Origin of the sequence: Streptomyces sp. NBC_00654 (genome assembly GCF_026341775.1) — a bacterium.
Classification (GTDB): Bacteria; Actinomycetota; Actinomycetes; order Streptomycetales; family Streptomycetaceae; genus Streptomyces.
This window is the reverse complement of sequence record NZ_JAPEOB010000002.1, coordinates 979,604-1,440,976: the sequence shown is the minus strand read 5'-3', so window position 1 is coordinate 1,440,976 and position 461,373 is coordinate 979,604. Positions and strand designations below refer to the sequence as shown.

The window sequence follows — 461,373 nt, the reverse complement described above, 5'->3', positions numbered from 1 at the left end:
ATCCCGACGAGGTCCGCCGTGCCGCCGAGGCCGTTGTCGAGGCCAATCCCATGGCGCTCGGCCGGCTGCGGATCACGTACACCGGCGGTCTGTCCCCGCTCGGCTCCGACCGCGGCGACGCCGGTCCCAGCCTGGTCGTGGCGCTGGGCGGGGCGGTCCGCCGCCCCGACACCACGGCCGTGATCACCGTTCCCTGGACGCGCAACGAACGCAGCGCACTCGCGGGGCTCAAGACCACCTCGTACGCGGAGAACGTCGTGGCCCTGGCCCGCGCCCATGAGCGGGGCGCTTCGGAGGCGCTGTTCGCCAACACGGCCGGGCGGCTCTGCGAGGGCACCGGGTCCAATGTCTTCGTCGTTCTCGACGGGCAGATCCACACCCCGCCCGTCGCCTCCGGGTGCCTCGCCGGGATCACCCGCGCGCTGGCCGTGGAGTGGACGGGGGCGCGGGAGACGGACCTGCCGATGGACGTGCTGGAGCACGCCGAGGAGATCTTCCTGACCTCCACGCTCCGGGACATCCAGGCCGTCCACCGGGCCGACGCGCGGGAACTGCCCGCGGCACCGGGACCGGTGACGGCGAAGGCCATGCGGATCTTCGACGAACGCGCCGGGGACGACCTCGACCCGTGACGCCGGAACCCCGTCCGTAAAAGCGGGTGACGGACGGCCTCCCAGCGGATAGAAAGCCCGTGATGACCACGACACTCCGGCCGACCGGGCCGATCCAGCAAGGCGCCGACGGCGCACGGGCGCGTACGTACGACGTGTGCGACAACGGAAGAGCCGTCGGTGCCGTCGCGATCGGCACCGACGACTCCTTCGGTGCGACGGCCGGGGTCCTGAAATCCCTGCGGATCGACGAGCCGCAGCGCAGGCGGGGCCGGGGGACCATCGCCGCGCTCGCCGCCGAGGAGGTGCTGCGGGGCTGGGGCTGCACCCAGGTGCGCGTGGCGGTGCCGGAGGGCGACGAGGGCGCCCTGCGGCTGGTCACCGGGCTCGGCTACGCGGAGCGCAGCCGCAACATGATCAAGGGTCTGGGGCCGGGGCCCGCGGTGCTGCCCGCCGGGCTCACGGGGCGTCCCATGACCGCCGGGGAGTTCGCCCGCTGGCAGGTCACCAGCAAGGAGGCGTACGCGCAGGACTGGATCGACCGGGGCGTACCGCAGGAGCAGGCACGCCGGAAGTCGGAGACCGACCACGCCCGTAATCTCCCGGACGGCCTGGCCACCGAAGGCATGTGGTTCCGTGTGCTGATCCACGCGGACGAGCCCGTCGGCCATGTGTGGGTGGCGCGGCTGGAGACGGAGCCGGGAGAGGCGATCGGTTACGTCTTCGATGTCGAGGTGGAACCGGCGCACCGGGGCAGGGGCCACGGCCGCGCCCTGATGCACCTGGCCGAGGACGTCACCCGCGATGCCGGGCTCGGCCGGCTCGGCCTGCACGTCTTCGCCACCAACACCCCGGCGCTCCGGCTGTACGAGTCGCTGGGCTACGCGGTCACCCAGCACAACCTGGCCAAGGCGCTGTAGCGGGCGGCGGGCCCCCGGGGCCGCGCCGGACCCGAGGGTCAGCCCCGCCCGGCGAGCAGCCGGTCGATGATCTCCTCGACCCGCTCGCGGAGCCCGTCCTGGCTCTTGCCGCCGTCCAGCCGTTCGTCGCCGATCACATAGGTGGGCGTGCCCGTCACACCGATCGCCCGGCCCTCGGCCTGGTCGGCGTCGACGATCAGCAGGTGCCGGCCGTCGATGAGCGCGGTGTCGAACTCCTCGGCGTCCAGGCCCAGTTCGCGGGCCACATCCAGCAGCAGCGGCTCGCCCCGGCGGGTGAGCTCGTCGGTCCTGGCCAGCACCGCCTCGATGTACGGCCAGTCCTTGCCCTGCGCGGCGGCCTCCTCGGCGGCCTGCGCGGCGGCGTACGCGTACTTGTGCTTGTCCAGCGGGAAGTGCCGGAGCCGGACCTCGACGCGGTCGCCGTAGCGGGCGCGCAGGGCGTGCACATCGCCGAGGGCCAGGAGGCAGTCCGGGCATTCGAGCTCGCACCAGATGTCGAGGACGACCGGGGCTGCGGGGGTGGATTCGCTCATGCGATCAGTCTTCCAGGCCGGGCGGGCAGGTCCCAATCGGGACCTGGGGAGGAGCGCGGCCCTGAAAAGTCCCTGATGTGGCCCAGGGACGTGGCCCCGGCGGCGGTGATCGGTGCAGGATGGAAGGGACGTTTCCCCACACGCCTGGAGGCCCTGATGCTTGCCGAGACCATTTGTTCCGCGGTGTCGGCGGCCGGCCTCGGCATCGCCGCGGTCACCGCGTACCGCAAGCGGTTCCTCACGGCGACCAGGATCGCCGCCTACTCCCTGGTGCCGGTCGGGCTGGTCATGACCGGGGTCGTCGAGTGGGTCTCCGGGATCGCCTTCAAACCGAGCGTCTGGCTCGGCTTCGGCGTGCTCGGGGTGGCCTGGCTGCTCTTCATGACCACGCGCGCCGTCGAACGCCGCAGCGGCACCACCCGCAAGGAGCGCAGGGCGGCCCGCGCCACCGATCGGAACGAGGCGGTCGCTCCCGCGGCCTCCGCGCCGTCCCTCGGAGCCGGCGCGCCGGCGTCGGCGCGTCCCCAGGACCGGCCGGGGAAGAAGCAGCAGCAGTCCGCCGCTCCCGGTGAGGACTTCAGCGACATCGAGGCGATCCTGAAGAAGCACGGCATCTGATCCGTCCGGCCGGCCCGGCCCCGGCCCGGGGCGGTACGGGCGAACGGCGGCCGTGACGGCGCCGAGGCGCGTGCCGCCGTCGCTACGATGGGGAACGCCGCGTGCTCGTGCGGTGCCGGACACATCAGTGGGGCAGGGCCAGTGGGGCGTGTGGCAGGGATCAAGGACGTGGCCCGGAGGGCCGGGGTCTCCGTGGGCACGGTCTCCAATGTGATCAACCGGCCCGAGGCGGTACTGCCCCGCACGCGTGCCCGCGTCCTGGCGGCCATCGACGAGCTGGGGTACGTACGCAGCGAGTCGGCCCGGCAGCTCCGGGCGGGACGCAGCCGGATCATGGCGCTGCTCGTCCTGGACATGGGCAACCCGTTCTTCGTCGACGTGGCCCGCGGTGCGGAGAGCGCCGCCCGGCGGGCGGGCCTCGGTGTCATGGTCTGCAACAGCGGCCGGAGCGCGGCGGAGGAGGCCGAGTAGATCGGACTCTTCGCGGAGCAGCGGGTGTGCGGCGTGCTGGTCACCCCGGCGGACGCCACCGGGCGCAACCTGGAGGCGTTCGGCCGCCACCGCATCCCCTACGTCCTGGTCGACCGGGTGGCCTCCGGCGCCGAGTCCTGCGCGGTCTCCGTGGACGACGTGCGGGGCGGCGCGCTGGCCGTCGGGCACCTCCTGGAGGCCGGCCACCGCTCCGTCGCCTATGTCGGCGGCCCCACCGACCTGCACCAGATCAGGGACCGCAAGCAGGGGGCCCTCGCCGCCCTCGCCGAGGCGGGTCTCCCGCCGGAAGCGCTGGTCCCGATCGCCTCGGCGCACCCGGACGTGGCGTCGGGCCGTGACGCCGGAGCCAGACTGCTGGGTCTCGTACCGCGCCCCACCGCCGTCTTCTGCGCCAACGACCTGCTCGCGCTGGGCGTGCTTCAGGCGCTGTACGGGGCCGGCGTGCGGGTTCCGCAGGATGTCGCCATCGTCGGCTACGACGACATCGAGTTCGCCGCGGCGGCGGCCGTACCGCTCACCTCCGTGCGTCAGCCCGCCGTGGAGATGGGGCGGTTGGCCGCGGAACTCCTGCTGGAGGAGGCGGACGACGCGGACGGCACCCACCGTCATCGCGGCGTGGTGCTCCAGCCGGAACTCGTCGTGCGCGCCTCCAGCACCGCACCGCCCCGTGAGGGGCCGGACGTTCCGAATACGTGACGGCGACTCGGACGCCGGAGCGAATTCGGATGACCCCTCAGCGGTGAACTCCCGCAGGAAAAAAGCGTGTTGATCGCCAAGAGGGGCCGGGGTGAGTCATGATCACTTCGAGATGGTGGACACATCCCGGGGCGAGGCCCCCGCACCCCCGGTCGAAGAGCCACGTGGCTGCCTCTTCGCGCTTTCCCAGCCACCCCTGATGATCTTTCTGTCGGTGATCGGCGTCCTGCTGCTCATGGCCGCGCTGCATGATCTCTTCATGCTGTGAGCCGGGCCGGGCCGTGCACCGGACGGCTGCCGCCACCCGCCGGGAACGGGTCAGCCCGCGGCTTCCCGGCGCCGGGCCCGGTACGCGGCGACATGGAGCCGGTTGCCGCAGGTGCGGCTGGAGCAGTAGCGGCGGGAGCGGTTGCGCGACAGGTCGACGAAGGCCCGCCGGCAGTCCGGTGCCTCGCAGCGCCGCAGCCGCTCCTGCTCGCCCGCGACGACGATGAAGGCCAGCGCCATCCCGCAGTCGGCCGCGAGATGGTCGGAGAGCGCGGCGTCCGGAGCGAAGTAGTGCACATGCCAGTCGTAGCCGTCGTGATCGGTGAGCTGCGGTGTCGTGCCGGCCGCCGCCACCAGACGGTTGACGAGGTCGGCCGCGGTACGGGCGTCCGGCGCCGCGAAGATCTCCGCGAAGCTGGCCCGTACGTCCCGCACGGCCCGCAGGTCCTTCTCGCCGAGCGTGCCGACACCGCTGATGAGATGGCGTTCCGCGAAGGCGTACAGCGCGTCGGTGTCGGCGAGCTGGTCGCGGGCCGTGGACGCGTCCGCGGGGCCGTCCGCGGGGCCGCCTTCCGGCAGCCCGTTCCCCGGGGCGGTGTTCACCAGATCGACCACCGTGTCGAGGGCGATCCGGGTGTCGTGTGGGATCAGCACGCTTCGCTCCCTGGCCTCCGGCGGGCGGGCGCCCGCCGATGGCGGCTGACTCTACTGGCTCACCGCGGGCGCACCGGGCCGGGAGCGGGCGCGCGGGGGCCGCGGGGAGCCTTTATCGGCCACCGGGGCCGCGCGGGCCCTCAGCGCCCTCGGAGCGGGGCGGAAGGCGGCTGTGGGGCTCGTGGGGCCGGTGCGGTGCCGGTGACGGCGGTGTGACACCGCCCGCGCGACGGTCGTCACACGCGCCGACGCCGTCGCCGCGGTGGATTCCGCGATGACGGCGCCGGTGTCTGCCGTATGAGGTTGTCCGCGCGACGCCGTCTCCCCGAGTCGGACGGCGTCCCGCAGCTCTCGGCCTGGCTCAGCTCTCGGCCAGGATGTGTGAGAGCTCCGTATCGAGATCGAAGTGACGATGCTCGGTGCCGGGCGGAACCGCGGCGTCGGTCCTTTTCAGGAACGACTCCAGGGCTCGCGCCGGGGCTTCGAGCAGGGCTTCGCCCTCCGGGGAGCTCAGTGCGATGCAGACGACGCCCTGGCCGTGACTACGTGATGGCCAGACGCGGACGTCTCCGGTGCCGGTGGGCCGGTGCAGCCCCTCGGCAAGGAGGTCACGGGCGAATACCCATTCGACCGTCTCCTCCGCTCCGGTGTGGAAGGTGGCGTGCACGGCATAGGGATCGGCCGTGTCATACCGCAGGCCCGCGGGTACAGGCAGTGAGGACTCGCTCGACACAACGAGGCGCAGGTGCAGCTCGCAGCTGACCGTGGTGTTCATAAGCGCCAGGGCCTTTCGCTCAGTGTGCGCTCGGGGATTCGCACGTCGGCGAAATCGACATGCCACCTACGGTGGTGTTGTAAACCCCTCTGACCCTTTTGTGATCCTTGAGGTAGCTCGTACAGCGGTGTGTAACTTTGGGTTATGCGGCCATTCCGGTGACGAGGAGCGTTCGGGTAGGTTGGGGTTCATGAGTGCGGAGAGTGACGAGCGGGGCGAGGCCGTCGAACGGGCGGGCTCGGAATCCGCTGCGGGGGGTACCGCGAAAGCGGAGCGTGAGCTGGGGTCGCGGGCGCCGGCGTTCATCAAGTCGTCCAGGACGCTGCATCTGAGCTGGCAGGTCGGGGTCTTCATCGTCGGCCTCGCCGTCGTGGTCGCGGGCATCATCATGCTTCCGCTGCCCGGCCCCGGGTGGCTGGTGATCTTCGGAGGCATGGCGATCTGGGCGACCGAGTTCGTCTGGGCGCAGCTGGTGCTGCGCTGGACCAGGCGAAAGGTCACGGAAGCCGCCCAGCGAGCGCTCGATCCCAAGGTCCGGCGGCGCAACATCATCCTCACCACGGTGGGCCTGGTGATCATCGTGGTGCTGGTCGGGATCTACGTCTGGAAGTTCGGGATCACCATGCCGTGGAAGATCAGCCAGTGACCCGGGCATGGTCCTGGAGCACCGCTGACATGGGGTAATGTTTGCGGTGCGCCGGGGCGATTAGCTCAGTGGGAGAGCGCTTCGTTCACACCGAAGAGGTCACTGGTTCGAAACCAGTATCGCCCACCCGGACAGAGGGGCCGTGAGACTGCGAAGTCTCACGGCCCCTCCGCGTTTTCCGGCTCCATCGGCCCCCGCCGGCCCCGGGCAGTCGTTCCCGGGGCCGGCGGGGGCCGGGATCAGCGCATCCTGCCCAGAGCCTCCCGCACCCGCCGCGCGTCGCGCTTGCGCTGCTCGTACGTGGCTCCCACGACCAGCAGCAGCGCCCCGGCCAGCGCCGGCGGCAGCCACCGCGGCAGCGCGCCCACGACCTGCACCACATAGGGCGCCAGCTCATGCAGGGCCACCAGCGCCAGCACCGCGCCGCCGAGCAGCAGCACCGCCTGGAGCCGGAACCTGGCCCCCAGCAGCGTGGCCACCAGGGCAGCCACCCCCAGCAGCAACGGACGTACCCAGCCCGGATCGGCCCACGCCGCGCACAGACTCGGCACCAGCGTCACCGCGAGCCCCGCCCCGTACGCCGTCCACGAGGACGCCGCCGGATCGCGCCGCCGCCTCAGCACCCCGACCACCAGCGCGGGCACCGTCACCGGCAGGGTGTACGCCTCCGGGTCGGCCACCTCCGCCGCCGCCAGCCGCACCCAGGTGGCGGCCAGGAACAGCCCCACCGCCAGATACCCGGCCACCGGACGCCGCTCGGGCCGCACCGCCGTACCCGCGGCCAGCACCCCGCACAGCGCCAGCGTCAGCGCCAGGAACGGCGCGTCCGGGACCGCGAGGGCCAGCGCGACCACCGCGCCGAAGGCCCCCGTGAGTTCCACCGGCAGCGCCACCGGATGCCGCCGCAGCCGCGCCCCGAGCAGCACCGTCACCGCGGGCACCACCAGCATCAGCGGGGCGGCCCGGTATCCCGCCGGTCCCAGGGAGGCACAGGCAGCGGCGGTGAGGACGATCCCCCACACCACCGCCGCACACGCGAACAGCGACCGGGCCACCGCCGCGCGCGTCCGCACCGCCGCCCCGGCGAACAGCGCCACCAGCAGCGCGAACACCGCGTGGGTGGCGGCCTCGGAGGCCAGCGACAGCAGCCCCACGCTCACGGCGCCCAGCACCGAACCCACCAGCGCGGTCACCGCCGTACCCGAGGGCGGGCCGCCGGCCGGCCGGGCCATCGCCCGTACCGTCAGCTCCAGCGCCGCCGCGACCAGCGCCGACTCCAGGGCGAGTGCCACCGGGTAGGGCACATCCAGCGCGGTTGCCGAAAGGAGCACCGCGCTCCATCCGAGAACCAGGGCACCCGCGCCCGCCGCACCCCGCAGCGGCTCACCCGGCGACACGAACGGAGCGGCGGCCCGCACCACAGCGGTCCACCACCGGTACGCCGACCCCAGCGCGGCGGCCACCAGCGCGAGCACCACCGGGGCGGCGATCATCTGCGACCACGGCACCGAGGCCCCGAGTGCCGCCCGGACACCGCCGGGCGCCCCCCGCCACACGTCGGACACCAGGGACAGCGGCCCCATCAGCACCGCCGCGACCGGAGGCAGCGCCCACACCAGCGCACCGCCCGTCACCGCCGCCGAGGCGACCAGCACACCCCGCCCGGCGGCCCGCGGCACCCGGGCCCGTACCACCGCCAACAGCGCCGCACCGCACAGCAGATACCCGATCACCTGCCACTGCGACGGCATCGCGGCCCGCAGCACACCGCCCACCGCGGCCACCGCGGCCAGCCCGGCCACCGCACCGGCGACGGGCGCGAACCCGTTCGGCGCGCGCCATGCCCCGGCCAGTGCCACCGCGGCCCCGGCGAGCAACAGCGCCCCCGGCGCCACCGCGCCGGGCGCACCGCCGGCCGCCAGTGACTCCACCAGAGCCACCAGCAGCGCGCCCAGCCCGGTCGCCGCCGCACCCACGCACGCCGCGACCCGCACCGCGAGACCCTTGCCCCGCAGCGCGATCACCACGTCGAACGCCGCTGTCACCAGCAGCGCCCACCCGAACACGAGCGTCGGCGCACCGGCCGCCCACGCCCACAGGAACAGCGGCCACTGGGCCATCGCCACCGCCGCGGGCAACGGCAGCCGCAGTCCGCCCAGCGTCAGACCGTAGGCCGTCCAGAGGGCCGCGAGCACCGCCGAGGCGGCCGCGGTGAAACCGAGCCCGTCCGTGCCCGGTGCCGCCACCGCGTGCAGCGCGTAGGCGTCGAGGACGGTCAGCACCAGGGCGAGCGCGGCCAGCGCCTCGGCGGTGGCCGCGAGCTTGCGGCTCAGCAGCAGCGCGGGAGCGCCGGCCGCCACGAGGGTCACCGTGCTGAGCACCGCTGCGCGCCCGCCGATGCCCATCGTGCCCCAGCTGACCAGGGTGAACGCGATCGCCGCGATGGCCAGCAGCAGACCGCCGAGTGTGAGCAGCACGTTCTGCGCGCTGCGCGGTGCGGCGGCCGGCACGGCACCCCAGGGCCGGGACCCGGGTCCCGGGGGAGATCCCCAGGCGGGAGCCCCGGCCACCGGCGGAGGCCCCCACGGGCGCGCCGCCGGGGCCGTCGGCTGCTGGAGCGCGCTCACCAGCCAGGCTCGCCGGTTCAGCAGCTGGAGCCTTCGGGCGTCCAGCTGCACCAGTTCTCGGTCGAGGAGCGCCAATTCCTCGGCGGGTGGCGGCACATGTTCCATGGACGCAGTGTGACCGCGGCCATATCGTCGTACATGCGCGCGGATACTCAGTTCCGGGCCTGAGTAGGTGCGCGGACGACGCGGTCGCACACCTCTGGCCGACGGGCGTTTGAACGAAGCCCTCGGAGCCCTGTATGGTTCAACCCGTTCCCGGGCGATTAGCTCAGTGGGAGAGCGCTTCGTTCACACCGAAGAGGTCACTGGTTCGAAACCAGTATCGCCCACCGGGAAGAGCCGGTCCGTCAGCATCATCGACGGACCGGTTTTCTCATGTCCGGGCTGCGGACCACGCGCCGTACCCCCGGGCTCAGGCGGCCTCCGCCGGAAGGTCCGGGCGCAGCGGCCACGCCGGATCCACCATCTCCGGTGTACCGCTCCCGGCGAACCACGCCTGGAGCCCGCGCGCCTGAGCCGCGTGCCACACCGCCTGGAGGGTGTGCAGCTCGGCCGGGGTCAGCCGCTCCAGACGGCCGGAGAAGCGCCGGCCCACCGCCCGTACCAGCTCCAGCGACGCCGTGGCATCGGCCGCCGCTTCGTGCGCCGCCTCCAGCACCACCCCGTACAGCTCGCAGAGATCCGCCAGGGTGCGGCGGCCCTTGCGGTAGCGGTCCAGATGCCTGTCGAGCACCCGGGGGTCCACCACGCACAGCGGGGAGTTCTCCAGATATCCGGCCAGCGACGACGCCCGGTGCCGCCTCAGCTCGCGGTCCAGCAGCGTCAGATCGAAGGGCGCGTTCATCACGACGAGCGGACGGCCCGTCGCGCAACTCTCGGCCAGCGCCCGCGCTATCTCCTCCACCACGGGCGCCGGCCACCGCCCGTTGCGCTGGAGGTGATCATCGGTCAGGCCGTGGATCCCGGTCGCCCCCGCGGGCACCGGCACCCCCGGGTTGACCAGCCAGCGGGTGACGCGGCAGCGCCCGCCCGCGGTGTCCTGGACGACCAGGGCGGCCGAGACGATCCGGTCCTCCTCGACGTCCACACCTGTCGTCTCCGTATCGAAAGCGGCCAGTGGCCCCTCGAACCAGTGCGTCATCCCCGAACTCCTCGCACCTGCACGGCAGATGGGGTGATTCCCCCCCTGCCCGATATCGGTGATACCCGGGCTGTTTGCCGGATACGCCGTTTGCGACCGGTCTCCTGCGGTGACAACGCAGGCGACGGACAAGGCAGTTGATCCGCCCGTCGGCCCTCATCGGCAGACACCGGGGCGGGGCGCGGGCGGCGCTGGAGGAGGCGTGGCCGGCGGGCGCCCGCTGTCCGCGCGACGAGCCCGCCGTGCCGGTCCGGATCACCGGCGCCGTCGTCCGCCTGCGCCGCTCCGGGCCGCGCGGCCGCGGAATCGTACGGCCGCGGGTCTCGCGGGCGCCGAGGTCATCCACGTACGGATGGGACGGGACGAGGAGGCGTACCGGATCGCCGGCCACGCCCGCCCCGCCGGGCTGCCGCTCCGGGGCGAGGGGCGGCTGGAGGGCCGGGGCGGGTTCCGGCGGCTCTCCGGGCCTCGCAGGTGTCACCCGTCCAGGCCGGCGAAGCCGAACGGGACCGGCCGATGAAGTCGCTCCGGGAGAACCTGGACGACGTCGAGGGGGCCTGCACGGGCGGGGAGGAGCGGAGCCCGCGCCCTCGGGACCGGGCGCACCGGGCGGTCCCGGCCGGACCGCGCCGACCGGGCCCCGGCAGAACCCTTTCGCGTCCGGGGCCCCCGGCTCGGTACGATTCCTCTTGCGTGCGCAAGAGGAATGCGCCGCACCCCCTGAGTCAGGAGAGACCGGTGTCAGACGTCCGTGTGATCATCCAACGCGATTCCGAGCGGGAAGAGCATGTGGTGACGACGGGCACGACGGCCGCCGAGCTCTTCCCCGGTCAGCGCACCGTCGTGGCCGCCCGCGTCGGGGGCGAGCTCAAGGACCTCGCGTACGAGCTCAAGGACGGCGAGACCGTCGAGCCCGTCGAGATCTCCTCCGAGGACGGCCTCAACATCCTGCGGCACTCCACCGCGCATGTCATGGCGCAGGCCGTGCAGGAGCTCTTCCCGGACGCCAAGCTGGGCATCGGCCCGCCGGTCAAGGACGGTTTCTACTACGACTTCGACGTCGAGAAGCCGTTCACGCCCGAGGACCTCAAGGCCATCGAGAAGAAGATGCAGGAGATCCAGAAGCGGGGGCAGCGGTTCTCCCGCCGGGTCGTCACCGACGAGGCCGCCCGCGAGGAGCTGGCCGACGAGCCGTACAAGCTGGAGCTCATCGGCATCAAGGGTTCCGCCTCCTCCGACGACGGCGCGGATGTCGAGGTGGGCGGCGGCGAGCTGACCATCTACGACAACCTGGACCCCAAGTCCGGGGAGCTGTGCTGGAAGGACCTCTGCCGGGGACCGCACCTGCCCACCACCCGGTTCATCCCCGCGTTCAAGCTGATGCGGAACGCCGCGGCCTACTGGCGGGGCAGCGAGAAGAACCCGATGCTCCAGCGCATCTACGGCACCGCCTGGCCCACCAAGGACGAGCTGAAGGCGCACCTGGAGTTCCTGGAGGAGGCCGCCAAGCGCGACCACCGCAAGCTCGGCAACGAGCTGGACCTCTTCTCCTTCCCGGACGAGATCGGCCCCGGGCTCGCGGTCTTCCACCCCAAGGGCGGCATCATCCGCCGGGCCATGGAGGACTACTCGCGCCGCCGCCACGAGGAGGAGGGCTACGAGTTCGTCTACAGCCCCCACGCCACCAAGGGCAAGCTCTTCGAGAAGTCCGGTCACCTGGACTGGTACGCCGACGGCATGTACCCGCCCATGCAGCTCGACGACGGGGTGGACTACTACCTCAAGCCGATGAACTGCCCGATGCACAACCTGATCTTCGACGCGCGTGGCCGTTCCTACCGTGAACTGCCCCTGCGCCTCTTCGAGTTCGGCACGGTGTACCGGTACGAGAAGTCGGGCGTCGTGCACGGCCTGACCCGCTCCCGCGGCTTCACCCAGGACGACGCGCACATCTACTGCACCAAGGAGCAGATGGCCGAGGAGCTGGACAGGACACTCACCTTCGTCCTGAACCTGCTCCGCGACTACGGGCTCACCGACTTCTATCTGGAGCTCTCCACCAAGGACCCGGAGAAGTTCGTCGGCTCGGACGAGGTCTGGGAAGAGGCCACCGAGACGCTGCGCCAGGTCGCCGAGAAGCAGGGCCTCCCGCTGGTCCCGGACCCGGGCGGCGCCGCGTTCTACGGCCCGAAGATCTCGGTGCAGTGCAAGGACGCCATCGGCCGTACCTGGCAGATGTCGACCGTGCAGCTCGACTTCAACCTCCCGGAGCGCTTCGACCTGGAGTACACCGGCCCCGACGGCACCAAGCAGCGCCCGGTCATGATCCACCGTGCCCTGTTCGGTTCCATCGAGCGCTTCTTCGCGGTGCTCCTGGAGCACTACGCGGGGGCGTTCCCGGTCTGGCTGGCCCCGGTCCAGGCGGTCGGCATCCCGATCGGTGACGCCCACATCCCCTACCTCCAGGAGTTCGCCGCCAAGGCGCGGAAGCAGGGCCTGCGGGTCGAGGTGGACGCCTCCTCCGACCGGATGCAGAAGAAGATCCGGAACCAGCAGAAGGCCAAGGTCCCCTTCATGCTCATCGCGGGCGACGAGGACATGGCCAACGGCGCCGTCTCCTTCCGCTACCGCGACGGCTCGCAGGAGAACGGCATCCCGCTCGACGAGGCCCTGGCGAAGATCGCGAAGGCCGTCGAGGACCGCGTCCAGGTCTGATCCCGCACCGGGGGCCGGGTCCGGTCCCGCACGAGGCCGTACGAGGGGCCCTCGGGGAGTCACCGACTCCCCGAGGGCCCCTTCTCGTCCTCCCGGGTGAACACCTGCAGCAGCCATGACGAGAACGAACCCGTCACCGCCCCCAGCAGCCCCAGCCCGCAGGCCATCAGCATGGCGGCGATGACCCGGCCGCCCGGGGTGACCGGTGAGACATCCCCGTATCCGACCGTGGTCAGCGTCTCGCAGGCCCACCACGCCGCGTCCCCGAAGGTAAGGATCGTGGCCCCGGCGGCCGTGTGCTCCTGGTGGTACACGGCCAGGGCGGCGGCGAACCCGAGGAGTACGGCGCTCAGGCCGGCGTAGGACATCACCCGGGCGTACAGGTTCAGCCGCGGCCGGTCACGGCGGTTCTGCACCGCCGTGTAGATCCGGATCACCCGCAGCGGGCGCAGCAGCGGCAGCGCGAGCACCAGCGTGTCGAGCCAGTGCACGCGGACGAAACGCGCGCCGAGGCCGCTCTGCCGGAGCCGCACGAGGTAGTCCACGACGAAGAGCAGCCAGGTCGAGCAGACCAGGGTGAGGCCGATGTCGGGCCAGGGCCCGGTGTCATGGGGTGCGAGGACGCGGACCGCGTAGCCGAGGAGGAAGACCACGGAGGCCAGGAACAGCGGTACTTCCGTGCGCTGCTCCCAGCGGGTCTGCTCGGGGGCGGCCGCGCCGGCCGGTCGGTTGCTCATGTGCTCAGCCTCGCGGGGCGCGGACCGGGGCAGCCCCGGCGACACGCTCGGCGGGGGTGAAGCAATATGCTGATCGGCATGACGAGTGAGCCGGAGCAGCAGATCGGAGTGGGGACGCCCGACGCATTCCAGCGCCTGTGGACGCCCCATCGGATGGCGTACATCCAGGGTGAGAACAAGCCGAGCGGTCCGGGCGCCGAGGACGGCTGTCCGTTCTGCGTGATCCCGGCCAAATCGGACGAGGACGGGCTCATCGTCGCACGCGGCGAGAGCGTCTATGCCGTGCTGAACCTGTACCCGTACAACGGCGGCCATCTGATGATCGTGCCCTACCGGCATGTGGCCGACTACACGGAACTGAACGGTCCGGAGACCGCGGAGCTGGCCGGCTTCACCAAGCGCGCGATGGTCGCGCTGCGGGCGGCGTCCGGGGCCCACGGGTTCAACATCGGGATGAACCAGGGGTCGGTGGCCGGGGCGGGCATCGCCGCGCATCTGCACCAGCACCTGGTGCCGCGCTGGGGCGGGGACACCAACTTCATGCCGGTGGTCGGTCACACCAAGGTGCTGCCGCAGCTGCTCGGGGACACCCGGTCGATGCTGGCCGACGCCTGGCCCGCCGGGGAGCTTCCGGCCGGCTGAGCCGCGCCGCGCGACGGACGTGGGGCGCCCCCGGCGATCCGGCCGGGGGCGCCCCACGGTTTGTCCGTACGGACCCGCGTGTGCCGGCACCCGTACGCGCGTTCCTACGCGTCGTAGACGTCCGCCTTCTTCGGCGACGGGTCCTGCACCATGCCGCTCAGCACCATCGAGCGGTTGTCGAAGCGCTCGGTGTCGACGCCGTGCTCCGCGAGGACCCGCATCGCCGCCGAGTGCACGACGCGCAGGACGGGGGTCGCGGCGCGCATCGCGTCGTCCGCCATGAAGCGGTGGTTCCACGGCTTGGCGGCCCAGGCGTGGCGCAGGCCGAAGGGTTCCGGGAGGACGATCTTGCCGCCGAGGTAGTCCAGGAGCGGCGGGTACCAGGTCAGCGGGGCGCGCAGCGCGAGCCGCACCACCTCGGTCGCGTCGACCAGCGGCAGCTGGATCTTGCGGGTCTCCCAGAACCTGACGGTCTTGTTGACCGTCCGGGACTTCTCCTCCGGCTTGGACAGGAAGAGCCCGTGGACCGGGCCGAGCGCGTGCCCGGTCACCTCGATGCGCAGGGTCTCGTGGAGCACGGTGACGGTGATCATCATGGTGATCACGAGCTGTCCGTCCCAGAGCGTGAACTGGACACCGAGGTAGTGACGGTCACCGCTGCCGAACTGCTGGTGGTTGCAGATCCGCTGTATCTCGTGCGGTTTGACCTGGAAGGTGGCGACGTCCTCGCCGTCGGGGCGGGAGACCGACCCCGCGTTCTCGCCCACGGGCGACACGATCCAGTGCTTGACGGACGGGGTGGGGAAGCCGCCGGTGTTCAGCGGTCCGCGCTCCAGCATCTTCAGCTGGTCGTGGATGATCCTGATCAGGTCCCAGCTGCGGAACTGGTGGATCTCCTTGGACGGGTCCTTGGCGACCAGTTCCTCCGCGAGCTGCCAGCTGCCCCAGCGGGTGCCCATCCCGAGGACACCCTTGGGGCCGGCGTAGAAGACCGAGTTGGACTGCTGCTCGGCGGAGAGCTTCTCCAGGCCCTGGCGCAGCGCCTCACGGGCCGTCTCGTTGGGGTTCTTCGGTACGGCCTCGGGGATCTTGGCCACGACGCCGCCACCGGACAGAAGCCCCTCCCAGCGGGCCCGCATGTCCTTGGCGGAGGCCTCCGCGATCCGTTTCGCGACGAGCCAGCCGATCACCGGGGCGATGATCGTGCCGCGCAGGTAGAACGCCAGGATTCCGTCCAGGGGCAGCTTGACCAGGAGGATCAGGGCGCCGATGCCGAAGGCGAACAGGAGGGCGGTGCCCACCGACCGGAAGACCTTGTCCTTGGACTTGTTGAGAGCGTCGCGCCCCCGGAAGACCAGGACCCACGCCAGCAGTCCGGGCAGGAACAGGATGCCGAACACCCCGGTGACCAGGGTCAGCCGGGTGTCCCGGGCCTTGCGCAGTCTGCTCGCGGAGAGGCAGTGCTCGACCACGGTCTGAGGGTCGGTGCCGAAGGACTGGATGAGCGCGCCGCGGGCGCCTCCCAGCATCCTTTCCTGGACGGCACGGGCGAACGCCTCGCCAAGATTCGGCTTGAAATAGTCGGACTTGAAGAGCTTGGAGGAGCCCGGCTTCACTTCGGACTTGTGCCACTCGCTGTTGGCTTCGAGGATCTTCTCCACCGGGCTGTCGCGGTACGCGGCGGAGGCCAGGGCGTTGGTCGCCACCGCCTGTCCGCCCGATCCCTGCAGCGGAATCTGCGCTCCGGGTGAAAAGTCGAATCCGTCGTTGGCCACTGTCGCCCCCACTCGCCGCATGGTCTGCTCCTGCGGGTGTGCCCAACTACCGTACGCGGCATACCTTCTGAGCTGCGACCACAGCGTAGCGTCCGGATCGCGACACCGCCCGGTCCCCGGTCGGGGGCCGGCAGTGATTGCGACACTCCGTCAGGCATGCGCCGCACACCGCGGCGCGTGCGCCCCGTATGCGCCGCGCATGCTGCCGTGCAAGTGCCGAGCCGTCGTCGCTGCCCGCTCGTCCCGCTCCGCGCTCGCTGCCCGCTCGTCCCTCGCTCGTCCCCCTCGCCGCTCGTCCCCCTCGCCGCTCGTCCCTCGCTCGTCCCCCTCGCCGCTCGTCCCCCTCGCCGCTCGTCCCGGCCGCCGCTCACCCGCCGTCCTTCGTCTCCTCGCGGACACGGTCGGCGAGCCGGTGCGGCATCGCTTCGTGCCGGGCGTACGAGCGGTCGAAGCGGCCGGTGCCGTGCGACAGGGAGCGCAGGTCGACGGCGTACCGGCCGATCTCGATCTCCGGCACCTCGGCCCGTACGAGGGTGCGTCCGCCGCCGGCCTGCTCGGTGCCGACGACCCGGCCGCGGCGTCCCGAGAGGTCGCTCATCACGGGGCCCACGTAGTCGTCGGGTACCAGGACCCGGACCTCGGCGACCGGTTCCAGGAGCTGGATACGGGTCTCCGCGGCGGCCTCGCGCAGCGCCAGCGCGCCGGCGGTCTGGAAGGCGGCGTCGGAGGAGTCCACCGAGTGCGCCTTGCCGTTCAGCAGGGTGACGCGCAGATCGACCAGCGGGTGCCCGGCGACGAGTCCGCGGGCGGCCTGGGCCCGGACGCCCTTCTCGACGGAGGAGACGAACTGGCGGGGTACCGACCCGCCGACCACCTTGTCGACGAACTCGATACCGGTGCCGGAGGGCAGCGGCTCGACCTCGATCTCGCAGACGGCGTACTGGCCGTGGCCGCCGGACTGCTTGACGTGCCGGCCGCGGCCGGACGCGGGACCGGCGAAGGTCTCCCGCAGCGGGACCAGGTGCGGTACGGCGTCGACGTTGACGCCGTACCGGCTGCGCAGGCGCTCCAGCGCGACGTCCTGATGGGCCTCGCCCAGGCACCACAGGACGACCTGGTGGGTGTCGGGGTTCTGTTCCAGGCGCATGGTGGGGTCCTCGGCGACCAGCCGGGCCAGGCCCTGGGAGAGCTTGTCCTCGTCGGCCTTGCTGTGGGCCCGGACGGCGAGCGGGAGCAGCGGATCGGGCATGCTCCAGGGCTCGATGAGGACCGGATCGTCCACGGGGGACAGGGTGTCGCCGGTCTCGGCGCCGCCCAGCCCGGTGACACAGGCGAGGTCGCCGGCGACGCACCGGTCCAGGGTGCGCTGCTGTTTGCCGAACGGGGAGGAGAGCGCGCCGATCCGGACCTCCGCGTCATGGCAGGGGCGCGGCTCATGGCCGCCGCCCGTGGGCCCGAGGCCGCGGACATGGACGGTGTCGTAGGGGCGCAGCGTGCCCGAGAAGACACGGACGAGCGAGATCCGGCCCACGTACGGGTCGGAGGAGGTCTTGACGACCTCGGCCAGCAGGGGACCCTCCGGATCGCACACCGGGGCCGGACGGGGTTCGCCCCCGGGGGTGGTCACGGCGGGCAGGACGCGTTCCGGCGGGGCGGGGAAACCGCGGGTGATCAGTTCCAGGAGCTCGACGGTGCCGATGCCCTGGCGGGCGCCCTCCGGCGCGGGGGCGGCGGTGAGGACGGGGTGGAAGGTGCCGCGTGCGACGGCGCGTTCGAGGTCGTCGATGAGCGTCCGGGTGCTGATGTCGCCGCCGCCGAGATAGCGGTCCATCAGGGTCTCGTCCTCGCTCTCGGCGATGATCCCCTCGATCAGCCGGTCGCGGGCCTCCCGCAGCTGTTCGCGCCGGCCGCCGACGGGTGCGCTCTCCTTCCGTTCGCCGCCGGAGTAGTCGAGGACCCGCTCGGTGAGCAGGCCGGTGAGTCCGGTGAGCGGGGCGTGGCCGTCCGGGCCCTCGGGGCCCTGGATGGGCAGATACAGCGGGAGTACGGCGTCGGGGTCGTCGCCGCCGAAGATCTCCGCGCAGATCCGGGTCATGTCGTCGAAGGAGGTGCGCGCGGTGTCGAGGTGGGTGACGACGATCGCCCGGGGCATGCCGACCAGCGCGCATTCCTCCCACACGGCGCGGGTGGTACCGGCCACGGCGTCCGCCTCCTGGGCGGCCGAGACGATGAAGAGGGCCGCGTCCGCCGCGCGCAGACCGGCCCTGAGTTCCCCGACGAAGTCCGCGTAGCCGGGGGTGTCCAGCAGATTGATCCGGTGGTCGCCCCATTCGACGGGGACCAGGGAGAGCTGTACGGACCGGTGCCTGCGGTGCTCCATCTCGTCGTAGTCGGAGACCGTCGCGCCGTCCTCGACCCGGCCGGCCCGGTTGACGGCGCCCGCCGCCAGGGCCAGGGCCTCGACCAGGGTGGTCTTTCCCGATCCGCTGTGGCCGACCAGCACCACGTTTCGCAGGGAGGAGGGGTGGTCGGCCGCCGGTGCCCTTCCGGCGGCTCCGGGGTGTGCGTGCGATGTGGCGCCCATGAGGTGTGCCTCCCGGCTGAGTGCGCGGTGCGGGAGAGAGATCCGTCCGCGAGGTGGGGGAGATCGGTCACGGGCACGGGGGAGCCGCCGCGGCGGCTTCGGCGACGCCCGCGGTGTCTGCGGCCCGCCCCGCGACGGAGAGCGGGCTCCCCGCCGTGGGGTGGGCCGTAATCCGAGCTTTCCACTCCGGCCGTGCCGCGTCCATACGTCGCGCCCCGGCGCGGCCGTACGTGGTGCGCCGGCGCGGCCGTACGTGGTGCGCCGGGGCGCGACCGCGGGCCGTGCGCCGTCGAGCCGGGAGGCCGTGCGTGAGCGCGGCGGTACACCGTGGGTGAGCGACGGTGAGGGAGAAGACACCCCCGCAGCGGCGGGTGCCCGTCCGGTGGAGCGCACGGGTCGTGACTACGATGGGCCAGCCGGTGGCCGAAAGGGCCGCTCGGCCAACCGAACCCTCGGGAAGGCCATGCTGAACAAGTACGCGCGTGCATTTTTTACGCGTGTCCTCACACCGTTCGCCGCTCTGCTGCTCCGTCTCGGGGTCAGCCCCGACGCGGTCACTCTCATCGGCACGGCCGGAGTGATGGCAGGCGCGCTGGTCTTCTTCCCGATGGGGGAGTTCTTCTGGGGCACGATCGTCATCACGGTCTTCGTGTTCTCCGACCTCGTCGACGGCAATATGGCGCGGCAGGCCGGGATCTCCAGCCGGTGGGGCGCGTTCCTCGACTCGACGCTCGACCGGGTCGCCGACGGGGCGATCTTCGGCGGGTTCGCCCTGTGGTACGCGGGCGGCGGTGACGACAACGTGCTGTGCGCCGTCGCGATCTTCTGCCTGGCCAGCGGCCAGGTGGTCTCGTACACGAAGGCGCGCGGCGAGTCGATCGGTCTGCCGGTCGCGGTGAACGGTCTGGTGGAGCGCGCCGAGCGACTGGTGATCTCGCTGGTCGCGGCGGGCCTGGCCGGTCTGCACACGTTCGGTGTGCCGGGGGTCGACGTCCTGCTGCCGATCGCGCTGTGGATCGTCGCCGCGGGCAGCCTCGTGACGCTGATCCAGCGCGTGGTGACCGTACGCCGCGAGTCCGCCGAGGCGGACGCCGCCGCGGCCGCCGGGGGTACGGCGGAGCAGGGGAGCGGGGCCGCACCGTGAGCGGCACCGTGTCCCGGCTGAGGGGACGGCTGACCGACGGGCTGTACGGGCTCGGCTGGGGCGCGGTGAAGAAACTTCCCGAGCCCGCGGCCCAGGCCCTCTTCCGCACCATCGCCGACCGGGTGTGGAAGCGGCGGGGCAAGAGCGTCCTGCGGCTGGAGTCGAACCTGGCGCGCGTGGTGCCGGACGCGAGTCCGGCCCGGCTCGCCGCCCTGTCCAAGGCCGGGATGCGCTCGTACATGCGCTACTGGATGGAGTCGTTCCGGCTGCCGACCTGGAGTCCGCAGCGGATCAAGGACAGCATCGACGTCACGGACGCCCACCGGCTGACCGAGGGCCTGGACGCCGGGCGCGGCGTGATTCTGGCGCTGCCGCACCTGGGCAACTGGGACCTCGCGGGTGCCTGGGTCACCACCGATCTCAAGGTGCCGTTCACGACGGTCGCCGAGCGGCTCAAGCCCGAGACGCTCTACGACCGCTTCGTGGCCTACCGTGAGGGCCTGGGCATGGAGGTCCTGCCGCACAACGGCGGGGCGGCCTTCGGCACCCTGGCCCGGCGGCTGCGCGCGGGCGGGCTGGTCTGCCTGGTCGCCGACCGCGATCTGTCGGCCTCCGGGGTCGAGGTGACCTTCTTCGGCGCGGCGGCCCGGATGCCCGCGGGGCCGGCGCTGCTGGCCCAGCAGACCGGCGCGCTGCTGCTCCCGGTCACGCTCTCGTACGACGGGACGCCCGTGATGAAGGCCCGGATCCACCCGCCGGTCGAGGTGCCGGACACCGGCGGCCGCGGCGAGAGGACGTCCCTGATGACACAGGCGCTGGCCGACGCCTTCGCCCTCGGCATCGCCGAGCACCCGCAGGACTGGCACATGCTGCAGCGGCTCTGGCTCGACGACCTGGACCCCCGGGGGGAACAGCCGTGAAGATCGGCATCGTCTGCCCGTACTCCTGGGACGTACCCGGCGGGGTGCAGTTCCACATCCGGGACCTGGCCGAGCATCTGATCCGCCTCGGCCACCAGGTCTCCGTGCTGGCGCCCGCGGACGACGAGACCCCGCTGCCGCCGTACGTGGTGTCGGCCGGCCGGGCCGTTCCCGTGCCGTACAACGGCTCGGTGGCCCGGCTGAACTTCGGTTTCCTGTCGGCCGCGCGGGTGCGCCGCTGGCTGCACGACGGCACCTTCGACGTGATCCACATCCATGAGCCGACCTCGCCGTCACTGGGCCTGCTGGCCTGCTGGGCCGCGCAGGGGCCCATCGTCGCCACGTTCCACACGTCCAATCCGCGCTCCCGGGCGATGATCGCCGCGTATCCGATCCTCCAGCCCGCGCTGGAGAAGATCAGCGCGCGGATCGCGGTGAGCGAGTACGCGCGGCGGACCCTGGTGGAGCACCTCGGCGGCGACGCCGTCGTCATTCCCAACGGTGTCGACGTCGGATTCTTCGCGAAGGCCGAGCCCCGGGCCGAGTGGCAGGGCGGGACGATCGGCTTCATCGGCCGGATCGACGAGCCCCGCAAGGGCCTGCCGGTCCTGATGAAGGCGCTGCCCGCCATCCTGGCCGCACGTCCGGGAACCAGGCTGCTGGTCGCGGGGCGCGGCGACGAGGAGGAGGCGGTGGCCTCGCTGCCCGCACCGATGCGCGAGCGCGTCGAGTTCCTCGGCATGGTGAGCGACGAGGACAAGGCGCGGCTGCTGCGCAGCGTCGATGTGTACGTCGCGCCGAACACCGGCGGCGAGAGCTTCGGGATCATCCTGGTGGAGGCCCTGTCGGCGGGCGCACCCGTCCTGGCGAGCGACCTGGACGCCTTCGCCCAGGTGCTGGACCAGGGGGCGGCGGGCGAGCTGTTCGCCAACGAGGACGCCGACGCGCTGGCCGGTGCGGCGATCCGGCTGCTGGGCGACCCCGAGCGGCGTGCGGAGCTGCGTGAGCGGGGCAGCGAGCATGTGCGGCGCTTCGACTGGGCGACGGTGGGGGCGGACATCCTCGCGGTGTACGAGACGGTGACGGACGGTGCGGCGTCGGTGGCGGCCGACGAACGGACGGGCCTGCGGGCGCGGTTCGGGTCGGCCCGGGACTGACGGCCGGGCGCGGATACCGGCCGGGACGACAGACAGCCGGGCCGGGAGGCATGGATTCCTTGGGTGTGGGCATGACAAGGCCCACACCTGAGAAGTCCACACCTCCCCGAGGAGAACCACCATGACCGGGTCACTGGGCGGCCACGACCGCCGCCCCACCAGGAGAACGCTGCTGCGCGGGACGGCGGCGGCCATCGGGATCACCGCGGGCGCGGGCCTGTTCGGCACCCGTGCCGCGTACGCCGTCTCCTTCTACAACCCGTTCGCTGGCTACCCGGTCACCGGCACCTGGCAGGACCACCTCAACGACGGTTCGCTGGGCGGCATCGACTTCGGTATGGGAGTCGGTACGCGACTGCCCGCCTCGGGCGGCGGCACCGTCCGCAACATCCCGGACAACGGCACCGGCGGCCACACCGTCACGATCCACCACGACAACGGGTACCGCACGCAGTACATGCACCTGTCGCAGTTCCTGCTGGCCGACGGCGCCTCCGTGGGCACCGGGGGCATCGTCGGACTCTCCGGCGGGCAGCCCGGCGCACCCGGCTCGGGCTCGTCCACCGGACCCCACCTGCACTGGCACATGATCGATCCCAACGGGGTCCGGATCGACCCGCTGGTCTACCTCGGCGGCGGCTCCGGCGGCGGCCTGCCCAAGACGAGCACCGAACAGGACGGCGAACCCGGCACCGTCTTCTGGCAGCGGGCCCAGCGCTGGCTCTCCATCGAGTCCGGTTACACCGGTCCCGTCGACGGCGACCCCGGCGCGAACACGTACGCGGCCCTCCAGCGCAACCTCCGCGACCACTACGGCTATGCGGGCCCCATCGACGGCGAACCCGGCCCCCACACCTGGGCCGCCCTCCAGCGGCTCGCCGCCGCCCACGGCTACACCGGCCCCATCGACGGCGAGATGGGCCCCAACTCCTGGCGCGGAGTGGCCCGTTTCCTCAACCAGGACCGCTGGGACTGACCCCGGCGCCCGCCCCGTCACGGCCGGAGGGCAGGGTGCGGCCTGCCCGACGGTAGCCTTTGCGCGGTGACCGAAACCCTCATCTGGATCGCCGTCGCGCTCTTCGCGATCGGCCTGTACCTCAGCTGGACGGCCGGCAGGCTCGACCGGCTGCACACGCGCATCGACGCGGCGCGGGCCGCGCTCGACGCCCAACTGCTGCGCCGCGCCTCGGTCACCCAGGAACTGGCCACCTCGGGCGTCCTCGACCCCGCCGCGTCGATCGTCCTCTACGAGGCCGCGCACGCCGCCCGGCAGGCCGAGGAGGACCAGCGGGAGGTCGCCGAGAGCGAGCTGAGCACGGCGCTGCGGGCCGTCTTCGGCGAACCGGCCCAGGTCGAGACGGTGAAGGAGATCCCCGGCGGCGAGGAGGCCGCCACCGAACTGGCCGCCGCCGTGCGCCGGGTGCCGATGGCCAGGCGCTTCCACAACGACGCCGTGCGGGCGGCCCGCGCCCTGCGCAGGCACCGTACGGTACGGCTGTTCCGGCTGGCCGGGCACGCGCCGTTCCCGCTCGCCTTCGAGATGGACGACGCGCCGCCGGTGGCCCTCGCGGACCGCCCGGGGACCTGAACGCCGACGCCGTCGAGGCCGCGGCGTCGAGGCCGCGGTGCCAAGACCATGGCGTCAGGACCGCGCCGTCAAGGCCGCGCCCCGCGGGGAAGGGTGACGGTGCGCGGCGGGAAAACGGGCCACGGGCTGTCCATTGGCCCTTGCTGTGGACTGGTTCCGGAGCGTTTGCTCGGTGCTGCAGAAACCAGCGTCTTTTCACCGAGTGAGGTCCCGTGTCCACGCTTCCCAGCACCCCGCAGTCCGCCGAGTCCCCCGCCACCGGCACCGCCCGCGTCAAGCGCGGCATGGCCGAGCAGCTCAAGGGCGGCGTGATCATGGACGTCGTCGACGCCGAGCAGGCGAAGATCGCCGAGGACGCGGGCGCCGTGGCCGTCATGGCCCTGGAGCGGGTGCCCGCCGACATCCGCAAGGACGGCGGAGTGGCCCGGATGTCCGACCCCAACATGATCGAGGAGATCATCGCGGCCGTCTCCATCCCCGTCATGGCCAAGTCCCGCATCGGCCACTTCGTCGAGGCCCAGGTCCTCCAGTCCCTCGGCGTCGACTACATCGACGAGTCCGAGGTCCTCACCCCGGCCGACGAGGTCAACCACAGCGACAAGTTCGCCTTCACCACCCCCTTCGTCTGCGGCGCCACCAACCTGGGCGAGGCCCTGCGCCGGATCGCCGAGGGCGCGGCGATGATCCGCTCCAAGGGCGAGGCCGGCACCGGCAACGTCGTCGAGGCCGTCCGCCACCTGCGCCAGATCAAGAACGAGATCGCCCGGCTGCGCGGCTACGACAACAACGAGCTGTACGCCGCCGCCAAGGATCTGCGCGCCCCGTACGAGCTGGTCAAGGAGGTCGCCGAGCTCGGCAAGCTGCCCGTCGTCCTGTTCTCCGCCGGTGGCGTGGCCACCCCCGCCGACGCCGCTCTGATGCGTCAGCTCGGTGCCGAGGGCGTCTTCGTCGGCTCCGGCATCTTCAAGTCCGGCGACCCCGCCAAGCGCGCGGCCGCCATCGTCAAGGCCACCACCTTCTACGACGACCCGAAGGTCATCGCGGACGCCTCCCGCAACCTGGGCGAGGCCATGGTCGGCATCAACTGCGACACGCTGCCCGAGGCCGAGCGCTACGCGAACCGTGGCTGGTAGCCACCGATGAGCGACACCCCTGTGATCGGAGTCCTGGCCCTCCAGGGCGACGTACGGGAGCACCTGATCGCCCTGGCCTCGGCCGATGCCCTGGCCAGGCCGGTCCGGCGCCCCGAAGAGCTCGCCGAGGTCGACGGCCTCGTCATACCCGGCGGCGAATCCACCACCATGTCCAAGCTCGCCGTCCTGTTCGGCATGCTGGAACCCCTGCGCGAGCGGGTACGGGCGGGGATGCCGGTCTACGGCACCTGCGCCGGAATGATCCTGCTCGCCGACAAGATCCTCGACCCCCGGTCGGGCCAGGAGACCGTCGGCGGCATCGACATGATCGTGCGCCGCAACGCCTTCGGGCGGCAGAACGAGTCCTTCGAGGCCGCGGTCGAGGTCGACGGCATAGCGGGCGGCCCGGTCGAGGGCGTCTTCATCCGGGCGCCCTGGGTCGAATCCATCGGGGCCGCGGCGGATGTCATCGCCGTGCACGGCGGCCATATTGTCGCCGTACGGCAGGGAAACGCCCTGGCCACGTCGTTCCACCCGGAACTGACCGGAGATCACCGGGTTCACGCGCTCTTCGTCGACATGGTGCGCGCAGTCGGCTGACCGGATCCCGGTAGGATCTCTCGGGTTCGGATCGATTTTGGTGACGCGAAGGAGAAGGCAGATGTCCGGCCACTCTAAATGGGCTACGACGAAGCACAAGAAGGCCGTGATTGACGCCAAGCGCGGCAAGCTCTTCGCAAAGCTGATCAAGAACATCGAGGTCGCGGCCCGTTCCGGCGGTGTGGACCCCGAGGGCAACCCGACGCTCGTCGACGCCATCCAGAAGGCGAAGAAGAGCTCCGTCCCGAACAAGAACATCGACTCCGCGGTCAAGCGCGGAGGCGGTCTCGAAGCGGGCGGCGCCGACTACGAGACGATCATGTACGAAGGCTACGGCCCCAACGGTGTCGCGGTGCTCATCGAGTGCCTCACCGACAACCGCAACCGCGCCGCCTCCGACGTACGTGTCGCGATGACCCGCAACGGCGGCTCGATGGCCGACCCGGGCTCCGTCTCGTACCTCTTCAACCGCAAGGGCGTCGTCATCGTCCCCAAGGGCGAGCTGTCCGAGGACGACGTCCTCGGTGCGGTGCTCGACGCGGGCGCCGAGGAGGTCAACGACCTCGGTGAGACCTTCGAGGTCGTCAGCGAGGCCACCGACATGGTCGCGGTCCGTACCGCGCTCCAGGAGGCCGGCATCGACTACGACTCCGCCGAGGCCAACTTCCTGCCCACCATGCAGGTCGACCTCGACGAGGAGGGCGCGCGCAAGATCTTCAAGCTCATCGACGCGCTGGAGGACAGCGACGACGTGCAGAACGTCTTCGCGAACTTCGACGTGTCCGACGAGGTCATGGAGAAGGTCGACGCCTGAGGCGCGATCGGCGGAACGGCTTCTGCGGACGGGCCGACGGGGACACACCCCGTCGGCCCGTCGCATTGTCGGTGCGAGCCGATAGCCTGCCAGAACAGTTGACCGAGTGGTGAGGACAGGGGGCTCCATGCGGGTACTCGGCGTGGACCCGGGGCTGACCCGGTGCGGTGTCGGTGTCGTCGAGGGGGTCGCGGGCCGCCCGCTGACCATGATCGGCGTCGGTGTCGTCCGCACCTCCTCCGACGCCGAACTGGGGCATCGGCTGGTCGACATCGAGCGGGGCATCGAGCAGTGGCTCGACGAACACCGCCCCCAGTTCGTCGCCGTGGAGCGGGTGTTCGCCCAGCACAACGTCCGTACGGTGATGGGCACCGCCCAGGCCAGCGCGGTCGCCATGCTCTGCGCCTCCCGGCGCGGCATCCCCGTCGCCCTGCACACCCCCAGCGAGGTCAAGGCCGCCGTCACCGGTTCCGGCCGCGCGGACAAGGCACAGGTCGGCGCCATGGTGACCCGGCTGCTCCGGCTGGACGCGCCGCCCAAGCCCGCCGACGCCGCCGACGCCCTCGCGCTCGCCATCTGCCACATCTGGCGCGCACCCGCCCAGAACCGACTCCAGCAGGCCGTCGCCGCCCACCGCACGCTGAAAGGCCGTACCGCATGATCGCCTTCGTCTCCGGCCCGGTGGCCGCCGTCACCCCGACCACGGCCGTGATCGAGGTCGGCGGGATCGGCATGGCCGTCCAGTGCGCCCCGAACACCCTCACGGATCTGCGCGTCGGCAAGGAGGCCAGGCTCGCCACCTCCCTCGTCGTACGGGAGGACTCGCTCACGCTCTACGGCTTCGCCGACGACGACGAGCGCCGGGTCTTCGAGCTGCTCCAGACCGCCAGCGGCGTCGGCCCCCGGCTGGCCCAGGCCATGCTCGCCACCCACAGCCCGGACGCGCTGCGCCTGGCGGTCTCCACCGGCGACGAGAAGGCGCTCACCGTCGTCCCGGGCATCGGCAAGAAGGGCGCCCAGAAGCTGCTGCTGGAGCTGAAGGACCGGCTCGGCGAGCCCGTCGGCGCCCACATCGGCCAGCAGGGCGTCGGCACCCCCGTCACCCCGGCCTGGCGCGACCAGCTCCAGGCCGCGCTGATCGGGCTCGGCTACGCGACCCGCGAGGCGGACGAGGCGGTCTCCGCCGTGGCCCCGCAGGCCGAGGCCGCCGTCGCCGAGGGCGTTCAGCCCCCCGTGCCGCAGCTGCTGCGCGCCGCCCTGCAGACTCTCAACCGCGCACGCTGACCGGCACCGAAACACCCGAGGCGGGACTGACCGAATGAACTGGGACGAGACCGGACCCGACACCGACGAGCGGCCGGTGCCGCAGTTCGACGAGCGGCTGGTCGACGCCGGCGCGGACGGCGAGGACACCGCGGTCGAAGCGGCCCTGCGCCCGAAGGACCTGGAGGAGTTCGTCGGCCAGGAGAAGGTCCGCGAACAGCTCGACCTGGTCCTCAAGGCGGCCCGCGCCCGTGGCGCCACCGCCGACCACGTCCTGCTCTCCGGTGCTCCCGGGCTCGGCAAGACCACTCTGTCCATGATCATCGCGGCCGAGATGAACGCCCCGATCAGGATCACCTCGGGACCCGCCATCCAGCACGCGGGCGACCTCGCGGCGATCCTCTCCTCCCTCCAGGAGGGCGAGGTCCTCTTCCTCGACGAGATCCACCGGATGTCGCGGCCCGCCGAGGAGATGCTCTACATGGCGATGGAGGACTTCCGGGTCGACGTCATCGTCGGCAAGGGCCCCGGCGCCACCGCGATCCCGCTCGAACTTCCGCCGTTCACCCTGGTCGGCGCCACCACCCGGGCCGGTCTGCTGCCGCCCCCGCTGCGCGACCGCTTCGGCTTCACCGGGCACATGGAGTTCTACGCCCCCGCCGAACTGGAACGGGTGATCCACCGCTCGGCCCGGCTGCTCGATGTCGGCATCGACGCGGACGGCGCCGCCGAGATCGCCGGACGCTCCCGGGGCACCCCCCGCATCGCCAACCGGCTGCTGCGCCGTGTCCGGGACTACGCCCAGGTCAAGGCCGACGGCACGGTCGACCGGGAGATCGCCGCCGCGGCGCTCAAGGTGTACGAGGTTGACGCCCGCGGCCTCGACCGGCTGGACCGGGCGGTCCTCGGCGCCCTGCTGAAACTCTTCGGCGGCGGGCCGGTCGGCCTGTCCACGCTCGCGGTCGCCGTGGGGGAGGAGCGCGAGACGGTCGAGGAGGTCGCCGAGCCCTTCCTCGTACGGGAAGGACTGCTGGCCAGGACGCCGCGGGGCCGGGTCGCCACCCCCGCGGCCTGGGCCCACCTCGGCCTCGTACCTCCGCAGCACGGCGGAAAGGGACAACAGGGTCTCTTCGGGGCGTGATGCGTCACAGGTTGACCCGTAGCGGAACCACGGTGCGATGCTGGGCGTTGTTCCATCGATGCGGACTCGCTTAGACTCCGCCGATGCCGCCCTTAAAGGTCGGTGTACCCACCCCCGTATATACAGGCCGCATTCCAGCGCGGTCGTGCGAAGGAATTTCCGTCCCGTGAATATCGTGACTCTCCTCCCCTTCATCGTGCTCATCGGGGCCATGTTCCTGATGACCCGGTCCGCCAAGAAGAAGCAGGCGGCGGCTGCGCAGATGCGCAACGACATGCAGCCCGGCACCGGCGTCCGGACGATCGGAGGCATGTACGCCACCGTCAAGGAGGTTCACGACGACACGGTTCTCCTTGAGGTCGCCCCCGGCGTCCACGCCGTCTACGCCAAGAACTCGATCGGTGCCGTCCTCGACGACGAGGAGTACAACCGCATCGTCCACGGTGACGACGACCTCAAGGTCGACGGCGCGGTCGTGCCCGACGACGCCTCCTCGCTCACCGGCGACGACGACGCGAAGATCGACCTGGTCAAGAAGGACGAGGACGAGGACGCCGAGCCGGCGGACACCGAGGACGCCGCGGCGAAGGATGCCAAGGACTCCAAGGACGGCAAGGCCGACGGCGAGGCCGACGCGAAGTAGTTCACGATTCGGGGACGCCACGCCCACCGGTGCGCGGCGTCCCCCGGGCCGTGCGGTTTTCTGCGGGGGCAGGTCCCCACAACACTTCGTGGCCGCTCGGGCGCGTACCCGGCGCGGGGCGGTTGGACAGGGAGAAACGAGAAGGTGGCAGCACCGAAGAAGGGCCGCGGGCCGGCCGGTGGTCAGAGCAGGCCGGGGCGTGCCCTGGTTCTGATCCTGATCGCCATGGTCGCGCTCACCGGCGGGATGTTCCTGTCCGGTCACACCACGCCCCGGCTGGGTATCGACCTGGCGGGCGGGACCTCGATCACGCTTGAGGCGAAGAGCCAGCCCGGCAAGCCCGACGCGATCAATCCGACCAACATGAACACCGCGGTCGGCATCATCGAGCGGCGGGTCAACGGTCTGGGTGTCTCCGAGGCCGAGGTCCAGACCCAGGGCGAGAAGAACATCATCGTCAACATCCCCAAGGGGACGAACTCCGAGCAGGCCCGGGAGCAGGTCGGTACGACCGCCCAGCTCTACTTCCGGCCCGTTCTGACCGTCCAGGCCGGCGGCCCCGGGGAGCCGGTGCCCACGGGCAGCGCGAAGCCCTCGGGCAGCGCCACGCCGAGCGCGGAGGAGTCCGCCAAGGCCGGGGACAAGGCCAAGGGTGACGAGGCCAAGGGCGACGAGGCCACCTCCCCCGGCTCGCCGTCGGCGAGCGCCACCACCCAGGGACGCGCGGTCACCGGAGCCCTGAAGAAGGACCCCACTCCGAGCGCCACCGACTCCGCGAAGCCGAAGTCGTCGAAGTCGCCCGACGCGTCCGCGACGCCGTCCGCCGACCCCGCGACCGCCAAGCTCCAGGAACAGTTCGCCAAGCTCGACTGCACCGACCCGAAGCAGCGCACGGACGCCGGCAAGGACGCGAAGCCCACCGACTCCATCGTCGCCTGTGGCTCGAACACTCCCGGCCAGTACGAGAAGTACGTGCTCGGCCCGGCCGAGGTCTCCGGTGCGGACGTCGACGACGCCCAGGGCGCCATCGACCAGACCACCGGCGAGTGGATCGTGTCGATGGAGTTCACCTCCGGCGGCGCCAAGAAGTTCCAGTCGATCACCTCGCGGCTCTCGCAGCAGCAGCCGCCGATGAACCAGTTCGCGATCGTCCTCGACGGCGAGGTCGTCTCCGCGCCCTCCGTGCGTACGGCGCTCAGCAAGAACGCCCAGATCTCCGGAAGCTTCGACCAGCAGTCCGCCGAGGACCTCGGCAACATCCTGTCGTACGGCGCGCTCCCGCTGACCTTCGACGAGGCGAGCGTCACCACCGTGACCGCCGCCCTCGGCGGCGAGCAGCTCCAGGCGGGTCTCATCGCCGGTGCCATCGGTCTGGCGCTCGTCGTGATCTACCTGGTGGCCTACTACCGCGGGCTCGCGTTCATCGCGCTCCTCAGCCTCCTGGTGTCCGGCATCCTGACGTACACGATCATGGCCCTGCTCGGCCCGGCCATCGGCTTCGCGCTGAACCTGCCGGCGGTCTGTGGTGCGATCGTGGCGATCGGTATCACGGCGGACTCGTTCATCGTGTACTTCGAACGTGTACGTGACGAGATCCGCGAGGGCCGGACGCTCCGCCCGGCCATCGAGCGGGCCTGGCCGCGTGCCCGGCGCACCATCCTGGTCTCCGACTTCGTGTCGTTCCTGGCCGCGGCGGTGCTCTTCCTGGTCACCGTCGGCAAGGTCCAGGGCTTCGCGTTCACGCTCGGCCTGACCACGCTGCTCGACGTCGTCGTGGTGTTCCTCTTCACCAAGCCCGTCATGACGCTGATGGGCCGGACGAAGTTCTTCTCCAGCGGCAACCCCTGGTCCGGGCTGGACCCGAAGCGGCTCGGCGCGAAGCCGCCGCTCCGCCGCTCGCGCCGTGCCAACGCTTCCACCGACCCGAAGGAGGCGTGAGATGTCGCGACTCGGCAATCTCGGCGCCCGGCTCTACCGCGGCGAGGTCGGTTACGACTTCATCGGCAAGCGCAAGATCTGGTACGGCGTCTCGATACTGATCACCATCACGGCCATCCTCGGCCTGGCGGTCAGCGGCCTCAACATGGGCATCGAGTTCAAGGGCGGCGCGGTCTTCACGACCGACGTCAAGGCCAAGATCTCGAGCTCCCAGGCCCACGAGGCCGCGGTGGAGGCCTCCGGCCACGAGGCGATCGTCCAGGAACTGGGCAACGGCGGTCTGCGCATCCAGATCACCGAGGTCGACACGGCCAAGGCCGACGCGATCAAGACGCAGCTCTCCCAGGACCTCGGGGTGCCGGCGGAGAAGATCAACGCGGACCTGGTCGGCCCCAGCTGGGGTGAGCAGATCGCCAACAAGGCCTGGATGGGCCTCGGGATCTTCATGGTCCTCGTGGTGGTCTACCTGGCCATCGCCTTCGAGTGGCGGATGGCCATCGCGGCCCTCGTCGCCCTGATCCACGACATCACCATCACGGTCGGCGTCTACGCGCTGGTCGGCTTCGAGGTCACCCCGGGCACCGTGATCGGTCTGCTGACCATCCTCGGTTACTCCCTCTACGACACGGTCGTCGTCTTCGACAGCCTCAAGGAGGGCCAGAAGGGGATCACCAAGCAGACCCGCTTCACCTACAGCGAGATCGCCAACCGGTCGATCAACAGCACCCTGGTCCGTTCCATCAACACCACCGTCGTGGCGCTGCTGCCGGTCGCCGGCCTGCTGTTCATCGGTGGCGGTGTCCTCGGCGCGGGCATGCTGAACGACATCTCGCTGTCGCTGTTCGTCGGTCTCGCCGCCGGTGCGTACTCCTCGATCTTCATCGCCACTCCGCTCGTCGCCGACCTCAAGGAACGCGACCCGCAGATGAAGGCGCTGAAGAAGCGGATCCTCGCCAAGCGCGCGGCGGCCGCCGCCAAGGGCGAGTCCGCCGACGACGAGCGCGAGGACGAGCCGCAGGACGCCTTCCCCGAGGACGCCGAGACCGCCGGTGCCACCGTGGGCCGGCCCCGGCAGCCCGGGGGCCACGGCCGGACTCCGGGGAAGCGATGATGACCAGCACCACCGCGTCGACCCGGGAACTGCTGCTCAGCCGCATCCGTGATGTGGCCGACTATCCGAAGCCCGGTGTGGTCTTCAAGGACATCACCCCGCTGCTCGCGGACCCGGTCGCCTTCACGGCGCTGACCGACGCCCTCGCGGAGCTGTGCGTCCGGCACGGCGCCACGAAGATCGTCGGACTGGAGGCGCGCGGCTTCATCCTGGCCGCCCCCGTCGCGGTCCGGGCCGGGCTCGGCTTCGTACCCGTCCGCAAGGCCGGGAAGCTGCCCGGAGCCACGCTCCGGCAGGCCTACGAGCTGGAGTACGGCAGCGCGGAGATCGAGATCCACGCCGAGGACCTCACCGCGGACGACCGGATCATGGTCATCGACGACGTCCTCGCCACCGGCGGCACCGCCGAGGCCTCTCTGGAGCTGATCCGGCGGGCCGGCGCTCAGGTCGTGGGCGTCTCGGTCCTCATGGAGCTCGGCTTCCTCTCCGGCCGGGCCCGGCTGGAGCCCGCGCTGCGGGGCGCGCCGATGGAGGCACTGATCACGCTCTGAGCCCCGCACGGCGGCGCTCACCCGCCGCACGAGCCCCTGTCGACGCGGAACGGGCACCCGGGAACACCGGGTGCCCGTTCCGCGTCGACAGGGGCTCCCGCGGTCCCCGGGCGAGGTCCGGCCGGGGGGTCGATACCATGGGCTTCCGGGTACCCCGGATCCGCACGAGGAGCGCTCTTGCCAGACGAGGCCCAGCCAGCCGCCGCCCCGCAGCCCGAAAAGCCCGCGGCGGCCCCCGCAACGCCCGAGAAGGCCAAGCCCTCGGGTGCGCCGGAGCCCGCGCCGCGTGAGCCGTCCGGCAGCTCCCCGCAGGCCCCGGCTCCCGCCTCCGCCACCCCCGCGAAGCCCGGCGGGCCCGCGCGGCCGGCCACCCCGGGGAGCCCGGCCCCGGCGTCCGCGAAGCCCGCCGCCGCACCCGCCGCCCCGGCCCCCGCCGAGCCCGCGTCCAAGACCCCGGCCAGGCCCGCCGCGAAGCCCCTCGCCCCGGCCGGTTCGGCGACCCGCTCGGGCGGCTCCTCCAACCGCGTCCGGGCCCGCCTCGCCCGACTGGGTGTGCAGCGCTCCAGCCCGTACAACCCGGTCCTCGAACCGCTGCTGCGCACCGTCCGAGGCAATGACCCCAAGATCGAGACCGCCACGCTGCGCCAGATCGAGCGGGCCTACCAGGTCGCCGAACGCTGGCACCGCGGCCAGAAGCGCAAGAGCGGCGACCCGTACATCACGCATCCGCTGGCCGTGACGACGATCCTGGCCGAGCTGGGCATGGATCCGGCCACCCTGATGGCGGGCCTGCTGCACGACACCGTCGAGGACACCGAGTACGGCCTGGACACCCTGCGCCTCGACTTCGGCGACCAGGTCGCGCTGCTCGTCGACGGCGTCACCAAGCTGGACAAGGTCAAGTTCGGTGAGGCCGCGCAGGCCGAGACCGTACGCAAGATGGTCGTCGCCATGGCGAAGGACCCCAGGGTCCTCGTCATCAAGCTGGCCGACCGGCTGCACAACATGCGCACCATGCGCTACCTCAAGCGGGAGAAGCAGGAGAAGAAGGCCCGCGAGACGCTGGAGATCTACGCGCCGCTCGCCCACCGCCTGGGCATGAACACCATCAAGTGGGAGCTGGAGGACCTCGCCTTCGCGATCCTCTACCCCAAGATGTACGACGAGATCGTCCGTCTCGTCGCCGAGCGGGCCCCCAAGCGCGACGAATACCTCGCCATAGTGACCGACGAGGTCCAGTCCGACCTGCGCGCCGCCCGGATCAAGGCCACCGTCACCGGGCGGCCGAAGCACTACTACAGCGTCTACCAGAAGATGATCGTGCGGGGCCGGGACTTCGCCGAGATCTATGACCTGGTGGGCATCAGGGTCCTCGTCGACACGGTCCGCGACTGCTACGCGGCGCTCGGCACCGTCCACGCCCGGTGGAATCCGGTGCCGGGGCGGTTCAAGGACTACATCGCGATGCCCAAGTTCAACATGTACCAGTCGCTGCACACCACGGTGATCGGTCCCAGCGGCAAGCCCGTCGAGCTCCAGATCCGTACGTTCGACATGCACCGTCGCGCCGAGTACGGCATCGCCGCGCACTGGAAGTACAAGCAGGAGGCCGTCGCGGGCGCCTCCAAGGTGCGTACCGACGTCCCCAAGAACACCGGACGCGGCCAGGACACCGTCAACGACATGGCGTGGCTGCGCCAGCTCCTGGACTGGCAGAAGGAGACCGAGGACCCCAGCGAGTTCCTGGAGTCCCTGCGCTTCGACCTCTCCCGCAACGAGGTCTTCGTCTTCACGCCCAAGGGCGATGTCATAGCGCTTCCCGCGGGTGCGACGCCGGTCGACTTCGCGTACGCCGTCCATACCGAGGTGGGCCACCGGACCATAGGAGCACGGGTCAACGGGCGGCTCGTCCCGCTCGAATCCACCCTGGACAACGGTGACCTGGTGGAGGTCTTCACCTCCAAGGCGGCCGGCGCCGGGCCCTCGCGGGACTGGCTGGGCTTCGTCAAGTCGCCCCGCGCCCGCAACAAGATCCGCGCCTGGTTCTCCAAGGAGCGCCGCGACGAGGCGATCGAGCAGGGCAAGGACTCCATCGCCCGCGCGATGCGCAAGCAGAACCTGCCGATCCAGCGCATCCTCACCGGCGACTCCCTGGTCACCCTCGCGCACGAGATGCGCTACCCCGACATCTCGTCGCTGTACGCGGCGATCGGCGAGGGCCATGTCGCCGCCGCGGGCGTCGTGCAGAAGCTCGTGCAGGCACTCGGCGGCGAGGACGCCGCCAACGAGGACCTCGTCGAGAGCGCTCCGCCCTCCCGAGGCCGCAGCAAGCGCCGCGCCAACGCCGACCCCGGCGTCGTGGTCAAGGGCGTCGAGGACGTCTGGGTCAAACTGGCCCGCTGCTGCACACCCGTCCCCGGCGACCCGATCATCGGCTTCGTCACCCGCGGCAGCGGCGTCTCCGTGCACCGCGCCGACTGCGTCAACGTGGACTCGCTGTCGCAGCAGCCGGAGCGCATCCTCGAAGTCGAGTGGGCCCCCACCCAGTCCTCGGTCTTCCTGGTCGCCATCCAGGTCGAGGCTCTGGACCGTTCCCGGCTGCTCTCCGACGTCACCCGGGTCCTGTCCGACCAGCACGTCAACATCCTGTCGGCGGCCGTGCAGACCTCCCGCGACCGGGTGGCCACCTCCCGGTTCACCTTCGAGATGGGCGACCCCAAGCACCTGGGGCACGTCCTGAAGGCCGTACGCGGCGTGGAGGGCGTCTACGACGTGTACCGGGTCACCTCCGCCCGCAGGCCGTAGGTCCCCGTCCGGGCCTGCCCGTTGCATACGGGCCCGCCCGGGACATACGGAGAGGGGCCGCTGTACGTGTCACGTACAGCGGCCCCTCTCCGTATGTCCGGTCCACGGTCGGTCCGACCGGCCAGGTCCGACCGGTCAGGTCCGGCCTAGCCGCCGAACTCCTCCAGCCCCTTCAGCGCCTGGTCCAGCAGCGCCTGGCGGCCTTCGAGCTCCTTGGACAGCTTGTCCGCACGGGCGTTGTTGCCCGCCGCACGCGCGGTGTCGATCTGCGCGCGGAGCTTGTCCACGGCATCCTGGAGCTGGCCGGTGAGACCGGCGGCGCGGGCCCGCGCCTCCGGGTTCGTCCGGCGCCACTCGGACTCCTCCGCCTCCTGGAGCGCCCGCTCCACCGCGTGCATCCGGCCCTCGACCTTCGGGCGGGCGTCACGCGGTACGTGGCCGATGGCCTCCCAGCGCTCGTTGACGGCACGGAAAGCGGCCCTGGCCGCCTTCAGGTCCTTCACCGGCACCAGCTTCTCGGCCTCGACCGCGAGCTCCTCCTTGAGCTTGAGGTTCTCGCCCTGCTCCGCGTCCCGCTCGGCGAACACCTCGCTGCGGGCGGCGAAGAAGACGTCCTGCGCGCCCCGGAAACGGTTCCACAGCTCGTCCTCGGACTCGCGCTGCGCACGGCCCGCGGCCTTCCACTCGGTCATCAGGTCGCGGTAGCGGGCGGCCGTGGTCACCCAGTCCTTGGAACCCGAGAGCGACTCGGCCTCGGTGACCAGCTTCTCCTTGGCCTTGCGGGCCTCCTCGCGCTGGGCGTCCAGCGAGGCGAAGTGGGCCTTGCGGCGCTTGGAGAAGGCCGACCGGGCATGCGAGAAGCGGTGCCACAGCTCGTCGTCCGACTTGCGGTCCAGCCGGGGCAGCCCCTTCCAGGTGTCCACCAGCGCCCGCAGCCGCTCGCCGGCGGACCGCCACTGCTCGCTCTGCGCCAGCTCCTCGGCCTCGGCGACGAGCGCCTCCTTGGCGTGCTTGGCCTCGTCGGTCTGCTTCGCCTTCTGGACCTTGCGCTCCTCGCGCCGCGAGTCGACCGTCGCCACGAGTGCGTCCAGCCGCTTGCGGAGCGCGTCGAGATCGCCGACGGCGTGGTGCTCGTCGACCTGCTGCCGCAGATGCTCGATCGCGGTCGTCGCGTCCTTGGCCGAAAGGTCGGTGGTCTTCACCCGCCGTTCGAGGAGGCCGATCTCGACCACAATGCCGTCGTACTTGCGCTCGAAGTAGGCCAGAGCCTCCTCGGGGGAACCGGCCTGCCACGATCCGACGACCTGCTCGCCATCGGCTGTACGCACGTACACGGTGCCGGTCTCATCGACGCGGCCCCACGGGTCGCTGCTCACAGCGCCTCCTCCACCTGATGCCTGCGAGGGGGTTCGCCCCCCGGGCATCGTCCACAGTTTCCTGGGGCGGGCATCGCCCGCCCTGCACAACGCCAATCTAGGCGACCGGCCGCCCGGCTGTCCGCACTCAGCGCGGCCGAAATTCTCCGGTGCTCCTGGGCCGCCCCGGCGGCGGCCGGGAGCGCCCGGCCGCCCCGCCGGTCAGTCCTTGGCGACGGACGCCTTCTCGATGCTCACGGCCTTCTTCGGCGCACCGTCACCCGCACCGCCCTCGACACCGGCCTCGCCGACCTTCTGGACGGCCTTCAGACCGGCCTCGTCGATGGTCCCGAACGGGGTGTAGGTGGGCGGCAGCTTGGTCTCCTTGTAGACGAGGAAGAACTGGCTGCCACCGGTGTGCGGCTGGCCCGTGTTGGCCATCGCCACCGTGCCCGCGGGGAACGTCACATTGCCGTCGGCGCCGGCCTTGCCGAGCGCGGTCAGGTTCTCGTCCGGGAGCGTGTAGCCGGGACCGCCGGTGCCGTCGCCCTTGGGGTCGCCGCACTGGAGGACGTAGATGCCCTGTGTGGTCAGGCGGTGACACTTCGTACCGTCGAAGTAGCCCTTGTCGGCGAGCGCCTTGAACGAGTTCGCGGTGTGCGGGGTCTTCGCCGCGTCCATCGTGAACGCGATGTCGCCCTGGCTCGTCTTGAGCGACATCGTGTACTTGGCCTTCTTGTCGATCTTCATCGCGGGCTCGGGGGCCGCGCTCTCGCTCGCGGAGGGCGAGGCGGACGGGCTCTGGCTCGCGGCGGCTTCGCTCTTGCCGTCCTTGCCGTCACCGCTGTCCGCCGCGACGTACGCGCCCACGCCGACCACCGCGGCCACGGCCACCGCGGACGCGGTGATCACGGTGACACGCCTGGTCCTGCGGCGGGCTTCCTCCCGGCGCTGCTGCTGCCGCTCGTACTTCTCCCGGGCGAGCTGCCGCCGCCGCTGATCGCTGCTGACCACCGGTTGATCTCCTTGTACGTCGTGTCATCGGGCCTGGGCTGACCCGTACGGTATATGGGTTACCTGTGTAATGAGGAGCGCCGGTAGGCTCTGATCTGCTGCATCCTTCGCTGCGGCCGCTTCCGCCGGACGAACATTAAGGACGATCGTGCTCATTGCCGGGTTCCCCGCCGGGGCCTGGGGGACCAATTGCTACCTGGTCGCCCCCGCCGCAGGCGAGGAGTGCGTGATCATCGACCCGGGCCATCAGGCCGCCCAGGGCGTCGAGGACGCGCTCAAGAAGCATCGGCTCAAGCCCGTCGCCGTCGTGCTCACCCATGGACACATCGACCATGTCGCCTCGGTCGTCCCGGTGTGCGGCGCCCATGACGTCCCCGCCTGGATCCACCCGGAGGACCGCTACATGATGAGCGACCCGGAGAAGGCCCTCGGCCGCTCCATCGGGATGCCTCTCATGGGCGAGCTGACCGTGGGGGAGCCGGACGACGTCAAGGAGCTCACCGACGGCGCGCTGCTGAGGCTGGCCGGTCTGGAGCTCGGTGTCTCGCACGCGCCCGGCCATACGAAGGGGTCGGTGACGTTCAGGATGCCCGAGGCCGCGGACGTACCGCCGGTCCTCTTCTCGGGCGACCTGCTCTTCGCCGGCTCCGTCGGACGCACCGACCTGCCCGGCGGCGACCACGCCGAGCTGCTCGAGTCGCTGGCCCGCGTGTGCCTGCCGCTCGACGACTCGACCGTGGTGCTGTCCGGCCACGGCCCCCAGACGACCATCGGCCGCGAGCGCGCCTCCAATCCGTATCTGCACGGTATGGACGCGCCGCGACGAGGAATGTGACGAGAGACTTTCCGTGAGCACCTTTCAGGCCCCCAAGGGCACGTACGACCTGACCCCGCCGGACTCCGCGAAGTACCTCGCGGTGCGCGAGGCCATCTCCGCGCCCCTGCGCAACTCCGGCTACGGCTACATCGAGACGCCCGGCTTCGAGGACGTGAACCTCTTCGCCCGCGGCGTCGGCGAGTCCACCGACATCGTCACCAAGGAGATGTACACCCTCACCACCAAGGGCGGCTCCGAGCTGGCGCTGCGCCCGGAGGGCACCGCGTCGGTGCTCCGCGCGGCGCTGGAGGCCAACCTCCACAAGGCCGGCAACCTCCCGGTCAAGCTCTGGTACTCCGGCTCGTACTACCGGTACGAGCGCCCGCAGAAGGGCCGCTACCGCCACTTCTCGCAGGTCGGTGCCGAGGCCATCGGCGCCGAGGACCCGGTCCTGGACGCCGAGCTGATCATCCTGGCCGACCAGGCGTACCGCTCGCTGGGCCTGCGCGAGTTCCGCATCCTGCTGAACTCGCTCGGCGACAAGGAGTGCCGCCCCGTCTACCGCGAGGCGCTCCAGGGCTTCCTGCGCGACCTCGACCTCGACGAGGAGACCCGCCGCCGCATCGAGATCAACCCGCTGCGCGTCCTGGACGACAAGCGGGCCGAGGTGCAGAAGCAGCTCGTGGGCGCCCCCAAGCTGCGCGACTACCTCTGTGACGCCTGCAAGGCGTACCACGAGGAGGTGCGCGAACTGCTGAACGCCGCCTCGGTCGTGTACGAGGACGACGAGAAGCTCGTCCGCGGTCTCGACTACTACACCCGCACCACCTTCGAGTTCGTCCACGACGGTCTGGGCTCGCAGTCCGCGGTCGGCGGCGGTGGCCGCTACGACGGCCTGTCCGAGATGATCGGCGGCCCCGCGCTCCCGTCCGTCGGCTGGGCGCTCGGCGTGGACCGTACGGTGCTGGCGCTGGAGGCGGAGGGAATCGAGCTGGACATCCCCGCCACCACCAGCGTGTACGCCGTCCCGCTCGGCGAGGAGGCCCGCCGGACCCTGTTCGGCGTCGTCACCGAACTGCGCAGGTCCGGCATCGCCGCCGACTTCGCGTTCGGCGGCCGGGGCCTGAAGGGCGCGATGAAGAGCGCGAACCGCTCGGGGGCGCGCTTCACGGTCGTCGCGGGCGAACGCGACCTGGCGGAGGGCGTCGTGCAGCTCAAGGACATGGAGTCCGGGGAGCAGACCGCCGTACCGCTGCCCGAAGTCGTCGAGGCGGTCCGCGCCCGTCTCGGCCGGTAGCCGAACACCGTGTGCCCCGGGGGCTGTTGACCCGGGGCACACGGGCGTCCGCGCCCGGTGGCCACGTGGCGCCGCCCGTCAGCCTCTTTCTCTGTCGTCAACTCGGTGCGCGCGAATTCATGCGGTGGGGTGGCGTCGATGTCACGACGCCGCCGGAGATCGGCATCCGCCGAGAGTCCGCCGGACCGACGGGCGTCCGGCGGAGGCGGGGGCCAGCGGCGGTCCGGTGCCTCCCGTGTGAACACCTTTATGTCCATCGAACGGTTGACCTGCGCGGTGGTGCGGCACAATGACCGTGCCCGGCTGGATACCCATTGATGGAACGGCGATATGACGACTGCAGCGGTAGATCATCCCTCCTCGCACCAGGAAGAGGACGGCGGGAAGAGGACCATCGGCGGCACGCGCGCGTTCGCACTGCTGCTGGTGATCACCGGAGCGGCCGGACTGCTCGCCGCGTGGGTCATCACGATCGACAAGTTCAAGCTGCTCGAAGACCCCAGCTTCACACCCGGCTGCAGCCTCAACCCGGTGGTCGCGTGCGGGAACATCATGAAGAGCGAGCAGGCGGCCGCCTTCGGCTTCCCCAACCCGATGCTCGGGCTCGTCACCTACGCCATGGTGATCTGCATCGGCGTGGGACTGCTCGCCGGAGCACGCTTCCGCGGCTGGTTCTGGCTGGGCCTCAACGCCGGCACGCTGTTCGGTGTCGGCTTCTGCACCTGGCTCCAGTACCAGTCGCTCTACAACATCAACTCGCTCTGCCTGTGGTGCTGCCTGGCCTGGGTCGCCACGATCTTCATGTTCTGCTACGTCACCACGCACAACATCAAGAACCGCGTTCTCCCCGCCCCCGCCTGGCTGCGGAACGGGCTGACGGAATTCCACTGGGTGCCGCCGGTGCTCTGGATCGGCATCATCGGCATGCTGATCCTGACCCGCTGGTGGGACTTCTGGACCAGCTGAGCGGCACCGTCGGCGCACCGGCAGCGCGGGCCGGGCGGGCGACCGCCCCGGCGGCGCTGTCAGTGCGGTGACATAGGCTTCAAAACGTGGAGCCCGACCTCTTTACCGCAGCAGCCGAAGACCGCCAGGAGAAGGACCCGTCCAGCAGCCCCCTCGCTGTCCGGATGCGTCCCCGCGTCCTCGACGAGGTCGTCGGCCAGCAGCATCTGCTCAGACCGGGCTCCCCGCTGCGCCGCCTCGTCGGCGAGGGGAGCGGCGGCCCCGCGGGCCCGTCCTCGGTGATCCTCTGGGGTCCGCCCGGCACCGGCAAGACGACACTGGCGTACGTGGTCAGCAAGGCCACCAACAAGCGCTTCGTCGAGCTCTCCGCGATCACCGCCGGGGTCAAGGAGGTCCGGGCCGTCATCGACGGCGCGCGCCGCGCCACCGGCGGCTTCGGCAAGGAGACCGTCCTCTTCCTCGACGAGATCCACCGCTTCTCCAAGGCCCAGCAGGACTCCCTGCTCCCCGCCGTGGAGAACCGCTGGGTGACCCTCATCGCCGCCACCACCGAGAATCCGTATTTCTCGATCATCTCCCCGCTGCTCTCGCGCTCCCTGCTGCTCACCCTGGAGCCGCTGACCGACGAGGATCTGCGCTCCCTGCTGCGCCGGGCCCTGAGCGACGAGCGCGGGCTCGGCGGCGCGCTGACGCTTCCGGAGGACGCCGAGGCGCATCTGCTGCGCATCGCGGGCGGCGACGCCCGCCGGGCGCTCACCGCGCTGGAGGCCGCGGCCGGTGCGGCGCTCGCCACACACGGGTCCGAGATCAGCCTGCGGACGGTCGAGGAGACCGTCGACCGCGCCGCCGTGAAGTACGACCGGGACGGCGACCAGCACTACGACGTGGCCAGTGCCCTCATCAAGTCCATCCGCGGTTCCGACGTGGACGCCGCGCTGCACTATCTGGCGCGGATGATCGAGGCGGGGGAGGACCCCCGGTTCATCGCCCGGCGGCTGATGATCTCCGCCAGCGAGGACATCGGGCTCGCCGACCCGACGGCCCTGCCGACGGCGGTGGCCGCGGCACAGGCCGTGGCGATGATCGGCTTCCCGGAGGCGGCGCTGACCCTCAGCCATGCCACGATCGCGCTGGCCCTGGCCCCCAAGTCGAATGCGGCGACCCTGGCGATCTCCGCCGCCCAGGAGGACGTGCGCAAGGGCCTCGCCGGCCCCGTCCCGGCCCATCTGCGCGACGGCCACTACAAGGGTGCGGCCAAGCTGGGCCACGCCCAGGGGTACATCTACCCGCACGACGTCCCCGGAGGCATCGCCGCCCAGCAGTACGCCCCGGACGCGGTCCGCGACAAGCGGTACTACACCCCCACGCGCTACGGCGCCGAGGCGCGGTACGCGGACGTGGCGGACCGGGTCCGCGAGCGGCTCGGGCGCGGCGGGCCCGAGGCCGCGACGGACGGCCTCTAGCGGGACGCCGCCTCGAAGAGCGTGTGCATCGCGCGGCGCAGTCCGCCGACGTCCCGCACCGGCTCGGGGAACTCGAAGCGGGCGTCGAAGCACGCGCCCCGGCCCTCGACGAAGCGGATCCGCAGCCCGAAGCGGTCGAGGGCGACCGGCACGGCGGTGGGCCCATGGGCGGAGCAGGTGTGGTCGGTGCGCTCGCCGAGCAGTCCGCACAGCTTCCGCAGCTGTTCGCCGTGGGCCGCGTGCAGGTGCTGGAGCAGTTCCGCCTCGTGGATGACGAGCGGGTCGGGCGCCGCGTCCCGGAAGTCCTCCTGCGCGATGTCCTCGGCCCCCCAGAGGTCGTCGACGTACGCCTCCCCGAACTCCAGCCGCAGCATCATCCGGCCGGCGTCGGCGAGACCGGGTACGCAGGTGAGCCGGCCGGACACCCAGGCGCGGCCGCGAATGCGGTGCGGGACGGAGACCGGGGCGACATCCGTGATCTCCAGCACCGCGGTCGGCTCGTCGCCCCGGGCGTGGGCCGCGGCCCGTACGGCGGGGGAATCCGCGGGGAATTCGAGGAACAGATCGCCCTCGGGTCCTACGCTCCGGGTGCCGGGGACGAGCTGCTCGGGGCGGGCCACATCGAGCCCTGGTACGACCAGTACGGCGGAGCAGGTACTCTGTACGAGAGTTCGTGTGCGCTCGGCTGCTGACGGCATCCGAGTGTTTTCAAGCCCGCTGGGACGCGGCTGACCACGATCAGATCGGCCTTCCGTCGTAGCAGTGCCTTTTTGCGCGCTGCCGCTGTCTGTGCTGTCCGTGACGTGAGTGGTGTTCCCAGGGCGAGACATGCGATCTCCTTGAGTAAGGTAAGCCTAACCTAACCTACAACGGAGGTCTGGAGAACGTGCCTAACCAGTCGCGTCCCAAGGTCAAGAAGTCGCGTGCCCTCGGCATCGCCCTGACGCCCAAGGCTGTCAAGTACTTCGAAGCGCGTCCGTACCCGCCGGGCGAGCACGGCCGTGGCCGCAAGCAGAACTCGGACTACAAGGTCCGTCTGCTGGAGAAGCAGCGCCTGCGTGCGCAGTACGACATCAGCGAGCGCCAGATGGCGCGCGCCTACGACCGTGCCAAGAAGGCCGAAGGCAAGACGGGCGAGGCGCTGGTCGTCGAGCTCGAGCGCCGCCTCGACGCCCTGGTCCTGCGTTCGGGCATCGCCCGCACCATCTACCAGGCCCGTCAGATGGTCGTCCACGGTCACATCGAGGTCAACGGTGGCAAGGTCGACAAGCCGTCGTTCCGCGTCCGCCCCGACGACGTCGTCCAGGTCCGCGAGCGCAGCCGCTCCAAGGTCCCCTTCCAGGTGGCCCGCGAGGGTGGTTACGACACCGACGGTGAGACCCCGCGCTACCTCCAGGTGAACCTGAAGGCCCTGGCCTTCCGCCTGGACCGGGACCCGAACCGCAAGGAGATCCCGGTGATCTGCGACGAGCAGCTCGTCGTCGAGTACTACGCCCGCTGATCCAGGCGTAGCCGCTCTCACCAGCGCTCCGGCCCGCCCCTCCCTGTTGTACGGGAGGCGGCGGGCCTTCGCGTTTCCCCGGGCGCCGGTACGGCGGTCAGCCCGTGCGCGCCCGCCTCCTCCGGGGGTCCGCCGGTCAGCGCCCGTGCCACCGCCCCGTCCGGATCCAGCCGGCCCCCGGTGCGCAGCCCCGCCGTGTACGCGGCGTCCCCGAGTTCCCGGCGCGCGAGCTCCTCGCACTCCGCCTGCGGCCGGCCGTAGTGGACCGAGCCGAACAGCGGCAGTCCCACCGACGGCCAGATCCGCTCCGCCGCCCCCTGCAGCACGGCGGCCTCCGCGGGGTTGCCCTCGATCGCCGTGACCAGGGCCAGCAGCTCCAGGGAGAGGACCGTGCCCAGCAGGTCGTTGAAGGTATGACCGATGGACAGGGACTCCCCGAGCATCCGCCGGGCCGGGCCCGTCTCGCCCCGCCGCAGCGCCGCGTAGGCCAGGACGTACAGCGCGTAGGCCAGGGCCCACCGCTCCCCGTGGTCCTCACAGATCTCCCTGACCTCGTCGCAGATCGCGGCCGCACCGTCCAGATCGCCGCGGAAGGCCACCGCCATGGCCAGTTCGACCTGGGCCATCAGCACATTGCTGTTCAGCTCACCGATCTCCCGGTACCGGCCGAGCGCGTCGCGCAGCAGCTCCTCGGCGCGCGGCATGTCGTCCGTGACGATCGCCAGACAGCCGGTCCGGTGCACCGCGTAGGCCATGGCCGTGGCATCGCCGCTCCGTTCGGCCTCCTCCCGGCACTCGTGCAGCGCCGAGACCGCGCCGATCGCGTCGCCCTGGAGAACCGCCACATGACCCAGGACCCACAACGCCTTGAGCCGGGAGGGATCATGCGGTGCCTCGCCCTCCAGCACATGATCCAGCCAGTGCCGGCCCTCGGAGAGCCGGCCGCAGCCCACCCAGTAGAACCAGAGCGTGCCCACCAGGTACTGGGCCAGATGGATCTCCTCCGGACTCTCCATCGAATACTCCATGGCCCGGCGCAGGTTGGGCAGCTCACTGTCGATACGGACCGCCACCTCGGCCTGCCGGGGACTGAACCAGTCCAGCTCGCACCAGGTCGCCAGGCCCAGGAACCAGTCCCGGTGCCTGCGCCTCAGCCGCCGGGTGTCACCGGTGGCCGCCAGCCACTCGGCGCCGTACTCGCGCACGGTGTCCAGCAGCCGGTAGCGGGTGCCCGCCGGGGAGTCCTCCCGCAGGACCACCGACTGCGCGAGCAGCTCGTCCAGTACGTCCAGCACCGAGTCGGCGGGCAGGTCGGGGCCGCCGCAGATGTACTCGGCGGCCTCCAGGTCGAACTGTCCGGCGAACACCGAGAGCCGGGCCCACAGCAGCCGCTGTTCGGGGGCGCACAGCTCATGGCTCCAGCCGATGGCCGTACGCAGCGTCTGGTGGCGGGCCGGCGCGCAGCGGCTGCCGCCGGTCAGCAGCCGGAACCGGTCGTCCAGGCGCACCAGCACCTGGTCGACGGAGAGCGCCCGCAGCCGCCCGGCGGCCAGCTCCAGGGCGAGCGGAATCCCGTCGAGCCGGCGGCAGAGCTCCCGTGCGGCCGCCGCCTCCCCGTCCGTCGGCCGGAATCCGGGCCGCACGGCGCGGGCCCGCTCCGTGAACAGCTCCACCGCGTCCTCGTCGTTCATCGGCGCGAGCGGGAACGTCAGTTCACCGTCCACCTGGAGGGGCCGGCGGCCGGCCGCGAGTACCTGGAGCCGCGGGGCCCGGCGGAGCAGTTCCCGTACGAGTGAGGCACAGGGGTCGATGAGGTGCTCGAAGCCGTCGATCACCAGAAGCAACTGGCGGGGGGCCAGATGCTCGACGAGGGTGGCCCGGGGCGGTCTGCCGGTGTGATCGGTGAGGCCCAGCGCGTCGACGAGGGCGTGCTCCAGCAGTCCGGGGTCATGGATGGCGGACAGCTCGACGATCCAGACACCGTCGCAGTACCGTTTCTTCAGCAGAGTGGCGACCCGGGTGGCGCACCGGGTCTTCCCGGCCCCGGCCACTCCCGCGACGGTGACGATCCTGGACTCCTCCAGGAGCCGGCACAGTTCGGCGACCTCGGCGTCGCGGCCCACGAATCTGTTCAGATCCGCCGGCAGGTTCCCGCGTGAGTCGGGGTGGGGCCCGGGTTCGTCGGAGGTGGCGAAGTGGCGCTGGAGGCGTCGCATAAGACACGCAGAGTACTGGCTTGAAAGCTCTCCGTACAATCTCTTCGTGCCGACTCCCCGTCCCGCACTGTTATGCGGTACGGGTGGTGACGCCCGGCGCGATAGGGTCGTGGGACGACGATTGGCGGCGCTGACAGCGGCCTGCGTCGGATGCGGAGACAAGTCCCGACAGGGGCGAGCGACAAGCAGAGAGCGGTGCACTGTGTCCGGTGGAGAGGTGGCCGGGATCCTGGTGGCCGTCTTCTGGGCGATCCTGGTTTCGTTCCTCGCCGTGGTGCTGGTGAGGCTGGCCCAGACGCTCAGGGCGACCACGAGACTCGTGGCGGACGTGACCGAACAGGCCGTCCCGCTGCTCGCCGACGCCGCCGCGACCGTGCGCTCCGCGCAGACCCAGCTCGACAAGGTCGACGCCATCGCGACGGACGTCCAGGAGGTCACCTCCAACGCCTCCGCGCTCTCCACCACCGTCGCGTCGACCTTCGGCGGACCGCTCGTGAAGGTCGCCGCGTTCGGCTACGGCGTACGGCAGGCGATCGGCCGCAGGACGGCCGGCGAGCCGGAGCCGGAACCGGAGCGCGGACGCTCCCGTCGTACGGTGATCGTCGGCCGCACCGTGCCGTCCGCGCGGGCCAGGAAGCGGAACGGCCGAAGCTCCCGCGGACAGAAGGACTGACGCTGCGATGTTCCGCCGTACGTTCTGGTTCACCGCCGGCGCAGCCGCCGGTGTCTGGGCCACCACCAAGGTCAACCGCAAGCTCAAGCAGCTGACGCCGGAGAGCCTCGCGGCGCAGGCCGCCGACAAGGCGATCGAGACCGGCCACAAGCTCAAGGACTTCGCCCTCGACGTGCGCGACGGCATGGTCCGGCGCGAAGCCGAACTGGGCGGCGCCCTGGGCCTGGACGCACCGGTCGACCCCGAGCTCCCCGTCCGGCGGCACTACGCGGTCGAGGCCGCCGAACCCACCTACCGCAAACTCCCCTACAACTCGTACAACCGGAATGAGGACCACTGATGGAGTCGGCTGAAATTCGCCGCCGCTGGCTGAGCTTCTTCGAGGAGCGCGGTCACGCCGTTGTCCCTTCGGCGTCGCTCATCGCGGACGACCCGACTCTGCTGCTCGTCCCCGCGGGCATGGTCCCCTTCAAGCCGTACTTCCTCGGCGAGGTCAAGCCGCCCGCCCCGCGCGTGACCAGCGTGCAGAAGTGTGTCCGTACCCCGGACATCGAAGAGGTCGGCAAGACCACCCGGCACGGCACCTTCTTCCAGATGTGCGGCAACTTCTCCTTCGGGGACTACTTCAAGGAAGGCGCCATCAGCTACGCCTGGGAGGCTCTGACGAGCCCCGTGGCGGAGGGCGGCTTCGGCCTCGACCCCGAGCGGCTGTGGATCACGGTCTATCTGGACGACGACGAGGCCGAGCAGATCTGGCGCGACAAGATCGGCGTGCCGGCCGAGCGCATCCAGCGCCTCGGCAAGAAGGACAACTTCTGGTCGATGGGCGTCCCGGGCCCCTGCGGTCCGTGCTCCGAGATCAACTACGACCGCGGCCCCGAGTTCGGCGTCGAGGGCGGCCCGGCCGTCAACGACGAGCGGTACGTGGAGATCTGGAACCTGGTCTTCATGCAGTACGAGCGGGGCGCAGGTGACGGCAAGGAGAACTTCCCGATCCTCGGCGACCTGCCGTCGAAGAACATCGACACGGGTCTCGGCCTCGAACGCCTGGCCATGATCCTGCAGGGCGTACAGAACATGTACGAGACCGACACCCTGCGCGTGGTCATGGACAAGGCCACCGAACTGACCGGCGTGCGCTACGGGGCCGAGCCGGGCACCGACGTCTCGCTGCGCGTGGTCGCCGACCACATCCGTACGTCCGTGATGCTCATCGGCGACGGTGTCACCCCCGGCAACGAGGGCCGCGGCTATGTGCTGCGCCGCATCATGCGCCGCGCCATCCGCAACATGCGGCTGATGGGCGCCTCCGGCTCGGTCGCGGGCGAGCTGGTCGACGTCGTGATCAACACCATGGGGCTCCAGTACCCGGAGCTGATCACCGACCGCAAGCGCATCGAGACGGTCGCCCTCGCCGAGGAGGCCGCCTTCCTCAAGGCCCTCAAGGGCGGCACCAACATCCTCGAGACCGCTGTCACCGAGACGAAGGCCGCCGGTGGCCAGGTGCTGGCCGGCGACAAGGCGTTCCTGCTCCACGACACCTGGGGCTTCCCGATCGACCTCACCCTGGAGATGGCCGCCGAGCAGGGGCTGTCCGTGGACGAGGACGGTTTCCGCCGCCTCATGCAGGAGCAGCGGGACAAGGCCAAGGCCGACGCCCGCGCCAAGAAGACCGGTCACGCCGACCTGTCCGCCTACCGCGAGGTGGCCGACAACTCCGGCGCCACCGAGTTCACCGGCTACATCAGCACCGCGGGGGAGTCGACCATCGTCGGCCTCCTCGTCGACGGTGTGCCCTCGCCCGCGGCCACCGAGGGCGACGAGGTCGAGGTCGTCCTCGACCGCACGCCTTTCTACGCCGAGGGCGGCGGCCAGCTCGCCGACCAGGGCCGGATCCGGCTGGACACGGGCGCCGTCATCGAGGTCCGCGACGTGCAGAAGCCGGTCCCCGGCGTGCATGTGCACAAGGGGGTCGTCCAGGTCGGCGAGGTGACCGTGGGCGCCTCCGTCTACGCCGCCATCGACAACACCCGCCGCCGGGCCATCGCCCGCGCCCACAGCGCCACGCACCTCACGCACCAGGCGCTGCGCGACGCGCTGGGCCCGACGGCCGCCCAGGCCGGTTCGGAGAACTCGCCGGGCCGCTTCCGCTTCGACTTCGGTTCGCCCGCCGCCGTACCCGGCACGGTCCTGACCGATGTCGAGCAGCGGATCAACGAGGTCCTCTCCCGCGAACTCGACGTCCAGGCCGAGGTCATGTCCATCGACGAGGCCAAGAAGCAGGGCGCCATCGCCGAGTTCGGCGAGAAGTACGGCGAGCGGGTCCGCGTCGTCACCATCGGGGACTTCTCCAAGGAGCTGTGCGGCGGTACGCACGTCCACAACACCGCCCAGCTGGGCCTGGTGAAGCTGCTCGGTGAGTCGTCCATCGGCTCCGGCGTGCGCCGTATCGAGGCCCTCGTCGGCGTCGACGCGTACAACTTCCTCGCCAAGGAGCACACGGTCGTCGCCCAGCTCCAGGAGCTGGTCAAGGGCCGCGCCGAGGAGCTGCCCGAGAAGATCTCCTCGATGCTCGGCAAGCTGAAGGACGCCGAGAAGGAGATCGAGAAGTTCCGCGCGGAGAAGGTCCTCCAGGCCGCCGCCGGGCTCGTCGAGTCCGCCCAGGACGTACGCGGTGTCGCCCTGGTCACCGGCCAGGTGCCGGACGGCACGTCGGCCGACGACCTGCGCAAGCTCGTCCTGGACGTCCGGGGCCGCGTCCAGGGCGGCCGTCCGGCCGTCGTGGCCCTGTTCACCACCGCCAACGGCCGCCCGCTGACGGTCATCGCCACCAACGAGGCCGCCCGCGAGCGCGGCCTCAAGGCCGGCGACCTCGTCCGTACGGCCGCCAAGACCCTCGGCGGCGGAGGCGGCGGCAAGCCGGACGTCGCCCAGGGCGGCGGTACGAACCCGGACGCCATCGGCGACGCCGTCGCCGCTGTCGAACGCCTCGTCACGGAAACGGCGTGACGCCCGAAATGACGCAGATGCGCCGTGGGCGTCGGCTCGCGGTCGATGTCGGGGACGCCCGGATCGGGGTCGCCTCGTGCGACCCCGACGGGATTCTCGCCACCCCGGTGGAGACCGTGCCGGGACGTGACGTCCCGGCCGCCCACCGGCGGCTCGGGCAGATCGTCGAGGAGTACGAGCCGATCGAGGTCATCATCGGTCTGCCACGCTCGCTCGGCGGTGGCGAGGGCCCCGCGGCCGCCAAGGTCCGCGCCTTCGCCCAGGTGTTCGCCCGCGCGGTCGCACCCATTCCGGTGCGGCTCGTGGACGAGAGGATGACCACAGTGACGGCGAGTCAGGGACTGCGCGCCTCGGGCGTGAAGTCCAAGAAGGGCCGGTCTGTCATCGACCAGGCTGCCGCTGTGGTGATCCTTCAGAACGCTCTGGAGTCCGAACGGGCGTCAGGCAATCCTCCTGGCGAGGGCGTCGAAGTGGTTGTCTGATCGCGATACGGTAACGTTCCGCGCGATGCGGCGGTGTTCGAACAAACCGCACAGCGAAGCGAAGAGACGGAACGTCGTCTCGCGGCTCTAGGGGATCGATGACTGAGTATGGCCGGGGCCCCGGCTCCGAACCGTGGCATCCCGAGGACCCGTTGTACGGGGGCCAGGGATGGGGGGGCCAGGAGGCCGCCCACGGCCAGAGCCAGTACGGCGGCCAGCAGCAGCCCTATCCGCATGACCCGTACGCCCAGCAGCAGCCGCAGCAGCCGCAGCAGCCGTACCAGCAGCATCCGGAACAGCAGCAGCCTCAGCAGTCGTACCAGCAGCACCAGCAGTACGGCGCGCAGCAGGATCCGTATGCGCAGCAGCCGCACCAGCCCCAGGCGCACCAGCAGCCGCAGTACAACGGCGGCTGGGACACCGGTCAGCAGGCCGCGATGCCGTACGGGGCCCAGCCCCAGGACCCGTACCAGCAACAGCCCGGTGGCTACGGCGAGTCCCAGGACTACTACGGCACCCCCGAGGCCTATCCGCCGCCGCAGCCCCCGGGCCGGCGCGAGGCCGTGCCCGAACAGCAGCAGTCGCCCGACTGGGATCCGGACGCCCCGCAGGAGGAGACGCATCCGTTCTTCACCGGCGAGGACGAGCCCGAACCACGTGACGGCCGGGAATCGAGTGACGACCGGGGCTCGCGTGACGGCCGGGGCTCCGGCGACGACGATGACGCGTACGACGACGACCCCCGCGAGTCACGGCGCGCCGGGGGCCGGGGCGGCCGCGGCGGAAGCGAACGCCGGGGCAAGGGCAAGAAGAAGAACCGCAGCGGCTGTGCCTGCCTGGTGGTCTCCGCCGTTCTGATCGGCGGCCTCGGGGGAGTGGGCTACGTCGGCTACTCCTTCTGGCAGAAGCAGTTCGGTGAGGCACCCGACTTCGCGGGCGGCGGCACCGGCTCGGTCGAGGTGGAGATCCCGAAGGGCGCCCTCGGCTACGACATCGCGAACATCCTGAAGAAGAAGGGTGTCGTCAAGTCCGTCGACGCCTTCGTTTCGGCCCAGAACAACATCCCCAAGGGGAAGTCCCTTCAGGCGGGTGTCTATCTCCTGAAGAAGGAGATGTCCGCGGACAGCGCCGTGAAGCTGATGATGGATCCGAAGAGCCAGAACGCCCTGGTCATCCCCGAGGGCACCCGTAACGCCAAGGTCTACGAGATGATCGACCAGCGGCTCGGCCTGAAGGAGGGCTCGACCGCCGACGTCGCGAAGACCAAGGCGGAGAGTCTCGGGCTGCCGGACTGGGTCGATGACGATCCGGACATCAAGGATCCGCTGGAGGGCTTCCTCTTCCCGGCCGCCTATCCGGTCGCCAAGGGGACGAAGCCCGAGGACGCGCTGAAGAGGATGGTCAAGCGGGCCAACGAGGAGTACGAAGAGGTCGACCTCGAAGGCGCCGCGAAGAAGTACAAACTGGACGACCCGTGGCAGGTGCTCACTGTCGCCAGCATGGTCCAGGCGGAGGGTCTCACGCACGACGACTTCCGCAAGATGGCCGAAGTCGTCTACAACCGCCTGGAGCCGGGCAACGTGGTGTCGAACGGGAAGATCGAGTTCGACTCCGCGTTCAATTACCTCAAAGGGCAGAGCGAAATCAAGATTACGTCGAAGGAGATCCGGACCAATCCGGATCCCTACAACACCTACTACCATGCGGGTCTGCCGCCCGGCCCCATCAGTAATCCCGGGAACGAAGCCCTGCGCGCGACGCTCAGTCCCACCTCCAACGGGTGGATGTTCTTCATCTCGCTCGACGGCAAGAAGACCCAGTTCACCAAGACGGCCGCAGAGCACGACAAGCTCAACGAGAAGTTCAAGGAACTGCATGGCCTCGACTGACGGGCGCCACCGGGCAGCCGTACTCGGCTCGCCCATCGCCCACTCGCTCTCCCCGGCCCTGCACCGGGCCGCGTACGCGGAACTCGGCCTGGAGAACTGGTCCTACGACCGTTTCGAGGTCGACGAGGCGGCGCTGCCCGGGTTCATCGAGGGGCTGGACTCCTCCTGGGCCGGGCTCTCGCTGACCATGCCGCTCAAACGGGCGGTCATCCCCCTGCTGGACTCGGTCACCGAGACGGCGTCCTCGGTCGAGGCGGTCAACACGGTCGTGTTCACCGAGGACGGCCGCCGCGTCGGCGACAACACCGATATCCCGGGCATGATCGCCGCGCTGCGCGAACGCGGCACCGAGAAGGTCGGCTCCGCCGCCGTCCTCGGTGCCGGAGCCACCGCCTCCTCCGCCCTCGCCGCGCTCGCCGAGATCTGTACCGGGCCGGTCACCGCCTTCGTACGAAGCCGCGAGCGCGGAGCCGAGATGCGTGCCTGGGGCGAGCGCCTCGGGGTCGACGTCAGGATCGCCGACTGGGCGGAAGGCGCGCGGGCACTGCGCGAGCCGCTGGTCATCGCCACCACCCCGGCAGGAACCACGGACGGCCTCGCCACCGCCGTGCCGGAGGCGCCCGGCACCCTGTTCGATGTGCTGTACGAGCCCTGGCCGACCGCTCTCGCCTCGGCGTGGACCGCCCGTGCGGGCGCGGTCATCGGAGGTCTGGACCTTCTGGTGCACCAGGCGGTGCTCCAGGTCGAGCAGATGACCGGCCACGTTCCGGCGCCTCTCGCCGCCATGCGGAGCGCCGGGGAAGCGGCGCTCGCGGCCCGCTGACCGGGCCCCGCCGGGAACCCGGCGGGCTCCGCGCAGCCTCCCCGAGGGATGGCCGGATCGTCCGTCTGCTGGACCGGCGGCCGGTTCGCCGCCCCGGTCGTGGGAGGATCGGGGGCGGCGGGCCAGGGCCGCGCACCCGGTCGCGCCGCCGCAGTTTCAGGGCGCGAGCATGAGGAGCACCGTTGAGCAGGTTGCGCTGGCTGACCGCAGGGGAGTCGCACGGCCCCGCACTGGTGGCGACGCTGGAGGGTCTTCCCGCCGGTGTGCCGATCACCACGGAGATGGTGGCGGACGCGCTCGCCCGCAGACGCCTGGGCTACGGCCGCGGCGCGCGGATGAAGTTCGAGAAGGACGAGGTCACCTTCCTCGGCGGGGTCCGGCACGGGCTCACCATGGGTTCCCCGGTCGCCGTGATGGTCGGCAACACCGAGTGGCCCAAGTGGGAGCAGGTCATGTCGGCCGACCCGGTCGACCCCGACGAGCTGGCCGCGCTGGCCCGCAACGCCCCGCTGACCCGTCCCCGCCCCGGCCACGCGGACCTCGCCGGGATGCAGAAGTACGGCTTCGACGAGGCCCGGCCGGTCCTTGAGCGCGCCAGTGCCCGGGAGACCGCGGCCCGGGTCGCGCTCGGCGCGGTCGCCCGGTCGTACCTCAAGGAGACCGCGGGCATCGAGATCATCAGCCATGTCGTCGAACTGGCCGCGGCCAAGGCGCCCTACGGGCTCTACCCGCGCCCCTCCGACGTGGAGAAGCTCGACGCCGACCCCGTGCGCTGCCTGGACGCCGACGCGTCCAAGGCGATGGTCGCCGAGATCGACCAGGCCCACAAGGACGGCGACACGCTGGGCGGCGTCGTCGAGGTGCTCGCGTACGGGGTCCCCGTCGGCCTCGGCTCGCACGTGCACTGGGACCGCCGGCTCGACGCCCGGCTCGCCGCGGCGCTCATGGGCATCCAGGCCATCAAGGGCGTCGAGGTCGGCGACGGCTTCGACCTGGCGCGGGTGCCCGGCTCCCAGGCGCACGACGAGATCCTGGCCACCGCGGACGGCATCAAGCGCGCCTCCGGCCGCTCCGGCGGCACCGAGGGCGGTCTGACCACCGGTGAGCTGCTGCGGGTCCGCGCCGCGATGAAGCCGATCGCGACCGTGCCCCGCGCGCTCGCCACGATCGATGTGGTCACCGGCGAGGCGGCCAAGGCGCACCACCAGCGCTCCGATGTCTGTGCCGTTCCGGCCGCCGGGATCGTCGCCGAGGCGATGGTCGCCCTGGTCCTGGCCGACGCGGTCGCGGAGAAGTTCGGCGGCGACAGCGTCCCCGAGACCCACCGCAATGTGCAGTCGTACCTCGACCACCTGCAGATCCGATGAGCGGCCCACTGGTCGTCCTCGTCGGCCCGATGGGCGTCGGCAAGTCCACGGTCGGTGAACTGCTCGCCGACCGGCTCGGCACCACCTACCGGGACACCGACGCGGACATCGTGGCGTGCGCGGGCAAGCCGATCCCGGAGATCTTCTACGACGAGGGCGAGGAGCACTTCCGCGCGCTGGAGCGGGAGGCCGTGCACACCGCACTCGCCGGACACACCGGTGTCCTCTCCCTCGGCGGCGGCGCCGTCCTCGACGCGACGACCCGCGAACTGCTCGCGGACCACGCCGTCGTCTACCTCTCGATGGACGTCGACGAGGCGGTCAGGAGGGTCGGGCTGAACACCGCGCGGCCGCTGCTGGCCGTCAACCCGCGCCGTCAGTGGCGCGAGCTGATGGACGCCCGCCGCCACCTCTACGAAGAGGTCGCGAGCACCGTCGTCGCCACCGACGAACGCACTCCCGAAGAGGTCGCCCAGGCGATCATCGACGCACTGGAACTGCCGGAGCGCGCGGGCGAGGAGTCCGCACCCTCCGGCGTGGAGAACACACGCATGACGCAGCAGGGCCCCACCCGCATCCAGGTCGCCGGCACGGCGGGCTCCGAGCCGTACGAGGTACTGGTCGGCCGGCAGCTCCTCGGCGAACTGCCCCACCTCATCGGCGACCGCGCCAAGCGCGTCGCGGTCCTGCATCCCGAGGCGCTCGCCGAGACGGGCGAGGCGGTCCGCCAGGACCTCGCGGACCAGGGCTACGAGGCCATCGCGATCCAGCTGCCGAACGCCGAGGAGGCCAAGACCGTCGAGGTCGCCGCCTACTGCTGGAAGGCGCTCGGCCAGACCGGCTTCACCCGCACCGACGTCATCGTCGGCGTCGGCGGCGGCGCCACCACCGATGTGGCCGGGTTCGTCGCCGCCAGCTGGCTGCGCGGGGTGCGCTGGATCGCCGTGCCCACCACCGTGCTCGGCATGGTGGACGCGGCCGTCGGCGGCAAGACCGGCATCAACACCGCCGAGGGCAAGAACCTCGTCGGCGCGTTCCACCCGCCGGCCGGGGTCCTGTGCGACCTCGCCGCGCTCGACTCGCTGCCGGTCAACGACTATGTCTCCGGCATGGCCGAGATCATCAAGGCCGGCTTCATCGCCGACCCGGCCATCCTCGACCTCGTCGAGGCCGACCCCGAGGGCGCCCGTACACCGTCCGGCCCGCACACCGCCGAGCTGATCGAGCGCTCCATCCGGGTCAAGGCCGAGGTCGTCTCCAGCGACCTCAAGGAGTCCGGACTCCGCGAGATCCTCAACTACGGCCACACCCTGGCCCACGCGATCGAGAAGAACGAGCGCTACAAGTGGCGCCACGGCGCGGCCGTCTCGGTCGGCCTGGTCTTCGCCGCCGAACTGGGCCGCCTCGCCGGCCGTCTCGACGACGCCACGGCCGACCGGCACCGCACCGTCCTGGAGTCGGTCGGACTGCCGCTCACCTACCGCGGCGACCAGTGGCCCCGGCTGCTGGAGAACATGAAGGTCGACAAGAAGTCCCGCGGCGACCTGCTGCGCTTCATCGTCCTGGACGGCCTGGGCAAGCCCACCGTCATGGAGGGCCCGGACCCGGCCGTCCTGCTCGCCGCCTACGGGGAGGTCTCCGCGTGACCCGCAGGGTCTTCGTGCTCAACGGCCCCAACCTCGGCCGGCTCGGCTCCCGCGAACCCGATGTGTACGGGGCCACCTCCTACGCCGGACTCGTCGACACCTGCCGGGAACTCGGCAAGGAGCTCGGCTTCGACGTCGACGTCCGGGAGACGAATGACGAGGGCGAGCTGATCCGCTGGCTCCACGAGGCCGCGGACGGTTCGGTTCCGGTCGTTCTCAACCCGGGTGCCTTCACCCATTACTCGTACGGGATGCGGGATGCGGCGGCCCAGCGCACCGCCCCGCTGATCGAGGTGCACATCTCGAATCCGTACGCACGGGAGGAGTTCCGCCACACCTCGGTGGTCGCGCCCGTGGCCACCGGGACCGTGGCCGGTTTCGGCATCGGTTCCTACCGGCTCGCCCTGCGGGCCCTGGCCGACGAACTGACGGACTGACAGCCGTCCCATCCGGGCGTGGCCGCCGGGCACTTCGGACGTTCCCGGGCCGTTCACCCAGTGACGGCCCGGGAAGGTACGGTGGCCGTCCGATCAGCGTCAGTTGCCTGTACGAGACGGAGTGGCACCGGATGCAGCACGCAGTGGGGGCCCCGCTGCCGCCGCCCCAAGGATCCGGAAACGGACCTGCCGGCTGGACGCACCAGGCCCAGCACCCCGGCCACCCCGGCCGGCCCGTTCCACCGGGACCGCCGCCGATACCCCCGCCGCCCGGTCACGGCCCGGGGCAGGGTGTGCCCGGCCCGGTCCCGCAGCATGCCCCCGCTCCACCGCATGCCCCGGCCCCGCCGCACGCTCCCGTGCCACAGCACGCGCCGTCCCCCGTTCCCCGGGAGACCACCGGCCACGTCCAGCTGCCCCCGGGCGGCCCCGTGGCGCTGCCCGCGCCGCCCGCCGAGCCCGGCACCGGCGCCGCGACGCTCGCCGTGCTGCTGATCGGCCCCGCCGGCGCCGGAAAGACCACCGTCGCCAAGCTCTGGGCCGCCCGCCGCCGGGTCCCCACGGCGCATGTCTCGCTCGACGACGTACGGGAATGGGTCTGCTCCGGCTTCGCCGATCCGCAGGCCGGCTGGAACGACCACTCCGAGGCGCAGTACCGCCTCGCACGCCGCACCTGTGGGTTCGCCGCCCGCAATTTCCTCGCCAACGGCATCTCCTGCATCCTCGACGACGCGGTCTTCCCGGACCGGCCCGTCGTCGGTCTCGGCGGCTGGAAGCGCCATGTCGGCCCCGGGCTGCTCCCCGTCGTCCTGCTCCCCGGACTGGAGATCGTCCTGGAGCGCAACGCCGCCCGCAGCGGCAACCGGCGCCTGTCCGACGAGGAAGTGGCCCGGATCCACGGCCGGATGGCCGGCTGGTACGGCTCGGGCCTGCCCATCATCGACAATTCCACGTACGACGTGGAGACCACCGCCCGGGTCCTGGACGACGTGCTGGCCCGTTCCCTCGCCAGCCCGCCCGCCTGGTAGGGCGCCGGTGATCCGCCCCCCGGTCGGATGCGCTGACCGGGCGAAGCTCCGCCCCCGCTCGTACGCTCGGGGCATGTCAGAGGTGTACGCCGTCCGACGCGGGCTGCTCCGCGACCGGTGCGCCGCCGTCGGATCCGCGGCAGCCCTGGTCTCCCGCCCCGCCAACGTCCGCTATCTCGCGGGCGGAGCCCCTCCCGGCGCCGTGCTGCTGCTCGGCCCCGGCGAGGACGTGCTGCTCTGCCCCCGCGCCCCGACGGGCGACCCCTCCCACGGGCGGCCCGACGAAGCGCTTCGGCTGTCCGTGCTGCCCGCGCCCGGCGGCGACCCGGTCGTGGCCGCCGCCGACCTGGCGATGTCCTCGGGGGCGGAGTCCCTCGCCATCGAGGAGCACGATCTGACGGTCGCCCGGCACCGGGCCATGGGCTCGGTCGCCCCGAGGCTGCACCTGGCCGATCTGGGCTTCACGGTGGAGCAGCTGCGCGTCGTCAAGGACGAGGAGGAGATCGCCTGTCTGCGGATCGCCGCCGAGATCACCGACCAGGCCCTGGGCGAACTGCTCGAATCGATCCTGGTGGGCCGTACCGAGCGTCACCTCGCCCTGGAGCTGGAGCGCCGTCTGGTGGACCACGGCGCGGACGGCGCCGCCTTCGAAACCTCCGTCGCCACCGGCCCGAACTCCGGCCAGGGGCGTCACCGGCCCTCGGACCGCCGGGTGGAGGAAGGCGATTTCCTCTCCGTCTGCCTGGGCGCGAGCTATCGCGGCTACCGGTGCGAGATCGGCCGCACCTTTGTCATCGGCACGACTCCGGCGGACTGGCAGATCGAGCTGTACGACCTCGTTTTCGCCGCTCAGCGGGCCGGAAGGGAAGCCCTGGTCCCGGGTGCCGCCTATCGCGACGTGGACCACGCGTCGCGTCATCTGCTGGACCGCGCGGGCCATGGAGAGGGCCTCGTACCCTGGACCGGGCACGGGGTGGGGCTCGAAATCGACGAGGACCCGCAATTGGCACCGACGGCCATGGGTAAACTGGACGCTTGTGTGCCGGTCACCGTCGAACCGGGGGTCCACCTCCCGGGCCGGGGCGGTGTCCGGATCGATGACACGCTCGTCGTGCGCCCCGAGGCGGACGGCGGACCCGAGCTACTCACCATTACGACCAAGGAGCTGCTCGCGCTCTAGCGCGCATCCTTGGCCGTTCCACCAGCTTCAGTCCAGGAGATTCCGCAACCGTGGCTTCCACGAACGACCTCAAGAACGGCCTGGTGCTCAAGCTCGACGGAGGCCAGCTCTGGTCCGTCGTCGAGTTCCAGCACGTCAAGCCCGGCAAGGGCCCCGCCTTCGTGCGCACCAAGCTCAAGAACGTGCTCTCCGGCAAGGTCGTCGACAAGACGTTCAACGCCGGTGTGAAGGTCGAGACGGCCACCATTGACCGCCGAGACATGCAGTTCTCGTACATGGACGGCGAGTACTTCGTCTTCATGGACATGAACACCTACGACCAGCTGATGGTCGACCGCAAGGCTGTCGGCGACGCCGCCAACTTCCTGATCGAGGGCTTCACCGCCTCCGTCGCCCAGCACGAGGGCGAGGTGCTGTACGTCGAGCTGCCGGCCGCGGTCGAGCTGACCATCCAGCACACCGACCCGGGCGTCCAGGGCGACCGCTCCACCGGTGGCAGCAAGCCCGCCACCCTGGAGACCGGTTACGAGATCGGCGTGCCGCTCTTCATCACCACCGGCGAGAAGATCAAGGTCGACACCCGCACCGGCGACTACCTCGGCCGGGTGAACAGCTAACCGTGGCTGCCCGGAACAAGGCCCGCAAGCGCGCCTTCCAGATCCTCTTCGAGGCCGACCAGCGCGGTGAGTCCGTGCAGACGGTCCTCGCGGACTGGGTTCGGCACTCGCGGACCGACGACCGTCAGCCGCCGGTCGGCGAATTCACGATGGAGCTCGTCGAGGGCTACGCGCAGTACGCGGAGCGGATCGACGACCTCATCGTCACCTACGCCGTGGACTGGGAGCTCGACCGGATGCCGGTCGTGGACCGGAACATCCTGCGGCTCGGTGCGTACGAGCTGATCTGGCTGGACGAGACCCCGGACGCCGTGGTGATCGACGAGGCGGTCCAGCTCGCCAAGGAGTTCTCCACCGATGACTCCCCGTCCTTCGTGAACGGCCTGCTGGCCCGTTTCAAGGACCTCAAGCCGAATCTCCGCCGGGAGCAGTAACCCCGGCGGCGTTCTGCCGACGAAGGGCCCGCGGTCTGCCGACCGCGGGCCCTTCGCCATCTCCGGGCTGTCCCGAGGCTGTCCCGGCGCGATGGCGGGGAAATCGCCTGCCGCGCCTGCCGCGGCGGGCGCGCCTGCCGCGGCGGGCGGGCCGGCCGGGCAATGAGAACGCCGGGCAGGCGGGGCTCCCGGAAGGGCCCCGCCGACCCGGCGGTACGTTTCTGCGGTGCGGCCGCTCCCTGGGGGGAGGGCCTTTGGGCCGAGAGAGTGTCTCAGCCCTCCTCGTGCGCGACCGCGCGGCGTGCGTCGGCGTCCAGCACACCCCAGCTGATCAGCTGCTCCGTGAGCACGGACGGCGACTGGTCGTAGATCACGGCCAGCGTGCGCAGGTCGTCCTGGCGGATCGACAGCACCTTGCCGTTGTAGTCACCGCGCTGGCTCTGGATCGTCGCGGCGTAGCGCTGCAGCGGTCCGGCCTTCTCCGGCGGGACATGGGCGAGGCGCTCCAGGTCCAGGACGAGCTTCGGCGGCGGCTCGGCGGCCCCGCCCGGAGTCGTGCCGGGCAGCAGCTCCTGCACCGGGACCCCGTAGAAATCCGCCAGCTCGGCGAGGCGCTGCACGGTGACGGCACGGTCGCCGCGCTCGTACGAACCGACCACGACGGCCTTCCAACGGCCCTGCGACTTCTCCTCCACGCCGTGGAGGGAGAGGCCCTGCTGGGTGCGGATGGCGCGGAGCTTGGCCCCGAGCTGTTTTGCGTATTCGCTGGACATAAGGCTCCCCGGACGCTGGAACATTCTGCGGCTCCGCCGCGTGGCTGGTAACTCACTGTGAGGTTACGCAGCGTTACTTGGATGCGTCAAGCCGAAAGGGTTCGGACCGGTACCTCCCGGGGGTGCCGCCAGGGCCCGGTGCAAGCCCTGGTAACGTGGATGACGCAATTTCGACGTCCTTTAAGATCCGTCCGGTGAGGCGGAGAAGGAGGTCCGTTTCTTATGGACGCACAGCATGACGACACCGGCAATCCGGCACGCCCCGTTCTCGAGGCTCCCGACATAGCCCGTGTTCTGACCCGTATCGCCCACGAGATCGTCGAACGCGCCAAGGGCGCCGACGATGTGGTGCTGCTCGGCATCCCGACGCGAGGCGTGTTCCTCGCCCGTCGGCTGGCCGACAAACTCGAAGAGATCACCGGCCGGAAGATGCCGGTAGGATCGCTCGACATCACCATGTACCGCGACGACCTGAGGATGCGCCCGGCGCGTGCTCTGGCCCGTACCGAGATCCCCGGTGAGGGCATCGAGGGCAGCCTCGTCGTCCTGGTCGACGACGTGCTCTTCTCCGGCCGCACGATCCGTGCCGCCCTCGACGCGCTCGGCGACATCGGCCGCCCCCGCGCCGTGCAGCTCGCGGTCCTCGTCGACCGCGGTCACCGCGAACTCCCCATCCGTGCCGACTACGTCGGCAAGAACCTCCCGACGTCGCTGCGGGAGACGGTCAGGGTCCAGCTCGCCGAGGAGGACGGCCGCGACGCCGTGCTGCTCGGTGTCCAGCAGACCGCTCAGGCGGGCGAGCAGTAGCCCACCCCCTCCCGTGCGGCCCCGTGGGGCCGTACGGCAGCTTCCGCACGCCCGCATGCCGGGAAACCCCTCCAGCCACCCGGAGAACCCCCAGATGAAGCGTCACCTCATCTCGGCCGCCGACCTCACCCGCGACGACGCCGTCCTGATCCTCGACACCGCCGAGGAAATGGCCCGTGTCGCGGACCGGCCGATCAAGAAGCTCCCGACCCTGCGCGGCCGTACGGTCGTCAACCTCTTCTTCGAGGACTCGACCCGTACCCGCATCTCCTTCGAGGCCGCCGCCAAGCGCCTCTCCGCCGATGTCATCAACTTCTCCGCGAAGGGTTCGTCCGTCTCCAAGGGCGAGTCGCTCAAGGACACCGCCCTGACCCTGGAGGCGATGGGCGCGGACGCCGTCGTCATCCGGCACGGCGCCTCGGGCGCCCCGTACCGGCTGGCCACCTCCGGCTGGATCGACGGCGCCGTGGTCAACGCCGGTGACGGCACCCACGAGCACCCCACCCAGGCGCTCCTCGACGCGTTCACCATGCGCCGCCGGCTGGTCGGCGCCGACAGCGGACTGGGCCGGGACCTCGAAGGCCGCCGGATCACCGTGGTCGGCGACATCCTGCACAGCCGGGTCGCCCGTTCCAACGTCCATCTCCTGACCACGCTCGGCGCGCACGTCACCCTGGTGGCCCCGCCGACCCTGGTGCCGGTCGGCGTCGAGCAGTGGCCCTGTGACGTCAGCTACAGCCTGGACGAGGTGCTGCCCGACTCCGACGCGGTGATGATGCTGCGTGTGCAGCGTGAACGGATGAACGCCGCGTACTTCCCGACCGAGCGCGAGTACTCCCGCCGCTACGGCCTGGACGGCGAGCGGATGGCCAGGATGCCCGGCCACGCCATCGTCATGCACCCCGGCCCGATGGTCCGCGGCATGGAGATCACCGCCGAGGTCGCCGACTCCGACCGCTGCACGGTCGTCGAGCAGGTCGCCAACGGCGTCTCGATCCGCATGGCCGTCCTGTACCTGCTGCTCGGCGGCTCCGCCGCCCCCGCCACTTCCGCCCGTACCGAGGAGAACAAGTAACCATGAGCAAGATCCTTATCCGCGGTGCGAAGATCCTCGGCGGCGCGCCGGGCGACGTCCTCATCGACGGCGAGACCATCGAGCGGGTCGGCACCGGCATCGAGGCCGGGGACGCCACGGTCGTCGAGGCGGCGGGCCAGGTCCTGCTGCCGGGCCTGGTCGACCTGCACACCCATCTGCGCGAGCCCGGCCGCGAGGACTCCGAGACCGTCCTCACCGGCACCAAGGCCGCGGCGGTCGGCGGCTTCACCGCCGTCCACGCCATGGCCAACACCTTCCCGGTCGCCGACACCGCCGGAGTCGTCGAGCAGGTCTGGCGCCTGGGCAAGGAGTCCGGCTACTGCGATGTGCAGCCCATCGGGGCCGTCACCGTCGGCCTGGAGGGCAAGCAGCTCGCCGAGCTCGGCGCGATGCACGACTCGGCCGCCGGAGTGCGGGTCTTCTCCGACGACGGCAAGTGCGTCGACGACGCGGTGATCATGCGGCGGGCCCTGGAGTACGTCAAGGCGTTCGACGGCGTCGTCGCCCAGCACGCCCAGGAGCCCCGCCTCACCGAGGGCGCCCAGATGAACGAGGGCATCGTCTCCGCCGAACTCGGGCTCGGCGGCTGGCCCGCCGTCGCCGAGGAGTCGATCATCGCCCGCGATGTCCTCCTCGCCGCCCACGTCGGCTCCCGGGTGCACATCTGCCACCTCTCGACCGCCGGCTCCGTGGACATCGTGCGCTGGGCCAAGTCCAAGGGCTGGAACGTCACGGCCGAGGTCACCCCGCACCACCTGCTCCTCACCGACGAGCTCGTCCGGTCCTACAACCCGGTCTACAAGGTGAACCCGCCGCTGCGCACCGAGGCCGATGTGATGGCCCTGCGCGAGGCACTCGCCGACGGCACCATCGACTGCGTCGCCACCGACCACGCCCCGCACCCGCACGAGGACAAGGACTGCGAGTGGGCCGCGGCCGCCATGGGCATGGTGGGCCTGGAGACCGCGCTCTCCGTCGTCCAGCAGACGATGGTGGACACCGGCCTCATCGACTGGGCGGGCGTGGCCGACCGCATGTCGCTGCGCCCCGCGGCCATCGGCCGCCTCGAAGGACACGGCCGGCCCATCTCGGCGGGTGAGCCCGCCAACCTCACTCTGGTCGATCCGGCATACCGTGGGGTCGTGGACCCCGCGGGCTTCGCGTCCCGCAGCCGCAACACTCCCTACGAGGGTCGTGAGCTGCCGGGCCGAGTGACCCACACCTTCCTGCGGGGCCGTGCCACGGTCGTCGACGGGAAGCTCGCGTGACAACACTGACCCCCCTGTACCAGCTGGCCGCCGAGCAGAAGTCGGCCGAAGTGACCGACTGGTCCGCCCGCGTCAGCTGGGTGATCGGACTGGCCGTCCTCATCGCCTTCGTCTACTGGCTGATGCGCCAGGGCTGGAAGTGGCGCGCGAGCCTCCAGTCCGACCTGCCGGAACTGGCGACCACCCCGGAAGGGTTCGCCGACGGCGAGCCGCTGCTGACCCTCACCGGGCGGTACCACGCATCCACGACCGCCGGGCAGTGGCTCGACCGGATCGTCGCGCACGGCCTGGGCACCCGCAGCCGGGTCGAGCTCACGCTCACCGCGCGGGGCCTGGACGTCGTACGCCCCGGCGCGGCCGGCTTCTTCGTCCCGGCCGAAGCCCTGCGCGAGGCCCGCCTCGACAAGGCGCTCGCGGGCAAGGTCCTCCCCGAGGGCGGCCTGCTGATCATCACCTGGGCGCACGGCGACCAGCTGATCGACTCCGCATTCCGCTCCGACCACGCCGCCGAGCACCAGACCTGGGCCGACGCCGTCAACCACCTCACCAGCACTACGGAAGGCACCGCACGATGACGATCTCCACCCGGGGAGCCGGCAAAGCTCCCGCCGTACTCGTCCTGGAGGACGGCCGCTCCTTCCGCGGCCGCGCCTACGGGGCCGTGGGGGAGACCTTCGGCGAGGCGGTGTTCTCCACCGGCATGACCGGCTACCAGGAGACGCTGACCGACCCCTCGTACCACCGCCAGGTCGTCGTGATGACCGCTCCGCACGTCGGCAACACCGGCGTGAACGACGAGGACCCCGAGTCGCAGCGGATCTGGGTCTCCGGATACGTCGTCCGCGACCCCGCCCGGGTCCCCTCCAACTGGCGCTCGCGGCGTTCGCTCGACGAGGAGCTGGAGACCCAGGGCGTCGTCGGCATCAGCGGCATCGACACCCGCGCCCTCACCCGCCACCTGCGCGAGCGCGGCGCCATGCGCGTCGGCATCTTCTCCGGGAACGCGATCGCCGACGAGGGCATGCTGCTCGCCAAGGTCCGCCAGGCCCCCGAGATGGACGGCGCGGACCTCTCCGCCGAGGTCGCGACCAAGGAGGCGTACGTCGTCCCCGCGATCGGTACGAAGAAGTTCACCGTCGCCGCGGTCGACCTCGGCATCAAGGGCATGACCCCGCACCGGATGGCCGAGCGCGGCATCGAGGTGCATGTGCTGCCCGCCACCGCCACCCTGGACGAGGTGTACGCGGTGGAGCCCGACGGAGTCTTCTTCTCCAACGGCCCCGGCGACCCGTCCACCGCCGACCACCCCGTCTCCGTCATGCGGGGCGTCCTGGAGCGCGGTACCCCGCTCTTCGGCATCTGCTTCGGCAACCAGATCCTCGGCCGCGCCCTCGGCTTCGGCACCTACAAGCTGAAGTACGGCCACCGCGGGATCAACCAGCCCGTGCAGGACCGCACGACCGGCAAGGTCGAGGTCACCGCGCACAACCACGGCTTCGCCGTCGACGCTCCGCTCGACAAGGTGTCGGACACGGAGTTCGGCCGCGCCGAGGTCTCCCACGTCTGCCTGAACGACCAGGTCGTCGAGGGGCTCCGGCTCCTGGACCGGCCGGCCTTCAGCGTCCAGTACCACCCCGAAGCCGCCGCGGGCCCGCACGACGCCGCGTACCTCTTCGACCGTTTCGTCTCCCTGATGGAGGGCCAGCGTGCCTAAGCGCTCCGATATCCAGTCCGTCCTGGTCATCGGCTCCGGCCCGATCGTCATCGGCCAGGCCGCCGAGTTCGACTACTCCGGCACCCAGGCGTGCCGCGTCCTCAAGGCCGAGGGCCTGCGCGTCATCCTGGTGAACTCCAACCCGGCGACGATCATGACCGACCCGGAGATCGCCGACGCCACGTACGTCGAGCCGATCACCCCCGAATTCGTCGAGAAGATCATCGCCAAGGAGCGCCCCGACGCGCTGCTCCCCACGCTGGGCGGCCAGACCGCGCTCAACACCGCGATCTCCATGCACGAGAACGGTGTCCTGGAGAAGTACGGCGTCGAGCTCATCGGCGCCAACGTCGAGGCCATCAACAAGGGCGAGGACCGCGACCTCTTCAAGGGTGTCGTGGAGGCCGTCAAGGCGAAGATCGGTTACGGCGAGTCCGCCCGCTCCGTCATCTGCCACACCATGGACGACATCATCAAGGGCGTCGACACGCTCGGCGGCTACCCCGTCGTCGTCCGCCCCTCCTTCACCATGGGCGGCGCCGGCTCCGGCTTCGCCCACGACGAGGAGGAGCTGCGCCGCATCGCCGGACAGGGCCTCACGCTCTCCCCGACCACCGAGGTGCTCCTGGAGGAGTCCATCCTCGGCTGGAAGGAGTACGAGCTGGAGCTGATGCGCGACAAGAACGACAACGTCGTGGTCGTCTGCTCCATCGAGAACTTCGACCCGATGGGCGTCCACACGGGTGACTCGATCACCGTCGCCCCGGCGATGACGCTCACCGACCGCGAGTACCAGCGGCTGCGCGACATCGGCATCGCGATCATCCGCGAGGTCGGCGTCGACACCGGTGGCTGCAACATCCAGTTCGCCATCGACCCGGCCGACGGCCGGGTCATCGTGATCGAGATGAACCCGCGCGTCTCCCGCTCCTCGGCGCTCGCCTCGAAGGCCACCGGCTTCCCGATCGCCAAGATCGCCGCCAAGCTGGCCGTCGGCTACACGCTCGACGAGATCCCGAACGACATCACCGAGAAGACCCCGGCCTCCTTCGAGCCGACCCTCGACTACGTCGTCGTCAAGGCCCCGCGCTTCGCCTTCGAGAAGTTCCCCTCCGCCGACTCCACCCTCACCACCACCATGAAGTCGGTGGGCGAGGCCATGGCGATCGGCCGGAACTTCACCGAGGCCCTCCAGAAGGCCCTGCGCTCCCTGGAGAAGAAGGGCTCGCAGTTCGCCTTCACCGGTGAGCCCGGCGACAAGGCCGAGCTGCTGGCCGAGGCCGTCCGCCCGACCGACGGCCGGATCAACACCGTCATGCAGGCGATCCGGGCCGGCGCCACCCAGGAGGAGGTCTTCGACGCCACGAAGATCGACCCCTGGTTCGTCGACCAGCTCTTCCTGATCAAGGAGATCGCCGACGAGCTCGCCGCCGCCGAGCGGCTGGACGCCGACCTGATCGCCGAGGCCAAGCGGCACGGCTTCTCCGACGCCCAGATCGCCGGGATCCGCGGCCTGCGCGAGGACGTCGTACGCGAGGTCCGGCACGCGCTGGGCATCCGCCCCGTCTACAAGACCGTTGACACGTGTGCCGCCGAGTTCGCCGCGAACACGCCGTACTTCTACTCCTCCTACGACGAGGAGAGCGAGGTCGCCCCCCGCACCAAGCCCGCGGTGATCATCCTCGGCTCGGGACCCAACCGCATCGGCCAGGGCATCGAGTTCGACTACTCCTGTGTCCACGCCTCCTTCGCGCTGAGCGACGCCGGCTTCGAGACCGTGATGGTCAACTGCAACCCGGAGACCGTCTCCACCGACTACGACACCTCCGACCGGCTGTACTTCGAGCCGCTGACGCTGGAGGACGTGCTGGAGATCGTGCACGCCGAGTCGCTGGCGGGCCCGATCGCCGGTGTCATCGTCCAGCTCGGCGGCCAGACTCCGCTGGGTCTGTCGCAGGCGCTCAAGGACAACGGCGTGCCCGTCGTCGGTACGTCCCCGGAGGCGATCCACGCCGCCGAGGACCGCGGCGCCTTCGGCCGGGTCCTCGCCGAGGCCGGGCTCCCCGCGCCCAAGCACGGCACCGCCACCACGTTCGGCGAGGCCAAGGCCATCGCCGACGAGATCGGCTACCCCGTCCTCGTACGCCCCTCGTACGTGCTCGGCGGCCGCGGCATGGAGATCGTCTACGACGAGACCCGCCTCTCCTCGTACATCGCGGAGTCCACCGAGATCAGCCCCACCCGGCCGGTCCTGGTCGACCGCTTCCTCGACGACGCGATCGAGATCGACGTCGACGCGCTCTACGACGGCACCGAGCTCTACCTCGGCGGCGTCATGGAGCACATCGAGGAAGCCGGCATCCACTCCGGCGACTCGGCCTGCTCCCTGCCCCCGATCACCCTCGGCGGCTACGACATCAAGCGGCTGCGCACCTCCACCGAGGGCATCGCCAAGGGCGTCGGCGTACGCGGGCTGATCAACATCCAGTTCGCCCTCTCCGGCGACATCCTGTACGTCCTGGAAGCCAACCCGCGCGCCTCCCGCACCGTGCCCTTCACCTCGAAGGCGACCGCGGTCCCGCTCGCGAAGGCCGCCGCCCGCATCTCGCTGGGCGCGACCATCGCCGAGCTGCGCGAGGAGGGCCTGCTCCCGCGGCACGGCGACGGCGGCACCCTGCCGCTGGACGCGCCGATCTCCGTCAAGGAGGCGGTCATGCCGTGGTCGCGCTTCCGCGACATCCACGGCCGCGGCGTCGACACCGTCCTCGGCCCGGAGATGCGCTCCACCGGCGAGGTCATGGGCATCGACTCGGTCTTCGGCACGGCGTACGCCAAGTCGCAGGCCGGCGCGTACGGCCCGCTGCCCACCCGGGGCCGCGCGTTCATCTCCGTCGCCAACCGCGACAAGCGCTCGATGGTCTTCCCGGCCCGCGAACTGGTCGCGCACGGCTTCGAGCTGCTCGCCACCTCCGGCACCGCCGAGGTCCTCAAGCGCAACGGCATCAACGCCACGGTCGTGCGCAAGCAGTCCGAGGGCGAGGGCCCCAACGGCGAGAAGACCATCGTCCAGCTCATCCACGCCGGCGACGTCGACCTCATCGTCAACACGCCGTACGGAACGGGCGGCCGCCTCGACGGCTACGAGATCCGGACCGCGGCCGTCGCCCGGTCCGTGCCCTGCCTGACCACGGTCCAGGCGCTCGCCGCCGCCGTCCAGGGCATCGACGCGCTCAGCCGCGGAGAGGTGGGCGTACGTTCCCTCCAGGAGCACGCGGAACATCTGACCGCGGCCCGCGACTAGGGCCTGTATCGAAAGTCCCGCCCGGCTCGCGACGCCCTTCGGACGGACGGCGCTACTTTCGACACACGCCCCAGCAGCCAGCAGGGGGACACCGGAAACGGTGTCCCCCTCTTCATGAGGACACCGCCGATGTACAAGTTCTTCTTCCAGCTGGTCTTCAAGCGGATGGACCCGGAGCAGGCGCACCACCTGGCCTTCCGCTGGATCCGTCTCGCCGCCCGCGTCCCCGTGCTGCGCACCTTCGTCGCCGCCGCGCTCGCCCCCCGCCACCAGGAGCTGCGCACCGAGGCGCTCGGCCTGCGGATGCACGGCCCCTTCGGGCTCGCCGCGGGCTTCGACAAGAACGCCGTGGCCATCGACGGCATGGCGATGCTCGGCTTCGACCACATCGAGATCGGTACGGTCACCGGCGAACCGCAGCCCGGCAACCCCAAGAAGCGCCTCTTCCGCCTCGTCGCGGACCGCGCGCTGATCAACCGCATGGGCTTCAACAACGAGGGATCGGCCGCCGTCGCCGAACGCCTGGCCGCCCGCAACCCGGTCTTCCGGACCACCGTGGGCGTCAACATCGGCAAGACCAAAGTCGTGCCGGAGGACGAGGCGGCCGCCGACTACGTGAAGTCCACCGAGCGCCTCGCCGCGCACGCCGACTACCTCGTGGTGAACGTCTCCTCGCCCAACACGCCGGGCCTGCGCAACCTCCAGGCCACCGAGGCGCTGCGCCCGCTGCTCACCGCCGTGCGCGAGGCCGCCGACCGCACGGTCACCGGCCGCCGGGTGCCGCTGCTGGTCAAGATCGCGCCGGACCTCGCCGACGAGGACGTCGACGCGGTCGCGGACCTCGCCGTCGAGCTGGGCCTGGACGGCATCATCGCCACCAACACCACCATCGCCCGCGACGGCCTCGGCCTGAAGTCCTCGCCCTCCCTGGTCAAGGAGGCCGGCGGGCTCTCCGGAGCACCCCTCAAGGAACGCTCCCTGGAGGTTCTGAGCCGTCTGTACGCCCGGGTGGGCGACGGGATCACCCTCGTCGGGGTCGGGGGCATCGAGAACGCCGAGGACGCCTGGCAGCGCATCCTGGCCGGTGCCACGCTCGTCCAGGGCTACAGCGCCTTCATCTACGAGGGCCCGTTCTACGCCCGCGCGATCCACAAGGGCCTGGCCGCGCGCCTGGCCGCCTCCCCGTACGCCACGCTCGCCGACGCCGTCGGCGCCGAGACCCGGAAGGTGTCGCAGTGACCCCCGAACCCTTCGGCGCACGGCTGCGCCACGCCATGGACACCCGCGGGCCGCTCTGCGTCGGCATCGACCCGCACGCCTCGCTGCTCACCTGCTGGGGCCTGAACGACGACATCGCGGGCCTGGAGCGCTTCACCCGTACGGTCGTGGAGGCCCTGGCCGACCGGGTCGCCGTGCTCAAGCCGCAGTCCGCGTTCTTCGAGCGCTTCGGCTCGCGCGGCATCGCCGTACTGGAGAAGGCCGTCGCCGAGGCGCGGGCGGCCGGCGCGCTCGTCCTGATGGACGCCAAGCGCGGCGACATCGGCTCGACCATGGGCGCCTACGCGGCGGCCTACCTGGACAAGGACTCGCCGCTGTTCTCGGACGCGGTCACGCTCTCGCCGTACCTCGGCTTCGGCTCGCTGCGTCCCGCGCTGGACGCGGCGGCCGTCTCCGGCGCCGGGGTCTTCGTGCTGGCGCTCACCTCCAACCCGGAGGGCGCCCAGGTGCAGCGCGCCACGGCGGCCGACGGCCGCCCGCTGGCCCAGCTGATGCTGGACAGCATGGCCGCGGAGAACGAGGGCGCGACGCCGCTCGGCTCGGTCGGCGCGGTGGTCGGCGCCACGCTCGGCGACGCGGGGGTGAATCTCGCCATCAACGGCCCGCTGCTCGCCCCCGGCATCGGCGCGCAGGGAGCGACCCCCGCCGATCTGCCGGGAGTGTTCGGCGACGCGGTGGGCAATGTGGTGCCCAGCGTGAGCCGGGGCGTGCTGCGCCACGGACCCGACGCTTCAGGGCTGCGCGAAGCCGCCGGACGGTTCGCGGACGAGGTCCGTGCGGCCGTGGCCGACAGCTGACCCTGACACGTTTGCCGTGTGTTGACGAATTCCTGACCCGAAATCCCCGCTGTTTCGCCTGAAATGTCCTGGTCGGCTGAGGCTGACCAGGACTTTTCGTCCGTTCTCGCTGACTAGCGCGGCCTTGGCCGCTAGTCTCCGTCGAGAGCCAACGAGCACATGTTGTTCGTTGCTCAGGTGTGGGGCGACCAGCTTCCTCACCGGTCCGTATCCGACAGATCGACATCCGAGGTGACGTAGGCGTGGCTCTTCCGCCCCTTACCCCTGAACAGCGCGCAGCCGCGCTCGAAAAGGCCGCCGCGGCTCGCCGGGAGCGGGCCGAGGTCAAGAATCGACTCAAGCACTCCGGTGCCTCGCTCCAAGAGGTCATCAAGCAGGGTCAGGAGAACGACGTCATCGGCAAGATGAAGGTCTCCGCGCTCCTGGAGTCCCTGCCGGGCGTGGGCAAGGTCCGCGCCAAGCAGATCATGGAGCGTCTCGGTATCTCCGAGAGCCGCCGGGTCCGGGGTCTCGGCTCCAATCAGATCGCATCCCTGGAGCGTGAGTTCGGCGGCACCGCCGCCTGACGTTCTCAGGCACTCCTGAGAACCTGGATAATCGCTCCATGGCTGCAACATCCCGGGGGACGTCCCCCGTACCCCCGGACGTACGTCCGCGGCTGACCGTGCTCTCCGGCCCCTCGGGGGTCGGCAAGAGCACGGTCGTCGCTCATATGCGCAAGGTTCACCCCGAGGTCTGGCTCTCGGTGTCGGCGACGACCCGCAGGCCGCGCCCCGGGGAGAGCGACGGTGTCCACTACTTCTTCGTGGACGACGAGGAGTTCGACAAGCTCGTCGCCAACGGCGAACTGCTGGAGTGGGCCGAGTTCGCGGGCAACCGGTACGGCACGCCGCGCCGGGCCGTGCTCGACCGCCTGGAGGCCGGCGAGCCGGTCCTGCTGGAGATCGATCTCCAGGGGGCCCGGCTCGTCCGGCAGTCCATGCCCGAAGCGCGCCTGGTCTTCCTCGCCCCGCCGAGCTGGGACGAACTGGTGCGCCGGCTCACCGGCCGCGGGACCGAACCCCCCGAGGTCATCGAGCGCAGGCTCGCCGCCGCCAGGATCGAACTGGCCGCCGAGGCGGAGTTCGATACGACGCTGGTCAACACCTCCGTCGAGGATGTGGCCCGTGAGCTGCTAGCCTTGATGTTGCAGGCTTCCGCCCACCGTGACAGCAGCGACTGAATCACACGGAGCATCACCCCGGCGGAATCCGCACTGTCAAAGATCTCTTTGATATTTACCCCCTTCGGAAGGCAGAGAGTGTCCTCTTCCATCACCACGCCCGAGGGCATCATCAACCCGCCGATTGATGAGCTCCTCGAAGCCACCGACTCGAAGTACAGCCTCGTGATCTACGCCGCCAAGCGCGCGCGCCAGATCAACGCGTACTACTCGCAGCTCGGTGAAGGCCTCCTCGAGTACGTCGGTCCGCTCGTCGACACCCACGTGCACGAGAAGCCGCTCTCGATCGCGCTCCGCGAGATCAACGCGGGCCTGCTGACCTCCGAGGCCATCGAGGGCCCCGCGCAGTAGGCAGCGAAGCACCTTCACCTCAGGCCCGGCGGGCAGACCGCCGGGCCTGAGGTGTGTCCGAGGTCCGTGCGGACGGCTTCGGGCGGTGAGGCAGCATGGAGGGACACGTAGCCGAGTGCGGGGAGACGCAGTGCAGAAGCCGAAGGTCGTCCTGGGGGTCAGCGGAGGCATCGCCGCCTACAAGGCGTGCGAGCTGCTGCGCCGGCTGACCGAGTCCGGGCACGACGTACGCGTCGTGCCGACCGAGTCCTCGCTCCACTTCGTCGGCGCCGCCACCTGGTCGGCGCTCTCCGGACACCCCGTCTCCACCGAGGTCTGGGACGACGTCCACGAGGTGCCGCACGTGCGCATCGGACAGGGGGCCGACCTCGTCGTCGTCGCCCCGGCCACCGCGGACATGCTCGCCAGGGCTGCCCACGGCCTCGCGGACGACCTCCTCACCAACACTCTGCTCACCGCGCGCTGTCCGGTGGTCTTCGCGCCCGCCATGCACACCGAGATGTGGGAGCACCCCGCCACCCAGGAGAACGTGGCCACGCTGCGCCGCCGGGGCGCCGTCGTCATCGAGCCCGCCGTCGGCCGGCTCACCGGCGTCGACACCGGCAAGGGCCGGCTGCCCGACCCCGGAGAGATCTTCGAGGTCTGCCGCCGGGTCCTGAGCCGCGGCCCCGCCGCGCCCGACCTCGCGGGCCGCCATGTGGTGATCAGCGCGGGCGGCACCCGTGAACCCCTCGACCCCGTCCGCTACCTGGGCAACCGCTCCTCCGGGAAGCAGGGGTACGCCCTGGCGCGTACCGCTGTCGCCCGAGGGGCCAGGGTCACCCTGATCGAGGCCAACACGGGACTGCCCGACCCGGCCGGCGCCGATGTCCTGCGCGTGGGGACCGCGCTCCAGCTGCGCGAGGCCGTACTGAAGGCCGCCGCGGACGCGGACGTCGTGGTGATGGCGGCGGCCGTCGCCGATTTCCGGCCGGCCGAGTACGCCCAGGGAAAGATCAAGAAGAAGGACGGCCAGGAGCCCCCCGCCGTCGCCCTGGTCCGCAACCCCGACATCCTCGCCGAGGTCGCGGGCGGGCGGGCCCGGCCGGAGCAGATCGTCGTGGGATTCGCCGCCGAGACCGACAACGTCCTGGCCAACGGCCGGGAGAAACTCCGCCGCAAGGGCTGCGACCTGCTCGTGGTCAACGAGGTGGGGGAGCGCAAGACCTTCGGCTCGGAGGAGAACGAGGCCGTCGTGCTCTCCGCCGACGGCGGGGAGATCCCCGTGCCGCACGGCCCCAAGGAAGACCTCGCCGACACGGTGTGGGACCAGGTGACGTCGAGGTTCGGACAGATTTCACATTCGCCGCTTCGGGGGATCTAAAGCCAACGAAAACGGATACATTCGCCACCCCGAAGGGCGATTCTTCCTACCGGCCGCAGCAGTGCCGCACATCACAGACATGCCAAAGTGCGAGACACGTGGGCCAAGCGGCGGGTGCGACCGATAAACTGGACGACGGTACGAGCCGGGCGCAGCTCCCGGTCGTACCACCAATGATCAGCCAGCAGCCGCTGCAACCCCAGGGAGCGATGTGTCCCGCCGTCTCTTCACCTCGGAATCTGTGACCGAGGGTCACCCCGACAAGATCGCTGACCAGATCAGCGACACGATTCTCGACGCCCTCCTGCGCGAGGACCCCACCTCGCGCGTCGCCGTCGAGACCTTGATCACCACTGGTCTGGTGCATGTCGCGGGTGAGGTCACGACCAAGGCCTACGCCGACATTCCCAACCTCGTGCGCAACAAGGTCCTGGAGATCGGCTACGACTCCTCCAAGAAGGGCTTCGACGGCGCCTCCTGCGGTGTCTCGGTGTCCATCGGCGCACAGTCCCCGGACATCGCCCAGGGCGTCGACACCGCCTACGAGAAGCGCGTCGAGGGTGCCTCCCAGCGGGACGGGGAGGACGAACTCGACAAGCAGGGTGCGGGCGACCAGGGCCTGATGTTCGGCTACGCCTGCGACGAGACGCCCGAGCTGATGCCGCTCCCGATCCATGTGGCACACCGGCTCTCGCGCCGCCTCTCGGAGGTCCGCAAGAACGGGACCATCCCCTACCTGCGCCCCGACGGCAAGACCCAGGTCACCATCGAGTACGACGGTGACAAGGCCGTCCGGCTCGACACGGTCGTGGTCTCCTCGCAGCACGCGAGCGACATCGACCTGGACTCCCTGCTGGCGCCGGACATCCGTGAGTTCGTCGTCGAGCACGTCCTGGCGCAGCTCATCGAGGACGGCATCAAGCTGGACACCGAGGGCTACCGTCTGCTGGTGAACCCGACCGGACGGTTCGAGATCGGTGGCCCGATGGGCGACGCCGGGCTCACCGGTCGCAAGATCATCATCGACACCTACGGCGGCATGGCCCGGCACGGCGGCGGCGCCTTCTCGGGCAAGGACCCGTCCAAGGTCGACCGCTCGGCGGCGTACGCGATGCGCTGGGTCGCGAAGAACGTCGTCGCCGCGGGTCTCGCCGCCCGCTGCGAGGTCCAGGTCGCGTACGCGATCGGCAAGGCCGAGCCGGTGGGCCTGTTCGTCGAGACGTTCGGCACGGCCGCCATCGAGACCGAGAAGATCGAGAACGCCATCGGTGAGGTCTTCGACCTCCGCCCGGCCGCGATCATCCGTGACCTCGACCTGCTCCGCCCGATCTACGCCCAGACCGCGGCGTACGGTCACTTCGGCCGCGAACTCCCCGACTTCACCTGGGAGCGCACCGACCGCGTCGACGCCCTCCGTCGGGCCGCGGGCCTGTAGGACCGCCGCGCAGTCACGGCTTGCCGGGGCCCGGACACCGATCGTGGTGTCCGGGCCCCGGTGTCGTGACACCCGGCGCCGCTGTCAGTCCCGTCTGGTAGGAATTTGGCTGTGAGCAGCGACAACGAGCAGTCCGCCGAGCCCGCGGCCGGGGCGCCGGAGCAGCTTGCGCTGATCCGCGAGACCGTCCGCAGGGCGAAGGTGCCGAGGGCCAAGCCCCGGACCTGGCGGGGCGCCGCGCTGGCCAAGGAGCTCCCGGTCGCCCGGGTCCTGGTGAACAAGGGCGTGCTCCATCTCGACCAGTACTTCGACTACGCCGTCCCCGAGGAGCTCGACGCCGACGCCCAGCCCGGGGTCCGGGTACGCGTGCGGTTCGGCGCCGGGGGACGCAATGTGCAGGGCGGGCGGCGCGAGGGCGGCGGGCTGATCGACGGATTCCTCATCGAGCGGCTCGCCGAGTCCGACTATCAGGGCGCCCTTGCCGCCCTCGCCTATGTGGTCTCCCCGGAGCCCGTGCTCGGACCGGAGCTGCTGGCGCTGTCGCGGGCCGTCGCCGACCGGTACGCGGGCAGCCTCGCCGATGTGCTCCAGCTCGCCGTCCCGCCGCGCAACGGGCGGGCCGAGGCCAAGCCGTCCCCGGCCCCCCTGCCGCCGCCCGCGGCGCCCGGTCCGGGCAGCTGGGAGCGGTACGGACAGGGCCCCGCCTTCCTGCGGGCACTGGCCGCCGGTGGTGCGCCGCGGGCCGTGTGGACCGCGCTGCCGGGACCGCACTGGCCGCGGGAGATCGCCCTCGCCGTCGCGGCGACGCTCTCCTCGGGGCGCGGTGCGCTGGTCGTCGTACCGGACGGACGGGCCGCCGGCCGGATGGACGCCGCGCTGACCGAGGTGCTGGGGGACGGCCGGCACGCCCTGCTCACCGCGGACTCCGGACCCGAGAAGCGCTACCGCCAGTGGCTCGCCGTGCGCCGGGGCTCGGTACGGGCGGTCGTCGGCACCCGGGCCGCGATGTTCGCCCCCGTGGCCGATCTCGGCCTGGTCGTCATCTGGGACGACGGGGACTCCAGCCACAGCGATGACAACGCCCCCTTCCCGCATGTCCGCGAGGTCCTGGAGCTACGGGCGGCACACGGCGGATGTGCCTTCCTGCTCGGCTCGACGGGCTGCACCGTGGAGGCCGCCCAGCTCGTGGAGAGCGGCTGGGCACTGCCCCTGAGCGCGGACCGGGACAAGCTGCGGGCCGCGGCGCCCCTGATCCGTACGGTCGGCGACGGCGAACTCGCCCGGGACGGGGCGGCGAGGACCGCCCGGCTGCCCAGCCTGGCCTGGCAGACCGTGCGGGACGGGCTGCGTTCCGGCCCGGTGCTGGTCCAGGTGCCGCGCCGGGGTTACGCCCCCCGGCTCGCCTGCGAGCGCTGTCGCACTCCGGCCCGGTGCCGGCACTGCGCGGGGCCGCTGGAGGCCCCCGACCAGCGGGACCTCGACTGCGCCTGGTGCGGCCGCGCCGAGCGGGCCTGGCACTGCACGGCCTGCGGGTCCACCCGGCTGCGCGCCCGGGTCGTCGGAGCCCGCCGGACCGCCGAGGAGCTGGGCCGGGCCTTTCCCGCGGTGCCGGTCCGGACCTCGGGGCGCGACCACATCCTGGACGCCGTACCGGGCGCACCCGCGCTCGTCGTCAGTACGCCGGGGGCCGAGCCCGTCGCCGAGGGCGGCTATGCCGCCGCGCTGCTGCTCGACGGCTGGGCGATGCTCACCCGACCGGATCTGCGGGCCGGGGAGGAGGCGCTGCGCCGCTGGACCGCCGCGGCGTCGCTGGTCCGGGGGCAGGACGAGGGCGGCACGGTGGTGATCGTGGCCGAGCCGACGCTGCGGCCCGTGCAGGCGCTGGTGCGCTGGGACCCGGCCGGGTTCGCCCGGCGTGAGCTGGCGGAGCGCGCCGAGCTGGGCTTCCCTCCGGTGTCCCGGATGGCTTCGGTGACCGGTCCGGCCGAGGCCCTGGCCGGTTTCCTCGCCACGGCCGGACTGCCGCCGGAGGCCGAGATCCTGGGTCCCGTGCCGGTACCGGCTGCCGAACCGGGCAGGCCGCGCCGGCCGTGGGACGCGCCGCCCGGCGAGACCTGGGAGCGGGCACTGATCCGGGTGGTCCCGGGCCGCGGAGCGGCGCTCGCCGCCGCGCTGAAGGGGGCGCGGGCGGCGCGTACGGCCAGGGGCGGGGGCGACCCGATCCGGATCAGGATCGACCCGCCGGACATCGGCTGAGGCACCCTCCCCGGACCCACCGTCAGACCCCCGGTCCCGCGGGCCTTTGTCGGCCCGGCAGACCTCACCAGCACCCCGGGCCCCACCAGCACCCCGGGCCCCACCGGCACCGCAGACCTCACCGGCACCCCGGGTCTCACCGGCACCCCGGGTCTCACCAGCACCCCGGGCCCCACCGGTCCCGTGGGCCTGCCCGGCGGAGCGGCGGCCGTGCGCCGGTCGCCCCGCACCAGCCGCGCGCGGAGACGGGGCTGCCCCGCCGTGCGACCGGCACGGTGGGGCAGAAGGGGGGTACGGGCGGCGTCGGGTCAGCCGTTGCGCGGGCCGGGGAAGGCACCCGGGCGGATTTCCTCCCGCGCGACAGCGGCGCCCGTCGAGGGCTGCGGAGGCATCGAGCGGGCGGCGGGCACCCCCGGGAGCACGGGGCCAGAGGGGACGGTGGGAGCCCCGGGAGAGACGGTGACAGGACGGGACACCGCGCTCTCGGCGGCGACGGCTTCGGCGGTGCCGGGCTGGGGGGCGGCGCGACGCGACCCGTAGCGCCGGTGCACCGCCTGCTTGGTGACCCCGAGCGCAGAGCCCACCGCGTCCCAGGAGAAGCCCAGCGAACGGTCGAAGTCCACCGCCGCGGTGACCAGCGTCTCGACGCTGTCCCGCAGTTCCTGGGCGAGGCGGACGGTGGGGGCCGGGGCCCTGCCGTAGACGACGAAGCCCGCGGAAGGGCCGGAGCGGCGGGGGCGGTAGACATTGCCCAGCTGGGCGGTGAGTGTGCGCAGCGCGTCCACCTGCCGCCGGACCCGCTCGATGTCCCGCACCAGAAGATGCAGACTGGCCCGCGCTTGGGCGTCGTGGGTTGCGTGGTCGGCCATGAAGAAGCCTCTCGAACCGGCGTTGAAAGGGACCGGGCCGCACCGCGGCGGCCCGCTTCGGTCAATCTCTTTTGACCAACGCCTCAGCCGGGGATGTGGTCACGCTATCGGGGCGTATGTGCATATGCGTGGGGCGCAAAGGCGCGCGTACGCCCCCGACGGGATCAGAACGTGAGCCCCCCGGCTCGCGGTTGCCCGTCCGCACGCCGGAGGCCTTCCGGGCACGCTTTAGACTGGTGCGCTGCTCGCCACCGTACGTTCTCGGCCCGAGAGGCAGTCAGCCACCCATGAAGCTCGTCTTCGCCGGCACCCCCGAGGTCGCCGTCCCCGCCCTGGACGCCCTGATCGCCTCCGAACGGCACGAGGTGGCCGCCGTGGTGACCCGTCCCGACGCCCCCGCGGGCCGCGGGCGCCGTCTGGTCGCCAGCCCCGTCGCCGAGCGGGCCGAGGAGGCCGGGATCGAGGTCCTCAAGCCGGGCCGGCCGCGGGACGAGGACTTCCTGGCCCGGCTGCGGGAGATCGCCCCCGACTGCTGCCCGGTCGTCGCCTACGGGGCGCTGCTGCCCAAGGCGGCGCTGGCCGTGCCCGCCCGGGGCTGGGTCAATCTGCACTTCTCGCTGCTGCCCGCCTGGCGCGGTGCCGCGCCGGTGCAGCACTCGGTGATGGCCGGGGACGAGGTGACCGGAGCGTCCACCTTCCTGATCGAGGAGGGTCTCGACTCCGGTCCGGTCTACGGCGTCCTCACCGAGGAGGTCCGGCCCACCGACACCAGCGGCGATCTGCTCACCCGGCTCGCCTTCGCCGGTGCCGGGCTGCTCGCGGCGACGATGGACGGCATCGAGGACGGCACACTGCACGCCGTGCCGCAGCCCGCCGAGGGCATCACCCTCGCCCCGAAGATCACTGTCGAGGACGCGCAGGTGCGCTGGGCCGACCCGGCCCTGCGGGTGGACCGGGTCGTGCGCGGCTGCACCCCGGCCCCCGGGGCCTGGACCCTCTTCCGGGGCGAGCGGCTGAAGCTCGTCCAGGCCACCCCGGTCCTGGACCGTACGGATCTGGCGCCCGGCGAGCTGGCCGCCGCCAAGAACAACGTGTACGCCGGCACCGGTTCGCACGCCGTCGAGCTGCTCTGGGTGCAGCCGCAGGGCAAGAAGCCGATGAAGGCCGCCGACTGGGCGCGCGGAGTGCGGATCGCCCCGGGCGAGCTGCTCGGGGTGTAGTCCCCGGCACCGGGCCGCGGTCCCCGGGGCCCGGGACTGCGGTCACCGGCGTCCGGGGCGGCGACGTAGGCTGGGGAGGTTCGCCCCCTCACCCTCCGCGGAGCACCTTCACGTGAACGACCAGCAGCGTCGCCGTCCCGCCAAGCCCCATCGCCGTCCCCAGAAGGATCCCGTCCGGTTCCTCGCCTTCGAGGCGCTCAGGGCCGTCGACGAACGTGACGCGTACGCCAACCTGGTGCTGCCGCCGCTGCTCAGGAAGGCCCGCGCCAAGGGCGACTTCGACGCCCGGGACGCGGCACTGGCGACCGAGCTGGTCTACGGGACACTGCGCCGCCAGGGCACGTACGACGCGATCGTCGCGGCCTGTATCGACCGGCCGCTGCGTGAGGTCGACCCGCCGGTCCTCGATGTGCTCAACATGGGCGTCCACCAGTTGCTCGGCACCCGCATCCCGACCCACGCCGCGGTCTCCGCCAGCGTGGAACTGGCCCGGGTGGTGCTCGGCGAGGGGCGCGCCAAGTTCGTCAACGCGGTGCTGCGCAAGGTCTCGGCGCACGACCTCGACGGCTGGGTGGAGCGCGTCGCCCCGTCCTACGAACAGGACGCCGAGGACCATCTCTCCGTCGTCCATTCGCACCCGCGGTGGGTCGTCTCCGCGCTCTGGGACGCCCTGGGCGGTGGCCGCGCCGGGATCGAGGACCTGCTGGAGGCCGACAACGAGCGGCCCGAGGTCACGCTGGTCGCCCGTCCCGGCCGCTCCACCACCGAGGAGCTGCTGGAGGCCCTCGGTGAGGAGAACGGCCTGCCCGGCCGCTGGTCGCCGTACGCGGTACGGATGGCGGAGGGCGGCGAGCCGGGAGCCCTGACCGCCGTGCAGGAGGGGCGGGCGGGCGTCCAGGACGAAGGCAGCCAGCTCGTCGCCGCCGCCCTCGCCAACGCCCCGGTGAAGGGCAACGACACCCGCTGGCTGGACGGCTGCGCGGGTCCCGGCGGCAAGGCCGCCCTGCTGGCCGCGCTCGCGGCGGGTCGGGGCGCCGCTCTGCTGGCGGCCGAGAAGCAGCCGCACCGCGCCCGGCTCGTGGAGCGGGCGCTGGCCGGCAACCCCGGCCCGTACCAGGTCATCACCGCGGACGGCACCCGCCCGCCGTGGCAGCCCGGCACCTTCGACCGGATCCTGATGGACGTGCCCTGCTCGGGACTCGGTGCGCTGCGCCGTCGCCCGGAGGCCCGCTGGCGGCGCCGCGCGGCCGACCTGGAGAGCTTCGCACCCCTCCAACGCGGGCTGCTGCGCGAGGCGTTGAAGGCCGTCCGGGTCGGCGGCGTCGTGGGGTACGCGACCTGCTCGCCGCACCTCGCGGAGACCCGGGTCGTCGTGGAGGACGTCCTGAAGGGCCGGGGCGGGGAGCCGGTGAGCGCCGAGTGGATCGACGCCCGGCCGCTGATGCCCGGAGTGCCCGCGCTGGGGGACGGCCCAGACGTCCAGCTCTGGCCGCATCTGCACGGCACGGACGCGATGTATCTCGCGCTGCTGCGCCGGACCGGCTGAGCGGTGGCCGGGGTCCGTCCCGTACGGAGCCGGTAAAAGAGCGGTAAAGCACAGGCAAAATGCCGGGATTGTGCGAACTGTGATGATCGCGTGTGGCTTTGCGGCGCACGAAGGCGGGGAACCGGCCAGGAACGTGGCAGGCTTGGGTGCATGGCCCAGATCAACCCCAGCATTCTGTCCGCCGATTTCGCGCGTCTCGCCGACGAGGCGAAGGCCGTCGAAGGTGCCGACTGGCTCCATGTCGACGTGATGGACAATCACTTCGTGCCCAATCTGACCCTCGGGGTACCGATCGTCGAGGCGCTGAGCAGGGCGACGGACACTCCGCTGGACTGCCATCTGATGATCGAGGACGCCGACCGCTGGGCTCCGCAGTACGTCGAGGCGGGGGCGGGCTCCGTCACCTTCCACGTGGAGGCCGCGGCGGCGCCGGTCCGGCTGGCGCGGGAGATCCGGGCGAAGGGGGCGCGTGCGTCGATGGCGCTCAAGCCCGCGACGCCCATCGAGCCGTACGAGGACCTGCTCCCCGAGCTCGACATGCTGCTGATCATGACGGTCGAGCCGGGCTTCGGCGGCCAGGCGTTCCTGGACATCATGCTGCCCAAGATCCGCCGCACCCGTGAGCTGATCTCCAAGCACGGCCTCGAACTGTGGCTCCAGGTCGACGGCGGCGTCTCGGCGTCCACCATCGAGCGGTGCGCCGAGGCCGGTGCCGATGTCTTCGTCGCCGGCTCGGCGGTGTACGGGGCGGCGGATCCGGCCGAAGCGGTGCGGGCCCTGCGCGCGCGGGCGGACGCGGCAACGGCCGTGGCGCCCTGGGCGTGCGGCCACTGAACAAAGCGCAGATGAACGTGGCCCGACGGGGCCGATCAAGGATCGCCGGATCTGACAGGATGAACGGCGTATCGGGCGTGTGAACAGCAGTGAGGAGATCGCGGTGTCTGGCATCTCGGCGGGTCGGTCAGCCATGCGGATGGGACCCGCGGAGCTGGTGCAGGCGGCGGCCATGGCCCGCCGGTTCTACCTTGAGGGAAAGTCGAAGATCCAGATCGCCGAGGAGTTCGGCGTCAGCCGCTTCAAGGTGGCCCGGGTCCTGGAGACGGCCCTTGAGCGTGATCTCGTACGGATCGAGATCCGGGTACCGGCCGAGCTGGACGCCGAGCGTTCCGACGCGCTCCGGGCCCGCTACGGGCTCCGGCACGCGGTCGTCGTCGAGTCCCCGGCGGACGAACAGGACGACGCGGCCGACCCGGAGAACCTGGGCGAGGTCGCGGCCGACCTGCTCGGCGAACTGGTGAACGAGGGCGATGTCCTGGGCCTGGCCTGGGGCCGCTCCACCATCCATATGGCGGCGGCCCTCGACCGGCTGCCGCCCTGCACGGTCGTGCAGCTCACCGGCGTGTACGACGCGGGGACGGCCGAGCGCGGCTCGGTCGAGGCGGTCCGCCGGGCCGCCCAGGTATCCGGTGGCGAGGCGCACCCGATCTACGCGCCGATGCTGCTGCCGGACCCGGCGACCGCCGCGGCCCTGCGGCACCAGACGGGCATCGCCCGCGCCTTCGAGTACTTCGACAAGGTGACGGTCGCCGCCGTCTCGATCGGCTCCTGGGAGCCGGGCATCTCCACGGTCCACGACATGCTCTCCGACGAGGAGCGGGCGCACTACGCGTCGCTCGGCGTCGCCGCGGAGATGTCCGCGCACCTCTTCGACTCCGACGGCCGCCGGGTCGGGCGCGACCTCGGCGAGCGGTGCATCACGGTCGAGGCGGACCGGCTGCGCCGGATCCCCGAGGTGGTGGCGATCGCGGGCGGCCAGCGCAAGGCGGCGGCGATCGGTGCCGTACTGCGCTCCGGGCTGGTCACCAGCCTGGTGACGGACACGGCGGCGGCCGACTTCCTGCTCACCGAGTCGGTGGCCGGACCGCGCCCGGCGCTGGAGCGGGCCGACCCCGACGGGGAGTGACCCGGACGGACGGATACGGCGGAGGCCGGGCGCTGTGCGAGCGCCCGGCCTCCGCCGTGTGTCCGTCCCCTCAGACGGTGCGGTTCGTCTCCCCGGCGCACTGGACGGCGTGGTCACCGCCGATGCCCAGCACCGTCTCCTCCAGATACTCCCCGGGCTCCGCGTACTGGCTGACGTCGGCCGGGTTGTAGCGCGGGGTCTGCCGGGACCAGTCCAGATTGCCGCGCATCCAGCTGCGCATGCCGTCGAGGTAGGGCACGAGCAGACCGGAGAGCTGCGGATAGAGCTCCAGGAGTTCTTCCTCGGCCGTCAGGAACCGCTCGGTCTCCGTGGCTATCCGCTCGGCGACATGGTCCAGCGCCTGCTGTTCCCCCAGGGCCCGGTGGTGCCGGACCAGGTGGACGAGGTTGTGGATCTCGCCGAGCACCTGCTCCTTCTCGAAGGAGTAGACGTCATTGGCCCAGCACACGACGTTGCACGAGGCCTCCAGGGCGGTGATGAACCGGGGGTCGTTGTGGATCGACTCCGGGGCCTCGATGCCGGCCACGATCTCTATGAGGTCCATGCAGACATGGATGGCCCCGGTGTGCCGCCGCTTCGCGATGTACGTCTCCTCGGACGGCACCACGTCGTCGGCCCGGTTCCCGGCCTCCCAGGTGGTGGCCGTCGTGAGGTACATGACCAGATGCCAGGCGAAGCGGGTGCGCCAGTGCGGCGCGGCATTCGGAGTCGTACGTTCCCACAGGTCGGCCAGGGCCGTCACGGCGGCCGGGAGCTCCTCTCCCGGCAGCGGACGGGGAGCGGAGCCGTCCACCACGGCCCGCATCCGGTCGACCACGTCGCGTACCCGATCCGGGCTGCGGCCGAGATGCCCGTCGTCGAGCTGGTCGTCCACGAGGAAGAGCCAGACGAACCAATCGGCCACCAGATCGAGGTGTTCACCCTTGGCCGCCGGGTAGACCATGCCGACGAAGGCGCCGAAATCGGCCTGTTCGAAGCGCTTTCTCGCCGACTCGCGGTGTACCAGCCCGGTACGGCGCGTCCAGGCGTCAAGATGGTCCCGGGTGTGACCGACGTGCGGGTTGGTCCGCTGCGGGAACGGGCAGTAGATGTCCGGCAGTTCGCTGTCCACAGGCGGATCTGCATCCTCTCCGGTCAAACGGGCGTGTCGGGTTCTTCGACAGCGCCCCTACGGCGCTGCGCTGACCCCGAGACCTGCGGATTTGAAGCTACCTGACCCCTTGTCATCGGGTCCAGGGATGGTGATCACGAATGGTTCGAATTCCGTTCGGGTAGAGTCTGTGGGTAAGGCAGGTTCCACTTGCCCGGCCCCCCCGACCGCCTCCTTGGAGGAATACACGAATGCGGGGGTCTTTTGCTGTGTCTTCGTGGAAACGACCTGCACCGTTTCGTATGAAAATATGAGTGTTATGCGTTTTCTCGAGCCTGGCACCGGTCGTTACACAGAGTCCCCCTCGGTCCCGTACGACCTCACGTACGACGACGTCTTCATGGTCCCGGGCCGCTCGGCGGTCGGATCCCGCCAGGGTGTCGACCTCTCGTCGCCCGACGGCACCGGCACCACCATCCCGCTCGTCGTCGCCAACATGACCGCGATCGCGGGCCGCCGGATGGCCGAGACCATCGCCCGCCGCGGTGGCCTCGTCGTCATCCCCCAGGACATCCCGATCGAGGTCGTCACCGACGTCATCACCTGGGTCAAGACACGCCACCTCGTCCTCGACACCCCGATCGTGCTGGCCCCCGGCCAGACCGTCGCCGACGCCCTGTCGCTGCTGCCCAAGCGTGCCCACGGCGCGGGTGTCGTCGTCGACGAGGAGCGGCGGCCCGTCGGCGTCGTCACCGACCACGACCTGACCGGCGTCGACCGCTTCACCCAGCTGTCCGAGGTCATGTCCAAGGACCTGGTGCTGCTCGACGCGGACATCGACCCGCGCGACGCGTTCAACCGGCTCGACGGAGCCAACCGCAAGCTCGCGCCCGCGGTCGACGCGGACGGCAGGCTGGTGGGCATACTCACCCGCAAGGCCGCGCTGCGCGCGACCCTCTACACGCCCGCCACCGACGCCGGGGGCAGGCTGCGCATCGCGGCCGCCGTCGGCATCAACGGCGATGTCGCGGGCAAGGCCCGGCAGCTCCTGGACGCGGGCGTCGACACGCTCGTCGTGGACACCGCGCACGGCCACCAGGAATCCATGATCAGCGCGGTCAGGGCCGTCCGGGCACTCGACCCGAAGGTGCCGATCGTCGCGGGCAACATCGTCGCCGCCGAGGGTGTGCGCGACCTCATCGAGGCCGGCGCGGACATCATCAAGGTCGGCGTCGGCCCCGGCGCCATGTGCACCACCCGGATGATGACCGGCGTGGGCCGCCCGCAGTTCTCCGCGGTCCTGGAGTGCGCGGCCGAGGCGAGGAAGCACGGCAAGCACGTCTGGGCCGACGGCGGTGTCCGTCACCCGCGCGATGTCGCCATGGCCCTGGCGGCCGGCGCGTCCAACGTGATGATCGGCTCCTGGTTCGCCGGCACGTACGAGTCGCCCGGCGACCTCCAGCAGTCCGCCGACGGCCGCTACTACAAGGAGTCCTTCGGGATGGCCTCGGCGCGCGCCGTGAAGAACCGCACCTCGGAGGAGTCCTCGTACGACCGCGCCCGCAAGGCGCTGTTCGAGGAGGGCATCTCCACCTCACGGATGTTCCTGGACCCGGCCCGTCCGGGTGTCGAGGACCTGATCGACTCGATCATCGCGGGTGTCCGTTCCTCCTGCACGTACGCCGGTGCCGGCTCCCTGGAGGAGTTCGCCGAGAAGGCGGTCGTCGGGGTGCAGAGCGCCGCCGGCTACGCCGAGGGCAAGCCGCTGCACGCCAGCTGGAGCTGATCCCGCACCCTCCACGACACGTCTGCCCCTCCCGGTGGTTCACCCGGGAGGGGCAGTTGCGTTCAGCCGGTCGCGCCCCGACCGAAAGGCGTTTGTTTCCGGCTGCAGGGGGGTGCCTTTCCCGCGCTTCAACTCTGTTGAGATATAAGTAATATGAAGCGCAATCAGCTGCCTTTCTCTCTGTGGTAAGGGATCTCATGTCCTTCTTCACCGACCTGGCCCATCAGTACATCGACGGCGAGTGGAGGCCGGGGAAGGGGTCCTGGGACATCATCGACTTCAATCCCTACAACGGGGAGAAGCTCGCCTCGATCGCCGTCGCCACGGCCGGCGAGGTGGACCAGGCCTACCGTGCGGCGGAGCGGGCACAGCCGGCGTGGGCGGACACCAATCCGTACGCCAGGCGGGCCGTGCTGGAGAAGGCCCTGCGGATCGTCGAGGAGCGCGAGCCGGAGATCAGCGAGGCCATCGTCGCGGAGCTCGGCGGGACCGGGCTGAAGGCGGCCTTCGAGCTGCACCTGGCCAAGGAGTTCCTGCGCGAGTCCATCCAGCTGGCGCTGCGCCCGGCCGGTCAGATCCTGCCCTCGCCGACCGAGGGCAAGGAGAACCGTGTCTACCGGCTGCCCGTCGGTGTCGTCGGGGTCATCAGCCCCTTCAACTTCCCCTTCCTGCTGTCGCTCAAGTCGGTCGCCCCCGCGCTGGCGCTCGGCAACGCGGTCGTCCTCAAGCCGCACCAGAACACCCCGGTATGCGGCGGCACCCTGCTGGCGAAGGTGTTCGAGGACGCGGGCCTGCCCGCCGGACTCCTCAACGTCGTCGTCACCGATATCGCGGAGATCGGCGACACCCTGCTGGAGCACCCCGTCCCGCAGGTCATCTCCTTCACCGGGTCGGACAAGGTCGGGCGGCACGTCGCCACCGTCTGCGCGGCCAACCTCAAGCGCGCCGTCCTCGAACTGGGCGGCAACAGCGCGCTGATCGTGCTCGACGACGCCGATGTGGACTACGCCGTCGACGCGGCCGTCTTCAGCCGGTACATCCACCAGGGCCAGGTCTGCATGGCCGCCAACCGGATCCTGGTCGACCGGGCGGTGGAGGCGGAGTTCACCGAGAAGTTCGTCGCCAAGGTCGCCTCCCTGACCGTCGGCGACCCCGCCGACCCCGCGACGCAGATCGGCCCGCTGATCAACTCCTCGCAGGCCGAGGCCGTCTCCAAGCTCGTCGACCAGACCGTCGAGGCCGGCGCGACGGCCCTGCTGCACGGCCGGGCGGAGGGCAATGTGGTCAGCCCGTCGGTGCTCACCGGGCTCGCGGCGGACTCGCCCGTCCTGCAGCAGGAGATCTTCGGTCCGGTGGCCCTGCTGGTGCCCTTCGACGGCGAGGACGAGGCGGTCCGGATCGCCAACGACACCCCGTACGGGCTGAGCGGCGCCGTTCACACCGGCAACATCGAGCGCGGGGTGCGGGTCGGCAAGCGCATCCACACCGGCATGATCCACATCAACGACGGCACCGTCCACGACGAGCCCATCGTCCCGTTCGGCGGCGAGAAGAGCTCCGGCCTCGGCCGGCTGAACGGCGAGTCCATGATGGAGGCGTTCACCACCCAGAAGTGGATCTCGGTCCAGCACGGCCGCTCGCAGTTCCCCTTCTGACCCGGCCGCACCCCGCTGCGTCCGGCGCGCCCCGAAGGGGCGGCCCATGGTCTACTGCGGGGGCGGCACCGCCGCCCCCGCAGCAGACCCATCGCAGAGAAGTGAACCGCCCGACGTGCGCCTGAACGACCTCGACGAACGCATCGTCCACGCCCTCGCCGAAGACGCCCGGCGCAGCTACGCCGACATCGGCGCGATCATCGGACTGTCCGCCCCCGCCGTGAAACGCCGGGTGGACCGGCTGCGCGCCGAGGGCGCGATCACCGGATTCACCGTGCGGGTGGACCCGGCGGCCCTGGGATGGGAGACCGAGGGCTTCATCGAGATCTACTGCAGCCGCAACACGTCGCCGGAGGCGATCAAGCGGGGTCTGGCCCGGTATCCGGAGATCGCCGCCGCCTCCACGGTGACCGGAGACGCCGACGCGGTCGTGCAGGTCTTCGCCGCGGACATGCGCCACTTCGAACAGGTGCTGGAGCGGATCGCCGGCGAGCCGTACGTGGAGCGGACGAAATCGGTGCTGGTGCTCTCGCCGCTGCTGCGGCGGTACTCGGCGAGTCCGCCCCCGGCCTGAGACACCCGTGCCCCGGCCGGGCACCCGCGCCGCCCCGGCCGGCGGGAGCCTTCGCCCGAGACCCACATCACCCTTCTGACCTGCGGCGATGCGGTGCGCAACAAATCACCGCAGGGCCCGGGGGACGCGCAACGAATCGACGGTCCCCGCGCAACGGTCGCGCCTTGTCCGGGGCGACGGCCGCCCGTACCGTCGATACGTCTCCCCACTCCACCCCCGCACCGCCCGAGGTCAGCCATGCCGTCGTTGCGTACCGCCCTGCTCCAGAGCTCCGGCCGGCCCGGCGCCGTGGACGCGAACATCGGGATCCTCGACGAAGCGGCCGCCCGCGCCGCCGCCGCCGGGGCACGCCTGCTGGTCTGTCCGGAGATGTTCCTCACCGGATACGCCATCGGTGACGCCGTCCCCCGCCTGGCCGAGCCCGCCGACGGCCCCGGTGCGCGGGCCGTCGCCGACATCGCCGCACGGCACGGGATCGCGGTCCTCTACGGCTATCCGGAGCGTGCGGAGGAGCTGATCTTCAACGCGGCACAGCTCATCGGTCCGGACGGCAACCCGCTCGCGAACTACCGCAAGACCCATCTCTTCGGCGGTTTCGAGCAGGAGTGGTTCACCCCCGGTGAGCAGCCCGTCGTCCAGGCCGAACTGGACGGTGTCCGCATCGGTCTGCTCATCTGCTACGACGTCGAGTTCCCGGAGAACGTCCGGGCGCACGCCCTGGCCGGCACCGGCCTGCTACTGGTACCCACCGCACTGATGCACCCCTTCCCGTTCGTCGCCGAATCCCTCGTACCGGTACGGGCCTTCGAGAGCCAGATGTACCTTGCGTACGTCAACAGGACCGGCCCGGAAGGCGAGTTCGAGTTCGTCGGGCTGAGCTGCCTGGCCGGACCCGACGGCACCGTACGCGCCCGCGCCGGACGCGGCGAGGAACTGGTCGTCGGTGATGTGGACCCCGGTCTGCTGAACGCCTCGCGCGCCGCCAACCCGTATCTGCACGACCGCCGCCCCGGTCTGTACGGCTCCCTCGTCCGAGCCCGCCCCACCACTTCGTCCCCGCAAGGAGTCCGTACCCCATGACGTCCACGGTGCCCAACGCCGTCCAGCACACCGACGCGGCTCCGCCGATCACCATGTTCGGGCCGGACTTTCCCTACGCCTACGACGACTTCCTCGCCCACCCCGCCGGCCTCGGCCAGATTCCGGCGACCGAGCACGGGGCCGAGGTCGCCGTCATCGGCGGCGGGCTCTCCGGGATCATCACCGCGTACGAGCTGATGAAGATGGGGCTGCGGCCCGTGCTGTACGAGGCCGACCGGATCGGCGGCAGGCTGCGCACCGTCGGGTTCGACGGCTGCGACCCCACGCTGACCGCGGAGATGGGCGCCATGCGCTTCCCGCCCTCGTCCACGGCGCTCCAGCACTACATCGACCTCGTGGGGCTGGAGACCCAGCCCTTCCCCAACCCGCTCTCCCCGGCCACGCCCTCGACCGTCGTGGACCTGAAGGGCGAGTCGCACTACGCCGAGACCATCGACGACCTGCCGCAGGTCTACCGCGACGTGATGGACGCGTGGAACGCCTGCCTGGAGGAGGGCGCCGACTTCACCGACATGAACCGGGCCATGCGGGAGCGCGATGTGCCGCGCATCCGGGAGATCTGGGCGAAGCTCGTCGAGAAGCTGGACAACCAGACCTTCTACGGCTTCCTCTGCGACTCCGACGCCTTCACGTCGTTCCGGCACCGGGAGATCTTCGGCCAGGTCGGCTTCGGCACCGGAGGCTGGGACACCGACTTCCCCAACTCCATCCTGGAGATCCTGCGGGTCGTCTACACCGAGGCGGACGACCACCACCGCGGCATCGTCGGCGGCAGCCAGCAGCTTCCGCTGCGGCTGTGGGAGCGCGAACCGCGCAAGATCGTCCACTGGCCGCTGGGGACCTCGCTGGCCTCGCTGCACGACGGCGAACCCCGCCCCGCCGTGACCCGGCTCAACCGCACCGCAGGCAACGGCATCACGGTCACCGACGCCACCGGGGACATCCGCACCTTCCGGGCGGCGGTCTTCACCGGGCAGTCCTGGCTGCTGCTCTCCAAGATCGACTGCGATGACGCGCTCTTCCCGATCGACCACTGGACGGCGATGGAGCGCACCCACTACATGGAGTCGTCCAAGCTGTTCGTCCCGGTCGACCGGCCGTTCTGGCTGGACAAGGACGAGGTCACCGGCCGCGACACCATGTCGATGACGCTCACTGACCGGATGACCCGGGGCACCTACCTCCTGGACAACGGCCCGGACGAGCCCGCCGTGATCTGTCTGTCCTACACCTGGTGCGACGACAGCCTGAAGTGGCTGCCGCTCTCGGCGAACGAGCGCATGGACGTCATGCTCAAGTCGCTGGGCGAGATCTACCCGAACGTCGACATCCGCAGTCATGTCATCGGCAACCCGGTGACGGTGTCCTGGGAGAACGAGCCCTGGTTCATGGGGGCGTTCAAGGCCAACCTGCCCGGCCACTACCGCTACCAGCGGCGCCTGTTCACCCACTTCATGCAGGACCGGCTGCCCGCCGACAAACGGGGACTCTTCCTCGCGGGCGACGACATCTCCTGGACGGCCGGATGGGCCGAGGGCGCCGTACAGACCGCGCTGAACGCCGTCTGGGGTGTGATGACCCAGTTCGGCGGTGCCACGGACGCGACGAACCCCGGCCCCGGCGACGTCTTCGACGACATCGCCCCGGTCGAGCTGCCGGAGGACTGAGACCGGCCGGCGCGGTCGGTCCGGCCGCCCCCGTTACGCCGGCCGGCAGACGCTGCGCTGTCGGCCGAGGCCCGAGATCTCCACCTCCATCACGTCCTTGTCACCCAGGTACGGGAAGCGGCCCGACAGCGCCACGCCCTGCGGCGTACCGGTGTTGATGATGTCGCCGGGCTCCAGCACCAGGTACTGCGACAGATGGTGCACCAGATGCGCCACGCTGAAGATCATGTCCGCGGTGCTGGAGTCCTGCCGCGGCTCGCCGTTGACGTAGCTGCGCAGCCGCAGTCGCTGCGGGTCGCCCACCTCGTCGGCGGTCACCAGGACCGGGCCGAGCGGGTTGAACGTCGCGCAGCTCTTGCCCTTGGACCACTGGCCGCCCGACTGCTCCAGCTGGAACGCGCGCTCGGAGACGTCGTTGCTGACGGCGTAGCCCGCGATGTGCGCGGCGGCGTCGGCGGGGGAGTCCAGGTAGGAGGCGCGGCGGCCGATGACGACGGCCAGCTCCACCTCCCAGTCGGTCTTCTCGGAGCCGCGCGGGATCAGGACGTCGTCGTACGGTCCGACGACCGTGTTCGGCGACTTGTAGAAGAGGATCGGCTGCTCGGGCGGGAGCGCGCCCGACTCCGCCGCGTGGGCGGCGTAGTTCTGGCCGATGCACAGCAGGGCCGAGGGGCGTGCGACGGGCGCCCCGATCCGCAGCCCGGTGATGTCGGTCTCCGGGAGCTTCGGCTCGTCCGGGACCAGCCGGGGATTCTCGCCGAGCGCGGCGAGGAAGTCGCCGTCGATGTCACCGGTGATGCCCGACAGGTCGTAGTGAAGGCCTTCGGGGCAGACGAGCACCGGGCGTTCGGAACCCGGCTCGCCTACGCGCATGAAACGCATGGGGGTGAACTCTCCTGAGGTGAAAGGGGGGTGGGGTGCTCGCGTGACCGGGCCGGAGCCTCAGAGCAGCCGTACCAGGGCTTCGGCGGTCACGGCGTGCACGGGGGGACGGCCGTCCAGCAGGCGCAGTACCTCGTCGACGGCGCTCGCGCCCAGCCGCTGCCGGCACTCGACGCTGCCCGCCGCCTGGTGCGGGGTGAGCAGCACATTGGGCAGGGTGCGGAAGGGGTGGCCGACGGGCAGTGGCTCCGCGTCGAAGACATCGATGGCCGCGTCCAGCCGGCCCGGGGCCAGCTCCGCCAGGAGGGCGTCCTCGTCGACCAGCCAGGAGCGGGCGGTGTTCACCAGGCCCGCGCCGTCCGGCATCAGGGCCAGCTGCTCGGCGCCGATCATCCGGTGCGTCTCCTCCGTCACCGGGGCGTGCACCGCCACGATCCGGCTGCGGCTCAGCAGGGTGGGAAGGTCCACGGACTCCACGCCGAGCTCCGCCGCGTCCGCCGGGGACAGGAACGGATCGCTCACGCTCACCCGTGCCCCCATCGCCCGCACCAACGCGATGTACGCCCGTCCGGTGCGGGACGCGCCGATCACCCCGATCTCGCTGCCGTGGATCTCGTGGCGCGGCGGCGCCTCGCTCGCCGCCGCCCAGTCGGCGCCGCTCCGCAGGGCATGGTCGAAGCGCTGGATGCGGTGGAGCAGGGAGAGGGTGAAGGCGAGGGCCACCTCCGCCACCGGGCGCGCCATCTCGTCCCCGGCCTGGGTGACCCGGATGCCGCGCCGGAACACCTCCTCGGTGACGTACGGGGCGACCGCCGAGCCGGTGTGCGCCACCAGCTCCAGCCGGTCCGCGACGTCGAGGAGCCCGGTGTCCGCACGGGGGCTGCGCCACGACGTGATGAGGGCCCGCGCTCCCGGCATGGCCGCGAGCAGGGCCTCCCGGTCGCGGTGCTCGTCCAGGACGGTCAGTTCGGCCGCGTCCTGGAGCGCCCGCCAGACCTCGGGGGTGAAGAACTGGGCACGCAGGTGCGGGGGGACGGAGACGACCACCCGGGAGCGGTCGGCAGGATCAGGAGAGCCAGGCATCGAGGTGCTCCGCAACGAAGGCGTCATCGGTCAGCCAAGGGTAGGCCTCGGCCACCCGGGTGATCTCCTCGGCCTGTCCCGGAGACAGGGTCTCGGCCGGGTCCAGGCAGCGGATGTTCGCCAACAGGCCCTGGCGGTGCAGCACTTCGTGCACTCCGGCGATGCAGCCGCGGAACGCGCCGCGCACATCGAAGACCGCGCTGTTGGCGTCGGTCAGCTCGGACCGCCGGGCCAGGCAGCGCACCATCGCCGCGTGGTCCCCGGCACGGGCGGCGCGCACCTCGTCCAGGAGCGTCACGGCGGAGCTCGTCCAGACGGCCCACTGGCCCAGGAGCCCGCCGGCGAACCAGCGCCGGGTCCCGTTCGCCGTCTCGTACGGGGTCAGGAGGTCACCGATGATGTCGTCGTCGTTGCCGGTGTACAGGGCGACCTCGTCCGCACGGTCCGCGGCGGCCACCGCCCGTACGACATCGGCGGTGCGGTAGCGGTCGAACGGGGCTATCTTCACCGCGGCGGTGGACGGCAGGTCGGTGAACGCCGACCAGAAGCCGGGCGACAGGTAGCGTCCGCCGACGGCCTCCTGGAGGTAGAAGCCGATGACCGGCAGCACCTCGCCGACCGCGCGGGCCCGCTCCAGCAGACCCTTCTCGTCGGCACCGGGCACCGCCGGGCTGAGCAGCACCGCGTCATAGCCGAGCGCGGCGGCCGTCTCGGCCTCGGCGACCGCCTGCGCGGTGTAGCCGCAGGCCCCGGCGACCTTGATGAAGGGCCGGCCGGCCTCCCGGTCGATGGTCTCGGCGGCCAGTTCGAGGACCGGCCGCAGCAGCCCGACGCCGGGCTCCCGGATCTCGAACTGGGTGGTGTGCACGGCGACGGCGACGCCGCCCGCCCCGGAGGCGAGGTAGTAGCGGGTCAGCGCACGCTGGCGGCGCTCGTCGAACGTGCCGTCCGCGTGCAGCGCGAGCGGATGGGCGGGGATCACCGCCCCGTGGGCGAGCGCGTCCAGAGCGGGCGTGGAGGCGGGCGACGACGCGGACACGGGCGAAGGAGTGGACATGGGGTGGATCAGAACCTTCCGTCACGGACCTGGAACTTGGTGGGCTTGCCGGAGAGCGGCAACCCGCGGCGCAGCCAGTCGGCCTGCCAGGTGACGAGGGTCCGCAGCGTCACGTCCGGGTAGCCGAACAGCGCGTGGCAGCGGCTCGCGTCGGAGAGCAGCGCGGTCGGCGCCTCGGTCCCCGCGAACACCGGCTCCCGGTCGAACTCCTCGCCGAACCACTGCGCCAGACGGCGTACCGGAGCGGTCTCCGGGCCGGTGAGGTTGAGGGTGAACGCCGCACCCTCGGTGGCGTGCGGCAGCGAACGCAGGGCGACCTCGTTCGCGTAACCCTGCCACACCACATTGGCATGACCGGTCGTCACATCGACGGGCTCGCCGGCCCGGACGCGTGAGGCGATGTCGGCGAGCACGCCGTAGCGCAGGTCGACCGCGTAGTTGAGGCGGATGTTGGCGACCTTCGTGCCGCGGGTCAGCGCGGCGTGGTCGAAGATCCGCTCCCGGCCGAGGCAGGACATCGCGTACTCGCCGACCGGTCCCACCGGGTCGCTCTCCGTGCAGCCGCCCGAGGAGACCGGGACCAGCGGGTACACATTGCCGGTGGAGAACGCGGCGATCCGGGCGCCGGGCCAGCGGCGCGCCACCCGGTCCGGCATCGCGGCGTTCACCGCCCAGGCGTGCGAGGGCGCCCCGGCCGAACCGAACTTGGCGCCGACCATGAAGACGATGTTCCCGGCCTCGGGAAGCTCGCCCAGATCGGCCGCCGGGTCCATCAGGTCGAAGGCGACGGTGGAGACGCCCGCGGCCTCCAGTTCCCCGGCCGCCGCCTTGTCCGACCAGCGGGACACCGCGTACACGGTCACGTCCGTCCGGCCGGCGGCGTCCAGCGCCCGGCGGGCCAGCCGGCACAGGCTCGGCCCCATCTTGCCGCCGGCGCCGAGGACCAGCAGGTCGCCCTCCAGCCCGGCGAGGTCGGCGATCAGTGCGGGGGAGGGGGTGGCGAGCCGCTCTTCGAGCGCGGCCTCATCGGTGAACATTCGTAGCTATCCCTTGATTCCGGACGCGGTGACGCCCTCGGTGAAGTAGCGCTGGCCCACCAGGTACGCGGCGAAGATGGGCACGAACGCGATGACGGAGCCGGAGAGCACCACATTCAGCGGCACGTTCTGCTGCTGGAGCGAGGCGATACCGACGGTGAGGGTGCGCATGTCGGTGGACTGGCCGATGACCAGCGGCCACAGGAAGTCGTTCCAGTGCCACAGGAAGACGAACACCCCGAGCGTGGCGAGGATCGGCTTCAGCAGCGGCAGCACGATCCGGTAGAAGATCTGCCACTCGCTGCACCCGTCGAGCCGGGCCGCCTCGAACAGCTCGTCGGGCAGCCGCTGGATGAACTGCCGCATCAGGAACACCGCCTGGGCGTTGGCCAGGGTCGGCACGATCAGGCCCCAGTAGGTGTCGACGCCGCCCATCTTCGCGATCATCGCGAAGGTCGGGATCATCGTGACGTGGTACGGGACCATCACCATCGACAGGAACGACCAGAACATCGCCTCCCGGCCGGGGAAGCGCTTCTTGGCGAACGCGTACCCGGCCAGCGAGGCCAGCAGCAGCACACCCACGACCGAGACGACCGAGTACATCAGGGTGTTGAACAGCCAGCGCGGTACGTCCTGGGCGTTCATGACGGTGTCGTACGCCTCGCCGGTGAGCGGCCACGGCAGCAGACTGCCGGGGAACTCGACCGCCGCGGACGGCTTCAGCGAGAGCACGACCATCGCGTAGAACGGGAAGATCGTCACGATCGCGGCGACGGTCAGCAGCGCACCGCGGGCGATCCGCCCGGCCGGCGTGGCGCGCATGCCGTGCGGGACGGTGTCCTGTTCGGAGAGTTTGCGCAGCTTGCGCTCCGCGCGGCGGGCGGCCCGGTCGCCGCCCGCGGGTGCCTTGGGCGCGGGGGGTGCCTTCTCGGTTTCCACGGTGCTTGCGGTCATGGTCACTGGTCCTTCCCGATCACGAGCCGCTGGATCACGGCCACCACCACGGTCAGCACGAAGAGCGCGACGCCGATGGCGGCGGCGTAACCGAGGTCGAAGTACTTGAAGCCCGCGTCGTAGAGCTGGAAGACGAGCGTGTAACTCGCGTTGGCGGGGCCGCCGCCGGTCATCGTGTAGACGGCGTCGAAGACCTGGAAGGAGGCCGTCGTCTCGATCACGGCGAGGAAGAACAGGGCGGGCTTGAGCTGCGGCAGCACGATGTACCGGAACCGCTGCCAGGGCCCGGCGCCGTCGGTGAGGGCGGCCTCCTCCAGCTCCCGGGGGATGTCCTGCATCCGGGCGAGCAGGATGAGCATCCCGTAGCCGAACCGGGACCAGACGCCGACGATCGCCAGCGCGGGCAGCACCAGGACGTCGTCGGAGAGCCAGGAGCCCTCGGACATCCCGAACCAGCCCATCAGGGTGGACCACGGGCCGCCGGTCGAGAAGATCCAGACGAACACGGTGGCGGCCAGCACCAGCGAGGTGACGACCGGCAGGAAGAACACCGACCGGAAGAACTTCGCGCCGCGGAACGCCCGGCGGGTGATCAGCGCCAGGGAGACGGACGCGATCAGGGTGCCGGGCACGGCCAGCACGGTGTAGAGGACGGTGACCTTCAGCGCCTGCCAGAACAGCGGGTCGTCCCAGAGGCGGGTGAAGTTGTCGAGCCCGATGAAGCTGCCGCCGCCGGTGAGCGAGTAGTCCGTGAAGCTCATCAGCACACCGGCGATACCGGGGCCGAACCGGAAGGCGAGGAAGAGCAGGAAGCACGGGAGGACGAAGAGCAGGCCGATCCGGGCCTCGCGGCGCGCCTGCGGCCCGCTGCGACGGCCCCGGCGGGTTGGTTCCGCGACGACTGCCACGGGGATCTCCTTGCGGTACGGGAACATTGCGGGGTGGTACGGCCCGGCGCGATGCCGGGAGGGGCGGGGTCCGGAAGGTGCCCGGACCCCGCCGGGGCGCGGGACCTGGGGTGTGTGTCGAAAGCCCCGCCCGGCTCGCCCTTCGGGCGGACGGCGCTGCTTTCGACACACGCCCTAGCGGCCGAGCATCGCCTGGGCGGCCTTGGCCGAGTCGTCGAGCGCCTGCTGCGGGCTCTTCTTGCCCAGCAGCGCCGCCTGGATCTCCGGCGCCAGCACACCCATGACCTCGCGGGACTTGTCCTCCAGCGGGCCCACCGTCATCGTCGGCAGCGTCGCGCCGACGGCCTTCTGGAGCGCGTCACCGGGGTAGAGGTCGCCGCCGGACTCACGGGCCGGGAAGTAGCCCGCGCCCTTCTGGAGGCCGGCCGCGTTCTTCGACTCGGCGACGAAGTTCAGCCAGTCGCCGGTGTTCTTCTTGTCGGCGCCCTTGAGCATCGACAGGGCGCCGACGGTGCCGTAGCCGACGGACTCGGTCTCCTTGAGCGGGGGCTGGACGACGATGTTCTCCTTGCCCCAGAACGGCTCGACATCGGCCGGGGTGTTCTGCCAGGTGCAGGCGACCTTGCCCTTGGCGACCGGCGTCTGCTCCAGCTTCGGCGTGGTGGTCACCAGGTCCTTGTCGCTGTAGCCGCCCTCGACGAGCTTCTTCAGGTACGTCAGCGCCTTGACCCCGGCGGCGTCGTTGAAGGTGACCTTCTTGCCGTCCTCGGAGAAGACGTCGCCGCCCGCCTGCCACAGCAGCGGGTAGAAGGTCATGTTCAGCGTCTGCTGGGTGTCCCCGCTGTAGCTGGTGGCGTAGAAGCCCTTGTCCTTGAGCTTGGGGGCCAGGGCCTCCAGCTCCGCCCAGGTCGTCGGGTACGAGGTCTCACCGATGGCGGAGAACACCCGCTTGTCGCAGATCAGCGGGTTGGCGCTGGTCAGGACCGGGGTGCCGAGCGCCTTGCCGTCGTACGTCACGGACGTGAGGGCGAAGTCGGTGTAGTCCGCCTTGGCGTCGGCCGGCATGTAGTCGTCGGCCGGGACGATGTTCTTGGCGTACTTGGGCAGCTGGTCCGGGATGAGGTACACGGCGTCCGGGCCCTTGCCCGAGGCGATCGCGGTGGCCAGCGCGGTGTCACGGTTGGCCCACGGGAAGGTCTCCACCTTCACCTTGACACCGGAGTGCTCCTTCTCGAACGCCTTGACCAGACCGTCCCAGTAGGCCTTGTTCTTGGCCTCGTCGAAGATGACGGGGTAGGTCCACATGGTGACGGTGTTGCCGTCGCTGTCGCTGGAACAGCCGGCCAGCACGCCGGTGGCCAGCGCGGTGGCGAGGACCGGGGCGGCGAGGGAACGGACTCTGGAACGGCGCTTCGGTGCACGGGACATGAGGGGGTCCTCCGAGGACGTGAGGGTGATGCCGGGACGAGGGGGAGTCATGCGACGGGCACCTGCTGGACGGTGCCGGTGTGGCGGGCGCGTTCGGCGGCGAACGCCGCCAGATGGCTGCCGAGAGAGGTGGCGGGGCCGGAGCGGACCGCCCCGGCGTCCCCGGTGGCGACGGCGGTGACGAACGCCTCCACGAGCGCGGCGTCCCCGCCGCCGTGCCCGTCGGCGGCGTTCGAACCGGACGCGCCGAGTTCCTGGACGGTCGTCTCGCCCGTCCGGAAGTCCTGCACGGTGACCCGCTCGCCGTCACCGCGCAGCCAGCCGTGCGAGCCGAAGATCCGCGTCTGGCGGTGCGTCTGCTCGGTGAACGCCACCATCTGGAAGGTGGCGGTCACCCCGTCGGTCAGCTGCATGGCGATGACCTGGTGGTCGACCACGTCGTTGTCGCTGCGGTACGCGCACACGCCGTACGGGCCCTCCCGCAGCGCCTGTACCAGACCGGCCTCGTCCGTCGCCTCGGTGACATGGGTGACCGGCCAGACCGCGCCCTTCTCGCGCAGCGTGGGCATGTACAGCTTCAGCGCGCTGTACGGGCAGTCGGACTCCACCGCGCAGTCCAGACAGCGGTCGGCGGAGCCGGCCGGGGCGTTCTCCGGCCGGAAGTGCTTCAGCCCGCCGAAGCCGGTGACCTGCTCGATCCGGCCGCCCATCACATACGTGATCCAGTCCAGGTCGTGGCAGGACTTGGCGAGCAGCATCGGGGACGAGTCCTTCTCGCTGCGCCACGGGCCGCGCACATAGCTGTGGGCGTAGTGCCACCAGCCGACCGGCTCCAGATGGTCGAGCGAGACCAGCTGGCCGAGGACGCCGGAGTCCACCACGCTCTTCACCAGGTCGGTGTAGGGCGTGTACCGCATGACGTGGCAGACGGCGAAGAGGACTCCGGCCCGCTCCACGCCCTCGACGATGCGCCGGGTCTCGTCCTCGGTCGGGGCGAGCGGCTTCTCGGCGAGGATCGCGTATCCGGCCTCGGCCAGGGCCAGGACGGGCTCCACATGGAAGCGGTCCTGGGTGGCGACGATGACGGCGTCGGCGATGCGGTTCTCGACGAGCGGCCGCCAGTCGTCGAACTCGACGGGGGCGCCGGCTGCGGCCCGCGCGGCCGGACGCGGGTCGGCGACGGCGACGAGCTCGGCGCGCTCCGGGTGGGCCTTGATCCACTCGGCGTACGTCAGACCGCGGTTTCCGGCGCCGACGAGGGCGACCCGTACGGGCCGGCCGGTGATCGGGGTGTGCGTGGACACGGGGATTGCCTCCTCGGACTCAGTGGGTCGGGTTGATCAGAAGCGCAGCGTGGCCGCGGTGTGGGCGACGCGGTCGCCCTCGTCGGGCAGCGCGGTGCGTTCGGTGCCGGTCTCGACGCAGCCGGTGTGCAGCAGGTGGCTGCCGGAGCCGGCGAAGGCCGCGGGCCGCAGTTCCAGGCGCCCGCCGGTGAAGGTGGACCCGGTCGCCCGGTAGCGGTTGGGTCCCTCGGTCACCAGCACATGGGCGGTGCCCGCGGGGGCGGTGGAGTCGAGTCCGGCCAGCTGCCAGTCGACGGTGCGGCCGGTGCCGGTACGGGACAGGAGAGCGGCGTCCTTGTTGGTGCCGTTGATCCGGGTGCCGTCGACCCGCAGCCGCTGGTCCTTCGCGGAGGTCAGCTTCAGCCCGGTGTCGCGGAGCTCGCCGCCGTGCACCGTGATGTCCGCGTGGGCGAGGGAGACGGGGGCGGTGTCCTTGGAGCCGGACAGCGTGCACTGGTCGAGGACGAGGGGCCCGGTGCCGTTGAACACCGCGCCGTCGACGCCCTTCAGCACGGTGCGCGCGATGGTGACCGGGGCGGAGACATTGGCCTGGGTGATCTCGGCACCCGCGGCGAAGGCGAACGAGGAGTCGGCGATCACATTGGGCCGGGTGGACAGGTCCGAGGCCCGGGAGACGATCAGCGGCCCGGTGGCGGTGCAGCCGCGCAGCTGTACCCCGTCCGCGTTGACCCAGAGCATGCCGGAGCCGGCGAGCGACTTCTTGCCGACGACGAGCACGTCCTCCAGGGTCAGGTCGGTGATCTTGACCCGGGCCACGAACCAGGAACAGGCGTGCCTGCGCACCGTGATCCGCTTGGCCCGACCGCCCCACGCGGCACCGGAGTTGGCGAAGGTCATCAGACCGGAGTTGCCGGTGTAGACGAGGTCGTGCTCGAACTGACCGTGCGTCACGAACGGGCCCTCGTCGTCACCGTCGCCGTGGCAGTTGGTGACGTAGCAGTAGGCGGAGGCCGTGAAGTCGTTGAGGTGACGGGCGTTGGAGGTGTGACAGTCCTCGACGTGCCCGTACAGGCAGTAGATCTGCTGGGTGAGATAGCCCGCGCCGCCGTAGGTGACGGACTTGGGGTTGGTGAGCGAGCACTGCTCGGTGCGGTAGTACGTGCACCAGCGGCGCATGACCACCGGCCAGAACGTGCCGATCGCCTCGATCCCGGAGACGTCGCAGCGCACCGCGTACTCGTACGCGACCGGGTGTGAGCCGGTCATCTCGTCCTCGCCCCAGCCCTCGAAGACCATGTTGCGCACATGGGCGCGGTCGACGGGCTCGATCCGGGTCCAGCTCAGGGTGCGGCCCGCGGCCAGGTCCCAGCCGATCTGGTAGTTGACCCGGATGTGGGTACCGTCCACGATCCCGGTCACCTGGACGAGGCGCTGGATCTCCTTCTCGTACTTCCCCGTCAGCGCGTCGCTCTCCACGGCCCACCACTGGCCGACCGCGAACTTCCCCGAGTCGCCGACCTCGAAGAGGTCGGACAGGTCCGGCATCGGCGCACTCAGCTTGTGGGTGTGCGTGGTGTCGGTGGGGGTGCCGCGGAAGGAGAGGACGGCGCCGAAGGGGTTGTCGTGGGTGTTCTTCTCGATGCCTTCGGTGCGGATGGTGTGGCCGCCGAAGTCGAGTTCGATGTGGGAGCGGTCGAAGAGGTGGCGTTTGGTGAACAGGAGGTCGGTGTGGGCCTCGATGCGGTGGATAGCGGGGTCGTTGATCATCGCGTCGAGTGCGGTGTCGGCGGGGGTTTCGGCGTCGAAGTGGCCGAAGGTGCGGAAGTCGACGGTTCCGGTGTGGAGCTGGTGCCAGCGGCCGGTGGCGGGCTTCTTGGCGGGGGTGATGACGGTGCCGCCGTTGTGGGCGGCTTCGGAGGTGCGGTTCCAGCGGACGGCCATCGCTCCGCCGTCGCCGGGGGTGTGGTGGCCGGCGACGAGGACCACGGTGCCCTCGGTGAGGTGTTTGGTGTTCAGGGCCCGCAGGGCGGTGACCGTGTCGGCGCGGGTGACCTCGCCGGTGTGTCCGGGAGCGGCCTGCGCGGAACCGGTGGCCACGGCCGAACCGGCCACGACCAGACCGGCGAGACCCGAAGCCCGCAGCAGATTGCGACGGCTGGACTGCGCGGGGGTGGGACTGGTGGGAACGCTCATGCGGACTTCGCCTTCCGAGAAGTGCCGAAAATGAGGGAGCGTTCCTGCGGGGGACTGCCATGGGGCGGATGGCTGAAAAGGGTCCGGCCGTTGGATGTCCACGACGCGATGGGCAGGCGTCGGTAACGGGCCGGAAGGGGTGAATCACCGATGACCTGTGGGTGTCATCGGGGTTGGCAGGGAACCTACGGCGGGTTGTGCCGATCGGTCAAGACCTGATTTCGTCGGAATGCGCCTGAACCGTGTCGGACACGGATCCGGCGGTGTCGTCGACCCAGCCCAGCGACACGCTGATCCGCCGGGCCGCGTCGCGCACCTGACCTCCCAGTTCCTGGTAGCGCCAGGCCGGCAGGCCGAGCTTGAGGCCGGTGATGCTGACCGCGCCCGCGCACACCGAACGGTCGTCGAAGACCGGCGCGCCGATGCAGATGATCCCCTCGGCGTCCTCCTCGTCGTCCAGGGCGTATCCGACCCGGGCGATGTCGCGCAGGTGGGACAGGAACGTGGCCGGGTCGGTGATGGTCCGCGCCGTACGCCGGGGCAGCCCGAACCGCTCGATCACCGCGGCGGCCTCGCTCTGCGGCACGGCGGACAGCAGGGCCTTTCCCAGCCCCGTGCAGTGCGGCAGCTCGCGCTGTCCCATCCGCAGGTCCAGCCGGACCCGCTGGTCCAGCTCGACCTGGTCCACCACCACGGCGTGCCCGTCCTCGGGAACGGCGAGCCGGGAGGCCATCTCGGTCAGCGCGGTGAGATCGCGCAGGACGGGGTGGGCGACGCCGCGCAGGGAGACCTGGGAGCGGGCCCGGTCGCCGAGTCTGGCCAGGCTCATGCCGAGCCGGTAGCGCCGGTTCATCCCTTCGCCGTCGTCCGAGACGAGTCCGTACGCGCGCAGGGTCTGGAGCATGCCGAAGGCGGCGCTCTTGGAGATGGAGCAGGCCTGGCCGACCTCGGTGACGCTCAGGCCGTTCCCCTGGGCGGGGGCGGCGAGCGCTTCGAGGATGTCCGCTGCCCTGGCCACGCTCTTGACCCAGTACTTCGGTTCTTCTTGGGCAGCACTGTTCGTCATAGCAGAACAGCGTAGTGCCTGAGCCGGTCCGAGCGGACCCTTCATGGCGGGGAAAGGTCCAGGAAGAGCCCAGGAAGGGCTGGGAATCGGCGTTTTGGTGGCCGAAAGGGGGTTGACCGTCCCGAAGGGCGGACGTAATATCCAGGCACTGTTCTGCTCTACAGAACAGTGTTTTGAAATCAGAAACGCATCACCACGAGCACCACGGATCACCCTCTTCCTGCGGCGACTGCCGGGCGGATGGCGCCAGGGACTCACGGGCCGGGCAGGGTCCGCGACAACCGACGACTCTCGACGCAAGGAGCAAGCACCATGAGTTCAGGCCCGGTGGGCAACGAATCCGGAGCCCGACTCGCCGAGCGCGCCCGCCAGGTCGTACCCGGCGGCGTGAACAGCGGTCAGCGCAGCGTTCCCGGACTGACCGACCTGGTGGTCACCGGCACCGACGGCGCGCGGTTCCGTACCGCCGACGGACGCGAGTACACCGACTTCCACTCGGCGTTCGGCCCGCCGCTGCTCGGCCACAACGACCCCGACGTGGCCCGTGCCACCGCCGAAGCGGGCGCCACCCTCGGCCACATGGGCGTCGGTGTCACCGAGGGCGAGGTCCTCCTCGCCGAACAGCTCACCGAGCTGATCCCCTCGATCGAGAAGGTCCTGCTCACCAGCACCGGCAGCGAGGCCACGTTCCACGCGCTGCGCGTCTCCCGCGCCGCCACCGGCCGCCGCCTCGTCGTCAAGTTCCAGGGCTGCTACCACGGCTGGCACGACTCGGTCAGCCTCAACGTGATCTCCGCCCCCGAGAAGGTCGGCGGCCACGACCCGATCTCGACCGGCATCCTGCCCGAGGTCCTCGAAGCCACCCTCGTCCTGCCGTTCAACGACAGCGAGGCCGTCCGCCGCACCTTCGCCGAGCACGGCTCCGACATCGCCGCCGTCATCGTCGAGCCCGTCCCGCACAACGTCGGCGCCCTCCTGCCGTACCAGGAGTTCCTCACCACGCTCCGCGAGGAGACCACCAAGGCCGGCAGCGTCCTGATCTTCGACGAGGTCATCACCGGCTTCCGGCACAGCACCGGCGGCTGGCAGCAGATCTCCGGCGTCACCCCCGACCTCACCACCCTCGGCAAGGCGATCGCCAACGGCGCCCCCGTGGGCGCGATCGGCGGCCGCGCCGACCTGATGGACCTCTTCTCCACCCGCCCCGGCGCCCCCGCCTTCTTCGCCGGTACGTACAACGGACACCCCTCCGTCGTCGCCGCCGCCCTCGCCACCCTGCGCAAGCTCCGCGAGGAGCCGGTCCACGAGCACGTCTTCCGGCTCGGCGACCGGGTCCGTACCGAACTGACCGCCCTGTACGGACGCCTCGGCGTCCCGGCCGTCGTCACCGGCTACGGCTCCGTCTTCGTCAGCTACTTCATGCCGGGCGAGGCCCCCCGTACCTACGCCGACCTGCTGAACAACGACGCCTCGCTCTTCGTCGGCTACCGCCGCAAGCTCCTGGAGCACGGTCTGTTCGAGCTGCCGCTCAACCTCAAGCGCAGCCACATCAGCTACGCCCACACCGACGCCGACGTCGACCGCCTGATCGAGGGCACCGAGGCGGCCGTCAAGGCGGTGCTCGCCGACGGAGGCGCCCGCGACCTGGAGAACACTTCCACCATGGGCGGAGCGACCCGCTGATGCTCACCGTCAACCGCACCCGCCCCGCCGGCCCCGCCGGGCGGATCACCCGCGTCGAGACCCTGATGCTCGGCACCTCCTGGCGGGACTTCGGCTATGTCCGGGTCCACACCGACGAGGGACTCAGCGGCATCGGCGAGATCACCCACCCCTACCGGGTGGGCGAGGTCTGCGCGCTCACCGAGGCGATCGCCAGGCGCCACCTCATCGGCGCCGACCCCTTCGACATCGAGGAGCTCTGGCTCCGCGTCTACCAGGGCGACTTCCTGCGTGGCGGCGACATGGGCGGCGTCGCCCTGTCCGGTCTCGACCAGGCCATGTACGACCTGATGGGCAAGGCGCTCGGAGTCCCCGCCTACCGGCTGACCGGTGGCGCCTGCCGCGACACCGTCCGGGTCTACGCCAACGGCTGGTACACCGGCGAGCGGGAGCCCGAGACCTTCGCGGCCAAGGCGAAGGAGACCGTGGCGAAGGGCTTCACCGCGCTCAAGTTCGACCCCTTCGGTCCAGGTCTGCACGAGCTGGAGCGCGCCGAACTGCGCCGCTCCGTCGATCTGGTGGCCGCCGTCCGCGAGGCCATCGGCCCGGACATCGACCTCTTCATCGAGGGCCACGCCCGCTTCGCCATGCCGACCGCCGCGCGGCTGGTGCGGGAGCTGGAGCCGTTCGACATCGGCTGGTTCGAGGAGCCGATGCCCTGGACCCACATCGAGCGGTACGCGGAACTGCGCCAGCGGGCCGCCTTCCCGATCTCCGGCGGTGAGCACTTCCACAACCGCTACGAGTACAAGCAGCTCTTCGCGACCAACGCCGTCGACATCATCCAGCCCGACCTCTCGATGGCCGGCGGCTTCACCGAGGTAAGGAAACTGGCCGCGATCGCCGATACCCACGGCATGCTCGTAGCCCCGCACAACTCCAACTCGCCGCTCTGCACCACGGTCTCCGTGCACGCGGCGCTCGGAATCCCCAACTTCAAGATCCTGGAGACCTTCGACGGGCTGCTGGAGCCCTTCGTCTTCGAGGCGCTGAAGGGCACCCTGCCGATGGCGGACGGCCACATCGGCCTGCCGACCGCCCCCGGCCTCGGCGTCGAACTCGTCGACGAGGTCTTCGAGGAGCACCCGCCCAGCCACCGCTTCTGGAACATGTTCGCGGACGGCTGGGAGAAGCGGAACCGGACATGATCGTCGACGTCCACTCGCACCTCTTCCGGCACAGCCACGACTTCACCGAACCCTTCAGCTCCGACTCCGCCCGCGCCCACGAGGGCGAGGTCGACCTGACGGTGACGTGGGAGGACTACGCCGCCACCGCGCCCGCGTCCACCCGGACCGTCGTCGTCGGCGGCAAGGCCCGCCGCAGCGGACTCTGGGTCGACGACGCCGCCGTGGCCTCGTACGTCCAGAAGCACCCCGACCGCCTCATCGGCTATCTCTCCCTCGACCCCACCCAGCCCGGCTGGCAGGACGAACTCCGCTACGGCCACCAGGAGCTGGGTCTGCGCGGCATCAAACTGATGCCGATGTACGCGGGCTTCGACCCGGCCGCCGAGGAGTACGACGAGCTCTACGCCTACGCCGAACGGCACGGGCTGCCGCTCCTCGTCCACACCGGCACCACCTTCGTGTCGAACGCCCCGCTGGAATGGGCGATGCCACGCCACCTGGACGCGGTCGCCATCCGCCACCCGGAACTGCGCATGGTCCTCGCCCATCTCGGCCACCCCTTCGAGGGCGAGTGCATCGCGGTGATCCGCAAGCACCCGCATGTGTACGCGGACATCAGCGCCCTGCACTACCGGCCCTTCCAGCTCTGGCACAGCCTGCGGCTGGTCCAGGACTACGGGGTCTTCGACAAGGTGATGTTCGGCAGCGACTACCCGTTCACGACGGTCGACGACTCGGTGAAGGGGCTGCGGGAGATCGCCCGCATCCCCGGCATCCCGGGGCTCGCGCCGCTCGACGTGGACAAGGTGGAGGAGATCATCCACCGGCCGTCGCTGGACCTGCTGGGCCTGAACGGCTGACCGGCGCCCCACCGCGAACGGCCGGGCTCCACCCGTGGACCCGGCCGTTCACCCCGGACAGCCGGGTCCGCACCGCCGGCCCGGCCGTTCCCCACCGACCTGCCGGCCCGAAGCCCGGGGCGCCACCCCCCGGTACCCGGGCACCCGTCCGGCAGCAGGGCCGCCGCGCTTCCTTCCCCGGTTCGGCGCGGCGGCCCACCTCTCCGTACCGCTCCGCCTGGAGGAACCCGCCATGACCGCAGCCGTCCCGCCCCGCGGCACCGAGCGCTTCGGCCTCACCGGCCGAACCGCCCTCGTGACCGGGGCCGCCCGAGGCCTCGGCCGGTCCTTCGCCGTCGGCCTCGCCGAGGCGGGCGCCGACGTGGTCCTCGTCGACCTGCCCGGCGCCGACGGGATCACCGAGACCGCGGCGGCCGTCGAAGCCCTCGGCCGCCGGAGCTGGACGTACGGGCAGAACCTCGCCGACATCGACGCACTGGCCGGGTTCGCCGACGCCGTACGGGCCGAGGCCGGGCCGCTGCACATCCTGGTCAACAACGCGGGCACGGCGGCCCTGGAACGCTTCAACGAGATCACCCCCGCGAGCTGGTCGCACATCATGCGGGTCAACGTCGACGCGGTGTTCTTCCTCAGCCAGCGCATCGCCGAACACATGACCGCGGACGGCATCGCGGGCCGCATCATCACCATCACCTCGAAGAACGCCCTGGTGGCCGAGGCCGGCCTGGCCCACTACAACGCCTCCAAGGCCGCCGCCCAGCTGCTCACCGAAACCCTGGCCGTGGAACTCGCCCCGCACGGCATCACGGCCAACACCCTGGCACCCGGCATGGTCGAGACGCCCATCGACGGCGAATTCCCCTTCGACCGGGAGAGCTTCGAGTCCGCCTACCGCGAGCGCATCCCGCTCGGCCGCTACGCGCGGCCCGACGAGTGCGTGGGCGCGCTGCTGCTGCTGGCCTCCGACGCGGGGGCCTACCTCACCGGGGCACGGATCGTGGTCGACGGGGGAGTCCTCGCCGACCAGATGCCGCGCATGCGGTTCATGCCGCCGTACCGCAACACGATCTGACGTCACCGGTCCGCCGGTCCATCGACAACGCGAGGAGCACCTCCGTCATGGCAGTTCCAGATTCGTCACGCCGTCATCTGCTGCGGGCTTCGGGTCTCGCCGGTCTGGTCGTGGCCGGTTCGGCCGTGGCCACCGGTTCCGCGCAGGCCGCTCCCGGACACACCGGCGAGGTCACCCGCGCCGACACGGTCACCGCCCTGCGGGCCCTGAACACCAGACACCTCACCGAGGGCACCGTGGTCCTCGTCGCCGGCCACCACACCCCCGGCGACGGCGGAGCGATGGCCGTCCGCTGGAACCGCACCTCCGAAGCCGCCCACAACGGCGGCACCGTCATCACCCCCGCCAAGAAGCCCGCCACCGGCCGCTGGCACCAGCTCCACACCGGAACCGTCGACTTCCGCACCTTCGGCCACTTCGACGCCGAAACCCCCGCCGACACCGCACTCGACGCGATGATCAACGACCCCGCTATCCACCGCATCGAGGCCCACACCGACCTCCTGTTCACCAAACGCCACCTCTTCGACCGCTCCCACATCGAACTCGACTTCGGCGGCCACACCATCCGCACCGAAGGCATCGAGAAGAACACCCACGACAACCCCTTCGGCGCCGTCCTCTCCTTCCGCGGCACCCCCACCGACACCACGGTCGAGCACAAGCTCGCGGCCAAGGTCATCGAGCTCACCGACACCTTCCCGGTGCCGGACTCCAAGGCCTTCACGGTCGGCCAGTGGTGGACCGTGCAGGTCGCCCCGGTCGAGGGCGGCGGCGCGGACGAGCGAGAGCTCCAGAAGCTGGTCGAGATCACCGAGATCATCGACGCCGGCCACATCCGGATCGGCTACCTCAACGGCTGGGAACTGGCCGCCGGGCGCAAGCTGACCTGGCGCCGCATCGAGCCGGTCCAGGACAGCCACGTCCGCAACCTCGTCTTCGAAGGAGCGGGCAAGGACGAGTACACCGGCTCGCACCCCGTCAGCTACGAGTACGCCGTCGGCTGCGACGTCTCCGGCATCCACGCCACCGGAAGCTTCTGGCCGGTCATCATGCGCCGCTGGTGCACCCGGTTCCGTACCGAACAGTGCTCCCTGAAGAACCCGCCGACCGTCGAGTACGGCGGCGCGGGCTATCTCACCCAGCAGATCTACTGCCTGTACGGACGGGTGTCCGACTGCACCACGAGCAACGTCCGCCACCTCAACGACCTCACCGCCTCCGCCTACTGCACCGTCGTCAACTGCCACGGCGACGGCGACGACTCGGGCGGCAACCCCTTCACCACCCATGGCCAGTACGAGCACGACCTGCTCTTCGACGGCAACTCCGGCCTGATGGACATCGCCAACTCCGGGGCCCAGTGGGGCATATCGGCCAAGCGGATCACTGTACGCAGACATGTCTGCTCCTGGTTCACCGCCAACACCAAGATCACCGACCTCACCCTTGAGGACATCACGGTGATCGCCCGCCCGACGTTCGACCAGGCCGGCACCCTCACGGTCAACGCGGACGGCGCCCAGGTGCGCGGCTGCACCGCGAAGACGTTCGCCGTCGCCCAGCGCTCCGCCCGCTCCACCCGGCCCACCGTCATCAGCGACTGCTCCTTCGAGCCGCCCGCGGGCGCCGTCCTCGTCCAGACCCCGGTCACCGCACCCGTCCACTTCGTACGCTGCACGTTCAAGGGCGTCGACGGAGCGGTCCTCCGGGGCGCCGGCCCCGTCCACTTCACCGACTGCACGGTCACCGGCGCCGACAACGCCGCCCCGCTCTCCGTGGGCTCCGCCGACCTGCGGATCGACGGCGGACGCTACGAGGGCACCGGCTTCGAGGCCAGCGCCGTACGCGACCAGTCCGTCACCGTCACCTCCGGCGCCCGGTTCACCGGCACCAACAAGGCCAAGGCCTTCCTCGGCCGCGCCGCCGGACCGGGCACCGTCACCTGGGACCTCTCGGCGGTCAACAGCACCACCAACGACGCCGCGACGGCCCACGTCCGCATCGAGGGCGGAACCAACCACTACGCGGCGACCGGCAGCCGCTTCACCGGCGGCACCCTCCACCTGGCTCCGGCGGCCCTCGCCTCCGCGCTGCACACCGCCTGCGTGGAGCGCGGCACCCGGCGCACCGCCGTGCCCGAGAACGGCGGCCCGGCCCGCACCGACGGGAACCTGATCCTGTGACCGCGCTCCTGCGGACCGCCACCCCCGCCGACGAACCCGCGCTCCGCGCCCTGTGGGACACCTGCTTCGACGCCCCGCAGATCGCCGCGCTGTACGCCCTGGATCCCGACCGCCACCGGCACACCTTCGTGGCGCAGTCCGCCCCGGACGGCTCCATCGACGCGGTCGTGGTCTACGTACCGCGCCTGATCCGGGACGTACACGGCACCCCGCGGCGGGTCGGCGGCATCGGCAGCGTCGCCACCCGGCCCGAGGCCCGGGGGCAGGGGCTGGTGCGGCGGCTGCTCGCGGAGGCGGAGCGGACGATGCTGGCCGAGGAATGCGCCTGGTCCCTGCTGTTCACCGGCACGCCCGGGGTGTACCGGAGTTCGGGCTGGCAGGAGTTCCGCAGCACGTACACCGAAGGGACGATCACCCCGGCGCCGCCCGCCGGCACCCACCGGGTCCGGGAGGCCACCGCGGCGGACGGCGGCGCGGTGGCGGGCCTGCACGGCGCGGCCAACGCGGCCCGGCCCCTCAGCTCGCTGCGCGCCCCCGAGGACTGGGCGGTCCGCGTCCCCGCCTGGTACGGCCCGCCGGAGCGCGCACTGGTGGCCGAGGACCCGGTGACGGGCGAGCCCGTCGGCTGGCTCGTGGCGCAGTACACGGGCGAGTACGCGGAGGTACGGGAGTTCGCGGGCGCCCCCGGCTGCCTGGACGACCTGCTCGGCGCGGTCGCCGCCCGGGCCCGCGCGGGGGGACTCACCCGCGCCCGGGTCCGGCTGCCCGGCACCCCCTCACGCGCCGGATGGCCGGCCCTCCTGACGGAGCCCAGGTCCGTGGACGAGCAGGTGGGAATGGCCCGGCCGCTGCTCGCCGCCCCCGAGGCGGTACGGGCCACGGTCACCGCCCCCGGGGCGGTCCACTGGTACGGCGACTGCTTCTGAGCCCGGCGCCCGGCGGAGTCAGGACGCGTCCGGCCGGCCCCGGTCGTATCCCGGCTCGGCCGGTTCGGCGAGCGGCGGCTCGTTCTTCATGTGCGCGGGAGCCAGGAACCGCAGGGCGTGGTAGCCGATGACGACGATCAGCGTCCCCAGCGCGATACCGCTGAGCTCGAAGTTGTCGGTGAGGCTCAGGCTGACATTGCCGATCCCGACGATGAGTCCCGCGGCCACCGGCACCAGATGCAGCGGATTGGAGAGGTCGACGCGGGAACGGACCCAGATCTGGGCGCCCAGCAGGCCGATCATGCCGTAGAGGATGACGGTGATACCGCCGAGGACACCACCCGGGATGGCGGCCACGACGGCGCCGAACTTGGGGCAGAGACCGAACAGGATCGCGAAGCCGGCGGCGCACCAGTAGGCGGCGGTCGAGTAGACGCGGGTGGCGGCCATGACCCCGATGTTCTCCGCGTACGTGGTCGTGGCCGGACCGCCGACCGAGGTCGACATCATCGTGGCCGCGCCGTCGGCCATGATCGCCGTACCGAGCTTGTCGTCCAGGGGGTCGCCGGTCATCTCGCCGACGGCCTTGACATGTCCGGCGTTCTCGGCGATGAGCGCGATGACGACGGGCAGGGCGACCAGCACCGCCGAGAGGGAGAAGCTCGGCGCGTGGAAGCTCGGCAGCCCGATCCAGTCGGCCCTGCCGACCCCCGAGAGATCCAGACGCCAATGGTCGACCGCCTCGGTACCGCCCGCCGGCGAGTGGATCCTGCCGAAGACGCGGTCGAGGACCCAGGAGAGGCCGTATCCGAAGGCCAGCCCCAGGAAGATCGCGATACGGGACCAGAAACCGCGCAGCACGACGAGCGCGAAGCCGGTGAACAGCATCGTGAGCAGCGCGGTCCACTGGTCCTGGGGCCAGTAGGTGCCCGCGGTCACGGGAGCCAGGTTGAACCCGATGAGCATGACCACCGCGCCCGTGACCACCGGGGGCAGCACGGCGTGGATGACACGGGCGCCGACCGCACGGACGACCGCCCCGCACAGGAACAGGACGGCGCCGACGACCAGCAGCGCGCCGGTGAGCGTCGCCGCGTCGCCGCCCTGCGTCTTGATGACGGCGGCGACCCCGATGAACGACAGGCTGCTGCCGAGGTAGCTGGGGATACGGCCGCGGGTGATGAGCAGGAAGAGGATGGTGGCCACACCGGACGCCATGACGGCGAGGTTGGCGTCGAGGCCCATCAGGATCGGGGCGACGAAGCAGGCTCCGATCATGGAGACCACATGCTGCGCCCCCAGGCCCGCGGTGCGCCCCCAGGTGAGGCGCTCGTCCGGTCTCACGACCTCGCCCGCACCGAGGTGCTTCCCGTCGCCGTGCAAGGTCCAGCGCACGCCGAGACTCATGTTCGCTCCCTGTGGGTCTGTGCGGTGCGCCGGTCCAGGTACGGACATCCGGGGTTCACCTGCGGAAATGATCGGAGCCATGGTAGGGCCTGCGGTACCGGGGCCCTGTACGCGGGAGGCGCGGCAGACGTCCGCCGGGACCGGCTTCCGGGTAGGTTCGGAGGCGTCGGAAGAGCGGCCGGCCCGGACGTACCGGTCGGGAACGGACGTACCAGTGAGGAACGGAGGCCCGCTGTGAGCGGAGCGGACCGGAACGTGTCACGGGAGCGGGTCCTGGACTACCGGGCCGCGGCGCATCAGCTCGACCGTTCCTCCACGGAACCGGCGGTGCTGGAGCTGGGGGCGCAGGACACCCCGAGCGGCTCCGCCCGGCTCGCGCTCGCCGCCCGCGGCGCGTCCGCCGACGGCCTGGAACTGGTGTGGACCTTCCGCGGCGCACCGCATCTGCACCGCCGGCCGGACCTTCCGGCGCTCGCCACCGCGCTGTGGCCCCTCGACGACGCCGACGCGACGGCGCGGATCAGTACCACCGTGATCAAGGAAGGCGCGAAGCTCGGCCTGGAGGCGTTCCGCGCCACCGCCGGGGCGCTGCGTGCCGTGGTGACCGGGCCGATGGCCAAGGGGGAGGTGAGCCGGGCGGTGAGCGCGGCGGTGCCGCCCTCACTGACGTTCTGGTGCGAACCCTGCGGATCGCGCCATATCTCGGGGCTCCTCTTCCAGCAGGCCGGACTGCCGGGCGCCGTCGGCGTCGGCCGCCGGCAGGGCACCACCACGCTCTCGCCGCTGGAGCCGGGCTACCCGATGCCGACGGCGGCCGACGGGACCGGCGCCCTGGTCCGGGCCTATCTGCGCTTCCTGGGACCGGCCACCCCCGCCGACGCCGCGAAGTTCCTCGGCATCAAGCCGGCCGTGGCCAGGGCGGTGTGGCCCGGGGACCTGGCGGAGGTGACGGTCGAGGGGAAGCGGGCGTGGCTGCCCGCCGAACGGCTCGACGCGCTGCTGTCGGCCGAGCGCCCGCACCTCGTCCGGCTGCTCCCGCCCGGCGACCCGTTCCTCCAGGCCCGCGACCGGTGGCTCCTCGCACCCGAGAAGTCCCACGAGAAGGAGATCTGGCGCGCGATCGGCGCACCCGGTGTGCTCCTGGTCGGCTCGGAGCCCGCCGGGACCTGGCGCGCCAGGGCCGCCGGCCGCCGGGTCGACCTGACCGTCACCCCCTTCGCGCCGCTGACGGCGGCCACCCGCAGGGCGCTGGAGACCGAGGCGGCCACCGTCGCCGGGGCCCGCGGCGCCGACGAGGCCCGTCTGCACGTCGCCTGAGTCACCCGGACCGTCCTGCCGCCCGCACGTTGCCTCTCAGTACGTTGCCCTTCAGCACGTTGTCCCTCAGCACGTTGTCCCTCAGTGCGGGGAGAGGTCCTCCGGGAGCAGCAGCCGCAGATCGTCCAGGCTCGGTACCGCGACGCCGCTCAGCCGTCCCGCGTGATGGGTCATCATCTGCTCCAGCGTCTGCCGGGCCAGCCGCGCGTTGCCGAACGTCGCACTCCTGGGGATGCCGTCGAAGTGGGTCCGCAGCGCGCCGGCCGTGCCGGGCGCGCACTCGTAGCCGTTGTCGGCCGCGTGCATACGGACGATCGTGACCAGTTCGTCCGAGGAGTAGTCGGGGAACTCGATACGGCGGGGGAAGCGCGAGTCGAGACCCGGGTTGGAGCCCAGGAACCGGTTCATCTCCGTGGTGTACCCCGCCACGATCACGACCACCTCGTCGCGGTGGTCCTCCATCAGCTTCAGCAGTGTCTCCACCGCTTCCTGGCCGAAGTCCGCGGAACCGGCGCCCGAGCGGGGCGTCAGGGTGTACGCCTCGTCGATGAACAGGACGCCGCCCAGCGCCCGTTCGAATACCTCCCGGGTCAGCTGCGCGGTGTGTCCGACGTAGCGGCCCACCAGGTCCGCGCGTGAGACCTCGACGAGCTGGCCGCGCGGCAGCACGCCGAGGGAGGCCAGCAGTTCGCCGTAGAGCCGTGCCACCGTCGTCTTGCCGGTGCCGGGCGGGCCCGCGAAGACCAGATGGTTGCTGATCCGGGGCGCGGGCAGACCGGCCTCCTTCCTGCGCCGCGCGGTGGCGAGCAGATTGACCAGATCGGCGACCTCGCGCTTGACGGCCGCGAGGCCCACCAGCGCGTCCAGCCGCAGCAGCGGATCCTCGTCCGGCCCGTCCTGCGGCACACCGCCCGCCGGAACGCCCACGTCCTGCGCGGTCAGCACGGCCAGTTCCCGCTCGCCGGCCTCCGGCAGGGCGGCCAGCCGGGACGCCTGCCGGTCCACCATCTCCTCGAAGACCTTGCGGGCGGTACGGCCGTTGCCGAAGCCCGCGTCGCGGGGAATCCGCTCGAAGCGCGTGAGCAGTGCCGAGCGCGCCGCCGGATCCAGCTCGTAGCGGTGGCCGGTGCACATCCGCTCCACGATCGTGACCAGCTCGTCCGAGGTGTAGTCGCTGAACTCGACGCTGCGCGTGAACCGGGAGGCGAGACCCGGGTTGGACGCCAGGAAGTCCGTCATCTCCTTCGGATAGCCGGCCGCGACCACCACCACGTCCTCGCGGTGGTCCTCCATCAGCTTCACCAGCGTGTCGATCGCCTCGCGCCCGAAGTCGGCGCCGCTGCCGCCGCCGTCGGAGAGCAGGGTGTACGCCTCGTCGACGAACAGCACACCGCCGAGCGCCTTGTTGAAGGTCTCGGTGGTCTTGATGGCCGTCCCGCCGATGATCTGCGCCACCAGGTCCGCACGCGACACCTCCACCAGATGCCCGGAGCGCAGCACGCCGAGCGAGGCGAGGATGGAGCCGTAGAGCCGCGCCACCGTCGTCTTGCCGGTGCCGGGCGGGCCCGCGAAGACCAGGTGACGGCTCATCGGCGGCGCGGGCATGCCGATGCTCGCCCTGCGCTGCGCCATCCGGTTGAGGTTGATCAGCGTCAGCACCTGCTGCTTGACCTCGTCGAGGCCGATCAGCGACTCCAGTTCGGCCACCGGGCCCGTACCGGACCGGGCTTCGGCCGCCGCCGGGGCCGCTCCGCCGGGCAGCCGGCCGTCACCCGCCGCCTCCGCGTCCCGCGCGGAGCCCCAGGCGTCCGGGGCGCCGTTCTCCGTACTGGTCAGGCCCTCGACGGTGAGCCGGTCGCCGGGCACCGTCTGGCGCACTCCGCTGCCCCGGTTGGCGCGGACGGTGCAGCCGGTCAGGGCTATGGCGTCGGTGCCCTCCACCCGTATGCCGTCGGCGCCCGAACCGGTCACCTCGCAGCCGTTGAGCGAGGCCCGCGCGCCCGCGGACAGCAGTACGCCGCACTCGGCGGACCCCGTCACCACGGCACGCACGGCCGCCAGTTCGCCCTCGGGCGCGAGGTGGACGCCCGCGCCGCCGGACTCCTCGATCCCGGTGTCCCGCAGTGTGAGCGTACCGAGCGCCCCGATGTGGATCCCGGCCCCGGCGGAGGCCCGCAGCCGGCCCTTGCCGACGAACAGATTGCCGTGGCCCGAGACATGGACGGCCGAGCCGCCCGACCGCTCGACGACCCCCTCCTCCAGACGCCCCCGGCCGTCCTTCACGACCTCCACGCCGTGGGTGCCGGCGCCGGTGACCGTGGCGCGCAGCAGCAGCGGGTTGGCGCCGCTGCGGATCACGATTCCGGACCCGCCGCTGTCCCGCACCTCAAGGCGGTCGAACTCGGCGGCCGAGTCCTCGTCGAGCAGCACCCCGGTGCCCTTGGCGTCGTGGACGACGGTGTCCGTCAGCACCGGCGAGGAGAAGCCGGTGACCCGCACCGCAGGTTCCCCGGCGGTGGCGAACACACACGCGTCGAACGCGCCACGGCTGCGCTCGGTCACCAACAGGCCGTTCCCGCCGGTCCGTTCGGTGCTGCACCGGGTCAGCGTCGGGGAACTGCCGCCGCCCAGGACGAATCCGTGCCCGGTGACATCGCTGACGGAGACATCCTCCAGGACGACCGGCCCGGCGCTGTTCACGAACACACCCACGGCGGCCTTGCGGACCGTGCCGCGCACCATCCTGACCGAGCTCTCCTCCTCGACGGCGACGCCCGGCTTGCCGGTCGCCGATATCGCGCACTCCTCCAGGAGGACATGCGCCTGCCCGTTGGTGAGGACACCGTTGCCCTTGGTGTCCCTGAGCCGGCTGAAGCGGGCGGTGATCCTGCCCTGCTCACCGGCCACCACGGCGGAGGTGCCCAGGTGTTCGACGACGCAGTTCTCCAGGAAGCTCTCGGCGGAGGAGGTGGACACCACACCGGCGCCCACCGGGTTGCTGATCCGGCACTGACGCAGGGCCAGCGACCCGCCCTCCCGGGCGAAGAGCGCCGACCAGGCCGAACCGTGGATGTCGCACCGGTCCATCGCGAGCTGCCCGCGCGGTGCGTCGACCACGGGAAGCTCGTCGTCGTGCCCGCGCAGCACGAGATCCCTGACCATCACCGCGTCCCCGGTGAGTGTCAGCGCCGTCCCGCGCCGGGGCGCCAGCTCCACCGTCCCCTGGCCCTCGGCGGCGGTCAGGGTGATCGCGGACGAGACCGTCAGGCTCTCCTCGTACCGCCCCGGAGCGATTCTGACGACCGCTCCGGCACGGGCCCGTGCGACGGCCTCCCCGACGGTGCGGTGGTCGCCCGTCCCGTCGGCGGCGACGGTGAGCATCTGGCGTGACACTTATCTGACCTCCCGGACCCCTGCGCCGTAGGTACGGGGCGGAGACGCGCGGCATGTAGGGCATGGGAAACTGCTGTGCCCATCATGCCTGTTGCCGCAGGTCGCCCGCCATGGTGGTCGGCGATTCCGGGACCTCCGGGGCACCGGTCCCGGGCGGGTTCCGGGGCCGGTACCGGTGGTGCGGGGAGCGTCGTTACCATCGGCGCATGCGATCTTCGAGGTCCTCGGTGTCCCGCGCACTCGGACCGGCAGCACTGGCCGCCCTGCTCCTGATACCCGGTACCGCGGCTCCCGCCGGGGCGGCGGGGGACGCGGACAGCCCCTCACTGCCGGGAATGCCCGCCACCGTCGCCGACGGCCGTCCGTGCACTCCGCGCTCCGCCAAGAAGTCCGCCCAAGTCCCGTGGGCACAGAGCTTCCTGGGGATCGACAGGGCCTGGGAACTCAGCCGGGGCGCGGGGGTCGAGGTCGCTCTCGTCGGCACCGGAGCGGACCTGCGGCGGGTTCCGGCGCTGGACGGCCGGGTCACCGGCGGCCCGGACGTGGTGGCGGGCGGCACCGTGCGGGACGACTGCGTCGGATACGGCACCTTCCTCGCCGGGATCGTGGCGGGCGGGCGGCAACAGGGCCTCAAGGCGGCCGGGGTGGCCCCGGATGCCGAGGTGATCGCGGTGCGGGCCACCGACAAGCACGGTGCGACCACACCCGAGGCGCTGGCCAAGGGCATCAGGGCGGCCACCGCGTCCGGGGCGCGGATCATCCAGGTGGCGCTGAGCGTCCCTGCCGCCCCGAAGCAGCTGAAGGACGCCGTCCTTGCCGCGCAGAAGGCCGGTGCGCTCGTGGTGGCGCCCGCCTCGGCACGGGAGTGGGAGCGCGGCGCGGCGGCGTCGCAGGCGGTGGACGGGCCCGCCTACCCGGCGGCGCTGCCCGGGGTGCTGGCTGTTTCCTCGGTCGGGCCGGGCGGCGAACCGGAAGCGCCGGGCACGGAGAAGGGGCGGCGTACGCGGCCCAGGCTGAGCGCCCCCGGCGTCTCGGTGATGGGGCCGGGGCCGGGCGGCCCCGGCCAGTTCACCGGCCGAGGCGACGCGGTGGCCGGTGCGTTCGTGGCCGGTACGGCGGCCCTGGTCCTCTCCTACCACCCCCGGCTGACCGCCGAACAGCTCGCGCACCGGCTGGAGTCCACCGCGTACGGGGCCGTGGGCGACGTGCCGGACCCCGGTATCGGGCTGGGGGTCGTCGATCCGGTGCGGGCGCTGTCCGCCGTACTCCCCGAGGAACACGCGCAGTCCCCGGCCGGAACGGGGAAGGCCTCCGCGCAGGCCGTCCCGCCGCTCGACCCGCCGGAGGCGCGCAACCGGGCGCTGGCCGTGGCCGGCGGGGCGACCGGGGTGACGCTGCTGGTCGCGTTCGTGGGGTTCGTCCTGCCCCGCGGGCGCCGCCGGGGCTGGCGGGCGGGCCGGGCGGCGGGTCCGGTCACGCAAGCGGACTGACTCCCGGCCGGTACCGCCCGGGCGGGCAGCGGCCCGGGTCCGGTCACGCAAGCGGACCGACCCCCGGCCGGTACCGCCCGGGCGGACAGCGGCCCCGGCGTCCTGCCCCGCCGGGCCCGACGGCGCCCCGGTGCCGTGCGTCCCGTTCCGCCGGACGTAGTCAGTCCTCGCCCTCCGGGTCAGTCCTCGCCCTCCGGGTCAGTCCTCGCCCTCCGGGTCAGTCCTCGCCCTCCGGGTCCGGCAGCAGCGGGGTCTGCACCTGCACCACACCCCTGCGGGTGATCAGCTGTGCCCGGCCCGGCGGCAGCTGCCTCGGCTTGGTGTCGTTGAACAGATATCCCTCCGAGGGCGGGCAGGAGAGCAGCGCGGCAGGCGTGTTGACCTCCAGCAGCCGGCGCAGCAGCGGATCGTTCATCGCCCGCGCCGCACCGTTGGCGCTGCGTGCCACGATCAGGTGCAGCCCCAGCTCCGCGCCCTGCGCGAGATAGTCGAGCAGCGGCCCGAAGTGGTTGCTCATATTGCCGCCGGACACCATGTCGTAGTCGTCCACGACCAGGAAGACCTGCGGGCCCTTCCACCAGTCCCGACGCTTCAGCTGGGCGGGCGAGATGTCCGCGCCGGGCAGGCGCTCCTTCATGGCCCGCGCCACGCCGTCCACCGCCTGCTTGAGCACGTCGACGGATACGGCGTAGCCCAGCCGGTGCGACTCGGGGACGCTCTCCAGCAGCCCGCGCCGGTAGTCGACCAGCAGTACCCGGGCCTCGGCGGGGGTGTAGCGGTCGGTGACCGCCTTGCAGACCGAGCGCAGCAGATTGGTCTTCCCGGTCTCCGCGTCGCCCACCACCACCAGGTGCGCGGTCTGCGCGAAGTCGTGCCACATGACGTCGAGCTGGTTGCCCTCCAGGCCCAGCGGCAGGCGCAGATCGCCGTCCGTGCCGACCTCGGCGTCGGGCAGTTCGGCGGGTTCCAGTACCGAGGGCAGGGTACGGACCGCGGGTGCGGGCGGCCCCTGCCAGTGCTCGGCCACCCGGGCCACCGCGTCGGCGACGCCCGCCCCGAGGTCCGCGGCGCTGTCGCCGCCGTCCAGCCGGGGCAGAGCGGTGAGGAAGTGGTGCTTGGACTCGGTCATGCCGCGGCCGGGCGACTTGGGGATGGTCGCGGCGGCCCGCATGTTGATCATGGAGTCCATGCTGTCGCCGAGGCGCAGCTCGAAGCGGGTGCCGAGCTGGTCCCGCAGCGCGGTGGGGATCTCCGACCAGCGGCCCGCCGCCACGATGAGGTGCACACCGTAGTTGAGGCCCCGCGCCGCCAGCGCCGTGAAGGTGTCCATGATGTCCATGAAGTCCTGGCGGACCGTGCCCCAGCCGTCGACGACGAGGAACACATCGCCGTACGGCTCGTCGGGCATCTCACCGGCGGCCCGGCGGGCACGCAGCATCGCCATCGAGTCGATGCCCAGCTCGGCGAACTGCTTCTCGCGCCGGGCCACCAGCCCGTGCACCTCGGCCAGGGTGCGCTGCACCCGCTCCAGGTCCAGCCGGCCCGTCACACCGCCCACATGGGGCAGGTCGCGGAGCGATCCGAGCGAACCTCCGCCGAAGTCCAGGCAGTAGAACTGGACTTCGCGCGGAGTGTGCGTGAGGGCGAGCGACATGATCAGATCGCGTACGAGCGTGGACTTGCCGCTCTGCGGGCCGCCCGCGATACCCACGTGCCCGCCCGCGCCGGACAGCTCGGCCACCAGGGGCTCGCGGCTCTGGTCGAAGGGCCGGTCGATGATGCCCACCGGCACCGTCAGCCCGCCGTGCAGCTCGGGATCGATGGTGGTGAGACCCCGCTCGGCATGCGGCTCCACCCCCATCAGCAGGACGTCCAGCGACAGCGGGCTGTCCAGCGGCGGCAGCCAGACCCGGTGCGCCGGCCTGCCGCCCTCCCGCATCCGGGACACGGCCAGCGCGAGCAGGGACTCCTCGCTCTCCTCCTCCGCCACCGGCTGCGGGTCCGGGTCGGGCGCGGGGAGCCGGGGCGCGGTCCACTCCGTGCGGTACGGGACCACCTGCCCGGCGACCGCCGACGCGCCGACCCTGCGGACGCCCTGATAGGGCCCGGAGACATACGCGGCCTTGAACCGGACCAGGGTCCCGGTGTCCTTCTTCAGGATGGCGCTGCCGGGTACCGAGGGCAGCTGATAGGCGTCCGGCACGCCCAGGACACCGCGGCTCTCCATCGAGGAGAACGTGCGCAGCGCGATCCGGTACGACAGATGCGACTCCAACTGGGTCATCCGGCCCTCGTCCAGCCGCTGCGAGGCGAGCAGCAGATGCACGCCCAGACTGCGGCCGAGACGGCCCACCATCACGAACAGGTCCATGAAGTCACGGTGTGCGGAGAGGAGTTCGCTGAACTCGTCGACCACCACGAACAGCGTCGGCAGCGGATCCAGCTCGGCGCCCGCCGCCCGCGCCGTCTCGTACTCGTACGCCGAGGTGTAGTTCCCGGCGCTGCGCAGCAGTTCCTGGCGGCGCATCAGCTCACCGTGCAGGGCGTCCTGCATGCGGTCCACCAGGGAGGACTCGTCGGCGAGGTTGGTGATGACCGCAGAGGTGTGCGGCAGACCGTCCAGGCCCAGGAAGGTCGCGCCGCCCTTGAAGTCGACCAGGACGAAGTTCAGCTTCTCCGAGGAGTGGGTGAGCGCCAGCGCCAGCACCAGGGTCCGCAGCAGCTCCGACTTGCCGGAACCCGTCGCGCCGATCAGCACGCCGTGCGGGCCCATACCGCCCTGCGCCGCCTCCTTGATGTCCAGTTCCACCGGGGTGCCGTCGCCGGCGAGCCCCAGCGGCACCCGCAGCCTGGCACGCTCGCTGCGGTCCTCGCGCACGGCGTCCAGATCGACCGTGTGCAGGTCGGGGAGGCCGAGCAGGGTCGTCAGCTGCACGTCCGAGGTGAGTGCCTCACCGTTGTCCGTGGTGATGCCCATCCGGTAGGGGGACAGCAGCGTGGCCAGCGCCCTGGCCCGCCGGGGACCCAGCACATCGGGCCTGCCGAGCGCCGAGGTGGTCTCCTTGCCCGACCGGTCGGTGCTGACCAGTTCGAGCCGCTGCCCGGCGATCCGCAGCCGCAGCGTGTGACGGGACTGACGCCAGGGCAGGGAGCCGGACACGTCCAGCGTCACCGTGTTGCGGTAACCGTCGGTGGCCAGCCGGGAGTCGGCGGGCGTCCGGGCGCTGTCCAGCACCACGACGCAGTAGGGCTCCTCGGCGCTCGGGACGGCGTCCGTCTCGAAGGCGGGCCGTCCGGTCAGTTCCTCACCGAGCAGCGATTCGAGACCCAGCACGGAATCGGTGACCAGGCGCACCGGGCCGCCGCCGTCGACGTCCGTCGGATGCTGGGCGTGCGGCAGCCACTTCACCCACTCCCAGGCGTCCCGGCGGTCATGGTCCGCCAGCACCACGATCCGCAGGTCCTGCGGGGCGTGGAAGACACTCAGCTGGGCCAGCAGGGCCCGCACCATCGCGTGCGCGTCCTCCTGCCCGGACTGGAGCAGGACACGGGCGTAGGTCCGCAGATAGACCGCGACCGGCTGGTCGGACACCGTGCCGTACGCCTTGATGAAGCGCCGCAGGGCGTGCGCGGACAGCGGCTCCAGATCCTCGACCGGCTTGGTGCTCAGCGGTGTCAGCTTCGTCGCCAGCTGCTGCTCGCCCACCGCGATCCGTACCTCGGCGAAGTCCCCGTGCGCCGCCCGCCGCTCCCACAGCCTCGCCGTCGGCACCAGGCTCCACAGGGAAGCCGGGTCCGGATGCGACCACGCCTGCGCCTCCCGCTGCTGGGTGATCACCTTGCGGATGCGCCTGCGGCTGATCGACAGGTAGCGCATGTAGTCGCGCCGCTCACCGAGCAGCGCCCGCTTGCGGTCCCCGGAGGCCCGGACGATCTGCGAGACCAGCATGCCGACGGCCGACAGCGCCATCAGGCCGATGGCGACGTACATCATGGGACCGCCGCCACTGCCGGGGCGCAGGAAGATGAGCACCATGCCGAGCGAGCTGAGCGCCATCGGCATGTACGTGATCATGTTGCCCATCGCGCTCTGCGTCTCCGGCACCGTGGGCGGCTCCTGGAGGCTCAGTTCGCCATGGGGCATCTCGGGGCCAAGACGCCGGGGAGGCCTCTTGAAGAGGACCACGCTCAAAGGGAATCGCCTTCCTGAGGGGTGCCGGCGGTTGCCGTGACGCGTCTTCGGAGTGACGGGACGTCAAACGCCTGCGGTACGGCCGACGGTGCGGGAACGCAGGCCGGGTGGTGGGCGGGGGCGGGGCCGCCGATCTTGGCGGCACCCCACAACGTACAGACTGCACGCACAAGTTAATGTGATCAATCTGACCGCGTCGACCACTGTCCTGGAAGGCGATGAAACGCGCTTGACCGACATCTCCGCGGCACCCCTGTGCCGCCTCACGGTGCTGACGCCCGACCGCTCCGTCGAACTCGCCGTACCGTCCGACATCGTGCTCGCCGATCTGCTGCCGACCATCGTCGACCACGGAGGCACCGACCTCTACGAACGTGGCGCACAGGCGGGCGGCTGGGTGCTCCAGCGCCTCGGCCAGGGGCCCCTCGACGACGAGAGCACCCTCGGCGACCTGGGCCTGCGCGACGGCGAAACGGTACATCTGCGGCTGCGCGGGGACGCCCTCCCCGAGATCCACTACGACGACCTCGTCGACGGGCTCTCCAGCCGGCTGCGCGAACGCCCCGACTCCTGGCGGCCGGTGTGGTCCCACCACCTCATGACCGCGCTCGCCCTGAGCACCCTCGCCACCGGCCTGCTGCTCCTGTTGCTGCCCGGTTCCACGGGGCTCAGGGCGGTCTGCTCGGCGGGGACCGCGATCCTCCTGCTGGCCGGTGCGGCGGCCGCCTCACGGGCGGTCGGCGACGTCGGCGCGGGCGGCGCGCTCGGCGCCGCGGCCGTCCCCTTCCTCGCCCTGGCCGGAGCCCTGGTGCCCCAAGGGGCGGCGTCCGACGCGGAACTGGGCGCCCGGCTGCTCGCGGGCTGCTCCGCGGCGGCCGGCGCCGCCGTGCTCGCCCTGGCCGCCGTGGGCGCGTGCGCCCCGCTGTTCCTGGCCGCCGCTCTGGCCGCGGTCCTCGGAGCGGTCGGGGGAGCCGTGATGCTCTTCGGCGTCCCGGCCACCGGCACGGCCGCCCCGCTGATCCTGGCGGTCGTCCTGCTGGGTCACTTCCTGCCGTCCCTGGCGTTCCGCCTGTCCGGGCTGAAGGTGCCGCTGCTGCCCACCAACGCGGGCCAGCTCCAGGAGGGCATCGAGCCCACCCCGGACGAGCGGATCGCCGCCCGCGGCGCCGTCGCCGACAGCTACCTCACGGGCCTGTACGGTGCCACCGGGCTGGTGGCCGCGGGCTGCCTCACGGTGCTGGCGTTCGAGACGTCCTGGGCACCGCTCACCCTGGCCGCGGTCCTGTGCGCGCTGATGTTCACGCACGCACGGGCGATCGGCGGCGCCTGGCAGCGTCTCGCCGTCGTGCTCCCCGCCGCCTACGGTTCCGTACTGCTGACGGTGCAGCTGGTCCTGCGGACCGGTGACGGTTCCCGGCCGCTGCTGCTCGCCGGTCTGCTGGCGGTCGCGGCCGTGCTCGCCATCACGGGCTGGACGCTCCCCGGGCGCCGCCTGGTGCCCTACTGGGGGCGCGCGGTCGACCTGCTCCACCTCCTCTTCGCCATCGTCCTCGTCCCGCTGGCCCTGCTCGTCGCCGGTCTCTACCAGTACCTGCGGGGCCTCAACAGCTGAGCCGGCTCTCCGGCGTCCGCCGCCGGACAGCCGGCGGATCCCGGGGTCCGCCGGCCGAAAGCCCCGGTACCCCGGGCCCTCGCGCGCCGGGCCGATGCCCGGTCGGAAAGGCAAGGAATGCAGTCCAGGCGGGACCAGGTCCACGCGCACATGTTCGTCATGAGCCGGCTGTCACTGGGAATGCTCCGGGACGACCCGGACGCCCCGGAGTCCGCGCACCGGCGGACCACCAAGGGCTTCGTCATCGGCCTGGTGGTCGCGGCCCTGGCCGCGCTCATCGTCGCGGTGTACGGGCTCGTGGTGCCCGGCGGCTCGAACGCGTGGAAGGCCACCGGAACGCTGGTGCTCGACGAGCGTTCGGGCGCCCGCTACCTCACGCTCGACGGAGTCCTCCATCCGGTCCTCAACGAGACCTCGGCCAGACTGCTGGCGGGGGACCGGATGAAGGTGGTGAGCGTCAAGCCCGCCTCCATCGAGGACGCCCCGCGCGGCGCCACCCTGGGCATCGTCGGCGCGCCGGACCCGCTGCCGCAGGCGGGCGCGCTCAGCCGCGAGGCCTGGTCGGTGTGCGCCACCCGTCCCGACGCCGCCTCGGAGCCGCTCCTCACCCTGGCCGTCGGCCTGAGCGCCAAGGGCCGGCCGGTCACCTCGGACGGGGCCACCCTGGTGCGTACCGTCCCGGGCGGCACCACGTACCTCCTCTGGCACGGCACCCGGATGCGGCTGAACACCGCGAACTACGCGGTCCAGGCGCTGGGTTACGACCCCGACGGGGCCTACCCGGTCCCCGACGCCTTCCTCAACGCCCTGCCGGCCGGCCCCGACCTGGCGGTTCCGGACGTGGCCGGACGCGGGAAGGCGGGCCCCTCGCTGGCCGGCCGCCCGACACGGATCGGGCAGCTCTTCGACGGCTCCGGCGGCCACTACCTGCTGACGGAGCGGGGCCTGACCGAGGTCACCGCGCTGGAGGAGGCGCTGCTGAAGGGCGATCCGCGTACCCAGCGGACCGCCTACGCCGGGGATGCCGTCGTCCTGGGGAAGATCGGCCCGGACGACCTGGCGCGCCACGAGGACCCGAAGGCGTCCCGGCTCGTGGGAGCCGGGGGCGGCACGGTTCCGACCGGTCTGCCCAGGCCCGGTCCGGTCGGCGCGGGCGAGGGCGTCTGTGCCGTCGTCGGCACCGCCGACGGCAGGCCGACGGTCTCGGTCGTCCTGCCCCGCGCGGACGCGGTGGGCGGCCGGGCGGTGTCCAACCAGCCGGGGATCACGGCGGGTTCCGGAGCGGCCGACCTGTTCGCGGTGCGTCCGGAGGGCGGCGCCCTCGTCGCGGCACTCTCCTCGGCGGGCACCGGCACGGCCTACTACCTGGTCACCGAGTCGGGTGCCAAGTACCCGGTCCCCGGGGGCGAGAAGGGACTCCAGCGGCTCGGATACCGGGCCGATCAGTCCGTGCCCGTCCCGTCCGGTGTCCTCGGGCTGCTCGCGTCGGGGCCCGCGCTGGACGACACGGCCCTGCTGACGCAGGGACTCGTGGAAGCGCCGGAGAACACGGCATCGCGATAGCCGATTCCCCTCCGCCTTAAGGGAATTGAGGTTTCTTTGAGGATAGGAGGGATCGGGGGCACGCGCTTTCCCCGGCATTCCCGCAGCTCACGCGCGTATCGCAGATGAACACTCAGATTGCCGGGGGACATTCGTTCCAAGATCCCGTACGGCGTATTAACCTGATGATCCGTCGACTACCGGAGGGCCTGATTCCCGGTCTGGTCGGCCTGTCGTGCGCCCGTGGTGCCGCCGTGTTCCCGCAGTGTCCAGGAGGACCCCCATGTCTGATGTCTCCGGCTTCAACGTCAACTCGGCCGATGGCCTGTCCAACGATGAAACAGCGATGCTCGAGACGCTGAAGACGCTGGACCAGCATCTTCGCGACATGGACGAGGCGGGCCGCAAGGTCAGGACCATCCAGGGCCAGGTCCGGGCCGCCTACCAGGCCGTCTCCTCGGAGACCCACGCGGCCGGCATCGACGAGTGGCTCAGGGCGCACGCCCGGGTCATGGAGCGCACCCAGTTCTTCCGTGAGGGCACCGCGATGGCCAACCGGCTCCTCACGGACGCCGAGTTCGAGGCGAAGGGCTACGCCGCCGGTATCGCCGGCACGATCAACCCCGGGTGACCTTCCCCGCCTTTGTTCCCGCTTTTCCCGCTCTTCCCTTCCCCGCTCTTCCCTTCCCCGCTCTTTCCACTGCCTCACGAGGAGTTCCGCCATGACCGTCAAGATCAGCCACCAAGGGGTCCTGGACGCCATCAAGAACATGGACGCGGCCCAGCAGGAGATGAAGGAGGCGCTCGCCTGGATGGAGAAGAACTTCGGCGCGCTGCGCGACACCCTGAGCGGTCAGACCCGTACCTCCTGGGAGGAGTTCCAGGCGGAGCTGGGCCGGATCAAGCTGCAGCTCGACGAGCAGTACGGGGTCGCCCGCACCACTCTCCAGCGGATGCACGCCCGGCAGATCGACGGAGACCTCGACGGCGGCCGCGGCCTGAACAACCTCCAGGGCAGCTGACCCGGCCGGCCGAATCGACTTCTGTGAGGTGTGAGCATGGCTGACGACGCGACTCCGGGCGGCATCTACCAGTCGACCGACGGTGTCTATCTCAGGTACGCGAATCAGGAGATCCCCAGGTTCCGTCGTGACCTCACGGTCAAGCCGGACTATGTGAGCCTGGGATCGAAGATCCCGCTCGCCATCGGAAACCCCGAGAAGTGCACACAGGCGAAGGCGCTGGAAGGTCAGCTGGAGGCGTACCGCGCGAGCATGCGAACCCGGTACGAGACGGCCATCACGCTCCTGAACAACTTCTCGGCCAGCCTGCGGGACGTCGAGGCCAAGCACCAGGACGCCGAGGACGACTCGACGACCATCGGTGGTGCCCTCGCCGACGAGTTCTCCGAGATCCTGACCCCGAAGGGAAAGTGAAACCATGGTCGCGGTGCCCCCCGGGATGCCGGCCAAGTGGGAGGACATCCTCGCCATGTTTCACGACGGCACCACCAAGCTTCCGGACCGGAACCTTGTGGCGGGGCCGGGGTCCAAGCGGTGGATCGCCTCGGCGGTGAACGGGGCCTGGTCCGATACCGCTACGAGGAGCGGCGGCGAGGACTGGGGGTTCGACGGGTACAAGGCATACTATTTCGCCTCCAGGTCGGAGAAGCCGTACCTCGTTTTCGGATTCAGGTATGACTGGAAGGAATTCGGCAACGACCCGGGGCCGTTGAGTGATTTCACGGGGGCCGCCGGGGCCATCTTCGGCTCCGTCTGGGCGGGTACCAACAAGGACACCAATCCGCTGATGTCCAAAAAAGCGGCCGAGGTGTTCAACAACATGGATCTGTGGACCGGCGGGTGGGCCGTCGAGTTCAACAAGTGGGCCGAGAGCGTGGGGAACGGCTCGGAGGAACTCGAAGGGAAGTCCGCGGCTCTCTTCGAAGCCGTGCTCCTCGCGGTCAAGCGTTCTCTCCTGGAGACGCAGTCCTACTACATGAGCGGCGTCATCAAGAGCGATCTGGAAGACGTGAGCTCCAAGCTGAAGACGACCATAGATGTTCTGGCGAAGAATGCCTGGGATTGGTTCGAAAAGCGGGAGACAGTGCCGGTGGTCGCAGGGCAGACGCCCCGCGAAGCAGGTCCCATCTCCATGCCCTTCACCCACCTCTACGCCGAATTCCTGCGGGCGTTGGCAGCCAAGACCTTCACCACGGCTTACCGGGACAGGTTCGACGGTCTGGATTACGAGAGTGTGGAAGGCGAAGCCAAGCTGAACTGGCTCGCCGGAGTCAAGACCGAACTGGACGACGCGTCCGCACAGACGATGCTCGACCTGGCGACGGCCTACGACAAGGCGAGCGCGAAGCTCTCCGACGCGAATGCTGTCGTGAAGCCGACATTCACCATCTCGCTGACGCCCGAGGAGCAGAAGGACTTCTACGGCGACACGGGTACCGGCGATGGCGGCGGCCCGGGCGGCGCCGACGACTTCCTCAACAAGTTCAAGGAGATGTTCGGCGGCGGCGCGGGCGGCGGCGCGGGCGGTGACGAAGGCGGCGGCGGGGATCTGGGCCTCGGTGGCCCGCCACCGGTGACGGGGCCGAACGGGAGCGAGTCCTCGTCCAAGGGCCCGGGCACGAACGGCCTCGGTCTCGGTCCGAATCCGATCACCGGCCCCAATGGCAGCACCTCCGGCACGAGCAACCCCCTGGGAAGCGGCGGGCTGCCGGCCGGCTCGCGCATCGACCCCAAGACCGGGGCCGTCACCGACTCCAAGGGCAAGCCGGTCCTCGGTGCGGACGGCAGGCCCCTGGTCGTGCCGCCCGGCTCCACCATCGGCCCCGGCGGCAAGATCATCTCGCCCGCCGGCCCGAAGCCGCCGACTCTTCCGAACGGCTCCACCTCGGGGGGGAACCCGCCGCGTGGCTTCGGAATCGACGCCGAGGGCAACGTCATCGTCCCCAAGGGCACCAGGGTGGACGCACAGGGAAACCTGATCGGCGCGGACGGCAAGCCGCTGACCAACGCGTACGGCGGGAAGCTCACCGTTCCGCCCGGCTCCCGGATCAACGCCGACGGCACCATCAGCGACCCGCAGGGCAAGCACATCACCGAGGGCAGCAACAACCTGAAGGCCCGCAACCCCAAGACGCTCGACGAGCTGTTCAACGGCCAGCGCCGTCCGTCCACATCGAGCGGTGAGCTCTTCGGCGGCTCGAAGGGGGCCTCCGAGAACCTTCGCAGAATGGTCGACAGCAACGGCAACGCGATCCGGGAACCGTCTTCCGTCGTGTCCGGGCTCAGCAACCGGGCCCGTGCGGCCATGGGGCTGCCCGCCACCCCCGGTGTCCCGCCGACGCAGGGCAATGTGTCCACGCAGTCGCTCGGCGCCCTCGGACGGGGCGGCGCGGGGGGCGGGACGGGGAGCGGGATGCCCTTCATGCCGCCCATGGGCATGGGCGGCGGTGGCGGCGCCCCGGGCGGCGGGGCCAACGGCGGTGACCGGCAGCGCAACGTATGGCTGTCGGAGGACGAAGAGGTGTGGGGCACCGAGCCCGACGCCGGAACGGGCGTGATCGGACGATGAGTTCCACAGGTGCGGAGGCGGCCGGGACACCTCCCGGGGACCAGGATTCCGTCATGCCGCCCGTGCCCGACGACATCCGCGCCGCGGCGCGCACCGCACCCGAGCACTGGTTCGGCACGGTGGACCCCGCGTGGAGCGGGGACGGTGAGCCGCCGCTGTGGGCGGTGATCGGGCAGTGGCGCTCCGACGCCGGCGGCGAGATCGTCGAATGGCAGCGCAACGACCGGTACCGGCCCTCTCCGGGCATGCTCGGCTGGCCCGAGCCGACGGACGACGTGGACGCCGCCATGCAGCTCGCGGCCACCGGCTACGGCCCGGTCGAGGGCGTCGCCCTGGCCGTGGTCACGGCCGAGCTGGCCGTCCTGACGGCTCCCGGCGGTGGCGCAGTGAGCGTCTGCACCCCGGACGGTGATCCGGTGGTGCCGGTGTTCACCTCGCCCGCCCATCTGGAGCGGGCGGGCGCGATCGCCCACCGGGTGCTGCCGGTCTCGGAGGCGTTCGCACTTGTACCGGAAGGCCAGGACCTCTACCTCAACCCGACGGGCCCCGTCGCTCTGCGGCTGTCCGCGGACGACCTGTCCCGCGCGGTCGACGTGCTGGAAGCGGCGGCGGAAGCCAAGGAGGAGCAGTACTGATGGTGTCGTTCCAGGAACAGCTCGCGGAGGCCATGGCCGGCCTCGCGGAGCAGACGAAGAAGATCCAGCAGGTCCAGGAGGAACTGGCCAGGGCGTCCGCGTCGGCGACCTCGAAGGACCGTATGGTGACCGCCTCGGTCAACGCCCACGGCGAGATCCTCTCCTTCAAGTTCCACACCGAGGGCTACCGCACCATGCCGGGTGCCCAGCTCGCCGAGGTGCTGAAGACCACCGTCAACGCGGCACGTACGGAGATGAACTCCAAGGTGAGCGGCACGGTCCGGCCGCTGATGGGCAGCCAGGACGAGCTGGCGAGCGGCCTCTTCGGCGGTGGTGAGCTCGACGATCTGCTCGCTCCGCTGCGCGCGATGCAGCCGGAGGGGCTGACGGAGACGGTGCTGGGCGGCGGGCGCAAGCCGTCGGGCAACCGCGGCGAGGAGGACGAGTTCTATGGCTGACGGAACCCTGAGCGTTCCGGGCGATCTCCCGCGCCGGTTCACCCAGTTCGGCGCCATCTCGAGAATCGTCGGCGAACTGGGCGTCCTCAACGACCACATCAACCTGGAGAACAGGACGGCGGGCGGCAAGGACGACGTGTACGCGAAGGAGTACCACAAGTTCGTCGACTCGACGGGCAAGGGGCTCACCTACGGCCTCGAAGGCCTCTCCGACCTGCTCGAAATGGTCGGCATCAGCGGTAACAACGCCTCGGTCATCCTGAACGACGCCGAGGACGACGCCAACCACATCGCCGCCGGCTGAGCCGGCCGAACTCCGAAGACGCGGCACCACACCATGGCGATTGAGGTTTCCGGGGGATGGGCGACCCTCCTCAAGACTCTGACCGGCATGCCCTTTCCGCAGGCGAACGAGGACACCCTGCGGCTGGTCAGTGACGAGTATCGCCAGATGGCCGAGAAGTTCCGCGAGGTGGAGGAGCTTCTGCGGCAGGTCGTCGGCCGCGTCGACGAGGACTTCGAGGGCGAGACCGCGACCCGTTTCGTGGCGTACGCCCGGCAGTTCGTCGAGAGGACGAACGGCAATGAGAGCATCCTCGAACGGGCCTACGAGGATGCCATCAAGCTGTCGAAGAACGCCCACAAGACAGCCGCCGACATCGAGTACACGAAGTGGATGATCTTCGGCCAGCTGGCCCTGCTCGTCGTGCAGATAGCCCTCGCCCAGGCCCTGATGCCGGTGACCGCGGGGCTGTCGGAGATCTGGGCGGCCGCCGCGATCGCCGCGTTCCGCTCCATGGCGCTGCTGATCCTCAAGTTCCTGCTGGCCCAGATCATCATGCAGACCATCACCGGTCTCGTCGGCGGCCTGCTGCTCGACTCCATCCTCCAGCTCACCCAGATCGGCCGCGGTGACCGTACGGAGTGGAACAAGAACTTCACCGCGGACGCGGCGAAGTTCGCCGCCATCGGTGGCGCGCTGGGCGGGCCGTTCGCGCTGCTGGGCGGCGGGCTCGGCAAGCTGCTCGGCAATCTGACCGGCAAGGGCCTCGGCAAGATCCTCGGCAACGACGCGGGGAAGGTGCTGGGCAAGGGGCTGAGCGGGGGCGGCAAGGGCGCGGGCGGCGCCGCGGGCGGTGCGGGCAAGGCCGCGGGGGGTCTCGGCAAGGGTGCCGGCGGCGCGGGTGCGGGCGGTCTCGGCAAGGGCGCCGGCGGCGCGGGGGCCGGAGCCCTGGGCAAGGGCGCGGGTGCCGCGGGAGCGGGTACGGGCAAGGGTGCCGGCGCCGCCGGCGCGGGCCTGGGCAAGGGCGCGGGCGCCGCGGGTGACGGCGCGGCCGGAGCGAGCGGCAGGGCCGGAGCGGGCGCCGCGGGCCAGACGATCTCGGAGGAGTCCGCCCGCAAGCTCGGCGAACGCCTGGGCAACATCATGGGCCGGACCAACGAGTCCCTGAACCATGTGGGTGCGGACGGCGTCAGGGGAGCGGCCGCCGGAGCGGTCGGGCGAGAGGTCGTCAAGGACTTCGCGAACGCCTTCGAGAAGAACCTCGGCGGCTCCCTCGGCAACGAGACCGCCCGGAACCTGGGCCGCGACTACGGCGAGGCGCTGGTCAAGAACTGGGGCGGCAAGGCCGACTGGCAGGGGCTGACCCACTCGCTGGACGACGCGCTCAAGCCGTACGTGAAGGACCTGGGGGAGAACGGAGTGCGTGCGCTCTCGCACGACCTGCCCGGCTCCTTCGTCCAGACCATCAGCAAGAACATCGAAGGGAACATCGGCTTCCGGATCGGTAACTTCGTCGGCGAGATCGCCGGTGAATCGGGCCACGCCGTGGTCACCGAGGGCATGTACAACCTGATCTTCGGGCCCGAGCACAAGTTCACGGTCAGCGGCTGGACCGCGGCCGCGGGCGCGGCGGGCGGTGTCATGGGCCGGGGAGTGGCCCACGGCTTCCAGGCCGCGCACCACGCGGTCTCGGGCCCCCCGGCCGCACCGCCGCCGCGCCCCCCGGTCTTCTCGTCCGACTCGCCGACGCCGCCGTCCGGCGCGTCGCGGCCGAGCACGGAGTCGAGCACGACGGTGCGCGACGGCTCCGAACCGAAGAACGACTCCGACAATCGCACGCTCACGGATTCGGCCTCGGACTCCGGTTCGGACAGTGCCTCGCTGCGGAGCGACGACGGCTCGGACGGCGACAGCCTGTACTACCTGGACCTGGACGACCTCTCGGACAGCCGGACGCTGTACTCGCACGACGACGACGGGAACGCCGCACCGTACGACACGTCCGGGGCATCCGCCCCTTCCTTCGCCACCAGTTCGAACGGCACGGACTTCACGAACGGCTCGAACGTCCCGCACGACGGCGACTTCACGCACGACGGCAACTTCACGAACAACACGGACGGGTCCAACAACGCGAACAACGGCAACAACGGCAACAACGGCAACACCGCGAACAATGACAACAACGCGACCAACGACAACAACGCGACCAACGGCAACACCGCGAACAACTCCGTGGCGGAGCTGGACCTCCTGCTGAACAGCCTCCCGGACGTGCCCGAGACGCTGCCCATCCCGGATCAGGTGCACGAGAACGTCACACAGGACGTCCCGGACGCGAACGCGCTCCTGGACGACCTCCCGGACGTACCCGACACCCCGCTGGGCACGGTGCTGTCGCCGGAGGTGGAGCGGCTTCTGGCGGACCTGCCCGACGTACCCCGCAACGACCTCACACAGACGTCCGACGACGGCTCGGGCGTGTCGGCGTCCGGCCGGAGCGACGACTCCGGGCAGGGCAACCGGACCGCGAACGACCTCGATCGCCTCCAGGAGCGCCTGGACCGGCTCAAGGACCGGCAGAACGCCGACGACTCCGACGCCGACCTGGCGGCACGGCTGGCGAAACTGCGGGAGGGCGGCTCGGACGGCCTCGGCAGCCCCGCACGCGTGGACGAACTGCGTGAGCAGTACCGCGCGGCCCTGGAGGAGGAAGGTGTCGACGGGCTGGAGCCCGACGGGACGACGACGGGCATCGGGGGCGGGGGAGCTCTCCCGTCCCACGCCGCGGGCGGCATCGCACCGCCGCCGCGCCCCGTACCGACCGTGTCCACGGGCCAGGGCTCCGGCTCCGCGCCCGGCGGGATACGGCAGCAGACACCCGCAGGTCCGTCCCCGGACGGGGCCGACGTGCTGTTGCCCGACGTCCCGCAGCACGAACCCGGTGCCCGGCCCTTCACGGAGGACGAGCCGGACCTCGTGTTCCCGGACGTTCCCGAGGCCCCGCCCGGCACCGAGCCCCCGTCCGGGAACCGGCCGGAGACGGAGCGGACCGAGAGCGACGGGAAGGGACCGGTCACCGAGGACCCGCCGAATACCCTCCGTACGGAGTCGCACGACGAACTGCCCTTCCGCGACGGCTTCGACACGCACGACGACGGCGACGTCGAGGCGCTGGTCACGCGCCTCGACGAACTGGGCGGCCTCACCGACGACCCGGTGAGCCGGCTGGACCAGCTGCCCGACGTGCCCGAGGTCCTGACCCCCACCGAGCAGCGCAGGCTGACCAAGGACGTGGAGCGGGAGACCGACGCCCTGCTGGCGGACGCCCGGCGGGTGGGCGTCGACAGCGAGACACGGCAACGGCTGAGCGAGCGCATCCGCGACGACGCCCGGTCGGGCAGGCACGCCGACGCCGCCGACGGCCTGCGGGAACTCGGCGACCTCGTCGCCCTGCACGGCCTCGGTGAACGCCTCCAGCAGTTCCGCGGGCATATGGACGGCGGATACGAGGCACGGGCCGCGCAGCTGGGCATGCGCCGCACGGAATGGCTGCGCCACGCCCTCGACATCGAGCAGTCGGCCCTCACCGGCGATCCCCGTCGGACGACCCAGCTGCTGGACGACTTCGAGAACCGTCTCGGCACCCTCGGGTCCGAGCTGAGCGCCCGCGCCGACAGCACTCCCGAGGCGCTCCGGAAGCAGTTGGCCGACAACCGGCGGGCCGACGCCGAAGCAGCGGGCATGGACCGCGAGCGGTTCCGCGCATGGGAGGACCGCCGGGAGCAGGCGGCGACCCCCGAGGATCTCCGCAGGGTGCAGGCCGACTACGACGCCGAGCTGGAGACGGCGCGGCGGCTGGCGACCTTGCGGGAGCTCGGAGCGTCCGAGACGGAGCTGGCCACCTGGAAGAGCCGGTTCGAGGAGCCGGGGCGGGGAAGCGACCTCGACGCGCAGTACGAACGCCGCACGCTCACCCTCGGCAGGGATGCCGAACTGGCGTCCTTCCGGACGAGGCTGGACGCCCTGCGCGAGGGCGGCCATCAGCAGGAGTCCACGGAGCCGCTGCCCCCGCCGAACGACGGGCACGGCGGGGACGGCGGCGACAGCGGGGACGGCGGTGACGGCGCCCCCGGCCGGGACCGGTCCGAGGACTCCCGGGCGGAGAGCGACCGGATCCTGGAGGAGCGGCTCGACCGGCTGCGCGAGGGTACGGACGACACCTGGATGTCGCGGGAGGAACGGCAGCAGTGGGCGGACCGGCGCGCGAACGCCGAGGACGACACGGCCCGGCAGGCCGTCGAGCGCGAACAGCTCGACCGGATGGCACAGCTGGAGCGTGACCGGCGGCTGAAGGCCATCGCGGACGGCGGCCCCGAGGGCGCGGAGCGCAGCACCGAACGCCGCGCCGCGTGGCAGAGCAGGCTGGACGAGGCGGCGGGCGATCCCCGGGCCATCGACCGGGTCCTCGACAGCTACGACGCCGAAACGGCGGAGCTGAGACGTGAGGGACAGGAGCGCCTGGAACAGGAACTGCGTGCTCCGGACCGGCTGCGGGACCTCGACCGGCGTATCGACCGCTCGCTCGGCAAACTGCCCGAAGAGGTACGGGAACAGGCGGCGCACGACGCCCGTTCGCTGGTGGAACGCCTGCGGAACCTGGTCGCCACGGGCAATGAGTCCGGTGGACCCAAGGTGGACGACGGCGTTCCCCGGAAGAGCACGGATGTCCAGGACACGGACCTGACGGACACGTCGAACACGTCGGACACGTCGAACACCTCTGACACGTCAGGCCTGGCGGGACCGTCGAACACCGGCCCGTCGATCACCGGCCCGTCGACCACCGTGCGCAATCCGGTCTCCCGGACGACGAACGTCGACGAGGGCGCCGGCAACTCGGTGAAGACCCCGCGGCCGGCCGGCCCCGGACAGGACAGGCGTGTTCCCGTGCAGCCGGGCGAGCAGCTGATGGAGGCTCCGCGTCAGTTGGACGACGCGTCGGAGTCCGGGGGCAAGGACGGGGACAGCCTCCACTCGCGGGAGCGGGACGACCTGCCGTCGCCGAACACCCGTCGTGTGCGCACACAGACCGAGGACGACACACCGTCCCTCACCGACGCACAGTCCCTCGACGACACACCGTCCCTCACCGACACACAGTCCCTCGACGACACGCGGAAGACCACCTCGGAATCCGCACCGGACAACGACGCCGACCTCAAGTCCGGCCGCGATTCCGAGGACAACACCGACGACAACACCGACGACAAGGCCGGCCTCACGTCCGACGACGACGCCGACTCCGTGGCCTCCGGCCCGAAGGACTCCGACATCCCGGCGAAGGAGAACGAGGAGCCGCCCGGCGGCCCCGGCGGTGGCGGCTCCGCACCCGCGGGCCCGTCGGGTGCGCACCAGCCCACGGCCCGTGACAAGGCCCTGAGCGCGCTCTCGGCGGACGAGTACGAGCAGCGGATGTACCGGGTGCGCCGCGACCTTCCGGACCTGACCGAGGAGGCCCTCCGGGACGAGGTGTTCCGCCGGATCGGGGACCCGGGCGTGAAGGTGGAGAAGGCGCACTTCGCCGAACCGCAGCTGACCGAGGGCGTGGATCCGCTCCCGCGGGAGCGGTCGGGTGAGTTCATCACGTTCGACGACAACGCGATGCTGCCGAAGTCGCTGAAGGGCCACGGACACGGACGGATCACCGTCAGAGGTGTCGACGCGCTGGCCGAATCCATCGCGGCGGGAGGGCGTCTGCGCCCCGACGGGCTCGAAGAGTTGAAGCGCGTGCTCATCCAGAGTCCGCATACGCTGCTCAGCCCCCGGACCTTCGTCCTGCCGACCATGGACGGCGGCCACCGGGAGATCTCCCTCTCGATGGAGAGCTACGGAAACTGGCGCCGTCACACCGAGCCCTCGCCGTTGGCCGTCGTGGACGAAGTGACCGAGCCCGTATCGCACAAGGAGGACGGGAAGGGCAACGAGGGCAGTTCGAGCAGCTCGAAGACGGAGCGGCCGCAGGCGGAGGGTTCCACGACCGACGCGTCGAAGACGGACCCCTCCAAGACCGATGCTTCCACGACCGACGAGTCGGCGAAGGACGCGTCGGCGAAGGACGCGTCGAAGACCGCCGGGGCCGAGGCCAAGACCACCGACGCCCCCGTCAAGATCGAGACCGAACTCCGCACCCGCCCCGGCGCGACGGAGACCAAGTCCCTCGGCACGTCGCGTGCCTTCGGAGTGGCGGTCCCGCTGGGGCCCTCCGCGGGCACCTTCGGCGCGTTCGGCTCGGTGTCCCTCAGCGCGCGGCGGATGGAGGCCGGCTACACGTACACCCACGAGAGCCGCGCCCAGAGCAGTGTGACGGCGGTCGGCAAGGACGGCAGCCATGTGCATGTGAGCGACCTGCACATCGTCGTCGAGTCCTCACGCGTCTGGGACAGGAAGGGCCGTGAGCTGTCCCCGGACCAGCAGGGGCCCGGTACTCCCGCCCAGCAGCGCTACCGCATCCAGGACGGAGTCACCTGGCGGGTCCCGGACAGCGTCACCGACCCGGCGATCCCGGACCGGCTGCCCACCGCCTTCGCGTTCGCGCCGGGCGCCCGCCCGAACCTGCTCGCCCCGCTGAGCGTCACCACGGAGACCCGCCTGCTGGACTGGGCCCTCGCGAACTACCCCGAGGCGACCCCCGGCAGCTTCCTGCGCCACCAACTGGCCGATCTGTTCGGCGAGGAGAGCCTGCGCACCATGATCGCGCAGAGCTCCGGCGAGACGGTGGTCAGCGCCCCGCTCTTCGCCGGTCTCGGCAACCGGTCACTGGGCTCCGTCGAGCTCCGGCTGGTCCCGGTCGACGCCACACTGCTCCGGGCGTCCGACAAGACCGAGATCAAGAAGGCCGACGCACAGCGCTCCACCGCCACCACGGAGAAGAAGAACACCCAGGGCGCCGGGGCCGGGATCTCCGCCGGTCCCCAGTTCGGGCTGCTCCAGCCCGCCGGCACCCTGAACCTCCAGATCGGGGGATCGGCGGCCCTGACCACCCAGCGTGCGGAGAGCAGCTACAGCGGCAACACGGCCGAGTCCGTACGGACGCTCAACAGCCGGGGCCACTCGGGGCTCTACGACGTCCGCTTCCGGATCGAGGTGCGCAAGCAGGGCGGCGACTGGGAGTCGCCCGAACCGCCCGGGGCGACCGCCCCGGCCAACCGGAACGGCCCGCACGAGGACGGCGCCTTCCTCAACGCCACCGTGCAGTTGCCACGGGCCGACGCCCGTCGGCTGGCCGGCTGGGACGACGGCACCGCGCCCCTCCAAGGTGCCGAGGCGCCCCCCGCCCCCGCATATCTGTCGCAGTCGAACCCGGCGACGTTCGGCCTGCACGCGGTCGTGGACCTCGCGGCGACCCGAACCCAGGAAACGGTCCCGCCCCACGTCTCCCTGACGGACGAACTGGCCGACCGCATCCAGACAGGGCTGCACCACGCCTACCCCGACCTGGTGCTCCCGCCCCGCCGGGACACCGGGGTCACCGGCGACCGGAACAGTGCCGGCGACCGGAAGTACAACAACGCGGTCCGCAACACCCACCTGCTGCGCCAGGCCCTCTCCCGTACGGTGCTCGAAGGCTCCCTGGACCGTCTGACGAGCACCGGACTGCGCATCCAGCTGGAGCAGCTCGACTCCCTGCACAAGCGGTACGTCGTTCTCACCGTGCGCGCGGAGGCGACGAACCGCCGGTTCGCGGGTACCCACCACGATCTGGGTCTGGCGAACAACGTCCTGTCGACCCGTCGCGCGGACAGCGCGACCACCCGTACCCACGGCTGGTCGGTCGGCTTCGATCTGGGACTCACCGGGATCGAGCGCTACGGCGCCACCGGGAGCGTCGGCTACCGGTACGGCAGGCAGACCGCCTACGGCATGACGTACGGCCCGACGCTGACCCCGGACGGCGGCATCACCAGCTCCGGGTCGCAGCACCTGTGGTCGTACGACCTGGCCTTCACCGCCGAAGCCACCAGCTTCACCCGGCCGCGCCAGATCGCCCGGACGATGACCGGCGAACTGCTCAGTACCCGGTGGTTCGTGAAGCAGGCGGCCGGGAGCGTCGATGTGCTGGCCACCGGGCAGGGGGACGGACAGACCGCCCCGGCCCCCGTCACCGGCCGTGTCACCCTCGCCGTACCCGCCTCGCTGTCCGTCCCCTCCACCCTGCCCCTCAACCGGCCGGAGACGGTCGCCGTCCCCGCGCCCGTACCGATGGACCCGGCCCTGGCCGGACTGCTCTCTTCCGGAAAGCCCGTCTCCACGGACCACTGGACGCCCCACGCCCTCTTCGGCGGCCTGCACTCCGTGCAGAGCGTCACCGCGCCCGAGCTCGTGGTGCGCCATCTCAAGGAACTGCTCGCCTCCGTCTCCGGCAACTCCTGGGTCTACGGAGCCGACGGGACCCCCGCCTCCAGCGCTCTGGCCGAGGCGTTCACCCCCGGTCGCAACGAAGCGGACTTCAGCGACGCGGCGCAGACGGGCAAGCACGTCAGCGACCTGTTCGGGCGGACGGCCGTCACCGACATCACCGCCTCGGTCAGCGCCTGGCCCCAGGTGCGCGGGACGCGCGTCCTGGCCATCGTCGACTCCAGCGACCTCGCCCTCTCCAACATCGGCTCGGGCACCAGCGGGGCGGGACACTCGGTCGCCCATGTCCGCAGTCACACCGTCTCGGCCCTGCTGGCCTTCCGGGCCAAGCACACCGACGCGTTCCAGACCGCCGGCACGTACGGCATCACCGCGTCGCCGTACCAGCGCACCAGCACCGCGACCACGGCCGAGACCTTCTCGGCGAACCCGGCCCACACCGTGCAGTACACCGGACCGATGGTCCTGGTCGGCGCCGATGTGGCCTGGCACCTCGCGGCCCGCTCCCAGCCGTCCGGCCTGCTCCAGGCGCCCATGGAACTGATGCGCGGACGGCCGCCCCAGGGCCGGATCGTGGAGATCCCCGACGGCCTTCTCGTGTGGATGCCGCTCGCCGAGGCGAGGAAGGCCGGTCTCTTCGACGACGGTCTCACCGCTCCGCCGCCCCAGCAGCTCTTCACCGCCGTCGAGGCGGCCGCTCATGCCACGCTCACGGTCGGACGCGTCGACATGTCCGGGGCGATCGGCGAGTTCATGAACCACCTGTTGGACACCCTGCCCCAGCACAAGAGCTGGCTCGGGCCCAAGAGTCTGCTGGCCGACCAGCTCGGCGGCCTGGCACGGCAGATGACCACCCTGTCACCGTCCGGCATCCGGGCTCTCCAGACGGGCATGGAGAACGGCGGCACCTCCCTGCGGCTGTCCCGGAACAAGATCGGGCCCGCCAAGGACGCCAGCCTCACCGTGACCCTGCGACGGTCCGGCTTCACCCCCGGCGCGCTGCGCCACGACGTGAAGCCCACCATCACCCGGCCCACATCCACGGCGGAGACCGTCACGGAGAAGCTGGCGCGCGGGTACGAGGCCGGTTACCGGCTCGGCGAGGTGCCCACCATCTGGGACCGCCCCGGGCTCCGCAGCGGCGGCTTCACCCTCGACGACCGGGTCGGATCCACCCGCTCGTCCTCCCTGGCACACGCGGTCTCCGACGCCGTCAGCGCGCAAGTGGCCTTCGAAGGACCGGTGGTGACCGGTCGGACCACGTTCAGCGTCACCTTCACCCTGGAGCTGCCCGACGGGACGGTGGTGCCCCGGACGTACTCCGTCGGCGAAGCCGAGGTGGTGCTGCCGCTGAGCCTCGCCCGACCGCAGAAGACGGAACAGCAGACGACGGAACAGGAGAAGACGGAACAGCAGAAGACCGAGCAGCGGACGAACGAATCCCGGAATACGGAACAGCAGAAGACCGGACAGCGGAACACGGAGCCGAAGAAGACCGTGACGTCGGCGGCCCACCCGCCCCGGGAGGCCACCCGCCCGACGCTGCTCCCCCCGGACCGGCAGCACGCCATGGCGCTACGGGAGCGCGGCACGCCGGGCAGGAAGCTGTTCGCCACCGGCCCGGAGAGCGTCGTCGTCACCACCGTCGGCGGCATCCCCGTGCTGCGGGACGCCGCGGCGTACGCCGTCGACCTCGCCGTCAAGGGACGCGGCACCACGACCGACGCCACGACACCGATGCCCGTGGACAGCAACGGCCGCTATCCGCGCAGGACGGTACTGACGCGGCCCGGCACCGCCGCCGGTGAAGTCCTCAAGGGGGGCATCAGCACCGATGTGCTGAGCGCCTACCTCCCGCAGATGATCCGCGACAGCCTGACCGTCACGCTGCACGACACCACATCGACGATCGGCGGTACGGACGCGACGCTGAAGATCTCCGCCGATGTCGACCTGTCGCGGGCCCGGCTGCTGGCCGTGGACCCGGGCGCGGGACTCGGCGGCAGCCGGCGGACCATGGACAACGACACCTACACGGGTGACACCATCGAAGCGCACATGCCGGCGATGACCGCGGGACCGGTCTTCCAGACGCAGCCCCTGGTACAGGCCGCGGCCACCGTGCCGGGCTGGACGGACTCCGACGCGGCGGGCGGTGCCGCCGACCGCCGGACCTCCGCGCTGACCACGCTCAAGCCGTTCGCCGGCGGTGCCGTGCTCATCCAGGCACCCCTGCACGTACTCCAGACGGCGAAGGCGTCGCACCGCATCGCGGACCTGCCGGTCGTCCCGTCGGCGCTCAGGCCCGGAGGCCGGCCGCCGGTCACCGTCGAGCACACGGTGCAGGACGGGGTGACGATGTGGGTGTCGTTCGACGTCGCCCGCGAGCACGGACTGCTGCCGACCGAGGTCGAGGCAGCCGCGGACACCGTCAAGGAGCAGACCAAGAAGTACACCGAGGCCGCCACGAACGCGGAGCAGGCCGAGCGGCGCCTGCGCGCACTCGACAGTGAGGTCTCCTCCCTCCGTACGGAGCTCCTGCGCCTCCTGGAGACGCCGGATCCCACCGGCCCGGACGTGGACGCGGCGCGGGAGAGGCTCGCCACGGCCCGCTCCCGGTACGCCGAGGCCCAGCAGGACCTGGCCAACCACCGCCGCGACCTCGCGACCGCCGAGCAGCACCTCGCCGGCGCCTCCGAGGCCGCCTGGCAGGCGGTCGACCACTACACGATCACCGGAACCCGCCCCGCCGGCCCGCCGCCGGCCGCCTGGAGCAAGCCGGCCGCCGCCGAGGCCACCGAACAGGCTCCGGCCACGGTCACCGGCTACCCGCCGCTCGCCGAAGCCCTCGAAGCACCGGCCCCCCTGGACGGTCGGACCGGGCCGCCGCACCTCGTCGCGCGGGAGGACGTCCTCGCCCGTACGGAGATCTGGCTCGACAACACCGGGCCGCTGTCGGACAACGACGCCGTCCGCCGGGAACAGATCAAGGCCGCGGGCTGGGCGCAGCGCCTGCGGACGGCGGACGCCGCCTACCGGTCGTCGCTGGAGGCCGTGCTGGCCGCGCGGTCACCCATGAGGGCCGCCGAGCTCCAGGAGGCGCGGGCCCACAAGGCGACGGAACGGGCGGAGGCCGAGCGCCGGCTCGACGCGCTCGACGCCGGGCTGAAGAACGCGCGGTCGGTCCACGACCGGGCGGTCGCACAGCTGACGGCCGACTACCGGGAACTCGGCCTGGTACAGGCGAACTTCGACTCGGTGACCGCGGCCACCCGCGAGGTCCTGGAGCCGCGGGCCGAAGGCGGCCCGCCCCGTGTCGTCACCCCCTGGCACCCCGCACCCGAACCCGAGGGCCATGTCCGCCCGGCCGACGCGAAGTCCGCGCCCGAGCCGTACACCGCCGAGGGCGAGGACACACAGGGGCGGCCGGTCAGCCTGAAGTCGCCGGACGGCCGTGTCCTGCGGCTCATGGAGCCGCCCGCCACCGGACCCGCGCACCTCGACATCGGCACGAGCTTCCACCGGTCCCTGCTCGACGCGGTCGAGCGTGCCCATCCGGGGCTCCTCGCCGAACTGGGGCTCCACGCGACCGGCCGAGCCCTGTCCGCCGACGACGTCCAGCACTTGAGGGGACGCCTCGCCGACCGGCTGATGGCGGACCGCGGCGAACTCGCCGAGTTCCTCGCGATCGATCCCCAGGAACGGTTCACCGCACAGGAGCTGGCCCACGCGGGAATCGAGCTCAGCCCGGCGCAGGCCGCCGAACACCTCGACTCGCGCGGACGCCTCCCGGACACCGTGGCCGCCGGGCTGACTCCCGGACAGCGCCTGCAACTGGCCCGTACGACACTGCTGCGCTCCGGCGACGGGCAGATCGGCGACCGCAAGGACGCGGGCTGGAACCACTCCGCGGGAGACCTGGCGGCACTGCTCGCGGCCCGTGTGCTCGGGGTACCGGTCACCGTGGTCCAGTCGGACCTGAGCCATCTGACGTTCACCCCTCCCGAGACGGACACGGGAGGAAACCCGCCGTCGGGCGTGGTGCTGCACCTCGCCGACGACCAGTACCGGCCCGCCGTGCCCACCGCGACGGACGGCCTGCTGCTCAACGCCGACGCGGAGATCGTGGAGATCGCGGAGCAGCACACGCAGTCGGCCCCGTCCCAGAACACCGCGGTCGTTCCGCAGCCGCCCGCCGAAGGCCCGATCCACTATCTGGGCGCCGGAAGCGGCCCGCGTACGGCGGTGCCCAGGGAGCTCAACTTCATCTGGCTGGGTGGCGAACTGGCCGAGGCGGCCCGCACCAACATCCGGGCCTGGGCGGCCAAGGCCGAAGAAGCACAGTGGAAGCTGAGCATCTGGACCGACGACGACGGCTGGAAGAACAACAAGGAGTTCCTGAAGGGCCTGGTGGAGTCCGGAACCGTCCATCGGGGGCAGGTCAGCGAACTGTTCTCCGGCAACAGGAGCGCGGACGGGAAGAGTCTGCCGTCCAAGGTGTCCCATCTGTACAAGGCCGCGCGGAAGGTGAGCAGCTTCGCGATGGCCTCCGACGTCGCCAGGTACGCCCTGCTCCACAAGCACGGCGGGGTGTACCTCGATGTGGACCTGGCGCCGGGGGCCGTGGTGCTGAGCCCCGGTGGCGTGATGCTGGCCAAGGGCGATGACACCCTGCCGATGTTCGGCCCGCTGCTCCAGGACTTCGGCAGCGTCCGAAGAGTGCTCGGACTCGCGGAGGATGCCCCGGTCGGGGACCGTGTCCAGGAGGCCGCCGAACTCGCCTACGGTCAGGGGGGCTTCGGCAATCAGTTCATCGTCGCGCACCCCCGCAGCCGTTTCCTGAGGCAGGTTCTGGAGAATCTGCCGGACATCAACAACAAGGACGCCTACGTCAAGGGTGTCCTTGAGGCGGCCATGAAGTCGAAGAACGTGGCCAGCAGTACGGGTCCGGGGTTCCTCTCACGGCAGTTCGACGTGCACGTCAAGGACCTCGGGCTCGTGCCGGCCACGAATTTCTCGTTCAGGGCGCCGCCCACCCGGTTCCGTGTCGACCTGTCCGACTGGGAGGACTGGGCGGGGCTGGGCTGGGTGACCGCCGAGAGCGAGAACCAGGAAACCCCCCTGACGACGTCCGCGCCGTCCCGGCAGGGAACCCTGATCAAACGCATCGGCGACACCGTCAGGAGGATGAAGGGCTCGACGCCGTGGGGCACGGGCAGGTCCGATGCGCAATCGGCACAGCTGCCGAACGACGGGACGTTGCTGACGGGCATCCACCCGGCACCGGAGCGGCTCGACCTCGGCAGCGGGACGCCGAAGGACGAACTCGTCGGCAAGGACGGCCGGAAGCTCTCCTTCGAGCAGGCGCGGCAGAGCCTTCGGACGATCCGCGACGCCACGGGCGAGGTCATCGGATACGCGTCCCACAGTGACCGGGACTGGGCTCCGCGCAAGGACTTCTACGCGCACTACCGCGCGGACGAGAAGTCCTTCAAGGCCTACCGGGCGGTGGACGGCGGGAAATTCGTCCCCGTGGCCGAGGACCAGGCGTCACCCCACACGGTGCCCTGGCACCCCGGCACGAGCACACCGGGCGGGCAGCGGACTCCCAAGCCGGTGTTCTTCGACGCGCACGGCTCCCGGGACGGCGTCAAGCTCCACATCGACGGCGGGCTTCCGCTGGAGGTCGACGGTGCCCAGTTCGCACGGTTCATGGAGTTCCTGAGGGACCCCGACCAGCCTCCGGCCCCGGTGGTGCTGGTCGCCTGCGACACCGCGAGCGTCCGCCCCGCGGACGGGGGGAGCGTCGTGAGGGACGCGGCACGCGCGGTGCCCGGACGCCTCTGGTACGCCCCCGATGTCGCGGTCGGCCATGTGGGACCGCCGGCCGGAACCGCCGCGGGCGGAGCGACCGGAGTGCTGGCCCTGCTCCAGGACCGGACGACCGGGCGCCGGGGCCGGTGGGTGACCGCGAGCGAGCCCACCGAACTGGAAGCCCTTCTCGCGAGCGGGAGTGGTAAGGCCGCGAAGACCGAGGAGGCCGCGAGGGCCACCGAGGACGCGACGGAACTCCTGGACGAGGCGCCGGTTCCGCGGCAGCGCGTGGATGAGCTGATGCTGAACAACCCGCCCGGGGGCGACCAGCCCGGCCTTCTGCGGGCGGGCGGCGGCCTGGGCGAGTCCACTCCGATCCCCAAGACACTGCACTTCGTCTGGCTGGGCGGCGATCTGAAGCCCGCCGCCCAGGTGAACCTGCGGGAGTGGGCGGCCAAGGCCCAGGAGTCCGGGTGGCAGATGAAGATCTGGACCGATCAGGCGGGTGGTGACGTCAACCGCGCGTTCCTGGACACCCTGGGGCGGCAGTACTCGGCCGTGTTCGAGTCCGCCCCTGCGGTGTTCGACAAGAAGTGGCTGCCCGTGCCGCTCCGCAGGAGCACGCTGTCCAAGGCCCACGTCCTCTACCAGGTGGCGCAGGAGCGCCGGTGCTTCGCGATGGCCTCGGACGCCGTCCGGTACGCCGTCCTCTACAAGCAGGGGGGCGTGTACCTGGATGTGGACCTGGGGCCCGGTGGAATCGGTCTGCCGAATGACGGCGTGCTGATGCCAAACGGGGATTCGCTGCCCATGCTCGGGCCCCGTCTGCAGAATGAGGCCAGTGTGCGCGGGCGCCCCGGCGTTACCGGCACAGCGGAGCCGGGACAGGCCGTGAGCGCGGCGGACATCCGAGCGGCGGCCGTGGACTGTTATGCCAAGGGCGAGTTCGGCAATCAGTTCATCGCCGCCCACCCCAAGAACCCCTTCGTGAAACACCTGCTGAAGAACCTTCTGGACTGGGGCAACCTGTCTCCGCTGCAACAGAACGCGAAGGACGGGGACATCAGGGAGAAGAAGGTGGCCGGCATCACGGGGCCGGGGTTCATCGACGCGATGATGAACGACTACAACAGGGAGTGGGTGCGGGCGAATTCCGATCAGGCGAAGACCGATCTGACGGGAACACGCAGGTTCAGGCCGACGGACGCGACCCGGGACGTCTGGGTCGACATGACCTGGGTGACCGAGGAAAGCGCCAACCAGGAGACCGCGTCCCTGGCCGGATCGGACGAGCCCGCACCCGCTCCGCTCGAGCGCCACCCCACCCTGAAGGAGAAGCTGAAGAAGTTCACCGGCACGCTCAGGGGCAGCTCCACCGGCGGAGGCGGCTCCTTCTCCGGTACGAGGGATCTGTTCGCCAACAGCCGGGCAGCGGCCCTGTCCGGCGACGCCTCCACCACGCGGCCGTCATCGTTCTCCTTGCTGTCGGACGAACCGCTGCTCACACCGACGCCCGACAACAGGACGCCCGATGCCGTGCTCACAGGGACGGACGGGCGCCGGGTCACCTACGGCCAGGTCTACGAAGGCCTCCAGGTGGTCCGCGGCGCCGACGGCAGCACGCTGGGCTACGCCTCACACAGCCCCCAGGACTGGGCGCCCCGCAAGGACTTCTACGCCACGTACCGCTCGGACGAGAACCTGTTCGCGCACTACCGGAGCAAGGACGACGGGGCCTACGTCCCCGACACCGGCGAAGCTTCCCCGGCAGGCGAGGTCCCCTGGCAGGCCGGTGCCGCCGCGCACGGTACGAAGGAGCCGGTCAAGCCGCTGTTCTTCGACGCGCACGGCACCGAGAACGGCATCGAACTCCATGTGGCGGGCGGATCGCCGCTGGTCGTCGACGGCGCTCGGTTCGCGCGTTTCATGGAGACGCTCAGGGACCCGGCCCAGCCCCCGGCCCCGGTCGTCCTGGTCGCGTGCGAGACGGCGAAGATCCGGAGCGGCGACGGCGGCAGCGTGGCGAAGGACGCGGCGGACGCCATACCCGGACGTCTCTGGTACGCACCCGACACCGAGGTCGGCCATGTCAGACCGTCGAACGGTTCCGACCGTGCCACCGGCGTGCTGGGTCTGCTCGCGGACCCCGTCACACAGCGCCGCGGCGAGTGGATCGTGGCGGGGGAGTCACACGGCTCCGCCACCGCCCCCGTGCCCGCGCCGCGGGTGGAACCGGTGCCGCACACGGCCACGTTCTCGGACATGATCTTCGAAGCCCTCAACTCCGCCTCGCAGAACACCGCGGAGCAGACGATGTCGCAGGACTTGGCGCACAGCGGTCCGGAGGCCGAGCAGACCGAACCCGTAGCACCGGTGCCGGTCCACGAGGAGCCCGCTCAGCCGGCGCTCACCCAGCCACTGAACATCACCTACACGGGGGACGGCGCGCCGGAGGCCCTGGGTGCCGATGACCACGCCGCGGACGGGGTACGCAGGTACGTCTTCACCTCGCTGGGCCGGGGGGACCACGACGCGGTGGCGCTGCTCCTGGACCGGTTGGCGGCATCGGACCCACCGCCGGCCTATCTGGAGAATCTGCGCGTTCAGGTCAACGAGCTCTCGGCGGGTGCCGTGGCGGCTCCCCCCATTCCGAAGGAGCTCCATTTCGTCTGGCTCGGCGGCGACCTCCCCTCGGCCGCGCTCAATAATCTCTTCGCATGGGTCGGCAGGGCCCGTAGCGCCGGTTGGAACACCAACCTGTGGACGGACGGCAACACGAAACTGAGCACGACCACCCAGTGGAGAATCCGGACCACGAAGGGACTGACGCGGATGCAGATCGATACCGTCATCGACCCGCGCCTGGCGGATTCCTTCAGGGTGGCCAGCGCGGGCGGCGCGTACCCGTTCGCCTCCGACCTCGCCCGGTACAGCATCCTCAGGTCGGGCGGCGGGGTGTACGCCGACGTGGACCTGGGCCCCGGTGACGTCGACCTCGCCCCCGCGGAGAACATTCCGCGGCTCCGGAGCAATGACCTGCCCGTGTTCGGTCCGCTCATCCGTGACGTGGCCAGCCTGAATGAAACGCTGACGGTCAAGGCGCGGCTGGAGGGCGTGGACCATGTGCCGCTGACCGGTCCGCCGACCAGGGAGCAGGTACGCGAGGCGGCGGAGTACCAGCTCCACACCGCTTCCTACGGCAACCACTTCATCGCCGTGCCGCAGAACTCGGTGTTCATCGACCAGCTGATCGACAAGGTCGCCGAGAACATCTCGGAACGTGGAGTCGACAGTGTGGACGACATGAAGTCCGGGGGGCCGGTGGCCTCGGGGCCGTTTCCGCTCATCCAGCTGATGTTTCACCATCTGGAAGCGGAGTTCGGCGTGAGCAACCTCCAACCGGGCGAGTTCGGCTGGTTCCAGCGCCAGGGAAGGCATTTCCACGACGCCATGGCGTGGCTGACGGCGGAGAGCGAGAACCAGAGTTACGAGAGATGACGACTCGTCATGTCTCATGATGCGGGCGGGAATTGAGCTCGCCGCAGAACGACCGAGAGGATGAGAAGAGTCGATGGCAGGGAAAGAGGGCTCACCTGTGGAGCCAGTGCGATCCACCGAGGAGAGCGAGCCCGCGCGTAACCGGCCTGAGGCCGAGGGCGCATCGGCTCCCGGCAGTGGGACGCCCGGAGCCCCGGGGAGCATAGGTGCCCCGTCCGCGCCGTCGTCCCGCACGGTGACGGAAGGCGGCGGCACTCCGGTCCCCGGCGGCAGGGACGGCTGCGTACGGACGCCGACCTCGTCGAAGCCCGGTCCGGAGGAGACCGAGGAGCCCGCGGCGCGGACCCCGGCGGTGGTGCACGCGGCCGGGGTCTCCATCGGCAGGACCACGTCCGAGCCCGAGGGGCAACCGGACGGTGAGGCGTCGGCGGTCGCCCAGGAGGAGGCGCCGACGGCCGCGAAGTCCGCTGCGGTGGCCGTCTCCACCGCGGCCGCCGGTACGGCCGCCGCTGCCTCGTCGGGCGCCGGGAAGAGCGCGGCCGGGAAGACGGCCGAGGCGAAAACGTCCCTGTCCGCCGCGGAACCGACCCCTGCGAGCGGGACCTCCGTACCCACGGCGACGACTTCCGCAGCGACGACTTCCGAAGCGACGGCTTCCGAGGGGACAGCCTCCGCAGCGGCGGCAGTCGCCGCCGAGCCGGCCGGCGCCACCGCCACCGCCACCGCCGCGGCCGCGGCGTCCTCCAGCCCTCCGGATGGTGCCGCGGCGGGCGAGGGCGGCGCCCCGGAGCGACCGGGCCGGGTGTCGCGCCCGATGGTGGTCGCGGCAGCCTTCGCCGGTGCGCTGCTTCTGGCGACCCCGTTCGTCGTGGCGAGCGCCCAGAAGGACGAGGCCAAGCCGGAGAGCCGCGAAGCGGCGGCGGCGTGGAAGGGGGACGGGCGGGCGGGCGGCTACGTACCGGGCACCGACCCCGACAGTCCCGAGGGCAAGCGGGCCGCCGCCGCCGGCAAACCGGGTGCCGGCCCGGCCCGGGGCGACAAGGGCCCCGTCGGCGACGTGCGCGCGGACACGGGCGACGGGCGCAAGCCCGCGGACGGTTCCGCCGAAGCCGGGACCAAGGGCGCCAAGGACACCAAGGGCGGGTCCGACAGTACGGCGAAGAGTGGTTCCGGCGCCAAGGCTCCCACCGGCACGGGCTCGGGCACCCCCACCAAGGCCCCCTCGTCCGGTTCGGTGCCCAAGTCGGCACCCGCCGTGGTCTACAGCGGTGTGTCCGGACCGGAGTGCCCCACGCAGCGCTTCCAGAAGTCCGGCTACTACAGCGACGGCAAGGAGGGCTGGGCCACCCACAGCGGTGGTTTCGGCGGCTACGGCTGTGCCGGGAAGTACCTCTCCATGCCCATGTCCGGCAGTTCCTCGAAGGACTCGGGCGGATCGGCGACCTGGCTGTTCGACCTGCCCGCCTCCGCCAGGAAGTGCAGCATCTCCGTCCACGTACCCGGGAGTTCCGACATCGCGCGGGTCGGCGGCGACCCGAGCTACTACACCGTGTACGACCGGTTCCTGCCCAGGACGAGCAACCTGGTCGGCTCCTACTACGTCCGCCAGCAGGAGCGGCGCGGCACCTGGTACAACGTGCCGGGCACCTTCGCCGTGGACGCCCAGAAGCTCTCCGTGCAGTTGCACGACCGGGGCGAGGACAACGACTACGAGCACCACGCGATCTCCGCGCTCAAGGTGACCTGCACCGGCTGAGAACCCGCCCGGACAGCGGCGCGGAGACCGCCGGACACGTCACGCGGCCCGGTCCTCCCGCACCCTGTACGGGTGCGGTGGGACCGGGCCCGCGCGCCCGGTTCAGCTCCCGCCGGGCTCCACCGCGCTCTTGGCCGGCGCGGCGTCCGGCCCGGACGGCCCGGACGGCCCTGACGGCCCGGACAGTTCGGACGGCCCCGCACCCGGCCCGGCGACGTTGCGGTCGCCCGCCCGCAGCACCCCGGCCCCCAGGATCAGGCCGAACGCCAGCACCGTCACCAGGCCGAACGACACGACGAGTGACGTGGCCTCGGCGAGCGAGCCGATCGCCGACGGGGCGATGAGCCCCGAGGTGTACGTGATGGTGGCCACGCCCGCGATGGCCTGGCTCGGGTTCGGCCCGCTGCGCCCGGCCGCGGCGAAGGCCAGCGGCACCACGACCGCCACGCCGAGCCCCAGCAGCCCGAAGCCGCACAGCGCCACCGCGGGGTCGGGCGAGAGCACGACCAGCAGTCCTCCGGTGGTCGCCAGCGCACCGCCGACGCGCACCGTGCGCACCGCCCCGAACCGGTCGACGATCCGGTCCCCGGCGATCCGCGCCACCGCCATCGTCAGCGCGAACGCCGTGGTGGACGCGGCCGCGAGACCCGCCGAACTCCCCATGATGTCCCGGAGGTAGACCGCCGACCAGTCCAGGCTGGCGCCCTCGGCGAACACCGCGCAGAACCCGACCGCGCCGATGACCAGCGCCGACTTCGGCGGCAGGGTGAAGCGCGGCGGAGGCTCCTCGTCCGGCTCGCTGCGCAGATCCAGGACACCCTGACAGGCGATCAGGCCCAGCACGGTGAGGGTGAGCGCGGCCATCGTGTGGTGCAGCCGCGCGTCGGTGCCCAGATGGGCGGCGACCGTACCGGCGGCCGAACCGATCAGCGCGCCCACGCTCCACATCCCGTGCAGGCCCGACATGATCGAACGGTCGAGACGGTTCTCCACCTCGACGCCCAGCGCGTTCATCGCCACGTCGGACATCCCCGCCGTCGCCCCGTAGACGAACAGCGCCGCGCAGAGCGTCAGCAGATTCGGGGCCAGCGCGGGCAGCACCAGAGCGAGAGTCCACAGCGCCAGCAGCCCGCGCAGGGCGGTCCTGGCACCGAACCGATGGCTGATCCGGCCGGCCAGCGGCATGGCGAGCGAGGCGCCGATCGCCGGGAAGGCCAGGGCGAGGCCGAGCTGACCGGCGCTGACCCCGGCATGGTCCTGGATCCAGGGCACCCGGGTCGCGAAACTGCCGGTCACCGATCCGTGCACCGTGAAGACGGCGGCGACCGCGAATCTGGCCCGCCTGACCTGATCCGTGCCGAAGGCCGTACCTGTGGAATCCGTTGTCATACCGCCGTGCCCTCCCCTGGAGATTCTGGCCCGCCGGGTCTGCTCCGACGCCTCTGCCCGCGATCCGGGGCGTAAACTATCAGGAACCCTGCCTGATAAATAGAGCGTCTTCCCGCCGGATGCCCATGGAAGGAGTACGACGTGATCTGGAAGGATCCCGGCATGCCCGCTTCACCGAGCACCGCCCGAGCCATCAACGACCGGCTCGCCCTGCGACTGCTCCAGCAGGACGGCCCCTTGACGGCGACCCAGCTGAAAACGCTGACCGGCCTGTCCCGCCCCACGGTCGCCGACCTGGTCGAGCGCTTGCGGGACTCCGGGCTGATCCAGGTCGTCGGGGAGAGCGGAGCCGCCCGCCGCGGCCCCAACGCACGGCTGTACGGGATCGTCGCCGACCGCGCCCACCTCGCGGCCCTCGATGTGCGCACCGGGAGCGTCGCCGTGGTCGTCGCCGATCTGCTCGGGACCACACGCGCCGAGGCCACCATGCCCATCGGCAGCGACACCGGCACGGAACCCGCCGTCGAGCAGGCCGTCGCGCTCCTCGAACGCACCGCGCGCGAGGCCGGGACGGCCCCCCTGCACAGCGTCGGCATCGGCGCACCGGGACTGATCGACCCGGTCACCGGCGAACTGCGGGACACCAGCGGCCTGCCCGCCTGGCACCGGGGCCTGGTCCGGGTGCTCCAGCAGCGGCTGCCCGCGACCGTCCTGGTGGAGAACGAGACCAATCTGGCCGCCGTCGCCGAGCACCGGGTCGGCGCGGCCCGCGACCGCGACACGTTCGTCCTGCTCTGGCTCGGCCACGGCATCGGAGCCGCCGTGATGCTGGACGGAAGGCTGCGCCGGGGGGCCTCGGGCGGTGCGGGGGAGATCGGCTTCCTGCCGGTGCCCGGCACACCGGGGATTCCCTCGGCCGTCAACTGCGAGGGCGGCTTCCACTCCCTGGTGGGCTCGGCGGCCATCTGTGAACTGGCCGCCGTCCACGGTATCGAGGTGCCCGCGTGCGCGGCCGGGGGAGACGCGGAACCCGCCGCCGCGGCCGCCGTCCGGTCCGCGCTGGGCCGGGGAGCGGAGGGCGGACCGTTCCTGGACGTCCTCGCCGACCGGCTGGCGCTCGGCTGCGCCTCCGTGGCCGCAGTGCTCGACCCGGGCTGTGTCGTGCTGGCGGGCGAGGTCGGCCACGCGGGCGGGGCCGGCCTCGCCCAGCGGGTCGAGGAGCGGCTGGCCGGGATGTCGCCCCTGCGCACCGAGGTGCGCGCCGGATCGCTCGGCGGCGCCGCCGTGCTGCGCGGCGCGCTGCTCACGGCGCGCGAGGCGGCCCAGGACGCGCTGTTCGCCCCGGGCGGCTGAGCCCTGGACGGGCCGTGGGGGCCGCTCACACCGGGCGGCGGTACCTCCTGGTGAGGAACTCCTCGAACGTCGTCGTCCCCACGGCCCGTTCGGGTGTCAGATGGCCACCGCTCCGGAAACCCGCGTACGCCCTGCCCGCCAGCCGTACCGGCACCACACGCCTCTTGCGGCCGGTGGCCCGGAGGTAGGCGGCGGCCAGCCCGGTCAGCTCCCGGACCTCGGGGCCGCCCATGTCGGGCACCCGTCCCGCCGGGCCGCCGAGCGTCAGTCCGGCCAGCCGCTGGGCGACCTCACCGCTGTCCACCGGCTGGACCGAGACCCCCGCGGGCACCGGCAGCACGGGCAGCCGGGCGGCAGGGGAGAGCACGCGCAGCACAAGGTCGTGGAACTGGGTGGTCCGCAGGACCGTCCAGCCGAGTCCCGATTCCTCGATCATCCGCTCGACCCGGTGCTTGACGGTGTAGTAACCGAGCGGCACCCGGTCCACACCGACGATCGAGATATAGACCAGATGGGGCACCCCGGCCCGCTTCGAGGCCGCGAGGAGATGCCCGGCCGCCCTGTCGTCACCGCCACCGGGAGCCGTCGCGCAGTGCACGATCGCGTCCACCCCCTCCACCGCGGCGTCCAGCCCCTTGCCGTCGCGCAGATCGACGGCGTACGAGGGGGAGCGGCGGCTCAGAACGCGCACGTCCGCCCCGGAGTCGCGCAGCCGCGAGGCGACCTGCCGGCCGAGTGTTCCGGTACCGCCGGTGACCAGAATCGTCGTCATGGACGCAAGCGTGCCAGAGCGGCGGGAGACCGGGCGGTTCACCGGCCGGACCGGGGTGTGCCCACTTCTTCGAGGTTGCCCTGTGAGCCAGGGCACAGACATCACCCGCATGGCCGAGGGCGGTCCGTGGCAGACTGTTTGCGTACCAGTAGCAGCGCACTCCGGGGTCGGTGCAATTCCGAACCGGCGGTTATAGTCCGCGACCCGTCCGCAGCCAGCGGCCGGTTGACCAGGTGAGATTCCTGGACCGACGGTGAAAGTCCGGATGGGAGGCAGTGCGCGGCGGGTCGTCACAGGTACGCCGCCGTAGGCGGACGCGTGTTCCGGATCATCGGGACAGCCGCGTCCGTGTCCTCGGATTTCGGCGTTCCCGTGGTGTTCCGCTTCATCTGTCGTCATCGACAGGCCCCGGAGTCCGTGCCCGAAGAGGCAGGAGGACCCGGTGGCCACCGCAGCCGACACCACCGCCATGCGCCGAGCGATCGTGCTCGCAGCCCGCGGACTCGGCTCCACCAGCCCCAATCCGGTCGTCGGATGCGTGATCGCCGACGCCGCCGGTGAGATGGCCGGAGAAGGCTTCCACCAGCGCGCCGGAGGGCCGCACGCCGAGATACACGCGCTGCGCGCGGCCGGCGGGCGGGCCCGGGGCGGTACCGCCTACGTCACCCTCGAACCCTGCAACCACACCGGACGCACCGGCCCCTGCGCGCAGGCGCTCCTGGACGCCGGGATCAGCCGCGTCGTGTACGCGGCCGGCGACCCGGACCCGCAGGCCACCGGCGGCGCGGAGACCCTGCGCCGGGCCGGGGTCCAGGTGACGGGGGGCCTCCTGGCCGACGAGGCGGCGGCGGGCAACGCGGCCTGGCTCACCTCGGTGCGGCTGGGCCGCCCGTACGTCCTGTGGAAGTACGCGGCCACCCTCGACGGCCGGATCGCCGCCGCCGACACCACCAGCCGCTGGATCACCTCGCCCGAGGCCCGCGCCGACGTCCACCGGCTGCGTGCCGAGGCCGACGCCGTGGTCGTCGGGTCCGGCACCGCACGTATCGACGACCCCCAGCTGGCGGCGCGCGGCATCAAGGGCGCCACCCAGCCGCTGCGGGTGGTCGTCGACACCGGGGCCACCGCCGTCGGGCCCGGCGCCCGCGTCCTCGACGACACGGCACCCACCCTGATCGCGGTCGCGGACGACGTCCCCGCCGCGCACCTGCCCGAAGCGGCCGTCCTGCGGCTGCCGCGGGCCGCCGCCGGGCCCGGCCTGGATCTGCCGGCCCTGCTCGCCGCCCTGCACGCACGCGGTGTCCGGTCCGTACTCCTCGAAGGCGGGCCGACACTGGCCGGTGCCTTCGTCGCCGCGGGAACGGTCGACAAGGTCGTCGGCTATCTCGCACCCGTCCTGCTCGGCGCGGGCCCGTCCGCCCTCGCCGACGCCGGAATCTCCACCATCGCCCAGGCGTTGCGCCTCGAAGTGACCGAGACCGTCCGTATCGGCCCCGATCTGCGCGTCACCGCCGTCCCTGTCACCGCTCGGAAGGGAAACTGAGTGTTCACCGGAATTGTCGAAGAACTGGGTGAGGTCACCGCCGTCGAGAAGCTCGACGACGCCTCCCGATTCCGCCTGCGGGGCCCCGTCGTCACCGAGGGCGCCAAGCACGGTGACTCCATCGCCGTCAACGGTGTCTGCCTCACGGTGGTGGACCTCGGCGACCACGAGTTCACGGCCGACGTGATGGCGGAGACGCTCGACCGCTCCAGCCTCGGCGCCCTCACGACCGGCTCCCGGGTCAACCTGGAGCGCCCCATGGCGCTCGGCGGCAGGCTCGGCGGACACATCGTCCAGGGCCATGTCGACGGCACCGGCCGCATCGTCGAGCGCAGGGTCTCCGAGAACTGGGAGATCGTGAAGATCTCCCTGCCCGCGGAGCTGACCCGCTACGTGGTGGAGAAGGGCTCCATCACCGTCGACGGTGTGAGCCTGACCGTCGTCGACGCGGAGGCCGACCACTTCACCATCAGCCTCATCCCCACCACTCTCGCCCTGACCACGCTCGGCATCAAGCAGCCGGGCGACCCGGTCAACCTGGAGGTGGACGTGATCGCGAAGTACGTCGAGCGGCTGCTCGGCGCCAACGCGGTCCCGGGAGCTTCCCCCGGCGCGGCCGGGGGCATGGTGCCGGAACCCGGGGAGCCGGTGACATGAGCGCGCTCACCTGGCTGAACTCGGAGGCGTTCACCGTCCTCGGACAGCACATCATCTGGTCGGACATGATCGGCAACACGATCGGGGTGGCGGCGCTCACCCTCGGCTGGCTGCGCTCCATCTGGACCTGGCCCGCCCAGCTCCTCTCCGGCGTCGTCCTGGTCGCGGCCAATGTCTCCGTGCATCAGGCGGGCAGCGTCGGCAAGCAGCTGGTGGTCATCGCCGTCGCCGTCTGGGGCTGGCAGCAGTGGACCCGCGGGAGGCGGCAGGCCCAGGACGGCAGCATCGCCGTACGGTTCGCCACCTGGCGCGAGCGCGGCTACCTGATCGGCGGCGCGGCCCTCGGCACCCTGGCCGTCGGCGGTCTCTTCACCGCGTTCCCGTCGCTGTCCTGGAGTCCGTGGGCGGACGCCTACATCTTCGCGGGCACGCTCGTGGCGATGCTCGCCCAGGCACGCGGCATGGTCGAGTTCTGGTTCGCCTGGCTCCTGGTCGACCTGGTCGGCGTACCGCTCAATTTCCACAGCGGACTCGCCTTCTCCGGTCTCATCTACGTCGTATACGGCGCCCTCGTCCTGTGGGGCATGCGCGACTGGTGGCTGCGTACGCGGACACCCGCTCTGGAAGGAGCCACGGCATGACTGCCCAGCCCACCTGGTTGCACCGGGATCACGCCCATCTCGCCCTGGACCTCGCCCTGGACCCCGTCGAGCAGGCCATTCGCGACATCGCCGCGGGCCGGCCCGTCGTCGTCGTGGACGACGAGGACCGCGAGAACGAGGGCGACCTCGTCATCGCCGCCGAGAAGGCGACCCCCGAGATCGTCGCGTTCATGATGAGCGAATGCCGCGGTCTGATCTGCGCGCCGATGGAGAGCGCCGAGCTGGAACGGCTCGAACTGCCGCAGATGGTCGACAACAACACCGAGTCGATGAAGACCGCCTTCACCGTCTCCGTCGACGCCTCGGCCGCACACGGCGTGAGCACCGGCATCTCCGCCGCGGACCGCGCCACCACGCTGCGCATGCTGGCGGGCGGCGTGGCCGGCCCCGGCGACTTCGTCCGCCCCGGCCATGTCTTCCCGCTGCGGGCCCGCAGCGGCGGCGTCCTCGTCCGCAACGGCCACACCGAGGCCGCCGTCGACCTCGCCCGGCTCGCCGGGCTGCGGCCCGCCGGGGCGATCGTGGAGATCGCGGGCGAGGACGGCGTGATGCTGCGGCTGCCCGAACTCGTCCCCTTCGCCCGTAAGCACGGTCTGACGATCATCTCCATCGAGGACCTGATCGCCTACCGCCGCAGCGCCGAGCCTGCCGTCCGCCGCGAGGCCGAGGTCCGGCTGCCGACCGCGTTCGGCGAGTTCACCGCGTACGGCTACCGCTCCACCGTCGACGGCGTCGAGCACGTGGCGCTCGTCCACGGCGACATCGGCGACGGTGAGGACGTCCTCGTGAGGATCCACTCGGAGTGCCTGACCGGCGACATCTTCGCCTCCCAGCGCTGCGACTGCGGCCCTCAGCTGCACGCCGCCATGCGACGCATCACCGAGCGGGGCCGCGGCGTCGTCGTCTATCTGCGCGGTCACGAGGGCCGCGGCATCGGACTGCTCTCCAAGCTGCGCGCGTACGAACTCCAGGAACGCGGCTCCGACACCCTCGACGCCAATCTGGAACTCGGCCTGCCCGCCGACGCCCGCGACTACGCGGCGGGCGCCCGGATCCTCGCGGACCTCGGTGTCGCCAGTCTCCGGCTGATGACCAACAACCCCGACAAGACCGCCGCGGTCGTCCGCCACGGACTCGCCGTCACCGGCCGCGAGCCCATGCCCGTACAGGCCGGCGAGCACAATCTGAGGTACCTGCGCACCAAGCGCGACCGCATGGGCCACGACCTGCCGTGGCTCGACGGCGCCACCGCGCCGGCCTGCGGCAACCAGTAGCCGGAACCACCCCACCACCCCTCCCGTTACCCACGGAACGAGCAGTAGGAGAAACATGAGCGGCAAGGGCGCACCCGAACTGTCCGTACGCAACTGCGGTGACCTGCGGGTGGCCGTGGTCGCCGCGCAGTGGCACGAGAAGATCATGGACGGACTCGTCGACGGTGCCCTGCGCGCGCTGCACGAACTCGGCATCGACGAGCCGACCCTGCTCCGGGTCCCCGGCAGCTTCGAACTCCCCGTCGTCGCCAAGGTCCTCGCGGGCCGGGGCTACGACGCGATCGTCGCCCTCGGCGTCATCATCCGCGGCGGAACCCCCCACTTCGAGTACGTCTCCCAGGGCGTCACCGTCGGCCTCACCCAGGTCACCGTGGACACCGGGGTCCCGGTCGGATTCGGCGTCCTGACCTGTGACACGGAGGAGCAGGCACTGGACCGGGCCGGTCTCGAAGGGTCCAACGAGGACAAGGGCCACGAAGCGGTCACGGCGGCCGTCGCCACCGCCGCGACCCTGCGTGCCGTCAGCGAACCCTGGCGCTGAGGACGGCCCGGCGACCCCGTATTCTAAGGACCATCATGGCGAACAAAACCTTCGAAGAGCTCTTCGCCGAGCTTCAGCTCAAGGCCGCCGACGGCGACCCCTCCACCTCCCGTACCGCCGAACTGGTGGACAAGGGAGTGCACGCCATCGGCAAGAAGGTCGTCGAGGAGGCGGCCGAGGTCTGGATGGCCGCCGAGTACGAGGGCAAGGAAGCCGCCGCCGAGGAGATCTCGCAGCTGCTGTACCACGTCCAGGTGATGATGGTCGCCCGCGGAATCTCCCTCGACGACGTCTACGCCCATCTCTGAGCCGACCGCCGCTTCCGCACGTCCCGCACAGCCCACCCCTTCGCACCAAAGGACCTGACCCCATGCTGCGCATCGCCGTCCCCAACAAGGGTTCACTCTCCGGGCCTGCGATGGCGATGCTCCATGAGGCCGGATACCAGCAGCGCAAGGAGTCCAAGGAACTCGTTCTCGTCGACCCTGAGAACGAGGTCGAGTTCTTCTACCTGCGGCCCCGCGACATCGCGATCTACGTCAGCTCCGGCCGGCTCGACATCGGCGTCACCGGACGTGACCTGCTGCTGGACTCCGGCGCCGACGCCGAGGAGATCCTCCAGCTCGGCTTCGCCCGCTCCACCTTCCGTTACGCCACCAGGCCCGGCACCGCCCACGGCCCGCAGGACTTCGACGGCATGACGATCGCCACGTCCTACGAGGGCATCGTCGCCAAGCACCTGGCCGACGCGGGCGTCAACGCCTCCGTCGTCCACCTCGACGGCGCCGTCGAGACCGCCATCGAGCTCGGGGTCGCCCAGGTCATCGCCGATGTGGTGGAGACCGGAACCAGCCTGCGCAACGCCGGACTCGAAGTGATCGGCGAGCCGATCATGACGTCGGAGGCCGTGGTCATCCGGCGGACCGGCGCCCCCGCGGACGACCCGAAGGTGCAGCAGTTCCTGCGCCGCCTCCAGGGCGTCCTGGTCGCCCGCTCCTACGTGATGATGGACTACGACTGCCGCGTCGAGCACCTGGAGCGCGCGGTGGCCCTCACTCCGGGCCTGGAGTCGCCGACCATCTCCCCGCTGCACCACGAGGGCTGGGTCGCCGTCCGTTCCATGGTCGCCGCCAAGGAGGCGCAGCGGATCATGGACGACCTGTACGAGCTCGGTGCCCGCGCCATCCTCACCACGGCCATCCACGCCTGCCGTCTCTGACGGCAGGGGCACCGAGAACACCGACAGACAAGAAGAGCCCCTGATGTCCGCGTCCGCGCCCCGGCCCGAACAGCCCGCCCTCCCGGTCACCTTCAGGCCCACCCTCACCCGGGTGGTCCTGCTGGCCGTGGGTCTGGCGATGTTCCTCGTCATCACCGTCATCGCCCTGACCCTGGAGAAGCTGAACCCGGGGGAGCGGACCAGCTTCATCTTCGTCGCCGCGCTGTTCCTCGGCGTCCTGGCCCTGCTCAGCAGGCCCAAGGTGGTCGCCGACGACACCGGCGTCACCGTCGTCAACCTCACCCGTACCCGCAGGCTGGCCTGGGCGGAGATCCTCCGCGTCAACCTGCGGGTCGGCGACCCCTGGGTCTTCCTCGACCTCAGCGACGGCACCAGCCTGCCCGCCCTCGGCATCCAGCCCGGAATGGCCAAGAAGCAGGCCATTCGCGACGCCCGTGCGCTGCGCGTCCTCGCCGAGACCCACGGCACCGGAGCGGACACCGCCACGGAGAACGACTGAGCCCCTGCCCGGTCCGGCCTCTTCTTGATTACTCTGGAGGGCGGCGGCGCCCTGTGGCGCCCCGCCCCGCACCAGAGGGGCCCTCAGGGGCCCGCGGGGCTTTTCCTGCGACCCAAGGAGTGACTCCCTCCAGCAATGGACGGATCGTCCGGTAGTACCTGCGCCGCCCCTTCCCAGGAGGCGGCGGCATGACCACCCCCCTGCTGCTTCTGAGCGCGGCATTCCTTCTCATCCTCGCCAACGGATTCTTCGTGGCAGCCGAATTCGGGCTCGTCACCGTGGAGCGGCCGGACGCCGAACGCGCGGCCGCCGAGGGCGACCGCCGGGCCCGTACTGTCGTCGAAGCCCTGCGAGAACTCTCCTTCCAGCTCTCCGGCACCCAGCTCGGCATCACCATCACCTCGCTGGTCGTCGGCATGCTCGCCGAACCGGCACTGGCCCAGCTGCTCGCCGGACCCCTCACCGCGGCCGGACTGCCCGAAGGCGCCGCCCCCGGCGTCAGCGTGGTCATCGGCATGCTGCTCGCCGCAGCCGTCCAGATGGTGATCGGCGAACTCGTACCGAAGAACTGGGCGGTCTCCAGACCGCTCCAGGTCGCCCGCTTCGTCGCCGGACCCCAGCACCTCTTCTCGGCCGTGCTGCGGCCCGTGATCACCGCACTGAACACCGTCGCCAACCGGCTGGTGCGGCTGCTGGGCGTCGAGCCCACCGACGAGCTGGCCTCCGCCCGTACCCCGGGCGAACTGGTCTCACTGGCCAGGCACTCGGCGCGGGCCGGCACCCTGGAACAGGACACCGCCGACCTCTTCGTCCGGACGCTGTCACTGGCGGGCCTCACCGCCCAGCATGTGATGACGCCCCGGGTGAGGGTGAGCGCCCTCCAGTCGTCGGCGACCGCGGCGGACGTCCTCAACCTCACCCGCGCCACCGGCCTCTCCCGCTTTCCCGTCTACCGGGACCGCATCGACGAGGTCGTCGGCATGGTCCATCTCAAGGACGCCCTCGCCGTCCCCGCCCGGGAGAGGCTGCGCACACAGGCCGGCCGGATCGCCGTACCACCGCTCCTGGTGCCGGAGAGCCTGCCCGTCGAACAGCTCCTCCAGCGACTGCGCAACGAGCAGCCGATCGCCGTCGTCGTCGACGAGTACGGCGGCACCGCCGGAGTCGTCACCCTTGAGGACATCATCGAGGAGCTCGTCGGCGAGGTCCGCGACGAGCACGACGCGGAGGGCGACGACCGGCCCGAGCTGGCCACCGCCGTCGGCGACGACGGCCGCACCGTCTGGGACGCCGAGGGCAGCTGCCGGGTCCTCACCCTGCGCCGGATAGGCCTGGAAGTACCCGACGGGCCGTACGAGACCGTGGCCGGACTGGTCGCCGATCTGCTCGGCCGCATCCCCGCCCCCGGGGACCGCGCCGAACTGCCCGGCTGGCGGATCTCCGTCCGTCAGGTCGGCCATTACCGCGCCGAACAGGTCCGCTTCACCCGCACGCCGGACCCGGCCGGGACGGCAGCGGCCGCGGCGCCCTCCGCACGAGGGCTGCTGGAGGCCGTGCGATGAGCCTGGTCCAGCTGCTGTTCGCCGGGCTCCTGGTGCTGGCGAACGGCTTCTTCGTCGGCGCCGAGTTCGCACTCGTCTCCGTACGCCGAAGCCAGGTCGAACCGCTCGCCGCGAGCGGATCGGGCCGGGCCCGCCAGGTCCTGTACGGACTGGAGAACCTGCCGCAGATGATGGCCGCCGCCCAGTTCGGCATCACCATCTGCTCACTCACCCTGGGTGCCGTCGCCGAGCCGACCGTGGCCCACCTCCTCGAACCCGTCTTCCACGCGGCGCGGGTCCCCGAGGGGCTCATCCATCCGCTCGGCTACGCCCTGGCCCTCGTCTCCGTGGTCTTCCTCCACCTCGTCATCGGCGAGATGGTCCCGAAGAACCTGGCGATGGCGGCTCCGGAGCGGACCGCCCTGTGGCTCAGCCCCGGACTGGTCGGCTTCGCCCGGCTCTGCCGCCCCGTCACCTCGGCACTGGGCACCTGTGCCCGGCTGGTGCTGCGGCTCTTCCGGGTCGAGCCGAAGGACGAGGTCGAGGCCGTCTTCACCAGCGAGCAGCTCAACCGGCTGGTGGAGGACTCCGGGCAGGCCGGACTGCTGGAGCCGGAGGCACAGGAACGGCTGGAGGACGCCCTCGGACTGGGCAGCCGGCCGGTCACCGATGTGCTCCTGGAGCGGTCGTCGCTGGTGACGGTGGACCCCTCCGTCACCCCGCGGCGCATCGAGGAGCTGACCGTGCGGACCGGATACTCGCGCTTCCCGGTCTGCGCGGAGGGCGGTGGCCCCTTCATGGGCTACCTGCACGTCAAGGACGTCCTCGATCTGGAGGACGGCGACCGAGCCGTCCCGCAGCAGATCTGGCGCCCCATGGCCACGGTGCGCGCCGAACTGCCGCTCGACGACGCCCTGACCGTGATGCGCCGCGCCGCGACCCATCTGGCCCAGGTGGCCGACGGGTCGGGCCGGGTGCTCGGCCTGGTCGCCATGGAGGACGTCCTGGAGATGCTCGTGGGAGAGGTCCGCGACCCGGCCCACCGCGTCTCGGTACCCCGCCGCACGGTGGACGTACCGGCCGCCCAGCAGGGACGGAAGACCCTGGCGGGACGGACCTGACGGGGAGCGCCGCACACGGCCCGGTGACACCCGGTGCCGGACGTGTGCGGACCTCCCCCACCGGACGGGAGCGGATCAGGCCCGTCCGGTGAGGGGGACACCGCCCGGCGCGCGGCCCGGCGCGTTTCCGGCACCCCGGGAGGCACCGGCGGCCCGGCGCCCCGGACCGGCCCTCAGCCGGCCCCCGGCTCCTGCTGCGGTCCCCGGTCCACCGGACCCCGCCCCGAGAGCACCTCTCCGTACGCCTGCATCAGATCGGGCAGCCGCAGCGTCGCCAGATCGTCACGCGTCGGCATGGCCGCGTACCCCGACAGCCGCAGATCCCGGTACGCGCAGCTCTTCTCGTACAGCGTCCGCAGGAAGCGGCCGTTGCCCAGCTCGTCGATCCAGCCCTGGTCGACGACATGCCCGCTGATGCTGCGCAGCTCGTCCACCGACTCCTCGTCCCACACATCGCCGTTCTCGGCGGCCAGCACCCCGCCGATCGCGGTGAGCTCCAGGGGGCGGTAGCTCGGGAAGTCCACCCGGCTGGTGAAGCGGGAGGAGAGCCCGGGATTGGTGGCGAGCAGCCGGTCCATGCCCTCCGGGTAGCCCGCGAGGATGACGACGAGATGGTCCCGGTTGTCCTCGGCCCGCTTCAGAAGAACCTGAAGCGCCTCGTCGCCGTACGCGTCGCCCTTGCTGTAGCCCGAGTTGGACAGGCTGTACGCCTCGTCCACGAAGAGCACCCCGCCGAGCGCCGAGTCGATCAGCTCATTGGCCTTGACCGCCGTCTGCCCCAGGAACTCGCCGACCAGGTCGGCCCGTTGGGCCTCGACCAGATGGTCGCCGCCGAGCAGGCCCAGCGCGTAGAAGACCCGGCCCAGAATGCGGGCCACGGTGGTCTTGCCGGTGCCGGAGGGGCCGGAGAAGACGAAGTGGCGCTTCGGGGGCTGGACGGGCAGCCCCTGCTCGGCCCGCAGCCGCGCCATGTTCAGCTGCGCGGACAGGGCCTTGACCTGGCGTTTGACCGGTTCCAGGCCGACCATGCGCTCCAGTTCCGCCAGCGCGCGGGCCAGCAGCACGGGATCACTGGGCCCGGCGGGGAACGCGGTCGCCCTCGGCGCTCCCGCGGCCTTGTGCCGTACGCCCTCGACCGGCGGTGGCGCGGCGGCCACCGGTTCCGCGTCCGGCCACGGCTCCCTGCCCTCCACGAGCTCGGTGCCGAGCGGGGAGTCGGCCTCCGGCTGGGGTTCCGCGCCGGTGGCGTCCGCGCCGAACCCGGTCAGTGACACGGAGGCCAGATCCGCCGATTCGTCGTACCCGTCGCCCTCGGAGATCGCCGCGAGCCGGGCGGAGGTGTCCATGAAGGCCGGATCGACGCGGTGCACCGCACGGTAGAGCGGCAGGGCGGCGGCGCTGCGCCCCGTCCCCTCGTGGGCCCTCGCCAGCCAGTAGCGCAGCTCCTTGCGCTGCGGCTGTTCGCTGCGGCAGCGCATCAGGGCGGCCGAGAGGAGCGGTTCGGCCTGTCCGTACATCTCCATGCGTACCCGCGCCATGCCGCCGAAGAGTCCGGCCTCGATGCCGAGCATCGGATCGTCGACGAGCTGCTCGGTGTTGCGGACGAGCTGGTCCCAGTCCTTGACGAGATAGGAGCGGCAGGCGTGCAGGAACCGCACCTGCGGGTCCGTGTCGACCGGGGGCAGCCCGGCCAGCGCCCGGTCCAGCTCCGGCACATGGCGGCCGTCCAGCCAGTGCGAGGCGTGCGCGAGCAGCAGATCGCGCGGGCTCTCCAGCACCGGCTGGACCCACCAGCCCAGCCAGTACCAGGAGTTGAGTGTGCGGCGATGACGGGAGCGCTGCTCGCCGAAACGCTCGCGGTGGCGGTACATGCGCAGCAGCGCCGTGGTGGTGTCGATGCGCAGCGCGTGCAGTCCGAGCCAGCCGTCCGCCATGCCGGGATCGAACCGCACCGCGGTTCTGAACTCCTCCTCGGCCTGCGGATACGCGCCCATGGTGTAGGCGTCCACGCCGCGCAGCCAGGCGAGGTCGGCCGGGGCCTGTGCGCCCTGCGTGCCGATGTCCATCAGGTCCCCCACAAACCGTGCCCCCAGGATGTCCCGCCCGCACAGCATGCCCACCGGAGCGCGCTGAATCACTGTGCCGAGGAGGGGAATTGACCGCACCGAGGTGCATCGTACCGGTACGGAGGGTGAGCGGCTAAGAGGCCGTAGGCGCAGGTGAGACCGTGACCGAGGGTGATCGGATCGTCCTCGGTGGCAGGAAGGGAAGGGCGATGAGCGCAGAACGAAGCCCCCGATCACGGGGGAACAATCGGGGGCTTCGCGTCCGCGGGGGCTCCGAAAAGCCGCACAATGAGAACGTAAGACCTGTAAGGCCCCTCGGTCAAGCCGAGTTGGGGTACTTCCGGGCCGATTTCCGGCTGCTCAGCACGATCCCGTAAGCCATTCACCCTGGGTGACGGAACGGTTCATTCCTGCATCGGTACGAGGCCCCGGCAGCCACTCGTACCCCTCGGGCAACTGGCGTACCAGCGCATCGGCGAAGGGCCGTGAGGGATCGTCGGCGAAATGCCGCTCCTCGGCGGCGGTCCAGCCGTCCCAGAACTCCGAGAGCTCCGGCCCGTCGCGGTGCCTGCCCCGCGCCCAGGACGCGGCCCGGTCCCACTCCATCCAGTACAGCGCGGCAAGCCGCGGGCGCAGCGCCCGGCGGCCGGCCCCCACCCCCTCGATCAGCACGACGGGCGCGGGCTCCACCGTCCGCGCCGGGCCGAAGCGCCGGGCGGTCCAGTCGTACGGGGTACAGCGGGCGGTCTCCCCGCGCGAGAACGGCCGGAGCACCTGCTCGCGCAGCCGGTCCGTCCAGTCGAAGAACTGTTCGTGGGTGGCGAAGTCGTCCAGGTGCAGTACGGGTGCGCCGCCGAGCGCCGCCGCGAGCCGGGCCGCGAGGGTGCTCTTGCCCGAGCCCGCGTGTCCGTCGATCGCGACCAGCCGCACCGGCCCGCAGGAAGGGGGCAGGGAGCGCAGGGCTCCGGCCGGGCCGGTCAGGTCGTTCATGTGTCCAGCGTACGCAAGGGCCGCCGCCTGTCCGGAGCCGCCGCAGGTCACGCCAGTGGAGCAGACCAATATTGGTGACGCGGCACAGGACGAATCACTGGCCGAATGCGGCGGTGACCCGGGATAGTTGGCGCACCGATCGGCATCCGCAGCCCCATTCCGCTCACGACCGGGGGTCTCGCCCATGACCAGACCGACTTCACGCAGAACCGTACTGACCGCCGCACTCGCCGCGGCGGCGGGCACCGGCCCGGTGATCGCCGCAGGCTCCGCGACGGCCGCGGCCCCTTCCTCCCCCCGATCCCCAGCACCCCTGGCGGCAGTCTCGGACGTGGACAACCGTTTCTGGAGCACCTACACCGACTGGCGCTGCGGCTCGGGGGACGGAACCCGTGCCGTGGCCGGCCGCAGGCCCGGTCTGGTGATCGCCGCCCCCGCCGGGCGCACCGACTACACCGACCCGCACACCGGGAGGACCACCGCCTGGGAGTACGCGACCTGGACCTCACCCGTCCACCGCTCCACCGTTCCGGCCACCGAGGTGATCGCCTCGTGGAACGCCGACACCCCGGCAGGCACCTGGATCCAGGTGGAGCTGGGCGGCGAGTACGCGGACGGCACCACGACGCCCTGGTTCGTCATGGGGCGCTGGGCGGCCGGCGACGGCGACATCCGGCGCACCTCCGTCGACGGCCAGACCGACGGCAGGAGCTCGGTGTGGACCGACACGTTCTCCGTGGACGACCCGGCGAGCGGGCTGCGGCTGGCCTCGTACCGGCTGCGGGCGACGCTCCACCGCACCCCGGGCAGCCGGCTCACCCCGACGCTGTGGCGGCTGGGCGCGATGGCCTCGGACGTCCCCGACCGGTTCACCGTCCCGGCCAGCACCCCCCGCCTCGTCCGCGAACTGCCGGTGCCGCGCTACTCGCAGAACGTCCACGTGGGGGAGTACCCCGAGTACGACAACGGCGGTGAGGCGTGGTGCAGCCCCACCTCCTCGCAGATGATCATCGAGTACTGGGGACGCAGGGCCACGGCGGAGGACCTCGCGTGGGTGAAGCCGGGCCTCGCCGACCCGCAGATCTGCCACGCGGCCCGGTACACCTTCGACTACCAGTACGAGGGGTGCGGCAACTGGCCCTTCAACGCCGCCTACGCCGCCACGTACCGGGACATGAGCGCGGCCGTCACCCGGCTCGGCTCGCTGACCGATGTGGAGCGGCTGGTCCGCGTGGGCATCCCCGTCATCACCTCCCAGTCCTTCCTCAAGGAGGAGCTGACCGGGGCGGGCTACGGGACCTCGGGCCATCTGATGACGGTGATCGGCTTCACCGAGCAGGGCGACATCGTCGCCAATGACCCCGCCTCGCCCGACAACCCCGCCGTGCGCCGCGTCTATCTGCGCCGTGAGTGGGAGAACATCTGGCTGCGTACGAAGCGGTACGACGCCAACGGCAAGGTCAGAAGCGGTACGGGAGGGGTCTGCTACCTCTACTGGCCCGCCAAGCCGGCACCGAGCCAGCGCCGCGTACTGCGCTCGCTCGGGCTGGCCTGACCGTGTGAGCCCTGCGGCCGCCTCGGTCCTGATGGCGGCGCTCCCGGCCGTCCCGGGCGAGGTGGCCGTGTTGGTTCACCGTGGCCTTGACCCGAGCGGTGTCCGAGCCATCGAGGCACATGATGGAGGGACACGTCGCTCGTCAAGGTCATGTCGGGCGCCGTACGCGAGGGGTCGGGCGTCTGTCCCGTGCCGAGGTGCGGATCCTTCGTGAGCGTCGCAACCTGGAGGGAAGCGGGCACGCAGGTACAGACATGGGGCCAGGTGGGGACCGTCGGGGGAGATGCGGAGGCGATCCGGCCTATGGCATCCGACGACGCGCTGCTGGTCGTGGACGTGTCGTGAACCGTGCTTGAGTGCACCGAAGAGGCAGAAGAATGGTGGGGGGCGCGCCGAGCGGCATCCGGCGCGGGTGAAGGCCCGCTCGGTAAGGCTCTGCTCAGAGCACTGTTGACTCCGTCGCCCGTAGGGATGCACGTCCTCGACCCCGACCTGCGGATCCTGCGGGTGAACACGGCAGCCCACGGCATCAGCGGAATACCTGCCGGGCGCCTGGTCGGGCGCCGACTGGCCGACGCGTTCCGATTCACCAGCCCCGACCGCCACTGCGGCCATGGTGCGGAGCGTCCTCGCCACCGGCGAGCCCGCGATCGGCAGGCTCGTGGCTGCCGACCCGCCCAGACGGCATTTGTCGCACCGACCGCCTGAAACGGAGGAACCTGTATGACGAGCGATTGGGTGGCACCCCGTAGCGCAGTGTGGGCAAGGACCGTAGACCCTGCGCCGGCCGGACTCAGCGTGATCGCGAACGTCATGTGGCTGCCTCAGGCACCGTTCCGGGCATTGGCGCTCATCACGATCGACGTATTTGTCATCCTGGCCTTGTGTACGGCCCCCCGACCCCTGAGGGCTTGATGTCCGGCATGTCCGCGGCTGCCGCTCACGACGGGTCTTGCGAACCGTCGACTCCTGTGGTGCTGATCGTCGGTATGTCCGGCTCCGGCAAGACCACGGTGGGCCAACTGCTGGCCGAGCGGCTCGGCTGTTCCTATCGGGACGCGGACGAGTTCCACTCCGCGACAGCACGGGCCGCGATGGCGGCCGGGCAGGCTCTCACGGACACCGATCGCGAGCCCTGGCTGGATGCCATCTCCGCATGGCTGGACCACGAGATCGCCGCGGATCAGCCGGCGGTTGTTACCTGTTCCGCCCTCAAGCGCGCCTACCGTGACCGGCTTCTGCGCGGGAGGCCTGAAGTGCGTCTGGTGTACCTGCACGGCACACCGGAGCTGAACCGCTCCCGGCTCTCAGACAGACGAGGACACTTCTTCCCGGAGAGCCTGCTGGAGAGCCAGATCGCCGCTTTCGAGGAACCGGAACCGGACGAGCGTCCGCTGGTGGTGGAGATCGATCGACCGCCGGAGGCGATCGTCGCCGCGCTGGTCTCGCTGCTGCACCGCGAACCCGCAGACGTCAGGGCATTCCATGGGCGCGCCGAGGGATTCACTGCAGCCGCTCCCGGCAGCCCGACTGGTGAACAGTGGACCTTGAGAGGGAAGGGGCAGAGAGCAGTCGTGGTCCAACTGGGCGCCGCCCTGCGCCACTACGAGGCGGACGGCCTGACCCTGCTGGACGGCTTCGCCTCCGACGCCCCCATTACCGGCGGGAGAGGTCAACTGCTCGTCCCGTGGCCCAACCGCATCGGCGGCGGCCGCTACCACTTCGCCGGAACGGACCTGCAACTCCCGCTCACCGAACCGGGGAAAGGCAACGCGATCCATGGCCTCGTACGCTGGGTCCCGTGGCAGTTGCACGCCCGAAGCGAGGAATCACTGAGGCTGGGTACGCTTCTCCGTCCCCAACCGGGCTATCCCTTCCTGTTGGACGTGACCGCCGAGTACCGCCTGGGGCCCGCCGGCCTCGACGTCATGGTTTCCGCGACCAATGTGGGGGACGGGCCCGCGCCCTATGGCGTGGGGCAGCATCCGTATCTCACGCTCGGCACCGGCCTGGTCGACACGGTTCTGCTGACCGTGCCCGCACGGGACCGCTTTCTCAGCGACGACCGGGGCCTGCCGACCGGCCAGGAGCCCGTCGAAGGTTCGGACGTCGACTTCCGTGCGGCACGCCCCATCGGATCCCGACAGATGGACACCGCCTTCAGCCTCGACCGCGTCGACGGCGACGTGTCCGTGGTACGGCTGGCGCACCCTTCGGGGACTCACGGAGTGGATGTCCGGCTCGGCGAAGGCGTTCGATACGTGCAGATCTACACGGGTGACAGTCTGCCGGAGACAGAACGCCGACGGGGCGTCGCGGTGGAGCCCATGTCCTGCCCCCCGGACGCCTTCCGTAGCGGCCTCGGCCTCGACGTACTGGAGCAGGGTGCCACCCATGTACTCCGATGGGGCCTCACGGCATGGCAGGCGTCATGAACGTCGCCCGGCGCCGCAGCTGAGCCGACCGGGGGAAGCCGCTCCGCCCAATGGCCCAGCAGCGGCCCGTCAGGACTGCGGCCCCGCTCGTCCGGTGATTGCCTGATACCCGCCTGCCGGGCAGTAGCCGGGCGGACCGGAGCCGCAGCGAGGAGACAGGGCATCATGGATTCCCACGTCGAGGCAGTGCGGGGTGCTCTGCCGTCCGACTTGCTGAAGGGCCAGACAGCTCTGGTGACCGGCGCCAATTCGGGCATCGGCAAGGGCACGGCCATCGCGCTGGGCCGGGCGGGCGCCGATGTGGCGGTGAACTACGTGAGCGACCGGGAAGCCGCCGAGCAAGTGGTCGAGGAGATCACGTCGTTCGGGGTGCGTGCGGTGGCCTACGAGGCGGACGTGTCGCAGGAGACCCAGGTGACGGCGATGGTGGACCGGACGGTCCAGGACTTCGGGACTCTCGACATCCTGGTCGCCAACGCCGGTATGCAGCGTGACGCCAGGTTCACCGACATGACTCTCGCCCAGTGGCAGAAGGTGCTCGACGTCAACCTCACGGGCCAGTTCCTGTGCGCCCGGGAAGCGGCCAAGGAGTTCCGTCGGCGCGGAGTTGTCCCGGAGGTGTCCCAGGCGGCCGGGAAGATCATCTGCATGAGCTCGGTGCACCAGCTCATCCCGTGGGCGGGGCACGTGAACTACGCCTCCTCCAAGGGAGGCGTGCAGATGATGATGCAGACCCTGGCCCAAGAGCTCGCACCGGAGAAGATCAGGGTGAACGCCGTCGCTCCCGGGGCGATCAAGACCCCCATCAACCGCAGTGCCTGGGAGACGTCGGCGGCCCGCGAGGACCTTCTGCGTCTGATCCCTTACGACCGGATCGGGGACCCCGAGGACATCGCCCATGCTGTTGTCCTGCTGGCATCCGACCTTATGGACTACGTGGTGGGGACGACTCTGTACGTCGATGGCGGTATGACGCTCTTCCCAGGGTTCGCGACCGGCGGCTGACCTCTTTCGCAGGACCCGAACAGCGAAGGCGGTTATGCACACCTCGGTCCAGCTCCTGGCGAGCGCACCGGATCAACTCCTGCCGGCCCGGGAACTCATGGCCTTCACCCTGGCCTCTCACATCATCCTGGTCCCGTTGGGCGTTGCCCTGCCTCTGATCACCCTGGTCATGCACTACCGCGGGCTGCGCCACAACGATGCGACAGCCCTTCTGCTGGCACGGCGCTGGTCGGCGGTCATGGCGGTTCAGTTCGCCGTCGGAGTCGTCACCGGCACCGTGCTCTCCTTCGAGTTCGGCCTGCTCTGGCCGGGGCTGATGGGCAGGTGGGGCGATGTCTTCGGAATCGGCTTCGGGGTCGAGGCCTGGGCGTTCTTCCTCGAAGCGGTCCTCATCGCCATCTACCTCTACGGATGGCGGCGGCTGAAGCCCCGGACACACTTCCTGCTCGGGCTGCCGCTCCCGGCCGCAGCGCTCCTGGGGGCGTTCGGCATCCTGGCGGCCAATTCCTGGATGAACACGCCGCAGGGCTTCTCCCTCGACGCCGTCGGCAACCCGACGGACGTGAACATCTGGAAGGCGATCTTCACGCCGATGTTCGGGCCGCAGTACTGGCACTTCGTCGTGGCCATGCTGCTGACCGCGGGATACATGGTGGCCGGCGTTTACGCGGTCGGTCGGCTGAGGGGACGCCGGGACCGTTACCACCGGCTCGGCTTCACCGTTCCCTTCACCATCGCCGCGGTCGCGACCCCGGTGCAGTTCGTCCTGGGCGACGCGATCGCCCGGTCGGTGTTCCACAAACAGCCGGTGAAGTTCGCGGCCATGGAGATCGTCTGGAAGACCGACACCCGTGTGCCCGAGTACCTGTTCGGCCGCCTGCACTCCGACGGGTCCATCTCCGGCGGCATCAAGATTCCGCTGCTCGACTCCGTCCTCGCCGGCTTCAGCCCGAACACGAAGGTCGTAGGGCTGACGTCCGTCCCGCCGGACCAACGGCCGACAGCCGTTCAGGCGACGATCGCACACTGGGCTTTCGACATCATGGTCCTCATCGGCTCCGCCCTGGTGCTCCTCGCCCTCTGGTACGGCCTGGTCTGGCTGAGGCACCGCAGGCTTCCCGAGTCCGCGTGGTTCTACCGCAGCGCGGCCTGCGCGGGTCTGGCCTCGGTGGTGGCTGTCGAATGCGGCTGGATCGCGACCGAGGTGGGACGTCAGCCGTGGATCGTCTACCAGAACATGCGTGTCGCCGAGGCAGTCACGGCGACGCGCTCGTCCACTTTGTGGATCATGCTCGGCCTGGTGATCGTCGTATATATGTTCATCTTCGGTTCGCTCCTGGCAGTGCTGCTCAAGCTGCGCACACGATGGCGGCTCGCTGACGCACAGCAGGCCCTTGGGGCCCCGGTGGACCCGCCGGAGACGGACAGCCCGTACGGCCCCAGAGGTTCTGTCCTCGCAGGTGACGGCGGCGTCGCCGCGTCCCAGGGCGAACGGTCGTGACGGCCGACCTGATGGCAGTGGCCCTGCTGCTGGCCATCACTGCGTACACCTGCGCAGGCGGTACCGACTACGGGGCCGGCTTCTGGGACCTGACGGCGGGCGGCTCCGAACGCGGCAAGCGGCCCCGATGGCTCATCGATCACGCGATGGCACCTGTGTGGGAGGTCAACAACGTTTGGTTGATCTTCGTCTTCGTCATCATGTGGACCGGTTTCCCCACTCTCTTCCAGGCCGTGTTCTCCGCGATGTGGCTGCCACTTGCGCTGGCGGCCGTGGGCCTGGTCCTGCGTGGCGCCGGCTTCGCCTTCCGAAAGGCCGCCCGCAAGCTCGCCGACCGGCGCCTCTACGGTGCCGTGTTCGCCTTGGCCTCGCTCGTGACGCCGTTCTTCCTCGGCGCTGCTGCAGGGGGAGTCGCCTCAGGCCGCGTGAGGCTCGGTACGGAGGCGTCGGCGGACGCCTGGTCCAATCCCACCTCGATCATGTTCGGCCTGCTCGCCGTCGCCGCGACGGCCTTCCTGGGCGCGGTTTTCCTGGCAGGGGATGCCCGCCGCTTCGACGCACCCGACCTGATCGCCTACTTCCGGCGGCGCGGGCTACTGAGCCTCACCGCACTCGTGGTGCTGGTGGTGATCACCCTTTTCGTCACCGGAGAGGACGCCCCGCACGTATGGCACGGGCTCACCCACGGGGCGGGCCTGGCCTTCGGCATCGCCGCCGGAGCGGCCTCCTTCACCACCGCGTGGCTGCTCATGCGTAGACCGGGCGGCTGGGCCCGCGCCTCTGCCGTCTGCGCCGTCGCCTGCGCGGTCATCGCCTGGGGCCTGGCTCAGCGTCCCTACCTCCTTCCGACATCGATGACCGTCGCGGAAGGCGCCGGCGCATCGACCACGCTGACCTGGCTGGCGTTCGTCACCCTTGTCGCCCTGGTGATCGTGGTACCGGCCGTCGTCTTCCTGTACTGGCTCGACACCCGAGGCGATCTCGAAGAACTCACCGAGGCCGACCTGCGACGAGGCGGCGATCCCGACGGCGGTGGCAGGGCGGGCACCACCTGACCGTCCGCACGGTTCCCCACCCACCACGCCAGGACTCTGCCGAAGGGAGTTGCGGTGACAGACGACGAGATCTACCTCGGAATCGCACTGACCCTGATCCTTGCCACCGGCTCACAGATCCTGGCGAGCAAACTGCGCGTTCCCGCCCTCATCATCCTGCTGCCCGCAGGGTTCACCGCAGGCGCGCTGACGGACGTCATCCACCCCGACAAGCTGATGGGGCAGAGCTTCGACGTCCTCGTATCGATGACCGTGGCGGTGATCCTCTACGACGCCGGCCTCGGGCTCAACCTGCGCAAGCTCACCGGCCGCACGCGGTGGATCGTAGGACGGCTGTTGCTGCTCGGGGTGCTCGTCACCTTCCTGACCACCGCCGCCGTCGCACCGGCGATGTTCGACATGCCCCTCAGAGTGGCGTCGATGCTCGGTGTCATCCTGGTGGTCTCGGGCCCCACGGTCGTGGGCCCCCTCCTCGACTTCGTACGGCCCACGGACAAGGTGCGCCGCATCCTCATCTGGGAAGGGACCCTCACCGACCCGATCGGTGGCATCCTGGGCGCACTGGTCTTCCATGCCATCGCCACCACACACCGGATCGACATCGGCCGGGGCTACCAACTCGGCCAGTTCGCCCTCAGCATGGCCGTGGGCCTGGCCGGCGGCGCGGTCGGCACGGCGTTGCTGTGGCTGACGCTCCGCACGCTGCGGCTCGGCGAGACCCTCGGCACGCTGGCTCAGCTGGCCACGGTGATCGTCGTGTCCGCGGGCGCCGACATCGTGAGGGACGACACAGGACTCATCGCCGCCATCGTCACCGGCCTCGCCGTCACCAACATCAACGGATTCGACATGCCGGCGCGGCGTCCCTTCTTCGAGACTCTGGCCCAGCTGATCATCGGCCTGCTGTTCGTCTCCATCTCCTCCACCATCACACCGGCGTCACTCGTACCCGTGCTCCTTCCCGCCCTCGCCCTCATCGCCATCCTCGTCCTCGTGGTACGTCCACTCGTCGCGTACGTGTCGACTGCACGCGCCGGGCTGACCCCGGGCGAACGGGCTTTTGTCGGATGGATGGCCCCTCGTGGCATCGTCGCGGCAGCCACAGCGACGGCCTTCTCCGCGAACCTCGTCGACAGGGGAGTCGACGGGGCCGCCAGAATCCTGCCCGTCACGTTTCTCGTGATCGTCGGCACGGTCCTCCTGTACGCCCTGAGCGCGGCACCGGTCGCCAGAATGCTGGGCATCGTCAAACCCGCCGGGACGCGGATCCTGCTCGTGGGCGGCGAGCCCTGGGTGGTGGATCTGGGAAGGAGCCTGAAATCCGCCGGCTTCGACCTGCTGATGTGGGCAGGCCTCGAGCAGGAGCGCCAAAGGATCACGGAAGCCGGTGTCGAACTCGCCACGGGTGATCTGCTGGCCACGGCCACCAACCCGGGTGCCCGGCTGGAGGGCGTGACGGCAGTGTTCCTGGCCACGGACGACGACGACTTCAACGCGCTCGCTTCGGTCGTGATGCAGGACAGCGTCGAAGGACCGGTCTACCGGGTCGGACCTCCGCACGACAGCCATGGAGTCGTGGCTCCCTATACCGGCGGGGACATCCTCTTCGGCAGATCGCTGGTCCGCCACGCCCTGGCCGCGCGGTACGAGTCGGGGGCGCGCTTCCTGGTTCAACCGGCCTCCTCTCCACTGCCGCCCGGGAGCGAGACCCTCTTCGTGGTCCGTGACGACCTGAGGCTGGAACCCGTCACCGAGAAGCGGCGGGCCACTCCCGGGCAAGGCGACAGTGTCGTGCTGCTGGCCCCCGGAACCGAGCAGTGAGGCTCACTCGCGTACGTGTCGCGCCTGACCGCGGCGGAATGTGCCCGCACCATGGCACCGAGGAGCCGGCGTCCGAAGGGAGGGATGCCGCATGCGCATCATGATGTCCTGGGCCTCCGCATTCCGGCTGCGGCAGTACGTGAAGGCCAGCTTGTGGATCAGCCCGTTGTTCGGTCTCGTCCTGGGAGTTGTTCTGGCCGAACTGGCCATTACCGCCGACGCATCGGACTGGCCACCGAGCGGCTGGCGTTATTCGGCGACGACGGCGAGCGGAGTGCTGAGCTCCATCGTCGGGTCGATGATCGCCCTTCTGGGGTTCGTTGTGACCATCGGTGTTCTCGTCATTCAGCAGGCAACCGGAACGTTGTCCCCGAGGTATATGCGCCTCTGGTACAGGGACCGGCTGCAGAAGACCGTGCTGGCCACCTTCACCGGCACATTCGCGTTCGCTTTCTCCTTGCTGCGCAGTATCGAGTCGAGTTCGGTGCCGGACCTCGGGGTCACCCTGGCCGGCGGAGCCGTAGCCGTCAGCCTGTTGCTGCTGCTCGTCTATCTCAACCGCTTCACCCACAATCTCAGGCCGGTGGCCATCGCCGATCTCGTCGGCCGCATGGGGGAGGACGTCTTCGAGCGCGGGACCGGGATGATCAGGGCCTCGGCGCCGGACGGTGGTGGAGGCGCAGACAGCCTGGGCGGAAGGGTGACCGTCGTCCGCGCGACCCGAGGCGGAGCCGTGCAGGCACTGGATACGGCAGGCCTCGTGGCTGTCGCCGCGCGGCACGACTGTGTGCTCTCGGTGCCCCACGTGATCGGTGACTACGTCCATCGGGGCGCCGTCCTCGTCGAGATCCATGGCGGCACGTCCATCCCTGACAGTCGGCGGGTCACCGGTCTGATCGCGCTCGGTCCCGAGCGGACGATCGAACAGGACCCGGCCTTCGCCCTGCGGGTGCTCGTCGACATCGCCATCCGCGCCCTCTCGCCCGCTGTCAACGATCCCACCACCGCCGTGCAAGTCCTCAATCACACCGAGTCGTTCCTCACCGTTGTCGGCCAGTCGCCGCTCCCTGGCCGGTATGTCCTGGCCGGTGACGACGGCAAGCCGCGGCTCGTGCTCCGGGGGAGGGCATGGGAGGACTACCTTCAGCTCGCCGTCTCCGAGATCCGAGACTACGGGGCAACGTCCGTGCAGGTCTGCCGACGGTTGCGGGCGCTGCTCGACGGGCTGCTCGACAGCCTGCCGCCCACCCATCATCCGGCGGTCCGGGGAGAGTTGGTTCTCCTGCGCGAATCGGTGGAACGGGCGTTTCCCGATGCGGCGCGCCGTTCCCTCGCACAGACGGCCGACAGTCAGGGCTGGGAGGCAGCTCCCGGCCTGGCCGATAGCCGGGGTGGCCGTTTCTCCAGCCAGGCGGAGCCGGCCTCGCACCGGGTCCGGGCGCCCGCTCGGCGTTGCTCCACCCAGCCGTGTCGGACGGCTGCACCCAATCCGGACTCCGGCTATGTCCATGAGGCGGCGAAGACGTCGGTGCAGCGTGCGCGGTGACACTCCGAGCTGTGTCGCGGCCGTCGGGTCGGTCAGACCGGCGAGCAGGAGGGTGAGGATCCTCCGGTCCAGGTCGGTCGGGCCTTCCGCACCGACCTCGACACGCGGATCCGCTTCTCTGCCGGAGCCCGACAGTTCGAGCGGGTGCGGCGGCGCGCCATACGGTCTCGAACAGCGCGTCCAGCAGGCCGCCGCGGTGCAGCAGCACGGTGCCGGGCTATCCCGCGGGCGTGACGGCCAGTGGGACGAGGCCGAGGTCGGCGTCGGCCAGTACGAGTTTCATGGGCAACTGGTCGGCGACACGCAGTTCCACGCCGTTGCGCAAGGAATCGATCGCTTCGGTGATGATGCCGGGCTCTGCCAGTACGGCCCGGTCCAGTACGGCCCGGAAGCGCACGCCGCGGCCGATGGCCATCGGTTCGGCCGAGTTCTCGTCCGGGGCACGGCGACGAATGGCGCGGTGATGAAGGTGCGGACCTGTCTGCGGGCGGCCTGCTGCACCTGGAAGAAGCGATGGTGGATGGCGTCGACGCCCGTGACGACCTCGATCAGATCGCTGATGCTGTTCCCGGTCATCACCGCCCGGTGTTCCTCGGCGAAGGTCGCCAGCGCCTGCTCGGCCACTCGAACCCGTCTCGGCGCTGGGTGATGAGAGCGCCCAGCGCCACGGCCGGCGGAGCGGCCGTGAACCGCTCGTCCGCCGAACTGATGACCAGTCCCCACCCGACCAGGTGGCACAAGGCTCTGTCGACGTGGGCCTGCGGCACTTCGAGCAGATCCGACAGCAGCGTCGCGGTGTAGTTCGGCCGTCCGATCAACGCCTTCGCACCGGCCGCGACTGCGGCGGGACCTCGTCGCTGCGCTCGATTACGACGACCTTGCCCTTGGCGCGGACCTTCTCGTATTCGGTCGCCGCGTCGTTGCCCGCGTAGACGGCGCCCAGCGTGTCCGAGGCGGTGCCCGCCTGCACCCGTGACTCGAAGCGCAGCCGACCGCTCGACGTGCTCATGCCGAGCTGCGGCTCGCCCTTGCGCCTGCGGGTGGTGAGCAGGAACTCACCGTGCTTCATCGGCTCCGTCGGTGCGACGTGGACGTCGTCGTATTGGCAGGCTGCTGGGGACGATCGGGGAGTGCGTCAGTAACCGGTCCCGCGCTTGACCTGGGCCCGCTCGACACCGTGAGTCGAACCCTTGTCGTCCAAGGTGCGACACGCGTCGGTGATGTCCTGGCTCAGGCGATGGATCTGCTCGCGGCTCAGGGTCTCCTTGACCAGGGCACGCAGGATCTTCACCCCCTCCGCGTCGGGCGGCAGGGTGTACGCCGGCACCATCCAGCCGCGCTCGGCCGAGAGCTGCCAGGCAACGTCGGACTCGTCGTAGGAGTGCTTGCCAGCGAGTCGGAAAGCGACAAGGGGCAGCTGCTCAGCGTCGCTGCCGATCACTTCGAAGCGGCCGCTGTTACGTAGGTTCTCCGCCAACGCGTGGGCGTTCTCCTGCATGATTTTCATGACATAGGTGTAGCCCTGGCGGCCGAGACGCACGAAGTTGTAGTACTGCGCGAGCACCATTGCCGAGCCGGTTGAGAAGTTCAGGGTGAACGTCGCGTCGGTCTTGCCCAAGTAGTTCTCGTAGAACACGAGGTTCTGAGCCAGGTCGGACTCCTCACGGAAGATCAGCCAGCCGACGCCGGGGTAGACCAAGCCGTATTTGTGGCCCGAGACGTTGATGGAGCGGACCTGTTCGAGCTGGAAGTCCCATGTGGAGTCCGGATAGAGAAAGGGCCACACAAAGCCGCCGCTGGCCGCGTCGACGTGGATCGGGATGTCGAGGTCTCGCTCTTTGCGGACATCCCGCAGGAGCTTGTCGATCCCGACGACGTCGTCCTTGTGTCCGGTGAAGGTGGTGCCCAGGACGGCGACGACGCCGATCGTGTTCTCGTCGAGGTGGGGCTCCACGTCCTCCGGGCCGATGGTGTACTTACCCTCGGCAAGTGGCACGATCCGCGGCTCGACGTCGAAGTAGCGGCAGAACTTCTCCCACACGACATGGACGTCCCCGCCGAAGATCAAGTTCGGCCTGTCGACCGACAGGTTGGCCGCCTGGCGGCGCTCGCGCCATTTCCACTTCAGTGACAGCGCGCCGAGCATGATCGCCTCGGAAGAGCCCTGGGTCCGGCATCCGGTCGTCTTTCCCGGCGCGTGGAAGAGGTTGGCGAGCATGCGCACGCAACGCTGCTCGATCTCGGCGGAAATGGGGTACTCCGCATGGTCGATAAAATTGCGGTGGAGATTCTCGGCGATGAGTCGTTGCGCCTCCGGCTCCATCCACGTGGTGACGAACGTCGCGAGGTTGCGCTGGGGGTCGCCCTCCATGGCGAGATCGACGTCCACGAGCCTCATTGCGTCCGTTGCGGCCATGCCTTTTTCGGGGAAAGTATCCGAGGGGGCGGGCGCGGTCAGAAATCGATTGCCAAAGAGGGCCGCGTCGTCGCGCATAGTCATACGGCGGATTCAAACAGTTCCGGTGCTTGCCTCCGGGAGGGACACGCCGAGGCGTAATACGCGGCTTCGGATATGGATGAGGCCGCGTATCGCCGCTATTCACGCGCGAATTTCGACCCGCGAAGGGGCCAGGGCCGGGGGCCGGCCGGAAGCGCGGAACGGGTGCCATGTACACCCCGCTTCGGCCACGCCGCCCCCACCATGCGCAGAAACCCGCGGTACGCCGGAACACGGCGTGGGCCGCACGCGGTGGCGGAGAGTGTCTCGCCCCTGTCGCCACCTCGCGTCACCACCTCGCCAGGACGGGGCACCGTCCCTGGCCTAGGCTTGTCATTCGGGGTCGAAAGGGGTTCAAAATGGACGATTACCCCCTCATTGAGAACCACGGTCTGATTGGCGATCTACAGACCGCAGCACTCGTGACGACCGATGCGACTGTCGACTGGTTCTGCTGCCCGCGCTTCGACTCACCCAGCGTCTTCGGTGCTCTGCTCGACCGGCAGCGGGGCGGACACTGCACTGTCAGGCCGGCTGCGGACACGTACACCACCAAGCAGCTCTACCATCCGGACACCGCCGTGTTGGTGACGCGCTTCATGACTGAAGCCGGGGCGGGCGAGGTGGTCGATTTCATGCCGGTGACCGGCGCGACGGCGACGGACCGGCACCGTTTGGTCCGCATGCTGCGCTGTGTCCGGGGGAGCATGACGTTCGAGGGCGAGATCGCTCCGCGCTTCGACTACGGCCGTAAGCCGCACGAGCTACACATCACCGAGCATGGGGCCGTGTTCACTTCGCAGGACATGGACCTCGCTGTCCACACCGTCCGTGAGCCCCAGGACGAGCGGCTGCTGAACACTCTCTCCGGTGACAACGACCTGCGCTTCACCCTGACTCTGCAAGCGGGGCAGCAGCGCGGGCTGGTCCTGGAGTCGTCCCCCGGCGGGCCGCCGCACGAGGTCCGAGGAGCGGAGTTCGAGGAGCTATTCGATGAGACGGTCCTCTTCTGGCGCTCCTGGCTGGGGCAGTCCACCTACACGGGCCGTTGGCGGGAAGCGGTGGAGCGTTCAGCCGTGACCCTGAAGCTCATGACCTACGCGCCGACCGGCGCCCTGGTCGCGGCCCCCACGGCAGCTCTGCCCGAACAGCTGGGGGGAGAGCGTAACTGGGACTACCGGTTCACCTGGATCCGTGACGCGTCGTTCTCGGTGTACGCCTTGCTGGGCATGGGATTCAGGGAAGAGGCGGCGGCGTTCAACAGCTGGCTGCACGATCGGGTGAAGGAAGAGGCAGGCCAAGGCGACGGCGCGGGGCCACTGAACATCATGTACCGCGTCGACGGCTCGTCCGACATGGTCGAGGAGGCCCTGGAGCATTGGGAGGGCTACTGCGGCTCCGCGCCGGTCCGCATCGGCAACGGAGCAGCTACCCAGCGGCAACTGGACATCTACGGTGAGGCACTCGACAGCATCTACTTCGCACACCAGCACGGCATGCACCTCGACCACAGAGGCTGGACCGCGCTGCACACTCTTCTCGACTGGCTGGTGGACCACTGGGACCAGCCCGGAGAGGGGCTGTGGGAGACCCGCGGCGGCCGGAAGGACTTCACCTACGGCCGCGTGATGTCCTGGGTGGCCTTCGATCGTGCCCTCCGGATCGCCTACGACGACGGACGCCCCGCCGCCCGTGGTCGCTGGGTGGACGCGCGTGACGAGATCTACGCGCAGGTGCTCAGCCGGGGTTGGGACCCGCAGAAGCGGGCCTTCGTCCAGCACTACGGCGACGATGTGCTCGACTCGTCGCTGCTGCGCATGCCGACGGTCGGCTTCATCACCCCCGATGATCCGATGTGGAAGTCCACGCTGGACGCCATGGAGCATGAGCTGGTCAGCGACAGCCTGGTCTACCGCTACAACCCCGAGGCGTCCCCTGACGGGTTGCGTGGCTCCGAGGGAACGTTTTCACTGTGCACGTTCATGTACGTCGATGCCCTGGCGCGGGCCGGGCGCACCGATCAGGCCCGGCTGGTGCTCGAGAAGATGCTCACTTATGCCAACCACCTGGGCCTGTACTCCGAGGAGATCGGTCTGACGGGGCGGCAACTGGGTAACTTCCCGCAGGCCTTCACGCACTTGGCCCTGATAGACGCGGCGATCACCTTGGACGCGAAGCTCAATGGGGCAAGCAGGGGCGGGACCTAGGGGCTCAGCCGCCCGTGCGCGATGCCGACCGTCCCTGCCGAACACCGCGGCTCCCGTGCCTGCCCGATGTGGTCACCAAAGATGTCGACGCCACACGCGAGATGTGTCACCGAGTAGCTCGCCTCCTGCGAACAGTTCTCGGTCCTACGTACGTGCCCGGCGCTGTCGACCTGTGCCCCCATGGGGCACTGCTGGGTGAGATGGCGGGTTGATTACGCGTCCCCGTCAGGCGCGGCACGGAATGCACGGTGCTCGCCAAAGCCAACGATGGTCGAGGGTTCGTACGTGACCTCCGAACGGCAAGGTCAGGAGCGGTACGGGCGGGGTCTGCTACGTCTACTGGCCCGCCGGGCCGACGCCGGGCCAGCGCCGGGTTCTGAAGTCGCTCGGCCTGCTCTGAGCCGCCCTGGCCGGGGCGGGCCGGCCCCGGCCCCGGCAGTTGGCCCGCTCCCCGCCTCGCAGCAGGTGTGTGACACGGTGTGGTACGGGGGCGAGCAGGGTGATCCTCAGGTACCTACACGGCGCGGTACAGGCCGCGGCCCGTGCGGCGGACCCGGGACGTGCCGACCAAGCGGTCGAGGGTGCTGCGGACAGCGTTGATGCTGGAGCTGTCCGTGGCGCGGCCGAGCGCCGCGGCGACATCGCGCGCGCGTACCTCGACATCGCCGACTCCGGCGAAGTACTCCAGGATCTGTTCGGTGAGCCTGCCGTACTGCTTCTGCCCGCCCGCTTCGGGGGAGGACACCGGCGCCGGGCCGTGTTCCTCGGGGGCGGCCGTGGACCCAGCCCCCCGGCCGGGGCCGGGGCTCGGACGTCCGGCCGTCGCCGCGGCGTCGGCCGGAGGCACCGCGGGCGTCCGCGGCAGCGGTTCCCCGTGTGCGGCAGTCCCGGACCTGTGGCCGGGCGAGGTGCCGACGGTGCCGGAAGGTGCCGATCCGGCGGGGGACATCAGGGTCTGAAGGGCCCCGAGAGCCCGCTGTACGGAGCTGAGATGGGCGACGACCGCGGCGAGTTCCCGCTCCAGGGCCTGCTTCTGGATCATCAGACGGGCGAGGTCCTCCTGCAGGCTCTCCGCGGTGACCTCGATGTCATGTGCCCTGTGGGTTACGGAGACCATGTGTTCCTCTCGTCCTCGACCCGTTGTGGCCGCATCCGCGCCCGGCGTCCCTCGACATGTTGTCCGGTTCCCACGTGGGGTACTGCCGGACATCATATGCGGGTACACCCTCGCGTCGACGAGAGACCGAGGCCGCCCCAACGGCGCTTCACGCACGCCTCCTCCAGGTCTCTCAGGACGTGCGCGGCCCCCTCCGTGGAGGCAGGAGCCCGGAGGAGGGGCTCGGCGGGGGGAGCGCGTCCTCGGAGCTGACGGCCCGAAGCCGGTGCAGGGTGTCGGACACGGACTGCATCTGCGCGTTGAGCAGAGCGAGCGATCGGCGCAGGTCGGTGATCCGGGACTGGAGCGAGAAGGCCTCCGCGGCCAGGGACTGCGCGGTGGCCGCGACGGTGAGTGGGGTATCGGAGCGCTTCAAAGGGGGCGGCCTTTCCGCGTGCACGGGAAACGCATGGCGTGGGAGCCGGTCGGGTGCCCGTACGGGCCGGTGCGGAATGCCGTGGCCGCATCGCCGGTTACGGGACGGCCTTCAGCCGTTCTCCTCGTGCGCTGGATGTCGAACGGGGTGGAATTCGAGAATGGCCGGACGGGAATCCACCGCGATGGCTTCCGTACGGCGAAAGGGGGCGCCGTTCCCGGGGTGGCCCCGCTGCCAGGACCACCCCGGGAACTCATGACTGCTGGGCCGGCCAGTCGGTGAAGCGGGTGCCGGCGATCTGCGCGTCGGGACCGGGCAGGAGCGTGGTCTCCCCGAGCGCGGCGCCGAAGTACGGGGCGCGCGGAGCCGGCACCGCCCGGTGGCCGCGCTCGTTGAGCCCGGCGACCAGCTTCGGGCCGATGAGCCCGGTAACGCCGATGACGACAACCTGCATGAGGGGAATCCTCTCGGGAGATTCTTGGACGCGCCCGCGCGGTCTGAGATCTGTCAGCGCTTCGGCATCGACTTCTTTCCGGCTTCATCGAGTAAAGACCGGAGGGCCCCTGCGTTTGTGACAGGTGCCCGGAAGAATCTCCGAACCTTTCTTCTCCGTCAGGCCGGTGGCCCCGGGGAACGCGGCGAGCGGTGCCGCGACCGCTCCTCACCCCGACGGCAGCGCTCGAAACGCCGGGACGGGCCTTCAGCCGTTCAAGGACGCCGCGAAGGGTGACAGCTTCGCTGGGTTCATGACCCACATGATCCGGTCGATCCCCTCCGCGGACACATCCACGGACAGCAGGGCCACGGCGTCCCCGGCAGAGGAGACGAGCACGGCCGGCCGTCCATTGGCCTCCGTCCACCGCAGCTCCGCCCGGGGCCAGAAGCGCGGCGCGAACGCCACGAGGTACTTGGCGACATGCGTACGTCCGAGGACCGGGATCCTCGAAGCGCCGCGCACCCCACCACCGTCGGAGTAGCTGACGACGTCCGCGGCGAGGACCTGTTCGAGCACCGTCAGATTCCCGGTCCGTGCGGCGTCCAGGAACACCGTGAGCAGGCGCCGGTGGTCGGCGGAGCTGACCTGCTTCCTGCGCTCGGCGGCCAGGTGCTTGCGAGCCCGGCTGACCAGCTGGCGGGTGTTGGCTTCGGTCGTCTCCAGGATGTCCGCGACCAGCCGGTAGGGGTACGCGAAGGCCTCGCGCAGGACGTAGGCGGCCCGTTCCACCGGGTTCAGCTTCTCGAGGAGCAGCAGGACGGCCAGTTCCAGGGCCTCGGCCCGCTCCGCCCCCATCTGCGGGTCCACGCTGGTGTCGACCGGCTCGGGCAGCCACGGACCCGTGTACGACTCACGTCGTACCCGGGCGGACCGGGCGACGTTGATGGCCAGACGTGTGGTGACCGTGGTCAGGAAGGCCGCCGGTTCGAGGACCTGCGCCCGGTCGGCCCCCTGCCAGCGCAGCCAGGCGTCCTGCACGATGTCCTCGGCCTCCGCCACGCTGCCGAGCATGCGGTAGGCGATGCCGAACAGCTGTGGGCGTACGGCGAGGAAGTCCTTCGTCGCCCGGTCGAGGGAGGCGTCGTCGTCGCCGGCGTGCATGGTCGCTCCGTTCCCCGCTTGCTCGTCCTCATGCTACAAACCGGCGGAGCGGGGCGTCGGTTCAGCCGCGCGAACCCGGAACGGCGAGGTCAGTCACTCACCCCACCTCAAGGCTGTCCTGTCATCCCTTGCGGGTCACCACTGATGAGCAGTCGTGGAAGCCCCGCTACCGGGGACTCCGTACGGAGAACTCGTTGCCGTCGGGGTCGAGCATCAGCAACCGGCCGCCCTCGCCGATGCCGGTGCGCGTCGCGCCGAGCGAGAGCAGACGGTCGATCTCCGTATCCCGGTCCGCGTCGGCAGGGAGCGCCAGCTCGAAGTACAGCCTGTTCGTGCCCGTCTTCGGCGCCACCGGAGGACCACCCCACGTGATCTTCGTACCGCCGTTCGGCGACTGGATCGCGGTCTCCTGGTCCTGGTCCCAGACCAGCGGCCACCGCAGTGCCTCGCTCCAGAAGTAACCGACCTCCTGCGTGCCGTCGCAGGCCAGTGCTCCGATGAAGGCGGTGTCGGTGAGGAACCTGTTGCCCGCCTCGATCACGCAGAACTCGTTGCCGTCCGGGTCGGCGAGCACCACATGCCCTTCTTCCGGGAGCTGCCCCACGTCGATGTGCTGCCCGCCGAGTTCCAGCGCCCTGGCCACCGTCTGCCGCTGATTCTCCGGTGATGTGCTCGTCAGGTCGAAGTGCGCCCGGTTCTGGCCGGTCTTCGGCTCCTGGCTCGGCAGGAACCGAACGCGGAACCCGGCGGCGTCAGGGGGCAGGATCGCGGCGTCGTCGCCCGGACCGTCGGCCAACTCCCAGCCGAGGACCCCGGACCAGAATCGTGCCAGGCCCGACGGTCGGGTCGCGTTGAAGCAGATCGCGAACAGTTGACTGGTCATACCCCGTGTGTCTCCGATTCCCTGACGGCGGCTGCGGCACCCGCCGCCCCGCGGGCGCAGCCTAGGGGCGGCCGTGCGCATCCGCATCCGGGTTTCCGTCGCGGGCGAGCGAGGCCCGCCGCGGGACGACGATCGTGCGGTCCGGTGGCATAAAGAGTGTGACACCGTGTGAAAGGGCGAGGAAGAGGCGGTCGGGGCCGGGCCGTAGCTCCGCCTCCCGCCGCAGGCCGGAGCGGGCGACGGACGACGGGCGACGGGAGCGGGCGGCACGTGTTCGGCTGCGCCGGGCGACTCAGCCGAACTGGCCGGGCTGATAGCTCCCGGCGGGCTGCTGGTTGATGACGTTGATGCGGTTGTAGGCGTTGATGACGGCGATGAGGGAGATCAGCGCGGCCAGTTGGTCCTCGTCGAAGTGCTTGGCAGCGCTCGCCCAGGCCTCGTCGGTGACGCCGCCGGCGGCGTCGGCGAGCCGGGTGCCCTGCTCCGTCAGCTCCAGCGCGGCGCGTTCGGCGTCGGTGAAGACCGTGGCCTCCCGCCAGGCGGCCACCAGATGGAGACGCTGCACGGACTCGCCCGCGTGGGCGGCGTCCTTGGTGTGCATGTCGGTGCAGAAGCCGCAGCCGTTGATCTGGCTCGCGCGGATCTTCACCAGCTCCTGTGTCGCGTGCGGCAGCGTGGAGTCCGAGACCACCTTGCCGGCCGAATTGATGTGCTTCAGGACCTTGGCCCCCAGCGCATTGCCGAAGTAGTTGAGACGCGCATCCATGGTGTGCTCCTCGCCGTAGTGCGGATTCGCACTGTTGACCTGGCTGACCCGTGAACTGTGACAGGACAGGTGATGTGACCTGCGGCACATTTGATGCGTGTCCGCCCCGCCTCAGGGCGTATGCCCCTTCCTCCGCACCCGGGGGCCCGGCTGACGGAGCCGTGCCGCCGCCCGGGGGTACACCCGGGTTTCCACGGGCGCGCCCGGCACCCGCTCCGGACGACGGTGGCTGGGTCACCGAGCCGGGCCTCGGCGCACGATGAACCGGTCCCGGCGGTCCGGACCACCGGGAGTGGGGAAGATCGTCATGCACTTGTCCAGCATCGATGTCGTGCCGGAGCCAGGCACGTCGAGCGTGGGTACGACCGGGAACGCGACGACGGCCACCGTGCGCCCCGGGCCCGAGACGGCGGTGCACTTCGAGAGCGTCCGTTCCCTGCTGTTCGGGATTGCCTACCGGACGCTGGGCCGTGCCGCCGACGCCGAGGACGTCGTTCAGGACGTGTGGGTCCGCTGGCAGGGCGCGGACCGGGCACGGGTGCGGGACCGGGTCGCGTTCCTCGTGACCATCACGATCCGGGTCGCGCTCAACGCGGCCACCTCGGCCCGCGCCCGCCGCGAGATCAGTGTCGGCGGCTGGGGTCCGGAACGCGGGCCGGTCTACGTCGATCCGGTGGGGGAGGCCGAACGCGGGGAGTCGCTCGCGTTCGCGGTCCGGCTGATGATGGAACGGCTGTCCCCCGTCGAACGTGCCGTGTACGTCCTGCGCGAGGCATTCGAGTATCCGTTCCGTGAGATCGCCGACATGCTCGGGCTCAGCGAGGCCAACGCGCGGCAACTGGCGGTCAGGGCCCGCAGGCATCTCGCCGAACCCCGGCACAACCCGGTCGGTTCGGCGGAGCGGGACGGGCTGCTCGAAGCCTTCCTCGACGCGGCGCGATCCGGCGACATGGCGCACCTCCTCGACCTGCTCCAGGAGCTCGGTCCCCCTGCTCCGCCACCTCGGTGATCCCCCGGGGCAACCATGCGGCGAGGGGCAGTTGACGAGGCGCCGGCCGGCCTGGAGCGGTGGCCGCACCGGCTGATTGCCCGGGTCGCGCGCACTGGTGCATGATGTGAACGACCCGGGTTGATCAGGGTCTGGCCCTCTGACCTGCGCGGTGGTGGTGGATGTCGAGCAGCGCTCCTCGGCGCGGGCTGCGTGGTCGGCGTAGCGAGTGCGGGGCGCTGGATCAGGTGGTCGCCGACGCCGGGGCGGGCCGGAGCCAGGTGCTGGTGCTGCGCGGCGAGCCGGGGGTCGGCAAGTCCGCGTTGATGGAGTACCTGGTGGGGAGCGCGGCGGGATTCCGGATCCTGCGGGCCACCGGCGTCGAGTCCGAGATGGAGCTGGCGTTCGCCGGGTTGCACCAGCTGTGCATGCCGATGATGGGGCACCTCGACCGCCTTCCCGGCCCGCAGCGCGATGCTCTGTCCATCGCGTTCGGTCTGAGTGCGGGAAGCGCGCCGGACCGTTTCCTGGTCGGGCTGGCGGTGCTCAGCCTGCTGGCCGAGGAGGCGGAGGAGCGGCCGCTCGTCTGCGTGGTGGACGACGCCCAGTGGCTCGATCTGGTCTCCGCGCAGACACTGGCCTTCGTCGCGCGTCGGCTGCTCGCGGAGCGGTTGGCGTTGGTGTTCGCGGTGCGTGCGTCGACACCTGCCCCGGGTGACGACCCCTTGGCGGCGCTGAGGGAGCTGGTGGTCCGGGGCCTGCGCGACGACGACGCGCGGGCGCTTCTCGACTCGGTGGTCCCCGGGCGGCTGGACGAGCGCGTCCGGGACCGGATCGTCGCCGAGACGCGCGGCAACCCGCTGGCGCTGCTGGAGTTGACACGTGGGTTGACCGCGGCGGAGCTGGCCGGCGGGTTCGGGCGCCCCGACGCGCGGCCGCTGGCGAGTCAGATCGAGCAGCGCTTCCTGCGGCGCATCGGCTCGCTCCCGGACGCGGCGCGACGGCTGCTGCTGGCGGCTGCCGCCGAGCCGGTGGGGGACGTGCCGTTGTTGAGGCGGGTGGCCGAGCGGCTCGACATCGGGGCGGACGCCGCAGGGGCGGCCGAGGCGGCGGGGCTGATCGAGTTCGGTGCGCGGGTGCGGTTCCGCCACCCTCTGGTGCGCTCGGCGGCGTATCGCGCGGCCGACCCCGGAGAACGCCGGGACGTGCATCGTGCGCTGGCCGAGGCGACCGCTCCCGAGTTCGACTCCGACCGCCGGGCCTGGCATCGGGCCCACGCGGCGGCCGAACCCGACGAGGCCGTGGCGGGCGAGCTGGAGCGGTCAGCCGGCCGGGCCCAGGCCCGCGGCGGTATCGCGGCGGCGGCCGCGTTCCTGAGAAGGGCGACCGAACTGACGCCGGATCCGGCCAGACGCGGAACGAGGGCGGCGGCCGCCGCGCAGGCCACCTTCGAGGCAGGGGCCCCCGACGCGGCACTCGAACTTCTCGCCGCCGCGGAGATGAGCCCGTTGGGCGAGGTCCAGCACACACGGCTGGCCCGGCTGCGCGCCCAGATCGTCTTCGCGCGCAGGCGCGGCGGTGAGGCCCTGCCCTTGCTGCTCGACGCGGCCGGCCGGCTGGAACGGATCGACGATGGACAGGCCCGTGAGGCCTACCTCGAAGCGGTCGGAGCAGCGGTCTTCGCCGGCCGCCTCAATGGAGGCATCGGAGTGCGGGAGGTGGCCGAGGCCGCCCGCGCCGCACCGCGCGGAGCACAGCCCCCGCGGCCGTCGGACGTACTTCTCGACGGCCTGACGACGCGGTTCGCCGACGGCTACGTCCCTGGCGCGTCGCCACTGAAGCCCGCGCTGCGGGCGTTCCGGCGGGCCGCCGGACGCGACGAGGACGACGCCATGCGCTGGCTCTGGCTGACGTGGCTGGTCGCCGGCGACATGTGGGACGACGAGGCCTGGCATGAACTCACCACGCATGCGGTCCGGGCGGCTCGCGCGACCGGCGCGCTCAACTTCCTTCCCCTGGCCCTCGCCTACCGGGCCGCCGTCCATGTGCACGCCGGAGAGTTCGACCTGGCCTCGGCGCTGATCAACGAGTCCGACAACATCACGGAGGTGACCGGCAATTCGCCCCTCGGCTACCCCTCGCTGCTGCTCGTGGCCTGGCGTGGTGAGGCCCGGGCGGCGGAGCTGATCCAGGCCGGCGCCCGGGACGCGGCCGCCTGGGGGGAAGGGCGGGCGATCGGCCTGGCCCACTACCTGCTCGCGGTGCTGTACAACGGGCTCGGCCGGTATCGGGAGGCCCTGGCCAGCGCCGGACGGGCGGGGGAGTACGAGGATCTGGCGGTCGTCGGGTTCTCCCTCGTCGAACTCGTCGAGGCGGGCGCTCGCGGTGATGCCCTCGACGCTGCCGAGGAAGCCCTGCGCCGGCTCGCGGAACGGGCGGAGGCCAGCGGTACGGACTGGGCCCTGGGCGTTCTGGCCCGGTCGAGGGCGCTGCTCGGCGGCGGCCGGACCGCCGACCTGCTCTACCGCGAGGCCATCGAGCGCCTTGAACGCAGCCGGGTCGCCGTCGACCTCGCTCGCACCCATCTGCTGTACGGCGAGTGGCTTCGTCGCGAGAACAGGCGCCTCGACGCGCGCGAGCACCTGCGCACCGCCTACGAAATGCTGCACGGTTTCGGAGCACGAGCCTTCGCCGAGCGCGCCCGCCGCGAACTCCTGGCCACCGGCGAGTCGGTACGGCAACGGGCGGCCGACATACGCGAGGCGCTGACCACGCAGGAAGCCCAGATCGCCCGACTGGCCGCCGAGGGAAGGACGAACTCCGAGATAGGTGCCGAGCTGTTCATCAGTCCGCGCACGGTGGAATGGCACCTGCACAAGGTGTTCACCAAGCTTGAGGTCAACTCGCGCAACAAGCTCCGCGGAGCGCTGGCCCGCGCCTGACGGCCGGGAGTTCATCCGACGAGCTCGCTTGCGGCGGACACCTGGCCCCGCCCCAGGACGTCTTCCCCTTCACACGGCATCTTTCACCTCTCCTGGGCTCGATCCGGGAGTCGTGCGAGTCCCGGGCGGTGCGACGAACGGGAGCGTGTACGGCACAGCCCCGTACCCGGATTGACCGAGCAGCCGGGGAAGTTGTGACAGGGCGGTCGGAACGGCGTTCGTCCACCACCGATGAGCAGCCGCGCGCCCATGGCACACGGTGTTTTCGCAATGAGCGGACCGGAACTCAGGTGGAAGGCGGACCCGTGGTCCGCAGGACGACGGGTCCGGCGTGGCGCAGGAGCCGCACGGAAATCTGTCTCGGACGTCTCCGAAGTCCCCAGGTAGACACTGAAGTTCACTCACGGGAGAGGCGGGCGCCAGGCTCCGGGGCGGCCGCTCCACCGGGGCGGGCGGGATTGCCTCGGAGCGCCCGCCCAGCCACTGTTGACGCTGGCGCCGCCCCGCATCCGTATGTATGGTGTGACAACGTGTCACAGTGAAGGTTCGTCAGTGACGGCGTGAGGTGTGCCGTTGACAAGGCCGGCCGCGCTGCGGGCGGAGGTGAGCGGTGGGGGTGTGGGATCGAGACTTCCCGTTTCATGAGATTCGCTCGCGGCATGCGCGATTTGCCGCGACCCACTCGGCAGGCACTTCCCTCCTCTCGTCCGGTTCTCCCCAGTGGCACTGCGCACGCGTTCTCGAATGTCACCCATCACGCAAGGAGAAAAGCGTCCATGAAAAAGATCGCTTCAGCTGTGGCTGCCGTGTGCCTGACCGCGACGGTCGGCATAGCGGCTCCGCTCCTGTTCGCGGCGCCCGCCTCGGCGGCGCCCGAGTCGGAGAATGCCCAGAGCGGCACGGCTGCCTGTTCGCACGTCTGGCTCTACTCGCAGCAGAACTACGGCGGAACCCAGTTCTTCCACGACTGCAACCAGAAGGAGATCCAGGGGTACCCGACGGCCATCAACTCCCTCATCTACAACGGTGGGGGGAAGCTCTGCGGACTGGGTCTGCAGAGATCGCAGAAGTACGCCTTCATGAACGGTTCCTACAGCTACATCGGGGCGCCTTTCACGGACAGCAACCCGATGAGGGCGAGCGCCTGGAGCGGCATCCGGATCGGAGTCGATCCGACGGGGACCCCGCTCTTCCTGGAGTGCTGAAGGCTGTCCCGCGTCTAGGGCGTGTGTCGAAAGTCCCGCCCTGGCTCGCGACGCCCGGCACGCACGCTCGCCGCGTTGTCGGGGTGTCCTTGTACGTCCAGTACGAGGACACTCCTCCGCCTTGCGATCGCACGCACCGGACGCCGTGAGCCCCGCCCTTCGGGCGGACGGCGCTACTTTCGACACACGCCCTAGAGCCGGCGAAAACCTCGCACGGCTCGCCCCGGAGTTTGACATCTGTACGGCCTCTTCGCTGCCGGCGGACAGGGTCGCGAGACCCCGTCCGCCGGGGTGAATCGTCCGCGCAGGATCTTCCGTCGTACATGGAGAGGAACCTCATGAAGCGTCTGCTGTCCGCTGTCGCCCTCACCCTTCTTCCGTTGTCCGGTCTGGCTGTCACGGGCGTGACGGCGGTGCCGGCCCACGCCGAGGAATCCGCGGCAGCCGCGGACTACGCATATCTCTACGCGCAGCAGAACTACGGTGGAGAGCAATGGGAGAAGTGGACGAAGTACAACAGCATCCTGAGCACCGGTACACCGGTCAACTCCGTGATCAACCACACCGGAAAGGACCTGTGCGGCTTCAATGACCGCAACCATGGCATCAACTACAGGTTCTGGAAGGGCGGTGCCTGGTCCTACGTCGGAAGCCCGTTCAGCGGTTCGAGCCCCCTCATGTGGGTGAACTGGGCCGATGTGAACGGTTGCTGAGGCAAGCGCGGCCGACGTAGCAGGGGCCGCGGACTTCGCTACGTCTCCGAAGGTGTTGTGAAAGGCCACCTGGTTGCCTCGTGTTTCTGCTTGAGGGACGGCAACCAGGTGGCTCCGCACGGTTCGCGGGAGCGCCGGTAGGAACTCTTGCGAAGGAAACGCAGGATGGCATTTCTGCATCCGTCATCCACATCAGTATGGTGGTTCTCTTGATTCGCGAACATCGAAATGCCTTGTCCGATGGCACATCAAGGAAGCCCGTATGGGGTTCCAGGCGACGTGTGGTCGCGCTTTCTGTCACGTTGGCGCTGGGACTTTCTGTCGCCATGATTTCCGCCATGACGGTAAACGGATCCTCCGGAAGACCGGTGTCGGGGGATCTGATGAAAGAAACTCTGCGATCCCTGCTTCCGGCAGGAAAGGTTTCCCATGCATCCGGATCGGGTCTTTCGGAGTCACTCGCACCGTCCGCCGGCGTGGTTTTCGATGACGGACGCGACAGATCGATCGTCGAAGTGACGGTGTCACGCCTGCCTCGTTCCGCCCGGCGCCTCGCGTCCGAATGCCCCCTGCGCTCGTACAGCCCGTATGACCATTGCGTGAAGAAGACTGTCGGTGGTCAGCGCACGCTGGTCGTCAACCAGGGCTACGCGGACCCGTTCGAGCCCAAGGGGGCGAAGCAATGGTCCGCGCGGCTGCTGTCCCGGGACGGGGTGCTGGTGTCCGTCGTGCAGAGTGACGCATCAGCCGGAACGGCGGGCTCAGTTCGCCCCGCACTGCCCTTGACGGCCGAGCAGCTCTCAGGAATCGCCACATCCAAGGACTGGGAACCCGTCATGGCGGCCGTGCCGCAGGCGCCGTCTCCTCCCGAGCCGCCCAGCACCGGAAAGATGACCAAGCGGGAAATCCTGCGCAATCTGGAGAAGCTGATTCCGGGGAACCTCCACGTCTCACATCAGGAGGGAAGTCGCACGGGTTATGCCGACGTCACGGTCGATGACGGACGAGGAGAGTCCTTGCTGGCCGTGAGCGTCCAGCAGTGGAAACCCGGACGCCAGGAACTCGTGCCCCTGTTCAGCAAGGGGAAGAGCCTTCCGGGCGGTGGGAAGATCGTGACCCGCAGGGCACCCCTGCAGGGCCATCCCGACATCGTGCAGTGGGATGTGGACGTCCTCTACGACGACGGACGCAGGGTGCTGGTCTCGGAGCTGAACAGTTCCTCCTTCGGGACTCCGGTCACACGCGAGGCCCCTGTCTTCTCCATGGAGCAGATCAAGTCGATCGCTCTCGCGAGGGTGTGGCGAGGAAACTGACGCGCTTTTGCCCGATGCCGGCCGGTCGACCGCGGGCCGGACGACCGCCGCCGGCGCCCGGCATCCACACCCGGCCCGAGGTGACCCCGGCACGGCGAAGGGGCGGGGGCCCGTTCGGCTCCCCGCCCCCCACACACGGTCCGTGGCTGTCAGCTGATCGCCTTGATCAGCTCACCGTCGGTGGTGTCACCGCTCAGTTCCCAGAAGAAGGTGCCGCCCAGGCCCTGCTGGTTCTTGTAGTCCATCTTCGAGGCGATGGTCGCCGGGGTGTCGTAGCTCCACCAGTTGGTTCCGCAGTGGGCGTACGCGGTTCCGGCGACGGTGCCCGTCGCCGGGCAGCTGCTCTTGAGGACCTTGTAGTCCTCGATGCCCGCCTCGTACTTGCCCGCTGCCGCACCCGTGGCCGTACCGCCCGGCTCGGACTGGGTGACCCCGGTCCAGCCGCGGCCGTAGAAGCCGATCCCGAGCAGCAGCTTCTCGGACGGGATGCCGAGACCCTTGAGCTTGGAGATCGCGGCGTCGGTGTTGAAGCCCTCCTGCGGAATGCCGGTGTAGGAGGTCAGCGGGGAGTGCGGAGCCGTCGGGCCCTTGGCTTCCCAGGCGCCGAAGAAGTCGTACGTCATCGGGTTGTACCAGTCGAGGTACTTCGCCGCTCCCGCGTAGTCCACCGCGTCGATCTTGCCGCCGTCCGAGCCGTCGGCGGTGATCGCGGAGGTGACCAGGTTGCCGGTGCCGAACTTGGCGCGCAGCGCGGACAGCAGGTTGCCGTAGGCGTCACGGCCACTGGTGTCGCAGGTCAGGCCGCAGGCGTTGGGATACTCCCAGTCGATGTCGATGCCGTCGAAGACATCGGCCCAGCGGGGGTCCTCGACCAGGTTGTAGCAGGACTCGGCGAACGCGGCCGGGTTCTTCGCCGCGTCACCGAAGCCGCCCGACCAGGTCCAGCCGCCGAACGACCAGAGGATCTTGAGGTCGGGGTGGAGCTTCTTCAGCTTGCGCAGCTGGTTGAAGTTGCCGCGCAGCTCCTGGTCCCAGGTGTCGGCGACACCGTCGACGGACTGGTCCGCGGTGTAGGCCTTCTCGTAGTCGGCGTAGGAGTCGCCGATCGCGCACCTGCCGCCGGTGACATTGCCGAAGGCGTAGTTGATGTGCGTGAGCTTGTCCGCGGAACCGGACGTCTCGATGTTCTTGACGTGGTAATTCCGGTCGTAGACACCCCAGTTGGTGAAGTAGCCGACCACCTTGCCGCCGGCTGCCGTGGGGGCGGCCTCGGCGGCCGGGGCCGCCTGCTGCTGGGGGGCGGGGGCCGCGCCGGCCGATGACGTACCCGCGACGCCGAGAAGTGTGGCGCCGAGAGCGGCCGTACAGGCGGCTGCGGCGAGCGCCCGGAAGCGGGCGCGGGGACGGTGCAGTCTGAACATCGTGGCTCCTCGTGGGGGAGGGCTTGAGCGTGGGGGGTGCGGGGTCGGACTCCGCGCAGCCGGTGCCGGTGCGCGGCCGATCATGGTGAGACTTGGCATGAACGCGGTAAGGCGTTCGGTGGAACCGTAGAAGGACTAGACCAGTTGGGTCAATGGTTCGGACCAATTTCCATGACCGTCGGGCCCGTCGCGCACCCCGTGACGGAAGCGCTCCGATCGGGCATACTCAACGCGCCACAGCCGCTGGCCAGCGCCTCTCGTGATCCGAGAGGGCAGGATCGGTTGGGCAGTATGACTATTCCCGGGTGTGGCCCGGGAGATCACCCGGCGCCGCCGCCCACACCCCTGCGCGCGCGACCGTCGCAACGCCCGACAGGGAGGAGAGCGCCGTCATGACCGACCGTGCCCCGCAGCTGGTGGAACGCCACCTGCCCACCGAGGAGTCCCGGCAGCTCGTCGCGCTCGTCCGCGACATCGTGTCGAAGGAGATCGCTCCCCGGACCGCCGAGGAGGAGGAAGCGGGCACGTTCCCGCGCGAGGTATTCACCCTCCTCTCCGGATCCGGCCTGCTCGGACTGCCCTACGACTCCGCGTACGGTGGCGGCGACCAGCCCTACGAGGTCTATCTCCAGGTGCTGGAGGAACTGGCCGCTGCCCGGCTCACCGTGGGCCTCGGTGTCAGCGTCCACTCGCTGGCCTGCCACGCGCTCGCCGGATACGGCACGGAGGAGCAGCGGACCGCGCACCTTCCGGCGATGCTCTCGGGCGGCCTGCTGGGCGCCTACTGCCTCTCCGAGCCCTCCTCGGGATCCGACGCCGCCTCGCTGCGTACGAAGGCGGTACGGGACGGTGACGACTGGGTCATCACCGGCACCAAGGCCTGGATCACCCACGGCGGAATCGCCGACTTCTACACGGTGCTGGCCCGCACCGGCGTCGAGGGGCCGCGCGGCATCACCGCCTTCCTCGTCCCGGGCGACGCCGAGGGCCTGAACGCGGCCGTCCCGGAGAAGAAGATGGGCATGAAGGGCTCGCCCACCGCCCAGCTCAACTTCGACGGCGTACGCATCGGTGACGACCGCCGCATCGGCGAGGAGGGGCAGGGCTTCGCCATCGCGCTGTCCGCGCTCGACTCCGGGCGTCTGGGCATCGCGGCCTGCGCCATCGGTGTCGCCCAGGCGGCGCTGGACGAGGCCGTCGGATACGCCACCGGGCGGCGTCAGTTCGGCCGCCCCATCGCGGACTTCCAGGGGCTGCGTTTCATGCTCGCCGACATGGCGACCCAGATCGAGGCGGGGCGCGCCCTGTATCTGGAGGCGGCGCGGCGGCGCGACGCGGGGGAGTCGTTCTCGCGGCAGGCGGCCATGGCCAAACTGTTCTGTACGGACACGGCCATGCGGGTGACCGTGGATGCCGTCCAGGTGCTCGGCGGCTACGGCTACACCCTGGACTTCCCCGTCGAGCGGCTGATGCGCGAGGCCAAGGTGCTCCAGATCGTCGAAGGCACCAACCAGATCCAGCGCATGGTCATCGCCCGCCACCTCGCGGGTCCCGAGACGCGCTGACCCGGAAGCCCGGGTCGGACCGTGCGGGCGTCGCCATGATCCGGTTCCACTCCTGGTCGTGGCGGCCCGGCAGGGTCCGGCCGGCGCTCTCCCCCGGCGAAGCGGGGCCCGGTGGACAGGTGGTTCGCCGACGGGCGCTCCGCGGTACGTGCCGTGTGGGCGGCCCGCTCGACGTCGTGGAGCGTCGACTGCGGGCACCACGCCGGACGGTCCGTCGTGGTGCGGCGCGAGAAAGGGGTGCGCCCCGCAGAGGAAGCGCTGCCCGGAGAAAAGGCGCGACGCGCGGGGCGAGGCGCGGCGCGCGGGCGGGACGTCAGGCGGCGTGACGCCGCATCTGCGGCACCTGCAGCGGTCGCGAGCCGGGGCCACCGGCGTGCGAGAAGGGCTGCATCCGCCAGTCGAGTCCCTGAGGGAGCGTCAACAGCAGGGCCGTCTCCTGCTCCTGGGCCTCCAGCGACTCGTCGGCCGGCCGGGACTCCGAGGCGCCGCGTCCGGTACCGGCGCACACCGTGAGGACGAACGGGTTCCACGGGGTCGGGCACAGCGCGTGCTCCGGGAGGGTGTCCTCATCGGCCAGGAGCGCGATCGGCTGCGCGCAGTCCGGGCAGATCACCCGGTACATCTCGAATGTGTCGTACGCGTCGGGCGCGCCGTCCTCGTCGGGATCGACGGGCTCCGGTTCGGTACGTCCGGTGAGCTTCAGGCTCTGCATGGAAATTCCCCCCTCGGGTGGGCCGACAAGGCGCCACGGCCTCGACCACAGCAAGCACTTCCCGTCGCGCGCGGGCCGTAATCGCGAGCCCGTCGGCTACCCACCCGTAAACCTGTGGTATTCGTCACATGCCGCCCGCAGGTGCCCCTCCTGAGCGCCCATGGGTGTGCCGGGAGGTACCTGGGGCAATAGGTTGATCCGCATGGAGGAGCTGGACCGTCAGATTGTGGAGTTGCTCGTCAAGGACGGGCGGATGAGCTACACCGACCTGGGCAAGGCCACGGGCCTGTCCACCTCGGCCGTTCATCAGCGCGTCCGCCGGCTGGAGCAGCGCGGGGTGATCCGCGGTTACGCCGCGGTCGTCGACCCCGAAGCCGTCGGACTGCCCCTCACCGCGTTCATCTCGGTGAAACCGTTCGACCCGAGCGCACCGGACGACATCGCGGAGCGGCTCGCCGGGGTGCCCGAGCTGGAGGCCTGCCACAGCGTGGCCGGGGACGAGAACTACATCCTCAAGGTGCGGGTGGCCACGCCGCTGGAGCTGGAGCACCTGCTCACCCGGATCCGTTCGCTGGCCGGGGTGTCCACCCGGACGACCGTCGTCCTCTCCACCCCGTACGAGGCGCGCCCGCCGCGCGTCTGAGGCGCCGGGGGAGCTCCCGGCGAGGGGGCCGCGGCGCGAGCGGCTCCCGGCAGGCGCGAGACTGGTCCCATGACCGACAGCACCGCCCCCCAGAGCGCCCCCGAACACCGCACCGTGCTGCTGCGCGGTGGAGACGTCCACAGCCCCGCCGATCCGTTCGCCACCGCGATGGTCATCGAGCGCGGGCATGTCGCCTGGGTGGGATCCGAAGGAGCCGCCGACGCCTTCGCGAGCGGCGTCGACGACGTGGTCGACCTCGAAGGGGCCCTGGTCACACCGGCCTTCACGGACGCCCATGTGCACACCACGGCCACCGGGCTGGCCCTGACCGGGCTGGACCTCTCCGGTGCCCGCACGCTCGCCGACGCCCTCGATCTCGTACGCGCGTTCGCGAACAGTCACCCCGCCGAACGGGTCCTGCTCGGACACGGCTGGGACGCCGCGCGCTGGCCCGAGCGGCGCCACCCCTCGCGGGCCGAACTGGACGCCGCCGCCGGTGGGCGGGCCCTCTATCTGCCCCGGATCGATGTGCACTCCGCGGTTGTCACGACGGCGCTGCTGGACCTCGTCCCGGGTGTCGCGGCGATGACCGGCTACCACCCCGACGCCCCGCTGACCGGCGCCGCCCACCACGCCGTACGGTCCGCCGCGCACGGCGCCCTCTCGCGGCGCCAGCGCGCGGACGCCCAGCGGGCCGCACTGCGCCACGCCGCCTCGCTCGGCATCGGCACCGTCCATGAGTGCGCCGGGCCCGACATCTCCGACGAGGAGGACCTCACCGGACTGCTGGCGCTCGCCGCCGAGCGGCCCGGACCGCGGGTCTTCGGACTCTGGGCGGAGCAGGTCACCGACGAGAAGAGCGCACGCCGCGTCCGTGAGCTCGGCGCGATCGGCGCGGCCGGGGACCTCTTCGTCGACGGTTCCCTCGGCTCGCACACCGCCTGCCTGCACGAGCCCTACGCGGACGCCCCGCACACGGGTACCGCCCACCTGGACGCCGCGCGGATCGCCGCGCACGTGACCGCCTGCACCGAGGCAGGGCTCCAGGCCGGCTTCCACGCCATCGGCGACGCGGCGGTCTCCGCCGTCGTCGAAGGGGTCCGGGCCGCCGCCGAGACCCTCGGGCTCGCCCGGATCCGGGCCGCCCGCCACCGTGTCGAGCACGCCGAGATGCTGACCCCCGAAACCGTCGCCGCCTTCGCCGAACTGGGCCTCACCGCCTCCGTCCAGCCCGCCTTCGACGCGGCCTGGGGAGGCGCGGAGGGCATGTACGCCCAGCGTCTGGGCGCCGAGCGGGCCGGGACGCTCAACCCCTACGCGGCCCTGCTGCGCGCCGGGGTGCCGCTCGCCTTCGGCTCGGACAGCCCGGTCACCCCGCTGGATCCCTGGGGGACGGTGCGGGCCGCCGCCTTCCACCGCACGCCGGAGCACCGGATCTCCGTGCGCGCCGGCTTCACGGCCCACACCCGTGGGGGCTGGCGGGCCATCGGCCGCGACGACGCCGGGCTCCTGGTGCCCGGGGCCCCGGCCGACTACGCGATCTGGCGTACCGATGACCTGCTGGTCCAGGCCCCCGACGACCGGGTCGCCCGCTGGTCCACCGACCCCCGGTCCGGCACGCCCGGCCTGCCCGATCTCACGCCCGGGGCCGAACTCCCGGTCTGTCTGCGCACCGTGGTGTTCGGACAAACTGTCTACGTACGGCCGAACGAGTGACGTGTGACTATTTCGTACCGCCGATCGAAGGGCGTACGCCCGCTGCCGCGACCTGCGGATCTTCGGCACTGACCAGGCAATTTGGGCAAAAGCCGCAGGTCGAGCGAGTGTTGACAGAACGCGCCCAGGGGCCGGTAGGTTCGGCCGGGTCCACCACAGGACGTCCGACCGGTCAAACCTCCACGCAGTCGTCGAACGCCGCTGGGTCATGGGGCGGTGTGCCGCACCGGCGCACCACCACTGACAGCCAGGTTCAGCGTCCGCGCCTCGGGGGCGAGGGAAGGTTCGAACCGGACGGAGGGTGCGACCCGGGTGGGGCCCGGACGTTCAGTAGACAACGGCTTTCGGTCGACCCGCAGCCAGCGGGTCCCAGGTCGGCCCGAAGGGCGCCGGGCCCCGATCCGCAGCACCCGCCACGGCTCCGCCGGCTGCTCCGTCCGTGGGTTCTGTCCCCAGTTCCACGGGTCTGCCCCGACCTGCGGGGGCGGCTGCGCCACCGCGTCGGAATCCGACGGCGATGCGCTCGATATGGTGTGCGTCTGCGTACGGACTTTAAGGGGCAGCAGTGAACGACGGCGGTCAGAGGCAGTACGGCCCGCTCGGCAAGGTTTTGGTGATCATCCCGACCTACAACGAGGTCGAGAACATCAAACCGATCGTCGACCGCGTGCGCGCCGCCGTGCCGGAGGCCGACATCCTGGTCGCCGACGACAACAGCCCCGACGGCACCGGAAAGGCCGCCGACGAGATCGCGGCCGGGGACGACAAGGTCCACGTCCTGCACCGCAAGGGCAAGGAAGGGCTCGGCGCGGCCTACCTGGCGGGCTTCGGCTGGGGCTCCGAGCACGGATACGGCGTGCTGGTCGAGATGGACGCCGACGGCTCCCACCAGCCCGAGGAGCTGCCCCGGCTGCTCACCGCGCTCAAGGGGGCGGACCTGGTCCTCGGCTCCCGCTGGGTTCCGGGCGGCCGCGTGGTGAACTGGCCCAAGAGCCGCGAAATGATCTCCCGCGGCGGCAGCCTCTACTCCCGACTCGCCCTCGGACTCTCGGTCCGGGACGTCACCGGCGGCTACCGGGCCTTCCGCACCGAGACCCTCAAGGGCCTCGGGCTCGGCGAGGTCGCCTCGCAGGGCTACTGCTTCCAGGTGGACCTCGCCCGCCGCGCCGTCGAAGCCGGCTATCACGTCGTCGAGGTGCCGATCACCTTCGTGGACCGCGAGGTGGGCGACTCGAAGATGAGCCGTGACATTCTCGTCGAGGCGCTCTGGCGGGTCACCGGCTGGGGCATCACCACCCGGACGAACAAGGTCCTGGGCCGCAAGTCCTCCTGAGGACCGCCCCCGCGGCTCGCCCGAGGTCACGCGTCGCCCCCGCGGCCGCCCCGTCCCGACCGCCGTCCCCCCGGCCCCATGATCACCCTCTTACGCCGTCCGCACGCCCGTACAGGCACACTGGAAGCATGACGACCGGCACACCGCCCCCGACCCGTCCGAAGCGTTCGCGCGCCCGTACCTTCCTGCCGCTCGGCATCGCCGCCTGGCTGGTGCTGGAGATCTGGCTGCTGACCGTGGTGGCCGACGCGGCGGGCGGGCTCACCGTCCTGCTGCTCCTGGTCGCCGGTGCCTTCCTCGGGGCCGTGGTCATCAAGCGGGCCGGCCGCCGGGCCTTCCGCAATCTCACCGAGACTCTCCAGCAGATGCCGGGGCAGCCGGGCGCCCCGGCCGCCGCGCCCGCGGCTCCTCCGGGCACCAAGGGCAACGGCTTCCTGATGCTGGGCGGCCTGCTCCTGATGATCCCCGGCATGATCTCGGACGTGGCCGGGCTGCTCCTCCTGGTGCCGCCGGTCCGCACGATGCTCGGCCGGTACGCGGAGCGGTCCCTGGAACGCCGGATGCGGGCCGCCTCGCCCGGCAGCCTCTCGGACGCCTTCCAGCAGGCCCGTATGCACCGGCCGGACGGAAAGGTCGTTCAGGGAGAGGTCATCCGGGAGGACGGCACTCAGGCGCCCTCGGGGCCCGACGGCGACGTCTCCCGGGGCCCGCGCCCGCCCCTGACGCCGTAGCGCGTTCCCCGGGGGTGTCACCGCGACAGTCCCACGGTCCGCCCCGGGCCTCAGGCACGGCCCCCGGGGCGGTTGCCCCGCCCCGAAAGGTACGGCCCCGGCGCGGGGCAACCGCCCCGAAGCCGAAGCCGAAGCGGGCGCGCAGCGCGAAACCGAAGCGGGCGCGCAGCGCGAAACCGAAGCAGGCGCGCAGCGGAAGAGCCGCGGGCCGTGACACAAGAACTGTGTCACGGCCCGCGGCTCTTCGATGCGGTGTTACGCGGTCAGGCAGATTTCCTGCTGTCCCGCGGATGCACGGCGATGTTCATGGCTCCGGAGCGCAGAACCGCCAGCCTCTCGGCCAGCACCTCCTCCAGCTCCTCGCGGGTGCGCCGCTCCATGAGCATGTCCCAGTGCGTGCGCGCAGGCTTGCCCTTCTTCTCCTCGGGGCCATCCCCGTCCACCAGGAGTGCCTGGGCGCCGCACGCCTTGCACTCCCACTCCGGCGGAATTTCCGCCTCTACCGAGAACGGCATCTCAAATCGATGTCCGTTCTGGCATGCGTACTCCACCGCCTGGCGCGGGGCCAGATCGATGCCGCGGTCCGTCTCGTAGCTGGTAACCACGAGTCGCGTGCCGCGGAGAGCTCGCTCACTCATGAATCGTGCCTCCCGGGCTTGTCGCCCACAGGACAGGTGTCGCTGTCGTCGTCATCCGGTCAACGTCCGGTCGGCGGTAAAGATTCCCGTTGCCGGTCATGCGTCGCCCGTCGTGCCGCTGCTTTTCAGGGTTGAGTACCCACCATTGCCCGGTTTGTCACATCTGGCGGAAGGTGTCACTCAACGGTTTGGCTGTTTCCACTCGCAGTAACGGTCCTCCGGGCAGGCCAAAGGCGTACACTACCGGCCTTTGAGTTGAACGTCTAAATCCTCTCCGGAACAGGATTGCCTGCGGCCGCCACGGCCCGCCGTACCGGGACCCTCGCGAGCAGCACGGAACCGAGCACGAAGAACACGACCAACGAGATGATCGCCTCCCGATAACTGCCGGTCAGCTGGTACGCCACGCCGAAGACCAGTGGCCCCAGCCAGCTCAGACCGCGGTCGCTCATCTCGTACGCCGAGAAGTACTCGGCCTCCTTCCCGCGCGGCACCAGATGCGAGAACAGCGAACGGGACAGCGCCTGGCTCCCGCCCAGGACCAGGCCGATCGCCGCCGCGAGGGCGTAGAAGAACGCCGGCGCGCCGGCGGGCAGGAAGTACGCGGCTGCCAGGATCAGCGTCCAGACGACCAGCGACGCCAGAATCGTGCGCTTCGCACCGTGGACCCGGGCGAGCCGCCCCATCCCCAGCGCCCCCGCCACCGCGAGCACCTGCACCAGCAGCACCGCCGTGATCAGGGTCGTCTGGTCCAGGTCCAGTTCCTCGGAGCCGTACACCGAGGCCTGCGAGATCACTGTCTGCACCCCGTCGTTGTAGATGAGGTACGCGAGCAGGAAGGACAGGGTGAGCGGATGGCGGCGCATGTCGCGCAGGGTGGCCATGAGCTGACGCCAGCCGGAGCCGACGGCCCCCTCGCCGTCCGGCGTCACCCGTCGGTCGCGCAGCCGGCGCAGGGGGATGAGCGTGAAGGCGCCCCACCACACACCCGCCGAGGCGAGACAGATGCGTACCGCGTCGGACTCCGCGAGCCCGAAGGATTCGTGGCCCGTGTAGAGGACCAGATTCAGCACCAGGACCAGTGCGCCCGAGGTGTAGCCGAACGCCCAGCCGCGCGAGGAGACCGCGTCGCGCTCCTCCGGCTCGGCGATCTGCGGCAGATAGGAGTTGTAGAGCACCATCGACACCGAGATCGCCGCGTTCGCCACGATCAGCAGGAAGGCGCCCAGCAGATAGCGGTGGCCCTCCAGAAAGAACATCCCGGTCGTCGCCGCGGCGCCGACATAGGCGGCGACCGCCAGCAGCGGTTTCTTGCGGCCCGTACGGTCCGCGGCGGCGCCCACGATCGGCATCAGCACCACGGCCACCACGACGGACGCCGAGACGGCGTACGCGAACAGCGACCCGGCGCGCACGGGTATGCCCAGCGGATGGACGAAGCCGTCCGGGTCCGCCGCGGCCTTGGCTATCGACGTGAGATACGGGCCGAGGAAGACCGTGAGCACGCTCGTGGAGTACACGGAGCACGCGAAGTCGTAGAAGTACCAGCCGCGTTGCTCACGCAGCCGGGCGGCCGCCGCCCCGGCGTCCGGCGGCGGCAGCTCCGCCGGATCGGCCTTCCCTGTGGTTCCGGTGCTCAACCCGCGCCCCCTCGATCGACCCCGTACGGACGTGGACGGGCCGGCGTCAGGACCAGGCCCCCCGCTCGTTCAGCACCGTTCGCAGCGTCTCGATGTGATCGGTCATGATGCCATCCACTCCGAGGTCCAGGAGCGCCGCCATCCGTTCGGGTTCGTTCACCGTCCAGACGTGGACCTGGAGACCGCGCGCGTGCGCGGCGCGGACGAAGCTCCGGTCGACGACCCGGATGCCGTTCTGGCTCTCCGGGACCTGCGCGCACACGGCGCCCGCGCGCAGCGCCGCCGGAATGCCGTACGCGCGAAGCCGCAGGCCGAGGACCCCGCGCACGCCGTACGACGTGGCCAGGCGCGGACCCGCCAGGCGGTGCGCCCTGGCCACCCGCGCCTCCGAGAACGAGCCGACGCACACCCGGTCCCAGGCGCCGGTCCGGCGGATCAGGGCGAGGAGCGGCGCGAGCGCGGACTCCGCCTTCAGATCGACGTTCCAGCGGGCCTCGGGAAACTCCTCCAGCAGTTCCTCGAAGAGCGGCAGCGGTTCGCTGCCCGCCACCCTGGCCCTGCTCACCTCGCTCCACGGCAGCTGCGATATCCGGCCCCGCGCGTCCGTCACCCGGTCCAGCGTGGCGTCGTGGAAGGCGACGAGCCGCCCGTCGGCCGTGGTGTGCACATCGGTCTCGAAGTAGCGGTAACCCGCGGCGGCCGCCCTGCGAAAGGCGGCCGCGGTGTTCTCCACCCCGTTCGCCGTCCCGCCGCGGTGGGCGAACGGGATCGTCGTGGGGTGGTCCAGATAGGGGTGGCGTCCTGAGTTCACTGCGGCAGTATGGACTGCTCCGGTGTCGTGGCGGCAACGTCCCCGGGGCCCTCGGCCGGCGCGGGGACGGCGAACACCCGCAGGAAGATCTGGGCGAGGGGGCCGATCGCCAGCGCGTAGACGACCGTGCCGACGCCGAGCGAGCCGCCGAGCAGGAAGCCGGTCACCACGACGGCCACCTCTATCGCCGTGCGGACCAGCCGGATGGATTGCCCGGTGACCCGGTTCAGGCCGGTCATCAGCCCGTCGCGCGGGCCGGGGCCGAACCGGGCCGCGATGTACAGCCCCGTCGCCACCCCGTTGAACACGATGCCCGCGAGCATCAGCGGGATCCGCGCCGCGAGCCCGTGCGTCTCGGGCAGCAGGGCGAGGGTGCCGTCCATGGCCAGGCCGACCACGAAGACGTTCGACACGGTGCCGAGCCCGGGGCGCTGCCGGAGCGGGATCCAGAGCAGCAGGACGACCGCGCCGACGATGATCGAGACGACGCCGATGGATATGCCGGTCAGTTCGGCGAGGCCCTGGTGCAGTACGCCCCACGGCTCCAGGCCCAGCCCGGCACGTACCAGGAGAGCCGCACTCGCGCCGTACAACGCCAGACCGACGTACAGCTGGACCAGCCGCCGCGTGAGGTGGGTTCCGCTCGGGGTGGTGGTCCTGAACAAGTGGTGCCCCCTGATGTGGTGGTTGTGGACTGCTTCACGGTTACTCTGGGGCGGGGGATTGGCCACCAACCATGGCCAATCCGAGGAAGGTGGACTGATTTCGATGGTGCAATGGACTTCGACGGTGGGGGCCGCGCAGCTCGCCCGGCAGCTCCAGGCCCAGCAGCCCCGGCCGGCCGGATCGGGCAGCCGCAGACCGCCCGCCTACCGGGCGCTCGCCGACGGGGTGCGGCTGCTCGTCCTCGAAGGCCGGGTCCCGGTCGCCGCCCGGCTGCCCGCCGAACGTGAACTGGCCCTGGCCCTGGCCCTCAGCCGGACCACGGTGGCCGCCGCCTACGAGGCCCTGCGGGCCGAGGGGTTCCTGGAGTCCCGCCGCGGCGCCGGCAGCTGGACCGCGGTCCCGGCGGGAAACCCGCTGCCGGCCCGCGGACTCGAACCGCTCCCCCCGGAGTCGCTGGGCTCGATGATCGACCTGGGCTGCGCCTCGCTGCCCGCCCCCGAGCCATGGCTGACCCGCGCCGTCCAGGGCGCGCTGGAGGAGCTGCCTCCGTACGCGCACACCCATGGTGACTACCCGGCGGGTCTGCCCGCGCTGCGGCAGATGATCGCCGACCGCTACATCGAGTGCGGCATTCCGACGATGCCGGAACAGATCATGGTCACCACCGGCGCCATGGGCGCGATAGACGCCATCTGCCACCTCTTCGCCGGACGCGGTGAGCGCATCGCGGTGGAGTCGCCCAGCTACGCCAACATCCTCCAGCTGATGCGCGAGGCCGGCGCCCGCCTGGTGCCGGTGGCGATGGAGGAGGGGCTGCGCGGCTGGGACATGAACCGCTGGCGGCAGGCGCTGCGCGATTCGGCCCCCCGGCTCGCCTACGTCGTCGCCGACTTCCACAACCCGACCGGCGCGCTGGCCGACGAACAGCAGCGCAGGGCCCTGGTCGACGCGGCCCGCTCCGCCGGTACGGTCCTGGTCGTCGACGAGACCATGAACGAACTGCGCCTGGACGCCGATACCGAGATGCCGCGCCGCGTCTGCGCCTTCGATCCCGCGGGCAGCACGGTCCTGACCGTGGGTTCGGCGAGCAAGGCGTTCTGGGCCGGGATGCGGATCGGCTGGGTGCGGGCCGCCCCGGATGTGATCCGCAGCCTGGTGGCCGCCCGCGCGTACGCCGACATGGGCACACCGGTACTGGAACAGCTCGCCATCAACTGGCTGATGCGGACCGGCGGCTGGGAGCAGGCGGTGGAGGTCCGGCGCGGCCAGGCCCGGGAGAACCGCGACGACCTGATCGCCGCGCTGCGCCGGGAACTGCCCGACTGGGAGTTCGAGACCCCGCGCGGCGGGCTGACCCTCTGGGTACGTACGGGCGGCCTCTCCGGGTCCCGGCTGGCGGTGGCGGGCGAGCGGGTCGGCGTCCGGGTGCCGTCCGGCCCCCGGTTCGGCGTGGACGGGGCGTTCGAGGGCTATGTGCGGCTTCCGTTCACGGTGGGCGGCCCGGTGGCGGACGAGGCGGCCGTGCGGCTCGCCGCCGCCGCCGAGCTGGTGAGGTCGGGTGCGGGCGCCGGGGTGGAGACCCCGCGGAGCTTCGTGGCCTGAGCGCCCCGGCCCCGTCCCGTACGGCGCCGGACGGACGGCGGACCCGGAGATCCGCTGTCCGCCCCGGGCCGTACGGGACGGGGGCGTCATCCCTCTGCGACCGCGGGCTGGGGCCTGCCCGCCGGCTCCGGCGCCCTGGTGTCCCTCGGCACCGCCTCGACGGGCACCGTGCCGAGGGACCCGGTCCCGGCCGGAACCGCTTCCACCGGTTCTTCCGCCGGAACCGTTTCTGCCGGGATCGCTTCGACGGGCACGGGCACGGGAACGGGCACGGGAACGGGCAGCGGCTCGGCGGCGTCCGCGTCCAGCGGCGTCTCGTGGCCGGGCAGCAGGTCCAGCACCGCCCGGCGGTGCGTCTCGCTGGTGGCGTCGTCGTGCGGGTCCGGTGTGGCCGGCACCTGGAGCCGCAGCACCGGACCGGTGCCGAGCCGGGCGTACCCCCGGCCCGCCGGGACCTCGGCGGCCGGCGTGGTGTGCGGCCGGACACCCAGCACGGACTCGGCCTGTTCGTGCGAGGCCGGGCCGAGGACGACCCGGGCCCGGGTGTGCGTCCGTACGGTCTCCGTGAGGCTGTCCAGGCAGTCGAACTGGTCGGTCATGACCACGATGACCCCCGCCGCCCGGCCGTGCCGCAGCGGCACCTGGAGCAGTTCCTGCGGATCGGGCCGCCCGTCGGCCGCCGCGAGGGGCGCGAGGGCGCTGGGCCGGTCCAGCAGGATCCAGAGCGGGCGCCTGATGTCGTCGGGGGCGGGATGCCCGGCCTGCCGTGCGCGGTTGGCGGTGATCAGGCGCCGCTCCGTCTCGTGCGCGGCCCATTCGAGGGCCGCCAGCGCTCCGGAGAGCCCGCACTCCACGGCGAGGACTCCGGCCCGCCCGGTCAGACAGCCGTACTCGCCCGTTCCGCTGCCTTCGACGACGAGGACGTCGCCGTGCTGGAGGGCCTGGAGGGCGATGGAGCGCAGCAGGGTCGTGGTGCCGCTGCCGGGCTGCCCGACGGCCAGCAGATGCGGTTCCGTGGAGCGGGCGCCGGTCCGCCAGACGACGGGGGAGGCGTCACGGGTCTCCTCGCCGTCCCGTACCGGCACGGTGCGCCGGACCGCGTCCGCGTCGGTGAAGCCGAGGACCGTCTCGCCGGGGGAGGTGACGAAGCGCTGGGCGGCGATGGAGGTGGGGAGCGGGCCGAGCACGGTCATCACGAGCTGGTTGGCCTCCTCGTCCCAGGCGAAGCGGTACTCACGGCCGCGGCCCGACTTGGCGTGCAGCAACTGCTCGATCCGGGCCCGCGAGGACTCCTCGCCGTCGGTGAAGTACGCCGGGTACGTCACCTGGAGGCGGGTGAGGCGCCCGTCGCCGTCGAAGGTGAAGCCGCTGAAGACCTTTTCCCAGTCACCGCCGTGGGAGAACAGCGGACCGGGGTCGTCGGCCACGGAGAAGTAGGGCACGAGCGCGTCGTAGAGCGACTGCAGCCGCCCGGTCTCCGCCTCGTCGGGCCCGGTTCTCACCGGGGTGCGTTCCCGGCCCGTCCATGCGGCGGCGCCCATCACCGTGATCACGGCCATTCCGGGCCCGTACGGGATGAGCGCCACCACGAGTACACAGGCCGCGCCGAGGAACAGCATGGGGCCACGCCGCTCCTTGGGGGTCGCCACCCACCTCCGCCGGCCCGCCACGGCCAGCAGCCGCAGACCACGGGTGACCGTGATCAGTGGCTGGAGCACGTCGGTGGCGCTGTCGGCGGCCGTGCGCGCGAACTCTCGACTGCGAGCGATCGAAGCGCTGCCGCTGGTCAGAATGCGGGGGAGTGGTCGCCGGGCCACATCTGTCTCCTGAAGGGGGTGGAAGCGGTCGCGGAGCGTCAGAACTTGATCCCGCCCAGCAGGCCGGCGAGGCTCGCCCCGCCCGCTGTGATGCTCGGAGCGATGGCGGTGCCGGCCAGATAGAAGCCGAACAGGGCACAGATGAGGGCGTGCGACGCCTTGAGCCCGTCCTTCTTGAAGAACAGGAAGACGATGATGCCGAGCAGGACGACGCCCGAGATGGAAAGGATCATGAGTGTTCTCCTGGTTGGGGGGACAGTCACCATGAGTCCTTCCAGGCTCACAGGAAGTATCTATACGATAAAGAGGACAATCAGGTGAAAAGTGATGATTTTCACCTGATTGGCAGACGGAAGTTGGTTGCCCGGAGGAGCATTTCGGCTCCCGTGCCGGGCAGGAGTCACTCGCGGTGATGTGTTGCCGCATCCGGGCCGGGGCATGTCGGACCCGGAGCAGTACCCTGTCGATTCACTCGTACGGCCCTGTGCCGTGCACCCCACCTGGTCAGCGGCAGCATGAACGGTTATGGAAGGCGGTCCGTCCGATGAGCGAAACCCCCGATCCCGAGGTGGTCGAGCTGGCGGCCAAGGTCTTCGACCTGGCCCGCCGCGGTGAGACCGACGCGCTCGTCGCGTACGTCGACGCGGGTGTGCCCGCCAACCTCACCAACGACCGGGGCGACTCGCTGCTGATGCTCGCCGCCTATCACGGGCACGCGGCGGCGGTCACCGCCCTCGCCGCCCGCGGCGCCGACCCGGGCCGGGCCAACGACCGGGGGCAGACACCGCTCGCCGGAGCCGTCTTCAAGGGCGAGCGGACCGTGATCGAGGCGCTGCTCGCCGCGGGCGCCGATCCGGCCGCCGGAACGCCGTCCGCGCTGGACACGGCGCACGTGTTCGGCAAGGCCGACCTGCTGGAACTCTTCGGTGCCCGCTGAGGCGCCCGCGGGCCTGCCGTGCGGCATGCCCGCCGGTATGTCCCGTGACCGGTCCGTCGTAAATGTGGTCGCGGTGGCGAAATGGCTGGGTCATCATGACGTCGCGGGTCCGCTCCGGACCACCGACGAGAGGCAGAGGAAGATGGTCTACACCAGGCAGAAGACGGCGGTCGGCCGATCATGTTGCTGCGCGGCATAGTGCCCTCGGGCACGTGGAACGGCACAGTCCCGGTTGCGTCGACAGCTTGATGTGAGGCATTTTCCATGTTCGATCCGTTCATAGCGCCGAGCGGCACCCTGCTCGGCCTGTTGCAGAGGGGCCGCGGCGACGGCACGCTCCACGCACTCGCCGCACCGCGCCCCGAGGCCCTCGCGGCCCTCAACCACTGCGTCCTGAGCGATCCGCGGCACGACTGGCAGGTCGAGAACCGCTCCCTCTACTACGCCCGCCTGTACCTCGATCTCGACGGCGGCATCGAGGAGATCGAGCGGCACCTGCGCGATCCCGAGGACCACCTCGACACCGAGGACTCCCGGACGGGCCTGGCGCTCGCGGTCCTGGGGCACCTCGCCTCCTACGGACGTGCGGACGCCCTGGCGCTGCTGCGGCGGTACGCGGCCACCGGGGCCAACTGGGCCTGGGCGCTCGACGAGCTCGCCCTGCGCGACGACGACGCGGGGCTGCGCTCACTGGCCGTGCCCGTCCTCGGCCGCTTCCCGGCCACCGAGGAAGGCGCCGCCGACCTGGCCGTCGCCGTACGGGACGCCTTCGAACCGCGCCCCTGGCGGCTGTGGGCCGACGATCCGCGCGACGAGGTCGGCGCCCGGGTCAGAGCCGCCACCGAACAGGGCTCGTTCGACCGGTGGCAGCGCCAGATGCGCCCTGGTGGCCCGCGCCCCGGCTGGAGCGTCCAGGCCGTCTTCGACTGGGCCCAGCAGGCACTGGAACGCGGCAGCGAACTGCACGTCCCGGCCGCCCGCTGCCTCGCCGCGGTCGCCGGCCCCGACGACCGGCCGATGATCGTCGAGGCGGCCCGCAGCGGCCCCGAGGGCGCCCGCTGCGCCGCGCTGCACTATCTCGTCGAGGCCCAGGACCCGGCCGTGCTCGACCTCATCGAGGCCGCCGCCCTCAGCCCCGCGCGCTCCGTCGCCGATGCGGCCGTCGCCGCGTTCGAGCGGATGCCCGGTGAAGCCGCCGTGGACCGGGCGCGGAGCTGGGCCCACCGGCCCGACGCGCTCGGCGCCTCGGCCGGCGGGATCCTCGCCTGCCGGGGAACGGCCCAGGACGCCCCGCTCGTCCTCGGCGCCCTGCGCGAAGCCGTACGCGGCGACGGCGCCGACGCCCGGCGGCTGTGGACCCTCGTCGACGGCACCGGCCGCCTGGGCATCGCCTGCGCCGCGCCCGTGCTGCGCCATGTCTACCGCGAGACGTCCTCCTCGCACCTGCGCGGCCGGGCCGCGCGGGCCCTGGCCGCCACCGACCCGTCCTTCGCCACCGGATTCGCGGTGGAGTGCCTGTGGGACTGCGAGGAGACCACCCGGGAGCTCGCCGCGCTCCACGCCGAGACCGGGGACATCCGGGTCGCCGAGCGCCTGCGCCGGCTGGCCGCGGACCCGGCCGAGGAGGCCGAGGTGCAGACCGCGGTACGCAGCAGGATCGGGCCCGACGCACCGGCTGTCTGACACGCGCGAACGCCCGGACGTACGCGCCGGGCGGTGACCGGTCCGGCGGATCCGGTCACCCGACGGGGGACCCGGGCACCGGACGCGCCGGGAGGGGGACTCCGCCACGCCCCGCGAAGTCCTTCCCCGCCCGCCCCCGCGCTCCGGGCCAGAATGACGGAATGACCGGACGCTGGGAGTTCTGGATCGACAGGGGCGGTACCTTCACCGATGTGGTGGGCCGCCACCCCGACGGCCGTCTGATCACCCGCAAGCTCCTCTCGCACGACCCCGGGCGCTACCGCGACGCGGCGGTCGCCGGGATCCGGCTGCTGCTCGGTCTGGGCCCCGCCGACCCGGTGCCCGCCGACCGGATCGCGGTCGTGAAGATGGGCACCACCGTGGCGACCAACGCCCTGCTGGAGCGCCGCGGCGAACCCACCGTCCTCCTCATCACCCAGGGCTTCCGGGACGCGCTGAGAATCGCGTACCAGAACCGCCCCCGCCTCTTCGACCGGCATATCGTGCTCCCCGAGGCCGTCCACGACCGGGTGATCGAGGTCCCGGAGCGGATCGACGCCGGGGGACGGACCGTCAGACCCCTGGACCTCGCCCCGGTGGCGGAGGGGCTGAGAGCCGCGTACGCCGACGGCCTGCGCAGCGCCGCCGTCGTCCTCATGCACGGCTACCGCCACCCCGCCCACGAACGGGCCGTCGCCGACGCCGCCCGCGAGGCGGGCTTCACCCAGGTCAGCAGCTCCCACGAGGTCAGCCCCCTGATCCGCCTCGTACCGCGCGGCGACACCACGGTCGTGGACGCCTACCTCTCGCCGGTCCTGCGCCGGTACGTCGACGGGATCGCGGCCGAACTCCCCGGAATCCGGCTGATGTTCATGCAGTCCAACGGCGGCCTGCGCGAGGCCGCCCGCTTCCGAGGCAAGGACGCCGTGCTCTCCGGACCGGCCGGCGGCGTCGTCGGAATGGCCCGCACGTCGCAGCAGGCGGGATACGACCGGGTCATCGGCTTCGACATGGGCGGTACGTCCACCGATGTGTCGCACTACGCGGGCGAGTTCGAGCGGGAGCTCGGCACGCAGGTGGCCGGGGTCCGGATGAGCGCGCCCATGATGCGCATCCACACGGTCGCGGCCGGCGGCGGGTCCCTCCTGCACTTCGACGGCCGCCGCTACCGGGTCGGCCCCGATTCGGCGGGCGCCGTTCCCGGCCCGGCCTGCTACCGGCGCGGCGGACCGCTCACCGTCACGGACGCCAATGTGATGCTCGGCCGGGTCCAGCCGGCCCATTTCCCCGCCGTCTTCGGACCGGACGGGGATCTGCCCCTCGACGCGGACCTGGTGCGCGAGCGCTTCGACGCCCTGGCCGCCGAGGTGGCCGCGGCGACCGGGAACCGCCCCACCGCGGCCGAGACCGCCGCGGGATTCCTGGAGATCGCCGTGCTGAACATGGCGAACGCCGTCAAGAAGATCTCCGTACAACGCGGCCATGACATCACCCGCTACGCCCTGACCGCCTTCGGCGGAGCGGGCGGCCAGCACGCCTGCGCGGTCGCCGACGCACTCGGCATCGACACCGTCCTCGTACCGCCGCTCGCCGGGGTGCTCTCCGCGTACGGGATCGGCCTCGCCGACGCCACCGCGATGCGCGAACAGTCCGTCGAGGCAGAACTGGACGAGCCCGCCCGCGAGCGGGTGGACCGGCTCTGCGCCCGACTGGCCGACCGGACCCGTGCCGACCTCCGTGCCGACGGGATCCCCGACTCCGCCGTCAGCACCGGGGCCCGGGTGCTGCTGCGGTACGCGGGCACGGACGCGGCGCTGCCCGTCGCCCTGGACACCGTGGCCGCCATGACCGAGGAGTTCACCTCCGTCCACCGGGCCCGCTACGGCTTCACGATGGACAAGCCGCTCGTCGTCGGGGCGGTCTCGGTGGAGGCGACCGGAACGGCCGGGCCGCACACCCCGTACCGGCCCGGCGCCGCGGCGAGCGGGGGCGCACCGCGGCGCCGGGACACGGTACGGATGTACGCCGACGGCCGATGGCAGCGGGTCCCGCTGTTCCGGCGGGAGGACCTGCGCCCCGAGGACACCGTGACCGGCCCCACCGTGGTCGCCGAGGACGATGCCACCACCGTCGTGGACCCCGGCTGGCAGGCCGCGGGCAGCCCGACCGGCCATCTGGTCCTGACCCGGGCACGCCCGCGCCCCGACCGGACCGCGGTCGGCACCCGGGTGGACCCGGTGATGCTGGAGGTGTTCAACAACCTCTTCATGTCGATCGCCGAGCAGATGGGCGTGCGCCTGGAGAACACGGCCCACTCCGTCAACATCAAGGAGCGGCTGGACTTCTCCTGCGCCCTCTTCGACGCCGAGGGCAACCTCATCGCCAACGCGCCGCACATTCCGGTGCACCTGGGTTCGATGGGGGAGTCCATCAAGGAGGTCCTGCGGCGCAACGCGGGAACGATGCGCCCCGGCGACGTGTACGCCATCAACGACCCGTACCACGGCGGCACCCACCTGCCCGATGTGACGGTCGTGACGCCGGTGTTCGACAGCGACGACAGCGACGGCGGCGACGGCGGCGGGGACGGCAACGACGGTGGCGGCAGCGAGATGAGCGAGGGCCGGGACGGGGGCGCGAGGGCCACGCTGCGATTCCTGGTCGCCTCGCGCGGGCACCACGCCGAGATCGGCGGCATCACCCCCGGCTCCATGCCCGCCTTCAGCCGCACCGTCCAGGAGGAGGGCGTGCTGTTCGACAACTGGCTCCTGGTACGTGACGGCCGGCTGCGCGAGTCCGAGACCCGGGAGCTGCTCACCTCCGCCCCCTACCCCTCGCGCGCCCCGGAGACCAACCTCGCCGACCTGCGCGCCCAGATCGCCGCCAACGAGAAGGGCATCACCGAACTGCGGCGCATGGTGGACCGGTTCGGAGCGGATGTCGTCGAGGCGTACATGGGCCACGTCCAGGACAACGCCGAGGAATCCGTACGCCGGATCATCGCCGGGCTGGACGACGGCTCCTGCCGCTACGAGACCGACAACGGCGCCGTGATCGAAGTGGCGCTGAGAGTGGACCGGGCCGCCCGCGGCGCCGTACTCGACTTCACCGGCACCTCGCCCCAGCAGACGGGCAACTTCAACGCGCCCGGATCCGTCGTCATGGCCGCCGTCCTGTACGTCTTCCGGACCCTGGTCACCGAGGACATCCCGCTCAACAGTGGCTGCCTCAAACCCCTGGAGGTACGCGTCCCGGAGGGCTCGATGCTGTCACCCGTCCCTCCGGCGGCGACCGTCGCGGGCAATGTGGAGACCTCCCAGGCCATCACCGGGGCCCTCTACGCGGCCCTGGGGGAGCAGGCCGAGGGGTCCGGCACGATGAACAACGTCACCTTCGGCAACGACCGTGTCCAGTACTACGAAACGGTCGCGAGCGGCTCCGGAGCGGGGGAGGGCTTCGACGGCACCGACGCCGTACAGACCCATATGACCAACTCCCGGCTCACCGACCCCGAAGTCCTGGAGTGGCGCCTGCCCGTCCTGCTGGAGAGCTTCGGGGTGCGGGAGGGAAGCGGAGGGGCGGGCCGGTGGCACGGGGGCCGGGGCGTGGAGCGCCGGATCCGCTTCCTCGAACCGGTCACACTGGACCTGCTCTCCGGCCACCGGCGCGTCCCTCCCTACGGCATGGCGGGCGGCGGACCGGGCGCGCTGGGAAGCCAGCACATCGAGCGCGCCGACGGCACGACGGTCACGGAGCTGAAGGGCTGCGACACCATCGGGCTGGACGCCGGGGACGTCCTGGTCCTGCGCACGCCGGGAGGCGGCGGATACGGGCCGCCCACGGGGTGACGCGGGGCCGGTCCCGCCGTGCGCGCAGCGCTCCCGGTAGAGTGCGCGGGCCGGCTCCCCGCGGTGCGCGCCGGTCGTCCGGTACGGTGCACCGGGCATCTCCCGGCTCACGGAACACCCGGGCCGGGGCGGTCGCTTCTGCGCCGTTTCGACCGTTGTCAGTGCGAGGACCTAATCTGTCCCACGTGACTTCGCCTGCCTACACGGACAACGCTGCGCCCCAGCTCAGCGCGGGGCCGCGGCCTGCCCCGGGCCCCGCCGCCGACGAGGGGCTCTCGCGGCGGCTGCGCGCGCTCGCCTGCACGGCGCCGCTGCACGATCTCGACGTCCGCAAGGCGAACCTGGCCGGTGAGTACACGGTCTACGCGATGGCGGAGGTCGCCCTCGCCGCCATCGACCTGGTCACGCTCAACATGGACTTCGACACGGGTGCCGACCACGACCAGATAGTGGCCAGACTCCTGCCCCGGGTGGGCGCGCAGGCCCCGCGGCGCCCCGTCGCCGAGCACGAACGGGTCGCCCGCTGGGTCCTGGAGAACCTGATCAACGTCGGGAGCGTCGACCGCGGATTCCGTGCGGTGTACGGCACCTTCGGGCCGGACGGCGTCTACGTCCGCCGGGACTACGACTTCAAGCTGATCGAGGAGGTCCCGGGGTACGGCGGCACCGTCTACCTCCGCGCCACCGACGAGGCGGTCAACGTCCTCGTCGGCGCCCTGGACACCGACGTCACCAGCGCCCAGATCGCCGCCGAGGTGAAACTGGAGGTCCTGATCAGCCGGGGCCGCCTCGCCGATGCCCAGCTCGCCGCCGAGCAGGCCCGCTACCGCACCGTGCAGTACGCGCAGACGCTCCGCAGGACCCTGGAGGCGACCCGGCGCAATGTGCGCGCGGTCGACTGGCTCAACACGGTCCCGGACATGATCGACGAAGCCCTGGACCACGTGGCCGACCGCTACCGCCACGAGAACGCGATCCTCACCAACATCCGCAAGGCGCGTGACGAGGCCGAGGAACCCGAGCACAAGCGGCGCGCCGCCGAGCTGGTCGACATCGTCAAGGACTGCATCCGCCGCCACACCCAGCTCCAGTCCCGGCTGCTGGAGGCCGGACCGCTGTTCCGCGCCGAACAGGACCGCCAGGCGTTCGCCGCCCCCACCGCCCGGGTGGGCCTCGACCTGTACGGCCAGCTGGTCGCCCCGCTGCTCCCGCTCCCCGTCGAACAGTCGATCCGCGCCACCGACGCCTTCTTCGCGCACGGGACGGGACTGCGCACCCCCACGTCCGTACGCGTGGGAGACCTGGTCGACATGCTCCTCACCCCGCCCCTGGAGCGGGAGCACCTGGGCGCGGAGATGCCCGAGCCCGATCTGATCGCCACGCCGGACGACAGCCGGTTCAGCGAGGACCAGCTCGCGAGCGCCATGACCCTGCTCGACCTGGAGCACGACGCACCGCGCCGGCTCTCCGGTCTGCTCGCCGAGGCCCGGCTCAGCGATCCCGAACTGCCGTACCTGGTCGCCCTGCTCGCCGTCCACGCCGCCAGCCCGCCCGTCGGTACCGCCTACCGCCAGGGCGAGCGGCGCCTGCTGTTCGCGGTCGACGACGGTACGGAGCTGGACGACCCGGAGTTCGGCGGCGCCGACCTCATAGTGGGCACCGCTCTGCTGGACGCGGCCGGAATGGCCGCCGACCGCAAGGAGGCCTCATGACCGCCGCCCCCCACCCCGTGCCACCCGGGCCCGGACACCGCCCCGTACGGCTCGCGCCCCGCCGTGCCGTACGGCTCGCGCCCCGCCCCGTACCGAAGCCTTTCCGCAGCAAGGAGCCACGGCCGTGAGCGACCACCACGCCGAGCACACCGACGTGTGGGGCGAGCCGTCCGGCCCGCATGCCACGCACAGCACCGACCCCGCACCGGCGGCCGAGACGGCCACCGGTGCGCCGGTCACCCCGGCCGACGCCGCCGACGCCGCACGGCTGGTCTCCTTCGGACTCCAGCCCAAGCTGCTTCCCGCACGCGACGCCGAGTACGCCGAACTGCTCCGCCGCTACCGCGAGGAGCCCGCCTTCGCCCGGCTCGCCGACGCCGTCGCCACCGGGCTCGGACTCATCGTCCTGGAGGTGTCCACCCGGGCCGGCATGGCGGTGACGGCGGGCGAGGACTCGGTCTTCGCCGTACGCATGGGCGACTACGCCCGCCGCGCCTCCTCCGACGCCGCCGACCGCTTCCTGCACGGCCTCGCCCACCTCGCCGTCGCGGCCATGGCCTTCCCCCGCCCCGAGGACCTCGCCGACGACGCGTACATCGGCCGCATCACGGTCAACGGGGTCGACGCGTTCGTCCGTCAGGCCTGCCACCGGCTGGAGGAGCGCGCCGAGGAGCAGGGCGACAACAGCGACCCGGCCACCGACGCCCCGGGGCTGGAGGCCGGGTGGCGGATCTACGCCCGCCGCAGCGCCACCGGAGCGACCAAGGACGCCCGGCGGCTGGCCGGTTCCACCACCGGCATCATCGGCAAGGCCGTCGCCTTCCTCACCGACTCCGGCTTCCTCCAGCGCACCGGGGACGACGCGGGCGGCGCCTACCGCACCACCGCCCGCTACCAGCTCCAGGTACGCGACATGGCGGGCAGCGCCGCCATGGCCGAGCTGCTGGATCTGGGGGTCGTCCCCGTCACCGACGGCACGGCCACGCTGCTGCCCCCGCCCGACCCCGACAGCCTGGAGCTGGCCGCCGACGCGGGCCTGCCCTTCCACGCCTGAAGCCGCCCCGCAACCGCCGCTCCGCACCCGCTTTCCGAACGACGAGAGTCCGCCGCCATGTACGAGTTGTCCCGGGTCCGCCTCTACTCCATCGGGCCTGCCGGTGCGCGCTACGCCGACACCGTCCTCGACCTGCGCGGAGTGGGCGAGCCCGTTCCCGACCCCGCGCCGGCCCAGGCCGAGTTCTTCGAGGAGGAGCCGGTCGGCCCGCCGCGCCGTCCGGCGCCGGCGGGTGTGCTCTTCCTGGAGAACGGCGGCGGCAAGTCCGTCCTGCTCAAGCTGATCTTCTCGGTGATGCTGCCCGGCCACCGCAACACCCTGGGCGGCGCCAGCTCCGGCGTCCTGCGCAAGTTCCTGCTCGCCGACGACTGCGGCCATGTCGCCCTGGAGTGGCAGCACACCCTCACCGGCGAATGCGTCGTCGTCGGCAAGGTCAGCGAATGGCGGGGACGTCAGGTCTCCAACGACCCGCGCAAGTTCGCCGAGGCCTGGTACTCCTTCCGCCCCGGCCCCGGACTCAGCCTGGACAGCCTCCCGGTCGCCGAGGCCACCTCCGTGGTCCGCCCGGCGGAAGGCGCCTCCGGCGCTCAGGGCAGGCGCCGCACCATGAAGGGCTTCCGCGACGCGCTGATGGACGCGGGCAAGTTCTACCAGCACCTCGACGTGCACTGGGAAGAGATCCACGACCGCTGGAACGAGCACCTCGGCGACCTCGGCCTGGACCCCGAACTCTTCCGCTACCAGCGCGAGATGAACGCCGACGAGGGTGAGGCCGCCGGGCTCTTCGCGGTCAAGAAGGACTCCGACTTCACCGACCTGCTCCTCCGCGCCGTCACCGACACCCGCGACACCGACGGCCTCGCCGACCTGGTCAGCGGCTTCGGCAACAAGCTGGGCCGCCGCGCCGAACTCACCGCCGAACGCGACTTCACCGCGGGCTCGGTCGATCTGCTGGGCCGGATCGTCGAGGCCACCGCCACCCGCTCCCGTACCCGCGACATCCACGCGGGCGCAGAACGGCGCACCCGCACCCTCGCCCGCCGCCTCGCCGCCCGCGCCGCCGAGGAACGCGGCCGCACCGCGGAGCTGGCCCAGCAGGTCACCGCCGCCGCCCACACCGTCACCGAGGCCGAGGCGACCCGGAGCCACCGTGCCCTGATCGCCGCCGAACTGGCCTACCGGCACGCGTCGCTGGCCCTGACCGCCGCCGAGAAGGGCGCCGCCGCCCAGCGTCGTGAGCTGGGCGAGGCCAGGACCCTGCACGCCGCCTGGCAGGCCGCCGAAGCGGTCCTGCGCCACCGGGCCGCCGCCGACCGTTCGGCCAGGGTCGCCGTCGCCATCCGCGAGGCCGAACGCGACGCGGCGCCCGCCCTCGCCGCCCGTGCCACGGCCGCCGCCGATCTCGTACGGGCCCTGCACACCGCCGCCGAGGACGGCGAGCGGGTGGCCAACGAGGAGGAGGAGCGTTCCGACACCCTCCAGGCCACCGGCGAGCGGGCCCACCGCGACGCCACGATCGCCGCCACCGAGGCCCAGCGCGCCCGCAGCGAGGCCGGACACCTGCGCCAGCGGCTGGCCGAGGTGGAGCAGGAGACCACCGAAGCGGTCCGGGCGGGCTGGCTCGACAACACCGCGCCCGACGCCGACCCGGCCCGCGCCGCCCTCGCCGCGAGCGACGCCGAACAGTCGGCCGTCGCCGCCTGGGACACCGCCCGGGACGCCGCGCGGGCGGCGGCCGACCTCGCCAGGGAGGCGGCGGCCGACGAGAGCCGCGCCGAGCTCGCCGCGGCACGGGCCGCGGACGGGGCGAAGGCCGCGGAGCAGTCCTACGAGGACGAGCTCGGGGCCGCCGGATCGATCGCCGCCGACGACCGCCTCGCGGACCTGCTGAGCCTGCCGTCGGCCACCGGGGTACCGCACCCCCGCCGAGGCGCCCGCACCCCCGGCACGGGGACGGGCACCGGCACGGAGCCGGGCGAGCCGTACGCCACCGCGCACCGGGACACCACCGGCGCCCCCGAGGACGACGGCCGGCCCACCGCGCCCGTCGCCGGCCGCCGGGCCGGCACCACGACGGCTGTCGCCGAGGACACCGACGGCGCACCGCGGCCCCTGACCGCCGAGGAGTTCGACCGGAGCGCCGACGAGCTCCGCGACCTCCTCGACCAGGGCATCGCCGCGGCCGAACGCAGGCTCTTCGACCTGCGCACCGCCGCGGCCGACGACGCGCGGATCCTCGGCGCGCTCGGCGACGGCGGCCTGCTCCCGCCGGGCCCCGACGTCCTCGCCACCGTCGAATACCTCGGCGAGCACGGCATTCCCGCCCTGCCCGGCTGGCGCTACCTCGCGCAGGCCGTCGACCCGGCCGACCACGCCTCGGTGCTCGCCGCCCGTCCCGAGCTGGTCGACGGCGTCGTCATCACCGACCCCGACTCGCACGCCCGCGCCCGTGAGGTCCTGGGGGCCGCGGCCCTCCTGCCCCGGTCCGCCGTCGCCGTCGGCACCGCCGCCGCGCTCCTCGCACCCGTCCCCGCCCCCGGCACGGACGGGCACACGGACGGCGTCTTCCTCGTCCCGCCGAACCCGGCCATGCACGACGAGCACGCCGCGGACGAGGAGCGGCAGGCGCTCCGGAGCAGGGCCACCGCCCGTGACGAGGACATCAGGACCCTCGCCGCCCGGCTCACCGGCGACCGCTCGCTCGCCGCCCGGATCGGCTCCTGGCGCGCCGACTGCCCGCCAGGGATGCTCGCCGAGCTCGCGGCCGCTGCCGCCGCCGCCCGTACCGCCGCCGAAACGGCCCGAGTGGCTCTCGCGGAGGCCCGCTCGGTCCGCGCCGAGGCCGACGAGGCCGCCGCCGACACCGCCCGCGTCCGCGACGAGCGCCAGGAGACCGCACAGCGCGCCCGCCGTGCCGCCGACGCCCTCGCCGGGCTCGCCTTCCGCCTCCGTGAGCGCGCCGGGTGGCAGCTGCGTCTGCGTGAACTGGTCGACGAGGCCGCCGAATCCGAAGCCCGCGCCACCGTGTATCTGGACCGGGCCCGCGCCGCCGACGAGGACCGCAGGGCCGCCCAGCGCGCCGGGGACGACGCCCGCCGCACCGCACGGGCCCTGCGCGCCGAGCGGGCCGAGATCGCCGGCGCCCCGGAAGTGCTCCCGGAGCCCGGACCGGACACGGTCCGCACCGCCCTGCCCACCCTGCGCGAGGCCTACCGCGCCGCGTCCCAGCTGTACGAGAAGGTGGGCGTCGGCGCCGACCTGCGCGCCGAACAGGCCCGTGCCGAGAGCGACGAGAGCGCCGCGCTCGCCGAGCTCGACCGCCTCACCAACAAGGTCCGCACCCGCGCGGCCCAGCTCCTCGAAGGGACCGACGGCGCGGACGGCCCCTCCCGTCAGGCGGCGGCGGCACGGGCCGAATCGCTGGTCCAGCTCCTGGAGACCCGCGCCTCCACCGCCAGCGAGCAGCTCGGCCGGCTGCGCGGCGAGGCGGAACGGCTCGCACCGCAGGACGACGAGCCGCACCACACCGAGCTGTCCGACGAGCTGTCCCCGGCGGACGCCGAACAGGCCCAGGGCCTCCTGCGCACGGCCACGTCCGAACGGGCCGCCGCCGACGGAGCCCTGGACACCGCCCGCGCCGCCCACGCCGAACTGCTCCACGCCCACCGCACCGCCGAGGACTCCGCGGGCGGCTTCGACGAGACCGCCGCCCTCCTGCGCGACCTGCTCCGGGACAACGGCGCGGACGACACCGCCGAAACCCCCGACACCTACCCCGGCAGCCTCGACGAGGCCCGGCAGTCCGCCGCCGAGGCCCGCCGCTCCCTGCGCGGCTGCGCCACCGACCTCTCGGCGGCCGAGAGCGCCGTACGGGAGGCGAGCGACATCCTGGTACGGCACGCCAACTCCACCCGCTACGAGCAGGTGCGCACCCCCGCCCGCCAGCAGATCCGGGAGCTTCCCGCAGCGGCGCTGCCGGAACACGCCGAGAAGTGGGCCGCCGCCTTCGCCCCCCGGCTGCGCGTCCTCACCGACGAGCTGGTGCAGCTGGAGCGCAACCGCGACTCCATCGTCGACCGGCTCCGCGGGCTGGTGGAATCCGCCCTCACCACCCTCCGCTCCGCCCAGCGGCTCTCCCAGCTGCCCGAGGGACTGGGGGAGTGGTCGGGGCAGGAATTCCTCCGCATCCGCTTCGAGGAACCCGACCAGGCCACACTCACCGAACGCCTCGGCGGGGTCATCGACGAGGCCACGCACGCCGCACTCAAGAAGAACTCCGACCTGCGGCGCGACGGAATGTCCCTGCTGCTGCGCGGAGTCGAGGCGGCTCTGCGGCCCAAGGGCATCGCCGTGGAGATCCTCAAGCCGGACGCCGTGCTCCGTGCCGAGCGGGTCCCGGTGGGACAGATGGGCGACGTGTTCTCCGGCGGCCAGCTGCTCACCGCCGCGATCGCCCTGTACTGCACCATGGCGGCGCTGCGCAGCAACGACCGCGGACGCGACCGCCACCAGCACCGGCACGCGGGGACGCTCTTCCTCGACAACCCCATCGGCCGCGCCAACGCCACATATCTGCTGGAGCTCCAGCGCGCGGTGTCGGACGCGCTGGGTGTTCAGCTGCTCTACACGACCGGCCTGTTCGACACGACGGCGCTCGCCGAATTCCCCCTGGTCATCCGCTTGCGCAATGACGCGGACCTCAGGGCGGGCCTGAAGTACATCAGCGTCGAGGAGCACCTGCGTCCCGGGCTGCCCCAGCAGCACCCGGACGGCGAGGTGGTGCACGGCGAGATCACGGCGACCCGGATGTTCAAGCGGAACGCGGCCCCGGAGGGGGCAGGCACACCTTCCCCGGAGCCGGCCGCGGGCTGACGTCCCGGACGGGCGCACGGGCCGTACCCACGCGCGCACGGACGCGAGCGGGCGATCTCCCGCTGTGCGGAGCCGCGTGCGCCCGTACCCGCGTGCGCCCGTACCCACGCGTGCACGGCTACGAGCATGGGGCCGGTCCTCCGGATCAGGACCGGCCCAGCACCTCAGGCCTGGGACAGGTCGCTCGCGCCCCGGTGGTCCCGTCGTATCCCGGTACCGTCCAGGTCCGCCGTCCGGGCCGCGCGCCGTGCCCGGCGGCGCTCGCGGCGCATCCGCCGCGCCGTGCTGCTGGGCACGGACACCACACCGTTGCGCTGATGCCACACCTGACGGGTCACCCACACATCCAGCACCGACCAGGTCGCGACCACCGTGCTGGCGACCGAGCTGAGCACCATCGGGAAGGCGAGCCAGGAACCCGTCAGCGTGCACAGAAAGGCCACCATGGCCTGGATGAGCGTCAGCGACATGATCAGCACGGCACGCACCGCGGCCGTCCGCACCGCATCAGGCATCCGCCGCTTCGACGCCGGTTCCTCCACCCACAGCTGCCGCGGAATCCGCGCCCCTCCCGTGGCCCCGGCCGCCGCGGTGCCGTCCGGCCTTCCGGTTCTCCGGCGCTCGTCCGTATTCAAGGACCTTCAACTCCCCACCACTGTCCGACTTCAGGGTGGCTGCCCGGCTTGTGCCCGCTCCACGCGGGCGGACCGGGTCCATCGTGCCGCGCAGGCCCCGCAGTGCCATCTTCCCCCATACAGAGGGACGTATGAACACTCGTGAAGATTCCCGCAGAAAGGCCCCAGGGAGCCCGGACGGTCACGGAACGAAGAATTCCAGCCAAGTGCCACGCCCGGGTATACGGCGCTCTGTCACACAACCGCTGTCGCTTTCGCGAAATTCATCTCAGGGAATACCAGGACAACTCACGATCAACTCGCAGGCGGGCGGCCGAAAATCTTCCGGAGGTGTCTTCGAGTTGCCTGTGTGTCAGTAGTAGGCTCGCGCCGTTTATTGACGCAGGACCGACGGTCGTCGACGCAGAAACGACCGACGGACCGTCGGGGCACGGGCGACGGACGTCGAGCAGGACCGACGGAACACACCCCCGCGTGCGGGGGCGATCTGGGGGAGGCCATGCGCTTTCGCGGGAAGTCCATCCGCAGGAAGATCGTGGCGTTGCTCCTGGTGCCGCTCGTATCCCTCACGGGCCTCTGGGTCTTCGCCACCTTCCTCACCGGCCGCGAGGCCAACCAGCTGATGAGCGCGAGCGCCATCGTGGAGAAGGTCAGCCACCCCCTGGAGGAGACCGTCCGGGCCGTCCAGGGCGAACGCAGACAGACCCTCGCCTTCCTCGCCGACCCCAGGGCCTCCGACGCCCTGCCCCTGCTGCGCCGTCAGCGTGCCGCCACCGACCGGATCGTGGCGGAGGTCCGGGTCGGCGCACAGCGGCAGGACATCCGCGACGCGCTGCGCCCCGCCGCCGAGACCGAACTCGACTCGATCCTCAGCGCCGTCGACGGACTCGACGCCCTGCGCGACTCGGTCGAGAACCGCACCATCAGCCGCAACCAGGCCCTGGACTTCTACAACGGCCTCGTGGACCCCTGCTACCGCTTCCTGAACGGTCTCCACCGGATGGAGAACGTGTCGATGGACAAGCAGGTCCGCGCCCTGGTCGGCATATCGCGGGCACGGGAAATGCTCTCCCGCGAGGACGCGCTGATCAGCTCCGGACTCAGCGCGGGCCGTCTCACCGCTCCCGAACTGCGCGCGATATCCGACCTCGTCGCCAACCGGAAGCTCCTCTACGAGATCAACCTCGAACTCCTCCCCTCATCGGAGCGACGACGCGTCGAGCAGTACTGGGGCAGCCCCGACACCGAACCGCTGCGCACGGCGGAGAGCCGGCTGATCGACGCCGGACCGGCGAAGGAGCCGGGCACGGTCGACGCCGAACGGTGGCAGCAGGTGGCCCCGCCCGTACTGGACCGGCTGGCCAACGACTCCACCGAGATGAGCAACCGCTTCCAGGGCCGCGCCGAACCGGCCGCCTACCGCGTTCTCGTCCAGGCCGGCATCGCGGGCGTCCTCGGCTTCCTCGCCCTCCTCATCTCGGTCTTCGTCTCCGTGCGCATCGGCCGTGAGCTGATCCGCGACCTCTCCCGGCTCCGCAAGGACGCCCACGAGGTGTCCGGCGTCCGGCTGCCCAGCGTGATGCGCCGGCTCGCCGCCGGGGAACAGGTCGACGTCGAGACCGAGGCCCCTCGACTCCAGTACGAACGGGATGAGATCGGCCAGGTCGGCCAGGCCCTCAACACCCTTCAGCGGGCCGCCGTCGAGGCCGCCGTCAAACAGGCGGACATGCGCCGCGGTGTCTCCGAGGTGTTCGTCAACCTCGCCCGCCGCAACCAGGTGCTCCTGCACCGCCAGCTGACGCTGCTGGACACCATGGAGCGCCGTACGGAGAACAGCGACGAACTCGCCGACCTGTTCCGCCTCGACCACCTGACCACCCGCATGCGGCGCCACGCCGAGGGCCTCGTGATCCTTTCCGGGGCCGCCCCGTCCCGGCAGTGGCGCAAGCCGATCCAGCTGATGGACGTGGTCCGGGCCGCGGTCGCCGAGGTGGAGGACTACGAGCGCATCGAGGTCCGGCGGCTGCCGCGGATCGGGGTCGGCGGTCCCGCCGTCGCCGACCTCACCCACCTGATCGCCGAACTCCTGGAGAACGCCACCGTGTTCTCCCCGCCCCACACCGCCGTCCAGGTCCACGGGGAACGCGTCTCCAACGGCTTCACGCTGGAGATCCACGACCGGGGGCTCGGCATGGCCCCGGACATCCTGCTGGACGCCAACCTGCGGCTCGCCGAGACCCCCGACTTCGAACTCTCCGACACCGACCGGCTCGGCCTCTTCGTGGTCAGCCGCCTCGCCCAGCGGCAGAACGTACGGGTCTCGCTCCAGAAGTCCCCGTACGGAGGGACGACCGCCGTCGTGTTCATCCCGGCGGCGCTGCTGACCGACGCCCCCGACACACACGGCACCGGATTCCGCCTGGACCGCCGGGCCGAGCGGGCGATCATCGGCGGCCGCCCGGCGGACGACGCCCGGGGCGGCGACCGGTCCGGGAAGGACGGTGCACGGGAGAGCGAGGACCGCAGGGCGGGCGGCACCGGCAGGTCCTCGGCGCTCTCCCCGGTACCCACCGGTCTCACCGACCCGGCCGTGCTCGACGGACCCGTCGAACTCGAAGGCCCCGTCGGACCGCTGGACTTCGTGAACGGCGCGCTCGACCGGCCCCTCGACCCGGCGCTCGGCCCCGTGCTCGACGGCGTCCGCGATCTGGAGGACACCGAGAGCGAACGCGGCGGCATCTTCCGCTCCCGGGACCTGCACCGCGCCGGCGACCGTGACCAGCACCAGCAGGCCCGCGACCACGGCGGTGAACCGTCGGCGGACGTCCGTCCGATGCGGCCGGCCGGTCCGGTGCCGCTGCCCCGCCGCAAGCCTCCGACACTCGTCGCCGACCGGGGGCGCCGGGTGGACGACTCCGGCCGTGCCGCCCACCCCACCGACGAGGACGCCCCGGCATCGCCCGGGACGGGTTCCGGTTCCACCGGTCCGACCCGCACCACGACCGGCCCGGTCGCGCACACCGGCACACCACGTACCCCCAAGACCCCCCGGGCCGCGGCGTCCCCCGAGTCCTCGTACGCCTCGCGGTTCCCCGGCGAACCGGCGGAACCGGGAACCGTGGGCGGACTGCCCCGACGGGTCCGGCAGGCGAGCCTCGCCCCCCAGCTCCGCGGGGAATCCGCGGGAGGGCCGCCGCACCACGACCCCGTGGACGGCGCCGACGACGTCGAGCGCGACGCGGACGAAGTACGCGATCGCATGGCCTCGCTCCAACGGGGCTGGCAGCGCGGCCGCCGGCAGAACGCCGAGGACGCGTCCGGCCCCGGCGATACAGCACCAGGAACCACTCCGGGAGGGGACGGTCGATGACCGCACCGAACGCCGCAGCACAGGACTCCGTACGTCAGGGGTCCGGCGAACTCAACTGGCTGCTCGACGAACTCGTGCAGCGCGTCGCCAGTATCCGTAAGGCGCTGGTGCTCTCCAGCGACGGTCTGGCCACCGGTACCTCGCAGGATCTGACCAGGGAGGACAGCGAGCATCTGGCCGCTGTCGCCTCCGGCTTCCACAGCCTGGCCAAGGGCGTGGGCCGGCACTTCGACGCGGGCCGGGTGCGCCAGACCGTCGTCGAGCTCGACGAGGCGTTCCTCTTCGTCACGGCCGCGGGCGACGGCAGCTGTCTCGCCGTCCTGGCCGACGCCGACTCCGACGTGGGTCAGGTGGCGTACGAGATGACGCTGATGGTCAAGCGTGTGGGCGCCCATCTGGCCAACGCCCCACGGACCACCGGTCTGTCCGCCGGAGGGTGAGGGGATGGCATGAGCGCCGACTCCTCCGGGGAGACCGCCCCCGGATCCTCTGATGCCCCCGGTGGCCCCCCGTCCTCACGCTGGTACGACGCGGACGCCGGACCGGTGGTCCGTCCGTACGCGATGACCCGGGGGCGTACCAGCAGCGCGTCACGCCACCGGCTCGACCTGATCGCGGTCGTCGTCCCCGAACCGGCGGCCGATGACCCCGGCCGGGACCAGACGCTCTCCCCGGAACACGTGGAGATCGTCGAACTCTGCAGCGACATGCCCCAGTCGATCGCCGAGCTCTCCGCCGGCCTGGACCTTCCCGTGGGAGTGGTCCGGGTGCTGGTGGGCGATCTCGTGGAGGACGAGCTGGTGCACGTAACCCGTCCCGTTCCGCCGGCCGAGCTGCCGGACGTGAACATTCTTCGCGAGGTGATCAATGGCCTTCGGGCGCTCTAGCCGCAAGAGGCGGCCCGTTGAGCCCGTTACCCTGAAAATCCTGGTGGCGGGCGGATTCGGTGTGGGCAAGACGACCCTGGTGGGCGCGGTCAGCGAGATCAGGCCGCTGCGTACGGAGGAGAGGCTGAGCGAGGCGGGCCGTCCGGTGGACGACCTGGAGGGTGTCGAGGGCAAGACCACCACCACGGTGGCCATGGACTTCGGACGCATCACGCTCCGCGAGGACCTGGTGCTGTACCTGTTCGGTACCCCGGGCCAGGACCGCTTCTGGTTCCTGTGGGACGAGCTGGCCCAAGGGTCCCTGGGCGCGGTCGTCCTCGCGGACACCCGGAGGCTGGCGGACTGCTTCGCGGCGGTCGACTACTTCGAGCGCCGGAAGATCCCGTTCACCGTGGCCGTCAACTGCTTCGAGGGCGCCGACCGCTTCCCCGCGGAGACGGTGCAGGCCGCGCTCGACCTCGATCCCGGGGTGCCGGTCCTCGTGTGCGACGCACGCGAGCGGTCCTCCGTGCGTGACGTACTGGTCAGGGTGGTCGAGCACGCGCTGGCCCGTGCCGACCGGCCCAAGGAGCCCGTCACCACCTGACAGCCGCGGGCGTGCGGGCCGTACCCCCGACGACGGCGCGGGGGTGCGGGCCGCACGCCGTCCGGCAGGAGGACGCGCGGCCCGCACGGCGGGAGGCCGCGTCGTCGTGTGCGTCCGTCTCCGCCGCTCTCCCGCCGCCGCTCTCCCGCCGCTGCTCTCCGGTCGCCGCTCAGCGGTTCTCGGCGAGCCACTTCTCCGCGGTCTCCGCCAGCTCCCGGTCCCGGCCCGCGAGCATCATGCGGATCATCTGCACATCGCCGCGCAGCGACCACGCGGGATGCCCGAAGCTGGCCGGGTTGTTCCTCTCGATGAAGAAATGCGCCGGCCAGGCGGTTCCGTACCCGATCAGGGGCAGGGCCGCCGCGTAGCGCTTCCGGCCACGCGCCAGCCCGTAGACGGCGATCGTGAGACCGGTCAGCGTGCCGGTCAGATGGACCCAGCGGGTCGCGCTGCGGGAGTGCATCGCCACGTAGTAGGGCCAGAACTCCTCGTACGAATCGAACGTCTGCTGTGACATACGGGCACCGTAATGGCTGACGCGGCAACCGGATACGGCTGTTCCGCGTCCGAGAAGAAGAACGGGCGGCCGGAGCCCACGGGGGTGGTCCCGGTCGCCCGTTCCCCCGCGCCTCCCGGGGCCGCGTTCAGTGCCCCGCGACGGACCGCCGGGCCACCGGGAAGTCGAAGTACGTGTCCGGAAACAGTTCCGGTGTGAAGGTGTAGTGCCACCACTCCTCGGCCAGATTCACGAAACCGGCCCCGGTGAGCGTCCGCTTCAGGAACTGCCGGTTGGCGCGCTGCACCCCCTGGATCCGTGGGTCGTCCGTATGCGACAGCGTGTCGAAACAGTCATAACCCGTCCCCATGTCCACCGAATTGTCGGGGAAACGTTCGCTTTCGGGCGCGTAGCAGGGAGTGAGGGGCTCGCCCGGCAGATACGGCCGGGTCGGCAGGGCCGGCAGCCTCACCATGGTCAGATCGACCGTGCTGCCCCGGCTGTGGCCGGACTTCTCCGCGATGTAACCGTCCTCGAACAGCCGGGACTTGTCGACCCGCGGGTAGAACTCGCCCTCCATGACCCGGTCGTCGGGATCCTTCGCCCACCGTACGAAGTGGTCCACCGCCCGCTGCGGCCGGTAGCAGTCGTACACCTTCAGCGAGTAGCCCCGGCGAAGCAGCCGTGTCTGCGCCCTGTGCAGCGCGCGGGCGGCGGGCCGGGTCAGGATGCAGACCGGCTCGCGGTATCCGTCCACCGGCTCGCCCATGAAGGTGTGGGCGGTCGGGTAGCGCATCTCCTGGATGATCGTCGGGTCCACGGACCGCAGCGCGACGAACTCCTCGGGAACCTCCGGTTCCGGCGCGGCGCGGGCCACCGGGGCGGCGGCGGTCGCGACGGACAGCGCGGCGGCAGCGGCCGCCAGGGTACGGAGAACACGGCGCATTTCTGTCATGGGCACACCGTCTATCAGCTCCCCGCCCCGCGCGGAAGACCGATCGGATACAGTCCGCCCGTGTCCGAGCCCAGGAACGGTCCCGCCGACCCCGCACAGCCGGTCCCGCAGGGGAGGAACTCCCACTGCGGCAGGTGCGGAGCCTCCTACCGTGACCTCCGGTCCGCCGACGACTGGCCCCGCACCTGCACCCGTTGCGGCACGACCGCCTACCGCAACCCGCTGCCCGTGGCGGTGGCTCTGCTGCCCGTCACCGACCGGCACGGCACCGGACTCGTCGTCATCACCCGCACCATCGAGCCCCGGAAGGGCGGCGTGGCCCTCCCCGGCGGCTTCATCGACCACGCCGAGGACTGGCGGCACGCGGTCGTACGGGAACTCCACGAGGAGACCGGCATCCAGGCCCCCGAACAGGACGTCCGCCTCGCGGACGCCCTCAGCTCCCCGGACGGCCACCTGTTGGTCCTCGGTCTGCTCCCGCGGCGCCCCGCCGCCGCTCTCCCGCCCTCCGTACCGACCGACGAGACATCCGGCCACCACATCCTGCGCACTCCGCAGGAGCTGGCCTTCCCCCTGCACACCGAAGCGGTACGCGCCTGGTTCGCGGGCCGCTACGACTGACCCGTACCGCCTGCCGCACCCACCGCTCCCGTGCCGGACACACCCCGGAGACCCCGCACCCGCACGGGCCGGGCCACCACGCCCTCCCCGCCGTCCCGCTCGACCACCACACGCCCGTCCGCCAGCCGCGTGGTGTACCGCTCGACCTCGGCCTCCTCCCATCCGTCGCCCGCATCGGGCACGACCAGACCGCCCCCGCTGCGCCCCGGCGGCGGAGCCCACACCTCCAGTTCCGTCCCACCGTCCGCGCCCCGCACCGGGATCACCGCACCGGCCCGGGCCAGCACCGGAATCCGGGACAGCGGGGCGTCCACCAGGACCTGGCCGGGACCCTCGTACGCCGCCCCGGTCGCCGTGTCGTACCACCGCCCGCGCGGCAGCCGCACCGCCCGCCGGTCCGCCCCGGGCTCCAGTACCGGTGCCACCAGCAACGCGTCCCCCAGCAGGAACGCGTCCTCGCAGTCCCGCAGCGCGCGGTCCCCCGGCGACCCCCACCACAGCGGCCGCGCGTACGGGGCACCCGTCAGCCGGGCCAGCCGCGCCAGCGTCACGAAGTACGGAAGCAGCCGCTCCCGCTCCGTCAGCGCCGCCCGCGCGTGCTCCAGCACCTCGGGCCCGAACTCCCACGGCTCCCGGCGGCCCGCGTCGATCGCCGCGTGCGTACGGAACAGCGGCAGATACGCGCCCAGCTGGAACCACCGCAGATACAGCTCCGGCGAGGGCGAGCCGTCGAACCCGCCCACATCCGGTCCGGAGTACGGCACCCCGCACAGCCCGAGGCCCAGCACGAGCGCGAGCGAGGCCCGCAGCCCCGGCCATCCGGTCGCCACATCTCCGGACCAGGTGCCCCCGTACCGCTGCATCCCGGCCCACCCCGACCGCGAGAACAGGAACGGCCGCTCCTCCGGCCGCAGGCGGAGCAGACCCTCGTAGCCGGCGCGCGCCATCGCGAGCCCGTACACATTGTGGGCCTCGCGGTGATCGCCGCCGCGGCCCTCCAGACAGTGCCTGGCCGAGCGCGGCAGGGTCGGGTCCCCGAAGGGCGTGAAGGACACCGGCTCGTTCATGTCGTGCCAGACGCCGGAGAAGCCCTGGGCGAGCCGTTCCGCGTACAGAGACCCCCACCATTCCCGCACAAGCGGATCGGTGAAGTCCGGGTATCCGCAGGCCCCCGGCCATACTTCCCCGACCACCACCCGCCCCTGGGCGTCCCGGACGAACGCCCCCCGCTCACCGACCGCCGCACCGCTGTCGAAGAGCGGCAGCCCGGCCTCCGCCTTCACGGCGGGATCCACGATCGACACCAGCCGGACCCCCTCCGTACGCAACTCCTGTGCCAGCGCGGGCAGGTCGGGGAACCCCCGGCGATCGACCGTGAACACCTGATGCGCGTCATAGTGATCGATGTCCAGATGGAGCGCGGACAGGGGGAGTCCACGCTCCCGGTACCCCGCCACGACCCGGCGCACCTCCCGCTCATCGCCGAAGCCCCAGCGGGCGTGCTGCGGCCCCAGCGCCCACGACGGCGGCAGCGCGGGCGCCCCCGTCAGCGCCGCCCAGCCCCGCAGCACCCGCGCCGGCGTCCCCGCCACCACCCAGCAGCGCAGCGGACCCCCGTCCATCCGAACCTCGCAGGTCCCCTGCCGGTCGTGCCCGGAACCCGCCCCCACCTCGCCCTCGCGCAGTGTCACCCGCCCGTCCCAGGTGTTGTCGTGGAAGGCCAGATGGGTCCCCGCGTCCGAGACCACGACCTGCACCGGCATCGTCAGATACAACGGATCGTCGCCGGGGCCGAAGCGTCCGCCCGGGTCGGTGTTCCACAGCCGGTACACCCCGTCGCGCAGCCGGGGCCCCGACGCCCGCCCGCCCAGCCCGAAGAACCGCGCGTCCGCCGGCACCTCGGACCGCTGCACCCACCGTGCCGGCCCCCCGCCCACCGGCTCCCACCAGCGCGGCGGCAGCTCCCGCCGCAGCACCACCCCACCCGGCGTCCTCAGCTCCAGCGCCCCGTTCCGTGACACCGCCACCGTCAGCCGCTCCGAGACGACCTGCCAGCCACCGTCCTTGTCCGGCTCCAGCCCGGCCCGCGGATCCGGCTCGGGCGGCGGACCCGGCAACGCGTACGACGGCAGCGGCTCCGCACCGTCCCAGGCCCAGAACACCGCGCCGCCCACCGCGACCCGGATCCGCAGCTCCGAACGGGCGAACCGCACCACACCCCCGCCGGGTCCGGGCTCCGCACCCAGCACCGACCCGGGAACCCTGGCCCGCTCCGCACCGCGCCCGGGGAGCGCCCGCGCATCCGCGCGCCGATACCGCCAGGCCGAGCGCACCGTGCGCAGACCCCGTACCGAACCGAGCAATTTCACCGAGCGCACCAGGTCACGACCGTCCATGCGGATCACCCTGCCACCCGGTCACCCCGAAGAACTCGCCGTTCAACTTCCGTTCACCCATGGCCGGAGCACATAGCCGGAGCACATAGCCGGACAAGCAACCATGGGCGGGCAACCCTGGTGTCCGGGACGATCACATGGCATCGTCCGTAGCAGGTGCTCACGCGCACACCCCAGCCCGTGTGCGCCGCCACGCCCACCCCGCGTACCCGTACAGCCAGGGAGCCGACCCATGACCTCAGCCGCGAACGACGCCCCCCTCTGGCAGCCCGGCCCCGACCGCATCGCGGCCGCCGCCGTCACCCGCTTCCAGAGCTGGGCCGCCGAACGGTACGGAGCCCCGGCAGAGGGCGGCTACCCGGCGCTCCACCGCTGGTCCGTCGATGAGCTCGACACCTTCTGGCAGGCCCTCGCCGACTGGTTCGACGTACGCTTCTCCACCCCGTACGAGTCGGTCCTGGGCGACCGCGCCATGCCCGGCGCCACCTGGTTCCCCGGCGCCACCCTCAACTACGCCGAGCACGCCCTGCGCGCCGCCGAGGACGCCACCCGCGCCGACGCCCCGGCCCTGCTCCACGTGGACGAGACCCACACCCAGGTGCCTGTCAGCTGGTCGGAGCTGCGCCGCCAGGTCGGCTCGCTCGCCGCGGAACTCCGCACCCTGGGCGTCACCCCCGGAGACCGGGTCAGCGGCTACCTCCCCAACATCCCCCAGGCGATCGTCGCCTTCCTCGCCACCGCGGCCGTCGGCGGAGTCTGGACCTCCTGCGCCCCCGACTTCGGCGCCCGCAGCGTCCTCGACCGCTTCCAGCAGGTCGAACCCGTCGTCCTGTTCGCCGTCGACGGCTACCGCTACGGCGGCAAGGAACACGACCGGACCGGTACCGTCGCCGAACTGCGTGCCGAACTCCCCACCCTGCGGGCCGTCGTCCATGTCCCCCTGCTCGGGACCGCCGCTCCCGAAGGCGCCCTCGAATGGTCCGCCCTCACCGCCGCGGACACCGAACCGGTCTTCGAGCAGGTCCCCTTCGACCACCCGCTGTGGGTCCTCTACTCCTCCGGCACCACAGGCCTCCCCAAGGCCATCGTCCAGTCCCAGGGCGGCATCCTGCTCGAACACTTCAAGCAGATCGGCCTGCACTGCGACCTCGGACCCGAGGACCGTTTCTTCTGGTACACCTCCACCGGCTGGATGATGTGGAACTTCCTCGTCTCCGGCCTGCTCACCGGCACCACGGTCGTGCTGTACGACGGCAGCCCCGGATATCCCGACGTCAGCACCCAGTGGCGCGTCGCCGAACAGACCGGAGCCACCCTCTTCGGGACCTCCGCCGCCTATGTCATGGCCTGCCGCAAGGCCGGCATCCACCCGGGCCGCGACCACGACCTCTCCCGCGTCCAGTGCGTGGCCACCACCGGCTCGCCGCTCCCGCCGGACGGATTCCGCTGGCTGCACGACGAAGTGGCCGACGACCTGTGGATCGCCTCGGTCAGCGGCGGCACCGACGTCTGCAGCTGCTTCGCCGGAGGGGTCCCCACCCTCCCCGTACACATCGGTGAACTCCAGGCCCCCTGTCTGGGCACCGACCTCCAGGCCTGGGACCCGGCCGGCAAGCCGCTCACCGGCGAGGTCGGCGAACTCGTCGTCGCCCAGCCCCTGCCCTCCATGCCGATCCACTTCTGGAACGACCCCGACGGCAGCCGGTACCACGACAGCTACTTCGACATGTACCCCGGCATCTGGCGCCATGGGGACTGGATCACCCTCACCGACCGCGGCTCGGTCATCATCCACGGCCGCTCCGACTCCACCCTGAACCGACAGGGCGTGCGGATGGGGTCGGCCGACATCTACGAGGCCGTCGAGCGGCTCCCGGAGATCCGCGAATCCCTCGTCATCGGCCTGGAAGAGCCCGACGGCGGGTACTGGATGCCACTGTTCGTGCACCTCGCCGACGGCGCCACCCTCGATGACGACCTGCGCGAGAGCATCAGGCGGACGATCCGCGAGAACCTCTCCCCGCGCCACGTACCGGACGAGGTCATCGAGGTCCCCGCCATTCCGCACACCCTCACGGGCAAGCGCATCGAGGTCCCCGTCAAGCGGCTCCTGCAGGGCACGGACCTGTCCAAAGCGGTCAACCCGGGCTCCGTGGACAACATCGAACTCCTCCACTTCTACGCGGACCTGGCCCGCACCCGCCGCTGACGGTCCCGCTGTCAGACCCCATGGTTACGCTGAGTGAGCAATGACGCACAGTGCACAGGGGGACACATGGCGCACACGAAGTACGGCACATCCATGCGACGCACGCTGCGCCGCGAAGCACCCAGCACCATCGGCCTCCTGGTCGACGAGCAGGACTTCGCGGCCATGCGGCGCTACCGCACCTTCACGTTCGAGGACCACGCCGTCTACCTCCAGCAGGTCGAAGGCCTTCTCAAGTCCTTCGCGGCACAGGGCATGCACTCCACGGTCGCCCTCTTCGACCCCGAGGACTACGCGGAATTCTGTACGGAGTCCGGCCTCGACCCCGATGCCCCGACCAGCCGCAGCCGCTTCACCGCCGAGGTCGCGGGAGCCGGCGCCACCGTCCGCTACAGCGGCCAGCCCCTCGACGAGCTCATCCCGCTCCTGGTCTCCCGGTCGGTCCGCCGGGCCACCTGGGAGTACGCCACGCTCCTGTTGGCCGACCTCGGCGAATGCGCGGACTGCGGGCAGGACATCGGACGCGCCGCCTTCGACCGGGCCTCGCACCTGCTGATGCGGCTGCTGGAGACCGCGGGAGCGGGCACGCACCATCTCGTCTGCAGCACCCCGACCGAGAGCGAGCAGCTGCTCGCCGTCCTTCACACCGAGCGCGATCCGAAGGGCCCGGCAGGCCTCGAAGCATCCCAGGGAGCGGAGTTCGCCACCGTGCTCGCGGTGGCCATCGCCCTGGAAACGCGCGGGGGAGTGGTCCTGCGTACGAGCACACCGGGCGCCCCCGACCGCGTCCACGGCTGGAGGCTGACCGCGGGCAGCCTCCTCCCGCTCACCGCGGGCGAGGTCTTCAGCGCCTACTGCACCGACGCGGACACCGGCGAACCGGTCGCCCCGGAGTCCGGTGTGGAGTACTGCGCGGGCTTCGACATCGGCGCGGACGCGCCGGAAGCCCACCACTGACCCGGAGCGAGGACGTCGGCGGACAACGCGAGGAGGGGCTTCCCGCCCACTGACGGAAAGCCCCTCCACCACACGGTCCCGGCCGGACCGCACGGACCTACTCGCCCGACAGCACCGCCTGGGCGGCGACCCGCGCCTCCTCGGCGGACTCCGCCGAGCGGGCCGCGGAAGCCGCACGCTCGCACTGCGCGAGCGTGTACTTCGCCAGCGTCGCGCGCACGTAGGGAATGGACGCCGCACCCATGGAGAGCGAGGTGACACCCAGACCGGTCAGCACACACGCGAGCAGCGGATCGGCCGCGGCCTCACCACAGACACCACAGCTCTTGCCCTCGGCCCGCGCGGCCTCGGCGGACATCGCGACAAGATCCAGCAGAGCCGGCTGCCACGGGTCCTGGAGCCGTGACACGGCGCCCACCTGACGGTCGGCGGCGAAGGTGTACTGCGCCAGGTCATTGGTGCCCAGCGAGAGGAACTCCACCTCCTGCAGGATCGACCGCGCCCGCAGAGCCGCCGACGGAATCTCCACCATCGCACCGAACTTGGCCTCCAGCCCCGCCTCGCGGCACGCGTCCGCGAACGCCTTGGCGTCGATACGGTCGGCGACCATCGGAGCCATGACTTCCAGGTACACCGGCAGCCCCTCGGCCGCCTTCGCCAGCGAGGTCAGCTGAGTACGCAGCACGTCCGGGTGGTCCAGCAGGCTGCGCAGCCCACGGACACCGAGCGCCGGGTTCGGCTCATCCGCCGGGGTGAGGAAGTCCAGCGGCTTGTCCGCACCGGCGTCCAGCACCCGCACGACCACGCGGCCCTCGGGGAACGCCTCAAGGACGGCACGGTAGGCGGCGACCTGCTTCTCCTCGGACGGAGCGTGCTTGCTGTCGTCCAGGAAGAGGAACTCGGTACGGAACAGACCGACGCCCTCGGCGCCCGCCTCCACCGCCGCGGGCACATCGCCGGGACCGCCGACATTGGCGAGCAGCGGCACCTTGTGCCCGTCGGACGTGGCACCGGGACCGCTCGACGCGGCCAGCGCGGCCTTGCGGGCGGCGGCCGCGCTCTCCATCTCCGCGCGCTTCTCGTCGGTCGGGCGGACGAAGATCTCGCCGGTGCTGCCGTCGACCGCGATCACCGTGCCCTCGGCCAGCTCACCGGCGCCGGGCAGCGCCACCACGGCCGGAACGCCGAGCGCCCGCGCCAGGATCGCGCTGTGACTGGTGGGCCCGCCCTCCTCGGTGACGAAGCCGAGCACCAGCGTCGGGTCCAGCAGAGCGGTGTCGGCGGGAGCCAGGTCGCGGGCGATGAGCACGTACGGCTCGTCGCTGTCCGGGACACCGGGCATCGGCACACCGAGCAGGCGGGCCACGATCCGGTTCCGGACGTCGTCCAGGTCGGCGACCCGGCCCGCCAGGTACTCGCCGGCATTGGCGAGCAGCGCACGGTAGGCGGCGAACGCGTCGTACACGGCGCGCTCAGCGGTGCTGCCGACGGCGATCCGCCGTTCGACATCAGCCATCAGCTCGGGGTCCTGGGCCATCATGGCCTGGGCCTCGAGTACGTGCTGTGCCTCGCCACCGGCCAGATTGCCGCGCGCAATCAGGTCGGCCGCCACCGCTTCCACGGCCTGCCGGGCACGCCCCTGTTCGCGCCCGGCCTCCTCCGCGGGAATCTGTTTGGCGGGCGGCTCCAGCACCGCCGTACCCATGTGCCGAACCTCGCCGATCGCCACACCGTGGCTCACGCCGACGCCTCGCAGCGTTGTCTCCATTTCACCCGTCTCCGATTGTGCGGTGACCGTGTCACCGCGGTGGATGTCCGACTGGCCGTTACCGCGCCGAGCGCGTCACTGCCAGCTGAACAGCGTGTCGCCGACCTTCACGTCGCCGTCCTCGCGGACGTCGGAGAGGGAGTCGGCCGTGGCTTCGAGCGCGACGATCGGGCAGATGGCTGACTTGCCGGCGGCCTCGACGCCGGCCGGGTCCCAGCGCACGATGCCCTGGCCGCGCGTCACGGTGTCGCCCTTGTTCACGAGGAGCTCGAAGCCCTCGCCGTTGAGCTGGACGGTGTCGATCCCGAGGTGCGTCAGTACACCGTGCCCCTGCTCGTCCACGACGACGAACGCGTGCGGGTGGAGGGAGACAACGATGCCGTCTACCGGCGAAACGGCCTCGGACGGCTCACGCACGGGGTCGATGGCGGTTCCGGGACCCACCATCGCGCCGGAGAAGACCGGGTCGGGCACCGCGGTGAGTCCGATGGCGCGTCCGACAAGAGGGGACGTCACGTTGGTCATGGGGAGCCTCCCAGGGGTGGAGATTCATGTGGTCGCCGCCGCGGCTGATGAGGGACGGCGTACTGCTCAGCAGCGTAAGTCATATGAAGTCCCGGTTCCGCCCGAGACCTACCGTTTGGCGGACCTAGGGGTGCACCGGAAACGATTTGCCTCACCTAACGGCGGCCTGTACTGTCGTACTCCTGCCTGACCCCAACGCGACATTGAGTCGGGGGTCGGCGGCGACGATCAAGCCCCGACTGTAACCCGGATCTAGCTTCTGCATGTCTGCAGGAGGTTGGTCAAGGGAAAGGGAAAGGCCTGATAGAGTCGGACTCGCCGGAAAGGGAAACGCGAAAGCGAAGAACTGGAAAGCGAAAAAAGTTTGACCCGCTTCGACCGGGAATCGGACACGAAAGAGTCTGATAGAGTCGGAAACGCAAGAACGAAGGGAAGCGCCCGGAGGGCCCCGGTGAAACGGGACCGAAGGAAGCGTCCGTTCCTTGAGAACTCAACAGCGTGCCAAAAGTCAACGCCAGATATGTTGATACCCCGGCCTGCTTCGGCAGGTTGGTGGTTCCTTTGAAAGTCCTGCTTTCGAATCCCTGGTGGTTCGGGCAGGCAATTACACAGCGAGGACGCTGTGAACGACGGGTCTTATTCCGACCGGTCGTTCCGCTCTCGTGATGTGTGTCCCGATTACGGGAAAACATTCACGGAGAGTTTGATCCTGGCTCAGGACGAACGCTGGCGGCGTGCTTAACACATGCAAGTCGAACGATGAAGCCCTTCGGGGTGGATTAGTGGCGAACGGGTGAGTAACACGTGGGCAATCTGCCCTTCACTCTGGGACAAGCCCTGGAAACGGGGTCTAATACCGGATAACACTCCTGCCTGCATGGGTGGGGGTTAAAAGCTCCGGCGGTGAAGGATGAGCCCGCGGCCTATCAGCTTGTTGGTGGGGTAATGGCCTACCAAGGCGACGACGGGTAGCCGGCCTGAGAGGGCGACCGGCCACACTGGGACTGAGACACGGCCCAGACTCCTACGGGAGGCAGCAGTGGGGAATATTGCACAATGGGCGAAAGCCTGATGCAGCGACGCCGCGTGAGGGATGACGGCCTTCGGGTTGTAAACCTCTTTCAGCAGGGAAGAAGCGAGAGTGACGGTACCTGCAGAAGAAGCGCCGGCTAACTACGTGCCAGCAGCCGCGGTAATACGTAGGGCGCAAGCGTTGTCCGGAATTATTGGGCGTAAAGAGCTCGTAGGCGGCTTGTCACGTCGGATGTGAAAGCCCGGGGCTTAACCCCGGGTCTGCATTCGATACGGGCTAGCTAGAGTGTGGTAGGGGAGATCGGAATTCCTGGTGTAGCGGTGAAATGCGCAGATATCAGGAGGAACACCGGTGGCGAAGGCGGATCTCTGGGCCATTACTGACGCTGAGGAGCGAAAGCGTGGGGAGCGAACAGGATTAGATACCCTGGTAGTCCACGCCGTAAACGTTGGGAACTAGGTGTTGGCGACATTCCACGTCGTCGGTGCCGCAGCTAACGCATTAAGTTCCCCGCCTGGGGAGTACGGCCGCAAGGCTAAAACTCAAAGGAATTGACGGGGGCCCGCACAAGCAGCGGAGCATGTGGCTTAATTCGACGCAACGCGAAGAACCTTACCAAGGCTTGACATATACCGGAAAGCATCAGAGATGGTGCCCCCCTTGTGGTCGGTATACAGGTGGTGCATGGCTGTCGTCAGCTCGTGTCGTGAGATGTTGGGTTAAGTCCCGCAACGAGCGCAACCCTTGTTCTGTGTTGCCAGCATGCCCTTCGGGGTGATGGGGACTCACAGGAGACTGCCGGGGTCAACTCGGAGGAAGGTGGGGACGACGTCAAGTCATCATGCCCCTTATGTCTTGGGCTGCACACGTGCTACAATGGCCGGTACAATGAGCTGCGATGCCGCGAGGCGGAGCGAATCTCAAAAAGCCGGTCTCAGTTCGGATTGGGGTCTGCAACTCGACCCCATGAAGTCGGAGTTGCTAGTAATCGCAGATCAGCATTGCTGCGGTGAATACGTTCCCGGGCCTTGTACACACCGCCCGTCACGTCACGAAAGTCGGTAACACCCGAAGCCGGTGGCCCAACCCCTTGTGGGAGGGAGCTGTCGAAGGTGGGACTGGCGATTGGGACGAAGTCGTAACAAGGTAGCCGTACCGGAAGGTGCGGCTGGATCACCTCCTTTCTAAGGAGCATTTCTTACCGGGCCTTTTGGTCTGGTCAGAGGCCAGTACACCGGCGAATGTTCGGTGCTGGTTGCTCATGGGTGGAACGTTGACTACTCGGCACGACAGGTTGTTTTTCACTAGTACTGCTTCGGCGTGGAACGTGGGGAGGGATCGGTCGGGTCGGGCACGCTGTTGGGTATCTGAGGGTACGGACTCGTTTGAGTCTGTCCTTCGGTTGCCGGCCCCAGTGCACTCACCTGTATGGGTGGGGTGATGGGTGGCTGGTCGTTGTTTGAGAACTGCACAGTGGACGCGAGCATCTGTGGCCAAGTTTTTAAGGGCGCACGGTGGATGCCTTGGCACCAGGAACCGATGAAGGACGTGGGAGGCCACGATAGTCCCCGGGGAGCTGTCAACCAAGCTTTGATCCGGGGGTTTCCGAATGGGGAAACCCGGCAGTCGTCATGGGCTGTCACCCGCTGCTGAACACATAGGCAGTGTGGAGGGAACGAGGGGAAGTGAAACATCTCAGTACCCTCAGGAAGAGAAAACAACCGTGATTCCGGGAGTAGTGGCGAGCGAAACTGGATGAGGCCAAACCGTATGCGTGTGATACCCGGCAGGGGTTGCGCATGCGGGGTTGTGGGATCTCTTTTTCACGGTCTGCCGGCTGTGAGACGAGTCAGAAACCGTTGATGTAGGCGAAGGACATGCGAAAGGTCCGGCGTAGAGGGTAAGACCCCCGTAGCTGAAACATTAACGGCTCGTTTAAGAGACACCCAAGTAGCACGGGGCCCGAGAAATCCCGTGTGAATCTGGCGGGACCACCCGCTAAGCCTAAATATTCCCTGGTGACCGATAGCGGATAGTACCGTGAGGGAATGGTGAAAAGTACCGCGGGAGCGGAGTGAAATAGTACCTGAAACCGTGTGCCTACAAGCCGTGGGAGCGTCGCTGTATGTGCTTGCACATGCAGTCGTGACTGCGTGCCTTTTGAAGAATGAGCCTGCGAGTTTGCGGTGTGTTGCGAGGTTAACCCGTGTGGGGAAGCCGTAGCGAAAGCGAGTCCGAATAGGGCGATTTAGTAGCGCGCTCAAGACCCGAAGCGGAGTGATCTAGCCATGGGCAGGTTGAAGCGGAGGTAAGACTTCGTGGAGGACCGAACCCACCAGGGTTGAAAACCTGGGGGATGACCTGTGGTTAGGGGTGAAAGGCCAATCAAACTCCGTGATAGCTGGTTCTCCCCGAAATGCATTTAGGTGCAGCGTCGTGTGTTTCTTGCCGGAGGTAGAGCACTGGATAGGCGATGGGCCCTACCGGGTTACTGACCTTAGCCAAACTCCGAATGCCGGTAAGTGAGAGCACGGCAGTGAGACTGTGGGGGATAAGCTCCATGGTCGAGAGGGAAACAGCCCAGAGCATCGACTAAGGCCCCTAAGCGTACGCTAAGTGGGAAAGGATGTGGAGTCGCAGAGACAACCAGGAGGTTGGCTTAGAAGCAGCCACCCTTGAAAGAGTGCGTAATAGCTCACTGGTCAAGTGATTCCGCGCCGACAATGTAGCGGGGCTCAAGCGTACCGCCGAAGTCGTGTCATTCGTACATATATCCCCAACGGGAGTACGGATGGGTAGGGGAGCGTCGTGTGCCGGGTGAAGCAGCCGCGGAAGCGAGTTGTGGACGGTTCACGAGTGAGAATGCAGGCATGAGTAGCGATACACACGTGAGAAACGTGTGCGCCGATTGACTAAGGGTTCCTGGGTCAAGCTGATCTGCCCAGGGTAAGTCGGGACCTAAGGCGAGGCCGACAGGCGTAGTCGATGGACAACCGGTTGATATTCCGGTACCCGCTTTGAAACGCCCAGTACTGAATCAGGCGATGCTAAGTCCGTGAAGCCGGCCCGATCTCTTCGGAGTTGAGGGTAGTGGTGGAGCCGATGAACCAGACTTGTAGTAGGTAAGCGATGGGGTGACGCAGGAAGGTAGTCCAGCCCGGGCGGTGGTTGTCCCGGGGTAAGGGTGTAGCCCGTGTGGTAGGCAAATCCGTCACACGTATAAGGGTGAGACCTGATGCCGAGCCGATTGTGGTGAAGTGGATGATCCTATGCTGTCGAGAAAAGCCTCTAGCGAGTTTCATGGCGGCCCGTACCCTAAACCGACTCAGGTGGTCAGGTAGAGAATACCGAGGCGTTCGGGTGAACTATGGTTAAGGAACTCGGCAAAATGCCCCCGTAACTTCGGGAGAAGGGGGGCCATCACTGGTGATCCGATTTACTCGGTGAGCTGGGGGTGGCCGCAGAGACCAGCGAGAAGCGACTGTTTACTAAAAACACAGGTCCGTGCGAAGCCGTAAGGCGATGTATACGGACTGACGCCTGCCCGGTGCTGGAACGTTAAGGGGACCGGTTAGTGCACTTTCGGGTGTGCGAAGCTGAGAACTTAAGCGCCAGTAAACGGCGGTGGTAACTATAACCATCCTAAGGTAGCGAAATTCCTTGTCGGGTAAGTTCCGACCTGCACGAATGGCGTAACGACTTCTCGACTGTCTCAACCATAGGCCCGGTGAAATTGCACTACGAGTAAAGATGCTCGTTTCGCGCAGCAGGACGGAAAGACCCCGGGACCTTTACTATAGTTTGATATTGGTGTTCGGTTCGGCTTGTGTAGGATAGGTGGGAGACTTTGAAGCGGCCACGCCAGTGGTTGTGGAGTCGTCGTTGAAATACCACTCTGGTCGTGCTGGATGTCTAACCTGGGTCCGTGATCCGGATCAGGGACAGTGTCTGATGGGTAGTTTAACTGGGGCGGTTGCCTCCTAAAGAGTAACGGAGGCGCCCAAAGGTTCCCTCAGCCTGGTTGGCAATCAGGTGTTGAGTGTAAGTGCACAAGGGAGCTTGACTGTGAGACCGACGGGTCGAGCAGGGACGAAAGTCGGGACTAGTGATCCGGCAGTGGCTTGTGGAAGCGCTGTCGCTCAACGGATAAAAGGTACCCCGGGGATAACAGGCTGATCTTCCCCAAGAGTCCATATCGACGGGATGGTTTGGCACCTCGATGTCGGCTCGTCGCATCCTGGGGCTGGAGTCGGTCCCAAGGGTTGGGCTGTTCGCCCATTAAAGCGGTACGCGAGCTGGGTTTAGAACGTCGTGAGACAGTTCGGTCCCTATCCGCTGTGCGCGTAGGAATATTGAGAAGGGCTGTCCCTAGTACGAGAGGACCGGGACGGACGAACCTCTGGTGTGCCAGTTGTCCTGCCAAGGGCATGGCTGGTTGGCTACGTTCGGAAAGGATAACCGCTGAAAGCATCTAAGCGGGAAGCCTGCTTCGAGATGAGTATTCCCACCCTCTTGAAGGGTTAAGGCTCCCAGTAGACGACTGGGTTGATAGGCCAGATGTGGAAGCCCGGTAACGGGTGGAGCTGACTGGTACTAATAGGCCGAGGGCTTGTCCTCAGTTGCTCGCGTCCACTGTGTTAGTTCTGAAATAACGAACGGCCGTGTGTGTTCCGGTGTTGGTTAATTTCATAGTGTTTCGGTGGTCATTGCGTTAGGGAAACGCCCGGTTACATTCCGAACCCGGAAGCTAAGCCTTTCAGCGCCGATGGTACTGCAGGGGGGACCCTGTGGGAGAGTAGGACGCCGCCGAACAATTTTTCCGGGAAAGCCCCGTGCCTTGTGGCACGGGGCTTTTCTGCGTTCTGAACGTCTCGGAATTATGGAGCCGCGCTTGCTCCCCATCCACCCCTGTGCACCCGCCGGCGGTCGCTGCGGGTAAGGTCAGGGGGCATCATTGGCACGTTCTTCACAGGAGGCCCCCGGGTGGAGGTCCAGGAGACTCGGGTTCAGACGGACCGGGTCCTCACCATCCCCAACATCCTCAGCATGGCTCGCCTCGTCGGCGTACCGCTCTTCCTGTGGCTGATTCTCCGCCCCGTGTTCGGCGGGCCCACCAGCGACGGCTGGGCGTTGCTGGTGCTCATGCTCAGCGGTATCAGCGACTACCTCGACGGAAAGCTCGCGCGCCGGTGGAACCAGATCAGCAGCCTCGGGCGGCTCCTGGACCCGGCCGCCGACCGGCTCTACATCCTTTCCACCCTTGTCGGGCTCACTTGGCGTGAGATCCTGCCACTGTGGCTGACCGCCGCGCTTCTCGCCCGAGAACTGATGTTGCTCGTGATGGTCGGAATCCTGCGAAGGCACGGCTATCCGCCGCCCCAGGTGAACTTCCTCGGGAAAGCTGCAACATTCAACCTGATGTATGCGTTCCCCTTGTTGCTGCTCAGTGACGGAAGTGGTTGGCTGGCAACGCTGGCCGCCGTTTTCGGATGGGCGTTCGCAGGATGGGGTACAACGCTCTATTGGTGGGCAGGGATCCTCTACGTGGTTCAGGTCCGCCGGCTCGTCAAGGCGGATGCAGTAGCCGATTGAGCTCGTTGATGCGGTGCCGCGCAGTGTGGCCGGCCCGCGGCTGATGTCTTGGATGCTGCCCCGGCGGGCAAGTCGGCTAGCCGTCGTCTCTTCTAGGAGGACGTTTCCGACATGAAGGCCGTCGTGATGGCTGGTGGTGAAGGCACTCGCCTTCGCCCCATGACCTCGAGCATGCCCAAACCGCTCCTGCCCGTAGCCAATCGGCCGATCATGGAGCATGTGCTGCGGCTGCTCAAGCGGCATGGGCTCAATGAGACCGTCGTAACCGTCCAGTTCCTCGCCTCTCTCGTCAAGAACTACTTCGGCGACGGCGAAGAACTCGGAATGGAGCTCACCTACGCCAACGAGGAGAAGCCGCTCGGCACCGCGGGGAGTGTCAAGAACGCCGAGGAAGCGCTCAAGGACGACACCTTCCTCGTCATTTCCGGTGACGCGCTCACGGACTTCGACCTGACCGATCTCATCGCCTTCCACAAGCGGAAGGGCGGACTCGTCACGGTCTGTCTCACGAGGGTCCCCAATCCACTGGAATTCGGGATCACCATCGTGGACGAGGAAGGCCAGGTCGAGCGCTTCCTGGAGAAGCCCACCTGGGGCCAGGTCTTCTCCGACACCGTCAATACGGGCATCTACGTCATGGAGCCCGAGGTCTTCGACTACGTCCAGGCCGACACCTCCGTGGACTGGTCGGGTGATGTCTTCCCGCAGCTCATGAAGGAAGGCAAGCCGATCTACGGCTATATCGCCGAGGGCTACTGGGAGGACGTGGGCACCCACGAGAGCTATGTGAAGGCACAGGCCGACGTTCTGGAGCGCAAGGTCGACGTCGAGCTGGACGGCTTCGAGATCTCGCCCGGCGTGTGGGTGGCCGAGGGCGCGGAGGTCCACCCGGACGCCGTGCTCCGGGGGCCGCTCTACATCGGTGACTACGCCAAGGTCGAGGCGGATGTCGAGATCCGTGAGCACACGGTCGTGGGCTCCAACGTCGTCGTGAAGACGGGAGCCTTCCTGCACAGGGCCGTGGTGCACGACAACGTGTACATCGGCCAGCACAGCAATCTGCGCGGCTGCGTGATCGGAAAGAACACCGACATCATGCGCGCGGCCCGCATCGAGGACGGCGCCGTCATCGGCGACGAGTGTCTGGTCGGTGAGGAATCGATCATTCAGGGCAATGTGCGGGTGTACCCGTTCAAGACCATCGAGGCCGGCGCCTTCGTCAACACCTCGGTGATCTGGGAGTCCCGCGGGCAGGCGCATCTGTTCGGCGCCCGTGGTGTCTCCGGAATCCTGAACGTCGAGATCACTCCCGAACTGGCGGTGCGGCTGGCGGGCGCGTATGCCACGACGCTGAAGAAGGGCTCGACGGTCACCACGGCGCGCGATCACTCCCGTGGTGCCCGTGCGCTGAAGAGAGCGGTCATTTCGGCCCTCCAGGCCAGCGCCATCGACGTCCGGGACCTGGAGAACGTGCCACTGCCCGTGGCCCGTCAGCAGACGGCCAGGGGCAGCGCGGGCGGCATCATGATCCGTACGTCGCCCGGGGTGCCCGACTCGGTGGACATCATGTTCTTCGACGAACGCGGCGCGGATCTGTCGCAAGCGCGTCAGCGGAAACTGGACCGGGTCTATGCGCGCCAGGAGTACCGAAGGGCCTTCCCCGGTGAGATCGGGGACCTGTACTTCCCCTCCAGCGTCTTCGACTCGTACACCGGCTCCCTGCTGCGTAACGTCGACACCACCGGTATCGCCGAGGCGGGGCTCAAGGTCGTCGTCGATGCCTCCAACGGCAGTGCCGGGCTTGTCCTGCCCAGCCTGCTCGGGCGGCTCGGCGTGGAATCGCTGACCATCAACCCGGGGCTCGACGAGTCGCGGCCGACCGAGTCGGCCGAGTCCCGCAGGGCCGGGCTCGTGCGGCTCGGTGAGATCGTTTCCTCGGCCCGTGCCGCCTTCGGGGTGCGATTCGACCCCGTGGGTGAACGTCTGTCGCTGGTGGACGAGCACGGGCGGATCATCGAGGACGACCGGGCCCTGCTCGTGATGCTCGACCTGGTCGCGGCCGAGCGGCGCAGCGGGCGCGTTGCCCTGCCCGTGACGACCACGCGCGTGGCCGAGCAGGTGGCGGCCTACCACGGCACCCAGGTGGAATGGACGACCACGTCGCCGGACGACCTGACCAGGGTGGGCCGTGAGGACTCCACCATCTTCGGGGGAGACGGGCGCGGCGGCTTCATCGTTCCCGAATTCAGCAGCGTCTTCGACGGCGCGGCCGCCTTTGTCCAGCTCATCGGGCTCGTCGCCCGTACGCAGCTCACGCTCAGCCAGATCGACGCCCGCATTCCGCGTGCCCATGTGCTCCGCCGTGACCTGGCGACCCCGTGGGCGGTCAAGGGACTCGTCATGCGGCGTGTGGTCGAGGCGGCCGGGGACCGCAGCGTGGACACCACGGACGGTGTGCGGGTGGTCGAGGCCGACGGCCGGTGGGTGATGGTGCTGCCGGACCGGGCCGAGGCCGTCACGCATCTGTGGGCCGAGGGGCCCGACGACGCCTCCGCGCAGGCCCTGCTCGACGAGTGGTCGGCAGTCGTGGACAGCGCGGGCAGCTGATGTGACGACGGTGCACCGGGAGTTGCCGCGCCAGGGCTCCCGGTGCGCCGGTGGGGCCATTCGGCGGTAGCCGTAGTGACGTGCGACGATGTGCGGCATGTCGCAGCAGCCCCCCGATCGGAGCACCGCCCCGAAGCCAGCCCGCCCCGACGCCTCCATGTCGCTGCTGACCAATGTGATGGACCACAGCCTCGATGACGGATACGCCGAGGCCACGGCACGCCGCGAGGCCGACGGGAGCGCCGGCCTGCCCCGTACGCTCAAGTCGAAGCTCGGTCTGGCGGCCGGGCTGGTGATCGCGGCTCTCGTGGTCACCCTCGGTGCCGCCGAGGCGAGGGTGTCGGCGCCGGTCGTGGCCAAGGAGCGTGAGGAGCTCATCGACCGTATCGACGCGGAGACCACCGCGGCGGACACGCTGGAGTCGGACGTCGAGGAGCTGCGTTCCGACGTGAGCGAGCGCCAGCGCAAGGCGCTCGAACAGCACGGCGGGGACCAGGGCGGGCTCGTGGCACTGCTGTCCGGGGCCACTCCGGTCGAGGGGCCCGGTGTGAAGCTCGTCGTGGACGACGCCAAGGACACGGACCAGGGCGGCGGCGGACCGCGCGAGTCGACCGGCTTCGCCGACACCGGACGGGTGCGCGACCGGGACATGCAGCGCGTTGTCAACGGACTCTGGGAGTCCGGCGCGGAGGCCATCGCCATCAACGGCCAACGGCTGACAGCACTGTCGGCGATCCGCGCGGCGGGCGACGCCATACTGGTCGACAACCGGCCGCTCGTACCGCCCTACACGGTGCTCGCGGTGGGGAATGGCAAGGAGCTCGCCACCGCGTTCCGAGACAGTGCCGACGGGATGTATCTGCACGCGCTGCAGGAGAACTTCGACATCCGGACCAGCATTTCCGGTCAGGAGAAGGTACGGCTTCCGGCCGCGCCGAGCCTGATCGTCCGTACAGCAGAGCCGAAAACCGCCGGCACCGGCAGTGGCACGGCAGAATCAGGGAAGGGCACATCGTGATCGCCGTACTGGGCCTCGTCGTGGGAGTCGTGGTCGGACTGTTGGTCCGGCCCGAGGTACCGGCGGTGGTCGAGCCCTACCTGCCGATCGCCGTGGTGGCCGCGCTCGACGCCGTCTTCGGAGGTCTGCGGGCGATGCTCGACGGTATCTTCGTCGACAAGGTCTTCGTGGTGTCGTTCCTGTCCAATGTCGTCGTGGCCGCACTGATCGTGTTCCTCGGCGACAAACTGGGTGTGGGTGCCCAGCTCTCCACCGGTGTGGTGGTGGTGCTCGGCATCCGGATCTTCTCCAACGCCGCCGCCATCCGCCGGCACGTCTTCCGGGCTTGAGGCCGATGAGTAACGAAGAATCCCCCCGCAGCGAGGAGCGCGCCGGCGACGAGCCGGCCGACGCTCCCACGCCCCCGCCCGCACCGCTCGACGGACGTCGGCGGCTGCTGGCCGGTCTGTGGCCGCCCCGGGTGAGCCGTGCCCAACTCGTTGTCGCGCTCCTGCTGTTCGGCCTCGGTCTGGGGCTGGCCATCCAGGTCCGCTCCAACAGCGAGGACAGCGCCCTGCGCGGAGCACGGCAGGAGGACCTGGTCCGGATCCTCGACGAGGTCGATGACCGGACCCAGCGCCTGGAGGACGAGAAGCAGCGCCTCGACGATCAGCGTACGGAGCTGGAGAACAGCTCCGACCAGGCCGAGGAAGCCCGGAAACAGACGCTGGAGAAGGAGCGGCAGCTCGGTATCCTGGCGGGCACCGTGGCGGCGCACGGCCCCGGCATCACGCTGACGGTCAACGACCCCGGCGGCGGCGTCGCGGCCGACATGCTGCTCGACGCCATCCAGGAGCTGCGTGCGGCCGGTGCCGAGGCGATCGAGGTCAACGGCGTGCGGGTGGTGGCCAATACGTACTTCGCCGGTGACGGCGGTGACATCCAGGTCGACGGCAAGAGGATCGAAGCGCCATATGAGTTCAAGGTGATCGGGAAGCCGCAGGATCTGGAGCCGGCGCTCAACATTCCCGGCGGTGTGGTCCAGACGCTGGAGAAGGAGCAGGCCGCCGCGGTCGTGGCGAGGTCGGACGACATCGTCGTGGATGCCTTGCGGCCGGCGAAGCAGCCTGACTACGCTCGGTCGTCGTCCCAGTGAGCCGTAGGCGTACGAAGGCGGAAGGACGCGGGCCGGAGGTTGCGGGGGGTCGGCGCAACGGATTGGTGGCGCGTGGTGGAAACTGTCGGGTGGATACGGACGTTGTGAAGATGTCCGGGTCGGCAGGTGTGTTCATTCAGGGTTCGTCCTGCCCCACGGGCGGGTCTATGTCGGTCAAGGGGAATCGCCCGTGAAGTTGTTTGCGAAGTTGTTCGGAAAGAGTGCACGCGAGGACAGCAACAGCGCTGCCCGGCACCGTGCACCGCGCCATGGTCAGGACGAGGAGCAGGGCGGGGAGCGTCCGCTCTTCCGTGACGAGGTCTCCGGTTCCGCCGGTGACGCTCAGGGGGGGCCCGGCGTGTCGTCTGTTGACCATGCCGGTGCCGGACGCATAGGTTTCGGCGAACCATCAACCTCAAGTACGGGTGGAGGGTTCAGCCCCGCCCCGGAGGGTGCGTCCATGCCGGTCTGTGCGAGGTGCGGGCACCGCAACGCCGAAGCCAGCCGTTTCTGCTCCAACTGCGGTACGCCGCTGCGGGGCGGTGTCCCCGAGCGCGCCTCGGAGACGACATCGACGATCTCGATCTCCGGTCTTGAGGCGTACGAGGCGGAGGCGACGGGTCAGACCGCGCTGCCTTCCCTCTCGCCCGAGGCACAGGCGGCAGTGGACGCCCTGCCGGGCGGTTCCGCGCTGCTCGTGGTGCGGCGCGGGCCGAATTCGGGCAGCCGCTTCCTGCTGGACGGTGACCTCACCACGGCCGGACGGCACCCGCAGAGCGATATCTTCCTCGACGACGTGACCGTGTCGCGGCGTCATGTGGAGTTCCGCAGGAGCCCGGACGGTAGCTTCACCGTGGGTGATGTCGGCAGCCTCAACGGCACCTATGTCAACCGTGAGCGCATCGATTCCGTCGCGCTGTCCAACGGCGACGAAGTCCAGATCGGTAAGTACCGGCTGGTCTTCTACGCGAGCCAGCGGGGCGTATGACCCTCCCCCGGACTCTGTCCGGGGGATCCTCAGGAAGGCCCATGCTGCGAACACCCACAGGCGGTGCCGGTCACGGCACCGCCTCCGCGGACGCCCGAGCGATGAGCATCGGTACGGTGCTCCTCCAGTTGCGCGACGAGTTCCCCGAAGTCACCATCTCCAAGATTCGTTTCCTGGAGGCCGAGGGCCTCATCGAGCCGCAGCGGACGCCTTCCGGCTACCGGAAGTTCAGTTCCGACGATGTCGAGCGGCTCGCACAGGTGCTCCGTATGCAGCGGGACCACTATCTTCCGCTGAAGGTCATCCGGAGGCATCTCGACGCCCTGGCCCGGGGGGAGCAGCCCGTGCTGCCCACCCCCGGAGGCCAGCGGGACCTCTCCGACGGATTCTGGGACTTCGGCACCGGCGCCGCGACCGCCGCGCGCATCGGGCGCTCCGAGCTGCTCGCGGCGGCCGAGGTGGACGAGGAGCAGCTCGACGAGTGGGAGTCGTACGGGCTGATCGTGGCCATGCCGGAGGGCGGCTACGACGCCGAGACGGTGACCGTGGCGAAACTTGTGGCGGATCTGGGCCGATTCGGTCTGGAACCTCGGCACCTGCGGGCCATGCGGGCCGCAGCGGACCGTGAGGCCGGGCTGATCGAACAGGTGGTCGCGCCCTTGCGCCGGCACCGGAATCCGCAGACCAGAGCCCATGCGGAGGCCACCGCGAAAGAGCTCGCCGAGCTTTCCGTGCGGCTGCACGCGGCCCTTGTCCAGACGGCTCTGCAGGTCCGGCTGCACTGACCTCGAGGGCGCCCGACTACCCAAACATGGCGAGCACGTCCTAGGGTTGCTGTGTGAACGAGCTCGACGTTGTCGGTGTCCGGGTGGAAATGCCCTCAAACCAGCCGATCGTTCTCCTGCGTGAAGTGGGAGGCGACCGGTACCTCCCCATTTGGATCGGTCCTGGGGAGGCGACCGCGATCGCCTTCGCCCAGCAGGGCATGGCTCCGGCCAGGCCGCTGACCCATGATCTTTTCAAGGATGTGCTCGAGGCCGTCGGCCAGGAGCTCACCGAGGTCCGCATCACGGACCTTCGCGAAGGTGTGTTCTACGCGGAGCTCGTCTTCGCCAGCGGGGTCGAGGTGAGTGCACGGCCGTCCGACGCCATAGCGCTCGCCCTGCGGACCGGAACGCCGATCTACGGCAGTGACGGGGTGCTGGACGATGCCGGGATCGCCATCCCCGACGAGCAGGAGGACGAGGTGGAGAAGTTCCGCGAGTTCCTCGACCAGATCTCTCCGGAGGACTTCGGCACCAACAGTCAGTGACCGTCCCGCAGGGGTGTCGTCAGCGCATCCGAAAAGCCTTTCCCGATAGTGAGGCACGGGAAACCACCCTCAGGGTGATTATCACTCGGCGTGCCGAGTGTGGCGATCGTTGACGCACCCCAAGTGACTGCCTACCTTCGAGTGGGCAGGTCAAGGACGGAGGTCGGCGTGAGAATCAGCGGCGACGGTACGGCAGCGGGTGGGCCGTATCCGCAGTACGGCAGTGCGGCCGACCACACCATCAGGCAACCGGTTCAGCCGGCTGCGGTGGCGGCGGACGGCGTGGCAGCAGCGAATGACATCGGCTATCGCGGACCGACGGCGTGCGCGGCGGCGGGGATCACCTACCGCCAGCTCGACTACTGGGCGCGTACGGGGCTGGTGGAGCCGAGCGTGCGTCCGGCCTACGGGTCGGGCACCCAGCGTCTCTACAGCTTCCGGGACGTGGTTCTCCTCAAGATCGTCAAGCGGTTCCTGGACACCGGGGTCGCCCTGCAGAACATCCGCACCACGGTCCAGCATCTGCGGGCCCGGGGGTTCCAGGACCTTGAGCGGATGACGCTCATGAGCGACGGTGCGACGGTCTACGAGTGTTCCTCGCCGGCCGAGGTCGTGGCGCTGCTCCAGGGTGGGCAGGGGGTCTTCGGGATCGCCGTCGGTGTCGTGTGGCGGGATGTGGACGCGGCGCTGTCCCAGCTGCACGGAGAGCGGGTCGACACCGGCGAGACGCTGGTCGGCAACAATCCCACCGACGAACTCGCGCGGCGGCGCAACCGAGCCGGATGACCGGCTGACACCATCGGCGACAGCGTGACGACTGCCCGGCCCCCGAGGGGTGCCGGGCAGTCGCGCTGTCGGTACCGTCGCGTTGTCAGTGCCGTAGGGCAGCATCGGATGTGTGAGAGCCGCGCCCACCATCCTCCATCTGGACATGGATGCCTTCTACGCCTCGGCGGAGCAGGCGTCCAAGCCGAGTCTGCGCGGCAAGCCGGTGGTCGTGGGCGGCCTGGGGCCGCGCGGAGTGGTCGCCACCGCGTCGTACGAGGCCCGGCGGCTGGGCGTGCACTCGGCGATGCCGACGGCGCAGGCCCGGCGGCTGGCACCGAACGCCGCGTATCTCGTGCCGCGCTTCTCGCTGTACCGGACGGTGAGCGACCAGGTGATGGAGCTGCTCGGCAGGCTGTCGCCGCTGGTGGAGCCGCTCAGCCTGGACGAGGCGTTCGTCGATCTGGAGGCGGGCGGCGTAGCCGACGACTCGGTGTCGGCCCGCGCCATGGGTGAGCAGCTGCGGGCAGCCATCCACGCGGTGACCGGGCTCAGCGGATCCGTGGGGCTCGCCGGCTCCAAGATGCTGGCCAAGATCGCCTCGGAGGAGGCCAAGCCGGACGGGCTCCTGCTCATCGAGCCGGGCAGCGAACGGGAGCTGCTGGCGCCCATGCCCGTACGGACCCTGCCGGGCGTCGGCCCCGCCACGGGGGACCACCTCCGCCGGGCCGGGATGACCACCGTCCATGACCTGGCCGAGGCCGGGGAGGCGGAGCTCGTACGGCTGGTGGGCAAGGCGCACGGTGTCTCGCTGCACCGGATGGCGCTGGGTCTGGACGATCGCCCCGTCGTGGCCGAGCGGGACGCCAAGTCCGTATCGGTCGAGGACACCTTCGATGTCGACCTGCACGACCGGGTGCGGGTGCGTGCGGAGGTGGAGCGGCTGGCGGACCGGTGTGTGGAGCGGCTGCGGGCCGCGGGGCGTTCCGGGCGCACGGTGGTCCTCAAGGTGCGCCGGTACGACTTCTCCACCCTGACCCGCTCCGAGACCCTCAGAGGGCCCACGGACGACCCCACAGTGGTCCGGGAGGCCGCGGCGAGACTCCTGGAGGCAGTGGACACCACCGGGGGCGTACGGCTGCTGGGAGTGGGCGTCACGGGGCTCGCCGACTACACCCAGGAGGACCTCTTCGCCCAGGCGGCCGATGCCCGGCACGCGGCCGAGGCGGAAGCGGGGGCCGAAGCCGGACCGGAGGTCCCGCCGGGCCCCGCGGGGGACGGCGAAGCACCGGACACCGTCCCCGCGGGGGAAGCGGAGGGGGAGGGCGCCGAGCTCCTCGCCGCCCGGCGCTGGCCCGCCGGCCATGACGTGCGCCACGGGACGCACGGCCACGGCTGGGTGCAGGGGAGCGGGGTGGGCCGGGTGACGGTCCGCTTCGAGGAGCCGGGCGGCGCACCGGGCCGGGTGCGTACGTTCCGTACCGACGACCCGGAGCTGCGGCCGGCCGACCCGCTGCCCCTGGTGCGCGACCCCGTGGACTACTCCTCCTGGCCCGCCAGCCTGCCGAAGTTCCGGTCCGGTCCGGTCTCCCCCGGGGGCGCGGAGTCCAGCCCGTAATGGCGGTAGAGCTGCAGTTCCTGCTCCGGGCTGAGGTGGCGGCCGACCCCGAAGTCCGGCGCGTCCTTGATCAACGCGCGGTCGAACGGGATCCGCAGCGAATCCTCGACGAATTCGCTCGGTTCGAGGGGGACGAAAGCGTCCCGGCTGAAGAGGCCGGTGCGTACGGCCGCCCACTCCGGGACACCCGTCGCATCATCGAGATAGACCTCGTCCACCGTTCCGATCCTGGTGCCCCTGCGGTCGAATGCCTTGCGGCCGATCAGGCTGCGCGGATCGATGTCGGTCTGCACGGTGCCTCCCACTGGTCGCAACTGCCTGGGTGGTGGTGACTACTCCACAAGCACTACAAAAGTGCAGATCCCGGGTGTCGGCCACTTGAGCAATCCGGAGCGAACCCCGCTGGTAGGCTGGCATATGGCTGCTGACCCCGTGCGGGAGAGTCCTCCGGTGCAGAATCCGGAGGCGCCGAAGGAGCAAATCCTCCCCGGAATCTCTCAGGCCCCCGTACCGCACGGACGAGGTCACTCTGGAAAGCAGGGCGGGTTCCGTTCCGTGCGGGCATGTGCCGGAACGGATCCCACCCTCACCGACGGTGAAAGCCGGTGCGCCGCGAGGCGGGCCGGTGAAGCTCTCAGGTTGAGATGACAGAGGGGGAGGCCGTTCGGGCACCCACGCCGCGGTGCCCCTCGCAGGTCGTGACAGACCAGGAGGCCTCCATCATGACCCCCCGTCGCACTCCGCTCTCCCAGCTGGAGCAGGGCATTCCGTTCGAGCAGCGCCACATAGGGCCCGATGGTGAGGCCCAGGCGAAGATGCTCGCCCAGGTCGGCTACGGCTCGCTCGACGAGCTCACCGCCGCCGCGGTGCCCGACGTGATCAAGAGCACGGAAGCCCTGAAGCTTCCGTCGGCCCGTACCGAGGCCGAGGTGCTGGCCGAGCTGCGTTCGCTCGCCGACCGCAATCAGGTGCTCGCGCCCATGATCGGGCTCGGCTACTACGGCACGTTCACCCCGCCGGTGATCCTGCGCAACGTCATGGAGAACCCCGCCTGGTACACGGCCTACACGCCGTACCAGCCGGAGATCTCCCAGGGGCGGCTCGAAGCGCTCCTCAACTTCCAGACGATGGTCGCCGAGCTGACCGGGCTGCCCACCTCCGGCGCCTCCCTGCTCGACGAGGGCACCGCGGCCGCCGAGGCCATGGCCCTGTCCCGCCGCGTCGGCAAGGTGAAGAACGGTGTCTTCCTGGTCGACGCCGACACCCTGCCGCAGACCGTCGCGGTGATCGAGACCCGCGCGGAGCCGACCGGTGTCGAGGTCGTCGTCGCCGACCTCACCGACGGCATCCCGGCAGATCTCGCCGAGCGCGGCGTCTTCGGTGTGCTGCTCCAGTACCCGGGCGCCTCCGGAGCCGTACGGGACCTCAAGCCCGTCATCGGGCAGGCCCACGAGCTCGGCGCGATCGTCACCGTGGCCGCCGACCTGCTCGCCCTGACCCTGCTCACCTCGCCCGGCGAGCTGGGCGCGGACATCGCCGTCGGTACCACCCAGCGCTTCGGCGTCCCGATGGGCTTCGGCGGACCGCACGCCGGCTTCATGGCCGTGCGCGAGAAGTTCGCCCGAAGCCTGCCCGGCCGGCTCGTCGGTGTCTCCGTCGACGCCGACGGCAACAAGGCGTACCGCCTGGCCCTCCAGACCCGCGAGCAGCACATCCGCCGCGAGAAGGCCACCAGCAACATCTGCACCGCCCAGGTGCTGCTCGCCGTCATGGCCGGGATGTACGCCGTCTACCACGGCCCCGAGGGCCTGCGGACGATCGCCCGGCGCACCCACCGCTACGCCGCGATCCTGGCCGAGGGCCTGCGGCGGGGCGGAGCCGATGTCGTGCACGGTGCGTTCTTCGACACGCTGACCGTGCGGGTTCCCGGCGGGGCCGCCGCCGTGGTCGCGGGCGCCCGTGAGCGTGGGGTCAACCTGCGCCTCGTCGACGCCGACCTGGTCTCCCTGGCCTGCGACGAGACCACGACCCGTACCCAGGTCGCCGCCGTATGGGCGGCCTTCGGCGCCGAGGGCGACGTCGAGGCGCTGGACGCGGTGGCCGCCGACACGCTGCCCGACGGGCTGCTGCGCGACGACGAGATCCTCGCGCACCCGGTCTTCCACCAGCACCGCTCCGAGACCGCGATGCTGCGCTACCTGCGCAAGCTCGCCGACCGGGACTACGCGCTGGACCGCGGCATGATCCCGCTCGGCTCCTGCACCATGAAGCTGAACGCGACCGCCGAGATGGAGTCGATCACCTGGCCCGAGTTCGGGGCGCTGCACCCCTTCGCGCCCGCCGAGCAGGCGCAGGGCTTCCTCACCCTCATCCGTGAGCTGGAGGAGCGGCTCGCCGAGGTCACCGGTTACGACGCCGTGTCGATCCAGCCGAACGCGGGTTCGCAGGGCGAGTTCGCCGGTCTGCTGGCCGTCCGGGCGTACCACCGGGCCAACGGCGACGAGGGGCGCACCGTCTGTCTGATCCCGTCCTCCGCCCACGGCACCAACGCCGCGAGCGCCGTCATGGCGGGCATGAAGGTCGTCGTCGTGAAGACCGCCGACGACGGCGAGGTCGACATCGAGGACCTGCGCGCCAAGATCGGGCAGTACCGCGACGAGCTCGCCGTGCTCATGATCACGTACCCCTCGACCCACGGTGTGTTCGAGGAGCATGTCGCCGCCATCTGCGGCGAGGTGCACGACGCGGGCGGTCAGGTCTACGTCGACGGCGCCAACCTCAACGCGCTGGTCGGTCTCGCGAAGCCCGGCAAGTTCGGCGGCGATGTCTCGCACCTGAACCTGCACAAGACCTTCTGCATCCCGCACGGCGGCGGCGGCCCCGGCGTCGGCCCGGTCGGTGTCCGGGCGCACCTCGCGCCCTACCTCCCCAACCACCCGCTCCAGCCCGCCGCGGGCCCGGAGACCGGTGTGGGCCCGATCTCGGCCGCCCCGTGGGGCTCGGCCGGCATCCTGCCGATCTCGTGGGCGTACGTCCGGCTGATGGGCGGCGAGGGTCTGAAGCGCGCGACGCAGGTCGCCGTGCTCGCGGCCAACTACATCGCCAAGCGCCTGGAGCCGCACTTCCCGATCCTGTACAACGGCCCGGCCGGACTGGTCGCGCACGAGTGCATCGTGGATCTGCGGCCGATCTCCAAGGCGACCGGAGTGAGCATCGACGATGTCGCCAAGCGCCTGATCGACTACGGCTTCCACTCGCCGACCATGTCGTTCCCGGTGGCCGGGACGCTGATGATCGAGCCGACCGAGAGCGAGAACCTCGCCGAGCTCGACCGTTTCTGCGACACCATGATCGCCATCCGCGGCGAGATCGAGAAGGTCGCCTCCGGTGAGTGGAGCGCGGACGACAACCCGCTGAGCAACGCCCCGCACACGGCGGCGGCGCTCGGTGGCGCATGGGATCACGCCTACAGCCGTGAAGAGGCCGTCTTCCCGGCCGGAGTCTCGGCCGCGGACAAGTACTGGCCGCCGGTGCGCCGGATCGACGGTGCCTTCGGCGACCGCAACCTGGTCTGCTCCTGCCCGCCGCTGGACGAGTACGACAACTGACCGAAGGTGTAGGCGCGTTGCGGACATGCGTCGGGGCCGGTGCGGAGATCTCTCCGGGCCGGCCCCCTTCGTACGTGCGGGATCAGGCGGCCTTCACCACCCGGTCGGCGCCCAGCGGCCGGTGCGGGGCGATGATCTGCCCGTCCGGGAGCAGCTCGCCGGTGTCCTCGAAGAGCAGGACGCCGTTGCACAGCAGGCTCCAGCCCTGTTCCGGGTGGTGTGCCGTCAGGCGGGCGGCTTCCCGGTCGGCGGAGTCGGCGGTCGGGCAGGGTGGCTGGTGCTGGCACATGGATGGGTTCTTTCGCTGCGTCGATTCGAATGTCCTGCGGCTGGATGACGTGTTCATTTGCCGCCCCCGTATCAGTCGGTCCGGTCCCAGTGTTGCCCTGCGGGCGTCATTCCGCAGGGATTTCGCCGCAGCGCTTCTACTCCTCCCATGACGCATCACCCGGCCGGACGGTTCAGCGCAACTGCACTGTCCCTTTGGGTGGTTCGGGGTGGCCGGACCGGGCTAGTCCGGACGGGTACGAATGAGCCCCCGCGGTGTCCCGGCCCGTCCCGTGCGGGTACGGGCGGAACAGGGCGCCGCGGGGGCATGCGGGGCGGGCCGGATCAGGCGGAACTGAGCAGCGGACCCGGGGTGACACGCAGGGTCATCACCGGGAGCAGATCGGCGACGCGGCGCGGGTGGTGCGCGGCTATCCCCGGCGGGGCGGGCGCCAGGGGAACCAGCACATCGGTGGGGGCGAGCACCGAGGCGGCGGCATCGGCGTCGGTGTCTCCGTGCAGCCACAGCGTGAGCATGTAGAGCTCCGGGATGGACAGCAGCCGCGCCCGGCAGGGGGCGGCCGACGCCTCCGCCTGCTTGACGGCCAGCTCGGTCGAGACGAGGTAGGGCCCCTCGAAGAAGTGCGAGAAGGCCCAGCCGTCCGGAGTGAGTACGGTGTCCGCCGCCGCGACGGCGCGCTCCTCGCTGCGGATCAGGAATCGCCAGGCGGCCAGACGGGTACGGGGCGCGGGGTCGTTCGGCACGATCCGGTCCAGTACATGGACGGGCAGCGGGAGTTCGGGGCTCAGGGGGCCCTGGGCCGACCGGAGCGCGGGAGTGCGGGCTTCGCGGACGGCGGTGGGGGATCCGAGTGCCGCGAGAACGCTGCGCAGTGCGGGCGCGGGAGCCGGAGGAACATGCAGCGGCATAGTGGGTCGCCTCTCACTTGGAGACACGGTGATGCGTGGTGGGTGCAGACGGCGCTGTCGGCGGGCGGGGCCAGAGGGGCCGGGACCGGGCCGGTTGCGTCAACTCTCTGCCTCGTGGGCGGAGTTTATACGAAAAGTGTTCACATGGTACTTCCGCTAGCTGGCGCGAGGGCGAACCGCAAGGCGACATCAGGTCTTTGAATTGTGGAGTTTCTGATGATTCCTGCTGTTCAGGTCATCCTTGGCCACGGGCTTTTCCGGTGCTGCGGTAGGCCGAAACTCGACGGTGTTTTCCGTCACGCGCCCCACGGCCGAAACCCCTGATTGCCGTATGCCGACGGAATGTGCCCGGCGATTCCGTCGAAGACTAGCGGGTCTACGGCACCCGTGGGACGTTATGGATCACCTCGAATGGGCATTATCGATCGTGATACGAGCGGCCTGGGCCGCGGGCCGCCCACTGGAGGAGGGACCCTTCGATGGGGGAGAAGGTCGTGGCGCGAGCCTTTGACCTGTCGGATCGGCAGACGTACCGCAGAAAGCTCAACCAGTGCCTGGAGGGGTTGGAGAGGCTGCTGGCGGAGCGGAGGTTCGATCGCCCCAAGAATCTCCTGGGGCTGGAGATCGAGCTGAATCTGGCGGGTCCCGACGGCATGCCGAGGATGCGGAATGCGCAGGTTCTCCAGCGCATCGCGAGCCGGGATTTCCAGACCGAACTGGGAATGTTCAATCTGGAAGTGAATATTGTTCCGCACCGCCTCAGCGGCCGGGTTTTCGATCAGCTCGCGGAGGAGCTGCGCACGGGTCTCGCGTATGCCCACCGGAAGGCCGCCGAGGTGGGCGCTGGGATCGTGATGATCGGAATCCTGCCGACACTCGGCCAGCGGGACGTGGTGTCCTCGAACCTCTCGGAAGCGGAACGCTACACGCTGCTCAACGAGCAAATGGCGGCGGCCCGGGGGGAGGATTTCGCCCTCGATATCGAGGGCGTGGAGCGGTTGGTCTGCACCTCGCCGTCGATCGCTCCCGAATCGGCCTGCACCTCCGTGCAATTCCACCTCCAGGTGACACCCGCGCGTTTCGCGGACGTCTGGAACGCCGCCCAGGCCGTCACTTCCGTGCAGATCGCGCTCGGCGCCAACTCGCCCTTCCTGTTCGGCAAGGAGCTGTGGCGGGAGTCGAGGCCGCCGCTGTTCCAGCAGGCCACCGACGTACGGCCGCCCGAACTCCAGAACCAGGGCGTGCGGCCGAGGACCTGGTTCGGGGAGCGCTGGATCAGTTCCGCGTACGAGCTGTTCGAGGAGAACCTGCGCTACTTCCCGCCGCTGCTGCCGATCCGCGACGACGAGGAACCTCTGCGGGTGCTCGATGACGGAGGAGTGCCCACGCTGGCCGAGCTCGTGCTGCACAACGGCACGGTCTACCGCTGGAACCGGCCGGTGTACGGCCTGGCCGACGGCGTTCCCCATCTGCGGGTGGAGAACCGCGTCCTGCCAGCCGGGCCCACCGTGCCGGACGTGATCGCGAACGCCGCGTTCTACTACGGGCTGGTACGGGCCCTGGCCGAGGAGTCCCGGCCGGTGTGGAGCAAGCTGCCCTTCGAAGCCGCCGCGGAGAACTTCGACGCGGCCTGCCGACACGGCATCGAGGCCGAAATCCTCTGGCCCCTCCCGGGCCGTTCCGGCGGGCTCGCCAAGGTGCCGGCCGTCAAGCTCGTACGCGACGAGCTCCTGCCGTTGGCGGCCGCCGGGCTCGACGCGTGGAACATCGAGCCCGCGGACCGCGACCGCTACCTGGGCATCATCGAGGAGCGGTGCAGACGACGCGTCAACGGGGCGTCCTGGCAGGTCGCCACGTACCACCGGGCGCTGGAGGCCGGGCTGGAACGTGACGCGGCGCTCGCCGCCACCACCCGGCGCTACATCGAACTGGCACAGACGGGCGAGCCGGTGCACACCTGGCCGGTGGGATTCCCGGCACCCTGACCGGGCCCGGGCCCGGGACCGGGACCGCGACCGGGGCGAGGACAGGCCCGGTCCCGGGAAGGGCCGGGGTGTCAGGCGGGCCGGGCGGGGCGGGAGGCGGACGCGCGGGCTACTCCTGCGCGGCACGTCCGTTCTGCCCGGCCGTCATGATGGCCTGGAGGATCACCGCCTGGATCTCCGCCGGGTCGCTCACCTCGTACCCCCCGCCGCCGGTCACCTCCGCTATCGCCGAGACCTCTTCGCGGTCGGCGTCCGGACCCACCGCGATGGCGATGATCGGGACCGGACGCTGCGGGTCGGCGAGCTGCTTCAGCCGGTCGATGAGCGCACTGCGGGAAATGCCGTGGGCGTCCTGGTTGGAGCCGTCGGTGAGGATGACCAGGGCGTTGAACTTGCTCTTCACGTAGGACGACTGAGCCGCCTGGTACGAGGCCAGCGTGGTGTCGTACAGGCCGGTCGCCCCGCCCGGCACCGGTTCGAGGCCCGCGAACGCCGCCGACAGTTTGTCCCGGTAGGTGCCGCCGCCCTTCACGGGGTCGCCCAGCCTGCGGGTGGGCATCAGCTCGCGGTAGTCCTTCTCGCCGTCCAGCGTCGTCGCGAACTCCCAGAGCCCGATCTCGTCCTCCGGCGTGAACTGGCCGAGAGCCTGGATCAGGGATGCCTTCGTGACGTCCATCCGGGACTGGCCGCGGCCCGGCACCGGAGTGGCCATGGAGCCGGACGCGTCGACCACCGTGGTCAGCCGGGCGCTCTGCACCGTGATGGTCCACATGCCGAGTGTCTCCTGGAGCGCCTGAGCGGTGGGCGCGTCGGCGGCGGTGGCGTACGGCTGGGGCGTCCTGCCGCCCGCCGCCGTGACGACCGCTTCCCCGGCGGTCCCGTCCACGGACCGGAACCCGTGCCGGGTCAGGATGGCCCGCGAACCGCGGTCGTTCAGCAGGGTCATGAAGCGCAGGGCCGCCCGCGCTTCCTCGGTGCTCAGCTTCGGCTCGTCGACCAGGGTGTACGGGTAGTTGAGCAGGGGGCTGCCGTCCTTCGGGTAGAAGAGGTCGACCTTGCCCTCTCCGGCCGCCTCCGCGTTGTGGGCGAAGGCCGCCTGCTCGGAGAGCAGCACCGCCTGGTTGCGCTTCGGGTTGCCCTCCTCGGTCCCCGAACCGTCGCGTGCCAGGGTCTCCAGGACCTGGGTGTCGCCGTCGGACATCCGCTGTGCCAGCACCTTTGCGGTCTCGGCCACCCGGGTGCCGCTGTTCCCGCCCTGTTTGTCGGACGAGGCACCGATGCTGGTCAGGGCCAGCAGGCCGGTGGCGCTGCGGGCCGGATCGGCCGCTCCGAGGCGTACCTTGTCCGACTCCATGGCCGAGGCGACCAGCTCCGCCCAGGAGTAGGTCTTCCGGGGCCAGCCCAGCTTCTCGGCGGCCGGCGGGACCATGGCCAGGGTCACGGGGGAGGAGGCCACGGAGTCGGACGGGGTGATCGGGATGCTCTCACCGACCCCCTTGGCCCGGTCCAGCCAGAGATCGGAGTCGGGCAGCCAGACCTGGAAGTCGAGGGACTTGTCGCCGGTGGCGAGTGCGTCGGCCACCTTGTAGGAGTCGCGTGCCACCACCTTCACATCCAGGCAGCGGCCGTCGGATCTCACCTCGTCCTCACGGGCCTTGTCGGCGATGGCCCGCATGGCGGGGGCGATGTCGGGCGAGGCCGCCATCGACAGCTTCACGCTGGAGTCCTCGCAGGACCCGGAGAACGACAGCACGCCGCCCTGGACCGCGACAGCCGTTCCCGCCGCCACAGCCAGTACGAGCATGGTGGCGATGGCAACCGTGCGGCGGCGGCGCGGGGGAGGACCACCCCGGTGCTCTTCCGTCGCGAAGTCGTCGGGCAAGCTATGACGTCCCATGTCGGTGGTGCCCCTCCTTGAGGATGAACAAGGAAAAGGGGGACCGCACCACCGGCGTTGGTGGTTGTCCCCCGGCCTGTCGCGCATGATCTTCGTACCTGCATTCGAGACCCTAGCGGGACGGCGGGCGGGATGAGACGCGATTGCACAACTAAAGGCGGGTGTACAGGTGGAGGCGGGGCGCGTGGCTGATTCTTTTCCCCAAGGTGCCGTTTCGCAACGGATCCTGCGGTCCGAGACGGTACTGGTGCTGGCTCTCTCGCTGGGCGCCAGCGGGGTGTCTGCCCTGATCAGTTTTGTCGGATCGTTGACGAAACCAGGGGGTTTGAAGGATCAGGCCGCGACGCTCAACAGTTCGTATGCTCCTGGGCGGCCATGGCTGGATCTGGCATGGCAAATGTTCGGAATCGCAACGGCCCTGGTGCCGGTCGCCCTCGTGGCGCATCTGTTGATCAGGGAGGGCGCGGGGCTGCGGGCCATCGGATTCGACCGGACCAGCCCCGGACGCGACCTCGGTCGCGGCACTCTGGTCGCGGCGGGCATCGGCAGCGCCGGGCTGGCCTTCTATCTCGTGGCGCGGGCCACCGGATTCAACCTCACCGTGGTGCCGGAGTCGCTGCCCGACGTGTGGTGGAAGTTCCCCGTACTGATCCTCTCCGCGGTGCAGAACTCCGTACTGGAGGAAGTGATCGTCGTCGGGTATCTGCTGCGCAGGCTGGGGCAGTTGGGCTGGACACCGATGGCCGCGCTGGTGGCGAGTTCGGTACTGCGCGGCTCGTACCACCTGTACCAGGGCATCGGCGGCTTCATCGGCAACATGGTGATGGGCGTCGTCTTCGTGCTGCTGTACCGGCGCTGGGGGCGGGTCGGGCCGCTGGTCGTCGCGCACACGCTGCTCGACGTCGGGGCGTTCGTCGGATACGCGCTGCTCGCGGGGAAGGTGGACTGGCTGCCCACTCCGTGACACGGGCCGGCCGGGGCGAGGGCCGGCCGGTCGCTGGTACCGAAGGGGCGTACGGGGTTACCCGTACGCCCCTTCGGCGTCAACGGCGCAGGGCGGGGCCGAGCTGTCACGACTGGATCCGGGTGACCTGTGACAGTGATCGTTGATCGATTGCCAGCGAAGGATGATCAACGCTAGTTTGTGCCACCGAAGGTTGATCATTCGGCGTACAGGTGGGCGGGGGATGTGGTGGGGGCACCCCTTGGCGTGTTCGAAGAGGCTACCCTCACATCCTTTGACCTGGCCTTTTCTGTCAATGGGTCGCTCGTACGCCGATCGCTTGGGTCTAGCTGGGATACGCCGTTCGAGGCTGTGGACCCGGTGCGGGAGTTCAGCTGGCACAAAGGCGGTCACGGGTTCGCCGGCTGGTACTACTCGGCGACGCTGCGGGATCACGTGGGCTACGAGTCGTGGCTGGAGCGGGACCGGCTGATCTTGCTGGACCGTGATCCGCAGGTGGTCGCGATCGCCTCGCAGCCGTTCTGCCTGCACTGGCACGACGGCACACGCAAGCGCCGGCATGCCCCTGACTACTTCGTCCGGCTGTCCGACGGACGCGCCCGTGTCGTTGACGTCCGTGCTGCGGACGAGATGGACGGGGCGACGCGAGAGGCGTTCGAGGCGGCCGAGCATGCTTGCAGAGCCGTGGGATGGGAGTTCGAGTGGGTCGGGCGGCCCGAGCCGGTGTTCATGGCGAACATCCGCTGGCTGTCCCGATACCGGCGGGCCCGCTGCGGCCGACCGGTGGCGGTGAGGGATGGCCTCTTGGAGGTCTTCCGGGAACCGATGGGGCTATGGGAGGGTGCCGGGCTGGTCGGAGACCGGTTGCAAGTTCTGCCGGTGCTGTTCCATCTGTTGTGGTCCGGCGCTCTGAGGACCGATCTGGCGGGAGGACTTATGGAGAGCGACAGCCTCGTCTGGGCGGAGGAGATCCGATGGGCAGCTTGAAGCGGCCGACGGCCTTGGTGGTCGGCCAAAGGGTCCGGTTCGAGGGCCAGGTGAGGGGTGTTCTCGAGGTCACCGCACGGGCGGCGGTACTGGAGGACGCCGAGGCACCGCACCGCGTTGTCGCTCTGATTGACCTGTTCGAAACCGCGGACTTCGAGATCCTGTTCCAGCCCGAACGCATGCCTCTGCCCCAGTCCGGTCTGTTGGAGACCTTCGCACCCGAGGTGATGAAGCGTGCACTGTGGTGGGAAGGACATGTCCTTGAGGTCCTGCACGGGCTGCCGCCAGGCGCCGAACCGGGCACACCACCGCGACCGGGCTACGGACCGGGCACATCGGTGACCTCGCGCCAGAAGGCCAAGGCGGCTGAACTGACCGCCCTCGGCCACGAGATCAAGACCGGAGCGGTGGGCCTCCGGCGACGCCGTTACACGGAGGAAGGCCTGGTCGGCCTGGCTCGGCTGGTCGATCACCGCTCGGTCCGCAAGCGCAAGGAGTTCGGTGACGTGCCCGACGCCGTCGTCGAGGCGATGCGGCAGGCGATCAAGGAGGGCGTCGAGACCTCGACACGCAACGGGGCCTACCTGATCTGGAGGACCGGGGAGATCATTCGGGAGAATGGCGGGAACCTGGCCGAGCTGCCCTCGCGACGGACTCTCTACCGACTGGTGGCGAAGCTGACGGTAGGCACACATGCGACCGGGTCGGCCGTCACACGCAGGTCGAAGGCCCATGGGGCCGCGGCCCCGTTCGGTGAGTTGACGGTGTCGGCTCCGGGTGAAGTCATGCAGATCGACTCCACACCGCTGGACGTCATGGTCCGCCTCGACAACGGAGTGGTCGGCAAGGTCGAACTCACCGGCATGATCGACGTCGCCACCAGGACACTGGCCGCGGCGGTGCTCAGGCCCACGACGAAGTCCGTCGACGCCAGCGTGCTGCTGGCCCGCACGGTCACCCCGGAGCTGATGAGACCAGGCTGGGTCGACGCGTTGAAGATGTCCCGCTCGGTGCTGCCGCATGCCCGGATGCTGACCCTCGATGAGCGTCTGGAGCACGCGGCAGCCAAGCCGGTGATCGTCCCGGAGATGATCGTCTGCGATCACGGCAAGGTGTTCGTCTCGCGCAACTTCCGGGCCTCCTGCCGGTTCCTGGAGATCGACTTCCAGCCCACGCACAAGGGCTCGCCCTTCGAAAAGGGCCACATCGAGAAGATGCTCGGCTCCGTCGCCACGATGTTCGCCCAGTTCCTCCCCGGCTACACCGGCCGCAACACCGACCACCGTGGCCGTCACCCGGAGCGCGAGAACCTGTGGGCTCTGCCCGAACTGCAGGAATTACTGGACGAGTGGATCGTCGCCCACTGGCAGAACCGCCCTCACGAGGGGCTGCGAGATCCCGACCATCCGGGCCGGCTGTTCACGCCGAACCAGAAGTACGCCGCGCTGGTCGAGGCCTGCGGCTACGTCCCGGTCGCTCTCAGCGGGCAGGACTATGTCGAACTCCTCCCAGCGGCCTGGCGGGCCGTCAACTCCTACGGAATTCGGATCAACAACCGCACCTACGATGCCCCCGAGCTGGGGCCGATGCGACGGCGCGACTCAGGGGTCACCGCCAAGCGTGGGCTCTGGGAAGTCCACCGTGACCCCTACGATGTCTCCCGCGTTTGGGTACGCAACCACCGCGGCGAAGGCGAGTGGATCCAGGCAACCTGGAAGTACTTGAACCGCGCGCCCGTTCCCTTCGGTGACCTCGCCTGGGACCACGTCAGCCACCAGTTGCCCAAGGCCACGGAGGAAGAACTCGCCAAGGCCGTCTCCGCCCTGCTGACCCGCGCCCACGCCGGCCCGGAACAGCCGGCGGCAAACAACCGGAAGGCCAAGCGGTCCAAGGCGGACCGTCGTGTTACGGCCCGGACCAAGGCCACTACACCGGCAGCAGCCATGCCTCCGCCGCGACCGGAGACGCAACCCTCGCCGGAGCCGCCGGCGGAGGACGAGGAAACGATGGCCGAAGTGATCCCGCTGGGCATCTTTGACCCGCTTGAGGACCCCTGGAGACGTTCGTGAGCACGCCGCTGGCAGACCAGCCGGTAGACGAGTTCGGCCGCTATCTGACAGCCCTGCCTGGCTGGCGCGAGTTCATCGCGGAGGCGATCAGCGAGCCGATGGCCATGGTGACGCAGGACGAGTACGACGCCCTGACCAAAGAGGACAGGTATCAGTACGACGAGGACCGGCTCGACCACCATGCCCGCCTGCAGGTGGTCGCCACCTCAACCGTCCGGCACACCGTCACCTGCGGACGCCGCCTGGTCATCCTCAACCGCGGCGCCATCAGCGCCCGTCGGGGCCTCATCGTCACCGGCCCGGCCAACACCGGCAAGACGATCGCCCTGACCCAGCTCGGGCTGGCGCACGAGCTGCAAGACCGCCGCCGGCACCCTGGCCAGGACGAGCGCATACCGGTCATCTACATCACCGTCCCGCCCGCCGCGACACCCCGCATGATCGCGGCTGAGTTCGCCCGTTTCCTCGGCCTCCCGGTCCTGCGAAGCTCCAACATCACTGACCTCACCGAAGCCGTGGTCGGCGTCTGCACCAAGGCCCGCACCGGCCTCGTCCTAGTCGACGAGATCCACAACATCTCCCTGCACACCCGCACGGGAGCCGAGGCGTCCGACACACTCAAGTACTTCTCCGAGCGCATCCCCGCGACGTTCGCCTACGCCGGCATCGACATCGAAGGCAGCGGCCTGCTGTCCGGCACCCGCGGCGACCAGATCGCCGCCCGCTTCACCTCGGTGGCCACCCACCCCTTCCCCTACAACAAGGAGTGGAAGGGCTTGGTCGCGCAGATGGAGGCGAACCTCCTGCTGCACCAGCACACACGTGGCACCCTGACTCGCTTGGACCGCTTCCTGCACACCCGAACGGGCGGCATGATCGGCACCCTTTCCCATCAGCTCCGCGGAGCTGCCGTGGATGCCATCCTCACCGGCGCCGAGAAGATCACCAAGTCCGGCCTTTTGGCCGTCGACCTGGACATCGCCTCCCGTCGCAGGCACCCCGGCGGCCTCTCGGACGCGGACAAGTGACCCACTCGACCGTGGACAGCGAGCCGATCACCAAGCTTCCCTTCCAGGTCCGGCCGATTGCCGGTGAAGGCTGTTACCCCTTCGTCGCCCGCCTTGCCCGCGCCAACTGCCTTCCGCCCGCCTACCTGCGGCGCTTCCTCGCAGGACCGCCCAGATATCAGGGCCGTCCAACTTGGGCACGGATCGCCGCCGTCACCGGCCGTGACCCCGAACAGCTACGGAAGACGCTTGACACCGTCAAGTGCAAGAGATGCGGCTCCGACTTCGCGGTCACCCGCACGTTCGGCGTCATGCCCGTTTACTGCTCGACTCGATGCCGCGTCCCCCAGAAGCATCCAGTCATGGAACCCTGCCGAATCTGCCGGCAGCCGATGAAGATCCAGTTCGGTCAACGTCACCGGCTCTGTTCCTCTGCCTGCCGCAGAGTGGCCTACATCGAACGTCGTTCCCGCGAAGAGGACGCGGCTGACCAGCAGCCATTCCGCGATTGCGCCGCTTGCGAAGGCCTCATGCCGCCGGCCCCTCAAATCGCCAAGCGCACCTGCTCGGAGACATGCGAACTGCAGGTCTCCCGCTGGGACCTGCTGATCGAGAGGGACGGGCTTCCCTTGCCTTCCAGGACATGCGTGTTCTGCGGCATCCCGATAGAAGCGAAGTCGCTAGCCGATCCCCCTCGCCGCTGGTGCAGCCGCCGTTGCCGAACATGGTCGTCTGGGGGTTCTGACCCATCCATCTTCTTTGGGCCGGTGTCGTGCGGCCAGTGCCAGAAACCCATTGACCGCCGCAAGGACGGCTGGACTCGGCGATGGTGCTCGCGCAAGTGCTACCGGTTGTCCCGCGGCTGGCCTGAGCAGCCGCGACGAAGTTAGGCCGTGCTCTGAACGTGGCCAGATGACCTCGCTTCGCGCGGACCTGAGCTGCCGGTTGCACGAGAGCGATGCAGCCATGGTGTCACCACAGGCTTGAACGGGGCAGAGCCGTCTCAGGCTCGCGCAGTGGCTTTCGAGGCGGCGGTGACACACCCTTCTTCCCAGTGCCACCACTCCTTTGTCTCTCCGTGTTTTCCTGCCTACAGGAGCGCTGTTCGTGACGTCCGCCTTGGGCTGTGACTGGGGACATCCCGACCTCGTTTGCCGACCGGCGTCGCGATGTTCGCGATGTCAGCTCAGTCGGCAGGGAGGTCACGTGGCACAGAGCTTGGCACTCGGTCAGCTCCGGGTGGAGAAGGTGCGGCACCGGAACGGCCGCTGCTCGTACACCGTCTTCGACTCGGCGAGCGGGCTGCATCCCGGGGCCGACTGGTACCTGTCGAAGTACGCGGGCACGGGTTCGGACAGGACGTATGCATACCTGCTCGTCGATCATCTGCGGTGGCTGGAGCATGAGGGGCTAACGCCCGAGAGCGTGGTCTTCCGCGATCTCAAGCGGTACATGGGGGCCGTCGGGGCGAAGATCCCGATGCCCTACGGGCCCCGTGGCGGGTGGGTTAGCGCCCCTACCAGAACGACGCTCTGCGCGGGGCGGCCACCTGTCTGAAGGGCTTCTACCTGCGGCAGGCTGAGCTCGGCATCAACACTGCGCTCGTCCAGGAGCTGAACCTGAAGCGGATGCCGACGCAGCAGGACAAGGACCGCGCCCTGCTCGGACACCTCAAGCGGAGCATGGACGCGAACCCGCTCGCGCCGAAGGAACTGAAGCGCCGGCATAAGAAGATGCTGCCGGACGGCGCCCGCGAGGTCCTGTTGGAGGAGGTGAACTCGGCCCGCGACCGGGTCGTCGTCGAGTGGCTGAGTGACGGCGGCTTCCGCATCGGTGAATTGTGGGTCTCAACCGTACGGACGCCCCGTTAAGCATGAGGACCTTGACTCGGTGCGTAGGAGCGAGGGATCGGAGCGCTGCTTCTCCGAACTGAGGCTGGGCACCAATGAGCGGCTTGTTGGCAGTTCTTGCCCCTCGCACTGCTCGCCCATGGGACGATCCTCCTTGAACATTGGCTATCTGTTCGGGGGGCTTCAGTGAACGACGGCGTGCAGCACCTAACTGGTTTGATCTGGTCCGTCGCTGACCTTTTGCGTGGTGACTATAAGAAATCCGATTACGGGAAGGTGATCCTGCCGTTTACTGTGTTGCGCCGACTGGAGTGCGTACTAGAGCCAACGCGCGACAAAGTTGCGGATCTCGCTGACCAGTATGAGGACAGCGAGATCGCGGCGAAGGGTCTCCTTCAGCGTGCCTCTGGACACGTCTTCTACAACACGAGTCACCTGACGCTGAGGGAAATCGCCTCAGATCCGGCGAACGCGGCGAAAAATCTCCAAATCTACGTAAGGGCGTTCTCGGACGAAGCTCGCGAGATTCTGGATCGCTTTGATTTCGACGGGCAGACCCGACGGCTGGACGGCGCTGGGCTGCTCCAACATGTGATCGGTAAATTTTCCGATCTCGATCTGCGCCCTGATGTTGTTCCCGACCACAGAATGAGCCCTGTATTCGAGGAGCTCATTCGCCGGTTCGCCGAGCACTCCAATGAGACGGCCGGTGAGCATTTTACCCCACGTGACGTTATCAGGCTGACAGTCAATCTTTTGCTGTCCCCGGATAGTGATATCGTCACTGCTCCTGGCGCTATCCGCACCGTCATGGACCCGGCATGCGGCACGGGCGGAATGCTTAGCGCCGCCGAAGATCACATTAAGGCGCTGAATCCAGATACGACCGTCGACGTGTACGGGCAGGAGCTAAACCCAGAGTCGTGGGCTCTCTGCCAGTCGGATTTCTTGATCAAGGGAAAGGGTCCAGGCAATATTGCGTTCGGCAATTCCCTTACCGATGATGGGCATGCGCAGCGAAAGTTCGACTACCTACTTGCTAATCCTCCATACGGCATAGAATGGAAAAAAGCAAAGGCAGAGGTTGAGCGGGAGCACCAGGACCTCGGCGCGTCCGGCCGCTTCGGCGCCGGACTGCCGCGTATCAACGACGGCTCGTTTCTATTTCTTCAGCACATGATCTCCAAAATGAAGCCGGTAGACGCGAACGGAGAGGGGGGTTCCCGTGTCGCGATCATTTTCAACGGATCACCCCTGTCAAATGGTGCGGCCGGATCGGGCGAATCTGAAATCCGGCGATGGATACTGGAAAACGACTGGCTGGAGGGAATCATCGCCCTTCCCGAGCAGTTGTTCTACAACACTGGCATTTTTACATACCTCTGGATTCTCACGAATCGCAAGAAATCTGACCGTAACGGCCGAGTGGTCTTGCTGGATGCGCGTGACGAGTGGCAGAAGATGCGCAAGTCCCTGGGGGATAAGCGTCGGGAAGTAGGCAACGAGCACGTCCGTGCGATCGCTGAGCTTTACGAACAGGCGCTGCAGATTTCGCAAGACCCCAAGAATCCACGTCATGCCAGGGTGAAGGTTCTCCCCAACGAATACTTCGGGTACCAGCAGGTCACGGTAGAACAGCCATTGAAGTTCCGCTTTGAGGCCAACGACGAAACGCTTACAGCGCTGGCAGCGGCGAAGTCGGTACAGAGGCTTGAAAAGAGTGAGCAGTTCGTGGCTGCCGTGAGGACACTGCGGGGCTCATCCTGGGACACGCAGGCGCAGGCGCTGACTGCGATGAAGAGGGTCGTGGCGGCGGCTGGCCTGAGTTGGCCCACAGGAGGACCGTTCGCCAAAGCAGTGCGTGACGCGATTGGTGTACGGGACCCAAGAGGCGAAATCCAGCGGGTGAGGGGGGTGGTAGAGGCAGACGCGAAGTTGCGTGAGTACAAGAGGATTCCCCTGGGCGCGGATGTCGATGACTACCTCGCGCGCGAGATCAAACCGAAAATTCCGGACGCCTGGATCGACCCGGCCAAGACCAAGACGGGCTATCAGATCAGGCCGGAACTGTTTTTCGCGGCCCGACTCAAGGCTACCTTTGCACCGCTCGAAGATTTCTGTCGCCCTGTGACTGAGAGAATTGATCCCCAAAACAGCGAAACCGAGGAGTCACCCGAGGACGCAAGCTCCTACTTGAAGGAGAAGCTCCGCTATCTGCGAGCTCAAGATCTTCACGTGGTTGATTCCGCTCTGGAGCTTTCTTCTCCGCCTGAAGGAACAACTGCGCTGACGCCGTGCGCCGGCGGTGACATCGTGGGGCGGTCGGGAAGCTGGCGTCTTCTACCTCAACTCTTCGGCCAAGCTGTCACATCCCTGATCGTCCTCAACCCTCAGGATCCAAGGACCGGTAGAGCCCTCTGCGAGTGGCTAAATTCCCCAGCAGCTACGAAGGAGTTGCCAGCAGGATCTGACCTGATGATGCTGCCGGTTCCTGTCGACGTTGTCGGGGCCGAGGAATTTGACGATCTCCTTGAGAATGTGCAGTCCGCCCGACACAGGCTCCGAGCCGCGACATCTGACCTGCTGCCGAACGTATTCTCAGGAACAGACTCAAATATTCAAGAACTGCGCAGGACCATACAAGCGGCTGATGCCGAGGCACTATTGATTGGTGGACTGACGCAGGCACTCGAAGATCCAGTGTCGCGGGCAGAATGGAGCTACCCATTTCATGTGGCAGCACTGGCCCGAAGGTACCGAATCAGCAGTATTGCGCCAAGTACTCATCCGGCGGAGCGAATGGATTCCCTGCTAAAGCTCGGGGAAGGCATCGCGCGAACACTCGGGATCATCGCCCTGGCAGAGCTGGCTCAGGCTGACAGGGAAGAGTTCCTCAAGACTTTGAGGCAGAAATTTCGATCCGGTGCCACCTTCGGCACATGGACGACGATTCTTGGCTGGCAGGCCGCGCCAGGGTGGGCGATCCTAGATCCTGACGCTCGCGGGGATGCACACTTGCTACTTAGAGGTATCAAGGAATTCAGAAATAGTGGGTCAGCCCATGCACATGGCGTGCGTGAAATGCACGAGATCGGCGACGCTGCAGATGAACTTGAACACCTTGTCCTGCGGACCCTTAGATCGGTATCTTGGCTCGCCACTACGCATTGGGATTGGGTCGAGCGGTGCGAGTACCTCGATATGGCCTCTTTCAACCTTGTAAAGCAGCGTCTCCGTGGGAGCCACCCGGCTTGGGAACCTATTGAGGAATCCAGTCAGCGCCCGTTGAGACCCAAGCACATCTATGTAGGGAACGGCCCTACGAAAGCCCCGCTCGACCTTTGGCCCCTGGCGTCCGTGGACGTATGCTCCGATTGCAAGACTCGTGAGCTATTCCTTGTCGATAAAGTAGAACAGGGCGTGCTGACGCTGAAGAGCCTGAGGGATCACCCCAAAGAAATTACGTACCCAGATCTCTAAAGGGTGTTGCACAAGGCCGTGATTGTGCAGGCCAGGGGTTTTGATCGCGGTCTTGTGGTCATGATGCCAGGGCGAGGTTGTGCATGTGGGCGACGGCCTGGACAGCGTGGTGGAGGCCGTCGCCGTGCTGCCGGCAGTCGCGGAGGATCTTGTAGTTCTTCATCCGGCCGATCACATGCTCCACCTGCGCACGCACCTTGCGGTGGGCGGCGTTGTCGTCCTCCTCGCCCGGCAGCAGGGGCCGGCGGGGGCGTTTGCGGTGCGGCACGACCATCCCGCAGTTGAGGTAGGCGCCGTCGCCTAGGACGGTCACGCCCTGGCAGTACGTGCTCAGCCCGGAGGCTCGCCAGGCACGGGCGTCCGCGGTGTTACCCGGCACCGGGCGGGCGGCAGCGATCGCAGGACGGGTGTCGGGCATCGACAGCGACCTGTACGTTCGTCGAGAACCGGTAGTTGCGTGACGAGGAGCCGACGGTCCGGTCACGGACCGGGACCAGGATGCCGTACAAGATCCACAACCGTTCCGCCGCATCGGCCGCGCGAGAGGCAGGCTCGAGTGCCAGCAGCGGGCCCAGCCGCTGGATGACACGGCAGGCCGGGGAGGACGAGACACCGAACAACGGGCCCAGCTGCCGCATCGTCAGGTTCGTCCGGTAGTAGAGCGCGACCATGAGAACCCGCTCGGCCAGCGGCAACGACCGCGATCGGCCTCGCAGCGTGCCGTCACCGCCCCGCTCTCCCGCACCACCTTCAACAGACCCGAAACTGCGTCACCCGCAGCCCCGTAAAGGTCTCCACCCACACCCGCTCAGCCCTCAACACCCCGGCCATACAACGGAGATGCCCAGTTCAGAGCCTTGCGCAACACCTTTTAGACAATACTCATTCTCGCTGGTCAGAGGTGTTCTTTGTTTGTGTGACCGCCTGCCGAACAGCCCCCTTCATCAAAGCGCGAGGTTAAGCTGAAGGCTGACCACCGAGGTAGTTCCACCAGGCCAATACCAGACTGCGGACGAAAGCCTCGCCCTCGGCCAGGGTCATCGTCCGTTTCGGAAGTCCGGTCCCGGTAGCTCTTGCATGACGCGCCTCGCTGCCACTCACATCAGGTCGATTAGCTGATGCCGTAAACGCAGACAGATCACCACTGGACACCCACTGCGTCGCCTTGAGTTGCTTATCGCCTCCCACGTTGCCACGCACAATCTCATAGACCTTGTAGAGATCAACCCAGGTTAGTGAAACGCTTGACCTGCCCAGGATTTCCAGAGTCTCGGCAACATCGACGTGGCTCGACGCCAACCGCATGTACGGCGGTCCTTCTGGCGGTGATGGGGGCGGGGGTTGAGATGGTGGCGACTGTCCATCACCCACTGACAGAACTACGCCGTACGCCCTGGACCGAACCACAGCGGTGTCGGCCTGCACAATATGGTGACGCCGCCTGTTACCCGTGCCGTCATCCTCCACGAAGATGCCGGGCAGGCTGACGGGCCGAAAGCTGCTGTCCAGGACACGTGCCACCCCTGTCACTCGCTGGAGAAGGTTAGTAGCTGCCTCGAACAACCGCCCACCGTTGTCCATGAGGCCGCCCAACTCAGCCGAGTTCAGGTAGTAGCCGCCCTCCTCCTTGCTAACCCTCGGGTCGCCCTCGCGGAAGAGTTCCACCAAGGCATCCAGATCGAAGGTATGGCCCTCTAGCTTTGCCTTTACCGCCATGCCACCTCTTCCCGCAATCCATTTTGCGCTGGCCACTACAGCTTATCGATGCACTCCCGTAGCAGCGCGTTTAGGTAAGCCCCGAAGGGCAACAGGTCGTGCATCGCGATGACATCCTTGCTAGGGCGGATCCGCCGGTGAAGTACATCATCCGCCTGGTTCTTGAATTCCAGCAAACGGGTCATGTACTTCTTGTCGGTCCGGGTCCACTTGTAGTTGCTGACTGCTGACTCAAAGGAGTTGGCACCAAGAATCGGCGGGACATGATCAATGACTGCCCTTACTAGTGCGTGGCAGGCATAGACATGATCTTCCGCGTAACAATCGTTCAGCTCGCGCAGCAACTTCAACAGCTTGTCGAGGCTCCAGGTGGTCTGACCCTGCTTCTGCTCCAGTTCTTCAATGAGGCCAGCGTTGACGTAGAATGGAAATGTGACGGTAGGAGAAGCTGTTGGCGCCAGGCCCTCCGACGCGCCTACGATGATGTTCTGTTGAGTCAGGGAATGGGTTGCCTCAAATAGAAGTTGCTCCTCAAGCAGGATTTCAGTGACCTTTGAAACATATTCGCTGAGGTTGCTGACATTCCGATACTTAGCGAGTTCTCGGTTCAGCTCAAACCGCCAGCCGTTGCTGGTGCCCCACGTCGAGTAGCCGCTCCGCAATACTGGTTCGTGGCGGAAGATACCAGGCAGCGCCCCCAAGAACTCAGGTGTCGCGGCGGAGAAGTCTCTTCGGATGTCGTCCGACGTTACATATGCCTTCTCTACCTTGTCGGGTGAGGGAGTTATGGCCTGCTGATGCTTAATCAGGTATTGCAAGATGGTGATTAAAAGATCGCCGAAGACGCGCTCAAGTTGGGGAACATGGAGGCCAGCGGCGACGGTAAGAACCGGGCGGCTATCGTCGGCAAGCTGGTTCCGGTCGTACCACGCCAGTCCGTATGAACGCTGCCCGATGAGCGGAGACCCCACGCTCGGCAACGACTTAAGAACCGACGCAGCATCCAGACCCTGGCGGTCGAGCTGAGCCTCGACGTAGTGCCAGACCGGCCACTGCCCCTTCTTGAGGTAGGGCTCAGCCATAGTGGTCATCAGGGCAAGCTGGCCGTTATCAAGCTGAGCCGTCAACGCTGACATGGTTCGTCCGATCTTGGAATCATCCGCCCGGATGGCCCCGTATCGTACGCGCCCTGAGCGGTCATCAGCCATGGCTTTCACGCTGGTCAGGCAAGCCGGATCTTCCTGGTCGCCGAACCCCTCGCCGTACTGCTCGCCACCAGCCGCACCGCCATCGCACGCTCCCGAAGAACAGGCGGTTGCTCAAGGCACACGGCATCGTCATTCTGCCCGCGCCGACCCCCAACGGTCGCCCAGGCGGCTCGGGCCCACGCCCAAGCGAGCACACCCAGCATCAAGATCAAGAGGACACGTTAATGATCTACAAGACCGTAGACCTATTCGTGCTTCAGTCGTCGCGCTTGCTCACCAATCTTCTTCCGGGGCTTCGTTACGCGATTCAATGCCCGCCGTGACGATTTCCCCGCGGTTGCTCAGGGAGAGGCCGCAGAAGGGGCAGGAGAAGGACTCGACCGTTCCGACGTCGACAACCCCGCCAGGGTGGATACACGACTGCGCCCACGCATCGCAGCGGCAGGGTACGGGGCTGAGGTCCCCGTACACGTTGCCGGCGTAACCGCAAGCCGGGCACTCACGCCACCACACGTGGTCACCGCTTGCCCGACTACTTATCAGGCAGCCTCTTTGGTCGAGGTGGATCAGAATGTCAACTAGGGGCATATCGCGGTGGCGACCCTGAACGTCGACGAGTCCAGCGATGACACCTGAAGCGATCATGACCTTGACCGTTACAGCAGTATGGGACCGCTGCAGGACGCCAGGGTCCTCGTGGGAGGACAGCGGCGCAGGGAGCGGGAGCACTCCGTGCTCTACGAGCAGCCTCTCGGCGGCTTGCCCAGCTTGGGATCCCTCGATCCGTAGTGCAGTGACCAGTGCAGCATCCAGCGCAGTGCGGGTGACATCCCCTTCGAGCTCGCTGGACATTGTGGCCTCGTCCCAGGAGGCGGCTTCAAGGCCTGTACTGAGGGCTACCGAGACAGCCGAGCGGGCACGCTCGCGCGCGGCGAACGCAAGTTGTTGGGCGAAGGGTTCCAGAAGAGGTCGTTTGTCCGGTCCTGCGGGGGCGGGCACGGAGGCAACCTGGCTCAGATCTGCGAAGACGTTCGTGTATTCGCCCCAGAAGCCAGCTGGGTCCAGGCCTAGCTCGGCACGGACAGACTCGACGACCTGGACACCCGTTTCGATGACCTTCCTGACGGCCATGTCATCTAGGTAGGCAGAGTGCGCGACGCCGTTGCGGGAGTCGGCGAACGGCCGAAAACTCCGTTCATCCACTGGCATACGGCCGCGCATGAAGACGGCTGCAGTCTTGAAGGCTTCGAGTATGCCGATGGTCCTTGCCTCAGAGAGAGGCTTGACGCCGTTCGCGTCCCCGTGGCCAAGAGAGTGAAAACGGAAGGACTGGTCACCCTTCTCAGCGATCAACAAGGGGTTGTGACGGCACAGCAAGGCCTTGAGGATGTGCTCGCATCCGACACCAGCGTGTAGGACAGCAAAGGCGTGGTTCCCCTGGCGCCACGAGTCCAGGGATGCGCGCAGGAACCGGCTTGCCATCTCGGTGAAAGTCTTCTCGTTCAATTTTCCCTCCCCCTCAACTCGATCTTGACTCAGTGGTCGCGCCCTCGTCCAGCACGGGTCCTGTTGGGCATCCGGGGGGTGTCTCTATGTCGTTCGTCAAGGATGTGGCGCCGGGTATGAGGCTGTTTGGGATGGTTATGCGGCGAGGGTGACGGTGGGGGTTCGAGACTCGTAGAAGGTGCCGTCCCGGAGCATGGCGAAGAGGACACTGATGCGTTGACGGGCGAGGCGGAGGAGGGCTTGGGTGTGGGTTTTGCCGCGGGCGCGTTGCCGGTCGTAGTAGGTGCGCGAGGCCGGGTCGGCGTTCATGCAGGCGAATGCGGAGAGGAACATGGCGCGTTTGAGCTGCCGGTTTCCGCCTCTGGGTGCGTGTTCGCCGTGGATCGAGGTCCCCGACGATTTTGTCGTCGGGGCGAGGCCGGCGTAAGAGGCGAGGTGGGCGGCGCTGGGGAAGCCGGTGCCGTCGCCGACGGTGACCAGAAGGACGGCGGCGGTCCTGACTCCGACTCCGGGCATCGAGGTCAGGACCGGATGAAGAGGGTGGGCCTCCAGCAGGGTGCTGATCTGGGCTTCCAGTGCCCGGCGCTGGTCATGGACCGCGGCGAGCGAGGCGGCCAGCGACGGGATCACGATGTCGAGGGTGCCCGTGCCGGGAACAACGACGGTCTGCTCGTCGAGAGCGTCGAAGACCTCGTCGATCAGCCTCTGCGCCATCCGCGGGGCCTTGGGCCGGATCAGCTCGACGAGTCTGCGGCGGCCTGCTTTCCGCAGGGCGGCCGGAGATCCGTGGCGTTCCAGCAGCCAGGTGACGGCCCGGTGGTCCAACCGGGGCCCCAGCACGCGCTCGAGGCTGGGGTGGAACTGGGTGAGCAGGCCGCGTATCCGGTTGGAGGTCCGGGTGGCCTCGGCTGCGAGGTCCTGGTCGAAACCGGTCAGGACCGTGAGCTCGGCGGTGATCTCGTCGGTCAGCTCAAGCGAACGCAGGGTGTGAGGCATCGTCCGGGCCGCGTCCGCGATCACCGCCGCGTCCTTCGCGTCCGTTTTCGCCTCGCCCGGATACAGATCAGCGATTCGGCGCATCGCGAGTCCGGGCAGGTAAGCGACCTCGCAGCCCGCGTCGCGGGCGACGGTCAGCGGCAGGGCACCGATGGACGCGGGCTGGTCCACGATCACCAGCACAGTGCCGAACTTGGCTTTGAGCTTGTCGAAGACGGCCCGCAGCTTGGGTTCGCTGTTGGGCATCGGCTTGTCGAAGACCTTCTTCCCGGCTGGGGTGAGCCCGTGACCGTGATGGGCGGTCTTGCCGACGTCCATCCCGAGGAAGACGCCCACGCCTTCGGTGTCGAACATCGCACCCTCTCCAGGTCGTTGACCGTGCCGGCCTCGGCAGTGGCACCGTGCTCGCGCATCCACGTTATGCAGACCTGCCGCCCACGTCTCTGCCCGGCATTGCGCCGGACCGGGCGGTGGCCGGGTCTCTCATCAGCGTCTCCGACGGCACCCCCAGGCCCGGCGACACCACCCCCCAGGTCATCCGTTCGACAGAGGGGACACAGTCATACCGGGCCCGGAGGCCAGCGGCCCCATTGCAGGACCGCGAAAAACATAACGGGGGCATCCCAAGTCGAGGGTCAGCGTCGTGGACATTGCGTGGGCTTACACCTCGTCGGCACGTCGTCCGTGAAGTCGCCGGCCGCGCGCCGGGGCCAGGTCGGCGGACGGGTCAGCCACTGGGCGCAGCGGTGCGAGCGCAGCATCAGGAGGGGGTGGTGGCGGAAGATCCGGCCGGGACCGGAGCTGACCGGATCGCGCCTACCCATAGTCTTCCTTGTCCGCCAGTACGGCCTTCACCCGCTCCTCCAGGGCGCTCTGTCGAGCCTGCTTCACCAGCGCCCCTTCGTAGGCGCCGAGGAAGTCCGCGTGGCGCAAGCTTCTTGATCGCTGGGGCGAGCATCTGAAGGACACCGGCTAGCGGGGCGAGCGAAATGGCATCTCCCACACGATCACGCGACGGACAGTTACGCAGTGACCCTGGAGTGTGATACGGGTAGGGATCTTCACGTCTGCTGGCGGAGCAGACGTGGAAAGGAACGCGCTCTCATGCGGGGCCGGAGCGGGGGACGTTGATGGTCGACGCGTCGGGCGGAGCCACCAGGGCCGAGCGCCCTGCAACTGCCACGGGTCCGGACGGTTCGACGCACGCGATCTTCAGGCTCGCCCCGGGCGAAGACAGCGGCTCGGATACGTTGGGCCGCTATCGCTACCAAGCGGAAGTAGCCGCGCGGGACTGTCTGGCCATGCTCACGCAAGACGCGATCGACTTCATCGTCTGTGAATGGCACGAAGACTTCGTGGTGGCATTCACCGACGGCTCCGTGGAACTCGTATCGGTCAAGCACCGCGAAGAGAACCAAGGCACCTGGACACTCGTCAAGTTGTGCAAGAGCGGCGGTCTTACTCATCTCTTCGACCGCTGGTGCGCCTGCGAGTGCGCCGCGAACGTGCGGCTCCGGTTGGCCACGAACGCGGCCATGAGCCCAGCCAAGGACAATGCCGACCTCCTGACTCGGATGTGCGGGCCGGGGCCTGAAATCACCGACGGCCTGTCGGCCATGGTCGACACGATCGCCCGCCAGATGTTGAAGGTGCGCTGGGAAGAGCCCTATGACAACGTCCCTGAAACGCCCAAAGTGCCACTCGCAGACATCCAGATACCGGCAGGCTTCGCGGACAAGGTCAGACAGTTCCTCACGGTCCTAGAGATCTCGTGTGATCCGCCGCAGCGCGCGTACATCACCGACGTCAACATTCAGAGCCTTCTGGTACCCGCCGTCGAGCAACTGCAGCTGGCGCACGTCGACACGGAGGCCACCTACCGGAACATCGTAGACCGGATCGAGAGCGCCAACCGTGATGAGAGCGACCGCGGCCAACTTGCCGCCTACATCGCCGATCCGAGCCGCGTCCGCTACAGCACGCAGATGCAGCAGCGCATTGGGCGCCGGAGCATCACCCGCGACGTCCTCCGTGCAGAGATGGCGTACGCATCGGCCCAACTAGCAGCGTTCCCACGGGGCCAGGTCCCCCTAGTGGCACCGGGGGGCGCCAAGCTCAACCGCAAGCTGCTGCGCGGCCTGGTCCCCTCGGATGAAGCGGCGTTCGCGGAGCGGCTCCGCTCAGCGTGGTACGCCACATGGTCCGAGCGGCGCTCCGGCCTGGCCGGAGATGACACCGATCTGCTGAACTTGTCCACGGACGTACTGGAAGTCGTCTTCGAGTGCAAGCGCCACGCCCGCTCACAGACCCAGGACGGCAGCGCGTACGGCAGCACGATGAATGACCTGCTCACCCAGCGACTCAAAGTCGACGGGCTGTCCACGCCGCCGCCATTCCTGGTGAAAAACCAGCATCTGCTGGGGCTGGCCTATCAGCTGTGCGACGAATGCCTCTTCTACTTCTCCGAGAACTTCGATGCGGACGGTGAAGCGTCATGACGCCGAGCGCCGACTTCGAGGCTGCGGCAGTCCGCCTGCGCACCCGGCAGCGGCAGGCCGAGCAGCGCGAGAGCCAGTATCACGAAGCGCGAGTTCTCCTGCTCATTGCGCAGTTCACCACCGCCAAGAGCTGCCTCGCGGGTCTGACTAAGCTCGCCAAACTCGACTTTCTGCTGCGCTACCCGGCCATGCTGGAGCGTCTCTTGCCAGCCGGTCAGGCCTCCTGGCCCGAAGGAACCGCCCCGTCCCCGGAGGAGCGTCTGGCGGTGGAGAGCCGGATGACCCGCTACAAGTACGGGCCCTGGGACCAGCGCTACTACAGCATCCTGGGCTCCCTCGCCGCCCGCGGCCTGATCACCTACGGCGACACGGCCCGAGCCGAATTCCGCGTCACCGAGCAAGGCGCCTCTGCCGCTGCCGCCCTGGCCGCCACGCCGGAATGGGCAGTAGTCGCCAGCCGGATCAAGCTACTCAAGAAGCATTTCAACAAAACAGGATCGGCTTTGAAGAACCTCATCTACGACCGCCTGCCCGACGCGGTGGACCGACCCTGGCGGACGGAGATCTGACATGGCCGTCAACCTGCGCATCCTCTCCCTGAAGGTCACCACCGCCGAGACGGAGAAGACCTACCGCTTCAACCGCCCGGCCACCGTGATCACCGGCCCCATCGGGACCGGCAAGTCCAGCCTGCTGATGCTCTTCAAGCACGCCCTCGGCGGCACCGCCATGCTCACCCCTGCCGTCCGCGACCACGTCCTGTCCGTCCAGGCCGAGGTCGTGGCCGGCACCGAACGCATCGTCCTGCGACGCACCATCGGGGGTGACACCGCCGACACCGTCGACCTCCTTGACCCGCACTCCCTTGCCCTTGAGCGCACCCTGCCCCTGCGCAACACGGAGAGCGGTGGAACAACGCTCTCCGACCACCTGCTGGACGCTCTTGGCTTTCCCCGCGTACAGATCGCTGCGCGCCGCGAGGGAGTAGCGCGGCAGCAGAACCTCACCTTCAACGACCTGTACACCTACGTCTATCTCCAGGCGCGCGAGATCGACCGCCAGGTCGTCGGCCACCTGGACTCCTGGTTCGAGCCCAAGCGCAAAGAGCTCTTCCGATTGATGTTCGCGCTGACCGACAGCGTGCTGCTGGAGCTCAAGCGCACCGCGGGCCAGCTCACGGACAGGCTGAAGGCCCGAACCGCCGAGCACGACAACGTCGGCCAGTTCCTGGCCGCCTCCGATCCCCGCAGCGACGACGAGCTGCGGGCCGAGCTCGCGCAGCTGCGCGACACTCTGGGACGGGCCGAGTCCGCGCTGGCGAGTCTCCGCACCGAACTGGAGGAACAGACGGCCGCCGACAGCGCACTGCGGGAGGAACTGCAGGCCGCGATCCACGCCGCACGGCAGGCCGAGGAGGAAGTCTCCGCGGCCGCCGACCTCGTAGAGGCACGACGGGCGGTGGTCGCCCAGGTCCAGCTCGACCTATCCCGTCTCGCACGGTCGGCCACCGCCATCGACCAGCTGTCCCCGTTCGAATTCGTCGTCTGTCCGCGCTGTATGCAGTCCCTGACCACACGGACCGTGGCAGACGACCACTGCATCGTCTGCCTCCAGCCCGATCCCGCCGAGGCCGATGTCGACCCGGCGGCCATCGAAGAAACACGCACCGTCCTGCAGCAACAACTTGAGGACGCGCGGCACATCGAGCAGTCGGACGAGGCGCACCTGCAGGCCTCACGGCAGCGGTCGCAGCAGCTCAACTTCGCTGTCACCAGCTTGCGTCGGCAGCTTGACGCCCAGACCCGCGATGCGGTCGCTCCACGCTTCGACGCAATTACCGATGCGAGCACGCGCGTTGCCACGCTCAAAGCCAGTATCGACGCCATTACCCAGCTGCGGGATTCCTGGACCCGGGTACGCGCCATCGACAAGGACATCCGCGACATCAGAGCGGAGCGGCGGCAGGTCAACAAGGACATTAAGGAAAAGTCGGAGCGGCTCAAGGCCAGCCAGACACTGCTCGGTGACCTCAGCACCGAATTCGGGCAACTGCTCACCAGCTGGAACCTGCCGTGGGTCGACACGGCCGTCATCGACCGCGACACCTACCTGCCCGTGGTCAACGGACAACCCTTCGAGAGCTTGCAGGCCTCCGGCGGCGGCATCGCCACCTCCGTCAGCCTCGCCTACAGCCTGACTCTTCTTGCCTTCGGTCTCGACCACGCTGACGTCCTCGTGCCATCCCTCCTTGTTATCGACTCGCCCCGCAAGGCCTTCGGCAACAACGACTCCGACCGGCAACGCGCTACAGATATCTACAGCCGCTTTCGGACGATGGCCGACGCATACGGTGAGCGCCTTCAACTGATCATCGCCGACAACGACCCTCCGCCAATCACCAGCGACTCTTTCGGCAAGGTGGAGTTCGACTACGAGAACCCCATGGTGCCCGGCGTCGATCATCCGGGCCCCGATCGTGTGACCCGCATCGAAAACCAGACGCAGGACTGACTTCGCGTCCAAGGCTCGGCCCGGCACTGGGCGCAGACACTCAGCCGAGCGAACGGACGTGCGGCGCCGAAGAGACCGGTATCGGTGGGCGGGTGCGGGCGGCGGCAGACGCACCGGCGATCCCATGCCGGCTCGGCAACACCTGATGGATGCTTCCGGCATGGACACGGGCACCCCCGGCGAGTAGGCAAGACCAGGCGACGTACTCCGGGCACGCTACCGCCGCCGCTTGCCCGAACGGCTCACAGCCTGACAGGCCCCACCTGTGGGGTGGTGGCGCTTTCCCTGTAGGTGCCCTGGTCTGGCCCGACCGGAAACAGCGGGAGTTGCGGAGCCAGCACGGAGCGTCAACAACAGGCGATCCCGGGACACCGGGTGGCGTCGCATTGCCTATCGGCGGACTTCCTCGCCTGCCTAGGGTCGTGCCTGTACGTCCGCGTTCCGCGGAGAAACGGCAGGAGAAGGCGCTCAGGTCCGGCGTGGCAGTCTCGCCTGCGGCCAATCCGCTTCTAGAAGGAGGTCGAGCTTCTCGGCGTACGCGAAGAGCAGCCTCGCATCCTCCTCGAGGTCCTCAAGGGTGCAGACGATGTTCGCGCCATCCTGCTTCCTGAAGAAGCGGGAGCGCATGACGCCCACGCCGTCCCAGTTCCACCAGGAAGCGTGAACGGCATCGTCGCGGCGGCGCTTGAGCTCGTTGACCTCGCCCCACTCGAGGATCTCGGCGAGTGCGGTGGCCTGTGGAATGCTCCTGCGGGATTGCGCCACCAGCAGTTTGTGAAGGTCGGACCATGTTTTGTCGACGAGCGAGAAGCCGCCCTGCTCGTCTCTCAGTAGCAGTATGAGCCGCTTCATGGCCGCCTCGACATGGCCGCCGGCGACCACGATGGCGCCGATCAGCCCGTAGAGACGTTCACGGTAAGCGAGGTCGGCTTCGTCCGGGCCTCCGTGGCGCCCGACCCTGAAGGTGGAGATGTCCACGCTCGACCGGGCTCTGGGAGTGGTGATGTCCAGGTCGAAAGACGGTCCACCGTCCAGCTGGGTGCTCATCCGGTAATAGAAGGAGTGCCTGGGCGGGGGCCATTCATCTGACATACCTGGATCCTGTCGGATCTGGCTCCCCGGAGCCACCGCTTTCTGCTCCGCCGCAAGGGCCAGCGCGCGCCTCGCCGACAGGCAGGGTCCAAGTATCGGCTTGCAAAGCATGGCCTAGCAGGCGCTCGACCACGGTCCCAGACGGTCGCCGAGGAGATCAACCTTCACCGAGAGAGGTCAAACACGCAGCGGTCAGCCTGAGCTGACACAAGAAGCCATGTGGTCACTCATCGCTGACATAAACGAACTTTGATCAACTCTTTCTGGCAAGCGATCAACGATCGCTGTCACAGGTCACCGGGCGGAGGCGGGCGATGTTTGCCAGGCGATAGTTTCCGATATATCGTTGACGCATCGCGACAGATCAACGATGGAAGGAGCGTAGCGATGCGTTCACATGGACACGAGCATGAGCACGGACATGGGCACTGCGGGCCCGGTCATCAGGGTCGGGGCGACTTCGAGGGGCGGCGGGCGGCTTTCGGGCAGTTCGGGCCGCCGTTCGGTGGCGGTCCCTTCGGCGGCGGTCCCTTCGGGGGCGGGCGCGGCCGGGGTGGCGGCAGGGGCCGGGCGAGGCGCGGTGACGTACGTGCGTCGATCCTGGCCCTGCTGAAGGACCGGCCGATGCACGGGTACGAGATGATCCAGGAGATCGGCGAGCGCAGCGGCGGGGCCTGGCGGCCCAGCCCGGGTTCGGTCTACCCGACCCTCCAGCTGCTGGAGGACGAAGGCCTGATCGTCAGCGCGAGCGAGGGCGGCAAGAAGCTGTTCACGCTCACCGACTCCGGGCGCGGTGAGGCCGAAACCGGTCCCGAGGCGCCGTGGGAAGAGGCCGGGCGCGGCGTCGACTGGGAGAGCGTGAACGAGATCCGGCAGGCCGGCTTCGGTCTGATGGAGGCGTTCGGGCAGGTCTGGAAGACCGGTTCGGCCGACCAGCGGCAGAAGGCGCTGTCCGTCATCAACGACGCCCGCAAGAAGCTCTACCTGATCCTTGCCGACGAGCACTGACGCCGACGGTCGTCGGCGTCGGCGAGCTGTTCGGTACGAAGGGCCCCGCGGCCGGTCCGCGAGGCCCTTCCGGCTGCTGCGGCCGGATGCTTTTGGCGAGTCGGCGAGTCGGCGAGTCGGCGAGTCGGCGAGTCGGTCGAGGGGCGCAGCGGCGCGGGGGTGTCGGTGCCGCGGTGGCCGCGGCGCCTATGCCGTGACGAGACCGCCGAGTTTGCGCAGCGACTCGTGCAGCGCCGCCGTCGCCGAGTCCTTGAGCTTGCCCGCCATCAGCGAGACCGCGGCCCCGGTGAACTCCCCGTCGATGCGCATCGTGGTGGCGTCCCCGTCCGGCGTCAGGGAGTAACGCATGGACAGGTTGACGCCCATCGGGCCCTTGCCCGTGGTGGTCAGCAGCCGGCCGGACTCCAGTGCGGCCACCGTCCAGGTCACCTCGGCGGGGAAGCCCATGAGCTTCATGTTCTCCTCGTAGGTGGCCGCGAGCTCCAGTACGGCGGGGCCGCCCTTGGGGAAGCTGGTGTGGGTGGCGTTCCACGCGCCGTACGTGGTGAAGTCCGTGAGCTGTGCCCAGACCTTTTCGGCGGGTGCTTCGATACGCGCCTCGGCGCTGACTTCGGCCATGCGGTCACCCCTGGATCGTCGGGTTGCGGTGTCGCGGAACGTAGCGGCAGTGGCGGGAACATTCAATACTGATGAACTGTCAGATCTGCTGGGTCTGCCGGTTCCGCCAGATGACCGCCGAATCGAACCGGTCCGAAGCGCGTGGATGCGGGCCCTCGTCGTGGCAGTGGAACGCGGCCCAGAAGAGATCGGCGGGCAGCGCGTCGTCCGGTGCGTACACCCGGTACACGTACTCCAGCCCGTCCAGTGCCGGCAGGGCGACCATCCAGAACACCTCCGACATACTCCTTCCCGATGCTGTGAACGTGCTGTTGCGTGAGGGACGTACGGGAAGGGCCCCCCGGTTGCCCCGGGCACGCGGGGCGGGGGCCGCTCCGGTTCCGCGGGCCGGGACCGTGCGCCCCTTTCGGATCGGTTGCGCGCGGTGGGGACATCTCATCCGCAAGGATGAGGGCCTGATCCGGTGTGCCCAACTTGGGTGGGATGTGTAAATGGGCCCCTCCGGGGATGCTCCGGCACGCCGGGACTGATGGGGTAAGAGGTGTGCAAAACCGGACGCCGCGGATACCTGAACAGCCCGCACCGAACCGTGCCGACCTCGATGCCAGATTCTCCGTGGAACTGGCTTCGGTGGTGACCGGCGCGCGCAGACGGGCCTTGCGCGACGGTGACCGTCAGATCGACACGGCCCATCTCCTGCACTCCCTCATCGAGTCGGACCCTGCGGTCCGTGACGCCTTCGACGGAGGTCCGCGGCTGGCCAAGGTGCTCGGCTACCTCGTCCAGCGCAGCATCGGCTACGGGCTCCGCTGGCAGGGCTCGGTCGAGGACTCCGGCGCGGTCCCGGTGGTCCGGGACACGGCGGCGGAGGGCTGGTCGCCCTCGGCGGTGACCGCCATGGAGGAGGCCGGGCGCCGCGCCGCACTCCGCGGTGAACCTCGGCCCGGCGGCCTCGACCTCCTCGCCGCCCTGGCCGCCGACAAGGAGTGCCGGGCCGTGGAGGTGCTGGCCCGCGCGGGCGTGGACGCCGCCTGGCTGGCGGACCGCGCGGCGGAGCTGACCGCCGAGGCGTCTCCGCAGGTGTGAGCCGGGATGTCGCGGCAGGCGTGAGCCACACGTCTCGACAGGTGTGACAGGGATGACGCTACTGATCGCAGCTGTCATGATGTGCCGATGCACGCGTCTCAGGGGAGAAGCGCCGGCCTGGGACTGGCCCTCGTCTCGGCTTTCGCTTTCGGTGGTTCAGGGGTGGCGGCCAAGCCGCTGATCGAGGCGGGTCTCGATCCGCTGCACGTGGTCTGGCTCCGTGTGGCGGGCGCCGCGCTCATCATGCTGCCGGTCGCCTGGCGGCACCGGAACCTGGTGCGTGAACGTCCCGCGCTGCTGGCCGGGTTCGGGCTGTTCGCCGTCGCGGGTGTGCAGGCCTGCTACTTCGCCGCGATCTCCCGTATCCCCGTCGGCGTGGCGCTCCTGGTCGAATATCTCGCCCCCGCGCTGGTGCTCGGCTGGGTCCGCTTCGTACGGCGCAGGCCGGTCACCCGGGCCGCCGCGCTCGGTGTGGTCCTCGCGGTCGGCGGGCTGGCCTGTGTCGTCGAGGTGTGGTCCGGGCTCAGCTTCGACGCCGTGGGGCTGCTCCTCGCGCTCGGTGCGGCCTGCTGCCAGGTCGGCTACTTCGTCCTGTCGGACCCGGGCGGTCAGGACTCCGGGGGCGGTGGCGAGGAGAGCGCCCCGCCCCCGCATCCGGTCGGCGTCATCTCGTACGGACTGCTGACCGGTGCCGCCGTCCTCACCGTGGTCGCCCGGCCCTGGGGCATGGACTGGGCCGTTCTCGGCCGGAGCGCCGAGATGAACGGCAACGCCGTTCCCGCCTGGCTGTTGCTCGGCTGGATCGTGCTGCTCGCCACCGTGTTCGCCTATATCACCGGGGTGATCTCGGTGCGGCTGCTCTCCCCGCAGGTGGCGGGCGTCGTCGCCTGTCTGGAGGCGGTCATCGCGACCGTCCTCGCCTGGGTGCTGCTCGGTGAGCATCTCTCCGCACCGCAGCTCATCGGCGGCTCCGTCGTCCTGATCGGCGCGTTCATCGCGCAGTCCTCGGCTCCGAAGTCCCCCTCGGGGCCGGTGGCCTCGGGTGCGGTCCCGCCTGGCGTCGTGACCGAGGAGGCGCTGCCGGTGGAGCGCACGTCGCCGTAGCGGGCCGATCACGCGGCCGATGCGCCGGTGTGCCGGTGCGTCACAGGGAGCCCGGTGTGCCGGCGCGGCCGGTCAGTGTGCGGACAGGTAGTCCGGCACCGCGACGGCCGGGTCGAGGTCGTGAGCCGGGACCGGTGCGCCGTACCCGCGGGTGAGCGGGATGACACCCGCCCAGTGGGGCAGCCCGACGTCGGCCGGTTCGTCGTTGGGGCCACCGGTGCGGATCTTCGCGGAGACCTCGTCCAGGTCGAGCCGGATCACCGCCGTCGCGGCCAGTTCCCTGGCGTCGGCGGGCCGGGTGTCCGAGGACCTTCCCGGGACGGCCTGTTCGACGATGGCGTCCAGTGCGATGCGCCGTTCCTCGGGGTCGGTCACCGCGACCGCCACCCCGTGCACCACCACGGAGCGGTAGTTCATCGAGTGGTGGAAGGCGGACCGGGCCAGCACCAGCGCGTCGACATGGGTGACGGTGAGGCAGACCGGCAGGCCCGGGTCCGACGCGTCGGCCGCCCGCAGCGGCCGGGAGCCGGTCGAGCCGTGGATGTAGAGACGTTCGCCGACCCGTCCGAACAGGGTCGGCAGCACGACCGGCGCCCCGTCGCGCACGAAGCCCAGATGGCAGAGGTACGCAGCGTCGAGTATCGAATGGACCACTTCCCGGTCGTAGGAAGCGCGGTCCCTGCTCCGGGTGGGAATGGTGCGCCCGGTGGGCACATAGGGGGCGACGGGGTCCGGCCCCGTACTGTCGGGCGTCGAAGTGTCCGGCATGGCGTGCGTCCTCCATTGCACTAGTGCATAATGAGATTTGTGCTAGGAGAGTATCGGATCAGTGGGCGGCGTGCATCGGAAATCGCCGCGAGTGTGGAGCGTGGGGTCGGTTCGGGTGACCTCGCGCCCGGCCAGGTGCTGCCCCCCATGAGGGAGCTGGCGGCGACGCTGGAGGTGAACCCGAACACCGTTGCGGCCGCCTACCGGACGCTGCGCGAGCGTGGGGTGATCGAGACGGCGGGGCGCCGGGGCAGCCGGGTGCGGTCCCGCCCCGCCAGTACGGCGCGGGGCTCGCTGCGGATCGAGGCGCCGCCCGGTGTCACGGACCTGGGCGAGGGCAACCCCGACACGGCCCTGCTGCCGGATCTCGGGGCGGCGTTCGCCGCGGCGGTGACCGCCCACGCGCGGCGGCCCGGTCTGTACGGGGAGGCGCCGGTGGTCGCGGAGTTCGCCGCGTTCGCGCGGGGGGCGATGGACGCCGACGGGGTACCGGCGGGGCCGCTGGCCGTCACCTCCGGGGCCCTGGACGCGATCGAACGGGTGCTGTCCGCGCACCTCCGGGCCGGCGACACGGTCGCGGTCGAGGATCCGGGGTGGGGGAGCCTGCTCGATCTCGTACCGGCACTCGGGATGCGCGCGGTCCCGGTGGGCGTCGACGACGAGGGACCGCTGCCCGCGGACGTGGAACGCGTCCTGCGGGCCGGTGCCCGCGCGCTCATCGTCACCGACCGGGCGCAGAATCCGATGGGGGCCGCGCTGACCGCACAGCGTGCCCGCGAGCTGCGCGCCGTACTCGCCCGTCACCGGGGAGTCCTGCTGATCGAGGACGACCACGGGCACGCCATCGTCGAACAGCCGCTGCACCCGCTCGCCGGTGTCACGGACCACTGGGCCTTCGTGCGGTCCACGGCGAAGGCGTACGGGCCGGATCTGCGGGTCGCCGTGCTCACCGGAGACACGGTGACGGTCGACCGGGTGGTGGGGCGGCTCGGCCTGGGACCCGGCTGGGTCAGCCGGCTGCTCCAACGGGCCGTCCTGCACCTGTGGACCTCGGGTGCCGTCGACCCGGCGGCGGTCGCCAGGTCGTACGCGGAGCGGCGGGGCGCGCTCGTCGAGGCGCTGGAGGCGCGGGGCGTGGTGGCGCACGGCCGCAGCGGGATGAACGTATGGGTGCCGGTGAGCGACGAGACCGGGGCCGTGACCCGGCTGCTGCGCGCGGGATGGGCGGTGGCTCCGGGGGCGCGGTTCAGGATGGCCGCACCGCAGGGAGTGCGGCTCACCGTGTCGGCGCTGACCGCCGCGGACATCGAGCCGCTGGCGGACGCGGTGGCGGAGGCGGCGGGGCCGGCGCGGCCGATCAGCTACGGGTGAGGGGCGGCGTGCCGGGCGTACGGGCCGATGGGGCGGGCCCGGGGCGGGCCCGCCGGTCGGGGCCGGGGGAGCGGCCGGGCGCGGGCGGCGCGTGGCCGGTCACGATCGGTGCGCGGACGCGGGCTGGGTCGGGGGCGGTACGGTCCGGCTCTGGGTGAGGAACGCCCCGGCGAGGACGATCACGGCGCCCACCGGAGTGTTCCAGCTCAACTCCTCACCGAGCAGGGCGACCCCGGCCGCCGTGGCGATGACCGGGATGAAGTACGTGACCATCTGGGCGGTCGTCGGGCCGACCTCCTCCACTAAGCCGTACTGGAGCAGCACCGCCAGGCCCGTCCCCAGAGCCCCCAGCGCGACGACGGCGAGGGTCGGCAGCAGAGGGAAGGCCTCCGGCGCGGAGGTGAACAGAGGGGTCACCAGGGCCAGTTGCAGCGTACCGATGAAGAGCTGACTGCCGGTCAGCGCCAGCGTGGACGAACCCGTCCCGGCCAGCGTCCGGCGGACGTAGATCCAGCCGATGGGGTAGCTGAGGGAGGCCAGCAGCGCCATCGCCGTACCGCTGAGGTCCAGCCCGGAGAATCCCTGCCAGGCGCCGAGCACGGTCAGGACGCCGAGGAAGCCGAGGCCCAGGCCCGCGACACGGCGGCGGGTGGGCCGGTCCTCGGACAGCGCGACGATGGAGAGCGCCATGCCCCAGAGCGGAGAGGTCGCGTTGCAGATTCCGGCGAGCGTGGACGGAATGGTCGTCTCGGCGTAGGCGAAGAGCGAGAACGGCAGGGCGTTGAGGAAGAAGGCGGCGACGGTGAGATGACCCCAGGTCCGCGCCGAGCGCGGCACCCGCTCGCGGCGCACCGCCATGGCGACGGCGAGCACCGCCGTACCGGACAGCAGGCGGCCGAAGGTGACCTGGAACGGGGCGAAGGCGTCGGTCCCCACCTTGATGAGCAGAAAACTGAAGCCCCAGATGAGCGAGAGCGCCCCGAACCGGATCCGCCAGTCCGCCGCCGGCCGGCGTACCCCTCCGCTCGTCCCCGGGCGCCGGGGGAGAGCGGGCGCCGATGCGGCTGCGGACGGGGGTGCGGAAACCGGGGCGCCGGTGCGCGGTGCCCGGTGCGCGGCCGATCGGGCCGCCGGTTCGGAGGGGGCGCTCATGAGGGCAACGATGACGAAATCAACCACGTAGGACAAGTGAGAATTACTGGTGCCGTTCCCGTAGCATCGCTTACATGTTGAACCTGGAGCGCCTTCGTACGCTGGACGCCCTCGCCCGGCACGGCTCGGTGAGCGGGGCGGCCGGTGGCCTGCATGTCACCACCTCGGCGGTCTCCCAGCAGATGGCCAAGCTGGAACGCGAGGTGGGGCAGCGGCTCCTCGCCAGGAACGGCCGCGGCGTCCGGCTCACCGACGCGGGGCGGCTGCTCGCGGATCACGCCGCGCGGATCCTGTCCCAGGTGGAGCTGGCCCAGTCCGACATCGAGGCCCAGCGGGGCGAGGTGGTGGGTGAGGTCGAGATCGCCGCCTTCCCGACCGCGGCGCGCGGACTGTTCCCCGCGGCGCTGGGCTCCCTGAGTGCGGATCATCCTGAACTGAAGGTCCGTACGCGGGAACTGGAGCCCGAGCAGGGTGTTCTGGCGGTGCTGCGCGGCGATGTCGACCTGGCCGTCGTGCTCGAATGGAGCAACAAGCGGCTGCCCGTGCCCGGCGGGCTGTCCAGGTCCGAACTCCTCGACGACGCACCCGACATCGCCATGCCCGCCTCCCACCCGCTCGCGGACCGTACGGAGGTGGCCCTGGCGGACTTCGCCGAGGACGAATGGGTGTCCTGGCCCGCGGGTGAATTCTGTTACGAGTGGCTGATGTTCACCCTGCGGTCCGAAGGCATCGAGCCCCGCATCTCCCATCTGGCAGGTGAGCACCACACCCAACTCGCCCTGGTGGCGGCGGGTTTCGGAGTCTGTGTGGCGCCGCGTCTGGGACGCGGTCCGGTGCCGGACGGGGTACGGCTGGTGCCCGTGCGGCAGACGATGCGCCGGCATGTCCACGCGATGTGGCGGACCGACGCCGACCGGCGCCCCTCCGTCAGGGCGGCGGTCGAGGCACTGCGCGGCGCGGGCCGCGAGGCGGCGGCTTCCGGGGCGGGTCTCAGGTGAGACCGGCCAGCTTGCGGAAGTCCCAGGACGTGACCGTTTCCGGGGTGAGCCGCAGCCAGGCGTGCCGCCCGTCGTGCGGCATGGTCTCCATCCCGAAGTACTTCGGAGGGAACAGCCGTTCCGGCACCTCCAGTTCGGCGCGGAGCTCGCCGGTCCGGGGCGCCTCGCCGATGAACTCCGCCTCGCCGGACAGCTCCACGCCGCGCAGATCCCCGTACTCCACGCCGTCGTCGACCACCACGGCGATCCTCGGGTCCTGACGCAGCTGGGCCCAGCGCAGACTGCGGGTGAGGGAGTACAGCCAGAGCGAGGTGCCGTCCCAGACGTACCAGAGGGCGCCGATGTGCGGCTGCCCGTCCGCGCCGAGGGTGGCGACCCGGCAGGTGCGCTGTTCGGTCAGATAGGCGTCCCGTTCGCCGTCCGTCATCATGATCCGGCGGCCTCTTCGCTGAGTGTCGGCCATGGAGTGCCCCTCCCGATGTCTGACTATGTGTCAGGTAGCATGGTTGCTCTTCCCTCGTCGCGCAATGGCCGTTAGCCTCGCGCGCCCGGTCCGTCCGCGGAAGTCCGTGCCCTTCGCGGGGCCGGACGACAGTCAGGAGGAGAGGCACTGTGCCGTCCAAGGAATCACCGGAGCGGCTCGCCGCTCTGCTCGACCCCGCCACCACCGTGCTGCTGACCGTCGAGTGCCAGCAGGGTGTCGTGGGCCGGGACAGCGCCCTGCCCGAACTCGCCCGCGCGGCCCGGTCCTCCGGCGCCCTCGGCAATGTGGCCCGGCTGGTCGACGCGGCCCATGAAGCCGCGGTCCAGGTGGTGCACGCGGTCGCCGAACGCCGCCCCGACGGCCGCGGCGCGAACCACAACGCCCGGCTCTTCCGGGCCGCCGCCCGGCTGCCGGTCCAGCAGCACACCGGCAGTACGGCGGTACGGGTCGCCGAGCCCATCGACGTGGCCGGGGAGGACCTCGTCGTACGGCGGCTGCACGGCCTGTCCCCCCTCGCCGGTACCGAAGTGGACGCCCTGCTCCGCAACCTGGGCTGCCGGACGCTGGTCGTCACCGGGGTGTCGGCCAACGTCGCCATTCCCAATGCCGTCTTCGACGCCGTGAACCTCGGCTACACGGCGGTCGTCCCGTCGGACGCCATCGCCGGAGTGCCCATGGAGTACACCCCCGCGATGATCCGCAACACTCTCGCGCTGGTCGCCACCGTCGTCACCGCCGACGACGCGATCGCCTGCTGGAAGGGCGGGCGGCGGCGGAGTGCGGCCGCGCCGGCGTGAGCACGCCCCTGCGAGCGCGCCCGTGTGAGCGCACCGAGGCTGACGGTGCGGTGCTGGGTGTACGGCGTGTTCAGGGAGAGCCGGCAGTGTCCTGAGGTTTCGTCCTTGTCGCCGATGAGCGACCACAGGGACCGGCCCGGAGGCCGCACCGGAGCGACAGCGCCGGCGTCTGCGGGCGACGGTACACTGCGTTTCTGGAACTGGGCGGGACGGAATCGGGTTCGCGCAGTCGGTGGAACGGCCGTTGGCCTTGCGCCTGACAGTTTTACGTGAGGGGCGCATCTGTGGAGTTCGCTTTCATAATTTCTGCCGTCCTCGTCTTGGGCAGCCTTGCCTATATCATTCACCTTTTTCGCCGCGACCACAGGATTCGGTCGCAGGGGCGGGATGTCCGGGCCCTGGTGGAGGACGTCCGCCTTGTCAGCACGAATGACAGCGGGGCGGCCACCATAAAATACCGGCTTTCGTGGCACGAGAACGGCGCCACGAAATATGTTGAAGGCCGGGATACTATTTCCGCCTTCCATTCGTCGAAGGTGCAGAAAGGCTGTGAGGTCGCCATCAGGTATCTGGATGATGACCATATTCTTTTTGATTTCGACAATTAGGTCCTGATAGGAGGAGCCTCTTGCCTGCGCGGATGATCCTTCCGGCGTCCTCCAGGATCGCGCTGCGTTGGACAACCGGTTTCTCCCCATGCGCTCCCCAGCTCTTCCGATCCTCCGCAGATTCTCCCCGGGGCCCACTGCCGCAGGCGTGGTGGCCAAACTCTGTCCCGTAGGAAGGCGAGGAGGCATCGTGAACAGCATCGCCTCGACCATCACCCGCACCGGTCTGATCGTTCGTGCCTCTCGCCGCATGGTGCGATCACCGGAAGGCCGCCAGATCTGCGCCTCTACCCGATCCGCGCATTCCAAGATCGGTTGAGATACGGCTTTAAAAGGCTCATCGACGGGAAACTTTAGGGGTTTCCGTCAGGCTTGGCGCGTTTCCGCAAGTCAGCGGCTTTTTGGGCGAGCCCTGTGAGTTCTCCGTCAAATACTGCCGGTCGGCATCATTGGGCAACGGTGATCGCCATTTTTGTGAGAGGTCACCGCAAGGCGCTTGAAATCGACGGGGGCTGAGGCGTCGAACCCTCTCCACTCCACTATGTAGGGGCCATCTTGTTCGTATTGGTAGTGGCCGGTACGCTCCGAGGCAATTGCCGCCACACCGCCGAGGGGGTTGCTGCACCCGGCCACGAGAATGTCTTGATGTACCTCGCCCCGTATGGCTCGACCGAGAGCGTCGGGGGGCGTCGGCGCCGAGCTACTTCTGCCGGACCCGCACGGGGCAGCGTGTCCCCGTCGACGCCGACGAGTACACGCTGCTGCATCTGATCGACGCCGAGCGCTCCATCGCCGGCATCGCGGCGGCGCTCCCCGGGGCGTTCCGAGACGGAGGTGGTCGACGCCATCGACGATCTGCGACAGCGTGGCATGGTGCGGCTGGCCCGCGCGGCGGTGGAGGCAGGGGGGCGGAGCGAACGATGAAGTTCGCCTTCTTCGACGACTACTGCCATGAGCGCGGCCACCACCCCGACCTGCTGATGGGCCTGGGTACCGCGGCAAGGGCGCCGGTCTACTGTCCGCCGTCCTACTTGGAGGGCCGGTCGGCGGACCGGCGACGAGTCGAGCATGTGCCGGTCACGGGGTCGCGGCAGGGGCTGGCGTCGGTGACCCGGCGCAACCTCCGGACGTCGCTGGCGACGCCTCGGCCCGTGGGCGCGAGGTCTTCGTCAACCTCTTCTTCGACGAGAACTGGGATTCCCTGCCCGTCGCGTCGGGGCCGCTGCGCGTCATCCACGCGGTGCACCGGCCCGCCGAACTGACCGGTGAACTCGGCGGTGTCAACGCGGAGAAGACCGGCGACGTACGGGGACTGCTGAAGCAACTGGGCGCAGGCCGGGATCTGTTCGTCGTGCACACCGCGACGGGCGAGCGCCAGGCACTCGACTGGTTGCCGCGCGACGCCGTCGTCAGGGTGGGCTGGCCGGCGGCCACGGCCGCGGAGGTGCGAGAGCGGTTCGCGGCTCCTCGCCGGGACACCGACGAGGAGCCCTATGTGCTGCTCGTCGGCGAGGCGCTGGACTACAAGGGCTTCCACCACCTGCTGGAGGCGGTCAACCCCGGGCCCCGGCTGCGGATCGGGGGAAACCGGGCGAACGGGGCGGAACTCATCGCCCGCCGCTACCCCAGGGCGGCGCGGAAGCCGGTTCCGCCCGGACGAACGTGATGCGGCCGGTCTACGGGGTCTGCTGCGCCGGAGTGCCGGGGAACGGATCGAACGCGGCCAGCTCGTCGGGGGTCGGCGGCTGGAAGCAGTGGAGCGCCGTGTCGAGCACGGACTCCGTGATGAGATATGTCCCTGGCGGGAGATCCGCGTTGCGCTTGGCGATACGCGCACGCAGCTCATCCATCGGCAGGTCGAGAACGCACAGCACTACCTGCGCGCCCACCGCCTGCGCCTCGCTCCGGTACTGATCGCGCTCTTCCCGGGCGTACAGCCCCCAGTCGAGCACCACATTCCCGCCGGTTTCCAGAATCCGCAGGGCGGTGCGCCACTGCAACCGCTCCACCGGATCGCGCGTGGCGTCCAGTTCCTCATCGGAATAGGCCGGAAACAGCTCGAACAGCCATTCGTTGGCGGTCAGTCGAAGAGCTGACCATTCCCCTTCCAGACGCTTGGCCAACGTCGTCTTGCCGGAACCGGGGAGCCCGCAGATGAGGAACAGGGTAGCCACGACCGGAAGATTATCATCGGCGTATCCCGGGAGCGAGGGACAGCCGGGCCGTCCGGGGACGACGGCCGGTGCGGCTCCGGAAACAGTGGCGGCGACAGTGGCAGCCCCCACTGGGCCCGTCTGCGGGGGACGTTCCTCAACCGGCCGGCGGCCGCAACGGGCCGATGCCCACGGCGAATTCCTCGATGGTCGACGCGATACGGCGCAGATCCGCCTCGGAGAGTCTCAGTCCGTCCGCCGCCAGCAGATCGCCGAGCTGGCCCGGCCTGCGCGCACCGACGATGGCCCCGGTGACGCCCGGCCAGGCCAGCACCCAGGCGATGGCCACGGCCGGCACCGGCACTCCGTGCGCCGCGGCGATCGACCGTACGGTCTCGGCGACCGCGAGATTGCCGGGCAGATGAACGGTGAACTCCGGGTCGGTACGGCGCCAGTCGTTGTCCGGCAGCGACTTCACCCGCTCCGGGGAGAACGCACCCGACAGGAGGCCCGAATAGAGCGACTGGTACGTGATGACTCCGGTGCCCCGGGCGGCGGCCCACTCGATCTCCGGCGCCGCTTCCCGCCGGATGGCCGACAGCGGGGGCTGGATCGCGTCGACGTGCGCGACCTTCTCCGCCCGGTCGAGCTCCTGCACGCTGTGATTGGACAGGCCGATGGCGCGGACCTTTCCCTCGGCTTTCAGGTCGGCCATGGTCTGCCAGTACTCCTCCACCGGGACACCCTCCGGCGGCACAGTGCGCTCCCGCCATCCGTCGCGTTCGCCGTCGTCCGGACGGAGTGGCCGAGGCCGTACACGGCGGCCGTGTCGATCCAGTTGACTCCGGCGTGCGGCGACCGGCGGATCGTGGCGATGGATTCCCTGTCGTCCTGGCTGCTCCAGCCGTAGAGCCAATCGGGCCCCCCGAGCGCCCAGGTCCCCAGCCCCAGGGTCGTGATGCTCATTCCCGTCACGCCCAACGGACGCTTCTCCACACTCATGGACTTCTCTTCCCGCTGGTCGACTGCGGGCGGTCCAAGGCGCTCGGCTCTGCGACGGTGCGACCGGACGGTGCGGCATACGGCGCGTCCGTCCGGCTTCCCGGCAATCAGGCGACGATCAGCGGCCGCAGCGTCCGGTGGGCGATACGCAGCCCCTGGGTGACGCGCTCGTCGTCGCCGCCCCACACCGGATCCTCGTGCTCGACGGCCAGAGTTCCTGTGAAGCCGAGCGCATGGAGCCGGTCCACCGTCCGCTTCCAGTCGATCTCTCCCAGTCCGGGCATGCGATAGCGCCACCAGCCCATGTCCCAGGGGGTGTCGCCCTTGTCGACCCGGCCGTAGAAGCCGTACCGCTGTCGAGCGGCGTTGTCGATTTCCACGTCCTTGGCCTGAGCATGGGCGATCCGGTCGATGTACGGAGCGATGGTCCCCACCGGATCGATACCGAGCCAGACGAGATGTGAAGGTCCCAGTTGAGATAGAAGCCGAGTGAGAACATCCATTCCCAGAGTTCGGGCGAGTAGGCAAGGTTCGCGGGGTACCCGTCCGGGTGCCAGCCCTCCGCCGCGCAGTTCTCCACGAGGAGCTTGACGTCCCGCTCGCCGGCGTACTCGACGAGCTCCGGCAGGATGCGCTCGGCCTCCTTGATGTTGTCCGAGATCGATGCGGTCCAGTCATGGCCGATCCAGGTACCGACGTGAGGGACGCCCAGCTTCCGCGCCGAGTCGATGGCCTTCTTCAGATGGTTGCGAACTCCTTGCCGACGGGCGGGATCCGGATGGAGATTGTTCTCGAAATAGGCCAGAGCCGATATTTCCAAGCCGTTTTTTTCGAGCGAGACCTTCGTGTCGTCGACTTGGCCGGGGTGAAGTCCGCCACACGCAGGTGACTTCCCTCGGACGCGCGGTCACTGGGCCAGACCGCGACCTCCAGAGTCTCGTATCCGGCTGTGGAGGCCCATGCGGCGATGCGGTCCGGATCCCATCCGGGAAGACAGCCGGTGAACATTCCGAGTTTCACTGTGACACCTCTCATCCGGATACGGACACGATGGAGCCCGCGCTTCTGAGATCTCCACCCCGGGATGACCGAGCCGACCGCCGGGTTGGATCTCGGCCTGACCCTGGGCGGGGGCTGCGGGGCTGATTCCAGAGGGAATTCAGGAAGATGACCGGAAGCGCCGCCCGGCGGAGGGGGAGCGCCGAAGACCCAGCTGAACCAGGAGCGCCGCGCGCGGCTTCCTGCCATTCCGAACTCGGGTGCGGATTCGCAGGGAGCCGCGCCGTATAGCCTGGGGAAATGCTGACAGAAGTCACGGCGACCCGCTATGTCACGCCCCTGCGTGAGGGCGGCTCGCTCCCGGGCATCGTCGAGGCCGACGATCTCGGTACGTACGTCATGAAGTTCACCGGCGCGGGCCAGGGCCGCAAGACCCTCGTCGCGGAGGTCATCTGCGGGGAGCTCGGCCGCAGGCTGGGGCTGCGGGTCCCCGAGCTGGTGACCATCCAGCTCGACCCCGTGATCGGGCTCGGGGAGCCGGACCAGGAGGTGCAGGAGCTGCTCAAGGCGAGCGGCGGGCTGAATCTCGGCATGGACTATCTGCCCGGCTCGCTCGGATTCGATCCGCTGGCGTACGAGGTGGACCCGGTGGAGGCCGGGCGGATCGTGTGGTTCGACGCGCTGATCAACAACGTCGACCGGTCGTGGCGGAACCCCAACATGCTGGTCTGGCACGGTGACCCCTGGCTGATCGACCACGGCGCCACCATGATCTGGCACCACAACTGGCCGGGTGCGGAGGCATCGGCGGCCAAGCCCTACAACGCCTCCGACCACGTCCTCGCGCCCTTCGGGCCGGACATCGCGGCCGCGGCCGCCGCGCTCGCCCCGCTCGTCACCGAGGAGCTGCTCACCGAGGTCACCGCCGATGTGCCGGACGCCTGGCTGACCGACGAGCCCGGCTTCGGCTCGACGGACGAGCTGCGCCGGGCGTATGTGCGGCCGCTGCTGGCGCGCGCCGCCACGGTCCATGAGCGGATCACGCTGGACGCCCCCACCAGGACCACCCCCTCCAGGGCCCCGGGCTGGCTCACCGATCACCTCGCTCCCTGGCCCCACCCGACGAAGAAGGACCGCGTCGCGCAGAGCGGGGCCGGCCGGAACAGTGCCGCGCGGAGCGGCGAGGAGAACGGCCGATGAGCGAGCGCGATGTCTTCGAGTACGCGCTGCTGCGGGTGGTCCCGCGGGTCGAGCGCGGTGAGTGCTTCAACGCGGGTGTCCTTGTGTACTGCCGGGCCAAGTCCTTCGTGGCGGCCCGTACGCACCTCGACGAGAACAAGCTGAAGGCACTGGACCCGGACGCCGACGTCGTCGGGGTACGGGCCGCCCTGCGCGCGGTCGAGGGGGTCTGCGGCGGCGGCGAAGGGGCCGGGCAGGCGGCGGGCGACGACGCCGGGCGGCGCTTCCGCTGGCTGATCGCGCCGCGCTCCACGGTCGTCCAGCCGGGTGCCGTGCACAGCGGCCTCACCCTGGACCCGGCGGGGGAGGTCGACCGGCTGCTCGACCTGCTGGTGCGCTGACCGGTCCCGGCCCGGTGGCCCGGAGACGTGCGGAGCCACCCCGTCGGGTGTGACATGCGGCCACTGTTCCCGTGGGCCGTTGACACCGGGTGCCGGGGCTTCTAGCGTCTCGTCTGCTGAAGGTACTAAGCGGTTGCTCAGTCATCGGGACTCTTCTGTCAGGGAACGCGTGCTCCAGGACTGTCCCGACGTCCGCTGAGCCGCGATCCAAGGGCGAGGAGAACCAAGCATGTCCACCACCGAGCAGCGTGTCGCCATCGTGACGGGAGCGGCGCGGGGCATTGGCGCCGCCACCGCTGTACGCCTGGCGGCCGAGGGCCGCGCCGTGGCCGTACTCGACCTCGACGAGGCGGCCTGCGAGGACACGGTCGAGAAGATCACGGCCGCCGGGGGCACCGCCCTCGCCGTCGGCTGCGACGTGTCGGACAGCGCCCAGGTGGAGGCCGCCGTCGCGCGGGTGGCCGCCGAGCTGGGCGCCCCGACCATTCTCGTCAACAACGCGGGCGTGCTCCGCGACAACCTGCTCTTCAAGATGAGTGAGCTGGACTGGGACCTTGTGATGAACGTGCACCTCAAGGGCGCGTTCCTGATGGCGAAGGCGGTCCAGTCGCACATGGTGGAGGCCAAGTTCGGCCGCATCGTCTCACTGTCCTCCTCCTCGGCGCTCGGCAACCGCGGGCAGGCGAACTACTCCGCCGTGAAGGCGGGCCTCCAGGGCTTCACCAAGACCCTGGCCAAGGAGCTCGGCAAGTTCGGCGTCACCGCCAACGCCGTCGCCCCGGGCTTCATCGTCACCGAGATGACCGCGCAGACCGCGGCCCGGGTCGGCATGGGCTTCGAGGAGTTCCAGGCCGCCGCGGCCACCCAGATCCCGGTGCAGCGTGTCGGCCGCCCCGAGGACATCGCCAACGCCATCGCCTTCTTCACGGGCGAGGACGCCGGGTTCGTCTCCGGGCAGGTCATGTACGTGGCCGGCGGACCCCTCAACTGACCCGAAGGGCAACGGACATCATGACGGTGCAGGACAGCGGGAAGGTCGCCCTCATCACGGGCGCCAGCCGGGGTATCGGCTACGGCATCGCCGAGGCGTTCGTCGCCCGCGGCGACCGGGTGTGCATCACGGGCCGCGGCGAGGACGCCCTCAAGGAGGCCGTGGAGCGGCTCGGCTCGGACAGGGTCATCGCGATCGCCGGCAAGGCCCACGACGAGGCCCACCGGGCGGCGGCCGTCGAGCGGGTCATGGAGACGTTCGGCCGGGTCGACTTCCTCGTCAACAACGCGGGGACGAACCCGGTCTTCGGCCCGATCGCCGAACTCGACCTCAACGTCGTCCGCAAGGTCTACGAGACCAATGTGATCTCGGCGCTGGGCTTCGCCCAGCAGACCTGGAAGGCCTGGCAGAAGGAGAACGGCGGGGCGATCGTCAACATCGCCTCGGTCGCCGGTATCTCCGCCTCGCCCTTCGTCGGCGCGTACGGCATGAGCAAGGCGGCCATGGTCAACCTGACCCTCCAGCTGGCGCACGAGTTCGCACCGGTCGTCCGGGTCAACTCGATCGCTCCCGCCGTGGTCAGGACCAAGTTCGCCGAGGCGCTCTACGAGGGCCGCGAGGCGGAGGTGGTCGCCTCCTACCCGCTCGGCCGGCTCGGAGCGCCGCAGGACATCGGTGGTGCCGCGGCCTTCCTCACCTCCGGGCAGTCCGACTGGATCACCGGACAGACCCTGGTGGTCGACGGCGGGATTCTCCTGAACGCGGGCGTGGGCTGAGAGAGGCCTGAACCGGTTTCGCCCTGATTGACTCAAGTGCCCTGCCGGGCCTGAGGATTGACCCGGTGGGGCGCTGCGGTATGGTCTGCCGACCCATGGCTGATCGAGGAGCGTGCACGTGTTCTACCGGGCCAGTCTGCAGGCTGCTGCAGCCCTTGCTTCCCTTTCTTTGCTGGCCGGCTGCGGTCTGCTCTCCGGCAGCGACTCGGACACCGACCAGAAGATCGTCGTCGGCTCGACGAGCTCGCCCTCGACCCTGGATCCGGCGGCCGCCTGGGACAACTCGTGGGAGCTGATGCGAAACGTCTTCCAGACGCTGGTCAGCTTCCCCACCGGCACCACCACCCCCGAGCCCGACGCCGCGGAGAACTGCAAGTTCACCGATGCCACGAGCATGGCCTACCGGTGCACGCTCCGCAGGGGGCTGAAGTTCTCCAACGGCGAGAGGCTCGACGCCGAGGCCGTGAAGTACAGCATCGACCGGATCGTGAATCTGAAGGTCAAGGGCGGCCCCATCGGCATGCTCGGCTCCCTCGACCGGGTGGAGACCAAGGGCGACGACACCGTCGTCTTCCACCTCAACAAGTCGGACGCCACGTTCCCCTTCATCCTGGCCACCCCCGCGATGTCGCTCGTCGCGCCCGGTGACTACCCCAAGGACAAGCTCCGCGACGACGGCAAGGTCACCGGCTCCGGCCCGTACCTCCTGGACTCCTACAAGCCCAGGGTCGCGTCGGAGATGACGAAGAACCCCGACTACAAGGGCTTCGCCAACCGCAAGAACAACGCGGTCACCGTCCAGTACTTCAAGGAATCCGCGCAGCTGGTGACCGCGCTCAAGAAGAAGAAGATCGACGCGATCTACCGGGGTCTGACCGCCGAGGAGGTCGTCAGCCTGGAGGACAACAAGGCCGACAACGACGGACTCCAGATCGTCGAGACGGTCGGCGCCGACATCCGCTTCCTCGTCTTCAACCCGAAGGACGAGGCCGCCGGAAAGCCCGCCGTCCGCAAGGCCATCGCGCACCTCGTGAACCGGGACGAGCTGGTCGCCAAGGTCTACCGGGGCACCGCCGAGCCGCTGTACTCCATGGTCCCCAAGGGCATCGCCGGACACACCACCAGCTTCTTCGACACCTTCGGCGACCCGGACGTGAAGAAGGCCAAGAGGATCCTGACCGACGCGGGCATCACCAAGCCGGTCAAGATGACCTTCTGGTACACCACCGACCGGTACGGCTCCTCCACGGAGCCCGAGTTCGAGGAGCTCCAGCGCCAGCTGGAGGATTCGGGCCTCTTCGACATCACGCTCAAGGGCGAGCCGTGGACGGACTTCCAGGAGGGCTTCACCAAGGGGGAGTACCCCGTCTTCGGCCGGGGCTGGTTCCCCGACTTCCCGGACCCCGACAACTTCATCGCCCCCTTCATGGGCAAGGAGAGCGTCACCGGGACCCCGTACATGAACAAGGAGATCAATGAGCAGCTGATCCCCTCCACGCGGCAGGAGAGCGACCGGGGCGCGGTCAGCAAGCAGTTCGAACGGGCCCAGGAGATCCTGGTGGAGGACGTCCGGCTGCTGCCGCTGTGGCAGGGCAAGCTGTACGTCGCCTCCGGCGAGGACATCGGAGGCGGCGAGCGCGCACTGGACCCGCAGACCGTCATGCAGCTGTGGGAGCTGTACCGCAAGACCAGCTGGTAGGCCTCGAACGCCCGTTGTCAGTGGTGCCCGGTAGGTTCTGTGGTCAAGAACTGATTGCTTACCGGAGGTTGTGGACGTGACCGACACCGACCTGCTGCCCGAGTCCTGGCGCGGCGTCCTCGGCGAAGAGCTGCAGAAGCCGTACGTCAAGGAGCTGGCGGACTTCGTCGAGGAAGAGCGGGCCAAGGGGCCGGTGTATCCGCCGAGCGAGCAGGTCTTCGCCGCGCTGGACGCCACTCCGTACGACCGGGTGAAGGTCCTCATCCTGGGCCAGGACCCGTATCACGGCGAGGGCCAGGGGCACGGGCTGTGCTTCTCCGTGCGCCCGGGGGTCAAGACCCCGCCCTCGCTGCGCAACATCTACAAGGAGATGAAGGAGGAGCTGGGCCTGCCGGTCCCGGACAACGGGTATCTGATGCCGTGGGCCGAGCAGGGTGTCCTCCTGCTCAACGCCGTGCTGACGGTACGGGCCGGTGAGGCCAACTCGCACAAGGGGAAGGGCTGGGAGAAGATCACCGACGCGGTGATCCGCGCGGTGGCCTCGCGCCCCGACCCGGCGGTCTTCGTCCTCTGGGGCAACTACGCCCAGAAGAAGCTTCCGCTGATCGACGAGGAGCGCCATGTGGTGGTGAAGGGAGCACATCCCTCACCGCTCTCGGCGAAGAAGTTCTTCGGCTCGCGTCCCTTCACCCAGATCAATGAGGCGGTCGCCGCCCAGGGGCACGAGCCGATCGACTGGCGCATCCCCGACCTGGGCTGAGCCCGGCCGGCGGGCCGCCGTCCACGCCTCGGCGGGAACGGTGACGGCTGCGGCCGGGACGTCGTGCCCTCCCCGGCGGACCGGCGCGCGGCGGCGGATGCGGGTGCACCGCACGGCGGAGGAACGTCCGCATACTGGACGTATGCGGATGTTCCGACAACTCCGCGCGGTGCCGTGGCCGTCGTCGTGCGCCCGTCAGGGACTACGGGACGGCCCTCGGTGCCGGCACGACCGCGACCGGCGGTACGGGGCACGAGGGAGAGCGCAGTGGTGGAGCGGCAGGAGGCGTCCCCGGACGCCGTCACGACCAGGATCGGCCAGGCGGTCATGCTGCTCCACGGCGGTGACCGGGAGGAGGCCCGGAACCGCTTCGGCGCCCTCTGGTCGGAGATCGGTGAGGACGGCGACGCCCTCCACCGCTGCACCCTCGCGCACTACATGGCCGACACCCAGGACGACCCGGGTGATGAACTGGCCTGGGACCTGCGGGCGTTGACGGCCGCGGAGGAGCTGAGCGGCGAGCGTGCGGCGGAACACCGGGACGCCGTGGCGGTGCGGTCCTTCTCCCCCTCACTGCATCTCAGCCTCGCGGCGGACTATCTGAAGCTCCAGCGCCCCGAGGCGGCCCGGATCCATCTGCACCGGGCCAGGGCCGCCGCCGACGGCCTCGCGGACGGCGGGCACGGCGGAGGGGTCCGCGCCGCCATCGACCGGCTGGAGGTGCGGATGCGGCAGCGATGACCCCCCGGGCCGGGCCGTGGGCTCAGAGCCTGTCGGGTGACCTCTGATCGGGCGGCCACGCCCTGGCACGCACGCTTCCGGCGTTGCCGAAATGGCCTCGTAGCGGAGCTACCAGGCCATCCCGGCGCCTTGGAATCGCACGCACCATGCCGCGTCCACGCGCCGATCGAAGGCCACCCGACAGGCTCTCAGTCGCCGTAGGTCTGTTCGCAGATCCTGGACTGGGGGCTGCCGGCCGGCCAGCCCCCGTACCCCCGGCCCAGCGCGCAGACATCCGAGGGGGTGCCACCGGGGGAACGCGGTACGGCCCGTGCCCCGGGAGGCGGGACACGCGGCAGCCGGCCTGGGATCCACCGCTTCGGTGACTCCACCGCCTCCCGCAGCCGAGGCGTGAGCGGCGCGGGACGCCGGACTGCGGCGGGGGCCCGATGGGCGGAGGCGGAAGGCGGCGCGGAGGCAACGGGGGAGGGCTTCGGGTCCGGGAGGGACTCCGACTCCAAGGATTCCAGGGCCTCGTGGGCGGCGGGCGGCTGCACGATCTGCGGCGTCACGTCCTGAACCGGTCTGCTGGAGCCGGGACGCGGCGGAATATCCGCCGAGGGCTCCACCGACACACAGCCGGAGACCGCTGTGACGGCCACTCCCACCAGGAGCTTCGCGGTGATTCTCGTTCGATGCACCCGGGCAACTCTGCTGTGCGGGAGGCCGCCCGGGGGGCCGGTGCGGCAGGATTGGCCCGCACGAGTGACGCGCCCGTTACGGCGTGGCGGTGGCCGTCAGGCGCCGGTGGCGCCGTCGATCCGTTCGCGCACCAGGTCCGCGTGGCCGTTGTGCCGGGCGTACTCCTCGATCATGTGCGTGTAGATCCAGCGCAGGTTGAACGGCTTGCCGTGCCGGCGGCTCAGCCCCACGGACATGTCGTCGAGGCCGGACCTCGCGGCGATCTCCCGGGCCTGCGCGATCTCCGCGCGCCAGGTGGCCTCCGCCTCCGCCCAGGTGTCGGCTTCGGTGAGATGGAACTCGCCGTCCGGATCCTCGTCGGTGCCGTAGATCAGCGCCACGTCCTCACCGGCCAGTACCTCGCGGAACCAGCCGCGTTCGACCTCCGCCATATGCCGTACGAGACCGAGCAGGGTGAAGGCGGACGGCGGTACGGACGCCTCCCGCAACTGGGCGTCGGTGAGGCCCGCGCACTTCATGGCGAGTGTCTCGCGGTGATAGTCCAGCCAGCCCTCCAGCATGGGGCGTTCGGCGGCGTCGATGGCGGGTTCGGAGCGTTCCACAGCAGTCATGGCGGCCATACTCGTCCATCGATCAAGGTCGTGGCCAGGCGTTTTTCCGGCCGCGTGCCGAGCGCGCCCCGCACCTGCCCCGCGTACCTCCGCACGCGTCGTGCGCACCCGCGACAGCTTCGCCGGCCGGCCGCCGCCGCGGCGCACGTATGCTGCCGGGACCACGTCAGGCATATGACACAGCGATAGGGAGATCCTTGTGAAGGTCGGTTGCATCGGGCTCGGCGACATCGCGCAGAAGGCCTACCTGCCGGTGCTGACCATGCTGCCGGGGGTCGAACTGCATCTGCAGACCCGTACGCCCGCCACGCTCGACGCGGTCGCCGAGACCCATCGGATCCCCGCCGCACAGCGTCACACCTCGCTCGACTCGCTGCTCGCCCAGGATCTGGACGCGGCCTTCGTGCACGCCCCGACCTCGGTGCACCCGGAGATCGCCGGCCGCCTCCTGGAAGCCGGTGTCCCCACCTATGTCGACAAGCCGCTCGCCTACGGACTCGCCGACTCCGAGCGTCTGGTGGAGCTGGCCGAGCGGCGGGGCACCAGCCTCGCCGTCGGATTCAACCGCAGGCTCGCGCCCGGCTACGCGCAGTGCCTTGAGCACCCTCGCGAGCTGATCCTGATGCAGAAGAACAGGGTCGGGCTGCCCGAGGACCCGCGCACCCTGGTGCTGGACGACTTCATCCATGTCGTCGACACCCTGCGCTTCCTGGTGCCGGGGCCCGTCGACCACACGTCCGTACGCGCCCGGATCGTCGACGGTCTGATGCACCACGTGGTGCTCCAGCTGTCCGGCGACGGTTTCACCGCCATCGGCCTGATGAACCGGCTCAGCGGATCGACCGAGGAGATCCTCGAAGTCTCCGGCCAGGACACCAAGCGCCAGGTCGTGAACCTCGCCGACGTCATCGACCACAAGGGGCAGCCCACACTGCGGCGGCGCGGCGACTGGGTGCCGGTCGCCCGGCAGCGCGGCATCGAGCAGAGCGTGCTGTCGTTCCTGGACGCCGTCCGCGCGGGGAAGGTCCTCAGCGCCCGGGACGCCCTGGCGACCCATGAGCTGTGCGAACGGGTGGTGCGGGAGTCGCTGGAGCAGGCCTCCTGAGGAGCCGCAGCCCCTCGGCGGCGCACAGGGCCGCGAGCGCGGCCAGCGCGCCGTACACCGGCCAGTCGCCGAGCCGGACGTAGAGCGTGGTGCCGCGGGCCAGCGGTACGTCGAAAACGGCGGCGCCGCTCGTCCCGGGGCCGAGCGGGCCGCCCACCCGGTCGCCCCGCGGCCCGTACACCGCGCTGATACCGGTGAGTGTCGCGTGCACCATCGGGCGGCCGGTCTCGGCGGCCCGGAGCGCCCCGAGCGACGCATGCTGTGCGGGCGCCCAGCTGTGCTGGAACGAGGAGGTCGACGACTGGGCGATCAGCAGCCGCGCACCGTCCCGGGTCAGCTGTCTGCTCATGTCGGGGAACGCCGACTCGAAGCACACGAGCGGCCCGAACCGCAGCCCCTGTCCGCCCGGCAGTGTCATCACCACCGGCCGGGTGCCGCGCAGCCGGTCCTCCCCCGCGGCCTTGCCGACCGAGGTCGCCCAGCCGAGCGCCGCACGCGCGGGGACGTATTCGCCGAACGGCACCAGCCGCATCTTGTCGTAACGGTCACCGGTGGGCCCGCCGGGCCCGATCAGCACGGCGGACTTGAAGATCCCGGTCCGGCCCGACGCGTCCGTCTGCCGCGCGTCCACGTTCACCAGCAGCTCGGCGCCCACCAGGCGCGAGAGCGCCGCGAGCCGTGCCGCGGTCGCCGGGCTCCGCAGCGGATCCACCCCGACACTGCTCTCGCCCCACACCACGAGATCGAGATCGCGCCCGGCCAGCGAACGGGTCAGCTCCTCGCTGCGCGCGAAGCGGCGCTGCACGCTGCCCGGCCCCTCGACAACACCCGGCTGCACGACGGCGATCCGGGCCGTCCCGACGTGCTCCGGCCGCGGCGCCCAGCTCCACATCGCCGCCACGGCCACGGCACACGCCACGAGGGAGAGACCGCCGGCCGCACGGGCGGCGGGCGCGACGAGCAGCAGCGCGACGCCCGTGTTGACCGCCAGCACCAGCAGGGTCACCAGCCACACGCCGCCCACCGACGCCACCCGGAGCGCGGGCGCGAACTCCCACTGGGAGGCGCCGAGAAGCCCCCAGGGACCGCCCAGGCCCTCCCAGGAGCGGACCAGTTCGATCATCAGCCAGCCGGACGGTACGAGGACCACGGCGGCCACCGAACGCGGGGCGGACGGGCGGCCGCCGAGCAGCCCGGCCACCAGCAGCCCCCACGGGGCCCAGAGCAGGCCCAGCAGCGCCGCCAGGACGACGATGAACACATGCAGGCTCGGCATCAGCCAGTGGTGCACGGCGATCATGAAGCCGGTGCCGCCGATCCAGGCGTCCAGCGCCGCACGGCGCCCCGTCCCCGCCGACCGGATCAGCAGCAGCCAGGGGACCAGCGCGACCCAGGCGAACCACAGGAGCCCCGGAGCGGGGAAGGCGAGGGCCGGCAGCGCGCCCGCGAGCAGGGCGGCGGCGCCGCGTCCCCAGAGTGAGGCCAGCAGCCGCGCACCCGCCGTACGCGCACGGCCGGGTGCCCGAGCGGCAGGGGTGCCGTCGGCCGGGACCCGGCCGGCCGGAACGTGCCCGCGCCGCTTCCGCATGCCGTGTCCTCCTCGTCATGTCCGGGTGAGCGGTCCGTTTCCGCCGGACACCCTCTTCGTGCCCAGTGTGCGGGAGGCCAACCGGAGGGGGACAAGGCAGCGGACCGCGGCGCGTCGCCGGACGGGGCGGGAGCAGCGGCGCCGGAGAGGGGGCTTGGGACGGGGGCCGGGGACGGGGGCCGGGGAGCGGCGGCGCGGAACGGCTCAGGCCGGGTTCGGGCCGCGGCCCGGCGTTCGCCGCCACTTCTCGTGGACGACGACGCTGCGGATCCGCCAGCCCGGCTCCGTACGCGACAGCTCGAAGGCGTACCGGCCGCCGGAGACGAAGTCCGGCGCGGTGTCCCCGCTCCCGGCGGCGCCCGAGGCCGTCGCCGGGTCGGCCAGCCGCATCGGGTTGAGGTAGTCGGCCTGCACCTCGGCACGGTCACCCGGATAGCCGCCCAGGTCCTGGAGGCCGATCCGGCGGTTGACGATCAGATGCTGACGTACGGAGAAGAGCCGCATGGTGTCCGCCAGCCACTGCGTGACCTCGGCGGCAGGCCCCTCCACACCGCCCGCGCCGCGGTAGTCGGCGCGGCCGTCCGGGGTGAACAGGGCGCTGTAGTCCGACCAGGCGCCGTCGTCGACGGCCACCGCGTAGCCGGTGATCACTGCATCGATGGCGAGCTGATCCATTACGGTCGCGAGTGCCACACGCTGTGTCATCGGCCAAGTCTCTGTCACGACGTGCGCGAGGCCAAGAGGCTCGCACAGGCCGGTGCCGTCCGCGTCGGCGCGGACGGCACCGGACTGTGCCGCCGGCTTCAGCAGGGGACGACGGCCACCGGCCCCAGCGCGTGTGTGACGGTCGTCTGCGCCACCGGCGACAGCCCCAGCCCCAGCGACTCGCCGCCCTTGCGCCGCCCGATCACGGTCAACGCCGCGGTGGCCGAAGCGGTCACCAGGGTGCGGGAAGCGGAACCGCTGACCGGTTCGCGTACGACGTGCACCTGCGGGTACTTCTCCTGCCGGCCCGCGGTGAGTTCCGCGAGGGTCCGCTCCGCCGAGTCCGCGGCGGCCTCCCGGTCGAAGACGGGGCCGCCCGACAGCATCGAGGAGAACATCGTCCAGCCGTGCACGATGCGCAGCCGGGCGCCCGGCCGGGAGGCGGCGGTCTCGAAGGCGAAGTCCAGCACCGCCTCGCTGCTCTCGTCGGCGGCCACCCCCGCGACGATGTCGGGGAAGACGGTTTCGGGGGCCTGTGCGTCGTCCTCGTCCCCGCGGCCGCTGTGGATGACGACGACGGGGCACTGGGCCATCGAGGCGGTCGCCAGGCTGTTGGAGCCGATCATCAGCGACCGGAATCCGCCGAGACCGCGCGAACCCACCACGACCATCGACGCGTCGCCGCTGAGCGAGACCAGCGCGGCCGAGGGGAAGTCCAGCGGCGCGTGGGTCGACGGATGCAGCTCCGGGGCGATCAGCTTGGTCCGGCGCACGGACTCGGTGAGCAGTTCCTCGGCCTCGCGCTGCTGAGCCTCCTGGCCGATCCGGCGGGTGAGCGGCCGGACGTGCACGATCATCAGGGGCAGACGCCGCCGCACGGCCTCGTGGGTGGCCCAGTCGAGCGCGTCCCAGCTGTGCGGCGAACCGTCCACGGCGGCGATTACGGGAAGCTCGTTGGTGGTCATGATTCCCTCCAGGGTGCGGGGCCTTGCACGTCCCAGCCTTGTCCTCGTGGGGTCGGAACGGGAGGGACTTTCGGCCCTGACCGCAGGTCCGAAGCCCCCTTTGTCCGCAGTGTGTCCCGGTTGGCGGTCATACGTCCCGGAACGGGGTCCTTCCGTTACGCTACGGCCGCCCGGCGCGCGGCGCCCCGGCGGGACGCGTCAGTCGTGGTTGTGGGTGGAGGACGTGTCGTCCGGCGGCATGGACCGGCCGCCGTCGTTGCCGCTGACCACGACGGCGACGAGGGCCACCAGGATTCCGGCCGCGACGAGCCGGCCGCCCAGGCGCAGGGTCCAGCGCCCCCATGATCCTGGCCGGCCGCCGGGCCGGGCGGGCAGCCGTTCCGAGCGGCGGGCCGGCCGCAGGAGGCGCAGGAGCAGCAGTGCCGCGATCGGCAGCTGGAGGAGCCACACGCCGGTGCGGAACCAGCCGTCGTACCAGACGTTCGTGCCGTAGAGCAGGGTGTGCCAGACGCTCAGCACATAGACGACGATCACGCAGCGGTGCAGGACGCGCCAGGTCCTGGGGCCGATGCGATGCCTCACGTAGAAGAGCAGGCCCAGCGGTATCGCGAGATAGAGGGCCGCCTGCCCGACGGGGATGGCGACGCGGCCGGTGCCCGAGTCGTAGCCGCCGGGGACGAGGGCCTCCGTGAGGGCGGTGGCGAGGGCCGAGTTCCAGGCCGCCGTGTCGTGCCGGACCAGTTCCGCGGCGAACAGCAGCGCGTGGGCGGCGATGAGCGCGATGGTGTTGAGGCTCGTCGTGCGGTGCAGGCGTTCCAGGCGCGGGCCCGATACCGGCAGGCGCCCCGGGCGGGAGCCGGACAGCAGCAGGCCGAGGATGACCGTGCCCCAGGCCCAGAGCAGCGCGGACCAGCCGAACGCCTGGCTCAGGAAGTACATCCAGAAGCCGCCCGCGTCGGCCATGAACGGCATGACGGTGACCGTGGAGGAGGACTTGTCGCGGATCCGGACGTAGAGCAGGGCGAAGACGGCCGCGGTCACGGCCAGGGCGACGAGGCCGTCGGGCAGGGAGGCGCGCAGGTCGGACCGGAGTGTGGGCCGTGGCTGCCGGGGGGCGGGTGCGGGCGCCTGGCCGGGACCGGGGCTGCCGGCCTGCGCGGGGACCTGTGCGGGGGCGGTGGTCCCGGCCGGTTCGGGTGCGGCGGGCGGGTTCGTCATACGGCCTCTTCAGTGGCGTCGGCTGGTGGGGCGGATGCGTGGCCCCGGGCCACGAGGCATGCGCAGACGCGTTGTTGGAGCAGTCGGGAAGGAGGGGGTGAAAGTTCCCCGGACGTGCGTGTGACATGGATCACTCGCCATGCGTATCGCGTGATATCGGACGAACTGCGGCTATCCGGTGATCTGTTGCTCTTCTCGTGGGGGCAGGTGACGCTGGCACGATGGCCGCCATGGGAGCCGGACCCGCACCCCGCCTCGTACGGACCGTGATGTTCGCGGTCGTGTGCGTCGCCGTGTCCGGGCTCGGGCACGCGCTCATGTCCGGCGGGACCCTGCCGCCGCTCGGCCTCGCGTCCGCCTTCCTGCTGGTGTGCGGAGGCGGCTGGTGGCTGGCGGGCCGTGTGCGGAGCGGCCCGGTGACCGTGGCGGCGAGCGCCGTGGGCCAGCTGTCGCTGCACACCTTCTTCACCTCCGTACAGCCCCGTCTGCCGGGAGCCATGGGGGCGGGCGGCCGGGGGAGCCCCGGTTCCGCCTCCGGAGCCATGACACATTCGGCGCACGACACGATGTCCGGGGCCCCCATGGACGCGATGGCGTCGGCGGCGGTCCTCGACGGCTCCCCGGCCGGCGCGGGCATGCTCATGGCGCATGTGATCGCCGGACTCCTCTGCGGCTGGTGGCTGTGGGGCGGTGAGGCTGCGCTCGTCCAACTCGGCCGCTCCCTGGCCCTGTTCGTGTGCGCCCCGCTGTGGTCGGCCTGGCGGATCTGGTCGGCCCGCGAGGCGGACCCGGCCCCGGTGGCACGGTGGCGGCCCCGGCGCAGACCGGGGCGCCGCCTCCAGGACCTTCTCGCGCTGCACGGGCTCACCCGGCGGGGACCACCCCCGCGCGTCCGCATTCTCTGACCTTCACCCGTCCCGTCGGGCAGACATGCCCCGGGGCGGTTGCGGGTGCGCGCGCCCACGCCGGGTGCGGCACTCGCGACAGGCATGCCGGTCCCGCGGGCGACACCGCCCCGGGACATGGCGACGAGGAGCCGCGCGCGGGTACGCCGCGGCTCCGCGAGGACGCGAAGGAACCATGGCGATGCCCCCTGCCCCGATGTCCCCTGCCCAAGCGCCCCCCGCACGGGTGCCCTCCGCACCGCCGGCCCCGGCGCCGCGGATCCCCGTACGGGTGCCCCGGCCCCGGGTGTTCCCCGCCCGGCAGAACGACTTACAGATCACCGGCTGGGCACTCGCCGCCGGAGGCGGCGACCGGGAGGCCGCCGAGCGGTTCGTCCGGGCGACCTACGACGACGTGCGACGGTTCGTCGCCCATCTCAGCGCGGATGTGCCGGGCGCCGACGACCTGGCCCAGGAGACCTATCTGCGGGCCATGACCGGGCTGGCGGGATTCGCGGGCCGTTCCTGCGCCCGGACCTGGCTGCTGTCGATCGCGCGACGGGTCGTCATCGACCGTCACCGCACGGCCGCCGCCCGTCCCCGGATCGCCGACACCGCCGACTGGCAGGCCGCGGTGGAGCGTGCCCAGCCACGTCATCTGCCCGGATTCGACGAGTCCGTCGCGGTGTTCGACGCGTTGCGGAGTCTGGAGCCCGCCCGGCGGCAGGCCTTCGTGCTCACCCAGCTCCTGGGTCTCACCTACGAGGAGGCGGCCGCCGCCGCCGGATGTCCCATCGGTACGGTGCGCTCCCGGGTGGCCCGGGCCCGGCGGGATCTCGCGGAACTGTGGGGCCCGGACCCGGGCGGGCGGCAGCTCGCCGCGCGGACCGACAGCCCCGCGGACCCGTACGTCCCGTGCCGGGTCGGACCCTGAGAGCCGTCCCTCAGCGCGAGGATCGGAACGGTCTGCCGGGTCCGCCCGGCGGCCGTTCCGCGCCCGGGTGGCGGGCGGCCCCGGATGACGGTGCCGCCCGCCCACCGAGGAGAACCAGGGGCAGCAGCAGCCCCTGGAGGCACACCGCCGCCCAGAACCCCCGTGCGGAGCCGGCCGTCTCCGCCGCCCCGTACAACAGGCCGCCGACCACCCCGCTCCCGAACGCGCCGATCCCCGCCGCCAGCCGCTGGCGACCGAAGACCGCCGCCGCGGGTGCGGGTGCGGGGGAGCGTGCCAGGGCCTCCAGGTCGTTCTTCAGGAAGAGAACGATCTCGCCCAGGCACATCAGGGCGCTGCCCGCACCGATGCCCACGTATCCGCCCAGGCCGATGCCCGCCGCACCCGCCGCCATGGCTCCGAAGCCCAGCCGCATCGCACCCCGGTACGTCAGGGCGGCGATCCGGCGGGACAGCAGCGGCTGTGCGACGACGAGGAGGCCGGCGTAGCCCGTCAGCACGGCTCCGTAGAAGGCCGCCGAGGTGCGCGGCACCGCGTACAGCGCCAGGTAGTGCTGGAAGAACATGAACACGTACACGCTCAGGACCGTCACCGCGAAGGGCGAAGGCCTCCGCCGCCGGTCACCGCCCGGGTCCTCGGCGCTCCGGTCCCGGGCGCTCCCGCCCTCACCGCACCCGTCCTCCGGGCTCCCCTTCGGCCGGTCCGCCGTTGCCGGCGCCGGCTTCCGCTGCGGTGCCGACGTCCCAATTGCGGGCCCTGTCCCCGTCCCCGGAGGCAGCAGCGCGTGGCCGATGCCCACGAGCGCGAACAGCCCGGTGACGCAGGAGAAGAGCACGGCGGGCGAGCCGAGGACGAGCGGTGCGGCGAGCGGCGGCCCCAGTGCCATGCCCGCGTTGAACGCCGAACTGCTCGCCGACAGCAGCCGGGGCCGTCCCTCCTCGGTGGCGCCGTCCACCAGGTACGCCTTGTTGGCGGGCAGATAGAGCGCGGCCCCGGCCGACACCAGGAACAGCGCCCCGACCGCGAGGACCGGACTGGTCAGCCCCGGTACGAACGCCGCGAACCCGGCGGTGCGCAGCGCCAGCGCCAGCTGCATCGACCGCCGCAGCCCGATCCGCCCGGTCACCGGCCCCGCGACGACGCCCCCGGAGAACTGGATCAGCGAGGCGACGGCCAGCACGGAGCCGACCGTGCCCAGACCCAGCCCGAGCCGCTGGTGCAGCAGCACCGACATGTACGGCAGGACGGCGAAGCTGCCCAGCGTGATCAGGAAGGAACCGGCCACCAGGAACACCTGCGGGGCGGTGAACCGCTGTCGGCCGGGCGCGCGTTCACCGTCCACCGCCCCGCCCGCCCGCCGTCCGTTCACCGCCCTCCACGCCCCCGGCCGGCCGTCCGCCCGCCGCCGCCCGCCCGTGTGCCGCCGGTGCTCCGCACGCTCACGCCCCGCCGACGACGATCGGGCGCACCCGGGTCGCCGCGCTCCAGGCCCGGTGCTGTGCCAGCTCGGCGGTGGCCGCCTCGGCCAGCACGATGCCGGTGCAGCCGCGCTGGTCGGTGACATGGGCGAGGGTCTCACCGGGCTCCCGGGTGGGATACCACCGCACGGAGCCGGGGAACGCGGCCAGTTCACCCAGACCGTGCCAGCCCTTGAGCACTCCCGGGCGGTCCGCGTGGACGAGGACGAAGCCGTACGCGGGCCCCGTACGGTCCAGCGGGGTGTCCATCAGGCGCGGCCGGCGGCCGAGCGCCTCCTCCATCATCGCCGTGTACACATTGGTTCCCAGCGAGCGGCACAGCACCTCGCCCACCAGGGCGCCGCCGATCCTGCGGTTGATCTCGACCAGTTCCGGGCCGTGCGCGGTGAGGATGAACTCCACATGGGCGAAGCCCCGGTGGTGCCCGGCCGCGTGCAGCACCCGGCCCACCCAGCGCTCGATCCCGCGCCGGCTGCCGGTCGGCCGGCTGTTGTTCCCTCCGCCGTCGTGCCCGTCACCGGGTGCGCCGTCGGAGCCGTCGTCGTCGGGCAGCGCCACCGGAAACGCGGCCGCCTCCTCCCGTACCGCAGGTTCCCGGGACGTCTGGCGGCTGAGCACACCGAGCAGCCGGGTGGTGCCGTCCCAGCTCAGCGTCTCCGCGCTGTACAACGGCCCGGCGAGGAACGCCTCGGCGAACAGCGAGCCCATGAACGGCTGTTGGGCTGCCTCGTCGAGCGCCCGGTGCAGCGACTCCTCGTCGTGGACGATCCAGACATTGCGTGACGAGGTGCCCGCCGAGTCCTTGAGCACCGCGGGCAGTCCCACCCGGCGCAGTACTTCCCCGGCCCCCGCCCGTCCCCCGGTGATGCGCACGGCCGTGCTCCGGCTCAGCCCCCGCGCGTGCAGCAGCGCGCGTACCCGGGACTTGTCGCGCAGCAGCCGGACCGTGTCGGGGGCGGGGCCGGGCAGCCCGAGGGAGGCCGCGAGTTCGGCGGCGGGCACGCTCCAGGTGTCGGTGGTGTTGATCAGCCCGGCCGTGTCGGGTACGGCGGCCAGCGCGCGGCGCGTCGCCGACGGGTCGTTCGTGTCGACGTCGACGACGGTCAGCGCGTCCGGCGGCAGCGTGGCGAGCTCGTGCCGGTACACCGACCGGTCGCCCGTCAGCAGGCACAGACGGTGCCCGGTCTCCGCGGCGGCGGCGGCCATCCGGCCGAGCCCGAAGGACAGGGACTCCAGTGCGACGAGGGTCATGGCCGCAGCTCCACGGTCGGTACGGGGACAGGGTTCCCGGCGCCACCGCCACCGCCACCGGACGTGGGTGCGGCGCGCCGCGCCCACTCCAGGACCGACCACGGCGGACGCAGCGCTTCCAGGGACTCGATGCGACGGGGCCGCAGGGCGGACATGTCCAGCGCCTCGCGGTGGCGGGCGAAGACCCGCTCCGCGTAGCGGTGTCCGGTGTCGGCACCCAGGACCAGATGCAGCCGCCCCGGGGCGCGGGCGGCCTCCCACGACGCGACGAGGTGCGCCGCACCGGTGGACAGACCGGCGAAGACCGCGTGCCTGCGCAGCAGGCCGACCGCTCCGGCCATCGCGTGCCGGAAGTCCAGCCAGTGGACGGTGTCGTACAGCTCGTGCCGGACGTTCTCGAACGGGATGGAGCTGCCGATGCCCGCGATGATGGCCTCCGGGTCGCTGAACGCCTCGCTGCCGAACGTGACGCTGCCGAACGGCTGGATGCCGACCAGCCGCACCGGGCGCCCGGTTTCGCGCAGCGCCTGGACGAGCCCTCCGGTGGACGCTCCGGTGCCCACCGCGCCCACGACGGTCACCGGCCCCGCGGGCAGCGACCCGGTGATGAGATCGGCGAACTCCCGGTACCCCTCGTAGTGGACGGAGTCGTGGTACTGCCGCATCCAGTGGAAGCCGGGGCGATCCGCGAGCAGCCGGCGCACATGGCGTACGCGGCGTTCCTGGTCGAGCAGCAGGCTCTGCGACGGCGGCATCTGGTCGACCGTCGCGCCCAGGATCTCCAGCTGGGCGCGCATCACCGAGTCGACGGTGGTGGAGGCCACGATGTGGCACCGCAGCCCGTAGCGGTGACAGGCCATGGCGAGAGCCAGGGCGTAGATCCCGCTCGAACTGTCGATCAGCGTCTGCCCCGGGACGATACGTCCGCGGTGCAGGAGCGAGCGGACGGCGCCGAGTGCCGCGTACACCTTCATCGTCTCGAACCGGGCGAGCACGACCTCGCCGTCCAGCCGGATCAGGTCCGGTGTCCTGACCGCGTCGGTGATGTGCTCATGGACCGGGACCGGGACGGGGACGGGGAGGGGGGCGGCGACAGCGGCGGTGGCGGTGGCGGTACGCGGGCCCGGCTCCGCGCGGGGCCTCACTTGCGCCGCCCGCGGACGATCAGGCGGGCGGACCGGTGGTCGTAGCCGGATGCGTCGAAACCGCCGAAACACTCCACATCGGTGAATCCCGCGTCCTCGAAGAGCGTGTGCAGCTCGGCGGCGCTGTAGAGCCAGGACGTCAGGGAGGCGGTACGCGCCGAGGTGCCGCGCACCAGCGTCCAGTCGGTCCGCAGCCGGCGCCAGCTGTCGAGGACGACGTCCCGCTGGACCACGTACGAACCGTCCGGCAGATCGACGGCCTGCGGGCGCCCGATCCAGCCGGCCAGCACCTCCTTGCCCATGACATCCACCAGGAGCTGCCCGCCCGGGGCGAGGCTCCGGTACGCGTTGCGGAGCACCTGGAGGTTGTCCTCGGGATCGTCGAAGTAGCCGAACGAGGTGAAGACGTTCAGTACGACGTCGAAGGCGCCGGGCACCGCGTATGTGAGCATGTCCGCCCGCTCCAGCCGCGCTTCGGCACCCGCCCGCGCGCAGGCACCGCCGGCCCGTTCCAGCATCGTGGGCGACAGGTCGACACCCGTGACCTCGTATCCGCGCAGGGCCAGCGGCACGACGAAGAGCCCCGGGCCGCAGCACAGATCGAGTACCCGCGAACCCGGCGCGAAGTCCAGCAGAGGGGAGGAGCCCACCAGGTCCGCGGCCGCCTCGGCGCGGGCGGGCGGGAACATCGTGGGCGCGAAATCCGCCCAGAGCGCGTCGTCCTCGTACCAGTGCATGCCTCTCGGCCTCCTCCCGGGCCGAAGGGCCCTGACTGCGCACCTACCTCTGAACGTTCCTCCCAGTAGTCGGAGGAGAGGTACGGGGAGTTCCCGGGGGCCGAGGCGGAGGCGTCCGGGCTCATGGCCCGGCGGACGGACACCGCCTCACGGGGGAATCGGCCGTGGACGTGGCGTCCGGACGGCCGCATCCGGCGGGCGTGGGTCCGTCGGGCCCCGGTTGGGCCGTCAGCTGCATGCGTGTGGGGGGACTTTGACGTGGGTGGCTTCCGCGGGGATGAAGGTGTTGCCGGTTTCCTGGTCGGCGAAGTTGTTGTTGCTGATGCGGATGGGTGAGGTGTCGGTGAATCCGGCGGGGAGCTCGGGGGCCTGGAGGCTGGAGGGGCCGTATCGCGCGATGTAGTCGGGGGATCCGACGACGGGGATGTTCTCCTGGGTGGAGGAGCGGAAGCCCGCGACGTCGCCGCTGCGGGCGGTGATCTGGACGAGGTAGTCGGCGCTGACGACTCCGTTGGTGTTGAGGAGGTGTCCGTCCAGGGTGTCGGGGACGGTTCCCTTGCCGGTGACGGCGATGTGGTGGAACCCGGCGAGGTAGTCGCCGATGTGGACGCCCTTGATGTCCACGGGTTCCCCGGTGGGTGACATGAGTTGGTCGTCCGTGGTGAGGCGGTCCGCTCGTCTGAGGATCCTGTCGGCGCCCGCGAGGAGGAACAGGTGGTCGCTGGTGACCGCGATCGCGGTGTTCTCGTACCGGACCAGGACGGTGAACTTCTGGCGGGAGGCACCGGTGGTCCCGCCGCTGAAGACGACGGACGCGGGTGCCCATGTGAGACCGGTTCCCGCGGCCAGGACCTCGTCACCCTCGACGTACGTCTCGATGGCCTTGAAGGAACCGTTGCCCTCCTGGACCATCGTGCCGAACGCCAGACACGAACACGAACAGGCACATGTTCCCTGCTCGTCCCGGGTGATCGCCGGGGTGGACACGGGCACGCCCATATCGGCGCAGAATTCTGCGAGTTCCCAGCTGATGCTTCTGCAGTGGGCCGAGGAACATGTTCGGATCGCCATGTTTTTCTTTCTTGGAGTCATCGCCGGAACGGTGTTTCAGGGCGAAAGATATGTCTCTCCCCGAAGGCCGGTCCGATGTGCGGAACGACGGATCTCATCCGAATCGGCTCGGCGAAGGAGTGAGGACGGTCCTGCGCGCGGGGAAGGCGCCCGCGGAGAGCCGGATGGGTTTTCCGTTCGCGCCGGGCCTTTCGGCGGCTGCTCCCTCTGTCTCTCCGGACGATGGGATGGCCAACTGCGCCTGGACAAAGTCTGTCTGATCCTCTTCACGCCTGTCTCCGCGACCATGGCATTCGGCCGAAGGGCTGTGCCTCCGCATGCACGCATCGCCGCGCCCGACGGCTGTTCCCGTGATCGGCGAGGGAGCCCCCGGGACGTTCCCCGCCCGCGTTCACCGGACCGGTCGAACGCTCACTCCGCACCGCTTGCGCCCACGGGCCAAAAGAGCTGCGCCATTGGCATGAAAGGAATGCCCAACACGGCGGACAGCCCTGACAGGTGGGGTAATGATGCCCCGCCGGGACAGTGCGATGTGATTCCGCGCTGCCGGCCGGCCATGCCGGACAACCTCCTCGCCTCCACCGGCTGATCCTTCGGCCGGTGAAGCCACATCAACGGAAACCGGATGGCCTGTCCTCCGGGCGATCCGGCGGAACGAGGGAATCTCCGCAGGGCCAGGTATTTCCGCTGCTCCGGGCCGATCGGGTCCCTGAGCCCCACATCTCCGAGGGAGAATAATGCCAAGGCAGTGTTCATCCGCCCACTGCGGTGCGGTAGACCCCGAAATCAACGAAGTCTGCAAAGAAATGGGGTGGGCGGTCAACCACCCCGTCGTGACCCGGGACGAGCAGGGGCCATGCCTGTGTTCGTGTTCGTGTCTGGCGTTCGGCACGATGGTCCAGGAGGGCAACGGTTCCTTCAAGGCCATCGAGACGTACGTCGAGGGTGACGAGGTCCTGGCCGCGGGAACCGGTCTCACATGGGCACCCGCGTCCGTCGTCTTCAGCGGCGGGACCACCGGTGCCTCCCGCCAGAAGTTCACCGTCCTGGTCCGGTACGAGAACACCGCGATCGCGGTCACCAGCGACCACCTGTTCCTCCTCGCGGGCGCCGACAGGATCCTCAGACGAGCGGACCGCCTCACCACGGACGACCAACTCATGTCACCCACCGGGGAACCCGTGGACATCAAGGGCGTCCACATCGGCGACTACCTCGCCGGGTTCCACCACATCGCCGTCACCGGCAAGGGAACCGTCCCCGACACCCTGGACGGACACCTCCTCAACACCAACGGAGTCGTCAGCGCCGACTACCTCGTCCAGATCACCGCCCGCAGCGGCGACGTCGCGGGCTTCCGCTCCTCCACCCAGGAGAACATCCCCGTCGTCGGATCCCCCGACTACATCGCGCGATACGGCCCCTCCAGCCTCCAGGCCCCCGAGCTCCCCGCCGGATTCACCGACACCTCACCCATCCGCATCAGCAACAACAACTTCGCCGACCAGGAAACCGGCAACACCTTCATCCCCGCGGAAGCCACCCACGTCAAAGTCCCCCCACACGCATGCAGTTTCCTTCCGCCCGATGTCGCGGAGGCCAAGAAGGCGTCTCCCAAGCGAGCCTTCAACGACCCCATGGCCCGCGAGTGGACCGAGGCGCTCTTCGACCAGCACCGGGCGTTCTATCCCGACGTCACCTACAGCCTCGACTGGGCCAGCGACGAGGTCAACGCCTACGCCTGGGTGGAGAACGGTGTCCGCCACGTCGATATCAAGGGGGGCCTCGTCCGCGACGCCGACCTGGAACTCGAAGGCATCAGCCTGGTCATCGCCCACGAACTGGCCCACCACTACGGGGGCCCGCCGACCGGTGGCAGCGGCCTGTCGTGCGAGGGCCAGGCGGACTACCACGGCGTGAGGAACGTCATGCGCCGGGTGTGGTTCGGAGACTCGTACAGCAACACCGTGGGCCCGGCGATCGCCCAGATGGCCGCCTTCTTCGGCGTCCCCGACAGCCCCACCGCGCCCGGAGGCTCCGCAGGGTGCGCCCACCCCGCGGGAGCGTGCCGGATCGCCACTTACCACGCGGCGGTCGACCTCACCGGGAAGCCCGGCTGCGCGAAGTAACCGGTCGAGCCGGCCATCAGGCCCGGCCGACCCGCTCCACCCGGTGCCAAGCGCGCGACCGGCGCACCGCACCGCACCGCACCGGCGCCAGCGGCACATCGGCCGCTGGCGCCCGGCACACGACCACCCCACCCCCCCTGAGCGCAGGAGAGAACGGCGAGCATGACCGCTTCGCAGGTCCAAGACGACATGACAGCACAGCACGAAGACACGGACGAGCTCGCGAGGAGGCTGGGCTTCCCCAAGGACAGACTGACGCCACGGACGCTCGCCCGGATCTCCGAGGACCCGTTGTTCCTCCATCACCTCGAACTCTGCAAGACGGACCCGGAGTTGCTCAACGTCCTGCTCGGCCCCGACACCGACTCCCGCCCCGGCACTCCGGACTTCGGCACCACCGAACTGCTGGCGCGGGCCGGGGCCGCGGTGACACGCTGGGCGGCTTCGGGTTTCAAGAAGGTGCCCGACGCGGTCTACCTGCGACGGCTGGACGCCTGCCGAGGCTGCGAACACCTCGCGCTGCCCATGCGGAACGCGCTGTACCGCCTGACGGGCTCGGCGGACCGGAAGACGGTGTGCGGGCTGTGCGGCTGTGACGTGAACCGGAAGGCGCGCCTGGCCACCGAGAAGTGCCCGGACGGCAGATGGGACACGGAGGAATGACATCCCAGCAGGTGGCACTGCCGGTACGCGTGAGCGACAACGGGGTGCGCAGTTTCATTCCCCCGACCTTCTGCTTCGAGCTCCACGACCGGGCCGGCACACTCGTGTCCACGGTCTCGCGTGTGGTGTGGACCGAGCGGAACACCGAGGACTTCGACGCCGTCGCGCTGCTCCGGGCCGGTCGCGTGCTGGCCGCGGGTGGCCACATCGATTCCTACGACGCGGGGCCGCAGGCGCGTGAGCCCGGCTTCGTCTTCACGTTCGCCGACACCGTCGCCGACGCGGGCTGATCCCCCGGACGAGCACGGCCCCGGCCTGGGGCGACGGGCCGGGGCCGGGGCGGTGCGGATCGCTGCCGGGAGGGGGGGCTAGCCCGCCGACTCGCCCGCGTGCGGGCTCAGCACACCGGCCGCCACCAGGGCGAACAGCAGGATGCCGAGGAGCACGCGGTAGATGACGAAGGGCATGAAGCTCTTGGTCGTGATGAACTTCATGAACCATGAGATGACGGCGTACCCGACACCGAAGGCGATCAGGGTGGCGAAGATCGTCGGTCCCCAGGACACATGGCCCTCGCCCGCGTCCTTCAGTTCGAAGACGCCCGAGGCCAGTACGGCCGGGATCGCCAGCAGGAACGAGTACCGCGCCGCCGCCTCACGCGTGTAGCCCATCAGCAGACCACCGCTGATCGTGGCGCCGGAGCGGGAGACTCCGGGGATCAGCGCCAGGGCCTGGCAGAAACCGAAGATCAGGCCGTCCCTGACCCCCAGCTCCTTGAGGGACTTGCGCTCCTTCACCGCGCGGTGCTTGCCGCCCGCCTCGTCGCGGGCGGCGAGCCGGTCCGCGACACCGAGGACGATGCCCATCACGATGAGGGTCGTCGCGATCAGCCGCAGATCCCGGAACGGGCCCTCGATCTGGTCCTTGAACGTCACGCCGAGCACACCGATCGGGATCGAGCCGACGATGACCAGCCAGCCCATCTGCGCGTCGTGGTCGCTGCGCAGCGAGGCGTTGGTGAGCGACCGGAACCAGGCCGACAGGATCCGGGCGATGTCCTTGCGGAAGTAGATGAGTACCGCCGCTTCCGTGCCGATCTGGGTGATGGCGGTGAACGCCGCCCCGGGGTCGTGCCAGCCGGCGAACGCCGCGGTCAGCCGCAGATGGGCGCTGGAGGAGATCGGCAGGAACTCGGTCAGTCCCTGAACGAGGCCCAGGACGAATGATTCGAACCAGCTCATGGGGCTTTGGCCATCCCGGAGGTGATCGTGCATCGGCCGGTGGGCACAGGGCCGCCGGCAGCGTGCGGATTGCGGTCAAAGGGAAAGGGGACGCATCAGGGCATCGGCCCCGGGATCCTTTGTGGGTCGCGGGCAGCGTATCGCCTGTGAGTGAACGTTCTGCCGCCTGCCCCTGCTGCCCCCCTCACGGCACCGGTGCCGCCCGCCCCGAGGTACGCGTGCCGCCCGTCTCCGGGCGTCCATCGCCGACGCCCGGGTCATTCGCCGCCCAGCCGGTGGCGTTTGCGCCAGGCGACCAGTGCCCCGCCGAGCCCGGACACCACGATGAACCCCATCGCAGCCAGGAACGCGGGCGACGTGGGAGAGGCAGCCTCGCTGCCCGCGATGACGTACGCCGCCGTATTGGGTATCGAGCCGAGTCCCGTGGCCAGCAGGAACGGCGGATACCCCATGCGTGAGGTCGCGGCGCAGTAGTTGGCGGCGGCGAAGGGCACCCCGGGGAAGAGCCGCAGAGCGAGCATCGACCGGAAGCCGTGCCGGCTCAGGACCCCGTCGGCGGCCTTGAGCCAGCGCCCGCGCAGCAGCGTGCGCAGCGCGTCCTGGCCCAGCACCCGGCCCAGCATGAACGAGATTCCCGCGCCGAGCACCGTGCCCGCCAGGGCCGCCGCCAGCCCCGCCTGGGTGCCGAACAGGGCGCCCGCGGCGATGTTGAGGAGGGGGCGCGGGACGAACGCCACCGTGCAGACCCCGTACGCGAGGCCGAACATCATGGCCGCGCCGCCACCGGTCAGCTGAGGGGGCCACCCCGAGGCCAGCAGTCGCTGCGGCTCGAACAGCAGCATCGTCGACGCGGCGGACAGCAGCACCACCACGAGCAGGGAGAACCGGGACCAGGGCGAGAGCAGCGCCTTCGAGCAGCGCATGGCGAGACCACCGGTGGGCCGGGCCGCGGGGACGGGGTCGAACATTCGGGGAGAGTAACCGAAACGGGTGTGTGATCGCCGTAATGCGCAGATGGCGGGCATCCCACGCGGGCGTTCCCCAGGGATGCGCGGAGCAGCTCCCGGCCACCGAAAACCATTCGACGCGGCCGCGCCGCCGGGCCATCATCGGGGCATGTTCCGGTACGCCTTCCTCGCAGCGCCGTCCGCGGTCGCGGACGCGCCGAAGGCTGCCGTGAGCGCTGTCGCGGTCACCGCCGCAGCCGCCGTCCCCGCCGCGATCTCCTGCGCGGCGGCGCCCATCGGCGGCACCCGAAGCTGACCCTCCCCCGACAGTCCGGCGGACCCCGCAAGGGGAGGGTCGGCGGGACCTGGGGGTCTTCTGCACTCAGCTTCGATTCTCCGAAGGAACGAGCCATGCCCAAGACGGCATACGTACGGACCAAGCCGCACCTCAACATCGGCACCATGGGCCATGTCGACCACGGCAAGACCACGCTCACCGCCGCCATCACCAAGGTGCTCAGCGAGCGCGGCGGCAGCAGTACCTCCTATGTGTCGTTCGACCGGATCGACCGGGCGCCCGAGGAGGCCCAGCGCGGCATCACCATCAACATCGCGCACGTCGAGTACGAGACCGACACCCGGCACTACGCGCATGTCGACATGCCCGGCCACGCCGACTACATCAAGAACATGGTCACCGGTGCGGCGCAGCTCGACGGGGCGATCCTCGTCGTCTCCGCGCTCGACGGGATCATGCCGCAGACCGCCGAGCACGTTCTGCTCGCCCGTCAGGTGGGGGTCGACCACATCGTCGTCGCCCTCAACAAGGCCGACGCGGGCGACCCGGAGCTGGCCGACCTGGTCGAGCTGGAGGTCCGCGAGCTGCTCTCCGCGCACGGCTACGGCGGCGACACCGTGCCCGTGGTGCGGGTCTCCGGCCTCAAGGCGCTGGAGGGCGACCCCCGGTGGACCGCCGCGATCGAGGGGCTGCTGGACGCCGTCGACACATACGTACCGATGCCGGTGCGGTACACCGACGCGCCGTTCCTGCTGCCCGTGGAGAACGTCCTGACCATTACCGGCCGGGGCACGGTCGTCACCGGCGCCGTGGAGCGCGGCACCGTCCGCGTCGGCGACCGGGTGGCCGTGCTCGGCGCGGACATCGACACGGTCGTCACCGGCCTGGAGACCTTCGGCAAGCCGATGGAGTCCGCCGAGGCCGGCGACAACGTGGCGTTGCTGCTGCGCGGAGTGGAGCGCGACCGGGTCCGCCGCGGTCATGTGGTGGCGGCGCCGGGCAGCCTGACCCCGAGCCGCCGGTTCACCGCGCAGGTGTACGTCCTGTCGGCGCGGGAGGGCGGCCGGACCACCGCCATCGGCACCGGCTACCGGCCGCAGTTCTACATCCGCACGGCGGACGTCGTCGGGGACGTGGACCTCGGCGGGGCGGCGGTCGCGCGCCCCGGCGAGACGGTCACCATGACCGTCGAGCTGGGCCGTGACATCCCGCTGGAGGCCGGCCTCGGCTTCGCGATCCGCGAGGGCGGCCGCACCGTCGGCGCCGGTACGGTCACCGGACTGCTCTGACGGTCCGGGACTCGTGAACCCGCCCCCGCAGTCCGCGGGAGGCGGGTCCACGGGGGGACCGCGTCGGGCCGCGCGGTGCGGAACAGCGCGGACCACGCCGCACAATGGGGGAGTGAACGAGCCGATACCCGTCATCCGCGACGTCGACCGCGGCACCGCCCGCCTGCTGCCCGATGTGGACCGCGAGCGGGCCTGGCTGCTGACGGTCGATGACGCGCCCCAGTCCTATGTCGACCTCGACGACCCGACGTACCTCGAATTCGAGTACGTCCGAAGGCTCGCCCACGCCGTCGACTGCGCCGCCGTACCCGGTACCCCGCTCGATGTGGTGCACCTGGGCGGCGGCGCCCTCACCCTGCCCCGCTACGTCGCGGCGACCCGGCCCGGATCACGGCAGCACGTGGCCGAGGCGGACCACGCACTGCTGGACCTGGTCGGGGAGCACCTTCCGGTGCCGGAGGGCAGCGGCATCACGGTCCACGGCACCGACGCCCGGGGGTGGCTGGAGCGGGCCGCGCCGGGCTCGGCCGATGTCCTGGTCGCGGATGTGTTCGGCGGCTCCCGGGTCCCCGCCCATCTGACCTCCGTCGAGTACGCGAGGGCCGCCGGACGGGCCCTGCGCGCGGACGGGCTCTACGCCGCCAATCTGGCCGACGGCGCACCGTTCGGCTTTCTGCGTTCGCAGCTCGCCACCTTCGCCACGGTCTTCGCCGAGCTGGCGCTGATCGCCGAACCGGCCGTGCTGCGCGGCCGGAGGTTCGGCAACGTCGTGCTCATCGCCTCGCACACGCCGGTCGACACGGCGGCGCTCACCCGCCGCTGCGCCGCCGACGCCTTTCCGGCCAGGGTCGAGTACGGCGATGCCCTCGTACGGCTCATCGGCGCGGCGGAGCCGGTCGCGGACGAGGACGCGGTCGCCTCACCCGTACCGCCGGACGGGGCGTTCAGCATCGGCTGAGGGGCGCGTGCCGGGTCCGTACGGGAACGGCGGACGCCGCCGCGACCGGTGAGCCCTGAGGGAGCGGCCCGTGATGATCGCGGCGGTGTCGGCCGTTCGCGTGCTGCCGGCGGCCGGCGGCCGCGTCATGGGCGGCTCAGGGCGTGGTCTCCGCGAGCCGCACCGTGCTGAGGATCTGCTGGATCGTGGTGTCGGGGAGTTCGTCCTTGACCGCCGCGTTGGCGTACAGCACCCAGGTCGAGTACTCGCTCTTGGCGTTCTTGAAGGTGAAGGCGATCGACTTGCCGTCGGTGTCGCACTTCTCCTTCTTGGACACCCCGGACGCGGTGGCCGTCACGACGCTTCCGGACAGGCCCGACTTCGTGGTGAACGGCTTGGGCTTGCCGACCTTGACGGTGCCCTTGGGCTCGGTCTGGGCGTAGGCGGCCCACACCCAGTTGCCCGCCTCGTTCGTGGCGGCCTCGTCGGTGCTCTTGGCACCCTGGGCGCCCTTGGTCCCGACACCGGCCAGACCGGTGTCCTCCTTGGTGCCGTCCTTGTCGGAGTCGTCGACGCACCACTTGCTCTTGTAGTAGGCGGGTGCGGAGAAACCGACGGCGGGCGGCCCCTCGGGCTTCTTGGCGTTCTCGAAGCCCGCGAACACACCCGTGCCCGCGACCTCCCAGTCACCCGGGACGTCGAACTGGGTCCCCCACTTGGGGTTGGTGACGACCTTCCAGCCCGGGATCAGGGGCTTGGCCTCCCCGCCGGCGCCCCGCGGGTTCTCCACGGGTGCGGAGGGGGAACCGGACACCTCGGCGCTGGGCGAGGACGACTTCTTGTCGTCCGCGACCGTCGTGCCCTTGTCGTCGTCCTTGTTCATCACGACGACCCCGGTGACCACGGCGGCCACGACGACCGCCGCCGCCGCGACGACGGCGACGACGGTCGTCTTCTTCTTGTCGTCGGGCTGCGGCCCCCCGGGCGGCCCCGGAACGGCGGGAGCCGTCACGGTCGGCTGCTGGTACGGGTTGGGCTGTGGGTAACCCTGCTGCTGACCGGGCTGCCCCTGCGGGTACCCCGGCCGGCCCTGCTGCTGATATCCCGGCTGCTGATAGGGATTCGGCTGCTGGTACCCCGGCTGCTGGTACGGGTTCTGATTCTGGTCCTGCGGGTTTTGCTCGCCCCCGGGCGGCTGCTGTCCTGGCCACATGGCCAGTAACCATAGAGGGGCGGCGCCCCCGCTGCCACGGCCGCCCCTGCGGGGGGATGGCCAAACAGTCCTACCCGTGAGTAACATTCGGGCCATGAGCGCTGAACAGATGACCGTCGGAGAGATGCTCGTCGCGACGGTTCCGATGGCCCGGACCCTCAACCTCGAATTCCTGGAGACGACCGCCGAACGCGCGGTCGTGCGGTTGCCGGACCAGGCGGAATACCACAACCACGTCGGCGGCCCGCACGCCGGAGCGATGTTCACGCTCGCCGAATCGGCCAGCGGCGCGATCGTCATAGCCGCGTTCGGCGACCAGATGACCCGCGCCGTACCGCTCGCGGTGAAGGCGGAGATCGGCTACAGGAAGCTGGCGATGGGAGAGGTCACCGCCACCGCGACCCTCGGCCGCCCCGTCGCCGAGGTGGTCGCCGAACTGGACGAGGGCAAGCGGCCCGAGTTCCCCGTGGGCATCGAGATCCAGCGGGCCGACGGCGCGGTGACGGGCGGGATGACCGTGGTCTGGACGCTGCGCCCGAACAGCTGACGGTCACTCGGACAGCGGGTGGCGAACGGGCCGTCGTGCTCCCGGCGGGGGAGGCGCGGCGGCCCTTCGCGCTGCCGCGGACCGGTAGGCTTCCCGCCTGCGCCGCGGCACCCGCGGCCGACAACCCGTACGGGAGGCACCGGCGTTGCACGTCCAGGAGTGGCTGGAGACGGTTCCCGCGATCAGCGTCTACCTCCTCGTGGGGGTCGTGATCGGGCTGGAGAGCCTGGGCATTCCGCTGCCCGGCGAGATCATCCTCGTCAGCTCGGCGCTGCTCGCCTCCCAGCACGGTGAGATCGACCCGGTGGTGCTCGGCGCCTGTGCGACGGCCGGTGCGATCATCGGGGACTCGATCGGCTATGCCATCGGCCGCAGGGGCGGCCGGCCGCTGCTCGCCCGGCTGGGGCGGAGATTTCCCAAGCACTTCGGTGAGGCGCAGATCGCCATGGCGGAGCGCTCGTTCGAGAAGTGGGGCATGTGGGCCGTGTTCTTCGGCCGCTTCGTCGCCCTGCTGCGGATCTTCGCCGGGCCGCTGGCCGGAGTCCTGCGGATGCCGTACTGGAAGTTCCTGACCGCCAACGTGCTCGGCGGCATCGTCTGGGCGGGCGGCACCACGGCCGTCATCTACTCGGTGGGAGTCGTCGCCGAGGCCTGGCTCAAGCGATTCTCATGGCTGGGGCTGGTGTTCGCCGTGATCTGCGGGCTGGCGTCGATGCTGGTGCTGAGGAACCGGGCGAAGAAGGCGGCGGCGCAGTCCGGCGGGCACCCGGTGGCCGAACCGGCGGCCGTCCCGGCCGCGGACTGACCCGCGGCGCGGAACGGCGGACGGGCCGGCGGCGCGGAACCGGTGACAGGCCCGCTTCGGCCGCCGGGAAGCCGTCCTCAGTCCTCGTGGGCGGCGCGGTGCGCCTTGGCCAGCTCCACATAACCGGCCGCGTTGAACCTGATGCCTTCGCGTTCCTCCTCGGTCAGTGCCCGCTTCACCTTGGCGGGCACTCCCGCGACGAGCGAACCCGGCGGTACGCGCATTCCCTGCGGGACCAGCGCCTGCGCGGCGACCAGTGAACCGGCGCCGATGTGCGCCCCGTTGAGCACCGTCGCACCCATGCCGACCAGCACGTCGTCCTCGATCGTGCAGCCGTGCAGCACCGCGTTGTGACCGACGGAGACCCGCGCCCCCACCGTGAGCGGGAACCCGGGGTCGGTGTGCACGCTGCAGTTGTCCTGGATATTGCTGTCCGGTCCGAGCGTGATCGGGCCGCAGTCGGCGCGCAGCACGGCCTGGTACCAGACGCTGGAGCCCGGGGCCAGAGTCACCTCCCCGATCACCACGGAGGTCGGTGCCACAAAGGCATCCGCGTCGATGTCCGGCTCCTTGCCGCCCATACCCGTGATCAACGCCTGTTCCGCCATGGCCTGCTCCTCCGTGCTCCGGTGTGGTGCGCTCATGCCATGGAAACGGTAGGCGCGGGTTCTCCGCCAGCCCCGGGGGTGGGGTGAACATCACAGGTCACCGCACGGATGGGCCGATGCGCCGCCGACTACCGTGAGCCCGTGCCGAACAACCGGAACGTGTTCTCCGCCCTCGCCCGCTGGCGCCGCCGCGCCGCCTCCCGCGCCGTCCACCGCGGCTGGGCCTGGATGCGGGAGTCCGGCGCGGTCACCGCCCAGCACCCCGGGAGGCTGCGGTTCGGCCGGATAGGTACGGGGACCCGGCTCGCGTTCCCGCAGGGCACGGTGTTCGGTGAGCCGTGGATCGTGCTCGGCGAGCACTGCGTCATCGGTGAGCAGGTGACGCTCACGGCCGGGATGATGCCCGGCCTGGATCTGGGACCCGACCCGATACTGACCCTCGGTGACGGAGTGGTGCTCGGCCGCGGGAGCCATGTCATCGCCGATACGACGGTGACGATCGGCCCGGACACGTACTGCGGTCCGTATGTCTACATCACCTCGACCAACCACAGCTACGACGACCCGCACGAGCCCGTCGGCAAGCAGTGGCCGCGGATGGAGCCGGTCGAGATCGGCCCCGGCTGCTGGATAGGTACGGGCGCGGTGGTCCTGCCCGGCGCCAGGCTCGGCCGCAATGTGGTGGTGGCGGCGGGCGCGGTCGTCCGGGGCGAGGTCCCCGACCACGCGGTGGTGGCGGGGGCGCCGGCGCGTGTCGTACGCAGCTGGGATCCGGACCGGGGCTGGCAGCCGCCGCTGCGTACACCGGCTCCCGTACCGATCCCGGCGGGCGTCACCTCCGAGCAGTTGCTGGCGCTGGCCCGGCTGGAGGAGTCACCGGGCACCGGGTAGCGGGGCCGGCTGCCGTGCGCGTGTGGTCCGCGACGACGGCACCGATCCGGCCGAGCCGACCAGGGGCCGTCCCGTCCCGGTCCCGCCCGCACGCTGAGCCGTCCGTACTCCGGGACGGCCCGGGGGACGGCGCCGCACGCCGCCACCTCGGAGCCCGCAAGGCGTCGTTCGCCCCGATCGGACGGCCCGCCTCCTGGCCGCTGCCGCTCGGCCCCGCGGTCGTCGACGAGGAGTGGGTACTGATCGGCAGCGGCACACGGCGCGGCAAGCCGATCGTCCCCGGCAAGGCCTTCGCCGCCCTGCCCGGCGCCGTCCTGGTGGAGGGCCTCGGCGTCTGAGCCGCGTGCCCGCTCCCGGTGCCCCGGGCAGGAGGACACCGGAGCCTCAGCCCCGGACCGGCCGGTGGGCGGCGAGCCAGCCGGTGGCGAAGTCCACGGCCGGGGTGAGGCGCACGAGGCGGCAGGGCGCCGATCCCACCCGGCCGAGGCGCACGGTCCCCTCGCCGGCCGCACCGGCGAAGGCCGCCCCCAGGCCCCCGAAGTCGCTGTCGTCCAGGTCGACGTCCTCGTACTCCCACCACTGCCGCAGGCCCTCGCGGGTCACCACACAGCTGTAGCGGCGGCGGGGCGGATCGGGGAGCCGGTACTCGCCCAGGTGGAAGGCGGTGCAGGTGTCGAAGCCGGTTCCCAGCATCAGGATGTGGGCATCGGCCTCGTACAGCCGGGCCAGCGGTGAGTCCTCCCCGAGATGGCAGTCGGCGCGGTGCCCCGCGAGCAGCTCGCCCGCCGCCGGGCCGATCGCCGCGAACGAGGTCTGCGCGTGCCCGCTGCGCCCGGCCCCCGGCATGGTCCGGACGGTCTCGGCGAGGCGTCCCATGGACGGTGCCGCCGAGGTGTCCCGGTCGAAGGGCGGCATCGACGCGCGCACCGCCTCCCGGGCCTCGGCGCTCAGCCCGTCCACGCGCTCGCGGTAGTGCGGGGAGGTGTCGGAATTTTCCGGGGTGAAGGCGGGAACCACCAGCGTCCCCGCCGGCCCGAGGACCCGGCGCAGGGCGTCCACCATCGTCCGCGCGCCCCCGTCGACCGGCCCCACCGCCCGCAGCGAGGCGTGCACGATCAGGACGTCGCCCGGCCGTACGCCCAGTGCGGCCAGGTGGGCGGCGGCCAGGTCACCGTCGAGAGGAACGCTCACGGTGGGCATTCTTCCCGTCCCGGGGCAGGTGCCATGCCACCCCGACAGGCTCTCAGGCCCCGGGCGCCAGCCGCGGGATCTCGATGGCGGGGCACCTGTCCATGACCATGTCGAGCCCGGCCGCACGCGTGCGCTCGTACGCCTGCTCGTCCGTCACCCCCAGCTGGAACCACACCGCCTTCGCGCCCACCGCGACCGCCTCGTCCGCGACCCCGCCCGCCAGCTCGCTGTTGACGAAGACATCCACCACATCCACCGGGAACGGGATCTCCGCCAGCGAGGCGTACCCCTGTTCGCCGTGTACCGGCTGCGCCCCGGGATGCACGGGCACCACCCGCTTGCCGAAGCGCCGGAGCACCTCGGCGACGCCGTAGGCAGCCCGCGAACGGTTGTTGGACAGGCCCACCACCGCCCAGGTGTCGCCCGAGTGCCGAAGGATCCGCCGGATCGTCGCTTCGTCTGCGTACATGCCCGGACAACGGACGATCCCCGCGCGCCATTCCCGCCCGGACGCACCCGGACACCGGCGCATAGGGTGGCCGGATGCAGGAGCAGTACCGGACAGTCGCCCGCGCGGGCGTGCACGAGACCGAGATCAACCGATCACGCTTCCTCTGCGCGCTCGCCCCCGCCGCCACCGAACAGGAGGCGCAGGAGTTCGTCGCACGTGTCCGCAGGGAACACCCCACCGCCACACACAACTGCTTCGCGTACGTGATCGGCGCCGACGCCTCCGTACAGAAGGCGAGCGACGACGGCGAGCCCGGCGGCACCGCCGGTGTCCCCATGCTCCAGATGCTGCTGCGCCGCGAGGTGCGCTACGTCGTCGCGGTCGTCACCCGCTACTACGGCGGTGTGAAACTCGGCGCCGGCGGTCTGATCCGGGCGTACGGGGGAGTGGTCGGCGAAGCACTCGACGAACTCGGCACCCTCACCCGGCAGCGGTTCCGGCTCGCGACGGTCACCGTCGACCACCAGCGGGCGGGCAAGCTGGAGAACGATCTGCGCGCCACCGGCCGGAACGTGCGCGAGGTGCGGTACGCGGAGGCCGTCACCATCGAGATCGGACTCCCGGACTCCGACGTCCCGGCGTTCACGGCCTGGCTGGCCGACGCGACCGCCGGATCGGCGACGCTGGTGCTGGGCGGCGAGGCGTACGGCGATGCCTGACACCGCACCCGGCCCGGGGAAAACCGTGATCGATGCGGGTTCCGGGGCGCACCGGCGTTAGCGTGGTCGGTGCTGACAGCGTGATCACGGGCCGGACCGGCCCGGATCCGGTGCGGGGCCGGCCCGGCCCATGGGGTGGAGGACGAGAAACATGCAGGTCGGAGTCGGCGGAGTGATGTCTTGAGGATTCTGCACACCTCGGACTGGCACCTGGGACGGTCCTTCCACCGTGTCCCGCTGCTCGACGCGCAGGCCGCCTGCCTCGATCACCTGGTGGCGACCGTGCGGGAGCGGGACGTCGATGTGGTGCTGGTCGCCGGCGACGTCTACGACCGTGCCGTGCCGCCGCTGGCCGCCGTCGAACTCTTCGACACCGCGCTGCACCGGCTCGCCGACGCGGGCGTCCCGACCGTCATGATCTCCGGCAACCACGACTCGGCGCGCCGGCTCGGCGTCGGCGCGGGCCTCTTCGGGCGGGCGGGCATCCATCTGCGTACCGACCCCGAGGGCTGCGCCACCCCCGTCGTGCTGTCCGACCACCACGGCGACGTGGCGTTCTACGGCCTGCCCTATCTGGAACCCGCCCTCGTCAAGGACACCCTGGGAGCCGCGAAGGCCGGCCACGAGGCCGTCCTCGGCGCCGCCATGGACAAGGTCCGCGCGGACCTTGCCGCCCGGTCCGGTGCCACCGGGAGCGGCGCCACCCGGTCCGTGGTCCTCGCACACGCCTTCGTCGCGGGAGGCCGCCCCAGCGACAGCGAGCGCGACATCACCGTCGGCGGGGTCGCCGCCGTTCCGGCCGGAGTCTTCGAAGGCATCGACTACGTGGCCCTGGGCCACCTGCACGGCAGCCAGGTGGTCACCGAGCGCATCCGCTACTCCGGTTCTCCCCTCGCGTACTCCTTCTCCGAGGCCGACCACCGCAAGACCATGTGGCTGATCGACCTCGACGGCTCGGGCGGCCTCACCGCCGAACGCGTCGACTGCCCGGTCCCGCGGCCTCTCGCCCGGATCCGCGGCCGTCTGGACACCCTGATCGAGGACCCGGCCCTGGAGCGGCACGAGAACGCGTGGGTCGAGGCCACTCTCACCGACCCGGCACGCCCCGCCGAGCCGATGGTCCGCCTCGCTCGGCGCTTCCCGCACATCCTCAGCCTGGTCCTCGACCCGGACCGCGCCCCCGAGGACCCCCACGCCTCCTACGCCCAGCGGCTCAAGGGGCGCGACGACCACCAGATCGCGGAGGACTTCGTGGCCCATGTCCGGGGCGGCACCGGGCCCGACGACCGGGAGCGCACCGTGCTGCGCGAGGCCTTCGACGACGTACGGGTGGACGACGGCGTGCACGAGGTGTCGCGTTGAGACTGCACCGCCTCACCCTCACCGCCTTCGGCCCCTTCGGCGCCACCCAGGAAGTCGACTTCGACGCGCTCAGCTCGGCCGGCCTCTTCCTGCTGCACGGACCGACCGGAGCCGGGAAGACCTCGGTGCTGGACGCAGTCTGCTACGCCCTGTACGGCGCGGTTCCCGGCGCCCGCCAGAGCCCCGGCACCTCCCTGCGCAGCGACCACGCGCCCGCGGGGCTGCCGACCGAGGTCCTGCTGGAGATGACCGTCGGGGGCCGCCGCCTCGAAATCACCCGCAGGCCCGCCCAGCCCCGCCCCAAGAAGAAGGGCGACGGCTTCACGACGGAGAAGGCGCAGAGCTGGCTGCGCGAGTACGACGCCGAGCACGGCTGGCGGGCCCTCAGCCGCTCCCACCAGGAGATCGGCGAGGAGATCACCCAGCTCATCGGGATGAGCCGGGACCAGTTCTGCCAGGTCGTGCTGCTGCCCCAGGGCGACTTCGCCCGCTTCCTGCGCGCCGACGCGGAGGCCCGCGGCAGACTCCTCGGGCGGCTCTTCGACACCCGGCGCTTCGCCGCCGTGGAGGAGCGCCTCGCCGAACTGCGACGCGGCGCCGAGGCCAGGGTGAAGGCGGGGGACGAGAAGATCCTCGCCGTCGCCCAGCGTCTCGCCCAGGCCGCCGGCCCCGCGGCCGACGAGGTCCCACCGCCCGGCGCGCAGCCGGGAGAGCCGGGACTGGCCGAGGACGTACTGGAGTGGGCCGCCATCGCCCGCAGCACGGCGCGCGAACGGCTCGACATCGCCCGTTCCGTCCTGTCCGCGGTGGAGGGGGAACGGGACACCGCCCGCCGCGCACTGGACACGGAACGCGAGCTGGCGAGGCTCCAGCAGCGGTACGAGGAGACCCTGCGGCGCGCCGCGGCGCTGGAGGAGCGGCGCCCCGGGCGGGACCGCCGGCACGAGCGTCTGGAGCGTGCCCGCAAGGCGGACCGGGTCGCACCGGCCCTGGAGCTCCGCGACGAGGCCGAACGGGCCTACCGCACGGCGAACGAGGCCCGCGAGCGCTCCCGTGCCCTGCTGCCCGGAGGTCTGCGCGACGCGGGCGCGGAGCAGCTCGCCGAACTGGAGCGCCGGTTGCGCCAGGAGCTCGGCGGACTCGATGCCGCCCGCCGCGCCGAACGCCGCAGCGCGGAGATCGACGCCGAACGGAGCCGGCTGGAACGGCAGTCCCGGGCCGACGACGACCTGATCCAGGAAGCGGCCGGCTGGCTGGCCGGCTGGGACACCGCCCACCGGACCCTGCGGGAGCGGATCGAAACGGCACAGGAGTCGGCGACCCGCGCCGAACAGGTGGCGGGGCGTCTGGCCCCGGCCCGCAGGAGGCTGGACGCCGCACGCCGCCGCGACACACTGGCCGTCGAGGCGGCGTCCGCCCGCCACCGGCTGGACGAGGCCCGCGAACGCGCCCTCGCCGCCCATGAGACCTGGCTGGGCCTGCGCGAGCGGCGCCTGCGGGACATCGCGGCGGAGCTGGCGGCCGAACTCGTCGACGGTGCGGCCTGCACGGTGTGCGGCTCGGCCGAGCACCCGGCGCCGGCCAGCGCGGGCGACGGCCATGTCGACCGGGCGACGGAGGAGGCGGCCCTCGCCGCCCACCGGCACGCGGAGGAGGCGCGTGCCCGGGCGGAGCACGCGCTGGGAGTCGTACGCGAACGGCACACCGCGGCGCGTGCGGAAGCCGCGGAAGAGCCTGATGCCGCCGGAGCCGGAGCCGGAGCCGGAGCGGGGGCCGGAGCCGGAGCGGGGCCGGGGCCGGGCGATGCCGCTCGTGCCTCGGCCGTGGACCCCGCGGCCGCCGAACTGGAAGCGCTCGTGGACCGGTTGGCGCGCGAGCATGCCGAGGCGCACCGCCTCGCGGCCGGGACGCACGCCGCGCGCGAGGCCCTCGCCGCGGCCGAGCGGGAGCACCTGGGCCGCCTCGACGAGCAGCAGCAGGCCGAGCGGAGGGCCGCCGCCCGGACCTCCCAGCGGGAGGCGCTCGACCGTGAGCAGTCCGCGCTGGAAGCCGGACTCGTCATGGCCCGGGGGGAGTCGGACTCCGTCGCCGCGCACGCCGACCTGCTCGCCCGCCGGGTCGCGCTCCTCGCCGGGGCGGCGGCGGCCGTACGCACCGAACAGGACGCGGCGCAACGGCGCAAGGAGGCCGACGACCGGCTCTCCGACGCTGCCTTCCGCGCGGGTTTCAGCACCCCGCAGGAGGCCGCGGAGACCCTGCTCGACGCCGTCGGCCAGCGCGACCTCCAGCAACGGATCGACGCCTGGCAGGCCGAGGCAGCCGCGGTGGCCGACCGGCGCGCCGAACACGACGCGCGAGCTGCCGCCGAGCGCCCGCGGGCGGCGCCGGACCTCGCGCAGGCCGCGTACGACCGGTCCGAGCGTCTGCTGCGCGACACCGCGACGGCGCTCGCCGCCGCGGAGGAGCGCTGCGCCGAACTCGGCCGTCTCTCGCGGCGAGCAGCCGAGGAGGTCCGGGGGCTGGGCCCGGTGCGCCAGGAGTACGAGCGTGTCGCGCGGCTCGCCGGGCTGACCGCGGGCACCGCCGCCGACAACGAGCGCAAGATGCGCCTGGAGGCGTACGTACTCGCCGCCCGCCTCGAACAGGTGGCCGCGGCCGCCACCGCCCGGCTTCAGCGGATGTCCTCGGGCCGTTACACCCTGGTCCACTCCGATGCCCGCGCCGGAGGCCGCCGGTCGGGACTCGGCCTGCATGTCGTCGACGCCTGGACGGGCCGCGAGCGCGATACGGCCACGCTCTCCGGGGGCGAGACGTTCTTCGCCTCGCTCGCCCTGGCACTCGGCCTCGCCGATGTCGTCACCGACGAGGCGGGCGGCGCCGGGCTGGACACGCTCTTCATCGACGAGGGCTTCGGCAGCCTGGACGACCAGACCCTGGACGAGGTGCTCGACGTGTTGGACTCGCTGCGCGAGCGGGACCGCAGCGTCGGCATCGTCAGCCATGTCGCCGATCTGCGCCGCCGGATCCCCGCCCAGCTCGAAGTGGTGAAGGAGCGGAACGGGTCAGCGGTGCGCCACCGGGTGACCTGAGGGCTCGGAGACTGATCGCCCGCCGGGGCGGTGGCGAGGAGTGGACGACGCCGGTGGTGACGCAGCCGAGGGCACCGATCCGGCCCGCGACCTCCTCCAGGTGGCTCATCGAGCGGCTGCCGACCGACGGCGACCGGGCTCATGGCACCCCGGACCGGCGTACCGGACCGGGGTGCCATGAGCCCGCGTCGGGGCGTCGACTACTCGTCGGACCCTCGGACCGTCAGAGCTTCGACAGCTCGTCCACCAGGTCGTCCAGACCCAGCGAACCCTGCGACAGCGCGGCCATGTGCCAGGCCTTGAGGTCGAACGCGTCGCCGTGCGCCTTGCGGGCGTTCTCCCGGCCGAGCAGCCAGGCGCGCTCGCCCAGCTTGTAGCCGATGGCCTGCCCCGGCATCGACAGATAGCGGGTCAGCTCGCTCGCCACGAAGTCCGCCGGACGGCCGCTGTGGCTGCCGAAGAACTCCTCGGCCAGATCGGGTGTCCAGCGCTCACCCGGATGGAACGGCGAGTCCGCCGGGATCTCCAGCTCCAGGTGCATGCCGATGTCCACGATCACCCGGCAGGCCCGCATCATCTGGGCGTCCAGATAGCCGAGCCGCCGTTCCGCGTCGGGCAGGAAACCCAGCTCGTCCATCAGGCGCTCCGCGTACAGCGCCCATCCCTCGGCGTTCGCGCTGACCTCCCCCACGGACGCCTGGTAGCGGGACAGGCTGTCGGCGACATGAGTCCACTGGGCGATCTGCAGGTGATGGCCGGGAACACCCTCGTGGTACCAGGTGGAGACCAGGTCGTACACCGGGAAGCGGGTCTCGCCCATGGTCGGCAGCCAGGTGCGGCCGGGGCGCGAGAAGTCCTCGGACGGACCGGTGTAGTACGGCGCGGCCGCGCCCCCCGGCGGGGCGATCCGGGACTCCACCTTCCGTACCCGCTCGGCGAGTTCGAAGTGGGTGCCGTCGAGTGCCTCGATCGCCTCGTCCATCAGGCTCTGCAGCCAGTCCCGGACCTCCTCGACGCCCTCGATGTGCTTGCCGTGCACATCGAGGTGGGCGAGCGCCTCCCAGGGACCCGCGCCGGGCAGGATCTTGTCGGCCTCCGTCTTCATCTCGGCGAGCAGCCGGTGGTATTCGGCCCAGCCGTACGCGTACGCCTCGTCGAGATCCAGATCGGTGCCGTTGAACTGGCGGGACCAGCGGGCATAGCGCTCCCTGCCCACGGTGTCGGGCGCACCCTCGATCGCGGGGGCGTAGACCTCACTCATCCACTCCCGCAGTGCCACGACCGCTTCCGTCGCCTGCCGGGCTGCGTCGTCCAGGTCCGCGCGCAGCGCGGCGGGACCGGGAGCGGCGAAGTCCTCGAAGAACGACGGGCCGTCGCTTCCGCTCCACTCCGCCAGCTGCTCGATGAAGGTGGCGGTCGGGCGCGGCCCGCCGTAGAGCTTGCGCTCCAGGCCGAGCGCCAGCGAGGCCCGGTACCCCTCCAGCGCTGCGGGAACCGCGCGCAGGCGGTCCACCACCGCTGCCCAGTCCTCGTCGGTCTCGGTCGGGGTGACCGTGAACACCTCACGGACGCTGTGGGCGGGCGAATGGATGTTGGAGACGGCCCGCAGCCCCTCCTCGGCGTCATGGACGGCGAGTTCGGCCGTCAGGCGTTCACGCAGCAGCCGTCCGCAGCGGCGTTCCGCGTCGCTGTCGGCGCCGGGCACCTGCTCCGCGGCGTCGAGTTCCGCCAGGGTGGCGCGGGCGAGGGCGGCGAGGGCGGCCTGACCGGCCGGTGAGAAATCGGGCAGGCGGCGCGAGCTTTCCGGCACACCCAGATAGGTGCCCGTGATCGGGTCGAGTTCGATGAGTGCGTCGACGTAGGCGTCGGCGACCTGGCGGGGCAGCGCGCGGCTCGATGTGTCTGACATGCGGACATCCTCGTACGGCGGGGCCCTCCGCGTCACCATCATTCGGGCTCGGGCGTCCGGAACCGCGTTTTTTGCGGCCGTCAGGAGCCGCTGCCCGGCTTCCCGCTGCCCGGCTTCCCGCTGCCCGGCTTCCCGCCGGCCGGCTTCCCCACAGGCGGCTTCCCTCCGCCCGGCTGCCCCTCGGACGGTGGCAGCAGCGGACCGCACTCCCACTGCTGGAAGATCAGCCGGGTCTCCACCCGGGCCACCTCACGGCGCGAGGTGAACTCGTCCAGCACGAGCCGTTGCAGATCCGCCGTGCCGGCGACCGCGACATGGACGAGATAGTCGTCGGGGCCGGTGAGGTGGAACAGCGCACGGGACTCCGGCAGCGCCCTGATCCGCTCGACGAACGGGCCGATGAGTTCCCGGCGGTGCGGCCGGACCTGCACCAGGAGCAGGGCCTCCAGACCCCGGCCGAGCATGGCGGGGTCGAGCCGCAGCTGATGGCCGAGAATCACACCCGAGCGGCGCAGCCGGGTCACCCGGTCCAGGCAGGTGGAGGGCGCCACACCCACTTCGGCGGCGAGTTCGCGGTACGTGGTCCGTGCATCGTTCTGCAGCAGTCGCAGAATGTGCAGATCCACCGGATCCAAAGCGACAGATTCGGCCATCGGGCGAACGTAGCACGGGCTTTTGCCCCTACCATCCGGTAGGTGTTCAGGGTGGGCCCATGGACAACGAAGTCTCGATGACGCCCCCGGCCCCATCCCGGTCCAGGGCGCTGGCCACCGAAGCCGTGCACGCCGGACGCGACGATCTCGCCTCACTCGGACTGCACGCCCCACCGCTCGACCTGTCCACCACCTATCCCTCGTACGACTCCCGGGGCGAGGCCGAACGGATCGACGCCTTCGCCACGACCGGCGCCCGGCCGGACGGCCCGCCGGTCTACGCCCGGCTGGACAACCCGACCACCGCTCGTTTCGAGACGGCCCTGGCCCAGCTGGAGGGGACCGACAGCGCTGTCGCGTTCGCCAGCGGAATGGCGGCGCTGACGGCCGTCCTGCTGGCCCGTTCGAGCATGGGGCTGCGCCATGTGGTGGCCGTCCGCCCCCTCTACGGGTGCAGCGACCATCTGCTGGGTGCGGGACTGCTGGGCACCGAGGTGACCTGGACCGATCCGGCCGGCATCGCTGACGCGATCCGGCCCGACACCGGCCTGGTGATGGTCGAGACACCGGCCAACCCCACCCTCGCGGAGGTCGGCATCCGGGCCGTCGCCCACTCCTGCGGGTCCGTGCCGCTGCTCGTCGACAACACCTTCGCCACTCCTGTGCTCCAGCGGCCGGCCGAGCACGGCGCCCGGATCGTCCTGCACAGCGCGACCAAGTACCTGGGCGGGCACGGGGATGTGATGGGCGGAGTCGTGGCCTGCGACGAGGAGTTCGCGGCCCGGCTGCGCCAGGTGCGGTTCGCCACGGGTGGCGTGCTGCATCCGCTGGCCGGCTACCTGCTGCTGCGCGGGCTCTCCACGCTGCCGGTGCGTGTCCGGGCGGCGTCGGCGAGCGCGGCCGAGCTGTCCCGCCGCCTCACCGCCGACCCGCGGATCTCACGGGTGCACTACCCGGCGCTGGGCGGGGCGATGGTCTCGTTCGAGGTGTACGGGGATCCGCACCGCGTGATCGCGGGGGTACGGCTCATCACGCCCGCCGTCAGCCTGGGCAGTGTGGACTCGCTGATCCAGCATCCGGCCTCCATCAGCCACCGCATTGTGGATGAGGGAGACCGACAGGCGTCCGGTGTGGGGGACCGGCTGCTGCGCATGTCGGTCGGCCTGGAGGACGTCGAGGATCTGTGGGCGGATCTGTGCCAGGCGCTCAGCGAGGGACCTGCCCTCCCCGCGGACCGGGACCGTTCGGCCGGCCGGGAACTGCTGTCGGAGCCGTCGTAGTTGCCGGAGCAGTCGCTGCTGCGGGAGCGGCAGCGGCGCCGGGAACAGCCGGAGCGGTCCTCAGCCGGGCGGTGATGACCAGGGTGCCTTCCTCGATCTGGTAGTCGAGGGGCAGCCCGAGCGCGCGCATGGCCGCGACCATGCCGGTGTTGCGGGACTGCGTCACGGCGTACACGCTCTCGCAGCCCGCCTCCACGGCGAGTGCCACCAGGCGGCCGAGCAGTTCCGATCCGATTCCCCGTCGCTGCCAGTCGTCCTCGACGAGGAGTGCGACCTCGGTCTCGTCGCCGTCCCAGAGGAGATGGCCGAGCGCCACCAGGCGGCCGGAGGCGGTCTGCACGGCGAGGGTCCGGCCGAAGCGCGGGCTCAGCAGGTGGTCCAGGTACCGGTCCGCGTCACGGACCGGACCGTGGTAGCGCAGGCCGAGCGTGCGCTCGGAGCAGCGGTCGTGCATGGCGCGGGCGGCGGCGAGGTCGCCGCGGTCCGCGCGGCGCACGGTGATCTCGTTGCCCTCGGGGAGGGTGAGCACGGCCCGGCTGCGCGGGACCCGGGGGCCGAGCCGGGCGTCGAGCTCGACCAGCGCGCGGGCGCGGGCGAACTCGGTCGGTGTGAAGGGCAGATACGGACGTTCGACGGTGATCACCCCGCCGGACGGGTCGCGCAGCCGCATCACGGTCTCCTCCAGCACGCCCTCCACGGGTGCGCTCTCACCGGTGGGTCGTCCGGTTGCCGATACCGCGGGCAGCGAGTGGATCGTGCACCGGCCGAGCAGCCGGCGCAGTGCCAGGGGGAGTTCCGCCGCGTCGAGCGCGGTACGGGTGGCCAGCCCGAGGACGCTCGTCGGGGTGTCGACCAGATCGTGGGCGTCCGCCCGTTCGATCCAGGTGGAACTGCCGCCCGCCGCCGAGATCTCCCGGGTCAGCTCCTGGGCCTGGAGCGTCGCGGGCGCGCGGAGCAGGAACTCGTCGACGGTGCCCTGCGCCAGCGGGTGGGTCTGCAGGGTGAGGATGTCGATCCGGAACCGGGCGAGTGCGGTGCACAGCGCGGCCAGGGTGCCCGGACTGTCCCGTACGGTCGTCCGCATCCGCCACAGCACCGTCTCCCCGGTGGACAGGGACGGTCCTCCCTCCCCGTCGGCCGGGACGGGGCCCATGGCCGAGCTCCTGGCCGGGGCCGTGGCGGAATCCGTGGCGGAGTCCGTCGCCCCGCTGCCGGGGCCCGGCGGCGGGGCGTGGCTGTGACGCCGTGCCCACCATGTGTGGAAGGTGGCCGTGGCCACGAGCGCCACGGCCGAGGCGATCAGGAGATAGGGGCCGTCCGGCTGGTGGCCGATCAGATTGGCGATCGCGTCGGCAACGGCGACCGCCGTGAACAGGGCGGCCAGTTCGATCAGGTCCCGCCGCCAGTGGTGCGGACGGCGGGCACTCTTCGCAGATGTCACATCGGTCATGACCTCACTGTGACCGAGCGGTGTTGCCTGATCACGAACGTCTTGTGACTGATGGGTTAAGTGTGGATCTGGTCGCCTATCGTCGCTTTTTGGTCAGATTCCGCGGCCTGATTCCGGCTACTCTCCGACTCCGTCGCACGGCTGTCCTCGCTCGGGACGGGTACGGGCCGGGGCTCCGCCCCGCAGACGGCGAGCAGGCGGCCCGCCTGCCGCACGAGTTGCGAGGAGCTCTTGCGTCCGGCCACGGCGGTGAGCCCGTCTATCGGCCCGAGCTCTGGTGCACCGCTGCGTTCCGCGCAGTCCGCGGTCACGGCGAGCGTCTCGCCGAGGCCGTACGGAGACTTGGGGTACGCCAGCAGCGGGGGCAGCAACTCCACCAGCACGGAAAGCACCGTCCGGTACGCGCCGGTGGCGGCGGCCGTCCGCGCCGAGTCCGTGAGCCGGCCGAGCTTCACCAGGTCGTGGTCGACGAGGATCGAGAGCTCGCGGCCGAGCAGGGGCGCGTCCAGCCGTCCCTGCGCGGCGAGAACCAGCAGGGCGTCCACCGCCGACAGCCGGTCCTCGGCGTGCCGGGCACCCAGCCCGTAGCCCAGGGCCAGATGTATCGCTCCGCCGGCCGGTCCGCCGGCCTCGGCGAGCGCGGGCAGCCACCGGGCCGCGCCTCGCGCACCCTCGTCCGCGCTGTGCATCAGGTCGGGCATCAGCCAGGCGGCCATGGTCTCCCCGTCCTCGGGCAGCGTGGCGAGCCAGTGCTCCGAGCCCGCGCCTTCCCAGTGGTAGCACCGACGCGCCTCGGGGAGATGCGGTCGGCCCAGCCAGTGGAAGGAGCGTGGGAACTCCCGCTGGATCACCGGACGCTCCTTGGTGGCGAGGAGGACCCGCCGCGTTCCGGCGGCCGAACGCTGCCACCAGTTGCCCGAGGACGGCCGGCCGTCCTGCGGGCGGTGCCTCAGCACCCGGGCGACCGGTTCGTCGGCACGTATCCAGGCGGCCAGCCGGTCGCCCTCCGGGGTGCCGAGCAGCGCGGCTCCCTCCGCCGCCTCCAGCTCCCCGGCCCGGCGTACGCGCAGCAGTGCCTGGGCGAAGTCGGCAGGGCCGGGTACGGCGCCGAGGCGCTGGTAGGTGCGCAGCCGCTCGACCAGTTCCCGTGCGTCCAGCGACCCGGTGTGCCAGGTCGGCGTCGCGAGCAGGAACGGGATCTGTCCGCTCCGCACCGCGGCGGCGGCCTCCCACATCCGGGCGAACAGCACCCCGTCCAGCGCGGCATGGGTGCAGGTCCCCGTTCCGGTCCAGCGGGCGTTTCCGTCGCGCACGATGGCCGGGGACACCCGTCCGAGCACGGAGGCCGCGATCAGGTCCAGCCCGCGGGGGTTCCGCGCGAATCTCCTGTCGGTCTCCTCCTGCGAGGTGCCACTGAGGAGCCAGTGTCCGGACAGCGCCTCGCGGAGCGCGGCGGCGAGTGCCGTGCGGTCCGTCCGGGCGTGCCGGATCATCCCGTCCAGCGCCCGCTCGAAGGCGGTGGTCTCCCGCGAATCGGACCCCGTCAGAGCCGCCACCTCCTCGACGAGCTCGGCGAGACTCTCCGGTGCCGGTTCGAGCCGGCGGAGGGCGGGTGCGGGCGGCAGCTGCTCCTCGTAGGCACTGCTGCCGGAGGCCTCGTCCGGCAGCTCGCCGAACAGCTCGACGGCCGCGGACCGGTGCATCGGACCCAGCTGTCCCGCGGCGAGGGCGAGCTCCTCGCGGAGCGCGCCGTCCACGGCGGGGAGGTGCCGGGCGATCAGCTTCAGTGCCCGTTCCTGGATGCCGGTGTCCTCGTGGCCGAGAGCTTCCGCGATGACCGGCAGCAGTTCGCCGGCTGTCGAGGCGTCTCTGCGCAGCACCTTTCCCAGAAACACCAGTTGCCCGCGTACGAGCTTCTTCTCACTGCGGAAGAGCACCGAGCCCGAGACCTCGGCGAGGTCCCGCAGGGTGAGCAGGCCGAGCCCGTCCAGCCGTATGAGCACCTCCTGGGCGTGGCCCGCCACGGTCGAGATCCCGTCCGCCGCCATGCCCATCCAGTCGGCGATCCTCTCCGTCTCCTCCTGTTCGGTCAGGGCGAGCCGGCGGAGCATCACCAGGAAGCAGCGCTGGTCGCCCGGCTTCCCGCCGCGCAGCAGCCGCGTCACGCACCCGTCAACCAGCATCCCGCGGTCCAGCAGGCCTTCCTCCGCCAGCGCGGTGAGCGCGGCCGGCCAGTGTCTGAGGGAGTCGGGTTCCTCGAACCAGCCGACCTGGGGCGGGAGGACCTGCAGTTCGAAGAGCCGCGGCGCGAGAACGGTCAGATGCGGTTCGGCGCGCAGGATGTCCAGCAATGACGTGGGAGAGTCCCTGCGCCACCGGGCGGAGCCGACCCTCTCCGTCCAGCCCACCACCAGACTGTCCGTGACGGGAACCGGGCACTGGGCGATCCGTGCCAGCTCGGAGATGAACCAGTACTCGGATTCAGATGTGGACGACCGCGCGGCCAGCCGGTGGGCGAGGTCGGCGAGCCAGGCGGGATCACGGTCCGCGAGCGCTTCCAGGACGAGCGGGTACGGCGTTCTCACCCAGTCGCGCAGAGCGCGGCCGCTCATCCACGCGGCGCAGCCGGCCGCCCCCGTGTGGCAGCCCGCCCCGGCCACCAGCAGGGCCTTCTGGATCTTGTCGTGCTTCTGCCACTCCCAGCTCTGCGCCTCCTTGCGCAGCGCCTTCAGCTCGGTCAGAGCCGCCCTGCGGCCGACGGGGTCCAGTTTCAGCACGAGCGCGGGAACGTCCTGCTTGCGGCCTTCCCGTACCGCGGTGAGCAGATCGTTCATCGCGCACCGCCGGAGACCGTTGCGCCGCGGCGGACCATCCGGACGGCCAGCGCGTGTTTGCACGGGCCCCGGCGTCCCCGGTAGTCCGCCCACCACTGGCAGGTGCAGCTCAGCACCCCTTCGTGCTCCCGCACCCGGTACCTTCGCTCGCCCGAGGCGACGGAAGCCAGGTCACCGTCCAGGGTCACCGCGCCCGAACCGGCGAGCCGCCGGGCGTCGACGAGCCGTGGATTGTGCCGCTCGGCCCGGTCCGCGTCGTAGGGCAGCTCGCGGTGGAAGTACGCGGCGTCCGCCAGGTCGTAGCCCACCCGGCCCGCGGTTCCGAGCCGGGTGAGCGCGGCCCGTACCCGCGCGACCGTCAGACCGGACTGCTCGGCGAGGTCGGCCGGCTCGATCCGGGGCTCCCAGGCCAGCAGCACCGAGACCAGCTCGGCGTCGGCCGCGGCGTCGTCGGTGGCCAGAGCTTCGAGGACCCCGCCCTCACCGGAGAACCCGCGCGAGGCCTCGGGCGACAGGGTCAGCGTGAGACGCATCCCCGGCAGGACGACCTCCCAGGCGCTCGCCGCGGCCACGCCGTCGGCCACCGGCCCGTACACCCGCAGAGCCGTCGCGTGACGCAGCACCCGCTGAAGAGCCACGAGCCGCTCGGGGCCCGGCAGGCACACCGCACCCGGAACCGGCCGGGTCGTCGGCCGCAGACCTGTCCCTGTGGCGATCACCCACCGGGCGCCGCGTGAGGCATTTCCCGAGGAGCGGGGCAGGGAACGGAGGAATCTGACGGCCTCGGCCGCGGGCAGCTCGGCCCGCAGATCGAAGGCGGCCGAGGCCACCTGCGCCTCGGCGAAGCCGCGCAGCCACCGGTCCGGCAGCGGAACCTTCTTCTCCACCACCGGCCCGTCCAGCGTGGTGACCGTCATCTCCTCGGGGCCGACCCGCAGATGCAGCGGGTCATCCGCCGTTATCCGCGAAAGAGCCTCCCGCAAAGGGTTGTTGACATCGACATTCGTCGTGCCGTGACCTGTCCGCTCCCCTTCGAGGCCCTCCTGCAGCACGTCGAGTCGCGCGTACACCCCGCAGCATCCGGAGAACGACTCGAAGCGCAGCCGGTCCCCGTTCCCCGTCACGACCGGGTCGAGGGACGCGGCCGGCGAACGCTGGTAGTAGCGGGCGGAGGCCACGTCGGCCACGGCCAGCAGGCCTCGCGCGGCGATGCGCGGCGAGGAGAGGAAACCGGCGAAGAACCGGGGATGGGCCTCGGCGCCGCGCGGGGTGAGACCGCCCGAGGTTTCCAGCCCCAGCAGGGCTCCGGTGGGCGAGGACTCCAGGGCGGAGTGGCGTGCGTAGGCCAGGGCCTGAACGGATCGGGTCATGGGAAAACCGTAGAGGCCACCACTGACAACGGGCCCGCGGCCGGCCGCTCCGCGCCGGGTCAACAGAGCCTGTTCACTGCCCTGTCAGACCCGGCTGGAGGACCTTGCCGAACAGGACGGAGCCGCCCTGCGCCCGCAGCCGAACCGTCAGTTCCCCGCTGTCGCCGTCGATCTCGACCTCGCCGAAGAACTGCGGTGACTCCATCGGCGACACGTTCGCCCTGTCCGGTGCCCGGAGGAAGACCCGCTCGGGGCCGAAGGTGCCGTCGAGCGCGTTGGCGGGGAATCCGCCGGCCGCCAGTGGTCCCGACACGAACTCCCAGAACGGGGCGAAGTCCTTGAAGGCCGCCCGCTCGGGGGCGTAGTGCTGTGCCGAGGTGTAGTGCACATCGGCGGTCAGCCAGACCGTGCCGGTGATCCGCCGGTGCTTGATGAACCGGAGCAGCTCGGCGATCTGCAGTTCCCGGCCGAGCGGTACGCCGGGGTCGCCCTGCGCCACCGCCTCGAAGTCCGTCGCGCCGTCGGTGACGACGAGGCCGAGCGGCATGTCCGCCGCGATCACCTTCCACACCGCGCGCGAGCGCGACAGCTCGTGCTTGAGCCGGCGCAGCTGCTCGGCCCCGAGGATGCCGGTCGTGTCGTCGGGCTGCCGGCCGGGCGAGTTGGCGTTGCGGAACGAACGCATGTCGAGGACGAACACATCGAGCAGCGGTCCGTGCCGCACGACGCGATGCACCTGCCCCGCGTGCGACGGACCGCGCGGCGTGGACACGGGGAAGTACTCACGGAACGCGCGCATCGAGCGCGCCGCGAGGATGTCCACGTTCTTCTCGGTGTAGCGGGCGTCGTCCAGGATCTGACCGGGGTACCAGTTGTTGCGCACCTCGTGGTCGTCCCACTGGATGACGGAGGGTACCTGGGAGTTGAACCGCCGGAGGTTCTCGTCAAGGAGGTTGTAACGGAAGTTGCCGCGGTACTCGTCGAGGGTCTCGGCGACCTTCGCCTTCTCCTCGGTGGTGACGTTGCGCCAGATCCGCCCGTCGGGCAGCGTCACGCTGGGCTCGATCACCCCGTCCGCGTAGATGTTGTCGCCGCTGCACAGGAAGAAGTCCGGATCGAGCCGGCGCATCTCGTCGTACACGCGATAGCCGCCGATGTCCGGGTTGATGCCCCACCCCTGCCCCGCGATGTCCCCGGACCACAGGAAGCGCACGCCGTCACGGCGCCGGGCGGGCGCGGTACGGAACGTTCCGTACACCGGCCTGCCCGTGCGGCGCGGGTCGTGCGGGTCCGAGAGCGTGACGCGGTAGTGCACCTGCTCACCCGCGGGCAGGCCGTACAGCGGCGTCGTACCCGTGAAGTCCGTACCCGGCCCGACCAGCGGCCCGTGCCAACGCCGGGCCCGGCGGAACGATTCGGTGGCCGAGGTCTCCACCAGCATGCGCGCGGGCCGGTCCGACCGTACCCACACGAGTGCGGACGAGGACGTCACATCGCCGGCCTGGACACCCCAGGCGGCCTCGGGCCGCCCCGAGAGCGCGAAGGCGGGCGCCGCCCCGACGGCGGCGGGCAGCGTGACGGCCGCCGAGGCGAGGAGCGAACCGCGCAGCACGGTCCGACGGCCGGGAGTGTGTACACGAGGACGGTGCGACATCGGTGCGCCTCCAGAGGGCGGCGGTGCGGAGTGACGGGGCGGGAGCGCGAGCACGGGACGCGGCGGTGTTCGTCGCGAGGTGATCGCCCGGTCATGCCTAGTGCCCGGGGGAGGCTGCCACACCAACCACAGGTGAACAACCGCGATGACACGTACGTCACCGCTGATCCGTCACCCGCGCCCGCGCCAACAGCCCCACTCCGCGCGCGATATCGGCCGGAGTCAGATGGGCATAGCCGAGTACGAGGCGCACGGCGCCGTCCTCGCCGTCCGGGCCGCCCACCGTGCCGTAGTCGTCCAGCGGACGCAGCGCGATGCCCGCACCGGCCGCCCGGTCCAGGAACCGGCCTTCGGGGCCGTACCGTTCGGGCAGCCGCGCGATGATGTGCAGGCCTGCCGCTATGCCACTGATCACGACGCCGGGGAAGTGCTCGCGCAGCGCGCCCACCAGGGCGTCGCGGCGCTCCCGGTAGGCGCGTCGGCAGCGTCGCAGCTGCCGGTCGTAGCCGCCTCGCGTGATGAAGTCGGCCAGTACCGCCTGGTCGATCGCGGGGTTGCCCAGATCCATCGTGCGCTTGCGCTCGACGATCGCGTCGGCCATGGACGCGGGAGCGATCAGCCACCCCAGGCGCAGCCCGGGAACCAGCGATTTGCTCACCGAGCCGGTGTACGCCACGTGTTCGGGGTCCAGCCCCTGCAACGCGCCGACGGGTGCCCTGTCGTACCGGAAGTCTCCGTCGTAGTCGTCCTCCATGATCACCCCGTCGCAGGCACGGGCCCATGCGAGCAGCCGGCTGCGGCGATCGGCCGAGTAGCCGATTCCGGTGGGGAACTGGTGGGCGGGCGTGGTGACGACCGCACGGACTCCGGAAGCCAGCAGCGGACCCACCGCCAGGCCCTCGTCGTCCAGAGGCAGCGGAACGACCCCCAGCCCGGTCGAGGCGAACAGCGACGCGTGCTCGGGACTCCCCGGGTCCTCGACGCCCACGGCCGGCAGCCCCTGTCCGCGCAGTACGAACCCCAGCAGGGTGGCCGCCTGCGCGACGCCGGAACAGACGACCAGCCGTTCGGGGTCGGCGACCACTCCGCGCCGCCGGATCAGCAGCGCGGCCAGGGCCTCGCGCAGCTCCGGCAGGCCGCGTGGATCGGGGTAGCCCAGGGCGCTGTGCGGCAGTCTGCCGATGACCGCGCGCTGGGTGGCGGCCCATGCCGCACGCGGGAAGAGCGAGAGGTCAGGGGTGCCGGGCCGGAAGTCCACCCGCACACCGGGCGCACGCGGCGCCAGATCGCGCGCGCTGTGCCGCGCCGGCCGGACTCCGCCGCTGACCCAGGTCCCCGCGCCCCGCCCGCTGCGCAGATAGCTCTCCGCCACGAGCTGTTCGTACGCCTCGGTGACCAGGCCGCGCGACACCCCGAGTTCGGCGGCCAGCTCACGGCTGGAAGGCAGCCTGGTCCCCGCCGCGAGACGGCCCGAGCGGATCGCCTCACGCAGCGCCGACCGCAGCGCACGGCCCCGCTGCCGTGCCGGAGCGGCGGCCGCGGGGAGCAGCAGTTCCCAGGCTCCGGAGCCGCAGGCGGGCGGGCCGTCGCCGGCCTCCCGATCACCATGACTCCCCGTGCCGACAGACGAATTGGTCCCCGAAGACATCATGAAAGTGGACCTTAAACCGGACCGGCCCGAAATCTAGCGTTGCCCGCATGAACGCACCTTCCGTACGCGGGGTACTCCTCGCCGCCTTCGCCTGCGTACTCGTGGGCGCCTCCTTCACCGCGAACAGCGTTCTCGGCGACTATCCGTACGCCGGGGGCCAGGCGCTGCGCTACGGCCTGGCCGCGCTGCTGCTCGTACCGCTGCTGCGCCGGAAGCGAGACTCCGCACTCCGGAAGGGAGACTCCGGACGCGGGGAGGGAGACTCCGTACGCCGGGAGGGACATTCCGGAGTGCCGGAGAAGGATTCCGGGCTCGCTCCGCTGCGCGCTCTCTCCCGGCGGCACTGGGGCCGCCTCGCCCTTCTCGCGGCGGTCGGCATGGTCGGTTTCAACCTGGCGGTCCTGGCCGCCGAGCGGTCGGCGGAACCCGCGGTGCCCGGGGTCCTCGTCGGCTGCGCGCCCATCGTCGTGGGCGTGCTCGTCCCGCTGCTGGAGGGCCGTCGCCCGTCCCGGACCGTGCTGTACGCGGCCGGGCTCGTCGCGGCCGGGGCCTTCACCGTCCAGGGGTGGGGGCGTACCGACCTCGCCGGAGTCCTCTGCTCGGTGGGCGCGCTCGCGGGCGAGGTCGGATTCGCCGTGCTCGCCGTACCGCTGCTGAGCCCGCTCGGCCCGAAACTGCTGTCGGCGGCCGTCTGCGCCGTCGCCGCCCTGGAGTCCGCGGTGCTCGGTGTCCTGCTCGACGGGCCCGCCTTCCTGCGGCTGCCGACGCCCGCCGAGACGACGGCGCTGCTGTGGCAGGCCGTCGTCGTCACGGTCATCGGTTTCGTCTGCTGGTACAGCGGTATCCAGCGGATCGGCGCCGAACGCGCCACGCTCTTCTCCGGTCTGATCCCGGTCTCCGCCGCTCTCACCGCGCCCCTCGTCGGTGCCGGCGTGTACGGCATCGCCCAGGGTGCGGGCAGCCTCCTGGTAGGCGCGGGCGTGGCGCTCGGCTCCGGTGTCCTGGGGCGCCGCGCGCTCTCCGGGTCCGGACCCCGGGGCGCCGGTGGGTCAGCGGCTCGTGTCGAGGATGACGCGCGCCACCAGGGCGGGGTCGTCGTGCATCGGGACATGACCGCAGCCGGGCAGGCGCACGAGACGGGCGCCGGGGATCGTGTGCTTCGCCCGGACTCCCTGGCGGCGCAGCAGCAGCCGGTCGCGGCTGCCCCACGCGACGGTGACGGGAAGCCCCGGTACGTCGTGGGTGAAGACGGCGCCCCGGCCGACGGCCAGCGTCTCGTGGAATCCGGTCGCCCCGCGCAGGGCCATGGTCTCCGCGAGGACCGCGTCGGGTGAGCGCCGGGCGGGCCGGGAGTAGATGGTGCTGGTGAGGGCGGTACGCCCGGCCGCGCTGCGCGAGAGCCGCTCGATCGTCGTCACCGGCAGCGCCAGCGCACCCCCGCGCATCGCGCGGAGGGCCGCGAACGCGTAGCGCCGCTCCGGCTCCGTCCAGAATCCGGCCGGGGACAGTGCGGACACCGAGCGGGCGAGCCCCACGCGCCCCATCTCCAGGGCGAGCAGCCCCCCGAGGGAATTGCCGGCCACATGCGGACGGCCGACCCCGAGTTCCGCGCAGAAGGCCCCGAGGACCCGGGCCACCGAGTCCGTGGCGTACGGGACGCCGTCCGGCAACGCCGGGGAAGCTCCGAAGCCCGGCAGGTCCACGGTCATGACGTCCCGCTCGGCGGCCAGGATCCGCAGCACCGGGTCCCAGGCCTGGCGGTGGTGGCCGATGCCGTGGAGCAGCAGCAACGGTTCTCCGGAGCCGCTCCGTTCGTACGCGAGGGAAACCGGGCGGGGGCCGTCGGCCGAATCGATGGTGAAGGAGACCGTGGCGGCCATGTAGCTGCTCCCTGAGGTGGGTAGACGTCGCGTCAACAACAATTACCGTCCAGTAGCTCCCAGTTCAAGAGGGTGGCGATTCCCGCTGGACAGCGTCCGGCACGTCGGTTGGGATGGGGGAGTGACAGCCGACACCGCGACCGACGTCTTCGAGGAACACCGGCCCGTGCTCACCGGTGTCGCCTACCGCATGCTCGGCCGCGTCGCGGACGCCGAGGACGTGGTGCAGGAGGCCTGGCTGCGGTGGTCGTCGGTGGCCCACGAGGAGGTGCGGGAACCGAGGGCGTTCCTCGTACGGATCACCACTCGCCTGGCCATCGACCGGCTCCGGCATCTCCGGTCGCGCCGCGAGAACTACGTCGGGCCCTGGCTGCCCGAACCGGTGGTCACCGACTTCGGGCCCGGTGTCCCCGACACCGCGGAACGGGCCGTACTCGCCGACTCCGTGTCCTTCGCCGTGCTGGTCGTCCTCGAATCGCTCTCGCCGCTGGAGCGCGCGGTCTTCGTCCTGCGCGAGGCCTTCGGATTCCCGTACGCGGAGATCGCCGGTGCGCTCGACCGTACGGACGCCGCCGTGCGCCAGCTCGCGGGGCGCGCCAAGCGCCATGTGGAGGAGCGCAAGCCGCGCTACGACGTCGACCCGGCGGAGCGGCGGGATCTCACCGAGCGGTTCCTGGCGGCTGCGTCGGGCGGAGACATCGGGCGGCTCCTCGCGCTGCTGGCCCCCGATGTCCGGCTCGTCAGCGACAGCGGCGGCAAGTCGAAGGCCCCGAGGCGGATCATCGAGACGGCGGACAAGGTCGGACGGTTCCTCTTCGCGGTGGCGCACGAGGTGGGGTCCGACATGGAGTTCCGGCTCGCGGAGTTCAACGGCGGTCCGGCACTGGTGATGTTCTCCGGAGGAAAGCCCGACAGCTTCTTCCAGGTGGACGTCAGGGACGGACTCATTCAATGTGCCTATATTGTTCGAAATCCGGACAAGCTTGTCGGTCTGGCCCTGGAATAGCCGGCCACCCCAGCCGTCCGGGCTGACTTCTCGCGCCCCACGGGACTTCTGAACGCCTGGTCACAGCCCCACTGGCCCTCCCGGTCGTGGGGCTTTGTGCTGCGCGCGGCTCGCGGCGTCAAGAACGTCCTGTGAACGCTCTGCGCCAAGGTCCCGTTTCGCTCCGTTACGGACTAAGGATTGGTCTTGACCAAGGGGGTGCGCCACCCTAAGGTCACCTTAAGACAGGAACCTTTAATAAATAACGTCGCGGAATAGACGCTGGGCGATTGCGGAGGACAGGGTGGGGACCACGCAGCTGGAATCGGTACAGGAGCCGAAGTACTGGCACCTCAAGACCGTGCTCAGTGAGGCACTCGACTCGGACTTTGCGGTGGGAGCGGTCCTGCCCAACGAGCGCGACCTCGCGGCCCGGTTCGGTGTCGCACGGGCCACGCTCCGTCAGGCTCTGGAGCAGCTCGAACTCGAAGGCAGGCTGCAGCGCCGCCGTGGTGTGGGGACGACCGTCGCCCCGCCGCGCGTGGGCGTCGCGGTCTCCACCGCGCAGCACGACTGGACCGGCGGAGTGGTCGGCGAGGCATGGCAGCTCCTCGACTGCACCACCGACACGGCGCCGGCCGCGGTGGCGGGCATGCTCGACACGAGCACCGGGGAGCCCGTCCATGTGGTGCGCCGGATCCGTGTCACCCACGGCCAGCCGGTGGCCGCCGAACTGCTGTACGTCCCGTCGTCGTCGGTGCCGGACCTCTCCGCGATCGACACACCGTCCGGTCCCGCCCGCGCCCGGAGCGTGCTGCGCGAACTGCACCGGCTGGGCCTTGAGGGCCAGGACCGTTCCGTGGAGCTCGGATCGGCCCGTGCCGACGATGCCAAGGAGCTCGACCGCCTTCCCGGGGCGCCCGTTCTCGTGGTCACGACCCGCTACTTCACCGCCGGCGGTACAGCGGCCGTCTCCGTGGCCACCTACCGGGCCGACACCTGCCGGCTCACCTTCGGGGACTCCGGCGCGCTGGAGATCAGCCACGAGGGGCAGGAGCGTCAGGCCTCCTGACGCCGTCGGACTCCGCCCCGGGCGGCTCAGGGCCGCCCGGGCTCCGCTCGAAAAGGTTCCTGGCCGGTGGAGCCACGCCCGCCCACCGGATCCGCACCGCACGGCCCGTCGCACACTGAGCGGCGGGCCGTTGCCGTGCCCCGGACACTCCCGTTGCCGTGTCCCGGGCCCTCAGCGGCGGGCCGTCACGCTGCCCTCCACCGCGAACAGCTCCTCCTCGACATGGTCCAGGGCCAGTCGCAGCGCCCCGGTGGCGACAGCGGCCTCACCGAGGAGCGACAGCGCCACCTTCGGCGGGCGCAGGCAGTAGCGCGCCAGCTCATTGCGGAGCGGGTCCAGGACACCGTCCAGACCGGCCGCCCAGCCCCCGACCACCACCAGCTCCGGATCGAGCGCCAGCACCAGAGCCGCGACATCGTGCACCAGCCGCTGAATGAACCGCTCGACCGCTGCCTGGGCCCCGGCGTCTCCCTGCCGCGCCTGGGCGAAAACGGCGGTCACGGCGTGCTCGTCCAGGGGAACGAGCGGTGTGTCGGTCGTCGACAGCAGATGCTCCGGGGTCACATCCCTGCCGAGCAGATGCAGAGCGCCGATCTCACCCGCCGCACCCCCGAAACCGCGGTGCAGCCGTCCGCCGATCAGCGATCCGGCCCCGGGGCTCAGCCCGGCCAGGACGAAGACGATGTCGTCGGACTCGGTCGCCGCACCCTTCCAGTGCTCGGCCACCGCCGCGGCGTTGGCGTCGTTCTCCACGAGAACCGGACAGCGGAAGGAGCGCCGCAGGCGCTCGCCGAGCGGGAGGCCGGTCCAGTCCGGCAACGCGGTGCCCAGCCGTACGGTCCCGTCCGCCTCCACGATGCCGGGGCTGCCCACCCCCACCGCACGCAGGCTGCTCCTGGCCACCCCGGTGCGCCGCAGCACGTCGGCGATCACGGCCCTGACCTGATCGAGCCGGTCGTCCGCGCTCGCGGTCTCGGACACCACGCGCGATCCGGCGCCGATGATCCGTCCGTCCAGCCCCGACAGCATCGAGGAGACGCGGTGCGGGCCGATCTCGATGCCCAGCAGATGGCCTGCCTCGGCACGGAAGCGGAACCGCCGCGCGGGCCGCCCCTGGCGCCGTGCCTCGCTCTCGTCGGGCAGCGCCTCGACGACCAGGCCCGCCTCGAACAGCCCCTCGACCACGCCTTCGACCGTCGGCCTCGACAGACCGGTGATCCGGGTCAGATCCGTCAGGGTCGGAGTGCCGGCCCCTCGCAGGGCATGCAGCACCACCGCGGAATTGATCCGCCGCAACAGCGAAGGGTCCCCACCGGTCAGCCGGCCCACCGTGTGTCCTCCCAGCTCGTGCGCATGTCTGCCGGATGGTACTCGCTGGCCAGGGACACGGCGAGCGGCAGCGGGAGCCGGTATGGAGCCGCAACCTGCGTCACCGCGGAGCGACGAAACCGGACTCGTACGCGGCGATGACCGCCTGCGTGCGGTCCCTCGCCCCCAACTTCGCCAGTACAGCGCTGACATGTGTCTTCACCGTCTCGACGCCGACCACCAGTCTGGCCGCGATCTCCGCGTTGGACAGGCCCCGGGCCATCAACCGGAGGACCTCGGCCTCCCGCTCCGTGAGCGCCGCACGCTCCATGGCCTCCCTGGCCCGGTTCGTCCCGTACTCGGCCGCGAGCCGCCGGACCGCCGCCGGGAACAGCAGCGACTCGCCCTCGGCGACCAGGCGCACCGCGTGCACGATCTCGGCGGGCCGGGCTCGTTTGAGCAGGAACCCATCGGCTCCCGCGCGCAGCGCCTCGTACACGTACTCGTCGTTCTCGAACGTCGTGACCACCAGGACCTTCGGCGGATCCGGCACCGTGCGCAGCACCACCCGGGTCGCCTCGATGCCGTCCATCAGAGGCATCCGCACATCCATCGCCACCACGTCGGGCCGCAGCTGACGCACCAGCGGGATCACCGCGGCACCGTCGGCAGCCTCGCCCACCACCTCGATGTCGGGCTGGGCCTCAAGGACGGCACGCAGGCCGGCGCGCACGAGGGGTTCGTCGTCGACCAGAAGAACGGTAACCGGCATCGGGTCAGCGTATGCGCTCCAGCGGGAGGCTCACGCGCACTCTCCACTCGCCGTCGAGGGGCCCCGCCTCGGCCCTTCCCCCCAGGAGCGCCGCCCGCTCACGTATGCCACGCAGCCCGCTGCCGCCGCCGGGCAGCCTGTCCGACCCCGTCAGCGGATTGGCCACCTCCAACTCCAGCCGGTCCCGGACAACCGTGATCCTCACCCGTACGAGGACTGATCCGGCGTGACGCAGCACATTGGTGAGGCACTCCTGCAGAATGCGGTACCCCTCGCGCGACACCGCTGCCGGCACCCGGTCCAAGGTTCCGGACACCTCCGCGTCCACCTTCGCCCCCGAGCCGCGCGCCGAGTCGAGCAGCCGGCCGGCCTCGACGAGAGTCGGCCGCCTGCTCACCGGCGTACCGGATTCCCGCAGAACCCGAAGCACCCGTTCCAGATCCTCCAGCGCGTCACGCCCCGTTTCCTCGATGGCGGCGAGCGCGCGTTCGGTGAACTCAGGGTCCTTCGCGGTCCGTGCCGCCCCGGCCTGCACGACGGCGACCGTCAACGCGTGGCCGATGGAGTCATGCAGCTCGCGAGCGATGCGATTGCGCTCCAGCAACTGCTCGGTGAGCTCCTCCAGAGCGGTCATCCGCTCCATCGGCGACGGTCCGAGCAGCCGCCGCGCGACCGCCGTGGCCAGCTCGCCCGTGAGCACGACCACGGCTATGAGCAGTACCAAGGGCAAGGGGGCCAACAGCAGCGCATGCCATCCGTGCGGATCGCTGTGCGCGAACAGCCCCTCGTCGCTGGGGGCCTTGCCCAGGCCGGCCCGGATCAGATCGACCGTGGTGGCGGGCAGCCAGATCGTCGCCGGCCCTGCGGCGACGGCCAGCAGTAACCGCACCTCCAGCCACAGAACGGTCCGCCAGCGGTCCGCCCATGTGGCGGCGACGGCCGCGGAGATCGAGGCATCCGGGCGGCCACGCTCGTCAGGGGTGAGGAGCAACTGCGCCTGAACCCCTTCCGCCAGGCGCATCGCGGGGACAAGACCCACCGGCACCGCGAAGAGCAGCGGCATCCACGGCATGTCCATCGAGATGAACAGCCACACGCTGACAACGGCGGCCGGGGCGAGCAGATGCAGCCAGCGGGTGTAGGTGACCGGCCTGGCCAGCGGAGCGAGGAGGTGGCGCATGCCGTCATCGTGCCAGCCGCGCAGCCGGCGACGGCTCCCCCGAGCGAGGGAGATGAACCCCACGGCAGGGGGAGGCCGTGCGGCGGGCGCGGCGGCCAGGCTGAGGACATGACCACCATCGACGTCCACGGACTCACCAAGGACTACGGCACCACCCGTGCCGTGGACCGTCTCACGTTCAGCGTGCGACCAGGCCGGGTCACCGGATTCCTCGGCCCGAACGGCGCGGGCAAGTCCACCACCATGCGGCTCGTCCTCGGCCTGGACCGGCCCTCCGGCGGAACGGCCACCATAGACGGCCAGGCGTACGCGGCGCTCAGCGCTCCGCTGCACCGCGTCGGCGCGCTGCTCGACGCCCAGTCGGCTCACGGCTCGCGGACTGCCCGCAACCACTTGCTCGTGCTCGCCACGAGCAACGGCATAGCTGCCGCACGGGTGGAGGCCGTGCTGGCGGAAGTCGGCCTCGCTCAGGTCGGGGGAAAGCGGATCAGGACGTTCTCCCTCGGCATGCGCCAGCGCCTCGGGATCGCGGCGGCGCTGCTCGGGGACCCGGACGTGGTCATGCTGGACGAGCCGTCCAACGGACTTGATCCGGAAGGCATCGTCTGGATCCGCGAACTGATGAAGAGGCTGGCCCGTGAGGGCCGCACGGTTCTGGTCTCCAGCCACCTCATGAACGAGACATCGTCCTTCGCCGACCACTTGGTGGTGCTCGGCAGAGGCAGGCTCCTCGTCGACATGCCGATGCGGGAGTTCCTCGACTCTCGCAGCCGGCCCCGGGTGCGGCTGCGTACCTCCGAACCCGGCAGGCTTCAGGACGTGCTGACGCGCAAGGGCCATGTACCCGAGCGGAACGATGACGGACGTTGGACGGTCGAGGGTGTCACGGCCGAGGAGATAGGCACGCTGGCTTCCTTTGAAGGCATCCCCCTCTTCGAACTCATCGACGAGCGGCCGACCTTGGAACAGGCCTACCTCGGCCTCACGGCGGACGAGGCGGAATTCGCAGCCGGCACGGTGTCCACCGCTGACCGTCAGGAGGCGTGACCATGTCCCCGACCGCAGTGCTCCACTCCGAGTGGATCAAAGTCAGATCGCTGCGCTCCATCTCCGGCTCGCTGTCAGCGGTGTTCCTCGTCACGCTCGCCATCACCGTGCTGACCTTCGCCATCGACGGCGGGGCGGATGCGGACAGCGCGGATGCGGACCCGGTGTTCGACGCCCTCTATGCCCTGAACTTCGGGCAGATGGCAGCCATCAGCTTCGGTGCGACGGCACTCTCCTCGGAGTTCGTCAATGGTGCCCTGCGGATATCGCTGTCGGCGGTCCCGCGCCGTGGACTCTTCTACGCGGCCAAGATGACTGTCGTGGGCGGGTCGGCCCTCGGCGTGGGGCTGGCCACCAGCTTTGCGGCGTTCCTGGCGGGACAGCTCTTCATGGGGGAGGACGCGATCGGCCTGGGGCATCCGGGCGCGTTGAGGGCGGTGTTCGGAGGTGGTGTCTATCTCGCGCTGATGGCCCTGTTCGCGGCAGGACTGGCGGCGCTGCTCCGCAGTGCGGTGGCCGTGCTCAGTCTTCTCATACCCTTCATCCTGATCGCCTCCTTCGTGATCGGGGACATCGCCGGGGAAGCGGCCCAGTATCTGCCGGACCGAGCGGGGCAGCTGGTGCTCCACGGGAGTCCGGACGGAAGCATCGGCCCATGGGCGGGGCTGGCGGTGACGGCAGCCTGGACCGCGGCCGCTCTGGTGGCGGGCTGGTGCGCCGTACGGAATCGGGACGCCTGAGCGGCCGGGACAGGGAAAGGGGAGAGGGCCGACGCTGCCCGGAGCCGGGGTGCTTCGGAGGCCGGGGCAGAGGGGCACTTGTCAGTGCGAGGCGGTTTACTGACGGTATGACGACCGCACACCATCTCCGCCTCATCGACGGGTTGCGCACCAAGGGATTTCCCGCGGAGCGCATCCCCTCGGGCTCGGGAGTCAGTGGGCCCGGCTACCACACAGCATCCCTGCACTCGGACGAGGAGCACTGGGACGACGGTGAGGCCGGCCGTCTGGAACACAGAGCTCAGTGCCTCGCGGAACACGACGCACTGATCACGCTGCTCACCTCACGCTGGGGTGAGCCGCAGATGGTGAGCCTGTGGAGTGCGCAGGAGCGGATGATGGCGGGCGAGACGATCCCCGAGCCGTGGGCGGATCCGGTCGCCGGCTGTGAGTACCTTCAGCTCTGGAGGATCGAGGACCGATGGGTCGCGATGGGGCTCTTCCTCGAAGAGAACGGCCCTGGCTGCGAGCTGACCGTTCTGGTGACGGTGATCGACCCGCCCTGACGATGATGGCCGCGCACCGACCACCGTTCGGACGCCTTGACCGTCGGCGGTCACCGGTCGGCCACATGCCGACGACACGGTGGCTCCCGGCGTCGGGTGTCAGTCGTCGGATGTCAGCCGTCAGGTGTCGGGTTTCCGGCGGCGGGTGGGGTCGAACGGGTGGCTTCGCGGAGACGGGCGTACTCGTCCGCCATGGTCCGGACGGTCCAGTGGGCGTTGAGGCCACTGGGGTTGGGCAGAGCCCATACGCGGGCACCACCGATCGTCCGGTCCTGCGGGCCGATATGGGCCTTGCGCTCGCCGAAGGCCGTGCGATAGGCCGTGACACCGACCACGGCGAGCCACAACGGTGCCAGGCGCTCCGTCTTCTCGGCCAGGATCCTGCCACCTTCACGGAATTCTTCGGCCCCGAGTTCGTCCGCCCGAGCCGTGGCCCGCGCCACCACGTTGGTGATGCCCAGACCGTGGTTCAGCAACTCGCCCTGCTCGGAGGGCATCAGCCTGCGGGGTGTGAAGCCCGAGAGATGGAGCACCGGCCAGAAGCGGTTGCCGGGGTGGGCGAAGTGGTGGCCCGTGACGGCGGTGGTCAGGCTGGGGTTGATGCCGCAGAACAGCACCCGCAGGCCGCCCGTGACCACATCGGGAACGATGCGGTCACGAGCGGCCCTGAGCTCCTCGGGTGTCATCGGGTGACAGCGACGGATGTCAGAGGATGGAGCCGGGGGTGTAGGCCGCGGCCTCCGGGTGCTGCTTGGTGATGTCCTCGATCCGGGACACCAGCGCGGTGACCTGGTCGCCCGCCGCGCCGGTGAACGAGAGCTTGTCGGCCATCAGCGCGTCGAGCTGTGCCCGGTCGAGCGGGATGCGCTCGTCGGCGGCGAGCTTGTCCAGCAGCTCGTTGCGCTCCGCGCCCTGCTCCCGCATCGCCAGAGCGGAGGCGACCGCGTTCTCCTTGATGGCCTCGTGGGCGACCTCGCGGCCCACCCCGGCCCGGACAGCACCCATGAGGACCTTGGTGGTGGCCAGGAACGGCAGGTAGCGGTCCAGCTCCCGGGCCACGACCGCGGGGAACGCGCCGAACTCGTCGAGCACGGTCAGGAACGTCTCCAGCAGACCGTCGAACGCGAAGAAGGCATCGGGCAGGGCCACCCGGCGGACCACGGAACAGGACACATCGCCCTCGTTCCACTGGTCACCGGCCAGCTCGCCCGTCATCGAGGCGTAGCCGCGCAGGATGACCATCAGGCCGTTCACACGCTCGCAGGAGCGGGTGTTCATCTTGTGCGGCATGGCGGACGAGCCGACCTGACCGGGCTTGAAGCCCTCGGTGACCAGCTCGTGGCCCGCCATCAGCCGGATCGTCTTCGCCACCGAGGAGGGCGCCGCGGCCAGCTGTACCAGCGCGGTCACCACGTCGTAGTCGAGCGAGCGGGGATAGACCTGACCGACCGAGGTGAAGGCCTGGGCGAAGCCGAGGTGCCCGGCGATGCGCTGTTCGAGGTCGGCGAGCTTCCCGGCGTCCCCGCCCAGCAGGTCGAGCATGTCCTGCGCCGTGCCGACCGGGCCCTTGATGCCGCGCAGGGGGTAGCGGCCCAGCAGGTCCTCCAGCCGTCCGTACGCCACCAGTAGCTCGTCCGCGGCCGTCGCGAAGCGCTTGCCGAGGGTCGTCGCCTGAGCGGCGACGTTGTGGGAACGCCCCGCGATGACCAGCTCGCGGTACTCGCCCGCCAGCTTGCCCAGACGCGCCAGGACGGCCACCGTCCGGTCGCGCATGAGCTCCAGCGAGAGCCGGATCTGGAGCTGTTCGACGTTCTCGGTCAGGTCCCGGGACGTCATGCCCTTGTGGACCTGCTCGTGGCCGGCGAGGGCGTTGAACTCCTCGATCCGGGCCTTCACGTCGTGCCGCGTGACCTTCTCGCGTTCGGCGATCGAGGCCAGGTCGACCTGGTCGAGGACGCGCTCGTAGTCGGCGAGGGCCGCGTCGGGCACCTCGATCCCGAGGTCCTTCTGAGCGCGCAGCACCGCCAGCCACAGCTGACGCTCCAGCTTCACCTTCTGCTCGGGGGACCAGAGGACGGCCAGCTCCGTGGAGGCGTAGCGGCCGGCCAGGACATTGGGGATGCGAGGCTTCGCAGACACAGCAGTCACGTAAACAGATTCTACTGGCGGTTTGTGCAGGCCAGCGCCGCGCCCCCGTTTGTGGCTTGCTACGAACAGGTACGAAGCAGGGGCGAAGGAGCGTGGCCGCGGCAGCGAGGGTGAGGCGGTGTGGATGAGGCGGCGAAGGCGTGGAGGGGCCGGAGCATGCCGTGGGCGGGCTACCGGTGCGGCGAGCGGCGAGTGGTGCCGAGTACCGCCCGCAGGGCCCGGAGAGTCAGCTTCCGGACTCGTCCGTCCGGCGCCACCCCGTCACCGGGCCCGGATCCGAGGCGTCCTCGGGCGTGATCCAGAAGGCCTTGCCCGTTTCGGCGCTGAACTGCGCTCCCGTCCGGCCGTCCCCGGACGACCGGCCCGTGAGCCGCCGCCCGATCCAGGGCGCCAGATGCTGCCGGGCGAAGCGCAGATCGTCGGCCCGACGCGTCGCCCAGCGGGGCGGCGGCGTCGCCGGTACGGGCGACTGCCAGTCGTGCTCGGCAGGCAGGCCCAGCGTCTGCCAGACCGCCTCGGCCACCCTGCGGTGTCCTTCGGCCGTGAGGTGCAGCCGGTCGACGTCCCACATCCGGGGATCGCCGAGCGACGGCGCACCGTAGAGATCCACCACGAGTGCCCCGTGCCGGTCGGCCAGGTCGCCGACCAGGGAGAACAGTTCCTCCATGCGAGGACGGAAGCGCTCCATCACCGGGCCGTCGCGGCCGGGGCTGCGCATGAGGACCAGGTGCTTGCAGGACGGGGCCAGCCGCTCCACCGCTTCTTCGAGCCGTCCGCGCACCATGCCCATGTCGCACTTGGGCCGCAGTGTGTCGTTGAGACCGCCCACCAGGGTGATCACATCCGCGTCCATGGCGGCCGCGGGGCCCACCTGCTCGTCGACGATCTGACCGATCAGCTTTCCGCGTACGGCGAGATTGGCGTACCGGAATCCGGGGGACCGGGCCGCGAGCCGGGAGGCGAGGACATCGGCCCAGCCGCGGTACGTGCCGTCGGCCAGCAAGTCCGACATGCCCTCGGTGAACGAGTCGCCGACCGCGACAAGACTGGTGTAGGTGGCATTCAATTCCATGGCCCTGCGATCGTACCGTGACGGCCGTGCCGGGTTCCGGGGTCGCGCACAGCCAAAGGGGGCGGGGGACGGCTCTGCAACCGTCCCCCGCCCCTGCCCGACTCACGGGTCCCGGGGGCGCAGGAACTCAGCGCCCCTGCGGTCTGCCCACGAGTTCGCGCAGGACGTCCTCCATCGTGACCATGCCGGCCAGCCGGTCGTCCTCGTCGAGCACGGCCGCCAGATGTGTACGGCTGCGCCTGAGCGCCGTCAGCACGTCATCGAGCGGGGTCGACGCGCGCACCCGCGCGATCGGCCGCATCGCGGTCACCGGGAAGGGGACATCGCGCGGTGTCGCGTCCAGAGCGTCCTTCACATGGAGATAGCCCAGGATGCGTTCCTCGCTGTCCATCACGGGAAAGCGCGAGAAACCGGACTCGGACGAGAGCCGTTCCAGTTCCTCGGGCGTGGTGCCGACCTTGGCGTACATCACCCGGTCGACCGGCATGACCACGTCCTGTACGGGGCGACGGCCCAGCTCCAGGGCGTGCCGCAGCCGCTGCGCCGACCGGTCGTCGACCAGCCCGGCATCCCCGGCGTCCTTCACCAGCCGTGCCAGCTCGTCGTCCGAGAACGTCGCGGACACCTCGTCCTTGGTCTCCACGCGCAGGAGCTTGAGCAGCGCGTTGGCGAAGGCGTTGATCGTGAAGATCACCGGGCGCAGGGCCCTGGCGAGGGCCACCAGGGGCGGTCCGAGGAGCAGCGCGCTGCGGGCCGGTTCGGCCAGCGCGATGTTCTTCGGCACCATCTCGCCCAGCAGCATGTGCAGATACGTGGCCACGGACAGGGCGATCACGAACGAGATCGGATGGACCAGTCCGTGCGGTACGCCCACCGAGTCGAATACGGGCTCCAGCAGGTGCGCGATGGCGGGCTCGGCGACGATACCCAGCACCAGTGTGCAGAGGGTGATGCCGAGCTGGGCGGCGGCGAGCAGCGCGGACACGTGCTCCAGGCCCCAGATGACGCTGCGGGCCCGCCGGTTCCCGGCCTCGGCCTCCGGCTCGATCTGGCTGCGGCGTACGGAGATCAGCGCGAACTCCGCGCCGACGAAGAAGGCGTTGACCACGAGGGTCATCAGGCCGATGAAGAGCTGAAGGGCGATCATCGTGCGTCCTCCGTCTCTTCCCCGGAAGCGGGCAGCGGGGCGTGCAGCAGGGCGCGTGCGGCCCTGCGCCCGGAGGCGTCCACCACATCGATCCGCCAGTCGGCCAGCTCGACGGTGTCACCCACCGCCGGGATGCGGCCGACCTCATTGGCGATCAGCCCGGCCAGCGTCTCGTACGGTCCGTCCGGCACCCGTAGCCCGATGGTCCTGAGCTGGTCGGTGCGGGCCGCGCCGTCGGCCGACCACAGGGTGCGTCCGTCGGCGTCCTCACCGGCTGGGGCGAGGTCGGGGGTCTCGTGCGGGTCGTGCTCGTCGCGCACCTCGCCGACGACCTCCTCGACGATGTCCTCCAGGGTCACCACACCGGCCGTGCCGCCGTACTCGTCGATCACGACGGCCATGGCGATCTTGCCGGACAGCCGGTCCAGCAGGCGGTCCACGGTGAGGGTCTCGGGCACGAGGAGCGGTTCGCGCAGCATTTCCGAGACGCGTTTGCGGGGCCTCTGCTCGGCCGGTATCGCCAGCACGTCCTTGATGTGCGCGACGCCGACGACCGTATCGAGGCTGCCCCGGTAGACGGGGAAGCGGGACAGTCCGGTCGCCCGGGTGGCATTGGCGACATCCTCGGCCGTCGCCTGCAGATCCAGGGCGGTGACCTGGACGCGCGGGGTCATCACGTTCTCCGCGGTCAGCTCCGCCAGGTTGAGGGTGCGGACGAAGAGTTCGGCGGTGTCCGCCTCCAGCGCGCCCTCCTTGGCGGAGTGACGGGCCAGGGCCACCAGTTCCTGGGGGCTGCGGGCGGAGGCCAGCTCCTCGGCCGGTTCGAGGCCGAAGCGGCGCACCATCCGGTTGGCCGTGTTGTTCAGATGGCTGATGAAGGGCCGGAACACCGCGGTGAACGCCCGCTGCGGCGTGGCGACGGCCTTGGCCACGGTGAGTGGGGAGGAGATCGCCCAGTTCTTCGGGACGAGTTCGCCGACGACCATCAGGACCACGGTGGACAGGGCGGTACCGATCACGAGGGCGACCGAGGACGACACGCTGGGGGAGAGGCCGATCGCCTCGAGCGGTCCGCGAATGAGTTTGGAGATCGACGGTTCGGAGAGCATGCCGACCACCAGGTTGGTGACGGTGATGCCGAGCTGGGCGCCGGAGAGCTGGAAGGTGAGGCTGCGGACAGCCTTCAGGGCACTGGCGGCGCCCCGCTCACCCCGCTCCACGGCCCGTTCGAGCTCGCCGCGCTCCACCGTGGTCAGTGAGAACTCCGCCGCGACGAAGGCGCCACAAGCCAGGGAGAGCAGGACCGCGACGAGCAGCAGCAGCACTTCGGTCATCGGTTCACCTCCGTCCCATGATCGGGCAGGGGCAGGAGGATCGCGCGATGTCGGCGATGTCGGCTACTGGGAGGCTCGCCCATGGGCGGACGCTCACACCTTTCGTCAAGGGGGTGGTCGGATGAGATCCCATAGTAAAGGACCAGCAAAATGGCGTGCGGGGAGGAGCGCAAGGTCTGCGAGGTACGGGGTCAGTCGGTCAGGTGGTGCACCCAGCGGCTCCACTGCGGTTCCGGCGCGTACCCCGCGGCCCGCCAGGCATGCTGCGCCAGTTCGTTGCGGTCGAGCACCATGGCGTCGCCCCTGCGCCCTCCCAGCCGGACGAACCGCTCCTCCGCCGCCGCGAGCAGCGCTCCGCCCACACCCCGGCGGCGCTGGTCCGGGTGGACGGCGAGCCGGTAGAGATGGCACCGCCAGCCGTCGAAGCCGGCGATCACGGTCCCGGCGAGCGTGCCGTCCCGCTCGGCGAGGATCAGGGACTCGGCATCGCGTTCCACCAGGCGCGCGATGCCGTCCCGGTCGTCACTGATGCTCGTGCCCTCCGCGGCCACCTTCCAGAACGCGAGGACCTCGTCCAGGTCCGCGGCGGTCGCGGCACGTATCGAAAGATCGTTCATGCGGCAATCCCACCACCGGGCGACCGGAGCGTCGACCCCGTTTCGCCATCCGGGCTGCCGCGCGGCGGAGCCCTGTGGCAGCCCGGTCGATGGCCATGCCACCCACCCCACGCGCCCCCGGGCTCCTCTTGCCGGTGCTAGCGGAGGCGCGCTAGCGTGATGGCTGTGCCCAAGACTCAGCTGAACGTTCGAGTGGACGAGGCCACCGCCGAGGCCGCGCGTCAGCGCGCGCTGCAGAGGGGGATGAGCGTGAACCGCTATATAGAGGAGCTCGTCAAACAGGACGCGGGCGAAGTGGGACACACCTTCGTCGAGGCGGCGGCGGACTTCATGAAGCAGTACGAGTCGGTGTTCGCCGAGGAGTTCGGCCCGGAGCGCGAAGGTACCCGTTGAACCTACGGATCGACCTCTCCTGGCTGCTCATGGTCGCCGAGCACAAGACGCCCGGCGATCCGCAGGTCGTCGACTGGGGCGCGCTCGTCGCCGCGGTCAGCCGCCACGAGGCGGAGATCTTCGGCAGCCCCGTCTACAGCGATCCGCACTCCCGCGCCGCTGCCCTGCTGCAACTGCTGCTCCACGTTCCCGCGCTCGAACGCTCCAACGCGATGTTCGCCTCCGCTGTCGCGTACGGATATCTCGTCGCCTCCGGGCTCAAGGTCATCACCTCGCCCGAGCAGGTGCGTGATCTGGCCCGACTGGTCAAGGAGGGCAAGGCGGACGTCCGGGCCATCGCGGACGAACTCCGGCAGTGGAGCGTGTGAACCCGGTCCACCGGCTCGCGTGGACCCGTGCCGCCGACCGCCGACCACCCGTCCCCGACAGGTCAGTCGACCGCGAAGGGGCGGCGGGCCACCCCGAGGACACAGGGGGAGGGCGGCAGCTGCACGCCCTTCTCCGGAATCCGCAGCCTGCGGTACGTGCTCAACTCGAAGCCGGCCGCCTCGATCGCGGCCAGGGTGTCGCGAGCGGTGTGGCAGCCGCCGAAGAGCAGGGGCCAGACGGTCCTGTCCACGGCCCGCTGTGCCGCGGCCAGCGCCCGGCCCGGTGCCAGCCCGTGCTCGAAGAACCGCAGTTCACCACCGGGCCGCAGGACCCGCTTGATCTCGGCGAGGGCCCGGGGCAGGTCCCGCACCGTGCACAGGACCAATGAGGCCACGGCGACGTCGAACGCCTCGCTCTTGACCGGCAGCGCCTCCGCGGCACCGGGCACCACGTCCACCGGCACCTCGGACCGCATCGCGGCACGGACCGCCAGCTGCCGGAGCGTGCGTTCCGGTTCGATGGCCACCACTTCGGAGACGGCGCCCGGATAGTGCGCGAAGTTCAGTCCGTTTCCGGCCCCGATCTCGATCACCCGGCCGGAGACCCCGGCCAGCAGTTCCCGGCGATACGCGGCGATACCGCCCCGCCGGTCGGCATCCACGCTCATCCGCGCGTAGAACCGGGCGAACACCGGGTGATGCACAGCGTCCCGGTGGATCTTCCTGCTGCGCAGATGCATGACGGGCCTCCGTGACGGGAAAGCAGTGGCTGCCCTCGATTCTCCCCCGTATCGGCGTACTCAGCCCTTCATCGTCGGGGACCGGACCCCGCCGAGTTCCGGAGCCAGCCAATGGGCCGCCCGCGCACGGAAATCGACGGGTGCCAGCGACCCCGCCCCGGCCGGGACGGCACCCAGCAGCGGAGCTCCGGCCGCCACCGGCAGATCGTCCACATTGCACGACGCGGCCAGATCCGGTTCGTCCGGCATGCTGCCCACCACCACACCGAGGCATTCCAGGCCCCGGGCCCGCAGCGCCTCCGCCGTCAGCGCCGTGGCGTTGAGCGTGCCCAGACCCGCGGGCACCACGACCAGGACCGGCGCCGCCAGCAGCCGCGCCGCGTCCGCGAGCGTGCTGCCCTCGTCGTCGAACCGTACGAGCAGTCCGCCCGCCCCCTCCACCAGCACCAGATCGTGCTCGGTGGCCAGCTTCCCGGCCGCCTCGGCGACCTCGAAGGGCCGCACTGGCGCGAGACCCGCCCGCCGGGCTGCGGTCGCCGGGGCCAGCGGCTCGGGGAACCTGGCCAGTTCGACCGGCGTCACATGACCGCCGGCAAGGCGCACCACCTCGGCGGCGTCCCCCGGCTCCCCCGGGGCGAGGCCCGTCTGGGCGGGCTTGAGCACCGCGACCCGGCGGCCCCGGGCGGCCGCGGCCACGGCGGCGGTCACCACCGTCTTCCCGATCTCGGTGCCCGTACCGGACACCACCAGAATCGTCATGTCAGCCCTCCCGAGCCGCCGCGCACACGGCCCGGCAGATCAGTGCCACGTCGTCATCACCGGTCACATAGGGCGGCATCGTGTACACGAGGTCGCGGAACGGCCGCAGCCACACGCCCTCGCGCACGGCTGCCCGGGTGGCGGCCTCCATGTCCACCTCGTGATCGAGCTGCACGACACCGATGGCGCCCAGCACCCGCACATCCACGACCCCGGGAAGCCGGGCCGCAGCGGCCAGACCGGCCTCCAGTCCGGTGCCGATCCGCTTGACCTCCCGCTCCCAGTCCTGGCCGAGCAGCAGATCGACGGAGGCGTTCGCCACCGCGGCGGCCAGCGGGTTGCCCATGAACGTCGGGCCATGCGCCAGCACCGGAACGTCACCCCTGGAGATGCCCTCCGCCACCCGCGAGCTGCACAGCGTCGCCGCCATCGTCAGATAGCCGCCGGTCAGCGCCTTGCCGACACACATGACATCGGGGGAGACCCCGGCATGTTCCGCGGCGAACAGCTTTCCCGTGCGGCCGAAGCCGGTCGCGATCTCGTCGAACACGAGCAGTACGTCGTTCGCGTCGCACGCCTCACGCAGGACCCGCAGATACGCGGGCGAGTGGAACCGCATCCCGCCCGCCCCCTGTACCACCGGCTCCACGATCACCGCGGCGAGCTCGTCGGCGTGCCGCGCGACCAGATCCCGCAGACGCTGGACGTATCCGGGGTCCGGCTCCGCGTCGAAACCGTCCGGCGGCGCGTCGGCGAAGACCTGCCGGGGAAGAGCCCCCGACCACAGGTCGTGCATCCCGCCCTCGGGATCGCACACGGACATCGGCTGCCAGGTGTCTCCGTGATAGCCGCCGCGCCAGGTCAGCAGCCGTCGCTTGGCCGGCCTGCCGAGCGAACGCCAGTACTGGAAGCACATCTTCACCGCGACTTCGACCGAGACGGACCCGGAGTCGGCGAGAAAGACATGCCGCAGCGGCTCCGGGGTGATCTCCACCAGCCGGGCGGCCAGCCGCACGGCCGGCTCATGGGTGAGCCCGCCGAACATCACATGGCTCATCCGGTCCAGCTGGCCGCGGGCCGCCTCGTTGAGCACCGGGTGGTTGTAGCCGTGCACCGCCGACCACCAGGACGACATGCCGTCCACCAACTCGGTCCGTTCGCAGACGGGTTCGGCCAGCCGCAGCCGTACGCCGGACGCGGACTCCACGACCAGGGGTTCCTGCCGGCCCGGCATCGGACCGTACGGATGCCAGACATGGGCCCGGTCCAGGGCGCGCAGCTCGGCAGGGGCGAGCGCCACAGTGTGCGGGGCCGGGCCGTTCGACGGCCGTTCCGGGGAGTACGTCTCAGGCATTGGGCGCGAGATCCGTCCCGGCGCCCCGGCGGCGGACCGCCACCAGATCCGTACGCGCGGCCGGGACCTCGGTGGGCGAGGACTCCCCGGTGGACGCCGCCGTGTCACCGTCACCGCAGGGCGCGCAGCCGCCGTCGTGCGAGCCGCAGCCGCCTCCCGCCGTCGCCCGGTGCTGAGGCAGCGTCGTCGTTCCCGCACCCTCCACCTCGAAACCGGCATCGGCGATCATGTCCAGATCCGCCTGCCCCGCCTGGCCTTCGCTGGTCAGATAGTCACCCAGGAAGATCGAGTTCACCAGGTGGAGCGCGAGCGGCTGCATCGAGCGCAGATGCACCTCCCGGCCACCGGCGAGCCGGACCTCGACATCGGGGCAGACGAAGCGGACCATGGCCAGAATCCGCAGACAGCGCTGCGGGGTGAGGTTCCACTCCTTGGCGAGCGGGGTTCCCTCGAACGGGATCAGGAAGTTCACCGGTACCGAGTCCGGGTCCAGCTCGCGCAGCGCGAACACGACGTCGGCCAGGTCGGTGTCGCTCTCGCCCATGCCGGCGATCAGCCCGGAACAGGCGGAGAGCCCCGCAGCCTGCGCCTGCTGGACGGTCTCCACCCGGTCCGCGTACGTGTGTGTGGTGGTGATGCCGCCGTACGTCCCCTCGGACGTATTGAGGTTGTGGTTGTACGCGTCGGCGCCCGCCGACCGCAGCCGACCGGCCTGCCCGTCGGAGAGGAGGCCGAGACAGGCGCAGACCTCGACGCCCTCGTTCTGCTCCTTGATCGCTTCGATGGTCTGCGACACCCGGTCGACATCACGGTCCGTCGGCCCGCGTCCGCTCGCCACCAGACAGACCCGCTTCGCCCCGCCCGCCACCCCGGCCGCCGCGGCCTTCGAGGCCTCGTCCGGCTTGAGCCAGGTGTACTTGAGGATCTCGGCCTTCGATCCCAGCCGCTGGGAGCAGTAGGAGCAGTCCTCGGGGCAGAGACCGGATTTCAGGTTGACCAGATAGTTGAGCTTCACGCGCCGCCCGAACCACTGACGGCGCACCTTTCCGGCCGCGGCCACCACGTCGAGCAGCTCGTCGTCGGAGGTCGCCAGCACGGCGAGCGCTTCTTCGCGGGTCGGCAGTTCGCGCCGCAGCCCCTTGTCCACCAGCGTGTTCAGCAGCAGGTCCATGGCGATGATCCTGGCCTACGGCACGGTCATCAGCCAAGGAGGAACCAGACAGGAGAGGAGGGCGAGGGTGTGTGTATTGCCACACCCTGACCCGCTGCGCCCCCGGCTAGGGTCTGTGAGCTGCCTACAAAAGGGACCGGCCCATGTCCTTCGCCCCGTTCGACTGGATCAATGACGAGGCGCGCCGCCGCGCGGCGGCCGGACTCGTCCGGACGCTCCGCCCGCGCCCCGCCGGACCGGAACTCCTCGACCTCGCGAGCAACGACTATCTGGGCCTCACCCGGCACCCCGAAGTCACCGGGGCCGCCGCAGCGGCGGCGCACCGCTGGGGTGCCGGTGCCACCGGTTCACGGCTGGTCACGGGTTCCACCGAGCTGCACGCCGAACTCGAACACGAACTGGCGCGTTTCTGCGGCTTCGAGGCGGCCCTCGTGCTCTCCTCCGGTTACGCCGCCAACCTGGCGGCCCTCACCGCCCTGTCCGCCCGGGGCTCGCTGATCGTCTCCGACGCGGGCAACCACGCCTCGATCGTGGACGGTTGCCGGCTCTCCCGGGCCGAGACCGCCGTGGTCCCGCACGCGGATCCCGAAGCGGTGGGCAAGGCACTGCACGCGCACGGCGGGCGGGCGCTCGCCGTGACCGACTCGGTCTTCTCGGTCGACGGCGACGCGGCCCCGCTGCCCGCGCTGGCCGAGGCATGCCGGGCCGAGGGCGCCGCACTGCTCGTCGACGACGCGCACGGTCTGGGGGTGCTCGGGGACGGAGGGCGCGGCGCGCTCGCCGCCGCCGGACTCGCGGGCGGCGAGGGCATCGTGGCCACGCTCACCCTCTCCAAGTCCCTGGGCAGCCAGGGCGGCGCGGTCCTCGGCCCGGCCCGGGTCATCGATCATCTCGTCAACACGGCCCGGACGTTCATCTTCGACACCGGACTGGCCCCCGCCGCGGCGGGCGGCGCCCTGGGCGCGCTGCGGCTGCTGCGCCGCGAACCGGAGCGCGCGGACCGCGCCCGCGAGGTCGCCCTCACCCTGTACGAACGGCTGACCTCGGCCGGGCTGACCGCCGTCCGGCCCGACGCCGCGGTGGTCTCCGTACGCGCGCCGTCCGCGGACGCGGCCGTGCGCTGGGCGGCCGACTGCCGCGCGGCCGGGATCGCGGTGGGGTGCTTCCGTCCGCCGTCGGTGCCGGACGGAATCTCCCGCCTGCGGCTGACCGCGCGGGCCGACCTGACCCGGGAGCAGATCGCGGCCGCGGTGGCCACCGTCGTACGCACCGCTCCCGGGACGAGGACCGCTCCGGTCAGCTGACCGGGAGGTCGTGCAGCCCTGTCACGAACGAGGTCCAGGCCGTCGCGGAGATCCGCAGCGGAGTCCGGTCCAGGTCCTTGGAGTCCCGTACGGCGAGGTGTTCGCCGTCGAGCGGCGCGGTCTCCACACAGTTGTTCATTCCGGTACTGCGGCTGCTGCGGCGCCACCGTAACGCGGGCTGTGCGAGGCGGTCGGACATGATGCTCCCTCGGGCAGTCGGAAGGTGCGCGGGGAGCACGGCCGGTCAGCCGGAGTCCCCCTGGCCGCCGCGGCTGATCGCGGCGATGAGATCCAACGAACGCTCCGGCGACAGCGCGTGAGCCTGCAGGGTGCGGAAGGCCGAGCTGTACGCCTCAAGGTCTTCTTTCCGCTCCAGATAGAGGCTACTCGTCAAGTGGTCAAGAACGACCACATCCAGATCAGAAATGTTCGGAAAGGAGAAAATTACGAAAGGGCCGGTCAGGCCGATGTAACCCCCGACCTTGAACGGCAGTAACTGAAGTTGCACATGGGGCAGTTGGCCCACCTGGGTCAGATGGTGCAGCTGGTCCCTCATCACCTCGGGACCGCCCACCTCGCGCCGCAGTACGGCCTCGTCGAGTACGGCCGTCAGCTGCAGCGGCGGGTTCGCCCGCAGGACGCCCTGCCGGGTCAGCCGTACCTCCACCAGGGAATCCAGCTGTCCGGCCGGCAGTCCGTCCAATGAGGACCGGGTCACCGCGCGGGCGTAGCCGGCGGTCTGGAGAAGCCCGGGCACCACCGAGGTCTCCAGCGTCCGCGCGGTCCTCGCCTGGGACTCCAGGCTGATGAAGTCGCGGTACTGGGGAGGGATCAGCCCGCGGTACGCGTGCCACCAGCCTGTTCCGCCACCGCCCGCCGAACCCGCGAGCACCTCCAGGAGCGCGCGCAACTGGGCGTCGCGCACGCCGTACGCGTCCAGTAGCCGGGTCACGTCGGCGGGACTGACCCCACTGGCGCCGGTCTCGATACGGCTCACCTTCGACTGGTGCCAGCCGAGCAGCCGCGCCGCGTCCCGGCTCGTCAGCCCGGACGCGTGGCGCAGGCCGCGTAACTCCTCTCCGAGCTTGCGTCGGCGTACCACGGGACCGTGCAGCATGCCGGCCTCCTTCCGCTGTGCAGGGAGAGCCGGGCCCGCACGGGGACCGGCCCGCAGAGAGGTCAGTGTGCCGCGCGTTCGACTGCCACCGGGGCAGAGTTCACCGCTTTGAGCGACAGATATATGCATACCTTGGCCGATCGTCGTTACAGAGGGCAGCATCAGTGGCAATCTGGCGCGAAGCACAATCCCGGCCGATCGCGGGTCGGCCGGGGCGGGAAAGGGACGGCGTCGCCATGGCAGATCATCAAGAAGCAACCGTCACCCTGCCGAGTGATCCGGTCTCGGTCTCCTCGGCCCGCAGGTATGTCGCCCGGATACTGGCCGAATGGGGTCTGGCCGACGACACCGAGATCGCCGACACCATCCGGCTGATCGTTTCGGAGCTTGCCACCAACGCCGTACAGCACACGTTCGGGCTGTCACCCACCTTCACCGTGGACCTCCGGCTGGACCGGGAGGAGGAGCTGCGTCTCGGCGTGACGGACAGTCACCCCCGCTGGCCCCAGCGGCTGCCGGCCGCCGTCCAGCAGGACAACGGACGCGGCATGGTGATCATCCGGGCCCTGGCCAAGGAGTACGGGGGACAGCTCTCCGTCACTCCCACCCCCGAAGGAGGCAAGACGGTCTGGATCGCCCTGCCCTGGACGGTTCCGGGCCAGGGCTGACGGGGAAGCGGGCGCGCCGGGTCCACTGCTCGCGGGCAGGGCCCCGGCGTCCGTCCGGGCAGGCTCCCGGCGTCCGGGCAGGGCCCCCGGAGTCCCGGCCGGCCCTACCGCGCCGCCGCGCCCCGTCCGAATCCGCTGCGCATCAGTGCCAGCAGGGTCGACGCGGCGGAGGTCGCCCGGTCGCCCCGGTGCGCGACGGAGATCGTCCGGCGGAAGGCCGCCGGATCCAGCCGCCGCACGGCCAGCGGGGTCGGGGACATCGCGGCGACCATCTCCGGAACCACGGCCACCCCGAGCCCGGCGCTGACCAGCGCGCACACCAGGGCGTAGCCGGGGGACTCGCACACCACGGCCGGGGTGGCGCCGGCCTCGGCCAGGGCGCTCTCCACCCCGCGCCGGGGCGGATGCGTGGGCGCGCTGCTGATCAGCGGCCGTCCCGCCAGCTCGGCGACCGGCAGCCGGCCCGTCCCCTCGGCGAGCCGGTGGCCGACCGCGGTGACGAGGACCAGTTCCTCGACCAGGAGAGGCTCGACGACGACGCCCATGGGCGGGGGACCCGCGGGCGCCGGTTCGTACGCATGGGTCAGGGCGAGGTCGACCTCTCCGGCAGCCACGGCGGTGACTCCCTCGGGCGGCTCGTAGTCGGTCACGGCGAGCTCCACATCCGGATGTGCGCGCCGGAACGCGCTCAGGACCGGCGGCAGCAGGTGGATTCCGGCCGTGGTGAACGTGCCGACCCGCAGCCGCCCCCCGGAGAGCCCGGCCAGCTGAGCCAGCTCGTGCCGAGCCTGGTCCAGCTCGTCCAGGACCCTTCTGGCCCGGCCCGCCAGCAGCTCACCGGCGGCCGTCAGCCGCGCCCCGCGATGATGACGAACCAGGAGCGCCGCACCGGCCTCGCGCTCCAGTTTGGCCAGCTGCTGGGAGAGAGCAGGCGCGGTGTAGCCCAGGCGCGCGGCCGCACGCGTGATCGATCCGGCCTCGGCGACCGCCACCAGCGCCGCCAGCCGTGTCGGGTCGTACATTAAGCGTTCCTTTTGGCAGACCCAGAAGATTGCAAGTACACGCTAAAGGCTCTTCCGGTCCAGGGTGTAACCATGGACGCACAACTGCTCGCCTTCACGGGAGTCGCCGCGGGGATGGTCGCGCTGCCCGGCGCCGATTTCACCGTCGTCGTACGCAACGCACTCGCCTCGCGCCGTTCCGGGGTCGTCACCGCGCTGGGTGTCGCCGGGGGGCTGCTGGTGCACACCGCGCTGGCCGTGGCGGGCCTGGCCGCGGTGCTGGTCACCATGCCCGTGCTGTTCCGCACCGTCCAGCTCCTGGGCGGCGCGTATGTGCTCTGGCTCGGTCTCAGCGCTCTGTTCGCGTGGCGACGTCGGCCCGCCGAGGCGGACCGGACAGCGCAGCCGGAGGCCGGCCCCGTGCAGAAGGAGCTGGGACGCTCCCTGCGGCAGGGCTTCCTGACCAACGCGCTGAACCCCAAGGCGCCGGTGCTCTTTCTCAGCCTGCTGCCCCAGTTCGTGCCCGACGGGCAGCCGCCACTGCCCAGGACCCTGCTGCTCGCGGCCGTCGTCGTGGTGCTGGCGCTCATCTGGTTCCCGGCCGTGGCCCTGCTGGTGGACCGGCTGGGGCGGTGGCTGCGCCGGCCGCGTACCGCCCGTGCGATCGAGGGCGGCAGCGGCGCGGCGCTCACCGCACTGGGGCTCGTGCTGGTGACCGGACCGCTGCTGCGCTGAAGCGGGTCCGGCCGTGGGTCAGGCCGTGGGTCAGCGGACCCGTCCGTACCACACGCTGTTCGACCAGATCTTCTCCAGCCGGACCACCGCCCCGGTCTTCGGGGAGTGCCAGATCTTTCCCTTGCCCGCGTAGATGCCCACGTGGTAGACGCTGCGGCCGGAGTGGAAGAAGACCAGATCACCCTTCTTCCGCTTGGACTTCGAGATGTGGTGGGTCTTGTTGTACTGCTGCTGGGCCGTGCGCGGGAGTTTCTTGCCGGCCTTCTTGAAGGAGTAGAGAGTCAGCCCCGAGCAGTCGAACCGGCGCGGACCGGATGCTCCGTACTTGTAGGGCGATCCCTTCTTCGACGCGGCGATCGTGAGCGCCTTCGTCGAGTGCGTGGCGGCCTCGGCCTCGTTGACCAGCCCCGGCGCCAGCATGGCGGAGCCGACGGCCAAGGTGAGGACCGAGGCCGTACCGGCCCGGGTAAGCAGAGACGGGACATGTACCTGCGCAGTCATGCGCAACCCTTCGTCAGCCGCCTGTGAAGGATGACCTGTCGGGTTCGGGCTGGCGAAGTTGCCCGGCCGCACTTGGCGGCTTCACCCCGAGGGGCGACCGGTTGCCCGGCCGACCCGTTGTGCTCGGGTCCTCCACTCCTGCCGATCCACTTCTGTCGACCAGTCATCCGGGCAGTGGCAGGACTCGGCGTCCGCCCGGACCGCCCCGCCGCGGTGGCGGGGGCTTGTCGTCCCAGGGATCTTGACTCACGAAGTGCCGGATTTCCGAGCTGAAACAGCGATTTGTGAGAGTCGTCACGACTGATCCGTTCGGGTGGACGAGCCCGATTTCCGCCCTCGGCCGGGCTGCCCGACCAGCCTCGCACCAGCGACGGAACGTCAGATTCCGAGTACTGTCCACGCGCTGAGCGCAAGTTGGGCTGTCCCTCGTGAGGGGGAATGCCTACGCCGAACGAGGGAGGAAATCTGATCTCCTTGCCGGGCGTGTCGCGGGGCGGGCGCGGAGAGGTGTGGCGGGGCGCGGAGGGGTGCGGAGGCGCGCATGAGATGCGGCGAGGTGTGGAGTGGTGAGGAGTGGTGAGGACTGGCGTGGCCAGGTCCCGGCTCCCCGTGATCGGGAGCCGGGAGCCGGTGGCGGACGTGGTGCCGGGCGTTGTGCCGGATGCGGTGCCGAGGGGTCGGCCGGGGCGGACCCCGGCCGAGTGGCGGGCCTGGGGTCCGGTCAGCCCACCGGCGGCGGGGGCATGGTGACCCGGCCGGCGCGCCGTTCTCCGTCCAGCAGGCGCAGGGCCCGCGCCAACGTCGCCGCGTGGATCTGCGCTTCGCCCCGTTCGTGCATCAACGCCAGGGCGTCGCGCAGCGCCGTGGCCCGGGAGGCCAGGGCCTGCGCGGCCCGGAGCGCGCCATAGGTGTCACTGCCTCGGGCCGGGTTGATCCGGCCCAGTTGGTCGAGAACTTCCAGGTAGCGGTCGATGAACTCCCCCTCGGCGCGGGTCAGCGCGGGGAGCGGCGGGTACTCCGGTGGAAGCATGGTGGGTTCACCTCGGGGGGTGCGGCGGCCGGGACGGGCCGCGGTTCTCCATGACGTGGTCCACGAGCCCGTACGCCTGGGCGGCTCGGGCGTCGAGGATGGTGTCGCGCTCGATGTCGGCGGTGATCTGCTCCGTGGACCGGCCCGTGTGACGGGCCAGCATGGCCGCGAGCATCTCGCGCACCCGCATCAGCTCGCGTGCTTCGATTTCGAGATCGGACGGCTGGCCCTGGACCGGTTCGTCCAGCGTCGGCTGCCGGATGACTACCCGGGCGCCGGGCAGGGCATGTCGGCGGCCCGGCGCGCCTGCCGCCAGCAGCACGGCGGCGCTGGAGAAGGCCTGGCCGAGGCAGAACGTCTCCACGTCGCACGCCAGGTACTGCATGGTGTCGTAGATCGCGGCCATGGCGTTGAACTCGCCGCCGGGGGAGTTGATGTAGAGCGAGATGGGCCGGTCCGGCTCGGCGTGCTCCAGATACATGAACTGTGCGATCAGGTCGGTTGCCGCGGTGTCGTCGACCGGGGTGCCGAGGAAGACGATCCGCTCGGACAGCAGCTTGGAGTACGGGTCCAGGGTCCGGGTCCCGGTCGCGGTGCGCTCGGTGAACTCCGGCAGGACGTAACGGGCGGCAGGTCGGATCATGGCGGTGCCTCTCCTGGGGTCTGCACGGTTGTTCTCGGTGGGTCGCTGTTCCGCGGGCGCGCCGTTCCCGGGTACGTGGTCCCTGGGGACCCGCGGCCGCGTCCGTAAGAAATGTACAGGACGTACAGAAAGCTTTGGCGGGGCACGCGCCTGGTTCTTGGCACCGGGGTGGCTGTCCGGGGTCGGTGCCCAGGCGTTCGGGGACACGGGTCGGGCATGCGAGGGGCGGAATGCTGCCGCTGCACCCCGGTGGAGCGGACTCCCTGCTCCGGGAACCCCGTGCCGCCTCTGGCTCTTGATGGAAGCGGACGTGCTGTTCCGGGCGGTCCAGGAGGACGTGCGGGCGCAGGCGGCGTTCATCGCCGCTGCCCTTGCCCTCCTGCCGGGGCTGCCTGCGGAGTCCGCCGAGGCTCGGTTGTCAGAAGCAACGGGCTTGTGGGTCCGCAGCCAAGTGCCGCGTGGCCTGTCTCCGCGCGCTCGCAGTAGAGGAAGCCTCGTTCTGACGCAGGTCAATCATCGTGGGCGATCAGTGTGAGTCGGCCTCGTCGGAACAGGCGACCGGACGCCTTCGGCGGAGTCGTCCCGCGGGAGATGCCCCCGGTCATGCCGCATGGCCGAATCACCGCATTCGAGGCCATCCCCTCCCCGGGGTGTCCATATTTGGGCGCCAATGGATGAATTAGGGGCGATTTGCCGAGATGTGAATATCTGTGAAATCGAAACGTGAATGAGTCAATTCAGGCAGTGATGTGAGTCACTTGACACATTCATCGAACAGGTCTTAACTGCCCACGGCAGTTGAACTGAATGCCGGGAATTCCTTCCGGTATCCATATCTTCTGCCACCGAACAAGCATCTCGTTCATCACGCATGGAGGTTTTCATGAAGCTCGTTCGCCTCGTCAATAAGTTCCGCCCGGAGAAGAGTCTCAAGGCTTACGCCTGGTACGGCTGGATTTAATCAGGTAGTTTCCTTGCCGGGCTCGCGTCGGTCAGGAATTCTTGCCGACGCGAGCCGCCTACCCATGGAGTTCACCCATGTCTATGCTCCGCGCCGGCGGGAGCGGTCGGGTTACTGAGTTCGCGCCGAGGCTCGACGAGCTATTGAGCCGTTATCGCGATGCGTCGCTGTTCCGTCTGGAGCCCGACACGATCGGTGTATCCGGCGCCGATCTGATGGACAGCCTGCTCCGCAGCAGACCGGCCAACGCGGAGGAGAGGCCTACCTTCAAACCCGTCCAGAAGCGGCTTGTCAGCCGTGCCGACGCATCCACCTTTATGCAAGCCGTGGGCTCGGACGTACGAACCGCGCTGCAACGTCCCCTCGAGGACGCGGTCGACCTGACCGGCCGGTGGCCGCATGTGGCGCATGTCTACCTGCGGGATCTCGTTTTCGGGGACGAAAGTCTGCGATTCCGGGTTCTGGTCGACCGCCGACTGGAGTTGACCCCGAAACTGACTTGGTCGGCCGTCGCCTCCGGTGCCGCTTTGTTGGGCAGACCCGGGCCGGACGTGCCGCTGTCAAAACTTGCCGCTCTCGTTCTCGATTCCACGAACTACAGTGACCGGCGCTATGCCATGTACCTGTACCGGCGAGTGGCGGCACCCGTATGCTTCACCGTCTCCGCGCTTGTCACCAGCGCCCTGTGGCTCGGAGCTCCGTTCAGCGACGACGTATCGAATCGGAATATCCTCCTTGAGGCACTCCGACTGCTTCCCCCGTCGTGGAATATCTTGCGAGTGGCTTCCCCGGAGTTCTCGGACGTGGACGCACGGATCGGCCCGAAAGACGACGTCCTGCTGCTTCCCCTGCTGAGCCACCGCGACCCCAAGCTCTGGGAGGAGCCCGACGAGTTTCACCCCGAACGCTGGGACGAGCTGGATGGAGATACTCATCCCGGCTATCTGCCCTTCGGCCACGTGAGCGAACGATGCTGGGGCCGTCATATGGTCCTGCCCCTGGCTGAACGGCTCCTGGAAATCGTGCGCCGGGACGGCCTCGTGGTGAGTCCGGACCAGACCAGGGGGAAGGTCGAACTCGATGGATTGCTCGAAGTGTCCGAAGTGCGGATGACTCGACCGTGACGCTCCTTGAACCTGGCGGAACTGTCGCAGTGTGTCCGCGCGGGAATCACGCGCATGGCTTGAGAACGAGTCCTGGTTCTGGCTCAGCCTCTGCGAAGCCGTAGCCGCGCAGGTGGTCCACCACGCCGACCAGGTAGTGCAGGCCGTTGTCCACCGGCGGGTGGTGGACCCCGGCGGCCAGGTCTTCGGCGCCCGTTGTGGCGCGAGTGTCTTCGCCGCCGCGTCGACCGCGGCTTGCTCGGCTCCGGCACCGCGCCCTTCTTCCCGTCTGCCATCGTGTGCGCTCTCCTCATGGTTCTGTCGGCCTGACGGTGTCCAGCGCACTGCCGCCATGCATTCGCCACTGACGCCTTTGGCCGCTGGGGCGACGGCCACAGGCTTCAACGGCAACGGCATCTCCTGCCGGCGGGCGTACGCGGCGCCGACGGCCTCCAACCGGCGGTCGGGAACCGCGTCGCGCCGGAAGCGTGGATCCTCAATGTGACGAGCCGGAGCCGATGCCGGGCAGCGTCATGCGACTCACCGGACAGGCTCTGACGCCCAGGTAGCGGGTGATCCCGGCAGTTCCCGCGAGGCCGGGAGGCATGATCGCTACGTGGAGCCGGCAGACACCGCCTCGTGCCGGGCTGTAGAGCTGGTGTCCAGCGAGACGCTTCACCTCTAGACTTGAAGAGTTCTGCAATTTGTTAGTTGTCATGTTGGTCAAGCGAGTCGGGCGGGGAGTGACGGTGGGCGGGTTCACCGAGGCAGCGCGACGGCGTATCCGTGAGGCACGGGCCCGGCTGGTGGCGGCGCTGGAGGCCGAGGACGCCTATGAGGCGGCGATGGCCGAGGACGAGCTTGAGGACGCGCTCCGTCTGGCCCGCGATCACGGCGTCGGCCCGGAGACGGAGAACGGAATGGGCGGGCAGTGAACACGACGACGGTGCCGCTGTACCAGGCGAAGGCGGAGTTCTTCCGGATGCTCGGTCATCCGGTGCGCATCAGGGTGCTGGAGCTGCTGCAGGAGGGGCCGCTCCCGGTTCGTGACCTGCTCGCGGCGATCGAGATAGAGCCCTCCAGCCTCTCCCAGCAGCTGGCGGTGCTGCGCCGCTCGGGGATCGTGAGTGCGACTCGGAAGGGCTCGACCGTCGTCTACGAGCTGGCGGGCGGGGACGTGGCGGAGCTGCTGCGGGCCGCCCGGCGGATCCTGACGGTGATGCTGGCCGGGCAACAGGACCTGCTGGCCGAGCTGCACGGCGCCGAGACCGGGACGACTGGGCCGTGAGGTGGGGCAACCGCGGGCGTGAGCGGACCGGGGTACCGGCGCTGCCGCGTGTTGACCAGGCATGTACCGCCGGGCACTCGCCGGACGCGGAGGTGACGGTCACCGTGGTTGCCGGGCAGCTGGTGATCGGGGTGGGTGACCAGGACCCTCGCATGACCGAACGAACAGTTCGACGTGCTGCGGGATCACCTACCCGGACCCGGACGACGGCCGCGTCACGCACACCGCGAAGGGCGCCGACCTCCGCGTGATCGTCGCGTGGGCCGGCCGGCACAGCGTTGAGGTGCGCGTCCTTACGCGCGATACCCGAACCCACCCCGGCCACCACGCCACGTGGTGCCACGCCGGACACCACAGCTGCACCAGGACGGGAGACATGCCGTGAGCGATGAGGCCGAGGACGAGGCGGCGCCCGCAGCCGGGGCGGGAGAGCGGGACATCGAGAGCTGGAAGGAGCGGGGAGTTGTCCTGCGTGCCTTCTTCTACATCTTCGGCACGCACCTGTTCGCGGGATTCGTGTGGCTGCTGTTCTACGTGGGCCAGCACGCCAACAAGTGAACGTCAGCGGTAGCCGAGCGGCCGAAAGCGCGAGGAGGACTGGCGGTGCGCCGGTACGAGCAGTGTCTGGCGCTCGAACGTGCGGTAGGACCGGTGTGGTCGGCGGAGTCGATCCTGATGTTCGCCGGGCAGGCAAGGGCCTTGTCCCTTGAGCCTCGCCCCGGCTGGTTGCACGCCTCGTACCCCCGGCCGGCCCTGGCTGTGGCCGGGTGGGAGGCGGCCGTCTCTCCGCTGTCCAGAGCGCGGAATGAGTTCCGTTGAGAGACGACCGCCGTTCGGGGGAGCGGCCGGCTACGACGACCCGCGCCGCAGGGGTGAGGTCTCCGGTTCGGCGGCCTGGAGGTCGGCCAGCAGTTCGGCCTGGCCTGCCAGCACACCGGACAGGATCGTGCGCGCGACCCGCAGCAGTTCCGCCACCTGGGGGTTGGTCAGTGAGTAGTAGACGGCCGAGCCCTCTCGGCGGGGGGTGACGAGGTTGGCGCGGCGCAGTACGGCCAGTTGCTGGGAGAGGTGGGCCGCTTCGATGTCCACCTCCCTGAGCATTTCGGAGACCGCGTGCTCGCGCCGGCTGAGGAGTTCCAGCACCCGGATGCGGACCGGGTGGCCGAGGGTTTTGAAGAACTCCGCCTTCAGCTGGTAGAGCGGCGCGCTCACAGCGCCCGCCCCGCACCGGAAGGGACTGCCGGGGTGCCCGTGGTCCGCTGTCGTGCGTGCAGTGTGCATCGCATCCGCTCAAAACTCTTCGTCATGGGGACATCCTTGCGCCCTCACCCACGCATGATGACCTTGGTAATTGCTAAGACTGGCAATGAGGAAAGCCGTGAGAGGAAGGTCTGGCCCGCATCCCCCGACTGCCCGGCTCCGGCGGAGCCCTCCTGAGGTGCCCGGCCCGCGTGTCACGTGCTTGTCGGACGCCTTCGAACCGGCCCGGCGCGTATCGGGCCGCTCCCATCCGCCGGCCCTGTGCGGCACCGGCGTCCTGCCCATGCGCGGACCCTGACGGCCAACCGTCTGATCGCGGTGACGGTCCACACCGATCTGGGTGCCGCATTGAACGCCCCTGACACGCCCGCGAAGAGAAGCTGGGTCCCCGGGGCGTGCGGAGGGGCCTGTCCGGGTCCCGCTCGGCCACGGAGAGACGATGAAGGACTTCAAGGGCTTCAAGGACCTCACCGATTCTTGATGAACGAGGCGGCCCGGCGGGCCCTGGACCTGCTGCGGGCCCGCGCCGCACGCGACCGCGCCGCGCTCGCCGAGCACCTCGCGCCTCCTCACCCCTGCGGCGCAGCAGTTCCCGTCCTCGCCGAGGGCGGGACCACCTTCCCGTGTCGTGCTCGGCCGGCGAGGGGCCGAGGCGTGTGATCAGGCTTTCTTGACCACGCTGGACTTGAGTTGCATGGGCCCGAATCCGTCGATCCTGCAGTCGATGTCGTGGCCGTCCACTCCGTCCACGAGACGGATGTTGCGTACCTTGGTGCCCGCCTTGATCCCGGACGGGCTGCCCTTGACCTTCAGCGTCTTGACCACCGTGACCGTGTCGCCGTCGGCGAGCACGTTGCCGACCGCGTCCCGGATCACCCCGTTCTCGGCACCGCTGCCAGCGGGTTCGGCGGAGACGGGTGACCACTCGTGGCCGCATTCGGGACAGATCAGCAGCGCGCCCATCTCGTAGGTGTACGCACCGGAGCACTCGGGGCACGGTGGCAGCTTCTCGGTCACATCACTCATGGTCTTTCCTCGTCTTTCCTTGCCTTGATCTTTCTGGTGCATCTTCTGCATCAGGCTCCATGTTGCCTCGGCGTGCCCGCCGGGCCGCGCGTCGCTGCACCCCTGCCGCTGCTCACCGGTCACCACCCGGTGGGCTGCGAGGGCGGCGGGCGGATCGCGGTGCACGGGGATCGGCGGACACGCGCTGTCCGGGACCAGGGAGCCGTACGCGGGGATCGCGGCACGTTCCAGGCGCCGTCCCCCATCGGCGAGTTGGCGGTCCGCCCGGGTCGGAACGCCCATGTGGGGTAGCGCCGTTGCACGGCCGTCCGCTGCTGCCTCGGTCTTTCACAGGGGGAGGGTGATCCAGATGCTCTTGCCCTCGCCGTCCGCATCGCCCCGGACCACGGCGGTACCGCCCAGCCCGAGGGTGAGCTCCATGACGGTGCCCAGTCCACCGCTGCTGTTGCCGGTGACCGAAGCGAGCAGGGCGGGCTGGTACGGGTGGCGGTCGTGGACCGCGAAGGCGAAGGAGCCCTGGCCGGCCGCGTAGATCACGGTGACATTCGGGGACAGCGCCGCGGCATGCCGGACGCTGTTGGCCACCAGCTCGGACAGGATCAGCAGCGCCGGATCCACTGTGGGGTGGCGTCGGCTGACACCCCACTCCATCAGGACCTGTTCGGTGGTCTCTCGCGCGAGCCTCACCGCCGAGCCCATCGCGGGCAGCGTCAACACATGCCGCAGGGGAAGTGATTCGAGGTGGATGCTCATCGGGCGGCCTCGGCGTGGGCCAGGCGGAACCCGGTCACCGTCTGCGGACGGATGCGCACCAGGGTGTCGTGCGGTCCGTGCGCCCAGCCGGGCAGGGTACGGCGGTAGTGTGCGGCCTCGTCCGGATCGGTGATCACCTCGGCCGGGCCCGTGGCGGTCACGGTCCAGCCGGTGCCGCCGGCCACCTTGATCTCGTCCGACTGATAGGTGAGCCGGGCCCGTACGGACAGGGCGGCGGCCTGGGCCGGGGTGCGGACGATCAGACGGCCGTACTCCAGGATGTGGACGGCCGGACGAAGCACCGGCTGCTCGCGCTGGACATATGCCAGGCGGCCCTGGGCGGCGCTTTCGAGCAGCCACAGTGCCTCGGTGCCGGACACCTCGACCATGTGGCGTGTGGTGGGGGCGGTCATCGGGAAGCCTCCTCGGTGTCGGGGGCGGCGGGCAGCAGCCCGGCCCGGTGCAGGTGGGCGCGGGCCCCGGCGATGGCCTCCGGGGTGGTGGCGTACTCCCGGCCCTCCACCTGCAGCAGGTCCAGTGCGCCGACCGATCGCAGAGCCTGGCGCTGGCCGGGACGAATCCCGGAGGCCAGCACGGCGATGCCGCGCCGGTTCAGCTTCTGCACCGCGTCCTTGAGGACCAGCGCGCCGGTCGCGTCCATGGTCGACACCCGCGACATGCGCAGGATCACCACTCGCACGTCGGCGACCTCGGAGAGCTCCAGGAGGAAGCGGTGGGCGCCGGCGAAGAACAGCGGCCCGTCGATCCGGTAGGCCACGATGTGCTCGGCCAACAGGGCATGTTCCTCGTCGCTGTGCTCGCCGGGCAGATCCGGGCGAAGGTCGACCTGGTCCATGCGGGCCTGGTTGGCAACCGCGCGCAGCGCCAGCGCTCCGGCCACGACGAGGCCGATGATGACCGCGTAGACCAGATCCAGGGCGAGCGTGGCGAGGGCGGTCAGGACCAGGACCAGCGCGTCCGCGCGGGTCGCTCGGGCCATCGCCCGCAGCGCGCCGACCTCGACCATGCGGATCGCGGTGGCAAGGAGCACCCCGGCCAGCGCCGCCAGGGGGATCCGGGAGACGAGCGGGGCGGCGGCGAACACGATGACCGCGAGGACGGCGGCGTGGGTGAGGGCGGCGAGCCGGGATCCCGCGCCGGTGCGGACGTTGACGGCGGTACGGGCGATGGCCGCGGTGGCGGGGACGCCGCCGAACAGCGGGGCGGCCAGGTTCGCGATGCCCTGCCCGAACAGTTCCTTGTCCGGGTCGTGCTGCTGGCCCACCGTCATGCCGTCCGCGACGGTCGCCGACAGCAGCGACTCCAACGCCGCCAGCGCCGCGACCGCGACGGCCGGAGCGAGCAGTGAGCCCAGCGCGGACAGGTCGAGGAAACCGAGCGAGGGTGCGGGCAGCCCGGAGGGCAGCTCGCCGATCGGGGCGGCCGCATCCAGGTGGAGAAGCTGGGCTGCCAGGGTCGCCGCGAGGACCGCGACGATCGAGAACGGGATGGTGGGGCGCCAGCGAGCACCCAGCAGCATCACAGCCGCCACGGCGACGGCAAGGCTCACGGCGGCCCAGTTGGGGGCCGTCACGAACTCTTCGGCCGCGTGCCAGGTCACCACGAGGACCCTCTCGCCCTCCGGCTTGGCCACCCCGAGCGCGTTGGGGACCTGCTGGAGGCCGATGACGCAGGCGATGCCGAGGGTGAAGCCCTCCACCACCGGCGCCGGGAGGTAGCGCATGTACCGGCCGGCCTTCAGCAGCGCGAGCGCGATCAGCAGGGCACCGGCCATCAGCCCCACCGTCAGTACCCCGCCGGGCCCGTACCGGGCGACGATGGGCACCAGCACGACCGTCATCGCGCCGGTGGGGCCGGAGACCTGGAGGTTGGAGCCGCCGAACAGTGCGGCAAGGGCGCCGGCCACCACGGCGGTCGCCAGCCCGGCTTCGGCGCCGAGGCCGGAGGAGACTCCGAAGCCGAGGGCGAGCGGCAGCGCGACGACGGCGACGGTGAGGCCGGCGAGCAGGTCGCGGCGCGGGTTGCGGGCCATGACGGCGAAGTCGGCGCGGGCAGGCAGCAGAGCGGAGACGCGGTCCCAGGACAGGGCAAGCAACGTACTCACCGGGCGGCGACCTCGGCTCCCCGCAGTTCTTCCAGGAGTTCGTTCTGCCCAACCAGCATCTCGGTCAGGATCCGCCGCGCGGCCCGCATCAATTCCGCGACGTCCCCGCCCGCCAGCTCGTACACCACCGTCGAGCCCTCCCGGGTCGAGGCAACAATGCCCGAGCGGCGCAGCACGGCCAGTTGCTGCGACAGCGCGGAGGGCTCCACCTCGATCGCCGCGAGCAGGTCGCGCACCGGCATCGGCCCGCCCTGCAGAAGTTCGAGCACGCGTATGCGGACCGGGTGCCCGAGCATCCGGAAGAACTCGGCCTTGGCCTGGTACAGCGGCACCGGCACCATCGCGGACCCCCTTCACTGCCCCGGTACCCCGGGGTGTCATCCAGTGCCGTGTCAGCGGCCATCTCCATGCACGACCACCACAGCATGTAGTGAATTGCATAATTTCGCAATTCAAAGATTTATGGAGAGCCTCGTCCTGTGGAGGGGAAGCAGGTATCCGGCCGCAGTCCGCCGGGAGGCTGCGGCCGCCCGGAACGCACCGCGTCGAAGACCGCCAAGGTGAAGCGATGAGCGGCCCGGACACCGGCACGGTCCCGGGCGGGCAATTCGCTTGACGCGCAGCCTGACGTGGGAACCCGGCAGCTCGCCGGGGTCCCGTGTACCGGCGCTGGTGGGGCGGGGAATGCACCCTGCACGCCGCCCGGAAACAGGACCCGGCTCTCTCCACGTGCGGCAGGAGAAGCTGAAGTGCCCGTATGGGTGGCACCGCTCCACCCTGCTCAGTTGACCACCAGGGCTACGAATCAGAGCCGGCCTCTCACGCGCTGCTCACGCGCTGCTCACGCGTCGGCCCCGGCCGGAGTGCGGTCAGTAGTCCCAGACGGTCGGTACGAAACGGAAGGCGTTGCCGGCGGCCGCAACGTGGCAGACGGACGGGAACGGCAGGTGAGTGGCCACCAATTGCTCGCCGCTCGCCGCCAGCTCCTTCAGGAGACGGGTCCGGATGCGGGCCGACTCCTCGGGGTCGTGATCGAAGCCGTTGTGCCACTCGGGCTTGTCGAACCCGCACTGGAACACGGCATCGCCCGCGAACATCAGCCGGTCGCCACCGGACTCCAGGCGGACGATGCTGTGGCCGGGGGTGTGACCGCCGGTGCGACAGATCCTCACTCCTGGCGCCACCTCGTACTCCGTCTCGAACGGCTGCAACTGGCTGCGGTACACGTCCAGGAACCGCGAGGCGGTCGTTCGCAGCACGTCCGGCACCGGTGCCGGCATGTCGGTGCGGGAGAAATCAGGTGCTTCCCAGAACTCCGCCTCGGCGGACGCCAGATGGACCCGCAGGTCCGGGCGCAGCCGGCCTCTCAGCCCATCGACGAGCAGCCCGCCGATGTGGTCCATGTGCAAGTGGGTGAGCACCACGTCGGTCACGGACGCGGGATCGATCCCGGCGGCGTCCAGTCGCATGGCCAACTGCCCGGCCCGCGGGAAGCCCGGAAACTCTGTCCCCAGCCCGGAATCGATGAGGATGGTCCGGCCACCGCTGCGCACCACGGCCACATTCAGTGGCCAGTCGAGCACCTCCGGCGGCAGGAACATGTCCCTGAGCCAGGCGGCCAGGTCGGCCGAGGCGGCGTTGGTGGCCAATGTCGCCGGGGAAATCGGCAGCACACCGTCGCTGATCACCATCACATCGATGTCACCGACCTTCAGCGCATAGCGCGACGGAACCAATTCGTCATACCCCCGTGCATCGGGGCGTTCGATGCTGACCCGGCTCATATTGTTCTCCTCTTGACGAGCGTTGACCGAAGACATCGACGGCGCCATGGGGAACACCGTCCAGTCATCCCTCAGGACCGGACAGCAACTCGGTTTGTGACAGCCACCCCGCTCCCTCGCCCCCGCCGCGCCCCGCTTCACCCGACCGATCACGCCGAGGATGGGTCCGGGCGATCCCCCGACACGGCCGCCCCCCACGTGAAGACGGTACGGGTGACGACTCGGAGAGCGATGACAACAGGGATGACTTGGAGGACGTCGACGACCGGGACGACTCGGGAAGCGAGGACAGTGGCGACTCGGGGGACGGGCGTGATGCCGCCGCCAGCCCGGACCGCGGGCCGGGCAGTGACTCGGACGACGGATCGGGCAGTGGCGCGGACGGCGGTGCCGACGATGCTGCGAACGTCGGGGATTTCGGGTACCGGGACTACTCCGACGCCGGGAACGGCCCGCAGGACAGCCCCGGCGGCGCCGAGAACACCGAAAGCGACTATGGCGAAAGCGACGGCGGCGAGCCGACCTCCTCTTGACGCGCCGTTCACGAGGCAACCCGTAGACGGTTCCACGAGATCCTGTCTCCAACGGCCGCCCGGCCCTCAGCCAAGGTGTGGGGGCCATGCGATGACAGGACTTGTCTCAGCCCCGCCGACAACCGAGCCGAAGGCTGTGGCGAGCTGGTCGAACAGGGGCGCCGCGGAAGGGTGGGGGGCACCGCGTGGTGTGAGCGTGCAGATGCCGCGGGCCGGGGGACAGACGAGGCCCACTGTGGTGACGTCGGCCCGCAGCGCGCACGTCAGCACCCCGGGTATCAGCGCGATGGCGTGACCGGTTGCAACCGGGGCGAGCTTGCCGAGCAGATCGGCCGCGGCCAGGTCGATGCGGGCGGCAGGCTCCGGCGCGGGCGGCGTGCTGGCGCAGCAGCGCCGCCCGCGCCATCGGTGCCTCATGGATACTGAGTGAGATGGTTTCCGACCGCGCGACGCGCCTTCGCCGACTCGCCCGTACGATCACCGCACGGTTCGGCCTCGCCTCCGACCGGCAGGAGGCGATCGAGGCCGAGTGGTCCGGCTCCGCACGCGCGTGGGTGTTCTCGTGGACCGACGGGCCGACGGTCGCGCAGGTGCGGGCAGCCTGCGGGGAGGCCGAGCCGGAGGCGAGCGAGCGCCTACGGTATGTGCGCGGGCTCTCGCAGAACTCCGCCGCACTTGGGGCCGTCCGCCTGACGGTCTCCTCCGCCACCAGCACGGGCCGTCGCCCCTTCGTCAGTGCGCCGGACGTCGAGAAGTCGTTGCGGGACGAGCCGTTCCCGGCGCCTCGCACGGAACGGGAACGCGCGCTCGTGTACGCCGTGGTGTACGAGATCCACGACGCGCACCGCCGCAACCAGGCCGACGCCGAGGAGATCTGCGGGCTCATCAACCGTTACGGCCTGGCGATGTTCCTGCGTCGGTGCGGAGCCGAACTGTCACCCGCCGAGATCCTGACCGCCCACTACGCCGCGTCGCACGCCCACCCGACGTGGCGTTACCAACTGGCCCCGATGGAAGCGGACGTGCTGTTCCGGGCGGTCCACGAGGACCTGCGGGCGCCGGCGGAGATCATCGCCGCTGCCCTTGCCCTCCTGCCGGAACTGCCTGCCGGGTTCGCCGAGGCCGAGCACGAGCTCCGGGTCCGTCTTGAGCGCGCCACGCCGACAGCCCAGGGCGCATCTTCGCCCACCGCACCAGGCCGGCGACGGGAGTCTCGGGCGACAGGTTCGATCCAGTAGCCCGTCGGCCCGTCCTGGTCGGCGGGCCATTCCACCAGCACGGTGGAAGCGGGCAGGACGCCGTCCCACTGGTGGCGTCCGCCGCCTGCCGTCCGGGCTGCGGCCAGGGACTGCTTGCCCGCCGGGAAAGGCCCCGTTCCTCCAGGCCGTGGCGGAAGGGGGTGCACCCGCCTCCCGGCGAAGACGAACCCGGAAGTGGGAACCGGAGAGCCAGTCAGCGCCGGGTAGCAGGAGCGGCGTGGTCCACGTGGGTACGGAGGGTGGTGGCGAAGTCCTCGGCGCGGGCCAGCTGGACCCGCAGCTCCTCGATCTTCCGGGTGGCGGCCCGCTCGTACTCCCGTACTTGCGCCAGGAGTTGCTCCCGCACCTCGGCGGGCAGCTCCTCGCCGGAGTCGAGGCGGTCGGTGGCCGCCAGAAGGTCGCGCGTTTCGTCCAGGGTGAAACCGAGCGGCTTCATCCGGCGGATGATCATGAGGCGGGCGACATCGGCGTCGGTGTAGAGCCGGAACCCGCCCTGGGAGCGGGCGGAGGGGATGACCAGGCCGGTCTCCTCGTAGTGCCGGATGGTGCGCAGGGACAGCTCGGTCCGCGCGGCGACCTCGCCGATCTGCATGTGCTCGCTGCTCACGCGGGCGCCTTCCTCTCTCTGTCGCCGAGGCCACATACGGCCGACGCCGATCTCTACCCTAACGTCAGGGTAGAGTAAGTGATCGCGGGGATCAGCTCCGTGCTGTCCGCTCTCATGGTGCGGGAACGCCCCCGTGACCGTCAGCCGGCCGACGATGCGATGCCCCGGCGAAGACCGACGCCTGCAGGAGAGAAGCGTGCGCACACCTCTGTTGCCCGGCGCAGCGGTCTGCCCGCCGTGACCCTTCGCCCCTGAGCGGCGCCCCGCGGTGCTTCCGACCGTGCCTGCCGCCTCTTCTGACTTCAGTCCGCCGTACGCGGGCTTCGCGGATGGCCGCCCGGTCTTCTTGCGCCTTCTCGCACGCCCGGGGTGATGCCAGGTGTGCCCGAGTACGACAGGTACTTGCTCTTGTCTACGTCCGCACCGTTCGCGGCCACGCGACTGCGCGATCTGCGTCCCGACTGGCTGAACAATCCGAAGGTCTGGCGCACCGAGGTCCTTGCCGGTCTCGTCGTCGCTCTCGCGTTGATCCCCGAGCGATCTCGTTCTCCATCATCGCCGGAGTCGACCCGGCGATCGGCCTGTTCGCCTCCTTCACGATGGCCGTGACCATCTCCATCGTCGGCGGCCGACGCGCCATGATCTCGGCTGCGACCGGCGCTGTCGCGCTCGTGATCGCTCCGCTGAACCGTGAGCACGGCTTCGGCTATCTCGTCGCCGCCGTGATCCTGGCCGGTGCTCTCCAGATCGTCCTCGGCGCACTCGGCGTGGCGAAGCTGATGCGGTTCGTGCCGCGCAGCGTGATGGTCGGCTTCGTCAACTCCCTCGCGATCCTGATCTTCATGGCCCAGGTGCCGGAGATGCACGACGTGCCCTGGCCCGTCCACCCGCTCATCGTGGCGGGGCTCGCGCTCCTGGTGTTCTTCCCGAAGGTCACCAAGGTGATCCCGGCCCCGCTCGTGTCGATCGTCATCCTCACGGTCATCACGGTCGCCGCCGGCATCGCGGTACCCACCGTCGGCGACAAGGGCGACCTGCCGTCCTCCCTGCCCGTCCCCGGCCTGCCCGATGTGCCGTTCACCCTGGACACCCTGACCACCATCGCCCCCTATGCGCTTGCGATGGCGTTGGTCGGCCTGATGGAGTCGCTGATGACGGCGAAGCTGGTCGACGACATCACCGACACCCGCTCCTCCAAGACCCGTGAGTCCATCGGTCAGGGCATCGCCAACATCGTCACCGGCTTCTTCGGCGGCATGGGCGGCTGCGCGATGATAGGCCAGACCATGATCAACGTGAAGGTGTCCGGCGCCCGCACCCGCCTCTCGACCTTCCTGGCGGGCGCGTTCCTGATGGTGCTGTGCATCGGCTTCGGCCCGGTCGTCTCCGACATTCCCATGGCCGCCCTGGTCGCCGTCATGGTGATGGTGTCCTTCGCGACGTTCGACTGGCGCTCCATCGCCCCGAAGACACTGAAGCGGATGCCCGCCGGTGAGACCGTCGTCATGGTCATCACCGTGATCGTGGTGGTCGCCACCGACAACCTCGCCATCGGCGTCGTCGTCGGCTCGGTCACCGCCATGGTCATCTTCGCCAAGCGCGTCGCCCACCTCGCCCGCGTCACCGCCACCACCGACCCCGACAACACCACCATGGTCTACTCCGTGAGGGGCGAGCTGTTCTTCGCCTCCTCCAACGACCTCGTCGGCCAGTTCAACTACGCCGGCGACCCCGACAAGGTCATCATCGACCTGTCCGCCGCCCACATCTGGGACGCCTCCTCGGTCGCCGCCCTCGACGCCATCGAGGCCAAGTACAAGCAGCGCGGCAAGGCGGTGGAGATCATCGGCCTGAACGACCCGAGCGCCGACCTCCACGGCAGGCTCACCGGCGAACTCACCAGCCACTGACCCCCCGCCCGCAGCCCCACAGCCGCGGACCCCGGCACACATGCCGGGGTTCCCGGCTGTTCCAGACTTCCTACGACGGCGAAGGGCCGTGGTAGGAGCCGAAGGTCCACAGGTTGCCCTCGGGGTCCCGCACGGTGCACACGTACGCCGCGGCGCCCGAACCGAGCCGGGATTCGTGCGGCGGTTCGACGACCTCACCGCCGGCATCGACCACCCGCCGATGCACTGCGTCCACGTCATCGCTCACCACATAGACCGCGCTGGTACCGGACCGCATCGCGCCGTGCACGCTGTCGGTATGCCGGGTCGAACCGAACACCAGCGCACCACCGCCAGGCCAACGCAGCTCAGCATGTCCGATACCGCCGTGCTCGTCCGGTGCCGCAACCGCCTGCGCGAACCCCAGGACATCGACCAGAAAACGCAGAGCCCTGCCCGTGTCGTCGTAGTGCAGGACCGGCCACACGGAGGACACAGAAGCATCGGACGACATGCCGCTCATCGTACGCGCGCAGAGCCGGCCCTCTCGGCGACCGCATCGGGGTCGCAGCGCCGCCTGTCGCCGACGGATACATGTCCGGTCGAGCGTTTCGCGTGGGCGGCGGTCGAGTTGGCCGGTGACGGCTTCGGCGCCGTGGTCGGCGGGCAGGTGCAGGTGCATGACGTGGCGGGTGGAGCGTTCCCCCGGGGTGCCGATCGCCGAGACGCTGTTCCTCCGATGATCAAGTCGCCCTCCCCGTGACCTGGAACCGCCCGGTCCTCGACCTCGGCGGGGCGGTCGCTGATCACGGTCATGGGATGGCTGAAGCGAGGCTGTCGGTGGCGGGCCTGGCGGGCCTGGCGGGGGCCTGCGGCGGGCACGGCCGCTGCGCCGAGCCTCCCGGCCGGTTCACAGCGGAGTTCACCGCGCCGTGGACGTAGAGGGCTGGATCGTCTCGTGGACCACATGCGTCTCCGGCCGGTGGGGAAGAAGCCGGCGCAGAGCGTGGCAGATGTGTTCCGGGTGTCACTCCGATTGCGGAGAGTTGCCTCCCGCCTCGCGGCAGCTTCGGGAACAGGGCGCACCCGGCGGAGGCGTCGGGCACGGGGCGCGCTGCTTCCGGGGCCGGACCGGGGCTGTGCGCGCCGTATGCCGGTTTTGATGAGCCGCCCGCCGACGTCGTCGGACCCGGCCGGGAGACCTCGTGGCCAGGATGTCGGCCGCACCATCCCGATCGCGTCATGCGAGGCGTCGGTCCCCGCTGCGACCTGCCAGGATTCAGCGCGACCGGAAGACTCTCCGTCCCACCGCGTCTCGCACATCTCTCACAGACGAGAGCGCACGGGAGCGCGCGAGAGCCTCTGACCTGGCCAATCGCTGTCGCCACGGGCCACGGCGGACCAGGTGGACATTGCATAGGCTAGGGGCATGGCCTACGAGATTCCGGTGACGCAAGCGCGGGCAGAGCTCGCCGAACTGATCAACCGTGTCGTCTACGGCGGCGAGCGCGTGGTCGTGACGCGGCACGGCAAGCCGCTGGTCGCGCTGGTCTCCGCCGCCGACCTCCAGCGACTCGAAGGCGAGGAGGCCGCCGCGCAGGATCAGGTGATCAGCTCGGTGTCCTCGATCAGCTCCACGACCTCCGCTCCGGGCGAACGGCGCCGCTTCGGGATCGCCGCCGAGCACCGCGGGCACCACGACCGTGACGACTGACGGCCGATAGGTCTCTCCGGCGGCTTCGGGACGTCCGGCCCGATGCGCCGGCGAACGGGACGTCCGGCCCGACGCGCCGGCGAACGGGTTGCGCGGCCCGATCTCCATGGATCCGCAAAAGATCAGTTAACGCCACGGAAAAACTTCCGCCCTAACGTGCAATACCTGGCCGTGAGGCCCCTGTTCGACCTTCAACAGACTGTTGAGGGCGGGATAGGGTCCCGCTGCGCCCAGGGCCGGTACTGGGCGGAAGACGATGAGGTGGAAGCGTGCAACTGACCCCGCACGAGCAGGAACGTCTGCTCATCCATGTGGCCGCCGATGTCGCGGAGAAGCGCCGGGCACGCGGGCTTCGGCTCAATCATCCCGAGGCTGTCGCCCTGATCACCTCGCATCTGCTGGAGGGCGCCCGGGACGGCCGCACCGTCACCGAACTGATGGCGTCCGGACGCGGACTGCTCACGCGGGCCGAAGTCATGGACGGCATACCCGAGATGCTGCACGACGTACAGGTCGAGGCCACCTTCCCGGACGGCACCAAGCTCGTCACCGTCCACGACCCGATCGTCTGACGGGGAGCGCCGCCGATGATTCCCGGAGAGATCCTGTACGCGGACGGCCCCGTGCCGCTCAACGCGGGCCGCCCCGTCACCCGGCTCACCGTCCTCAACGCCGCCGACCGCCCTGTCCAGGTCGGCTCCCACTACCACTTCGCCGAGGCCAACCCGGGGCTCCGCTTCGACCGGTCGGCCGCCCGTGGGCTGCGGCTCCACATCGCCGCGGGTACGGCGGTGCGCTTCGAACCCGGCATCCCCGTCGACATCGAACTCGTCCCGATCGCCGGGCGCCGCGTCGTCCCCGGCCTGCGCGGCGAGACCGGAGGCGGCCTCGATGCCTGAACTCAGCCGTGCCGTGTACGCCGATCTGTTCGGGCCCACCACCGGCGACCGTATCCGGCTCGCCGACACCGACCTCCTCGTCGAGATCGAGGAGGACCGCTCCGGCGGCCCCGGACTCGCCGGGGACGAGGCCGTGTTCGGCGGCGGCAAGGTGATCCGCGAATCCATGGGCCAGGCACGCACCACGCGCGCCGAGGGTGCCCCCGACACCGTCGTCACCGGCGCGGTGATCATCGATCACTGGGGCATCGTCAAGGCCGACATCGGCATCCGGGACGGCCGGATCACCGGGATCGGCAAGGCCGGAAACCCCGACACCATGGACGGGGTCCACCCCGACCTGGTCATCGGGCCCGAGACCGAGATCATCGCGGGCAACGGGAAGTTCCTCACGGCGGGTGCCATCGACGCGCATGTCCACTTCATCTCGCCGACCATCGTCGACCAGGCACTCTCCAGCGGGGTGACCACACTGGTCGGCGGTGGCACCGGTCCCGCCGAGGGGACCAAGGCGACCACCATCACGCCCGGCTCCTGGCACCTCGCCCGGATGTTCGAGGCGCTGGAGGCGTACCCGGTCAACATCGGGCTGCTCGGCAAGGGCAACACGATGTCCCGCGACGCCATGCACGCACAACTGCGCGGTGGCGCACTCGGATTCAAGATCCACGAGGACTGGGGTGCCACCCCGGCCGTCATCGACGCCTGCCTCGGCGTCTGCGAGGAGACGGGCGCCCAGCTCGCCATCCACACGGACACCCTCAACGAGGCCGGATTCGTCGCCGACACCCTCGCCGCGATAGCCGGGCGCTCCATCCACGCCTACCACACCGAGGGCGCGGGGGGCGGGCATGCCCCCGACATCATCACCGTGGTCTCGGAGCCCTACGTCCTGCCGAGTTCCACCAACCCCACCCGGCCGCACACCGTCAACACCATCGAGGAACACCTCGACATGCTGATGGTCTGCCACCACCTCAACCCCGCGGTCCCCGAGGACCTCGCGTTCGCCGAGTCCCGGATCCGGCCCTCCACCATCGCGGCCGAGGACATCCTGCACGACCTCGGCGCGATCTCGATCATCTCCTCCGACGCCCAGGCGATGGGCCGCGTCGGCGAGGTCGTCCTGCGGACCTGGCAGACCGCCCATGTGATGAAGCGGCGGCGTGGCGCGCTGCCCGGCGACGGAGCAGCCGACAACCACCGGGTCCGTCGGTATGTCGCCAAATACACGATCAACCCGGCAGCGGCGCAAGGGCTCGACCGCGAGATCGGCTCGGTCGAGACCGGCAAGCTCGCCGACCTCGTGCTCTGGGATCCGGTCTTCTTCGGGGTCAAGCCGCAGACCGTCATCAAGGGCGGGCAGATCGCATACGCGCAGATGGGGGACGCCAACGCCTCCATCCCCACTCCGCAGCCGGTGCTGCCCCGTCCGATGTTCGGCGCGACCGGCCGGGCGCCCGCCGCCAACTCCTTCAACTTCGTCGCGGCCGTCGCGATCGAGGACGGGCTTCCCGAACGGCTCGGCCTCGGCAAGCGGTTCGTGCCGATCACCAGCACCCGGGGCGTCACCAAGGCGGACATGCGCGAGAACGATGCCCTGCCGCATGTCCATGTCGACCCCGACAGCTTCGCCGTCACCATCGACGGCGAGAGGGTCGAACCCGCGCCTGCCGCGGAACTCCCGATGGCCCAGCGCTACTTCCTCTTCTGACCGGAGCAAGAGCCATGTCACGCGCAGCTCTGCTCGTCCTCGCCGACGGCCGGTTCCCGGCCGGAGGCCACGCCCACTCCGGCGGCGCCGAACCGGCCGTCACGGCAGGACGCATCCGTACCGCCGACGACCTCGCCGATTTCTGCCGGGGCCGGCTGCACACCACCGGACTCACCGCCGCGGCACTCGCCGCGGCGGCCGCCCACGGCCTCGACCCGCTCGCGCTCGACGAGGCCGCCGACGCCCGCACCCCGTCACCCGCGCTGCGCGCCACCGCGCGCCGACTCGGCCGACAGCTGATGCGGGCCGCCCGTGCCACCTGGCCGAGCGCGGAACTCGCCGCGCTCGCCGCCGCCCGGCCGCGCGGTGCCCACCAGCCCGTCGTCCTCGGCCTCACCGCCCGCGCCGCGGGAATCGGGCCCGTGGACGCCGCGCACTGCGCCGCGTACGAAACGGTCAGCGGGCCTGCCTCCGCGGTGGTCCGGCTGCTCTCCCTGGACCCCTTCCAGGCCACCGCCGTCCTCGCCCGGCTCGCCCCCGAACTCGACCGTGTCGCCGACCGGGCCGCCGCTGTCGCACGTCAGGGCATCGACGCCCTGCCCGCCGCCTCGGCCCCACTGCTCGACATCGCCGCCGAGGCACACGCGGCCCGGCCCGTCCGGCTGTTCGCCTCGTAACTCCGCAAGAACCAGGAGCCGCACCCCATGCACCTCGACCACTCCCACGACGGACCCGCTGCCGTCGGCGCGGATGCCGCACGCCCCGACGGCACCCGCCGGGCCCTGCGGATCGGACTCGGCGGACCGGTCGGTTCGGGCAAGACCGCGACCGTCGCCGCGCTGTGCCGCACCCTGCGCGGCCGGCTCTCCATAGCCGTCGTCACCAATGACATCTACACCCGCGAGGACGCCGCCTTCCTCCTCCGCAACGCCGTGCTGCCCCCCGAGCGCATCCAGGCGGTGGAGACGGGGGCCTGCCCGCACACCGCCATCAGGGACGACATCTCCGCCAACCTCGAAGCGGTCGAGGAGCTGGAGGATTCGGTGGGCCCGCTCGATCTGATCCTCGTCGAGTCCGGTGGCGACAACCTCACCGCCACCTTCTCCAAGGGGCTGGTCGACGCCCAGGTCTTCGTCATCGACGTGGCGGGCGGCGACGACATCCCGCGCAAGGGCGGTCCCGGCGTCACCACCGCCGATCTGCTGGTCATCAACAAGACCGATCTCGCCCCGTACGTCGGCTCGGACCTGGAGCGGATGGCCCGGGACGCCGCCGAGCAGCGCGGTGAACTCCCCGTCGTCCTCACCTCCTTGACCTCCGCCGAGGGTGTCCGCCCGGTCGCGGACTGGGTACGGGCGCAGCTCGCCGCCTGGACCGCGTGAGCGTGCGGGCGACGGCCCGGATCGTCGCCGTCACCGACGCCAGGGGCGCCACCGTGCTCCCCGTGCTGGAGAGCGGCGGGCCGCTCGCCCTGCGCCGCACCCGGGCCGTCGGTGGCTCCGGCGCCAGGGTCACCGTCGTCGGTGCGATGAGCGCGCCGTTGGGCGGGGACCGCCTCACCATCGAGGCGCGGGTCGAGGCCGGTGCCCGGCTGACGGTCGACTCGGCGGCTGCCACGGTCGCGCTTCCAGGATCCGGGCCGGACGCCGAACCCGCCGGATACGCAGTGGAGTTGGCCGTGGGGGAGGGGGCGGAACTGCGCTGGCTACCGGAACAGCTCATCTCCGCGTACGGCAGCGAGCTGCACATGGAGACCCGGGTCGAACTCGCCGCCACCGCACGGCTGGTGCTGCGCGAGGAGCAGATCCTCGGCCGCCACGGGGAGGGCACCGGAACGTTCGCCACCCGGCTCACCGTCCGCCGGGCGGGCCGCCCCCTGCTTGATCAGCAGCTGGCGTACGGTCCGGGGGCGCCCGGCGGCTGGGACGGTCCGGCCGTCCTGGGCGGCCACCGGGCGGTCGGCCAACTCCTCGTGGTGGACCCGTACTTCGACGCCGCCCCGGCCCGGCCGCGGCTCTTCGGCGACACCGCCGCGCTCACCCCGCTGGCCGGCCCCGCCGCACTGCTGACCGCTGTGGCCGCCGATGCCCGGCTGCTGCGACGCGTGCTGGACGAAGCGCTGGACGACCTGCTGAAAGAGCTGCCGTCGCCTCGTGGGGCGTGAGTCCGCTCAGCGGGACCGGAGTCACCGGTTATTGGTTCGGTAAAGAAACACGCGTACGCACTGTTCTCGGGAACCCCACAGACGAAAGGATCTCGGGGAAGTCCCGATGAACTGCGTTGCCACCGGCGGCGCATCGGATAATGGGGGAGGATCCACTTGAGACGCACAGCAGTGCTCGGCTCGGCCGGCGCTCTGATCGCGGGCACGCTCATAGCGGGCGCGATCGCCGCACCCGCGGCCACTGCCGACGGACGCCACCACAGCGGCGGCTCCGAGGCGCGCGGCGTCAGGATCGCCGCGGAGCGGGCGGCCTCGGCCGGGATCGACTGGACGGACTGTCCGGCCGACTGGGCGATAGCCCGGCCCATCCAGTGCGGATGGGTGACCGTACCGCTCGACTACGCGAAGCCGAACGGCAAGAAGATCAAGCTCGCCGTCGACCGCCACGTCAGCACCGGCACGAAGGCGGAGCGCCAGGGAGCGCTCCTCTACAACCCCGGCGGCCCCGGTGGCTCCGGCATGGCGTTCCCGAAGCGGATCGTCAACAAGAACCCGCTGTGGGCCAAGGCCGCGGCGGCGTACGACTTCGTGGGCTTCGACCCGCGCGGTGTCGGTCACTCGGCGCCGATCTCCTGCATCGACCCGCAGGAGTTCGTGAAGGCCCCGAAGGCCGACCCGGTTCCCGACAGCGAGGCCGACAAGCGCGCCCAGCGCACGCTCGCCGCCGAGTACGCGGACGGCTGTGCCGAGCGCAGCGGCGACATGCTGCCGCACATGACCACCCCCAACACCGCACGCGACCTGGATGTCATCCGCGCCGCGCTCGGTGAGAAGAAGCTCAACTTCCTGGGCGTCTCCTACGGCACCTACCTCGGTGCGGTGTACGGCACGCTGTTCCCGGACCATGTGCGCCGCATGGTCGTCGACAGTGTGGTCGACCCGTCGAAGGACAACATCTGGTACCAGGCCAACCTGAACCAGGACATCGCCTTCCAGACCCGCTGGAACGACTGGAAGGCGTGGGTCGCCAAGAACGACGCCGCCTACCACATCGGCGACACGCCCGAGAAGGTCGAAAAGGCGTGGCTCAAGCTGCGCGCGGCCGCCAAGAAGAGCCCGATCGGTGGCGTCGTCGGACCCGCCGAGCTCATCAGCTTCTTCCAGAACGCGCCGTACTACGACTCCACCTGGGCGCTCGTCGCCCAGACCTGGAGCGACTACCTGGGCGGCGACACCCAGGCGCTGATCGACGCCGCTGCCCCCGACATGTCGGACATCGCGGGCAACATCTCCTCGGAGAACGGCAACGCCGTGTACACGGCCGTCGAGTGCGCGGACGCCAAGTGGCCCACCAGCTGGCGCAAGTGGGACCGCGACAACACCAGGCTGCACAAGGACTACCCGTTCATGACCTGGGCGAACGCCTGGATGAACCTGCCCTGCGCGACCTGGTCGTCCAAGCAGCAGACCCCGCTGAACGTCAAGACCGGCAAGGGTCTGCCGCCGGTCCTGATCGTGCAGGCCACGCGTGACGCCGCCACTCCGTACCAGGGCGCCGTCGAGCTGCACAAGCGGTTCAAGGGCTCGCGTCTCATCACCGAGAAGGGCGCCGGTTCGCACGGCGTCACCGGCCTGGTCAACCCCTGCGTCAACGAGCGGGTGGACACCTACCTGCTCACCGGGAAGACCGACCGGCGCGACGTGACGTGCACCCCGCACGCCACGCCCAAGCCGTAACGTCCCGGCACCACAGGGGCGGGCGGCCGGAGCGTTTCCTCCGGCCGCCCGTCCCGTCCCGTCCTGCCCCGCCCCGTCGTCCCGTCCCGCCCCGTCAGGGGCCGGTCTCAGGCCGTCCCGGCGTCGTACCGGGCCAGCCAGGCGTCCTCCGCCGCGTAGTCGAAGAGCCCCGGGCCGTACGTCCGGGCCATCTTGGGGAAGGCGTCCGTCCACTCCCGCCCGGCCAGCTGCGCGGACAGCCACTCGACCGTCCCGGGAAGCGACTCGGCGTAGCCCGTCACGGGGCGGTAGCCCAACTCACGCTCCGCCGCCGACATGTCGTACACCACCGGATGCTCGATGCTCCACGGGCTGTCCCCGACCCCGTCCGCACCGGGCGCCCCCGCCATCAGCACGGTCTCCGTCTCCACGCCCAGCACCGCGTCGACCGCCGCACCGATCTCCGCGACCGTCGGGGCCTGCGGGTCACCGGCGTTCAGTACGCGTGAGCCCGGCCGCGACGCGGCCAGCCGGATCAGCTCGGCCACATTGGCGGCGTTGACCGGATGGAAGACGCTCCTCCCGCCGAACGCCAGCACCCGGCGCCTGCGGCCGTCCAGCACCCGCTTCACGAAATACAGCTCGCGCGGGGTCCGGCAGTACGGTCCATGGATCGCGCCCGCCCGCAGCAGGGTCACGGGCAGCTCCCCGCCCGCCGCCAGCAGCAGATCCTCCAGCTCGACCTTCCGCGTCCCGTACGTCGTGTCCCCGGGCGCCACCGTGCGCTGTTCCTCCGGGATGGGCACCGGATAGACCGGTGCGCCGTCGGGTTCCCCCTGGGTGTCGAAACCGCGTCCCCGCTCGTCCTCGTACACCGCACCGCTGGAGATGACGACCGCCGAGCCGATCCGCCCGGCCAGCCCCGTCAACTGCCGGGCATGCGCCGCGTCGAACGCCACCATGTCCACCAGGACGTCGCACCCCGGGCCGAGCGCCGCCGCGAGCGCGCCCTCCTCGTTCCGGTCGAGGCGTATGGTCCGGATGCCGTCCGCCCACCGCTCGTCACGGCCTCCGCCGAGCGAGGCGGCGGTCACCTCCCAGCCGTCCTCGGCCAGGGCCCGTACGGCGGCCCGCCCGATCTGTCCCGTCGCTCCGAGCACCCATGCGTTTCCCTTGATCATGCGAGGAACGCTAGGCGCATTCGGGCCTGCCGACGGGCGGACTTCGCCGCCCGCGAATTCGCCGTCAGCGTCGCAGTTTCGGGAACCTTTTCGGCTGCGCCGACTGCCCGGCCTTCACCTTGGCCGCGTACTCGTCGACGTACTCCTGGCCCGAGAGGCCCAGGATCGCGTACATGATCTCGTCGGTGACCGCCCGGATCGCCGCCTTCCGGTCCTCCAGGCCCGCATAGCGCGAGAAGTCCAGCGGCTCACCGAACCGGATCGTGACCCGCCTGATCCGGGGGACGACCTGACCGGGCGGCTGGATCTCGAACGTCCCGACCATCGCGCACGGAATCACCGGCACCTGGGCCTTGATCGCCATCACCGCGACCCCGACCTTGCCCTTGTACAGCCGGCCGTCGTGCGAGCGGGTGCCCTCCGGGTAGATCCCCAGCAGCTCCCCCTTGCCCAGCACTCCCAGGCCCTCACGGATCGCCGCCTGCCCGGCGTCCTTGCCCGACCGGTCCACCGGAATCTGCCCCGCGCTGCGGAAGAACGCGGCGGTCAGCCTGCCCTTCACCCCCGGCCCGGTGAAGTACTCGGCCTTCGCGAGGAAGGTGATGCGACGCCTGAGGATCGCCGGCATCAGGAAGTGGTCGGAGAACGACAGGTGATTGCCCGCGACGATGGCCGCGCCGTCGGCCGGAATGTGCTCCAGACCCTCGATCCGCGGCCGGAACAGCAGCCGCAGAATGGGCCCCAGCACGGCATATTTCAGGACGTAATAGAACACGGAGGGTGTGCACCTCGCTCTGCCGGGGACGGCGTCAGGGCTGTGTGATACCAGGTCGTCGTGGTGCGGAGGACCGTCGGTCCAGGGTCCCCGGTGGCGCGGAACGACTGTACTCACCGGTCACCCCCAGCTCCTGCCCCTGCCTCCGCGGGGCATGTCTCCCACCCCGACGAGGGATGCCGCCCGCAGCCGCCCGCGACCCGGGCGGTGCTGCGCGCACACCTCGGTGCCGCCCGCTCCGGAGCAGGTCATGGCCGGTCCGGAGTGTCAGGGGTGGCGAGCATCCCGAGCGTGATGAGACCCAGCACCACCCACCCGAACCAGAGCCAGCCGTTGCTCCCCAGAGCCACCGTGTACGCGGTCACCGCCACCAGTGCTCCGACGGTCATGACTCCCATGGTCTTCGTCGATCCGGACATGAGCGCACGCTCCTCATCGGCCGGGCGGCCGTTGAGCCCATGGTCACCCCGTGGACAGGCCCCGCGCTACCGTCCGCGTGCCTGCAAAGACGCGAGATACGCGTTGTACGCCGCCAGCTCCTGGTCGCCGTCCCGGTCGGCGGCCCGGTCCGCACGCTTGGCGACCCGCTGCTCGGAGCGGTACCACTGGAAGACCAGCGCGATGAGCACCAGGACCGAGGGGATCTCGCTGAACGCCCACGCGATGCCGCCGGCCCAGCCCTGATCGCTCAGCGCCTCGATGCCCAGCGAGGCCGGCGGGTTCTGGTAGGTCTCCACCATGGGCGTGGTCGCCATCATCAGGGCGATACCGAAGAACGCGTGGAACGGCATGCCCGCGAACAGCTCCAGCATCCGCATCACATAACCCGGCCGGTGCGGACCCGGGTCGACCCCCATGATCGGCCAGAAGAACACCAGGCCGACGGCGAGGAAGTGCACCATCATCGCGATGTGACCGGGCTTGGATTCCATCAGGAAGTCGAAGAGCGGGGTGAAGTACAGCCCGTAGAGGCTGGCGATGAACAGCGGAATCGTGAATACCGGATGCGTGATGATCTTCATGTACCGGCTGTGCAGCAGCATGAGCAGCAGTTCGCGCGGCCCGGTACGGCCCCGTCCCGCCACCGGCAGTGCCCGCAGCGCCAGCGTCACCGGAGCGCCCAGCAGCAGCAGGATCGGCGACAGCATGCTGATCACCATGTGCTGCACCATATGCACGCTGAACATGACCATGCCGTAGTCGTTGAGCTTGGTGCACATCACCAGGGCGATGCTCAGCACTCCGACGACGAAGAAGATGATCCGGTTGACCGGCCAGCCGTCGCCGCGCCTGCGCAGCCGCACCACGGCGTATCCGTACAGGGCGAGGGCGAGTACGCAGCCGGTCAGGAAGAACGGGTCCGCGGAGAATTCGAGTCCACGGCCCAGCGTGAACGGCGGCAGATCCATGTTCATGCCGTGCCCGCTGTGATCCATCTGTTCACTCCCGATGGGGACGTCCCCGTTTCGTGCCGGTTGTCCGGTCCAGAGTAGAACTGCCCCCGGCCGCGGTTGCGGCCGGGGGCAGTTACTCGGGTCGTGCCGCTCAGAGCACGCACTCCGCCTCGGCGTAGCGCTCGGCGGGAACCGTCTTCAGCGTCTCCACCGCGGCCGCCAGCGGCACCATGGTGATGTCCGTGCCGCGCAGCGCCGTCATCATGCCGAACTCGCCCCGGTGCGCAGCCTCCACCGCGTGCCAGCCGAAGCGGGTGGCGAGGACGCGGTCGTACGCGGTGGGCGTGCCGCCGCGCTGGACATGGCCGAGTATCACCGGCCGGGCCTCCTTGGAGAGGCGCTGCTCCAGCTCGATGGAGAGCTGCGTGGCCACTCCGGCGAAGCGCTCGTGACCGTAGATGTCCTTGGCGCCCTGTTCGAACTCCATGGAGCCCGCGCGCGGCTTCGCGCCCTCGGCGACCACGACGATCGCGAACTTCTTGCCCGCCGAGAAGCGCTTCCCGACCACGTCGGTCAGTTCGTCGATGTCGAAGGGGCGCTCGGGGACGACGATGGCGTGCGCCCCGGCGGCCATGCCCGAGTGAAGGGCGATCCAGCCGGTGTGCCGCCCCATGACCTCGACGATCAGCACGCGCTGGTGCGACTCGGCGGTGGTCTTCAGCCGGTCCAGCGCCTCGGTGGCGACCCCGACGGCCGTGTCGAAACCGAAGGTCACGTCCGTGGAGGCGATGTCGTTGTCGATGGTCTTCGGCACCCCGACGATCGGCAGCCCCGCCTCGGAGAGCAGATTGGCCGCCTTCAGCGTGCCCTCGCCGCCGATCGGGATGATCGCGTCCAGACCGAGCTCGGCGACATGGCCCCGGGCCCGCTCCACACCGTCACGCAGATGCGCGGGCTGGACCCGGGAGGAGCCGAGGATGGTGCCGCCGAGCGCCAGGATGCCGCCCACCGCGTCCAGATCGAGCCTGCGGTAGTCGCACTCCAGCAGTCCCTTCCAGCCGTCGTGGAAGCCGATGACCTCGTCGCCGTGGTCGACCACCGCGCGGTGCACGACGGAACGGATGACTGCGTTGAGGCCGGGGCAGTCGCCGCCGGAGGTGAGCACACCAATTCGCATTGCCCGGGAAACCTTTGCAACGTGGGCCGACGACCGGACCACGTCGTCCGGTTGGATCCCCGCCACCCTACCGGCGCAGGGTGGCGGGACCGAACCGGATGTCCGCCTGCTGGACTTCGCTCAGTTGAGCAAAAAACGCCTCAGGCGGGCTGCGTCGCCGAAGCGATGCGCTCGGAGCGCAGCGCGTCGTACCAGCGGTCGTCCGTCGGCGGCAGCGCGTTCACATCGAGGGCCAGCTTCAGCAGCAGGTCCGCGATCAGCGGATTGCGGGCCATCACCGGACCGTGCATGTACGTACCGAAGACGGTGTCGTTGTACGCGCCCTCGGTGCCGTCCCCGGTCCCGTTGCCCCGGCCGAACTGGACCCGGGCGAACGGCCGTGCGGTGGGGCCGAGATGGGTGACGCCCTGGTGGTTCTCGAACCCGGTCAGGGGCGGCAGCCCCAGATGCGGGTCGATGTCCGCCAGTACGTCGCCGACGCACCGGGCGCCCTCGCCGCGGGTGGAGACCACGTCGAGCAGGCCGAGGCCGGCCTCGCGCTCACCGAGGTCGTTGACGAACTCGTGCCCCAGGATCTGGTAGCCCGCGCACACCGAGAAGATGATCGCGCCGTTGGACGCGGCCCGGCTCAGCCCGCCGTCCCGGCGCAGCCGCTCCGCGGCCAGCCGCTGCGGCCGGTCCTCGCCGCCACCGATCAGGTAGATGTCGCCGGAGGTCGGGACCGGCTGGTCGCTGCGCACGTCGACGCGCTGCACGTCCAGGCCGCGCTGCCGGGCCCGGCGCTCCACGACCAGGGCGTTGCCCTGGTCGCCGTACGTGCTGAGCAGGTCGGGGTAGACCCAGACCAGACGCAGACCGTTGTTGCTCATGCTTCGTCCTCTCCGGAGGTGGCCGGGGCCGGGGTCAGTTGCCGACACGACGGCGCAGATCCTGGAAGGCGGTGTAGTTGGCGATGACCTCGATACGGCCGGGCGGAGACAGCTGGACGGCCTCGTCCAGGGTCTCGCAGACACGGAAGTCGAGACCGGCGACCTCGAGCCGGACCGCGAGGTCCAGCTTGCGGTCGCCGAGCACGAAGATCGGGTGGCCGGCGAGCTGCGTGTAGTCGACGTCCCACAGCCATGAGGTGTCCGTGCCGTCCGCGCCCCGGGCATTGACGGAGAGGATCACCGGGGTCGGCGGCGGATCGATCAGGGAGAACGTTTCCAGCCAGCCCGCCGGGTTCTTCGCCAGCAGGAGCCGCAGCTCACGGCCCTGGAAGGAGACCACGTCGTAGCGGCCCGCGACGGCCTGCACCTGGTACATGCGCTCCAGGGCGACCTGCGGCGGCACCCCGAAGACGGCCGCGACGGCGGCCGAGCTCGTGGCGTTCGCCTTGTTCGCCCGGCCGGGCAGCTGGAGGTGGATCGGCCACGCCGAACCGTGCGGGTCCAGTACGTAGTCGCCGTTCAGCGCCCAGCTCGGGGCGGGGCGGCGGAAGCCGCACTGCCCGCAGAACCAGTCGTCCCCCGGGCGCTGCATCACACCGCCGCAGGACGGGCAGGACCACGCGTCGTCCTTCCACGCCTGGCCCGCCGCCACCCACACCACATTGGGGGAGGAGGACGCCGCCCACACGATCAGCGGGTCGTCGGCGTTGGCGATGATCACGGCCTTCGAGCCGGACAGCCCCTCGCGCCAGTGCTCCGCGAGCATCCGGGTCTCCGCCGCGCGGTCCAGCTGGTCGCGGGAGAGATTGAGCAGCGCGATCGCCTTGGGCGTCGTGTCGCGCGCGACACCGGCGAGGTACTTCTCGTCGACCTCGATCACGCCGTACTTCGCGTCCGAGCCGCCGGCCAGTGCCGAGGTGATGCCCGCGGGCATGTTCGCGCCCAGCGCGTTCGACACGACGGGCCCGGCGGCCCGCAGTGCCTCGGCGATCAGCCGGGTGGTGGTCGTCTTGCCGTTCGTCGCCGACACGAGGATCACGTCCAGGTGCTGCGCCAGCCGCCCCAGCAGGTCGGGGTCGAGCTTGAGCGCCACCCGGCCGCCGATCACCGATCCGCTGCCGCGCCCCGCGGCGCGCGACACCGCCGCCGCGGCCTTGCCCGCCGTCACGGCCAGCTTGGCCCGCGGCGACAACGGCTCCGTGTTGCCTGCCATCGTCCTAGATCCTCCTTGCATCGGTGCACGCCCAGCCTATCGATGTCCGGTGCGACGACCGCACCGCGGCACCACGGGAAGTCCGTGGCCGCGGCGGAACGTACGCTTGCGGCCATGCGAAACCGCCCGATCCCCGGCAGTTCCGGACTCATCCGTGCCATGAGTCTGCTCGGCGACCCGGTCCTCCACAGTGTCTGCGAGGACGTCACGGACTTCGGGCCCTCGCTCGCCGGGCTGGTCGAGGACATGTTCGCCACCATGTACGCGGCGCAGGGTGTCGGGCTCGCCGCCAATCAGATCGGCGTCCCGCTCAAGGTGTTCGTCTACGACTGCCCGGACGACGACGAGGTCCGGCACCTGGGACACATCGTCAATCCGGAACTGGTCGAGGCGGACGGCATTACCGTACGCGGACCGGAAGGGTGTCTTTCACTTCCGGGCATCGAGGCGGGCACGCCGCGCTTCGACCACGCGGTCGTCGAAGGGGTCGGCGTGACCGGCGAACCGGTGCGGATCACCGGTACGGGATGGTTCGCCCGCTGCCTCCAGCACGAGTGCGACCACCTCGAAGGCATGGTCTACACCGACCGGCTGACCGGCCTGCGCCGCGCCAGGGCGCTGCGGGCGGCCCGGCGGGCGCCCTGGGGGAGCGGCGCCTGAGCCGGGGCGGCGCGCCGTACGGAGGGAACGCGTTCGGGGCGGGAGGCAGGGGCGGGAGCGGGGGCGGCGGGCACACGGACGGTGTCCGGCGCGCGGGCGGGCGTCGGTGGCGCTGGAGTTCAGAAGCCCGGTCCGCCGGGCCGGTCGCCCGCCGCGGCCAGCCGGCCCCACAGCAGATCGGCGAGGCTGCGCACCAACTGGGCGCGGGAGCAGGGCCGGTCGCCCAGCCACCAGTCGCCCGCGGCGTGCATCATGCCGACGATGCCGTGGCCCCAGATGCGGGCCATCTGCTCGCTGTCCGGACCCAGGTCCACCCGTTCGGCGATCACCTTGCCGAGTTCCTCGCCGAGGCGGCGCAGCAGCGGGGCGGAGTGCCGGCCGACGTCGAAGCCCTGCTCGGGGGAGGGGGCGGCGTCGTCGGACGGGTGCATCAGGAAGCGGTAGACCTGCGGGCGGGCCTCGATCGCGGCGAGATAGGTGTCGAGTGTGGCCTCCACCCGTTCGCGGCGCTCGGCCGGTGCGTCGAGGGCCGCCCGCAGCGCGCTGAGCAGGGCGTCGGTGTGCCGTTTGGCGAGTGCGCGGTAGAGCCCGCCCTTGTCGCCGAAGTGCCGGTAGAGGATGGGCTTGGTGATTCCGGCCTCGGCGGCGATCGCGTTCATCGATGCCTTGGGGCCGTCCCTGAGCACCACTCGGTCCGCGGCCTCCAGCAACTCGCGGCGGCGGCGTTCGGCCGCGCTCCGCTGTCGCTCGGCCTGTCGTGCGGTCTCCATGCCGTGTCTCTCCCCACCCCTGGCCTTGCATTTCTTCACGCCTGGGCAACGTAACACCCTGCCCAGCGGGCGTGCCGGGCGGCTTCCGGGCGGTTGACAGTGGCTACTTGCCGGTAACAGACTGCGTTACCGCAAGTAACGCATGTTTTCGCAGCAGCGCATGGAGGGGAACATGGCCGAGTTCACGCTTGAGCTCAACGACGACCAGAAGCAGGTCCGCGACTGGCTCCACGGCTTCGCCGCGGATGTGATCCGTCCGGCCGCTTCGGAGTGGGACGAGCGTGAGGAAACGCCCTGGCCCGTCATCCAGGAGGCGGCCAAGGTCGGCATCTACTCCCTCGACTTCTACGCGCAGCAGTTCTTCGACCCCACGGGCCTGGGTATCCCCATGGCCATGGAGGAGCTCTTCTGGGGCGACGCGGGCATAGCCCTGTCGATCGTCGGTACGGGCCTGGCGGCCGTCGGCGTCCTCGCCAATGGCACCGAGGAGCAGATCGGCACCTGGATCCCGCAGATGTACGGCGACGCCGGCGATGTGAAGGTCGCCGCCTTCTGCTCCTCCGAGCCCGACGCGGGCTCCGACGTCGCCTCGATGCGCACCCGCGCCGTCTACGACGAGGCCAAGGACGAGTGGGTCCTCAACGGTACGAAGACCTGGGCGACCAACGGCGGCATCGCCAACGTCCATGTCGTCGTGGCCGTCGTCGACGCGGAGCTCGGATCCAGGGGGCACGCGTCGTTCATCGTGCCGCCGAGTACCCCAGGGCTCTCGCAGGGGCAGAAGTTCAAGAAGCACGGCATCCGCGCCTCGCACACCGCCGAAGTGGTCCTGGAGGACGTGCGAGTGCCCGGACACTGTCTGCTCGGCGGCAAGGAGAAGCTCGACGAGCGTCTCGCGCGGGCCCGTGAGCGGGTCGGGGCGGGTGGCGGCGAGCGGGTCAAGAACGCCGCCATGGCCACCTTCGAGGCGTCCCGTCCGGCCGTCGGCGCCATGGCCGTGGGCACCGCCCGTGCCGCGTACGAGGTCGCCCTCGACTACGCGAAGACGCGCACCCAGTTCGGCCGCCCGATCATCGACAACCAGGGCATCGCCTTCCAGCTCGCCGATATGCGCACCCAGATCGACGCGGCGCGGCTGCTGGTCTGGCGCGCCTCCTGGATGGCCTCCGCCAACAAGCCGTTCACCTCGGCGGAGGGCTCCATGTCGAAGCTCTACGCGAGCGAGACCGCGAAGAAGGTCACCGCCCAGGCGATCCAGATCCTCGGCGGCAACGGCTTCACCCGGGAGTACCCGGTGGAGCGGATGCACCGGGACGCGGCGATCTACACCATCTTCGAGGGCACCAGCGAGATCCAGCGGCTGGTGATCGCCCGGACCCTCTCGGGCATGCCGATCCGCTGAAGCGGGCCGGGCTTCCGGGCCGCGGACCGCGCGGGGGGCACCTGCCCCCGCGCGGCCCGCGGCGTCGGGTCAGGCCGGGAGCTGGGCCTCGATGGCCGCGACGACCTCGGGGGCCTCCGGATCGGTGCCGGGACGGATCCGGGCCACCGGCACACCGGCCGGTGAGATCAGGAACTTCTCGAAGTTCCACTGCACATCACCGGCCTCGCCCTCCGCGTCCGCGAGCGTCGTGAGTTCCGCGTACAGCGGGTGCCGGCCCTCCCCGTTGACGTCGAGCTTCTCCAGGAGCGGGAAGGTGACCCCGTACGTCGTCGAGCAGAACGTCCGGATCTCCTCCGCGCTGCCCGGCTCCTGGCCCGCGAACTGGTTGCAGGGCACGCCGACCACGGTGAAGCCACGCTCCCCGTACTGGTTCTGGAGCCGCTCCAGGCCTTCGTACTGCGGGGTCAGTCCGCATTTGGAGGCCACGTTCACCAGCAGGACGGCCTTGCCGTCGAAGGCGCCCAGTGTGGTCGGCTCGCCGGTCAGGGTGTGCAGCGGGATGTCGTGCAGCGTCATGAGATCGCTCCTTGTTTCCAATGCGCGGTTGTTCATCCGGACGCCCAGAGGTTCATCGGAACGAAGCCGACGGCCCGCCCCTCCGGGTCCAGCAGCCTGCCCATCAGCTTGACCGCCCGCAGGGCGACGGCCCTGTCGGCGATGCGCAGATGGGGCAGTGCGGCGGCCAGACGTACCTCCAGGGCTTGGGCGTCCACGAGGGACGATACCCAGACTGTGGCGATGAGATTCTGCGGTCCCGCGAGTCCCAGACACTGCCGGATCTCCGGGAGCTTCGCCAGCTCCCGGGCCGTCGCGTCGAGGTGCTCGGCCGCCACCGTCCCGAAGAACGTCACGGCGACCGGTGAGCCCGACAGCGAACGGGCCAGGTCGCAGCGGAGCACCAGTTTCCCGGACTCCAGGAGCCGGTTGAGCCGTCGGCTCGCGGTGTTCACCGAGACGCCCAGCTGATCGGCGAGCTCGCTCAGCGGGATGCGCCCGTTCTCCCCGATCGCGGTGACCAGCTCGGCGTACGCGGGCGGCTGGGGCGCGCTCCCCGCCGCCGCCCGCCGGGACGCGGCCAGCACCTCCTGCTGCGAGCGGCTCAGGCTCGTCAGCCGCCAGACGCTGCCCTCCGTGTAGCTGCGGGTGACCAGATGCGCCCGGGTCGCGATGATGCCGGGGATGGTGCCGAGCCGGTCCACGATGTACCGCGAGAGCGCGCCGAAGCTCGTGGCCATGGCGGTGATCAGCAAGTCCCGGCCGCCCGCCGCGTGTTCCACCGTCACCGCGTGCGGATCCGCCGACAGGACCGCCGCCACCGCCCCCGCCCGCCCCGGCGCGCAGTCGATCTCGATCAGCGCGCCGCCGCCCGCGTCCCCGTACGGATAGGCCGTCACCCAGGCGTGCCCGGCCGCCCGCAGCCGTTCCCAGCGCCTCGCCACCGTCGCCGCGTCGACGTCCAGGGCCTTGGCCAGTTCGGTCCACGGTGCCCGCGGATTGATCTGGAGGGCGTTGATGAGGGCCAGATCCAGCTCGCCGAGAGGGGGCAGGGTTTCGGTCATCGTGATCCGCGTCCTCGGCCTTCATGGAGAGATGCTGCATTTGATGTTGAACAGTGACAGGAAACAGCAATTCCTGGCGGCTCATTGATCGGAGACTAGCATCGCCGTACCCGATCAGATCCAGCCACTTTCACCGCCCGGAGGTGCGTCGTGCAGCAGCCTTTCGCCACTCTCGCCGAAGCGGTCCACGGCCTGCGCACCGGCGCCGTCGGCAGCCGGGAACTGGTCGAGGCGGCACTGGGCGACGCCGACCGGCTCGACCCCCTGCTCGGTGTGTATGTGACCCGCTTCCCGGAACAGGCGCTCACGGCGGCCGACGCCGCCGATACCCGGCCGAGCGGCGACCGGGGCCCGCTGCACGGACTGCCGCTCGCGGTCAAGGACAACCTCGCCACCGTCGAGGGCCCGTCCACCGCGCAGAGTCCCGTGCACGACCCCGGCTGGTGGCGCGGACAGGACGCGCCCGCCGTCGCCCGGCTCCGGAGCGCCGGGGCGGTCGTCCTCGGCAAGACCACCATGGCCGAGTACGCCATCGGCCGGCCCGACCCCGCCCACACCTTCCCGGTGCCCCGCAACCCCTGGGACCCCGAGCGCTGGACCGGCGGATCGAGCACCGGGAACGGCGCGGGGATCGCCGCCGGACTCTTCCTCGGCGCCCTGGGGACCGACACCTCCGGCAGCGTCCGGCTGCCGGCCGCACTGTGCGGCACCACCGGCCTCAAGACCACCCACGGCCTGCTGCCCACCGAGGGCTGTGTGCCGCTCAGCCCCTCGCAGGACGTGCTGGGCCCGATGGCCGTCAGCGCCCGCGACTGCGGTCTGCTGCTCGACGCGCTGACCGGACGGCCACGGCCCGCGCCGCCGGTCACCGGGGTACGAGGCCTCCGCGTCGGTGTCCCGTACGGCCTCGTCGAGGGGCCGGGCGTCACCCGGGAGTGCCGCACCGCCTTCCACCGCTCCCTGCGCGAACTGCGGGAACTCGGTGCGGAGATACGGGAGTTCGACCTCCCCGAATTCGTCCCCCTGCTCGCCGTGAACGCCGTGACCATGCTCGCCGAGGCGTTCGCCGAGCACGGCGAACGCCTCGCCGCCCACTGGCAGGGACACGGGCGCGGCTTCCGCAGACTGGCCGCCGCGGGGGCCGTACTCCCCGCGCACCTCTACCTCCGCGCCCGGCGGACCGGCCGGCAGCTCACCGCCGGCCTCCTCGCCCGCCTGGACTCACCCGGCGGTGCCGATGTGATCGCCACTCCCACCTGGCCCGCGCCCGCACGCCCGTACGCACAGGAAGCGGCACCCGGCGACGAGCTCAACCTCACCGCGATCTGGAACCCCACCGGCTTCCCGGCCCTCGCGCTCCCCATGGGCGCGGATCCGGCCGGACTGCCGCTCTCCCTCCAACTGGCCGGCCGCCCCCACTCCGAGAACACCCTGCTCGCCGCAGGGGAGGCCTTCCAGTCCCTCACCACCTGGCATCTGCGCCGGGCCGCGCCCGACCCCCGGCACCGGCCCGCCCCGCTCCGGGACCCGGACACCACCGGGGCGATTCCGAAGACCCCCGCGGAGTCCGCTCCCGTCACCGTCCCGGACCCCGACGGCATCGAGGCCCTGCTGGCCGCCGTCGGCATCACCCCGGGACCGGCCGATCTGGCCGTCGTACAGGCGGTCGCCCGAGCACTGCTGAACGCCGGAACACGTCCGGCGGGCTGACACCCCGGCCTCCCCGTACCCGCCCCACCCCGTCCGCCCCACCGTCTTCCTCAACCGCCGCATCCCGATGCGGCCGTGCCCCAGTGGAGAACCCATGTCGCGTATCCAGCCCGTCAAGGGCACCGGCGCGCCGGGCCTCGCCGGCCCCGGAGTCGCCGCGGTCGTCGGATTCCTCGTCTTCGTCGAACTGACCAGCGGCATCATCCAGGGGATGATGCCGACGCTCCTGCCGGAGCTCGGCGCCGTCCTGAACGTCGGCGCGGGTGACCTCAACTGGGTCAACGCCGCGCAACTGCTCGCCGCGGCCGTCTCCGTACCGGTCTTCGGACGCCTCGGTGACATGTACGGCCACCGGCGGCTGCTCCGTATCGCCGTCCTCTGCCTCGCCGCGGGCTCCGTCCTCGTCGCCTGGTCGCCCTCCTTCGAGGTGCTCCTCGTCGGCCGGGTCCTCCAGGGCCCGCTCGCCGCCCTCCTCCCGCTGGAGATCGGCCTGGTACGGGACCGCCTCGACGCGGCCGGCGGCCGCAGCGCCATCGCCATGCTGGTCGGATCGCTCACCTTCGGAGCCAGCGCGGGCATGGTCGTCGCCGGACTGCTGCGCGAGGTCATCCCCTCCGTGCACGGAGTGCTGTGGATACCCGCCGCCGCCACCGTCCTGTGCGCCGTGGTGGTCTTCCTCCTCGTCCCCGAATCCACCACCCGCGCCCGGGGCAGGGTCGACTGGGCCGGGGCGGGGCTCCTCAGCGTCGGACTCGCCACCCTGCTCCTCGCCATCTCGCAGGGCCCCAAGTGGGGCTGGAGCGACGCGTGGACGCTGATCCTGTTCGCGGTCGCCGTGCTCACCCTGGTGAGCTGGGTCCTGGTCGAACTCCGGGTCGCCGAGCCGATCGTCGACATCCGGCTCACCGTGCGGCGCACCCTGCTCCCGGTGTACGCGGCGAGCTTCCTGCTCGGCACCGCGCTCTTCGGCGCCCAGACCGCCGCGGTGCTGTTCGTCTCCTCGCCCGCGGAGAAGCTGGGCTACGGCTTCGGGTACGACGCGCTCGGCATCGCCTGGCTGATGCTCCCCTCCGGCGTGATGGCCTTCGTGGCCTCACTGTTCGCGTCCCGGCTCTTCCGGGGCGTCGGCGGCCGCGGTGTGCTGGCGCTCAGCGGGGTGCTGATGGCGGCCGGCTACCTGTTCCTGATCGCCGCCCATGACGAGCCCTGGCAGTTCGTCGTCGTCAACAGCGTCGTGGGACTCGGGATCGGACTCGCGCTCAGCGCGATGCCCGTGCTGATCGTCGACGCCAGCCCCCCGGAGCGCACGGCCGTCGCCACCGGCATCTACAACACCGCGAAGACCCTCGGCGGCTCCGTCGCGGGCGCCGTCTTCGCCGCCGTCCTCACAGCGATCACCTTCAAGGGCACCGAGATCCCGACCATCGACGCCTACACCACCGTCTGGTGGTGCTGCGCCGGCGTGTCGGTCCTGGTCGCCGTCGCCGCTCCGGTCGTGGCCAGGCCCCGCGCGGCCACCGCCGTCTGAACACTCCCGCGTACCCCCCCGTCACGCCCTCCAGGGAAGGAACCACGTCATGCCCGCCCCCGCCACCACACCCGTACTCCTGCACAACGGCCTGCTCATCGACGGCACCGGGGGCGAACCGGTCAAGGACGGCGCGGTACTCGTCGTGGACGGGACCGTCCGCTGGGCGGGACCGTCCGCCGCCCACCCCGGACTCCCCGACGGCACCCGCCGGATCGATGTACGGGGTGACACGATCCTGCCCGGCTTCATCGACTGCCACGTCCATATGGCCGCCCCGGGCACATCGATGAGCCACGCGGAGATCGCGGCCATGCCGCGCAGTCTCCTCACGTTCCTGGCGGCGCCCCGGATGAAGCAGACCCTGGAAGCGGGTGTCACCACGGCCCGTGACCTCGGCGGAGCCGACGCCGGGCATCGCCGCGCCGTCGAATCGGGCCTCCTGCCCGGCCCCCGGCTGCTGATCGCCGTTGCCATGCTCAGCCCGACCGGCGGCCACGGCGACTTCCGTGCCGCCCATGACGACGGCGCGGTGGACAGCACCATGGGCCGCCTCGCCGACGGACCCGCCGAGTGCCGCAGAGCCGTACGCGGGGTGCTGCGGCAGGGCGCCGACTGCGTCAAGATCGCCGCGACCGGGGGAGTGTGGAGCCCCACCGACCAGCCGGACGACGACGGATTCCTGGAGGACGAGATCCGTACGATCACCGACATCGCGGCCGGGCACCGGGGCAAGAAGGTCGCCGCCCACGCACAGGGCCGGGGCGGCATCCTCAACGCCGTGCGCGGCGGGGTCGCCAGCGTCGAGCACGGGTACGAGATCGACGACGAGGCCATCGACCTGATGCTGGAGCGCGGCACCTTCCTCGTCCCGACCCTCACCACGGCCCACACCGACCCGGACCCGGCGAAGGCGGCACCCTGGGCGTACGCGAAGAAGAAGCACTGGCAGGAGGTCGCCCGCACCCACATCCCGCACGCGGTCGAACGCGGGGTGCGGGTGGCCATGGGAACCGACTGCGGCATCGCCGAGCACGGCACCAACCTGCGGGAGCTCGGCCATCTCGTGGACTGCGGGATGACCCCCATGGGCGCCCTGCGCGCGGGCACGAGCGAGGCCGCCGAACTCCTCGGCCTCGCCCACGAGATCGGCACCCTGGAACCCGGCAAGCGCGCCGATGTCGTCATCGCCCGCGGCAATCCGCTCACCGACATCCACGCGCTCGGCAGGCCCGAGAACATCCTGCTCGTGATGAAGGACGGGGTCGCCTACAAGGACGTCGACGGGCTCACGGGGGAGCCGATCTCCCGGTAGTAGTACGTGGTCGGCTTCAGGACCCCCGACGGGTCGGCGGCGTACCCCGGCACCGAACCGCACTCGGTCCAGCCCGCCGCGCGGTAGAGCCGCTCGGCGGAGCTTCCGCTCTCCGTGTCCAGGACCAGCAGCGTCACCCCGGACCCGGCCGCCCACTCCTCGACGGCGGCGAGCAGCGAACGGCCGACCCCCCGGCCGCGGGCGGAGGGCCGGACCATCAGCTTGGCGACCTCCGCGCGGTGCCGGGCGTTCGGCAACGCCGCCCGGACCAGGCTGACGGTGCCGGCCACCCGCTCCCCGTCACGGGCGATCCAGACGCGGAGGGCGCCCGCGTCGACGGCCGCGGCCCGCTCGCGCCACCAGGCGGCGGCGACATCACGGTCCAGCGGGGCGAGGAATCCCACCGACGACCCCTCCTCGACGGTCTCCACCAGGAGGGCGGCCAGTTCATCGGCGTACGTGACCAGTTCGGGGCCGGACACGGGGACGATCTCGGTCATGGAGCTGAGGTCCTTTCACAGCACAACGAGGGCAGGAGAGGCGGACCGCCCCCGGCGGGGACGCACCACAGGCGTCTACTTCTTCTTGTCGTCCCAAGGATGGCCGAGCCAGCCCTCGAACGTCGGCACCAGGGCCACCAGCGCCGCACCGACCCGCCAGTCGCACCACGGTGCGTGCAGATGGAGCTCGTCCTTGTCCGAGCGGAACTCCAGCGGAGCCTCCCCGCCCGCGCGCCACACGATGCGCCGGGGGCCACGGGCGACGTCGCCGCTGCCGCTGAGCAGGGCGAGCGTGGCGACGACCGTCTGGACGGGGAGCAGCAGCCACCAGACGTACCACCAGAAGATCCGGCCCTTGTAGCCGACCGCCTCCGGGCAGCCGGGCTGCGTCACCGTCCAGCGCGTGCGCAGTCCCCTGCCGGAGAGGGCCTTCTCACGGACGAGGGTGCCGATCGGCTCGCCCCGGTCGCCGAGCACCCGATACGTTCCCACGCCGTCGTTCACCGACACGGTGACCAGGGTGGCCAGCCGCTGCCGCCGGTCCGGATCGGCCCACAGGACGAAGGAGCGCACCCCGCTCCTCCGGGCCGCGAGGTACTCCGGTATGCCGCCGGGCGGAAGGTCGCGCTCCACATGGGCGACCGTACGGAGCCCGTCCCGCTCGTCCCGGAGGTTGATGACCCGCCCCACCGGAGCGGGCGGCCCGTCCGTTCCCGCAGCCCGGCCCGTTGTGTCCCGGGGGACGGGGTTCATGGTCAGTACGCCGCTCACGCGCCCACTCCTCGTGTTCTGCCACTGGGCCTCGAAGGGTAGACCGGACGGTTCGACGGCCGGCGCCGGCACCGGAACCGGGCAGGCACCGGCTACGCGCCCAGGCGCCGGAACAGCCCCTCCTGCACCACGGACACCAGCAGCCGGCCCTCACGGTCGTAGATCCGGCCGCGCGCCAGCCCCCGGCCACCCGTCGCGATGGGCGACTCCTGGTCGTACAGGAACCATTCGTCCGCCCGGAACGGCCGGTGGAACCACATCGCGTGGTCCAGCGACGCCATGTCGAAACCGCGCGGACCCCACAGCGGTTCCACCGGGATCCGGACCGCGTCCAGCAGCGTCATGTCACTCGCGTACGTCAGCGCGCAGGTGTGCACCAGCGGGTCGTCGCCCAGCGGGCCGACCGCCCGCATCCACACCGCGCTGCGCGGATCCGCGTCCCTGATCTCCTCCCGCGTCCAGCGCAGCCGGTCGGCGTAACGGATGTCGAAGGGCTGGCGCCGGGCCATCCGCTCCAGCGCCTCGGGCAGCGCGCCCAGATGCTCACGGACCTCGTCGGCGACGGTGGGCAGCTCTTCGGGATCCGGCACCGTGCGGGCCGGCGGCAGCTGGTGCTCGAAGCCGCCCGCCTCGGGGCGGTGGAAGGACGCCGTCAGATTGAAGATCGTCCGGCCCTCCTGGACGGCCGTGACCCGGCGGGTGGTGAAGGACCGGCCGTCCCGCACCCGCTCCACCTCGTACACGATCGGAACCCCGGGGCGTCCGGGCCGCAGGAAGTAGGCGTGCAGCGAGTGCACCGGCCGCTCCCCGTCGGTGGTCCGGCCGGCCGCCACCAGCGCCTGCCCCGCGACCTGACCGCCGAAGACCCGCTGCAGGGACTCGTGCGGACTGCGGCCCCGGAAGATGTTGACCTCGATCCGCTCCAGGTCGAGAAGGTCGACCAGGCGCTCGGCCGGATTCGTCATGCCGTTCGTCTCCACTCCGGGGCCCGCCCCGCTGCCGCGGCGGCGGCCCGCCTCATCACATGCCTGCTCACAGCTGGCCCACCGCGGTGACCCGGACGACCGCCCGGCCCTCCTCGTCGGACGCCGCCAGGTCGACCTCGGCCCGGATTCCCCAGTCGTGGTCCCCGTTGGGGTCGGCGAACGCCTGCCAGACCCGCCACAGACCGTGCTCGGGGTCCTCCTCGATCTTCAGCAGCTTCGGCCCGCGGGCGTCGGGGCCGGTGCCGAGATCCTCGTACTCGTCCCAGTACCCGTCCATCGCCGCGCCCCAGGCGTCCTCGTCCCAGCCCGACTCGGCGTCCATCTCGCCCAGCTCGCGGACCCGGTCCAGCGCGGCCAGCTCCACCCGGCGGAACATCGCGTTGCGCACCAGCACCCGGAACGCGCGGGCGTTGGCGGTGACCGGTTTGACCTCGTCCGCCCGCTCCTGCGCCTGCTCGGCCGTCTCCACCTCGGGGTTGGCCAGCTGCTCCCACTCGTCCAGCAGACTGGAGTCCACCTGACGCACCATCTCGCCGAGCCAGGAGATCAGATCCTCCAGGTCCTCGGACTTCAGGTCGTCGGGGATGGTGTGCTCAAGGGCCTTGTACGCGCTCGCGAGATACCGCAGCACGATGCCCTCGGTCCGGGCCAGCTCGTAGTGCGAGGTGAACTCCGTGAAGGTCATGGCCCGTTCGTACATGTCCCGGATCACCGACTTCGGCGACACCGGATGGTCGCCCACCCACGGATGGCTCGTGCGGTACACGTCGTAGGCGTGCCACAGCAGCTCGCTCAGCGGCTTCGGGTACGTGACGTCCTGGAGCAGCTCCATCCGCTCCTCGTACTCGACCCCGTCCGCCTTCATCTGCCCCACGGCCTCGCCGCGCGCCTTGTTCTGCTGGGCGGCGAGGATCTGCCGGGGGTCGTCCAGCGTCGACTCGACGACGGAGACCATGTCCAGCGCGTACGAGGGCGACTCGACGTCCAGCAGGTCGAACGAGGCCAGGGCGAAGGTGGACAGCGGCTGGTTCAGCGCGAAGTCCTGCTGGAGGTCGACGGTCAGCCGCACGATCCGGCCCTCGGTATCCGGCTCGTCCAGCTGCTCCACCACACCGCCGTCGAGCAGCGAGCGGTAGATCGCGATCGCCCGGCGGATGTGCCGCAGCTGCGCCCTGCGCGGCTCGTGGTTGTCCTCCAGCAGACGCCGCATCGCCTCGAAGGCGTTGCCCGGACGGGCGATCACCGCGAGCAGCATCGTGTGGGTGACCCGGAAGCGGGAGTTCAGCGGCTCCGGCTCGGACTGGATGAGCTTGTCGAAGGTCGTCTCCGACCAGGCCACGAAGCCCTCCGGAGCCTTCTTGCGGACCACCTTGCGCTTCTTCTTCGGGTCGTCGCCCGCCTTCTTGACGGCCTTCTCGTTCTCGATGACGTGTTCGGGCGCCTGCGCGACGACGAAGCCCGCCGTGTCGAAGCCCGCCCGCCCGGCGCGGCCCGCGATCTGGTGGAACTCACGGGCGCGCAGCGTACGGACACGGGTGCCGTCGTACTTGGTGAGCGCGGTGAACAGCACCGTGCGGATGGGGACGTTGACGCCGACTCCGAGGGTGTCCGTACCGCAGATCACCTTCAGCAGACCCGCCTGGGCGAGCTTCTCCACCAGACGCCGGTACTTCGGCAGCATGCCCGCGTGATGCACACCGATGCCGTGCCGTACGTAGCGCGAGAGGTTCTGGCCGAACTTGGTGGTGAAGCGGAAGCTGCCGATCAGGTCGGCGATCTTCTCCTTCTCCTCCTTCGTGCACATGTTGATGCTCATCAGGGACTGCGCCCGCTCGACGGCGGCGGCCTGGGTGAAGTGCACGATGTAGACGGGGGACTGCCGGGTGTCCAGCAGCTCGGTGAGCGTCTCGGTGATCGGGGTGAGGCGGTACTCGTAGCTCAGCGGGACCGGCCGGGTCGCGGAGCGCACCACGGAGGTGGGGCGGCCGGTGCGCCGGGTCAGGTCCTCCTCGAACACCGAGACGTCGCCGAGCGTCGCCGACATCAGGACGAACTGCGCCTGAGGCAGTTCCAGGATCGGGATCTGCCAGGCCCAGCCGCGATCCGGCTCCGCGTAGAAATGGAACTCGTCCATCACGACCTGGCCGATGTCGGCGTGCTTGCCGTCGCGCAGCGCGATGGAGGCCAGCACCTCGGCGGTGCAGCAGATGACCGGGGCGTCGGCGTTGACCGAGGCGTCACCGGTGAGCATGCCGACGTTCTCGGTACCGAAGAGCTTGCACAGGTCGAAGAACTTCTCCGAGACCAGCGCCTTGATCGGCGCGGTGTAGAAGGTGACCTTGTCCTGGGCCAGCGCCGTGAAGTGCGCACCCGCCGCGACCAGGCTCTTCCCGGAGCCGGTGGGGGTGGAAAGGATCACGTTCGCCCCCGAGACCACCTCGATCAGCGCCTCCTCCTGGGCCGGATAGAGGGTGATGCCCTGCGTCTCGGTCCATGACGAGAAGGCCTCGAAGAGGGCGTCCGGGTCGTCGGTCGGGGGCAGCTGATCGATTAGGGTCACGCCCCCATCTTGCCTGTCTTCCGACCCGATGAGGGAACCGGAGGACCGCACGAAGATCACGGACGATACCCTTTCCACTCAACTCGGCCGCGCCGCAACGGCGATGGCCGCACCACCGTACTGGGGGCGGGAACGACCATGATGGGACCGGCACACTCTCTGTCAGGGGCAGCGGCCTGGCTGGGGGTGGGCGCGGCGGCCGCCGCCGCAGGCCATGCGATGCCCTGGCCCGTCCTGGTCGTCGGCGCACTGATCTGCGCGGGCGCCGCGCTCGCCCCCGACCTCGACCACAAGTCCGCGACCATCTCGCGCGCCTTCGGGCCCGTCTCGCGCGGCCTGTGCGAGATCGTCGACAAGCTCTCGCACACGGTCTACAAGGCGACCAGGGGTCCCGGCGACCCGCGCAGGAACGGCGGCCACCGGACACTGACCCACACCTGGCTGTGGGCGGTGCTGATCGGCGGCGGGGCCTCGGTCGCCGCGATCACCGGCGGCCGCTGGGCGGTGCTGGCGATCCTCTTCGTCCACCTGGTGCTCGCGGTCGAGGGTCTGCTGTGGCGGGCCGCCCGGATGTCCAGCGACGTCCTGGTGTGGCTGCTCGGCGCCACCAGCGCCTGGATCCTGGCCGGCGTGCTGGACAAGCCGGGCAACGGCTCGGACTGGCTGTTCGACGCCCCCGGCCAGGAGTACCTGTGGCTGGGGCTGCCCATCGTGCTGGGCGCCCTCGTCCACGACATCGGCGACGCGCTCACCGTCTCGGGCTGCCCGATCCTGTGGCCGATCCCCCTGGGCCGCAAGCGCTGGTACCCGATCGGACCGCCGAAGGCCATGCGGTTCCGGGCCGGCAGCTGGGTGGAGCTGAAGGTGCTGATGCCCGCCTTCATGGTGCTCGGGGGAGTGGGCGGGGCAGCCGCGCTCAACTTCATCTGACGACGCGCTACGACGCGCTACGACGCGCTACGACGCGCTACGACGCGCTACGACGCGCTACGACGCGCTACGGGGTGCGGCCTGGGTGTGACCACACGGTGCGGGGCCCGGGGCGCGCGTTCTGCGCGGGCGGTGCGCCCGGTGGCGTAGCACGATGAAGTCATGCTGCTCGCCCGGCTCGCCCATGTGTCGCTCGCGGTCGCCGCCACGTCCGCGCGGACGGCGAAGGTGGCGCTGCTGGCCGAACTGTTCCGGGACGCCGGGCCGGACGACGTGCCGATCGTGATCCCGTACCTCGCGGGCCGGCTGCCGCAGGGGCGGCTCGGCATCGGGTGGCGCACGCTGGGCGACCCCGTGCCGCCCGCCGCCGCCCCCACCCTCACCGTGGCCGCGGTCGACGCCCGGCTCACCGAGATCGGTGCCCTCTCCGGTCCGGGCTCCCGCGCCGCGCGCCGGGAGGCCCTGCGAGCGCTGTTCGGCGCGGCCACCGCCGACGAGCAGCACTTCCTGCGGGCCCTGCTCACCGGTGAGGTACGGCAGGGCGCGCTGGACGCAGTCGCCGTGGACGCCCTGGCGCGCGCCGGCGGAGCGCCGCCCGCCGGGGTACGCCGCGCCGTGATGCTCGCCGGGTCGCTCCAGGACGTGGCGCGGGCCCTGCTGGCGGACGGGCCGGACGCGCTCGGCACCTTCCGGCTCACCGTGGGCCGCCCGGTCCAGCCGATGCTCGCGCACACCGCGCGCTCGGTCACCGAGGCCGTCGGGCGGCTCGGGCCGTGCGCGGTGGAGGAGAAGCTCGACGGCATCCGGGTGCAGGTGCACCGCGACGGCGACCGGGTCAGGGCCTACACCCGGACCCTCGACGACATCACCGGCCGGCTGCCCGAAGTGGTCCGTGCCGTGGCCGGGCTCCCGGGCGACCGGTTCATCCTCGACGGCGAGGTGCTCGCCCTCGGGGCGGACAGCAGGCCGCGCCCGTTCCAGGAGACCGCCGCCCGCGTGGGCTCCCGGCGCGACGTGGCCGGTGCGTCGGCACACGTCCCGGTCGTCCCGGTCTTCTTCGACGCGCTGTACATCGACGGCGAGGACCTGCTCGGCCTGCCCTTCACGGCCCGGCACGCGGCGCTCGCCCGGCTGGTCCCCGAGCCCCTGCGGGTACGGCGCACCCTGGTGCCCGACCCCGACGACGAGGCCGCACGCCACGCGGCCGAGGCCTTCCTCGCCGCCACCCTGGAGCGCGGTCACGAAGGCGTCGTCGTCAAGAGCCTCGACGCGCCCTACAGCGCGGGCAGACGAGGAGCCTCCTGGCTGAAGGTGAAGCCGGTGCACACCCTGGACCTGGTCGTGCTGGCCGCCGAATGGGGGCACGGCAGACGCACCGGAAAGCTCTCCAACCTCCACCTGGGCGCCCAGCTGCCGGACGGCTCGTTCGCCATGCTCGGAAAGACCTTCAAGGGCCTCACCGACACGATGCTCGGCTGGCAGACCGAACGGCTGCGCGAGCTGTCCACCGGCGACGACGGATTCGTGGTCACCGTCCGACCGGAGCTCGTCGTCGAGATCGCCTACGACGGACTCCAGCGCTCCAGCCGCTATCCGGCCGGTGTGACGCTGCGGTTCGCCCGGGTGCTGCGTTACCGCGAGGACAAGCCGCCGCAGGAGGCGGACACCCTGGAGACTGTCCTGTCCCGGGGGCCGTGACACCGGGGGCGTACCCCGGCACACCCCCGCGGCCGGACACCGCGCCGCGCCCCGTCGCGACGGGGGAGCGCGGCACCCCGCCGCACGGCGGTCAGCGGCCGGTCACCGCCGGCCGGGTGTGCTCCCTGATCTGTTCCGGTGTCAGATACGCGTCCGTGTACTCGAAGTCCCGCAGTGTGGCGGGCTTGCGGGACTGGAACCCGGTCCGTACGAAGTCGTCACCGGCGACGGCGTTGAGCATCCAGTTCGTCAGGACCCGGGTCTTGGCGACATTCGTCCGCAGCGCCGACCAGTGGTAGCCGCGCGCCACCGCCTGCGCGGGCAGCCCCTTCAGCTCGATGCCGAGCGGCTTGGACACCGCGTCCCGGCCACCGAGGTCCACGACCAGCCCGAGATCCTTGTGGACGTACTCCCGCAGCGGCAGGCCGCGCAACGACGCGACGAGATTGTCCGCGAGCGTACGGCCCTGGCGCATGGCGTGCTGGGCGGTCGGCGGGCAGACCGCACCGTCGCCCTTGGCCAGGTCGGGCACCGCGGCCGCGTCGCCGAGCGAGAACACCCCGTCCGAACCGGGCAGCTTCAGCTCGGGTGTCACGGCGAGCCGCCCGCGTACCGTCTCCGCTCCGAGCGTGGCGATCAGCGGGCTCGCGGCCACCCCCGCCGTCCAGATCAGGGTGCGGCAGGGCAGCACCCGGCCGTCGGTGAACGTCACCTGCTCCGGTCCCGCCTCGGCGACCGACACCCCCAGCGACACCTCGATCCCGCGCCTGCGCAGCACCTCCATGGCGCTGCGCCCCAGCGCGTCGCCGAGCTCCGGCATGAGCTTGGGAGCGATGTCGATCAGATGCCACTTGATCAGCTTCGGGTCCAGCCGCGGATAGTGCCGGACGGCGCTCGTGGTGAGCCGCTGGAGACAGGCAGCGGTCTCCGTGCCGGCGTAGCCGCCGCCGACCACGACGAACTGCAGCCGGGAGGCCCGCTCCGCCTCGTCCTGGCTGGCGTCCGCCAGATCGAGCTGGGCGATGACATGGTCGCGGACGTACGCGGCCTCGGCGAGGGTCTTCATGCCCCGGGCGTTGTCCAGCAGACCGGGAATGTCGAACGTCCGGGTGACGCTGCCCGCGGCGAGCACGATGTAGTCGTAGGGCTCGTTCACGATCTCGTCGGTGATCTTGCGGATCACACAGACCTTCGCCGCGGTGTCCACCCCGATGGCCCCACCGGGGATGATCCGTGTGCGATGACGGCTGCTGCGCCGCAGCGACACGGCGACCGACTGGGGGGTGAGCACGCCGGCGGCGACCTGGGGCAGCAGCGGCAGATACAACTGGTAGGAGAACGGTGTGACGAGAGTGATCTCGGCTTCTCCCGGGGTGAGCCTGCGCTCCAGACGGCGTACGCATTCGACACCGGCGAAGCCGGCGCCGACGACGAGGATCCTGGGTGCTGCCACGGTATGCGTCCCTTCTCGGGCCTACGCGGTCCTGTGCTCGCCTGCCCCGCGTTCCGGGCCGGTCACCCCTCATCCTCACCGGGCGCCGCGGAATGCGCCTCCCGGCACAGGGAAAGGGGCGGCTCCCCCCGGTATGAGGGAGCCGCCCCGGCACCGTGGCACCGCGACGCGCGTCAGCCGTGCCAGGACCGCCACAGTGCCGCGTACGCGCCGTCCGCCGCCACCAGGGCGTCATGGCTGCCCAGCTCGCTGATCCGGCCGTCCTCCACGACCGCGATCACATCCGCGTCGTGCGCCGTGTGCAGCCGGTGCGCGATCGCCACGACCGTACGGCCGTCCAGCACCCGGGCCAGCGAACGCTCCAGGTGACGCGCCGCCCGCGGGTCCAGGAGCGAGGTCGCCTCGTCCAGCACGAGCGTGTGCGGATCGGCGAGGACCAGCCGGGCCAGCGCGATCTGCTGGGCCTGCGCCGGGGTGAGCGCCAGACCGCCCGAACCGACCTCCGTGTCCAGACCCCCTTCGAGTGCCCTCGCCCACCCGTCCGCGTCGACCGCCGCGAGCGAGGCCCACAGCTCCGCGTCCCGCGCCCCGTCGCGGGCGAGCAGCAGGTTGTCGCGGAGCGAACCGACGAAGACATGGTGCTCCTGGTTGACCAGGGCCACATGTTCACGTACCCGCTCCGCCGTCATCCGGGACAGCTCGGCGCCGCCGAGGGTCACCTCCCCGGTCCGCGGGGCGTAGATTCCGGCCAGCAGCCGGCCGAGCGTCGACTTGCCCGCGCCCGAGGGGCCGACCAGCGCCAGGCGCGTGCCCGGGGCGACATCGAGCGTCACCTTGTGGAGCACGTCCACCCCGGCCCGGTACCCGAAGTGCACCTCGTCGGCCCGCACTGCACGGCCGTCCGGTCCGACCCCGGCGTCGCCCGCGTCCGGCTCGATCTCCCGTACGCCGACCAGCCGGGCCAGTGACACCTGGGCCACCTGGAGCTCGTCGTACCAGCGCAGGATCAGACCGATCGGATCGACCATCATCTGGGCCAGCAGCGCCCCCGTCGTCAGCTGTCCGACGGTGATCCAGCCCTCCAGGACGAACCACCCGCCGAGCAGCAGCACGGCGCCGAGAATCGTCACATACGTGGCGTTGATGACCGGGAACAGCACGGAGCGCAGAAAGAGCGTGTACCGCTCCCATGCCGTCCACTCCTTGATCCGCCGGTCGGAGAGCGCCACCCGCCGGGCGCCCAGACGGTGCGCCTCCACGGTCCGCCCGGCGTCCACGGTCTCCGCGAGCATCGCGGCGACCGCCGCGTATCCGGCGGCCTCCGAGCGGTACGCCGAGGGGGCCCGCCGGAAGTACCAGCGGCAGCCCAGGATCAGCACCGGCATGGCGACCAGCACGGCGAGCGCGAGCGGCGGCGCGGTCACGGTGAGCGCGCCGAGCAGCAGCCCCGCCCACACCACCCCGATCGCCAGCTGTGGCACGGCCTCGCGCATCGCGTTGGCCAGCCGGTCGATGTCCGTGGTGATCCGGGAGAGCAGATCCCCCGTACCGGCCCGCTCCAGGACGCCCGGCGGCAGCCCGACCGACCGTACGAGGAAGTCCTCGCGCAGATCGGCGAGCATCTCCTCGCCGAGCATCGCGCCGCGCAGCCGCATGGTCCGGGTGAACAGCGTCTGGACGACCAGCGCGATCGCGAACACCGCGGCGGTGCGCTCCAGATGCAGGTCGCTCACGCCGTTCGACAGGTCCTCGACCAGCCCGCCCAGCAGATACGGCCCGACGATCGAGGCGATCACCGCGACCGCGTTCACGGCGACGAGCACGACGAACGGCTTGCGGTGGCGCCGCAGCAGATCTCGTACGTAGGTCCGCACGGTCGTCGGTGTACCGACCGGCAGGGTCGTCGCCGACTCCGGGGCGGCCGGGTCGTACGCCGGTGGTGCGACGCCGATCATGCCCTCTCCTCGATTTCCTCGATCGTGTCGATCGCTTCGGTGTCCGCGATCCCGTCCGGTACGGCGTGCCCGCCCAGCGCGGCCGACGCCGCGGCCTCGTCGTCGGTCTCACGGGTGACGACCGCCCGGTAGTGCGGTTCGGCGCGCAGCAGCTCGCGGTGGGTGCCGACGGCCATGACCGTGCCCTCGTGGACCAGGACCACCCGGTCGGCCAGGTCGAGCAACAGCGGCGACGAGGCGAACGCGACCGTCGTACGGCCCCGGCGCAGCCGCCTGATGCCTGCCGCGACCCGGGCCTCCGTGTGCGAGTCGACAGCCGAGGTCGGCTCGTCGAGCACCAGTGCCTCCGGGTCCGTGACCAGGGACCGGGCCAGCGCGAGCCGCTGCCGCTGGCCACCGGAGAGGGACCGTCCCCGCTCGGTGATCCGGGTCCCCATCGGGTCGCCCTCCGTGTCGGGCGACGCCTGGGCCAGCGCGGCCAGCACATCACCGCACTGGGCCGCCTCCAGCGCGTCCCCGGCGGCCACCTGACCGGACGAGGGAATGTCCAGCAGCTCCCGGAGCGTGCCGGACAGCAGCACCGGATCCTTGTCCTGCACCAGTACGGCGGTCCGCGCCGAGTCCAGCGGCAGCTCGTCCAGCGGTATGCCACCGAGCAGCACCGAAGGGGCCGTCGTGACACCCGCGCCGATGTCTCCGCGGCTGTCGCTCCCGGTGTCCTCGCCGGTCTCCGGACCGGTCTGGACATGCCCGCCGAGCCGCTCGGCAAGTCGGCCCGCCTCGTCCGGATCACCGCAGACCACGGCCGTGAAGAGACCCTGGGGGGCCATCAGACCGGTGACGGGGTCGTACAGATCGCCCGAGGGGACCAGGTCCTTCCCGATCGTGGCGGGCTGCGCGCTGCGGTGCAGCGACAGCACCCGGACCGCGCGCTCCGCGGAGGGACGGGAGAAGGAGTACGCCATGGCGATCTCCTCGAAGTGCCGCAGCGGGAACAGCATCAGCGTCGCCGCGCTGTACACCGTGACCAGCTGGCCGACGTCGATCTTCCCGTCGTGGGCCAGTGTCGCCCCGTACCAGACCAGTGAGATCAGCAGAACTCCCGGCAGCAGGACCTGGATCGCCGAGATCAGCGCCCACATCCGCGCGCTGCGTACGGCGGCCTTGCGGACCTCCTGGGAGGCGCGCCGGTAGCGGCCGAGGAAGAGTTCCTCGCCGCCGATGCCGCGCAGGACCCGCAGACCGGCGACCGTGTCCGAGGCCAGCTCGGTCGCCCTGCCCGCCTTCTCGCGCTGGATGTCCGCGCGCCGGGTGGCCCGGGGGAGCAGCGGCAGTACGGCCAGTGCCAGCACCGGCATGGCGATCGCCACCAGGACGCCGAGGGAGGGCAGATAGATGACGAGGCCGACGCAGATCAGCACGAGTGCGGTGGCGGCGGCGGCGAAGCGGGAGAGCGCCTCGACGAACCATCCGATCTTCTCCACGTCGCCGGTGGATACGGCGACGACCTCGCCCGCGGCGACCCGGCGGGTCAGCGCGGAGCCCAGCTCGGCGGTCTTGCGGGCCAGCAGCTGCTGGACCCGGGCGGCCGCGGTGATCCAGTTGGTGATCGCGGTCCGGTGGAGCATGGTGTCGCCGACCGCGATGAGAACGCCGAGAACCACGATGAGTGCGCCGGAGAGCGCGAGCCGCTCGCCGGAACGGTCGATGACGGCCTGGACGGTGACACCCACGGCGAGCGGGAGTCCGGCGATCGCCAGCTGGTGGAGCAGCCCCCAGGAGAGGGACTTCAGCTGACCGGCGAGCTGATTGCGCCCGAGCCAGTACAGGAAGCGTGGGCCTGAACGGACATCGGGATCGCCAGGATCCGAATACGGAAGATCGCGAATGTGCATGACGTCCCAGGGCTCTGAAGGGGGAGATCCACGACGGATCCCGACGTACGGTGCGGGGAGCAAACGGTGCAATGCTCGCTTCCGGCACCGGCCCGGGGCAACTGGTTTTCCGCTGGGGGATGTCGGGCGGCCGACGGGCTCGCTCGTCCCGGCCGGGGGCCGGGGTTCCGCACCGGTCGGCGCGGAACCCCGTGCCGTCACCCGGCAGGCTTCTCCGAGTCCATACCGGAACGGGCCTTCTTCCACTCACCGCGGGTGAAGTCCGGTATCTGCTGCGGGGTGCCCTTGGCCTTGATGGACAGATGGCTGAGCGGAACGGGCGCCGTCCAGGTCGCCGCGTCGTACACATCGAAGTCCGGGACGAGCCCGAGCCGCATGCACTGCATCAGCCGGAACACCATCATGTAGTCCATACCGCCGTGACCGCCGGGCGGGTTGGCGTGCTCCTTCCACAGCCAGTGGTCCCATTCGGCGTACGTGGAGAAGTCCGCCCACTGGTCGTTGGTGTGGTCGGGCTCGATGTAGATGCGGGCCGGGTAGTCCTCGAAGACGCCCCTGGTGCCGCCGAGGCTGTTGATACGTGAGTAGGGGTGCGGCGTCGACACATCGTGCTCCAGCCGGATGACCCGGCCCTTGGCCGTCTGGACCAGGCTGATCGTCCGGTCGCTCTCGATATAGGTCTCCTTCCAGCTGGGATCGCCGGCCGGCATGTGCTCCTTCCGGTAGGCCGCGAGACCGAGCGCGGGGGACCCGACGCTGGTGATGCTGACGGCGCGGTCCCCGCGGTTGATGTCCATGTAGTTGGAGACCGGCCCGAACCCGTGGTTGGGGTACAGGTCGCCGCGCAGCCTGGTGTGCCAGAGCCGGCGCCAGGGCCCCTCGTAGTAGTCGGGGTCGAACATCAGGCCGCGCAGGTCGTGGTTGTACGCGCCCGCGCCGTGCAGCAGATCGCCGAAGAGACCGGCGTGCGCCATGCGCAGGACGCGCAGCTCGTTCTGGCCGTAACAGCAGTTCTCCAGCTGCATGCAGTGCCGCCGGGTGCGCTCGGAGAGGTCGACCAGCTCCCAGAGCTGGTCCAGCCGCAGAGCGACCGGACACTCCACACCGACATGCTTGCCGTTGAGCATGGCGGTCTTCGCCATCTCGAAGTGGAAGTCCCAGGGCGTCGCGACATAGACGAAGTCGATGTCCCCGCGCGCGCAGAGGTTCTCGTAGTCGTCCTCACCGTTGGTGTAGACGGCGGGCGCCGGCTGACCGGCGGCGCTGACCTTGGCGGACGCTCTCTCGGCCTTGGCCTTCACCGGGTCGCAGACAGCCATGACCTGCACGCCGGGAACGGCGAGGAAGAGATCGATCATGCTGCCGCCGCGGTTGCCGAGGCCCACGATGCCGACCCGGACCGTGGAACGCCCGTCGAAGGGCACGCCGGCCATGGTGCGGCCCTTGCGCGCGGGCACGTCGGCGGTCTCCTGACCGGGGAGCGCGGTGGCCGGCCCGGGGGAGGCGGCGGACGCCGCGCCGGCGCCCAGGCCGCCCAGGCCGAGTCCGGCACCGGCCACCGCCGTGGTCCGGAGCACCGAACGACGGCTCGGCGAGCTGTCGTTGGCGTCCCGCGATCCGATCCCGTGCTGTGCGTCGTCGTTCATCGAGCCTCCAGGTGGGGATGGGGGTTCTGACGGTGCGCGTGCGGATCCGGGACCCCGGCTGTGCGGCGGGGCCCGAACCTCGGTATGGACCTTGGACGTTGAGGCTCTGGGTGCGCAAGGGATGCAATTGGACTCTCGCGCCGAAACCATGGACTTTCGTCCCGGCGGCGGGAGGCGGCGGGAGGCCGGGCCGCGCCGGTGCGCGGGCAGCGCGAAGCGCGCGGGTGCCGCCCGGTCATGTCACATGGAGCGGCGCCGCTCCGGACGGCCGCCCGGCCCCGACCGTCCGCCGGGCGACCGCCGTCGGCTCAGGCGGACGGCCGGGTGGCCCGCTCCAGCTCCATCAGCACGGAGTGGTACTGCCGCCCGGTCGCCCGGTCCATCCCGATCTCGCACATCCGGTTCGCCGACAGATAGGCGTCGTACTCCCGGCTGTTGACCTCGGCGGCCTCCTTCGCGGTCGCCGAAGCCGTCAGCTCCTTGTGCAGCATGCCCCGGTCGCCCGCGAAGGCGCAGCACCCGGCATCGTCGGGGATGACCACTTCGTCCGCGCAGGCCTCGGCGAGCGTGCGCAACTGCGCCACATCACCCAGGTGTTCCATCGAGCATGTCGGGTGCAGGACGGCGGAGCCGGTCCTGCGGACCACCGTCAGCTCCGGCAGCAGCTCGTCGGCCGCCCAGACCAGGGAGTCGAGGACGGTCAGCTCCCGGTGGAGCTCCAGGTTGTCCTCGGTGAGATACGGCACCACCTCATGGGCGATGCCCAGCGTGCAGGACGACGCGTCGACGATCAGCGGCAGCTTTCCGCCCGCCGTCCATCCCCACGCCGCCTCCACGATGCGGTTGGCCATCACCGCGTTGCCCGCGTCGTACCCCTTGGAGTGCCAGATCGTCGAGCAGCAGGTCCCCGCGACGTCCTCGGGAATCCACACCGGCTTCCCGGCCCGTGCCGACACGGCCACCACCGCCTCGGGCAGCGAGGGCTCCCGCTGCCGGTCCGGCCCCGAGAAGATGCGGTTCACACACGCCGGGTAGTACACCGCGCTCGCACCGACGCGTGTGGTCCCGGGCAGCTTGCGGGCGGCGGCGCCGGGGATCTCCGGAAGCCATTCCGGTATGAGATCGGGGCGCACGGCCTTGCGGGCCAGCCCGGTCACGGACTCCAGCAGCCGGTCACCGATCTTGTCGGCCGCCGCGACGGCCAGCCGTGCCGAGGCCTCCACCGTCTTGAAGTTCTTCGCGGTGAGGGCGGCGATCCGCTCCTCGCGCGGCGAGTGCCGGCGGTGACGGAAGTCCTTCATCATCGCGCCCGTGTCGATACCGACCGGGCAGGCCAGCTTGCAGGTGGAGTCACCCGCGCAGGTGTCCACGGCGTCGTAGCCGTAGGCGTCCAGCAGGCCGGTCTCCACCGGGGAGCCGTCCGGCTGACGCATCATCTCCCGGCGCAGCACGATCCGCTGGCGCGGCGTGGTGGTCAGATCCTGGCTGGGGCAGGTGGGTTCGCAGAAGCCGCACTCGATGCACGGATCGGCGACCGCCTCCACCGTCGGGATCGTCTTCAGTCCGCGCAGATGGGCCCGGGGATCGCGGTCGAGGACGATACGGGGAGCCAGGATCCCGGAGGGGTCGATGACCTGCTTGGTGCGCCACATCAGCTCGGTCGCCCGGGGCCCCCACTCCAGCTCCAGGAACGGCGCGATGTTGCGCCCGGTGGCGTGCTCCGCCTTGAGCGACCCGTCGAAGCGGTCCACGACGAGCGTGCAGAAGCCTTCCATGAACGCGGCGTACCGCTCGACGTCGGAGGGCCGCGCGGCGTCGAACGCGAGCAGGAAGTGCAGATTGCCGTGGGCCGCGTGACCCGCGACGGCGGCGTCGAAGCCGTGCTCCGCCTGCAGTCCGAGCAGTGCCTCGCACGCGTCGGCGAGCTGCGACGGCGGGACCGCGAAGTCCTCCGTGATCAGCGTCGTACCCGAGGGGCGGGAGCCGCCGACCGCGGTGACGAACGCCTTGCGGGCCTTCCAGTAGCCGGAGATCGTCCGGGTGTCCCGCGTGAACTCATTGGTGATGGAGGCCGCCGGTGCGACCAGGTCGAGGTCCGCGACCACCGCGCCCGCCGCCCGCTCGTAGGCCTCCTGCCCGGCCTCGTCCGGGGCGCGGAACTCCACGAGCAGCGCGGCGGTCTCATTGGGCAGCGCTGCCCAGTCCGCCGGGACTCCCTGGACGCTGACCGAAGCACGCAGGGTGTTGCCGTCCATGAGCTCCACCGCGATGGCGCCCGCCTCGTTGAACCGCGGAACGGCGGCCGCGGCGGCGGTCAGCGACGGGAAGAACAGCAGCGCCGTGGAGACCCGCCGGTCCAGCGGCAGTGTGTCGAAGACGACCTCGGAGATGAAGCCGAACGTGCCCTCGGAGCCGACCATCAGCCCGCGCAGGATCTCCACGGGGGTCGAGCCGTCGAGGAAGGCGTCGAGGCGGTAGCCGTTGGTGTTCTTGATCTCGTACTTGGCGCGGATCCGGGCGGTGAGTGCGGCGTCCGCCTCGATCTCCGCCTTGAGGGCCAGCAGGTCCGTGCACAGCTGCGGCTCGGCGCGGGCCAGTGCTCCGTCGGCGTCCGGACCGGCCGTGTCCACGACCGTGCCGCTGGGCAGGACGAAGGTCAGTGAGGCGACGGTGCGGTACGAATTGCGGGTCGTCCCGGCCGTCATCCCGGAGGCGTTGTTGGCGACGACCCCGCCGATGGTGCAGGCGATGGCGCTGGCCGGGTCGGGGCCCAGCAGCCGTCCGTGCCGGGCGAGCGTGGCGTTCGCCCGCATGACGGTGGTTCCCGGCCGGATCCGGGCCCGCGCCCCGTCGTCCAGGACCTCGATCCCCGTCCAGTGCTGACGTACGTCGACGAGGATGTCCTCGCCCTGGGCCTGGCCGTTCAGGCTGGTGCCCGCGGCCCGGAAGACTACGTCGCGGCCCTTGCCGTGCGCGTACGACAGGATCGCCGAGATGTCGTCGATGTTCTCGGGGACCAGGACGACCTGCGGAAGGAACCGGTAGGGGCTCGCGTCGGAGGCGTACCGCACGAGGTCGGAGACCTTCCACAGCACCTTGCCGGCGCCGAGCAGGGCGGTCAGTTCGGAGCGCAGCGGCTCGGGGGTGCCCTGCGCGTTCCGGTCGGGCACCCGGTCGGGCGAGGGCTCACGCACCGTACCGGGACGAAGGGCTTCCGGGTTCGGCTCCAGCAACGGCATGTCAAAGTCTCCTCAAGCAGCTCGGCGCGGTACACCGCGCCCGTTCCCTTTCAGCATGTCAGCAGTGCCGCTCGGGCATTCCGTCGACCAGGGCTGACAGCAGTCCGCCGAGCACCTCGCGCTGATCGGCGGACAATGGGGCCAGGATCTCCTCCGCGGCGGCCCGGCGCGCGCTGCGCAGGGAGCGCAGCGTGGAGCGCCCCTCGTCGGTGATCTCGATGCGCACCACCCGGCGGCTGTCCGGATCAGCGGCGCGCCGCACCCGGCCGGCCGCCTCCAGGGCGTCCACCAGGGTGGTCACGGCCCGCGGTACGACGTCCAGGCGCTGCGCGAGATCGGCCATCCGGGGCGCGGCGTCGTACTGCGCGACGGTGCGCAGCAGCCGGAACTGCGCGGGGGTGATGCCTGCCGGCTCCAGCTGGCGGCTCTGGATGCGGTGGAGCCTGCGCGTCAGCCGCAGCAGTTGCTCGGCCAGCAGGCCGTCGGAGTCGGGGGAGTCCATACGGGAACAATATCAGGACTCCGTTCATTGTGAGTATAGGTAACAATGAGCTATGCTCTTGAAATCCTGACATGCGTCTGTGTCTCAAGCCCGGCGAAGGAGCACATGAAACCCGACGTACCCACGTGGACACCCCCGCCCCGGGATGCCGCCCAGCCGCCCGCCGAGCTGCGCCGCATCTTCCGGCTCTTCCGTCCCTACCGCGGCCGGCTCGCGCTGGTCGGGCTGCTGGTCGGCGCCTCGTCACTGGTGTCGGTCGCCTCCCCGTTCCTGCTCCGCGAGATCCTGGACACCGCGATCCCGCAGGGGCGCACGGGGCTGCTCACGCTGCTCGCCCTCGGCATGATCCTCACCGCCGTGATGAACAGCGTGTTCGGCGTCCTGCAGACCCTGATCTCCACCACGGTCGGCCAGCGGGTCATGCACGATCTGCGCACCGCCGTCTACACCCAGCTCCAGCGGATGCCGCTGGCCTTCTTCACCAGGACCCGCACGGGTGAGGTGCAGTCCCGCATAGCCAACGACATCGGCGGCATGCAGGCGACGGTCACCTCCACCGCGACGTCGCTGGTCTCCAACCTCACCGCGGTCATCGCCACCGTCGTCGCCATGCTGGCGCTGGACTGGCGGCTGACCGTGGTCTCCCTGCTCCTGCTGCCCGTGTTCGTCTGGATCAGCCGGCGCGTCGGCCGGGAGCGCAAGAGGATCACCACGCAGCGCCAGAAGCAGATGGCCGCCATGGCGGCCACGGTCACCGAGTCCCTCTCGGTCAGCGGAATCCTGCTGGGCCGCACCATGGGCCGCTCGGACTCCCTCACGCGGGGATTCGCCGAGGAGTCCGAGCGGCTGGTCGACCTGGAAGTGCGCTCCAGCATGGCCGGACGGTGGCGGATGTCGACGATCGGCATCGTCATGGCGGCCATGCCCGCCGTCATCTACTGGGCCGCCGGTCTCACCCTCCAGTCCGGTGGCACGGCCGTCTCCATCGGTACGCTGGTCGCGTTCGTCTCGCTCCAGCAGGGCCTGTTCCGTCCGGCCGTGAGCCTGCTGTCCACGGGTGTGCAGATGCAGACCTCCCTCGCGCTCTTCCAGCGGATCTTCGAGTATCTCGACCTCGAAGTGGACATCACCGAACCCGAGAACCCGGTCCGTCTGGAGAAGGTCCGCGGCGAGGTCGCCTTCGAGGACGTCGACTTCAGCTACGACGAGAAGAACGGCCCGACCCTCACCGGCATCGATGTGAAGGTTCCGGCGGGCGGCAGCCTGGCCGTCGTCGGGCCGACCGGCTCCGGCAAGTCCACCCTCAGCTATCTGGTGCCCCGCCTGTACGACGTCACCGGCGGCCGGGTGACGCTGGACGGCGTCGATGTGCGGGACCTGGACTTCGACACCCTCGCCCGCGCGGTCGGTGTGGTCTCCCAGGAGACGTATCTCTTCCATGCGTCGGTCGCGGAGAATCTGCGCTTCGCCAAGCCGGACGCCACCGACGAGGAGATCGAGGCCGCGGCGCGTGCCGCGCAGATCCACGACCACATCACTTCCCTGCCCGACGGGTACGACACGCTGGTCGGCGAGCGCGGCTACCGCTTCTCGGGCGGCGAGAAACAGCGGCTGGCGATCGCCCGCACGATTCTCCGGGACCCCCCGGTGCTGATCCTCGACGAGGCGACCAGCGCCCTGGACACCCGTACGGAACACGCTGTGCAGCAGGCGATCGACTCCCTCTCGGCGGGGCGTACGACGATCACCATCGCCCACCGGCTCTCCACGGTCCGCGACGCGGACCAGATAGTCGTCCTGGACGGCGGCCGAACGGCCGAGCGCGGTACGCACGAGGAGCTGCTCGGCCGGGGCGGCCGCTACGCGGCCCTGGTCCGCCGCGACGCCCAGCCCGTCCCGGCGGTTTCATGAGCTGCGGAAACGGCAGCGCCGCCGCTCCCGTGGGACGGGGAGCGGCGGCGCCGGTGATGCGATGGTCAGACGAGCCAACCCACGAAGTGGACGATGCCGGCGAGCAGGTTGGTGAGGAAGTTCATCTGGTGCTTCTCCTTGTTGCGTGATGCATATGTGGGACTGCGCAGTCGCGGTCTGCAGCCCGTTGCCTGCGCTCTGTAATCATCAGGCCCCGCGCCGGAGTTGAGCAACGAAAATCGATACGATCACACGTTCCAGCGAACACCCGCTCCCTTGTTCGTGCGTTCTGTCTGTTCGGGCGCTGTTCGTGTCGTCGATGCCGAGGTCCGGGACGAGGGCGAGGGTGCGGGTTACCGTGCCCGCATGGTGAACGAGTCCCCGGACGTTCGGCCCCGCCGTGGAATGCGTCCGACGCGACGCGGACGGCTGGTCCTTCTGGTCGGCGCGGCGCTCGTCGTGGCGGCGGCCGTACTGATTCCCCTGCTGCTGACCAGCGGAACGGAAGAGAAGAAGGCGCAGCCGCGCACACTCCTGATTCCCGAGGGGCGACGGGCCTCCCAGGTGTACGAGGCGACCGACAGGGCCCTCGGTGTCGCGGCAGGCACCACCGGGAAGGCCGTGCCGACCGCGGGCCTCGCACTCCCGGCCGAGGCCCGGGGCAACCCCGAGGGGTACCTCTTCCCCGCCACGTACCCCGTCGACTCCGGCACCACCCCCGAGAGCCTGCTGCGCTACATGGTGGACACCGCCCTCAAGCGTTTCGGCGCGGACCACATCACCGCGGGGGCGCAGCGCAACAGCGTCTCCGTCTACCAGACGGTCACGATCGCCAGCGTGGTGCAGGCCGAGGCCGACACCGGGACCGACATGGGCAAGGTGGCCCGCGTCGTCTACAACCGGCTGGCCCGCGACATGCCCCTCCAGATGGATTCCACGCTCAACTACGCGCTGAAGCGTTCCACCCTGGACACCACGACAGGGGACACCCGGATCGACAGCCCGTACAACAGCTACGAGCGCAAGGGGCTGCCGCCGACGCCCATCGGCAATCCGGGGGAGCAGGCCATGAAGGCGGCGATCAGCCCGACGCCCGGACCCTGGCTGTACTTCGTCACGGTCAAGCCGGGCGACACCCGCTTCACCGACAGCTACGCGGAGCAGATGAAGAACGTCGAGGAGTTCAACCGCAACCGCCGCGCTGCCACGACGGGCTGAGCCGCCACGGACGGGCTGAGCCGCCACGGACGGGCTGAGCCGCCACGACGGGCTGAGCCGCCACGGACGGGCTGAGGCAGGCCCCTGGCGGGCTGAGCGGACCCCGGCGGGAGTGCGCCGCCGCGTCCGGACGCCTCAGGTCAGGCGGGAACGGCCGCCGGGGCCTCCTCGCGTCCGGCCCCGTCCAGCAGACGCCGGACCGACCGGACCGCCGCCCGCCCCGCCCGGTTGGCGCCGATGGTGCTGGCGGAGGGGCCGTACCCCACGAGATGCACGCGCCCGTCCCGTACGGCCCGGGTGTCCTCGGCCCGGATGCCGCCTCCCGGCTCGCGGAGCTTCAGCGGCGCCAGATGGTCGACGGCGGGCCGGAAACCGGTCGCCCAGACAATCACATCGGCCTCGACCGTCCGCCCGTCCTCCCAGGCCACCCCGGTCGGCGTGATCCGGTCGAACATCGGGAGCCGGTCGAGAACCCCTTGTTCACGCGCGCGCCGCACGGCATCGGTGAGCGGTAGACCCGTGACGCTCACCACGCTCTGCGGCGGCAGCCCGCGCCGTACCCGTTCCTCCACCATCGCCACGGCGGTCCGCCCCTGCTCCTCGCCGAAGGGCCCCTCCCGGAAGACCGGGGCCCGCCGTGTCACCCAGTACGTCGCGGCGGCGACCTCGGCGATCTCCATCAGATGCTGAGTGCCGGAGGCGCCGCCACCGACGACGATCACGCGCCGACCGGCGAATTCCCCGGGCCCCGGGTAGTTCGCCGTGTGCAGCTGGCGTCCCCGGAAGGTCTCCTGCCCCGGGTAGCGCGGCCAGAAGGGCCGGTCCCAGGTACCCGTCGCGTTGATCAGCGCACGTGCGGCGTAGGTGCCCTCGGAGGTCTCCACGAGCAGCCGTCCCTCGTCCCCCTCGCGCACGGCGCTCACCTCGACCGGGCGGTGCACCCGCAGCCCGAAGCGGTGTTCGTACGCCTCGAAGTACTCACCGATCACCTCGGACGAGGGCCGGCTGTCGTCGGCGCCCGTCAGCTCCATCCCGGGCAGTGCGTGCATCCCGTGGACCTTGCCGTACGTCAGTGAGGGCCAGCGGAACTGCCAGGCACCGCCAGGACGGGGCGCGTGGTCGAGTACCACGAAGTCCCGGTCCGGCTCCAGACCGGAGCGCCGCAGATGGTAGGCGGCGGACAGCCCCGCCTGTCCGGCGCCGATCACGGCCACGTCCAGCTCGCGCACCCCAAATTCGTTCACGCTTCTACTAACTGCGGGGGGTTCCTGGATCTTCCCGCCCGGAGAATCCAGGAACCCGGCTCGGGCTCGGTGTGCTGGGCCAGCGCGACCGTGGTGAGCCAGGCGTCCTTGCACCAGGTGCCGGTGGGTGTCAGCACGGCCTCGAAACCCAGCTGCTCCGCGGCCTTCGCTATCTGCGCCAGGTACTCGATGTCGGGAGCGCGCACCCCGGACACCGGTGTGATCCGGTCGCGCCCGATGCCGCCGTCCGTGTATGCGTGCCGGTCGACGAGGGGTCCGGCCGTCGCCGCCGGTGGGCAGGAACCAGTGCAGATGAACGTTCACGAGGAGGCCTTTCGGTACGAGCGGGGAGTGACGGACGACGGGGGGAGGCCGCGGTTGAAACGGGTGTCGACGTGGTCGGCGAAGGAGAAGCGCCGGGGGATCAGCTTCAGCTCCGCGAAGGTGCCGGCGATCTGCTGCTCGGAGGCGATCGCGGCCGCGTCGACGGCCACCGGGACACGGGTTCCGTAGGAGAGCTTCACGGCGTCCAGCGCCACCTCGTACGGCAGGCCCGTCTCCTTCGCCCAGACCCTCGCCCAGGCCTCCGGGTGTTCGAAGACCCACTTCGAGCCGGAACCCGCGGCGAAGACGGGCGGTGTATTGCTCACTCCACCCACGTCGACCGCTTGGGCGCTGACGGCCTCCAGGAGGGGCGGGCCGGAGCTGAAGGTCGACCATCTCCGGTGACGTCCGGGGGCGCACCGGGCCGTACGGGACGGGGGAGGGGAAGAGGGAGAGGGCGGGGCTCAGACGGCCTCGTGCGCGGCGGCATCCGGACCCTCGACCCCCAGCTCGGCCAGGAGCCGGGAGCGCAGAGCGGCGAACCCGGCGGCGCCGACACCGCGCGGCCGGTCCAGGGCGACCGGAGAGTCGTACGCGATCCCCCCGTCCCGCATCACCAGCACCCGGTCGGCGAGCAGCAGCGCCTCGTCCACGTCGTGGGTGACCAGCAGCACCGCGCAGCCGCGCCGCTGCCAGAGCTCGGCCACCAGGCGCTGCGCCCGGATCCGGGTCAACGCGTCGAGCGCGCCGAACGGTTCGTCGAGCAGCAGCAGATCGGGCTCACGGGCCAGGGCTCGGGCCAGGGGCGCGCGCTGGGCCTCCCCGCAGGAGAGCGTCCTGGGCCAGGCCCCGGCCGGCCCCCCGAGTCCGACCTCCGCCAACGCCCGTTCCGCGACCGCTCGTCCGGGCTTTCCGGGCTTTCCGGGCAGTCCGAGCAGGACATTGCGCCAGACCCTCTTCCAGGGCATCAGCCGGGGTGTCTGGAAGGCGACGGCCCGCCGGCGGGGTACGAGAACGGTGCCGTCGATCTCCCGGTCGAGTCCGGCCAGCACCCGCAGAAGCGTGGACTTCCCGCAGCCGCTGCGCCCCAGCAGGGCGGTGAACTCACCGGCCCGCAGGGTGAGATCGAGACCGTCGATGACCGGGCGCCCGTCGAAGGCGCGGGTCAGCCCCGCGACCCGTACGGCGGCCTCCGGCCCCTCGGGCCGGGCGGGGATACGGGCGGTCACTGGCCTGTGAAAGTCGGTCGCCATTGCAGCAGCGGCCTTTCGAGAGTCCGGACGATGGCATCGGCGGCAAGGCCGAGGAAGGCGTAGACGACCAGGCAGACGACGATCACGTCGGTGCGGAAGAAGTCCCGGGCCTGGTTCATCAGGAAGCCGATTCCCGCGTCGGCGTTGACGGACTCGCCGAAGACGAGCGCCAGCCAGGCGGTGGCGAGGGAGTACCGCAGTCCGGTCATGGCTCCGGGCAGTGCTCCCGGCAGCACCACATGGCGCACCATGGCCCACCTGCTGAGCCCCAACGACTGTCCCGCCTCGATGAGTTGGGCGTCCACGCCCCGTATCCCGGCATAGACGTCGAGGTACAGATGGAAGGCGACCCCGAGCGCGATGAGCGCCACCTTCGGAGCCTCACCGATGCCGAGCCAGATGATGAAGAGCGGTATCAGCCCCACCCACGGGACGGTGCGGAGCATCAGTACGGTCGCGTCCACGAGGTCCTCGCCCAGCCGGGACAGCCCCGAGACCAGCGCGAGCGCCGTCCCGGCCACTCCGCCGAGCAGCAGACCGGCGGCCACCCGCTGGAGCGACACCGCCATGGCGGAGGGCAGAGTCCCGCCAGCGATCAGACCGGACCCGGCCCCCGCGATGGTGCCGGGCGAGGCGAGCACGTCGGGGTGCAGAACGCCCGTGGCGCTGAACACCTGCCACAGGGCGAGCAGCAGCGGACCGGCCGTACGGCGCAGCCGGCGCGGAACGGACCGCAGACGCGTCCCGCGGGCGGACGAAGGGAGTACGTGTTCGAGATCCGGCGGACTCGGCCGCGCGGAGGGCTTGACCGGGTCGATGGGTATGCCGGGTGGTGGGGCGGATGCGGATGCGGATGCGGATGCGGATGCGTGGCCGAGGGTCATGAGGGCTCCACGAGCAGTCCACGGGCAGGGGCGAGGAACAGCGGAACGGCGCCACCCGGGTCATACGCACCCGCACCACGGCTACGGCGGTGGCACAGGGATCACGCCGCGGTTCCGGCGGACCCGGACACGGCGGGGCCACGTACGGCAAAAGGGGCGCGCACCCGCTCGGAGCGGGCGAACGGAACACCCGGTCAGAGCGGGCGGAACATGCGCTGGGAGAACGTCAGCAGCCGCGGCGACACGCGGCGGAGGCCACCCGCAGCAGGTCGATGTGACCGCGCGAAGTGAGCAGAGCTGATCGGAACATGTCGCTGAACGTAGCGACGCGCTGCGGAACCGGTCAATGGCGTCTCGACACGTGGACGTGCCATCCTGCCGCTCGGGCGGGAGGATGAAGCCATGGCCGACAGCTTCACCACCAGTGTTCTGCGCATCGCCACCGGCTCCACGGAGACCGTCACCGACCTGACCCATGACTGCGAGGAGTTCCTCACCCGCACCGCGGCCGGCCGAGACGGTCTGCTCAACGTCTTCGTGCCGCACGCCACCGCGGGAATCGCCGTCCTGGAAGTCGGAGCGGGCAGCGACGACGACCTCCTCGCGGCCCTGCACACCCTGCTGCCCGCCGACGAACGCTGGCAGCACCGCCACGGCAGCCCCGGCCACGGCCGCGACCATGTGCTGCCGGCCCTCGTCCCCCCGCACGCCACCCTGCCGGTCATCGCCGGACAACTGGCACTGGGGACGTGGCAGTCGGTGTGCCTGGTCGATACGAACATGGACAACCCCGACCGCCAGGTTCGACTGAGTTTCCTGGGCTGACCAGGATCGCTCGCGGGGGTCCTGCCGCCGATCCTCCGTAGCTCTGCGCGATCGAACGGGGAGCGCGTCGCGGGGTCCGGACCTGACGGTGATCGAACGGCCTCGCGAAGGGCGCGGCACATGCCTGCCCGGCGTGCGGCGACTGCCTGAACACCGGCCGCAGCGCCGTCACGCCGCGCGGCAGGCAGTGGACCCGGTGGGTCAGCGGCTGACGGCCTGGCGGAGCTGCTCCTTGTTCATCGTTGAGCGGCCCTCGACGTTCTTCCTCCTGGCCTCTTCGTACAGCTGGTCCCTGGTGCGGCCCTGCGCGCCCTTGTGCGAGCGCTCTCCGCCTCGCTGGGAGGCCGATTTGGGGTCCTGTGTGGACGTCCTGCTCGCCGTCCTCGACTCACCCGAGCGGGCCCGCTCCTTGTTGACGGTGCGGGCGGCGATCTCCTTCGCGCGCTTCTCCGACTCCCCGCGCCTCTCGGCGCTCTCCTTCACGTGTTCGTACTGACGCTCGCGTTTGCGGCTGGATCCTGCCGGCATGACGTTCTCCTTCCTGCCCGTAGGGCTCTCCACCCCCGGGCGCACGGCCCGTACCGGCGACGGCGATACGGCGCCGACCACGACCGGGTTGCCACGGGTCCACGTGCGAAACATGGCACCGCTGCCCCGGATGTGCCCATCGGGCCGTGCGCTCGGGTGACGCCGGGTGCCGGGCGCGTACTGGCGCGGGCAGGGGGCCGGGAACGCCGTGAAGTGGCGGCGGAGCGCCGCCGGACCGAACCTGAATGGGCGGGGCACCCGCCCGGCGAGACGAGCAGAGACCTGAACCTGTCTGTCCCCCCGTGGAGGTTTCCGATGACGACGGTGTTCGTGGGGCGCGGACACGTACGGTGGGTTGCTCACCACCACGTCGCGGCGATGGCCGGCGGACGGCCCGGTGAGGACGCCGTGCGGCACGCCCGGGACGCGGGGCACGGTGGACGGCGGGAACTCCTGGTGCGTTCCGGACTCCGCGATGCCGAGGAAACGTTCCGACGGCCCGCTGCCGCCGGTCCGCGCCGCTCGGTGACGGACCGGGCCCGCGTACCCTGCGGTCCTGCGGTCACCCGACGGCTGCCGTGGCCGCGGGCCCAGGGACTGATCGGCGCCGGCGAGGGCGCAGAGGAACCGGTGGTCGTCCGTGCCGAACGAAGCTGACCGTGCCAGGCGTATGACCGTTGTCCGCGATGGTCCGATTCTGATCGACGGGCCGGTGGAGATCGTCCAGGAGGACGGCACGATCGCCGCTTCCGACCGGTTCGTCGTCGCCGTCTGCACCTGTCGGCGCAGCCGCGCGTACCCCTGGTGCGACACCAGTCACCGCAGACGTACGAAGCCCTCCGGCGCCGGCCGCCGCGAGGACTGCGACCAGCCGTCCGGCAGCGACCCGAAGGGCTCCCATGACGGCGCCCCCCACTGACCACAACCCTGCGGGCCCGGTCGTTCCCACCTCCCGGGGACCGCTGTCGGCGGGTCTGTTCGCAGCTCTTGCCTCGCCGCGACAGGCACCTCCCGGGGTGGACGGGGCCGCAGCCGCCGACCCGTACGGGGAGGACCTGCAACTGGCCCTCTACGTACTCTACGAACTGCACTACCAGGGCTTCGCCGACGTCGCCGAGGACCGTGAGTGGGACCCCGTGCTCATGCCGTTGCGCCGGGCACTCGAACAGCGTTTTCTCGGCGCTCTGCGGGCAGATGTCCGTTCCGGACGCTCGACGGACGTGGTCTTCGGTGAACTGCTGGTCGAGCCCACCGACCCACGCGGCGGCATCGCCCACCATCTGGAGCATGAGGGAGTGCTGTGGCAGATCCGCGAATACGCGGCTCTGCGCTCGCTCTACCACCTCAAGGAGGCGGACCCGCACGCCTGGGTGATCCCCCGGCTGCGCGGACGGGCCAAGGCCGGCATGGTCGCCATCGAGTACGACGAGTTCGGTGCCGGGCGGGCCGAGGACATCCATGCCCAGCTCTTCACCGAGCTGATGGATGATCTTGGTCTGAACACCCGCTACGGCCACTACGTGGAGGCGGCCCCCGCCCCCGCCCTCGCGGTCGTGAACGTCATGACGCTGTTCGGCCTGCACCGAGCCTTGCGCGGAGCGTTGGTCGGCCATTTCGCCTGCGTCGAGGTCACCTCGTCGCCCGGATCCCGTCGGCTCGCCGCGGCGATGCGGCGCAGCGGTGCCGGGCCTGCGGCCGAACGCTTCTACACGGAGCATGTCGAGGCGGACGCCGTGCACGAACAGGTCGTACGCCGGGAGGTGATCGGCGGCCTGCTCGCCGAAGAGCCGCACCTGGACTCCGAGGTGGCCTTCGGAGCGGACGCCACTGTGCACCTGGAGCGCCGACTGGCCTCGCATCTCCTGAACGCCTGGCGGACCGGACGGTCGGCGCTGCGCAACGGCGTCGGTGCTGCCGACCCGCGCTCTCGCTCTCGTCGGCCCCTTGTCACTCCGCCCAACGCGCCGTAGGGGGCGTGTGTGCCCATGCGCGGGCTCGGCCGGTTGTCCGCTGCGGGGGGAGGCGCGCGCAGGCGCCGTGCCAGGAGGTCTCCCTCCCTCCCGGAGTTCTCGGCCTGCCGCCGTGGCTGCGACGATCCATGGGATCTGCGATCATCGTCCGGGCTTCGTCCGGGCTTCGTCTTGTGCGGCACGCGAGCGGCCCCGGGCTCCCTGTTCGTCACCCGCTTTGCTCTGCTGTACTGCCCTGCGGCTAGTTTGTGTGCAGAACAGGTACGCAGGCCCGTGGTGGCAGAGATGCACGGGGAACGGGAGGTCGGGAAGAGTGTCGCTGCGCGGAGGTGATCCGGTCGAGATCGGTGGCTATCCACTGGAGGCTCGGCTCGGCTCGGGTGGCATGGGCACGGTCTTTCTGGCCCGTACGAGTTCGGGGCGGCCTGTCGCGATCAAACTGATCCACCAGCAGTTCGCGGGGGACGACGAGTTCCGCATCCGCTTCCGGCAGGAAGTGGCGGCGGCGAGGCGGGTGAGCGGCGCGTTCACCGCCGCCGTGGTCGATGCCGCCCCCGAGGCCGAGCAGCCGTGGATGGCGACGACCTATGTCGAGGGGCACACGCTGGCCCAGCACATCGCCGCCGAGGGCCCGCTGAACGGAGCGGAGCTGAGGAGGCTCGCGATCGGGCTGGCCGAGGCGCTGCGCGACATCCACCGGGTGGGGGTCGTCCACCGTGACCTGAAACCCTCGAACGTCGTGCTCTCGCCCGAAGGCCCGCGCGTCATCGACTTCGGCATCTCGCGCGCCGTGGACCAGCAGACGCTGACGATGACGGGGCGGGTCATCGGTACGCCGCCCTTCATGTCGCCGGAGCAGTTGCAGGCGCCGCGTGGTGTGGGGCCGCGGTCCGATGTCTTCTCGCTGGGGACGCTGCTGGTGTACGCGGCGACGGGGCACGGGCCCTTCGACGCGGACAGCCCCTACATGACGGCATATCAGGTGGTGCACGAGGAGCCGTCGCTGGGCGCGGTGCCGGTGGCTCTGCGCGTGGTCGTCGAGTCGTGCCTGGACAAGGAGCCGGAGGGGCGTCCCTCCGCGGACGAACTCCTCGTACTGCTGCGGGACCTGCCGGCCGACCTCGGCGGGATCGCCGCGAACGGGGTTGTCACGGGCCGCACCCGCGACATGAACACCCAGCATCACGTCGCGGCGGAGGACACCCCGGCGCCGGGCACCGCTCCGGCGGCGACTCCGGCGCCGGCCACCGCTCCGGCCGCCACCCCGGCCGGTCCCGGGAACACCGTCGGCCGCCGTCTGCACCGCCGATGGCGGCCCGTGCTCGCGGCCGCGGTCGCGGTCGCGGCGATCGGCGGGGGAGCCGCCGCGCTGAAGGCGGGCGACCGCGGGGGGAACGGCGGCGACAAGGGCGACAGCGTCGCGGCGCCGGGTGCCGCGCTTCCGGACGGCTTCGAGCCGTGGCGCAGGACCGTGCACGGCGGTCGCGAGGACATCCCCGACGAGCTGCGCTGCCTCGCGCACGGCGACGCGCTGTTCTGCGGGGGCGGCAGTGTGGTCGCGACCCGTATCAGCGCCCTGGACGGCGCGCCGGTGTGGACGGTGAAGAGCCCGGGTGTCCCCGTCCAGGGCATGCACCTGGTGGGGGCCACCGACGACACGGTGCTCGGCTACCGCATCGCCGCCCAGGACGCCCCGCAGGACCCTCCCAGCGAGGTGGTGGCCCTCGACGCGAACAGCGGCCGGGAGCTGTGGTCCGTGCCGTCCGGCGCCCAGTCGCAGGCCGTCACGGGCCGGTCCCAGGACGCCCTCGTGGTCGGCTCCGCGGTGGTGACGGTCGACGCCTTCAACTCCCGCTTCGAGGCCCGGGACGCGCACAGCGGTGAGGTCGCCTGGACGACGCCGTTCCCCACGGGCGAGCGGTGCGCTCCCGTTCCCCTGGGAACGCGGCTCCTCGCGATGTGCGCGACGGACGGGGAGCTGGACGCCTCGGAGGTGCACCACCCCACCCTGCACACGGTCGACCGCGCCTCGGGGACACTGGGCAGGCCCATCGCGGTCGACGGCCCCGCCGTGCCGATGGGTGCCGCCGACGGCGGGCTCGTACTCCTTCAGCGGCACATGGAGGGAACGGCGCCGGCCGGCTACGACGGGGTGGCGCGGGTCGACCCGGCTTCCCGGAAAGTCACGTACTCCCGGCTGGCCAGGACTTTCGAGGGAACGCCCGGCATGGTGGACGGCACCGTCTACGTGAGCGGGCAGACCGGTCTCGTCACCGCCCTCGACCCCGCGACCGGCCGGAAGAAGTGGTCGCGGCAGACGGCCGTGGAGGGTGCCTCGGGCCCCGTGGCGGGAGCCGGCGCGCTGTACTTCAGCTCGGCCACCGGCCGGGTGGTCGCGCTGTCGCCGGACGACGGCAAGGCCCTGTGGACAACGGATCCGCAGGCCGACGGTCTGACGGGGGAGCAGGGCGCGAGCCCGCGCGTCACCGTCGCGGGGCGTGCGGTGATCGTGGCCGCGGCCGAGAACACCCTCTTCGCCTTCGACGTACAGAAGCCGCCGACATCGGGCTGACCCGGCGTCACCGGACGCCGGCCGCCTTTCCGCGCGGACGGGAGCATCCGGTCCTCGTCCCTGTCCCCTGCCGCCACACCGCCGTGTCCTTCACGACTCCCCATTCCCATCCCCCATTCCCCATGACTCCGGAGATACCGCCATGCCACGCGTCCTCCTCGTCGAAGACGACCCCTCCGTGCGCGAGGGCGTCGAGATCGGGCTGCGCCGGCGCGGGCACGACGTCCTCGCCGCCGCGACCGGCGAGGCCGGTCTGGAGGCGCTGGGCGGCTTTCGCCCCGATCTCCTGCTGCTCGACCTCATGCTCCCCGCCATGAGCGGCGTCCAGGTGTGCTGCCGGGTACGCGAGACCAGCCAGTTACCGATCATCATGCTGACCGCGCGCGGCGACGACGTCGACATCGTCGTCGGCCTGGAGGCGGGTGCGGACGACTACATCGTCAAGCCCGCCCGCACCGAGGTCATCGAGGCCCGCATACGTGCCGTGCTGCGCCGCATCGAAGGCCCGGTCGGGGCGAGGCCCGCCGTCGAGCGCCACGGCGAACTCGACATCGACCGCGCCGGCCACACCGTCCTCGTGTCGGGCGCCAGGGTGGCCCTCGCACCCTCCGAACTCAAGCTGTTGCTGTACCTGTCCGCGGCGCCGGGACAGGTCTTCAGCCGGCAGCGGCTCCTGGAAGAGGTCTGGGAGCACAGTTACCACCATGACGTCCGTCTGGTGGACGCCTGTGTGCGCCGGCTGCGCGCCAAGATCGAAGACCCGTCCGGCAGCCCTCGGTACATTCAGACCCTGCGGGGCTTCGGCTACCGCTTCGGGCCCCTGTGAGGATGCCTGGAGCGACCGCCGCGTTCGGGCTGCGCACCCGGCTGGTGATCGCGTTCCTGCTGGTGGCCGCAGTCAGCGCCGTGACGACCGCCGCGCTGACCTATCGGGAGGCGCGCAGCGCGGTCCTCGAACGTGCGCAGGACACGGCCGTCGCCTCCTTCCGCGAGGAGGTCGAGCGGTTCGTCCCCAGCCTGCCGCTGGACCCGGATTCGCTGAGGTGGTACCTCTACGACATCGCGGCGCGCGCCAAACCGCATCCGTGGATCGTCTTCGCCGAGTACGGCTCGTTGCGCGCCTCCTCGGGTGACCGGCCCGTCTCCGGCGTACTGACCGCGGAGCTGCGCCGCACGGTGCTCACTTCGCCGCACGGCAGCTTCGAGCGGGTCGTCAAGGACGGGAAGGCGTATCTGACGATCGGGATGCCGGTGATGACCCGGGTCGTGGCGGGCGGCGGCGCGGTGCCCAGTGGCCTGGTCCTCTTCGCCGTGATGCCCATGACGAACGAGGAGGTGGACATCGACGCCCTGGTGACCGCCGCCCGCCACGGCGCGCTGCCGGGACTGGTGGTGGCCCTGGTGCCCGCACTGCTCGCGGCACGCAGCGTGCTGCGCCCCGTCCGCGAACTGCGGCGCGCCGCGAACTCCATGGGCGGCGGGCAGCTCGACACGCGTATCCCCGTGCACGGCCGGGACGAAATGGCCGACCTGGCCAGGACGTTCAACGAGTCGGCAGCCCGCCTCGAACGCTCCGTGCAGGAGTTGCGGGACGCGGGGACGCGGGCCCGGCGCTTCGCCTCGGACGTCTCGCACGAGTTGCGCACCCCGCTCGCCGCGATGCTCGCCGTCACGGACGTGGTGGACGAGGACGCCGGGACACTCGCCCCGGACACCGCTCGGGCGGTGCGCCTGATCAGTGCCGAGACCGGCAAACTGGCCGTACTGGTGGAGGATCTGATGGAGATCTCCCGCTTCGACGCCCGTGCGGCGGAGCTCAACGCCGACGAGGTGGACGCGGCGGAGGCCGTGCGCAGAACCCTGTCCGACAGGCAGTGGCTCGGCCGGGTCCGCGCGGAGCTGCCCGACGGTCTGCGGATCCGCCTCGACCCGCGCCGCTTCGATGTCATCGTGGCCAATCTGGTCGGCAACGCCCTGCGCCACGGTGCCGAACCCGTCACTGTGCGGCTGTCGGCACGCGGGGGTGTGCTGATCACCGAGGTGCACGACAGCGGCTCCGGGATCGCGCCGGACGCGCTGCCGCACATCTTCGACCGTTTCTACAAGGCGGACGCCGCACGTTCCCGCTCGATCGGCAGTGGCCTCGGGCTTGCGATCACCGAGGAGAACGTACAGCTGCACGGCGGCACGATCCGCGCGGACAACGCGCCCGGCGGCGGTGCCCTGTTCACCGTGGAGCTGCCCTTCGACGGGCCCGCGTCCCGCAGCGGCGCACCGGAGGACCCCTCGCCCGCGCACGGTGGCACGAGGCCGGCGGACAGCCGCGACCGGACGGAGGCCACCGCGTGAAGAAGCCGGCGAACCATGGGCGTCGAGCGGTCCGGCTCGCCGCCGCGCTGCTGGTGCTCGCCGGTGGCCCGCTCGCCGGCTGCGGTATCCAGGAGACGGCCGTGATCGAGGCCGGCGGCCCGGTTGTCGCCGATCTGCTTCCCCCGCGCGAGGGACGCGTGCTGTTGTTCTTCTTCTCGCCCGACGGCGAACTGCTGCCCGTGCCACGGGCCGTCGAATCGGAGTGGCGCAACAGCGCCGCGGTCCCCGTCGGGCCGGACGACCCGTCGGCCGGCCCGGACGAGCCGTACGGACGGCACAGCCTCGGGGGTTCGCCCCCGGTGGGTGAGGACGAATCCCTCTCGCCCTTCGCGGCCGTCACCGCCCTGCTCGCCGGACCGGACAAGGCCGAACGGCGGGCCGGGCTCCGTAGCGCTCCCTCCCTGCCCCGTACGGCATCGCCCGTGGACCGGATCGTGAGGGACGGCCTCACCGTCGAGGTCGGGCTGCGCCTGCGGGTGACACGGCTGACCGCCCCCGCCCGCGACCAGATCGTCTGCACGGCCGCGTACGCGGCGCATGCGCGGGGAGCCGTGTCCGTACGTCTGGTCGGGCAGGACGGGCGCCTCGCCCCGGCCGACTGCCCCGTCCGACCGGTGCCGGTGTCGGCACGCTGAGCCTCGGCGGAGGGCGGGCGAGCCGGCCGGGCACCGGTGACGAGGAGGCCGGTCGGGCCTTCCGGCGGACCGCACACGAAAGCAGCGGCCCGCCGGAACCTTCGTTCCGACGGGCCGCTCTCCTCGACTCACCCGGTGCCGTGTGCCGCTCGTCGGGGTCTCACCCGATCGTGCGCCGCCCGTGGGCTCCGGCCCGGGTTCGCCTCACTTGCCGAAGAAGGCGTTGTGGATCGTGACCGTCGACCGGTTGCCTGCCTTGTCGGTCACGACGGCCTTCAGCGAGATCGCCTTGTCCTTCGCCGGGGCGCGCACCGTGATCCTGTCCGCGCTGACCGGGACGGGCAGCCATGTCGTGCCGTCGTACGACACCTGGACCTGCAGGGTCTTCAGATTGGCGCCGGCCGCCGCTCCCTGTACCGCGACGGGGAAGGTCTGCTTGCCGCCCGCCGGGACGGTGGAGTCCGGCGCGAGCTGCGGCAGGAACCGGACCGTGGAGACCGGGAGCTCGGCCGGGCTCTCGGTGCGGGCCGAGTCGAAGGTCCACGAGGCGTCGATCCGGGTCCCGGTGCGGTTGATCGCCGGGTTCCGGTTGATCGTGGTCGACACCGTGTACGTGGCGGAGTCCGCCGGCAGCGTGAAGGGCTCCTCGTCGATGGCGACGTCCTTGCGCACGTACAGCTCGCCGTTGCGGTGGACGGTGGTGCCGGCACTGGAGTACTGGGCGAACCCGGAATGGCCTGCCCCATCACTGACCAGCGGGAACGCGCCGTAGATGTCGTCGCCGTCGCGTACGATCCCGTCGCCCGCGTTCATCCGCGGACCCAGAACACCGATGTTGAAGTCCTCGGTGTACGTCTTCCCCGCCACGAACCGCTGCGGCCCGCCGAGCTCGTACGCCGAGTCGAGGGGGCGGTAGCCCGTCGGGTCCTTCTCGCCCAGGACACCCGCGACGATGTTCCACGAGGCCCCGTCGGCCGTGGACAGATACACCTTCCGCGTGCCCGGTGCGGACTGCACGGAGTAAGGGGCCTCGACGCCGCCTCCGTAGTCCAGGATGCCGTGCGCCGCGATGGCACCGTCGAGGCCGGGTACGGACGAGCCGATCCTCGCCTTCACCAGGGCCATGTCCTTGGCCGCGTAGGTCTTGCTGTAGCCGGTGGCCAGCTCCTGGACCGGGCCGCCGGTGAGGACGTTGTACTCGCTGGTGCCCTGCTCCCAGTTCGCGGACCACTGCTGGGCGAGGGCGCCTTCGTCCATCCTGGGACCCTGGTACGCGGTGCGCAGGTTGTCGAAGCCGCTGAACTCGCCCCCCTCGATGATGAAGGTCTCGGGCGTGCTCAGGGTGTACATCATTCCGGCGCGCGTGAAGCGTGCGGCCGCGTCCGGCACCTTGAAGTCCACGGGCCGGGTGGTCCGGGCGTCCAGGGTGACGGTGGTGGGTCCGGTCACCGAGAGCTGCGGATTGTTGATCAGATCGGCTCCCTTGCGCGGGGCCGCGGGGTCGACCAGCATGTCGGCGGCGAGGCTGTAGGTGCCGCGCGGCAGCCGGACCGTGGTGGAGCCCGAGGACAGGTCCGGGAAGAACCGCTGGCCAGCTGCGGACTCGCGGTAGCCCTTCAGGTCGGCCTGCCAGCCGGTGCTGGGCGCACCGTCCCGTCCGATGGTCTTGAAGGTGACCTCGTAGGACTCGCTCTCCCGCTCCACCGCCGCCGCGGTGCGCACGGCCTGGCCGCCTCCGGACGCGACCACCGTGGCCGAGTACGAGCCGTCGACCGTTCCGCCGAGCCGGGTGTCGGCCGTCAGGTCCACGGCGGCGGTGCCGCCCGCCGGGACCGTGACCCGCTCTGCTTCGAGGGTGAAGAACCCGGCCGGGGCGGGCTTTCCGTCCCCGCCGACGGGCGCCTCCAGCGACAGGTCCAGCGTCACGTCGGCGGTGCCGTTGTTCCTGTACGTCACCTGCTCGGTGACGGGCGTGTCGTCGGTGTGGGGCCACTGCTGGGTGCCCAGACTGACCGAGCCCGGCTCGGAGACGAGGCTCTGGTCGATCGCCTTGTCGACGGCGAGCCGGCCCGCGCCCTGCTGGAAGACCGTGTGGGAGCCGCCCTTGGCCGAGCCCGTCAGGACAGCCTTGATCTGTGCGCCCGTCCAGGTGGGGTTCTTCTGCTTGAGGATCGCCGCGGCGCCCGCGACATGCGGGGTCGCCATCGACGTACCGCTCTGGCTGACGTATCCGGGAGGGTTCTGATCCGGGACGCCGGCCGCCGCGGCCGCCGTGATCTCCACGCCCGGCGCGGTGATGTCGGGCTTGACGGCCTTGTCCCCGGTGCGGGGCCCGACGCTGGAGAAGTCGGCGATCAGGTCGTTGTCGTCGACGGCGCCGACGGTCAGGGCCGCGTCGGCGCTGCCCGGCGACGCGACGGTGCCCCGCGAAGGCCCGCTGTTGCCCGCGGCTATCGCGAACAGGACGCCCTTCTCCGCGGAGATCTTGTTGACCTGGGCTTCGAGTGGGTCGATTCCCGCGGTGTCGGGGCTGCCCAGGCTCATGTTGACGATGTCGGCACCCTGCGCGACGGCCCAGTCGACCCCCGCGAGGATGCCGGAGTCGTCACCGACGCCGCGGTCGTCCAGAACCTTGGCGCTGATCAGCCGGGCCCCGGGTGCCACGCCCTTGAACCGGGCGTCCTTCGCTCCCGCACCGGCCGCGGTGGAGGCCACATGCGTGCCGTGTCCGACACGGTCCTTGGCGTCCGGGGAGGCGCTGAAGTTCTGCTCCGCCACCACCCGGCCCGCCAGATCCGGGTGGGTGGCGTCGATCCCGGTGTCCACGACGGCGATCTTGACACCCGTGCCGTCGTACGAACGGGCCCAGGCCGCCGGGGCACCGATCTGACCGGTGCTGTGGTCGAGCGACGCCTTGCGCACGCCGTCCAGCCAGATCCGCGCGATACCGGAGGTCCTGGCCGCCGACCCGTCGCGCTGCTGACGGGTCAGGGCGTCCCACAGCGTGCCCGTGCTGTCGGTGGCACCGGCGGTCGTGACGGCATCGGCGTGGAGGGCCGACAGCGTCCGGCGGACGGTGGTGCCGTCGGACGAACGCACCCCGGCACGGGCGGACTCGGCCGCCGCTCCCCGGTAGCCGACGATCACTTTGAGCCCGGCCCGGTTGGCCTTGCGGCTCTCCGGCCCGGCGAGTCCGGTGATGTCGAACAGCCGCTGGTCCAGCGTGCCGTCGGCGATCAGCCGCCGGGCGTCACGCGGCACCACGTAGGTACGGCCGTTGTAGGTCTGGGTGAAGAAGGGGATGTCCTCCCGGCCCTTCGCCCGCTGGATACCGCCGACCCGGCCACGGGAGTCCACGAGGACCCGGTCGCCGGTGATCAGGGTGACGGTGTGCATGGCGCTGCCGGCTGTCCCCGAGTCCTTGGCGCTGACCGGGGAGGCTGTGTCCGGGCCGCCGGGCCGCGCCGCCGCCGGGCCGGTCATGCCCGCGGTGAGGACGACGGCGGCCGCGGCGACGACGGCGTACGCCTTCTTTGATCGTTTACGCAAGATTGCCCCTGCTCAGGAGTGGATCGGGCGGGCGAGGGCCCGGCCCGCACGGGGGCGTGTTCGAATATGCGTACGACCCCGGGGCTCTGAAGTATGCCGAGGCGGTTCGAAGGCACTCAATGATCGTTGTGTAACAGCTGTTTCGGCCCGATCCGGCCCGCTCGCGAGGGCCTGCCCGCCCCGGACCGGCCCGCCCCGGACCGGCCCGCCCCGGACCGGCCCGGACCGGCCCGGCCCGGACCGGTGGGCACGGACACCGGCCGGGCCGGCCGTCAGGTCCCAGGCGCGGTGTACGGGCGAGCGCGGTCGGCTATCCCGGGAACGGGGCGACCGTCCGCCCACCGGCCAACGCGTCGAGCCGTCCGGCCGCGTCGTCGTCCAGGAAGAAGACCGTCATGGCCTGGCCGTTGTGCCGGACATGGAAGCGCCGCCCCCCGTGTTCCAGCTCGTCCATGAGATAGCCGACCACCATGAGATCGGCCCAGTCGTCCCTGATGTCGATGGGCCAGCTGACCCGCCGGCCGTCCGCCGTGTAGGCGATCCACCCCTCCTCCGCACCGAGGTCGACGTGGTCGCGCAGGTCGGACAGGGCGTCCGGCCGGCCGGTGATCCGGCACAGCCGGCGGGCGACCGCCACGTACGAACCAGGCCCGCGCACGCACTCGGTGTCGAAGTGCCATGCTCGGTCGCAGAACCACCGCTCCCACGGCTCCTCCTCGACCGCGCAGCCCAGCGCGAACAGCACCAGGTCGAACGGCTCGGCCTCGTACGCCTCCCGCGGCCGCGAGTGCAGCAACTCCTCCACGGTCCGTCCGGCCGCGAGCGGCAGCCCCAGGTCCGCCAAGGTGTCCAGCTGATCTTCAAGACGCATGGCCGGGATCGTAACCGCGGCCTCGGACAAGGGCTGACGAGTGGGTGCGGGTGAGGTGGCGGCCCGGCGGCCGCCGCGGCCTCAACCCGGGACGGCCGCCCCGCCGCCGATGAGGTTGTGTGCCGTGAATCCGAGCAGCCTGTGCGCGGCCGAGGTGTCGACCGGCGCCGTACGGCCCGGCAGCGGGCGCCGCAGCACGGTGGTGGGGTGGTAGCGCCGCAGCAGTTCCTCAGTGGGGTACGGCACGATGATCTCGGGGGCGCAGAGGTGTACCGCGTGCGCCGCGCGGCCGGGTACGTCCAGGGCCAGCAGCGCGGCCCTCGCCGCGTCATGGACCTCCAGGTAGGTCCACAGCTCCCGCGCCCCGGCGGCGGGGTCGGCCGTGAGCCGGGCGGCCTGCGCGTGCAGCCGTTCCTCGAAGCCGCCCACGAACGGATAGCGCAGGCACACCACGCTCATCCCGTGCCGCCGCGCCATCATCCGCGCCGTCAGCTCGTCGACCTGCTTGGAGAGGCCGTAGGGGTCGGCCACCTGGGAGGCCATCGCCTCGTCGACCGGTGCGTACGGCGGATGCGGATCCTCGGCGTCCGTCCAGGGCAGGCCCGTGACCCCCCAGGAGCTCGCCACCGCCGCGTGCCGGATCCCGGCCCGGCCGGCCTCCTCCAGGACGGTGAAGGTGGAGAGGCTGTTGCCCCCGAAGACCTCAAGTGCGGTGTTGCGCGCGGGAGTCGGGATGGCCGCCAGATGGATGACCGCGTCGGCGCCCTCCAGGGCCGCCCGTACGGTCTTCGTGTCGGCTGCGTCGCCGGTCACGACCAGGCGCGCCGCGAGGTCGCCGGGATCATCGAGGACCAGGGCGTTCGCCTCGATCCCGCGCTCGGCGAGCAGCGCGAGGACCGCTCGCCCGATCCGCCCCGCGGCCCCGGTGACCATCGCTCTGACGACCATCCAGTCACTCCCTGCGTCGGTTCTTCTACTCGTAGGCGCGCACGGCGACGATGTGCGCCGACGCCGCCCCGTTGGTGGCTTCGACGACGACCCGGATCGCCGATGTGGTGAGCGGCTCCGGTGTGTGCGTCAGCCGTCGCCGCCGATTCTGCGCCACATGGGCGATTTCGCGCCAGTTGCCGTCAGTATCCCGTGCCTCGACGCGGTAGTCGCGAAGGAGGGTGGGGAGGGTGTCGAAGGGGGTGCGGTGGTGGTGCAGGTTGATCAGGTCCTCGTTGACGTCGTCGTCGGCGATGACCTCGATCCGGCTCAGGGCGACGGGTTCGGGCCAGGCCAGTTCGAGCCAGGGGGAGGGGGCGTCGGCCAGTGGCGCGGAGACCCACATGTGCGGTCCCGCGTACGGGCGGGCGTAGCCGTCGGTGACCCTGGCGGGGGAGTAGGCCGCGGTCTCTCCCGCGCGGAAGCAGAAGGTGCGGCGCAGCAGACCCTTGTCCGTCCACTCGCGCAGCAACTGCGGTGATTCGTCCGACGGGCGCGGCGGGACGTGGGTGAAGCACAGCACGCCGGGGGTCGGCCGGTCGGAGCGGTGCAGGGCGAGGGCATCGTTGGCGCGGATGACCAGGAAGGCGTTGCGCGGGGTTTCGGGAGACCACTCCAGGCCGGTTTTGAGCCACTGACGGGCACCGGCGGTGACGGGCAGGGTGGTGGAGCCGACGAGGCGGCGCGGGACGTAGTTCTGGCCGAGTTCGGGGTCGTACAGGTCGATCACGATCTCGGTGTCGCGGTCGGCGTCGATGAGCAGTTCCACCCCGGAGAGGTCCGGGTCGGCGGGGAGGAGGAGTCCCGCGTCCGCCGTGAGCGGCCATCGCTCGTCGGGCTCCTCGACCGCCAGGCCGCTCAGGGCGGACGACGCCGTGACCGTCGCCCGCAGGGCCAGGTCGTCCGGGTCCGTCGAGGCGAGGCCGATGAGCGAGGCGTCCTGGCGCAGCAGCGCCCGGTGCAGCTCGGGTACGGGGAGTTCGCGCGGGGTGACATCCCCGGTGGCGCAGAGTGCCGCCGCCGTGCCTGCCGCCTGGCCGATCGTGGCGCAGGTCGCCATGACACGTGTCGAGCCGAAGGCGACATGGCTGGCGGAGATGTTGCGCCCGGCGAAGAGCAGGTTCTCGGTGTTCACCGAGTAGAGGCTGCGGTACGGAATGTGGTAAATGCCGTCCGCGTAGAGCTGTCTGGCGCCCGCCTCGGTGGCGTACATGCCCTGCGGCGGATGCAGATCGATCGACCAGCCGCCGAAGGCGACCCGGTCGGTGAACTCGGTCTGGCCGAGGATGTCGCCCTGGTGCAGGACGTAGTCACCGAGGAAGCGCCGGTACTCCCGTTTGCCGGGGACCGAGCCCACCCACTCCAGGGTCATGTTCGCCGCGTCGAACTCACCGGAGTTCTTGATGTGGTCCCAGATGCCGTAGATCACCGACCACAGCTCGTCGCGGATGCGCTCGTTGTCGTGGACGGTGTCGAGCTCGCCGCCGAACTCGATCCACCAGTACGCGCAGCCGTTGTCGCCCGCCTTGATGATGCGGCGCTGCGGGATCGAGGTTTCGGTGATGTCCTTGGCGAAGTCCGGCGGCACGAACTTGACCGGGCGGCCGGCGTCCTTCGTGTAGAAGAGGAGGGTCGAGCCCAGGGTGATGCCGTCGGCCGTCTCCGGAGCCCATGCCTCGTCGTACTCGGCGCGGGATTCCCGGCCGATCCGGTGGTGGGCGCCTGCCAGGTGGCCGATCAGGCCGTCTCCCGTGCAGTCGAGGAACTGGGAGCTCTCGAAGCGTATCCGCCGCTCCGAGCCCATCATCCAGCCGGTGACCGCGGTGATCCGCCGGGCCTCGTCCGGGCCTTCGGCGTCGACCTCGCGCACGTCGGTGTTGAGGTAGAGCGTGATGCCGGGCTCGGCGCGCACGGCGTCCAGGACCACGGCGTCCCAGTAGTAGGGGTTCCCGTCCGGGTTGCGGAACTGGTTCTCCACGAGCAGCTCGCCCATGATGCCGCCCTCACGGGCATGGTGATTCTTGCCGTGGCCGGTCGCGCCGCACACCCATACCCGGACCTCGCTGCTCGCGTTGCCGCCGAGTACCGGCCTGTTGTTGATCAGCGCGACGCTCCGGCCCAGCCGGGCCGCGGCGATCGCCGCGCACACCCCGGCCAGGCCGCCGCCGACGACGGTGATGTCGTGCCGTGCGGTTTCGTTCCTCATGTCGTACGTCACTTACTTCCAGTCGGGATTGGCTGCGAGACCGTAGTAGACGCGCGGGGCACCGTCGAGGGTGAGGGTGACCTTGCCGCCGGAGGCCTTCAGAGTGCGTTCCTGGCCGATGCAGTTCAGTTCCCGCACCGTGCCGTCGACCGTCCCCGAGTGGGCGACGACCGCGGTCCTGGTCGTCCAGGTGTCGACCCAGGGCTCCGGCGACGCGTACCAGGGATCCTCGCCGTGCTCGGTGTTGAGGGTGTAGCCGTCCTTGCGGTTCCAGATGACCGACACCGGTCCACCGGGGGTGGTGAAGAGGAGCCCCTTGATGTCCTTGTCCGCGAAGGAGAGGTGCCGGACGAACTCCGCCTCGTCCAGGACCCGGGCGGCGGTCGCGAAGGCGAGGAGCGACGGCTTGGCGCTGGTGTCGCGGTTCATCAGGCCGTAGTGGTACTCGGCGTTGGCCGGGTCGGCTTCCTGGGGGTGGTGGATCGTCGAGTCGTGCAGCTGGTACCAGTTGACGGCGCGCACGTTCTCGGCCTTGGCGAGAGCGAGCGTGAGCAGCGTGTTCTCCGCGGCGTGCCGGTAGGTGTCGCTCCACCACGCGTTGGGCCGGGTCGGCGCGTACGCCTCCGTGAGCCACAGCTCCTTGTCGCCGCCGTACTCCTGAAGGACCTGGTTCGCCTTGCGCAGCGCGCCCAGGAAGTTCCAGTACGTGCCGGCCGACCCCTGCGTCCACTCCTCCGGCGGCGGGGCGAAGTCGGGCGTGAAGTTGCCCCGGCCGGGGTGGAAGGCGAAGGCGTCGATGAGGTCCCAGCCGCCCGCGGCATGGAAGTTCTTGGTCCATACGTAGTCCATGCCGCCGAGGCCGGCGTTCATGACCTTCATCTGCGAGCCCGCCGCGTCGAGGCGCGTGGTGACCTGGCGCAGACCGTCCCGGACATAGGCGTCGGCGCCGCGGCCCGACATCCAGGGCTGGTTGACCTCGTTGCTCACCTCGAAGTACGCGGCCTCGGCGGCCAGGGCCTTGGCGACGTTCGTGTCGGCCCAGGCCGCGATCTGCTCCGCACTGCCGCCCACGGGGATGCCGCTCAGCTCGACGTTGTGCCCGATGCCGTTCGCGTCAAGGGTCGCGGTGTCGATGCCCGGGGCGCCCGCGTAGGCGATCCGGATCCACTTGATGCCGAGCGTCCTGACCAGCCCGAGTACGGCCTCCCTGCTGGGCTTGAGCAGCCAGGGGTAGTTGGCGAGGCCGAACATCGACTCCTTGCCCGCCTTGTACGTGAACTCCGGGAGCACGCTCAGATTCGTGCGGGCCAGTGCCCTGTCACTGCCGCTGACCGCCTCCACCTCGGTGAACACGATGTTCTGCGAGGGCGAGGTCACGGGGAAGGAGGCATCCCAGGCGGCGCCCGGCGCGAGGCTCTTGCAGAGCGTTCCACCGGCGAGCTTCTTGCCGCCGAAGTCCCGTGCCCACCAGGTGAGTTTCACCGACCTGGTGGTGGCGGAGCCGTTGACGACCTGCGCCTTGAGCGTCATCGTCTGCCCGGCCGCCTTGTAGAGGTTGAACGGCTGGTCGGTCCACACCTCCACGCCGAGGGGCCTCTTGGCGGCGAGCGCCCCCGCCCCGCGCGGCCGCAGATCGCCGAGGACCAGATCGGCCTCGGTGACCGCGGTGCTCGCGCCGGTCGAGGTGCCGGGGGAGTGGACCCAGGTGGCGTTCGTGTTCGCGGGGTTGGTGGACGGGAGGCAGAAGAAGCCCTTCGATCCCGCCCATGTCTCCACGTACGCGCCGCCCGCGTTCACCTCGTACGGGATGCCGCCCCGGGCGTCGCGCTCCCAGACGGTCAGTGCCTCGTACGACTCCGCCGCGCTCGCGTCGTACACCGTGCGGGAGAACATGAAGCCGGCCGGGGTGAGCGTGCTGGAGCCGCCGACCTCCCACTTCATGTGCGCCTTGCGAGGGGTGACGTCGAAGGTGCCGCGCACCGTGATTCCGGAGGTGCCGCTCGCCATCGTGTACGTGACCTGGATCGCGGGCCGCCCGTCGGGGAGCGTGATCCGGGCGGGCGTACCGCCGAAGGTGCGCTGCTGGCCGAGCGCGGAGTCCTTGAACATGAAGTGGTTGAGCAGGATGCGGTCGGTGCCCGCGCCGTCCCGCACGAGGACGCTGCCGTCGCTGCGTCCGACGAGGGTGATGCCGTCGGCCTCGATGGTGACCGGGTCGGCGGCGTGTGCGGGAACGGCCGGCAGCAGTGCGGCGCCGGTGGCGACGGCCGTGCCCTGGATGAATCTGCGACGGGCGACTGACATGGAGGTGCCCTTCTCTTGGTCGGGGTGTTCCGGATGCTCCGGATGCGGAGCGGAAGGTGTGGTGCGGTCGGTGCGAGCCCGGCTGCCGGTTCCGGCGGAACTCAGCCCTTGACTCCGGTGAAGCCGAGTCCGGCGACGATGTACTTCTGGCAGACGACGAAGACGAGCACCGGCGGGGCGACGGCGAGCACCATCGCGGCGATCAGCTGGTCCTGCGGGGCCTGTGTGGCGAGCTGGGCGAGAGCGACGCTGATCGGCTGCTTCTCGGGGTCGGTGATGGCCACCAGCGGCCAGATGAAGTCCTTCCAGGAGTGCATCACCGCGAGCAGACTGATCACGGCGAGCACCGGCTTGCTCATGGGCAGCACGATCTTGGTCAGCAGCTGCCATGTACTCGCCCCGTCGACCCGCGCCGCGTCGAACAGCTCCTTGGGCAGGGCGTCGAAGAACTGCTTGGCGAGCAGCACCGTGAAGGCGTTCGTCCCGGCCGGCAGCCAGATCGCCCAGTAGGTGTCGCCCAGGTTGAGATGCAGGAACGGCACATCGATCACGGTCATGAAGAGGCTGACCATGTTCACCGTGTACGGCACGAACATCGTGGCGAGGATCGCCCCGTAGATGACCTTGCCGAATTTCGGCCTGAGCACCGAAAGGGCGAAGCCCGCCGTGGCCGAGACGAAGAGCTGCACGAACCACGATCCGCCGACCACCAGGAAGGTGTTCATCAGATAGCGGCCGA

The 461,373-nt window shown here is 70.7% G+C and carries 379 protein-coding genes, 2 tRNA genes, 3 rRNA genes, 14 pseudogenes and 3 riboswitches (2 of these 401 only partly in view); of the genes and pseudogenes, 235 read left to right on the top strand and 163 right to left on the bottom strand.

The features are described 5' to 3' along the window. Both OHA98_RS26560 and OHA98_RS26555 read left to right on the top strand, forming a co-directional pair. A protein-coding gene (locus OHA98_RS26560) for an aminotransferase class IV (protein ID WP_266929249.1) crosses the window boundary here: on the top strand, positions 1-632 show its 3' portion. The gene continues 190 nt to the left of window position 1, outside the view; the window shows 632 of its 822 coding nt (coding positions 191-822); the start codon falls outside the window, past its left edge; it ends in the stop codon at positions 630-632. Between the two features lie 62 nt (positions 633-694). Further along, positions 695-1,531 carry a GNAT family N-acetyltransferase gene (locus tag OHA98_RS26555; protein WP_266929248.1) on the top strand — a complete coding sequence of 279 codons (837 nt, stop codon included), beginning with the start codon at positions 695-697 and terminating at the stop codon, positions 1,529-1,531. Between the two features lie 38 nt (positions 1,532-1,569). Here the strand turns inward: OHA98_RS26555 and OHA98_RS26550 are convergent, their stop codons facing one another. Further along, on the bottom strand, positions 1,570-2,085 hold the full coding sequence (locus OHA98_RS26550; RefSeq protein ID WP_266929247.1) for a DsbA family protein: 516 nt from the start codon (positions 2,083-2,085) through the stop codon (positions 1,570-1,572). 156 nt (positions 2,086-2,241) lie between these two features. Here OHA98_RS26550 and OHA98_RS26545 point away from each other — a divergent pair, with 156 nt between their 5' ends. From OHA98_RS26545 to OHA98_RS26535, 3 genes and pseudogenes are all read left to right on the top strand, one after another. Further along, the gene (locus OHA98_RS26545; protein ID WP_266929246.1) at positions 2,242-2,703 is read left to right on the top strand and encodes a hypothetical protein; all 462 of its coding nucleotides are present in this window, start codon (positions 2,242-2,244) and stop codon (positions 2,701-2,703) included. Between the two features lie 141 nt (positions 2,704-2,844). Next, positions 2,845-3,891, top strand: a pseudogene (locus OHA98_RS26540) (LacI family DNA-binding transcriptional regulator). 91 nt (positions 3,892-3,982) lie between these two features. After that, a complete protein-coding gene (locus OHA98_RS26535; RefSeq protein ID WP_266931018.1) occupies positions 3,983-4,159 on the top strand; it encodes a hypothetical protein in 177 nt (58 codons plus the stop codon). A 50-nt stretch (positions 4,160-4,209) separates the two neighbouring features. Here OHA98_RS26535 and OHA98_RS26530 read toward each other — a convergent pair whose 3' ends face one another. After that, positions 4,210-4,812 (bottom strand): CGNR zinc finger domain-containing protein, encoded by a 603-nt coding sequence (locus tag OHA98_RS26530; RefSeq protein WP_266929245.1) that lies wholly within the window; start codon positions 4,810-4,812, stop codon positions 4,210-4,212. A gap of 361 nt (positions 4,813-5,173) precedes the next feature. After that, positions 5,174-5,587, bottom strand: coding sequence for an SsgA family sporulation/cell division regulator (locus OHA98_RS26525; protein ID WP_003959770.1), 414 nt, complete (start codon positions 5,585-5,587; stop codon positions 5,174-5,176). 190 nt (positions 5,588-5,777) lie between these two features. Here OHA98_RS26525 and OHA98_RS26520 point away from each other — a divergent pair, with 190 nt between their 5' ends. Together OHA98_RS26520 and OHA98_RS26515 are read left to right on the top strand one after the other, a co-directional pair. Next, positions 5,778-6,233, top strand: coding sequence for a TIGR02611 family protein (locus OHA98_RS26520; RefSeq protein ID WP_266929244.1), 456 nt, complete (start codon positions 5,778-5,780; stop codon positions 6,231-6,233). 54 nt (positions 6,234-6,287) lie between these two features. Beyond that, a tRNA-Val gene (locus OHA98_RS26515) sits at positions 6,288-6,359 on the top strand. Positions 6,360-6,472: 113 nt separating this feature from the next. On the opposite strand, the gene OHA98_RS26510 is transcribed toward OHA98_RS26515, so the two are convergent. Further along, positions 6,473-8,965, bottom strand: a complete 2,493-nt coding sequence (locus OHA98_RS26510) for an SCO7613 C-terminal domain-containing membrane protein (protein WP_266929243.1) — start codon at positions 8,963-8,965, stop codon at positions 6,473-6,475. Positions 8,966-9,117: 152 nt separating this feature from the next. Here OHA98_RS26510 and OHA98_RS26505 point away from each other — a divergent pair. Continuing rightward, positions 9,118-9,189, top strand: a tRNA-Val gene (locus OHA98_RS26505). Positions 9,190-9,272: 83 nt separating this feature from the next. Here OHA98_RS26505 and OHA98_RS26500 read toward each other — a convergent pair. After that, a complete protein-coding gene (locus OHA98_RS26500; protein WP_266929242.1) occupies positions 9,273-10,001 on the bottom strand; it encodes a 3'-5' exonuclease in 729 nt (242 codons plus the stop codon). Between the two features lie 209 nt (positions 10,002-10,210). Here OHA98_RS26500 and OHA98_RS26495 point away from each other — a divergent pair. Continuing rightward, positions 10,211-10,574, top strand: a pseudogene (locus OHA98_RS26495) (hypothetical protein); the annotation flags it as partial. A 165-nt stretch (positions 10,575-10,739) separates the two neighbouring features. Further along, on the top strand, positions 10,740-12,716 hold the full coding sequence (thrS, locus tag OHA98_RS26490; protein WP_266930922.1) for a threonine--tRNA ligase: 1,977 nt from the start codon (positions 10,740-10,742) through the stop codon (positions 12,714-12,716). A 59-nt stretch (positions 12,717-12,775) separates the two neighbouring features. On the opposite strand, the gene OHA98_RS26485 is transcribed toward thrS, so the two are convergent. Further along, positions 12,776-13,453 (bottom strand): potassium channel family protein, encoded by a 678-nt coding sequence (locus tag OHA98_RS26485; protein WP_266929241.1) that lies wholly within the window; start codon positions 13,451-13,453, stop codon positions 12,776-12,778. 66 nt (positions 13,454-13,519) lie between these two features. Between OHA98_RS26485 and OHA98_RS26480 the strand changes: the two genes are divergently transcribed. Continuing rightward, positions 13,520-14,095, top strand: coding sequence for an HIT domain-containing protein (locus tag OHA98_RS26480; protein WP_266929240.1), 576 nt, complete (start codon positions 13,520-13,522; stop codon positions 14,093-14,095). A gap of 104 nt (positions 14,096-14,199) precedes the next feature. On the opposite strand, the gene OHA98_RS26475 is transcribed toward OHA98_RS26480, so the two are convergent. Together OHA98_RS26475 and OHA98_RS26470 are read right to left on the bottom strand one after the other, a co-directional pair. Beyond that, on the bottom strand, positions 14,200-15,870 hold the full coding sequence (locus OHA98_RS26475; RefSeq protein ID WP_266930920.1) for a hypothetical protein: 1,671 nt from the start codon (positions 15,868-15,870) through the stop codon (positions 14,200-14,202). Positions 15,871-16,237: 367 nt separating this feature from the next. After that, positions 16,238-18,454 carry an elongation factor G-like protein EF-G2 gene (locus OHA98_RS26470; RefSeq protein ID WP_266929239.1) on the bottom strand — a complete coding sequence of 739 codons (2,217 nt, stop codon included), beginning with the start codon at positions 18,452-18,454 and terminating at the stop codon, positions 16,238-16,240. Between the two features lie 463 nt (positions 18,455-18,917). Between OHA98_RS26470 and pgsA the strand changes: the two genes are divergently transcribed. The 16 genes from pgsA to OHA98_RS26390 all read left to right on the top strand — a co-directional run bounded on the left by pgsA (position 18,918) and on the right by OHA98_RS26390 (position 35,262). Continuing rightward, on the top strand, positions 18,918-19,598 hold the full coding sequence (gene pgsA, locus OHA98_RS26465) for a phosphatidylinositol phosphate synthase (protein ID WP_266929238.1): 681 nt from the start codon (positions 18,918-18,920) through the stop codon (positions 19,596-19,598). A gap of 8 nt (positions 19,599-19,606) precedes the next feature. Next, on the top strand, positions 19,607-20,518 hold the full coding sequence (locus OHA98_RS26460; protein WP_266930918.1) for a phosphatidylinositol mannoside acyltransferase: 912 nt from the start codon (positions 19,607-19,609) through the stop codon (positions 20,516-20,518). Next, positions 20,515-21,675 (top strand): glycosyltransferase family 4 protein, encoded by a 1,161-nt coding sequence (locus OHA98_RS26455; RefSeq protein WP_266929237.1) that lies wholly within the window; start codon positions 20,515-20,517, stop codon positions 21,673-21,675. The genes OHA98_RS26460 and OHA98_RS26455 overlap by 4 nt, the downstream gene beginning before the upstream one ends. A 121-nt stretch (positions 21,676-21,796) precedes the next feature. Further along, positions 21,797-22,651 (top strand): peptidoglycan DD-metalloendopeptidase family protein, encoded by an 855-nt coding sequence (locus tag OHA98_RS26450; protein ID WP_266929236.1) that lies wholly within the window; start codon positions 21,797-21,799, stop codon positions 22,649-22,651. Positions 22,652-22,717: 66 nt separating this feature from the next. Continuing rightward, a complete protein-coding gene (locus tag OHA98_RS26445; RefSeq protein WP_266929234.1) occupies positions 22,718-23,263 on the top strand; it encodes a hypothetical protein in 546 nt (181 codons plus the stop codon). Positions 23,264-23,475: 212 nt separating this feature from the next. Further along, positions 23,476-24,396: a pyridoxal 5'-phosphate synthase lyase subunit PdxS gene (gene pdxS / locus OHA98_RS26440; RefSeq protein ID WP_266929233.1), complete on the top strand. Its 921-nt coding sequence runs from the start codon at positions 23,476-23,478 to the stop codon at positions 24,394-24,396. A 6-nt stretch (positions 24,397-24,402) separates the two neighbouring features. Then, the gene (pdxT, locus tag OHA98_RS26435) at positions 24,403-24,996 is read left to right on the top strand and encodes a pyridoxal 5'-phosphate synthase glutaminase subunit PdxT (RefSeq protein ID WP_266929232.1); all 594 of its coding nucleotides are present in this window, start codon (positions 24,403-24,405) and stop codon (positions 24,994-24,996) included. A gap of 61 nt (positions 24,997-25,057) precedes the next feature. Beyond that, entirely contained in the window at positions 25,058-25,810 is a 753-nt protein-coding gene (locus OHA98_RS26430) for a YebC/PmpR family DNA-binding transcriptional regulator (protein WP_266929230.1), read from the top strand. Between the two features lie 127 nt (positions 25,811-25,937). Beyond that, a complete protein-coding gene (gene ruvC, locus OHA98_RS26425) occupies positions 25,938-26,471 on the top strand; it encodes a crossover junction endodeoxyribonuclease RuvC (protein ID WP_266929229.1) in 534 nt (177 codons plus the stop codon). Next, positions 26,468-27,094 (top strand): Holliday junction branch migration protein RuvA, encoded by a 627-nt coding sequence (ruvA, locus tag OHA98_RS26420; protein ID WP_266929228.1) that lies wholly within the window; start codon positions 26,468-26,470, stop codon positions 27,092-27,094. The genes ruvC and ruvA overlap by 4 nt, the downstream gene beginning before the upstream one ends. Before the next feature lie 34 nt (positions 27,095-27,128). Further along, positions 27,129-28,214: a Holliday junction branch migration DNA helicase RuvB gene (ruvB, locus tag OHA98_RS26415; RefSeq protein WP_266929226.1), complete on the top strand. Its 1,086-nt coding sequence runs from the start codon at positions 27,129-27,131 to the stop codon at positions 28,212-28,214. A 166-nt stretch (positions 28,215-28,380) separates the two neighbouring features. Further along, on the top strand, positions 28,381-28,857 hold the full coding sequence (yajC, locus tag OHA98_RS26410) for a preprotein translocase subunit YajC (RefSeq protein WP_266929225.1): 477 nt from the start codon (positions 28,381-28,383) through the stop codon (positions 28,855-28,857). 144 nt (positions 28,858-29,001) lie between these two features. Beyond that, complete coding sequence (gene secD, locus OHA98_RS26405) at positions 29,002-30,795, top strand: protein translocase subunit SecD (protein WP_266929224.1); 1,794 nt, start codon at positions 29,002-29,004, stop codon at positions 30,793-30,795. A gap of 1 nt (position 30,796) precedes the next feature. Continuing rightward, complete coding sequence (gene secF / locus OHA98_RS26400) at positions 30,797-31,906, top strand: protein translocase subunit SecF (RefSeq protein WP_266929223.1); 1,110 nt, start codon at positions 30,797-30,799, stop codon at positions 31,904-31,906. Continuing rightward, entirely contained in the window at positions 31,906-32,457 is a 552-nt protein-coding gene (locus tag OHA98_RS26395; protein WP_266929222.1) for an adenine phosphoribosyltransferase, read from the top strand. Before secF ends, OHA98_RS26395 begins: the two co-directional genes overlap by 1 nt. Positions 32,458-32,634: 177 nt before the next feature. After that, positions 32,635-35,262, top strand: a complete 2,628-nt coding sequence (locus tag OHA98_RS26390) for a bifunctional (p)ppGpp synthetase/guanosine-3',5'-bis(diphosphate) 3'-pyrophosphohydrolase (protein ID WP_266929221.1) — start codon at positions 32,635-32,637, stop codon at positions 35,260-35,262. A gap of 146 nt (positions 35,263-35,408) precedes the next feature. Here the strand turns inward: OHA98_RS26390 and OHA98_RS26385 are convergent, their stop codons facing one another. Continuing rightward, positions 35,409-36,638, bottom strand: a complete 1,230-nt coding sequence (locus OHA98_RS26385) for a DUF349 domain-containing protein (protein WP_266929220.1) — start codon at positions 36,636-36,638, stop codon at positions 35,409-35,411. 201 nt (positions 36,639-36,839) lie between these two features. Beyond that, positions 36,840-37,631, bottom strand: a complete 792-nt coding sequence (locus OHA98_RS26380) for a peptidylprolyl isomerase (RefSeq protein ID WP_266929219.1) — start codon at positions 37,629-37,631, stop codon at positions 36,840-36,842. 148 nt (positions 37,632-37,779) lie between these two features. On the opposite strand from OHA98_RS26380, the gene OHA98_RS26375 reads away from it, so the two are divergent. The 4 genes from OHA98_RS26375 to OHA98_RS26360 all read left to right on the top strand — a co-directional run bounded on the left by OHA98_RS26375 (position 37,780) and on the right by OHA98_RS26360 (position 42,174). Beyond that, positions 37,780-38,466 carry an MBL fold metallo-hydrolase gene (locus tag OHA98_RS26375; RefSeq protein WP_266929218.1) on the top strand — a complete coding sequence of 229 codons (687 nt, stop codon included), beginning with the start codon at positions 37,780-37,782 and terminating at the stop codon, positions 38,464-38,466. Between the two features lie 13 nt (positions 38,467-38,479). Then, positions 38,480-39,745 (top strand): histidine--tRNA ligase, encoded by a 1,266-nt coding sequence (gene hisS / locus OHA98_RS26370; protein ID WP_266929217.1) that lies wholly within the window; start codon positions 38,480-38,482, stop codon positions 39,743-39,745. 330 nt (positions 39,746-40,075) lie between these two features. Next, positions 40,076-40,711 carry a vitamin K epoxide reductase family protein gene (locus OHA98_RS26365; protein ID WP_266929216.1) on the top strand — a complete coding sequence of 212 codons (636 nt, stop codon included), beginning with the start codon at positions 40,076-40,078 and terminating at the stop codon, positions 40,709-40,711. A gap of 86 nt (positions 40,712-40,797) precedes the next feature. Next, positions 40,798-42,174, top strand: coding sequence for a replication-associated recombination protein A (locus tag OHA98_RS26360; protein ID WP_266929215.1), 1,377 nt, complete (start codon positions 40,798-40,800; stop codon positions 42,172-42,174). Here the strand turns inward: OHA98_RS26360 and OHA98_RS26355 are convergent. Next, positions 42,171-42,872: a DUF2470 domain-containing protein gene (locus tag OHA98_RS26355; RefSeq protein WP_266929214.1), complete on the bottom strand. Its 702-nt coding sequence runs from the start codon at positions 42,870-42,872 to the stop codon at positions 42,171-42,173. The genes OHA98_RS26360 and OHA98_RS26355 overlap by 4 nt on opposite strands. Before the next feature lie 188 nt (positions 42,873-43,060). On the opposite strand from OHA98_RS26355, the gene rpsD reads away from it, so the two are divergent. Continuing rightward, complete coding sequence (gene rpsD / locus OHA98_RS26350) at positions 43,061-43,675, top strand: 30S ribosomal protein S4 (RefSeq protein ID WP_018524225.1); 615 nt, start codon at positions 43,061-43,063, stop codon at positions 43,673-43,675. Between the two features lie 17 nt (positions 43,676-43,692). Here rpsD and OHA98_RS26345 read toward each other — a convergent pair whose 3' ends face one another. Then, on the bottom strand, positions 43,693-45,891 hold the full coding sequence (locus OHA98_RS26345) for an AAA family ATPase (protein ID WP_266929213.1): 2,199 nt from the start codon (positions 45,889-45,891) through the stop codon (positions 43,693-43,695). Between the two features lie 217 nt (positions 45,892-46,108). Between OHA98_RS26345 and OHA98_RS26340 the strand changes: the two genes are divergently transcribed. The 13 genes from OHA98_RS26340 (at position 46,109) to nusB (ending at position 59,476) form a co-directional block, all read left to right on the top strand. Beyond that, positions 46,109-46,564: a DUF948 domain-containing protein gene (locus OHA98_RS26340; protein WP_266929212.1), complete on the top strand. Its 456-nt coding sequence runs from the start codon at positions 46,109-46,111 to the stop codon at positions 46,562-46,564. A gap of 7 nt (positions 46,565-46,571) precedes the next feature. Continuing rightward, the gene (locus OHA98_RS26335; protein WP_266929211.1) at positions 46,572-46,904 is read left to right on the top strand and encodes a DUF6167 family protein; all 333 of its coding nucleotides are present in this window, start codon (positions 46,572-46,574) and stop codon (positions 46,902-46,904) included. Next, positions 46,904-49,573 carry an alanine--tRNA ligase gene (alaS, locus tag OHA98_RS26330; protein WP_266929210.1) on the top strand — a complete coding sequence of 890 codons (2,670 nt, stop codon included), beginning with the start codon at positions 46,904-46,906 and terminating at the stop codon, positions 49,571-49,573. The genes OHA98_RS26335 and alaS overlap by 1 nt, the downstream gene beginning before the upstream one ends. 8 nt (positions 49,574-49,581) lie before the next feature. Continuing rightward, on the top strand, positions 49,582-50,055 hold the full coding sequence (ruvX, locus tag OHA98_RS26325) for a Holliday junction resolvase RuvX (RefSeq protein ID WP_266930916.1): 474 nt from the start codon (positions 49,582-49,584) through the stop codon (positions 50,053-50,055). 98 nt (positions 50,056-50,153) lie between these two features. After that, positions 50,154-51,944, top strand: coding sequence for an endolytic transglycosylase MltG (mltG, locus tag OHA98_RS26320; protein WP_266929209.1), 1,791 nt, complete (start codon positions 50,154-50,156; stop codon positions 51,942-51,944). Further along, entirely contained in the window at positions 51,931-52,767 is an 837-nt protein-coding gene (locus OHA98_RS26315) for a shikimate dehydrogenase (RefSeq protein WP_266929208.1), read from the top strand. Before mltG (OHA98_RS26320) ends, OHA98_RS26315 begins: the two co-directional genes overlap by 14 nt. Positions 52,768-52,949: 182 nt before the next feature. Next, a complete protein-coding gene (gene aroC, locus OHA98_RS26310) occupies positions 52,950-54,134 on the top strand; it encodes a chorismate synthase (protein ID WP_266929207.1) in 1,185 nt (394 codons plus the stop codon). Beyond that, positions 54,131-55,780: a 3-dehydroquinate synthase gene (gene aroB / locus OHA98_RS26305; RefSeq protein ID WP_266929206.1), complete on the top strand. Its 1,650-nt coding sequence runs from the start codon at positions 54,131-54,133 to the stop codon at positions 55,778-55,780. Before aroC ends, aroB begins: the two co-directional genes overlap by 4 nt. Beyond that, positions 55,777-56,217, top strand: coding sequence for a type II 3-dehydroquinate dehydratase (aroQ, locus tag OHA98_RS26300; protein WP_266929205.1), 441 nt, complete (start codon positions 55,777-55,779; stop codon positions 56,215-56,217). Before aroB ends, aroQ begins: the two co-directional genes overlap by 4 nt. 131 nt (positions 56,218-56,348) lie before the next feature. Beyond that, positions 56,349-57,245: a Pro-rich N-terminal domain-containing protein gene (locus OHA98_RS26295; protein WP_266929204.1), complete on the top strand. Its 897-nt coding sequence runs from the start codon at positions 56,349-56,351 to the stop codon at positions 57,243-57,245. 73 nt (positions 57,246-57,318) lie between these two features. Next, a complete protein-coding gene (locus OHA98_RS26290; protein ID WP_266929203.1) occupies positions 57,319-58,425 on the top strand; it encodes an aminopeptidase P family protein in 1,107 nt (368 codons plus the stop codon). Between the two features lie 50 nt (positions 58,426-58,475). Continuing rightward, complete coding sequence (gene efp / locus OHA98_RS26285) at positions 58,476-59,042, top strand: elongation factor P (RefSeq protein ID WP_031097761.1); 567 nt, start codon at positions 58,476-58,478, stop codon at positions 59,040-59,042. Positions 59,043-59,044: 2 nt separating this feature from the next. Then, a complete protein-coding gene (gene nusB, locus OHA98_RS26280; RefSeq protein ID WP_266929202.1) occupies positions 59,045-59,476 on the top strand; it encodes a transcription antitermination factor NusB in 432 nt (143 codons plus the stop codon). A 272-nt stretch (positions 59,477-59,748) separates the two neighbouring features. Here the strand turns inward: nusB and bldD are convergent, their stop codons facing one another. Beyond that, positions 59,749-60,249: a transcriptional regulator BldD gene (gene bldD / locus OHA98_RS26275; protein ID WP_014044812.1), complete on the bottom strand. Its 501-nt coding sequence runs from the start codon at positions 60,247-60,249 to the stop codon at positions 59,749-59,751. 222 nt (positions 60,250-60,471) lie between these two features. Here bldD and pyrR point away from each other — a divergent pair, with 222 nt between their 5' ends. The 14 genes from pyrR (at position 60,472) to OHA98_RS26205 (ending at position 77,137) form a co-directional block, all read left to right on the top strand. Beyond that, positions 60,472-61,056, top strand: a complete 585-nt coding sequence (pyrR, locus tag OHA98_RS26270; RefSeq protein WP_266929201.1) for a bifunctional pyr operon transcriptional regulator/uracil phosphoribosyltransferase PyrR — start codon at positions 60,472-60,474, stop codon at positions 61,054-61,056. A 94-nt stretch (positions 61,057-61,150) separates the two neighbouring features. Continuing rightward, the gene (locus tag OHA98_RS26265) at positions 61,151-62,131 is read left to right on the top strand and encodes an aspartate carbamoyltransferase catalytic subunit (RefSeq protein ID WP_266929200.1); all 981 of its coding nucleotides are present in this window, start codon (positions 61,151-61,153) and stop codon (positions 62,129-62,131) included. Between the two features lie 2 nt (positions 62,132-62,133). Continuing rightward, complete coding sequence (locus tag OHA98_RS26260; protein ID WP_266929199.1) at positions 62,134-63,420, top strand: dihydroorotase; 1,287 nt, start codon at positions 62,134-62,136, stop codon at positions 63,418-63,420. After that, the gene (locus tag OHA98_RS26255; protein ID WP_266929198.1) at positions 63,417-63,995 is read left to right on the top strand and encodes a hypothetical protein; all 579 of its coding nucleotides are present in this window, start codon (positions 63,417-63,419) and stop codon (positions 63,993-63,995) included. The genes OHA98_RS26260 and OHA98_RS26255 overlap by 4 nt, the downstream gene beginning before the upstream one ends. Further along, positions 63,992-65,134 carry a glutamine-hydrolyzing carbamoyl-phosphate synthase small subunit gene (gene carA / locus OHA98_RS26250; protein WP_266929197.1) on the top strand — a complete coding sequence of 381 codons (1,143 nt, stop codon included), beginning with the start codon at positions 63,992-63,994 and terminating at the stop codon, positions 65,132-65,134. The genes OHA98_RS26255 and carA overlap by 4 nt, the downstream gene beginning before the upstream one ends. After that, the gene (gene carB / locus OHA98_RS26245; protein ID WP_266929196.1) at positions 65,127-68,435 is read left to right on the top strand and encodes a carbamoyl-phosphate synthase large subunit; all 3,309 of its coding nucleotides are present in this window, start codon (positions 65,127-65,129) and stop codon (positions 68,433-68,435) included. The genes carA and carB overlap by 8 nt, the downstream gene beginning before the upstream one ends. Before the next feature lie 129 nt (positions 68,436-68,564). Next, complete coding sequence (locus OHA98_RS26240) at positions 68,565-69,674, top strand: quinone-dependent dihydroorotate dehydrogenase (RefSeq protein ID WP_266929195.1); 1,110 nt, start codon at positions 68,565-68,567, stop codon at positions 69,672-69,674. Next, entirely contained in the window at positions 69,671-70,510 is an 840-nt protein-coding gene (gene pyrF / locus OHA98_RS26235) for an orotidine-5'-phosphate decarboxylase (protein WP_266929194.1), read from the top strand. Before OHA98_RS26240 ends, pyrF begins: the two co-directional genes overlap by 4 nt. Positions 70,511-70,752: 242 nt before the next feature. Next, positions 70,753-71,076, top strand: a complete 324-nt coding sequence (locus OHA98_RS26230; RefSeq protein WP_014044803.1) for an integration host factor — start codon at positions 70,753-70,755, stop codon at positions 71,074-71,076. Positions 71,077-71,114: 38 nt separating this feature from the next. Continuing rightward, complete coding sequence (gene gmk / locus OHA98_RS26225; protein ID WP_266929193.1) at positions 71,115-71,732, top strand: guanylate kinase; 618 nt, start codon at positions 71,115-71,117, stop codon at positions 71,730-71,732. Positions 71,733-71,810: 78 nt separating this feature from the next. Continuing rightward, positions 71,811-72,083, top strand: a complete 273-nt coding sequence (gene rpoZ, locus OHA98_RS26220; protein WP_003970369.1) for a DNA-directed RNA polymerase subunit omega — start codon at positions 71,811-71,813, stop codon at positions 72,081-72,083. Positions 72,084-72,213: 130 nt separating this feature from the next. Continuing rightward, on the top strand, positions 72,214-73,446 hold the full coding sequence (gene coaBC, locus OHA98_RS26215) for a bifunctional phosphopantothenoylcysteine decarboxylase/phosphopantothenate--cysteine ligase CoaBC (RefSeq protein ID WP_266929192.1): 1,233 nt from the start codon (positions 72,214-72,216) through the stop codon (positions 73,444-73,446). Between the two features lie 211 nt (positions 73,447-73,657). Then, positions 73,658-74,881 (top strand): methionine adenosyltransferase, encoded by a 1,224-nt coding sequence (metK, locus tag OHA98_RS26210; RefSeq protein ID WP_266929191.1) that lies wholly within the window; start codon positions 73,658-73,660, stop codon positions 74,879-74,881. A 111-nt stretch (positions 74,882-74,992) separates the two neighbouring features. Further along, entirely contained in the window at positions 74,993-77,137 is a 2,145-nt protein-coding gene (locus OHA98_RS26205; protein ID WP_266929190.1) for a primosomal protein N', read from the top strand. 308 nt (positions 77,138-77,445) lie between these two features. On the opposite strand, the gene OHA98_RS26200 is transcribed toward OHA98_RS26205, so the two are convergent. Further along, complete coding sequence (locus tag OHA98_RS26200) at positions 77,446-78,006, bottom strand: hypothetical protein (protein WP_266929189.1); 561 nt, start codon at positions 78,004-78,006, stop codon at positions 77,446-77,448. 287 nt (positions 78,007-78,293) lie between these two features. Between OHA98_RS26200 and fmt the strand changes: the two genes are divergently transcribed. From fmt to OHA98_RS26180, 4 genes are all read left to right on the top strand, one after another. After that, positions 78,294-79,226, top strand: coding sequence for a methionyl-tRNA formyltransferase (gene fmt, locus OHA98_RS26195; RefSeq protein ID WP_266929188.1), 933 nt, complete (start codon positions 78,294-78,296; stop codon positions 79,224-79,226). A 112-nt stretch (positions 79,227-79,338) separates the two neighbouring features. After that, complete coding sequence (locus OHA98_RS26190; protein WP_266929187.1) at positions 79,339-80,772, top strand: RsmB/NOP family class I SAM-dependent RNA methyltransferase; 1,434 nt, start codon at positions 79,339-79,341, stop codon at positions 80,770-80,772. A gap of 150 nt (positions 80,773-80,922) precedes the next feature. Next, on the top strand, positions 80,923-81,606 hold the full coding sequence (gene rpe / locus OHA98_RS26185; RefSeq protein WP_266929186.1) for a ribulose-phosphate 3-epimerase: 684 nt from the start codon (positions 80,923-80,925) through the stop codon (positions 81,604-81,606). 139 nt (positions 81,607-81,745) lie between these two features. Next, entirely contained in the window at positions 81,746-82,735 is a 990-nt protein-coding gene (locus OHA98_RS26180) for a sugar-binding transcriptional regulator (protein ID WP_266930915.1), read from the top strand. A gap of 70 nt (positions 82,736-82,805) precedes the next feature. Here the strand turns inward: OHA98_RS26180 and OHA98_RS26175 are convergent, their stop codons facing one another. Next, the gene (locus OHA98_RS26175) at positions 82,806-83,867 is read right to left on the bottom strand and encodes a terpene cyclase (RefSeq protein WP_266929185.1); all 1,062 of its coding nucleotides are present in this window, start codon (positions 83,865-83,867) and stop codon (positions 82,806-82,808) included. A 298-nt stretch (positions 83,868-84,165) separates the two neighbouring features. On the opposite strand from OHA98_RS26175, the gene OHA98_RS26170 reads away from it, so the two are divergent. The 5 genes from OHA98_RS26170 (at position 84,166) to OHA98_RS26150 (ending at position 90,629) form a co-directional block, all read left to right on the top strand. Beyond that, entirely contained in the window at positions 84,166-85,632 is a 1,467-nt protein-coding gene (locus tag OHA98_RS26170; RefSeq protein WP_266929184.1) for a GuaB1 family IMP dehydrogenase-related protein, read from the top strand. A 197-nt stretch (positions 85,633-85,829) separates the two neighbouring features. Then, complete coding sequence (locus tag OHA98_RS26165; RefSeq protein WP_266929183.1) at positions 85,830-87,287, top strand: aldehyde dehydrogenase family protein; 1,458 nt, start codon at positions 85,830-85,832, stop codon at positions 87,285-87,287. 115 nt (positions 87,288-87,402) lie between these two features. Then, positions 87,403-87,861 carry an Lrp/AsnC family transcriptional regulator gene (locus OHA98_RS26160; RefSeq protein ID WP_266929182.1) on the top strand — a complete coding sequence of 153 codons (459 nt, stop codon included), beginning with the start codon at positions 87,403-87,405 and terminating at the stop codon, positions 87,859-87,861. A 237-nt stretch (positions 87,862-88,098) separates the two neighbouring features. Next, positions 88,099-88,941, top strand: a complete 843-nt coding sequence (locus OHA98_RS26155) for a carbon-nitrogen hydrolase family protein (RefSeq protein WP_266929181.1) — start codon at positions 88,099-88,101, stop codon at positions 88,939-88,941. Continuing rightward, positions 88,938-90,629 (top strand): NAD(P)/FAD-dependent oxidoreductase, encoded by a 1,692-nt coding sequence (locus OHA98_RS26150; RefSeq protein ID WP_266929180.1) that lies wholly within the window; start codon positions 88,938-88,940, stop codon positions 90,627-90,629. The genes OHA98_RS26155 and OHA98_RS26150 overlap by 4 nt, the downstream gene beginning before the upstream one ends. 33 nt (positions 90,630-90,662) lie before the next feature. Here the strand turns inward: OHA98_RS26150 and OHA98_RS26145 are convergent, their stop codons facing one another. From OHA98_RS26145 to OHA98_RS26100, 10 genes are all read right to left on the bottom strand, one after another. Next, on the bottom strand, positions 90,663-91,511 hold the full coding sequence (locus tag OHA98_RS26145) for a fumarylacetoacetate hydrolase family protein (RefSeq protein WP_266929179.1): 849 nt from the start codon (positions 91,509-91,511) through the stop codon (positions 90,663-90,665). Positions 91,512-91,571: 60 nt separating this feature from the next. Then, positions 91,572-92,594, bottom strand: a complete 1,023-nt coding sequence (locus OHA98_RS26140) for a hydroxyacid dehydrogenase (RefSeq protein WP_266929178.1) — start codon at positions 92,592-92,594, stop codon at positions 91,572-91,574. Continuing rightward, entirely contained in the window at positions 92,578-93,651 is a 1,074-nt protein-coding gene (locus OHA98_RS26135) for a dihydrodipicolinate synthase family protein (protein WP_266929177.1), read from the bottom strand. Before OHA98_RS26135 ends, OHA98_RS26140 begins: the two co-directional genes overlap by 17 nt. Positions 93,652-93,659: 8 nt before the next feature. Next, positions 93,660-94,688 (bottom strand): NAD(P)-dependent oxidoreductase, encoded by a 1,029-nt coding sequence (locus OHA98_RS26130; RefSeq protein ID WP_266929176.1) that lies wholly within the window; start codon positions 94,686-94,688, stop codon positions 93,660-93,662. 6 nt (positions 94,689-94,694) lie between these two features. Further along, positions 94,695-95,513: a carbohydrate ABC transporter permease gene (locus OHA98_RS26125; protein WP_266930913.1), complete on the bottom strand. Its 819-nt coding sequence runs from the start codon at positions 95,511-95,513 to the stop codon at positions 94,695-94,697. A gap of 134 nt (positions 95,514-95,647) precedes the next feature. Further along, complete coding sequence (locus tag OHA98_RS26120) at positions 95,648-96,553, bottom strand: carbohydrate ABC transporter permease (protein WP_266929175.1); 906 nt, start codon at positions 96,551-96,553, stop codon at positions 95,648-95,650. Positions 96,554-96,727: 174 nt separating this feature from the next. Beyond that, positions 96,728-97,981, bottom strand: coding sequence for an extracellular solute-binding protein (locus OHA98_RS26115; protein WP_266929174.1), 1,254 nt, complete (start codon positions 97,979-97,981; stop codon positions 96,728-96,730). Positions 97,982-98,028: 47 nt separating this feature from the next. After that, a complete protein-coding gene (locus OHA98_RS26110; RefSeq protein ID WP_266929173.1) occupies positions 98,029-99,285 on the bottom strand; it encodes a Gfo/Idh/MocA family protein in 1,257 nt (418 codons plus the stop codon). Positions 99,286-99,321: 36 nt separating this feature from the next. After that, on the bottom strand, positions 99,322-101,478 hold the full coding sequence (locus OHA98_RS26105; RefSeq protein ID WP_266929172.1) for a peptidase C14: 2,157 nt from the start codon (positions 101,476-101,478) through the stop codon (positions 99,322-99,324). Positions 101,479-101,686: 208 nt separating this feature from the next. Then, positions 101,687-102,544 carry an IclR family transcriptional regulator gene (locus tag OHA98_RS26100; protein WP_266929171.1) on the bottom strand — a complete coding sequence of 286 codons (858 nt, stop codon included), beginning with the start codon at positions 102,542-102,544 and terminating at the stop codon, positions 101,687-101,689. Positions 102,545-102,856: 312 nt separating this feature from the next. Here OHA98_RS26100 and OHA98_RS26095 point away from each other — a divergent pair, with 312 nt between their 5' ends. The 6 genes from OHA98_RS26095 (at position 102,857) to OHA98_RS26070 (ending at position 110,440) form a co-directional block, all read left to right on the top strand. Beyond that, complete coding sequence (locus OHA98_RS26095) at positions 102,857-104,227, top strand: aspartate aminotransferase family protein (RefSeq protein ID WP_266929170.1); 1,371 nt, start codon at positions 102,857-102,859, stop codon at positions 104,225-104,227. Then, positions 104,227-105,414, top strand: coding sequence for a mandelate racemase/muconate lactonizing enzyme family protein (locus OHA98_RS26090; protein WP_266929169.1), 1,188 nt, complete (start codon positions 104,227-104,229; stop codon positions 105,412-105,414). The genes OHA98_RS26095 and OHA98_RS26090 overlap by 1 nt, the downstream gene beginning before the upstream one ends. Continuing rightward, on the top strand, positions 105,411-106,256 hold the full coding sequence (locus OHA98_RS26085) for an amidohydrolase family protein (protein WP_266929168.1): 846 nt from the start codon (positions 105,411-105,413) through the stop codon (positions 106,254-106,256). Before OHA98_RS26090 ends, OHA98_RS26085 begins: the two co-directional genes overlap by 4 nt. A gap of 232 nt (positions 106,257-106,488) precedes the next feature. Then, a complete protein-coding gene (locus tag OHA98_RS26080; RefSeq protein WP_266929167.1) occupies positions 106,489-107,328 on the top strand; it encodes an SDR family NAD(P)-dependent oxidoreductase in 840 nt (279 codons plus the stop codon). Between the two features lie 47 nt (positions 107,329-107,375). Further along, positions 107,376-109,514, top strand: a complete 2,139-nt coding sequence (locus OHA98_RS26075) for a peptidase C14 (protein WP_266929166.1) — start codon at positions 107,376-107,378, stop codon at positions 109,512-109,514. Continuing rightward, on the top strand, positions 109,511-110,440 hold the full coding sequence (locus OHA98_RS26070; protein WP_266929165.1) for a GNAT family N-acetyltransferase: 930 nt from the start codon (positions 109,511-109,513) through the stop codon (positions 110,438-110,440). Before OHA98_RS26075 ends, OHA98_RS26070 begins: the two co-directional genes overlap by 4 nt. 18 nt (positions 110,441-110,458) lie before the next feature. Here OHA98_RS26070 and OHA98_RS26065 read toward each other — a convergent pair whose 3' ends face one another. Then, positions 110,459-111,847, bottom strand: coding sequence for a uracil-xanthine permease family protein (locus OHA98_RS26065; protein ID WP_266929164.1), 1,389 nt, complete (start codon positions 111,845-111,847; stop codon positions 110,459-110,461). A gap of 234 nt (positions 111,848-112,081) precedes the next feature. On the opposite strand from OHA98_RS26065, the gene OHA98_RS26060 reads away from it, so the two are divergent. After that, positions 112,082-113,164: a crosslink repair DNA glycosylase YcaQ family protein gene (locus tag OHA98_RS26060; protein WP_266929163.1), complete on the top strand. Its 1,083-nt coding sequence runs from the start codon at positions 112,082-112,084 to the stop codon at positions 113,162-113,164. Positions 113,165-113,245: 81 nt separating this feature from the next. Here the strand turns inward: OHA98_RS26060 and OHA98_RS26055 are convergent, their stop codons facing one another. After that, positions 113,246-116,545: a right-handed parallel beta-helix repeat-containing protein gene (locus OHA98_RS26055; protein WP_266930912.1), complete on the bottom strand. Its 3,300-nt coding sequence runs from the start codon at positions 116,543-116,545 to the stop codon at positions 113,246-113,248. A 218-nt stretch (positions 116,546-116,763) separates the two neighbouring features. On the opposite strand from OHA98_RS26055, the gene OHA98_RS26050 reads away from it, so the two are divergent. Then, positions 116,764-118,047 carry a S8 family serine peptidase gene (locus OHA98_RS26050; protein ID WP_266929162.1) on the top strand — a complete coding sequence of 428 codons (1,284 nt, stop codon included), beginning with the start codon at positions 116,764-116,766 and terminating at the stop codon, positions 118,045-118,047. Positions 118,048-118,264: 217 nt separating this feature from the next. Here the strand turns inward: OHA98_RS26050 and eccCa are convergent, their stop codons facing one another. Then, positions 118,265-122,191, bottom strand: a complete 3,927-nt coding sequence (gene eccCa, locus OHA98_RS26045) for a type VII secretion protein EccCa (protein ID WP_266930911.1) — start codon at positions 122,189-122,191, stop codon at positions 118,265-118,267. Between the two features lie 277 nt (positions 122,192-122,468). On the opposite strand from eccCa, the gene eccD reads away from it, so the two are divergent. The 11 genes from eccD (at position 122,469) to OHA98_RS25990 (ending at position 149,846) form a co-directional block, all read left to right on the top strand. Further along, complete coding sequence (gene eccD, locus OHA98_RS26040) at positions 122,469-123,851, top strand: type VII secretion integral membrane protein EccD (RefSeq protein ID WP_266929161.1); 1,383 nt, start codon at positions 122,469-122,471, stop codon at positions 123,849-123,851. A 117-nt stretch (positions 123,852-123,968) separates the two neighbouring features. Continuing rightward, the gene (eccB, locus tag OHA98_RS26035; protein ID WP_266929160.1) at positions 123,969-125,414 is read left to right on the top strand and encodes a type VII secretion protein EccB; all 1,446 of its coding nucleotides are present in this window, start codon (positions 123,969-123,971) and stop codon (positions 125,412-125,414) included. Positions 125,415-125,676: 262 nt separating this feature from the next. After that, the gene (locus OHA98_RS26030; protein WP_266929159.1) at positions 125,677-126,024 is read left to right on the top strand and encodes a hypothetical protein; all 348 of its coding nucleotides are present in this window, start codon (positions 125,677-125,679) and stop codon (positions 126,022-126,024) included. Between the two features lie 91 nt (positions 126,025-126,115). Then, on the top strand, positions 126,116-126,415 hold the full coding sequence (locus tag OHA98_RS26025) for a hypothetical protein (protein ID WP_266929158.1): 300 nt from the start codon (positions 126,116-126,118) through the stop codon (positions 126,413-126,415). A 36-nt stretch (positions 126,416-126,451) separates the two neighbouring features. Then, positions 126,452-126,829: a hypothetical protein gene (locus OHA98_RS26020; RefSeq protein WP_266929157.1), complete on the top strand. Its 378-nt coding sequence runs from the start codon at positions 126,452-126,454 to the stop codon at positions 126,827-126,829. 4 nt (positions 126,830-126,833) lie between these two features. Further along, entirely contained in the window at positions 126,834-128,984 is a 2,151-nt protein-coding gene (locus OHA98_RS26015; protein WP_266929156.1) for a hypothetical protein, read from the top strand. Between the two features lie 53 nt (positions 128,985-129,037). Further along, positions 129,038-129,619 (top strand): type VII secretion system-associated protein, encoded by a 582-nt coding sequence (locus tag OHA98_RS26010; RefSeq protein WP_266929155.1) that lies wholly within the window; start codon positions 129,038-129,040, stop codon positions 129,617-129,619. Beyond that, a complete protein-coding gene (locus OHA98_RS26005; protein ID WP_266929154.1) occupies positions 129,619-130,077 on the top strand; it encodes a YbaB/EbfC family nucleoid-associated protein in 459 nt (152 codons plus the stop codon). The genes OHA98_RS26010 and OHA98_RS26005 overlap by 1 nt, the downstream gene beginning before the upstream one ends. Next, positions 130,070-130,381, top strand: coding sequence for a hypothetical protein (locus OHA98_RS26000; protein WP_266364630.1), 312 nt, complete (start codon positions 130,070-130,072; stop codon positions 130,379-130,381). The genes OHA98_RS26005 and OHA98_RS26000 overlap by 8 nt, the downstream gene beginning before the upstream one ends. 87 nt (positions 130,382-130,468) lie before the next feature. Continuing rightward, on the top strand, positions 130,469-148,090 hold the full coding sequence (locus OHA98_RS25995; protein ID WP_266929153.1) for a glycosyltransferase: 17,622 nt from the start codon (positions 130,469-130,471) through the stop codon (positions 148,088-148,090). Between the two features lie 235 nt (positions 148,091-148,325). Next, a complete protein-coding gene (locus OHA98_RS25990; protein ID WP_266929152.1) occupies positions 148,326-149,846 on the top strand; it encodes a hypothetical protein in 1,521 nt (506 codons plus the stop codon). Positions 149,847-149,948: 102 nt separating this feature from the next. Here OHA98_RS25990 and OHA98_RS25985 read toward each other — a convergent pair whose 3' ends face one another. Beyond that, positions 149,949-151,235 (bottom strand): MFS transporter, encoded by a 1,287-nt coding sequence (locus OHA98_RS25985; protein ID WP_266929151.1) that lies wholly within the window; start codon positions 151,233-151,235, stop codon positions 149,949-149,951. 162 nt (positions 151,236-151,397) lie between these two features. Here OHA98_RS25985 and OHA98_RS25980 point away from each other — a divergent pair, with 162 nt between their 5' ends. After that, positions 151,398-152,588, top strand: coding sequence for an ROK family transcriptional regulator (locus OHA98_RS25980; RefSeq protein ID WP_266929150.1), 1,191 nt, complete (start codon positions 151,398-151,400; stop codon positions 152,586-152,588). A 25-nt stretch (positions 152,589-152,613) separates the two neighbouring features. Here OHA98_RS25980 and OHA98_RS25975 read toward each other — a convergent pair whose 3' ends face one another. Continuing rightward, complete coding sequence (locus OHA98_RS25975; RefSeq protein ID WP_266929149.1) at positions 152,614-153,360, bottom strand: SDR family oxidoreductase; 747 nt, start codon at positions 153,358-153,360, stop codon at positions 152,614-152,616. 152 nt (positions 153,361-153,512) lie between these two features. Then, positions 153,513-153,643: riboswitch (FMN riboswitch) on the top strand. Between the two features lie 159 nt (positions 153,644-153,802). Between OHA98_RS25975 and ribD the strand changes: the two genes are divergently transcribed. From ribD to OHA98_RS25925, 10 genes are all read left to right on the top strand, one after another. Continuing rightward, positions 153,803-154,903: a bifunctional diaminohydroxyphosphoribosylaminopyrimidine deaminase/5-amino-6-(5-phosphoribosylamino)uracil reductase RibD gene (gene ribD, locus OHA98_RS25970; RefSeq protein WP_266929148.1), complete on the top strand. Its 1,101-nt coding sequence runs from the start codon at positions 153,803-153,805 to the stop codon at positions 154,901-154,903. After that, positions 154,904-155,560 (top strand): riboflavin synthase, encoded by a 657-nt coding sequence (locus tag OHA98_RS25965; RefSeq protein WP_266929147.1) that lies wholly within the window; start codon positions 154,904-154,906, stop codon positions 155,558-155,560. Continuing rightward, complete coding sequence (locus OHA98_RS25960; RefSeq protein ID WP_266929146.1) at positions 155,557-156,201, top strand: nicotinamide mononucleotide transporter family protein; 645 nt, start codon at positions 155,557-155,559, stop codon at positions 156,199-156,201. The genes OHA98_RS25965 and OHA98_RS25960 overlap by 4 nt, the downstream gene beginning before the upstream one ends. After that, a complete protein-coding gene (locus tag OHA98_RS25955; RefSeq protein WP_266929145.1) occupies positions 156,198-157,496 on the top strand; it encodes a bifunctional 3,4-dihydroxy-2-butanone-4-phosphate synthase/GTP cyclohydrolase II in 1,299 nt (432 codons plus the stop codon). Before OHA98_RS25960 ends, OHA98_RS25955 begins: the two co-directional genes overlap by 4 nt. Positions 157,497-157,551: 55 nt before the next feature. Then, a complete protein-coding gene (gene ribH / locus OHA98_RS25950; RefSeq protein ID WP_266929144.1) occupies positions 157,552-158,037 on the top strand; it encodes a 6,7-dimethyl-8-ribityllumazine synthase in 486 nt (161 codons plus the stop codon). Positions 158,038-158,072: 35 nt separating this feature from the next. Next, on the top strand, positions 158,073-158,345 hold the full coding sequence (locus OHA98_RS25945; protein WP_031097852.1) for a phosphoribosyl-ATP diphosphatase: 273 nt from the start codon (positions 158,073-158,075) through the stop codon (positions 158,343-158,345). Between the two features lie 62 nt (positions 158,346-158,407). Continuing rightward, positions 158,408-159,256 (top strand): ATP phosphoribosyltransferase, encoded by an 849-nt coding sequence (hisG, locus tag OHA98_RS25940; RefSeq protein ID WP_266929143.1) that lies wholly within the window; start codon positions 158,408-158,410, stop codon positions 159,254-159,256. Positions 159,257-159,299: 43 nt separating this feature from the next. Next, entirely contained in the window at positions 159,300-159,776 is a 477-nt protein-coding gene (locus tag OHA98_RS25935; RefSeq protein ID WP_266929142.1) for a PH domain-containing protein, read from the top strand. Between the two features lie 188 nt (positions 159,777-159,964). After that, complete coding sequence (locus OHA98_RS25930; protein WP_266929141.1) at positions 159,965-161,338, top strand: hemolysin family protein; 1,374 nt, start codon at positions 159,965-159,967, stop codon at positions 161,336-161,338. Further along, positions 161,335-162,438, top strand: coding sequence for a hemolysin family protein (locus OHA98_RS25925; RefSeq protein WP_266929140.1), 1,104 nt, complete (start codon positions 161,335-161,337; stop codon positions 162,436-162,438). The genes OHA98_RS25930 and OHA98_RS25925 overlap by 4 nt, the downstream gene beginning before the upstream one ends. 173 nt (positions 162,439-162,611) lie before the next feature. Here the strand turns inward: OHA98_RS25925 and OHA98_RS25920 are convergent, their stop codons facing one another. Next, complete coding sequence (locus OHA98_RS25920; RefSeq protein ID WP_266930910.1) at positions 162,612-164,552, bottom strand: AAA family ATPase; 1,941 nt, start codon at positions 164,550-164,552, stop codon at positions 162,612-162,614. Positions 164,553-164,864: 312 nt separating this feature from the next. Then, a complete protein-coding gene (locus OHA98_RS25915) occupies positions 164,865-165,494 on the bottom strand; it encodes a uridine kinase (protein WP_266929139.1) in 630 nt (209 codons plus the stop codon). A 184-nt stretch (positions 165,495-165,678) separates the two neighbouring features. Here OHA98_RS25915 and OHA98_RS25910 point away from each other — a divergent pair, with 184 nt between their 5' ends. The 9 genes from OHA98_RS25910 to OHA98_RS25870 all read left to right on the top strand — a co-directional run bounded on the left by OHA98_RS25910 (position 165,679) and on the right by OHA98_RS25870 (position 177,061). After that, entirely contained in the window at positions 165,679-167,049 is a 1,371-nt protein-coding gene (locus tag OHA98_RS25910) for a peptidase C39 family protein (protein WP_266929138.1), read from the top strand. 348 nt (positions 167,050-167,397) lie between these two features. Next, entirely contained in the window at positions 167,398-167,757 is a 360-nt protein-coding gene (locus tag OHA98_RS25905) for a PAS domain-containing protein (protein WP_266929137.1), read from the top strand. A 266-nt stretch (positions 167,758-168,023) separates the two neighbouring features. Beyond that, positions 168,024-169,484: a gluconokinase, GntK/IdnK-type gene (locus OHA98_RS25900; protein WP_266929136.1), complete on the top strand. Its 1,461-nt coding sequence runs from the start codon at positions 168,024-168,026 to the stop codon at positions 169,482-169,484. Positions 169,485-169,649: 165 nt separating this feature from the next. Then, entirely contained in the window at positions 169,650-170,489 is an 840-nt protein-coding gene (locus tag OHA98_RS25895) for an SDR family oxidoreductase (protein ID WP_266929135.1), read from the top strand. A 34-nt stretch (positions 170,490-170,523) separates the two neighbouring features. Beyond that, on the top strand, positions 170,524-171,990 hold the full coding sequence (locus OHA98_RS25890) for a cytochrome ubiquinol oxidase subunit I (RefSeq protein WP_266929134.1): 1,467 nt from the start codon (positions 170,524-170,526) through the stop codon (positions 171,988-171,990). Continuing rightward, entirely contained in the window at positions 171,987-173,045 is a 1,059-nt protein-coding gene (locus OHA98_RS25885; RefSeq protein ID WP_266929133.1) for a cytochrome d ubiquinol oxidase subunit II, read from the top strand. The genes OHA98_RS25890 and OHA98_RS25885 overlap by 4 nt, the downstream gene beginning before the upstream one ends. 54 nt (positions 173,046-173,099) lie before the next feature. Further along, positions 173,100-174,866 (top strand): sodium:proton antiporter, encoded by a 1,767-nt coding sequence (locus OHA98_RS25880; protein WP_266929132.1) that lies wholly within the window; start codon positions 173,100-173,102, stop codon positions 174,864-174,866. Positions 174,867-174,957: 91 nt separating this feature from the next. Then, positions 174,958-176,412: a DUF2254 domain-containing protein gene (locus OHA98_RS25875; RefSeq protein ID WP_266929131.1), complete on the top strand. Its 1,455-nt coding sequence runs from the start codon at positions 174,958-174,960 to the stop codon at positions 176,410-176,412. A gap of 196 nt (positions 176,413-176,608) precedes the next feature. Continuing rightward, positions 176,609-177,061 (top strand): hypothetical protein, encoded by a 453-nt coding sequence (locus tag OHA98_RS25870; RefSeq protein WP_266929130.1) that lies wholly within the window; start codon positions 176,609-176,611, stop codon positions 177,059-177,061. Between the two features lie 165 nt (positions 177,062-177,226). On the opposite strand, the gene OHA98_RS25865 is transcribed toward OHA98_RS25870, so the two are convergent. Together OHA98_RS25865 and OHA98_RS25860 are read right to left on the bottom strand one after the other, a co-directional pair. Beyond that, positions 177,227-177,481: a hypothetical protein gene (locus tag OHA98_RS25865; RefSeq protein ID WP_266929129.1), complete on the bottom strand. Its 255-nt coding sequence runs from the start codon at positions 177,479-177,481 to the stop codon at positions 177,227-177,229. Between the two features lie 66 nt (positions 177,482-177,547). Next, positions 177,548-178,912: a glutamate decarboxylase gene (locus OHA98_RS25860; protein WP_266929128.1), complete on the bottom strand. Its 1,365-nt coding sequence runs from the start codon at positions 178,910-178,912 to the stop codon at positions 177,548-177,550. A 356-nt stretch (positions 178,913-179,268) separates the two neighbouring features. Here OHA98_RS25860 and OHA98_RS25855 point away from each other — a divergent pair, with 356 nt between their 5' ends. Beyond that, entirely contained in the window at positions 179,269-181,116 is a 1,848-nt protein-coding gene (locus tag OHA98_RS25855; protein ID WP_266929127.1) for a glycoside hydrolase family 15 protein, read from the top strand. 514 nt (positions 181,117-181,630) lie between these two features. On the opposite strand, the gene OHA98_RS25850 is transcribed toward OHA98_RS25855, so the two are convergent. The 6 genes and pseudogenes from OHA98_RS25850 to OHA98_RS25825 form a co-directional block, all read right to left on the bottom strand. Beyond that, the gene (locus tag OHA98_RS25850) at positions 181,631-182,233 is read right to left on the bottom strand and encodes a hypothetical protein (RefSeq protein WP_266929126.1); all 603 of its coding nucleotides are present in this window, start codon (positions 182,231-182,233) and stop codon (positions 181,631-181,633) included. A gap of 172 nt (positions 182,234-182,405) precedes the next feature. Beyond that, on the bottom strand, positions 182,406-182,648 hold the full coding sequence (locus OHA98_RS25845; protein ID WP_266929125.1) for a hypothetical protein: 243 nt from the start codon (positions 182,646-182,648) through the stop codon (positions 182,406-182,408). Positions 182,649-182,901: 253 nt separating this feature from the next. Further along, positions 182,902-183,006, bottom strand: a pseudogene (locus tag OHA98_RS25840) (NmrA family transcriptional regulator); the annotation flags it as partial. Between the two features lie 342 nt (positions 183,007-183,348). Continuing rightward, positions 183,349-184,245, bottom strand: a complete 897-nt coding sequence (locus OHA98_RS25835; protein ID WP_266929124.1) for an RNA polymerase sigma-70 factor — start codon at positions 184,243-184,245, stop codon at positions 183,349-183,351. A gap of 166 nt (positions 184,246-184,411) precedes the next feature. Beyond that, complete coding sequence (locus OHA98_RS25830; RefSeq protein ID WP_266929123.1) at positions 184,412-185,128, bottom strand: VOC family protein; 717 nt, start codon at positions 185,126-185,128, stop codon at positions 184,412-184,414. A gap of 292 nt (positions 185,129-185,420) precedes the next feature. Further along, positions 185,421-185,894: a carboxymuconolactone decarboxylase family protein gene (locus OHA98_RS25825; protein ID WP_266929122.1), complete on the bottom strand. Its 474-nt coding sequence runs from the start codon at positions 185,892-185,894 to the stop codon at positions 185,421-185,423. 307 nt (positions 185,895-186,201) lie between these two features. Here OHA98_RS25825 and OHA98_RS25820 point away from each other — a divergent pair, with 307 nt between their 5' ends. The 5 genes from OHA98_RS25820 to OHA98_RS25800 all read left to right on the top strand — a co-directional run bounded on the left by OHA98_RS25820 (position 186,202) and on the right by OHA98_RS25800 (position 193,055). After that, entirely contained in the window at positions 186,202-186,903 is a 702-nt protein-coding gene (locus tag OHA98_RS25820) for a sigma-70 family RNA polymerase sigma factor (protein WP_266929121.1), read from the top strand. Between the two features lie 161 nt (positions 186,904-187,064). Further along, entirely contained in the window at positions 187,065-189,824 is a 2,760-nt protein-coding gene (locus OHA98_RS25815; RefSeq protein WP_266929120.1) for a LuxR family transcriptional regulator, read from the top strand. A gap of 776 nt (positions 189,825-190,600) precedes the next feature. After that, positions 190,601-191,029, top strand: coding sequence for a hypothetical protein (locus tag OHA98_RS25810; protein ID WP_266929119.1), 429 nt, complete (start codon positions 190,601-190,603; stop codon positions 191,027-191,029). A gap of 338 nt (positions 191,030-191,367) precedes the next feature. Next, positions 191,368-191,742 carry a hypothetical protein gene (locus OHA98_RS25805; RefSeq protein WP_266929118.1) on the top strand — a complete coding sequence of 125 codons (375 nt, stop codon included), beginning with the start codon at positions 191,368-191,370 and terminating at the stop codon, positions 191,740-191,742. Between the two features lie 197 nt (positions 191,743-191,939). After that, on the top strand, positions 191,940-193,055 hold the full coding sequence (locus OHA98_RS25800; protein ID WP_266929117.1) for a hypothetical protein: 1,116 nt from the start codon (positions 191,940-191,942) through the stop codon (positions 193,053-193,055). Positions 193,056-193,204: 149 nt separating this feature from the next. On the opposite strand, the gene OHA98_RS25795 is transcribed toward OHA98_RS25800, so the two are convergent. After that, positions 193,205-194,476, bottom strand: coding sequence for a glycoside hydrolase family 18 protein (locus tag OHA98_RS25795; RefSeq protein ID WP_266929116.1), 1,272 nt, complete (start codon positions 194,474-194,476; stop codon positions 193,205-193,207). 392 nt (positions 194,477-194,868) lie between these two features. On the opposite strand from OHA98_RS25795, the gene OHA98_RS25790 reads away from it, so the two are divergent. Continuing rightward, positions 194,869-196,041 (top strand): acyl-CoA dehydrogenase family protein, encoded by a 1,173-nt coding sequence (locus OHA98_RS25790; RefSeq protein ID WP_266929115.1) that lies wholly within the window; start codon positions 194,869-194,871, stop codon positions 196,039-196,041. A gap of 313 nt (positions 196,042-196,354) precedes the next feature. Here the strand turns inward: OHA98_RS25790 and OHA98_RS25785 are convergent, their stop codons facing one another. After that, complete coding sequence (locus tag OHA98_RS25785; protein WP_266929114.1) at positions 196,355-196,753, bottom strand: hypothetical protein; 399 nt, start codon at positions 196,751-196,753, stop codon at positions 196,355-196,357. A gap of 202 nt (positions 196,754-196,955) precedes the next feature. Between OHA98_RS25785 and OHA98_RS25780 the strand changes: the two genes are divergently transcribed. The 4 genes from OHA98_RS25780 to fxsA all read left to right on the top strand — a co-directional run bounded on the left by OHA98_RS25780 (position 196,956) and on the right by fxsA (position 201,176). Further along, entirely contained in the window at positions 196,956-197,396 is a 441-nt protein-coding gene (locus OHA98_RS25780) for an Lrp/AsnC family transcriptional regulator (protein WP_018490165.1), read from the top strand. Between the two features lie 69 nt (positions 197,397-197,465). Further along, a complete protein-coding gene (locus OHA98_RS25775; RefSeq protein ID WP_266929113.1) occupies positions 197,466-199,112 on the top strand; it encodes an amidohydrolase in 1,647 nt (548 codons plus the stop codon). Positions 199,113-199,677: 565 nt separating this feature from the next. Then, on the top strand, positions 199,678-200,445 hold the full coding sequence (locus OHA98_RS25770) for a polyprenol monophosphomannose synthase (protein WP_266929112.1): 768 nt from the start codon (positions 199,678-199,680) through the stop codon (positions 200,443-200,445). Positions 200,446-200,573: 128 nt separating this feature from the next. Continuing rightward, on the top strand, positions 200,574-201,176 hold the full coding sequence (fxsA, locus tag OHA98_RS25765) for an FxsA family membrane protein (RefSeq protein WP_266929111.1): 603 nt from the start codon (positions 200,574-200,576) through the stop codon (positions 201,174-201,176). A 263-nt stretch (positions 201,177-201,439) separates the two neighbouring features. Here the strand turns inward: fxsA and OHA98_RS25760 are convergent, their stop codons facing one another. From OHA98_RS25760 to OHA98_RS25745, 4 genes are all read right to left on the bottom strand, one after another. Next, positions 201,440-201,814 carry an RNA polymerase-binding protein RbpA gene (locus OHA98_RS25760; protein ID WP_003959706.1) on the bottom strand — a complete coding sequence of 125 codons (375 nt, stop codon included), beginning with the start codon at positions 201,812-201,814 and terminating at the stop codon, positions 201,440-201,442. Positions 201,815-202,077: 263 nt separating this feature from the next. Beyond that, positions 202,078-203,454 (bottom strand): MFS transporter, encoded by a 1,377-nt coding sequence (locus tag OHA98_RS25755; protein ID WP_266929110.1) that lies wholly within the window; start codon positions 203,452-203,454, stop codon positions 202,078-202,080. A gap of 46 nt (positions 203,455-203,500) precedes the next feature. Continuing rightward, entirely contained in the window at positions 203,501-204,265 is a 765-nt protein-coding gene (locus tag OHA98_RS25750; RefSeq protein WP_266929109.1) for a glycerophosphodiester phosphodiesterase family protein, read from the bottom strand. Beyond that, on the bottom strand, positions 204,262-204,930 hold the full coding sequence (locus tag OHA98_RS25745; protein WP_266929108.1) for a YitT family protein: 669 nt from the start codon (positions 204,928-204,930) through the stop codon (positions 204,262-204,264). The genes OHA98_RS25750 and OHA98_RS25745 overlap by 4 nt, the downstream gene beginning before the upstream one ends. A gap of 103 nt (positions 204,931-205,033) precedes the next feature. Here OHA98_RS25745 and OHA98_RS25740 point away from each other — a divergent pair, with 103 nt between their 5' ends. Then, the gene (locus tag OHA98_RS25740; protein ID WP_266929107.1) at positions 205,034-206,533 is read left to right on the top strand and encodes a PLP-dependent aminotransferase family protein; all 1,500 of its coding nucleotides are present in this window, start codon (positions 205,034-205,036) and stop codon (positions 206,531-206,533) included. Between the two features lie 86 nt (positions 206,534-206,619). Here OHA98_RS25740 and OHA98_RS25735 read toward each other — a convergent pair whose 3' ends face one another. After that, positions 206,620-208,350, bottom strand: coding sequence for a hypothetical protein (locus tag OHA98_RS25735; RefSeq protein ID WP_266929106.1), 1,731 nt, complete (start codon positions 208,348-208,350; stop codon positions 206,620-206,622). 38 nt (positions 208,351-208,388) lie between these two features. Further along, entirely contained in the window at positions 208,389-208,583 is a 195-nt protein-coding gene (locus tag OHA98_RS25730) for a hypothetical protein (RefSeq protein WP_073722514.1), read from the bottom strand. A 311-nt stretch (positions 208,584-208,894) separates the two neighbouring features. Here OHA98_RS25730 and OHA98_RS25725 point away from each other — a divergent pair, with 311 nt between their 5' ends. From OHA98_RS25725 to OHA98_RS25700, 6 genes are all read left to right on the top strand, one after another. Continuing rightward, entirely contained in the window at positions 208,895-209,287 is a 393-nt protein-coding gene (locus OHA98_RS25725) for an ankyrin repeat domain-containing protein (RefSeq protein ID WP_266929105.1), read from the top strand. A gap of 264 nt (positions 209,288-209,551) precedes the next feature. Then, a complete protein-coding gene (locus OHA98_RS25720; protein WP_266929104.1) occupies positions 209,552-210,970 on the top strand; it encodes a HEAT repeat domain-containing protein in 1,419 nt (472 codons plus the stop codon). Between the two features lie 161 nt (positions 210,971-211,131). Further along, entirely contained in the window at positions 211,132-214,818 is a 3,687-nt protein-coding gene (locus OHA98_RS25715) for a hydantoinase B/oxoprolinase family protein (RefSeq protein ID WP_266929103.1), read from the top strand. A 185-nt stretch (positions 214,819-215,003) separates the two neighbouring features. Next, positions 215,004-216,530, top strand: a complete 1,527-nt coding sequence (locus tag OHA98_RS25710) for a hypothetical protein (protein WP_266929102.1) — start codon at positions 215,004-215,006, stop codon at positions 216,528-216,530. Between the two features lie 124 nt (positions 216,531-216,654). Beyond that, positions 216,655-217,584 (top strand): hypothetical protein, encoded by a 930-nt coding sequence (locus tag OHA98_RS25705; RefSeq protein WP_266929101.1) that lies wholly within the window; start codon positions 216,655-216,657, stop codon positions 217,582-217,584. 57 nt (positions 217,585-217,641) lie between these two features. Beyond that, entirely contained in the window at positions 217,642-222,456 is a 4,815-nt protein-coding gene (locus tag OHA98_RS25700) for a hypothetical protein (RefSeq protein ID WP_266929100.1), read from the top strand. 164 nt (positions 222,457-222,620) lie between these two features. On the opposite strand, the gene OHA98_RS25695 is transcribed toward OHA98_RS25700, so the two are convergent. Then, on the bottom strand, positions 222,621-222,971 hold the full coding sequence (locus OHA98_RS25695; RefSeq protein ID WP_266930908.1) for a hypothetical protein: 351 nt from the start codon (positions 222,969-222,971) through the stop codon (positions 222,621-222,623). A gap of 619 nt (positions 222,972-223,590) precedes the next feature. Here OHA98_RS25695 and OHA98_RS25690 point away from each other — a divergent pair. The 4 genes from OHA98_RS25690 to OHA98_RS25675 are packed head-to-tail and all read left to right on the top strand — an operon-like array spanning position 223,591 to position 227,934. Continuing rightward, on the top strand, positions 223,591-226,461 hold the full coding sequence (locus tag OHA98_RS25690) for a nitrate- and nitrite sensing domain-containing protein (protein WP_266929099.1): 2,871 nt from the start codon (positions 223,591-223,593) through the stop codon (positions 226,459-226,461). After that, the gene (locus OHA98_RS25685) at positions 226,458-226,901 is read left to right on the top strand and encodes a roadblock/LC7 domain-containing protein (RefSeq protein WP_266929098.1); all 444 of its coding nucleotides are present in this window, start codon (positions 226,458-226,460) and stop codon (positions 226,899-226,901) included. The genes OHA98_RS25690 and OHA98_RS25685 overlap by 4 nt, the downstream gene beginning before the upstream one ends. A 9-nt stretch (positions 226,902-226,910) precedes the next feature. Further along, positions 226,911-227,348 carry a DUF742 domain-containing protein gene (locus OHA98_RS25680; protein WP_266929097.1) on the top strand — a complete coding sequence of 146 codons (438 nt, stop codon included), beginning with the start codon at positions 226,911-226,913 and terminating at the stop codon, positions 227,346-227,348. After that, positions 227,329-227,934: an ATP/GTP-binding protein gene (locus OHA98_RS25675; RefSeq protein ID WP_266929096.1), complete on the top strand. Its 606-nt coding sequence runs from the start codon at positions 227,329-227,331 to the stop codon at positions 227,932-227,934. The genes OHA98_RS25680 and OHA98_RS25675 overlap by 20 nt, the downstream gene beginning before the upstream one ends. Before the next feature lie 169 nt (positions 227,935-228,103). Here the strand turns inward: OHA98_RS25675 and OHA98_RS25670 are convergent, their stop codons facing one another. Further along, entirely contained in the window at positions 228,104-228,451 is a 348-nt protein-coding gene (locus OHA98_RS25670) for a DUF962 domain-containing protein (RefSeq protein WP_266929095.1), read from the bottom strand. 127 nt (positions 228,452-228,578) lie between these two features. After that, the gene (locus OHA98_RS25665; RefSeq protein WP_266929094.1) at positions 228,579-229,385 is read right to left on the bottom strand and encodes a M15 family metallopeptidase; all 807 of its coding nucleotides are present in this window, start codon (positions 229,383-229,385) and stop codon (positions 228,579-228,581) included. A gap of 60 nt (positions 229,386-229,445) precedes the next feature. On the opposite strand from OHA98_RS25665, the gene OHA98_RS25660 reads away from it, so the two are divergent. Continuing rightward, positions 229,446-230,006: an NUDIX domain-containing protein gene (locus tag OHA98_RS25660; protein ID WP_266929093.1), complete on the top strand. Its 561-nt coding sequence runs from the start codon at positions 229,446-229,448 to the stop codon at positions 230,004-230,006. Here the strand turns inward: OHA98_RS25660 and OHA98_RS25655 are convergent. Beyond that, entirely contained in the window at positions 229,997-232,402 is a 2,406-nt protein-coding gene (locus OHA98_RS25655) for a glycoside hydrolase family 31 protein (RefSeq protein ID WP_266929092.1), read from the bottom strand. The genes OHA98_RS25660 and OHA98_RS25655 overlap by 10 nt on opposite strands. A 232-nt stretch (positions 232,403-232,634) precedes the next feature. Here OHA98_RS25655 and OHA98_RS25650 point away from each other — a divergent pair, with 232 nt between their 5' ends. Next, positions 232,635-234,611, top strand: coding sequence for an acetoacetate--CoA ligase (locus OHA98_RS25650; RefSeq protein WP_266929091.1), 1,977 nt, complete (start codon positions 232,635-232,637; stop codon positions 234,609-234,611). Positions 234,612-234,677: 66 nt separating this feature from the next. After that, complete coding sequence (locus OHA98_RS25645; RefSeq protein WP_266929090.1) at positions 234,678-235,568, top strand: hypothetical protein; 891 nt, start codon at positions 234,678-234,680, stop codon at positions 235,566-235,568. Between the two features lie 97 nt (positions 235,569-235,665). On the opposite strand, the gene ptsP is transcribed toward OHA98_RS25645, so the two are convergent. Further along, on the bottom strand, positions 235,666-237,336 hold the full coding sequence (gene ptsP / locus OHA98_RS25640) for a phosphoenolpyruvate--protein phosphotransferase (RefSeq protein ID WP_266929089.1): 1,671 nt from the start codon (positions 237,334-237,336) through the stop codon (positions 235,666-235,668). Between the two features lie 75 nt (positions 237,337-237,411). Further along, positions 237,412-237,861, bottom strand: coding sequence for a PTS glucose transporter subunit IIA (locus tag OHA98_RS25635; protein ID WP_266929088.1), 450 nt, complete (start codon positions 237,859-237,861; stop codon positions 237,412-237,414). Between the two features lie 691 nt (positions 237,862-238,552). Between OHA98_RS25635 and OHA98_RS25630 the strand changes: the two genes are divergently transcribed. The 13 genes from OHA98_RS25630 to OHA98_RS25570 all read left to right on the top strand — a co-directional run bounded on the left by OHA98_RS25630 (position 238,553) and on the right by OHA98_RS25570 (position 253,929). Continuing rightward, positions 238,553-240,078 (top strand): 16S ribosomal RNA (locus tag OHA98_RS25630). Positions 240,079-240,385: 307 nt separating this feature from the next. Next, positions 240,386-243,511, top strand: a 23S ribosomal RNA gene (locus OHA98_RS25625). 78 nt (positions 243,512-243,589) lie between these two features. Next, positions 243,590-243,706: ribosomal RNA gene (rrf, locus tag OHA98_RS25620) — 5S ribosomal RNA — on the top strand. Together the 16S, 23S and 5S rRNA genes form the textbook arrangement of a ribosomal RNA operon. A 171-nt stretch (positions 243,707-243,877) precedes the next feature. Further along, positions 243,878-244,486 carry a CDP-alcohol phosphatidyltransferase family protein gene (locus tag OHA98_RS25615; protein WP_266929087.1) on the top strand — a complete coding sequence of 203 codons (609 nt, stop codon included), beginning with the start codon at positions 243,878-243,880 and terminating at the stop codon, positions 244,484-244,486. 111 nt (positions 244,487-244,597) lie between these two features. Then, positions 244,598-247,093, top strand: coding sequence for a mannose-1-phosphate guanyltransferase (locus OHA98_RS25610; RefSeq protein WP_266929086.1), 2,496 nt, complete (start codon positions 244,598-244,600; stop codon positions 247,091-247,093). A 97-nt stretch (positions 247,094-247,190) separates the two neighbouring features. Next, on the top strand, positions 247,191-248,111 hold the full coding sequence (locus tag OHA98_RS25605; RefSeq protein WP_266929085.1) for a DUF881 domain-containing protein: 921 nt from the start codon (positions 247,191-247,193) through the stop codon (positions 248,109-248,111). After that, positions 248,108-248,440, top strand: coding sequence for a small basic family protein (locus tag OHA98_RS25600; RefSeq protein WP_003970459.1), 333 nt, complete (start codon positions 248,108-248,110; stop codon positions 248,438-248,440). Before OHA98_RS25605 ends, OHA98_RS25600 begins: the two co-directional genes overlap by 4 nt. A gap of 5 nt (positions 248,441-248,445) precedes the next feature. After that, complete coding sequence (locus OHA98_RS25595) at positions 248,446-249,246, top strand: DUF881 domain-containing protein (RefSeq protein ID WP_266929084.1); 801 nt, start codon at positions 248,446-248,448, stop codon at positions 249,244-249,246. 190 nt (positions 249,247-249,436) lie between these two features. Further along, positions 249,437-250,234 carry an FHA domain-containing protein gene (locus OHA98_RS25590; RefSeq protein WP_266929083.1) on the top strand — a complete coding sequence of 266 codons (798 nt, stop codon included), beginning with the start codon at positions 249,437-249,439 and terminating at the stop codon, positions 250,232-250,234. Between the two features lie 41 nt (positions 250,235-250,275). Beyond that, on the top strand, positions 250,276-251,019 hold the full coding sequence (locus OHA98_RS25585) for a MerR family transcriptional regulator (protein WP_266929082.1): 744 nt from the start codon (positions 250,276-250,278) through the stop codon (positions 251,017-251,019). A 53-nt stretch (positions 251,020-251,072) separates the two neighbouring features. Beyond that, the gene (locus tag OHA98_RS25580) at positions 251,073-251,546 is read left to right on the top strand and encodes a bifunctional nuclease family protein (RefSeq protein WP_006123076.1); all 474 of its coding nucleotides are present in this window, start codon (positions 251,073-251,075) and stop codon (positions 251,544-251,546) included. A 168-nt stretch (positions 251,547-251,714) separates the two neighbouring features. Then, the gene (locus tag OHA98_RS25575) at positions 251,715-252,332 is read left to right on the top strand and encodes a MerR family transcriptional regulator (RefSeq protein WP_266929081.1); all 618 of its coding nucleotides are present in this window, start codon (positions 251,715-251,717) and stop codon (positions 252,330-252,332) included. A gap of 112 nt (positions 252,333-252,444) precedes the next feature. Beyond that, positions 252,445-253,929, top strand: coding sequence for a DNA polymerase IV (locus OHA98_RS25570; protein WP_266929080.1), 1,485 nt, complete (start codon positions 252,445-252,447; stop codon positions 253,927-253,929). On the opposite strand, the gene OHA98_RS25565 is transcribed toward OHA98_RS25570, so the two are convergent. Beyond that, entirely contained in the window at positions 253,851-254,222 is a 372-nt protein-coding gene (locus tag OHA98_RS25565; RefSeq protein WP_266929079.1) for a PRC-barrel domain-containing protein, read from the bottom strand. The genes OHA98_RS25570 and OHA98_RS25565 overlap by 79 nt on opposite strands. Before the next feature lie 132 nt (positions 254,223-254,354). Further along, a riboswitch (glycine riboswitch) is annotated at positions 254,355-254,452 on the top strand. A 199-nt stretch (positions 254,453-254,651) separates the two neighbouring features. Between OHA98_RS25565 and gcvP the strand changes: the two genes are divergently transcribed. After that, positions 254,652-257,537, top strand: coding sequence for an aminomethyl-transferring glycine dehydrogenase (gene gcvP, locus OHA98_RS25560; protein WP_266929078.1), 2,886 nt, complete (start codon positions 254,652-254,654; stop codon positions 257,535-257,537). 82 nt (positions 257,538-257,619) lie between these two features. Here gcvP and OHA98_RS25555 read toward each other — a convergent pair whose 3' ends face one another. Then, on the bottom strand, positions 257,620-257,826 hold the full coding sequence (locus OHA98_RS25555; protein WP_323179640.1) for a DUF5999 family protein: 207 nt from the start codon (positions 257,824-257,826) through the stop codon (positions 257,620-257,622). Between the two features lie 323 nt (positions 257,827-258,149). Continuing rightward, the gene (locus tag OHA98_RS25550) at positions 258,150-258,734 is read right to left on the bottom strand and encodes a hypothetical protein (protein WP_266929076.1); all 585 of its coding nucleotides are present in this window, start codon (positions 258,732-258,734) and stop codon (positions 258,150-258,152) included. 479 nt (positions 258,735-259,213) lie between these two features. Here OHA98_RS25550 and OHA98_RS25545 point away from each other — a divergent pair, with 479 nt between their 5' ends. Beyond that, positions 259,214-260,719: a glutamate-cysteine ligase family protein gene (locus OHA98_RS25545; RefSeq protein ID WP_266929075.1), complete on the top strand. Its 1,506-nt coding sequence runs from the start codon at positions 259,214-259,216 to the stop codon at positions 260,717-260,719. A 109-nt stretch (positions 260,720-260,828) separates the two neighbouring features. Here OHA98_RS25545 and OHA98_RS25540 read toward each other — a convergent pair whose 3' ends face one another. After that, positions 260,829-262,616, bottom strand: a complete 1,788-nt coding sequence (locus OHA98_RS25540) for a substrate-binding domain-containing protein (RefSeq protein ID WP_266929074.1) — start codon at positions 262,614-262,616, stop codon at positions 260,829-260,831. 184 nt (positions 262,617-262,800) lie between these two features. Between OHA98_RS25540 and OHA98_RS25535 the strand changes: the two genes are divergently transcribed. The 7 genes and pseudogenes from OHA98_RS25535 to OHA98_RS25505 all read left to right on the top strand — a co-directional run. Next, positions 262,801-263,580 (top strand): CPBP family intramembrane glutamic endopeptidase, encoded by a 780-nt coding sequence (locus OHA98_RS25535; RefSeq protein ID WP_266929073.1) that lies wholly within the window; start codon positions 262,801-262,803, stop codon positions 263,578-263,580. A gap of 246 nt (positions 263,581-263,826) precedes the next feature. Next, positions 263,827-264,567, top strand: coding sequence for a TnsA-like heteromeric transposase endonuclease subunit (locus tag OHA98_RS25530; RefSeq protein WP_266929072.1), 741 nt, complete (start codon positions 263,827-263,829; stop codon positions 264,565-264,567). After that, positions 264,555-266,636 (top strand): Mu transposase C-terminal domain-containing protein, encoded by a 2,082-nt coding sequence (locus OHA98_RS25525; RefSeq protein WP_266929071.1) that lies wholly within the window; start codon positions 264,555-264,557, stop codon positions 266,634-266,636. The genes OHA98_RS25530 and OHA98_RS25525 overlap by 13 nt, the downstream gene beginning before the upstream one ends. Then, positions 266,633-267,664 carry an ATP-binding protein gene (locus OHA98_RS25520; RefSeq protein ID WP_266929070.1) on the top strand — a complete coding sequence of 344 codons (1,032 nt, stop codon included), beginning with the start codon at positions 266,633-266,635 and terminating at the stop codon, positions 267,662-267,664. Before OHA98_RS25525 ends, OHA98_RS25520 begins: the two co-directional genes overlap by 4 nt. Positions 267,665-268,849: 1,185 nt before the next feature. Then, entirely contained in the window at positions 268,850-269,200 is a 351-nt protein-coding gene (locus tag OHA98_RS25515; RefSeq protein ID WP_266929069.1) for a hypothetical protein, read from the top strand. 71 nt (positions 269,201-269,271) lie between these two features. After that, positions 269,272-269,514, top strand: coding sequence for a hypothetical protein (locus OHA98_RS25510; protein WP_051884058.1), 243 nt, complete (start codon positions 269,272-269,274; stop codon positions 269,512-269,514). 165 nt (positions 269,515-269,679) lie between these two features. After that, positions 269,680-271,551: pseudogene (locus OHA98_RS25505) on the top strand (N-6 DNA methylase); the annotation flags it as partial. A 1,480-nt stretch (positions 271,552-273,031) separates the two neighbouring features. On the opposite strand, the pseudogene OHA98_RS25500 reads toward OHA98_RS25505, so the two are convergent. The 5 genes and pseudogenes from OHA98_RS25500 to OHA98_RS25480 form a co-directional block, all read right to left on the bottom strand. After that, a pseudogene (locus OHA98_RS25500) lies at positions 273,032-273,804 on the bottom strand (transposase family protein). Between the two features lie 126 nt (positions 273,805-273,930). Next, entirely contained in the window at positions 273,931-274,689 is a 759-nt protein-coding gene (locus tag OHA98_RS25495) for a hypothetical protein (RefSeq protein ID WP_266929068.1), read from the bottom strand. Positions 274,690-274,724: 35 nt separating this feature from the next. Beyond that, positions 274,725-275,897, bottom strand: a complete 1,173-nt coding sequence (locus OHA98_RS25490; RefSeq protein ID WP_266929067.1) for a hypothetical protein — start codon at positions 275,895-275,897, stop codon at positions 274,725-274,727. A 273-nt stretch (positions 275,898-276,170) separates the two neighbouring features. Then, positions 276,171-277,403: a hypothetical protein gene (locus OHA98_RS25485; protein WP_266929066.1), complete on the bottom strand. Its 1,233-nt coding sequence runs from the start codon at positions 277,401-277,403 to the stop codon at positions 276,171-276,173. A 135-nt stretch (positions 277,404-277,538) separates the two neighbouring features. Then, positions 277,539-278,753 (bottom strand): IS110 family transposase, encoded by a 1,215-nt coding sequence (locus OHA98_RS25480; protein ID WP_266922784.1) that lies wholly within the window; start codon positions 278,751-278,753, stop codon positions 277,539-277,541. 776 nt (positions 278,754-279,529) lie between these two features. Here OHA98_RS25480 and OHA98_RS25475 point away from each other — a divergent pair. From OHA98_RS25475 to OHA98_RS25465, 3 genes are read left to right on the top strand one after another with little or no spacing between them, the layout of a single operon-like run. Next, entirely contained in the window at positions 279,530-280,897 is a 1,368-nt protein-coding gene (locus tag OHA98_RS25475) for a dsDNA nuclease domain-containing protein (protein WP_266929065.1), read from the top strand. Beyond that, complete coding sequence (locus OHA98_RS25470) at positions 280,894-281,466, top strand: hypothetical protein (RefSeq protein WP_266929064.1); 573 nt, start codon at positions 280,894-280,896, stop codon at positions 281,464-281,466. Before OHA98_RS25475 ends, OHA98_RS25470 begins: the two co-directional genes overlap by 4 nt. A gap of 1 nt (position 281,467) precedes the next feature. Beyond that, entirely contained in the window at positions 281,468-283,408 is a 1,941-nt protein-coding gene (locus OHA98_RS25465) for an AAA family ATPase (protein ID WP_266929063.1), read from the top strand. 468 nt (positions 283,409-283,876) lie between these two features. Here the strand turns inward: OHA98_RS25465 and OHA98_RS25460 are convergent, their stop codons facing one another. Then, on the bottom strand, positions 283,877-284,455 hold the full coding sequence (locus tag OHA98_RS25460) for a hypothetical protein (protein ID WP_157851157.1): 579 nt from the start codon (positions 284,453-284,455) through the stop codon (positions 283,877-283,879). Positions 284,456-284,887: 432 nt separating this feature from the next. Here OHA98_RS25460 and OHA98_RS25455 point away from each other — a divergent pair, with 432 nt between their 5' ends. After that, the gene (locus OHA98_RS25455) at positions 284,888-285,508 is read left to right on the top strand and encodes a PadR family transcriptional regulator (RefSeq protein ID WP_266929062.1); all 621 of its coding nucleotides are present in this window, start codon (positions 284,888-284,890) and stop codon (positions 285,506-285,508) included. A 186-nt stretch (positions 285,509-285,694) separates the two neighbouring features. On the opposite strand, the gene OHA98_RS25450 is transcribed toward OHA98_RS25455, so the two are convergent. Together OHA98_RS25450 and OHA98_RS25445 are read right to left on the bottom strand one after the other, a co-directional pair. Further along, positions 285,695-286,126 (bottom strand): SRPBCC family protein, encoded by a 432-nt coding sequence (locus OHA98_RS25450; protein WP_266929061.1) that lies wholly within the window; start codon positions 286,124-286,126, stop codon positions 285,695-285,697. Positions 286,127-286,205: 79 nt separating this feature from the next. After that, complete coding sequence (locus OHA98_RS25445; protein ID WP_266930907.1) at positions 286,206-286,400, bottom strand: hypothetical protein; 195 nt, start codon at positions 286,398-286,400, stop codon at positions 286,206-286,208. 269 nt (positions 286,401-286,669) lie between these two features. Here OHA98_RS25445 and OHA98_RS25440 point away from each other — a divergent pair, with 269 nt between their 5' ends. Continuing rightward, the gene (locus tag OHA98_RS25440) at positions 286,670-287,212 is read left to right on the top strand and encodes a Clp protease N-terminal domain-containing protein (protein WP_266929060.1); all 543 of its coding nucleotides are present in this window, start codon (positions 286,670-286,672) and stop codon (positions 287,210-287,212) included. 87 nt (positions 287,213-287,299) lie between these two features. Then, positions 287,300-288,316, top strand: a complete 1,017-nt coding sequence (locus OHA98_RS25435) for a DMT family transporter (protein WP_266929059.1) — start codon at positions 287,300-287,302, stop codon at positions 288,314-288,316. A 72-nt stretch (positions 288,317-288,388) separates the two neighbouring features. Here OHA98_RS25435 and OHA98_RS25430 read toward each other — a convergent pair whose 3' ends face one another. Next, positions 288,389-289,084, bottom strand: coding sequence for a pyridoxamine 5'-phosphate oxidase family protein (locus OHA98_RS25430; protein ID WP_266929058.1), 696 nt, complete (start codon positions 289,082-289,084; stop codon positions 288,389-288,391). A gap of 39 nt (positions 289,085-289,123) precedes the next feature. Between OHA98_RS25430 and OHA98_RS25425 the strand changes: the two genes are divergently transcribed. Next, complete coding sequence (locus OHA98_RS25425; protein ID WP_266929057.1) at positions 289,124-290,455, top strand: aminotransferase class I/II-fold pyridoxal phosphate-dependent enzyme; 1,332 nt, start codon at positions 289,124-289,126, stop codon at positions 290,453-290,455. A 99-nt stretch (positions 290,456-290,554) separates the two neighbouring features. On the opposite strand, the gene OHA98_RS25420 is transcribed toward OHA98_RS25425, so the two are convergent. Beyond that, positions 290,555-291,643: a DMT family transporter gene (locus OHA98_RS25420; RefSeq protein ID WP_266929056.1), complete on the bottom strand. Its 1,089-nt coding sequence runs from the start codon at positions 291,641-291,643 to the stop codon at positions 290,555-290,557. A gap of 38 nt (positions 291,644-291,681) precedes the next feature. Here OHA98_RS25420 and OHA98_RS25415 point away from each other — a divergent pair, with 38 nt between their 5' ends. Further along, positions 291,682-292,605 carry a LysR family transcriptional regulator gene (locus OHA98_RS25415; RefSeq protein ID WP_266929055.1) on the top strand — a complete coding sequence of 308 codons (924 nt, stop codon included), beginning with the start codon at positions 291,682-291,684 and terminating at the stop codon, positions 292,603-292,605. Here the strand turns inward: OHA98_RS25415 and OHA98_RS25410 are convergent. Then, the gene (locus tag OHA98_RS25410; protein WP_266929054.1) at positions 292,598-293,068 is read right to left on the bottom strand and encodes a pyridoxamine 5'-phosphate oxidase family protein; all 471 of its coding nucleotides are present in this window, start codon (positions 293,066-293,068) and stop codon (positions 292,598-292,600) included. The two genes, OHA98_RS25415 and OHA98_RS25410, sit on opposite strands and share 8 nt — an antisense overlap. Before the next feature lie 149 nt (positions 293,069-293,217). Here OHA98_RS25410 and OHA98_RS25405 point away from each other — a divergent pair, with 149 nt between their 5' ends. The 4 genes from OHA98_RS25405 to OHA98_RS25390 all read left to right on the top strand — a co-directional run bounded on the left by OHA98_RS25405 (position 293,218) and on the right by OHA98_RS25390 (position 296,160). Then, positions 293,218-293,886 (top strand): isochorismatase family protein, encoded by a 669-nt coding sequence (locus OHA98_RS25405; RefSeq protein ID WP_266929053.1) that lies wholly within the window; start codon positions 293,218-293,220, stop codon positions 293,884-293,886. Positions 293,887-294,170: 284 nt separating this feature from the next. Beyond that, complete coding sequence (locus OHA98_RS25400) at positions 294,171-294,494, top strand: hypothetical protein (protein WP_266929052.1); 324 nt, start codon at positions 294,171-294,173, stop codon at positions 294,492-294,494. 190 nt (positions 294,495-294,684) lie between these two features. Continuing rightward, on the top strand, positions 294,685-294,813 hold the full coding sequence (locus OHA98_RS25395; protein WP_266929051.1) for a hypothetical protein: 129 nt from the start codon (positions 294,685-294,687) through the stop codon (positions 294,811-294,813). Between the two features lie 921 nt (positions 294,814-295,734). Continuing rightward, the gene (locus OHA98_RS25390; protein WP_266929050.1) at positions 295,735-296,160 is read left to right on the top strand and encodes a hypothetical protein; all 426 of its coding nucleotides are present in this window, start codon (positions 295,735-295,737) and stop codon (positions 296,158-296,160) included. 10 nt (positions 296,161-296,170) lie between these two features. Here the strand turns inward: OHA98_RS25390 and OHA98_RS25385 are convergent, their stop codons facing one another. The 5 genes and pseudogenes from OHA98_RS25385 to OHA98_RS25365 all read right to left on the bottom strand — a co-directional run. Next, complete coding sequence (locus tag OHA98_RS25385; protein WP_266929049.1) at positions 296,171-296,668, bottom strand: AAA family ATPase; 498 nt, start codon at positions 296,666-296,668, stop codon at positions 296,171-296,173. A 136-nt stretch (positions 296,669-296,804) separates the two neighbouring features. Continuing rightward, complete coding sequence (locus tag OHA98_RS25380) at positions 296,805-297,362, bottom strand: aldo/keto reductase (protein WP_266929048.1); 558 nt, start codon at positions 297,360-297,362, stop codon at positions 296,805-296,807. Continuing rightward, positions 297,350-297,649 (bottom strand): aldo/keto reductase, encoded by a 300-nt coding sequence (locus OHA98_RS25375; protein WP_266929047.1) that lies wholly within the window; start codon positions 297,647-297,649, stop codon positions 297,350-297,352. The genes OHA98_RS25380 and OHA98_RS25375 overlap by 13 nt, the downstream gene beginning before the upstream one ends. A gap of 107 nt (positions 297,650-297,756) precedes the next feature. Beyond that, the gene (locus tag OHA98_RS25370; RefSeq protein ID WP_266929046.1) at positions 297,757-298,152 is read right to left on the bottom strand and encodes a sugar phosphate isomerase/epimerase; all 396 of its coding nucleotides are present in this window, start codon (positions 298,150-298,152) and stop codon (positions 297,757-297,759) included. Between the two features lie 104 nt (positions 298,153-298,256). Further along, positions 298,257-298,469 (bottom strand): annotated as a pseudogene (locus OHA98_RS25365) (sugar phosphate isomerase/epimerase); the annotation flags it as partial. Between the two features lie 479 nt (positions 298,470-298,948). Here OHA98_RS25365 and OHA98_RS25360 point away from each other — a divergent pair. The 7 genes from OHA98_RS25360 to OHA98_RS25330 all read left to right on the top strand — a co-directional run bounded on the left by OHA98_RS25360 (position 298,949) and on the right by OHA98_RS25330 (position 305,195). Next, positions 298,949-299,848: a HipA family kinase gene (locus tag OHA98_RS25360; RefSeq protein ID WP_266929045.1), complete on the top strand. Its 900-nt coding sequence runs from the start codon at positions 298,949-298,951 to the stop codon at positions 299,846-299,848. Further along, positions 299,845-300,228, top strand: a complete 384-nt coding sequence (locus tag OHA98_RS25355; protein ID WP_266929044.1) for a DUF3037 domain-containing protein — start codon at positions 299,845-299,847, stop codon at positions 300,226-300,228. The genes OHA98_RS25360 and OHA98_RS25355 overlap by 4 nt, the downstream gene beginning before the upstream one ends. 229 nt (positions 300,229-300,457) lie before the next feature. After that, positions 300,458-301,219 carry a 3-oxoacyl-ACP reductase FabG gene (gene fabG, locus OHA98_RS25350; RefSeq protein WP_266929043.1) on the top strand — a complete coding sequence of 254 codons (762 nt, stop codon included), beginning with the start codon at positions 300,458-300,460 and terminating at the stop codon, positions 301,217-301,219. A 20-nt stretch (positions 301,220-301,239) separates the two neighbouring features. After that, positions 301,240-301,995, top strand: coding sequence for an SDR family oxidoreductase (locus tag OHA98_RS25345; RefSeq protein WP_266929042.1), 756 nt, complete (start codon positions 301,240-301,242; stop codon positions 301,993-301,995). Positions 301,996-302,113: 118 nt separating this feature from the next. Beyond that, positions 302,114-303,694 carry an ABC transporter substrate-binding protein gene (locus tag OHA98_RS25340; RefSeq protein WP_266929041.1) on the top strand — a complete coding sequence of 527 codons (1,581 nt, stop codon included), beginning with the start codon at positions 302,114-302,116 and terminating at the stop codon, positions 303,692-303,694. 76 nt (positions 303,695-303,770) lie between these two features. Next, positions 303,771-304,454, top strand: coding sequence for a uracil-DNA glycosylase (locus OHA98_RS25335; protein ID WP_266929040.1), 684 nt, complete (start codon positions 303,771-303,773; stop codon positions 304,452-304,454). A gap of 267 nt (positions 304,455-304,721) precedes the next feature. Beyond that, positions 304,722-305,195 (top strand): hypothetical protein, encoded by a 474-nt coding sequence (locus tag OHA98_RS25330; RefSeq protein ID WP_266929039.1) that lies wholly within the window; start codon positions 304,722-304,724, stop codon positions 305,193-305,195. Between the two features lie 188 nt (positions 305,196-305,383). On the opposite strand, the gene OHA98_RS25325 is transcribed toward OHA98_RS25330, so the two are convergent. Together OHA98_RS25325 and OHA98_RS25320 are read right to left on the bottom strand one after the other, a co-directional pair. Next, complete coding sequence (locus tag OHA98_RS25325) at positions 305,384-305,875, bottom strand: hypothetical protein (RefSeq protein ID WP_266929038.1); 492 nt, start codon at positions 305,873-305,875, stop codon at positions 305,384-305,386. Between the two features lie 96 nt (positions 305,876-305,971). Continuing rightward, positions 305,972-306,487 (bottom strand): DinB family protein, encoded by a 516-nt coding sequence (locus OHA98_RS25320; RefSeq protein WP_266929037.1) that lies wholly within the window; start codon positions 306,485-306,487, stop codon positions 305,972-305,974. A 199-nt stretch (positions 306,488-306,686) separates the two neighbouring features. On the opposite strand from OHA98_RS25320, the gene OHA98_RS25315 reads away from it, so the two are divergent. Then, the gene (locus OHA98_RS25315; RefSeq protein ID WP_266929036.1) at positions 306,687-307,592 is read left to right on the top strand and encodes a Gfo/Idh/MocA family protein; all 906 of its coding nucleotides are present in this window, start codon (positions 306,687-306,689) and stop codon (positions 307,590-307,592) included. On the opposite strand, the gene lnt is transcribed toward OHA98_RS25315, so the two are convergent. The 4 genes from lnt to OHA98_RS25295 form a co-directional block, all read right to left on the bottom strand. After that, the gene (gene lnt / locus OHA98_RS25310) at positions 307,516-309,180 is read right to left on the bottom strand and encodes an apolipoprotein N-acyltransferase (RefSeq protein ID WP_266929035.1); all 1,665 of its coding nucleotides are present in this window, start codon (positions 309,178-309,180) and stop codon (positions 307,516-307,518) included. The two genes, OHA98_RS25315 and lnt, sit on opposite strands and share 77 nt — an antisense overlap. 204 nt (positions 309,181-309,384) lie before the next feature. Continuing rightward, positions 309,385-309,885 (bottom strand): nuclear transport factor 2 family protein, encoded by a 501-nt coding sequence (locus OHA98_RS25305; protein ID WP_266929034.1) that lies wholly within the window; start codon positions 309,883-309,885, stop codon positions 309,385-309,387. A gap of 98 nt (positions 309,886-309,983) precedes the next feature. After that, the gene (locus OHA98_RS25300; protein WP_266929033.1) at positions 309,984-310,850 is read right to left on the bottom strand and encodes a universal stress protein; all 867 of its coding nucleotides are present in this window, start codon (positions 310,848-310,850) and stop codon (positions 309,984-309,986) included. Positions 310,851-311,048: 198 nt separating this feature from the next. Continuing rightward, positions 311,049-312,068, bottom strand: coding sequence for a ferric reductase-like transmembrane domain-containing protein (locus OHA98_RS25295; RefSeq protein WP_266929032.1), 1,020 nt, complete (start codon positions 312,066-312,068; stop codon positions 311,049-311,051). Positions 312,069-312,298: 230 nt separating this feature from the next. Here OHA98_RS25295 and OHA98_RS25290 point away from each other — a divergent pair, with 230 nt between their 5' ends. After that, positions 312,299-312,973, top strand: coding sequence for a hypothetical protein (locus tag OHA98_RS25290; RefSeq protein ID WP_266929031.1), 675 nt, complete (start codon positions 312,299-312,301; stop codon positions 312,971-312,973). 286 nt (positions 312,974-313,259) lie between these two features. After that, positions 313,260-313,886, top strand: coding sequence for a sigma-70 family RNA polymerase sigma factor (locus OHA98_RS25285; protein ID WP_266930906.1), 627 nt, complete (start codon positions 313,260-313,262; stop codon positions 313,884-313,886). Between the two features lie 10 nt (positions 313,887-313,896). Here the strand turns inward: OHA98_RS25285 and OHA98_RS25280 are convergent, their stop codons facing one another. From OHA98_RS25280 to OHA98_RS25260, 5 genes are all read right to left on the bottom strand, one after another. Then, positions 313,897-315,246 carry an MFS transporter gene (locus OHA98_RS25280; RefSeq protein WP_266930905.1) on the bottom strand — a complete coding sequence of 450 codons (1,350 nt, stop codon included), beginning with the start codon at positions 315,244-315,246 and terminating at the stop codon, positions 313,897-313,899. A 97-nt stretch (positions 315,247-315,343) separates the two neighbouring features. Further along, complete coding sequence (locus OHA98_RS25275) at positions 315,344-316,633, bottom strand: argininosuccinate lyase (RefSeq protein WP_266929030.1); 1,290 nt, start codon at positions 316,631-316,633, stop codon at positions 315,344-315,346. Next, complete coding sequence (locus tag OHA98_RS25270) at positions 316,630-317,679, bottom strand: pyridoxal-phosphate dependent enzyme (protein WP_266930903.1); 1,050 nt, start codon at positions 317,677-317,679, stop codon at positions 316,630-316,632. The genes OHA98_RS25275 and OHA98_RS25270 overlap by 4 nt, the downstream gene beginning before the upstream one ends. A gap of 95 nt (positions 317,680-317,774) precedes the next feature. Next, complete coding sequence (locus OHA98_RS25265) at positions 317,775-318,515, bottom strand: class I SAM-dependent methyltransferase (RefSeq protein ID WP_266929029.1); 741 nt, start codon at positions 318,513-318,515, stop codon at positions 317,775-317,777. Positions 318,516-318,743: 228 nt separating this feature from the next. Beyond that, positions 318,744-319,586 (bottom strand): hypothetical protein, encoded by an 843-nt coding sequence (locus OHA98_RS25260; RefSeq protein WP_266929028.1) that lies wholly within the window; start codon positions 319,584-319,586, stop codon positions 318,744-318,746. 806 nt (positions 319,587-320,392) lie between these two features. Here OHA98_RS25260 and OHA98_RS25255 point away from each other — a divergent pair. From OHA98_RS25255 to OHA98_RS25245, 3 genes are all read left to right on the top strand, one after another. Beyond that, entirely contained in the window at positions 320,393-321,715 is a 1,323-nt protein-coding gene (locus OHA98_RS25255) for a hypothetical protein (protein ID WP_266929027.1), read from the top strand. A gap of 189 nt (positions 321,716-321,904) precedes the next feature. Then, positions 321,905-322,378 carry a hypothetical protein gene (locus OHA98_RS25250; protein WP_266929026.1) on the top strand — a complete coding sequence of 158 codons (474 nt, stop codon included), beginning with the start codon at positions 321,905-321,907 and terminating at the stop codon, positions 322,376-322,378. Continuing rightward, on the top strand, positions 322,375-322,668 hold the full coding sequence (locus tag OHA98_RS25245; RefSeq protein WP_266929025.1) for a hypothetical protein: 294 nt from the start codon (positions 322,375-322,377) through the stop codon (positions 322,666-322,668). Before OHA98_RS25250 ends, OHA98_RS25245 begins: the two co-directional genes overlap by 4 nt. A 78-nt stretch (positions 322,669-322,746) precedes the next feature. Here OHA98_RS25245 and OHA98_RS25240 read toward each other — a convergent pair whose 3' ends face one another. Both OHA98_RS25240 and OHA98_RS25235 read right to left on the bottom strand, forming a co-directional pair. Further along, positions 322,747-323,619, bottom strand: a complete 873-nt coding sequence (locus OHA98_RS25240) for an undecaprenyl-diphosphate phosphatase (RefSeq protein WP_266929024.1) — start codon at positions 323,617-323,619, stop codon at positions 322,747-322,749. A 257-nt stretch (positions 323,620-323,876) separates the two neighbouring features. Then, a complete protein-coding gene (locus OHA98_RS25235) occupies positions 323,877-324,587 on the bottom strand; it encodes a TVP38/TMEM64 family protein (protein WP_266929023.1) in 711 nt (236 codons plus the stop codon). A 148-nt stretch (positions 324,588-324,735) separates the two neighbouring features. Here OHA98_RS25235 and OHA98_RS25230 point away from each other — a divergent pair, with 148 nt between their 5' ends. The 3 genes from OHA98_RS25230 (at position 324,736) to OHA98_RS25220 (ending at position 327,111) form a co-directional block, all read left to right on the top strand. Then, the gene (locus OHA98_RS25230) at positions 324,736-324,882 is read left to right on the top strand and encodes a hypothetical protein (protein ID WP_266929022.1); all 147 of its coding nucleotides are present in this window, start codon (positions 324,736-324,738) and stop codon (positions 324,880-324,882) included. 95 nt (positions 324,883-324,977) lie between these two features. Continuing rightward, complete coding sequence (gene tuf, locus OHA98_RS25225) at positions 324,978-326,153, top strand: elongation factor Tu (protein WP_266929021.1); 1,176 nt, start codon at positions 324,978-324,980, stop codon at positions 326,151-326,153. Positions 326,154-326,265: 112 nt separating this feature from the next. Beyond that, entirely contained in the window at positions 326,266-327,111 is an 846-nt protein-coding gene (locus OHA98_RS25220; RefSeq protein ID WP_266929020.1) for a spermidine synthase, read from the top strand. Positions 327,112-327,247: 136 nt separating this feature from the next. Here OHA98_RS25220 and OHA98_RS25215 read toward each other — a convergent pair whose 3' ends face one another. Then, positions 327,248-328,303, bottom strand: coding sequence for a hypothetical protein (locus tag OHA98_RS25215; RefSeq protein WP_266929019.1), 1,056 nt, complete (start codon positions 328,301-328,303; stop codon positions 327,248-327,250). Positions 328,304-328,412: 109 nt separating this feature from the next. Here OHA98_RS25215 and OHA98_RS25210 point away from each other — a divergent pair, with 109 nt between their 5' ends. Both OHA98_RS25210 and OHA98_RS25205 read left to right on the top strand, forming a co-directional pair. Continuing rightward, positions 328,413-328,850 carry a DUF4442 domain-containing protein gene (locus OHA98_RS25210; RefSeq protein ID WP_266930901.1) on the top strand — a complete coding sequence of 146 codons (438 nt, stop codon included), beginning with the start codon at positions 328,413-328,415 and terminating at the stop codon, positions 328,848-328,850. Between the two features lie 145 nt (positions 328,851-328,995). Further along, entirely contained in the window at positions 328,996-329,655 is a 660-nt protein-coding gene (locus tag OHA98_RS25205) for a DedA family protein (protein ID WP_266929018.1), read from the top strand. Between the two features lie 77 nt (positions 329,656-329,732). Here OHA98_RS25205 and OHA98_RS25200 read toward each other — a convergent pair whose 3' ends face one another. Next, positions 329,733-330,263 carry a gamma carbonic anhydrase family protein gene (locus OHA98_RS25200; RefSeq protein ID WP_266930899.1) on the bottom strand — a complete coding sequence of 177 codons (531 nt, stop codon included), beginning with the start codon at positions 330,261-330,263 and terminating at the stop codon, positions 329,733-329,735. A gap of 141 nt (positions 330,264-330,404) precedes the next feature. On the opposite strand from OHA98_RS25200, the gene OHA98_RS25195 reads away from it, so the two are divergent. Together OHA98_RS25195 and OHA98_RS25190 are read left to right on the top strand one after the other, a co-directional pair. After that, entirely contained in the window at positions 330,405-331,154 is a 750-nt protein-coding gene (locus OHA98_RS25195; protein WP_266929017.1) for a DapH/DapD/GlmU-related protein, read from the top strand. 125 nt (positions 331,155-331,279) lie between these two features. After that, positions 331,280-331,492 (top strand): annotated as a pseudogene (locus tag OHA98_RS25190) (hypothetical protein); the annotation flags it as partial. Between the two features lie 46 nt (positions 331,493-331,538). Here OHA98_RS25190 and OHA98_RS25185 read toward each other — a convergent pair. Beyond that, positions 331,539-332,354, bottom strand: coding sequence for an aminoglycoside N(3)-acetyltransferase (locus tag OHA98_RS25185; protein WP_266929016.1), 816 nt, complete (start codon positions 332,352-332,354; stop codon positions 331,539-331,541). 43 nt (positions 332,355-332,397) lie between these two features. Then, positions 332,398-332,814, bottom strand: coding sequence for a CoA-binding protein (locus OHA98_RS25180; protein ID WP_266929015.1), 417 nt, complete (start codon positions 332,812-332,814; stop codon positions 332,398-332,400). 74 nt (positions 332,815-332,888) lie between these two features. Here OHA98_RS25180 and OHA98_RS25175 point away from each other — a divergent pair, with 74 nt between their 5' ends. From OHA98_RS25175 to OHA98_RS25165, 3 genes are all read left to right on the top strand, one after another. Beyond that, positions 332,889-333,515, top strand: coding sequence for a YigZ family protein (locus OHA98_RS25175; protein ID WP_266929014.1), 627 nt, complete (start codon positions 332,889-332,891; stop codon positions 333,513-333,515). 180 nt (positions 333,516-333,695) lie between these two features. Continuing rightward, on the top strand, positions 333,696-334,877 hold the full coding sequence (locus OHA98_RS25170) for an exonuclease SbcCD subunit D (RefSeq protein WP_266929013.1): 1,182 nt from the start codon (positions 333,696-333,698) through the stop codon (positions 334,875-334,877). Next, on the top strand, positions 334,874-337,966 hold the full coding sequence (locus tag OHA98_RS25165) for an SMC family ATPase (RefSeq protein WP_266929012.1): 3,093 nt from the start codon (positions 334,874-334,876) through the stop codon (positions 337,964-337,966). The genes OHA98_RS25170 and OHA98_RS25165 overlap by 4 nt, the downstream gene beginning before the upstream one ends. On the opposite strand, the pseudogene OHA98_RS25160 reads toward OHA98_RS25165, so the two are convergent. The 3 genes and pseudogenes from OHA98_RS25160 to OHA98_RS25150 form a co-directional block, all read right to left on the bottom strand. Beyond that, a pseudogene (locus tag OHA98_RS25160) lies at positions 337,872-338,090 on the bottom strand (hypothetical protein); the annotation flags it as partial. The gene OHA98_RS25165 and the pseudogene OHA98_RS25160 overlap by 95 nt on opposite strands. 99 nt (positions 338,091-338,189) lie before the next feature. After that, on the bottom strand, positions 338,190-339,875 hold the full coding sequence (locus OHA98_RS25155; protein ID WP_266929011.1) for a DUF885 domain-containing protein: 1,686 nt from the start codon (positions 339,873-339,875) through the stop codon (positions 338,190-338,192). An 80-nt stretch (positions 339,876-339,955) separates the two neighbouring features. Beyond that, the gene (locus tag OHA98_RS25150; protein WP_266929010.1) at positions 339,956-340,528 is read right to left on the bottom strand and encodes an Lrp/AsnC family transcriptional regulator; all 573 of its coding nucleotides are present in this window, start codon (positions 340,526-340,528) and stop codon (positions 339,956-339,958) included. Positions 340,529-340,587: 59 nt separating this feature from the next. On the opposite strand from OHA98_RS25150, the gene OHA98_RS25145 reads away from it, so the two are divergent. Continuing rightward, entirely contained in the window at positions 340,588-341,808 is a 1,221-nt protein-coding gene (locus OHA98_RS25145; protein ID WP_266929009.1) for a PLP-dependent aspartate aminotransferase family protein, read from the top strand. On the opposite strand, the gene OHA98_RS25140 is transcribed toward OHA98_RS25145, so the two are convergent. The 5 genes from OHA98_RS25140 to OHA98_RS25120 form a co-directional block, all read right to left on the bottom strand. Next, positions 341,735-343,249: a GNAT family N-acetyltransferase gene (locus tag OHA98_RS25140; RefSeq protein WP_266930898.1), complete on the bottom strand. Its 1,515-nt coding sequence runs from the start codon at positions 343,247-343,249 to the stop codon at positions 341,735-341,737. The two genes, OHA98_RS25145 and OHA98_RS25140, sit on opposite strands and share 74 nt — an antisense overlap. A gap of 65 nt (positions 343,250-343,314) precedes the next feature. After that, positions 343,315-346,092, bottom strand: coding sequence for a DUF6493 family protein (locus OHA98_RS25135; protein ID WP_266929008.1), 2,778 nt, complete (start codon positions 346,090-346,092; stop codon positions 343,315-343,317). After that, positions 346,089-347,462 carry an SWIM zinc finger family protein gene (locus OHA98_RS25130; protein ID WP_266929007.1) on the bottom strand — a complete coding sequence of 458 codons (1,374 nt, stop codon included), beginning with the start codon at positions 347,460-347,462 and terminating at the stop codon, positions 346,089-346,091. The genes OHA98_RS25135 and OHA98_RS25130 overlap by 4 nt, the downstream gene beginning before the upstream one ends. Positions 347,463-347,535: 73 nt before the next feature. Further along, positions 347,536-349,116: an alkaline phosphatase gene (locus OHA98_RS25125; protein WP_266929006.1), complete on the bottom strand. Its 1,581-nt coding sequence runs from the start codon at positions 349,114-349,116 to the stop codon at positions 347,536-347,538. A gap of 157 nt (positions 349,117-349,273) precedes the next feature. Continuing rightward, positions 349,274-350,767 carry a PLP-dependent aminotransferase family protein gene (locus OHA98_RS25120; RefSeq protein WP_323179638.1) on the bottom strand — a complete coding sequence of 498 codons (1,494 nt, stop codon included), beginning with the start codon at positions 350,765-350,767 and terminating at the stop codon, positions 349,274-349,276. 47 nt (positions 350,768-350,814) lie between these two features. Between OHA98_RS25120 and OHA98_RS25115 the strand changes: the two are divergent. Further along, positions 350,815-351,744: pseudogene (locus tag OHA98_RS25115) on the top strand (DMT family transporter); the annotation flags it as partial. A 72-nt stretch (positions 351,745-351,816) separates the two neighbouring features. Here the strand turns inward: OHA98_RS25115 and OHA98_RS25110 are convergent. Next, complete coding sequence (locus OHA98_RS25110; protein WP_266929005.1) at positions 351,817-352,647, bottom strand: alpha/beta fold hydrolase; 831 nt, start codon at positions 352,645-352,647, stop codon at positions 351,817-351,819. Positions 352,648-352,768: 121 nt separating this feature from the next. On the opposite strand from OHA98_RS25110, the gene OHA98_RS25105 reads away from it, so the two are divergent. Together OHA98_RS25105 and OHA98_RS25100 are read left to right on the top strand one after the other, a co-directional pair. Next, entirely contained in the window at positions 352,769-353,653 is an 885-nt protein-coding gene (locus OHA98_RS25105) for an RNA polymerase sigma-70 factor (protein WP_266929004.1), read from the top strand. Between the two features lie 283 nt (positions 353,654-353,936). Beyond that, on the top strand, positions 353,937-354,704 hold the full coding sequence (locus OHA98_RS25100; RefSeq protein ID WP_266929003.1) for a GntR family transcriptional regulator: 768 nt from the start codon (positions 353,937-353,939) through the stop codon (positions 354,702-354,704). 171 nt (positions 354,705-354,875) lie between these two features. On the opposite strand, the gene OHA98_RS25095 is transcribed toward OHA98_RS25100, so the two are convergent. From OHA98_RS25095 to OHA98_RS25085, 3 genes are all read right to left on the bottom strand, one after another. Continuing rightward, positions 354,876-356,033, bottom strand: coding sequence for an ROK family transcriptional regulator (locus OHA98_RS25095; RefSeq protein WP_266929002.1), 1,158 nt, complete (start codon positions 356,031-356,033; stop codon positions 354,876-354,878). Positions 356,034-356,133: 100 nt separating this feature from the next. Next, positions 356,134-356,784, bottom strand: coding sequence for a response regulator transcription factor (locus OHA98_RS25090; RefSeq protein WP_266929001.1), 651 nt, complete (start codon positions 356,782-356,784; stop codon positions 356,134-356,136). Between the two features lie 4 nt (positions 356,785-356,788). Further along, positions 356,789-357,964, bottom strand: a complete 1,176-nt coding sequence (locus OHA98_RS25085; protein ID WP_266929000.1) for a sensor histidine kinase — start codon at positions 357,962-357,964, stop codon at positions 356,789-356,791. A 108-nt stretch (positions 357,965-358,072) separates the two neighbouring features. On the opposite strand from OHA98_RS25085, the gene OHA98_RS25080 reads away from it, so the two are divergent. The 3 genes from OHA98_RS25080 to OHA98_RS25070 all read left to right on the top strand — a co-directional run bounded on the left by OHA98_RS25080 (position 358,073) and on the right by OHA98_RS25070 (position 360,296). Beyond that, on the top strand, positions 358,073-359,011 hold the full coding sequence (locus OHA98_RS25080; RefSeq protein WP_266928999.1) for an ATP-binding cassette domain-containing protein: 939 nt from the start codon (positions 358,073-358,075) through the stop codon (positions 359,009-359,011). A gap of 2 nt (positions 359,012-359,013) precedes the next feature. Next, positions 359,014-359,751 (top strand): ABC transporter permease, encoded by a 738-nt coding sequence (locus OHA98_RS25075; protein ID WP_266928998.1) that lies wholly within the window; start codon positions 359,014-359,016, stop codon positions 359,749-359,751. A gap of 107 nt (positions 359,752-359,858) precedes the next feature. Beyond that, positions 359,859-360,296: a hypothetical protein gene (locus OHA98_RS25070; RefSeq protein ID WP_266928997.1), complete on the top strand. Its 438-nt coding sequence runs from the start codon at positions 359,859-359,861 to the stop codon at positions 360,294-360,296. A 113-nt stretch (positions 360,297-360,409) separates the two neighbouring features. Here the strand turns inward: OHA98_RS25070 and mug are convergent, their stop codons facing one another. The 6 genes from mug to OHA98_RS25040 form a co-directional block, all read right to left on the bottom strand. Next, complete coding sequence (mug, locus tag OHA98_RS25065) at positions 360,410-360,982, bottom strand: G/U mismatch-specific DNA glycosylase (protein ID WP_266928996.1); 573 nt, start codon at positions 360,980-360,982, stop codon at positions 360,410-360,412. 19 nt (positions 360,983-361,001) lie between these two features. Next, entirely contained in the window at positions 361,002-362,444 is a 1,443-nt protein-coding gene (gene purB, locus OHA98_RS25060) for an adenylosuccinate lyase (RefSeq protein WP_266928995.1), read from the bottom strand. A gap of 226 nt (positions 362,445-362,670) precedes the next feature. Then, positions 362,671-363,516 (bottom strand): SGNH/GDSL hydrolase family protein, encoded by an 846-nt coding sequence (locus OHA98_RS25055; protein ID WP_266928994.1) that lies wholly within the window; start codon positions 363,514-363,516, stop codon positions 362,671-362,673. 127 nt (positions 363,517-363,643) lie between these two features. Beyond that, positions 363,644-364,663, bottom strand: a complete 1,020-nt coding sequence (locus OHA98_RS25050; RefSeq protein WP_266928993.1) for a hemolysin family protein — start codon at positions 364,661-364,663, stop codon at positions 363,644-363,646. After that, the gene (locus OHA98_RS25045) at positions 364,660-365,997 is read right to left on the bottom strand and encodes a hemolysin family protein (protein ID WP_266928992.1); all 1,338 of its coding nucleotides are present in this window, start codon (positions 365,995-365,997) and stop codon (positions 364,660-364,662) included. The genes OHA98_RS25050 and OHA98_RS25045 overlap by 4 nt, the downstream gene beginning before the upstream one ends. 191 nt (positions 365,998-366,188) lie before the next feature. After that, the gene (locus tag OHA98_RS25040; RefSeq protein WP_266928991.1) at positions 366,189-366,614 is read right to left on the bottom strand and encodes a GNAT family N-acetyltransferase; all 426 of its coding nucleotides are present in this window, start codon (positions 366,612-366,614) and stop codon (positions 366,189-366,191) included. A 165-nt stretch (positions 366,615-366,779) separates the two neighbouring features. Here OHA98_RS25040 and OHA98_RS25035 point away from each other — a divergent pair, with 165 nt between their 5' ends. Both OHA98_RS25035 and OHA98_RS25030 read left to right on the top strand, forming a co-directional pair. After that, on the top strand, positions 366,780-367,007 hold the full coding sequence (locus OHA98_RS25035; protein ID WP_014157595.1) for a hypothetical protein: 228 nt from the start codon (positions 366,780-366,782) through the stop codon (positions 367,005-367,007). Then, the gene (locus OHA98_RS25030) at positions 367,004-367,375 is read left to right on the top strand and encodes a fic family toxin-antitoxin system, toxin component (protein ID WP_073718785.1); all 372 of its coding nucleotides are present in this window, start codon (positions 367,004-367,006) and stop codon (positions 367,373-367,375) included. Before OHA98_RS25035 ends, OHA98_RS25030 begins: the two co-directional genes overlap by 4 nt. 62 nt (positions 367,376-367,437) lie before the next feature. On the opposite strand, the gene OHA98_RS25025 is transcribed toward OHA98_RS25030, so the two are convergent. The 4 genes from OHA98_RS25025 to bioB are packed head-to-tail and all read right to left on the bottom strand — an operon-like array spanning position 367,438 to position 371,399. Continuing rightward, positions 367,438-368,115, bottom strand: coding sequence for a class I SAM-dependent methyltransferase (locus OHA98_RS25025; protein WP_266928990.1), 678 nt, complete (start codon positions 368,113-368,115; stop codon positions 367,438-367,440). A 60-nt stretch (positions 368,116-368,175) separates the two neighbouring features. Next, positions 368,176-368,874: a dethiobiotin synthase gene (gene bioD / locus OHA98_RS25020; protein ID WP_266928989.1), complete on the bottom strand. Its 699-nt coding sequence runs from the start codon at positions 368,872-368,874 to the stop codon at positions 368,176-368,178. A 1-nt stretch (position 368,875) separates the two neighbouring features. Beyond that, a complete protein-coding gene (locus tag OHA98_RS25015) occupies positions 368,876-370,228 on the bottom strand; it encodes an adenosylmethionine--8-amino-7-oxononanoate transaminase (RefSeq protein ID WP_266928988.1) in 1,353 nt (450 codons plus the stop codon). Next, positions 370,221-371,399, bottom strand: a complete 1,179-nt coding sequence (bioB, locus tag OHA98_RS25010; RefSeq protein WP_266928987.1) for a biotin synthase BioB — start codon at positions 371,397-371,399, stop codon at positions 370,221-370,223. The genes OHA98_RS25015 and bioB overlap by 8 nt, the downstream gene beginning before the upstream one ends. A gap of 143 nt (positions 371,400-371,542) precedes the next feature. Here bioB and OHA98_RS25005 point away from each other — a divergent pair, with 143 nt between their 5' ends. Continuing rightward, the gene (locus OHA98_RS25005) at positions 371,543-372,703 is read left to right on the top strand and encodes an 8-amino-7-oxononanoate synthase (RefSeq protein WP_266928986.1); all 1,161 of its coding nucleotides are present in this window, start codon (positions 371,543-371,545) and stop codon (positions 372,701-372,703) included. Here OHA98_RS25005 and OHA98_RS25000 read toward each other — a convergent pair. Both OHA98_RS25000 and OHA98_RS24995 read right to left on the bottom strand, forming a co-directional pair. Further along, positions 372,696-372,902 (bottom strand): DUF397 domain-containing protein, encoded by a 207-nt coding sequence (locus tag OHA98_RS25000; RefSeq protein ID WP_266928985.1) that lies wholly within the window; start codon positions 372,900-372,902, stop codon positions 372,696-372,698. The genes OHA98_RS25005 and OHA98_RS25000 overlap by 8 nt on opposite strands. Positions 372,903-372,947: 45 nt before the next feature. Continuing rightward, positions 372,948-373,820 carry a helix-turn-helix transcriptional regulator gene (locus OHA98_RS24995; protein WP_266928984.1) on the bottom strand — a complete coding sequence of 291 codons (873 nt, stop codon included), beginning with the start codon at positions 373,818-373,820 and terminating at the stop codon, positions 372,948-372,950. A 236-nt stretch (positions 373,821-374,056) separates the two neighbouring features. Here OHA98_RS24995 and OHA98_RS24990 point away from each other — a divergent pair, with 236 nt between their 5' ends. Then, positions 374,057-374,488, top strand: a complete 432-nt coding sequence (locus OHA98_RS24990; RefSeq protein ID WP_266928983.1) for an ATP-binding protein — start codon at positions 374,057-374,059, stop codon at positions 374,486-374,488. Positions 374,489-374,592: 104 nt separating this feature from the next. Here OHA98_RS24990 and OHA98_RS24985 read toward each other — a convergent pair whose 3' ends face one another. Further along, positions 374,593-375,510, bottom strand: a complete 918-nt coding sequence (locus tag OHA98_RS24985) for a LysR family transcriptional regulator (RefSeq protein ID WP_266928982.1) — start codon at positions 375,508-375,510, stop codon at positions 374,593-374,595. Positions 375,511-375,582: 72 nt separating this feature from the next. Here OHA98_RS24985 and OHA98_RS24980 point away from each other — a divergent pair, with 72 nt between their 5' ends. Next, positions 375,583-376,224: a LysE family translocator gene (locus OHA98_RS24980; protein ID WP_266928981.1), complete on the top strand. Its 642-nt coding sequence runs from the start codon at positions 375,583-375,585 to the stop codon at positions 376,222-376,224. 30 nt (positions 376,225-376,254) lie between these two features. Here the strand turns inward: OHA98_RS24980 and OHA98_RS24975 are convergent, their stop codons facing one another. From OHA98_RS24975 to OHA98_RS24965, 3 genes are all read right to left on the bottom strand, one after another. Beyond that, positions 376,255-376,725 (bottom strand): C40 family peptidase, encoded by a 471-nt coding sequence (locus OHA98_RS24975; protein WP_266928980.1) that lies wholly within the window; start codon positions 376,723-376,725, stop codon positions 376,255-376,257. A gap of 3 nt (positions 376,726-376,728) precedes the next feature. Continuing rightward, a riboswitch (cyclic di-AMP (ydaO/yuaA leader) is annotated at positions 376,729-376,915 on the bottom strand. A 531-nt stretch (positions 376,916-377,446) separates the two neighbouring features. Then, entirely contained in the window at positions 377,447-377,755 is a 309-nt protein-coding gene (locus tag OHA98_RS24970; protein WP_266928979.1) for a hypothetical protein, read from the bottom strand. A gap of 7 nt (positions 377,756-377,762) precedes the next feature. Then, on the bottom strand, positions 377,763-378,398 hold the full coding sequence (locus OHA98_RS24965) for an ATP-dependent Clp protease proteolytic subunit (RefSeq protein ID WP_266928978.1): 636 nt from the start codon (positions 378,396-378,398) through the stop codon (positions 377,763-377,765). An 871-nt stretch (positions 378,399-379,269) separates the two neighbouring features. On the opposite strand from OHA98_RS24965, the gene OHA98_RS42985 reads away from it, so the two are divergent. The 5 genes from OHA98_RS42985 to OHA98_RS24945 all read left to right on the top strand — a co-directional run bounded on the left by OHA98_RS42985 (position 379,270) and on the right by OHA98_RS24945 (position 382,308). Then, the gene (locus OHA98_RS42985) at positions 379,270-379,359 is read left to right on the top strand and encodes a tryptorubin family RiPP precursor (protein WP_351870854.1); all 90 of its coding nucleotides are present in this window, start codon (positions 379,270-379,272) and stop codon (positions 379,357-379,359) included. A gap of 77 nt (positions 379,360-379,436) precedes the next feature. Further along, a complete protein-coding gene (locus OHA98_RS24960; RefSeq protein WP_266928977.1) occupies positions 379,437-380,483 on the top strand; it encodes a cytochrome P450 in 1,047 nt (348 codons plus the stop codon). Between the two features lie 695 nt (positions 380,484-381,178). Beyond that, on the top strand, positions 381,179-381,397 hold the full coding sequence (locus tag OHA98_RS24955; protein WP_266928976.1) for a hypothetical protein: 219 nt from the start codon (positions 381,179-381,181) through the stop codon (positions 381,395-381,397). Next, positions 381,394-381,750 (top strand): helix-turn-helix transcriptional regulator, encoded by a 357-nt coding sequence (locus OHA98_RS24950; RefSeq protein WP_266928975.1) that lies wholly within the window; start codon positions 381,394-381,396, stop codon positions 381,748-381,750. The genes OHA98_RS24955 and OHA98_RS24950 overlap by 4 nt, the downstream gene beginning before the upstream one ends. A 438-nt stretch (positions 381,751-382,188) precedes the next feature. After that, positions 382,189-382,308: a DUF6126 family protein gene (locus OHA98_RS24945; protein WP_266930896.1), complete on the top strand. Its 120-nt coding sequence runs from the start codon at positions 382,189-382,191 to the stop codon at positions 382,306-382,308. Positions 382,309-382,599: 291 nt separating this feature from the next. Here OHA98_RS24945 and OHA98_RS24940 read toward each other — a convergent pair whose 3' ends face one another. The 7 genes from OHA98_RS24940 to OHA98_RS24905 all read right to left on the bottom strand — a co-directional run bounded on the left by OHA98_RS24940 (position 382,600) and on the right by OHA98_RS24905 (position 388,698). Further along, a complete protein-coding gene (locus tag OHA98_RS24940; protein WP_266928974.1) occupies positions 382,600-382,962 on the bottom strand; it encodes a helix-turn-helix transcriptional regulator in 363 nt (120 codons plus the stop codon). Between the two features lie 708 nt (positions 382,963-383,670). Continuing rightward, positions 383,671-384,027, bottom strand: a complete 357-nt coding sequence (locus OHA98_RS24935; RefSeq protein WP_323179669.1) for a zinc ribbon domain-containing protein YjdM — start codon at positions 384,025-384,027, stop codon at positions 383,671-383,673. A gap of 336 nt (positions 384,028-384,363) precedes the next feature. Further along, entirely contained in the window at positions 384,364-384,789 is a 426-nt protein-coding gene (locus OHA98_RS24925; RefSeq protein ID WP_266928973.1) for an ATP-binding protein, read from the bottom strand. After that, positions 384,786-385,202, bottom strand: a complete 417-nt coding sequence (locus OHA98_RS24920) for a pyridoxamine 5'-phosphate oxidase family protein (RefSeq protein ID WP_266928972.1) — start codon at positions 385,200-385,202, stop codon at positions 384,786-384,788. Before OHA98_RS24920 ends, OHA98_RS24925 begins: the two co-directional genes overlap by 4 nt. Further along, positions 385,199-386,914 (bottom strand): SulP family inorganic anion transporter, encoded by a 1,716-nt coding sequence (locus tag OHA98_RS24915; RefSeq protein ID WP_266928971.1) that lies wholly within the window; start codon positions 386,912-386,914, stop codon positions 385,199-385,201. Before OHA98_RS24915 ends, OHA98_RS24920 begins: the two co-directional genes overlap by 4 nt. Continuing rightward, the gene (locus tag OHA98_RS24910) at positions 386,911-387,252 is read right to left on the bottom strand and encodes a metalloregulator ArsR/SmtB family transcription factor (protein WP_266930894.1); all 342 of its coding nucleotides are present in this window, start codon (positions 387,250-387,252) and stop codon (positions 386,911-386,913) included. Before OHA98_RS24910 ends, OHA98_RS24915 begins: the two co-directional genes overlap by 4 nt. A gap of 531 nt (positions 387,253-387,783) precedes the next feature. Continuing rightward, complete coding sequence (locus tag OHA98_RS24905) at positions 387,784-388,698, bottom strand: MBL fold metallo-hydrolase (RefSeq protein ID WP_266928970.1); 915 nt, start codon at positions 388,696-388,698, stop codon at positions 387,784-387,786. Between the two features lie 248 nt (positions 388,699-388,946). On the opposite strand from OHA98_RS24905, the gene OHA98_RS24900 reads away from it, so the two are divergent. After that, on the top strand, positions 388,947-389,231 hold the full coding sequence (locus OHA98_RS24900; RefSeq protein ID WP_266928969.1) for a hypothetical protein: 285 nt from the start codon (positions 388,947-388,949) through the stop codon (positions 389,229-389,231). Positions 389,232-389,297: 66 nt separating this feature from the next. Here the strand turns inward: OHA98_RS24900 and OHA98_RS24895 are convergent. Further along, positions 389,298-389,628 (bottom strand): annotated as a pseudogene (locus tag OHA98_RS24895) (LysR family transcriptional regulator); the annotation flags it as partial. Between the two features lie 34 nt (positions 389,629-389,662). Between OHA98_RS24895 and OHA98_RS24890 the strand changes: the two are divergent. Continuing rightward, positions 389,663-390,469 (top strand): hypothetical protein, encoded by an 807-nt coding sequence (locus tag OHA98_RS24890; RefSeq protein ID WP_266928968.1) that lies wholly within the window; start codon positions 389,663-389,665, stop codon positions 390,467-390,469. A 214-nt stretch (positions 390,470-390,683) separates the two neighbouring features. Here the strand turns inward: OHA98_RS24890 and OHA98_RS24885 are convergent, their stop codons facing one another. Beyond that, entirely contained in the window at positions 390,684-391,097 is a 414-nt protein-coding gene (locus OHA98_RS24885) for a MerR family transcriptional regulator (RefSeq protein WP_266928967.1), read from the bottom strand. Between the two features lie 408 nt (positions 391,098-391,505). On the opposite strand from OHA98_RS24885, the pseudogene OHA98_RS24880 reads away from it, so the two are divergent. Further along, positions 391,506-393,007, top strand: a pseudogene (locus tag OHA98_RS24880) (SulP family inorganic anion transporter). 70 nt (positions 393,008-393,077) lie between these two features. On the opposite strand, the gene OHA98_RS24875 reads toward OHA98_RS24880, so the two are convergent. Both OHA98_RS24875 and OHA98_RS24870 read right to left on the bottom strand, forming a co-directional pair. Continuing rightward, positions 393,078-393,500, bottom strand: coding sequence for a VOC family protein (locus OHA98_RS24875; RefSeq protein ID WP_266930893.1), 423 nt, complete (start codon positions 393,498-393,500; stop codon positions 393,078-393,080). A 150-nt stretch (positions 393,501-393,650) separates the two neighbouring features. After that, a pseudogene (locus OHA98_RS24870) lies at positions 393,651-393,796 on the bottom strand (IS30 family transposase); the annotation flags it as partial. A 9-nt stretch (positions 393,797-393,805) separates the two neighbouring features. Between OHA98_RS24870 and OHA98_RS24865 the strand changes: the two are divergent. The 9 genes from OHA98_RS24865 (at position 393,806) to OHA98_RS24825 (ending at position 401,214) form a co-directional block, all read left to right on the top strand. Next, positions 393,806-393,928, top strand: coding sequence for a hypothetical protein (locus OHA98_RS24865; protein ID WP_266928966.1), 123 nt, complete (start codon positions 393,806-393,808; stop codon positions 393,926-393,928). Between the two features lie 487 nt (positions 393,929-394,415). Continuing rightward, entirely contained in the window at positions 394,416-394,700 is a 285-nt protein-coding gene (locus OHA98_RS24860) for a type II toxin-antitoxin system Phd/YefM family antitoxin (RefSeq protein WP_266928965.1), read from the top strand. Positions 394,701-394,969: 269 nt separating this feature from the next. After that, on the top strand, positions 394,970-395,272 hold the full coding sequence (locus tag OHA98_RS24855) for an urease subunit gamma (protein ID WP_266928964.1): 303 nt from the start codon (positions 394,970-394,972) through the stop codon (positions 395,270-395,272). A 15-nt stretch (positions 395,273-395,287) separates the two neighbouring features. Further along, positions 395,288-395,599 carry an urease subunit beta gene (locus OHA98_RS24850; protein ID WP_266928963.1) on the top strand — a complete coding sequence of 104 codons (312 nt, stop codon included), beginning with the start codon at positions 395,288-395,290 and terminating at the stop codon, positions 395,597-395,599. Continuing rightward, the gene (locus OHA98_RS24845) at positions 395,592-397,313 is read left to right on the top strand and encodes an urease subunit alpha (protein ID WP_266928962.1); all 1,722 of its coding nucleotides are present in this window, start codon (positions 395,592-395,594) and stop codon (positions 397,311-397,313) included. Before OHA98_RS24850 ends, OHA98_RS24845 begins: the two co-directional genes overlap by 8 nt. Before the next feature lie 14 nt (positions 397,314-397,327). After that, the gene (locus OHA98_RS24840) at positions 397,328-397,990 is read left to right on the top strand and encodes an urease accessory protein UreF (protein ID WP_266928961.1); all 663 of its coding nucleotides are present in this window, start codon (positions 397,328-397,330) and stop codon (positions 397,988-397,990) included. Positions 397,991-398,017: 27 nt separating this feature from the next. After that, entirely contained in the window at positions 398,018-398,695 is a 678-nt protein-coding gene (gene ureG, locus OHA98_RS24835; RefSeq protein ID WP_266928960.1) for an urease accessory protein UreG, read from the top strand. Continuing rightward, a complete protein-coding gene (locus tag OHA98_RS24830) occupies positions 398,692-399,477 on the top strand; it encodes an urease accessory protein UreD (protein WP_266928959.1) in 786 nt (261 codons plus the stop codon). The genes ureG and OHA98_RS24830 overlap by 4 nt, the downstream gene beginning before the upstream one ends. Positions 399,478-399,633: 156 nt before the next feature. Next, a complete protein-coding gene (locus OHA98_RS24825; protein WP_266928958.1) occupies positions 399,634-401,214 on the top strand; it encodes an alpha/beta hydrolase in 1,581 nt (526 codons plus the stop codon). Positions 401,215-401,321: 107 nt separating this feature from the next. On the opposite strand, the gene OHA98_RS24820 is transcribed toward OHA98_RS24825, so the two are convergent. The 7 genes from OHA98_RS24820 to OHA98_RS24790 form a co-directional block, all read right to left on the bottom strand. Continuing rightward, positions 401,322-402,353: an NAD(P)-dependent oxidoreductase gene (locus OHA98_RS24820; RefSeq protein WP_266930891.1), complete on the bottom strand. Its 1,032-nt coding sequence runs from the start codon at positions 402,351-402,353 to the stop codon at positions 401,322-401,324. An 85-nt stretch (positions 402,354-402,438) separates the two neighbouring features. Next, complete coding sequence (locus OHA98_RS24815) at positions 402,439-403,149, bottom strand: 1-acyl-sn-glycerol-3-phosphate acyltransferase (protein WP_266928957.1); 711 nt, start codon at positions 403,147-403,149, stop codon at positions 402,439-402,441. Positions 403,150-403,397: 248 nt separating this feature from the next. Next, positions 403,398-403,568 (bottom strand): hypothetical protein, encoded by a 171-nt coding sequence (locus OHA98_RS24810; RefSeq protein ID WP_266928956.1) that lies wholly within the window; start codon positions 403,566-403,568, stop codon positions 403,398-403,400. 66 nt (positions 403,569-403,634) lie between these two features. Beyond that, positions 403,635-404,585: a cytochrome c oxidase assembly protein gene (locus OHA98_RS24805; protein ID WP_266928955.1), complete on the bottom strand. Its 951-nt coding sequence runs from the start codon at positions 404,583-404,585 to the stop codon at positions 403,635-403,637. 109 nt (positions 404,586-404,694) lie between these two features. After that, positions 404,695-405,720 carry a 6-phosphofructokinase gene (locus tag OHA98_RS24800; protein WP_266928954.1) on the bottom strand — a complete coding sequence of 342 codons (1,026 nt, stop codon included), beginning with the start codon at positions 405,718-405,720 and terminating at the stop codon, positions 404,695-404,697. A 140-nt stretch (positions 405,721-405,860) separates the two neighbouring features. Continuing rightward, positions 405,861-406,589 (bottom strand): type 1 glutamine amidotransferase, encoded by a 729-nt coding sequence (locus OHA98_RS24795; RefSeq protein ID WP_266928953.1) that lies wholly within the window; start codon positions 406,587-406,589, stop codon positions 405,861-405,863. 34 nt (positions 406,590-406,623) lie between these two features. Beyond that, positions 406,624-407,862: a MurT ligase domain-containing protein gene (locus OHA98_RS24790; protein ID WP_266928952.1), complete on the bottom strand. Its 1,239-nt coding sequence runs from the start codon at positions 407,860-407,862 to the stop codon at positions 406,624-406,626. A 114-nt stretch (positions 407,863-407,976) separates the two neighbouring features. Here OHA98_RS24790 and def point away from each other — a divergent pair, with 114 nt between their 5' ends. After that, on the top strand, positions 407,977-408,522 hold the full coding sequence (def, locus tag OHA98_RS24785; protein ID WP_266928951.1) for a peptide deformylase: 546 nt from the start codon (positions 407,977-407,979) through the stop codon (positions 408,520-408,522). A 119-nt stretch (positions 408,523-408,641) separates the two neighbouring features. On the opposite strand, the gene OHA98_RS24780 is transcribed toward def, so the two are convergent. Next, entirely contained in the window at positions 408,642-409,292 is a 651-nt protein-coding gene (locus tag OHA98_RS24780) for a TetR family transcriptional regulator (RefSeq protein ID WP_266928950.1), read from the bottom strand. A gap of 172 nt (positions 409,293-409,464) precedes the next feature. Between OHA98_RS24780 and OHA98_RS24775 the strand changes: the two genes are divergently transcribed. Then, entirely contained in the window at positions 409,465-410,694 is a 1,230-nt protein-coding gene (locus tag OHA98_RS24775; protein ID WP_266928949.1) for an acyl-CoA dehydrogenase family protein, read from the top strand. Between the two features lie 69 nt (positions 410,695-410,763). Here OHA98_RS24775 and OHA98_RS24770 read toward each other — a convergent pair whose 3' ends face one another. Together OHA98_RS24770 and OHA98_RS24765 are read right to left on the bottom strand one after the other, a co-directional pair. After that, positions 410,764-411,252 carry a glutathione peroxidase gene (locus OHA98_RS24770; protein WP_266928948.1) on the bottom strand — a complete coding sequence of 163 codons (489 nt, stop codon included), beginning with the start codon at positions 411,250-411,252 and terminating at the stop codon, positions 410,764-410,766. A gap of 32 nt (positions 411,253-411,284) precedes the next feature. Next, entirely contained in the window at positions 411,285-412,295 is a 1,011-nt protein-coding gene (locus OHA98_RS24765; protein WP_266928947.1) for an Lrp/AsnC family transcriptional regulator, read from the bottom strand. 150 nt (positions 412,296-412,445) lie between these two features. Here OHA98_RS24765 and OHA98_RS24760 point away from each other — a divergent pair, with 150 nt between their 5' ends. From OHA98_RS24760 to OHA98_RS24750, 3 genes are all read left to right on the top strand, one after another. Continuing rightward, complete coding sequence (locus OHA98_RS24760; protein ID WP_266928946.1) at positions 412,446-414,005, top strand: amidase; 1,560 nt, start codon at positions 412,446-412,448, stop codon at positions 414,003-414,005. 94 nt (positions 414,006-414,099) lie between these two features. Then, entirely contained in the window at positions 414,100-415,533 is a 1,434-nt protein-coding gene (locus OHA98_RS24755; protein ID WP_266928945.1) for an MFS transporter, read from the top strand. A 49-nt stretch (positions 415,534-415,582) separates the two neighbouring features. Continuing rightward, complete coding sequence (locus OHA98_RS24750) at positions 415,583-416,848, top strand: amidohydrolase family protein (protein WP_266928944.1); 1,266 nt, start codon at positions 415,583-415,585, stop codon at positions 416,846-416,848. Here OHA98_RS24750 and OHA98_RS24745 read toward each other — a convergent pair. The 4 genes from OHA98_RS24745 to OHA98_RS24730 form a co-directional block, all read right to left on the bottom strand. Next, entirely contained in the window at positions 416,803-417,348 is a 546-nt protein-coding gene (locus OHA98_RS24745; RefSeq protein WP_266928943.1) for a GNAT family N-acetyltransferase, read from the bottom strand. The two genes, OHA98_RS24750 and OHA98_RS24745, sit on opposite strands and share 46 nt — an antisense overlap. A gap of 75 nt (positions 417,349-417,423) precedes the next feature. Beyond that, positions 417,424-418,119, bottom strand: a complete 696-nt coding sequence (locus tag OHA98_RS24740) for a hypothetical protein (RefSeq protein WP_266928942.1) — start codon at positions 418,117-418,119, stop codon at positions 417,424-417,426. Positions 418,120-418,211: 92 nt separating this feature from the next. Then, positions 418,212-419,084 (bottom strand): acyl-CoA thioesterase II, encoded by an 873-nt coding sequence (locus OHA98_RS24735; protein ID WP_266928941.1) that lies wholly within the window; start codon positions 419,082-419,084, stop codon positions 418,212-418,214. Between the two features lie 67 nt (positions 419,085-419,151). Then, entirely contained in the window at positions 419,152-421,665 is a 2,514-nt protein-coding gene (locus OHA98_RS24730; protein WP_266928940.1) for an RNA helicase, read from the bottom strand. A gap of 138 nt (positions 421,666-421,803) precedes the next feature. Here OHA98_RS24730 and OHA98_RS24725 point away from each other — a divergent pair, with 138 nt between their 5' ends. Then, positions 421,804-422,595 carry a metal-dependent hydrolase gene (locus OHA98_RS24725; RefSeq protein WP_266928939.1) on the top strand — a complete coding sequence of 264 codons (792 nt, stop codon included), beginning with the start codon at positions 421,804-421,806 and terminating at the stop codon, positions 422,593-422,595. Positions 422,596-422,757: 162 nt separating this feature from the next. Next, on the top strand, positions 422,758-424,293 hold the full coding sequence (locus OHA98_RS24720; protein WP_266928938.1) for an ATP-dependent DNA ligase: 1,536 nt from the start codon (positions 422,758-422,760) through the stop codon (positions 424,291-424,293). A gap of 91 nt (positions 424,294-424,384) precedes the next feature. Here OHA98_RS24720 and OHA98_RS24715 read toward each other — a convergent pair whose 3' ends face one another. From OHA98_RS24715 to OHA98_RS24690, 6 genes are all read right to left on the bottom strand, one after another. Then, positions 424,385-425,746: an NAD(P)/FAD-dependent oxidoreductase gene (locus OHA98_RS24715; RefSeq protein WP_266928937.1), complete on the bottom strand. Its 1,362-nt coding sequence runs from the start codon at positions 425,744-425,746 to the stop codon at positions 424,385-424,387. 173 nt (positions 425,747-425,919) lie between these two features. Beyond that, the gene (locus tag OHA98_RS24710) at positions 425,920-427,701 is read right to left on the bottom strand and encodes an ABC transporter ATP-binding protein (RefSeq protein WP_266928936.1); all 1,782 of its coding nucleotides are present in this window, start codon (positions 427,699-427,701) and stop codon (positions 425,920-425,922) included. Continuing rightward, complete coding sequence (locus OHA98_RS24705) at positions 427,698-429,596, bottom strand: ABC transporter ATP-binding protein (RefSeq protein WP_266928935.1); 1,899 nt, start codon at positions 429,594-429,596, stop codon at positions 427,698-427,700. The genes OHA98_RS24710 and OHA98_RS24705 overlap by 4 nt, the downstream gene beginning before the upstream one ends. Positions 429,597-429,793: 197 nt before the next feature. Continuing rightward, the gene (locus tag OHA98_RS24700; RefSeq protein WP_266928934.1) at positions 429,794-431,242 is read right to left on the bottom strand and encodes a Gfo/Idh/MocA family protein; all 1,449 of its coding nucleotides are present in this window, start codon (positions 431,240-431,242) and stop codon (positions 429,794-429,796) included. Positions 431,243-431,550: 308 nt separating this feature from the next. Next, positions 431,551-434,481, bottom strand: a complete 2,931-nt coding sequence (locus tag OHA98_RS24695; protein WP_266928933.1) for an FAD-binding and (Fe-S)-binding domain-containing protein — start codon at positions 434,479-434,481, stop codon at positions 431,551-431,553. A gap of 58 nt (positions 434,482-434,539) precedes the next feature. Further along, entirely contained in the window at positions 434,540-434,983 is a 444-nt protein-coding gene (locus OHA98_RS24690; RefSeq protein WP_266928932.1) for a MarR family winged helix-turn-helix transcriptional regulator, read from the bottom strand. Positions 434,984-435,088: 105 nt separating this feature from the next. Here OHA98_RS24690 and OHA98_RS24685 point away from each other — a divergent pair, with 105 nt between their 5' ends. Together OHA98_RS24685 and mltG (OHA98_RS24680) are read left to right on the top strand one after the other, a co-directional pair. Continuing rightward, positions 435,089-436,894, top strand: coding sequence for an ABC transporter ATP-binding protein (locus tag OHA98_RS24685; protein WP_266928931.1), 1,806 nt, complete (start codon positions 435,089-435,091; stop codon positions 436,892-436,894). 366 nt (positions 436,895-437,260) lie between these two features. Further along, positions 437,261-438,112 (top strand): endolytic transglycosylase MltG, encoded by an 852-nt coding sequence (gene mltG, locus OHA98_RS24680; RefSeq protein WP_266928930.1) that lies wholly within the window; start codon positions 437,261-437,263, stop codon positions 438,110-438,112. A gap of 140 nt (positions 438,113-438,252) precedes the next feature. On the opposite strand, the gene OHA98_RS24675 is transcribed toward mltG (OHA98_RS24680), so the two are convergent. The 6 genes and pseudogenes from OHA98_RS24675 to OHA98_RS42980 all read right to left on the bottom strand — a co-directional run bounded on the left by OHA98_RS24675 (position 438,253) and on the right by OHA98_RS42980 (position 442,127). Beyond that, positions 438,253-439,356, bottom strand: coding sequence for an NAD(P)-binding domain-containing protein (locus tag OHA98_RS24675; RefSeq protein ID WP_266928929.1), 1,104 nt, complete (start codon positions 439,354-439,356; stop codon positions 438,253-438,255). A 65-nt stretch (positions 439,357-439,421) separates the two neighbouring features. Then, positions 439,422-439,680: pseudogene (locus OHA98_RS24670) on the bottom strand (LLM class flavin-dependent oxidoreductase); the annotation flags it as partial. Beyond that, a pseudogene (locus OHA98_RS24665) lies at positions 439,677-440,078 on the bottom strand (hypothetical protein); the annotation flags it as partial. The pseudogenes OHA98_RS24670 and OHA98_RS24665, both read right to left, overlap by 4 nt. Before the next feature lie 66 nt (positions 440,079-440,144). Continuing rightward, positions 440,145-440,933, bottom strand: a complete 789-nt coding sequence (locus OHA98_RS24660; protein ID WP_266928928.1) for an ABC transporter ATP-binding protein — start codon at positions 440,931-440,933, stop codon at positions 440,145-440,147. After that, positions 440,906-441,817: an ABC transporter permease gene (locus OHA98_RS24655; protein WP_266928927.1), complete on the bottom strand. Its 912-nt coding sequence runs from the start codon at positions 441,815-441,817 to the stop codon at positions 440,906-440,908. Before OHA98_RS24655 ends, OHA98_RS24660 begins: the two co-directional genes overlap by 28 nt. Positions 441,818-442,043: 226 nt before the next feature. Beyond that, entirely contained in the window at positions 442,044-442,127 is an 84-nt protein-coding gene (locus OHA98_RS42980; RefSeq protein WP_350692898.1) for a putative leader peptide, read from the bottom strand. 92 nt (positions 442,128-442,219) lie between these two features. On the opposite strand from OHA98_RS42980, the gene OHA98_RS24650 reads away from it, so the two are divergent. Further along, a complete protein-coding gene (locus OHA98_RS24650; RefSeq protein ID WP_266928926.1) occupies positions 442,220-442,642 on the top strand; it encodes a YjbQ family protein in 423 nt (140 codons plus the stop codon). 201 nt (positions 442,643-442,843) lie between these two features. Here OHA98_RS24650 and OHA98_RS24645 read toward each other — a convergent pair whose 3' ends face one another. Then, a complete protein-coding gene (locus tag OHA98_RS24645) occupies positions 442,844-443,170 on the bottom strand; it encodes a plasmid stabilization protein (protein WP_266928925.1) in 327 nt (108 codons plus the stop codon). A 315-nt stretch (positions 443,171-443,485) separates the two neighbouring features. On the opposite strand from OHA98_RS24645, the gene OHA98_RS24640 reads away from it, so the two are divergent. From OHA98_RS24640 to OHA98_RS24610, 7 genes are all read left to right on the top strand, one after another. After that, a complete protein-coding gene (locus OHA98_RS24640; RefSeq protein ID WP_266928924.1) occupies positions 443,486-443,827 on the top strand; it encodes a hypothetical protein in 342 nt (113 codons plus the stop codon). 13 nt (positions 443,828-443,840) lie between these two features. Further along, positions 443,841-444,089 carry a CDGSH iron-sulfur domain-containing protein gene (locus tag OHA98_RS24635; RefSeq protein WP_266928923.1) on the top strand — a complete coding sequence of 83 codons (249 nt, stop codon included), beginning with the start codon at positions 443,841-443,843 and terminating at the stop codon, positions 444,087-444,089. After that, positions 444,070-445,140: an iron-containing redox enzyme family protein gene (locus OHA98_RS24630; RefSeq protein WP_266928922.1), complete on the top strand. Its 1,071-nt coding sequence runs from the start codon at positions 444,070-444,072 to the stop codon at positions 445,138-445,140. Before OHA98_RS24635 ends, OHA98_RS24630 begins: the two co-directional genes overlap by 20 nt. Before the next feature lie 313 nt (positions 445,141-445,453). After that, a complete protein-coding gene (locus OHA98_RS24625; RefSeq protein ID WP_266928921.1) occupies positions 445,454-447,712 on the top strand; it encodes a serine/threonine-protein kinase in 2,259 nt (752 codons plus the stop codon). Positions 447,713-447,854: 142 nt separating this feature from the next. Next, complete coding sequence (locus OHA98_RS24620; RefSeq protein WP_266928920.1) at positions 447,855-448,538, top strand: response regulator transcription factor; 684 nt, start codon at positions 447,855-447,857, stop codon at positions 448,536-448,538. Positions 448,539-448,540: 2 nt separating this feature from the next. After that, on the top strand, positions 448,541-450,061 hold the full coding sequence (locus tag OHA98_RS24615) for a HAMP domain-containing sensor histidine kinase (protein ID WP_266928919.1): 1,521 nt from the start codon (positions 448,541-448,543) through the stop codon (positions 450,059-450,061). Beyond that, a complete protein-coding gene (locus tag OHA98_RS24610) occupies positions 450,058-450,717 on the top strand; it encodes a hypothetical protein (RefSeq protein ID WP_266928918.1) in 660 nt (219 codons plus the stop codon). Before OHA98_RS24615 ends, OHA98_RS24610 begins: the two co-directional genes overlap by 4 nt. A gap of 204 nt (positions 450,718-450,921) precedes the next feature. Here the strand turns inward: OHA98_RS24610 and OHA98_RS24605 are convergent, their stop codons facing one another. From OHA98_RS24605 to OHA98_RS24580, 6 genes are all read right to left on the bottom strand, one after another. Beyond that, the gene (locus OHA98_RS24605) at positions 450,922-454,266 is read right to left on the bottom strand and encodes a S8 family peptidase (protein WP_266928917.1); all 3,345 of its coding nucleotides are present in this window, start codon (positions 454,264-454,266) and stop codon (positions 450,922-450,924) included. A gap of 310 nt (positions 454,267-454,576) precedes the next feature. Beyond that, positions 454,577-455,137 carry a hypothetical protein gene (locus tag OHA98_RS24600; protein ID WP_266928916.1) on the bottom strand — a complete coding sequence of 187 codons (561 nt, stop codon included), beginning with the start codon at positions 455,135-455,137 and terminating at the stop codon, positions 454,577-454,579. A gap of 81 nt (positions 455,138-455,218) precedes the next feature. Further along, positions 455,219-456,085 (bottom strand): NAD(P)-dependent oxidoreductase, encoded by an 867-nt coding sequence (locus OHA98_RS24595; protein ID WP_266928915.1) that lies wholly within the window; start codon positions 456,083-456,085, stop codon positions 455,219-455,221. Between the two features lie 25 nt (positions 456,086-456,110). Next, positions 456,111-458,330, bottom strand: coding sequence for an FAD-dependent oxidoreductase (locus OHA98_RS24590; protein ID WP_266928914.1), 2,220 nt, complete (start codon positions 458,328-458,330; stop codon positions 456,111-456,113). A gap of 12 nt (positions 458,331-458,342) precedes the next feature. Then, positions 458,343-460,634, bottom strand: coding sequence for a hypothetical protein (locus tag OHA98_RS24585; protein WP_266928913.1), 2,292 nt, complete (start codon positions 460,632-460,634; stop codon positions 458,343-458,345). Positions 460,635-460,735: 101 nt separating this feature from the next. Further along, positions 460,736-461,373, bottom strand: partial view of a carbohydrate ABC transporter permease gene (locus tag OHA98_RS24580; RefSeq protein WP_266928912.1) — the 3' portion only. Its footprint extends 241 nt past the window's final position; 638 of the gene's 879 nt are visible here — the last part of the coding sequence; its start codon lies off the right edge, out of view; its stop codon occupies positions 460,736-460,738.

Excerpts from the sequence above, each read along its gene's own strand:
- OHA98_RS25595 (WP_266929084.1), top strand. The coding sequence starts at position 248,446 with ATGAGTAACGAAGAATCCCCCCGCAGCGAGGAGCGCGCCGGCGACGAG.
- OHA98_RS25185 (WP_266929016.1), bottom strand. The coding sequence starts at position 332,354 with ATGCCCACCGTGAGCGTTCCTCTCGACGGTGACCTGGCCGCCGCCCAC.
- OHA98_RS24985 (WP_266928982.1), bottom strand. The coding sequence starts at position 375,510 with ATGTACGACCCGACACGGCTGGCGGCGCTGGTGGCGGTCGCCGAGGCC.
- OHA98_RS26015 (WP_266929156.1), top strand. The coding sequence starts at position 126,834 with ATGGTCGCGGTGCCCCCCGGGATGCCGGCCAAGTGGGAGGACATCCTC.
- OHA98_RS24980 (WP_266928981.1), top strand. The coding sequence starts at position 375,583 with ATGGACGCACAACTGCTCGCCTTCACGGGAGTCGCCGCGGGGATGGTC.
- def (WP_266928951.1), top strand. The coding sequence starts at position 407,977 with ATGCGAAACCGCCCGATCCCCGGCAGTTCCGGACTCATCCGTGCCATG.
- OHA98_RS26450 (WP_266929236.1), top strand. The coding sequence starts at position 21,797 with ATGACCGGGTCACTGGGCGGCCACGACCGCCGCCCCACCAGGAGAACG.
- OHA98_RS24690 (WP_266928932.1), bottom strand. The coding sequence starts at position 434,983 with ATGGACTCCCCCGACTCCGACGGCCTGCTGGCCGAGCAACTGCTGCGG.
- OHA98_RS24775 (WP_266928949.1), top strand. The coding sequence starts at position 409,465 with ATGGCCGAGTTCACGCTTGAGCTCAACGACGACCAGAAGCAGGTCCGC.
- OHA98_RS25430 (WP_266929058.1), bottom strand. The coding sequence starts at position 289,084 with ATGCCGGACACTTCGACGCCCGACAGTACGGGGCCGGACCCCGTCGCC.
- OHA98_RS26000 (WP_266364630.1), top strand. The coding sequence starts at position 130,070 with ATGGCTGACGGAACCCTGAGCGTTCCGGGCGATCTCCCGCGCCGGTTC.
- bioB (WP_266928987.1), bottom strand. The coding sequence starts at position 371,399 with ATGGACCTGCTGCTGAACACGCTGGTGGACAAGGGGCTGCGGCGCGAA.
- OHA98_RS25585 (WP_266929082.1), top strand. The coding sequence starts at position 250,276 with ATGCTGCGAACACCCACAGGCGGTGCCGGTCACGGCACCGCCTCCGCG.
- OHA98_RS24790 (WP_266928952.1), bottom strand. The coding sequence starts at position 407,862 with ATGGCAGGCAACACGGAGCCGTTGTCGCCGCGGGCCAAGCTGGCCGTG.
- OHA98_RS25490 (WP_266929067.1), bottom strand. The coding sequence starts at position 275,897 with ATGGCTGATGACCGCTCAGGGCGCGTACGATACGGGGCCATCCGGGCG.
- OHA98_RS26555 (WP_266929248.1), top strand. The coding sequence starts at position 695 with ATGACCACGACACTCCGGCCGACCGGGCCGATCCAGCAAGGCGCCGAC.
- OHA98_RS25075 (WP_266928998.1), top strand. The coding sequence starts at position 359,014 with ATGTCCCCGACCGCAGTGCTCCACTCCGAGTGGATCAAAGTCAGATCG.
- OHA98_RS26180 (WP_266930915.1), top strand. The coding sequence starts at position 81,746 with ATGGGACCCGCGGAGCTGGTGCAGGCGGCGGCCATGGCCCGCCGGTTC.
- pdxT (WP_266929232.1), top strand. The coding sequence starts at position 24,403 with ATGAGCGACACCCCTGTGATCGGAGTCCTGGCCCTCCAGGGCGACGTA.
- OHA98_RS24645 (WP_266928925.1), bottom strand. The coding sequence starts at position 443,170 with ATGCCGGCAGGATCCAGCCGCAAACGCGAGCGTCAGTACGAACACGTG.
- OHA98_RS25605 (WP_266929085.1), top strand. The coding sequence starts at position 247,191 with ATGTCGCAGCAGCCCCCCGATCGGAGCACCGCCCCGAAGCCAGCCCGC.
- rpe (WP_266929186.1), top strand. The coding sequence starts at position 80,923 with ATGGCCCAGATCAACCCCAGCATTCTGTCCGCCGATTTCGCGCGTCTC.
- OHA98_RS26135 (WP_266929177.1), bottom strand. The coding sequence starts at position 93,651 with ATGTCCACTCCTTCGCCCGTGTCCGCGTCGTCGCCCGCCTCCACGCCC.
- OHA98_RS25875 (WP_266929131.1), top strand. The coding sequence starts at position 174,958 with ATGCGCATCATGATGTCCTGGGCCTCCGCATTCCGGCTGCGGCAGTAC.
- OHA98_RS25785 (WP_266929114.1), bottom strand. The coding sequence starts at position 196,753 with ATGCAGAGCCTGAAGCTCACCGGACGTACCGAACCGGAGCCCGTCGAT.
- ruvA (WP_266929228.1), top strand. The coding sequence starts at position 26,468 with ATGATCGCCTTCGTCTCCGGCCCGGTGGCCGCCGTCACCCCGACCACG.
- OHA98_RS26080 (WP_266929167.1), top strand. The coding sequence starts at position 106,489 with ATGACCGCAGCCGTCCCGCCCCGCGGCACCGAGCGCTTCGGCCTCACC.
- OHA98_RS24720 (WP_266928938.1), top strand. The coding sequence starts at position 422,758 with ATGCTGCTCGCCCGGCTCGCCCATGTGTCGCTCGCGGTCGCCGCCACG.
- OHA98_RS26165 (WP_266929183.1), top strand. The coding sequence starts at position 85,830 with ATGTCCTTCTTCACCGACCTGGCCCATCAGTACATCGACGGCGAGTGG.
- OHA98_RS25550 (WP_266929076.1), bottom strand. The coding sequence starts at position 258,734 with ATGCCGCTGCATGTTCCTCCGGCTCCCGCGCCCGCACTGCGCAGCGTT.
- OHA98_RS24890 (WP_266928968.1), top strand. The coding sequence starts at position 389,663 with ATGGTTTCCGACCGCGCGACGCGCCTTCGCCGACTCGCCCGTACGATC.
- OHA98_RS25945 (WP_031097852.1), top strand. The coding sequence starts at position 158,073 with ATGGCGAACAAAACCTTCGAAGAGCTCTTCGCCGAGCTTCAGCTCAAG.
- ptsP (WP_266929089.1), bottom strand. The coding sequence starts at position 237,336 with ATGGAGACAACGCTGCGAGGCGTCGGCGTGAGCCACGGTGTGGCGATC.
- OHA98_RS26090 (WP_266929169.1), top strand. The coding sequence starts at position 104,227 with ATGCTCACCGTCAACCGCACCCGCCCCGCCGGCCCCGCCGGGCGGATC.
- OHA98_RS25855 (WP_266929127.1), top strand. The coding sequence starts at position 179,269 with ATGGACGATTACCCCCTCATTGAGAACCACGGTCTGATTGGCGATCTA.
- OHA98_RS25655 (WP_266929092.1), bottom strand. The coding sequence starts at position 232,402 with ATGGACGGTCGTGACCTGGTGCGCTCGGTGAAATTGCTCGGTTCGGTA.
- pyrR (WP_266929201.1), top strand. The coding sequence starts at position 60,472 with ATGGACGCACAGCATGACGACACCGGCAATCCGGCACGCCCCGTTCTC.
- OHA98_RS26260 (WP_266929199.1), top strand. The coding sequence starts at position 62,134 with ATGAGCAAGATCCTTATCCGCGGTGCGAAGATCCTCGGCGGCGCGCCG.
- ureG (WP_266928960.1), top strand. The coding sequence starts at position 398,018 with ATGCACCTCGACCACTCCCACGACGGACCCGCTGCCGTCGGCGCGGAT.
- eccCa (WP_266930911.1), bottom strand. The coding sequence starts at position 122,191 with ATGCCCCATGGCGAACTGAGCCTCCAGGAGCCGCCCACGGTGCCGGAG.
- OHA98_RS25930 (WP_266929141.1), top strand. The coding sequence starts at position 159,965 with ATGACCACCCCCCTGCTGCTTCTGAGCGCGGCATTCCTTCTCATCCTC.
- OHA98_RS25175 (WP_266929014.1), top strand. The coding sequence starts at position 332,889 with ATGCAGGAGCAGTACCGGACAGTCGCCCGCGCGGGCGTGCACGAGACC.
- OHA98_RS25145 (WP_266929009.1), top strand. The coding sequence starts at position 340,588 with ATGGACAACGAAGTCTCGATGACGCCCCCGGCCCCATCCCGGTCCAGG.
- OHA98_RS25200 (WP_266930899.1), bottom strand. The coding sequence starts at position 330,263 with ATGGCGGAACAGGCGTTGATCACGGGTATGGGCGGCAAGGAGCCGGAC.
- tuf (WP_266929021.1), top strand. The coding sequence starts at position 324,978 with ATGCCCAAGACGGCATACGTACGGACCAAGCCGCACCTCAACATCGGC.
- OHA98_RS25050 (WP_266928993.1), bottom strand. The coding sequence starts at position 364,663 with ATGATCGCCCTTCAGCTCTTCATCGGCCTGATGACCCTCGTGGTCAAC.
- OHA98_RS26315 (WP_266929208.1), top strand. The coding sequence starts at position 51,931 with ATGGCCTCGACTGACGGGCGCCACCGGGCAGCCGTACTCGGCTCGCCC.
- OHA98_RS25130 (WP_266929007.1), bottom strand. The coding sequence starts at position 347,462 with ATGACCCGATCCGTTCAGGCCCTGGCCTACGCACGCCACTCCGCCCTG.
- OHA98_RS25815 (WP_266929120.1), top strand. The coding sequence starts at position 187,065 with ATGTCGAGCAGCGCTCCTCGGCGCGGGCTGCGTGGTCGGCGTAGCGAG.
- OHA98_RS25675 (WP_266929096.1), top strand. The coding sequence starts at position 227,329 with ATGGCCTTCGGGCGCTCTAGCCGCAAGAGGCGGCCCGTTGAGCCCGTT.
- OHA98_RS24585 (WP_266928913.1), bottom strand. The coding sequence starts at position 460,634 with ATGTCAGTCGCCCGTCGCAGATTCATCCAGGGCACGGCCGTCGCCACC.
- gcvP (WP_266929078.1), top strand. The coding sequence starts at position 254,652 with ATGACCCCCCGTCGCACTCCGCTCTCCCAGCTGGAGCAGGGCATTCCG.
- OHA98_RS25125 (WP_266929006.1), bottom strand. The coding sequence starts at position 349,116 with ATGTCGCACCGTCCTCGTGTACACACTCCCGGCCGTCGGACCGTGCTG.
- OHA98_RS25255 (WP_266929027.1), top strand. The coding sequence starts at position 320,393 with ATGGGGTGGGCGGTCAACCACCCCGTCGTGACCCGGGACGAGCAGGGG.
- OHA98_RS25510 (WP_051884058.1), top strand. The coding sequence starts at position 269,272 with ATGCCGACGCAGCAGGACAAGGACCGCGCCCTGCTCGGACACCTCAAG.
- OHA98_RS25370 (WP_266929046.1), bottom strand. The coding sequence starts at position 298,152 with ATGGATGTTCTCACTCGGCTTCTATCTCAACTGGGACCTTCACATCTC.
- OHA98_RS26265 (WP_266929200.1), top strand. The coding sequence starts at position 61,151 with ATGAAGCGTCACCTCATCTCGGCCGCCGACCTCACCCGCGACGACGCC.
- OHA98_RS26345 (WP_266929213.1), bottom strand. The coding sequence starts at position 45,891 with ATGCGACGCCTCCAGCGCCACTTCGCCACCTCCGACGAACCCGGGCCC.
- OHA98_RS24685 (WP_266928931.1), top strand. The coding sequence starts at position 435,089 with ATGAAACCCGACGTACCCACGTGGACACCCCCGCCCCGGGATGCCGCC.
- OHA98_RS26520 (WP_266929244.1), top strand. The coding sequence starts at position 5,778 with ATGAGTGCGGAGAGTGACGAGCGGGGCGAGGCCGTCGAACGGGCGGGC.
- OHA98_RS26130 (WP_266929176.1), bottom strand. The coding sequence starts at position 94,688 with ATGTTCACCGATGAGGCCGCGCTCGAAGAGCGGCTCGCCACCCCCTCC.
- OHA98_RS26125 (WP_266930913.1), bottom strand. The coding sequence starts at position 95,513 with ATGCGCGCCACGCCGGCCGGGCGGATCGCCCGCGGTGCGCTGCTGACC.
- OHA98_RS25090 (WP_266929001.1), bottom strand. The coding sequence starts at position 356,784 with ATGCCGGTTACCGTTCTTCTGGTCGACGACGAACCCCTCGTGCGCGCC.
- OHA98_RS25210 (WP_266930901.1), top strand. The coding sequence starts at position 328,413 with ATGACCGTCGGAGAGATGCTCGTCGCGACGGTTCCGATGGCCCGGACC.
- OHA98_RS25475 (WP_266929065.1), top strand. The coding sequence starts at position 279,530 with ATGGTCGACGCGTCGGGCGGAGCCACCAGGGCCGAGCGCCCTGCAACT.
- OHA98_RS25410 (WP_266929054.1), bottom strand. The coding sequence starts at position 293,068 with ATGGCCGACACTCAGCGAAGAGGCCGCCGGATCATGATGACGGACGGC.
- OHA98_RS26020 (WP_266929157.1), top strand. The coding sequence starts at position 126,452 with ATGGCTGACGACGCGACTCCGGGCGGCATCTACCAGTCGACCGACGGT.
- OHA98_RS26500 (WP_266929242.1), bottom strand. The coding sequence starts at position 10,001 with ATGACGCACTGGTTCGAGGGGCCACTGGCCGCTTTCGATACGGAGACG.
- OHA98_RS24925 (WP_266928973.1), bottom strand. The coding sequence starts at position 384,789 with ATGAGCATCCACCTCGAATCACTTCCCCTGCGGCATGTGTTGACGCTG.
- OHA98_RS25810 (WP_266929119.1), top strand. The coding sequence starts at position 190,601 with ATGAAAAAGATCGCTTCAGCTGTGGCTGCCGTGTGCCTGACCGCGACG.
- OHA98_RS25995 (WP_266929153.1), top strand. The coding sequence starts at position 130,469 with ATGCCCTTTCCGCAGGCGAACGAGGACACCCTGCGGCTGGTCAGTGAC.
- OHA98_RS24995 (WP_266928984.1), bottom strand. The coding sequence starts at position 373,820 with ATGCTGCACGGTCCCGTGGTACGCCGACGCAAGCTCGGAGAGGAGTTA.
- OHA98_RS26005 (WP_266929154.1), top strand. The coding sequence starts at position 129,619 with ATGGTGTCGTTCCAGGAACAGCTCGCGGAGGCCATGGCCGGCCTCGCG.
- OHA98_RS26095 (WP_266929170.1), top strand. The coding sequence starts at position 102,857 with ATGAGTTCAGGCCCGGTGGGCAACGAATCCGGAGCCCGACTCGCCGAG.
- OHA98_RS25360 (WP_266929045.1), top strand. The coding sequence starts at position 298,949 with ATGCTGACAGAAGTCACGGCGACCCGCTATGTCACGCCCCTGCGTGAG.
- OHA98_RS25825 (WP_266929122.1), bottom strand. The coding sequence starts at position 185,894 with ATGGATGCGCGTCTCAACTACTTCGGCAATGCGCTGGGGGCCAAGGTC.
- secF (WP_266929223.1), top strand. The coding sequence starts at position 30,797 with ATGTCGCGACTCGGCAATCTCGGCGCCCGGCTCTACCGCGGCGAGGTC.
- OHA98_RS25040 (WP_266928991.1), bottom strand. The coding sequence starts at position 366,614 with ATGAACGATCTTTCGATACGTGCCGCGACCGCCGCGGACCTGGACGAG.
- OHA98_RS25305 (WP_266929034.1), bottom strand. The coding sequence starts at position 309,885 with ATGACACAGCGTGTGGCACTCGCGACCGTAATGGATCAGCTCGCCATC.
- OHA98_RS25275 (WP_266929030.1), bottom strand. The coding sequence starts at position 316,633 with ATGACCCTCGTCGCACTGGAGTCCCTGTCCTTCGGGCTCGGCCGGATG.
- OHA98_RS24660 (WP_266928928.1), bottom strand. The coding sequence starts at position 440,933 with ATGGCGACCGACTTTCACAGGCCAGTGACCGCCCGTATCCCCGCCCGG.
- OHA98_RS24750 (WP_266928944.1), top strand. The coding sequence starts at position 415,583 with ATGCCCGCCCCCGCCACCACACCCGTACTCCTGCACAACGGCCTGCTC.
- OHA98_RS25005 (WP_266928986.1), top strand. The coding sequence starts at position 371,543 with ATGTCCTTCGCCCCGTTCGACTGGATCAATGACGAGGCGCGCCGCCGC.
- eccB (WP_266929160.1), top strand. The coding sequence starts at position 123,969 with ATGCAGTCCAGGCGGGACCAGGTCCACGCGCACATGTTCGTCATGAGC.
- lnt (WP_266929035.1), bottom strand. The coding sequence starts at position 309,180 with ATGCGGAAGCGGCGCGGGCACGTTCCGGCCGGCCGGGTCCCGGCCGAC.
- OHA98_RS24735 (WP_266928941.1), bottom strand. The coding sequence starts at position 419,084 with ATGACGAATCCGGCCGAGCGCCTGGTCGACCTTCTCGACCTGGAGCGG.
- pgsA (WP_266929238.1), top strand. The coding sequence starts at position 18,918 with ATGCTGAACAAGTACGCGCGTGCATTTTTTACGCGTGTCCTCACACCG.
- OHA98_RS26100 (WP_266929171.1), bottom strand. The coding sequence starts at position 102,544 with ATGACGAACAGTGCTGCCCAAGAAGAACCGAAGTACTGGGTCAAGAGC.
- OHA98_RS25775 (WP_266929113.1), top strand. The coding sequence starts at position 197,466 with ATGACCGACAGCACCGCCCCCCAGAGCGCCCCCGAACACCGCACCGTG.
- OHA98_RS25610 (WP_266929086.1), top strand. The coding sequence starts at position 244,598 with ATGAAGGCCGTCGTGATGGCTGGTGGTGAAGGCACTCGCCTTCGCCCC.
- OHA98_RS26240 (WP_266929195.1), top strand. The coding sequence starts at position 68,565 with ATGTACAAGTTCTTCTTCCAGCTGGTCTTCAAGCGGATGGACCCGGAG.
- OHA98_RS24965 (WP_266928978.1), bottom strand. The coding sequence starts at position 378,398 with ATGATCCGACCTGCCGCCCGTTACGTCCTGCCGGAGTTCACCGAGCGC.
- OHA98_RS25910 (WP_266929138.1), top strand. The coding sequence starts at position 165,679 with ATGACCAGACCGACTTCACGCAGAACCGTACTGACCGCCGCACTCGCC.
- OHA98_RS25915 (WP_266929139.1), bottom strand. The coding sequence starts at position 165,494 with ATGAACGACCTGACCGGCCCGGCCGGAGCCCTGCGCTCCCTGCCCCCT.
- OHA98_RS25025 (WP_266928990.1), bottom strand. The coding sequence starts at position 368,115 with ATGCATCTGCGCAGCAGGAAGATCCACCGGGACGCTGTGCATCACCCG.
- OHA98_RS26485 (WP_266929241.1), bottom strand. The coding sequence starts at position 13,453 with ATGAGCAACCGACCGGCCGGCGCGGCCGCCCCCGAGCAGACCCGCTGG.
- OHA98_RS25235 (WP_266929023.1), bottom strand. The coding sequence starts at position 324,587 with ATGTTCGACCCCGTCCCCGCGGCCCGGCCCACCGGTGGTCTCGCCATG.
- OHA98_RS26010 (WP_266929155.1), top strand. The coding sequence starts at position 129,038 with ATGCCGCCCGTGCCCGACGACATCCGCGCCGCGGCGCGCACCGCACCC.
- OHA98_RS25460 (WP_157851157.1), bottom strand. The coding sequence starts at position 284,455 with ATGAGCACCCAGCTGGACGGTGGACCGTCTTTCGACCTGGACATCACC.
- OHA98_RS25380 (WP_266929048.1), bottom strand. The coding sequence starts at position 297,362 with ATGGCCGACCTGAAAGCCGAGGGAAAGGTCCGCGCCATCGGCCTGTCC.
- bldD (WP_014044812.1), bottom strand. The coding sequence starts at position 60,249 with ATGTCCAGCGAATACGCAAAACAGCTCGGGGCCAAGCTCCGCGCCATC.
- OHA98_RS24780 (WP_266928950.1), bottom strand. The coding sequence starts at position 409,292 with ATGGAGACCGCACGACAGGCCGAGCGACAGCGGAGCGCGGCCGAACGC.
- mltG (WP_266929209.1), top strand. The coding sequence starts at position 50,154 with ATGACTGAGTATGGCCGGGGCCCCGGCTCCGAACCGTGGCATCCCGAG.
- OHA98_RS26155 (WP_266929181.1), top strand. The coding sequence starts at position 88,099 with ATGCCGTCGTTGCGTACCGCCCTGCTCCAGAGCTCCGGCCGGCCCGGC.
- OHA98_RS25300 (WP_266929033.1), bottom strand. The coding sequence starts at position 310,850 with ATGACCACCAACGAGCTTCCCGTAATCGCCGCCGTGGACGGTTCGCCG.
- OHA98_RS24635 (WP_266928923.1), top strand. The coding sequence starts at position 443,841 with ATGACCGTTGTCCGCGATGGTCCGATTCTGATCGACGGGCCGGTGGAG.
- OHA98_RS25955 (WP_266929145.1), top strand. The coding sequence starts at position 156,198 with ATGACTGCCCAGCCCACCTGGTTGCACCGGGATCACGCCCATCTCGCC.
- OHA98_RS25295 (WP_266929032.1), bottom strand. The coding sequence starts at position 312,068 with ATGACGAACCCGCCCGCCGCACCCGAACCGGCCGGGACCACCGCCCCC.
- OHA98_RS24745 (WP_266928943.1), bottom strand. The coding sequence starts at position 417,348 with ATGACCGAGATCGTCCCCGTGTCCGGCCCCGAACTGGTCACGTACGCC.
- OHA98_RS26480 (WP_266929240.1), top strand. The coding sequence starts at position 13,520 with ATGCTGATCGGCATGACGAGTGAGCCGGAGCAGCAGATCGGAGTGGGG.
- OHA98_RS25920 (WP_266930910.1), bottom strand. The coding sequence starts at position 164,552 with ATGCTGTGCGGGCGGGACATCCTGGGGGCACGGTTTGTGGGGGACCTG.
- OHA98_RS25685 (WP_266929098.1), top strand. The coding sequence starts at position 226,458 with ATGACCGCACCGAACGCCGCAGCACAGGACTCCGTACGTCAGGGGTCC.
- OHA98_RS24655 (WP_266928927.1), bottom strand. The coding sequence starts at position 441,817 with ATGACCCTCGGCCACGCATCCGCATCCGCATCCGCATCCGCATCCGCC.
- OHA98_RS24805 (WP_266928955.1), bottom strand. The coding sequence starts at position 404,585 with ATGGATCACAGCGGGCACGGCATGAACATGGATCTGCCGCCGTTCACG.
- fmt (WP_266929188.1), top strand. The coding sequence starts at position 78,294 with ATGAAGCTCGTCTTCGCCGGCACCCCCGAGGTCGCCGTCCCCGCCCTG.
- OHA98_RS26050 (WP_266929162.1), top strand. The coding sequence starts at position 116,764 with ATGCGATCTTCGAGGTCCTCGGTGTCCCGCGCACTCGGACCGGCAGCA.
- OHA98_RS25790 (WP_266929115.1), top strand. The coding sequence starts at position 194,869 with ATGACCGACCGTGCCCCGCAGCTGGTGGAACGCCACCTGCCCACCGAG.
- OHA98_RS25935 (WP_266929142.1), top strand. The coding sequence starts at position 159,300 with ATGTCCGCGTCCGCGCCCCGGCCCGAACAGCCCGCCCTCCCGGTCACC.
- OHA98_RS25715 (WP_266929103.1), top strand. The coding sequence starts at position 211,132 with ATGACCGGACGCTGGGAGTTCTGGATCGACAGGGGCGGTACCTTCACC.
- OHA98_RS25985 (WP_266929151.1), bottom strand. The coding sequence starts at position 151,235 with ATGACAACGGATTCCACAGGTACGGCCTTCGGCACGGATCAGGTCAGG.
- OHA98_RS26055 (WP_266930912.1), bottom strand. The coding sequence starts at position 116,545 with ATGCTCACCGTCGCCGCCGACGGGACGGGCGACCACCGCACCGTCGGG.
- OHA98_RS26140 (WP_266929178.1), bottom strand. The coding sequence starts at position 92,594 with ATGCCTGGCTCTCCTGATCCTGCCGACCGCTCCCGGGTGGTCGTCTCC.
- OHA98_RS24800 (WP_266928954.1), bottom strand. The coding sequence starts at position 405,720 with ATGCGAATTGGTGTGCTCACCTCCGGCGGCGACTGCCCCGGCCTCAAC.
- OHA98_RS25045 (WP_266928992.1), bottom strand. The coding sequence starts at position 365,997 with ATGACCGAAGTGCTGCTGCTGCTCGTCGCGGTCCTGCTCTCCCTGGCT.
- OHA98_RS26150 (WP_266929180.1), top strand. The coding sequence starts at position 88,938 with ATGACGTCCACGGTGCCCAACGCCGTCCAGCACACCGACGCGGCTCCG.
- OHA98_RS25155 (WP_266929011.1), bottom strand. The coding sequence starts at position 339,875 with ATGTCAGACACATCGAGCCGCGCGCTGCCCCGCCAGGTCGCCGACGCC.
- OHA98_RS24695 (WP_266928933.1), bottom strand. The coding sequence starts at position 434,481 with ATGCCGTTGCTGGAGCCGAACCCGGAAGCCCTTCGTCCCGGTACGGTG.
- OHA98_RS24960 (WP_266928977.1), top strand. The coding sequence starts at position 379,437 with ATGTCTATGCTCCGCGCCGGCGGGAGCGGTCGGGTTACTGAGTTCGCG.
- OHA98_RS26065 (WP_266929164.1), bottom strand. The coding sequence starts at position 111,847 with ATGAGTCTCGGCGTGCGCTGGACCTTGCACGGCGACGGGAAGCACCTC.
- OHA98_RS24700 (WP_266928934.1), bottom strand. The coding sequence starts at position 431,242 with ATGAACGACGACGCACAGCACGGGATCGGATCGCGGGACGCCAACGAC.
- OHA98_RS25835 (WP_266929124.1), bottom strand. The coding sequence starts at position 184,245 with ATGCACGCCGGCGACGACGACGCCTCCCTCGACCGGGCGACGAAGGAC.
- OHA98_RS26470 (WP_266929239.1), bottom strand. The coding sequence starts at position 18,454 with ATGGGCGCCACATCGCACGCACACCCCGGAGCCGCCGGAAGGGCACCG.
- OHA98_RS25865 (WP_266929129.1), bottom strand. The coding sequence starts at position 177,481 with ATGAAGCACGGTGAGTTCCTGCTCACCACCCGCAGGCGCAAGGGCGAG.
- OHA98_RS25720 (WP_266929104.1), top strand. The coding sequence starts at position 209,552 with ATGTTCGATCCGTTCATAGCGCCGAGCGGCACCCTGCTCGGCCTGTTG.
- OHA98_RS42980 (WP_350692898.1), bottom strand. The coding sequence starts at position 442,127 with ATGTTCCGATCAGCTCTGCTCACTTCGCGCGGTCACATCGACCTGCTG.
- ruvC (WP_266929229.1), top strand. The coding sequence starts at position 25,938 with ATGCGGGTACTCGGCGTGGACCCGGGGCTGACCCGGTGCGGTGTCGGT.
- OHA98_RS25650 (WP_266929091.1), top strand. The coding sequence starts at position 232,635 with ATGACCTCAGCCGCGAACGACGCCCCCCTCTGGCAGCCCGGCCCCGAC.
- OHA98_RS25820 (WP_266929121.1), top strand. The coding sequence starts at position 186,202 with ATGCACTTGTCCAGCATCGATGTCGTGCCGGAGCCAGGCACGTCGAGC.
- OHA98_RS25730 (WP_073722514.1), bottom strand. The coding sequence starts at position 208,583 with ATGATCCTTTCCATCTCGGGCGTCGTCCTGCTCGGCATCATCGTCTTC.
- OHA98_RS24770 (WP_266928948.1), bottom strand. The coding sequence starts at position 411,252 with ATGACGCTGCACGACATCCCGCTGCACACCCTGACCGGCGAGCCGACC.
- OHA98_RS24845 (WP_266928962.1), top strand. The coding sequence starts at position 395,592 with ATGCCTGAACTCAGCCGTGCCGTGTACGCCGATCTGTTCGGGCCCACC.
- OHA98_RS24865 (WP_266928966.1), top strand. The coding sequence starts at position 393,806 with ATGGCTGAAGCGAGGCTGTCGGTGGCGGGCCTGGCGGGCCTGGCGGGG.
- OHA98_RS26170 (WP_266929184.1), top strand. The coding sequence starts at position 84,166 with ATGCGTTTTCTCGAGCCTGGCACCGGTCGTTACACAGAGTCCCCCTCG.
- OHA98_RS26550 (WP_266929247.1), bottom strand. The coding sequence starts at position 2,085 with ATGAGCGAATCCACCCCCGCAGCCCCGGTCGTCCTCGACATCTGGTGC.
- OHA98_RS26290 (WP_266929203.1), top strand. The coding sequence starts at position 57,319 with ATGTCAGAGGTGTACGCCGTCCGACGCGGGCTGCTCCGCGACCGGTGC.
- OHA98_RS24860 (WP_266928965.1), top strand. The coding sequence starts at position 394,416 with ATGGCCTACGAGATTCCGGTGACGCAAGCGCGGGCAGAGCTCGCCGAA.
- OHA98_RS24630 (WP_266928922.1), top strand. The coding sequence starts at position 444,070 with ATGACGGCGCCCCCCACTGACCACAACCCTGCGGGCCCGGTCGTTCCC.
- ruvB (WP_266929226.1), top strand. The coding sequence starts at position 27,129 with ATGAACTGGGACGAGACCGGACCCGACACCGACGAGCGGCCGGTGCCG.
- OHA98_RS25800 (WP_266929117.1), top strand. The coding sequence starts at position 191,940 with ATGGTGGTTCTCTTGATTCGCGAACATCGAAATGCCTTGTCCGATGGC.
- OHA98_RS24725 (WP_266928939.1), top strand. The coding sequence starts at position 421,804 with ATGATGGGACCGGCACACTCTCTGTCAGGGGCAGCGGCCTGGCTGGGG.
- OHA98_RS25850 (WP_266929126.1), bottom strand. The coding sequence starts at position 182,233 with ATGGTCTCCGTAACCCACAGGGCACATGACATCGAGGTCACCGCGGAG.
- carA (WP_266929197.1), top strand. The coding sequence starts at position 63,992 with ATGACGATCTCCACCCGGGGAGCCGGCAAAGCTCCCGCCGTACTCGTC.
- OHA98_RS24970 (WP_266928979.1), bottom strand. The coding sequence starts at position 377,755 with ATGCTTCCACCGGAGTACCCGCCGCTCCCCGCGCTGACCCGCGCCGAG.
- OHA98_RS25345 (WP_266929042.1), top strand. The coding sequence starts at position 301,240 with ATGACGGTGCAGGACAGCGGGAAGGTCGCCCTCATCACGGGCGCCAGC.
- OHA98_RS24850 (WP_266928963.1), top strand. The coding sequence starts at position 395,288 with ATGATTCCCGGAGAGATCCTGTACGCGGACGGCCCCGTGCCGCTCAAC.
- OHA98_RS24955 (WP_266928976.1), top strand. The coding sequence starts at position 381,179 with ATGTTGGTCAAGCGAGTCGGGCGGGGAGTGACGGTGGGCGGGTTCACC.
- OHA98_RS25260 (WP_266929028.1), bottom strand. The coding sequence starts at position 319,586 with ATGGCGATCCGAACATGTTCCTCGGCCCACTGCAGAAGCATCAGCTGG.
- OHA98_RS24590 (WP_266928914.1), bottom strand. The coding sequence starts at position 458,330 with ATGAGGAACGAAACCGCACGGCACGACATCACCGTCGTCGGCGGCGGC.
- OHA98_RS25635 (WP_266929088.1), bottom strand. The coding sequence starts at position 237,861 with ATGACCAACGTGACGTCCCCTCTTGTCGGACGCGCCATCGGACTCACC.
- OHA98_RS25455 (WP_266929062.1), top strand. The coding sequence starts at position 284,888 with ATGCGTTCACATGGACACGAGCATGAGCACGGACATGGGCACTGCGGG.
- OHA98_RS25015 (WP_266928988.1), bottom strand. The coding sequence starts at position 370,228 with ATGCCTGAGACGTACTCCCCGGAACGGCCGTCGAACGGCCCGGCCCCG.
- OHA98_RS26145 (WP_266929179.1), bottom strand. The coding sequence starts at position 91,511 with ATGCGTTTCATGCGCGTAGGCGAGCCGGGTTCCGAACGCCCGGTGCTC.
- OHA98_RS24620 (WP_266928920.1), top strand. The coding sequence starts at position 447,855 with ATGCCACGCGTCCTCCTCGTCGAAGACGACCCCTCCGTGCGCGAGGGC.
- OHA98_RS25245 (WP_266929025.1), top strand. The coding sequence starts at position 322,375 with ATGACATCCCAGCAGGTGGCACTGCCGGTACGCGTGAGCGACAACGGG.
- OHA98_RS25450 (WP_266929061.1), bottom strand. The coding sequence starts at position 286,126 with ATGGCCGAAGTCAGCGCCGAGGCGCGTATCGAAGCACCCGCCGAAAAG.
- OHA98_RS25240 (WP_266929024.1), bottom strand. The coding sequence starts at position 323,619 with ATGAGCTGGTTCGAATCATTCGTCCTGGGCCTCGTTCAGGGACTGACC.
- OHA98_RS25465 (WP_266929063.1), top strand. The coding sequence starts at position 281,468 with ATGGCCGTCAACCTGCGCATCCTCTCCCTGAAGGTCACCACCGCCGAG.
- OHA98_RS25760 (WP_003959706.1), bottom strand. The coding sequence starts at position 201,814 with ATGAGTGAGCGAGCTCTCCGCGGCACGCGACTCGTGGTTACCAGCTAC.
- OHA98_RS25215 (WP_266929019.1), bottom strand. The coding sequence starts at position 328,303 with ATGTGGCCAGGACAGCAGCCGCCCGGGGGCGAGCAAAACCCGCAGGAC.
- OHA98_RS26510 (WP_266929243.1), bottom strand. The coding sequence starts at position 8,965 with ATGGAACATGTGCCGCCACCCGCCGAGGAATTGGCGCTCCTCGACCGA.
- OHA98_RS24640 (WP_266928924.1), top strand. The coding sequence starts at position 443,486 with ATGACGACGGTGTTCGTGGGGCGCGGACACGTACGGTGGGTTGCTCAC.
- OHA98_RS25540 (WP_266929074.1), bottom strand. The coding sequence starts at position 262,616 with ATGGGACGTCATAGCTTGCCCGACGACTTCGCGACGGAAGAGCACCGG.
- OHA98_RS25085 (WP_266929000.1), bottom strand. The coding sequence starts at position 357,964 with ATGCGCCACCTCCTCGCTCCGCTGGCCAGGCCGGTCACCTACACCCGC.
- OHA98_RS26085 (WP_266929168.1), top strand. The coding sequence starts at position 105,411 with ATGATCGTCGACGTCCACTCGCACCTCTTCCGGCACAGCCACGACTTC.
- OHA98_RS25890 (WP_266929134.1), top strand. The coding sequence starts at position 170,524 with ATGCACACCTCGGTCCAGCTCCTGGCGAGCGCACCGGATCAACTCCTG.
- OHA98_RS25070 (WP_266928997.1), top strand. The coding sequence starts at position 359,859 with ATGACGACCGCACACCATCTCCGCCTCATCGACGGGTTGCGCACCAAG.
- OHA98_RS25120 (WP_323179638.1), bottom strand. The coding sequence starts at position 350,767 with ATGATGTCTTCGGGGACCAATTCGTCTGTCGGCACGGGGAGTCATGGT.
- OHA98_RS24905 (WP_266928970.1), bottom strand. The coding sequence starts at position 388,698 with ATGAGCCGGGTCAGCATCGAACGCCCCGATGCACGGGGGTATGACGAA.
- OHA98_RS25320 (WP_266929037.1), bottom strand. The coding sequence starts at position 306,487 with ATGACTGCTGTGGAACGCTCCGAACCCGCCATCGACGCCGCCGAACGC.
- OHA98_RS25895 (WP_266929135.1), top strand. The coding sequence starts at position 169,650 with ATGGATTCCCACGTCGAGGCAGTGCGGGGTGCTCTGCCGTCCGACTTG.
- OHA98_RS25135 (WP_266929008.1), bottom strand. The coding sequence starts at position 346,092 with ATGAACGATCTGCTCACCGCGGTACGGGAAGGCCGCAAGCAGGACGTT.
- OHA98_RS24920 (WP_266928972.1), bottom strand. The coding sequence starts at position 385,202 with ATGACCGCCCCCACCACACGCCACATGGTCGAGGTGTCCGGCACCGAG.
- gmk (WP_266929193.1), top strand. The coding sequence starts at position 71,115 with ATGGCTGCAACATCCCGGGGGACGTCCCCCGTACCCCCGGACGTACGT.
- OHA98_RS25435 (WP_266929059.1), top strand. The coding sequence starts at position 287,300 with ATGCACGCGTCTCAGGGGAGAAGCGCCGGCCTGGGACTGGCCCTCGTC.
- OHA98_RS25110 (WP_266929005.1), bottom strand. The coding sequence starts at position 352,647 with ATGGCCGCCACGGTCTCCTTCACCATCGATTCGGCCGACGGCCCCCGC.
- OHA98_RS25000 (WP_266928985.1), bottom strand. The coding sequence starts at position 372,902 with ATGTCCGACCGCCTCGCACAGCCCGCGTTACGGTGGCGCCGCAGCAGC.
- OHA98_RS24710 (WP_266928936.1), bottom strand. The coding sequence starts at position 427,701 with ATGATCGGCGTCGCACCACCGGCGTACGACCCGGCCGCCCCGGAGTCG.
- OHA98_RS24990 (WP_266928983.1), top strand. The coding sequence starts at position 374,057 with ATGGCAGATCATCAAGAAGCAACCGTCACCCTGCCGAGTGATCCGGTC.
- OHA98_RS25290 (WP_266929031.1), top strand. The coding sequence starts at position 312,299 with ATGGGAGCCGGACCCGCACCCCGCCTCGTACGGACCGTGATGTTCGCG.
- OHA98_RS26295 (WP_266929204.1), top strand. The coding sequence starts at position 56,349 with ATGCAGCACGCAGTGGGGGCCCCGCTGCCGCCGCCCCAAGGATCCGGA.
- alaS (WP_266929210.1), top strand. The coding sequence starts at position 46,904 with ATGGAGTCGGCTGAAATTCGCCGCCGCTGGCTGAGCTTCTTCGAGGAG.
- OHA98_RS24615 (WP_266928919.1), top strand. The coding sequence starts at position 448,541 with ATGCCTGGAGCGACCGCCGCGTTCGGGCTGCGCACCCGGCTGGTGATC.
- OHA98_RS25665 (WP_266929094.1), bottom strand. The coding sequence starts at position 229,385 with ATGACAGAAATGCGCCGTGTTCTCCGTACCCTGGCGGCCGCTGCCGCC.
- OHA98_RS26395 (WP_266929222.1), top strand. The coding sequence starts at position 31,906 with ATGACCAGCACCACCGCGTCGACCCGGGAACTGCTGCTCAGCCGCATC.
- bioD (WP_266928989.1), bottom strand. The coding sequence starts at position 368,874 with ATGACGATTCTGGTGGTGTCCGGTACGGGCACCGAGATCGGGAAGACG.
- fabG (WP_266929043.1), top strand. The coding sequence starts at position 300,458 with ATGTCCACCACCGAGCAGCGTGTCGCCATCGTGACGGGAGCGGCGCGG.
- OHA98_RS25645 (WP_266929090.1), top strand. The coding sequence starts at position 234,678 with ATGGCGCACACGAAGTACGGCACATCCATGCGACGCACGCTGCGCCGC.
- OHA98_RS24600 (WP_266928916.1), bottom strand. The coding sequence starts at position 455,137 with ATGCGTCTTGAAGATCAGCTGGACACCTTGGCGGACCTGGGGCTGCCG.
- OHA98_RS26105 (WP_266929172.1), bottom strand. The coding sequence starts at position 101,478 with ATGAGCGTTCCCACCAGTCCCACCCCCGCGCAGTCCAGCCGTCGCAAT.
- OHA98_RS26335 (WP_266929211.1), top strand. The coding sequence starts at position 46,572 with ATGTTCCGCCGTACGTTCTGGTTCACCGCCGGCGCAGCCGCCGGTGTC.
- ribH (WP_266929144.1), top strand. The coding sequence starts at position 157,552 with ATGAGCGGCAAGGGCGCACCCGAACTGTCCGTACGCAACTGCGGTGAC.
- OHA98_RS25680 (WP_266929097.1), top strand. The coding sequence starts at position 226,911 with ATGAGCGCCGACTCCTCCGGGGAGACCGCCCCCGGATCCTCTGATGCC.
- OHA98_RS24875 (WP_266930893.1), bottom strand. The coding sequence starts at position 393,500 with ATGTCGTCCGATGCTTCTGTGTCCTCCGTGTGGCCGGTCCTGCACTAC.
- OHA98_RS26365 (WP_266929216.1), top strand. The coding sequence starts at position 40,076 with ATGACGACTGCAGCGGTAGATCATCCCTCCTCGCACCAGGAAGAGGAC.
- OHA98_RS25695 (WP_266930908.1), bottom strand. The coding sequence starts at position 222,971 with ATGCCTGATGCGGTGCGGACGGCCGCGGTGCGTGCCGTGCTGATCATG.
- OHA98_RS25795 (WP_266929116.1), bottom strand. The coding sequence starts at position 194,476 with ATGTTCAGACTGCACCGTCCCCGCGCCCGCTTCCGGGCGCTCGCCGCA.
- OHA98_RS25975 (WP_266929149.1), bottom strand. The coding sequence starts at position 153,360 with ATGACGACGATTCTGGTCACCGGCGGTACCGGAACACTCGGCCGGCAG.
- OHA98_RS26030 (WP_266929159.1), top strand. The coding sequence starts at position 125,677 with ATGTCTGATGTCTCCGGCTTCAACGTCAACTCGGCCGATGGCCTGTCC.
- OHA98_RS24650 (WP_266928926.1), top strand. The coding sequence starts at position 442,220 with ATGGCCGACAGCTTCACCACCAGTGTTCTGCGCATCGCCACCGGCTCC.
- OHA98_RS25925 (WP_266929140.1), top strand. The coding sequence starts at position 161,335 with ATGAGCCTGGTCCAGCTGCTGTTCGCCGGGCTCCTGGTGCTGGCGAAC.
- hisG (WP_266929143.1), top strand. The coding sequence starts at position 158,408 with ATGCTGCGCATCGCCGTCCCCAACAAGGGTTCACTCTCCGGGCCTGCG.
- OHA98_RS25250 (WP_266929026.1), top strand. The coding sequence starts at position 321,905 with ATGACAGCACAGCACGAAGACACGGACGAGCTCGCGAGGAGGCTGGGC.
- OHA98_RS25495 (WP_266929068.1), bottom strand. The coding sequence starts at position 274,689 with ATGGCGGTAAAGGCAAAGCTAGAGGGCCATACCTTCGATCTGGATGCC.
- OHA98_RS25470 (WP_266929064.1), top strand. The coding sequence starts at position 280,894 with ATGACGCCGAGCGCCGACTTCGAGGCTGCGGCAGTCCGCCTGCGCACC.
- ruvX (WP_266930916.1), top strand. The coding sequence starts at position 49,582 with ATGACGCAGATGCGCCGTGGGCGTCGGCTCGCGGTCGATGTCGGGGAC.
- OHA98_RS25265 (WP_266929029.1), bottom strand. The coding sequence starts at position 318,515 with ATGCACTGGTACGAGGACGACGCGCTCTGGGCGGATTTCGCGCCCACG.
- OHA98_RS25725 (WP_266929105.1), top strand. The coding sequence starts at position 208,895 with ATGAGCGAAACCCCCGATCCCGAGGTGGTCGAGCTGGCGGCCAAGGTC.
- OHA98_RS25150 (WP_266929010.1), bottom strand. The coding sequence starts at position 340,528 with ATGGCCGAATCTGTCGCTTTGGATCCGGTGGATCTGCACATTCTGCGA.
- OHA98_RS26115 (WP_266929174.1), bottom strand. The coding sequence starts at position 97,981 with ATGTCCCGTGCACCGAAGCGCCGTTCCAGAGTCCGTTCCCTCGCCGCC.
- OHA98_RS25230 (WP_266929022.1), top strand. The coding sequence starts at position 324,736 with ATGTTCCGGTACGCCTTCCTCGCAGCGCCGTCCGCGGTCGCGGACGCG.
- OHA98_RS25055 (WP_266928994.1), bottom strand. The coding sequence starts at position 363,516 with ATGGAATTGAATGCCACCTACACCAGTCTTGTCGCGGTCGGCGACTCG.
- OHA98_RS25960 (WP_266929146.1), top strand. The coding sequence starts at position 155,557 with ATGAGCGCGCTCACCTGGCTGAACTCGGAGGCGTTCACCGTCCTCGGA.
- OHA98_RS24765 (WP_266928947.1), bottom strand. The coding sequence starts at position 412,295 with ATGACCGAAACCCTGCCCCCTCTCGGCGAGCTGGATCTGGCCCTCATC.
- OHA98_RS24705 (WP_266928935.1), bottom strand. The coding sequence starts at position 429,596 with ATGCACATTCGCGATCTTCCGTATTCGGATCCTGGCGATCCCGATGTC.
- OHA98_RS25740 (WP_266929107.1), top strand. The coding sequence starts at position 205,034 with ATGGTGCAATGGACTTCGACGGTGGGGGCCGCGCAGCTCGCCCGGCAG.
- OHA98_RS25830 (WP_266929123.1), bottom strand. The coding sequence starts at position 185,128 with ATGACCAGTCAACTGTTCGCGATCTGCTTCAACGCGACCCGACCGTCG.
- OHA98_RS42985 (WP_351870854.1), top strand. The coding sequence starts at position 379,270 with ATGGAGGTTTTCATGAAGCTCGTTCGCCTCGTCAATAAGTTCCGCCCG.
- OHA98_RS25180 (WP_266929015.1), bottom strand. The coding sequence starts at position 332,814 with ATGTACGCAGACGAAGCGACGATCCGGCGGATCCTTCGGCACTCGGGC.
- OHA98_RS24810 (WP_266928956.1), bottom strand. The coding sequence starts at position 403,568 with ATGTCCGGATCGACGAAGACCATGGGAGTCATGACCGTCGGAGCACTG.
- aroB (WP_266929206.1), top strand. The coding sequence starts at position 54,131 with ATGAGCGGCCCACTGGTCGTCCTCGTCGGCCCGATGGGCGTCGGCAAG.
- OHA98_RS25545 (WP_266929075.1), top strand. The coding sequence starts at position 259,214 with ATGGGGGAGAAGGTCGTGGCGCGAGCCTTTGACCTGTCGGATCGGCAG.
- OHA98_RS25555 (WP_323179640.1), bottom strand. The coding sequence starts at position 257,826 with ATGTGCCAGCACCAGCCACCCTGCCCGACCGCCGACTCCGCCGACCGG.
- OHA98_RS26545 (WP_266929246.1), top strand. The coding sequence starts at position 2,242 with ATGCTTGCCGAGACCATTTGTTCCGCGGTGTCGGCGGCCGGCCTCGGC.
- OHA98_RS24755 (WP_266928945.1), top strand. The coding sequence starts at position 414,100 with ATGTCGCGTATCCAGCCCGTCAAGGGCACCGGCGCGCCGGGCCTCGCC.
- OHA98_RS25860 (WP_266929128.1), bottom strand. The coding sequence starts at position 178,912 with ATGACTATGCGCGACGACGCGGCCCTCTTTGGCAATCGATTTCTGACC.
- OHA98_RS26200 (WP_266929189.1), bottom strand. The coding sequence starts at position 78,006 with ATGGCCGACCACGCAACCCACGACGCCCAAGCGCGGGCCAGTCTGCAT.
- OHA98_RS25415 (WP_266929055.1), top strand. The coding sequence starts at position 291,682 with ATGTTGAACCTGGAGCGCCTTCGTACGCTGGACGCCCTCGCCCGGCAC.
- mug (WP_266928996.1), bottom strand. The coding sequence starts at position 360,982 with ATGACACCCGAGGAGCTCAGGGCCGCTCGTGACCGCATCGTTCCCGAT.
- OHA98_RS25700 (WP_266929100.1), top strand. The coding sequence starts at position 217,642 with ATGTACGAGTTGTCCCGGGTCCGCCTCTACTCCATCGGGCCTGCCGGT.
- OHA98_RS25670 (WP_266929095.1), bottom strand. The coding sequence starts at position 228,451 with ATGTCACAGCAGACGTTCGATTCGTACGAGGAGTTCTGGCCCTACTAC.
- OHA98_RS26355 (WP_266929214.1), bottom strand. The coding sequence starts at position 42,872 with ATGCCGTCAGCAGCCGAGCGCACACGAACTCTCGTACAGAGTACCTGC.
- OHA98_RS25080 (WP_266928999.1), top strand. The coding sequence starts at position 358,073 with ATGACCACCATCGACGTCCACGGACTCACCAAGGACTACGGCACCACC.
- OHA98_RS25375 (WP_266929047.1), bottom strand. The coding sequence starts at position 297,649 with ATGAGTGTGGAGAAGCGTCCGTTGGGCGTGACGGGAATGAGCATCACG.
- mltG (WP_266928930.1), top strand. The coding sequence starts at position 437,261 with ATGGTGAACGAGTCCCCGGACGTTCGGCCCCGCCGTGGAATGCGTCCG.
- OHA98_RS25525 (WP_266929071.1), top strand. The coding sequence starts at position 264,555 with ATGGGCAGCTTGAAGCGGCCGACGGCCTTGGTGGTCGGCCAAAGGGTC.
- OHA98_RS25805 (WP_266929118.1), top strand. The coding sequence starts at position 191,368 with ATGAAGCGTCTGCTGTCCGCTGTCGCCCTCACCCTTCTTCCGTTGTCC.
- OHA98_RS24595 (WP_266928915.1), bottom strand. The coding sequence starts at position 456,085 with ATGGTCGTCAGAGCGATGGTCACCGGGGCCGCGGGGCGGATCGGGCGA.
- OHA98_RS26075 (WP_266929166.1), top strand. The coding sequence starts at position 107,376 with ATGGCAGTTCCAGATTCGTCACGCCGTCATCTGCTGCGGGCTTCGGGT.
- OHA98_RS25690 (WP_266929099.1), top strand. The coding sequence starts at position 223,591 with ATGCGCTTTCGCGGGAAGTCCATCCGCAGGAAGATCGTGGCGTTGCTC.
- OHA98_RS25980 (WP_266929150.1), top strand. The coding sequence starts at position 151,398 with ATGCCCGCTTCACCGAGCACCGCCCGAGCCATCAACGACCGGCTCGCC.
- OHA98_RS25355 (WP_266929044.1), top strand. The coding sequence starts at position 299,845 with ATGAGCGAGCGCGATGTCTTCGAGTACGCGCTGCTGCGGGTGGTCCCG.
- OHA98_RS26025 (WP_266929158.1), top strand. The coding sequence starts at position 126,116 with ATGACCGTCAAGATCAGCCACCAAGGGGTCCTGGACGCCATCAAGAAC.
- OHA98_RS26430 (WP_266929230.1), top strand. The coding sequence starts at position 25,058 with ATGTCCGGCCACTCTAAATGGGCTACGACGAAGCACAAGAAGGCCGTG.
- OHA98_RS25480 (WP_266922784.1), bottom strand. The coding sequence starts at position 278,753 with ATGTTCGACACCGAAGGCGTGGGCGTCTTCCTCGGGATGGACGTCGGC.
- OHA98_RS26525 (WP_003959770.1), bottom strand. The coding sequence starts at position 5,587 with ATGAACACCACGGTCAGCTGCGAGCTGCACCTGCGCCTCGTTGTGTCG.
- OHA98_RS25780 (WP_018490165.1), top strand. The coding sequence starts at position 196,956 with ATGGAGGAGCTGGACCGTCAGATTGTGGAGTTGCTCGTCAAGGACGGG.
- OHA98_RS24840 (WP_266928961.1), top strand. The coding sequence starts at position 397,328 with ATGTCACGCGCAGCTCTGCTCGTCCTCGCCGACGGCCGGTTCCCGGCC.
- OHA98_RS24795 (WP_266928953.1), bottom strand. The coding sequence starts at position 406,589 with ATGAGCAACAACGGTCTGCGTCTGGTCTGGGTCTACCCCGACCTGCTC.
- fxsA (WP_266929111.1), top strand. The coding sequence starts at position 200,574 with ATGACGACCGGCACACCGCCCCCGACCCGTCCGAAGCGTTCGCGCGCC.
- OHA98_RS24975 (WP_266928980.1), bottom strand. The coding sequence starts at position 376,725 with ATGACTGCGCAGGTACATGTCCCGTCTCTGCTTACCCGGGCCGGTACG.